The sequence below is a fragment of the Stenotrophomonas sp. NRRL B-14846 genome, from assembly GCF_050473585.1.
Lineage (GTDB): Bacteria > Pseudomonadota > Gammaproteobacteria > Xanthomonadales > Xanthomonadaceae > Stenotrophomonas.
The window spans coordinates 627,486-1,075,866 of record NZ_JBFLUN010000022.1 but is presented as its reverse complement, the minus strand read 5'-3'; the positions used below and the strand labels follow the sequence as shown (position 1 = coordinate 1,075,866).

At 66.7% G+C, this 448,381-nt stretch carries 441 protein-coding genes, 18 tRNA genes, 1 other RNA gene, 2 pseudogenes and 1 riboswitch (2 of these 463 only partly in view); of the genes and pseudogenes, 184 read left to right on the top strand and 278 right to left on the bottom strand.

What is annotated here, in order from left to right:
• On the bottom strand, window positions 1–1,936 hold the 5' portion of the coding sequence (locus AB1281_RS07300) for an efflux RND transporter permease subunit (RefSeq protein ID WP_430345447.1). The gene continues 1,586 nt to the left of window position 1, outside the view; only the first 1,936 of its 3,522 coding nucleotides appear in the window; its start codon is at window positions 1,934–1,936; the stop codon falls past the left edge of the window.
• Entirely contained in the window at window positions 1,933–3,078 is a 1,146-nt protein-coding gene (locus tag AB1281_RS07295; RefSeq protein WP_014036886.1) for an efflux RND transporter periplasmic adaptor subunit, read from the bottom strand. Before AB1281_RS07295 ends, AB1281_RS07300 begins: the two co-directional genes overlap by 4 nt.
• A gap of 205 nt (window positions 3,079–3,283) precedes the next feature.
• Here AB1281_RS07295 and AB1281_RS07290 point away from each other — a divergent pair, with 205 nt between their 5' ends.
• Together AB1281_RS07290 and AB1281_RS07285 are read left to right on the top strand one after the other, a co-directional pair.
• On the top strand, window positions 3,284–3,655 hold the full coding sequence (locus AB1281_RS07290; protein WP_197578696.1) for a c-type cytochrome: 372 nt from the start codon (window positions 3,284–3,286) through the stop codon (window positions 3,653–3,655).
• 9 nt (window positions 3,656–3,664) lie between these two features.
• On the top strand, window positions 3,665–4,126 hold the full coding sequence (locus tag AB1281_RS07285) for a c-type cytochrome (RefSeq protein WP_006430887.1): 462 nt from the start codon (window positions 3,665–3,667) through the stop codon (window positions 4,124–4,126).
• A 171-nt stretch (window positions 4,127–4,297) separates the two neighbouring features.
• Here the strand turns inward: AB1281_RS07285 and AB1281_RS07280 are convergent, their stop codons facing one another.
• Together AB1281_RS07280 and AB1281_RS07275 are read right to left on the bottom strand one after the other, a co-directional pair.
• On the bottom strand, window positions 4,298–6,178 hold the full coding sequence (locus tag AB1281_RS07280) for an ATP-binding cassette domain-containing protein (protein WP_430345446.1): 1,881 nt from the start codon (window positions 6,176–6,178) through the stop codon (window positions 4,298–4,300).
• A gap of 407 nt (window positions 6,179–6,585) precedes the next feature.
• Complete coding sequence (locus AB1281_RS07275; RefSeq protein WP_430345445.1) at window positions 6,586–7,461, bottom strand: LysR family transcriptional regulator; 876 nt, start codon at window positions 7,459–7,461, stop codon at window positions 6,586–6,588.
• Window positions 7,462–7,562: 101 nt separating this feature from the next.
• Here AB1281_RS07275 and AB1281_RS07270 point away from each other — a divergent pair, with 101 nt between their 5' ends.
• Window positions 7,563–8,642 carry a YeiH family protein gene (locus tag AB1281_RS07270; RefSeq protein WP_430345444.1) on the top strand — a complete coding sequence of 360 codons (1,080 nt, stop codon included), beginning with the start codon at window positions 7,563–7,565 and terminating at the stop codon, window positions 8,640–8,642.
• 155 nt (window positions 8,643–8,797) lie between these two features.
• Window positions 8,798–10,174, top strand: a complete 1,377-nt coding sequence (dbpA, locus tag AB1281_RS07265) for an ATP-dependent RNA helicase DbpA (RefSeq protein WP_075674702.1) — start codon at window positions 8,798–8,800, stop codon at window positions 10,172–10,174.
• A 139-nt stretch (window positions 10,175–10,313) separates the two neighbouring features.
• Here the strand turns inward: dbpA and AB1281_RS07260 are convergent, their stop codons facing one another.
• The 4 genes from AB1281_RS07260 to AB1281_RS07245 all read right to left on the bottom strand — a co-directional run bounded on the left by AB1281_RS07260 (window position 10,314) and on the right by AB1281_RS07245 (window position 14,129).
• Entirely contained in the window at window positions 10,314–10,850 is a 537-nt protein-coding gene (locus tag AB1281_RS07260) for an adenine phosphoribosyltransferase (protein WP_014036878.1), read from the bottom strand.
• Between the two features lie 594 nt (window positions 10,851–11,444).
• The gene (locus tag AB1281_RS07255) at window positions 11,445–13,010 is read right to left on the bottom strand and encodes a protein adenylyltransferase SelO (protein ID WP_430345443.1); all 1,566 of its coding nucleotides are present in this window, start codon (window positions 13,008–13,010) and stop codon (window positions 11,445–11,447) included.
• Window positions 13,011–13,042: 32 nt separating this feature from the next.
• Window positions 13,043–13,732: a glutathione S-transferase family protein gene (locus AB1281_RS07250; protein WP_049442804.1), complete on the bottom strand. Its 690-nt coding sequence runs from the start codon at window positions 13,730–13,732 to the stop codon at window positions 13,043–13,045.
• Window positions 13,733–13,919: 187 nt separating this feature from the next.
• Window positions 13,920–14,129: a cold-shock protein gene (locus AB1281_RS07245; RefSeq protein WP_005416210.1), complete on the bottom strand. Its 210-nt coding sequence runs from the start codon at window positions 14,127–14,129 to the stop codon at window positions 13,920–13,922.
• 302 nt (window positions 14,130–14,431) lie between these two features.
• On the opposite strand from AB1281_RS07245, the gene AB1281_RS07240 reads away from it, so the two are divergent.
• On the top strand, window positions 14,432–14,920 hold the full coding sequence (locus tag AB1281_RS07240; protein ID WP_014036875.1) for a YaiI/YqxD family protein: 489 nt from the start codon (window positions 14,432–14,434) through the stop codon (window positions 14,918–14,920).
• A 4-nt stretch (window positions 14,921–14,924) separates the two neighbouring features.
• On the opposite strand, the gene AB1281_RS07235 is transcribed toward AB1281_RS07240, so the two are convergent.
• Window positions 14,925–15,803 (bottom strand): pseudouridine synthase, encoded by an 879-nt coding sequence (locus tag AB1281_RS07235; protein WP_430345442.1) that lies wholly within the window; start codon window positions 15,801–15,803, stop codon window positions 14,925–14,927.
• Between the two features lie 123 nt (window positions 15,804–15,926).
• Here AB1281_RS07235 and AB1281_RS07230 point away from each other — a divergent pair, with 123 nt between their 5' ends.
• The 3 genes from AB1281_RS07230 (at window position 15,927) to AB1281_RS07220 (ending at window position 19,817) form a co-directional block, all read left to right on the top strand.
• Window positions 15,927–16,475, top strand: a complete 549-nt coding sequence (locus AB1281_RS07230) for a YaeQ family protein (RefSeq protein ID WP_101765308.1) — start codon at window positions 15,927–15,929, stop codon at window positions 16,473–16,475.
• Complete coding sequence (locus AB1281_RS07225) at window positions 16,472–17,656, top strand: NAD(P)/FAD-dependent oxidoreductase (protein WP_014036872.1); 1,185 nt, start codon at window positions 16,472–16,474, stop codon at window positions 17,654–17,656. The genes AB1281_RS07230 and AB1281_RS07225 overlap by 4 nt, the downstream gene beginning before the upstream one ends.
• 91 nt (window positions 17,657–17,747) lie before the next feature.
• Window positions 17,748–19,817, top strand: a complete 2,070-nt coding sequence (locus tag AB1281_RS07220; RefSeq protein WP_430345441.1) for an EAL domain-containing response regulator — start codon at window positions 17,748–17,750, stop codon at window positions 19,815–19,817.
• Window positions 19,818–19,891: 74 nt separating this feature from the next.
• Here AB1281_RS07220 and fabV read toward each other — a convergent pair whose 3' ends face one another.
• The 6 genes from fabV to queA form a co-directional block, all read right to left on the bottom strand.
• Window positions 19,892–21,151 carry an enoyl-ACP reductase FabV gene (gene fabV, locus AB1281_RS07215; protein WP_430345440.1) on the bottom strand — a complete coding sequence of 420 codons (1,260 nt, stop codon included), beginning with the start codon at window positions 21,149–21,151 and terminating at the stop codon, window positions 19,892–19,894.
• Window positions 21,152–21,864: 713 nt separating this feature from the next.
• Window positions 21,865–22,845, bottom strand: coding sequence for a protein translocase subunit SecF (secF, locus tag AB1281_RS07210; RefSeq protein ID WP_101765305.1), 981 nt, complete (start codon window positions 22,843–22,845; stop codon window positions 21,865–21,867).
• Between the two features lie 15 nt (window positions 22,846–22,860).
• Window positions 22,861–24,717 (bottom strand): protein translocase subunit SecD, encoded by a 1,857-nt coding sequence (gene secD, locus AB1281_RS07205; protein WP_430345439.1) that lies wholly within the window; start codon window positions 24,715–24,717, stop codon window positions 22,861–22,863.
• Window positions 24,718–24,778: 61 nt separating this feature from the next.
• Entirely contained in the window at window positions 24,779–25,123 is a 345-nt protein-coding gene (gene yajC / locus AB1281_RS07200; RefSeq protein WP_014036867.1) for a preprotein translocase subunit YajC, read from the bottom strand.
• Between the two features lie 134 nt (window positions 25,124–25,257).
• The gene (tgt, locus tag AB1281_RS07195; protein ID WP_006434331.1) at window positions 25,258–26,388 is read right to left on the bottom strand and encodes a tRNA guanosine(34) transglycosylase Tgt; all 1,131 of its coding nucleotides are present in this window, start codon (window positions 26,386–26,388) and stop codon (window positions 25,258–25,260) included.
• 199 nt (window positions 26,389–26,587) lie between these two features.
• On the bottom strand, window positions 26,588–27,655 hold the full coding sequence (gene queA / locus AB1281_RS07190; protein ID WP_430345438.1) for a tRNA preQ1(34) S-adenosylmethionine ribosyltransferase-isomerase QueA: 1,068 nt from the start codon (window positions 27,653–27,655) through the stop codon (window positions 26,588–26,590).
• 211 nt (window positions 27,656–27,866) lie between these two features.
• Between queA and AB1281_RS07185 the strand changes: the two genes are divergently transcribed.
• Both AB1281_RS07185 and AB1281_RS07180 read left to right on the top strand, forming a co-directional pair.
• Window positions 27,867–29,363 (top strand): aminotransferase class III-fold pyridoxal phosphate-dependent enzyme, encoded by a 1,497-nt coding sequence (locus AB1281_RS07185; RefSeq protein ID WP_430345437.1) that lies wholly within the window; start codon window positions 27,867–27,869, stop codon window positions 29,361–29,363.
• Window positions 29,364–29,547: 184 nt separating this feature from the next.
• Complete coding sequence (locus tag AB1281_RS07180; RefSeq protein ID WP_014036864.1) at window positions 29,548–30,141, top strand: TIGR00730 family Rossman fold protein; 594 nt, start codon at window positions 29,548–29,550, stop codon at window positions 30,139–30,141.
• A gap of 19 nt (window positions 30,142–30,160) precedes the next feature.
• Here the strand turns inward: AB1281_RS07180 and AB1281_RS07175 are convergent, their stop codons facing one another.
• Window positions 30,161–33,001 (bottom strand): bifunctional diguanylate cyclase/phosphodiesterase, encoded by a 2,841-nt coding sequence (locus AB1281_RS07175; RefSeq protein WP_430345436.1) that lies wholly within the window; start codon window positions 32,999–33,001, stop codon window positions 30,161–30,163.
• 247 nt (window positions 33,002–33,248) lie between these two features.
• Here AB1281_RS07175 and AB1281_RS07170 point away from each other — a divergent pair, with 247 nt between their 5' ends.
• The 5 genes from AB1281_RS07170 (at window position 33,249) to AB1281_RS07150 (ending at window position 37,474) form a co-directional block, all read left to right on the top strand.
• Window positions 33,249–33,767, top strand: coding sequence for an RNA polymerase sigma factor (locus tag AB1281_RS07170; protein WP_229298213.1), 519 nt, complete (start codon window positions 33,249–33,251; stop codon window positions 33,765–33,767).
• The gene (locus AB1281_RS07165) at window positions 33,764–34,798 is read left to right on the top strand and encodes a hypothetical protein (protein ID WP_430345435.1); all 1,035 of its coding nucleotides are present in this window, start codon (window positions 33,764–33,766) and stop codon (window positions 34,796–34,798) included. Before AB1281_RS07170 ends, AB1281_RS07165 begins: the two co-directional genes overlap by 4 nt.
• A 40-nt stretch (window positions 34,799–34,838) precedes the next feature.
• The gene (locus tag AB1281_RS07160) at window positions 34,839–35,435 is read left to right on the top strand and encodes an IMPACT family protein (RefSeq protein WP_075676550.1); all 597 of its coding nucleotides are present in this window, start codon (window positions 34,839–34,841) and stop codon (window positions 35,433–35,435) included.
• A complete protein-coding gene (locus AB1281_RS07155) occupies window positions 35,428–37,200 on the top strand; it encodes an ABC transporter transmembrane domain-containing protein (RefSeq protein WP_430345434.1) in 1,773 nt (590 codons plus the stop codon). Before AB1281_RS07160 ends, AB1281_RS07155 begins: the two co-directional genes overlap by 8 nt.
• A 79-nt stretch (window positions 37,201–37,279) precedes the next feature.
• Window positions 37,280–37,474 carry a hypothetical protein gene (locus AB1281_RS07150; RefSeq protein WP_049466425.1) on the top strand — a complete coding sequence of 65 codons (195 nt, stop codon included), beginning with the start codon at window positions 37,280–37,282 and terminating at the stop codon, window positions 37,472–37,474.
• A 195-nt stretch (window positions 37,475–37,669) separates the two neighbouring features.
• On the opposite strand, the gene AB1281_RS07145 is transcribed toward AB1281_RS07150, so the two are convergent.
• The 3 genes from AB1281_RS07145 to AB1281_RS07135 all read right to left on the bottom strand — a co-directional run bounded on the left by AB1281_RS07145 (window position 37,670) and on the right by AB1281_RS07135 (window position 41,442).
• Window positions 37,670–38,794, bottom strand: a complete 1,125-nt coding sequence (locus AB1281_RS07145) for a prephenate dehydrogenase (RefSeq protein WP_430345433.1) — start codon at window positions 38,792–38,794, stop codon at window positions 37,670–37,672.
• Window positions 38,791–39,699 (bottom strand): pyridoxal kinase, encoded by a 909-nt coding sequence (gene pdxY / locus AB1281_RS07140; RefSeq protein WP_043035460.1) that lies wholly within the window; start codon window positions 39,697–39,699, stop codon window positions 38,791–38,793. The genes AB1281_RS07145 and pdxY overlap by 4 nt, the downstream gene beginning before the upstream one ends.
• Window positions 39,700–40,242: 543 nt before the next feature.
• Complete coding sequence (locus AB1281_RS07135; protein ID WP_430345432.1) at window positions 40,243–41,442, bottom strand: MFS transporter; 1,200 nt, start codon at window positions 41,440–41,442, stop codon at window positions 40,243–40,245.
• A gap of 72 nt (window positions 41,443–41,514) precedes the next feature.
• Between AB1281_RS07135 and AB1281_RS07130 the strand changes: the two genes are divergently transcribed.
• The gene (locus AB1281_RS07130) at window positions 41,515–42,312 is read left to right on the top strand and encodes an AraC family transcriptional regulator (protein WP_430345431.1); all 798 of its coding nucleotides are present in this window, start codon (window positions 41,515–41,517) and stop codon (window positions 42,310–42,312) included.
• 32 nt (window positions 42,313–42,344) lie between these two features.
• On the opposite strand, the gene AB1281_RS07125 is transcribed toward AB1281_RS07130, so the two are convergent.
• Entirely contained in the window at window positions 42,345–43,232 is an 888-nt protein-coding gene (locus AB1281_RS07125; RefSeq protein ID WP_182267621.1) for a hypothetical protein, read from the bottom strand.
• 279 nt (window positions 43,233–43,511) lie between these two features.
• Here AB1281_RS07125 and AB1281_RS07120 point away from each other — a divergent pair.
• A pseudogene (locus AB1281_RS07120) lies at window positions 43,512–43,772 on the top strand (helix-turn-helix domain-containing protein); the annotation flags it as partial.
• Between the two features lie 60 nt (window positions 43,773–43,832).
• Here the strand turns inward: AB1281_RS07120 and dnaJ are convergent.
• The 4 genes from dnaJ to hrcA all read right to left on the bottom strand — a co-directional run bounded on the left by dnaJ (window position 43,833) and on the right by hrcA (window position 48,857).
• On the bottom strand, window positions 43,833–44,954 hold the full coding sequence (gene dnaJ, locus AB1281_RS07115; RefSeq protein WP_430345430.1) for a molecular chaperone DnaJ: 1,122 nt from the start codon (window positions 44,952–44,954) through the stop codon (window positions 43,833–43,835).
• A 154-nt stretch (window positions 44,955–45,108) separates the two neighbouring features.
• Complete coding sequence (gene dnaK / locus AB1281_RS07110) at window positions 45,109–47,031, bottom strand: molecular chaperone DnaK (protein ID WP_049446494.1); 1,923 nt, start codon at window positions 47,029–47,031, stop codon at window positions 45,109–45,111.
• Between the two features lie 182 nt (window positions 47,032–47,213).
• Window positions 47,214–47,729, bottom strand: coding sequence for a nucleotide exchange factor GrpE (grpE, locus tag AB1281_RS07105; RefSeq protein ID WP_014036851.1), 516 nt, complete (start codon window positions 47,727–47,729; stop codon window positions 47,214–47,216).
• A 63-nt stretch (window positions 47,730–47,792) separates the two neighbouring features.
• Complete coding sequence (hrcA, locus tag AB1281_RS07100; protein WP_008266321.1) at window positions 47,793–48,857, bottom strand: heat-inducible transcriptional repressor HrcA; 1,065 nt, start codon at window positions 48,855–48,857, stop codon at window positions 47,793–47,795.
• Between the two features lie 115 nt (window positions 48,858–48,972).
• Between hrcA and recN the strand changes: the two genes are divergently transcribed.
• Window positions 48,973–50,634, top strand: coding sequence for a DNA repair protein RecN (recN, locus tag AB1281_RS07095; RefSeq protein ID WP_430345429.1), 1,662 nt, complete (start codon window positions 48,973–48,975; stop codon window positions 50,632–50,634).
• Between the two features lie 110 nt (window positions 50,635–50,744).
• Here the strand turns inward: recN and AB1281_RS07090 are convergent, their stop codons facing one another.
• Window positions 50,745–51,662: a LysR family transcriptional regulator gene (locus AB1281_RS07090; protein WP_430345428.1), complete on the bottom strand. Its 918-nt coding sequence runs from the start codon at window positions 51,660–51,662 to the stop codon at window positions 50,745–50,747.
• A 97-nt stretch (window positions 51,663–51,759) separates the two neighbouring features.
• On the opposite strand from AB1281_RS07090, the gene AB1281_RS07085 reads away from it, so the two are divergent.
• Window positions 51,760–53,025, top strand: coding sequence for an SGNH/GDSL hydrolase family protein (locus AB1281_RS07085; RefSeq protein WP_430345427.1), 1,266 nt, complete (start codon window positions 51,760–51,762; stop codon window positions 53,023–53,025).
• Between the two features lie 64 nt (window positions 53,026–53,089).
• Here AB1281_RS07085 and fur read toward each other — a convergent pair whose 3' ends face one another.
• Entirely contained in the window at window positions 53,090–53,497 is a 408-nt protein-coding gene (gene fur, locus AB1281_RS07080; RefSeq protein ID WP_005409235.1) for a ferric iron uptake transcriptional regulator, read from the bottom strand.
• A 103-nt stretch (window positions 53,498–53,600) separates the two neighbouring features.
• Here fur and AB1281_RS07075 point away from each other — a divergent pair, with 103 nt between their 5' ends.
• Window positions 53,601–53,993, top strand: a complete 393-nt coding sequence (locus AB1281_RS07075) for an outer membrane protein assembly factor BamE (protein WP_014036847.1) — start codon at window positions 53,601–53,603, stop codon at window positions 53,991–53,993.
• Window positions 53,994–54,028: 35 nt separating this feature from the next.
• On the opposite strand, the gene AB1281_RS07070 is transcribed toward AB1281_RS07075, so the two are convergent.
• The gene (locus AB1281_RS07070; RefSeq protein ID WP_430345426.1) at window positions 54,029–54,286 is read right to left on the bottom strand and encodes an RnfH family protein; all 258 of its coding nucleotides are present in this window, start codon (window positions 54,284–54,286) and stop codon (window positions 54,029–54,031) included.
• Between the two features lie 3 nt (window positions 54,287–54,289).
• A complete protein-coding gene (locus tag AB1281_RS07065; RefSeq protein WP_032959119.1) occupies window positions 54,290–54,715 on the bottom strand; it encodes a type II toxin-antitoxin system RatA family toxin in 426 nt (141 codons plus the stop codon).
• Window positions 54,716–54,772: 57 nt separating this feature from the next.
• Between AB1281_RS07065 and smpB the strand changes: the two genes are divergently transcribed.
• Both smpB and AB1281_RS07055 read left to right on the top strand, forming a co-directional pair.
• Window positions 54,773–55,276, top strand: coding sequence for an SsrA-binding protein SmpB (gene smpB / locus AB1281_RS07060; protein ID WP_005409231.1), 504 nt, complete (start codon window positions 54,773–54,775; stop codon window positions 55,274–55,276).
• Window positions 55,273–55,704 carry a GNAT family N-acetyltransferase gene (locus AB1281_RS07055; RefSeq protein ID WP_430345425.1) on the top strand — a complete coding sequence of 144 codons (432 nt, stop codon included), beginning with the start codon at window positions 55,273–55,275 and terminating at the stop codon, window positions 55,702–55,704. The genes smpB and AB1281_RS07055 overlap by 4 nt, the downstream gene beginning before the upstream one ends.
• Before the next feature lie 28 nt (window positions 55,705–55,732).
• Here the strand turns inward: AB1281_RS07055 and AB1281_RS07050 are convergent, their stop codons facing one another.
• The 4 genes from AB1281_RS07050 to AB1281_RS07035 all read right to left on the bottom strand — a co-directional run bounded on the left by AB1281_RS07050 (window position 55,733) and on the right by AB1281_RS07035 (window position 59,118).
• Entirely contained in the window at window positions 55,733–56,305 is a 573-nt protein-coding gene (locus tag AB1281_RS07050) for a hypothetical protein (protein WP_014036843.1), read from the bottom strand.
• Between the two features lie 186 nt (window positions 56,306–56,491).
• Complete coding sequence (locus AB1281_RS07045) at window positions 56,492–57,583, bottom strand: hypothetical protein (protein WP_430345424.1); 1,092 nt, start codon at window positions 57,581–57,583, stop codon at window positions 56,492–56,494.
• 401 nt (window positions 57,584–57,984) lie between these two features.
• The gene (locus AB1281_RS07040) at window positions 57,985–58,665 is read right to left on the bottom strand and encodes a hypothetical protein (protein WP_430345423.1); all 681 of its coding nucleotides are present in this window, start codon (window positions 58,663–58,665) and stop codon (window positions 57,985–57,987) included.
• Between the two features lie 57 nt (window positions 58,666–58,722).
• Complete coding sequence (locus AB1281_RS07035) at window positions 58,723–59,118, bottom strand: hypothetical protein (protein ID WP_430345422.1); 396 nt, start codon at window positions 59,116–59,118, stop codon at window positions 58,723–58,725.
• Window positions 59,119–59,531: 413 nt separating this feature from the next.
• Here AB1281_RS07035 and AB1281_RS07030 point away from each other — a divergent pair, with 413 nt between their 5' ends.
• Window positions 59,532–60,407: a hypothetical protein gene (locus AB1281_RS07030; RefSeq protein WP_430345421.1), complete on the top strand. Its 876-nt coding sequence runs from the start codon at window positions 59,532–59,534 to the stop codon at window positions 60,405–60,407.
• Window positions 60,408–60,723: 316 nt separating this feature from the next.
• A complete protein-coding gene (locus AB1281_RS07025) occupies window positions 60,724–61,305 on the top strand; it encodes a hypothetical protein (protein ID WP_430345420.1) in 582 nt (193 codons plus the stop codon).
• Between the two features lie 56 nt (window positions 61,306–61,361).
• Here the strand turns inward: AB1281_RS07025 and AB1281_RS07020 are convergent, their stop codons facing one another.
• The 37 genes from AB1281_RS07020 to AB1281_RS06840 all read right to left on the bottom strand — a co-directional run bounded on the left by AB1281_RS07020 (window position 61,362) and on the right by AB1281_RS06840 (window position 95,806).
• A complete protein-coding gene (locus tag AB1281_RS07020; protein ID WP_430345419.1) occupies window positions 61,362–61,715 on the bottom strand; it encodes a hypothetical protein in 354 nt (117 codons plus the stop codon).
• 99 nt (window positions 61,716–61,814) lie between these two features.
• Window positions 61,815–69,752: a PLxRFG domain-containing protein gene (locus AB1281_RS07015; RefSeq protein ID WP_430345418.1), complete on the bottom strand. Its 7,938-nt coding sequence runs from the start codon at window positions 69,750–69,752 to the stop codon at window positions 61,815–61,817.
• Complete coding sequence (locus AB1281_RS07010) at window positions 69,752–71,248, bottom strand: hypothetical protein (RefSeq protein WP_430345417.1); 1,497 nt, start codon at window positions 71,246–71,248, stop codon at window positions 69,752–69,754. The genes AB1281_RS07015 and AB1281_RS07010 overlap by 1 nt, the downstream gene beginning before the upstream one ends.
• 28 nt (window positions 71,249–71,276) lie before the next feature.
• Window positions 71,277–73,091, bottom strand: a complete 1,815-nt coding sequence (locus AB1281_RS07005) for a hypothetical protein (protein WP_430345416.1) — start codon at window positions 73,089–73,091, stop codon at window positions 71,277–71,279.
• A gap of 89 nt (window positions 73,092–73,180) precedes the next feature.
• Window positions 73,181–73,522: a hypothetical protein gene (locus AB1281_RS07000; RefSeq protein WP_135967781.1), complete on the bottom strand. Its 342-nt coding sequence runs from the start codon at window positions 73,520–73,522 to the stop codon at window positions 73,181–73,183.
• Window positions 73,523–73,524: 2 nt separating this feature from the next.
• A complete protein-coding gene (locus AB1281_RS06995) occupies window positions 73,525–75,006 on the bottom strand; it encodes a hypothetical protein (protein ID WP_430345415.1) in 1,482 nt (493 codons plus the stop codon).
• On the bottom strand, window positions 75,003–75,743 hold the full coding sequence (locus AB1281_RS06990; protein WP_430345414.1) for a hypothetical protein: 741 nt from the start codon (window positions 75,741–75,743) through the stop codon (window positions 75,003–75,005). The genes AB1281_RS06995 and AB1281_RS06990 overlap by 4 nt, the downstream gene beginning before the upstream one ends.
• A gap of 1 nt (window position 75,744) precedes the next feature.
• The gene (locus AB1281_RS06985; protein ID WP_430345413.1) at window positions 75,745–76,215 is read right to left on the bottom strand and encodes a hypothetical protein; all 471 of its coding nucleotides are present in this window, start codon (window positions 76,213–76,215) and stop codon (window positions 75,745–75,747) included.
• Window positions 76,216–76,230: 15 nt separating this feature from the next.
• Complete coding sequence (locus AB1281_RS06980; protein ID WP_088475838.1) at window positions 76,231–76,704, bottom strand: hypothetical protein; 474 nt, start codon at window positions 76,702–76,704, stop codon at window positions 76,231–76,233.
• Between the two features lie 8 nt (window positions 76,705–76,712).
• Window positions 76,713–78,578 carry a hypothetical protein gene (locus AB1281_RS06975; protein ID WP_430345412.1) on the bottom strand — a complete coding sequence of 622 codons (1,866 nt, stop codon included), beginning with the start codon at window positions 78,576–78,578 and terminating at the stop codon, window positions 76,713–76,715.
• 35 nt (window positions 78,579–78,613) lie between these two features.
• Window positions 78,614–79,246 carry a hypothetical protein gene (locus AB1281_RS06970; protein ID WP_100449863.1) on the bottom strand — a complete coding sequence of 211 codons (633 nt, stop codon included), beginning with the start codon at window positions 79,244–79,246 and terminating at the stop codon, window positions 78,614–78,616.
• Window positions 79,247–79,442: 196 nt separating this feature from the next.
• Complete coding sequence (locus tag AB1281_RS06965; RefSeq protein WP_430345411.1) at window positions 79,443–80,756, bottom strand: hypothetical protein; 1,314 nt, start codon at window positions 80,754–80,756, stop codon at window positions 79,443–79,445.
• A gap of 1 nt (window position 80,757) precedes the next feature.
• Window positions 80,758–81,438, bottom strand: a complete 681-nt coding sequence (locus AB1281_RS06960; RefSeq protein WP_430345410.1) for a DUF6682 family protein — start codon at window positions 81,436–81,438, stop codon at window positions 80,758–80,760.
• A gap of 1 nt (window position 81,439) precedes the next feature.
• Window positions 81,440–81,997, bottom strand: a complete 558-nt coding sequence (locus tag AB1281_RS06955) for a hypothetical protein (RefSeq protein ID WP_430345409.1) — start codon at window positions 81,995–81,997, stop codon at window positions 81,440–81,442.
• 53 nt (window positions 81,998–82,050) lie between these two features.
• Window positions 82,051–82,497: a hypothetical protein gene (locus AB1281_RS06950; protein ID WP_430345408.1), complete on the bottom strand. Its 447-nt coding sequence runs from the start codon at window positions 82,495–82,497 to the stop codon at window positions 82,051–82,053.
• 71 nt (window positions 82,498–82,568) lie between these two features.
• Complete coding sequence (locus AB1281_RS06945; RefSeq protein WP_046430114.1) at window positions 82,569–83,678, bottom strand: N4-gp56 family major capsid protein; 1,110 nt, start codon at window positions 83,676–83,678, stop codon at window positions 82,569–82,571.
• Window positions 83,679–83,755: 77 nt separating this feature from the next.
• Complete coding sequence (locus AB1281_RS06940; protein WP_005409207.1) at window positions 83,756–83,971, bottom strand: hypothetical protein; 216 nt, start codon at window positions 83,969–83,971, stop codon at window positions 83,756–83,758.
• 5 nt (window positions 83,972–83,976) lie between these two features.
• Window positions 83,977–84,963: a hypothetical protein gene (locus AB1281_RS06935; RefSeq protein ID WP_430345407.1), complete on the bottom strand. Its 987-nt coding sequence runs from the start codon at window positions 84,961–84,963 to the stop codon at window positions 83,977–83,979.
• A complete protein-coding gene (locus AB1281_RS06930) occupies window positions 84,950–87,121 on the bottom strand; it encodes a hypothetical protein (protein ID WP_430345406.1) in 2,172 nt (723 codons plus the stop codon). The genes AB1281_RS06935 and AB1281_RS06930 overlap by 14 nt, the downstream gene beginning before the upstream one ends.
• Window positions 87,121–87,594: a hypothetical protein gene (locus AB1281_RS06925; RefSeq protein WP_430345405.1), complete on the bottom strand. Its 474-nt coding sequence runs from the start codon at window positions 87,592–87,594 to the stop codon at window positions 87,121–87,123. The genes AB1281_RS06930 and AB1281_RS06925 overlap by 1 nt, the downstream gene beginning before the upstream one ends.
• The gene (locus AB1281_RS06920) at window positions 87,591–87,779 is read right to left on the bottom strand and encodes a hypothetical protein (RefSeq protein ID WP_046430104.1); all 189 of its coding nucleotides are present in this window, start codon (window positions 87,777–87,779) and stop codon (window positions 87,591–87,593) included. Before AB1281_RS06920 ends, AB1281_RS06925 begins: the two co-directional genes overlap by 4 nt.
• 1 nt (window position 87,780) lies before the next feature.
• On the bottom strand, window positions 87,781–88,059 hold the full coding sequence (locus AB1281_RS06915; protein ID WP_430345404.1) for a hypothetical protein: 279 nt from the start codon (window positions 88,057–88,059) through the stop codon (window positions 87,781–87,783).
• Window positions 88,056–89,609, bottom strand: a complete 1,554-nt coding sequence (locus AB1281_RS06910; protein ID WP_430345403.1) for a DNA packaging protein — start codon at window positions 89,607–89,609, stop codon at window positions 88,056–88,058. The genes AB1281_RS06915 and AB1281_RS06910 overlap by 4 nt, the downstream gene beginning before the upstream one ends.
• Before the next feature lie 3 nt (window positions 89,610–89,612).
• Window positions 89,613–90,221: a terminase small subunit gene (locus tag AB1281_RS06905; RefSeq protein WP_430345402.1), complete on the bottom strand. Its 609-nt coding sequence runs from the start codon at window positions 90,219–90,221 to the stop codon at window positions 89,613–89,615.
• A 24-nt stretch (window positions 90,222–90,245) separates the two neighbouring features.
• On the bottom strand, window positions 90,246–90,710 hold the full coding sequence (locus tag AB1281_RS06900; RefSeq protein WP_430345401.1) for a hypothetical protein: 465 nt from the start codon (window positions 90,708–90,710) through the stop codon (window positions 90,246–90,248).
• Window positions 90,711–90,712: 2 nt separating this feature from the next.
• Window positions 90,713–91,810 carry a hypothetical protein gene (locus tag AB1281_RS06895; protein WP_430345400.1) on the bottom strand — a complete coding sequence of 366 codons (1,098 nt, stop codon included), beginning with the start codon at window positions 91,808–91,810 and terminating at the stop codon, window positions 90,713–90,715.
• Window positions 91,810–92,013, bottom strand: coding sequence for a hypothetical protein (locus AB1281_RS06890; RefSeq protein ID WP_430345399.1), 204 nt, complete (start codon window positions 92,011–92,013; stop codon window positions 91,810–91,812). The genes AB1281_RS06895 and AB1281_RS06890 overlap by 1 nt, the downstream gene beginning before the upstream one ends.
• A gap of 1 nt (window position 92,014) precedes the next feature.
• Entirely contained in the window at window positions 92,015–92,542 is a 528-nt protein-coding gene (locus AB1281_RS06885; protein ID WP_065195886.1) for a hypothetical protein, read from the bottom strand.
• A gap of 4 nt (window positions 92,543–92,546) precedes the next feature.
• Window positions 92,547–93,095, bottom strand: a complete 549-nt coding sequence (locus AB1281_RS06880; protein ID WP_430345398.1) for a hypothetical protein — start codon at window positions 93,093–93,095, stop codon at window positions 92,547–92,549.
• The gene (locus AB1281_RS06875) at window positions 93,095–93,499 is read right to left on the bottom strand and encodes a hypothetical protein (protein ID WP_430345397.1); all 405 of its coding nucleotides are present in this window, start codon (window positions 93,497–93,499) and stop codon (window positions 93,095–93,097) included. Before AB1281_RS06875 ends, AB1281_RS06880 begins: the two co-directional genes overlap by 1 nt.
• Window positions 93,496–93,780, bottom strand: a complete 285-nt coding sequence (locus tag AB1281_RS06870; RefSeq protein WP_164166129.1) for a hypothetical protein — start codon at window positions 93,778–93,780, stop codon at window positions 93,496–93,498. Before AB1281_RS06870 ends, AB1281_RS06875 begins: the two co-directional genes overlap by 4 nt.
• Window positions 93,781–93,809: 29 nt before the next feature.
• Window positions 93,810–94,106 carry a hypothetical protein gene (locus AB1281_RS06865; RefSeq protein ID WP_430345396.1) on the bottom strand — a complete coding sequence of 99 codons (297 nt, stop codon included), beginning with the start codon at window positions 94,104–94,106 and terminating at the stop codon, window positions 93,810–93,812.
• A gap of 4 nt (window positions 94,107–94,110) precedes the next feature.
• Window positions 94,111–94,440, bottom strand: coding sequence for a hypothetical protein (locus tag AB1281_RS06860; RefSeq protein ID WP_430345395.1), 330 nt, complete (start codon window positions 94,438–94,440; stop codon window positions 94,111–94,113).
• Window positions 94,437–94,811, bottom strand: coding sequence for a hypothetical protein (locus AB1281_RS06855; protein WP_430345394.1), 375 nt, complete (start codon window positions 94,809–94,811; stop codon window positions 94,437–94,439). Before AB1281_RS06855 ends, AB1281_RS06860 begins: the two co-directional genes overlap by 4 nt.
• A complete protein-coding gene (locus tag AB1281_RS06850) occupies window positions 94,808–95,350 on the bottom strand; it encodes a lysozyme (RefSeq protein WP_430345393.1) in 543 nt (180 codons plus the stop codon). Before AB1281_RS06850 ends, AB1281_RS06855 begins: the two co-directional genes overlap by 4 nt.
• Entirely contained in the window at window positions 95,343–95,534 is a 192-nt protein-coding gene (locus AB1281_RS06845; protein ID WP_230548461.1) for a hypothetical protein, read from the bottom strand. The genes AB1281_RS06850 and AB1281_RS06845 overlap by 8 nt, the downstream gene beginning before the upstream one ends.
• 195 nt (window positions 95,535–95,729) lie before the next feature.
• Window positions 95,730–95,806, bottom strand: a tRNA-Met gene (locus AB1281_RS06840).
• A 790-nt stretch (window positions 95,807–96,596) separates the two neighbouring features.
• Between AB1281_RS06840 and AB1281_RS06835 the strand changes: the two genes are divergently transcribed.
• Window positions 96,597–97,067 (top strand): hypothetical protein, encoded by a 471-nt coding sequence (locus AB1281_RS06835; protein WP_430345392.1) that lies wholly within the window; start codon window positions 96,597–96,599, stop codon window positions 97,065–97,067.
• An 11-nt stretch (window positions 97,068–97,078) separates the two neighbouring features.
• On the opposite strand, the gene AB1281_RS06830 is transcribed toward AB1281_RS06835, so the two are convergent.
• The 8 genes from AB1281_RS06830 to AB1281_RS06795 are packed head-to-tail and all read right to left on the bottom strand — an operon-like array spanning window position 97,079 to window position 102,252.
• Window positions 97,079–97,996 carry a hypothetical protein gene (locus AB1281_RS06830; RefSeq protein WP_430345391.1) on the bottom strand — a complete coding sequence of 306 codons (918 nt, stop codon included), beginning with the start codon at window positions 97,994–97,996 and terminating at the stop codon, window positions 97,079–97,081.
• A complete protein-coding gene (locus AB1281_RS06825; RefSeq protein ID WP_430345390.1) occupies window positions 97,993–98,820 on the bottom strand; it encodes a hypothetical protein in 828 nt (275 codons plus the stop codon). Before AB1281_RS06825 ends, AB1281_RS06830 begins: the two co-directional genes overlap by 4 nt.
• Window positions 98,817–99,155 (bottom strand): hypothetical protein, encoded by a 339-nt coding sequence (locus AB1281_RS06820; RefSeq protein WP_430345389.1) that lies wholly within the window; start codon window positions 99,153–99,155, stop codon window positions 98,817–98,819. Before AB1281_RS06820 ends, AB1281_RS06825 begins: the two co-directional genes overlap by 4 nt.
• Window positions 99,152–99,583 carry a DUF1064 domain-containing protein gene (locus tag AB1281_RS06815; protein WP_430345388.1) on the bottom strand — a complete coding sequence of 144 codons (432 nt, stop codon included), beginning with the start codon at window positions 99,581–99,583 and terminating at the stop codon, window positions 99,152–99,154. The genes AB1281_RS06820 and AB1281_RS06815 overlap by 4 nt, the downstream gene beginning before the upstream one ends.
• Window positions 99,580–100,119, bottom strand: coding sequence for a hypothetical protein (locus AB1281_RS06810; protein ID WP_313415522.1), 540 nt, complete (start codon window positions 100,117–100,119; stop codon window positions 99,580–99,582). The genes AB1281_RS06815 and AB1281_RS06810 overlap by 4 nt, the downstream gene beginning before the upstream one ends.
• Window positions 100,116–100,670, bottom strand: coding sequence for a hypothetical protein (locus AB1281_RS06805; protein WP_430345387.1), 555 nt, complete (start codon window positions 100,668–100,670; stop codon window positions 100,116–100,118). Before AB1281_RS06805 ends, AB1281_RS06810 begins: the two co-directional genes overlap by 4 nt.
• Window positions 100,663–101,709, bottom strand: coding sequence for a helix-turn-helix domain-containing protein (locus tag AB1281_RS06800; RefSeq protein ID WP_430345386.1), 1,047 nt, complete (start codon window positions 101,707–101,709; stop codon window positions 100,663–100,665). Before AB1281_RS06800 ends, AB1281_RS06805 begins: the two co-directional genes overlap by 8 nt.
• Window positions 101,710–101,727: 18 nt before the next feature.
• A complete protein-coding gene (locus AB1281_RS06795) occupies window positions 101,728–102,252 on the bottom strand; it encodes a hypothetical protein (RefSeq protein WP_196239333.1) in 525 nt (174 codons plus the stop codon).
• Window positions 102,253–102,312: 60 nt separating this feature from the next.
• On the opposite strand from AB1281_RS06795, the gene AB1281_RS06790 reads away from it, so the two are divergent.
• Window positions 102,313–102,756, top strand: coding sequence for a hypothetical protein (locus tag AB1281_RS06790; RefSeq protein WP_180859147.1), 444 nt, complete (start codon window positions 102,313–102,315; stop codon window positions 102,754–102,756).
• Window positions 102,757–102,911: 155 nt separating this feature from the next.
• Here the strand turns inward: AB1281_RS06790 and AB1281_RS06785 are convergent, their stop codons facing one another.
• Genes AB1281_RS06785 through AB1281_RS06775 form a run of 3 tightly spaced genes read right to left on the bottom strand, consistent with a single transcriptional unit; the run spans window position 102,912 to window position 104,201 of the window.
• Entirely contained in the window at window positions 102,912–103,508 is a 597-nt protein-coding gene (locus AB1281_RS06785; RefSeq protein ID WP_430345385.1) for a hypothetical protein, read from the bottom strand.
• On the bottom strand, window positions 103,477–103,881 hold the full coding sequence (locus AB1281_RS06780; RefSeq protein WP_430345384.1) for a hypothetical protein: 405 nt from the start codon (window positions 103,879–103,881) through the stop codon (window positions 103,477–103,479). The genes AB1281_RS06785 and AB1281_RS06780 overlap by 32 nt, the downstream gene beginning before the upstream one ends.
• Window positions 103,881–104,201 (bottom strand): hypothetical protein, encoded by a 321-nt coding sequence (locus AB1281_RS06775; RefSeq protein ID WP_430345383.1) that lies wholly within the window; start codon window positions 104,199–104,201, stop codon window positions 103,881–103,883. The genes AB1281_RS06780 and AB1281_RS06775 overlap by 1 nt, the downstream gene beginning before the upstream one ends.
• Between AB1281_RS06775 and AB1281_RS06770 the strand changes: the two genes are divergently transcribed.
• From AB1281_RS06770 to AB1281_RS06650, 25 genes are all read left to right on the top strand, one after another.
• Window positions 104,200–104,655 (top strand): helix-turn-helix domain-containing protein, encoded by a 456-nt coding sequence (locus AB1281_RS06770; protein ID WP_430345382.1) that lies wholly within the window; start codon window positions 104,200–104,202, stop codon window positions 104,653–104,655. The two genes, AB1281_RS06775 and AB1281_RS06770, sit on opposite strands and share 2 nt — an antisense overlap.
• Before the next feature lie 733 nt (window positions 104,656–105,388).
• The gene (locus AB1281_RS06765) at window positions 105,389–105,877 is read left to right on the top strand and encodes a hypothetical protein (RefSeq protein WP_430345381.1); all 489 of its coding nucleotides are present in this window, start codon (window positions 105,389–105,391) and stop codon (window positions 105,875–105,877) included.
• Complete coding sequence (locus AB1281_RS06760; protein ID WP_430345380.1) at window positions 105,877–106,296, top strand: helix-turn-helix domain-containing protein; 420 nt, start codon at window positions 105,877–105,879, stop codon at window positions 106,294–106,296. The genes AB1281_RS06765 and AB1281_RS06760 overlap by 1 nt, the downstream gene beginning before the upstream one ends.
• Window positions 106,297–106,373: 77 nt before the next feature.
• Complete coding sequence (locus AB1281_RS06755; RefSeq protein WP_430345379.1) at window positions 106,374–106,592, top strand: hypothetical protein; 219 nt, start codon at window positions 106,374–106,376, stop codon at window positions 106,590–106,592.
• Window positions 106,593–106,848: 256 nt separating this feature from the next.
• Window positions 106,849–107,262, top strand: coding sequence for a hypothetical protein (locus tag AB1281_RS06750; RefSeq protein WP_430345378.1), 414 nt, complete (start codon window positions 106,849–106,851; stop codon window positions 107,260–107,262).
• Window positions 107,259–107,387 (top strand): hypothetical protein, encoded by a 129-nt coding sequence (locus tag AB1281_RS06745; protein WP_430345377.1) that lies wholly within the window; start codon window positions 107,259–107,261, stop codon window positions 107,385–107,387. The genes AB1281_RS06750 and AB1281_RS06745 overlap by 4 nt, the downstream gene beginning before the upstream one ends.
• A complete protein-coding gene (locus AB1281_RS06740) occupies window positions 107,384–107,632 on the top strand; it encodes a hypothetical protein (RefSeq protein ID WP_430345376.1) in 249 nt (82 codons plus the stop codon). The genes AB1281_RS06745 and AB1281_RS06740 overlap by 4 nt, the downstream gene beginning before the upstream one ends.
• The gene (locus AB1281_RS06735; RefSeq protein ID WP_053463345.1) at window positions 107,629–107,892 is read left to right on the top strand and encodes a hypothetical protein; all 264 of its coding nucleotides are present in this window, start codon (window positions 107,629–107,631) and stop codon (window positions 107,890–107,892) included. Before AB1281_RS06740 ends, AB1281_RS06735 begins: the two co-directional genes overlap by 4 nt.
• Window positions 107,889–108,047 (top strand): hypothetical protein, encoded by a 159-nt coding sequence (locus AB1281_RS06730; RefSeq protein WP_154344339.1) that lies wholly within the window; start codon window positions 107,889–107,891, stop codon window positions 108,045–108,047. Before AB1281_RS06735 ends, AB1281_RS06730 begins: the two co-directional genes overlap by 4 nt.
• On the top strand, window positions 108,047–108,949 hold the full coding sequence (locus tag AB1281_RS06725; RefSeq protein ID WP_430345375.1) for a recombination-associated protein RdgC: 903 nt from the start codon (window positions 108,047–108,049) through the stop codon (window positions 108,947–108,949). The genes AB1281_RS06730 and AB1281_RS06725 overlap by 1 nt, the downstream gene beginning before the upstream one ends.
• A gap of 7 nt (window positions 108,950–108,956) precedes the next feature.
• Window positions 108,957–109,208, top strand: a complete 252-nt coding sequence (locus AB1281_RS06720; RefSeq protein ID WP_430345374.1) for a hypothetical protein — start codon at window positions 108,957–108,959, stop codon at window positions 109,206–109,208.
• Window positions 109,205–109,921 (top strand): hypothetical protein, encoded by a 717-nt coding sequence (locus AB1281_RS06715; RefSeq protein ID WP_430345373.1) that lies wholly within the window; start codon window positions 109,205–109,207, stop codon window positions 109,919–109,921. The genes AB1281_RS06720 and AB1281_RS06715 overlap by 4 nt, the downstream gene beginning before the upstream one ends.
• A gap of 3 nt (window positions 109,922–109,924) precedes the next feature.
• A complete protein-coding gene (locus AB1281_RS06710) occupies window positions 109,925–110,647 on the top strand; it encodes an HNH endonuclease (RefSeq protein ID WP_430345372.1) in 723 nt (240 codons plus the stop codon).
• A complete protein-coding gene (locus tag AB1281_RS06705; protein ID WP_430345371.1) occupies window positions 110,628–110,885 on the top strand; it encodes a hypothetical protein in 258 nt (85 codons plus the stop codon). The genes AB1281_RS06710 and AB1281_RS06705 overlap by 20 nt, the downstream gene beginning before the upstream one ends.
• A 2-nt stretch (window positions 110,886–110,887) precedes the next feature.
• On the top strand, window positions 110,888–111,172 hold the full coding sequence (locus tag AB1281_RS06700; RefSeq protein WP_430345370.1) for a hypothetical protein: 285 nt from the start codon (window positions 110,888–110,890) through the stop codon (window positions 111,170–111,172).
• A 427-nt stretch (window positions 111,173–111,599) separates the two neighbouring features.
• Window positions 111,600–111,896, top strand: a complete 297-nt coding sequence (locus AB1281_RS06695; RefSeq protein WP_430345369.1) for a hypothetical protein — start codon at window positions 111,600–111,602, stop codon at window positions 111,894–111,896.
• A complete protein-coding gene (locus AB1281_RS06690) occupies window positions 111,889–112,065 on the top strand; it encodes a hypothetical protein (protein WP_430345368.1) in 177 nt (58 codons plus the stop codon). The genes AB1281_RS06695 and AB1281_RS06690 overlap by 8 nt, the downstream gene beginning before the upstream one ends.
• Before the next feature lie 314 nt (window positions 112,066–112,379).
• Entirely contained in the window at window positions 112,380–112,940 is a 561-nt protein-coding gene (locus AB1281_RS06685) for a hypothetical protein (protein WP_430345367.1), read from the top strand.
• Window positions 112,937–113,206 carry a hypothetical protein gene (locus AB1281_RS06680; protein WP_430345366.1) on the top strand — a complete coding sequence of 90 codons (270 nt, stop codon included), beginning with the start codon at window positions 112,937–112,939 and terminating at the stop codon, window positions 113,204–113,206. Before AB1281_RS06685 ends, AB1281_RS06680 begins: the two co-directional genes overlap by 4 nt.
• Window positions 113,199–113,429 (top strand): winged helix-turn-helix domain-containing protein, encoded by a 231-nt coding sequence (locus AB1281_RS06675; RefSeq protein ID WP_380652341.1) that lies wholly within the window; start codon window positions 113,199–113,201, stop codon window positions 113,427–113,429. The genes AB1281_RS06680 and AB1281_RS06675 overlap by 8 nt, the downstream gene beginning before the upstream one ends.
• Window positions 113,422–113,700 carry an excisionase gene (locus AB1281_RS06670; protein WP_430345365.1) on the top strand — a complete coding sequence of 93 codons (279 nt, stop codon included), beginning with the start codon at window positions 113,422–113,424 and terminating at the stop codon, window positions 113,698–113,700. Before AB1281_RS06675 ends, AB1281_RS06670 begins: the two co-directional genes overlap by 8 nt.
• Window positions 113,643–114,848, top strand: coding sequence for an Arm DNA-binding domain-containing protein (locus AB1281_RS06665; protein WP_430345364.1), 1,206 nt, complete (start codon window positions 113,643–113,645; stop codon window positions 114,846–114,848). Before AB1281_RS06670 ends, AB1281_RS06665 begins: the two co-directional genes overlap by 58 nt.
• Before the next feature lie 62 nt (window positions 114,849–114,910).
• Window positions 114,911–116,092 (top strand): AAA family ATPase, encoded by a 1,182-nt coding sequence (locus AB1281_RS06660; RefSeq protein ID WP_430345363.1) that lies wholly within the window; start codon window positions 114,911–114,913, stop codon window positions 116,090–116,092.
• Window positions 116,093–116,738: 646 nt separating this feature from the next.
• Window positions 116,739–117,092, top strand: a transfer-messenger RNA (tmRNA) gene (ssrA, locus tag AB1281_RS06655).
• A gap of 162 nt (window positions 117,093–117,254) precedes the next feature.
• Window positions 117,255–117,740, top strand: a complete 486-nt coding sequence (locus AB1281_RS06650; protein ID WP_430345362.1) for a hypothetical protein — start codon at window positions 117,255–117,257, stop codon at window positions 117,738–117,740.
• A 14-nt stretch (window positions 117,741–117,754) separates the two neighbouring features.
• On the opposite strand, the gene AB1281_RS06645 is transcribed toward AB1281_RS06650, so the two are convergent.
• Complete coding sequence (locus AB1281_RS06645; protein WP_430346979.1) at window positions 117,755–118,216, bottom strand: methyltransferase family protein; 462 nt, start codon at window positions 118,214–118,216, stop codon at window positions 117,755–117,757.
• Between the two features lie 146 nt (window positions 118,217–118,362).
• Here AB1281_RS06645 and AB1281_RS06640 point away from each other — a divergent pair, with 146 nt between their 5' ends.
• The gene (locus tag AB1281_RS06640) at window positions 118,363–120,384 is read left to right on the top strand and encodes an esterase/lipase family protein (RefSeq protein WP_430345361.1); all 2,022 of its coding nucleotides are present in this window, start codon (window positions 118,363–118,365) and stop codon (window positions 120,382–120,384) included.
• 18 nt (window positions 120,385–120,402) lie between these two features.
• Here AB1281_RS06640 and AB1281_RS06635 read toward each other — a convergent pair whose 3' ends face one another.
• Complete coding sequence (locus AB1281_RS06635; RefSeq protein ID WP_430345360.1) at window positions 120,403–121,626, bottom strand: cytochrome P450; 1,224 nt, start codon at window positions 121,624–121,626, stop codon at window positions 120,403–120,405.
• 379 nt (window positions 121,627–122,005) lie between these two features.
• Between AB1281_RS06635 and hchA the strand changes: the two genes are divergently transcribed.
• A complete protein-coding gene (gene hchA / locus AB1281_RS06630) occupies window positions 122,006–122,878 on the top strand; it encodes a glyoxalase III HchA (protein WP_430345359.1) in 873 nt (290 codons plus the stop codon).
• 4 nt (window positions 122,879–122,882) lie between these two features.
• Window positions 122,883–123,587: a PA1136 family autoinducer-binding transcriptional regulator gene (locus tag AB1281_RS06625; RefSeq protein WP_430345358.1), complete on the top strand. Its 705-nt coding sequence runs from the start codon at window positions 122,883–122,885 to the stop codon at window positions 123,585–123,587.
• Between the two features lie 20 nt (window positions 123,588–123,607).
• On the opposite strand, the gene AB1281_RS06620 is transcribed toward AB1281_RS06625, so the two are convergent.
• Window positions 123,608–124,834: a cytochrome P450 gene (locus AB1281_RS06620; RefSeq protein ID WP_430345357.1), complete on the bottom strand. Its 1,227-nt coding sequence runs from the start codon at window positions 124,832–124,834 to the stop codon at window positions 123,608–123,610.
• A 400-nt stretch (window positions 124,835–125,234) separates the two neighbouring features.
• Here AB1281_RS06620 and AB1281_RS06615 point away from each other — a divergent pair, with 400 nt between their 5' ends.
• Window positions 125,235–126,092, top strand: a complete 858-nt coding sequence (locus tag AB1281_RS06615; RefSeq protein ID WP_430345356.1) for an endonuclease/exonuclease/phosphatase family protein — start codon at window positions 125,235–125,237, stop codon at window positions 126,090–126,092.
• 19 nt (window positions 126,093–126,111) lie between these two features.
• Here the strand turns inward: AB1281_RS06615 and AB1281_RS06610 are convergent, their stop codons facing one another.
• The gene (locus AB1281_RS06610; protein ID WP_049414598.1) at window positions 126,112–126,375 is read right to left on the bottom strand and encodes a hypothetical protein; all 264 of its coding nucleotides are present in this window, start codon (window positions 126,373–126,375) and stop codon (window positions 126,112–126,114) included.
• A gap of 141 nt (window positions 126,376–126,516) precedes the next feature.
• Between AB1281_RS06610 and AB1281_RS06605 the strand changes: the two genes are divergently transcribed.
• Window positions 126,517–126,894, top strand: a complete 378-nt coding sequence (locus AB1281_RS06605; RefSeq protein WP_430345355.1) for a VOC family protein — start codon at window positions 126,517–126,519, stop codon at window positions 126,892–126,894.
• Window positions 126,895–126,935: 41 nt separating this feature from the next.
• Here the strand turns inward: AB1281_RS06605 and AB1281_RS06600 are convergent, their stop codons facing one another.
• The 6 genes from AB1281_RS06600 to AB1281_RS06575 all read right to left on the bottom strand — a co-directional run bounded on the left by AB1281_RS06600 (window position 126,936) and on the right by AB1281_RS06575 (window position 134,750).
• Window positions 126,936–128,357 (bottom strand): efflux transporter outer membrane subunit, encoded by a 1,422-nt coding sequence (locus AB1281_RS06600; protein ID WP_014646790.1) that lies wholly within the window; start codon window positions 128,355–128,357, stop codon window positions 126,936–126,938.
• Window positions 128,351–129,088 (bottom strand): SDR family oxidoreductase, encoded by a 738-nt coding sequence (locus AB1281_RS06595; protein ID WP_014036829.1) that lies wholly within the window; start codon window positions 129,086–129,088, stop codon window positions 128,351–128,353. The genes AB1281_RS06600 and AB1281_RS06595 overlap by 7 nt, the downstream gene beginning before the upstream one ends.
• A 66-nt stretch (window positions 129,089–129,154) precedes the next feature.
• On the bottom strand, window positions 129,155–132,325 hold the full coding sequence (locus tag AB1281_RS06590; RefSeq protein WP_014036828.1) for an efflux RND transporter permease subunit: 3,171 nt from the start codon (window positions 132,323–132,325) through the stop codon (window positions 129,155–129,157).
• Between the two features lie 112 nt (window positions 132,326–132,437).
• The gene (locus AB1281_RS06585; RefSeq protein ID WP_430345354.1) at window positions 132,438–133,664 is read right to left on the bottom strand and encodes an efflux RND transporter periplasmic adaptor subunit; all 1,227 of its coding nucleotides are present in this window, start codon (window positions 133,662–133,664) and stop codon (window positions 132,438–132,440) included.
• Window positions 133,665–133,755: 91 nt separating this feature from the next.
• On the bottom strand, window positions 133,756–134,526 hold the full coding sequence (locus AB1281_RS06580) for an SDR family NAD(P)-dependent oxidoreductase (RefSeq protein WP_430345353.1): 771 nt from the start codon (window positions 134,524–134,526) through the stop codon (window positions 133,756–133,758).
• Window positions 134,523–134,750, bottom strand: coding sequence for a hypothetical protein (locus AB1281_RS06575; RefSeq protein ID WP_014036825.1), 228 nt, complete (start codon window positions 134,748–134,750; stop codon window positions 134,523–134,525). The genes AB1281_RS06580 and AB1281_RS06575 overlap by 4 nt, the downstream gene beginning before the upstream one ends.
• A gap of 147 nt (window positions 134,751–134,897) precedes the next feature.
• Here AB1281_RS06575 and AB1281_RS06570 point away from each other — a divergent pair, with 147 nt between their 5' ends.
• Window positions 134,898–135,929, top strand: a complete 1,032-nt coding sequence (locus tag AB1281_RS06570) for a LysR family transcriptional regulator (protein ID WP_005409107.1) — start codon at window positions 134,898–134,900, stop codon at window positions 135,927–135,929.
• A 258-nt stretch (window positions 135,930–136,187) separates the two neighbouring features.
• On the opposite strand, the gene AB1281_RS06565 is transcribed toward AB1281_RS06570, so the two are convergent.
• From AB1281_RS06565 to AB1281_RS06540, 6 genes are all read right to left on the bottom strand, one after another.
• Window positions 136,188–136,883: an OmpA family lipoprotein gene (locus AB1281_RS06565; RefSeq protein ID WP_010484399.1), complete on the bottom strand. Its 696-nt coding sequence runs from the start codon at window positions 136,881–136,883 to the stop codon at window positions 136,188–136,190.
• 140 nt (window positions 136,884–137,023) lie between these two features.
• Entirely contained in the window at window positions 137,024–138,439 is a 1,416-nt protein-coding gene (locus AB1281_RS06560; protein WP_430345352.1) for a cryptochrome/photolyase family protein, read from the bottom strand.
• An 88-nt stretch (window positions 138,440–138,527) separates the two neighbouring features.
• Window positions 138,528–139,142: an inorganic diphosphatase gene (locus AB1281_RS06555; protein ID WP_014036823.1), complete on the bottom strand. Its 615-nt coding sequence runs from the start codon at window positions 139,140–139,142 to the stop codon at window positions 138,528–138,530.
• A 10-nt stretch (window positions 139,143–139,152) separates the two neighbouring features.
• Window positions 139,153–140,520 (bottom strand): metallophosphoesterase, encoded by a 1,368-nt coding sequence (locus AB1281_RS06550; protein WP_430345351.1) that lies wholly within the window; start codon window positions 140,518–140,520, stop codon window positions 139,153–139,155.
• Window positions 140,517–141,632: a phytase gene (locus AB1281_RS06545; RefSeq protein ID WP_430345350.1), complete on the bottom strand. Its 1,116-nt coding sequence runs from the start codon at window positions 141,630–141,632 to the stop codon at window positions 140,517–140,519. The genes AB1281_RS06550 and AB1281_RS06545 overlap by 4 nt, the downstream gene beginning before the upstream one ends.
• A complete protein-coding gene (locus AB1281_RS06540; RefSeq protein WP_430346978.1) occupies window positions 141,632–144,145 on the bottom strand; it encodes a TonB-dependent receptor in 2,514 nt (837 codons plus the stop codon). Before AB1281_RS06540 ends, AB1281_RS06545 begins: the two co-directional genes overlap by 1 nt.
• A gap of 217 nt (window positions 144,146–144,362) precedes the next feature.
• Between AB1281_RS06540 and upp the strand changes: the two genes are divergently transcribed.
• The gene (upp, locus tag AB1281_RS06535; protein WP_005409099.1) at window positions 144,363–144,995 is read left to right on the top strand and encodes a uracil phosphoribosyltransferase; all 633 of its coding nucleotides are present in this window, start codon (window positions 144,363–144,365) and stop codon (window positions 144,993–144,995) included.
• Window positions 144,996–145,104: 109 nt separating this feature from the next.
• Here the strand turns inward: upp and AB1281_RS06530 are convergent, their stop codons facing one another.
• The gene (locus AB1281_RS06530; RefSeq protein WP_430345349.1) at window positions 145,105–145,584 is read right to left on the bottom strand and encodes an SRPBCC family protein; all 480 of its coding nucleotides are present in this window, start codon (window positions 145,582–145,584) and stop codon (window positions 145,105–145,107) included.
• Window positions 145,565–145,990, bottom strand: a complete 426-nt coding sequence (locus tag AB1281_RS06525) for an ArsR/SmtB family transcription factor (protein WP_240502870.1) — start codon at window positions 145,988–145,990, stop codon at window positions 145,565–145,567. The genes AB1281_RS06530 and AB1281_RS06525 overlap by 20 nt, the downstream gene beginning before the upstream one ends.
• A 59-nt stretch (window positions 145,991–146,049) precedes the next feature.
• Between AB1281_RS06525 and AB1281_RS06520 the strand changes: the two genes are divergently transcribed.
• Window positions 146,050–146,343 carry a PsiF family protein gene (locus AB1281_RS06520; RefSeq protein ID WP_049445544.1) on the top strand — a complete coding sequence of 98 codons (294 nt, stop codon included), beginning with the start codon at window positions 146,050–146,052 and terminating at the stop codon, window positions 146,341–146,343.
• A gap of 82 nt (window positions 146,344–146,425) precedes the next feature.
• Here the strand turns inward: AB1281_RS06520 and AB1281_RS06515 are convergent, their stop codons facing one another.
• From AB1281_RS06515 to AB1281_RS06480, 8 genes are all read right to left on the bottom strand, one after another.
• Window positions 146,426–147,313 carry an MBL fold metallo-hydrolase gene (locus tag AB1281_RS06515; RefSeq protein WP_014036816.1) on the bottom strand — a complete coding sequence of 296 codons (888 nt, stop codon included), beginning with the start codon at window positions 147,311–147,313 and terminating at the stop codon, window positions 146,426–146,428.
• Window positions 147,314–147,433: 120 nt separating this feature from the next.
• The gene (gene ggt, locus AB1281_RS06510) at window positions 147,434–149,164 is read right to left on the bottom strand and encodes a gamma-glutamyltransferase (RefSeq protein ID WP_075674744.1); all 1,731 of its coding nucleotides are present in this window, start codon (window positions 149,162–149,164) and stop codon (window positions 147,434–147,436) included.
• Entirely contained in the window at window positions 149,161–149,442 is a 282-nt protein-coding gene (locus tag AB1281_RS06505) for a YfhL family 4Fe-4S dicluster ferredoxin (RefSeq protein ID WP_004153175.1), read from the bottom strand. Before AB1281_RS06505 ends, ggt begins: the two co-directional genes overlap by 4 nt.
• Window positions 149,443–149,574: 132 nt before the next feature.
• The gene (locus AB1281_RS06500; RefSeq protein WP_004153167.1) at window positions 149,575–150,066 is read right to left on the bottom strand and encodes a hypothetical protein; all 492 of its coding nucleotides are present in this window, start codon (window positions 150,064–150,066) and stop codon (window positions 149,575–149,577) included.
• 60 nt (window positions 150,067–150,126) lie between these two features.
• Window positions 150,127–150,636 carry a pantetheine-phosphate adenylyltransferase gene (gene coaD / locus AB1281_RS06495; protein WP_014036814.1) on the bottom strand — a complete coding sequence of 170 codons (510 nt, stop codon included), beginning with the start codon at window positions 150,634–150,636 and terminating at the stop codon, window positions 150,127–150,129.
• 26 nt (window positions 150,637–150,662) lie between these two features.
• Entirely contained in the window at window positions 150,663–151,241 is a 579-nt protein-coding gene (gene rsmD / locus AB1281_RS06490; protein ID WP_430345348.1) for a 16S rRNA (guanine(966)-N(2))-methyltransferase RsmD, read from the bottom strand.
• 135 nt (window positions 151,242–151,376) lie between these two features.
• Window positions 151,377–151,922, bottom strand: coding sequence for a hypothetical protein (locus tag AB1281_RS06485; RefSeq protein WP_430345347.1), 546 nt, complete (start codon window positions 151,920–151,922; stop codon window positions 151,377–151,379).
• Window positions 151,900–152,454: a hypothetical protein gene (locus tag AB1281_RS06480; protein WP_430345346.1), complete on the bottom strand. Its 555-nt coding sequence runs from the start codon at window positions 152,452–152,454 to the stop codon at window positions 151,900–151,902. Before AB1281_RS06480 ends, AB1281_RS06485 begins: the two co-directional genes overlap by 23 nt.
• A gap of 322 nt (window positions 152,455–152,776) precedes the next feature.
• Between AB1281_RS06480 and htpG the strand changes: the two genes are divergently transcribed.
• Complete coding sequence (gene htpG, locus AB1281_RS06475; RefSeq protein ID WP_430345345.1) at window positions 152,777–154,669, top strand: molecular chaperone HtpG; 1,893 nt, start codon at window positions 152,777–152,779, stop codon at window positions 154,667–154,669.
• A gap of 168 nt (window positions 154,670–154,837) precedes the next feature.
• Here htpG and AB1281_RS06470 read toward each other — a convergent pair whose 3' ends face one another.
• The gene (locus tag AB1281_RS06470; RefSeq protein ID WP_430345344.1) at window positions 154,838–155,137 is read right to left on the bottom strand and encodes a hypothetical protein; all 300 of its coding nucleotides are present in this window, start codon (window positions 155,135–155,137) and stop codon (window positions 154,838–154,840) included.
• Window positions 155,138–155,266: 129 nt separating this feature from the next.
• On the opposite strand from AB1281_RS06470, the gene ftsY reads away from it, so the two are divergent.
• From ftsY to AB1281_RS06455, 3 genes are all read left to right on the top strand, one after another.
• On the top strand, window positions 155,267–156,610 hold the full coding sequence (gene ftsY, locus AB1281_RS06465; protein WP_430345343.1) for a signal recognition particle-docking protein FtsY: 1,344 nt from the start codon (window positions 155,267–155,269) through the stop codon (window positions 156,608–156,610).
• 82 nt (window positions 156,611–156,692) lie between these two features.
• Window positions 156,693–157,817 carry an A/G-specific adenine glycosylase gene (gene mutY / locus AB1281_RS06460; protein ID WP_430345342.1) on the top strand — a complete coding sequence of 375 codons (1,125 nt, stop codon included), beginning with the start codon at window positions 156,693–156,695 and terminating at the stop codon, window positions 157,815–157,817.
• A gap of 5 nt (window positions 157,818–157,822) precedes the next feature.
• On the top strand, window positions 157,823–158,092 hold the full coding sequence (locus tag AB1281_RS06455) for an oxidative damage protection protein (RefSeq protein ID WP_004153160.1): 270 nt from the start codon (window positions 157,823–157,825) through the stop codon (window positions 158,090–158,092).
• 74 nt (window positions 158,093–158,166) lie between these two features.
• Here AB1281_RS06455 and AB1281_RS06450 read toward each other — a convergent pair whose 3' ends face one another.
• The 10 genes from AB1281_RS06450 to AB1281_RS06405 form a co-directional block, all read right to left on the bottom strand.
• On the bottom strand, window positions 158,167–158,619 hold the full coding sequence (locus tag AB1281_RS06450; protein WP_075674751.1) for a DUF6491 family protein: 453 nt from the start codon (window positions 158,617–158,619) through the stop codon (window positions 158,167–158,169).
• A 107-nt stretch (window positions 158,620–158,726) separates the two neighbouring features.
• A complete protein-coding gene (gene lolD, locus AB1281_RS06445; RefSeq protein ID WP_014036806.1) occupies window positions 158,727–159,440 on the bottom strand; it encodes a lipoprotein-releasing ABC transporter ATP-binding protein LolD in 714 nt (237 codons plus the stop codon).
• Window positions 159,433–160,674, bottom strand: coding sequence for a lipoprotein-releasing ABC transporter permease subunit (locus tag AB1281_RS06440; RefSeq protein ID WP_014036805.1), 1,242 nt, complete (start codon window positions 160,672–160,674; stop codon window positions 159,433–159,435). Before AB1281_RS06440 ends, lolD begins: the two co-directional genes overlap by 8 nt.
• A 23-nt stretch (window positions 160,675–160,697) precedes the next feature.
• Complete coding sequence (locus AB1281_RS06435; protein ID WP_430345341.1) at window positions 160,698–161,147, bottom strand: hypothetical protein; 450 nt, start codon at window positions 161,145–161,147, stop codon at window positions 160,698–160,700.
• Window positions 161,098–161,346 (bottom strand): succinate dehydrogenase assembly factor 2, encoded by a 249-nt coding sequence (locus AB1281_RS06430; RefSeq protein ID WP_005409080.1) that lies wholly within the window; start codon window positions 161,344–161,346, stop codon window positions 161,098–161,100. The genes AB1281_RS06435 and AB1281_RS06430 overlap by 50 nt, the downstream gene beginning before the upstream one ends.
• A gap of 98 nt (window positions 161,347–161,444) precedes the next feature.
• A complete protein-coding gene (locus AB1281_RS06425) occupies window positions 161,445–162,230 on the bottom strand; it encodes a succinate dehydrogenase iron-sulfur subunit (RefSeq protein WP_005409079.1) in 786 nt (261 codons plus the stop codon).
• 66 nt (window positions 162,231–162,296) lie between these two features.
• Window positions 162,297–164,087: a succinate dehydrogenase flavoprotein subunit gene (sdhA, locus tag AB1281_RS06420; RefSeq protein WP_049445482.1), complete on the bottom strand. Its 1,791-nt coding sequence runs from the start codon at window positions 164,085–164,087 to the stop codon at window positions 162,297–162,299.
• A gap of 31 nt (window positions 164,088–164,118) precedes the next feature.
• On the bottom strand, window positions 164,119–164,505 hold the full coding sequence (sdhD, locus tag AB1281_RS06415; RefSeq protein ID WP_024958619.1) for a succinate dehydrogenase, hydrophobic membrane anchor protein: 387 nt from the start codon (window positions 164,503–164,505) through the stop codon (window positions 164,119–164,121).
• Window positions 164,502–164,894 carry a succinate dehydrogenase, cytochrome b556 subunit gene (gene sdhC, locus AB1281_RS06410; RefSeq protein ID WP_024958620.1) on the bottom strand — a complete coding sequence of 131 codons (393 nt, stop codon included), beginning with the start codon at window positions 164,892–164,894 and terminating at the stop codon, window positions 164,502–164,504. Before sdhC ends, sdhD begins: the two co-directional genes overlap by 4 nt.
• Window positions 164,895–164,950: 56 nt before the next feature.
• On the bottom strand, window positions 164,951–165,121 hold the full coding sequence (locus AB1281_RS06405; protein WP_005409075.1) for a DUF1674 domain-containing protein: 171 nt from the start codon (window positions 165,119–165,121) through the stop codon (window positions 164,951–164,953).
• A gap of 39 nt (window positions 165,122–165,160) precedes the next feature.
• On the opposite strand from AB1281_RS06405, the gene AB1281_RS06400 reads away from it, so the two are divergent.
• Entirely contained in the window at window positions 165,161–166,036 is an 876-nt protein-coding gene (locus tag AB1281_RS06400; RefSeq protein ID WP_430345340.1) for a YgfZ/GcvT domain-containing protein, read from the top strand.
• A 156-nt stretch (window positions 166,037–166,192) separates the two neighbouring features.
• Here the strand turns inward: AB1281_RS06400 and AB1281_RS06395 are convergent, their stop codons facing one another.
• Window positions 166,193–167,275 (bottom strand): ABC transporter ATP-binding protein, encoded by a 1,083-nt coding sequence (locus AB1281_RS06395; protein WP_430345339.1) that lies wholly within the window; start codon window positions 167,273–167,275, stop codon window positions 166,193–166,195.
• Between the two features lie 352 nt (window positions 167,276–167,627).
• On the opposite strand from AB1281_RS06395, the gene zwf reads away from it, so the two are divergent.
• The 5 genes from zwf (at window position 167,628) to eda (ending at window position 173,663) form a co-directional block, all read left to right on the top strand.
• On the top strand, window positions 167,628–169,064 hold the full coding sequence (gene zwf, locus AB1281_RS06390) for a glucose-6-phosphate dehydrogenase (protein WP_430345338.1): 1,437 nt from the start codon (window positions 167,628–167,630) through the stop codon (window positions 169,062–169,064).
• A complete protein-coding gene (gene glk, locus AB1281_RS06385) occupies window positions 169,061–170,068 on the top strand; it encodes a glucokinase (protein WP_049445488.1) in 1,008 nt (335 codons plus the stop codon). Before zwf ends, glk begins: the two co-directional genes overlap by 4 nt.
• Entirely contained in the window at window positions 170,065–170,790 is a 726-nt protein-coding gene (gene pgl / locus AB1281_RS06380) for a 6-phosphogluconolactonase (protein WP_014036798.1), read from the top strand. The genes glk and pgl overlap by 4 nt, the downstream gene beginning before the upstream one ends.
• A gap of 58 nt (window positions 170,791–170,848) precedes the next feature.
• Complete coding sequence (edd, locus tag AB1281_RS06375) at window positions 170,849–172,765, top strand: phosphogluconate dehydratase (protein WP_430345337.1); 1,917 nt, start codon at window positions 170,849–170,851, stop codon at window positions 172,763–172,765.
• Window positions 172,766–173,003: 238 nt separating this feature from the next.
• A complete protein-coding gene (eda, locus tag AB1281_RS06370; protein ID WP_430345336.1) occupies window positions 173,004–173,663 on the top strand; it encodes a bifunctional 4-hydroxy-2-oxoglutarate aldolase/2-dehydro-3-deoxy-phosphogluconate aldolase in 660 nt (219 codons plus the stop codon).
• 293 nt (window positions 173,664–173,956) lie between these two features.
• On the opposite strand, the gene AB1281_RS06365 is transcribed toward eda, so the two are convergent.
• The 3 genes from AB1281_RS06365 to ispG form a co-directional block, all read right to left on the bottom strand.
• The gene (locus AB1281_RS06365; protein ID WP_005416124.1) at window positions 173,957–174,604 is read right to left on the bottom strand and encodes a response regulator; all 648 of its coding nucleotides are present in this window, start codon (window positions 174,602–174,604) and stop codon (window positions 173,957–173,959) included.
• 201 nt (window positions 174,605–174,805) lie between these two features.
• Window positions 174,806–175,555 carry a phosphatase PAP2 family protein gene (locus tag AB1281_RS06360; protein ID WP_430345335.1) on the bottom strand — a complete coding sequence of 250 codons (750 nt, stop codon included), beginning with the start codon at window positions 175,553–175,555 and terminating at the stop codon, window positions 174,806–174,808.
• Window positions 175,536–176,801 (bottom strand): flavodoxin-dependent (E)-4-hydroxy-3-methylbut-2-enyl-diphosphate synthase, encoded by a 1,266-nt coding sequence (ispG, locus tag AB1281_RS06355; protein ID WP_087922229.1) that lies wholly within the window; start codon window positions 176,799–176,801, stop codon window positions 175,536–175,538. The genes AB1281_RS06360 and ispG overlap by 20 nt, the downstream gene beginning before the upstream one ends.
• Before the next feature lie 114 nt (window positions 176,802–176,915).
• Here ispG and AB1281_RS06350 point away from each other — a divergent pair, with 114 nt between their 5' ends.
• Window positions 176,916–178,142, top strand: a complete 1,227-nt coding sequence (locus AB1281_RS06350; protein WP_119007669.1) for an ATP-binding protein — start codon at window positions 176,916–176,918, stop codon at window positions 178,140–178,142.
• Entirely contained in the window at window positions 178,139–178,708 is a 570-nt protein-coding gene (locus AB1281_RS06345) for a response regulator transcription factor (protein WP_049447255.1), read from the top strand. The genes AB1281_RS06350 and AB1281_RS06345 overlap by 4 nt, the downstream gene beginning before the upstream one ends.
• 110 nt (window positions 178,709–178,818) lie before the next feature.
• Here AB1281_RS06345 and pgi read toward each other — a convergent pair whose 3' ends face one another.
• The 7 genes from pgi to pcnB all read right to left on the bottom strand — a co-directional run bounded on the left by pgi (window position 178,819) and on the right by pcnB (window position 184,915).
• Entirely contained in the window at window positions 178,819–180,333 is a 1,515-nt protein-coding gene (gene pgi / locus AB1281_RS06340) for a glucose-6-phosphate isomerase (protein WP_430345334.1), read from the bottom strand.
• Entirely contained in the window at window positions 180,330–180,710 is a 381-nt protein-coding gene (gene panD, locus AB1281_RS06335) for an aspartate 1-decarboxylase (protein WP_008268179.1), read from the bottom strand. The genes pgi and panD overlap by 4 nt, the downstream gene beginning before the upstream one ends.
• Before the next feature lie 87 nt (window positions 180,711–180,797).
• Window positions 180,798–181,295 (bottom strand): hypothetical protein, encoded by a 498-nt coding sequence (locus AB1281_RS06330; protein WP_197588308.1) that lies wholly within the window; start codon window positions 181,293–181,295, stop codon window positions 180,798–180,800.
• 65 nt (window positions 181,296–181,360) lie between these two features.
• The gene (panC, locus tag AB1281_RS06325; protein WP_430345333.1) at window positions 181,361–182,200 is read right to left on the bottom strand and encodes a pantoate--beta-alanine ligase; all 840 of its coding nucleotides are present in this window, start codon (window positions 182,198–182,200) and stop codon (window positions 181,361–181,363) included.
• Window positions 182,197–183,012, bottom strand: coding sequence for a 3-methyl-2-oxobutanoate hydroxymethyltransferase (gene panB, locus AB1281_RS06320; protein ID WP_004153072.1), 816 nt, complete (start codon window positions 183,010–183,012; stop codon window positions 182,197–182,199). The genes panC and panB overlap by 4 nt, the downstream gene beginning before the upstream one ends.
• 34 nt (window positions 183,013–183,046) lie before the next feature.
• On the bottom strand, window positions 183,047–183,532 hold the full coding sequence (folK, locus tag AB1281_RS06315) for a 2-amino-4-hydroxy-6-hydroxymethyldihydropteridine diphosphokinase (RefSeq protein ID WP_430345332.1): 486 nt from the start codon (window positions 183,530–183,532) through the stop codon (window positions 183,047–183,049).
• A gap of 3 nt (window positions 183,533–183,535) precedes the next feature.
• A complete protein-coding gene (pcnB, locus tag AB1281_RS06310; protein ID WP_430345331.1) occupies window positions 183,536–184,915 on the bottom strand; it encodes a polynucleotide adenylyltransferase PcnB in 1,380 nt (459 codons plus the stop codon).
• Between the two features lie 52 nt (window positions 184,916–184,967).
• Between pcnB and AB1281_RS06305 the strand changes: the two genes are divergently transcribed.
• A tRNA-Glu gene (locus tag AB1281_RS06305) sits at window positions 184,968–185,042 on the top strand.
• 377 nt (window positions 185,043–185,419) lie between these two features.
• On the opposite strand, the gene AB1281_RS06300 is transcribed toward AB1281_RS06305, so the two are convergent.
• The gene (locus AB1281_RS06300; protein WP_430345330.1) at window positions 185,420–186,844 is read right to left on the bottom strand and encodes a sugar porter family MFS transporter; all 1,425 of its coding nucleotides are present in this window, start codon (window positions 186,842–186,844) and stop codon (window positions 185,420–185,422) included.
• A gap of 190 nt (window positions 186,845–187,034) precedes the next feature.
• Between AB1281_RS06300 and fdxA the strand changes: the two genes are divergently transcribed.
• On the top strand, window positions 187,035–187,358 hold the full coding sequence (gene fdxA / locus AB1281_RS06295; protein ID WP_005409054.1) for a ferredoxin FdxA: 324 nt from the start codon (window positions 187,035–187,037) through the stop codon (window positions 187,356–187,358).
• Between the two features lie 144 nt (window positions 187,359–187,502).
• On the opposite strand, the gene AB1281_RS06290 is transcribed toward fdxA, so the two are convergent.
• A complete protein-coding gene (locus tag AB1281_RS06290; protein WP_014036785.1) occupies window positions 187,503–188,018 on the bottom strand; it encodes a hypothetical protein in 516 nt (171 codons plus the stop codon).
• 32 nt (window positions 188,019–188,050) lie between these two features.
• Window positions 188,051–188,944, bottom strand: coding sequence for a 4-hydroxy-tetrahydrodipicolinate synthase (dapA, locus tag AB1281_RS06285; RefSeq protein ID WP_014646744.1), 894 nt, complete (start codon window positions 188,942–188,944; stop codon window positions 188,051–188,053).
• Window positions 188,945–189,107: 163 nt separating this feature from the next.
• Here dapA and AB1281_RS06280 point away from each other — a divergent pair, with 163 nt between their 5' ends.
• The 10 genes from AB1281_RS06280 to AB1281_RS06235 all read left to right on the top strand — a co-directional run bounded on the left by AB1281_RS06280 (window position 189,108) and on the right by AB1281_RS06235 (window position 195,028).
• Window positions 189,108–189,668 carry a glycine cleavage system protein R gene (locus tag AB1281_RS06280; RefSeq protein ID WP_005409051.1) on the top strand — a complete coding sequence of 187 codons (561 nt, stop codon included), beginning with the start codon at window positions 189,108–189,110 and terminating at the stop codon, window positions 189,666–189,668.
• A 92-nt stretch (window positions 189,669–189,760) separates the two neighbouring features.
• Window positions 189,761–190,240 (top strand): peroxiredoxin, encoded by a 480-nt coding sequence (locus tag AB1281_RS06275; protein WP_430345329.1) that lies wholly within the window; start codon window positions 189,761–189,763, stop codon window positions 190,238–190,240.
• 84 nt (window positions 190,241–190,324) lie between these two features.
• Entirely contained in the window at window positions 190,325–191,725 is a 1,401-nt protein-coding gene (locus AB1281_RS06270; protein ID WP_014036782.1) for a PhoH family protein, read from the top strand.
• Window positions 191,722–192,228, top strand: coding sequence for a hypothetical protein (locus AB1281_RS06265; protein ID WP_075674768.1), 507 nt, complete (start codon window positions 191,722–191,724; stop codon window positions 192,226–192,228). Before AB1281_RS06270 ends, AB1281_RS06265 begins: the two co-directional genes overlap by 4 nt.
• A gap of 12 nt (window positions 192,229–192,240) precedes the next feature.
• Window positions 192,241–192,909 carry a YoaK family protein gene (locus AB1281_RS06260; RefSeq protein ID WP_075674769.1) on the top strand — a complete coding sequence of 223 codons (669 nt, stop codon included), beginning with the start codon at window positions 192,241–192,243 and terminating at the stop codon, window positions 192,907–192,909.
• Between the two features lie 64 nt (window positions 192,910–192,973).
• Window positions 192,974–193,783, top strand: coding sequence for a bifunctional hydroxymethylpyrimidine kinase/phosphomethylpyrimidine kinase (thiD, locus tag AB1281_RS06255; RefSeq protein WP_430345328.1), 810 nt, complete (start codon window positions 192,974–192,976; stop codon window positions 193,781–193,783).
• Complete coding sequence (locus tag AB1281_RS06250; RefSeq protein WP_075674771.1) at window positions 193,780–194,706, top strand: alpha/beta hydrolase family protein; 927 nt, start codon at window positions 193,780–193,782, stop codon at window positions 194,704–194,706. The genes thiD and AB1281_RS06250 overlap by 4 nt, the downstream gene beginning before the upstream one ends.
• A tRNA-Arg gene (locus AB1281_RS06245) sits at window positions 194,697–194,773 on the top strand. The genes AB1281_RS06250 and AB1281_RS06245 overlap by 10 nt, the downstream gene beginning before the upstream one ends.
• A gap of 69 nt (window positions 194,774–194,842) precedes the next feature.
• A tRNA-Arg gene (locus AB1281_RS06240) sits at window positions 194,843–194,919 on the top strand.
• A 32-nt stretch (window positions 194,920–194,951) separates the two neighbouring features.
• Window positions 194,952–195,028 (top strand) — tRNA-Arg (locus AB1281_RS06235).
• A gap of 684 nt (window positions 195,029–195,712) precedes the next feature.
• Here AB1281_RS06235 and AB1281_RS06230 read toward each other — a convergent pair.
• On the bottom strand, window positions 195,713–196,633 hold the full coding sequence (locus AB1281_RS06230) for a LysR family transcriptional regulator (RefSeq protein ID WP_430345327.1): 921 nt from the start codon (window positions 196,631–196,633) through the stop codon (window positions 195,713–195,715).
• A 140-nt stretch (window positions 196,634–196,773) separates the two neighbouring features.
• On the opposite strand from AB1281_RS06230, the gene AB1281_RS06225 reads away from it, so the two are divergent.
• A complete protein-coding gene (locus tag AB1281_RS06225; protein WP_430345326.1) occupies window positions 196,774–197,475 on the top strand; it encodes a pirin family protein in 702 nt (233 codons plus the stop codon).
• 56 nt (window positions 197,476–197,531) lie between these two features.
• On the opposite strand, the gene AB1281_RS06220 is transcribed toward AB1281_RS06225, so the two are convergent.
• Window positions 197,532–199,736: a TonB-dependent siderophore receptor gene (locus tag AB1281_RS06220; RefSeq protein WP_430345325.1), complete on the bottom strand. Its 2,205-nt coding sequence runs from the start codon at window positions 199,734–199,736 to the stop codon at window positions 197,532–197,534.
• Between the two features lie 147 nt (window positions 199,737–199,883).
• The gene (locus AB1281_RS06215; protein WP_430345324.1) at window positions 199,884–200,579 is read right to left on the bottom strand and encodes an alpha/beta hydrolase; all 696 of its coding nucleotides are present in this window, start codon (window positions 200,577–200,579) and stop codon (window positions 199,884–199,886) included.
• 184 nt (window positions 200,580–200,763) lie between these two features.
• Here AB1281_RS06215 and AB1281_RS06210 point away from each other — a divergent pair, with 184 nt between their 5' ends.
• Entirely contained in the window at window positions 200,764–201,903 is a 1,140-nt protein-coding gene (locus AB1281_RS06210) for an MFS transporter (protein ID WP_430345323.1), read from the top strand.
• An 81-nt stretch (window positions 201,904–201,984) separates the two neighbouring features.
• Here AB1281_RS06210 and AB1281_RS06205 read toward each other — a convergent pair whose 3' ends face one another.
• Window positions 201,985–203,103 (bottom strand): alpha/beta fold hydrolase, encoded by a 1,119-nt coding sequence (locus AB1281_RS06205; RefSeq protein WP_430345322.1) that lies wholly within the window; start codon window positions 203,101–203,103, stop codon window positions 201,985–201,987.
• Between the two features lie 185 nt (window positions 203,104–203,288).
• Here AB1281_RS06205 and AB1281_RS06200 point away from each other — a divergent pair, with 185 nt between their 5' ends.
• From AB1281_RS06200 to AB1281_RS06185, 4 genes are all read left to right on the top strand, one after another.
• Complete coding sequence (locus tag AB1281_RS06200) at window positions 203,289–204,635, top strand: c-type cytochrome (RefSeq protein WP_430345321.1); 1,347 nt, start codon at window positions 203,289–203,291, stop codon at window positions 204,633–204,635.
• A complete protein-coding gene (locus AB1281_RS06195) occupies window positions 204,632–205,558 on the top strand; it encodes a c-type cytochrome (protein ID WP_430345320.1) in 927 nt (308 codons plus the stop codon). Before AB1281_RS06200 ends, AB1281_RS06195 begins: the two co-directional genes overlap by 4 nt.
• Before the next feature lie 115 nt (window positions 205,559–205,673).
• A complete protein-coding gene (locus AB1281_RS06190) occupies window positions 205,674–208,052 on the top strand; it encodes a TonB-dependent receptor (protein WP_430345319.1) in 2,379 nt (792 codons plus the stop codon).
• An 8-nt stretch (window positions 208,053–208,060) separates the two neighbouring features.
• Entirely contained in the window at window positions 208,061–210,169 is a 2,109-nt protein-coding gene (locus tag AB1281_RS06185; protein WP_430345318.1) for a phosphocholine-specific phospholipase C, read from the top strand.
• Between the two features lie 113 nt (window positions 210,170–210,282).
• Here AB1281_RS06185 and AB1281_RS06180 read toward each other — a convergent pair whose 3' ends face one another.
• The 4 genes from AB1281_RS06180 to AB1281_RS06165 all read right to left on the bottom strand — a co-directional run bounded on the left by AB1281_RS06180 (window position 210,283) and on the right by AB1281_RS06165 (window position 216,498).
• Complete coding sequence (locus tag AB1281_RS06180) at window positions 210,283–211,878, bottom strand: alkaline phosphatase D family protein (protein WP_430345317.1); 1,596 nt, start codon at window positions 211,876–211,878, stop codon at window positions 210,283–210,285.
• 10 nt (window positions 211,879–211,888) lie between these two features.
• On the bottom strand, window positions 211,889–214,822 hold the full coding sequence (locus AB1281_RS06175; protein ID WP_430345316.1) for a TonB-dependent receptor: 2,934 nt from the start codon (window positions 214,820–214,822) through the stop codon (window positions 211,889–211,891).
• Between the two features lie 141 nt (window positions 214,823–214,963).
• Entirely contained in the window at window positions 214,964–215,986 is a 1,023-nt protein-coding gene (locus tag AB1281_RS06170) for a FecR family protein (RefSeq protein WP_430345315.1), read from the bottom strand.
• Window positions 215,983–216,498: an RNA polymerase sigma factor gene (locus AB1281_RS06165; RefSeq protein WP_049445649.1), complete on the bottom strand. Its 516-nt coding sequence runs from the start codon at window positions 216,496–216,498 to the stop codon at window positions 215,983–215,985. The genes AB1281_RS06170 and AB1281_RS06165 overlap by 4 nt, the downstream gene beginning before the upstream one ends.
• A gap of 327 nt (window positions 216,499–216,825) precedes the next feature.
• On the opposite strand from AB1281_RS06165, the gene aceE reads away from it, so the two are divergent.
• Window positions 216,826–219,498 (top strand): pyruvate dehydrogenase (acetyl-transferring), homodimeric type, encoded by a 2,673-nt coding sequence (gene aceE / locus AB1281_RS06160; RefSeq protein WP_430345314.1) that lies wholly within the window; start codon window positions 216,826–216,828, stop codon window positions 219,496–219,498.
• 51 nt (window positions 219,499–219,549) lie between these two features.
• Here aceE and AB1281_RS06155 read toward each other — a convergent pair whose 3' ends face one another.
• Entirely contained in the window at window positions 219,550–220,032 is a 483-nt protein-coding gene (locus AB1281_RS06155) for a LuxR family transcriptional regulator (protein ID WP_430345313.1), read from the bottom strand.
• Window positions 220,033–220,254: 222 nt separating this feature from the next.
• Here AB1281_RS06155 and AB1281_RS06150 point away from each other — a divergent pair, with 222 nt between their 5' ends.
• Window positions 220,255–222,585 carry a TonB-dependent receptor gene (locus tag AB1281_RS06150; protein WP_430345312.1) on the top strand — a complete coding sequence of 777 codons (2,331 nt, stop codon included), beginning with the start codon at window positions 220,255–220,257 and terminating at the stop codon, window positions 222,583–222,585.
• Window positions 222,586–222,705: 120 nt separating this feature from the next.
• On the opposite strand, the gene AB1281_RS06145 is transcribed toward AB1281_RS06150, so the two are convergent.
• From AB1281_RS06145 to rlmE, 16 genes are all read right to left on the bottom strand, one after another.
• Window positions 222,706–222,798, bottom strand: a tRNA-Ser gene (locus AB1281_RS06145).
• 78 nt (window positions 222,799–222,876) lie between these two features.
• Window positions 222,877–223,080, bottom strand: a complete 204-nt coding sequence (csrA, locus tag AB1281_RS06140; RefSeq protein ID WP_004152909.1) for a carbon storage regulator CsrA — start codon at window positions 223,078–223,080, stop codon at window positions 222,877–222,879.
• Between the two features lie 147 nt (window positions 223,081–223,227).
• Window positions 223,228–225,876: an alanine--tRNA ligase gene (gene alaS, locus AB1281_RS06135; protein ID WP_430345311.1), complete on the bottom strand. Its 2,649-nt coding sequence runs from the start codon at window positions 225,874–225,876 to the stop codon at window positions 223,228–223,230.
• Window positions 225,877–225,985: 109 nt separating this feature from the next.
• On the bottom strand, window positions 225,986–226,477 hold the full coding sequence (recX, locus tag AB1281_RS06130; protein ID WP_430345310.1) for a recombination regulator RecX: 492 nt from the start codon (window positions 226,475–226,477) through the stop codon (window positions 225,986–225,988).
• A gap of 110 nt (window positions 226,478–226,587) precedes the next feature.
• The gene (recA, locus tag AB1281_RS06125) at window positions 226,588–227,625 is read right to left on the bottom strand and encodes a recombinase RecA (RefSeq protein WP_010484252.1); all 1,038 of its coding nucleotides are present in this window, start codon (window positions 227,623–227,625) and stop codon (window positions 226,588–226,590) included.
• Window positions 227,626–227,829: 204 nt separating this feature from the next.
• Window positions 227,830–228,465, bottom strand: coding sequence for a transcriptional repressor LexA (lexA, locus tag AB1281_RS06120; RefSeq protein ID WP_005412936.1), 636 nt, complete (start codon window positions 228,463–228,465; stop codon window positions 227,830–227,832).
• 206 nt (window positions 228,466–228,671) lie between these two features.
• Window positions 228,672–230,354 (bottom strand): 2-polyprenylphenol 6-hydroxylase, encoded by a 1,683-nt coding sequence (gene ubiB, locus AB1281_RS06115; protein ID WP_075676554.1) that lies wholly within the window; start codon window positions 230,352–230,354, stop codon window positions 228,672–228,674.
• A 34-nt stretch (window positions 230,355–230,388) separates the two neighbouring features.
• Window positions 230,389–230,889, bottom strand: coding sequence for a CinA family protein (locus AB1281_RS06110; RefSeq protein ID WP_430345309.1), 501 nt, complete (start codon window positions 230,887–230,889; stop codon window positions 230,389–230,391).
• Between the two features lie 97 nt (window positions 230,890–230,986).
• Window positions 230,987–232,297: a ribosome rescue GTPase HflX gene (gene hflX, locus AB1281_RS06105; protein WP_430345308.1), complete on the bottom strand. Its 1,311-nt coding sequence runs from the start codon at window positions 232,295–232,297 to the stop codon at window positions 230,987–230,989.
• 14 nt (window positions 232,298–232,311) lie between these two features.
• Window positions 232,312–232,587, bottom strand: coding sequence for an RNA chaperone Hfq (gene hfq, locus AB1281_RS06100; RefSeq protein ID WP_004152891.1), 276 nt, complete (start codon window positions 232,585–232,587; stop codon window positions 232,312–232,314).
• Between the two features lie 96 nt (window positions 232,588–232,683).
• Window positions 232,684–233,637 (bottom strand): tRNA (adenosine(37)-N6)-dimethylallyltransferase MiaA, encoded by a 954-nt coding sequence (gene miaA / locus AB1281_RS06095; RefSeq protein WP_430345307.1) that lies wholly within the window; start codon window positions 233,635–233,637, stop codon window positions 232,684–232,686.
• Entirely contained in the window at window positions 233,637–234,533 is an 897-nt protein-coding gene (gene folP, locus AB1281_RS06090; RefSeq protein ID WP_430345306.1) for a dihydropteroate synthase, read from the bottom strand. The genes miaA and folP overlap by 1 nt, the downstream gene beginning before the upstream one ends.
• A 558-nt stretch (window positions 234,534–235,091) precedes the next feature.
• Complete coding sequence (locus AB1281_RS06085; protein ID WP_430345305.1) at window positions 235,092–235,283, bottom strand: hypothetical protein; 192 nt, start codon at window positions 235,281–235,283, stop codon at window positions 235,092–235,094.
• A gap of 64 nt (window positions 235,284–235,347) precedes the next feature.
• Window positions 235,348–237,102 (bottom strand): alkaline phosphatase family protein, encoded by a 1,755-nt coding sequence (locus AB1281_RS06080; protein ID WP_430345304.1) that lies wholly within the window; start codon window positions 237,100–237,102, stop codon window positions 235,348–235,350.
• Between the two features lie 183 nt (window positions 237,103–237,285).
• A complete protein-coding gene (gene ftsH / locus AB1281_RS06075; RefSeq protein WP_014036751.1) occupies window positions 237,286–239,220 on the bottom strand; it encodes an ATP-dependent zinc metalloprotease FtsH in 1,935 nt (644 codons plus the stop codon).
• Window positions 239,221–239,289: 69 nt separating this feature from the next.
• Window positions 239,290–239,922, bottom strand: coding sequence for a 23S rRNA (uridine(2552)-2'-O)-methyltransferase RlmE (rlmE, locus tag AB1281_RS06070; protein WP_005409014.1), 633 nt, complete (start codon window positions 239,920–239,922; stop codon window positions 239,290–239,292).
• A 65-nt stretch (window positions 239,923–239,987) separates the two neighbouring features.
• Between rlmE and yhbY the strand changes: the two genes are divergently transcribed.
• Together yhbY and AB1281_RS06060 are read left to right on the top strand one after the other, a co-directional pair.
• On the top strand, window positions 239,988–240,293 hold the full coding sequence (gene yhbY, locus AB1281_RS06065; protein ID WP_004152868.1) for a ribosome assembly RNA-binding protein YhbY: 306 nt from the start codon (window positions 239,988–239,990) through the stop codon (window positions 240,291–240,293).
• Between the two features lie 13 nt (window positions 240,294–240,306).
• Window positions 240,307–240,681, top strand: a complete 375-nt coding sequence (locus AB1281_RS06060) for an Mth938-like domain-containing protein (protein WP_430345303.1) — start codon at window positions 240,307–240,309, stop codon at window positions 240,679–240,681.
• Window positions 240,682–240,708: 27 nt separating this feature from the next.
• Here AB1281_RS06060 and AB1281_RS06055 read toward each other — a convergent pair whose 3' ends face one another.
• From AB1281_RS06055 to surE, 5 genes are all read right to left on the bottom strand, one after another.
• Entirely contained in the window at window positions 240,709–241,197 is a 489-nt protein-coding gene (locus tag AB1281_RS06055; RefSeq protein ID WP_430345302.1) for a hypothetical protein, read from the bottom strand.
• A gap of 180 nt (window positions 241,198–241,377) precedes the next feature.
• Complete coding sequence (locus AB1281_RS06050; RefSeq protein WP_014036747.1) at window positions 241,378–242,163, bottom strand: peptidoglycan DD-metalloendopeptidase family protein; 786 nt, start codon at window positions 242,161–242,163, stop codon at window positions 241,378–241,380.
• Window positions 242,160–242,774: a YqaA family protein gene (locus AB1281_RS06045; protein ID WP_075674794.1), complete on the bottom strand. Its 615-nt coding sequence runs from the start codon at window positions 242,772–242,774 to the stop codon at window positions 242,160–242,162. The genes AB1281_RS06050 and AB1281_RS06045 overlap by 4 nt, the downstream gene beginning before the upstream one ends.
• An 18-nt stretch (window positions 242,775–242,792) precedes the next feature.
• On the bottom strand, window positions 242,793–243,470 hold the full coding sequence (locus tag AB1281_RS06040) for a protein-L-isoaspartate(D-aspartate) O-methyltransferase (protein WP_075674795.1): 678 nt from the start codon (window positions 243,468–243,470) through the stop codon (window positions 242,793–242,795).
• A complete protein-coding gene (surE, locus tag AB1281_RS06035) occupies window positions 243,467–244,246 on the bottom strand; it encodes a 5'/3'-nucleotidase SurE (protein WP_014036744.1) in 780 nt (259 codons plus the stop codon). The genes AB1281_RS06040 and surE overlap by 4 nt, the downstream gene beginning before the upstream one ends.
• 209 nt (window positions 244,247–244,455) lie before the next feature.
• On the opposite strand from surE, the gene AB1281_RS06030 reads away from it, so the two are divergent.
• The gene (locus AB1281_RS06030) at window positions 244,456–244,995 is read left to right on the top strand and encodes a Smr/MutS family protein (RefSeq protein ID WP_014036743.1); all 540 of its coding nucleotides are present in this window, start codon (window positions 244,456–244,458) and stop codon (window positions 244,993–244,995) included.
• 68 nt (window positions 244,996–245,063) lie between these two features.
• Here AB1281_RS06030 and truD read toward each other — a convergent pair whose 3' ends face one another.
• The 10 genes from truD to AB1281_RS05980 form a co-directional block, all read right to left on the bottom strand.
• Complete coding sequence (gene truD / locus AB1281_RS06025; protein ID WP_430345301.1) at window positions 245,064–246,095, bottom strand: tRNA pseudouridine(13) synthase TruD; 1,032 nt, start codon at window positions 246,093–246,095, stop codon at window positions 245,064–245,066.
• Window positions 246,092–246,589, bottom strand: coding sequence for a 2-C-methyl-D-erythritol 2,4-cyclodiphosphate synthase (ispF, locus tag AB1281_RS06020; protein ID WP_430345300.1), 498 nt, complete (start codon window positions 246,587–246,589; stop codon window positions 246,092–246,094). Before ispF ends, truD begins: the two co-directional genes overlap by 4 nt.
• A gap of 34 nt (window positions 246,590–246,623) precedes the next feature.
• Window positions 246,624–247,322 carry a 2-C-methyl-D-erythritol 4-phosphate cytidylyltransferase gene (ispD, locus tag AB1281_RS06015; protein ID WP_075674799.1) on the bottom strand — a complete coding sequence of 233 codons (699 nt, stop codon included), beginning with the start codon at window positions 247,320–247,322 and terminating at the stop codon, window positions 246,624–246,626.
• On the bottom strand, window positions 247,319–247,672 hold the full coding sequence (ftsB, locus tag AB1281_RS06010) for a cell division protein FtsB (protein ID WP_049445679.1): 354 nt from the start codon (window positions 247,670–247,672) through the stop codon (window positions 247,319–247,321). The genes ispD and ftsB overlap by 4 nt, the downstream gene beginning before the upstream one ends.
• Before the next feature lie 4 nt (window positions 247,673–247,676).
• Window positions 247,677–248,969 carry a phosphopyruvate hydratase gene (gene eno / locus AB1281_RS06005; RefSeq protein ID WP_014036739.1) on the bottom strand — a complete coding sequence of 431 codons (1,293 nt, stop codon included), beginning with the start codon at window positions 248,967–248,969 and terminating at the stop codon, window positions 247,677–247,679.
• A gap of 96 nt (window positions 248,970–249,065) precedes the next feature.
• Window positions 249,066–249,395: a hypothetical protein gene (locus tag AB1281_RS06000; RefSeq protein ID WP_430345299.1), complete on the bottom strand. Its 330-nt coding sequence runs from the start codon at window positions 249,393–249,395 to the stop codon at window positions 249,066–249,068.
• Window positions 249,395–249,742, bottom strand: coding sequence for a hypothetical protein (locus AB1281_RS05995; RefSeq protein WP_014036737.1), 348 nt, complete (start codon window positions 249,740–249,742; stop codon window positions 249,395–249,397). The genes AB1281_RS06000 and AB1281_RS05995 overlap by 1 nt, the downstream gene beginning before the upstream one ends.
• Window positions 249,739–250,569, bottom strand: a complete 831-nt coding sequence (gene kdsA, locus AB1281_RS05990) for a 3-deoxy-8-phosphooctulonate synthase (RefSeq protein WP_014036736.1) — start codon at window positions 250,567–250,569, stop codon at window positions 249,739–249,741. Before kdsA ends, AB1281_RS05995 begins: the two co-directional genes overlap by 4 nt.
• Window positions 250,570–250,658: 89 nt before the next feature.
• Window positions 250,659–252,323: a CTP synthase gene (locus AB1281_RS05985; protein WP_049445684.1), complete on the bottom strand. Its 1,665-nt coding sequence runs from the start codon at window positions 252,321–252,323 to the stop codon at window positions 250,659–250,661.
• A gap of 400 nt (window positions 252,324–252,723) precedes the next feature.
• Window positions 252,724–252,957, bottom strand: a complete 234-nt coding sequence (locus AB1281_RS05980; protein ID WP_014036734.1) for a hypothetical protein — start codon at window positions 252,955–252,957, stop codon at window positions 252,724–252,726.
• Window positions 252,958–253,129: 172 nt separating this feature from the next.
• Here AB1281_RS05980 and parE point away from each other — a divergent pair, with 172 nt between their 5' ends.
• From parE to AB1281_RS05965, 3 genes are all read left to right on the top strand, one after another.
• A complete protein-coding gene (gene parE, locus AB1281_RS05975) occupies window positions 253,130–255,019 on the top strand; it encodes a DNA topoisomerase IV subunit B (protein WP_430345298.1) in 1,890 nt (629 codons plus the stop codon).
• 218 nt (window positions 255,020–255,237) lie between these two features.
• Window positions 255,238–255,816, top strand: coding sequence for a GNAT family N-acetyltransferase (locus AB1281_RS05970; protein ID WP_075674802.1), 579 nt, complete (start codon window positions 255,238–255,240; stop codon window positions 255,814–255,816).
• A gap of 110 nt (window positions 255,817–255,926) precedes the next feature.
• Window positions 255,927–257,423: a S10 family peptidase gene (locus AB1281_RS05965; protein WP_101765248.1), complete on the top strand. Its 1,497-nt coding sequence runs from the start codon at window positions 255,927–255,929 to the stop codon at window positions 257,421–257,423.
• 407 nt (window positions 257,424–257,830) lie between these two features.
• Here AB1281_RS05965 and AB1281_RS05960 read toward each other — a convergent pair whose 3' ends face one another.
• The gene (locus tag AB1281_RS05960) at window positions 257,831–258,952 is read right to left on the bottom strand and encodes an inorganic phosphate transporter (protein WP_006431323.1); all 1,122 of its coding nucleotides are present in this window, start codon (window positions 258,950–258,952) and stop codon (window positions 257,831–257,833) included.
• A gap of 13 nt (window positions 258,953–258,965) precedes the next feature.
• Window positions 258,966–259,592 (bottom strand): DUF47 domain-containing protein, encoded by a 627-nt coding sequence (locus tag AB1281_RS05955; protein WP_004152833.1) that lies wholly within the window; start codon window positions 259,590–259,592, stop codon window positions 258,966–258,968.
• A 292-nt stretch (window positions 259,593–259,884) separates the two neighbouring features.
• Here AB1281_RS05955 and AB1281_RS05950 point away from each other — a divergent pair, with 292 nt between their 5' ends.
• Together AB1281_RS05950 and AB1281_RS05945 are read left to right on the top strand one after the other, a co-directional pair.
• Complete coding sequence (locus AB1281_RS05950) at window positions 259,885–261,189, top strand: hemolysin family protein (protein ID WP_049445691.1); 1,305 nt, start codon at window positions 259,885–259,887, stop codon at window positions 261,187–261,189.
• Window positions 261,173–261,832, top strand: a complete 660-nt coding sequence (locus AB1281_RS05945) for an exopolysaccharide biosynthesis protein (RefSeq protein ID WP_430345297.1) — start codon at window positions 261,173–261,175, stop codon at window positions 261,830–261,832. Before AB1281_RS05950 ends, AB1281_RS05945 begins: the two co-directional genes overlap by 17 nt.
• A 92-nt stretch (window positions 261,833–261,924) precedes the next feature.
• Here AB1281_RS05945 and AB1281_RS05940 read toward each other — a convergent pair whose 3' ends face one another.
• The 4 genes from AB1281_RS05940 to AB1281_RS05925 form a co-directional block, all read right to left on the bottom strand.
• Window positions 261,925–262,422, bottom strand: a complete 498-nt coding sequence (locus tag AB1281_RS05940) for a pyridoxamine 5'-phosphate oxidase family protein (protein ID WP_049445693.1) — start codon at window positions 262,420–262,422, stop codon at window positions 261,925–261,927.
• Window positions 262,423–262,490: 68 nt separating this feature from the next.
• Entirely contained in the window at window positions 262,491–263,486 is a 996-nt protein-coding gene (locus AB1281_RS05935; RefSeq protein WP_430345296.1) for an LLM class flavin-dependent oxidoreductase, read from the bottom strand.
• A gap of 182 nt (window positions 263,487–263,668) precedes the next feature.
• On the bottom strand, window positions 263,669–264,436 hold the full coding sequence (locus AB1281_RS05930) for a sulfurtransferase (RefSeq protein WP_049445696.1): 768 nt from the start codon (window positions 264,434–264,436) through the stop codon (window positions 263,669–263,671).
• A gap of 269 nt (window positions 264,437–264,705) precedes the next feature.
• Window positions 264,706–265,071: a DUF6164 family protein gene (locus AB1281_RS05925; RefSeq protein WP_014036724.1), complete on the bottom strand. Its 366-nt coding sequence runs from the start codon at window positions 265,069–265,071 to the stop codon at window positions 264,706–264,708.
• Window positions 265,072–265,141: 70 nt separating this feature from the next.
• Between AB1281_RS05925 and AB1281_RS05920 the strand changes: the two genes are divergently transcribed.
• A complete protein-coding gene (locus AB1281_RS05920) occupies window positions 265,142–265,576 on the top strand; it encodes an FKBP-type peptidyl-prolyl cis-trans isomerase (RefSeq protein WP_119007637.1) in 435 nt (144 codons plus the stop codon).
• Complete coding sequence (locus AB1281_RS05915; RefSeq protein WP_430345295.1) at window positions 265,563–266,810, top strand: TIGR03862 family flavoprotein; 1,248 nt, start codon at window positions 265,563–265,565, stop codon at window positions 266,808–266,810. The genes AB1281_RS05920 and AB1281_RS05915 overlap by 14 nt, the downstream gene beginning before the upstream one ends.
• Window positions 266,811–266,903: 93 nt before the next feature.
• Here the strand turns inward: AB1281_RS05915 and AB1281_RS05910 are convergent, their stop codons facing one another.
• The 4 genes from AB1281_RS05910 to AB1281_RS05895 all read right to left on the bottom strand — a co-directional run bounded on the left by AB1281_RS05910 (window position 266,904) and on the right by AB1281_RS05895 (window position 271,001).
• Window positions 266,904–267,365, bottom strand: a complete 462-nt coding sequence (locus AB1281_RS05910; protein ID WP_430345294.1) for a GNAT family N-acetyltransferase — start codon at window positions 267,363–267,365, stop codon at window positions 266,904–266,906.
• Window positions 267,366–267,467: 102 nt separating this feature from the next.
• Window positions 267,468–269,090 carry an FMN-binding glutamate synthase family protein gene (locus AB1281_RS05905; RefSeq protein WP_100449783.1) on the bottom strand — a complete coding sequence of 541 codons (1,623 nt, stop codon included), beginning with the start codon at window positions 269,088–269,090 and terminating at the stop codon, window positions 267,468–267,470.
• Window positions 269,091–269,145: 55 nt separating this feature from the next.
• The gene (locus tag AB1281_RS05900; protein WP_430345293.1) at window positions 269,146–270,432 is read right to left on the bottom strand and encodes a nucleotide sugar dehydrogenase; all 1,287 of its coding nucleotides are present in this window, start codon (window positions 270,430–270,432) and stop codon (window positions 269,146–269,148) included.
• A gap of 134 nt (window positions 270,433–270,566) precedes the next feature.
• Window positions 270,567–271,001 (bottom strand): BLUF domain-containing protein, encoded by a 435-nt coding sequence (locus tag AB1281_RS05895; protein ID WP_014036718.1) that lies wholly within the window; start codon window positions 270,999–271,001, stop codon window positions 270,567–270,569.
• Between the two features lie 131 nt (window positions 271,002–271,132).
• On the opposite strand from AB1281_RS05895, the gene AB1281_RS05890 reads away from it, so the two are divergent.
• Window positions 271,133–271,219: transfer RNA gene (locus tag AB1281_RS05890), tRNA-Leu, on the top strand.
• A 56-nt stretch (window positions 271,220–271,275) separates the two neighbouring features.
• The gene (locus AB1281_RS05885) at window positions 271,276–271,743 is read left to right on the top strand and encodes a hypothetical protein (protein ID WP_430345292.1); all 468 of its coding nucleotides are present in this window, start codon (window positions 271,276–271,278) and stop codon (window positions 271,741–271,743) included.
• A gap of 4 nt (window positions 271,744–271,747) precedes the next feature.
• Here the strand turns inward: AB1281_RS05885 and hemN are convergent, their stop codons facing one another.
• Window positions 271,748–273,157 carry an oxygen-independent coproporphyrinogen III oxidase gene (gene hemN, locus AB1281_RS05880; RefSeq protein ID WP_430345291.1) on the bottom strand — a complete coding sequence of 470 codons (1,410 nt, stop codon included), beginning with the start codon at window positions 273,155–273,157 and terminating at the stop codon, window positions 271,748–271,750.
• Between the two features lie 44 nt (window positions 273,158–273,201).
• Window positions 273,202–273,642: a group III truncated hemoglobin gene (locus AB1281_RS05875; protein WP_430345290.1), complete on the bottom strand. Its 441-nt coding sequence runs from the start codon at window positions 273,640–273,642 to the stop codon at window positions 273,202–273,204.
• A gap of 179 nt (window positions 273,643–273,821) precedes the next feature.
• Here AB1281_RS05875 and AB1281_RS05870 point away from each other — a divergent pair, with 179 nt between their 5' ends.
• Window positions 273,822–274,109 (top strand): hypothetical protein, encoded by a 288-nt coding sequence (locus AB1281_RS05870; protein ID WP_014036651.1) that lies wholly within the window; start codon window positions 273,822–273,824, stop codon window positions 274,107–274,109.
• Complete coding sequence (locus tag AB1281_RS05865; protein WP_430345289.1) at window positions 274,106–275,155, top strand: 4Fe-4S dicluster domain-containing protein; 1,050 nt, start codon at window positions 274,106–274,108, stop codon at window positions 275,153–275,155. Before AB1281_RS05870 ends, AB1281_RS05865 begins: the two co-directional genes overlap by 4 nt.
• Before the next feature lie 9 nt (window positions 275,156–275,164).
• Here AB1281_RS05865 and AB1281_RS05860 read toward each other — a convergent pair whose 3' ends face one another.
• Both AB1281_RS05860 and AB1281_RS05855 read right to left on the bottom strand, forming a co-directional pair.
• A complete protein-coding gene (locus AB1281_RS05860) occupies window positions 275,165–275,401 on the bottom strand; it encodes a hypothetical protein (protein WP_005416001.1) in 237 nt (78 codons plus the stop codon).
• A gap of 354 nt (window positions 275,402–275,755) precedes the next feature.
• Window positions 275,756–275,965, bottom strand: coding sequence for a hypothetical protein (locus AB1281_RS05855; RefSeq protein ID WP_075674813.1), 210 nt, complete (start codon window positions 275,963–275,965; stop codon window positions 275,756–275,758).
• A 111-nt stretch (window positions 275,966–276,076) separates the two neighbouring features.
• Here AB1281_RS05855 and AB1281_RS05850 point away from each other — a divergent pair, with 111 nt between their 5' ends.
• Both AB1281_RS05850 and crcB read left to right on the top strand, forming a co-directional pair.
• Window positions 276,077–276,478: a helix-turn-helix domain-containing protein gene (locus tag AB1281_RS05850; RefSeq protein ID WP_005415999.1), complete on the top strand. Its 402-nt coding sequence runs from the start codon at window positions 276,077–276,079 to the stop codon at window positions 276,476–276,478.
• A 22-nt stretch (window positions 276,479–276,500) separates the two neighbouring features.
• Window positions 276,501–276,564: riboswitch (Fluoride riboswitch) on the top strand.
• 81 nt (window positions 276,565–276,645) lie between these two features.
• Complete coding sequence (crcB, locus tag AB1281_RS05845; protein WP_014036647.1) at window positions 276,646–277,038, top strand: fluoride efflux transporter CrcB; 393 nt, start codon at window positions 276,646–276,648, stop codon at window positions 277,036–277,038.
• A 3-nt stretch (window positions 277,039–277,041) separates the two neighbouring features.
• Here the strand turns inward: crcB and AB1281_RS05840 are convergent, their stop codons facing one another.
• Together AB1281_RS05840 and AB1281_RS05835 are read right to left on the bottom strand one after the other, a co-directional pair.
• Window positions 277,042–277,875 (bottom strand): cupin domain-containing protein, encoded by an 834-nt coding sequence (locus AB1281_RS05840; RefSeq protein WP_430345288.1) that lies wholly within the window; start codon window positions 277,873–277,875, stop codon window positions 277,042–277,044.
• Window positions 277,876–277,971: 96 nt separating this feature from the next.
• Window positions 277,972–278,484, bottom strand: a complete 513-nt coding sequence (locus AB1281_RS05835) for an AAA family ATPase (protein ID WP_430345287.1) — start codon at window positions 278,482–278,484, stop codon at window positions 277,972–277,974.
• A gap of 261 nt (window positions 278,485–278,745) precedes the next feature.
• Here AB1281_RS05835 and AB1281_RS05830 point away from each other — a divergent pair, with 261 nt between their 5' ends.
• Both AB1281_RS05830 and AB1281_RS05825 read left to right on the top strand, forming a co-directional pair.
• Complete coding sequence (locus AB1281_RS05830) at window positions 278,746–279,822, top strand: alpha/beta hydrolase (RefSeq protein ID WP_430345286.1); 1,077 nt, start codon at window positions 278,746–278,748, stop codon at window positions 279,820–279,822.
• Between the two features lie 90 nt (window positions 279,823–279,912).
• Window positions 279,913–280,113 (top strand): hypothetical protein, encoded by a 201-nt coding sequence (locus AB1281_RS05825; RefSeq protein WP_088025576.1) that lies wholly within the window; start codon window positions 279,913–279,915, stop codon window positions 280,111–280,113.
• Between the two features lie 32 nt (window positions 280,114–280,145).
• Here AB1281_RS05825 and AB1281_RS05820 read toward each other — a convergent pair whose 3' ends face one another.
• Window positions 280,146–281,078: a LysR family transcriptional regulator gene (locus AB1281_RS05820; protein ID WP_430345285.1), complete on the bottom strand. Its 933-nt coding sequence runs from the start codon at window positions 281,076–281,078 to the stop codon at window positions 280,146–280,148.
• A gap of 106 nt (window positions 281,079–281,184) precedes the next feature.
• Between AB1281_RS05820 and AB1281_RS05815 the strand changes: the two genes are divergently transcribed.
• Together AB1281_RS05815 and AB1281_RS05810 are read left to right on the top strand one after the other, a co-directional pair.
• The gene (locus tag AB1281_RS05815) at window positions 281,185–281,805 is read left to right on the top strand and encodes an FMN-dependent NADH-azoreductase (RefSeq protein ID WP_430345284.1); all 621 of its coding nucleotides are present in this window, start codon (window positions 281,185–281,187) and stop codon (window positions 281,803–281,805) included.
• Window positions 281,806–281,862: 57 nt separating this feature from the next.
• Window positions 281,863–282,627, top strand: a complete 765-nt coding sequence (locus AB1281_RS05810) for a thioesterase family protein (RefSeq protein WP_430345283.1) — start codon at window positions 281,863–281,865, stop codon at window positions 282,625–282,627.
• A gap of 15 nt (window positions 282,628–282,642) precedes the next feature.
• Here AB1281_RS05810 and AB1281_RS05805 read toward each other — a convergent pair whose 3' ends face one another.
• Complete coding sequence (locus tag AB1281_RS05805; protein ID WP_042358614.1) at window positions 282,643–282,912, bottom strand: hypothetical protein; 270 nt, start codon at window positions 282,910–282,912, stop codon at window positions 282,643–282,645.
• A 123-nt stretch (window positions 282,913–283,035) separates the two neighbouring features.
• On the bottom strand, window positions 283,036–283,740 hold the full coding sequence (locus AB1281_RS05800) for an ArsR/SmtB family transcription factor (RefSeq protein WP_430345282.1): 705 nt from the start codon (window positions 283,738–283,740) through the stop codon (window positions 283,036–283,038).
• Between the two features lie 105 nt (window positions 283,741–283,845).
• On the opposite strand from AB1281_RS05800, the gene AB1281_RS05795 reads away from it, so the two are divergent.
• Window positions 283,846–284,487 (top strand): flavin reductase family protein, encoded by a 642-nt coding sequence (locus tag AB1281_RS05795; RefSeq protein ID WP_430345281.1) that lies wholly within the window; start codon window positions 283,846–283,848, stop codon window positions 284,485–284,487.
• A 10-nt stretch (window positions 284,488–284,497) separates the two neighbouring features.
• Here AB1281_RS05795 and AB1281_RS05790 read toward each other — a convergent pair whose 3' ends face one another.
• Window positions 284,498–285,019, bottom strand: coding sequence for an N-acetyltransferase family protein (locus AB1281_RS05790; RefSeq protein ID WP_430345280.1), 522 nt, complete (start codon window positions 285,017–285,019; stop codon window positions 284,498–284,500).
• Window positions 285,020–285,126: 107 nt separating this feature from the next.
• On the opposite strand from AB1281_RS05790, the gene AB1281_RS05785 reads away from it, so the two are divergent.
• Window positions 285,127–285,531 carry an NUDIX hydrolase gene (locus AB1281_RS05785; protein ID WP_164162409.1) on the top strand — a complete coding sequence of 135 codons (405 nt, stop codon included), beginning with the start codon at window positions 285,127–285,129 and terminating at the stop codon, window positions 285,529–285,531.
• 73 nt (window positions 285,532–285,604) lie between these two features.
• Here AB1281_RS05785 and AB1281_RS05780 read toward each other — a convergent pair.
• The 3 genes from AB1281_RS05780 to AB1281_RS05770 form a co-directional block, all read right to left on the bottom strand.
• Window positions 285,605–285,678, bottom strand: a tRNA-Cys gene (locus AB1281_RS05780).
• Window positions 285,679–285,744: 66 nt separating this feature from the next.
• A tRNA-Gly gene (locus tag AB1281_RS05775) sits at window positions 285,745–285,820 on the bottom strand.
• A gap of 142 nt (window positions 285,821–285,962) precedes the next feature.
• A tRNA-Gly gene (locus tag AB1281_RS05770) sits at window positions 285,963–286,038 on the bottom strand.
• Window positions 286,039–286,168: 130 nt separating this feature from the next.
• Between AB1281_RS05770 and AB1281_RS05765 the strand changes: the two genes are divergently transcribed.
• Window positions 286,169–286,570, top strand: coding sequence for a hypothetical protein (locus AB1281_RS05765; RefSeq protein ID WP_049446038.1), 402 nt, complete (start codon window positions 286,169–286,171; stop codon window positions 286,568–286,570).
• Window positions 286,563–286,991: a hypothetical protein gene (locus AB1281_RS05760; RefSeq protein WP_014036633.1), complete on the top strand. Its 429-nt coding sequence runs from the start codon at window positions 286,563–286,565 to the stop codon at window positions 286,989–286,991. Before AB1281_RS05765 ends, AB1281_RS05760 begins: the two co-directional genes overlap by 8 nt.
• A gap of 23 nt (window positions 286,992–287,014) precedes the next feature.
• Here AB1281_RS05760 and AB1281_RS05755 read toward each other — a convergent pair whose 3' ends face one another.
• Genes AB1281_RS05755 through AB1281_RS05740 form a run of 4 tightly spaced genes read right to left on the bottom strand, consistent with a single transcriptional unit; the run spans window position 287,015 to window position 291,267 of the window.
• A complete protein-coding gene (locus AB1281_RS05755) occupies window positions 287,015–287,932 on the bottom strand; it encodes an HlyD family secretion protein (RefSeq protein ID WP_430345279.1) in 918 nt (305 codons plus the stop codon).
• A complete protein-coding gene (locus tag AB1281_RS05750) occupies window positions 287,929–288,657 on the bottom strand; it encodes an ABC transporter ATP-binding protein (RefSeq protein WP_049446034.1) in 729 nt (242 codons plus the stop codon). The genes AB1281_RS05755 and AB1281_RS05750 overlap by 4 nt, the downstream gene beginning before the upstream one ends.
• Before the next feature lie 10 nt (window positions 288,658–288,667).
• Window positions 288,668–289,807, bottom strand: a complete 1,140-nt coding sequence (locus AB1281_RS05745; RefSeq protein ID WP_430345278.1) for an ABC transporter permease — start codon at window positions 289,805–289,807, stop codon at window positions 288,668–288,670.
• Window positions 289,804–291,267, bottom strand: a complete 1,464-nt coding sequence (locus tag AB1281_RS05740) for a TolC family protein (protein ID WP_430345277.1) — start codon at window positions 291,265–291,267, stop codon at window positions 289,804–289,806. Before AB1281_RS05740 ends, AB1281_RS05745 begins: the two co-directional genes overlap by 4 nt.
• A gap of 190 nt (window positions 291,268–291,457) precedes the next feature.
• Here AB1281_RS05740 and AB1281_RS05735 point away from each other — a divergent pair, with 190 nt between their 5' ends.
• The gene (locus tag AB1281_RS05735; RefSeq protein WP_430345276.1) at window positions 291,458–291,805 is read left to right on the top strand and encodes a hypothetical protein; all 348 of its coding nucleotides are present in this window, start codon (window positions 291,458–291,460) and stop codon (window positions 291,803–291,805) included.
• Between the two features lie 67 nt (window positions 291,806–291,872).
• Here the strand turns inward: AB1281_RS05735 and AB1281_RS05730 are convergent.
• Window positions 291,873–291,948 (bottom strand) — tRNA-Gly (locus AB1281_RS05730).
• Window positions 291,949–292,064: 116 nt separating this feature from the next.
• Window positions 292,065–293,171: an NAD(P)/FAD-dependent oxidoreductase gene (locus tag AB1281_RS05725; RefSeq protein ID WP_430345275.1), complete on the bottom strand. Its 1,107-nt coding sequence runs from the start codon at window positions 293,169–293,171 to the stop codon at window positions 292,065–292,067.
• A gap of 214 nt (window positions 293,172–293,385) precedes the next feature.
• Between AB1281_RS05725 and AB1281_RS05720 the strand changes: the two genes are divergently transcribed.
• Window positions 293,386–293,655 carry a hypothetical protein gene (locus AB1281_RS05720; RefSeq protein WP_430345274.1) on the top strand — a complete coding sequence of 90 codons (270 nt, stop codon included), beginning with the start codon at window positions 293,386–293,388 and terminating at the stop codon, window positions 293,653–293,655.
• Between the two features lie 136 nt (window positions 293,656–293,791).
• Window positions 293,792–294,925 (top strand): formylglycine-generating enzyme family protein, encoded by a 1,134-nt coding sequence (locus tag AB1281_RS05715; protein WP_430345273.1) that lies wholly within the window; start codon window positions 293,792–293,794, stop codon window positions 294,923–294,925.
• A gap of 209 nt (window positions 294,926–295,134) precedes the next feature.
• Here the strand turns inward: AB1281_RS05715 and AB1281_RS05710 are convergent, their stop codons facing one another.
• On the bottom strand, window positions 295,135–296,346 hold the full coding sequence (locus AB1281_RS05710) for an NAD(P)/FAD-dependent oxidoreductase (RefSeq protein WP_430345272.1): 1,212 nt from the start codon (window positions 296,344–296,346) through the stop codon (window positions 295,135–295,137).
• Window positions 296,347–296,632: 286 nt separating this feature from the next.
• Between AB1281_RS05710 and AB1281_RS05705 the strand changes: the two genes are divergently transcribed.
• A complete protein-coding gene (locus AB1281_RS05705; protein ID WP_126927770.1) occupies window positions 296,633–297,193 on the top strand; it encodes an RrF2 family transcriptional regulator in 561 nt (186 codons plus the stop codon).
• A gap of 63 nt (window positions 297,194–297,256) precedes the next feature.
• Here the strand turns inward: AB1281_RS05705 and AB1281_RS05700 are convergent.
• From AB1281_RS05700 to AB1281_RS05640, 13 genes are all read right to left on the bottom strand, one after another.
• Window positions 297,257–297,332: transfer RNA gene (locus tag AB1281_RS05700), tRNA-Gly, on the bottom strand.
• 292 nt (window positions 297,333–297,624) lie between these two features.
• Window positions 297,625–298,251, bottom strand: coding sequence for a CDP-diacylglycerol--glycerol-3-phosphate 3-phosphatidyltransferase (gene pgsA / locus AB1281_RS05695; RefSeq protein ID WP_014036627.1), 627 nt, complete (start codon window positions 298,249–298,251; stop codon window positions 297,625–297,627).
• 18 nt (window positions 298,252–298,269) lie between these two features.
• The gene (gene uvrC / locus AB1281_RS05690; RefSeq protein ID WP_430345271.1) at window positions 298,270–300,114 is read right to left on the bottom strand and encodes an excinuclease ABC subunit UvrC; all 1,845 of its coding nucleotides are present in this window, start codon (window positions 300,112–300,114) and stop codon (window positions 298,270–298,272) included.
• Window positions 300,111–301,523, bottom strand: a complete 1,413-nt coding sequence (locus AB1281_RS05685) for a hypothetical protein (RefSeq protein ID WP_014036625.1) — start codon at window positions 301,521–301,523, stop codon at window positions 300,111–300,113. The genes uvrC and AB1281_RS05685 overlap by 4 nt, the downstream gene beginning before the upstream one ends.
• Window positions 301,520–302,008, bottom strand: a complete 489-nt coding sequence (locus AB1281_RS05680; protein ID WP_075674843.1) for a low molecular weight protein-tyrosine-phosphatase — start codon at window positions 302,006–302,008, stop codon at window positions 301,520–301,522. Before AB1281_RS05680 ends, AB1281_RS05685 begins: the two co-directional genes overlap by 4 nt.
• Complete coding sequence (gene kdsB / locus AB1281_RS05675) at window positions 302,005–302,778, bottom strand: 3-deoxy-manno-octulosonate cytidylyltransferase (protein WP_049446020.1); 774 nt, start codon at window positions 302,776–302,778, stop codon at window positions 302,005–302,007. Before kdsB ends, AB1281_RS05680 begins: the two co-directional genes overlap by 4 nt.
• 75 nt (window positions 302,779–302,853) lie before the next feature.
• A complete protein-coding gene (gene lpxK / locus AB1281_RS05670) occupies window positions 302,854–303,873 on the bottom strand; it encodes a tetraacyldisaccharide 4'-kinase (protein WP_164116573.1) in 1,020 nt (339 codons plus the stop codon).
• Window positions 303,873–305,621, bottom strand: a complete 1,749-nt coding sequence (msbA, locus tag AB1281_RS05665; RefSeq protein WP_075674846.1) for a lipid A export permease/ATP-binding protein MsbA — start codon at window positions 305,619–305,621, stop codon at window positions 303,873–303,875. The genes lpxK and msbA overlap by 1 nt, the downstream gene beginning before the upstream one ends.
• Window positions 305,618–306,040: an ExbD/TolR family protein gene (locus AB1281_RS05660; RefSeq protein ID WP_014036620.1), complete on the bottom strand. Its 423-nt coding sequence runs from the start codon at window positions 306,038–306,040 to the stop codon at window positions 305,618–305,620. The genes msbA and AB1281_RS05660 overlap by 4 nt, the downstream gene beginning before the upstream one ends.
• 3 nt (window positions 306,041–306,043) lie before the next feature.
• The gene (locus AB1281_RS05655) at window positions 306,044–306,706 is read right to left on the bottom strand and encodes a MotA/TolQ/ExbB proton channel family protein (protein WP_014036619.1); all 663 of its coding nucleotides are present in this window, start codon (window positions 306,704–306,706) and stop codon (window positions 306,044–306,046) included.
• A gap of 3 nt (window positions 306,707–306,709) precedes the next feature.
• A complete protein-coding gene (locus AB1281_RS05650; RefSeq protein WP_430345270.1) occupies window positions 306,710–309,109 on the bottom strand; it encodes a DNA internalization-related competence protein ComEC/Rec2 in 2,400 nt (799 codons plus the stop codon).
• 59 nt (window positions 309,110–309,168) lie between these two features.
• A complete protein-coding gene (locus AB1281_RS05645; protein ID WP_014036617.1) occupies window positions 309,169–310,512 on the bottom strand; it encodes a sensor histidine kinase in 1,344 nt (447 codons plus the stop codon).
• Window position 310,513: 1 nt separating this feature from the next.
• Window positions 310,514–311,185, bottom strand: coding sequence for a response regulator transcription factor (locus AB1281_RS05640; protein WP_005415973.1), 672 nt, complete (start codon window positions 311,183–311,185; stop codon window positions 310,514–310,516).
• A 145-nt stretch (window positions 311,186–311,330) separates the two neighbouring features.
• Here AB1281_RS05640 and AB1281_RS05635 point away from each other — a divergent pair, with 145 nt between their 5' ends.
• Window positions 311,331–312,098, top strand: coding sequence for a MipA/OmpV family protein (locus AB1281_RS05635; RefSeq protein WP_430345269.1), 768 nt, complete (start codon window positions 311,331–311,333; stop codon window positions 312,096–312,098).
• 30 nt (window positions 312,099–312,128) lie between these two features.
• A complete protein-coding gene (locus tag AB1281_RS05630) occupies window positions 312,129–312,413 on the top strand; it encodes a hypothetical protein (protein WP_014036615.1) in 285 nt (94 codons plus the stop codon).
• Window positions 312,414–312,500: 87 nt separating this feature from the next.
• On the opposite strand, the gene AB1281_RS05625 is transcribed toward AB1281_RS05630, so the two are convergent.
• A complete protein-coding gene (locus tag AB1281_RS05625; protein ID WP_162838510.1) occupies window positions 312,501–312,641 on the bottom strand; it encodes a hypothetical protein in 141 nt (46 codons plus the stop codon).
• Between the two features lie 182 nt (window positions 312,642–312,823).
• Between AB1281_RS05625 and AB1281_RS05620 the strand changes: the two genes are divergently transcribed.
• The gene (locus AB1281_RS05620) at window positions 312,824–313,126 is read left to right on the top strand and encodes a hypothetical protein (protein WP_430345268.1); all 303 of its coding nucleotides are present in this window, start codon (window positions 312,824–312,826) and stop codon (window positions 313,124–313,126) included.
• Window positions 313,127–313,257: 131 nt separating this feature from the next.
• On the opposite strand, the gene AB1281_RS05615 is transcribed toward AB1281_RS05620, so the two are convergent.
• From AB1281_RS05615 to uvrB, 3 genes are all read right to left on the bottom strand, one after another.
• Window positions 313,258–313,332 (bottom strand) — tRNA-Val (locus AB1281_RS05615).
• Window positions 313,333–313,430: 98 nt separating this feature from the next.
• A tRNA-Val gene (locus tag AB1281_RS05610) sits at window positions 313,431–313,505 on the bottom strand.
• A 106-nt stretch (window positions 313,506–313,611) separates the two neighbouring features.
• Window positions 313,612–315,636, bottom strand: a complete 2,025-nt coding sequence (uvrB, locus tag AB1281_RS05605; protein WP_430345267.1) for an excinuclease ABC subunit UvrB — start codon at window positions 315,634–315,636, stop codon at window positions 313,612–313,614.
• A gap of 128 nt (window positions 315,637–315,764) precedes the next feature.
• Between uvrB and AB1281_RS05600 the strand changes: the two genes are divergently transcribed.
• Window positions 315,765–316,310 (top strand): GspH/FimT family pseudopilin, encoded by a 546-nt coding sequence (locus AB1281_RS05600; protein WP_430345266.1) that lies wholly within the window; start codon window positions 315,765–315,767, stop codon window positions 316,308–316,310.
• A gap of 52 nt (window positions 316,311–316,362) precedes the next feature.
• Here the strand turns inward: AB1281_RS05600 and AB1281_RS05595 are convergent.
• The 11 genes from AB1281_RS05595 to grxD all read right to left on the bottom strand — a co-directional run bounded on the left by AB1281_RS05595 (window position 316,363) and on the right by grxD (window position 329,749).
• A tRNA-Asn gene (locus AB1281_RS05595) sits at window positions 316,363–316,439 on the bottom strand.
• Window positions 316,440–316,486: 47 nt separating this feature from the next.
• On the bottom strand, window positions 316,487–316,894 hold the full coding sequence (locus AB1281_RS05590) for a type IV pilin protein (RefSeq protein ID WP_014036610.1): 408 nt from the start codon (window positions 316,892–316,894) through the stop codon (window positions 316,487–316,489).
• A 23-nt stretch (window positions 316,895–316,917) separates the two neighbouring features.
• Window positions 316,918–320,685 (bottom strand): pilus assembly protein, encoded by a 3,768-nt coding sequence (locus tag AB1281_RS05585; protein WP_430345265.1) that lies wholly within the window; start codon window positions 320,683–320,685, stop codon window positions 316,918–316,920.
• Window positions 320,686–320,698: 13 nt separating this feature from the next.
• The gene (locus tag AB1281_RS05580; protein WP_049446006.1) at window positions 320,699–321,220 is read right to left on the bottom strand and encodes a pilus assembly PilX family protein; all 522 of its coding nucleotides are present in this window, start codon (window positions 321,218–321,220) and stop codon (window positions 320,699–320,701) included.
• Between the two features lie 5 nt (window positions 321,221–321,225).
• Window positions 321,226–322,383, bottom strand: coding sequence for a PilW family protein (locus tag AB1281_RS05575; RefSeq protein ID WP_430345264.1), 1,158 nt, complete (start codon window positions 322,381–322,383; stop codon window positions 321,226–321,228).
• 8 nt (window positions 322,384–322,391) lie between these two features.
• Window positions 322,392–322,889: a type IV pilus modification protein PilV gene (gene pilV / locus AB1281_RS05570; RefSeq protein WP_014036606.1), complete on the bottom strand. Its 498-nt coding sequence runs from the start codon at window positions 322,887–322,889 to the stop codon at window positions 322,392–322,394.
• Window positions 322,886–323,401 carry a pilus assembly FimT family protein gene (locus tag AB1281_RS05565; RefSeq protein WP_014036605.1) on the bottom strand — a complete coding sequence of 172 codons (516 nt, stop codon included), beginning with the start codon at window positions 323,399–323,401 and terminating at the stop codon, window positions 322,886–322,888. The genes pilV and AB1281_RS05565 overlap by 4 nt, the downstream gene beginning before the upstream one ends.
• 161 nt (window positions 323,402–323,562) lie before the next feature.
• Window positions 323,563–324,951, bottom strand: a complete 1,389-nt coding sequence (gene ppnN, locus AB1281_RS05560; RefSeq protein ID WP_014036604.1) for a nucleotide 5'-monophosphate nucleosidase PpnN — start codon at window positions 324,949–324,951, stop codon at window positions 323,563–323,565.
• A gap of 253 nt (window positions 324,952–325,204) precedes the next feature.
• On the bottom strand, window positions 325,205–328,405 hold the full coding sequence (locus AB1281_RS05555) for a TonB-dependent receptor (protein WP_430345263.1): 3,201 nt from the start codon (window positions 328,403–328,405) through the stop codon (window positions 325,205–325,207).
• Window positions 328,406–328,655: 250 nt separating this feature from the next.
• The gene (locus tag AB1281_RS05550; RefSeq protein WP_430345262.1) at window positions 328,656–329,432 is read right to left on the bottom strand and encodes an SDR family NAD(P)-dependent oxidoreductase; all 777 of its coding nucleotides are present in this window, start codon (window positions 329,430–329,432) and stop codon (window positions 328,656–328,658) included.
• Window positions 329,429–329,749, bottom strand: coding sequence for a Grx4 family monothiol glutaredoxin (gene grxD, locus AB1281_RS05545; RefSeq protein WP_005415957.1), 321 nt, complete (start codon window positions 329,747–329,749; stop codon window positions 329,429–329,431). Before grxD ends, AB1281_RS05550 begins: the two co-directional genes overlap by 4 nt.
• 120 nt (window positions 329,750–329,869) lie before the next feature.
• Between grxD and AB1281_RS05540 the strand changes: the two genes are divergently transcribed.
• Window positions 329,870–330,448 carry a superoxide dismutase gene (locus AB1281_RS05540; protein ID WP_430345261.1) on the top strand — a complete coding sequence of 193 codons (579 nt, stop codon included), beginning with the start codon at window positions 329,870–329,872 and terminating at the stop codon, window positions 330,446–330,448.
• 113 nt (window positions 330,449–330,561) lie between these two features.
• Here AB1281_RS05540 and AB1281_RS05535 read toward each other — a convergent pair whose 3' ends face one another.
• The 3 genes from AB1281_RS05535 to purE form a co-directional block, all read right to left on the bottom strand.
• A complete protein-coding gene (locus tag AB1281_RS05535) occupies window positions 330,562–330,903 on the bottom strand; it encodes a carboxymuconolactone decarboxylase family protein (protein ID WP_008268125.1) in 342 nt (113 codons plus the stop codon).
• A 125-nt stretch (window positions 330,904–331,028) separates the two neighbouring features.
• Window positions 331,029–332,177, bottom strand: a complete 1,149-nt coding sequence (locus tag AB1281_RS05530) for a 5-(carboxyamino)imidazole ribonucleotide synthase (RefSeq protein WP_430345260.1) — start codon at window positions 332,175–332,177, stop codon at window positions 331,029–331,031.
• On the bottom strand, window positions 332,174–332,677 hold the full coding sequence (purE, locus tag AB1281_RS05525) for a 5-(carboxyamino)imidazole ribonucleotide mutase (RefSeq protein ID WP_005412808.1): 504 nt from the start codon (window positions 332,675–332,677) through the stop codon (window positions 332,174–332,176). The genes AB1281_RS05530 and purE overlap by 4 nt, the downstream gene beginning before the upstream one ends.
• 58 nt (window positions 332,678–332,735) lie before the next feature.
• Here purE and AB1281_RS05520 point away from each other — a divergent pair, with 58 nt between their 5' ends.
• The 4 genes from AB1281_RS05520 to AB1281_RS05505 all read left to right on the top strand — a co-directional run bounded on the left by AB1281_RS05520 (window position 332,736) and on the right by AB1281_RS05505 (window position 335,384).
• Window positions 332,736–333,005, top strand: a complete 270-nt coding sequence (locus AB1281_RS05520) for a Trm112 family protein (RefSeq protein WP_032128883.1) — start codon at window positions 332,736–332,738, stop codon at window positions 333,003–333,005.
• Window positions 333,002–333,853, top strand: coding sequence for a carboxylating nicotinate-nucleotide diphosphorylase (nadC, locus tag AB1281_RS05515; protein WP_119007604.1), 852 nt, complete (start codon window positions 333,002–333,004; stop codon window positions 333,851–333,853). The genes AB1281_RS05520 and nadC overlap by 4 nt, the downstream gene beginning before the upstream one ends.
• Before the next feature lie 114 nt (window positions 333,854–333,967).
• A complete protein-coding gene (locus AB1281_RS05510) occupies window positions 333,968–334,966 on the top strand; it encodes a DUF2272 domain-containing protein (protein WP_430345259.1) in 999 nt (332 codons plus the stop codon).
• Between the two features lie 67 nt (window positions 334,967–335,033).
• A complete protein-coding gene (locus AB1281_RS05505) occupies window positions 335,034–335,384 on the top strand; it encodes a DUF3301 domain-containing protein (protein WP_005415950.1) in 351 nt (116 codons plus the stop codon).
• Window positions 335,385–335,469: 85 nt separating this feature from the next.
• On the opposite strand, the gene AB1281_RS05500 is transcribed toward AB1281_RS05505, so the two are convergent.
• The 7 genes from AB1281_RS05500 to AB1281_RS05470 form a co-directional block, all read right to left on the bottom strand.
• Window positions 335,470–335,922: a ClpXP protease specificity-enhancing factor gene (locus AB1281_RS05500; RefSeq protein WP_005412806.1), complete on the bottom strand. Its 453-nt coding sequence runs from the start codon at window positions 335,920–335,922 to the stop codon at window positions 335,470–335,472.
• 84 nt (window positions 335,923–336,006) lie between these two features.
• Entirely contained in the window at window positions 336,007–336,642 is a 636-nt protein-coding gene (locus AB1281_RS05495) for a glutathione S-transferase N-terminal domain-containing protein (protein ID WP_005408842.1), read from the bottom strand.
• A gap of 134 nt (window positions 336,643–336,776) precedes the next feature.
• Window positions 336,777–337,526 (bottom strand): cytochrome c1, encoded by a 750-nt coding sequence (locus AB1281_RS05490; protein ID WP_014036596.1) that lies wholly within the window; start codon window positions 337,524–337,526, stop codon window positions 336,777–336,779.
• A complete protein-coding gene (locus tag AB1281_RS05485; protein ID WP_110711774.1) occupies window positions 337,519–338,778 on the bottom strand; it encodes a cytochrome b in 1,260 nt (419 codons plus the stop codon). Before AB1281_RS05485 ends, AB1281_RS05490 begins: the two co-directional genes overlap by 8 nt.
• Window positions 338,778–339,398: a ubiquinol-cytochrome c reductase iron-sulfur subunit gene (gene petA, locus AB1281_RS05480; RefSeq protein ID WP_004151998.1), complete on the bottom strand. Its 621-nt coding sequence runs from the start codon at window positions 339,396–339,398 to the stop codon at window positions 338,778–338,780. The genes AB1281_RS05485 and petA overlap by 1 nt, the downstream gene beginning before the upstream one ends.
• 211 nt (window positions 339,399–339,609) lie before the next feature.
• The gene (locus AB1281_RS05475) at window positions 339,610–340,515 is read right to left on the bottom strand and encodes a lytic transglycosylase domain-containing protein (protein WP_262227114.1); all 906 of its coding nucleotides are present in this window, start codon (window positions 340,513–340,515) and stop codon (window positions 339,610–339,612) included.
• A gap of 46 nt (window positions 340,516–340,561) precedes the next feature.
• On the bottom strand, window positions 340,562–341,530 hold the full coding sequence (locus tag AB1281_RS05470) for a helix-turn-helix transcriptional regulator (protein ID WP_430345258.1): 969 nt from the start codon (window positions 341,528–341,530) through the stop codon (window positions 340,562–340,564).
• Between the two features lie 80 nt (window positions 341,531–341,610).
• Here AB1281_RS05470 and AB1281_RS05465 point away from each other — a divergent pair, with 80 nt between their 5' ends.
• Both AB1281_RS05465 and miaB read left to right on the top strand, forming a co-directional pair.
• Window positions 341,611–342,231, top strand: coding sequence for a glutathione S-transferase family protein (locus tag AB1281_RS05465; RefSeq protein WP_012510589.1), 621 nt, complete (start codon window positions 341,611–341,613; stop codon window positions 342,229–342,231).
• Between the two features lie 106 nt (window positions 342,232–342,337).
• Window positions 342,338–343,756 carry a tRNA (N6-isopentenyl adenosine(37)-C2)-methylthiotransferase MiaB gene (gene miaB / locus AB1281_RS05460; protein ID WP_430345257.1) on the top strand — a complete coding sequence of 473 codons (1,419 nt, stop codon included), beginning with the start codon at window positions 342,338–342,340 and terminating at the stop codon, window positions 343,754–343,756.
• Between the two features lie 96 nt (window positions 343,757–343,852).
• Here the strand turns inward: miaB and AB1281_RS05455 are convergent, their stop codons facing one another.
• The 3 genes from AB1281_RS05455 to AB1281_RS05445 are packed head-to-tail and all read right to left on the bottom strand — an operon-like array spanning window position 343,853 to window position 346,862.
• Entirely contained in the window at window positions 343,853–344,965 is a 1,113-nt protein-coding gene (locus AB1281_RS05455) for an ABC transporter permease (RefSeq protein ID WP_430345256.1), read from the bottom strand.
• Window positions 344,962–345,885 (bottom strand): ATP-binding cassette domain-containing protein, encoded by a 924-nt coding sequence (locus tag AB1281_RS05450; protein ID WP_430345255.1) that lies wholly within the window; start codon window positions 345,883–345,885, stop codon window positions 344,962–344,964. Before AB1281_RS05450 ends, AB1281_RS05455 begins: the two co-directional genes overlap by 4 nt.
• A 20-nt stretch (window positions 345,886–345,905) precedes the next feature.
• The gene (locus AB1281_RS05445) at window positions 345,906–346,862 is read right to left on the bottom strand and encodes an HlyD family secretion protein (protein WP_430345254.1); all 957 of its coding nucleotides are present in this window, start codon (window positions 346,860–346,862) and stop codon (window positions 345,906–345,908) included.
• A 482-nt stretch (window positions 346,863–347,344) separates the two neighbouring features.
• Between AB1281_RS05445 and AB1281_RS05440 the strand changes: the two genes are divergently transcribed.
• The 7 genes from AB1281_RS05440 to AB1281_RS05410 all read left to right on the top strand — a co-directional run bounded on the left by AB1281_RS05440 (window position 347,345) and on the right by AB1281_RS05410 (window position 353,350).
• Window positions 347,345–348,331: a PhoH family protein gene (locus AB1281_RS05440; protein ID WP_014036588.1), complete on the top strand. Its 987-nt coding sequence runs from the start codon at window positions 347,345–347,347 to the stop codon at window positions 348,329–348,331.
• Window positions 348,328–348,813, top strand: a complete 486-nt coding sequence (gene ybeY / locus AB1281_RS05435; RefSeq protein WP_014036587.1) for an rRNA maturation RNase YbeY — start codon at window positions 348,328–348,330, stop codon at window positions 348,811–348,813. Before AB1281_RS05440 ends, ybeY begins: the two co-directional genes overlap by 4 nt.
• Window positions 348,814–348,890: 77 nt before the next feature.
• Window positions 348,891–349,466 carry a hypothetical protein gene (locus AB1281_RS05430; protein ID WP_430345253.1) on the top strand — a complete coding sequence of 192 codons (576 nt, stop codon included), beginning with the start codon at window positions 348,891–348,893 and terminating at the stop codon, window positions 349,464–349,466.
• 77 nt (window positions 349,467–349,543) lie between these two features.
• Entirely contained in the window at window positions 349,544–350,110 is a 567-nt protein-coding gene (locus tag AB1281_RS05425) for a hypothetical protein (RefSeq protein WP_430345252.1), read from the top strand.
• A 64-nt stretch (window positions 350,111–350,174) separates the two neighbouring features.
• Window positions 350,175–351,056, top strand: a complete 882-nt coding sequence (locus AB1281_RS05420) for an HlyC/CorC family transporter (RefSeq protein WP_014036584.1) — start codon at window positions 350,175–350,177, stop codon at window positions 351,054–351,056.
• A 62-nt stretch (window positions 351,057–351,118) separates the two neighbouring features.
• Window positions 351,119–352,321: a DUF4105 domain-containing protein gene (locus tag AB1281_RS05415; RefSeq protein ID WP_430346977.1), complete on the top strand. Its 1,203-nt coding sequence runs from the start codon at window positions 351,119–351,121 to the stop codon at window positions 352,319–352,321.
• Between the two features lie 6 nt (window positions 352,322–352,327).
• On the top strand, window positions 352,328–353,350 hold the full coding sequence (locus AB1281_RS05410; protein WP_014036582.1) for a magnesium and cobalt transport protein CorA: 1,023 nt from the start codon (window positions 352,328–352,330) through the stop codon (window positions 353,348–353,350).
• A 140-nt stretch (window positions 353,351–353,490) separates the two neighbouring features.
• Here AB1281_RS05410 and AB1281_RS05405 read toward each other — a convergent pair whose 3' ends face one another.
• The 7 genes from AB1281_RS05405 to AB1281_RS05375 all read right to left on the bottom strand — a co-directional run bounded on the left by AB1281_RS05405 (window position 353,491) and on the right by AB1281_RS05375 (window position 361,389).
• Complete coding sequence (locus tag AB1281_RS05405) at window positions 353,491–354,855, bottom strand: NAD-dependent succinate-semialdehyde dehydrogenase (RefSeq protein WP_430345251.1); 1,365 nt, start codon at window positions 354,853–354,855, stop codon at window positions 353,491–353,493.
• 83 nt (window positions 354,856–354,938) lie between these two features.
• Complete coding sequence (locus tag AB1281_RS05400; RefSeq protein WP_008267688.1) at window positions 354,939–355,781, bottom strand: ABC transporter permease subunit; 843 nt, start codon at window positions 355,779–355,781, stop codon at window positions 354,939–354,941.
• A complete protein-coding gene (locus tag AB1281_RS05395; protein WP_430345250.1) occupies window positions 355,778–356,710 on the bottom strand; it encodes an ABC transporter permease subunit in 933 nt (310 codons plus the stop codon). The genes AB1281_RS05400 and AB1281_RS05395 overlap by 4 nt, the downstream gene beginning before the upstream one ends.
• On the bottom strand, window positions 356,707–357,843 hold the full coding sequence (locus tag AB1281_RS05390) for an ABC transporter ATP-binding protein (RefSeq protein WP_430345249.1): 1,137 nt from the start codon (window positions 357,841–357,843) through the stop codon (window positions 356,707–356,709). Before AB1281_RS05390 ends, AB1281_RS05395 begins: the two co-directional genes overlap by 4 nt.
• 189 nt (window positions 357,844–358,032) lie before the next feature.
• Window positions 358,033–359,142: a polyamine ABC transporter substrate-binding protein gene (locus AB1281_RS05385; protein ID WP_014036578.1), complete on the bottom strand. Its 1,110-nt coding sequence runs from the start codon at window positions 359,140–359,142 to the stop codon at window positions 358,033–358,035.
• 91 nt (window positions 359,143–359,233) lie between these two features.
• Window positions 359,234–360,631 (bottom strand): glutamine synthetase family protein, encoded by a 1,398-nt coding sequence (locus AB1281_RS05380; RefSeq protein WP_014036577.1) that lies wholly within the window; start codon window positions 360,629–360,631, stop codon window positions 359,234–359,236.
• Window positions 360,628–361,389, bottom strand: coding sequence for a gamma-glutamyl-gamma-aminobutyrate hydrolase family protein (locus AB1281_RS05375; protein ID WP_430345248.1), 762 nt, complete (start codon window positions 361,387–361,389; stop codon window positions 360,628–360,630). The genes AB1281_RS05380 and AB1281_RS05375 overlap by 4 nt, the downstream gene beginning before the upstream one ends.
• 161 nt (window positions 361,390–361,550) lie before the next feature.
• Between AB1281_RS05375 and AB1281_RS05370 the strand changes: the two genes are divergently transcribed.
• Together AB1281_RS05370 and AB1281_RS05365 are read left to right on the top strand one after the other, a co-directional pair.
• On the top strand, window positions 361,551–362,828 hold the full coding sequence (locus tag AB1281_RS05370; protein WP_430345247.1) for an NAD(P)/FAD-dependent oxidoreductase: 1,278 nt from the start codon (window positions 361,551–361,553) through the stop codon (window positions 362,826–362,828).
• 225 nt (window positions 362,829–363,053) lie between these two features.
• Window positions 363,054–364,646 carry an MASE1 domain-containing protein gene (locus AB1281_RS05365; protein WP_430345246.1) on the top strand — a complete coding sequence of 531 codons (1,593 nt, stop codon included), beginning with the start codon at window positions 363,054–363,056 and terminating at the stop codon, window positions 364,644–364,646.
• A gap of 158 nt (window positions 364,647–364,804) precedes the next feature.
• Here AB1281_RS05365 and AB1281_RS05360 read toward each other — a convergent pair whose 3' ends face one another.
• Window positions 364,805–365,263, bottom strand: a complete 459-nt coding sequence (locus AB1281_RS05360; protein ID WP_430345245.1) for a hypothetical protein — start codon at window positions 365,261–365,263, stop codon at window positions 364,805–364,807.
• 187 nt (window positions 365,264–365,450) lie between these two features.
• On the opposite strand from AB1281_RS05360, the gene AB1281_RS05355 reads away from it, so the two are divergent.
• The 4 genes from AB1281_RS05355 (at window position 365,451) to AB1281_RS05340 (ending at window position 369,298) form a co-directional block, all read left to right on the top strand.
• A complete protein-coding gene (locus AB1281_RS05355; RefSeq protein WP_430345244.1) occupies window positions 365,451–365,624 on the top strand; it encodes a hypothetical protein in 174 nt (57 codons plus the stop codon).
• 126 nt (window positions 365,625–365,750) lie between these two features.
• Window positions 365,751–367,313, top strand: a complete 1,563-nt coding sequence (locus tag AB1281_RS05350; protein ID WP_430345243.1) for an MASE1 domain-containing protein — start codon at window positions 365,751–365,753, stop codon at window positions 367,311–367,313.
• Window positions 367,314–367,407: 94 nt separating this feature from the next.
• Window positions 367,408–368,751 (top strand): diguanylate cyclase, encoded by a 1,344-nt coding sequence (locus AB1281_RS05345; RefSeq protein WP_135966288.1) that lies wholly within the window; start codon window positions 367,408–367,410, stop codon window positions 368,749–368,751.
• A gap of 85 nt (window positions 368,752–368,836) precedes the next feature.
• Window positions 368,837–369,298 carry a bacteriohemerythrin gene (locus tag AB1281_RS05340; RefSeq protein WP_049446143.1) on the top strand — a complete coding sequence of 154 codons (462 nt, stop codon included), beginning with the start codon at window positions 368,837–368,839 and terminating at the stop codon, window positions 369,296–369,298.
• Here the strand turns inward: AB1281_RS05340 and AB1281_RS05335 are convergent.
• Both AB1281_RS05335 and AB1281_RS05330 read right to left on the bottom strand, forming a co-directional pair.
• Complete coding sequence (locus AB1281_RS05335) at window positions 369,279–370,580, bottom strand: MFS transporter (protein WP_049446145.1); 1,302 nt, start codon at window positions 370,578–370,580, stop codon at window positions 369,279–369,281. The genes AB1281_RS05340 and AB1281_RS05335 overlap by 20 nt on opposite strands.
• A 244-nt stretch (window positions 370,581–370,824) precedes the next feature.
• The gene (locus tag AB1281_RS05330; RefSeq protein ID WP_430345242.1) at window positions 370,825–372,321 is read right to left on the bottom strand and encodes an aldehyde dehydrogenase; all 1,497 of its coding nucleotides are present in this window, start codon (window positions 372,319–372,321) and stop codon (window positions 370,825–370,827) included.
• Window positions 372,322–372,425: 104 nt separating this feature from the next.
• Here AB1281_RS05330 and AB1281_RS05325 point away from each other — a divergent pair, with 104 nt between their 5' ends.
• The 7 genes from AB1281_RS05325 (at window position 372,426) to AB1281_RS05295 (ending at window position 381,019) form a co-directional block, all read left to right on the top strand.
• Window positions 372,426–373,778: an aspartate aminotransferase family protein gene (locus tag AB1281_RS05325; protein WP_049446150.1), complete on the top strand. Its 1,353-nt coding sequence runs from the start codon at window positions 372,426–372,428 to the stop codon at window positions 373,776–373,778.
• A 63-nt stretch (window positions 373,779–373,841) separates the two neighbouring features.
• A complete protein-coding gene (locus AB1281_RS05320; protein WP_430345241.1) occupies window positions 373,842–374,720 on the top strand; it encodes a plasmid replication/partition related protein in 879 nt (292 codons plus the stop codon).
• A 118-nt stretch (window positions 374,721–374,838) separates the two neighbouring features.
• A complete protein-coding gene (locus tag AB1281_RS05315) occupies window positions 374,839–376,125 on the top strand; it encodes a DUF445 domain-containing protein (protein WP_430345240.1) in 1,287 nt (428 codons plus the stop codon).
• A gap of 292 nt (window positions 376,126–376,417) precedes the next feature.
• The gene (locus tag AB1281_RS05310; RefSeq protein WP_430345239.1) at window positions 376,418–378,640 is read left to right on the top strand and encodes a TonB-dependent siderophore receptor; all 2,223 of its coding nucleotides are present in this window, start codon (window positions 376,418–376,420) and stop codon (window positions 378,638–378,640) included.
• 107 nt (window positions 378,641–378,747) lie between these two features.
• Complete coding sequence (locus AB1281_RS05305) at window positions 378,748–379,062, top strand: DUF3649 domain-containing protein (protein WP_430345238.1); 315 nt, start codon at window positions 378,748–378,750, stop codon at window positions 379,060–379,062.
• Entirely contained in the window at window positions 379,059–380,693 is a 1,635-nt protein-coding gene (locus tag AB1281_RS05300; RefSeq protein ID WP_430345237.1) for a PepSY-associated TM helix domain-containing protein, read from the top strand. The genes AB1281_RS05305 and AB1281_RS05300 overlap by 4 nt, the downstream gene beginning before the upstream one ends.
• Entirely contained in the window at window positions 380,690–381,019 is a 330-nt protein-coding gene (locus tag AB1281_RS05295; protein ID WP_075674888.1) for a DUF3325 domain-containing protein, read from the top strand. Before AB1281_RS05300 ends, AB1281_RS05295 begins: the two co-directional genes overlap by 4 nt.
• Window positions 381,020–381,080: 61 nt before the next feature.
• On the opposite strand, the gene rlmKL is transcribed toward AB1281_RS05295, so the two are convergent.
• Both rlmKL and AB1281_RS05285 read right to left on the bottom strand, forming a co-directional pair.
• On the bottom strand, window positions 381,081–383,219 hold the full coding sequence (rlmKL, locus tag AB1281_RS05290) for a bifunctional 23S rRNA (guanine(2069)-N(7))-methyltransferase RlmK/23S rRNA (guanine(2445)-N(2))-methyltransferase RlmL (protein ID WP_075674889.1): 2,139 nt from the start codon (window positions 383,217–383,219) through the stop codon (window positions 381,081–381,083).
• Between the two features lie 145 nt (window positions 383,220–383,364).
• Entirely contained in the window at window positions 383,365–383,892 is a 528-nt protein-coding gene (locus AB1281_RS05285) for an alpha/beta hydrolase (RefSeq protein WP_014036558.1), read from the bottom strand.
• A 72-nt stretch (window positions 383,893–383,964) separates the two neighbouring features.
• Between AB1281_RS05285 and AB1281_RS05280 the strand changes: the two genes are divergently transcribed.
• Window positions 383,965–384,531, top strand: a complete 567-nt coding sequence (locus AB1281_RS05280) for an N-acetylmuramoyl-L-alanine amidase (RefSeq protein WP_430345236.1) — start codon at window positions 383,965–383,967, stop codon at window positions 384,529–384,531.
• 317 nt (window positions 384,532–384,848) lie between these two features.
• Here AB1281_RS05280 and AB1281_RS05275 read toward each other — a convergent pair whose 3' ends face one another.
• The 3 genes from AB1281_RS05275 to AB1281_RS05265 all read right to left on the bottom strand — a co-directional run bounded on the left by AB1281_RS05275 (window position 384,849) and on the right by AB1281_RS05265 (window position 387,378).
• On the bottom strand, window positions 384,849–385,751 hold the full coding sequence (locus tag AB1281_RS05275; RefSeq protein WP_430345235.1) for a sulfurtransferase: 903 nt from the start codon (window positions 385,749–385,751) through the stop codon (window positions 384,849–384,851).
• Entirely contained in the window at window positions 385,748–386,551 is an 804-nt protein-coding gene (locus AB1281_RS05270) for a CoA pyrophosphatase (RefSeq protein WP_049446173.1), read from the bottom strand. Before AB1281_RS05270 ends, AB1281_RS05275 begins: the two co-directional genes overlap by 4 nt.
• A 125-nt stretch (window positions 386,552–386,676) precedes the next feature.
• Entirely contained in the window at window positions 386,677–387,378 is a 702-nt protein-coding gene (locus tag AB1281_RS05265; protein ID WP_005408797.1) for an FKBP-type peptidyl-prolyl cis-trans isomerase N-terminal domain-containing protein, read from the bottom strand.
• Between the two features lie 167 nt (window positions 387,379–387,545).
• Between AB1281_RS05265 and AB1281_RS05260 the strand changes: the two genes are divergently transcribed.
• From AB1281_RS05260 to nth, 3 genes are read left to right on the top strand one after another with little or no spacing between them, the layout of a single operon-like run.
• Window positions 387,546–388,328: an enoyl-CoA hydratase/isomerase family protein gene (locus AB1281_RS05260; protein WP_430345234.1), complete on the top strand. Its 783-nt coding sequence runs from the start codon at window positions 387,546–387,548 to the stop codon at window positions 388,326–388,328.
• A 4-nt stretch (window positions 388,329–388,332) separates the two neighbouring features.
• Window positions 388,333–388,686, top strand: a complete 354-nt coding sequence (locus AB1281_RS05255; protein ID WP_430345233.1) for a hypothetical protein — start codon at window positions 388,333–388,335, stop codon at window positions 388,684–388,686.
• Window positions 388,686–389,378, top strand: coding sequence for an endonuclease III (nth, locus tag AB1281_RS05250; RefSeq protein WP_430345232.1), 693 nt, complete (start codon window positions 388,686–388,688; stop codon window positions 389,376–389,378). The genes AB1281_RS05255 and nth overlap by 1 nt, the downstream gene beginning before the upstream one ends.
• Window positions 389,379–389,459: 81 nt before the next feature.
• On the opposite strand, the gene AB1281_RS05245 is transcribed toward nth, so the two are convergent.
• Complete coding sequence (locus AB1281_RS05245) at window positions 389,460–390,692, bottom strand: porin (RefSeq protein ID WP_014036551.1); 1,233 nt, start codon at window positions 390,690–390,692, stop codon at window positions 389,460–389,462.
• Window positions 390,693–391,251: 559 nt separating this feature from the next.
• Here AB1281_RS05245 and pstS (AB1281_RS05240) point away from each other — a divergent pair.
• The 11 genes from pstS (AB1281_RS05240) to rnt all read left to right on the top strand — a co-directional run bounded on the left by pstS (AB1281_RS05240) (window position 391,252) and on the right by rnt (window position 401,088).
• The gene (pstS, locus tag AB1281_RS05240) at window positions 391,252–392,268 is read left to right on the top strand and encodes a phosphate ABC transporter substrate-binding protein PstS (RefSeq protein ID WP_014036550.1); all 1,017 of its coding nucleotides are present in this window, start codon (window positions 391,252–391,254) and stop codon (window positions 392,266–392,268) included.
• 616 nt (window positions 392,269–392,884) lie between these two features.
• The gene (pstS, locus tag AB1281_RS05235; RefSeq protein WP_100434346.1) at window positions 392,885–393,973 is read left to right on the top strand and encodes a phosphate ABC transporter substrate-binding protein PstS; all 1,089 of its coding nucleotides are present in this window, start codon (window positions 392,885–392,887) and stop codon (window positions 393,971–393,973) included.
• Window positions 393,974–394,055: 82 nt separating this feature from the next.
• Window positions 394,056–395,024 (top strand): phosphate ABC transporter permease subunit PstC, encoded by a 969-nt coding sequence (gene pstC, locus AB1281_RS05230; RefSeq protein WP_008267250.1) that lies wholly within the window; start codon window positions 394,056–394,058, stop codon window positions 395,022–395,024.
• Window positions 395,024–395,887, top strand: coding sequence for a phosphate ABC transporter permease PstA (gene pstA / locus AB1281_RS05225; RefSeq protein WP_006428262.1), 864 nt, complete (start codon window positions 395,024–395,026; stop codon window positions 395,885–395,887). The genes pstC and pstA overlap by 1 nt, the downstream gene beginning before the upstream one ends.
• Before the next feature lie 19 nt (window positions 395,888–395,906).
• On the top strand, window positions 395,907–396,737 hold the full coding sequence (gene pstB / locus AB1281_RS05220) for a phosphate ABC transporter ATP-binding protein PstB (RefSeq protein ID WP_005408788.1): 831 nt from the start codon (window positions 395,907–395,909) through the stop codon (window positions 396,735–396,737).
• A 91-nt stretch (window positions 396,738–396,828) separates the two neighbouring features.
• Window positions 396,829–397,542: a phosphate signaling complex protein PhoU gene (gene phoU, locus AB1281_RS05215; RefSeq protein WP_087944217.1), complete on the top strand. Its 714-nt coding sequence runs from the start codon at window positions 396,829–396,831 to the stop codon at window positions 397,540–397,542.
• Between the two features lie 237 nt (window positions 397,543–397,779).
• Window positions 397,780–398,166, top strand: coding sequence for an HvfA family oxazolone/thioamide-modified RiPP metallophore (locus AB1281_RS05210; RefSeq protein ID WP_430345231.1), 387 nt, complete (start codon window positions 397,780–397,782; stop codon window positions 398,164–398,166).
• Entirely contained in the window at window positions 398,153–399,028 is an 876-nt protein-coding gene (locus AB1281_RS05205) for an HvfB family MNIO-type RiPP peptide maturase (RefSeq protein ID WP_430345230.1), read from the top strand. The genes AB1281_RS05210 and AB1281_RS05205 overlap by 14 nt, the downstream gene beginning before the upstream one ends.
• Window positions 399,021–399,776, top strand: coding sequence for an HvfC family RiPP maturation protein (locus AB1281_RS05200; protein WP_430346976.1), 756 nt, complete (start codon window positions 399,021–399,023; stop codon window positions 399,774–399,776). Before AB1281_RS05205 ends, AB1281_RS05200 begins: the two co-directional genes overlap by 8 nt.
• A gap of 24 nt (window positions 399,777–399,800) precedes the next feature.
• Complete coding sequence (locus AB1281_RS05195) at window positions 399,801–400,322, top strand: HvfX family Cu-binding RiPP maturation protein (protein WP_430345229.1); 522 nt, start codon at window positions 399,801–399,803, stop codon at window positions 400,320–400,322.
• A gap of 115 nt (window positions 400,323–400,437) precedes the next feature.
• Window positions 400,438–401,088, top strand: coding sequence for a ribonuclease T (rnt, locus tag AB1281_RS05190; protein WP_430345228.1), 651 nt, complete (start codon window positions 400,438–400,440; stop codon window positions 401,086–401,088).
• Window positions 401,089–401,422: 334 nt separating this feature from the next.
• Here the strand turns inward: rnt and AB1281_RS05185 are convergent, their stop codons facing one another.
• The 3 genes from AB1281_RS05185 to AB1281_RS05175 form a co-directional block, all read right to left on the bottom strand.
• Entirely contained in the window at window positions 401,423–404,449 is a 3,027-nt protein-coding gene (locus AB1281_RS05185) for a two-component regulator propeller domain-containing protein (RefSeq protein WP_430345227.1), read from the bottom strand.
• A gap of 176 nt (window positions 404,450–404,625) precedes the next feature.
• On the bottom strand, window positions 404,626–406,035 hold the full coding sequence (locus tag AB1281_RS05180; protein ID WP_164117085.1) for an ATP-binding protein: 1,410 nt from the start codon (window positions 406,033–406,035) through the stop codon (window positions 404,626–404,628).
• Between the two features lie 6 nt (window positions 406,036–406,041).
• Entirely contained in the window at window positions 406,042–406,770 is a 729-nt protein-coding gene (locus tag AB1281_RS05175; RefSeq protein WP_057498358.1) for a response regulator, read from the bottom strand.
• A 204-nt stretch (window positions 406,771–406,974) separates the two neighbouring features.
• On the opposite strand from AB1281_RS05175, the gene AB1281_RS05170 reads away from it, so the two are divergent.
• The 3 genes from AB1281_RS05170 to AB1281_RS05160 are packed head-to-tail and all read left to right on the top strand — an operon-like array spanning window position 406,975 to window position 411,610.
• On the top strand, window positions 406,975–408,216 hold the full coding sequence (locus AB1281_RS05170; RefSeq protein WP_430345226.1) for an efflux RND transporter periplasmic adaptor subunit: 1,242 nt from the start codon (window positions 406,975–406,977) through the stop codon (window positions 408,214–408,216).
• The gene (locus AB1281_RS05165) at window positions 408,213–410,171 is read left to right on the top strand and encodes a MacB family efflux pump subunit (protein WP_014036536.1); all 1,959 of its coding nucleotides are present in this window, start codon (window positions 408,213–408,215) and stop codon (window positions 410,169–410,171) included. Before AB1281_RS05170 ends, AB1281_RS05165 begins: the two co-directional genes overlap by 4 nt.
• Before the next feature lie 2 nt (window positions 410,172–410,173).
• On the top strand, window positions 410,174–411,610 hold the full coding sequence (locus AB1281_RS05160) for a TolC family protein (RefSeq protein WP_430345225.1): 1,437 nt from the start codon (window positions 410,174–410,176) through the stop codon (window positions 411,608–411,610).
• Between the two features lie 132 nt (window positions 411,611–411,742).
• Here AB1281_RS05160 and rlmB read toward each other — a convergent pair whose 3' ends face one another.
• The 3 genes and pseudogenes from rlmB to rnr all read right to left on the bottom strand — a co-directional run.
• On the bottom strand, window positions 411,743–412,486 hold the full coding sequence (rlmB, locus tag AB1281_RS05155; protein WP_005408775.1) for a 23S rRNA (guanosine(2251)-2'-O)-methyltransferase RlmB: 744 nt from the start codon (window positions 412,484–412,486) through the stop codon (window positions 411,743–411,745).
• A 93-nt stretch (window positions 412,487–412,579) separates the two neighbouring features.
• Window positions 412,580–413,074 (bottom strand): GFA family protein, encoded by a 495-nt coding sequence (locus AB1281_RS05150; RefSeq protein ID WP_430345224.1) that lies wholly within the window; start codon window positions 413,072–413,074, stop codon window positions 412,580–412,582.
• Window positions 413,075–413,218: 144 nt separating this feature from the next.
• Window positions 413,219–415,447 (bottom strand): annotated as a pseudogene (gene rnr, locus AB1281_RS05145) (ribonuclease R); the annotation flags it as partial.
• A 359-nt stretch (window positions 415,448–415,806) separates the two neighbouring features.
• Here rnr and AB1281_RS05140 point away from each other — a divergent pair.
• Both AB1281_RS05140 and AB1281_RS05135 read left to right on the top strand, forming a co-directional pair.
• A tRNA-Leu gene (locus AB1281_RS05140) sits at window positions 415,807–415,891 on the top strand.
• Between the two features lie 205 nt (window positions 415,892–416,096).
• Window positions 416,097–416,181, top strand: a tRNA-Leu gene (locus AB1281_RS05135).
• A 56-nt stretch (window positions 416,182–416,237) separates the two neighbouring features.
• Here AB1281_RS05135 and AB1281_RS05130 read toward each other — a convergent pair.
• Complete coding sequence (locus AB1281_RS05130; protein WP_430345223.1) at window positions 416,238–416,984, bottom strand: sulfite exporter TauE/SafE family protein; 747 nt, start codon at window positions 416,982–416,984, stop codon at window positions 416,238–416,240.
• Window positions 416,985–417,082: 98 nt separating this feature from the next.
• Between AB1281_RS05130 and AB1281_RS05125 the strand changes: the two genes are divergently transcribed.
• A complete protein-coding gene (locus tag AB1281_RS05125; protein ID WP_430346975.1) occupies window positions 417,083–417,982 on the top strand; it encodes a LysR family transcriptional regulator in 900 nt (299 codons plus the stop codon).
• Between the two features lie 50 nt (window positions 417,983–418,032).
• Window positions 418,033–418,117, top strand: a tRNA-Leu gene (locus AB1281_RS05120).
• A gap of 179 nt (window positions 418,118–418,296) precedes the next feature.
• Here AB1281_RS05120 and emrB read toward each other — a convergent pair.
• From emrB to emrR, 4 genes are read right to left on the bottom strand one after another with little or no spacing between them, the layout of a single operon-like run.
• Window positions 418,297–419,883 carry a multidrug efflux MFS transporter permease subunit EmrB gene (gene emrB / locus AB1281_RS05115; RefSeq protein WP_014036530.1) on the bottom strand — a complete coding sequence of 529 codons (1,587 nt, stop codon included), beginning with the start codon at window positions 419,881–419,883 and terminating at the stop codon, window positions 418,297–418,299.
• A 7-nt stretch (window positions 419,884–419,890) separates the two neighbouring features.
• Window positions 419,891–421,069 (bottom strand): multidrug efflux MFS transporter periplasmic adaptor subunit EmrA, encoded by a 1,179-nt coding sequence (emrA, locus tag AB1281_RS05110; protein ID WP_014036529.1) that lies wholly within the window; start codon window positions 421,067–421,069, stop codon window positions 419,891–419,893.
• 11 nt (window positions 421,070–421,080) lie between these two features.
• The gene (gene emrC / locus AB1281_RS05105) at window positions 421,081–422,574 is read right to left on the bottom strand and encodes a multidrug efflux transporter outer membrane subunit EmrC (protein ID WP_101765197.1); all 1,494 of its coding nucleotides are present in this window, start codon (window positions 422,572–422,574) and stop codon (window positions 421,081–421,083) included.
• Complete coding sequence (gene emrR, locus AB1281_RS05100; protein ID WP_014036527.1) at window positions 422,571–423,014, bottom strand: multidrug efflux system transcriptional regulator EmrR; 444 nt, start codon at window positions 423,012–423,014, stop codon at window positions 422,571–422,573. Before emrR ends, emrC begins: the two co-directional genes overlap by 4 nt.
• A 172-nt stretch (window positions 423,015–423,186) precedes the next feature.
• Between emrR and AB1281_RS05095 the strand changes: the two genes are divergently transcribed.
• Together AB1281_RS05095 and parC are read left to right on the top strand one after the other, a co-directional pair.
• The gene (locus AB1281_RS05095) at window positions 423,187–424,068 is read left to right on the top strand and encodes a helix-turn-helix domain-containing protein (protein ID WP_170871761.1); all 882 of its coding nucleotides are present in this window, start codon (window positions 423,187–423,189) and stop codon (window positions 424,066–424,068) included.
• A gap of 60 nt (window positions 424,069–424,128) precedes the next feature.
• A complete protein-coding gene (gene parC / locus AB1281_RS05090; protein ID WP_135967647.1) occupies window positions 424,129–426,372 on the top strand; it encodes a DNA topoisomerase IV subunit A in 2,244 nt (747 codons plus the stop codon).
• 359 nt (window positions 426,373–426,731) lie between these two features.
• Here the strand turns inward: parC and bfr are convergent, their stop codons facing one another.
• Window positions 426,732–427,220, bottom strand: coding sequence for a bacterioferritin (gene bfr / locus AB1281_RS05085; RefSeq protein WP_005408763.1), 489 nt, complete (start codon window positions 427,218–427,220; stop codon window positions 426,732–426,734).
• Between the two features lie 124 nt (window positions 427,221–427,344).
• Between bfr and AB1281_RS05080 the strand changes: the two genes are divergently transcribed.
• A complete protein-coding gene (locus tag AB1281_RS05080) occupies window positions 427,345–429,672 on the top strand; it encodes a penicillin acylase family protein (RefSeq protein WP_430345222.1) in 2,328 nt (775 codons plus the stop codon).
• Window positions 429,673–429,768: 96 nt separating this feature from the next.
• Here AB1281_RS05080 and AB1281_RS05075 read toward each other — a convergent pair whose 3' ends face one another.
• Together AB1281_RS05075 and asnB are read right to left on the bottom strand one after the other, a co-directional pair.
• Entirely contained in the window at window positions 429,769–431,157 is a 1,389-nt protein-coding gene (locus AB1281_RS05075; protein ID WP_430345221.1) for a cation:proton antiporter, read from the bottom strand.
• A gap of 99 nt (window positions 431,158–431,256) precedes the next feature.
• Window positions 431,257–432,948 (bottom strand): asparagine synthase B, encoded by a 1,692-nt coding sequence (gene asnB / locus AB1281_RS05070; RefSeq protein WP_135967650.1) that lies wholly within the window; start codon window positions 432,946–432,948, stop codon window positions 431,257–431,259.
• Between the two features lie 339 nt (window positions 432,949–433,287).
• Between asnB and AB1281_RS05065 the strand changes: the two genes are divergently transcribed.
• Window positions 433,288–434,166, top strand: coding sequence for a tetratricopeptide repeat protein (locus AB1281_RS05065; protein WP_430346974.1), 879 nt, complete (start codon window positions 433,288–433,290; stop codon window positions 434,164–434,166).
• A 58-nt stretch (window positions 434,167–434,224) separates the two neighbouring features.
• On the opposite strand, the gene dapE is transcribed toward AB1281_RS05065, so the two are convergent.
• Genes dapE through map form a run of 6 tightly spaced genes read right to left on the bottom strand, consistent with a single transcriptional unit; the run spans window position 434,225 to window position 441,115 of the window.
• The gene (gene dapE, locus AB1281_RS05060; protein WP_430345220.1) at window positions 434,225–435,352 is read right to left on the bottom strand and encodes a succinyl-diaminopimelate desuccinylase; all 1,128 of its coding nucleotides are present in this window, start codon (window positions 435,350–435,352) and stop codon (window positions 434,225–434,227) included.
• The gene (locus AB1281_RS05055) at window positions 435,349–435,720 is read right to left on the bottom strand and encodes an arsenate reductase (RefSeq protein ID WP_170871724.1); all 372 of its coding nucleotides are present in this window, start codon (window positions 435,718–435,720) and stop codon (window positions 435,349–435,351) included. The genes dapE and AB1281_RS05055 overlap by 4 nt, the downstream gene beginning before the upstream one ends.
• 31 nt (window positions 435,721–435,751) lie before the next feature.
• Window positions 435,752–436,618, bottom strand: coding sequence for a hypothetical protein (locus AB1281_RS05050; protein WP_430345219.1), 867 nt, complete (start codon window positions 436,616–436,618; stop codon window positions 435,752–435,754).
• 2 nt (window positions 436,619–436,620) lie between these two features.
• Window positions 436,621–437,700: a 2,3,4,5-tetrahydropyridine-2,6-dicarboxylate N-succinyltransferase gene (gene dapD / locus AB1281_RS05045; protein ID WP_014036517.1), complete on the bottom strand. Its 1,080-nt coding sequence runs from the start codon at window positions 437,698–437,700 to the stop codon at window positions 436,621–436,623.
• On the bottom strand, window positions 437,700–440,327 hold the full coding sequence (locus tag AB1281_RS05040; RefSeq protein ID WP_049446230.1) for a [protein-PII] uridylyltransferase: 2,628 nt from the start codon (window positions 440,325–440,327) through the stop codon (window positions 437,700–437,702). Before AB1281_RS05040 ends, dapD begins: the two co-directional genes overlap by 1 nt.
• A gap of 2 nt (window positions 440,328–440,329) precedes the next feature.
• Window positions 440,330–441,115 carry a type I methionyl aminopeptidase gene (gene map / locus AB1281_RS05035; RefSeq protein WP_005412748.1) on the bottom strand — a complete coding sequence of 262 codons (786 nt, stop codon included), beginning with the start codon at window positions 441,113–441,115 and terminating at the stop codon, window positions 440,330–440,332.
• A gap of 230 nt (window positions 441,116–441,345) precedes the next feature.
• On the opposite strand from map, the gene AB1281_RS05030 reads away from it, so the two are divergent.
• The 8 genes from AB1281_RS05030 to tsf all read left to right on the top strand — a co-directional run.
• A complete protein-coding gene (locus tag AB1281_RS05030) occupies window positions 441,346–441,876 on the top strand; it encodes a Csu type fimbrial protein (protein ID WP_049446232.1) in 531 nt (176 codons plus the stop codon).
• Window positions 441,876–442,625: a fimbrial biogenesis chaperone gene (locus AB1281_RS05025; RefSeq protein WP_430345218.1), complete on the top strand. Its 750-nt coding sequence runs from the start codon at window positions 441,876–441,878 to the stop codon at window positions 442,623–442,625. The genes AB1281_RS05030 and AB1281_RS05025 overlap by 1 nt, the downstream gene beginning before the upstream one ends.
• 7 nt (window positions 442,626–442,632) lie before the next feature.
• Window positions 442,633–445,002 carry a fimbria/pilus outer membrane usher protein gene (locus AB1281_RS05020; protein ID WP_430345217.1) on the top strand — a complete coding sequence of 790 codons (2,370 nt, stop codon included), beginning with the start codon at window positions 442,633–442,635 and terminating at the stop codon, window positions 445,000–445,002.
• On the top strand, window positions 444,999–446,036 hold the full coding sequence (locus AB1281_RS05015; RefSeq protein WP_430345216.1) for a Csu type fimbrial protein: 1,038 nt from the start codon (window positions 444,999–445,001) through the stop codon (window positions 446,034–446,036). The genes AB1281_RS05020 and AB1281_RS05015 overlap by 4 nt, the downstream gene beginning before the upstream one ends.
• A gap of 241 nt (window positions 446,037–446,277) precedes the next feature.
• Complete coding sequence (locus tag AB1281_RS05010; protein WP_101765191.1) at window positions 446,278–446,496, top strand: hypothetical protein; 219 nt, start codon at window positions 446,278–446,280, stop codon at window positions 446,494–446,496.
• Window positions 446,496–447,194: a fimbrial biogenesis chaperone gene (locus tag AB1281_RS05005; protein WP_430345215.1), complete on the top strand. Its 699-nt coding sequence runs from the start codon at window positions 446,496–446,498 to the stop codon at window positions 447,192–447,194. Before AB1281_RS05010 ends, AB1281_RS05005 begins: the two co-directional genes overlap by 1 nt.
• A 220-nt stretch (window positions 447,195–447,414) precedes the next feature.
• Window positions 447,415–448,221 (top strand): 30S ribosomal protein S2, encoded by an 807-nt coding sequence (gene rpsB / locus AB1281_RS05000; protein ID WP_005408748.1) that lies wholly within the window; start codon window positions 447,415–447,417, stop codon window positions 448,219–448,221.
• A gap of 126 nt (window positions 448,222–448,347) precedes the next feature.
• Window positions 448,348–448,381: the start of a translation elongation factor Ts gene (tsf, locus tag AB1281_RS04995; RefSeq protein ID WP_049446244.1), read on the top strand. 842 nt of this gene lie beyond the right edge of the window; the window shows 34 of its 876 coding nt (coding positions 1–34); the start codon lies at window positions 448,348–448,350; its stop codon lies off the right edge, out of view.

Sequence of the window (448,381 nt, the reverse complement as noted above, 5' to 3'; positions counted from 1 at the left end):
GCAGGTAGCCACGCTCGGCGCCGGCATAGGGCTTCATCGCCAGGTCGCTGGCCTTGCGCATCACCGGGCCGATCACCGCGACCACGCCGCGCCACAGGCGCACCACCAGCCAGGCCAGCGCATAGAAGCTCCAGCGCACGCTGGCGACCACGCCACGGCGGCCCAGCGCCACCGGCTTCTGCCAGCGCTTCTGCGGCTGCCATGCTTCGTTCGGCGCCTCATCCGGGAACGCCAGCGGCGGCCGCCCCTTCAGCGAGCTCAGCATCGGGATCAGGGTCATCGACACCAGCAGCGAGATCGCGATGGCGATCGCCACGGTCAAGGCCTGGTCGCGGAACAGCTGCCCGGCGATGCCGTCGACGAACACCAGCGGCAGGAATACCGCGATGGTGGTCAGGGTCGAGGCGACCACTGCCATGCTCACTTCGCGGGTGCCGGCAATGGCCGCCTGCAGGATGCCCAGGCCACGCTCGCGGGCCTTGGCGATGCTCTCCAGCACCACGATCGAGTCATCCACCACCAGGCCCGTGGCCAATGCCAGGCCCCCCAGCGACATCACGTTCAAGCTCAGGCCGAGCTGGCCCATGAAGAAGAACGTGGCGATGATCGAGACCGGCAGCGACAGGCTGATCACGAACGTGCTCCAACCATCGCGCAGGAACAGGAAGATGATCAGGATCGCCAGCAGGCCGCCGATCACGGCATCCTTCTTGACGTCGGCGATGGCGTGCTCGATGAAGCGCGACTGGTCCTCGATGGTGGTCAGCTCGACATCGGACGGGAACGTGCCCTTGATCTGCTCCAGGCGCTTGCGCAGCGCTTCGGCGGTGGACACGGTGTTGGCGTCGCCTTCCTTGTAGATGGCCAGCTCGACCGATTCCTTGCCGCCCAGGCGGATGATCGCTTCACGCTCCTTGTAGCCCTGGCGCACGGTGGCGACGTCCTTCAGGCGCACCGGCACGCCGTTGGCAACCACGCTGGAGCCACCACCGGACGACGCGCTCTGTGCCGCCGACGCCGCCGCGATGGCGGCCGCCGAACCGGTCGACGCGGCGATGTTGAACATCTGCTGCAGCGCCGAGTCCGCCGCGCTGCCATTGGCGGCCTGGGTGGTCACCAGCAGGTTGCGGATTTCCTCCAGGTCGGCGAACTGGTTGACGGTACGCACCAGGAAGCGCTGCGAACCCTCCTCCAGGCGGCCGCCGGAGATGTTGATGTTCTCGTCCTTCAGGCGCTTGATGACGGTATCGATCGGCAGGTTCAGCTGCGCCAGCTTCTGCTGGTCGATGTCGACCTGGATCTCGTCCTCGAGGCCACCACCGACCTTGACCGCCGCCACGCCGGTGACCGGCTCCAGCTTCTTCTTGAGGTCTTCATCGGCATAGCGCCGCAGGCCGGTCAGCTCGCGCACCGCATCGGCATCGCTGGTCGGCGCCGCCTTGTTCGACAGCACCAGGCGCATGATCGGCTCCGTGGACGGATTGAAGCGCAGCAGCACCGGGGCCTTGGCCTCCAGCGGCAGGTTCAGCGCTTCCATCTTGTCGCGCACCTCCAGGCTGGCCTGGTCCATGTTGGTGCCCCAGGCGAACTCCAGCACCACGTCGCTCTGGCCGGTACGCGAGACCGACTTCAGCTTGCGCAGGTTCTTGACCACGCCGACTGCTTCTTCGACCGGCTGGGTGATCAGGGTTTCGATTTCAGTCGGCGCTGCACCGGTGTATTCGGTGCGCACGGTCAGCGTCGGATAGCTCAAGTCGGGCAGCAGGTTGACCTTGAGGTTGCCCAGCGCGATCAGGCCGAACAGCAGCAGTGTGATCGTGCACATGGCGATGGTCACGCGGCGGCGGGTGGCGAATTCCACCAGGCCGCCGCGCATGCTGGCGGCGGCGCCGTCGCTCGCCGGCGAGGCACCGTGGTCGTGGCCCGGGGCGGTCATTGCTTGCTCCCGGCCTTGTCTGCCGGCTTGGCGGCCGCAGCGACCGTCTTCGCCTTCGGGTCGGCAATCACCTGCACCGTGGTGCCGTCGCGCAGGGCGACCTTGCCGGCGGTGACCACCTGATCACCGGCCGCCAGGCCATCACGGATCTCCACCCACGGGCCCTCGGCGTAACCCAGCTTGACCGGAACGCGTGCGACCTTGCCTTCGCGCACGCGGAACACCGCCGGCTCACCGTCGTCGAGCAACGCCAGGCGCGGTACGACCAGCGCATCGGCACGCTGGTCGTAGTCGATGCGGATGCGACCGAACATGCCGGGCTGCAGCGCGTGTGCGGCGCCGTCGAAGGCGCTGACCACGCGAAACGTACCGCTGCCCGAATCCACCACCGGCGCGATGCGATCGACGGTGCCGGTGAAGCTCTGCCCCGGCAGCGCGTCCGCCGCCAGCGTCACCGGCTGGCCGGCGCGCAGGGTGGCCAGCTCGCGCTCGGGCACGTTGAGGGTGGCTTCCAGCCGCGAGTTGTCGACGATGCGGAAGATCGGCGTGTTGATCTGCACGAAGTTGCCGGTCTTGATCGAGCGCGAGGCGATCACGCCGGAGATCGGCGCCACCACCGTGGTGTAGGACAGCTCCAGCGTGGCCAGGCGGTACTGCGCGCGGACGTTTTCCAGGTCGTAGCGCAGCTGGTCGACATCGGCGGCGCTGACCATCTGCTGGCCAACCAGCTTCTGTGCGCGCTGGTAGTTGTTTTCCAGCTTGCGCATCTGCGCTTCGCTCTGCGCAACGGCCAGGCGTGCGCGATCCGGGTCCAGCCGCACCAGCGGTTGGCCGGCGGTGACCCGCTGCCCTTCCTCGACCAGCACCGCCAGGGCTACGCCGGAGGTCTTGGCCACCACCTGCGACTCGGCGCGTGGCTCCAGCGCAGCGGTACCGGTGTAGCTCGCCGCGACGGCACGATGGCTGGCCACCGCGACTTCGACGGGGACGGCGTCGACCTTCTTCTCCTCCTTGGTCTCGGCAGCCTTGGCTTCGGAATTGGGCCCTGCGGCGCAACCGCCCAGCAGCAGGGAGGTGGAGATCAGCAGTGCGGCAGCGCAGATTCCGCTGCGACGGCCGGACAGGAAGGTTGGGTGCGACATCGTCAGGTCCCTGGAGGATGCGTGGACAGGTGTGGTAGCAAAGTAATGCACCACTTCACGGCAACACCATATCCCAAAGGTCATGGTGTCTTCACGCCGCTGGTCGGCCCACCCCCATTTCAGCTAGATGAAACCTGAGGCTATACTCGGGTCGTTCCGTACCCCACGCCGGAACGACCAGACCCGAATCCCCGGAAACGACACCATGCGCCCGCAGCCGCTCGCCGCTTGTCTCGCTCTGGCCGTCCTCCTGCCCCTTGGGGCCGCCGCACAGCCCGCTCCTGCTCCTGCCACACCCGCTCCGGCCCCGGCGCCCGCCGCACCCACCGGCAACTTCGACAATGGCCGCGTGCTGGCCTACACCTGCCAGGGTTGCCACGGCATCACCGGCTACAAGAACGCCTACCCCAGTTACCGGGTGCCGAAGATCGGCGGCCAGACCCAGCAGTACCTGGCCCAGGCCCTGACCGAGTACCGCCAGGGCAAGCGCCGGCATCCGACGATGCAGGCGCAGTCGATGAGTTTCAGCGAACAGGAGATCGCCGATCTCTCTGTTTACCTGTCCACCGTCAAGTAAGGCCCGCCCATGTCGAAAGCCGCGCATCCGATGCGTCACGCCATCGCCCTGTCCGTTGCCCTGCTGCTGGCGGCCTGTTCACAGTCGCAGGTGGAAAACAGCGAGAAGTCCGCCGCCGACCCGGGCCATGCCAGCGGCGAACACGGTTCTTCGTCCTCCGCTGGCCTGCCGGCAGGCCGCGAGGCCGCCGGTGAAGCCCGCGCCAAGGTGAAGGGCAAGGCCACCAACCAGAGCTGCATCGACTGCCACGGCGCTGACGGCAATGCGCCGATCGATGCGACCTATCCGAAGCTGGGTGGCCAGTACGGTGACTACCTGGCGCACGCGCTGCAGGCCTACCGCGCCGGTGACCGCCAGCATGCGCTGATGACGCCGCAGGCAAAGGACCTGAGTGATCAGGACATTGCCGATCTGGCCGCGTATTTCGGCAGCCGGCCGAGCCAGCTGCGGGATCTGCACGGGGTCAAATGACCGCCGGCCCCCGGTGGGTGCGGACCTTGGTCCGCACTGATGCCGCCGTCCACGCATGGCGTGGATCTACCAGGCTTCGGCGTCGGTAGGTGCGGACCGTTGGTCCGCATGGATCCCGATATCCACGCATCGCGTAGATCAACTGAGTTCACCGGCAGCGCCGGCAGCCGCTCAGCCTTCCAGCTCTTCCCAGCGCGCGTACGCGGCATCCAGCTCGGCCTGCACCTTGGCCAGCTGCTGGGTATGCGCGGTCACTTCGGCACTGCTGCGGGTGTAGAACGACGGGTCGTTCATCGCCGAGGTCAGCCCTTCGACGTCGCCTTCCAGTTTCTCGATGGTCTTCGGCAGCTGCTCCAGTTCGCGCGCTTCCTTGTAGGCCAGCTTGCGCTTGGGCGCAGCCGGAGCAGCGGCCGTGGCAGCCGGTGCAGCAACCGCCGGCTTGGCTGCCGGGGCCGCAGCAGGCGCAGCCACGCTGGCCGCATAGCGCTGCCAGTCGCTGTAGCCACCGACGTACTCACCGATCACGCCGTCGCCTTCCATCACCAGCGTGGAGGTCACCACGTTGTCGATGAAGTCACGGTCGTGGCTGACCAGCAGCAGAGTGCCGGTGTACTCGCCCAGCAGTTCTTCCAGCAGCTCCAGGGTTTCCACGTCCAGGTCGTTGGTCGGTTCGTCCATCACCAGCAGGTTGGACGGCTGCGCGAACAGCTTGGCCAGCAGCAGGCGGTTGCGCTCGCCACCGGACAGGCGGGTGATCGGCGCGCGCGCGCGCTCGGGGGTGAACATGAAGTCCTGCAGGTAGGCATGCACGTGCTTGCGCTTGCCGTTGAACTCGAGGAAATCACGTCCTTCGGCCACGTTCTCGATCGCGCTCCAGTCTTCGCGCAGCACCGCGCGGTACTGATCGAAATACGCGATCTGCAGGTTGGTACCGGCGTTGACCTCGCCCTTGGCCGGCTGCAGTTCGCCCAGCAGCAGCTTCAGCAGCGTGGTCTTGCCGCTGCCGTTGGGACCGATCAGGCCGATGCGGTCGCCACGCAGGATGGTGGTGGTGAAATCGCGGACCATGGTGCGCTCGCCGAAGGCGAACGAAATGTCCTTGACGTCGATGACCTTCTTGCCGGAGCTGACGCCCTGCGCGGCTTCCATCTTGACGTTGCCGCTGAGGTCGCGGCGCTGCGAACGTTCGGTGCGCATCGCCTTCAGGCGCCGCACGCGGCCTTCGTCGCGGGTACGACGGGCCTTGATGCCCTGGCGGATCCAGACTTCTTCCTGCGCCAGCAGCTTGTCGAAGCGGGCATTTTCCTGCGCCTGCGCATTGAGGCGTTCCTCGCGGCGGCGCTCGTAGTTGGCCCAGTCGCCCGGCCAGCTGGTGACCTGGCCGCGGTCGATCTCGACGATGCGGGAGGCCAGCGCACGCAGGAAACGACGGTCATGGGTGACGAACACCACGCTGCCGCTCCAGCCCTTCAGGAACGCTTCCAGCCAGTCGATGGCTTCGATGTCCAGGTGGTTGGTCGGTTCGTCCAGCAGCAGCACGTCCGGGCTGGAGACCAGCGCACGGGCCAGCAGCACGCGGCGCTTCATGCCGCCGGACAGGCGGCCGAACTCGGCCTCGCCATCCAGGTCGAGCTTGGTCAGGGTTTCGCTGACGCGCTGGTCCAGGCCCCAGCCGTTGGCGGCGTCGATCTTGGCCTGCACGTTGCCGAGCGCTTCGCCGTCGAAGACCTCGGCATGGCTGAGGTGGTGGAACTCGGCCAGCCACTGGCCCAGTTCGCCGAGGCCATCGGCGACGACGTCGAACACCGAGCCGGCCGCGCCATGCGGCACTTCCTGCTCCAGGCGGGTGACGCGCACGCCCTGCTGCACGCGGACTTCGCCGTCATCGGGCTTGTGGTCGCCGGACAGCAGCTTGAGCAGGGTGGATTTGCCGGCGCCGTTGCGGCCGATCAGGGCGATGCGTTCGCCCGGCTCGATCGACAGTTCGGCCTTTTCCAGCAACAACGGGCCGCCGACGCTGAAGTCGACGTTCTGTAGGGTAATCAGAGGCATCCGGATATTGTACGGGTTGGGGGCGTCGGCCGGGTTGCACCCGGCACCCGCGGTAGTGCCGGCCGCTGGCCGGCAACCTCAACGGCAACGTCAAAAGCTGGTTTCCTGTGGGATGGCGGATGGGTCCGGTTGCGGGGGCCGCTGCAAGTACGTCCATGTAAGCTCGGTCGCCGCATCCATGCGGCTCACGCCCCCGCAACCGGACCCATCCCGCCTTCGACAGGTTTCTGCGATCTGTCGGAACGGCGTTCTGCTCTGGGGGGTGGCGACCTTGGTCGGCACGGTAGATCCACGCCATGCGTGGATGAGCGCTGCAAGACCTGTCGATCTGTCGGGGTCGGATCCCGTTGCTGCGCAACGGGCTCTGACCCCTTCGTGGAATTCGCGCAGTGCAAGACCGATCCCTGCTACTGCACCTCCCCCAACAACGCCTGCAACCCCGGCAGCCATTGCTTGCCGGGGTGGCGTACCAGCCACAGGGTGCGCTGCAGGGGCGGCAGCGGGGTCTCCAGCACGCGCAGGCGGCCGAGAGCCAGCGGCTCTTCCAGCGCATGACGCGAAAGGCAGGCCAGGCCGAGACCGGCGATGGCGGCCTGCTTGATCGCTTCGGTATTGCCCAGCTGCAGGGTCTGCGCGAAACCGCGCAGATGCGGCAACAACGCCTGTTCGACGGCCTCGCGGGTGCCTGAGCCGGGCTCGCGCAGCAGCCAGCGGGCGCGGCGGAGTTCATCCAGCGACCAGCGCGCGGGGGCGTCGGCGGCGGCGACGATCACCAGCGGATCCTGCTGCCAGGCGGTCACCTGCAGGCCGCGCTCATGGCACGGGCCTTCGATCAGGCCGGCGTCGACGTCCAGGCGCTGCACGGCGGCAACCACGCCGGCACTGTTGTCGATGCGCAGGTCGACTTCGGCCTGCGGCGCCTGCCGCAGCAGATCGGCGATGCGCGGCGGCAACAGGTAGTTGCCGATGGTGGTACTGGCGGCCAGCACCAGCCGCAGCGGCGCACCCTGCGACGGGTCGCCGCCAGCGGCCAACTGCCGTTCCAGGTCGGCGGCGTTGACCAGCAAAGTGCGCGCCGGCTCCAGCAGCGCGCGGCCGTGCCCGTTCAGGGCCAGGCGACGGCCTATGCGGTCGAACAGCGGGGTGCCGAAGTGCGCCTCCAGCTCCTGCAGGGCGGCGCTGCTGGCCGACTGCGAGAGCGCGATGGCCTGGCCGGCGGCAGTAGTGCTGCCATGATCGGCGATGGCGACAAAGACCTGCAGCTGGCGCAAGGTCAGGCGCATGGCATTTACCCGCTTGATAGGTAGGTTTCACCCATATTATTCGTTTTACAGGTCATCGACAGAAGCGCACGCTTGCCGCATCACTCCAGCCCTGCCCTGCCATGAACGCCCCCGCTCTCTCCCCCTGGTCCCTGCCCGCCCTGCGCCAACGCTGGCAGCCGCGCCTGCCCGGCCTGCTGCTTGTGGGCCTGATCGCGGCGGCGTCGCTCTATCTGGCCGAGCTTCCCTGGCTTCAGGCGCACGGCCTGAGCGCGCTGACCGTGGCCATCGTCGCCGGCATCGTGGTCGGCAACACCCTCTACCCGCGGCTGGCGCCGAGCAGCGCGGCCGGCGTCGGCTTTTCCAAGCACTGGCTGCTGCGCGCCGGCATCGTGCTGTACGGCCTGCGCCTGACCTTCCAGGACATCGGCCATGTCGGCGTCACTGGCGTGCTGATGGACGTGCTGGTGGTCGCCAGCACCTTCGGCCTGGCCTGCTGGCTGGGCATGCGCGTGTTCAAGATGGAACGCGAGGCGGCGATGCTGATCGGTGCCGGCAGTGCGATCTGCGGCGCGGCGGCGGTGATGGCCGCCGAACCGGTGGTGCGCGGCCGTGCTGCGCAGGTCACGGTGGCGGTGTCGACGGTGGTGGTGTTCGGCACGTTGGCGATGTTCCTGTATCCCGCCCTGTATGCGCTGGTGCAGTCGCACGGCTGGCTGGCGATGGACGCGCAGCAGTACGGCCTGTTCACCGGCGCGACGGTGCATGAAGTGGCACAGGTGGTGGCGGCCGGCCGCGCGGTCAACGAAGCGGCGGCCGATACCGCGGTGATCACCAAGATGGTGCGGGTGATGCTGCTGGCACCGTTCCTGGTCGCACTGTCGCTGTGGCTGGCGCGTGGCGGCAAGGCCAGCGCCGACGGCAGCAAGGCGCGCATCGTGGTGCCGTGGTTCGCGTTCGGTTTCGTGGCGGTGGCCGGTTTCAACTCGCTGCACCTGCTGCCGGCTGGCCTGCAGGCGGGGCTGGTGCAGCTGGATACCGTGCTGCTGGCGATGGCGATGGCCGCGCTGGGCCTGACCACCCACGTCTCGGCGCTGCGCCAGGCCGGGCTGAAGCCGCTGCTGCTGGCGCTGATCCTGTTCGCCTGGCTGCTGTTCGGTGGCCTCGCGATCCATCAGGGTGTGTTGGCCTTGCTGGGCTGAGCAGGAGCGTGCCGACCAGGGTCGGCACCCACCAGTAGATCCACGCCATGCGTGGATGGCGGCTCCAATTGGTGGGGCAGACCCCTTTCCTGCGGAAAGGGATCCGACCTCACCCCATTGGACGGGGGCGGCCGCGCGGACGGTTACAATGCGCCATGACTGACTTCTCGACCCTGCCGCTGAGCCCGGCCCTGCAGCCCGGCCTGGATGCCCTCGGCTACACCACTCTCACCCCCGTGCAGGCGCAGAGCCTGCCGGCCATCCTCGATGGCCGCGATGTGATCGCACAGGCACCGACCGGCAGTGGCAAGACCGCCGCCTTCGGCCTGGGCCTGCTGCAGGCCATCGACCCCAGCCTGATCCGCGTGCAGGCGCTGGTGCTGTGCCCGACCCGCGAACTGGCCGACCAGGTCGGCAAGCAGATCCGCAAGCTGGCCACCGGCATTCCCAACCTGAAGTTGCTGCTGCTGGTTGGCGGCGTACCGCTGGGACCGCAGCTGGCATCGCTGGAAGGCCACGATCCGCATGTGGTGGTCGGCACGCCCGGCCGCGTGCAGGAACTGGCACGCAAGCGTGCGCTGAACCTGGGCGCGGTGCGCACGCTGGTGCTGGATGAGGCCGACCGCATGCTCGACATGGGCTTCGAAGAGCCGATCCGCGAGATCGCCGGCCGCACCCACAAGGATCGCCAGAGCCTGCTGTTCTCCGCCACCTTCCCCGACAGCATCCGCGCCATGGCGCGTGACCTGCTGCGCGACGCAGTGGAAGTGACCGTGGAAGGCGCCGACCAGGCCCCGGCCATCCGCCACATGTTCTGCGAGGTGGAGCCGGCGCATCGCCAGAAGGCGCTTGCCGGCCTGCTGCTGAAGTACACGCCGGAATCGGCGGTGGTCTTCTGCAACACCCGCAAGGACGTGGACGAAGTGGCCAACTCGCTGCAGCAGTTCGGCTTCTCCGCACTGGCCCTGCATGGCGACATGGAACAGCGCGACCGCGAGGAAGTGCTGTTGTTGCTGGCCAACCGCAGCTGCAACGTGCTGGTGGCCAGCGACGTGGCCGCACGCGGCCTGGACGTGGAAGAGCTGGCAGCGGTAATCAACTACGAACTGCCGACCGACGTGGAGAGCTACCAGCACCGCGTGGGCCGTACCGGCCGTGCCGGTGCCAGCGGCCTGGCGATCAGCCTGGTGGCCGGCCGCGAGAAGACCCGCGCCGAAGCCATCGAAGCGCAGATGGGGCAGCCGCTGGACTGGCAGAAGACGCCGCTGGCGACCTCGCGCCCGGCCGAGCTGCCGCAGGCGGCGATGCGTACCCTGCGGATCGACGGCGGCAAGACCGACAAGCTGCGCCCGGGCGACATCCTCGGCGCACTGACCGGCGACGCCGGGCTGTCGAGCAAGTTCATCGGCAAGATCGCGATCTTCCCGACCCGCTCCTATGTGGCGATCGCGCGTGAGCAGGCCAACAAGGCCGTGGCCAAGCTGGAAGCCGGCAAGATCAAGGGCCGTCGTTTCCGCGTGCGGATGATGTGATTGAAGCAGCGTTGCCAACCACGGTTGGCAACGACCTGACCTGGTAGCGGCCAACCTTGGTTGGCCCGTCCATGGCGTCAGTCGCGAAAGGCGATGCCAACCAAGGTTGGCAACTACCGGTTCGCAGATAACCGCCTGATCAGAACACCAGTTCGGTATGCAGCGGCAGCTCCGCTTCCCAGCGGGCGCGGCCGCCGAGGCCATCGAGCTCGACCAGCACGCCGGCACCGACCACCTCAACACCCAGGCGGCGCACCAGCGACAGCGCAGCGACCAGCGTGCCGCCGGTGGCCAGCACGTCATCGATGATCGCAACGCGGGCACCGGCCGGCAGCGCATCGGCGTGCACTTCGATGCAGTCGCTGCGGTATTCCAGCGTGTATTCCTCGCGCAGCACCTGGCCCGGCAGCTTGCCCGGCTTGCGAACCGGCACGAAGCCGACGCCCAGCTCCAGTGCCATCGCGGCACCGAGGATGAACCCACGCGATTCGATGCCGACCACTGCGTCCAGCTTCTGGTCGCGCCAACGGTCGGCCATCGCGGTGATCGCGCCACGGAAGTCCTCGCCGTGGGCGAGCAGCGGCATGATGTCCTTGAACAGGATGCCGGGCTTGGGGAAGTCGGCGATGTCGCGCAGGCGGGAGGCCCACTGCGGAGCGACGATGGCGTCGGTCATGTCACATTGGCTATCTGATGGCGGCATAGGGTACCTGTTCCGGGCGCCGCCTGCCTGATGGGGGTGTTCGGCCGGGCTGCGCCCGGCGCCTGCAGAGGCTTCAAGCCAAGGCAACGGCAAGAGCGGCATTCCGTGGGATGGCGAGGTGGGTCCGGTTGCGGGAGACGCCGTAAACCCGTCCATGGGGGCTTGGCCGCGGCATCCATGCCGCGGACACTCCCGCCACCGGACCCACCCCGCCTTCGACAGATTTCTGCGATCTGTTGTAGATCCACGCCGTGCGTGGATGGATCTCAATCAAAGTCGAATGTTTCGAAGATTGAAAGAAGAGCATCCACGCATGGTGTGGATCTACCAAGCCCCATCCAACCGTCACCGGGAATCTGTCGGAGGTGGGGCGGTGTGGGGCTGCAGGACCGTTGGCGCCATGGATGGCGCCATGGATGGCGCCATCGAGCCCCCAAGGACGGGTTTACGGCGTGTCCTGCAGTCCCACACCGCCCCGCCAGACCCTCAGCAATCCAGAGCCGCTTTAGCTTTGGCTTCGGCTGTTGCCTCTGCGGGTGCAGGGCGCAGCCCTGCCGAAACCCACCCTCAGGAACTGCAGGACAGCATCGAGCAGCCGGCGCGGTTGTCGGCCCACGCCGGGCGCTTGCCAACGAAGTGCTCAAGCCCCGGGCGTTCGGTATACGGGTCGCGCAGCACGTCCTGCAATTCATGCACACCGCCGAGGTCACCCTGTTCGGCGCGGTCAATCGCCTCCTGGGCAAGCCAGTTGCGCAGCACGTACAGCGGATTGGCCGCTCCCATCTTCGCCAAGCGTTCGCTGGCCGACAGCGGATCGGCCTGCAACCTTGCCGCGTAGTCCTGCAGCCAGTGCTGCAATGGTGCCTGCACCGCCTGTTGGCGCGCCTCGTCGTAGTACACCGCGTCCAGCAGCGCCGCATCCGGTGCCGCCGGATCGAGGCGCATCAGTGCGCGCCAGGCCAGGGTCATGTCCATGGCGCCCTCCTGCATCAGCTGCTGCCAGCGCTGGAAGAGCTGCAGGTCGTCATCGTCGGCCGCGGCCAGGCCCAGCTTGGCTGCGGCATCGCGGCGCGTGCAAGCCACGAAGGTGGACTGGTACGCCGCCAGGCCCGCCTGCAGCGGTGCGACATCTGCAAACAATGGCGACAACGCCTGCGCCAATCGGCCCAGGTTCCAGTACGCCACCTGCGGCTGGGTGCCGAAGCGGTAGCGACGACCCTGTGCGTCGGTGGTGTTCGGTGTCCAGTCCGGATCGAAGTCCTCGACCCAGCCATAGGGGCCGTAATCCAGTGTCAGGCCGAGCACGGACAGGTTGTCGGTGTTCATCACGCCGTGCACGAAGCCGACGCGCATCCAGTGCGCGATCGTCTCGGCAGTGCGCACCGCGACCTGCGCGAACCAGTCGCCGTACAGCGCCTCGCCCTGCCCTTGCAGTTCGGGGAAATCTCGGGCGATGCAGGTGTCCACCAGTTGTTGCAGCAGGGCAGTCTCGCCACGCGAGGCCGGTAGCTCGAACGAACCGAAACGCAGGAACGACGGCGAGACCCGGCACACGATGGCACCAGGCTCGGCACGCGGGTGGCCGTCATAGAACATGTCGCGCACCACGTCCTCGCCGGTGCCGACCAGCGACAACGCGCGCGTGGTCGGCACGCCCAGGTGGTGCATCGCTTCGCTGCACAGGAATTCGCGGATCGACGAGCGCAGCACCGCCCGCCCATCGGCGCCCCGCGAATATGGCGTGGGCCCGGCCCCCTTCAGCTGCAGCTCCCAGTGGCGGCCATCCGGCGCAACCAGCTCGCCCAGCGAAATCGCACGCCCGTCGCCGAGCTGGCCGGCCCAGTGACCAAACTGATGGCCACCGTAGTTGGCTGCCCACGGCTGCATGCCGGCGTACAGCGCATTGCCACCGAATACCTGCGCGAAACCTTCGCTCTCGACGTCAGCGGCACCGAAACCCAGCAGCGTGGCCACCTCCGGTGCCCAGGCCAGCAGCGTGGGCGCCGTCACCGGGGTCGGCATCACCGGTGACCAGGCTGCGCCCAGCACGTCGCGCCGGCGCGGGCCGGATTCGGGGTCGCCCGGCAGGGTATGCAGCAGGCGGTTGTCGAAACGGGGGCTGTCGGTATCCATGGTGCTGAAGATGGGGGCGCCGGCCGCCCGCCTCAATTGCCGCTCAGTGCCTGCAGGTGACCGCCGTGGGCCTCGGCACGCTGGTAGGCCGGGCGCTCACCGATACGCTTGAGGAAGCCGCGCAGCGCCGGCTTGTCGTCGAGGCCACCGCCACGCGCGGCAGCGGCCTGGATCGGGAAGCTCATCTGGATGTCGGCCGCACTGAAGCGCTCGCCAGCAAACCACGGGCTTTCGGCCAGGCGGCGCTCCATCCACTCCAGGTGCAGCCGCCGCTGTGGACCGATGAAGCCGCGCTCGGCCTTGTCGGCAATGCTGCGTGCGATGGGGCGCGCGAAGAACGGCATCGGCGCGTTGCGGATGCGGCCCATCACCAGGGTCAGCAGCAATGGCGGCATCGCCGAGCCTTCGGCGTAGTGCAGCCAGTAGCGGTAAGCGATGCGTTCGGCCCCGTCGGCCGGCATCGGTGACGGCGACAGCTGGCGTTGCGTGTCGTAACGGTCAGCGAGGTAGTCGAGGATCGCGCCGGACTCGGCCAGTACCAGCTCACCATCCTGCAATACCGGCGACTTGCCGAGCGGATGCACGTTGCGCAGTTCCGGCGGCGCCAGCAGCGTCTTCGGATCGCGCGGATAGCGGCGCAGTTCGTAATCCAACCCCAGCTCCTCCAGCATCCACAGCACGCGCAGCGAACGGGAGTTTTCCAGGTGGTGGACGATGCGCATGGGGGGTGATCCTTGGGGAGGCCCACATCGTACCGCGCGCAGTGCATGCCCTTTGTAGAGTCGAGCCATGCTCGACTGGCTTTGAGAACAGTCGAGCGTGGCTCGACTCTACAAAAAACGGCGGGCAATAAAAAACGCCGGAAGCTTTCGCTTCCGGCGTTCTGGCTACCCAACGGTAGCAGACGGATTAGACCGCCTGCACCTGGTCAGCCTGCATACCCTTCTGACCCTGGACGGCGATGAAGGTAACCTTCTGGCCTTCCTGCAGGGTCTTGAAGCCGGTGCCCTGGATCGCGCGGAAGTGCACGAACAGGTCCGGGCCGCTTTCCGGGGTGATGAAGCCGAAGCCCTTGGCGTCGTTGAACCACTTGACGGTGCCGGTCTGACGTTCAGACATTTTACTAACTCCTGAAACACATGTTGAAAAAAATCGCAGCCACCGGGTATCGGGGCCGAGACTGAGTTGCAGGCGTTGGTAAAGCGGATCGATGAGCGGATCGTGAGATCAACTGCACCAGGCCACGATTCACGGTGACCCTAGCAAACACAGTGGGTCGCACGATACGCGTGTTTTCTGCAAAAAGCGATAGTCCCGACGTTCATGGGAATACGTCACCCGCTAGGCGTGACAAGGGTTGGCAGCCTTTCGCGGCTAACTCCGAGTCCCCATTCAGGTTTTTCCTACCCTACACTGGGTAAATGACTGAAGCTGAAACCCCCGCTGAACACGCCTCCCCCCGCATCTGGGTGGATGCCGACGCTTGTCCCACCGTCATTCGCGACATCCTGTTCCGCGCAGCTGAACGGGTCGGGATCGAACTGACCCTGGTCGCCAACCAGTGGATCCGTACCCCGCCCTCGCGCTGGCTGCGCTCGATCCAGGTGCCGCAGGGGCTGGACGTGGCCGACAGCGCCATCGTCGAGCGGGTCGCCGCGGGCGACCTGGTGGTCACCCAGGACATCCCGCTGGCCGCGCTGGTGCTGGAGAAGAAGGCTGTCGCACTGAACCCGCGCGGCCAGTTGTACACACCGAACAACATGGCCGAGCGGCTGTCGATGCGCAATTTCATGGAGGAACTGCGCGGCGCCGGGGTCCAGACCGGTGGACCGCCGCCGCTGGGACCCCGTGACCGGCAGCTGTTCGCCGCCGAGCTGGACCGTTGGCTGGCGCGACGCCCGGCCCGCTGAGCGCCTAGCCGCCCCCGGCCGGCAGGCTCAGGCTGCGGCTGCTGCTGAACACCCGTCGTTCGCCATTCAACGGGTCATCGAAGGCCAGGGCCCGCGCCAGCAGCTGCAGCGGCGCCTCGGCGACGTTCGGCGGACGTTGCCGAAGCTGCGGGTACAGGTCGTCACCGACGATCGGCGCCCCCAGCATGGCCATGTGCACGCGCAACTGATGCTTGCGGCCGGTCTCCGGCAGCAGCCGGTAGCGCCAGATCGGCCCTTCGGCCTCGATCAGCTCGATCCGGCTGCGCGCATTGGGCTCGCCAGGCACTTCGGCCATGCGGAAGAACGGCTCGCCCGGCACCAGGCGGCTGTCCCGCTGCAACGGGAACTCCCGCCCGGGCAGCGCCGGTGCGAGGGCTTCATAGGTCTTTTCGATGCGCCGCTCACGGAACAGGCGCTGGTAGGCATCGCGCGACGCACGCTGGGTCGAGAACAGCACCAACCCGGCCGTCAGCCGATCCAGCCGGTGCAGTGGCACCAGATCGGCATTGCCGGTGCGGGCGACCAGCCGTGCCAGCAGCGTCTCGCGCACATGCCCACCCGCGGGTGTCACCGGCAGGAAATGCGGCTTGTCGGCCACCAGCAGGTGCGCATCCAGATGGACGAGGGTTTCGGTGAAGGGGATCACCGGCTCGTCGGCCACCTCGCGGAAGTACTGGATGTCCAACCCGACCTGCCAGGGCATGCCCGGCGCGAGCGCCCTGCCCTGTGCGTCCAGCACACGACCGCGCGCGAAGCGATCCTGCCATTGCGCGCGCGCGATGCGCGGGAAACGTGCACACAGGCCATCCAGCAGGGTGGCCCAGGTGCCGGGCGGCAGCTGCAACCGGCTGGGCAAGCTCATGGCGTCCACTCCGGCCACGGAAAGACCACAAGAGTGCCACCGTTGACGGCATGCAGACAGCCCAGCCACGGACACCCCCGAAGCAAACCTCTATCATTGTCGTCTTTAGTCCACGGATCCCCCATGGCTCTTACCGCCACCATCCGCAAGGCCGAACTACAGATCAGCGACATGGATCGCGGCTACTACGCGACCCACAACCTGACCCTGGCCCAGCATCCGTCCGAGACCGACGAGCGCCTGATGGTGCGCCTGCTCGCCTTCGCGCTGAACGCCGGCGACCGCCTGGAATTCGGTCGCGGCCTGAGCACCGATGACGAGCCCGATCTGTGGGAGCACGACTACACCGGCGACATCCTGCAGTGGATCGACCTGGGCCATCCGGACGAATCGCGCATCCGCAAGGCCTGCAACCGCAGCCGCCAGGTGCAGGTGGTCAACTACGGCGGCAACGCCTCGGAGATCTGGTGGGGCAAGCAGGGCAAGGGCCTGGCGCGCTTCGACAATCTCTCGGTGGTCGATCTGGACGGCGAATTCGTCGAGCGCTGGGGCCAGCAGATCCAGCGTGCCATGCGCTGGAGCGTGCTGATCCAGGACGGCGAGGTGCAGCTGCTCAACGACCAGATCCAGCTCGACGTGATCCCGAACTGGCGCAAGCGCGCCAAGGCATGAGCACCATCCGTTGCGATGTGGTGGTCATTGGTGCCGGCGCGGCCGGGCTGATGACCGCGATCACCGCCGGCCAGCGTGGCCGCCAGGTGCAGGTGATCGACCATGCCAACAAGGTCGGCAAGAAGATCCTGATGTCCGGCGGTGGCCGCTGCAATTTCACCAACACCGGCACCACCCCGGCCAACTTCCTGTCGGCCAACCCGCACTTCTGCAAGTCGGCGCTGGCCCGCTACACGCCCTGGCACTTCATCGAGCTGGTGCACAAGCACGGCATCGCCTATCACGAAAAGGAACTGGGGCAGCTGTTCTGCGATGTCTCGTCCAAGCAGATCGTGAAGATGCTGGTGGACGAATGCCAGGCGGCGGGCGTGCAGATCCGTACCGACTGCAGCGTGCAGCGCATCGAGCACGGCAGCGATGGCTTCCGCGTGCACACCACGCAGGGCCTGTTCCATTGCGCCTCGCTGGTGGTTGCCAGCGGTGGCCTGTCGATTCCCAGCATGGGGGCCAGCGGCTTTGGCTATGAAGTGGCCCGCCAGTTCGGCCACCAGGTGCTGCCGACCCGCGCCGGCCTGGTGCCGCTGACCCTCAGCGGCAAGCACCAGGAGCGGCTGGCCGACCTCAGCGGCGTCGCACTGCCGATCGAGGCGCGCTGCAACGGAAAGAGTTTCCAGAACTTCATGCTGCTGACCCACCGTGGCGTGAGCGGCCCGGCCATCCTGCAGATCTCTTCGTTCTGGCAGCCCGGCGATGCGCTGGAGCTGGACCTGCTGCCGGGCCAGGATGCGGGCGAGTGGCTGCGCCAGATGAAGCGCGACCGCCCCGCCGCCGAGCTGCGCACGGTGCTGGGCGAGGTACTGCCGAAGCGGCTGGCGCAGCGCCTGTGCGAGCACTGGCTGCCCGACCGCCCGGTGCGCCAGCTGGACGAGCCGGTGCTGCGCCAGGCCGCGCAGCTGCTGGGCGCATTCCCGCTGGTGGCCAGCGGCACCGAAGGCTACCGCACCGCCGAGGTCACCCTGGGCGGCGTGGACACCGCCGAAGTGTCATCCTCGACGATGGAATCCAAGCGCGTGCCCGGCCTGCACTTCGTTGGCGAGGTGCTGGACGTGACCGGCTGGCTGGGCGGCTACAACTTCCAATGGGCCTGGGCCAGCGGCCACGCAGCGGGCGGCGTGGTGTGAACCACTTCGCCGTTCGACGCGCGCAAGGGGTGCGCGCATGGACGGTTCGCCGCGCATCGTGTATCTAGATTCGCAGATTGGGGAGCAGTGCATGCAGAACGCGAACGACATCACCATCCGCCTGCTGATCGTCGATGACAGCGGCGAGAATGCCGAAGCCATCGTCAGCACCCTGCGCAACAGCGGCATCGCGGTACGCCCGTGGCGCCCGCAGGACGCGGCCGAGCTGGCCCAGGTGCTGACCAGCCAGGCCATCGACCTGGTGCTGGCCTCGCCTTCGCAGGGCATCCCGCTGCAGCTGGCGGCCCAGCACATCGCCGCCAGCGGCAAGGACATCCCGCTGGTGCTGCTGGCTGAGCGCATCGACGAGGATGAACTGGTGCAGGCCAGCAGCCATGGCATCCGCGCCCTCGCCCTGCGCCAGCGCCCCGAGCACCTGCTCGCCGTGGTCCGCGACCAGTGGGTGGACCTGCAGGCGCGTCGCGGCCTGCGCCGGATCGAGGCGCAGATGCGCGAGACCGAGCGCCGCTGCGACGCGCTGATCGCCTCCTCGCGCGACCCCATCGCCTACGTGCATGAAGGCATGCACATCCGCGCCAACGACGCCTACCTGGAGATGTTCGGCTACGAGCATTTCGACGACATCGAAGGCATTTCGCTGCTGGACATGGTCGCCGCCCAGCACGTGGAGGGCTTCAAGCAGCTGCTGAAGGGCCTCAGCCGTGGCGAGGCGCCGCCGCCGCAGTACCAGCTCGACGCGCGCCACGAGGACGGCAGTGCGTTCCCGGCGACGATGGAGTTTGCCGCTGCCACCTACGAAGGCGAGTCCTGCCTGCAGGTGGTGCTCCGCCGCCGCATGGAGTTCGACCCCGAGCTGGCACGCGAGGTCGAGGACCTGCGCCAACGCGACCAGGTCACCGGCCTGCTCAATCGCCCGACCTTCATGCTGCAGCTGGAAAGCGCGGTGGCCCAGGCCGGGCGCAGCGAGGGCCAGTTCGGCCTGCTGCTGATCGAGCCGGACCACTACGCGCGCCTGCTGCCGGACATCGGCCTGGCGTCGGCTGACACCCTGATCGGCGCCCTTGCTGGCCTGCTGGCCGAGGTGGTCGGCGAGGACGCACAGCTGGCCCGCTTCGGCGAGCACAATTTCGCCGTGCTGCAGGCCGGGCCCTACGCACAGACCGTGGCGCTGGCCGAGCGCATCCGCGAAGCCTACGCCGCGCACGTCTTCAGCATCGGCGCACGCTCGGCCACGGTGACGGTCAGCATCGGTGGCGTGCAGGTGGGCGAGAAGATCGCCAGCATCGGCCAGGTGCTGGCGCGCGCCAGCGAGTGCACCCAGGCCGCCGCGGAGCTGGGCAACACCTGCCGCATCTTCGACCCGGCTGCCGCCGACCGCGTCGAGGAAGAACGTGTGCAGCGCTGGGTTGCGCGCATCCGCGAGGCACTGGCCGGCGACGGCTTCCAGCTGCACTACCAGCCGGTGCTGAACCTGCAGGGCGAGCCGCTGGAGCTGTACGAGGCCTACCTGCGCCTGGAGAACAATGGCGAGCTGCTGAGCCCGACCGCGTTCCTGGGCATCGCCGAGGAACACGGCCTGCTGGCCGACATCAACCGCTGGGTGGTCTCGCAGGCCATCGCAGTGCTCGGCCAGCGCGCACGCGAAGGCAACGCCACCCAGGTGCTGGTGAAGGTGACGCCGGAATCGTTCGACGACCCACAGATGATCGCCACGCTGCGCCGCGAGCTGCAGGCGCAGGGCGTGCCCGGCGAACGGCTATGGCTGCATGCGCCGGAAGCGAAGGTATTCACCCACCTGCGCAGTGCACAGCAGTTCCTTGCCGAAGTGGCTCCGCTGGGCTGCCGCATCGGCCTGGAGCAATTCGGTTCGGGGCTGGATTCGTTCCAGCTGCTGGCCCACTTCCAGCCGCAGTTCCTCAAGCTGGACCGCGGTTTCACCAGCGATCTGGCGGCCACGCGCGAGAACATCGACCGTATCAGCCAGATCACCGCACGCGCGCAGGAAGCCGGCATCCGCACCATTGCCGAGTTCGTCAGCGATGCCAATTCAATGACGCTGCTGTTCAGTGCCGGCGTGGATTACGTGCAGGGCGACTTCGTCGGCCCCGCGCTGCCGGAGATGAGCTTCGAGTTCGGGTGACCGAAGGTAGTGCCGGCCAGCGGCCGGCGCTACCCAGCAAGCAAAAGGCCGGCATTCGCCGGCCTTTTCGTTGATCAGGTCATGTCGACCAGATGGTCGATCTTCACATCAGGATTGACGTCGGCCTCGTAGTCCACGCCTTCCACGCCAAAGCCGAACAGGCGCAGGAAGTCAGCCTTGTAGCCGGCCAGATCGCTGATCTCGTACAGGTTCTCGTTGGTGACCTGCGGCCACAGCGCCACCACCTTGCCCTGCACGTCCGCAGCCATTTCCTTGTAGTCGGCACGCAGGCGGCCTTCCTCGTCGACCAGCGCGACGGTATGGCCCTCGCCGTCAACCAGATCATGACGCAGGCGATCGACCGCCACGCCCTCGGCCTTGCCGCCGTAGAGGATGTCGTACAGCACGTCGAGCTGTTCAATGCAGCCTTCGTGGGTACCCTTTTCCTTCATCACCTTGAACAGCAGCGACAGGTACAGCGGCATGGTCGGAATGGCCGAGCTGGCCTGGGTCACCACCGCCTTCAGCACCGATACGCGTGCGTCGCCACCGATCCTGGCCAGCTTCTCGCGCAGGCCCAGCACCTTGGTGTCCAGGTCCTTCTTGGCGGCACCGATCGAGCCATTCCAGTAGATCGCCTGGGTGATCTCTTCGCCCACGTAGGTGAAGGCAGTGGTGGTACAGCCGTTGGCCAGCACGCCGGCATCGGCCAGCGCATCGATCCACATCTGCCAGTCCTCGCCACCCATCACCGCGACGGTGCCGGCGATTTCTTCCGGGGTCGCCGGCTGCAGGTGGGTCTCGGTCAGTACTTCCTTGTCGGTATCCAGGCCACGCAGGGTGATCGGCTCGCCGATCGGCTTCAGCGTGGAGCTGATGATCTCGCCGGTCTTCGGGTGCTTGCGGCGCGGCGCAGCCAGGCTGTAGACCACCTGGTCGACTTGGCCGAGATCGGCCTTGATCATTTCGATGGTCTTCGCCTTCACTTCATCGGAGAAGGCATCGCCGTTGATGCTCTTGGCGTACAGGCCGGCTTCCTCGGCGTACTTGTGGAACGCAGCCGAGTTGTACCAACCCGCAGTACCCGGCTTGGTCTCGCTGCCGGGGCGTTCGAAGAATATGCCGAGGGTAGCGGCGCCGCTGCCGAAGGCGGCAGTGATGCGCGCAGCCAGGCCATAGCCGGTGGAGGCGCCGATCACCAGCACGCGCTTCGGGCCGTTCTGGATCGGCGGGCGCGCGCGGATGTAGTCGATCTGCTGCTTGACTGCGGCCTCGCAGCCGGTCGGGTGGGTGGTGACGCAGATGAAGCCGCGGACGCGCGGTTTGATGACCATGGATACCTCGGGTTGGCAGATGCGGCGCACGGGGCGCTCAGCAGGAATACGGGTGCGCGCCTGCGCGCGCGAACCGCAGGATCGTAGTGCGCGGGGCACGAATGCACAACCGACGGCGGCGTAGGGTGGGGTTTGTTCTGCAGGGTTGCACCCTGCACCCGCTGGAAGCCAGAGCAACGTCAACGTCAAAAGCTGGGTTCCTGTGGGTTGGCGGGGTGGGTCCGGTTGCGGGGGCCGCTGCAAGTACGTCCATGTAAGCTCGGTCGCCGCATCCATGCGGCTCACGCCCCCGCAACCGGACCCACCCCGCCTTCGACAGTTTCCCGCGATCTGTCGGAACGGCAGTCTGCTTTGGTGGGTGTCGACCTTGGTCGACACAGTAGATCCACGCCATGCGTGGATGACTCATTCGATATCTGACAGATGTGTCGACCAAGGTCGACACCTACCAACAGCCGCAGGAATCTGTCGGAGGTGGGGCGGTGTCGGAGTGCGGGGTGTCAGCCGCATGGATGCGGCTGCCAAGCCTACAGGGACGTACTTGCGGCGTCCCCGCACTCCGACACCGCCCCGCCACCCCACGGAATGCACGCTGCTGCTGTTGCTGTTGCCGGCCAGCGGCCGGCACTACCGCAGGTGCAGGGCTGCAAGCCATGCCAACAAAAAACCCCGCTTGCGCGGGGTTCTCTGTGTGTTGCGTGCAGCGCGAACGCTTACGGGCGGCGGGCCAGGGCCTCGACGTCCTTGGCCTTCGGCAGCAGGTCCTGCTTGCTGACGCGCAGGAAACCGATCGTCAGCATCGGCACCGCCACCAGGATCGAGGACAGCACCACGATCACTGCACCGATCATGTGCGTCTCGGCCAGGCCTTCCATCGAGCTGCCGCCGTACATGTACAGGGCAAGTGCCGACAGGAAGAACATCACCGCGGTGATCACCGTACGCGACAGCGTCTGGTTGATCGAACGGTTCAGCACCTCCATCGAGTCCACGCGCAGGCTGCGGAAGTTCTCGCGGACGCGGTCGAAGACCACGATCAGATCGTTGATCGCAAAGCCCATCACCGACAGCAGGCCGGCCAGCACGGTCAGGTCGAACTCACGGCCCAGCAGGGACACGTAAGCCACCGTCACGATCAGGTCGAACATCGCCACGATGCTGGCGGTGACCGCGAACTTCCATTCGAAGCGCACCGCGATGTAGATCAGGAAGCCGGCCAGCATGAAGATGGTGGCGTACAGGCCATTCATCGCCAGGTCCTTGCCGATCTGCGGACCCACGAACTCGTTGCGGAGCACGGTGGCCTGGTTGTCGGCGGTGGACAGTGCCTTCACCACGGCGGCGGCGGTGGCCTTGTCTTCGTGCGCGGCGTCGCCGGTACCGGCAGCGTGCTCACCATGCGGGGCCAGGCGGATCAGCAGGTCGGTGTTGCCACCGACGCTCTGCACCTGGGCACCCTCAAAGCCGCTCTGCTCGAGCTTGGTTCGGACCTGCTCGACGTCCACGGCCTTGTCGAAGCGGGCTTCGATCAGGGTGCCGCCGGTGAAGTCCAGGGCGTAGTTGAAGCCCTTGACGCCGATGATGGCGACCGAGGCCAGGAACACGATGACCGTGACGACCATCGCGACATGGCGCCAGCGCATGAAGTCGATCTTGGTGTCGTTCGGGAGGATGTGCAGCGGAAACAGTTTCATGTGCGTGTCGTCCCGTCAGATGGCCACGTTCTGGAGCTTCTTGCGGCGGCCGTAGATCAGCGTCGCCAGCGCACGCGACACGGTGATCGCGGTGAACATGGAGGCGAAAATACCGATGATCATGGTCAGCGCGAAGCCCTTCAGCGGACCGGTACCGAATGCGAACAGCGCCACACCGACGATCAGGCCGGTCAGGTTGGCGTCGAGGATGGTGCCCGAGGCACGCTCGTAACCGGTCACGATCGCGGTCTTGCCCGGCACGCCGGCACGCAGCTCTTCACGGATACGCTCGTTGATCAGCACGTTGGCGTCCACCGACAGGCCGACCGACAACGCCAGGCCGGCGAAGCCCGGCAGGGTCATGGTCGCGCCGAACAGCGACATCACCGCCACCACGATCAGCAGGTTGAACAGCATCGCGATCGAGGTGATCACACCGAACATGCGGTAGTACACGCTGAAGAACACCAGGGTGAACAGGAACGCGAACACCACCGCGCGCATACCGTTCTTGACGTTCTCGGCACCCAGGCTCGGGCCGACCACACGCTCTTCGACGAAGTCCATCGGCGCGGCCAGCGAGCCGGACTTGAGCAGCTTGGCCAGGTCTTCGGCTTCCTTCTTCTGCAGACCGGTGGTCTGGAAGTTCTTGCCGAACACGCCGTTGATGTTGGCCACCGAGATCACTTCCTCGTTGACCTTGAAGCCACGCACTTCCTGGCCGTCGACGACGGTCACGGTCGGCACGCGCTCGGTGTAGACCACCGCCATCGGCTTGTTCACGTTGGCGCTGGTGAAGTCGAACATGCGCTGGCCACCGACGTTGTTCAGCGTCACGCTGACGGCCGGGGAGCCACTGTTCGAATCGGTCACGGCCTGCGCGCCGACCATCTGGTCACCGGTGACGATCACGCGCTTGTTCAGCAGGATCGGACCACCGCCGTCACGACGCTGGTAGACCTTCGCTTCCGGCGGGATGCGGCCGGCAGTGATGGCGTCCTGTGCGTTGCCTTCAACCACCGCACGGTATTCCAGGGTGGCGGTGGCGCCGATCATGCGCTTGGCTTCGGCAGTGTCCTGCACGCCCGGCAGCTGCACGACCACGCGGTCGGCACCCTGGCGCTGGATGATCGGCTCGGCCACGCCGAGCTGGTTCACGCGGTTGCGCAGGGTGTTGATGTTCTGCTCGATGGCGCCATTGGAGATCTGGGCGATCTCGGTATCCGGCACAGTCACCGTGATGCGGTTGCCGCTGACGTCGTAGCCGAGGGTCGGCTGCGCCTTGACCAGGGCGGTACGGGCACGCTGCGCGGCGTCATCGCCGGCGGACGGGCTCAGGTTGGCCACGATGCTGTTGTCAGCGCGGCGTTCCACCGACTGGTAGGCGATGCGCGCGTCACGCAGGGTGCTGCGCACGTCTTCGGTGTAGGCATCCAGGCGCTTGTCGAGAGCGGCCTTCTGGTCGACCTGCAGCACGAAGTGCACACCACCCTGCAGGTCCAGGCCCAGCACCATCGGGCGACCGCCCAGCTTGGCCAGCCAGTCCGGCACGGTCGAGGCCAGGTTCAGGGCCACGGTGTACTTCTCGCCGATGGTGTCACGCAGGGCGTCGCTGGCAGCGGACTGCGCCTTCAGGTCCGGCAGGCGGACGATCAGGCTCTCCCCTTCCTTCTCGACACCGATGGTGGTGACACCGGCCGTCTTCAGGTCGGCCAGCACACGGTCGCGCAGCGCATCGTCGATCTGGCCGCCACGGTTGGCGGTGATCTGGAGGGCCGGGTCCTTCTGGTAGATGTTGGGCAGCGCGTACAGCGCACTGAGCGCCAGTACGATCAGGATGACGACGTACTTCCAGCGTGGAAATTCGAGCATTGCTTGGGTCCCGCGCGGCGCCATCCCCGGCGCCGCGGTTGTGCTTCGGAAAGGGAGTGGCTTACTTGGCCGAATCCAGGGTGCCGGTCGGCAGCACGCTGCCGACAGCGCCCTTCTGCACGCGGATGCGCACGTTCTCGGCCACTTCGATGGTGATGAAGTTGTCGCCGATGTCGGTGACCTTGCCGGCGATGCCACCGTTGGTCAGCACTTCGTCGCCACGCTTGATCTTCTCCAGCATGGACTTGTGCTCCTTCTGCCGCTTCATCTGCGGGCGGATCATCAGGAAGTACATGATGGCGATCAGGATGATCGGGAACAGCAGCGTGGTCAGGCCCATGCCCTGCGGTTGGCCGCCGGCGGCCTGGGCGTGGGCGGCGGGAATCAGGAAGGCAAGCAGGTTCATCGTTGGTCCTTTGGTTGGGCGGCGCTCCGGCCCTTTCACGGGCACGGGGTGTCGACCGCGGATCTGGGTCAGCCTTGAAGTATGCCACGGCCCCGGGCGTTCGTCCTTGGGCCGTTTGGCAGGGGGCACTCGGGTTACAGGGGGGGAGCTACCGCCCCGCGTGCCGCGTAGAAAGACTCACGGAAGGCCAGGAAGGTTCCCGCCTCGATCGCCGCACGGATGTCGGCCATGAGCTTTTCGTAATAGAACAGGTTGTGCAGGGTGCCCAGCATCGGCGCCAGCATCTCGTTGCAGCGGTCCAGGTGGCGCAGGTAGGACCGGGTATAGCCGCCGGTGCAGGCCACGCAGCCGCAGCCCGGCTCGATCGGGTCCATGTCGCGCGCGTACTGGGAATTACGGATGCGAACGGTGCCGAACGAGGTGAAATAGTGGCCGTTGCGGGCGTTGCGGGTGGGCATCACGCAGTCGAACATGTCCACGCCACGTGCGACGCCCTCGACCAGATCCTCCGGCCGGCCCACACCCATCAGGTAGCGCGGGCGGTCGCCCGGCAGTTCCGGGTCCAGGTGATCGAGCATGGCGTTGCGCTCGTGCTCCGGCTCGCCCACGGCCAGGCCGCCGATGGCGTAGCCGTCGAAGCCGATCGCCTGCAGGGCCTCGGCCGAGCGGCTGCGCAGGTCGGTATGCACGCCGCCCTGGACGATGCCGAACAGGGCCGCGTCGTTGCCCAGCTCGTCATGCGCGTTGCGGCTGCGCTGGGCCCAGCGCAGGCTCAGCTCCATCGAACGGCGGGCGACATCCTCGGTGGCCGGGTACGGGGTGCACTCGTCGAAGATCATCACCACGTCCGAATCGAGCACCTTCTGGATCTTCATGCTCTCTTCCGGGCCCAGGAACACACGGGCGCCGTCGGTCGGCGAGGCGAAGGTCACGCCCTGCTCGGTGATCTTGCGGCGGTGGGCCAGCGAGAACACCTGGAAACCACCCGAATCGGTCAGGATCGGGCCATCCCAACGGCAGAAGCCGTGCAGGCCGCCGTGGTCGGCGATGATGTCCAGGCCCGGCCGCAGGTAGAGGTGGAAGGTGTTGCCGAGGATGATCTCGGCGCCCAGCGCACGCACCTGGTCCGGCAGGATGCCCTTGACCGAGCCATAGGTTCCCACCGGCATGAAGGCCGGCGTTTCCACCGTGCCACGCGGGAAGGTCAGGCGGCCACGGCGGGCACGGCCGTCGCGGGTCTTGAGCTGGAACTGCAGTCGGGACATGGAGCGGTCATTCAGGCAAATAGTCGCCCATTGTCTCCCAAAACCGGGGCGACCGCCCATTCAGGCCTGAACGACACGGCAGTGGAGCCACGCCATGCGTGGCTTTCCTCCCCTCCAGGTTCCGGCAAGTGCGCACCAACGGTGCGCACCCACCAGGCTGGCGGTGCGCACCCACCAGGAGCAAGCAGAGGTCAGCGCCCTACCCCGCCTGCGGGAACAGCAGCATCGCGTCGCCGTAGCTGAAGAAGCGGTAGCGCTGTTCGATCGCGTGCTGGTAGGCCTCGAATACCCGTTCTTTGCCGGCGAACGCGGAAATCATCATCAGCAGGGTGCTTTCCGGCAGGTGGAAGTTGGTCACCATCGCGTCCACGCTGCGGATGCGGTAGCCCGGGGTGATGAAGATCTGCGTCTCGCCGGCGAACGGCAGCAGCTCACCATCGCGCATCGCGCTTTCCAGCGCGCGCACCACGGTGGTGCCGACGCCGATCACCCGGCCGCCGGCGGCGCGCGTGCGCCGCACCTGCTGCACCAGTTCGGCACCGACGTTCAGCCACTCGCGGTGCATCACGTGGTCCTTCAGGTCATCGGCACGCACCGGCTGGAAGGTGCCCGCACCCACGTGCAGGGTGACGTGGCCGAAGTCCACGCCCTTTTCCTTCAGCGCGGCCAGCAACGGTTCGTCGAAATGCAGGCCTGCGGTCGGCGCAGCCACCGCGCCCACTTCGCGCGCGAACACGGTCTGGTAGCGCTCACGGTCGTCCATGCCCGGCTCGCGCTGGATGTAGGGCGGCAGCGGCAGGCGGCCGGCATGCAGCAGCCACTGCTCCAGCGACTCGGGCACATGGAACTGCAGCACGTAGAACTCGCCATCGCGGCCCAGCACCTCGGCTTCGCCACCGGCATCCAGCGCGATGCGGCTGCCAGTCTTCGGTGACTTGCTGGCGCCGACCTGCGCGCGCGCCTGCTGGGCGCCGAGCAGGCGCTCGATCAGGATCTCCACGCGGCCGCCACTGGCCTTCTGCCCGAACAGGCGCGCCGGGATCACCCGGGTGTCGTTGAACACCAGCAGGTCGCCCGGCTGCAGCAGCGACGGCAGGTCACGTACCTGCAGATCGGTGAACGCGGCGGGGGCTTGCGGCACCAGCAGCAGGCGGCTGGCGGAACGCTCGGCCAGGGGCGCCTGCGCGATCAGTTCGGCCGGCAGGTCGTAGTTGAAATCGGACTTCTTCAAGGCAGTGGGCGGCAACAGGTCGACAATGGCGCGCATTGTACGTCCAGCGTCTGCGAGCCGGCGTGCTTCGCGGCGAACGTCGCGCAAAATGCTGCTATGCAGCAGGTTTCTGCGGGGTTATCGCGCAAAAAAACAAGTGCTAGCATCGAGTCGGAAGTCCGCTGCACGAGCCTGCCCCCAAGCGCGCGTGATGACGCGCGTTTTGCTTTTGAAGGCCCGTGCGACCCATCGTTTCAGGAGATCTGCAATGAGCTTCATCGAACGCCTCGCCCCCCTGCGCAACCAGCCCGGCACCCGCCTCACCACCGGCCTGGACGACGCCACCCTGACCGCCCTGTCCGGCCGCCACCCGCAGCTGATCGCCGCAGTGGATGCCGCCGCCGAGGAATTCGCGCGCGTACAGGCCGACCTGGGGCCGCTGCTGGCGCAGGACGAACAGGAGCAGATCGACGCGATGCAGGACGGCTTCGTCAATTTCTATGCCGATGATGCAGTGACCCCGTACGTGGCGCTGGCCGCGCGCGGCCCGTGGGTGGTCACCCTGAAGGGTGCGGTGCTGTACGACGCCGGCGGCTACGGCATGCTCGGCTTCGGGCACACCCCGGATGCCGTGCTGGAGGCGATGGCGCGCCCGCAGGTGATGGCCAACATCATGACCCCCAGCCTGTCGCAGCAGCGCTTCGTCACCGCCCTGCGCGCCGAGATTGGCCACCGCCGTGGCGGCTGCCCGTTCGCCCGCTTCATGTGCCTGAATTCCGGCTCCGAGGCGGTTGGCCTGGCCGCCCGCATCGCCGATGTCAACGCCAAGCTGCAGACCGACCCGGGCGCCCGCCACGCCGGCGCCACGATCAAGCGCGTGGTGGTCAAGGGCAGCTTCCATGGCCGTACCGACCGCCCTGCCCTGTATTCCGATTCCAGCCGCAAGAGCTACATGCAGCACCTGGCCAGCTACCGCGGCGAGGATTCGGTGATCACCGTGGCGCCGTACGATGAGGCCGGCCTGCGCAAGGTGTTCGAGGACGCCGCACGCAACCAGTGGTTCATCGAGGCGGTGTTCCTGGAACCGGTAATGGGCGAAGGCGACCCGGGCCGTTCGGTGCCGCCGGCGTTCTATGCCGTGGCCCGTGAGCTGACCCGTGCGCACGGCAGCCTGCTGCTGCTGGACTCGATCCAGGCTGGCCTGCGCGCGCATGGCGTGCTGTCGGTGGTCGATTACCCGGGCTTCGAAGGCCTGGATCCGCCGGACATGGAGACCTACTCCAAGGCGCTCAACGCCGCGCAGTACCCGCTGTCGGTGCTGGCGGTGACCGAGCATGCCGCGCAGCTGTACCGCAAGGGCATCTACGGCAACACCATGACCAGCAACCCGCGCGCGCTGGACGTGGCCTGTGCCACCCTGGCGCAGCTGACCCCGCAGGTGCGTGCCAACATCGCCGAACGCGGTGCCGAGGCCGTGCGCAAGCTGGAACAGCTCAAGAGCGAGCTGGGCGGCCTGATCACCAAGGTGCAGGGCACCGGCCTGCTGTTCTCCTGCGAGCTGGCCCCGCAGTTCAAGTGCTACGGTGCCAATTCCACCGAGGAATGGCTGCGCCAGCACGGCATCAACGTGATCCACGGCGGCGAGAATTCGCTGCGCTTCACCCCGCACTTCGGCATGGACAGCGACGAGCTGGACCTGCTGGTCGGCATGGTGGGCCGTGCCCTGCGAGAAGGCCCGCGCCGCGAGCAGGCTGCGGCGGCGTAAGCCTGCTTGGCCTTTGTAGAGTCGAGCCAAGCTCGACTCGGCCTTTGCCGCGATCTGAACGAAGAGCAGCCGAGCATGGCTCGGCTCTACAGAAGGGCTCATAATCCAAGGACACCCCGTCCCCGACCGCCCCTGCGGTTGGCGACGGGGCGTTTTCGTTTCCGGCCAAGAGACAGGAAGATCCATGAAATCGATCTGTGTGTACTGTGGTTCCAACGCTGGCAGCAAGCCGGCCTACACCGAACGCGCCATTGCCTTGGGTGATCGCATCGCCCGTGACGGCCTGCGCCTGGTGTATGGCGGTGGCAACGTCGGCCTGATGGGAACCGTGGCCAATGCCGTGCTCGCCGCCGGCGGCGAAGTGACCGGGGTGATCCCGCGCCAGCTGGCCGACTGGGAAGTGGCCCACCGTGGCCTGACCGAACTGGAGATCGTCGGTTCGATGCATGAGCGCAAGTCGCGCATGTTCGACCTCGCCGATGGCTTCGTCGCCCTGCCCGGCGGCTTCGGCACCATGGAAGAGATCTTCGAGATGCTGACCTGGCGCCAGCTCGGCATCGGCAACAAGCCGTGCGCCTTCCTTGATGTGGAAGGCTTCTACGCCCCGCTGATCGGCATGATCGATCGGATGGTGGAAGAGCGCTTCCTGCATCCGGACCAGCGCCAGGACCTGTGGTACGGCTCGGACATCGAGGAAATGCTGGAGTGGATGCAGAACTACCAGCCGGCCCAGGCCTCGAAGTGGATCGACGAGAAGCGTCGCTCCGCCCTGCGCTGAGGCGCCCCGGCGCGGTGGCTCAGGCCACCGCGCGCTCCCACGGTGCCGGGCGGCCCAGCAGGTAGCCCTGGCCGTAGTCGCAACCGAGTTCGCGCAGCGTCTGCCGCTGCGCCTCGGTCTCGATGCCTTCGCCGATGGTTTCAATGCCCAGGGTGCGGGCCAGTGACAGCACGCCTTCGACCAGCGCGCGCGTGCTCTGCACTTCCGGCCCATGCAGGCCGGCGATGAAACTCTGGTCGATCTTCAACGTGCTGATCGGGAAACGGTGCAGGTACGACAGCGCCGAGAAACCGGTACCGAAATCGTCCAGCTGCACCTGGATGCCACGCTCGCGCAGGCCCTGCAGGATGCGCAGCGTATGCGGGCCATCGTCCAGCAGCGCCACCTCGGTAATCTCCAGGCGCAGCCGGCGCGGATCGGCGCCGCATGCATCGAGCAGACCGAACAGGCGGCCACTGAACTCGGCCGAACGGAAATGGCGTGGCGATACGTTCACCGAGACATAGCCGTGGCCGCCTTCGGCCAGTCCCGCGATGACCTGTTCGTAGATCAGCCAGTCGACCTGTTCGATCAGGCCGCTTTCCTCGCCCAGCTCCAGGAACGCCCCGGGCAGCAGCAGGCCACGGCGCTCGTGCTGCCAGCGCAGCAAGGCCTCATGCCCCACCACCTCGCCATCGGACAGGCGCACGATCGGCTGGTAGAACGGGACGAAGTCGCGGTTGTTGATCGCACGGCGCAGGTCGGCTTCCAGATCGAGGCTGCGCATGGCCTGCTCGCGCATGTCCTCGTCGAAGATCGCGCAGCGGTCATGGCCCTGCGCCTTGGCCCGGTACATCGCCGCGTCGGCGTCACGCAGCAGCTCCTCGCCGGTGCGGTAGCGCGGGTTCCACAAGGCGATGCCCAGGCTGCCGGAAGGGAACAGCTCGCGCCCGGCGATCCACATCGATTCCTGCAATGCCAGCAACAGCCGCTGGCCGAAATCCAGCGCCTGTGCCAGCCCCTGCGGACACTGCAGCAGCACCGCGAACTCGTCGCCGCCCAGCCGCGCCACCACATCCTCGGTGCCCGCCATCGATACGATGCGCTTGGCCACCTCCACCAGCATGCGGTCACCGGCGGCGTGGCCGATGCTGTCGTTGACCAGCTTGAAGCGGTCCAGATCGAGGAACAGCACGGCGAATACCGGCCCACCCTCGCGTTTGGCCAATGCCAGCGCATCCTGCAGGCGATCGAGCAGGTGCAGGCGGTTGGGCAGTCCGGTCAGCGCATCGTGCATGGCCTGATGGGTCAGGCGCTGCTCGGCGCGCAGGCGCTCGCCGATCTGCCCGAGCAGCTTTTCGTTGACCTCGGCCAGCTCGCGGGTGCGTTCCTCCACGCGCTTTTCCAGCTCTGCATGCGCCGAACGCAGCTGCGTCTGGTCGCGCTGGCGCGCCAGCCCGGTTCCGATGTTCTGTGCAACGAAGGTCAGCAGGCGCTGATCGTGCACGCTGAACGTGCTGTTCTCGCTGTAGCTCTGCACCACGATCGCGCCGACCACCTCGTCGTCGCGCAGCAGCGGCACGCCCAGCCAGCAATGCGACCGTGCGCCCGATTCGCGCACCTCGCCGCTGGCCAGCAGTGCGTCGATCTGTTGCCGCGAAGCCAGCAACGGGCGCCGGTTGCGCACGACATACTCGGTCAGGCCGCGGCTGAACGGGCGTGGCGCGCGGCTGGCGTTGTGTTCGTCCACCGAGTAGACGAAGTCCAGGCCGTTGCCGGCCCCGTTCACCAGCGCGATATAGAAATTGCGCGCGTCAAGCAGGCGCCCGACCACACCATGCACCTGCCCGTAGAACTGGGCCAGGCTGTCGGCCGACATCGCCATCTCGGCGATGTTGTACAGCGCGGTCTGCAGCTGCTCGGCGCGGCGGCGCTCGGCCACTTCATCCTGCAGGCTGCGATTGGCGCGCTGCAGCTCCAGCGTGCGCCGCTCCACCTGTTGTTCCAGCCGGACCTGCGCCTGGCGCCGGTCCATCGCGGTCTGCACATGCTGCGCGACAAAGCCCAGCAGCGCCCGCTCGGCCTCGCCATAGCGGGCCGCCAGCTCATAGCTCTGCACCACGATGGCGCCGCAGACCCGGCCATCGCGCAGCATCGGCACGCCGAGCCAGTCCAGGCTCTCCGGGCCACGCTGCGGGTCGTGCTCCTGCTCGACCACGCGCGCCAGCAGCTCGCGCGAGGGGCCACTGAGCGGCTTGCCGTGGCGCAGCAACGCCACGGTCAGGCTGCGCGGCATCTCGCCGGCATCATGGCTCTGCGACGGATCGGCGACGAAGTCGTCGACCTGGTCGGCGAAATACAGGAAGCGGATCTGGTCGCGGGCATCGTCGTATTCGACGATGTAGCAGTTTTCCGCGTACATCAGCGTGCCAAGCACGCCGTGCACGTGGCGCAGCATCTCCGACATCTCCAGGTCGGCGCCGGCCAGATCGGCGATCTGGAACAGCGCCTGCTGCAGCCGTTCAGCCTCTTCCAGCGCCTTGATCTGCCCGGCCTGGCGACCGCGCTGCAGCGCCAGCTCCATGGCCTGCCGGGCCAGCCCCCACCACGCCGCGGAAGGCACGGCACCTTCCACCGACAACTGCAGGCGGGCACCGTCGTATTCCCAGCCATGGCAACCGTCGCCGGCGCCCGGCGCAGCGACCGCCCCAGCCACCACGACAGCCGGCCAGCCGCCCTGGCCGCGGCCCAGCTGCGGGTCGTCCCAGCCAACGCGGACCACGGCGGATTCCGGCAGCAGCGCATGCAATGCGCGCACCAGCGCCGTGCTCAGCACGGCCTCGTGTGGTGGCTCTTCCGCCGGTTCAACGTGCGTGGACAAATGTCAATCTCTTGGCGCCGTCTGTGCGTCGCCTCCCCTGAGCCGCCGAGCATAGCGCGCCACCCGGGGGGCAATGGAAGCCCGTAAACCCCGAATCGTGCGCCCGTACGTTTTTCCTGCTGTCCGTAGCCGCTTCCACGCCATGAACCTCGCCCTGCCCGCCCCCGTCACCGGCTATGCGCCACCGCCTGCAGGCCTTACCCTGTACGCCGTGGAAGCCAGCGCACTGCCAACCGATGAAGCCTTGATGCTGGCCTGGGCCGGTGGCGACCTGCGCGCGTTCGAAAGCCTGTATGCGCGCCATCGCAAGCGCCTGTTCGGCTTCCTGCTGCGGCAACTGCGCGACAACGCGCTGGCCGAGGAGATCTTCCAGGATGTCTGGCAACGGGTGATCAGCGCCCGCGCGGGCTGGCAGCCTGAAGCTGCATTCAGCACGTGGCTGTTCCGCATCGCCCACAACCGCCTGAACGACCATTGGCGGGCGGCCCGCCATCGCCCCGCCGCACCGGCCGACGCCGACCTGCGCCTGGCCGCGATCGAGGACGGGCAGACCCCGGAAGCCGAGCTTTCCGAATTCGAACAACGTCGCCGCATCCAACTGGCGATGGAGCAACTGCCGCCCGAGCAGCGCGAAGTGCTGCAGTTGCGGCTGGATCAGGAACTGAGCCTGGAGGAGATCGGCCAGATCACCGGCGTAGGCCGGGAAACCGTGAAATCGCGGCTGCGCTATGCGATGGACAAGCTGCGTGCGGGACTGAACGCATGAACCGAGACGAACCGCTGACGCCGGAAGAACGCGAGCTGGCGCGCCTGCTCGGCCGCCGCGTCGAACCGGCCCCACCGGCCGCACTGGACGCGACCATCCTAGCCGCGGCGCGCGCAGCCGTGGACGCACCGGCTGCCGAGGCTGTCGCCTCGCCGGACGCGCCACGCACGCAGCGCACGCGCCCACGCTGGCCGGCGGTATTCGGCATCGCCGCCTCGATGGTGTTCGCCATAGGCATCGCCTGGCAGCTGCGCCCGGAACCGCCGCCGGTTCCGGCAGGCGAGGCCCAGGTGGCGGCAGCTCCAGCCGTGGCCGATGACACGGCCACGGCGCAGATGGCGGAACGCAGTGCCGCCGATGACAGCAATGCTGCAGACAGCGCCGCTGCGGCCGCAGAACCGGCTCCTGCCCCGGCAGCGCCTCCGCCCGCCCCGGTTGCTGCGCCGGCACCCGCCGCTGCCGCCCCGGCCGTCGCGCGCGCGCCGGTACCGGCGCCGGCCGAGGCTGCTGATGCGCCAGCGGCGACGGCACCATCGGCGGCTCGATCGAGGGTTGCAGAAGTGGCCGCCGACAGCTCCTTTGCCGCGCTGCCTCCCGCACCGGCACCGGCAGCGGCACCGCCCGCACCTCCCGCAGCGGCTGCCTACTCGGCACCTGCACCGGCAGTGGCGCCAGCCCCGGCAGGGGCGCTGAAAGCACGCACCGCCGAGGCGCCACTGGCCAACGCTGCCGATGCCGAACGGGCGCAGGTACTGGACCGGGTGGAGATCACCTCGATGAAGCGCCAGGCCCCGAGCCGCTCCGCACCCGGCGTCATGCGGCGCGGCGCCGACGCGGGGCTCAGTGCGGATGCCGTGCAGGCCGAAGTGGAGGCCGATGCACAGCTGCCGCGACGGCAGTGGCTGCAGAAGATCCGTGCGCGGCGCGACGACGGCCAGCGCGACCTGGCACGCGCCAGCCTGGAGCGCTATGTGCAGCAGTATCCGGAAGCGCGCCTGCCGCGCGACCTGCGCCCGCTGCTGGACGACTGAAGCGGACAGCGACCTCCGGCAACCCCGTAGAATGGCGGGGATGCCCGATACCCTCGCCCAGCCGGTCAGCCACACGCTGGAAGTCAAACACAGCCGCTTCATTGCCCATGCCGCGCCGATCGATGGCGCCGCGGCAGCATTGGCGTTCCTGCAGCAGGTGGCTGTAGCCGATGCGACCCACAACTGCTGGGCCTACCGGCACGGCCAGGACTACCGCTCCAGCGATGATGGCGAGCCCGCCGGCACCGCTGGGCGGCCGATCCTGGCCGCGATCGACGGCCAGGGCTTCGACCGGGTGATGGTGGTGGTCACGCGCTGGTTCGGCGGTATCAAGCTCGGCGCCGGCGGGCTGGTGCGCGCCTATGGCGGCGCTGCCGCCGAGTGCCTGCGCACCGCCCCGCGCTTGCCGCTGGTGGCGATGGCCCGGCTGCAGCTGCTGGCCGGCTTCGAGGATCTGGGCACCCTGCACGCCACCCTGCCCACCTTCAGCGCCGAAAAGCGCGATGAACAGTTCGATGCCAACGGGGTGTGCCTGCGGGTCGAATTGCCGGCCGATCAGGTCGATGCATTGAAAATCCGCCTGCGCGACGCCACCCGTGACCGTATCCGCATACAAGACGACGACCAGGATGACTGACAAGGACGACGCCCCCGCCTCGACCCCACCGCTGCGCCGCCTCGGCAGCCTGCGGACGTTGTGGCCGTTCGTGCGCCGCCACAGCGGGCTGTTCACCGCCTGGCTGCTGGCGCTGGCGGTGTCTTCGGCCGCCACGCTGAGCCTGCCCCCCGCCGTGAAGCAGATGATCGACCACGGCTTCACCAGCGGTGGCCAGATCAACCGTGCCTTCGCCCTGCTGATGCTGGTGGCGGTGGTGCTGGCACTGGCCACGGCCGCTCGGTTCTTCTTCGTCTCTCTGCTGGGCGAAAAGGTCGTCGCCGACCTGCGCAGCCGCCTGTATGCACACCTGATCCAGCTCGGTGCCGGTTTCCATGACCGCAGCCGCAGCGGCGAACTGGTCTCCCGCCTGACCGCTGACAGCGAACTGCTGCGCAGCGTGGTCGGCTCGACCATGTCGGTCGCCCTGCGCAGCAGCGTCACCGTGGTCGGCAGCCTGGCCATGCTGTTCGTCACCAGCCCGCGGCTGGCCGCATGGTCACTGCTCGGCATCCCGCTGGCGGTGCTGCCGATCATCATCGGTGCACGCAAGCTGCGCACGGTTGCACGCAGCAGCCAGGACCGCATCGCCGATGCCAACAGCCTGGCCAGCGAGACGCTGGGCGCCGTGCGCACGGTGCAGGCGCATGCACGCGAGCCCTATGAACGCGGGCGCTTCGACAAGGCACTGGGCGATGCGATCAGTGCCGCGCGCCGCCGCATCGGTGCGCAGTCACTGGTCACCGCCAGCGCTATCCTGCTGGTGTTTGGCGCCATCGTTGGCGTGCTGTGGCTGGGCGCGCACGATGTCATCGACGGACGCCTCAGTGCTGGCACGCTGGGCCAGTTCGTGCTGTACGCGCTGATCGGCGGCGGCTCGGTGGGCGCGCTGGCCGAAGTGTGGAACGAACTGCAGCGTGCAGCCGGTGGGATGGGCCGCATTGGCGAGCTGCTGCAGGAAGACATCGAGATCCGCGCGCCGGCGCAGCCGCACGCACTGCCGCAACCATTGCGCGGCGAAATCCAGTTCGACGACGTGGTGTTCCACTATCCGCAACGTCCGGACCAGGCCGCGCTGGACCACTTCAACCTGCATGTGCGCCCGGGCGAGACCGTGGCCCTGGTGGGCCCGTCGGGCGCGGGCAAGAGCACGGTGCTGTCGATGCTGCTGCGCTTCCACGATCCGGCCGGCGGTCGCATCTGCGTGGATGGCATCGACGTGCGCCAGGTCGATCCGGCCGAGCTGCGCGCGCAGCTGGCACTGGTGCCGCAACAGCCGACGCTGTTCGCGGCCAGTGCGCGCGACAACATCCGCTACGGCCGCCTGCAGGCCAGTGACGCGGAGGTCGAAGCTGCCGCGCGTGCGGCCGAGGCCGATGGCTTCCTACGTGCGTTGCCGCAGGGCTACGACAGTGAGCTGGGCGAACGCGGTGCGCGCCTGTCCGGTGGCCAGCAGCAGCGCGTGGCGATTGCCCGCGCGCTGCTGAAGGATGCGCCGATCCTGCTGCTGGACGAAGCCACCAGCGCGCTGGATGCGCAGAGCGAGCATGGCGTGCAGCAGGCGCTTGAGCGGCTGATGGCCGGCCGCACCACGCTGGTCATTGCCCACCGCCTGGCCACCGTGCTCAAGGCCGACCGCATCGTGGTGATGGACCAGGGCCGTATCGTCGCCGAAGGCACCCATGCCCAGCTTCTGGCCGAAGGCGGACTGTACGCTGAACTGGCACGACTGCAGTTCATCGATTGATGACGGCCGGCTAACATCGGCCGGACCAAGCTGGCCTCGCATCAGTCGCATCAGTCGCATCCGCTGAAGGAGGTACGTGATGTCGTTCCGTCAGTTCCCCGCAGTCGACAGCAATGGCGAAAGCCACATCATCATCGAGTTCAAGCCCGAGGCGAATGGCAGCGGGCATCACTCTGAAGCCACGCCGCGTTACGAGCTGGATGACGGGCGTCATCTGGTACGCAATGGCCGCGAATTCACTACCAGCGGCGGCGAACTGCGACTGACGATCTAACCGCGCTTCTGTAGAGTCGAGCCATGCTCGACTGCTTGTCGCCGGGATCCTGGAAAGGCAGTCGAGCACGGCTCGACGCTACAAAAAGGCGTGATCAATTTTTCGCCAAGCATCTTGACAGCCTTGCCTGACAAGGGCTTCGCAGGGTTATCCACACGTTTGCTCAGAAACCATCCACACCGCCTGTGGATGAATTCAGCCCAGCACCCGCCCGATGCCGCTGGCGTCCACGTCGGCTGCCGCCCGGGTGATCGCCGCCGGGTCGCTGCCGGCCACGAATCCGATGCGGAAGTGCACTTCACCGCCGGGCGTCCGCGAGGAATGGATCGAAGCCAGGCTGATGCCATGCTGCTCGAACACGTTCAGCAGCTCGCGCAGCGAACCAGGCCGGTCCTCTGGCAGGTGCACCGACAGCGCGTTGCGCTCGGTCAGGTCGGCCAGCAGGTACCCCACGCGTTCGAACGTGTAGTTGCCATCCGCCAGCGCCTGCTCGCCGAAGGCACTGCGATTGGCCGACAACAGCTGCTCACGGAACGCAGCCCGTGCGCGGTCGTCGCCCTGCCCGACCTGCAGCTGCAGGGCCTGCAGCTGCCCCACCAGCCGCTCCAGCATCGGTGCCACGTACGGGTTGCCGAACTGGATGTCTTCGTAGATCGCCGGATTCAGCGACAGGATGCGCGAGATGATCGCCGTGTCCAGCTCGAACGACGCCGAACGGTACGGCATCATCGCGGCCAGATCGCCCAGCTGCGGCTGGTACTGGCGCAGCACGCCGGCCTGGGCCAGATGGGTGGCATGCACCATCGCCTGCACCAGCGCCATCATCTGGTCGTGGTGCTGCGGCGTGGCGCGCACGCACTCGGCCTGCAGCGCCGTGCACAGCGTATCGACCCACGGCTGCCAGTGCTGCAGGCGCGCTTCGCAGACCACCATCACCCGGCCCTTCAGGGTCGGCGCCTTCGGCGGCGCGGTCATCGGGTGCAGGCCGACCACTTCGGCCTGCGAGGCCAGCATCGCCTGCACCGGTGCCTCCTTTACCGAGGTCACATCCAGCCACAGCCTGCCCTGCTCGCGGCCCGCCGATTGCCGCACGTACTCGGCGATCAACGCCGGCGTGTGCCGGATCGGTGCCGAGAACACCAGTACATCGGCCTGCGCCAGCAGCTGTTCCGGCGTGTGCGAATCCGGGTCGGCCGGGTCGTGGCCGATCACCTGCAGCTGCAGGTGCTGCTGGAAGAAGCGGGTCAGCCAGCGCCCATAGGCACCGGCGCTGCCGATGATGCCGACCGTGCGCGGCGTGCGTGGATCCAGGCCGCTCATGCCACGCGTTCAGCGCGGAAGCGCGTTCCTTCGGCCAGCGCCGCCGGCGCAGCAGCGATCACGTCGAACTCCTCGAAACCGTTGTCCAGGGTCGCCTCCAGCGCCGCATGGGTGCCAGCGATGGCACGCGAAATCGCCTGCTGCATCGACTCACCGCGCAGCAGGAACGACACCACCAGCGACATCAGCACGTCACCGGTGCCAGCCACGTCCACCGGCAGCAGCGGTGAGGTCCAGCGCCAGGTTTCCTCGCGACCGACCGCCAGGGTCACCAGCTCACCCGGGTTGCCGCCCACGCTGTGCGCGATCACCCAGTGCGGACCACGGTCCAGCAGCGTGCGCGCGGCTGCGATGGCATCGGCCTCGGCCAGTGCCGGCATGCCGGTCAGGCGATTCAGTTCGAAGGCGTTCGGCGTCACCAGCCAGGCATGCGGCAGCAGTCGCTCGGCGAAGATCGCTTCCAGGCCCGGTTCCACGTAGGGGCCGGTATGGGTATCACCGATCACCGGGTCCAGGCAGTAACGCAGCTGTGGGCAGGCCGGCAGGATGTTGTCCAGCCAGTCGGCGAAGGCCGCACCGTTGGCGGTGCTGCCGAAGTAACCGGACACCAGCATCTTCGCCCGCTGCGGCAGGCCGCGCTCGTGGGTGCCGAGCAGCAGGTCGGCGAACCAGTCGGCAGGCAGCACGCGGCCGCGGGTGGTGTCGTAGAACGGCGCGTTGCTGAGCAGCACGGTCGGGATTTCGGCGACGCGCACGCCGAGTGCACGCATCGGCGGCACGGCGGCGCTGTTGCCGGCGTGGCCGTAGACAAGTTGCGACTGGACCGAGATGACATCGATCGGCGACGGGCCGTCGGGCCGCTGGCGGCGGCCGTGGACCAGGTGGTTATCGAGGGATTCGCTCATGCCCGCATTCTACGCCCAAGGGGGTTTTCGGCAGGGCTCGCAGCCCTGCACCTGCAGAATCAACGTCAACGTCAACGTCAAAAGCCAAAGCAGCATTCCGTGAGTTGGCGGGACGGTGTGGGTGGGCAGGACACGCCGTAAACCCATCCGTGGGGGCTCGATGGCGCCATCCATGGCGCCAACGGTCCTGCCCACCCACACCGCCCCACCTCTGACAGGCTCCGGATGTCTGTTGGTAGGTGTCGACCTTGGTCGACACATCTTTCAGATATCGATATACAAAAATGGGGTCAGATCCGTTTTCCTTCGGAAAACGGATCTGACCCCCAAGAGCTGTTCCGACAGATCACGGAAAACTGTCGAAGGCGGGGTGGGTCCGGTTGAGGGGGCGTGAGCCGCATGGATGCGGCGACCGAGCTTACATGGACGTACTTGCAGCGCCCCCCTCAACCGGACCACCCCGCCACTCCACAGATAGCCAGCTTTTGCCGTTGCCTTGGCTTCGGCAGGTGCAGGGCTGCAAGCCCTGCAAACCAAAACCCCTCAGTGAGCAGCAGGCCGCGACGGCGGCAGCCACGCCGCCACGATGCCCAGCAGCGGCAGGAACGCGGTCAGCTGGTAGACGTACTCGATGCTGGTCTTGTCCGCCAGCAGGCCCAGCACGGCCGCACCCAGCCCGCCCATGCCGAACGCGAAGCCGAAGAACAGCCCGGACACCATGCCGATGCGGTGCGGCATCATTTCCTGTGCATACACCACGATCGCCGAGAACGCCGAGGACAGCACGAAGCCGATCAGCACCGCCAGCACCGTAGTCCAGAACAGATCGGCGTGCGGCAGCATCAGCGCGAACGGCGCCACGCCCAGGATGGAGGTCCAGATGATCGGCTTGCGGCCGATGCGGTCACCCAGCGGGCCGCCGAGGAAGCCGCCAGCGGCGGACGCCACCAGGAACGCAAACAGGTGCAGCTGCGCCTGCGCCACCGGAATGCCGAAATGGTGGATCAGGTAGAAGGTGAAGTAGCTGCCGATACTGGCCATGTAGAAGTATTTGCTGAAGATCAGCACCAGCAGGATCGCCAGCACCTTGGCCACGGTGCGCGGCGGGTGTCGCGGCGCCATCGCCGCCGTGCTGGCGGGGCGTGGCGCGCCCAGATGCAACGCGTACCAGCGGCCGACATAGGTCAGCAGAGCGATGCCGATCAGGGCGGCGCCGGCAAACCACGATGCGGCATGCTGGCCATACGGCACGATCACCGCGGCGGCGATCAACGGGCCGAGCGCGGTGCCGAAATTGCCGCCGACCTGGAACACCGACTGCGCGAAGCCGTGACGGCCGCCCGAAGCCAGCCGCGCAATGCGCGAGGCCTCGGGATGGAAGATGGCCGAACCGATGCCGACCATTGCCGCAGCCATCAGCACCACCACATAGTTCGGCGCGAAGCCGAGCAGCAGCATGCCGCACAGGGTCGAGGCCATGCCGATCGGCAGCGAATACGGTGCCGGGCGACGGTCGGTGGCCATGCCGATCAACGGCTGGAAGATCGAGGCGGTGAGCTGGTAGGTCAGCGTGATCAGGCCGATCTGGGTGAAGCTGAGGTTGAAGCCGCCCTTGATCACCGGATAGATGGCCAGGATCAGCGACTGCATCATGTCGTTGACGACATGCGAGGTGGAGATGGCGGCCAGCACGCCGGGAGCCACCGGGCGTGAGGTCGTTGCGGGAGAAGCCAGGGTCGACATGGACACAGTCAGGTTGGGGGCGAGCCACGCATGCTACGGTGGCCCCCCACTCCCTTCTGCCGCGTTCGGGTCATGGCATATCGCAAAAAGGACACTCCCTGCCCGATCCGCGAGACCGCGCCGTGGAACGAAGTGCCGGTACATCGCCCGGTGACCAGCCGCGCCCGCCACTACCCGCCCGGCACCCACATCGCGCCACACCGGCATCGCCGTCACCAACTGGTCTTCGCCATGTCCGGTCTGATGGTGGTGCGCGCGGACGGCGGCCGCTGGGTCGTGCCCTCCACCCGCGCGATCTGGGTTCCGGCCGGCATGGCGCATGCGGTGGACTGCATCGCCGAAGTGCACATGCGCAGCCTGTACGTGGAACCGGACTTTGCACCGCAACTGCCGGATGGGGCGTTCGCAGTGCAGGTGGCGCCACTGCTGCGCGAACTGCTGCTGGCCGCCAGCCTGATCGAGTCCGCGCACGTGGACGACAGCCGCGACGGCCGCGTGGTGCGCCTGCTGCTGGACGAACTGCACCGCATGGACGTGCTGCCGCTGCACCTGCCCTCGCCCACCGACCCGCGCCTGCAGCGGATCTGCCAGCACATCCAGAAGCATCCCGGCGACGACGCCACGCTGCAGGACTGGGCGCAGGCGCTGCAGGTGGACGTGAAGACCATCCAGCGCCATTTCGCCAGCGAACTGGGCATGACCTTCGGGCAGTGGCGGCAGCAGGCGCGGCTTCTGGCCGCGATGGAACGCCTGGCCGTAGGCGAGAAGGTGATCGATGTGGCGCTGGCGATGGGCTATGACAGCCCCAGTGCGTTCACCAGCATGTTCAAGCGGCAGCTGGGGCAGACGCCGGCGGCATTTTTCCGATGATCGCCTGCGGGTCCCGCAGGCAGCTCCACGCGCTAACGATCCACGGATACGGCCGGCACATGCTGATGACGAATCAACAGGAATTCCCATCTGTTGTTTAACATCAGGGGGTAATGCAGCGGTGGCAGATCATCAGGCACACGTGCCTGGGTGGGAGCTGCTTCGACGCGGCAGCCATCGGGGCGCTGGAAACCGACCAGCTCGGTGACCATCAGACGGGGACTGTCGTTTTCCGCAGTCGGGTAGCGGGGATAGTTTGGATTGGCCTTGATGCTTCGCCGCAACACCACCCGCCCAACGCTTGGCGCGTACCAGCTGATGCTGCGTTCCATTCCGTCCACCGCACCACTACCTTCCAGGCGCATGTGTTTCATGTCATCCGAGCGGGGATTGGATTTGTGCCACCGCGCATCTCTCTCGATCCGGTAGGCATTTACGTCACCCAGCGCAGTCCGTACCGTCTCGACGGCCACGACTCGGCTGCTGCTCTCCTCCACATAGTCATAGCGATAGCTGCCAAACGAAGCGCGGATTTCGCCCGGCTCCTCGAACCTGTCCTGCCACTGCGCGCCGACGGATAACGGGAAGCGCAGCAGGATCTTTTCCCCTTTGCGCAGCGGATTCACGTCTGCATAGGTCTCTCGCCATTCGTGTCGAACGGCCTCTCCATCAATCGAAAGCGCCAGCTGCTGCGGTTCCACCGTCTGCAGCTGCAACGTCAGTTCTGGACGCGATGCGCCGGTGGAGTAGGTCCAGCGTGTACCAGGCAAAGGCGTAGGGGCTCCCTGCGGATCGACGATCGGCTCATCGAAGCCGCAAGCGGGTGCTGCCGAGACATGGGGTACGGTCAACACCGCCACCAGCATCGTAATGCCGATGGCGCCCCGGCACCGCAGTCTTTTCAGGATGGATGGATTCATGCTTCCATTCTAGGCGGCAGGAATCGCACAGACCAAACGCCGGGCGTGCCGTAGGCATTCTCCGCAACCGGGCATAAGAGCCAAGCGTGTCGCAGTTCCGCTGCGCAACGGCGTGCTTCGATCACCTCCCACTGGCGAGGAAGCACGATGCATGAAGGCGAGCAGTCACCATGCGGGCGGCTTCGGCAGCATTGCTGATCCTGGCAATGAGCAGTCCCGCCACACACGCCAGCGGGTCTCACTTCCGGTTCCACTCGGACGAGCAGCCGGATGGATTCCGGCGACGAAGCCACGCTGCAGGACTGGCCCGAGGCCCTGGCCGTGGACCTGAAAACCATCCAGCGCCATTTCGCCAGCGAACTGGGCATGACCTTCGGGGAGTGGCGGCAGCAGGCACGGCTGCTGGCCGCCCTGGAGCGACTGGCGGTCGGCGACAAGGTCATCGATGTGGCGCTGGCGATGGGCTACGACAGCCCCAGCGCGTTCACCAGCATGTTCAAGCGGCAGCTGGGGCAGACGCCGGCGGCGTTTTTCCGTTGACCGCATACGACAACGCCGGGCATGGCCCGGCGCTATCGTTCATCCCTTCCGTCGAAAAACTCAGGACGTCATCCGGTCCCAGAAGCCCTTCACGCCATCCATGAAGGTGGCCGACTTCGGCGAATGCTTGCGCGCTTCCTCGCCGACGAAGGTGGCTTCGAACTGTTCCAGCAGCTTGCGCTGTTCGTTGGTGAGGTTGACCGGGGTCTCCACCACCACGCGGCAGTACAGGTCGCCCTCGCTGCGGCTGCGCACCGAACGTACGCCCTTGCCACGCAGGCGGAACAGCTTGCCGGTCTGGGTCTCGGCCGGGATGCGGATTTCCGCTTCGCCGCCGAGGGTCGCCACGCGTACGGTGTCACCCAGCGCCGCCTGCGAGATGCGGATCGGCACTTCGCAGTGCAGGTCGTCGCCATCGCGCTGGAAGATCGCATGCTCGCGCACGCGCACTTCCACGTACAGGTCACCCGGCGGCGTACCGGCCGGACCGGCCTCACCCTCGCCCTGCAGGCGGATGCGGTCGCCGGTATCGACGCCCGCCGGCACCTTCACCGACAGCACCTTGTCTTCCTCGACACGGCCGTTGCCGTGGCAGGTCTTGCAGGGCTTGGCGATGATCTGGCCGCGGCCGCCGCAGTTGTGGCAGGCCTGCTGCATGGCGAAGATGCCGCGCTGGATGCGCACCTGGCCGCGGCCATGGCACACGTTGCAGGTCTCGACCTTGCCGTCCTCCGAGCCACTGCCATCGCAGTCGCCGCACTCGGCCAGGGTCGGGATCTCGATCCGGCGCTCGACGCCGCGCACGGCCTCTTCCAGGTCCAGTTCCATCACGTAGCCGATGTCGGCGCCGCGACGGGCCTGGCGCGGACCACCGCCGCCGCCAAAGATGTTGCCGAAGATATCGCCAAAGATATCGTTCATGTCCGGGCCGCCCGGACCACCGCCGCCCATGCCGTGCTCGAACGCGGCGTGGCCGTGGCTGTCGTACATGCGGCGCTTGTTGCCGTCGGACAGCACTTCGTAGGCTTCCTTGCACTCCTTGAAGGAGGCTTCGGCCGCCGCATCACCCGGGTTGCGGTCCGGGTGGAACTTCATCGCGCAGCGACGGTAGGCCTTCTTCAGCTCGTCGTCGGTGGCGGTGCGGGCAACGCCCAGCACTTCGTAGTAATCGCGCTTGCTCATATCGTGAATCGGGTTCCGGAAAGTCGGGATTCGTCAAAGCGGAAGAGCGGAACCAGGTCCGCTCTTGCGTCGGGCGCCCCGACACGCCGGTGGGCGGTCAGGACCCTGATGCGACAACGGGACGCTGATGGCCAGCGTCCCGTGTCGGTCCGGATCAGGACTTCTTGTCGTCCTTGACTTCGGTGAACTCGGCGTCGACCACGTCGTCCTGCGCCTTGCCGGCGTTGCCGGCGTCGGCACCCGGGGCACCGCCCTGGTCGGCCGAAGCAGCGGCGAACAGCGACTGGCCGGCTTCCTCCAGCACCTTCGACTTGGCTTCGATCTGCGCCTTGTCGTCACCCTTCATCGCGGTTTCCAGGTCGGCCAGCGCCGCCTCGACCTTGCCGATGACCTCGCCGCCCACCTTGCTGCCGTGCTCGGTGATGGCGCTGCGGGTGCCGTGGATCAGGGCGTCGGCCTGGTTGCGGGCCTGCACCAGTTCCTGGAACTTCTTGTCTTCTTCGCGGTTGGCTTCCGCGTCGGCGACCATGCGCGCGATCTCTTCCTCGGACAGGCCCGAACCGGCCTTGATCTCGACCTTCTGTTCCTTGTTGGTCTTCTTGTCCTTGGCCGACACGTGCAGGATGCCGTTGGCGTCGATGTCGAAGGACACTTCCACCTGCGGCAGGCCACGCGGGGCCGGCTCGATGCCGGACAGGTCGAACTTGGCCAGCGACTTGTTGAAGCGGGCCTGTTCGCGCTCACCCTGCAGCACGTGCACGGTCACGGCCGACTGGTTGTCCTCGGCGGTGGAGAACACCTGCGAGGCCTTGGTCGGGATGGTGGTGTTCTTCTCGATGATCTTGGTGAACACGCCGCCCATGGTCTCGATGCCCAGCGACAGCGGGGTCACGTCCAGCAGCAGCACGTCCTTGACGTCGCCGCCCAGCACGCCGCCCTGGATCGCCGCACCCAGTGCCACGGCTTCGTCCGGGTTGACGTCCTTGCGCGGTTCCTTGCCGAAGAACTCGGTCACCGCCTGCTGCACCTTCGGCATGCGGGTCTGGCCACCGACCAGGATCACTTCGCTGATGTCGCTCGAACGCAGGCCGGCATCGTTCAGGGCGACGCGGCACGGCTCGATCGACTTCTTGATCAGGTCTTCCACCAGCGCTTCCAGCTTGGCGCGGGTCAGCTTGATGTTCAGGTGCTTCGGGCCCGAGGCGTCAGCGGTGACGTACGGCAGGTTCACTTCGGTCTGCTGGGCGCTGGACAGCTCGATCTTGGCGCGCTCGGCCGCGTCCTTCAGGCGCTGCAGGGCCAGCGGATCCTTGCGCAGGTCGATGCCCTGGTCCTTGTTGAATTCTTCAACCAGGTACTCGATGACGCGGTTGTCGAAGTCTTCGCCGCCCAGGAAGGTGTCACCGTTGGTCGCCAGCACTTCGAACTGCTTCTCGCCGTCGACGTTGGCGATCTCGATCACCGAGACGTCGAAGGTGCCGCCGCCCAGGTCGTACACCACGATCTTGCGATCCTTGTTGTCGCCCTTGTCCAGGCCATAGGCCAGCGCGGCCGCGGTCGGCTCGTTGATGATGCGCTTGACGTCCAGACCGGCGATGCGGCCAGCGTCCTTGGTCGCCTGGCGCTGGCTGTCGTTGAAGTAGGCCGGCACGGTGATGACCGCTTCGGTGACCTTCTCACCGAGGAAGTCCTCGGCGGTCTTCTTCATCTTCTCCAGCACCTTGGCCGAGATTTCCTGCGGGGCCATCTTCTTGCCATCGCTGGTCGACACCCAGGCGTCGCCATTGTCATGGGCCAGGATGCCGTACGGGACGTGGGCGATGTCCTTCTGCACTTCGGCGTCGGTGAACTTGCGGCCGATCAGGCGCTTCACCGCGTAGAAGGTGTTCTTCGGGTTGGTGACGGCCTGGCGCTTGGCCGAGGCGCCCACCAGGACTTCGCCGTCCTTGGTGTAGGCGACGATCGACGGGGTGGTGCGATCGCCTTCCGAATTCTCGATGACGCGGGCCTTGCCGCCGTCCATGATCGCCACGCACGAGTTGGTGGTGCCGAGGTCGATACCAATGATCTTGCCCATGGGGGAGACTCCTGAGGATGCTTGTTGGGGTCAGTCCGGCCGTTCGGCCGGTGGATGAATACGATGTGGGGGAGGCTCGTGGAACATTCAAGCCATCTCCCGAACGCTGTGTTCAGCGCCTGGAAAACCTTGCTGGGCATGGCCCGGCACGACCGGGACCGGGCATCGCCCGGCCCGATCGATCAGTCGGCGGCCACCACCACCAGCGCCGGCCGCAGCAGGCGCTCGTTGAGCAGGTAGCCCTTCTGGAACACGGTCACCACGGTGCCGGGAGCGGCGCCCGGGGCCGGCACCTGGCTGATCGCCTGGTGGTGCTCCGGGTTGAACGGCTGGCCGGTCGGGTCCAGCAGGACCAGGCCATTGTCGGCGGCAACCTTCAGCAGCTGCTTGTAGGTCAGCTCCAGGCCCTCGCGCAGCGGATGCGGGTCATCGCCGGCAGCCTTCAGGCCGGCATCCAGGCTGTCGAATACCGGCAGCAGCTCGCCCAGCAGCTTCTCGTTGGCGAACTTGCGGGCCTGCTCGATGTCACGGGCAACGCGCTTGCGCTGGTTCTCGAGGTCGGCGCGCTCACGCAGCGCATCGGCCTTGATCTGCTCGACTTCGGCGCGCAGGCGCTCCACTTCGTCGTTGACGCCGGCGGCGGCGGCCGCATCGGCGGCAGTCTGCTGGGATTCGATATCTGGATGTTCGTGGTTCATGTCTGGGTCCCTGGCGGTCAGTCTCCGCCTCCACCCACCCTAGTGTGGGCGGGATGCTGCGTTTCAAGCGTCGGATGTTCCGGGAGTGCGCCCGGCCGGCGAAAAGGCCGCGCCAAGCACATCGGCGGTGGCCTGGACCAGCGGGATCATGCGGTCGTAGGCCATCCGCTTGGGGCCGATCACGCCCAGCACGCCCAGCACCTGGCCATTGGCGGTATAGGGGGCGGTGACCAGCGAGACCCCCTGCAACGGCATCATCCCGGTCTCTTCGCCAATGAAGATGCGCACCCCCGGGGCCTGGATGGTGCGCTCCAGCAACTGCAGGATCTCGCGCTTGCTGGAGAACAGCTCGAACAGCTCGCGCAGGCGCTCCAGGTCGGACAGGTCCTGCACCCCCATCAGGCGGGTCTGGCCGGCCACCAGCATGTCATCGGCCGCCGGCTGCAGGGCCTGCTCGGCCAGTTCGATGCTGTGCGCCAGCAGCTGCTCCAGTTCCGAGCGGGCATCGCGCAGCTCCAGCAGCAGGCGGGTGCGGATCTCGGCCATCGGCAGGCCGGCGAAATGCGCATTGAGGTAGTTGGCCACCTGTTCCAGCTGGCCCGGCGCGAACTCCTGGCGGGTCTCGATGACGCGGTTCTGCACCTCGTTGTCGGCAAACACCAGGATCGCCAGCACCCGGCGCCCGTCCAGCGCCACGAAATCGATCTGGCGGAAGGCGAACTGCTCGCGCCGTGGCGCGCTGACCACGCCGACGAAGTGGCTCATCGCCGACAGCAGCTCCGAGGCGCTGCCAAGCAGGGCCTGGGTGCTGCCGCCGCCGGCCAGCTCCTGGCGCAGGCGGGCCAGTTCGCCCTCGCCCGGCGGCTGCATCTGCAGCAGGCTGTCGACAAACACCCGGTAGCCATGCGCGGTCGGGATGCGCCCGGCCGAGGTGTGTGGCGAGGCCAGCAGCCCCAGGTCTTCCAGGTCACCCAGGATGTTGCGGATGGTGGCCGGGCTGACCTCCAGGCCGGCCACGCGCGCCAGCGTCTGCGAGCCGACCGGCTCACCGTCCTGGATGTAACGCGCGATCAGCGTGCGCAGCAGATGGCGCGCACGCGGGGCAAGCTGGTCGGGAGAACCGTGCATGGAATCAACCTGTGAGACACGGACACTAGATAATGGCGGCGGATCACCTTGGCAAGTCATTGGACCTCCCTCGCCCGCGTGCTAGCGTTGCGCGGCTGCTGACACCCCCTTACCCATGCTCAGACATCTTTCGATCAAGGATTTCGCCGTCGTCCGCGCCACCGAACTGGAGTTCGGGCCAGGTATGACCGTGGTTTCAGGCGAGACCGGCGCCGGCAAGTCGCTGATGGTCGACGCGCTGGGCTTCCTGTCCGGCCTGCGCGCCGACAGTGGCGTGGTCCGCCATGGCGCTGCGCGCGCCGAGCTTTCGGCCGAGTTCGCGCTGGACCAGCTGCAGGCCGCGCGCCAGTGGCTGGCCGACAACGAGCTGGACGACGAGGAACAGTGCCAGCTGCGCCGCGTGATCCGCGCCGATGGCGGCTCGCGGGCCTGGATCAATGGCCGGCCGGTGACCCTGGCACAGCTGGGCGACCTGGCCTCGCTGCTGGTGGAGATCCATGGCCAGCACGAGCAGCAGGCCCTGCTGGCACGCCCATCACAGCTGGCCCTGCTGGATGCCTATGCCGGCAACGAGGACGAGCGCCGCCAGGTGCGCCGCGCCGCTGCGGCCTGGCAGGCCCTGGTCGATGAATCGCTGGCGCTGTCGCAACAGGGCGACGTCAGTGACCGGATCGGCTTCCTGGAACACCAGCTGCGCGAACTGGACCGCGAAGACCTGGAACCAGAGTCGATCGTCGCACTCGGTGCCAGCCACCGCCGCCAGGCCCATGCCAGCGCCCTGCTGAGCGCCTGCCAGGCGGCCAGCAACCAGCTCAATGGCGACGACGGCAGTTCCGCGCTGGACCTGCTGCAGCAGGTGCGCCACGAACTGTCGCGCCTGATCGAACACGACCCGCGCCTGGGCGAGGTGGACGGCCTGATCGAGAACGCCTCGATCCAGCTGCACGAAGCCCTTTCGCTGCTGGACCGTGTGCATGACGACCTCGACGCCGACCCGGAACAGTTCGAGGAGAACGAGCGCCGCCTCGGCCGCCTGCACGACCTGGCCCGCAAGCACCGCGTGCCGATGGACGAACTGGGCGCGCAGCGCGAGCGCATGCACGCCGAAGTGGAGCAACTGCGTGGCGCCGATGAGCGCCTGCAGCGCCTGGCCGGCGAGATCGACAAGGCCGCTGCGGCCTGGCGCGTGCAGGCCGAGGTGCTGACCGCCAGCCGCCGCAGCGCCGCTGCCGAGCTGTCGGCCACCACCACCGGCATCATCGCCGAGCTGGGCATGGGTGGCGGCCAGTTCCTGATCGAGCTGGAACCGCAGGACGCCGGCAAGCCCGACCCGCAAGGTGCCGAGCGCGTGGAATTCCTGGTGGCGGCCAACGCCGGCCAGCCGCCGCGCGCCCTGCGCAAGGTGGCCTCGGGCGGCGAACTGTCGCGCATCTCGCTGGCCATCGAAGTGGCCGCGCTGGACCTGGATGCAGTGCCGACCATGGTGTTCGACGAAGTCGACTCCGGCATCGGTGGCGCGGTGGCGGACATCGTCGGCCAGAAGCTGCGCGCCCTTGGCGAGAAGCGCCAGGTGCTGTGCGTAACCCACCTGCCGCAGGTCGCCTCCAAGGGCCATGCCCACTACCGGGTCAGCAAGGCCCCGGTGGAAGGCATGACCCAGAGCGCAGTGGAAAAGCTGGACAGCAAGGCGCGCGAGGAAGAACTGGCGCGCATGCTCGGCGGCGTGGAAGTGAGCAAGGAAGCGCGCGCAGCCGCCCGCAAGCTGCTGCAGGTCTGACGCCGGCCGAGCCGAGCATGGGCCCGGCTTCCGCGCGGTAGTGCCGGCCGCTGGCCGGCAACCCGATGCGGGTCGGCGAAGATCGTGAGGTTGCCGGCCAGCGGCCGGCACTACCCCCGTGGCTGCGTCAGATCGACGTTCTCCACCAGGAAATCCAGGAAGGCGCGCACCCGCAGCGGCAGGTAACCGCCCTGCCCCAGGAACACCGCGTGTACCTCTTCAAGGTCACCGGGGTTGGCCTCCTCCAGCACCGGCAACAAGCGCCCGGCGGCAATATCCTGCTGCACCTGGAACGCGGCCAGCCGCGCCATGCCCAGCCCACCCAGCACCAGCTGGCGCAGCGCGTCGCCGTTGCTGGCGCGCGCATTGCCACTGGGCAGCAGCATGCGTTCGCGACCGTCCTGCAACAGCGGCCAGCCCTGCATCGCCCGCGCATGGCCGATATCCAGCCGGTTATGCGACTGCAGCTCCTCGGCCGTGCGTGGCAGCCCGTGCCGCTGTGCGTAGGTGGGCGCAGCCACGATCATCATCCGCGTCGCACCCAGCCGCCGCGCCACCAGGCTGGAGCTCTTCAGCGGGCCGGCCCGCACCGCCACGTCGGTGCGCTGCTCAAGCAGGTCGATCACCTCGTCGTTGAGGGTCAGGTCCACGCCCACCTGCGGGTTGCGTTCGAGGAACGCCGGCAGCAGCGGTAACAGAAAATGCTGGCCGAATGGCACGTTGGAGTTGACCCGCAACCGTCCGCGCGGCTCGGCATGGGCGCTGGCACAGCGCTCTGCCTCCTCCAGGTCGGCCAGCACGCGCAGGCCGCGCTCGTAGAACGCGCAGCCTTCCGGGGTCAGCTGCAACTGGCGGGTGGAGCGTTGCAGCAGGCGCGTGCCCAGCCGCTGCTCCAGCCGCGCCACCAGCTTGCTCACCGCTGACGGCGTCATGTCCAGGGTGCGTGCGGCGGCGGAGAAGCCACCGGTCTCGATCACCCGCACGAACACTTCCAGTTCGCCGGATCGGTTGATGTCGGGTCGCGCCATGGTGATGAATCCAGTTCACAGATGATTATCCATGCGCAGTCTAGTTCACAGATCGACGGAGAATCACCATGGCCCTCCCTCCTCCCGGGATTGCCCGATGAACCGCTTCAGCCAGCTCACCGCGACCGCCTTGATCGCCCTGTCCAGCGCAGCCAGCGCCGCCCCGGCCCCGCACTGGGTCGCCAGTTGGCAGGCCAGTCCGCAACCGGTCTGGGGCGCCGATTTCCTGTTCCCGACCCTGGTCCCGGCCACGCTGCAGGACCAGACCTTCCGCCAGACCGCGCGCATCAGCCTGGGCGGGCCCCGGCTGCGGGTGCGGCTGAGCAATGCCTACGGCACCCAGCCGCTGCGGATCGGGGCGGCCAGCGTGGCTGCACACGCGGGAGTCACTCCGCAGCCGCTCAGTTTCGACGGCCAGCCCGGCGTATCGATCGAGCCCGGTCAGGAACGGCTGAGCGATCCACTGGCGGTGGCCACGGAAGACCGCCAGGCGTTGCAGGTGAATGTCTTTGTGCCGGGGCCGACGCCACTGCAGACCTTCCATTGGGAGGGGCGCCAGACCAGCTGGATCGCCGGCGGCAACCAGACCCTGGCGCGCGACCTGCAGGGTGCCAGTTCCACTACCGCCCGCCTGTTCCTGACCGGGATCGAGGTCGAGGCCGCCGCCAGCGCGCGCAGCGTGGTGGTGATCGGCGATTCGATCACCGATGGCGCCGCCGCCAGCCTCGACCAGGACCAGCGCTGGACCGACCACCTGGCCACACGCCTGGCACTGCGGGGCGTGGCGGTGGTCAACGCCGGCATCTCCGGCGGCCGGCTGCTGCGCGACGGCATGGGCGAGTCGGTTCTGGCCCGCCTGCAGCGCGACGCACTGGATCAGCCCGGCGTGGACAGTGTGATCGTGCTGATCGGCATCAACGACATCAGCTGGCCCGGCACCGCCTTTGCCCGCGCGCAGCCCCGGCCCAGCCTGGCCGAACTGCAGGCCGGCTATCGCGCCCTGGCCGAACAGGCCCATCGGCGGGGTCTACGCATCCTCGGCGCCACCCTGACGCCGTTCGCCGACACCCTGCCCGGCACGCCGCTGGACGACTACTACCAGCCGGACAAGGAGGCCCTGCGCCAACAGCTCAATGCCTGGCTGCGCAGCGACAGCCCGTTCGATGCGGTGATCGACCTGGATGCGGCGCTGCGCGACCCGGCCGATGCATCACGGATGGCCGCCGCCTACGACTCCGGCGACCACCTGCATCCGGGCGATGCAGGTAACCGGGCCATGGCCGAGGCGGTGGATCTGGAGGTGTTGCTGAGCGCACCCGAAACCCCTGGGGTCAGATCCCTTTCCCCTGGGAAAGGGATCTGACCCCACCCAACGAAAAACCCCGGGCAAGCCCGGGGTTTCGTCGCATCCAGCTGGCTGGAACGGCTTACTTGCGCTTCTTGCGCACGTACAACACCAGCGAATGCTCTTCCAGCTCGTAGCCGTGGTCGGCCGCGATCTTGCGCTGCAGCTCCTCGATCTCGTGGCTTTCGAACTCGATGATCTTGCCGCTGTCCACGTCGACCATGTGGTCGTGGTGGCCGCCACGGTCCAGCTCGTAGACAGCCTGGCCGCCTTCGAAATTGTGCTTGAGCACGAGGCCGGCGGCCTCGAACTGGGTCAGCACCCGGTAGACCGTGGCCAGGCCGATCTCGTCGCCGTGCTCCAGCAGCTGGCGGTAGATGTCTTCGGCGGTCATGTGGTGCTGGGCATTGCGCTGCTCGAGCAGCGCCAGGATCCGCATCCGCGGATGGGTCACCTTCAGGCCGACTTTACGCAGGTCGTGGGTTTCCATAGGTCTCCGTTCATTGGCGATTTAGCGCCAGCTGCCTCGGATTGGGTCGCGGTGGCACGCCGGGAGTGTATCATCGGTTTGATTTCCCCAACCGCCAGTCCCGATGCGCAATCTCCTGTTGGTCGCCGCCGTCGCCCTGTCCACCACCGGGTGCGGCATCATCTACAAGCAACCCATCTATCAGGGCAACCTGATCCGGGAAGATGCCGTGGCCAAGCTGCAGGTCGGGCAGAGCAAGCAGCAGGTCACCGCGCTGCTGGGCACCCCGTCCATTCCCGACCCGTTCCACGCCCAGCGCTGGGACTACACCTCCAGCCAGCGCGTGAACCGCCTCGGCCGTACCGAAGTGAAGAACTTCGTGGTGTTCTTCGAGAATGACGCCGTGACCCGCTGGGAAGGCGACTACTTCCCGGGCAACGACAAGGCCCTGGCCCAGCAGACCGTGCGCCAGTTCGGCCGCAACCTGCCGAAGGACAAGAAGAAGAAGGGCCGCTGAGGCCCCTGCCCGTCCGCAAGGACGGGTTGCCGGGATCAACCGCCGAGCGCGCGACGCCGGCGGTTGTCCTTGGGGTCGGCCAGCAGCGGGCGCAGCAGCTCGATGCGGTCCCCGTCCAGCAGCACCTGCTGTGGACGTGCCAGCACGCCATGCACGGCGGCGGCCGGACAGTCGGCACTGCCTTCCAGCGCGGCGGCGGCGATGGCGTCGGCCACGGTCGCCCCCTCTTCCAGCTGCAAGTGGCGCGACAGTACGCGCTGCGGCCAGGCCAGCACCACCTCGACCTCGATCATCGCTCAGCCCTCGTCGGCGACGCGGACGAAATCGTTGACCATGCGATCGGCCAGCCCCTGGAAGCCGATCGCCAGGGCAGGACCGAGCAGGCGTGAGCTGGGTTCGAACTCCAGGGTCAGGGTGACCTTGCAGGCATCCTCGGCCAGTGCATGGAATTCCCAGCGGCCGTGCAGCTGCTTGAACGGGCCATCGCGCAGCTGCATGTCGATGCTGTGCGGGCGCTGCAGGGTGTTCTCGGTCTGGAACCAGGTACTGAACGAGCCCAGGCCCAGGTCCAGGCGCGCCACCAGGCGGTCCTCGCCCTGCTCCAGGATCTGGGCAGCCGAGCACCAGCGGAAACGGCGCGGATAGGCCTGGACGTCATTGACCAGGTCGAACATGCGCGCGGCCGAATGTTCGACCAGGGCGCTGCGGCGGATAGTAGGCATGAATACAGGACGTTTCGGCAATCGACCGGGCGGGCCCGAATCGGAGACAATACGGAAATGAGCAAGAACAGCGGCAAGGATAAAGCAAAGAGCGCGACGGCCAACAAAACCATCGCGTTGAACAAGCGTGCCCGCCACGAGTACCACATCGAAGAGCGCTTCGAGGCCGGCCTGGCCCTGCAGGGTTGGGAGGTGAAGTCGATCCGCGCGGGCCGCGGCAACATCATCGACGCCTACGCCTATGTGAAGCACGGCGAGATCTTCCTGATCGGTGCGCAGATCACCCCGTTGATCCAGGCCTCCACCCACGTGGTGGCCAACGACCGGCGCGAGCGCAAGCTGCTGCTGCACCGGAGCGAGATCGACAAGCTGGTCGGCAAGGTCGAGCGCGATGGCTACACGATCGTGCCCACCGCGATGTACTGGAGCAAGAACAAGATCAAGCTCGAAGTCGCGCTGGCCAAGGGCAAGCAGACCCACGACAAGCGCGATGCCGCCAAGGACCGCGACTGGGCGATCGAGAAGCAGCGTGTGATGCGTCGCGGCAACCGCGACGCATGACCGCCCCCATCGGCGCCATGGTGACTGCAAGCGCCGATGAAACGCGCACGTTGTGTGCGCGCCTGTTGGCCTTCAACCAAGCCCACGGCGGCGATACGTTCGATGAGATTCCAGTCCGCCTGGCCTGGCATGACCAGCACGGCGCGCTGCGCGGTGGCGTGCTGGCCGACGTCTGTGCCGGCTGGCTGCAGGTGCACGTGCTGTGGGTGGATCCAGAACTGCGCGGGCAAGGCATCGGCCAGCGCCTGCTGGCGGAGGCAGAAACCACCGCGCGCCACCACGGCGCCCGCAACGTGATGCTGGATACCTTCGACTGGCAGGCCGAAGCCTTCTACCTGCGGCAGGGCTACACCGTCTATGGGCGGCTGCCCGACTGCCCGCCCGGGCACGAGCGGATCTACCTGCGCAAGTCGTTGTTGGGTTCGTAGTCGCGTCGGCGCTGGAGCCGCCTGCCGGTCAGCCTGCCAACAGGCCCCGCCCGCGCATGCGTGGTGCCAGCGCCGCGTGCATCACGGCCAGGTGCATCACCACCGCCAGTTCCGGCGCATGACGGTCATCGCCCGCGCGCCACTGCTGCGCCATCCGGGCTGCGTCGGCCGGCAACAGGGCCAGCAGCTGGGCGTCATCCAGCGAATCGGCCGCGCCCTGCAACTGGCGCGCCAGCTGCCGCGACTGCCAGACATGCACACCGATGCTGAGACTGGCCAGCGACATCAGGACCACGGCCAGGCCATGTTCGAACCACTGCGACAGCACCTCCGGCCCCCACAGCAGGGCCGCCATCACCGCCAGCGCCGGCAGGCGCCAGCCCAGCCAGTGGGTGCGGTCGCGCTGCGGCCAATGCACCACCACCGCGCTGGCCACCAGGGCCGCCGCCGCCGTGGCCGGCAGCTCGGTCAACCAGGTGGCCGCCAGCAGCACGCCCAGCACGGCCCAGACCCAGCCGGGGGGCAACGCCCGCCGCTGGTAGTCGGCCCCGACGGGTCCGACCAGCTGTCGCAGGCTGCGTTGTTGGCTTGCCTCGGTCACCCACAGTCTCCGTGTCTGTCCTGGCTCGGATGGTGGTCTTCAGTGTGTCGCAAATTCGTGCCAATGAAGTTACCAATCCGCTATGACCGGCGCACTGCAACACGTTGCACATTGACGGCGCGCGCGCAGTTCACGCCGAAGTCCCGATGCCATCAACCCTGCCCGGGCCCGTCGCAGCACCCAACGCTATTCAACCTTGGCGTAAGCACACACAGATGCCGCCGCATCCAGCAGCGGACCGACCTCCAGGCGCGGCGCGGGCCGCGCCGCCGGAAACGCAATGGCAAGCGCCTTCGCAGCACGATCCGCACGCGGCTGGATGTACCACGAGGACTCCGCCGACAGCGTCTCGCCACGCACCTGATGCTGGAACCGATACTGGCCCCAGTAGATGGCCAGCGGCTCCTCCAGGGCATTCAACGGATTGGGCAACGTCAATGCTTCCGGACATAGCGCAGCAAACGCCCCAGCCAACAGCTGCCGCTGCTTCAATGGTTGTCCCGCGGAAAGAAAATGGCTGTATTCATGCATCACGATCGGTGCCCAGTCTTCTTTGGCATCGAACGTCGAGAACAGGAAAATGTAACCGCCACGGAGCTTTGCCTGCGTCTGCGTGGCATCCGGCCACCAGAGGAAACGAACCTGGAAGGTCGGGGGAGCATCCACCTTGAAGAAGGCTTTCATTTCATCCGCAAGCCTGCCCACTGGAGGCGACGTGAGCTGACGGGCAAGCGCGTCCTGCTGCTCATGGAACGGTTGCGCCGCCGTCAAGAGGCGCCGTGCACGCGGCGCGAAGCGCGCGTAATACTGCCTCAGCAGCGCCTGATCGTCGGGAGTCTGGGCGGCGATCGCACTCTCAGTGGCGGCATCGAAAGAGGCGGTGCCTAGGAAATGCCGCGTGTACGGATCACCCATGCGGGTCTCGGAGCCCGCGAACAGGCGATCAGCCGGCGTGCCCTTTGCTTCTTCGTCCCGTGCCAGCGGTGACGTACGCTGGCGGAATGCCGCGTAGCCGGCGAGCAGGTCACGATCACGCTGATCCAGGCCAAAGCGCCGCTGCCATTCCTGCCGGTAGGCCGCAGTGGTATAGCCCGGCAGCCAATCCGGAAGGTTGTCGAGCAGGTTGAACAGGTCCAGCGAGGGGCTGTACGCCACCTCCAATGACGGACGCGAGGATTCTGCCGCCGCGACAGTCCCGGCCTGCAGGACCAGGGCCCCCACGGCCACCACCCCCATCCATCGCAACCGCATCCTGCCGGAACTGATGAAAACGGCCATCGGGCAATCCTGGAGAGGCACCCACGGATTCGAACATGTCGACCCAGGTACGGCAATGTGCCAGGTGGCCCGCCGCGGCCGGGAATGTACTGCTGCCTCTACGTGAAGCCCGACCGCGTGACTGTTCAGGAAGATTGCCGTACCATTCGCATCGTTAGGCAGGCCCTGCCCGTGGCGACACGGAATCGGCCTTGTACCTTGCAGCACTGTAGAAACCGGGGGTGCATTGTCCCCGCGACGCCATCGGTGCCGGTTTCCAAAATGCAGAAATAACGAAGCCCATCAATGCTTTAGCTTGATGGGCTTTTTCGTTGATGACTGCCGCATGGGCAGAAATGGGCATCGATTGGCAGCGTTTGGTCAACTTCTTGGTCAACATTCGATGTTGGCCATCACCACCGTCAACGCGCCGGCGGATCTCCGAGCTGCTGGTTCTCGTCCTCGAGCTGCTTGATGATTCGACCCATCAACGTGTGTAGTTCGTTGTGCGGCTGATCGACCAGCTGCCAGTTCTTCATCATCCCCAAGCTGGTCTTGGAATCCATGGTTGCCCAGACAACATCGATCAGCTCATTCAACGCGGCTCGGACTTCCGCAGAATGAAGTCGTGATTGCAGGGGGATGATCGCGGCCGACGATTGACGTACATCGTCATTGACCTTGGCCAACGCCTGCAGCGCAGCCTCACGTTCCATTGAACCGTCGGGCAGATAGGCTGCGGCGCCCCTCCCCGCTCCGAAGGCCTTCATCTTCACCTTGTAGGCGTCGGTTGCGGCTCGCATGAAGGCTACTACCAGGGGTTGGAGCGCCAGCAAGTTGGCGCGCTCTGCCTCTAAGCGCCGCATCCGCAGTGCGTCGTAGCGCTGCTGGCGGCGCAGTCCATCGTCGCGCTTCTGCCGAGCCTTCTCCGTCAAGTGGTCCTGGACCCACTTGAGACCGAAGCCAAGGAGCAGAGTTGCGACCGGCACCAGCCACTTCCAGTCGTCTCCGTTGTTCGCCGCTGCAGTGGCCGCGGGAGCGGCCTTGGCGGTTGCCACGAAAAGTGCTTCCAGCATCTTCAGATCCCCCAGTTCTGCAGGCATCTTGCCTGAACGATTTGACGAATCGCGCAATTCTTCAAATCGCCGGCGCAGGAGGATCTATCCCATCCAGCCGAACGGTGGATCGGTGTTCGCCTTGGCCAGCCTGTTTGCCCGCACGGCTACCCGCCAGGCCGTGATCTTGGCGACGTCTTCCCGCAATCGAGCCTGGTGTCTGGTGACCCAGAGCTCGGCGCCGGGGCGGCCCTGGTCATAGCTGCTGCAGTGCCGCCACGGACCGCTGCCAGGACCATGCCGATGTCGATCGAGAGTTGCCACCCAGGAGCCATCGTCCACGCGCTGGGACAGGGCGACGAGCCAGACGCCCTCGCAGGCGATCACGGTCAGCAGATCACCCGGCCTGCTGCCAGAGCGTGTGGTCCAGTAGAAGGAGTCGGGAAGCGGCATGGCCGGCAGGATACGAATCGTGGTCGCAGCGGCTGCGATTGCGAGCAATCTATTGCCACGCTCGCTACCGCCAGCCTCCACACCATCAGCAAGCTACGAGCCTACGCCCTCGTGCAAACGGTCACGCCCGCATCACCGCACATGATATTGACACTCATTCTCATTCGGTGTACCTATCCCTTGGGCGAATTGCTCTCTCAAGGGGTCAAGGGCATGTATCTGAAGCGTAGTGGCTCACTCGCTGTACTTCTGAGCCTAGTGGCTGTGTTGTGCTTTGGTGCCACTTTCACTGTCAGTGGCCACTTGTTGTGGTGGTCCTGTGGCGTCGCTTTGCTCTCTTCCCTCGTCGCGGCCCTTTGGTTGCGCAATACGTCCAGACCCGTTCGAGCGCTCTCAATTGGCGTTTTCATTGCCGTGATCTTGAGATTGCTCATTCTTTTCTACTGAAACAGTGATTAAGGATGAACGTCATGCTGAAGGGACTATTAGCAAGTGTGGTTTTGGTGGTTGGCGCAGGGGCAATCGGCGACGCTTCTGCACAGGCAGTTGCGGCCGCCCAATGCGAAGGATGCAGTTACCAGCAGAAGATTGAGGCGGCTAGAGGTGAGGTTGATTTCGGCGGAGTGGCGGTTTTCAGCCTTTCCACCGGCGAAATCAATTCCTTCGTGATCTCGCCAAACTTGACCATCACGGAAGTTCCGGTAAGGGCTGAACTGGCAGACTACTACGCAGAACTGGTCTACCTCTACCAGAGGAACGGCGGCTCCCTGGAGTTCAAGGTCCCCATTGATGTGATCCGCTCCGATATGAGCGCAGCGAGCGGCCGGGCATTCCGCGCCCAGTCGGCTCAGGCTGCGGCCAGCGACTATGACCTCCCTGAGAACGCTTACGAGGCAATCTCCAACTCCTCAAAAATGAACAACGTTCATGCTTGGATGGAGACGAAGCTACCTTCCTTCATTGCCGGCGGCCAAAGCGTCATTCGTGTTTTCAATCCGGCAGTGTGGCTGGGATCAAAGAGTTCGCAAGTCTACGTCCGCTTGGAGTTCCACGATCAGTCAACAGTTCTGATCACCTACAATTACGACAGTAAAATGTGGGAACGGGTACCCAATAGCGCTCGCGACGGACACAACAATTCGATTCCGGAAAAAAGGGAAGACTTCGCGGGCGGGGGCTATCGTGAATACAATTTCCAGGGGCCGCCATCTACAGATATTCAGAACTTCCTTGTCTGGGCTCATCAGAACGGCATTCCGATCAGCGGATCAGTGAGCCACACGCGCCTTGCATGCTCCAGCGCCGGCGGTGGCGCCGTCCAGTGCGTCGCTTACTGAAGCAGCAACTTGTTTCACAGCAAATTGCTTTTTGAGGGCTCCCATTCGGGAGCCCTTTGCGTCTGTGCTCAACCTGTTCGCCCTGCCGGCCTCTCGTCACCTGATGACCTCAGCCATATCCTCCCGCAGCTGCCATTGGTGCCTGCCCCCCCCCACAGTTCCGCACCAGCTCGACCCTGCTCGCAACGGCACCTCCGGACAAGCTCAACGTCCAAGCCGCCCGGTGCCTGTACGTCATCGGGACGTTGGTGGCCATCGGAATAATCCTCTGGCAGGATCCGAATCGGCGATATCGCCAACAATCAGGGGGAAGAACATGGGACGCTTTGCCAGTGCCATTCTGTTAGCGCTGCTTTCCACTGCTCCGCTATCTGCGGCAGCCAATACCTCTTTGAAACCGCTCGACTACTACTTCGTCAAGTTCAAAGGCGAGCACGATGTCATGCGAGACGCAATAAAAAATGACCCCAGTATCCCATCGAGTCAGAAGCCGATTGTTTACAAGGAGCGCTTTGAGGAACTGCAGGGGAGATTCAGAGCGGAGCGAAGCACCGAGTACGCCAGCCAGCGAGCAATCGTTGTACAGGACCATAGCTGCACTAAGGGATATTCGGGCGGAACGAAGAAGTGCGGAACGAAGTGTGCCTCCGCCCCGTCACCAGAGTGGTTCACCGAAGCAAGCATGGTTGAATCATTGATGGAGGACAACACGCCTAACAAGCGCAAAGCAACGATAGAGCCGAATGGATCGGCGGCTTGCATTTACCTTCAAAGAAGTAGCAAGGGACGGACGTTTGTGCGAGTGAAGGCCACCTTCAAGTATCGGCCCGACTTCATTTTGCGCGCTGTCGACGCGGACAACACCGCAGTCTTCAAGAAGATCGTGACTGACATCTAATTCTCTTGTGGGCACGGGCCGATGTGACGCATCGGCCCGTGATCTTCTGAGATCGACTACAGATCAGGTAGGCCCAGCCGCCGACGAATCGCCGCCAGGAGCACGGTAGAGGTCCGCACCAGCGCATGCTGGTCGCGGGTCAGCTCGTCATACATCTGCAGCACCTCCGGGGGGATCTGCCCTGCCCGGCCTGCCTTGAAGGCCTCCATCGAGACCACCTGAGCCTTATAGCGCTCATCTTCCATGCCCTTCTCCAGCTTCTGGCGGCGGGAGTGCCGCCCCCTGGATGCCTTGGGCCCCACGTCTAAGCCTGTTGCAGGGGAAAGAAAACCAGCACCACTGTCCATGGGCTGGCCGTTCTCCTGCTTTCCTTCTCCAATGGCCACCAGCTGCGAGTCCTTCTCGTCCATCGGTTACTGACCCCTGTATCGGTAACGCCGGCACCAGCGCCGGCGTCTTCACATTGCTTTCATCCGGTCAGGTCCGATGGGGTTACAACGTTCCCGCAATTACTCCGTCACGGCTTTGTTCAGCCGCGCGGCCAGCTTTGGGTTGAGCACGATGCCGGCCTCAGCCCTGGCGCTGTAGCGGGCCCGGTTCTTGATGGACTGCTGCAGACCGCTCGAGGTGATCGCCAGCTCCGGGTTGGCCTTGTTGAAGGCGCCGATCTTGCTGAGCACCGAAGCCCGGTCGCTGGCATCGCCATTGCGCAGGGCCATGGCGAAGGCGTTCACCAGCGACTTGCGGCGGTCGAGGATGTGCTGCTCGTAGTTCTTCAGCGCGCGGGTGGTCTCGTACTGCCTGGACACCTTCTCCGGAGCGAAGCCGTTGGCCTGCAGCAGAATCTCCCAGGGCGACAGATCCTCGACGACCGGATCGCCGCGCAGGGTGTTCACGCCCTGGGTGGCGTAACGGCCAGCCTTGATCATGTCCTTGAGCCCTTTGGGCAGCATGGTCTCCACGCCGCGCATGATGTGACCTTCGTCGACCTGCTGCTTGCCGACCAGCACGTTCTTCAGGACGCCGCCCATTGGCCCTGCGGCCTGCTCGAGCAGGTTGTTGAACATGCCGCGGCCGTCGAGCTCCCTATCGGCGTCGCGGATCCACAGGCTGTCCAGACCGACACGGCCAGAAATGTTCGCGCCGGTCAGCTTGTCGGCCGGCCCGTGCAGAAGCAGATCCGCCCCGCCCTGCCCCAGCATGCCGGTGAGGAAAGCCCGCAGCTCGGTCTCTGCATCCCACGGCTCGTCGTCATCCCCGAAGGTGGCCTGGATGCCATTGAGTGCCCCCATGATCATGCCCATCATCGGCAGACCCATGGCGCCGGAGAACAGTGCGCTCATGCCAAGCAGGCCGGTCAAGTTGCGCCGGGCAATTTGCCGCACCTGCGGGTCCTGGCCGAAACTCGCATTCCAAACCATTCTCCCGAGCGCCCAAGTCATGTTCAGGCTGTACTGCCGGAACATCAGCAGCACCTTGGCGGTACCGCTCTGCATGAAGCGGGCGCGGTTGGCGTTGCTGTAGTCGAAGTGGGTATCGAAGATGGCATCGCGGGCGAACTTCACCGCGTCGTCGAACGACTTGCCGTCCGCGCGCGCCAGGCGGTAGGCAGCCATGCCGGTCGCCTCGCGATTCATGACCTCGGTCTTGTGGAAACCCCAGCCGATGATCTCCATGGCCTTGCTCCAGGCCGGGTTGTAGCCCGTCAGGCCACCCTCGGCGATGCCGGCGAGATTGTGGGCCTGCGTCTTCTCGATCGCGCCGGCGACTTCCAGCGCCTGGTAGGCGCGGAGCTCGTCGGGGTCGGTCAGCGTCCTCTGGATGTTGCCCACGGTGCGCACGGCGTCACGGCTGGCGGCCAGCAGGTAGTTCATGGCCTTGACCCCGCCGTGCCGTGCGGCCAGGTAGGGGTAGCTGACCAGGGCGGTCTGAGTCACGTTCACCAGCGCCGCCGCCGGCGTGGCGCCCAGGTAGTAGGTAAAGCCGAACGACGAGATCAGGTTGGTCAGCGCCGAGTCGGTCGGATTCATGATCCATTCGTGCCGCTTGCCCAGTTCTTCCAGGAGAGCGTCGCCCGCCACGATCTTTCGCGTGTCGACGCTGGGCGACGCCTGAATCTTCTTCTGCGCATCCTTCAGGTCGGTCAGTACGCCCTGCAGCTTGTGGGCGTATCGCAGTCGGGCCAGCTGGTGCGACCCGTGCTGCATGTTGTAGGCGAAGGCACGCACGGCATCAGGGTCGAAGCCAGGCACCGACTTGCGGTGGATCTGGTGCTTGCGCATCGACAGCTCCGGCATGGTCTGCAGATACAGCTGGTAGACCTGGTCCTGGACTGCGTCGGACACATGCGCGGTCCGCAGTTGGTCGATCACGTCGGCAACGAAGGTGCCGCTCGGTGCGTCGGCCGCCTTACCCTCCGTCTTCATTCCGCGAGCGGTGATCGCCCACTCCCTGCTCTGGAGGTCCTTCACGGCTCGGTCCAGCTCGTTCTGTGATTCGAACATCAGGAAAGTGTTGGTTCCGCCCTTCTCCGCTGCGACGAAGAACTTGCCGAAGCGCTGCAGGGGGAAGTAGACGCCTTGCAGGCGCGCAGATTCGAATTGCTCCCGGATCTTGTGCACCAGCATGCGGCGACTGCTGTCGCTGATGACCTGGCCTCCAACCAAATCCCCCCCCTTCAGGTCCTCGATGCGTTGGACCAACGCCTCTTCCACCGCGTCGGACCTCGACCGATAGGCATCACGGAACTGCAGATAGAACGACTTCGCTTCTGGTGACAGCTGCGACCACTGCTCAACCAAGGGGGCATACTGCAAACGGCGCCGCGGCTCTGCCTTCAGCATGGCCTTCAGTGCCTTGACCTCGTTCATGATGTTTGTCTTGCTGTCGCCGCTTCGCTCCCGCATCTGCTGCTGTTTCACCTTGATGGCGTGCAGCACGTTCTTGCGGGTGACCTCCTGCAGCCCTTTCTCGCCGGGCATCCGGAACTGCAGGGGCTGATACTCGCGGGATGGGTCCACCCCGTCCATGGTCGCCTGGTGCATGAGGTCGAACAGCCGCCGGCTTTCGGCCTTGTTCTTGCTGGCCCATTGACGAGCGGGCTCGGCGATCGCTTCCGCCTCTGCCTGCAGCTTGTTGCGATCTGCCTGCATCTCAGCCAAGTAATCGGAGTAGCGATCGATAGTCGGGAAATAGTCGCTACCCAGTTCGGTCAGATGGCGGGTTGCCAGGAATCCCAACCATGTGGATCGGAGGGCATCCTTCAAATTGCTCGGCGTCAAGTCAGCCAACTTCTGCCGCGCACGCGCCAGCACGCTTTCGCCTTGAATTCCCCTCTGCACCGCCTCAATGTCCTCAAGCGCGTCTGCCGGCGGCATGCTGAAGAGGCGGCCGCGGGCCGCCCGCGTCACCTCGGCGCCATTGGGCAGCACCACGCTCCAGGTGCGCGGCCCACTCTCAACCGGATCGGCCAGCACCTGGCCACCGGTGCGCTCGGCCTCAGCGCGCGCGGCGCCAAGAGTCAGGAAGTCGGCCGGCCGGCCGCGCTCGTCGGCGAGGTACCACTGATCGTCGCGGCGGAGAAATCGACCGCCATTCTGCTCGAGGAAGGCTTCGCCGCGGCCGTCGATCTGCGGCTGTGCGAACGAGTAGGACCGCACCATTTCACGCTGCGCCTGCGCCGACATGCCGGCGCGCAGGAAGCCGTCGGCTTGGCTCAACAGGTCCCGGACCTCGGTCTCGGACCACTTCAGCGACGGCATGACGCGGCGCAGGAAGCGGCGGACCGCCGCGGCGACGCGGCTGGTGAAGCTGTTGCGGATCCCCCTCTCTGCCATGACGGCGATCGCTTCCTTGGCGAAGGTCTCGCGATCGACGGTGCCGTAGCGCTTGGTCACATCCGCCAGCACCGACTTCATCGCAGCGGTACCGGTGCCGTCGGCGGCCAGCTTGTCGATTGCGTCAACGATCTGGGTCCAGTCCTTGGCACCCACCACGGACTCAACGCCGTAGTGCCCGATTGCCTCGTGCGCCAGCACCTGCGCGAAGCGCTGCTCGGTGGCGATGTTGCCGGCGTTGATCCAGACCGTAGGCCGCCCGTCGTACACACCCTCGGCGCGGCGATAGCCCGGATCTACCTTGGCGCTGGCCGGGAAGTCCTCGGCCGAGCGCACCACCACCACGCTGGGCGCGTTTTCGCCCCAATGCTGGGTCAGGTCGGTTTTGAGTTGCAGCGCGCGGTCGAAGTCCAGGCCGCCGCTGGCGGCCGGAGCTGCGGATCGGTTTACCCGCCCGCCGGGCCCAGGTGCTTCAGCTCCGGATCGATCGCCAGTTGCTTCTGCGCCCACTCGTGCGAGGCCCGGTACTCGGCCTGCAGCGACGCGATCTCGGAGGGCGTCAGCATGTAGACGTCCCTTGTCGAGGGTGAGGATGGTGCGGGCTTCGGATTCGGTGAGGCCTTCGAAGCCGTAGCCGAACTGGTCGCGCCACCAAGGTTCGATTGATCCGAAACGTTCACGGACGTCGGCCAGGCTCTGGGAGTTGAGGGCGATTTTCCGCGAATAGTCCTTGCCGGTCAAAGCGGTGGCCAGAACCACCTTGCCGCCGTTGTCCTCGATGTGGGTTTTCAGCTGTGCGAGGGTGCCGCCCTGGGTCAACGTGTCATCGATCAGGAGGTAGTCGCGGCCCTTCTCGACCTTTCCAGTGAATGGGGGCTGGTTGGCCAGCCGGTGCAGGGCATCGCCGCTGCCGCGGTTGACCTTTGCCGCCTGAACGATGTCGGGAGCCACCTTCAGCCCAAGGCGGGCAGCCAGCAGATCCGCGGCCATCGCCGGGATGCGGTTGTTGCCCGTCGCTTCCTGGGACTGCACGGCCACCACCAGCGGTTTGCTTCCCTCCGGCAGCGCTGCACGCACGTTCTCGACGAACTCTGGGGTGATTACGTCACGCGCCGCGCGCAGCGCAGCGGTGTCGTCACCGGCCTTAGCTGCAGCGTAATCCGCGTGCGCGCTCAGGCGGCCGGGACGGTGAGCCGTCACGACATCGGGGAAGTCCGCCTCCCACCCGCGACGGGAGAAGAGTGGATCCGACGACCCCGCCGCATTGTCCGCTGCATCGGAGGCACCGCCCTCGCGGCTGGCCTCACCCGGCGCAGACTTGGACGTCTCGGGGGTCGATGCAGGTGTCGCCTCTGGGTCTTCCTTAACCTCTGCAGTCTTGGCGGCCTTGGCTGTCTTAGCGTCCCTTCTCGCCTTGCGCTCGGGCTTCCCCAGCACGGAGTCCAGATCGCGAGGCCTCGGGGTGGTGCTGTGCCAGCGCGGACCCTCATCAGGCAGGGGATTGCCAGCAGCATCCACGCCCTGGACCTTCACCTGCCAGCGCGGATCCTTGCCTGGCGGACGGAACTCGATCACTTGATCGCGGGTGTTGGCATAACCGTTCACGATTCTTCCCGGCTGGAAGTACGCGCCGAGCGTGCCGATATCATCCCGAACGTACTCAGGGGAGCCAGCCTTGATGCGAACCTTCGGCGTATACACCGGGCCCGCTTCGGGCGCTACAGGCTGTGCCGGTGCTGCAGCTGCTGCTGGTTCACTGCCGCTCTGGGTCGATGCAGTACCGGTTTCTGCTGGCGTACCGGCGCTTTCGGCCGCTGTGCTGACGCCCTGCCCCGTTTCACCTGCTGGCGTAGCGGCCTGCGGAGCGGGCGCCGCCTCCGCCTGCTGAGCCCGGGTGACGCGGCGTGTGGTCTTCTTCGGATCGCGTACCCAGGCCTTGAACTGCTCCTGTGACATTTCCTTGATACCGCCGAGCCCCGTCCAGCCCTTCGAGTAGTTGGCGAGGTAGGTGTCGCGGGCTTCCTGCTCCGACGCGGTTCCCATGATGACCTTGTGCTCGTCGAAGGAGCCGTCCTTGTTGACCTGGTCGACCACGTACACCGGTAGCGCGGGATCCTCAGCGCGATCGGTCATGAAGACGTCGACGTGGTCCTTGTCCTTGCCGACGGTGCCCTTGAAGTAGCCGTAGTGGTTCTTCAGCGCGGGCCAGCGCGGATCCCGCTGGCTGCCGGCGGGGTTCTCGATACTGATGTCGTGGCCGTTGATGCGGACATGGCCCTTCTTGTAGTTACCGGCTTCCTTCTGTGCGTCCGTGGGCGCAGGCAGATCGTTCTGCGGGTTCGTCGCAGCCTCGGCAGCCGCGGTGGCCACCTTCGGCACTTCAGCCTGCGCGAGCGCGCTGGACTGGCCAGCGCTCGCCTCGGCCACGGACTGCTCGGGAGCGGTCCCGGCCACACCGGATGTCTCCGTCGCGCCGGCTGCGCGCGGCTCAGCGACCGGTGCGCGAGACGAACCGGTGTCCAACTGCGCAGCCGCATCACCGGGCGCGCGCTGCAACTCGCTGGCCAGTGGCTCCGGGGCGGATCGATCGGTCGGCGCGGCACCATCCAGCTGCAGATCTGCAGACGGTGCGGCCTCCCTCAGCGACTGCTGCGCCGGCGATGGCGCGCCGGCGGCCTCACTCGCTGCCAGGTTGCCGGCATCGGCTGGCGGCTCAGTGAGGCCGCGCCGACGCTCGCCCTTTACCTCGTCCAGCAGGGGGCGCACACGGGCGCTGGGCAGGCCGTACTGGTCACGCATGGAGCGCAGCAGGGTCGGCGTATTGATTCCGCCATGCGTCTCGACCTGGTACTGCAGGCCGCTGTGCAGCAGCTGCTTGATGTCCGTCGTGGTCGGCTCTCGGAGCGCTTCACCGGTCTGGGCATCGACCCACGGCGGCGCGACCGCAGGCGCCGGAGGCGCCGCGGCGGCCGGAACTTCCGGTGTTACCAGGGCCGCCTGGCCTTCCTGGGCTTGCGGGGCGACGGGTTCTGCCTGCGCTGCCGCAGCTGTTGCGGTATCCGCAGGCCCACTGGGCCGCCGGGCCTGGGAAACCAGGTTGGCGATGCCGGCGATCGAGTCGGGGGCTGCGTCAGGGAACGGTACCGTCGGCTGCGGCCGCGCAGCGACGCGAGTCCCGTCGAAGGGAGCGGACATGCCGCGGCCCTGCGGAAAGCGCATCTCAGGTTCGGCCATGACCTCCGGGCGGACCCTGCCAGGCGTGATAGTGCCGTCCGGTGCAGCAGTCATCACTTCCGGCGGCGGAAGCGCCAGCATCTGGCGGATCGGCGGCGGTGGCAGCGGAGGTGGCGTCGGCGTCGGCCGGCGTGCCAGGCGTTCCCGCTCCGCATCAGCTGCCACTGCGGCCTGGTTGTCGCCGCGGCTGGCGATCGCGCCGCCGGCGGCCATGCCGCCACCGAGCAGGCCGCCGATCGCCGCACCGGTACCAGCCGCTTCAGGGACACCTTCCCACGCTGCCTGGGTCGGGTCGACCTGGCGCTGGCCAAGGTTGCCGGCCAGCTGCGAGCCGCCCTCCTGGATGCCTTCTTCCACAGTCTCGCGCGCTGCGCCGGCCAGAATCGCTTTTGGCTTTCGCGCCAGGCCCCGGGTGAATACATCGGCTTCAAACGGCGCCGCAATGCGGCCGGCGATCGCCGCGATCGGTGCGGTGATCGCCTGCGCTTCCATCGATGCGCCACGCGCGATGGTTTCCTTGACCGTCTGCGGGTCACCGCCGGCGGCGACCATGCGCTTGTATTCCGGATTGGCATCCCAGACCGACTGCGGCTGCGCCATTGCCTGCTGGTAGGTTTGCTGGCCCGCCGACCCGGTCTCCATGATCGTCGTCAGGCCGGTGGCAGCGGCAGTCGCCGCGCGATGTCCAGCGGCGGTGGCTGCCGTTTCAGCGGCCTCGGCACCGAGACCCTTGGCCAACGCACCCGCCAATGCTCGTTCGCCCGCCCGCGCAGCCGCAAGGCGCGTGCCGGCGCCCATCGCGGCAACGTTTGGCACCTGCTCGGCCAGGAAATTGCCGATCAGTCGCGGCGAGGACAGCACCTTGCCGGCACTGGCGAAGAAGCCCTTGGTGTCCTGCAGGTCCTGCTTCTCCTGCTTGAGCGCATCAGACTGGCTCTCGCCGAGGTAGTCGGTGGCCAGCTGCGTTGCCTTCGACAAGCCCGCGCTATCGGATCCAGCCCGGCGCCCGCCGAAGATCTCGGATGGCGTGCCTGGTACCAGCGCGGCGGTCTCGGAGGCGCCCTTGACCCCCAACCTGTCCAGCACGCGCAGGCCCTGCCGCACGATGTTGGTCGGCTCCATGGAGTTACGCTGCTCCACGGCGCCACCGAGGATGTTGGCGGCGCCGGAAGCAATGCCGAGCCCGGTGTCCTTGATCGCCTCACCCCAGGATCGCTCCGGGCGCTTGGCCACCTTCTGGAACGGGTCGCCCTGCACGGGGGACAGCGTCGGTCGGCGCGCAACCTTGTCGGTGGCTGCGGGGGCTGGTGCTGGTGCTGGCGCTGCGGCTGCTCCTGCGCCAAAGGGATTCCCATCGACCTTTTCGAACGTTGCCATCAGAGATTCACCTTCGAGTAGCTTCCGTCGTTGTTCTGCACGTACCAGTTCCCGTCCGGAGCCTTCCGCGCTCCGGCAACCGGCGGAGCTTCTTGTGGGCGCAGCCCCGCGTACAGCGGATCTGCATCGAGCTGGGCCAAGGCCGCGGTCTTCGCGGCTTCGTCCATCGTGACGTTCCCGGAAATCGCGTTGAATCGATCGGTGTAGGACTTCAGGCGGTCGGCATCGGTGAGCTCGCCGGTCTGGCGCGGCGCCTGGGCGGCCCGCACGCTCTGTCCGTCGGCGCCGGTCACGGGACGCCAGCCGCCGTCGCTACCAACAACCCCCATGCCGCCGTCAGCAGCAACCGAGATCTCCGGCCTGCGCGCAATGCGGGCCGTTTCCAGCGACGCCTGGCGATTGGCGGCGTTGTCCTGCATCTGTGCGTTGAACTGACCAGCCTGCAGCGCGCGGTTGGCGTCGCCTTGCGCAGCGACCGCGTTGACCTGGCCAGCGGCAAGGTCCGCCTCATCCTGCGTGCGGAGCGCAGATGCGCGCTCGGCTTGGCGCGCGCCTGCCTCGCCGAGGATTGCCTGCGCTACTGCGGCGCGGCCGCTCGGGCTGCCTTTCAGGCTGGCGCTGCCCATGGCTCGGGTGAGCTTGTCCACCGTGGTGTCGGCGGGGTTTTCGATGATCCCTCCCTGGCGACCGCGCTGCACGATCTGCGGCGTTGGCCGCGGAGCCACCACCGTCGGCGCTGCAGGCGCAGCCGCAAGGGGGGACACCAAGGATCCCAGCGTGCCGCCGGCCGGTGCGGCCGCAGCACCGCCGCTGGCTGCGATGGTTGCGGCGGATCCGGTGAACACCGAATTGCCGTTGGCATCCACGGTGCGGGTAATGCCTGCTGGCAACGTGGCAGTGCGGCCGTCCTGCGTCATGTAGGTGCTCGGCGCAGCTGCTGCGGGGGCGGTGGACGCCCGGGGCGCAGCGGCACCTGCAGCGCCCGCCAGGGGCGCCGTGGAACTCACGCTGGAACTGACCCCGGTGAAGTCTGCCCCGATCGACGGCCGCCCAGCCAGGCGCGAACCAGCGAGGCCTGCAGTCGAGTCAACGCTGGAGCTCACACCGCCGAACGTCGGTTTCGGCTTCGCGGCACCGCCGAGCCTCGCCGATGCGATGCGGCTGAGCGCGCTGGCGGCGCCACCAATTGGATTGAGCTGGCTGGGCGCCCTCAACGGCTGGCCCTGTTGTGGCGACGGCGCCGCGCCGACCGCTGCGCGGCCTGCATCACGCACGAAACCGGCCGCTTCTCGTCCTGGCGCCGTCACCGCATCGGCGACGGTACCGGCCGCGCGCAGGCCTGCGCCCGCGGCCTGCCGCGCCATCGTGGCGGTTCCTGCGACACCGCTGCGCAGCGCCGAGCCGAAGGCCGTGCCGGCGCTCGGCCGGGCGGCAATGCGGGCCTGCCCGGGCGCGGCACCGGCAGGGTTCAGTTCGTCTCGATCGTTGATGGCCATGCGATTCCCCTATTGAAGTTGAGGCGGATCAGGCGTCCGCGATCTCGCCCTGGAAGCTGTAGTTCTGCGAGCAGGAGTTGGATTTGCTGCGGCCGCTGGAAACGCTGGCCCCGTAGTTGACGGCGCTCATCGTGCTGGCGGCGAGCTGGCTGGAGATCTGCGCCTTCGCCCGCTGGATCTCCGCCGACTGCGCCAGCAGGCCGAGCATTTGCTGGATGCGCATCTGGGCCTGCTGCAGCTGTACGTCGACGTCGGCACGTTCCCGCGCCAGTCCGAGCTCGAAACTGCGATCGGCCGCGGCCGAGGCCGCCTGCTCCACGCCGGCGTCGGCGCTGTAGATCCGCGCCTTCGCGTCGAACGCCTGGCCGACAGCAGCTAGGCGAGCGCGCTCGCCGCTCAGCGTCGCGTCCCAACGAGTGATGCCGGCGCGCCACACGTCCAGGTCAACCCCGTGCTGGGCCATGCGCAGACGCTCGGCCTCGAATTGCATGTTGTTGCTGGCCGCCCAGGCGTCGACACGTTTGGCGTTGGCATCGACCAGCGTGCGGTACAGATCCGCCCGTTTGCCCTCGCCCTCCACGCTGGCCGTATAGCCCTGCCACTCGGCGACGTGGGCACGCCAGCGCGCCTCATAGGCGTCGACCTGCGCGCGGTACTTGTCGATGCCGAAACGGTTGATGTCCGCCTGCACCTTCACCGCCTCGACGCGGGTGCGATAGAAGTCGGCCAGGGTGGTTACACCGCGCAGCTGCGACTCGTAGAGGCGCACCCGCTGCTCATTGATCTCGCCCCGTGCCCGCTCCCCCTCGATCTGGGCCCGGAACACCTCGACCTTGGCCAGCTCCGCCTGGATGCGATCGCGCAGCACCTGGGCATCGGTCTGGTAGGCCTGCAGGCGAGCGTTGAAGACCGAGATCCTGGCATTCAGCACGGCGATGACGGTTTCGCGCTGGAACGTCGCCGCCTGAAGCATCAGCTTCTGCTCGTCGGTGTGCAGCTGCGCCAGCGTCCCTTCCAGCGCCGCGCCCTGAGCAATGGCCATGCGCTGGTTGGCCAGCGATTCTTCGAACTGCTTGATCGCCGCATCACGAGAGGCCTCGGCAACGGCACCCTGCCCGGTTTGCCGGGCCTCCAGGATCCTCCCGGCCAGCATGCCCTGGGGCTCGGAAAAGCCACGGGCGGCGAACTCCGAAACCGCCTGGTCGACGTTCCGCTGGGTGTCCAGCTCGATGCGGCTGCGGGCGCGCTGGAAGATCGCGTCCTCGATGATCCTTGGCAGGGCCTGGCTACCGACGATCATCGGCTTCAGCGTGGCGGTGAGCGTGTCCACCAGCGTGCTGACATATGGGGTGGCCTCGAACTGCCAGGTTTCGTTGAACGGCGGCTCGATGAAGATCGGCTTCTCCGCCTCGAACTCCGGCAAGACAATGTTCGGCACGTCGGGCAGGTTCAGTGCCTCGAACGTCGGCACCTGCGGCAAGACGTAGGTCGGCTCCGCCGGCAGCACAATCGGCGCCGGATCCACAGGAAGCGTCGGCTCGACCACGTTCGGCGTGGTCGGCTTCGCTCCGAAAGCGAGCGTCGGTGGTTGAGCGTCGAGCTCGGGCGCTTCGCTGATCGAGATCGGAGCCGCCACGAAGCCTGGCGCGCTGGGCAGCGGTACATCAGGAGCGCGGAATTCCAGCGCCCCTTCATCCAGGTCGGGGCGGCGCGGCCGCTGGAACGTGGCCTGCGGATCGGCAAAGCGGAAGTCGACGTTGAAGTCGATCGGATCCAGCCGAACGCTGTTGAGGCCCTGAAGGTTGGACACGGCCATGTTGTACGTGGTCGATCCGAGCTCCATGAACTTGTCATGCGCGCTTCCAACCAACGTGATCGCGGCATCAGCCGATAGGTCAGGACACCAGGTAGTTGCCATTCATGCTTCTCCGATCAGCTCCACAGGACGTAGACCGTTACGTCCCAACGATTTGCACCTTGTGTCGCCACGGCGGCAGCCCCATCGGGGCCGTTGTAGCTGGTCTGTTCGCCCATGTAGTAGGGCGCATAGCGGTCGCTGTCGATGCGATAGCGCATCTCGAGGGTGCGCCCGTCCACGTCGCCCTCGATCTTCAGCAGGAAGTCGGTGCCTACGGCGAATCCGGGGAGCTCGGATGCCTCTTCGGCTTCGACCATTCCGTTGTTGAAGGTCAGCATCCAGTCGCTGGGCTGCGGATCTTCGCCGCAGTCCTGAACAAGGTTGAATGGCTCGCGCCAGAAGCAAGGTCCTGCCATGGTCATCCCCTGGTCCGGCGATCAAGATAGATCGGCCTGAAGTCGATGGCTGCGAGCTCGAAGTCGGCGCCGTCCACGTTCTCGATCACGAAGTCGAAGTCGACGGCCTTGATCCCCTTCCCCAGCTTCCAGCGGGTTTCTCGCTCGCTCGATGCCGGTCGCTCCAGGATCCGGTAGATGGCCGCTTCCTTCTGGCCGCTCTGCTCGTTGACCGTGATCACATGCAGCAGCAGCGTGCCGGTGGCGGTGTAGCCGACAAACGCCTCGGGCAGCCGCTTCAGACGGCGCGTTCCCAATGCGGAAAGGCCCAGCCGCAGCCGCGCAGCAATCGGCGTGCCGTCGTCGTCATCGCCATCAAGCCGGTGCAGGCCGTCCGCAGCCGCGGCGTAGTAGCGACCGCCGATCTTGGCGAAGCTGTTGAACGGGTACTGGGTGTAGCGGCTCAGCGCGCGGCTTTCGGTGTTCATGACCCATGCCACGTACTCGCCGGTGTCCAGCGCCAGGCGGGTCACGAATCCCAGCCCGTCCTTCAGCAGCTGGGCCAGCTCGGCCGTCGCGCCGCCGGCGGCGCCGACGAGCAGCTGCTCATCCACCATCACAACGCCGGTACCGGCTTCGAATGCCGCCGCATCAGCCAGCATGCCGTCCACCACGCGCTCTGCCGCGCGCTGTAGGCTGGCCACAAGGTCCGAGCCCAGCAGTCCATCGGTGACCGTCTCCGTGCGCAGCGCCTCGGTCAGGGCGCCGAACCACAGGCCGCCGACCAGGGCGTTCAACGCATCGGCGTAAGACGTGGCCACCCCCAGCATCAGCAGGCGCTCGATGACGCGCTCCAGCCTGATCGAGTCAGCGCGAATATCCGGGCTGAAGGCAATCCCTTCTTCGACCAGCAGCATGAACACCACCGCTGCCGCGTCTTCCAGGCTCAGCGTGTCCGCCGTCCTGCAGCTGGCCAGGAGCGCGCTGCGCCGGCTCTCGTCGATGGAGAGCACTTCGTTAAGCACGTGCGTTGGCAGGCTGCTCCGGATCTCGCCGACGGCCAGCGACGAACGCGGCGACGCAAACCAGCGCCCGCCGAACGCAGAGATCATGCGCGGTCGGGCAGACAGGCCTGCATAGGCAAGCGGCGTGGTGACCTGTCGACCGCTGCCATACAGCGCCAGGCGCGCGCCGCCCGCTCCACGGCCGAGGGCCGTCTGGAAGCCTGCAGCGCGCACACTGATCGCCGCGGCTCCGCCGCCGATGTCTCGGCCATAGCCCTGCCCCGACGTGCCCAGGTTCAGCGCGGCGGCACCGTTGGCGGGTACCACCGGGTCTACGCCGCCGCCGAAGTAGATCTGACCCCGTCCAGACGAGCCCAGGCGCAGCACGGCACTGCCGGCTGCGCCGAGCCCTGAGCCCACCCCCGCGGCCCTCAGTGACAACGTGACCTGGCCACGCCCCTCGATCTCCGCATGCTGCAGAGGCAGGAACTCGATGGTCATTCGATGAAATCTCCGGTCGCGTAGATCGCACAACCCACAACCACGAGCCCATGGCTGGCTTGCTGCGACGTGTAGAAGCGCTGTCCGTTGTGCAGGTAGTGGACGGTGCCGCCGATGCGCCTTGCCTCCCAGAGGTCTTGGGGTGCATAGAACCGGATCGGGGATACGCGGCGGCCGCGCTCCAGCACACAAGCCTGCAGGCGGCCACCCTCGCTTTGATGGAAGTACAGGCCGTGTCGAATCCGGGCAGGGTCGAACAGCTCCGCCTCGCCCAGGATGGCGAACCCGACCACCACGCCCACGGCGCGGCTCATCGTCAGTCGCATCGCTAGGTCGCCGTTGAGCTCGTCGACACTGTCGGCACCGGCGTCCCACTCGAACACCGAGAGGGATTCCCGGCGCGGCGGAACGGCTGGCACGGCAGGCTCCGCCTTCTGCTCGGGGTATGTAGTGCAGGTGACTGGTCCAGGCGGCGAGGTCTGAACGAACAGGCTCCTGCACAGCATGTACCGCACGTAGGTGACGCCGTTCTGCTCTTCATAGGCAAGGATGGTGGCGCCCTTCGGCAGCTGCACAGCGCCATTGCTCGGAGCCGGCATCCGGCCTTCGCTGCACTCCTGCCGCCAGTAGCCCTGGGCCGGCGAGGCGCCGCAGACGGTATAGGAAGCCCGGTACGGCACCGCAGGTTTCGCGGGCTGGGGCGGGACGTACCTGGAGACTGGCGGCTTGGACAACATGTCAGCTGGCCTGGTCGGCAACCACGTTGAAGATGCTCACGCCGGTGCTGTTGCTGCCGTTGGCCGTCATCACGTCGCTGCTGAACAGCACGGCCGCGTTGGAGGCAGGCCCGCCCGCAGTGCCCTGCAGGCGAACACCGGTGGTGGAACCACGGCCATCGTCGGCTGCAGCGCAGAAGCGATAGAACGATGGGGAAAGGCTCGTGGCGCCGGCATTGGCACCCTCAAACTGGATCAGGCCTTCCCACTCTTCGCTCGGTGCCTTGGGCAGGACGTTGCCGACAGGAGCGGAGAAGGTCAGGCCGCTGCCGGTGACCGAGAGTTTCGCCAGCTGGGTGTGACTGCCGACCATATCCAGGGCAGCGTCGGCCGAGGCGGGTACCGGCCCAGCGAACACGTAAAGGAAGCCGCCGTCGAGGGCATTCTTGACCTGCCCAAGCAGGGCCTGCGCGAGCGGGATGGAGATCATCATGGTGCTGTTCCTTCGTCAGAGTGGGGGGATCGCAAACCACCATTCACCGATCTCGATGCTGGTGTCGGTGGCCATGGCCAGGGTGGGCAGGCGCATCTGGAAGTCGCCCGGGCTGTCGTCGTCTAGACCGATCGCGCCATCGATGCGGGGAGATTCGAAGGAGACCGCGCCGGCGTCGGGCGCGTTGCCGACCAGGCGGAACCAGCCCGCGGTTCCCGCGGCGAGCCCGCGAAGTACCCACCGCTGGGCGGCGTCCTTGTAGACGTAGCGGCCGTTGCGCACGAAGCTCAGGCCATTGGCCGAAACGCCTGGCTGCCAGACGCCGCCGTCAACGGTGATTCTCGCCAGCAACGCACCGGTGGCCGGCATGTCTGCAGTTTCCGGCTGGGGCCCGGTGCGGATCTCGATGCAACCGGCGCGGAAGATCCCCTCGAATGCCGACGGGCCAAGGATCGACGCCTCGAACCCCGTGGAAGTGTTCACGGCCATGAAGGCTCCTAGATGGGCTTGGGTAGGACGGTCAGCGGGTAGAAGCGCCTGTCCTCGGCGGTAACGCCGAGCAACGCCCCCAGGTCATGACCCGTCAGGTAGTTCAGTGCACCGGTGTAGGCACCAGGTATCGAGACGCAGTAGCGCCCCTTGTTGTAGTTCCAGCCCCCGGCCCAATCGAAGCCGAGGAAGTCCCTCACGCCCTGTCGATCCATCATCAGCGGCACCAGCAGCGACGAACCGCTGAACGCGATCAGTCCCTCGCGGGGGTGTTTGTTCCAGATCACACCCGTCTGATTCGGTGTGCGTGGGCCCCATCCAGATCCGCTGGCGCCGACCCAGTAGCTGCCGAACACCAGGCCATCGGTGACGGCGCCCGGGGCACGGGTATCCAGGCCCGGGAAAGGCGCGCCGGTGCCGGAACTCGGATCCCATGCCACAGGCTCGGACTGGCCATACACCATCCGGCCGGCCATGTAGGCAAACGGCTGGATCGTGTGAGCGCCGTTGAAGCCCTGGATCCGCCACCCGGAGAACAGGTTGTGGCGCACGTCCATGTACGCCAACAGGTGATAGTCCTGGCGGTCATTGCCGACCGCGAAGTCCCGATCGATCAAGGTGATCTCGCCGCCGTCGAACTCCAACACCACCGACACGCGCACCATTCCCTGGTAGTTGTTGGCCTCCACAGCAAACCGCCCCTCGCTCCGCCGCAGCGCCAGGTAGGCATCTTTCCGCTCCATGCCGGCGAAGTCGGACACGACCAGGCCACGCGTGGGTGCGACCAAGGCGAAGTTGCCGCCGCTCCCCGCGTAGTTGCCCTGCAGATAGGCAGCCTGGACCGCGGTGTGGGTGATGCTGCTGTCGGAGATCTCCACCTCTTGGGTCATGGTGTTGACCAACGCGACAGCGGCCGTCTGCTCGCTGTTGACGGTCCGAATCGCTCGGGTGCCATCGCCATTGAAGAACCAGGGCATGGCTGAATCGGTGAAGGTGTTTCCCGACGTGCTGCCTTCGGGGTTGATCTGGCCAGGTGTCATTCCCAGCAGTCGATGGCTGCCGGGCTCGATGACCCAGTCACCCTTCTGCGGCGTCCCCTCGTTCCTATGCAACCTGAAGGCCACAAACGCCGTCTGCGCGGTGGTGGGCTGGCCTTGGGTGTAGTTGGTGAACGCCACCACCAGCTCCTGGGCTCCGGCCGACGTCTTGCGCACGCAGGCGGAGTTGATCCGCCACGACAGGTATTCCGGGGGATCTTGCTGCAGCTCTGCGCGGTAGGAGATCCGGTCGAACAGGGCCTGGCCCTGCTGCAGCACCCAGCGCGCGCCGATGTCGAGCAAGGCAACGTCGTGCACGTACCTCGAGCAGAATCCGTAGAACGACAGCGCCAGGTCCTCGCCGTCCTTCCAATCAATGTTCCCGAAGAAGTACAGCCCATCGGGATACAGATCCGGCCGGTTGTAGCTCTCGTAGCGTGCGCCCTGGATCTGGTCGACCACGTCCCATCGGCGCCAGTAGCGGGTGACCACGCGACTGCCGGCGAACTCCAGCCACCCGGTGGGGTCATTACCTGTTGGATCCACCTGCGACCCGCGCTGCGCGGGATCGCCGGTGGGCACGTCCCATCGTGGCCAGATGATGAAGCCGCCGCGGGGCTCCGGCGGTTCCTCCACCGGCGGTGGCCCCGGGGTAATGATGGTGACGCGCGGCAGCTCGCCGATCTTCTCGGCCAGCAGCACCGTGCCGTCCTGCAGCTCCCGGCGCAGGTTCGCGATCCCGAGGCCATTCCGTTTGGCCTCTTCGAGCACGAAGCCCAGCAGCTTCCTTGCTTCCGGGACGTGCTGGGCCGCAACCTCCCGATCGCCAACGACCACGATCGGTGTCCATCCGCTGTACCGCGGCCCGCTCATCAGGTGACGTCGCCCTCGTCCTTGGCCGACAGCACGTATTCCAGCGCCAGCTTGTCGCCGGCGAGCTGGTTGGTGCGCGGCGTTGCGAAGCGGGTGGCGGCGATCAGGATGTTCGCCGTAGCGCCCTTGGCCGAACCCGTCAGCAGGCCGATGCCGTAGAGGTTGTAGGGCCCGCCTGCCGAGTAGACCAGCGTCGCGGCGGCAAGAGCGGCGCTATTGCCGATCGCCTCAGCCGTCGAGGGTGTGGTGGTCCAGGGCAGACGGCTGGCGTTGGTGTACCCCGTGAACTCGGTGGCCACGTCCTTGAAGGTGGATCCCTTCCAGTCCGCTGCCGGCGTCACGTTGCCCGCGAATGGCGCCAGGTAGAATGCTGTCTGCTGGCTGGTGCCCCCAAGTGCGGTGTTGAGGATGTAGTTCAGGCCCTCATTGACCAGTCGATTCGGGTCCACCTGCCACGGACCGAACTCACCGCCTGCAGTGGCGTGAGCATGCCTGAAGGTGCCGCCGATGGTCGCGCGCGCCGCGGGAATGTAGATGCCCGCCTCGGACAGCTCGTACTTGTGCCGGCGGATTGCGCGAATGGCGTCGCGCCCCACCGTGCCCAGGTTCTGCAGGGCCTTCATGATTTTCATCGGTTTGCTCCTTCGGTGGTTACCATTTGCCCGCGGGGCAGGAAGCCCCTTGGAATCGGGTCTTGCTTGCCAGGGGACAGCTGCAGAGGCTGCAGCGCAGGAAAAGGCGGCGTCCGAGCCGTTCGACGTTCGGACACGCACGGCAGATCTCCAGGCGACGCTTCACGTCGTCTGGCTGGGCCAACACAGCCATGGCTCATGGGTCTCGGTGGATGACGTGGGCGACTGCCCGGTCGGTGACGGCCAGCGCCTGGCCCTTGGGTGCCCGCAGCGCGGCCACGAGCTGGCTCAGTCCGTCCTGCTGACGCAGCAGCAGCGCTGCATGATCGGCTTCGTCGACGACTGCCTCACCCTTCTTCAGCACCTGCACCTGGCCGCCCGGCAGTCCAATGCAGAAGTAGCCGTCGCGGGCAAGCCAGACCAGCACCGGTGCCGCCGACTGCAGCCCCACCACGTCGCCATTGACGACCATGGCCGAGCCAGGCACCGCGCCGCTACCGCGCGCCACTGCCTGGCTGAAGTCCTTCGGGTCGGCGCCTGCGTACCAGTAGGTCCGCGCGCCGGCAGCGACGTAGACGCCGGCGCCATCCTGCAGTCCGTCGCCGATGGGTTCCATCAGGTCGATCGGTGCGTTGAAGCGCATGCGGTTGGTCGACGGCCGGAACATGCCGTATCGGAGCGCATCCGACCACAGCACCTCCTGGCCACTGGCTACGAACTGCCGGCCGTGCGCACCACGCACGATGTGGCCCGGCGGCAGCGGGCGAAGGAACTGAGTGGTCAGCGCCCTGCCCTCGCCGGCAGACAGCACCGGCGCCGAGCGGGTGCCGGCTGGCAGGATGACGTACTGCCGCAGCACCTGGTCGTTCGGCCCGGAGACGTACACCGCGACCGAAGCCGTGTCCGGCGCCACCGGCAGCGGAATGTCGCTCAGCTCGAACCCACCGCCCTCGCCAATGTCGATCACTGTGGCCAGCGTGCTACCCGACTCACGGCCGAACCGATCCATGAACGTCACCGCGACCTGGTACTGCCCAGGCGCCAGCGCACTCTCGGCGGACGGTGCCAGTACCGGCTGGCCCGCGGGGTGCTCAGGCGACCAGGAATGCACCTGCAGGTCGATGTCGAGCACACCGCAGGAAGTGCTGTTGCTGAAGAAGACGCGATCGCCGATCAGCGTGTAGCTCAGCGGGTCCAGCCCGACGTCGATGCCCAGCGTTTCCACGCGTTCATCCTCATGCAGGGCATGAAGCTGACCGCCATCGACGAAGAGCCCGTACTGCAGATGGTCATGGCTCCACAGCGAATGGGTCAGGGCACCGGGCCGGAAACGCTGATGCCCGCGCCGGCGTTGCGGTCGACCGGCGGCGTCCAGGTCGACGTTGTCCGCCTCACGCAGCGCGCGCGGGATCCCATCCTCATCGGTTGGCAGCGCACCTTCCCCGGCCACGTTGTTGATGCCCAGGGGCCAGGGGCCTGCTGGGCGGAGATCTTCATCGCGAACGGGCATGTCAGAACCACATGGGTTGGGTGCCGGTGGTGGGGTCGATCGACAGCTGCTGCAGCGCGCGCGCGGTGGGCCGCTCGCCGAAGTAGCTCTCGAACAGTGCTAGGTGTCGGTCGGCGTCCGCGGTGCTGCGCTGCTCCGAATCGCGCTTGTTCAAGGCCCGCCAACAGGCCCAGTGCACCAGCTTCCGGTGGTGGATGGCATCGATTACCGGCTCGTCCTCGCTGTCTTCCATCGCCTCGGCGGCCTCCGGCACGCGCCAGAGCGTGAGCTGCAGGACATCGACTTCCGCAGGCACCGGGCTCACCGACACCTCGCGCGCCTGTCGATCGCGCACCAGGTACTCGGGGCGCCCTGCCTCGGTGCGCCAGTGGTGGTGCCGTCCGTCCAGGGCGGCGCTGGTGGTCCTGCAGAGCGGGTCGGACAGGTTGCTGGCCAGCACAGCGCGCCGGACCACGTACACGGTCGGATGAAGCGGGTAATCGGCTCGGCCCGGCTCCAGGTTGATGTGGCAAATATCGGGGCGGCCGCTCTCCACGAGCAACCGCGCCCGAATGCACGCCTCTTCCACAGCTTCGTTGAGGTGCCGGGTCAGCACGGCGTCACTCCACAGGTAGGGAGCCACGTCGTCGTCGAGCTCTTCCCGGCATTCCTCGATCAACTGGCTGAGGGTGCGCGCCTCCACGTCAGGCTTCCTCGAGCGCCTGGCTCAGCACCTTCAGGGTGGTGCCGTGCTGGTCGGGTTCCGGCTTGGCCAGTTCCAGGTCGAGGGCGGCCTTGATCACCACCTTGGCGATGCCGCCCTTGGCCAACTCGGCCTTCAGCTTCTGCCAGCTCAAGCCGTTCAGTTGGGCCGCGGCCTCAACGATCTCCGGCGGCAGAGTGGCGGCCACGTTGGCGCCGGCCGGCGGTTCGTTGCTGCCGGCGTCGGTGCCGGTCGTGGTGTCCGATCCGCCGGCGTCGGCATCGGCACCGGTGCTGCTGCCAGCCGGCGGCGGCGGCGAATCCTGCTCTGCAACGGGGGCGACCGGCAGCACCGGCTTGATAGCGGTCTGCAGGCTCTGGGCTCGGGCGATGTAGTAGGCCTCCGGGATGCCCAGCAGTCGCTGGATGTGGTCGGAGTTCTCGACGTCGGCGACGTGCTCCGAATCGGCATTGGCGGGATCGATCGGCACGAAGAAGTACACGTTGCCGTCCAGCTCAACGGGCGCCTTCGGGCGCTTGAACTTGCATGCAATCAGCATGGGATGCTCCTGGTAGGCGGGGCTGCAGGCGCAGCCCCGCTACGGTTGGGGGCTCAGGCCGGGAAGGCAGCCAGGCGCAGGATCAGCTCGCCCTGCTGAGCACCGGGGGCGGTATTGAGCTTCACGTACACCGGGCGGTTCACCGGCTTGGAGCCCAGGCCCTCGGCGATCAGGTGCAGGGACATCGGGATGAAGGCCGCGGTATCGGCAACCACTGCGGTCGGCGCAATGACGGTATTGCCGGCCGCAGAGGCGCCGTCGATCGCGTCGGGAATGAAGACTGTGACGTTCTGCGCGGCCAGCTTGCCGCCGGCGTCCAGCTTGGCGAACAGGCCCGAGCCCTGGCTGTGCAGCTTGTGGTTGGCCGGCAGCTCACCGATCAACACCAGATCGCCATCCGCACCGGCTTCAACCGGCCAGCTGTAGTCGTTGACCACCAGCAGGCCGGCGGCCGGCGACGATGCGCCGCTGTTGCGGCCAATTGCGAGTTTCGTGGACATGGATTTCTCCTGCGAAGGATGTGAGTTCTGAACGCAAGAGCCCCGGCATGCCGGGGCTCTTGGCGTGAGGCTTACTGCGGGTTCGGATCGGCCGCGGCGGTATCCAGGGCGATCGTGCCGAAGTCCTTGCCGTTGAAGCGCGTCTTCTTGATGCCGAAGATTGCGCCGGCGCAGATCTCGATGTCGTTGCCGTGGTCGAGCGGAACCTCGGACCAGTCGAAGCGCAGGCCGTTGCCCGGCGAACCGAAGGCCAGCACCAGGGCCTGGCGGCCCAGGTACAGCGCGCGAGCCGCCGCAACGTTGCCACCGGCGCCGTAGTCCCCGAAGCGCACCACGGACTTGTGCTTGTGCAGGATCGTGTTGCCGATCATGCCCAGGTTGTCCTTGAAGATCGGGTTGCTGGCACCTTCGGCAGCTGCAGCCGCCTTCTGGATGTCCAGCCAGTTGCCCGGATCCGTGGAGGTCTTCAGGTCATGCGCCTGGAACGGGTGCATGACGGTGACGAAGTGCTCGCCGCCGGCAATGGTGATCGGCTGGATCTCCGCCACCTGGGTCGAACCGCCGCCCTGCGAAGCGGCCTTGGTGTTGGCGCGCTCGATCAGGACACGGCTCATCTTGCCGGCCGCGGTCAGCGATGCCTTGCTGGCGCCGTCGCCGAACAGGATGTGCGAGCTGTCCGGCGTCTCGAACGGGTTGCCTGCGCGACCGGCGTAGTTCAGCGGGACGTTGTAGTCCTCGTTGATGCCGCGGGCGCCCGAGCCGTACATGAAGAAGAGCTCGTCGTAGAAGCGCGCCCAGAATTCGGTCAGGCGGTTGCGGCCGACCTTGCGCAGGTCGTGGACGGTGCGCTTGCGGCTCATGCGGCCACCGCAGCTGACCGGCTTACGGGCCTGGTCGATGAAGACCTTGTCGGTGAAGAAGTCGAGCTTCTCGCCCTTGCCCTCGGCCTTCTGGTCGCCTTCGATGACGCCACCGGACAGCTGCACGGACAGGTCGTAGCTGATGGTGTCGCCCGCTTCCTGTTCCAGGTCGGTCTGCAGCATGACCGGCATCGAGGTCTCCGACCCCTTGCCCATCATCTTGCGGGTCCAGTAGGACTGTTTGGATACCGAAACCATGAGGTCCGCAGACCACAGCTTCCGGGCCTTGGGGTCGTTCAGACCCACGATCGTCTGTGCCATGTTGCTTCTCCAGGGAGATCACGGCACTTCTGCGCCTCTGTCGTTGACCCGCACTACTGCGCAGGTTTTGAGGATGTTCAGCCCGTTGTGGGCGTTGGCCGGCGCGCCACGCGCTGTAGTGCGCCGCCAGTAGGTTGCTGCTCACCGGCTCGGGTGATGGTCACCGGGGTGTTGGATTCGATGATCACGCGCGAGCGCTTACCGCTCTTCTCGGTGAAGGTGATCGACGCGCCTGACCCCGATGGGATCAGGACCACGTCGCCAGGCTCCAGGGTGGTGTGCAGCTTGGGCATGGGGCTTAGTTGTCCGCCACGAAGGAGCCCGGCACATCGCGCAGGATGCGATCGCGCTCGCTCTCCGACTTCCCGGCCAGGAACGACTCGATGTCCTCGATGTTGTCCATGCCAGCAGCAGCATCCGCGGTCGATCGGGAGGTTGGGTCAGCCGCCGCGGGCACGGTGCTCAGCGTGGCCGGCACATCGGCCAGCGGCGCGCTGCGATCCGGCTTTGCCGGCGCCTGCGCCACAGGCGGGGCGGTCGCTGCAGCGGAAGCCTGCAGCAGACCCTCGGTCACCAGCAGATCGCGCGCACCGGCCAGGATGTCCCAGTCGGTGAGCTGGCGGCCAGCAGCTGCAGCATCGTTGACCACCGATTGCATCGCCTGTTCCCACGCAGCGAACCGGATCGGGCTCGCGGCGATCGCGGCATTCTCCGGTCGTGAGAGGAACTGGCGTTGCAGGTACGCCCAGGACTGGTCGGCATTCTGCTGGCTGAGCTGCTGCTGCAGGGCGGCGATGTCCTGGGCGCGCTCGACGCGGCTGCGCTCGTCGCGCAGATCCTCGTACTGCTGCTCATACACCTCATCCTCGACATCGCCGGCCTTGTACTTCTCCTTCAGGGCCTGGAGCTTGCCGTTGATCTCGCCGATTTCCTTGCCATAGTCCCGTTCGTCGGCGGCATAGGTCGGCACGAAGGGCGTGGCCGGCGGCGGCTCGGCCGCTGCCGGCGCCGCAGCGACCGCCCCTTCCGCAGCGGCTGCCGCGGCAGCGGCGGCATCAGGCTGCGCCGCACCGTCCGCTGAAGCGACTGCTGGGGCAGCTGAGCCTTCGGCCGTCGGCGTGGCGGTCGCGGCGGCGGCGGCCGGCGCATCGGGGGTGCCGGTTGCTGCGGCGGCATCGCCAGGGGCGGCACCGTCAGCGCTGGCCAGCGCCGCACGCTCGCCCTCGGTCATTTCCAGTTCGTTCGCGGCCAGCGACTGCTGGCCCGCGTTGTCAGGCTGCTGCATGAGCGGTTTCCTCGGGGGTCTGTTGGGTGCTCAGGAGGCGGTCGGCCGCCGGAGCGAGGGGGAGCAGGATCTCGATCAGCTCGGCAACATTGAGCGCGTCACCCTTGGTCTTGATCTGCAAAGCCTTGGCCCTCGCCATGATCTCTTCGCGCTTGGCTTCGTCCAGTCCAACCTTGGCCATGCGCTCGCGCAGGGCCACCTCGCGGTCCTGGGCTTCCTGCTGCTGGCGCTCCTGCGCCTCCGGGCTGTCGACGTCCTGGTCATTGTCCGACTGGCCGGTGATCTTGCGGATGCGCTGCACCACCTCGTCCTTGCCCGGCATGTCGATCATGTCAAAGGCCAGGTCGAGCAGCTGGATAGACATCTCCGGAGGCAGCTTGCCCAGCATGTCGAAGAACTGCTCGGCGAAGGCCTGGCGCATCGACTCGCGGAAGTCCTGCTGGTCGACGATGAAATCGGCCTGGTTGCGGCTGATGTCGTTGTCGACCACCCAGACGTTGTTGAGCGTGTCCAGACGGAGCTGGTTGATCACGCGCCAGTCCAAGCCCTTGCGCTCCCCGACGATCCGGAACTGCCGTTCCTCAGTCATGTACTGCTCGGTGAGGGACAGCTGCTTTTCACCGCTGAGCTGGATGCCCAGGCGGTAGTTGTCGAACAGCTCCGCGGTGCTCACGGCGCCTTCCTGCTGCTTGGCCAGGATCGCCCGGCCACTGGCCGCGTTGGTCTCACGGCCCAGCAGTTCGCGGTTCACACCGGAGCCGTCATGGATGTGCGCGGCATCCAGCTCCAACAGCTTGATCTGAGCCTCGGCCACATCGAGGTTGCGCTCCACCTTGATCCTGGCCAGACCGCCACTCTTCAGGGGAATGGCGCCGTTGGGCTTGGCGATCTCGCGCTTCACTTCTTCGACGCGGTCCTCGTCGATGGCGCCGTCCTCGTAGAACAGCTGATTCGTGCTCAGCGCCCAGAGCAGCTTGCTCATGCGCTTGTTCAGATCTTCCTGCGAGTCGCGCACGCCGCGGACCAAGCCGTATTCCATCCCGTCGCGGTTGCGGCGATAGCACCAGTACGGCGTGTAGGGGAACCGACCGTGTCGGAACGGGCTGCGTTTGAGCTGCAGCAGGCCGCCCTCGGTGAAAATCGCGCACCACATTTCCTCGACCACGGCGTCGGAGAGCGAGTAGACCGGCGAGGCCTGGCCCTTCATTGCTGCCAGCGCCGCCTGGTGGTCGGGGTTGTTCGGGTCGAAGCGATCGCCCCGGAATTCGCCACCCCACAGGCGCTTGTGCGCGACTGGGCGTTTGAACCAGCACTCGATCAGACGGACCCGAAGCCGACACCGGCTATCCAGGGAGGCCCTGCCGGTGATGCGACGGCCGGTCACGGTATGGCCGCGGCTGTCGTAGCGGCGGAAGACCTGGGGCAGGTCCAGCTCTTCGTCGAAGGCGCCGTTGTCGCCGTCGTAGTGGTCCTGGGCCGCTCGGTTCACCAGCTCGATGCGATCGGGGAACATCGCTTCGGAATAGTCCAGGTCGGCGAACTTCTCCCGCAGCAGAAAGCGGCAGTCGCTCAGGTCCAATGCGCGGCTGACCGGATCCCGCCGCATCTGCCGCCAGGGAATGTGGCCCACCATCACCGGCTCGTCCGCTCGATCGGTCCGGATCGATTCCTCGGTCCAGCCGCACCCGGCGATCGCTGCGTCCTTGAAGGCCTGGCTGCGCGCCCACGGCACGCGGTTGGTGTCGCTGAGGTACTTCATCAGCTCCGACTTCACCGCAGCAATGTCGACATCGTCCTCCGCGCGGGGGTGCACCACGCCATCGATGCGGGTGCGTCGCTCCGTGCCGATGACCCAGTCGATGGCCATCTTGATCTTGTTGTAGGTCAGCGGCGCCTGGTGCCGGGCAGCCAGGACAGCGCGGTCTTCCTCCGACCACTGGATGTGGTCGTAGAAGTCGTAGTCCAGCATCTGCTCGATGCGGTTGTCGTAGAACGCATCGAGGGCGGTGTACCAGTAGTCCAGCAGCTTCGCGTGGAGGCGTCGGTTCTCCAGGCTGTCCAGCGGGTGGCCCTCCACATCTGGAGGCGCTGCGGTGGCCACATCGGCGGCGCCGGGGTCGTAGGCCGGCTCGCTCCGCAAGTTCTCGATCGTCTGCATCAGTTCACCTTCTGCCCGTTGATCTTGATCTGGATCCCCATCCGGGCCATCTCGGCGAGCCACTGCTCCCGGGTCTGCTCCGCCGGCGGCCGCAAGTTCTTCACGTCATCGCAGAATTCGAGGATGGCGTCGTGGATGCGGTGCCGGTAGGCGGGGACGTCCAGGCCGTAGAGGGCAACCGAGGCGTTCTGCAGGCGAGCGACCATATCGCCGATGTGGTGGTGCCGGCCCCGATCCCTGTCCTCCGGGCGGAAGATCCAGAAGTCGCGGAACGGAACCACGTAGGCCGGGCTGCCATAGGCGATCATCCCGGTCACGGGGTTCATACCCTCGACGCGGCGGTTTTCGTTCCGGATATACAGGGCCGCGTCGTCGTCGCCATCGCGCACTATGTGGGTCAGGTAGAGGGTGAGGTCCCCCTTCTTGCCACACCATACGAAGCCATCAGGGGCGAGCTCGACCTCGGCGCTCATGCTTCTGCTCCCAGCAGCTCCAGGGCTGCGTCCAGCTCTTCCACTACCGCCGCGGCGGCCTGGTCCGGCGACAGGACGTGGTCCTCGACCAGGCTGCCGTGGTTCTCGCCCCCTGGCAGGTACCGCGCGTAGGCGCGGGCCTGCTGTAGGTGGATGGCCAGCTGCTCGACGTCACGGTCTTCCACGTCAGTTCGCCTTCCTGGCCAGGTCGGAGGTGATCTGCGCGGCGATCGCCGGATGGGTGCCGGCGACGTCCTGGGCAATGCGCTGCAGGACAGTGCGAGCGGTGAGCTCGCTCAGCTCGTGGCTGCCGCGATAGTCCACCATCGTGTCGCCCTCCGGCGACCGCAACATGAAAGCGACGCTTACCAGTTGCCCTTCATCAGCGGCGGCCACCAGCATCGACAGCAGGTCGACCAGCTCGACCGTGGTGGGATGGTTCCGCTCGCGGGGGGAAACGCTCATGCAGTTCTCCAGTTGTCGTTGGCCGTGCCGCGCGACTCGCCGACGCGACGGCCGCTACTGCTGACATAGCCCTGGGCCGCCTGCCGGAACGCGTCGGCAGGATTGCTGGCCCAGTTGTGGAATGGGAGGTCGGAATACGTTTCGGTCTTCTCGTTCCAGACCTTGGTGTAGCGCCGCAGGGCTTCCAGCCCTCCGCGGCCCTCGCCTGCCTTGGGTGGGCCGCACCGGACCCTGTCGAACCGGCAGCGCGGCAGCATGTTGCGCACCATGTCGATGCCCTCGGTGATGTCATTGATCCGAGGCACCACCACGATCGGCTTGACCCCTAGCTTGCCGGCGACCTGCACCCTGTTCTCGTTGGCGGACCAGTCCTCATTGGCACCGTCGTGCGGCCAGTAGTGCTTGCCGTACAGGTAGCCGCGCTCCTTCAGCACCTTGGCGTAGTGCGCCACGCCGAAGCCCGAGTTCTCGTAGAAGTCGACGAAGTCCAGCCAGGGGCCGTTCTCCTGCATGAACCAGATGCTCGTCGCATCGCTGCGCCCGATGTCCCAGAAGGTGTGGATGGGCACCTGCGGGTTGATCGGTAGATCGGTGATCCGCCCGCTGCTGTCCGCGGCGGCCATTTCCTTGCCGTAGTAAGCACCTTCAGTGCTCGCCTGGAATGCCTCTTCCGGCGTGCTGGGGTGCTCCCGCTTCATCTTGTCGCGCTGCTCGGCCGCCTTCTTGACGTACCAGGCCTTCTGCTCGGGCCGCAGCGTGTAGTTCATTTCCGACTCGACCTTGGCGAAATAGGCCTCGTCGTCGGCGGTGAGCGTGACGCCGTCCGGGTCGAGCTCGTTGATCGGATCCCGGAACCACGGATAGAAGTGGAAGCGGTAGTCCATCGCCGTCAGCTTGGCCGTGCCGGCGCGGATCTGCCGGTCCAGCTCGATCGCCGTCTGGCAGCGCTCGTAGAAGTCTCCGGCAGCGCCATAGGCGGTCGACTCGATCACCACGATGTTGCCGGAGGCGATCGCATTCAGCGCGCCGGAGGCCACCTCCCCTGCCCGCTCCGGGTACATGGCGCACATCGGGCCGTACTCGGAGATATGCAGGAACGTCAACGTGCCGCCGCGGTGGGAAACCGAGACCTCGATGCTGGAGCCATTGGCCAGCTCCAGGACGCCGTCGCGCATGTCGCGCCGGACTGCCGGCCGGATCTTCTTCAGCCAGTCCGGCAGGTTGTCGTAGGCGTAGAGCACCTTGCTGCGGAAGAACTTGGCGGCATCGCCGGCGGTATGGGCGACCACACCGGCCTTGGTGTTCTTCTTGAACAGCGCCATGTCCAGGGCGCGGATGCAGGCCCAGGTCGTGATGCCGTGCTGGCGCGACTTCAGCGCCAGGTTCAACGTGTGCAGGTTGTCGTCGAGGTCCGCCTGCACCTCGTTCAGCTTGAACTGCACGCGTCGACCGAACTTGTCGGTGATGTAGTACAGGTTGTTCAGCCGCCACCACCGATCGCCCAGCTTCTCGATGATTCGGCTGGCGTCCTGGTCGCTCAATTCCTCCACGGCTTACTTGCCCCGCGATGTCGCAGGCCCGGGGCCGGTGTCGGACCCGTCGATGAGATCCATCACATCGCCCAGGATGCGCGTCTGGCTCTCGATCGGGCCACCGTTCTTGCCGGTGTGCTCGACCTTCTTGGCGAACATGCCGAAGTGCGTGCCCAAGGTCTTCACCGCATCAAGCCGGCTGACCAGTTTGATCTTCTTGGTCAAACCGACCGCGCGGCGCTCGTCGCCTCGCCCCTCCCACTCTTCGAACACCTCCACGCCCTGAACGAGGCTGGCCTCTTCCACTGTGAGCTCGCTCATCGGCTTCAGGTTGCCGTGCTGGTCGAATAGGGTGCGGATGTCACCCAGGGCCATGAACGCCAAGCGGGCCAGCACCGCTTCCTGGTCGACCCGCTGCGACAGCAGCAGCTCTTCCTTCCTGCTGGCCAGGTAGGTCTGCACCTTGGAATTGGCCAGCAGCCTCGCCGCGGCAGCGCTGGCCGCGGCGCCGGTGGCCTTGTAGCCGGCGCGTATGTAGGCGGCCGTACCATTGAAGTCGACCAGGTACTCGTCCGCGAACCGTCGTTGCTGGTCCTGCAGGCCCGTCGCCGGGTCAATCTTTCCGGCCACTGGCTGGCTTCCTCTCAGATTGGATCAAAGTTGCACTGCGGGGCCGTCACCTACCCCGAGCGGGAGTTCGACGCTGGACGGCCAGTTGAACTGGGACGGTTGGGGTAGCAGTAGTCGCACCTGCTCCCAGGACTCGATGCTGGGCGGAGGGTTGACCACCAGCGCCTCCAGCGCCTGATTCACAGCGTCGCGCCACGCGACCATTGCGCGGGCTTCGAGCCGGTATCGAGTGACCGTGCTGCCGTAGTAGCTGCAACAACTCTCGATCGTGTCGTAGCGGCGCTCCTGCACGAACTCGGTCATCCACTGCCACGCCGCTGCGCGAATCGCGCGGTAGTGCTCGGGCGAATGCAGCTCGTAGGGTGGCGGTACCGGGAGCGGCGTGTTCGACTCCAGCCACTCGGTCGGCCACAGATAGTGGCCGCGTGGAATGTCTGCGCCTGTGTCGACGCAACGAATGATGTCAGGATTCTTCGTGAGCCGGTACATTTTCAGATCTCAGCATCTGCTGTGAAGTGATAATGCAGATTAATGTTGTTGGTCGTTACTGGCCCCATCGAAATAAAGGCGCCAGCAGAGCTGACAGTTTCAATATTCGCGCCAACGTCTTGGGAAGGTGCTGCGGAGTACGCCTTACCTGCGACACCCGTCTGTGTGCTGTAAAGAGTGATAGCCGGAGTGGACCGCTTGCGGACACGGAAGTAGATGGTGTGGCCGCAGGAGTACGCCGCAGAGTTAACGCCGTACATGAAGAACGTCATTTCACCTGATCGATCCAGTGGATTACCCGGAGTCGCGCTGAGGTTGTACGACTTTTCGTAGTATCGCTGGCACAGTTCCAGTTCTATGGCGGGATGGCGCACCTCAAACGCGGTTCGCGTGCTACCGAGTTCAACCTGCACGTCCGTGATGTAGAGATCACCCGCAGGCTGCGCGCCCAGATTGTCGCTTCGAGCATTCCAGCTGCTACCAGCGCTGATCCATAGCGACAGCGTGAGATTGTGGCCCAGCTCCATAGTCTTGCCGACAGTGCTTGGCAGCGTGACGGTGTGCGTAATGGTCGACCAGCCCGGCAGCAACTGATATTTCTTGGAACCGATAGCGCTAACTGAAGTTCCACGAAAGTCCTGCTGCATTTCGATTGCAATGTAGCGAGTGCCACCAGCAGGAATGAATGCTCGGAACGAAACCGTTACGGTCTGCCCGGAAAAGGTATTTGCGTTCTCAATACGCTGTTCCAGCACAGCGAAATGGGATGCGGAGCTATCGCTACTAACGGTAATTTTCGGCAGCGCCTTGTCCAGATTGGCAACTTGATCGTAATCGCCGACCGCTAGGGCGTTCGCGGCAATTGAGATATTCCCGCCGCCACCGCCGTTGATGCTCCAACGGTCAGCCGTATAGCGCGACCCAGTAGTGCCAGAAGAATTGAACGAAGTTCCGCGCTGCCAGATACCGAAGCCACCATTGATGATGGCGTTCTTGCCGGCGAAAGCTTCGATCATCGCGCCGGGGATCGTATCGGCAGCGGCCAGCTCTTCGACGCGAGCGGTGCTCTGGTTGAGGATCAATGGAGTGCGGGTAGCCATCAGGTGGTCGCCTGCACGTTGAACACGCCGCCCGCCCGCAGGCCGATCGTCATCGCGTACGTCGAGGTCAGCGCGATGTTGAACACCCCGCCAGCCCGGAGCCCGATCGCGACCTGCAGCGGAACACCGACCAAGATGTCACCGGCGGGCAGCTCCCTGGTGCGGTTGCTCTCATCGAGGACAAGCGGGCGGCGCGCTGCCATGTCAGGCCCGCACCACCGGATTGCCAATCTCGGCGTTGATCTCGCCCACGTCGGTAGCCACGCCCAGGATCTGCAGGATGTGGCCGGCGGTGGTGGTGCCCGATGCCAGCGGCACAACACCACCCGGTGTGGTGTGGCTCAGCACGTAGGTCGCCCCGGGCGACAGACCGGAAAGCGAGCTGTTCGGCCCTTCGAAGTACACGGTCGCGTCGCTGCCTATGGTGCCGACGCCGGCGCGCACGAAACCATGGGCGCGCTTGCCTGCGTTCGCAGCGCTGGCATCGGCCTTGCGCACCTTGGCCGTGCCGGCGTCGTCCCATATGTTCACGTAGTCGCCGGCGGCCAGCACTTCGCTGGCCGGGTAGATCTTGGTGTCGGCGCCAATGCCGGCCGGCAGCAGCGAGTCGTCGAAGCGTCCATCCGGGCCGAGGGCCGCGATCTTGCCGGCGTCAGCGGCGCCGGCTGACGCGGTGACGCCTTCGACCTCGGTGGTGATGTTGTTCTTGAGCTGCAGGGTCTTGTCGGCCATGGGTTCAGATCCGCGCGATGGGTGAGTCGAAGTCGATCATCAGGGTGGTGGCGTTGAGTGCACGGCCAACGCACAACAGCCACCCGGCTGTGCCCGGGGCCTGGGTCAGCGCGCCGTCGACGCCGCACCACACCGCGCCGTCGCGCCAGTTCCAGCTGGCTTCCTCGATGGTGCCGGCCAGTCGCACCGCGACCTCGCCGGTGTTGGCCGACTGCAGTGCGATGCCGATGCAGGCCTGCGCGTGTTCCAGCACCGCCGTGTCCGGGTGATAGGCCTTTCCGCTGTCCAGGCGGACCACGCGGTGACCATGGATCGGCTCACCGACCGGGTACGTCGCTTCTGGCGAGGTACCGTCTCGACCGGCCGGACCCGCCGGGCCCTGCGCGCCGCGCGCTGCAACCTCGACCGTCCGCGTGTCTGCCTGGATTGCCTCGACCTGAGTCGGCCGGGCGGTCGCGACGATCGGCGTGCGGGGATCGCGGATGGCGACGGCACCGCGGCGCTCGACCACGATCACGCGGGCCGCGCCCTCGCTGGCTCGAATCACAGGCATCAGCGTGTCGTCTCGCCCTGGACAGTGAGCTTGCCGGCCACCAGCGGGATCACGTACTCCGGATCCGCGCCTGCCGGCTTGAACAGCTCCAGGCTGTAGCAGTGCTTCACCTTGCGTGCGTTCGCCGGGTTCAGCACCTCGGTGGCCACCGCTGGCACGGTGATCGAGACCATTCCGTCCAACGGATCGGCGATGACCAGCGAACCGTCCGCGGTACTGAGCTCCATGACCAGCGTGTCTGCCTCGGTAAGCCCGAACTGGCCCGCCAGCGTCCGCACCTGCATCCGGGCCTGGTAACCCGTCAGATCGAACGGGCTCCCATCCGGGTTGGTGTAGGTGAAGTCGTCCTCCCACGTCGCGCCGCGCACGACCGTGAGGCTGAAGCTGGCGGGCGTCCGGCTCACAGGGTCAGCTGAGCGTGCAGCTCGTTGATGATGTCCAGGGTGGCCGCCGCAGCGTCCCGCCGCTGGAAGAGGTCTTCGAGCAACGGCGAGGCACCGAGTGCCCGGCCCGTCGACGGTGCCGCGTCCGGCTTGCTTGCCGCCAGCACTGGCGCAAGACGCCGCGCCAGCTGCTCGACAGCGAGCTGCAGGTCCACCTGCGTGCACGCCAGGTCCTTCACGGCCGATTCGAGGGGGGTCTGCGGACCCGCCAGTGGGGTTGCGCCGGCTTGCTGGTTCGACATGCTGCTCTCCTATGGCGCCGGGATGGCGCTCAAAGCTGGATTACGTTCGTGGCGTCGAGCCGGCGCAGGCACTGCTCGCAGGCCTTCCGTCGCACGTCGCAGGTGCGGAGCTTGTCGGCCAGCTGGCCGACCACGTCCCCGCCGATGTTGTCCCAGGCGTCCGCGGCGGCAGGATCGGCCGTCACGCGCACGCCGGTGTCTTCGCCGGCGTCGACGCAAGGGCGGAAGCACATCGCGTCGCATTGGGCCGGCACACGCTGCAGGTGCTGCGTGCAGCCGGCCAGCAGCACCAGTGCCGCGATCGGGATAGCCTGGCGCAGCCTCATGGCCTCAGCGCTGCGGCCACTGCCAGCGGCCGGGATGGCTGCCAGATTCTTCGCTGGCCTCGTCGCGGCTGGTGACCCACAGCACGTCGTTGCCGTCCAGGAACACTTGGGCGTTGACCTGGCCGTTCGGTTGGACAGCCACAACCAGGGCAGGCAGCACGTCGCCGGCCGCGGCCCTGTTGCCGACGTGCGCCTGGGCACCCACCGGCCAGGTGTTGTCGAGCAGGCGCTCCTGGATGGCCGGGCCATCGGCACGGCGCGCATTGATGCGCAGCGCGTCGGTGTCGCTCAGGGTGTAGTGGACGATCCGTCCGATCGAGGGCTTCTGGGTCACTTCGCGGTCCTGCTGGTAGGCCCGAGGGCCTGGTTGATAGCGTCGACCCGGGCCTGACCCGGGGCGCAGTTGGCTGGCAGCGGCTGCGCTGCAGCTGCTGTTCGATAGATGGTTCGGGTTCGCTCACCGCGTGCAGCGATCGCCTCGAGCCGCTGCAACAGCTGGGCGCTGTCGGTCTGAGCCTGGCGTGCGATCCCGGCCGTCACCTCCAGCGTGTCTTCGAGGGTCGCGGCGCGAGCTGCAGCTGCAGCCTCACGTCGATCGCCGTACTGCCTGACGTTGAGCCAGAGCGACAGGCTCAGCAGGCCGGCCAGGATGGCAACCCACTTCCAGGCAGCCCACCAGGCACTGATCTCCGACCTGGTGATCACTGCAGGCGGCCTTGGCAGGTGGCCATTTCCCACTGCCGGCGATCGATGATGCCGCCGCACTTCGAGCTCCACTGCGGCAGCGCGCAGTCACGCTTGGCGCCGCCGATCGTGACGTACCGCCACTTCCACATCTCGGTGCATGCAGCCTGGCGCTCGCCAGCGTTGAGCCGCTTCGCCGCGGTGCTGGCGCAGAAGGCCGGGGTACCGATGTTGTAGGCGAAGTGGCCCCAGGCCTTGATCTCGTGGAATTCGAACTCCCCACGAACGCACTGCCCCATGTGTCCGAGCATGGTGCGCACGTAGGCCGTCTCCAGCCTGGTGCACTCGTCGTCGGTGTAGCGCTTGCCCTTCACCACCGCCGGGCCCGTGATGCCGGCACACACAGTCAGGATGCCGGCCGAGTCGTAGTACGGCGTGTAGCGGCGCCCTTCGTGCGCCGAGTCGTTCGTGCCCAGGGCAGCGACGAGCGCTCCGATCAACGCCAGCGGCGCGGCGGCGAAGCCGACGCGTTGCTTGGTGCTGAGCTTGGTGTCAGCCACGGCGGCGGATCCACGCCCAGAATCGCTTGGCGTTGCCCATGCGTGCGGTCCACCAGGCAGACCAGTCGCCCCAGTTCTTCACCATGACGGTGAACGTCTGGACCGTGGTGAAGATGATCGTGCCGATCAGGGCCCAGTCACTCAGGGTGTAGCCCGGCGAGTACGTCGCGGCGGTGACGCTCACAACCGCTCCGATCTTCGAACCTGCGACCGCCAGGTCCGTTGTGATCTGCTCTTTGATGCTCACCGCGGTTCCCCCAATGAAAGGAGGCCGGCATGGCCCACCACTACCGCGGTTGCAAGGTCGCGCGGACACCAGCGGCGCGTCTCACGACGGCCTATGTGCTGGCTTGAGTGGTGGCCATGACTACCGGCCGTTTGGTAGCGGGAGGTGGATTCGAACCACCGACCTCGTGGTTATGAGCCACGCGAGCTGCCGGACTGCTCTACCCCGCAAACAAGAAGGCCGCTGATCGACCAGCGGACTCCCACGTCCTGGTCAATCAACGGCCTTTGAATTGAGGCGCCCATAAGAACGCCCACTGTAGGAATTCAAACCTACTTTCGGTTCCCGAGGCAACTGCGGTTCCTCATGAGGAAGAAATCTTCCTCATGAGGAACAACTGAGGTCATCTAGATTAACAATCTCGGGACCTCGCCACTAAATCTTTTGCAGCATATGAAGTTCCGTAACCATCCGAACTTCAACGTCGTGGCTAAATTCGCTAAGGATCGCGAGGCGATTCGCACGCTCTGAATCGGAGCTGCCAGGCAAAGACCTCGCAGCCTCCTGCACCTCCGAGAACGCAGCCTGCAGCCGCTCAATCGCTGCAACAACGGTCCTACCTCTCGTAGTCCACACTCTCTGCCCTCCTGCAACGGGGACGCTCGCCCAAGCGGAGTGATTGAGAAGCTGGCGCTTGCAATCATGCAGAATTTTGAAGTCATCTTCGGAATTCAGCAGTGCCACCCACGCCTTCTCCGCAACATTCTCCTCGTGCTGAGCAGCCGTCAGAGGCCCGGGACTCGGTTTAGCTAGCGCAAGCTGTGCTAGGGCTCGCTCACGATGTGCTGCGAGGTACAGCGCGTTCGCGGCATGCTTGATGACGACTTCGACTGGGGTCACTCTGAAATCCAGTGTGCTGTAGTTCACAGGTTCATTCCATGAGTAGAGCGATCAACGATACCGCCCCTAACAAACCTTAACAAATGTGATAATGCCGGCCAATATAGGGAGGGCGCCGCAGTGAGTGAGACCGTTCTGGGAATGACCGAGCTGCAGATCCAGTTGTTCACGGCTATCGGGCAGGTTGCAGTCGCCGCAGCCATTGGCGTAATCGCACTCCGACAATGGCTTACCGCGCGAAACAAGTTGAAGGCCGACCTCTTTGACAGGCGCTACAGGCTCTACACCGGCTTGATCCAGTCGATGAACAGCATCACTGACGGCCGCACAGGTGCCGTCGATCAAATGGAACGGCTCGTAGTCGAGGCGAAATGGCTGTTCGGTGAGAAGGTTACCAAGAGATTGCATGCTGAGGTATGCGTGCCCTTCCAGAGACTGGCCGCAGAAAAGAACGCGGCGCGCGATTGGAAAAAGGATCGGCCGGATACGAAACTGCTGTCTGAAGCACATGTCGACGCAATTGCGGCGGCGTCGAATGCCGCCATAGCTCTACCAAAGATCGTCGGACCACATTTGCAGCTCAACCATTGAAGTATGGCCGTTTACCACATCGCGCGTCGGAATCCCGACCTGCCGCCATGTAACGCTTCCTGGAGGACAGCGCTAGCGCACTTGTGGGCCTTGATGTAGTTGAGCTTGCGCATCTTGGCTGACTTGGCCAGGCCGGCGAACGGCTGGCGCCGCTCCGGCCACACCAGCTCGTGGGCTGCGTCGTAGATCACGAGACGAAGGCGCCAGCGATCGGCGGGCTTGCCAAGGTCCAGCGGCCGCGGTCGCATTGCGCGCACGTCCTTGGCCACCTGCCGGTAGGCAGCGAGGGAGAGCTGTGCGATCGCGGAGGGGCCCATCCTGGTCGCTACGGCGAGCGCGGTGTGCTTCTCCAGCGGATTGCGCATGTAGCCGACCGCGCCGGCGATGTCGCTACTACCCAGCGGTGCCAAGGTGCTGCGCCCCTCGACGGGCATGCGGTAGCTCCCGCCAACCAGCAGGCGTGACAACAGCTCCAGGACGTCGCCCTTGCCCTCGTCGTCGAATCCATCCGGGGCTGCGCCACGGCGCCGCTGGCCTGTACTGTCGTCCGCCTGCGACGGAAGAACTGGTGCACGGCGGCACCAGGCATCCAGCGCCGCCGCCAGAGCCCCGGCGGGATCTTGGCCAACGAACACGGCTGAGGATGCACCGCAGCTGCAGCACTGGATCTGTGCGCCACGCTGGAAAAGGCCAGTCGGGGTGGTACCACAGCGGCCGCACTGGACTGGCGCGCTGCTGTCGAAGATGGCTCCACGCGGCCCGCAGTGCCGGCACTGGAACTGTACGAGCTGCGACTCCCGGCCAGGCCAGCACACCTTCGCCTTGCCGTTGCAGTTGGCGCAGGATGGGATCTTCTTCCCCTCGAGGAATGCCACTTCGAGCTCGCGCGCGGCAGCGAGCGCGGTGGTACCGACTACAGCTTCGTTCATGGCGTCTGTTCCAGGGTCTTCTTAGGCTCCGCTGCAGCGCGCGCGGCGCGCGCCTGGGCCAGCACCTGGGCATAGGCCTCGGGGTGCTGGTCCTCGAAAGCAGGGAGGGTTCCACGGGCCCATTTCCCGTCGCCCAGTTGCTTCAGCCATCCGTCGGTCGCACAGAAGCGGCGCGGATCAACGCCATGGGCTCTAACACCCTTCGCGGTCGTGAAGCCATCGAGCTCGAGATCGGCCAGCACCTTCAGCGCGCCGACCTTCCAGGGCGTCAACTGCAGCGGCGCCGGTACACCTGCGGCCACTTTCGGCACAAACTCAGGCAGCTCACAGCGCTTGGTGGGGTTCCAGTCGAACCATGCCGTGGGCCCCCACTCGCGGAGATCGCCGGATGCGCGGTCCCATGGGGCGGCCTGGTGCAGGCCATGCCGATGCACCTCTCGCTGGATCTGCTGCCCGGGCTCTGTCTTCCACCGACCGATGCAGCTGTCCGGCACCAGGACCTGCACACCCAGCGCATCGAGCATGCGCGCAATGCCGTAGTTTGCTGCCGTCGTACAGGGAACCAGCACAGCCCTGAAGTCCGGGCCCCGCTGGTCGGCGTTGCTCCAGTGCGCCGGCAGGATCTGGTCGGCCACCTTGGCGTTGAGCTGCAGCTTCGCCTCGATGCCGAGCTGGTGCCCGGTCGCCTTCCACACAGCGAGGATGTCGAAGCCGGCCGTCTCGGGGTAGATCTCCCAGCCGTCAGCCGCGGTCAGGCAGTCGATCAGGCACGTGCACAGGGCAGCTTCGGTCGGGAACCGCGCCTTCAGCTCCGCAGGTTTCATTGGCCCTTCCTCTTGAATGCCTTGGCCATGCCGTCGTACTTGACGACGTCGGCGACCAGTTGCGAGTCCTGGGCGAAGCGGGCGGCGCGCTCGGCCTCGCAGGTCGGTACCGGCAGCGCGCGGAGCTCGGCAAGCCGGGCACGTGCCTGGTTGACCTTGTCCTCGGCCCAGAGCGCCTTGGTCGCGAAAGGCCGGTCCTTCGCAGGGCGGTCGACCTTGGGCGGTCCGCCCGCCGAGCAGCGCCGTTCGATCTCCCGCAGCAGGTCGGTGGTGGCCACCGCACTGAGGTCGACGCCGGTACCGCCTACGCGGCCACTGGATCTCCAGCCGCTCATGCCAGCAAAACCTTGATCGGGTAGTGGTGCTCGACTTCGCGCTTCTTGATGCGAAATTCCTTCGTCTCCCGGCCCTTCACGTCCACGAAGTCGACATGCCCGTCGCGCAGGAACACCAGGAAGTCCAGGACGTACTTGGTGCCGCCGGGTAGGTGGATCGGTACCTGGCGCAGCCAGAAGTGCACCTCGCCGGCCTGCTGGCGCAGTTTCAGCTGCTCGTAGTAGCGGGCCTCGCGCTTCGAGTCGAAGCGGATCCCGTCCACCGTGGTGATCACATTGCCGTACTTCGGCCGCTTCTCCACCGGTGCACGCACCTGGTGCTCGGCTGGCCCACGCGCAGGTGCAGCCTGGCCAGCCTTGTGCAACAGCTGCTGCATGCCCTGCGGCATGTCCTCGATGCGGTTGTAGCGGAGGCCACGGTTGCTCATTGGCCACCGTCCTGCGGTAGACCGAGCAACCGTGCAGCGCGCGCTTCGAACGCCTCCAGCTGGTTTCGAACCCGAAGCTCGAACGCCGCATGTTCCTTTGTCACATCCGCCAGCAGCGCGGCGCACTCGGCCTGCAGGAATGCCAGGCGCTGATCAATGGTGATCTGGCGAAGCTGGGTGCCCTGCCCCGCCATCGGTGACGCGGCATCCATCGCGGCCGTGCTCCTGCCCGGGGCCGACGGCTGCAAGACCCGCGCCCGGCCAGCAGCGATCGACCAGGTCGGCTCGGCACGCCCGTAACGGCGATTTGCCCTGTCGTCCCCTTGGGTGACCAGTTGCTCGCCGAGCATGCCGCGCAGAATCCCGGCCACAGCAGCTGGGGTGATCGCCGCGCATTCCCGAGGGTGGCCCATGGCCAGCGCCAAGGTCGTCATGCCCTCGTGTACTTCGGAGGCCGTCATCGGTTCGCTGGCCTCCTGCAGGGCATACAGCACCTGCGACCGGTGGTAGCTGCGCAGTTGCTCTTGGTCGATCATCGATCCAGCCCTGCCGCTGCCATCTTGCCCGTCGCCGGCGGATGGTCGTCGTTGCCTGGCTCTGCAGGTCCCTTGCCGAAGATCTCCGCGATCTCGCGCTCAGCACGGCGGAGTGCTTCAGGGCTGGCCGGTACCGGCGTGGCCACAGCGGCCTGGCCCAGGACCGCCACCGGCTCTTCCGGTAGCTTCCCGCCGCGCATCACGTATTCGCGCGCCTGGTCGTAGGCCTCCCGCAACAGGCGATCGCTCTTGTCGGCACTCGATGTGCGGTAGCGATGGCCGTCCAGGTACTGCCACACCAGGCGCGTGAAGCCGTCCCGGCGGCCGGTGTCGTTGCGGACACCGGCGAAGCTCGGCACACCCAGGCAGCGCAGCCGGAATTCCGGCAGGGTCGGTGGCCACGGGTCGGCCGAGGCGATGCTCGAGCCCAGGCCCGCTGCCAGCTGCTCCCCGGTGAGACCGGCAAGCCCTTTCGCCCAGGTCGCGGCAGCGCCGCCGCTGGGATCCTCGCCGTAGGCGCTGGTCCATCGATAGCCGTAGATCTCAGCCATGCGCACCCACAGCGTGCGGGTAGCCCGGGCCGTCAAGGGCGTCTGCTGTGCCGGCGGCGGCGTCTGCCTCTGCAGCGGCGTCACGGAGCTCGTCTGCCTCTGCGCGACGTCGGACTCGTTCGGCAGCAGAGCCTGAATTGTTGGCATGGTCGGTCCCCTCGGGTTTCGGTGTTACGGGCAGTGCCAGGCCTGCAGCCATCGTCTGGCGCAGGGAGCGGTTGAGGTCGTGGCCGTCGGCCGTGAGCTGGCGGAATCGCGGCTGCAGCTCCAACCAGCTGCTGATCGTCATCGGTTTCCCCAGCACGCGGCGGTGCCGCACGAACCGGGCCAGGACTTGCGGGTCCAGACCCGGCGGCAATCGCGGGATGCCCATCAGCTCGCGATTGACCTCGTCGGCGCTGAGCTGTGGCACCACCGCGTCGTCGTCGCGCGCCTGCGCGTTTGACGATTCAATGACCTTTACTGATCTTTCATGACCTTTAGGGTCCGTCTCGCGGACCGGTTGAGTACGCGAGACGGACCGGTCAGGTCCGCCAGACGTACCGGTCGAGTCCGCGAGACGCACCGGTCGTTCTTGCGTACCGGTGTTTCTCGCGAACCGGTCGGCGCCTCCAGTCTCTACTGACCCGTCCGTGTCGCGGACCGGTTCGGCATCCGGACCGGTGTGCGTGGCGGACTGGTCAGTTCCTTCAGCGCTCTCGGACCGGTCCGTCTGGCGCACCGGTTTGGATGCACGCCGCGGCTTCGACGCGAACGCGTTCTTGTCCAGTCGGCTGAGGTTGAGGCTGTACCGGTTGCTGTACTTCGTGCCGCCGGCGTCGCTGCCGCCGCGCCGAATGGTCAACACGTGGTTGTCTTCAAGCCACGCGATCGCGCTGAGCAGCGCTGTCTTGCTCAGGCAGGTCTTCTCGATCAGCGTGGTGAAGCCCGGGAAGGCCGTGCCGAAGTCGTCTGCGTGCCACGCGATCGCCATCAGCACCGCCTTTGCGGGCGGCGGCATCTGCAGTGGCCAGCAGAGCTTCGTGATTTCGTTGCTCATTACGCAGGCCTATCCCCGTTACGGGCAGCCCACCATGACGACGGCGTTTGCCCGGCCAGGCGCGCTCCATTCGTTGGGGCTGCTGAACTGTGCGCGACCCTGTCCATGGATGGCACCTGGGCGCGGCTCCGGCGCGGGCGTGTTGAGGCGTTCCAGCTGGCCGGCGGCGCGCTCCACGGCAGCTGCACACTGCGCCTGGACGTCGACCAACTGCTGCAGCAGCTCCTGCCGGCGATGCTCGGTGGGGATCGGGCGGACCTCATAGCCGAGATCCGCGGCCATGGCCAGGAAGAGCTGGTGGCGGCCGAAGCGGCGCATCAGCGCCCACAGCTCGCCGATCTTGAAGAACTCGGCCTTGTTCGGGTTGAGGCAGCTGTTGAACTTGGCAACCGCACTGGTCCAGTCCTTCAGCTTCTCCTGGTCCCAGAAGCCGTTGTCCAGCAGGAACTGGATCATCGCGTTGCGGGTGTGTGCGTCGACATCGCACGTGGCCTTCAGGGCCGCCAGTGCGTCCTGCAGCCAAGTTTCATCGATCCAGGGCATGGGAGTCCTCGGGTGTTGGAGGATCCGCGCGAGGGGTGCAATTTACGCGCGGACAAATTCATGAACGAATGGCAGAATCGCTTTGCGTTACCAACCAAGGAGAAAGGCATGACCCCTAGTGAGCTTGAGCAACGCCTTGCGAAGTACGACGATAAAATCGCTGCGCTCGAAAACGAGCTGATGGCGACGGAGACCCTCGTTCAGCTGCTTATTGGCAGTCATCACGAACCATCGGTTCTCCTTTCCTACGTTCAGGCGACCATCCAAACAGCGCGGACAAAAAACGTCGCTGCCAGCAAGCGCGCTGCCCTCGACCGGGTGATTGCGCGACTTGAGGATGTCGAGAAGAAGGTTCAAGCGGCGAAGGACGATCGGGAGCGGACCCGTCAGAACGCGGCGGTGGAATTGCAGCGCCAACGGGCTGCCCATGAGGTTCAGCGGCGTGAGGCCCAAGCAGCGCGCGACCGGGAAGATGAGGACCAGTCTCCTGGCATGGGCATGTAATCGGCTGATCCCGTTTTTCGACGGTGCCGCGCGCTGCGGATTCCCGCAGCGCGCGCACTTGGCGCTCCAGCGCACCAATGCGCTGAAGCGCTGCAGTCATGACGGTAGGCGTGGTGGGTGGCAGTGGGCTTGCCCGACCGCGCTTCTGATGCCCGCTATTCATTGCGACCTCCCTGCGCAAACAGCGCGCGCAATGCCGAAGCGGCACGCGCGAATAGTCCGGCCGGCCGGACTTTCGTCACCGGTCGGGTGCTGGGTGCCTCAATCGCCGCCAATGTCGCCGCGGCCTTCCTGGCCGAGGTTTCCGGCAGGGCACGCCAAGCCGTGAGGTCGTCAACCTGCCGCTGCAGGTCCCGGACTTGGTTGCGCAGCGCGCGAAGCTCGCGGATCTCGCGCCCGTGGCCTTGGCCCTCCCCTTCGCGAGGATTGCTGAGGTGTCGACGGGCCATCAGCATTTCCTCCAAGAGGCGGCGCCCTCCGGCTGGTAGGCTGGGATTTCCACACCACCAGCCACTAACCGGAGAAGCGCCATGGCATTGCCAGCTGACGTCCGCATAGACCAGCTGCACGAACTGCTGGGAGAACAGGAAAGGCAGCGCGAGGCGCTGAATATTCGGATCCACGACCTGGAGCGGATCCAAGCCGACCACGCAAATGTGATCGAGCGGCTTGTCTCCCTCTTGGACGGCGCGCGCGGGCGTGCCGCGGCGATGGAAACCGTCATCCCTCTTCTCCTGGAAGCGAGCGATCAACGGACCCGGGATCGCGCTCAGGCCGCACTGGAGCTGCGCTGGCGTCAGGACGGGGCTCTGGGGACGGGCACGACACCTCGGTACGCTGCCGCTTTCGAGCAAGTAGCTCTCGAAGTTGCCCCGCAAGCATTGCTTCAGCGGTAGCGCAGTCGCGCGCAGCGGCAAGCGCCTCGTCAAAGCGCTGCTGCCCGGCAGCGATGTCCTGCATCACCCGGGCAGCCCTCTCCGCCTCTTCCCGCGATTGGGCGCGGATCCCGGTGATGAGAGCTTCTGTGCGGCGCTTGGCGATGGCGATCTCGGCTGCGGTTTCTTTGTTCAGCCAGTTGCGAACCCGGACCCGTGGATTGAGGGGGTCAGCCAGATACCAGGCCATCACGCTGTCTCCAGCGGCACGATGCGACCGGCGTCCACGTCGCCGCACGGTTCGGCGCGCAGTTCCATAACCGGATCCATAACCGGCTCGGCCTGCGCCACCACTTCGGCCAGGCCGCCCCGCTCCAGGCCTTCGAAGGCGTTCAGCGCCTCGATCAGCTGCTGCAGGCTGGCGATCGTCGGGTTCGTGATCTGCCCGTGCGCCAGCTTCGTCAGCCACGAATAGCCGATGTCCGGGTTCTGCCGGGCGATCTCGGCGTACTTCCCTTCATGCGCACGCAGGCGCACCACGGTTTGATGCAAGAGGGTATCGGCGTCCATGAGCAGTTTTGTAGCAAACTTTTGCTCAGATGAAAAGCAATACTTTGCCGAACCTGATCAATATCCTGCTCAGGTGGCTAATGATTCCTCCCGCACCCTCGCCGACAATGTCCGCCGCCTGATGGAAGCGGCCGCGGACACGCAGGCGAAAGTGGCCAAGCGCGCCGGCCTCGCTCAGCGTAGCGTCGGGAACGTGGTGACCTACGGCACGACCCACGAGACCAGCCCGACACTGCGGACCGTGGATGGCATAGCCGACGCTTATGGAGTGCCGGTCTGGATGCTGCTTCTCGACCAGGTCCCCCTTGAGGTCCTGCAGTCGCCTGAATTGGCGCGACTTATCGACAACTACATCAAGGCCCCTGCCTCTGCGCGTGCGAACATCGATCGGGTCGCCGATGCCGAAGTCAGGTACGCCGAGATCCCTGGCGTTCCTTCACGAAAAACCGGGTAGTCCACATGGAGGTCACCCGTGCGAACCCTCTCCCTGGTTCCCGCAATGGCGCTGGCCTTGAGCGCTTGCTCGGCCCCAACAGGATCTTCATCGGCCGACTGCATCAGTCGATACTCCGTTGCCGCGAAGAGCAATGAAGGGGCACGGGTCAACCTCAGCTTCTGCCGAGAACTTTACGAGAGCCAGCCTGAGCCCCGGAGGCGTGGCTTCCTAGAGTGCGCCATCCCCGCTGCCGGCGCTGCCGGATCGGACACGGGGGTCAAAGTCGCATTAGCCCAGTGCAATCGTCAGACTGCCGCAGCTCGAGAGCCCGCTGAGGCAACGCGCCGACAGCCGGTCATGACGCCTGTCGTAGGCAACCCGTTCGCGCGCGACGTTCCCTTTGGTGCCTTCGGCGCAACGGACCGCGAACTGGCGCGGAAGCTCGGCATGACATTGCCCTCCCCTGCCTCGCAGGATGTGGTGCGGGAAACGCGTCAGCGAATGTTCTTGGCCGTCCCAGAAAACAGCAGGATCACCTCGAGCGAGGCCTCCTTTAAGGCGTGGAAGGAGGCCCAAGGCCGTGCCTTCGACGAGGCCCTAGTCCAGGGGCGCCGCCTGGATGACTACCAGCTAATGGAAGCGGCCAGAGACCAATCTGTGGCCACGAGATAGCGATAAGCAAACTTTTGCTTGACACGTTAAGTTCTGCGCAATATTTTGCTCACCATCCCAAGCACGGATGGTTGAGCACATGTCTGCACTGTCTTCGTCGCTGTACCTGGCACTTGGCATCGCCACTGCCACCGGCATTGGCGCCACCTTCTCCACTTCGTCCCCTTCCACAGACGAACCCGGCCAGACCGTCCGGGCACCAGCTGCGCTGGTGATCACCAGCCCGCGCATCTGCGCGGCGCTGGAGGTCTACACCCTGGCCAACGAGAACGACTGGGGCCTGCGCACCACCATCGCGCAGGCAGTGCTCAACGGCTTCAACGATGCCGGCCGCGTGCCGGACTGTGCCGCCGGCGTCTCCGCCGCGCTGGCCAAGGACTTCTCCCCCCATCGCTGGCAGCTCGCGCTCGACGCCGTCGACGCGGTTGTCGCCGGTACCTATTCCGTTTCCCCCGACGCCTGCGCCCGGGCCAATACCGTCGTCCCCCTGTCGACGGAAGCCACCTCCCCAGTGGTGGCCCGGGCGCGGTGCGTCATCTATGACCTGGCTTTCGTGGAGGTGCACTGATGGCCTTCACCGAACGCCGCTGCCGCATCTGCGGCTGCACCGAGCTGCAGGCCTGCCGCGGCGGCTGCTCCTGGATCGACAAGGATCTCTGCAGCAGCTGCGGCGAGGCTGCCAGCCATACCGCGCCCGTAATCATGGGGCAGCGCCTGCTGATCGCCGGCAGCAGCATCAAGCTCAGCCGCACCGAGGCCGTGGTGATGCAGGTCTTGGTCGCGGCCCCGGATCGCCTGGTGGACGTCGACGCACTGCACGCGGCGATGTACCCGGGCAGCAAGCCGCCGTCGCGGGAGTCCAACGTCCTGCAGGTGCTGGTGTCGCGCGTGCGCCGCAAGCTCGCTGCCGCTGGCCACAAGCACGCCATCGAGACCATCCGCCTGCGCGGCTACCGCTTCGTGATGCCCCAAGGGGGTGCCGCGTGACCGCCCCAGTCGACTTCACTGCCAAGTGCTTCGGCGCGAACCTTCGCCTCACCCGGGATAGTGACAGCTCCTGGCGCATGTCGCTCTACACCTTCGTCGGCAAGAACAAGACGCTCCGAAACATCGCCTTCGCCTGTACCCATCCCGGCAAATTGCCGCGCGTAGTTACCCCCGATGCTGACACCGAGACCCCTGCCGCTCTGTGGCTTGGCTCGGCCGCCTTCGATCTGCCGGACGCCCTCGCCCCGAAGATCCAGGCCTTCCTCGCTGAGCATGCCAACGGCGGTGCCGCATGAACGCGCCCGCTGAAGTGCTGGCGGCCAAGCTGGCCGGCGGATGTGCGAATGGCCTCGAGCGCGGCCAAGGCACCAAGCTGCACGCGATCCCCGCCGCCCAGGTGCGCCAGCATGGTGGTTTTGCCGAAGCCACTGGCAAGGCACTGTGCGGTGCACAGCCTGGTCGCCGGTCCGTGGGTTGGACCGTATGCGAGCAGCATCTGGTGTCCTGCCCTCGCTGCCAGCGGGTCCTTGCCCGCGTCCAAGGCGGTGCCGCATGAGCCGCAGCGGGTACAGCGACGACTGCGACACCTGGCCGCTGATTTGCTGGCGCGGCGCGGTCGCTTCCGCGCTGCGGGGCAGGCGCGGACAGCAGTTTCTGGTCGAACTGCGAGACGCACTCGACGCAATGCCAGACAAGCGACTGATTGCCGAACAGCTGCAGGACAGCTCCGGCTGCCACTGCGCGCTGGGAGTTATTGGCGCCAAGCGCGGCTTGGACATGGCCGGCCTCGACCCCGACGACCGCGAGGCCGTGAGCAATGCGTTCGGCATCGCCGAAGCAATGGCAGCGGAGATCGTTCACGAGAACGACGGCGAGTGGCGATGGGACAACGAAACGCCGGAGCAGCGATGGACGCGCATGCGCGCGTGGGTCGAACGGCATATCACCGAATCGGAGGCCGCATGAAGACGGAAGAGATCATCGCCGAAGCCACCAGTGCGCTGTTCCGGCGCGTGCTGGCCATCGGCACCGCCGCCGGCTTCGTGCTGGGCGTGTTCGCAACCCTCGGATCCCGGGCGGTGCTGTCATGACCATCGTGAACATGACGATCGACGCCGAGATCGACCTCGACGACCTGGTCGAGAACCTGGGGCCGAACAGCAAGGCATACCTCACGAACCTGTTGAAGGTCGACGGCGAGGCTGCGCGCGCGCCAGATGGCCGCACCTTCGAACAGATCATCGAAGCCGCGTTCTATGAGACGCGGGCAATGCCCTCAGTCCCGCGGGCGTTGGTCGAGCTGTTCTGGGTGGTGCACGGGAGGGCCATGTCATGACGGCAGACCTGCACCTGCTGGGGCACGGCGTCGACGCGATCCTGCAGCACGACCTGGACCGCATGCCGCCGGCGATCACCCCCGCGGCGCGCGTGCAGCGCTACCAGCGCGCGGTGTCGATTGCACCGCCGGACCAGTGGCGCGCGCTGCGGATCCGCTTCGGCACGATTTTCCAGATCGCCTGGAGCGCGGGGATGAAGCCGGACCTGGCCACCTGGGCGCGCAAGTTCCAGCGCATCGCCGAGGCCTGCCGACCATGAGGCTCTTCCACGTCCACATCCCGGGCGTGGCTGGACCGCACAGCGTCATCGCAGAAGCCGAGCAGGCCGCGATCGACGACGCGCTCTACACCCTGGGCCTTTCCGAGCTGCCCGAAGGCAGCAGCGTCACTTCTGAACAGACCGGAGACACCTGATGTTCTTCCGCAACCTCACGATGTTCACCTACCCGCAGCTGCAGATGTTCGACTGGCAGGACGGCCTGCAGGCGCGCGCCCTGAAGCCGGTCGGCCTGCTGGAAATGTGCTCCGCCGGCTTCATTTCGCCGTTCGGCCGCGAAGAGAAGGAGCTGCTGTCGCACGAGATCGGCCGCTGCGTGTGGATGGCCATCGGCGCCGAAGAGAAGATCCTGCCGCCAGCGGTGGTGAGCAACCTGCTCGAGCTCAAGCTGCTGGAGATCGAGGAACGCGACGGGCGCCGCCCCGGCGGCCGCGAACGGAAGCGCATCAAGGACGACCTGCTGCACGAGCTGCTGCCTCGTGCCTTCGTCCGCCCCTCCCGCACGGATCTCTACCTGGACCACCAGCGCGGCGTTGTGTTCGTCGACACCAGCAGCCGTAAGACCGGCGAGGCCGCCATGAGCCAGCTGCGCAACGTGGTCGGCAGCTTCCCCGCCCTGCCCTTGAATGCCGAGGTTTCGCCGCGGGCGATTCTGACCGGTTGGGTTGCCGGTGAAGCCCTGCCCGACGGCCTCAGCCTGGGCGAGGAATGCGAGCTGCGCGATCCGGTTGAGGGCGGCGCAATCGTTCGCTGCCAGCACCACGAACTGCGCTGCGACGAGGTCGACCTGCACCTGGAGACCGGCAAGCAGGTGACCAAGCTCGCCCTGGTGCTGGACGACCACCTCTCCTTCGTCCTCGGTGACGACCTGATCGTCCGAAAGCTCCGCTTCCTGGACGGCGCAGTGGAGCAGCTGCAGCACGGCGACGAAGACGGCAGGCGCGCCGAGTTCGATGCCCGGTTCGCCCTGCAGATCGCCGAAGTCGGCCGGCTCTACGACCTGGTCCGCGAGCACTTCCGCCTCACCACCTACGCATGAGGTCTCCATGTACCCGATCCCTGTGACCAGCGGCCGCCCCTTCCTCAACATGCTCTTGGCCAACTTGCTGAGCCAGCCCCAGCCGCATCGTGCCGCGTCGGCGCCGCCCTTGCGCCGCATGTCGCCCCGTCACCGCACCATCTGGGCACCGCCCGGCGGTGGCCGGGCTGAACGTGCCCGCCGCCTGCGCCAGATCGAGGCCGGCACGTTGACCGCAGCCAGCGGCCTCGTCGCGACCTACCATGGCGAGCAGCTGTGAGCCGCGTGCGCGCCTTCCTCTGCGCCCTGTTCGGCTGCGCGCGCGACTGGCCGGATATGGAATCGTGCGGCCGCTGCGGCAGCTACATGGATCTGCAGGCGCCGCCGCACACCATGGGCCGCCGCGTGCTGGACCGCGTTGCCACTGCACTGATCCAGCGCGGCACCCGCACGCCCTACTTCCACCTGGTCAACGCCGATGGCACGCCGTACATGGACCGCTTCTGGCTGCTGCGTATCGGCCGCGCCGGCGTCGACGACCGTGGCCAGCCCCGGCCCTGGTTGGCCCTGCGTCTGCACCACATCCGCTGCAGCGACCACGGCGGCGTCTTTCACGACCACCCCTGGTCCTTCTTCAGCCTGATCCTGCGCGGCGGGTACTTCGAGCATCGCCCCTTCGACGGGCCGCTGCCGGCGGTACCGGACGCGGTGCCCTCGGCGATCGCCGAGGAACCCTACTCGTCGACCTGGTATGGCGCTGGCCAGCTGCTGTTCCGCCGTGCTGAGGGCTGGCATCGCATTGCGCTGGCCGAGGACCTGCAGGCCGAAGGTACCTGGACGCTGGTGCTGACGCTGCCGCCGCGCGCCTACAGCTGGGGCTTCCGCGTCCGCGGTCAGAAGATCGAGCACCGCGAGTATTTCCGGAAGGAAGCCGTTCGGCAGCGCGCGCAGCAGCAGATCCACGCACCGAAGCGCTCGGAATGGAATCCGTGAGCCATGTCGCGGAAGTCACACCCCAACGCGCGTCGGCCCTGGACCGCCGACGAGGACGAAACGCTGCGGCTGAACTGGCCGCGGTTCCCCGCCTTCCTGATCGCCCATGTGCTGAAAAGGCCAAAGACCGCGGTGTATCGACGGGCAGCGGCGCTTGGCCTGCAGAAGGCAGACGACTTCCACACACAGCCACTGGCGTCGCTATGGAACGGGACACAGGAACCAGGATCGATCGCGGCGCGCTTCAAGCCCGGCTACGTGGCACCGAACAAGGGGCTGCGCCGACCTGGCTGGTACGCCGGCCGCATGCGAGAAACCCAGTTCAAGAAGGGGCGGCCGGCCAGCGAGGCGAGCAACTACGTGCCGATCGGGACCGAGAAGGTCGATCCGAAACGAAAGGTGCTGATGCGCAAGGTCACCGACGATCCAGCCATCTTCCCGACCCGACGCTGGCGCCCGGTGCACGTGATGGTCTGGGAGGCAGCAAACGGCCCGGTACCGGAGGGACACATCGTGGTGTTCCGGCCAGGCCTGAAGACGCTGGTCGCCGCCGAGATCACTGCTGATCGCCTCGAGACCGTGACCCTCGCCGAGAACATGCGGCGCAACAGCTACCACAACCGGTTCCCGCCGGAACTGAAAGAACTAGTCCACCTGAAGGCGCGAATCACTCGCCGGCTCAGGCGGCGAACGAAGGAGCAAGCAGATGAAGAACAAGGTCAGTGACGTCCGCGATCACCTGGTCGCCATGCTCGAACTGTTGGGTGACGACAACCTGAGCACCGAGAAGATGAGCCAGGTCATCGAGCGCGCCAAGGCGTCGACCATCGTAGCCTCCACCTACATCGGCGCGGTGAAGGTCGAGCTCGACGCGATCCGGTTGGCCCATGAAACCGGAAACCTGACGGCGGCAGTTTCCGAACCACAGCAGCTCCCCACGTTGCCGCCCGGCCAGAGGCGCTGACCATGACCGTGAAAGGCATGCCGCCCCGCAAGCCGCGCCAACACCGGTACGACCCAGGAACCCTGGCCGGGGCAATCAAGCTACGAGCCTGGGACTGCGGGACTACCCTTACTCGCCTTGCGCCGCTGGTGGGAATGAAGCCGGATTCGCTGCGCCAACGGCTGTCAAAGACCCGCGGAAAAAGGGCGCTGCAACCGTGGCAGGTGACCAAGCTCGCACGCGCGCTGGGCCTTGAGGAAGCAGCCCTGCACCGCCTTGCCGCGAAGCACGAGGGCTGGAAGGTATGAGCACCAGCCCTCGCCAAAATCCGCTCACGAAAAAGTCGCAGGTGCTCCAGGTGCTGCGCTCCGGCGGCCGCATCGCACCTGGCCATCGGCCCGGCCTGCTGCAGCTGCTCAGCGTAGACGACAGCCCGATACCTGCTTGGCAAACCGCCCTGAAGGCAGCCCAGCCCTCGCCCTCACAGTCCGGAGATACCCATGAACCGCAGTGACGTCCTCCCCCGTTTCCTCGCCGATACGGCCAGCCACGAGCTGCGGATCGTGGTCGACGACGGCGTGCATCGCAACCTACAGTTCCGGCGCTCTGGCACCTACTGCTACGGCTTCGACATCGTGACCTGGCCCGGGCACCTGGCGATCTCCGGCGACATGGGCACTGCCGTTTTCAACCGCCTCCACGACATGTTCGAGTTCTTCCGCGCCAGGCCGGCAGGTGCAGCTCAAGGCCAGCGCGCGCGGCTACGCAGCCGCCTGGTTGCGCGAGCACCCTTACGGCCCCCGGATCCGGGCCACTCGAGCCGAACACGAAGCCAAGGCGCTCAAGATCGGCGGCTGCGCCGTCTACTCGATCCTGCGCGACTGGGTGAAAGGCCAGGTAACGGCAATCGAGATCGGCATGCTGACCTTCGAGGCCGCGTTCCTGTCGCACATCCTGCTTTCCAGCGGGCAGACGGTGATCGAGCACGTGCGGCAGCAGAAGTTGCTACCGCAGGAGGCCGAACATGGCTGACCCCATCAAGGTGACCATCACTGACCCGGCTACAGGCGAAGTCCTGCAGGAGCGGTTCCTCGTCAACGACTATGCGGTGATCTGTGCCGGCGACCGGTACGTCAAGAACGTCCAGATCATGGGGTCCACGCACATGATCGCGGTCGCGAAGGAGAAGCCCCATGGCTGACCAGCTGCTCACCACCTCAGTACCAGCCCGCCCCCATCAGTTCGCTCAGCAGCGCCTCGACCTTGTCTTGAGCGTCCTTCGGCGAGGTCACCGGAACCTGCAGTCCAAGTTGGCTCGGGCCGTAGACCAAATGGAATCCTGTAAGCGTCCCGTGCCCTGGACCATCCAGAGCAACCCGGACGGTTACGTCTCGCCCTCTGATCTTGAAGCTCCAGTCCTCATGCCAGCGTGCTCCCTCTGCCATGCACTTCCCCTTACACCAAGCCCCCCCTCCCTGAGCATACACAAGACCATCACTCTCAGGGATTCTTCCCATGGCTGACACCTCTGCGCGCGCTGGCGCCACGGACCACAACATCCACCCCGACCTGGCCAAGGAGCTGCGTGCGATCGCGGCGGCCCCCATGGATCTACGCCGGCCAGCGCTGCGGCGCCTGGCCGCGCGGATCGGCGCTCGCGCCATAGCAGATCTGTTCGGCGAGTTCATTGGCCTGGCCGGCCAGGTCGCCTACAACGCCTGCGAGCAGGCCAAGGACCTATTGATGCTGCAGGGCCACGTTTGGCCGCACGAGGCCGAGCGCATCAACATGCCCTGCATCTTGGGCGCCCTCAACGGCATCGTGCTGGCCGCCGGCATCGACCCTGGCCCGCTCTGCGGCGGCTGTGCGTTCCGCGCCGGCACCGTGGCCAACCAGTGCCTCCCGACCACGGAAGACGCCGATTACTGCTCCGCCCCGGGCGAGCGCCCCTTCCTCTGCCACGAAGCCGTCGACGAGCACGGCAACGCCATCAGCGCCTGCCGCGGCTTCGCCCAGCGGCGCGCCGCCTTGAATGCTGCCGAGCGCAGCACCGAACACCAGGAGCCCGCCGCATGAATACTTCTGACCGCCTGCCAGTGCACTACCACGTGCATCTGGACGTCGCCGGCGCACTGTCGAACATGACCGATCAGGATCTGGACGGGCTCTTCGAGCGGAATCCGCCCGGGGAGCCGGTAACTGCAGCCGAAGCTCGCCGGGTGCTGACCGACCACCTGGCCAATGGCCGCAGGGTCATCCCGCTCGCTCCCTGTGAGGGCTTCGACTACACCGGCACCGGTTGCCCGGGCCACCTGGCAGCAGCTGAGGCAGACCATGGCTGATGCAGGCATTGCCGATGGCACTGCCACCCGGATTCTGCAGCTGCTGCAGGAGGGGCCGGGCTTGGCCGGCGAGCTGGCCGCCGAACTGCAGCTGCCTTCGAACCGCGTCAGCAGCTACCTGCACCAGCTGGCCAAGACCGGCCGGGTGCAGCGCGCGCCCTTCCATGGCCCTGACGAGCGCCCATCGGTCCTCTGGAGCCTGCAGGTGGTGCCCCATGAGTAACCACGGAACCTCGTCACGAGGATTGTCGAGGACCGGATCCCCCGCGAACCTGCGGCCGGTCCGATTCGTCACGCTCAAGCGGTTCGAGGCACTGACCGGCTACACGGTCGATGCCATCAACTCGAAGATCAAGCGTGGCGATTGGCTGGAGGGCGCCGTGTTCTTCAAGGCGCCAGATGGAAGAAACCTGATCGACCTGGAGGGATACGAAGAGTGGGTAATGCACGGCAGGGCGGCGTCAGGCCAGCTACACAGAGCAGCATCGCAATAGACTTTTACTACCGGGGCAAGCGGTGCCGTGAGCGAATCAAGCTCGCCCCGACCGCGCGGAACCTGCGCTACTGCGAGAATCTGCTGGGGCAGATCAAGGTCGAGATCGAGAAGGGCACCTTCGACTACGCCACCCACTTCCCCGGCAGCAAGCGCGCGGTGCAGGTGGCAGCGAAGCCAGCGGCCCTAGATACCCTGGAGCAGGTGCTGACACGATGGCTGGCACAGAAGGAGCCTGAGCTCGAGCACAGTAGCCTGATCGGCTACCGCCGCATCGTCGAGAACGTCCTGGTGCCGCGCTGTGGATCGATCGCGCTGCGTGACTTCGACCGTATCGCGCTGAAGGAGCTTGTGGCCACGTTCGACGAGTCGACGTCGGCTAAGCGCATCAACAACGTCCTGGGCCCGCTCCGCGGCGCCCTCGATGAGGCTGTAGCCGACGACTTGATCCCGAACAATCCCCTCGACGGCTTCAGGGTGAAGCGGCGTGCCAAGGCCAATGCGCGCGAAGAGGTCGACCCCTTCACGCCGGAGGAAGTCCAGGCAATCCTGGCCGCCTGCCGCGAGGACCAGGTCCGCAACTACTGCCAGTTCAACTTCGCCACGGGCCTGCGCACCTCGGAAATGATCGGCCTGTGCTGGTCGGACATCGACTGGCGCAAGGGGACGGTCAAGATCCGGCGCGCCTGGGTCATGGGCAAGATGAAGGCCCCCAAGACCGAGTCAGGCGTGCGAGAAGTGCAGCTGCTGCAGCCGGCGATCGACGCACTGAAGGCTCAGCGTGCCCATACCGCCACCGCCGGCGAGTTCGTCTTTCATGACCCCAGGACAAATGCCCGGTGGGGGTCGGATCAGAGCATCCGCGCCGGCGAATGGCAGCGCGCGCTGCGCAAGGCCGGCGTCCGGTACCGCTACCCCTACCAGATGCGCCACACGTTTGCCTCTCAGGCGCTCAGCGCCGGTGAGAACGTCATGTGGGTGGCGCGGCAGATGGGGCACCGCGACTGGACGATCACCGCCAAGAAGTATGGCCGGTGGATCCCCTCCATGGTCCCGGATGCCGGCTCAAAAGTTGCAGCAGCTTGGATTGGGCCGCCCATCTCTTGCGCCGTAAAAGGAGGCCAACGAGGCGGCCACACATGCAATTAACCAAATTCTTGTAGTATTCGATCATTAGCAGCCCAGTTGGACCAAGACAAATGCTTAGGTCATTGAAATTTAAGAACTTCCAGAGCTTCCTCGAGGAGACCGAGGTGCTCTTCGAGCTACCCAAGGGCGCGCCAGCCAGAGGCTACGAGCGTCGGGCTGAAGACGACACCCGACTGACTACCGTCCTTGCCGCCTTTGGTGCCAACGCTTCGGGCAAGACTGCATTGCTAAAGCCGGCTGCGTTTCTATTTTGGTTCATGAAGGGTTCCTTCTCTCTTGATGTTGATGCGGACATCCCGCTGCCCGCGCGACTACTTAACCCTGAAGATCCGTCGGAGTTCGAGGTCATATTTGATGACTTAGACGGCGAGACGTGGAAGTACGAGCTGAAGCTCACCGAGAAACGCGTTCTGTGGGAAGCGCTCTACAAAAAATTTACTCGCTTCAGCTATATCTTCAAACGCAGATGGAATGCAGAGAGTGAGTCTTACGACGTCCAGCTCCAGCAATTCGATCTTGCACCGCAAGTTGCAAGAAGAGTACGTCACAACGTTTCCCTCATCGCAACAGCAAGGCAGCATGAAAGCAAATCAACCGAGTTCATCGACACCTACATTGCACACTACAATGTCGACATTGATGGCCGCCCCCACTATTTAAGCAATCTGGACTACGCCAACGAGGCCTTTCAAGCCTTCGAGAAGGTCCGGGAGCAAGCAGCCAAGATCCTAAGATCATGGGACTTAGGCCTAGACAGCTTTGAAGTACGAAAAGAGAACTTTGTAGACTCAACGGGAAAAACTAAAACGCAACTCCGCACCTACTTTCAGCATAAGCGAAAGGATGGACAAGACTTCACGCTTCCATACGAGGTCGAATCAAACGGCACGCAGTCTGCCTATGTGCTGCTAGCACTGTTGATTCCTGTGCTCCAGGTAGGCGGTCTAGCAGTTATCGACGAGATGGAAAGCGATCTTCACCCCCATTTGCTCGAGTCGCTGCTACGACTTTTCGATTCAGAAGAGACCAATCCATTCGGCGCGCAGCTGTTCTTTACAAGTCACACCACGAAGGTTCTCGACTATGTGAGTAAGGCTCAAACGTATTTTGTAGAGAAAACAGACTGTGTAAGCACAGCATTTCGTGGCGATCAGGTACAAGGCCTGAGGAGTGACGACAATCTGCGGGCGAAGTATGAAGCGGGTGCGATTGGCGCTCTCCCAGAGGTCCGGAGCGATGTCTAGAGCCCCCAAAATAATCCGTAGAGTCAGGCCCACGCTCCTGGTCGTCGGGGAGGGGGACGCTGAGTGCTTGCTTTTGGGCATGCTCAGGGACGAGCTATGCTCCGGCCGGAGAGGACCAAGCGTCATCATCAGAAATGCGAAAGGAATGGGCGCGCGGGGCGTGATCCAAGATGCAATTCGTATCGCAAGGCAAGGGAGTTACGGTTCAGTGGCGGCGCTCTTTGACACGGATACTGACTGGAATGACTCTGTAAGAGCAGTTGGAACCAGGGCCAAGATTCGGATGCTGACCCAAACTCCATGCTTGGAGGCACTTGTGCTGGCAATTAATGGCCAGCATCGACAAGGAGACACTGCGTTCTATAAGCGAGAGTTCGAACGCCTTTACGCGGGGCCTGCCCATGTGAAGTTGCGAGGTTGCTTGCGCGTAGAGGATCTGATCGCGGCCGGAGCCAGGCTGCCTGAGGTCCAAGCTCTCCTCAGCATCTATGAATAGAGAGCTCGTTCCGCCCGAACCGATCCTTTGTGACCAGGTAGGGTGGTGACTGTTCAGGAAGATTGCCGTAACATTCGCATCGTTAGGCGGGTTCTTGGTCAACATTTGGTCAACCAAGGGCCTGAAAGCCTTGCAATACTTGAAGAAACCGGGGGTGCATTGGTTTCGACGGGGGTTGTGAAGTCGCCTGGCGCATGCCGAGGGGGTAGCTTTCCTCGTAAATCCAGCTGCAAAACTCTAGTTGCCAACGACGACAACTACGCTCTGGCCGCTTAAGGCCTAAGCCTCGAAACCGCTTGTGTCCATGCTCGCGGTGTAGAGTCACTATCATGGAATCGCGCTGGGTGGCTGCCTGTCAGTCCGGCACTAGAACACAACAGGCTGGTTCCCGGATGCGCTTTGCGCACCGTGCTGTTCGGGGACGAGATCCAACGGTGAGCTAAGCATGTAGTGCTGGGGATGGAGTGCCTTCGGACGGCGGTTCAATTCCGCCCACCTCCACCATCTGTATGGCCTGTCGAGGCCGCAAGAAGCCGGATCTCCCGTCAATGGGGTTCCGGCTTTTTTGTGCCTGCTCCTCGTGCAGGAAGCGTGGCGCATAATCAGGATGAAGCTCCCCCTCCATCGCTGCATTCCCCCGCCCTGCTACCGCCAGAAGGATCTGCAATGAAAACCGCCACATCCACGCTCGCCCTGATCCTCGCCGCCCTCGCCGCAGCCCCAGCCACGCACGCCGCCACACCGGCCATCGCGCCACCCGGCACCGCCACGCTGGAAGCGCTGCTGGCCTGCAAGGCCGGCTCGAACTTCAGTGCCGCCGAGGCCATCGATGCACTTCAGGCCGCCGGCCTGGCCAAGAAACCGGGCGGCACCTTCGAGCCGGAGGACAAGCCGGTCGCGCTGTTTGGCGGCACGGTCACCAGTGCCGATGTAAACGTGGCCGAGGGCGAGAAGAGCCTCTTCGTGTACTTGAACGGCGTCGATTCCAAGCGCCTGGCCAAGGCCTGGTCGGTGACCGAGGTCAACGAGCATGCCAATACCGAAGCGCCGTCGTACGTGAAGCGCATCGACAAGCGCCACACTCTGCACGTGATCGCGGGTGACGACTACGAAGGCTATTCGGCAGCGGTGAAGTGCCAGATCAGCCGCTGATGGCGTAGCCGACGCTACAGCCAGCGTGGCACGCGATGACGGTACTGCGCGTACGCCTCGGGAAAGCGGGCCATCAGTGCCCGCTCCTCCGGCAGGATCTGCAGCCAGGTGATGTACACAAGGAACAGCGGCACCACCAGCAGTGCGATCAGGTTCTGCAGGTACACCATGGCACCAAACAGGACCAACGCCTGGCCGAGATACATCGGATTCCGCGTGCGGCGGTAGATCCCGCTGGTAACCAGCGCGCTCGACGCCGAAGGCCGCAGAGGATTGACGGTGGTACCGGCGCGCTGGAACGACAGCTTGGGCAGCAGGTTGAGCACGATACCCAGCGTCATCGTCACGCCTGCCAGCAGAACCGGCACCGGCACCCGAAGGTGCAAACCCGGCAGCAGCCAGCGTGCTGCAAAGCCCGCAGCGGTGCACAGCAGCAGTACCACGGGCGGGGGAATGCGGGTTTCAAGCCAGGCCATCGCGATCACCGTGTCCTTTCCATTCACCGCAGTGTCACACGGGAATGGCTGAATCGCCCACGGCGGCCAGGCCCAAACCGACCGCCCGGTCTATTCCGCTTTGACAGGCCGGCCGCTAGAGTGGCGCCACCGCGCAGGAGGATCGTATGGCTACCACGGGCTTGGGCTTCATCGGCCGCACGACCCTCATCATCACCGTGCTGCTCACCCTGGGCGGCTGCGCGACGCTGCGCCAGTTCGGGCCGTCGGTGCAGGTTGCCTCGGTCACGCCCGGCCAGTACATCGCGCTCAAACGCGGTGACATCCTCACCTCCGGCAAGCTCAGCGCGGCGACCACGGAGACCCTGCGGGTGGCCGGCCTCGACGAAGGCGTCTGCGCCAAGCCCGGCCTGCCCTGCATCGAGGCGATGGAAGGCAGCATCGTGGTGCGCGAGGAAGACAAGCGCTCCAGCCTGGCCGAGCTGTGGCTGCAGTATGCGATGACCCTGCCGGCGCCGAAGCGCGAGTACTCGGCATCCGGCCGCGCCAAGACTGCGATCACCGAGCTGGATGCCGACTTCCAGCCGCGCCTGGACGCCTGGATGCAGGTCGCGCGCCAGGCCTATGCCTATCTGTTCTTCACCGAACGCACCGCCAACCAGCGTGGTTTCGAAGACCGCCAGACCCAGGTGCGCGACTACTACAACCTGGCTGTGCAGGAAGCCTCGGTGCAGCTGTACAACGCGTATGCCACCGGGCGCGTGCACGGCCAGGCCAGCCATTTCCAGCTGGGCCGCTGGACCTTCGTGCTGGCGCCTTCAGGCGAAGCATCGCCGCTGGATACGCGTACCCCCACCGAGCTGGTACCGGCGGCCTCGCTGTCGTTCACCGGCACGCTACGCAGCGTGCATCGCCGCGATGGCTTCGGTGCCGAGCTGGTGGCGGTGATGGACGATCCTGCCGGCAGCACGGCCACCCCGCCTGCGGCAACGACGCCTGCCACGCAGGCAGACACCCCGGCCCCCCAGAGCTGGAGCGAGATGCCCTCGCCTTCGATGACGGTGCTGCTGCGCTTCTCGGGCAAGAACCTGTGGGAGGTGCTGCATGACGACGAGCCGGAACTGGAGATCCACGATCCCTACCAGGTCTCGGAAGTGACCCTGCATGGCCAGCAGGTGCCGTTGGCAGCCAACTTCACTGCCGGCTATGCACTGTGGCTGGCACGCTCGAACTTCAGCCACCAGTCGCTGCGCTCGCTGTTTGGTGGCAAGGGCGGCATCGACACGCCGCATCTTTACATGATGCAGCCCTACGACCCGAACCGCCGCGTGCTGTTGATGATCCATGGCCTGGCCAGCAGTCCGGAGGCCTGGGTCAACGTGGCCAACGAACTGATGCGCGACGACGAGATCCGCCAGGACTTCCAGGTCTGGCAGTTCTATTACCCGACCAACATGCCCATCGCGATGAGCCACGATGCGATGCGCCACACGCTGGCCGAAGTGTTCAAGCACTTCGACCCCAGCGGCAAGGCGCAGGCGTCGCATGACATGGTGCTGGTCGGGCACAGCATGGGCGGAGTGATCGCGCGCTTGATGGTGTCCTCCTCCGGCGACCACCTGGTCGACACCCTGCTCGCCACCGCGCAGATGACGCCCGCCCAGCGCGAGCTGCTGCGCACCAAGGGCGCGCCGGTGCTGACCTTCCTGCCGGAACCGGAAGTATCGCGGGTGGTGTTCATCGCCACACCGCATCGCGGCACCGACGTGGCCGGTACCCGCCTCGGCCGCTGGATCGGCCGCCTGGTGCGGCTGCCGCTGACGGTGCTGGAAGACGTGACGACGCTGGCCAACGACGGCCAGATCGATCGCAACGATGGCAAGCACGGCTATCAGATGAACAGCATCCAGAACCTGGACAAGGACGATCCATTCGTCCGCGCCGTGGCCGATCTGCCGATGTCACCGAAGGTGCACTACCACTCGATCATCGCCCGCGCCAAGGCCGATGGGCCGCTGGAAAAGACCGACGACGGGCTGGTGCCCTATTGGAGCTCGCACCTGCCGCATGCGGATTCGGAGAAAGTGATCGTGTCCGGGCACAGCGTGCAGGAAGCCACGCCAGCCATCGTCGAGCTGCGGCGGATCCTGCATGAGGACATGCAGGAACACGGACGAACGGGGAAGTAAGCCGCCGGCCCCGACAGATCAGGCACCTGCCGTGCGCCGCGAGAACGTGCCGTGCAGCGCTGCCGGGATCGCGAAGCCCTCCATGCGCACCTCGGGCCGGTAGTCGGCGCTGGGGGTGAAACGGAACTCGCGTGCCAGCAGCGCGCACAGCAGTACCAGCTGCGCGTTGCCGACCGCCGATCCCACGCAGGAACGCGTGGGGAAGCCATACGGCACATAGATGCCGGCGGTGCGCTTGCGCCGCTCCGGCAGCCAACGATCAGGATCGAACTGCAGCGGGTCATCCCAGTACTTCGCCGAGCGATGCTGGATGAACGAGCTCAGCTCGAACACCGTGCCCTCGGCGATGGCCTGCCCTTCCACCTGCAGATCGCAGGCGGCCACCCGACGATTGTTGAAGGGCGTGGAGTACAGCCGCATCACTTCCTTCAGGAAGCGCATGGTGCAGGGAATCCTGGCCATCGGCAGCGCATGGATCTCTGCATCCGAGAGCGGTGCGAATTCCTCCTCGATGCGCTGGCGCCAGTGCGGATGCATCTGCATCGCCAGCAGCAGGCAGGCGGCCATCATGCCGGGCACGCCGGAAATGGCGATCAGCTGCACGGTGACCAGGTAGGTGACCTTGTCCAGGCCGATGCGCTCGCGCAGGCTCAGCAATGACTGCGCGTAGTCCAGCGACGCGCGCCCGTGGCGCACGCGCCGCTTCAGTTCGGAGGCGATCGCCTGCGATTCGCCACGACCGATGAGGAAGTTGCGCAGCAGATGACGCCGATGGATGACCTGCTCGACCTGGGTGGTATAGCGCAGATGCAGGGCGCGTTCGATGGCCGCGGTACCGCGTACGTCGAGCCCGTCGATCACCAGTGGCACCAGCGGATGCGCCATCACCTTCCACACCGCGGGCGTGGCATCCAGCTCGCGCCCGCACAGTGCGTCCAACGCCTGCCGCATGCGCGACTGCAGCGCCTCCAGGGTCTGCGCTCCGGTAAGCTCAGCACTGCGCGTGGCGATCAGGCTGCGCACTTCGGTCCAGCGTACGCGTTCGTGCCGGCGGAACAGGTCGGCGAGCGACTCGACCACGAACAGGTGCTCGGAATTCTCCTTGTCGACCTTGCCGGCCAGCTCCGGGCAGAACACCCCGATACCGCCGGTTTCCAGTTTCAGCACCGGCCCTTCGCGCTCCACGCGCGCAGCCAGGCGCTCGGCAGCAATGGCGCTGCCTTCATTCGACATCCCTTGCATGCAGTGCGTCTCCGGCAGGAAGGGACTCGAAAGACGAGTCCCTTCGTCTTGCTACCGCTCAATCGCGGGGTTGCCCCGCAGGATCAGAACTCGACCCAGAGCGGCCAGGTATTCCACACACTGCTCTTCTCATTCGGATGGATATTCAGAGTGACGCGCAATGCTCGGGCGAATCTTTTCATTTTCATTCCTTTGCTTGCTGTGTGGTTATGCCGGGATTATCCCGGCACCGGCTAGATAACACGACATAATCCCGCTGTCCAACCCGGCCGGTGGCGCGATGCAACATCCGGGTGGTGGTCCATTGAGGGGAATCCCTCATCGCGCCTGCGCACGCGGCCTCCTATGCTGGGCTCACTTTCCCCCAACGGAGGTCCGCATGAACACGCAAGAGCCCAGCCGCCAGCCCAGCCCCGATCCGGCCGAGCGCGATGCCTTCTTCCCGTCGCCGTATTCGCTGTCGCAGTTCACCTCGCCCAAGAGCGACCTGTCCGGCGCCGACTATCCGGATGCACGCCGCGATGGCCGCTGGAAGGTGCTGATGATCGCCGCCGACGAGCGTTATCTGCCGACCGCCAATGGCCACCTGTTCTCCACCGGCAACCACCCGGTGGAAACCCTGCTGCCGATGTACCACCTGGACAAGGCCGGCTTCGATATCGACGTCGCGACGCTGTCCGGCAACGCCGTCAAGTTCGAATGGTGGGCCTTCCCGCGCGAGGACCACGAGATCGGCGCCCTGTACGAACGCTACGAGGCGCGCTTCCGCCAGCCGTTGCAGCTGGACGAGGTGGTGGCTGGCCTGGGCGCCGACTCGGACTATGCCGCCATCTTCATTCCGGGTGGCCACGGCGCATTGATCGGCCTGCCTGAAAGCACGGCGGTGAAGGCCGCGCTGCAATGGGCCATGGCCGGGCAGCGCCACATCATCACGCTCTGCCATGGGCCGGCAGCGCTGCTGGCGGCGGGCGTCGACGAAGCCGATGGTGGCTCGCTGTTCCGTGGCTACCGCATCTGTGCCTTCCCCGACGCAATGGACCGGCAGACACCGGAGATCGGCTACATGCCGGGGCAGCTGCGTTGGTTCTTCGGTGAACGCCTGGCCCAGCAGGGCGTGCAGATCGTCAACGAGGGCATTGATGGCAGCGTGCTGCAGGATCGCCTGCTGCTGACCGGCGACAGCCCGCTGGCCGGCAATGCGCTGGGCAAGCTGGCCGCGCGCACGCTGCTCGACGCGCTGGCCGGGCGCTGAGCCTATGCCTGCGCTGGTGCCCGCGCTGCTGGAACTGGAACAGGCGCGGTCGCTGGCCGCGGTGGGCGGCGTGCTGCGCGCCGCCGCCTCGCCACTGGGCTACGACCGGCTGCTGGTGTTCGCCACCGGAACCGGGCTGGAGCGCGACGCGCAGCGCGTGTACTGGATCGAGGGTGACTGGTTCGGCGACGGCAGCGATACCGATCTCGCCCGCTACCTGCACGCCTGCCCGGTCAACCGCCATGTGCTGGACAGCACTGCGCCGTTCTTCTGGAGCAAGCGCCAGGGCGTGCGCGGCGAACGCTACCAGGTGGTGAAGCAGCCGCGCGGCGATGGCCTGCATGGGTTGCAGGTGCCGGTGTTCGGCCCGACCGGCCTGGAGGGTGCGGTCAGTTTCGCCGGCACCTCGATTGATGCGTCCGCCAACGCGCGCCTGCTGCTGGAAATGGTCGGAACGTCAGCCTTCCGTGCAGCGCGGCGGCTCGCCGAAGCGCCGGCGGATGTTCCCGCAGGCGCGCTGAGCGCACGCGAACGCGAGGTGCTGCGCTGGGTCGCCGCCGGGCGGCGCCAGGCGGAAATCGCGGCCACGCTGGGGCTGTCTGCACGCACGGTGGAGAACCATCTGCGGCGAGCGCGGCAACGGCTCGGCGTGGCTACCACCGCGCAGGCGGTGCGCGCGGCAGCCCGCCGTGGCGAGATTGAAGACTGATCCAGGCACTGCAGTTGCCGTCACGCGCAGCGCGGCGTCAACGTACCGATGAAGTCGACCGGAATGGCAAAGCCTTCCAGCTGCATCCACGGTGTTGGCTCATCCTGTACCGTCAACTCGAAATCGCGGGTCACCAGCGCGCAGAACAGCAACAGCTGCGCATGGCCGACCGCACTGCCGATGCAGGCCCGCGAGGAAAAACCGAAGGGTACGTAGGCGCCCTTGTTGGCCTGGCGTCGCTCCGGCAACCAGCGATCAGGATCGAAGCTGTCCGGGTTCTGCCAGTACTCCGGCGAGTGATGCTGGAAGTAGGACGACAGCTCGTAGGCCCCACCCTTGCGGATGCACACGCCCTCGATATCGATATCGTGCGAAGCCGGACGGTGCAGTGCGAACAACCCCGGCCACAGCCGCAGGGTTTCCTTGACGAAACGCGACGTGCACGGCAGCGCCTTGATCGGCAGCGCATACAGCTGCTCCAGGCTCAGCGCCGAGGTTTCCTCGCGGATGCGCGCCTGCCAGTGCGGGAAACGGTGCATTGCGTACAGCAGGCTGGCCGCAGTGATGCCCGGCAGGCCCGACATGCCGGCCAGCACCATCGATACCAGATAGGCCACGCGATCCACCCCGACCCGCTGCACCAGCGGCAGCAGGGATTGCAGGAAGTCCTCACGCGGCACGGTCCCGCGTGCACGACGGCGGATGTGCCGCGACACCGTGCGGGCCGCACGGCGGGAAAGATGGAAGTCGATGATCCGCCGCCAGAACGAGAAGTTCTGCAGCACGATGGCGTTGTATCGGGTCTTCTGCTCACCGATGAGCGCATCGACATCGGAACGGCTGAGGCCATCGATCAGCAGCGGCAACAGCGACTGCGAGATCGTCCACCAGCTCAGTTCGCTGAGGTCGTGCGGCCTGTCCGCGCGCTGGGCAAGGAAGCCGTGCATGCGCGTGTAGAGGTCGCGCATGTGGCCGGGACTGGCCAGCCGCCCGGCCTGCTCGCTCAGCAGTGCCCGCACCTCGCGCCACGCCACCGGGTCCCTGCCGCTGCGTAGTCCGAGAAAATCAATCAATGAATCCGGTACGGTGTGCTGGTCCGTGTTGGCCTTGTCGATCCTGACCGCCAGGGCCGGATCAAAGATGCCGACAACATCATTGTTGAAGCGCAGCACCGGCCCTTCGCGACGCACGCGTTCGAGCAGGTCGTCGATGGAAACCACTTCCGCATCCGCTGCACGCTCATCCATGCCCTGCCTCCAATGCCAGGGAAGATCATCGGCCTTCCCTGGCGATGTCATCGAATACGTGGAGTCCTTCCGGTCAGAAGATATTCCAGTAGCGATACTTGGAACGGATGCACTGCGTGGAATTGTCCGAACGCAGGTTCAGCGACACCTGCAGGGCGCGAATCAATCGTGTCATGGCACAGCTCCTTGTGGTTCCGTTGATGATTGCTGCGGTGCCGGGTTCAATGGCCGGCAGCGCCGTTCTAGCACACAGGCGCGCGCGGGCGGGTCAATGCGCCGTCAAGGCCCTGCTGAATACGCCGCGCCGACCGGCGGATACCGCCAGCGCACGCACAGCCATGAACAGGCAATCCGTGCGATGCTCCGTGAAACCGTTTTCATGGAATGGAGGGATTCCACGATGTTGTCGCGTCTCCGTCGCCCCGTACTGTGTGCCCTGCTGGCGCTTGCCCTGCCTGCGACCGGCGCCTGGGCCGCAGCCCCCGCGCCATTGAAGGTGATGTCGTTCAATGTGCGCACCCCGGCCGATACCGAGCCCGGCAAGCGCTGGCCCGACCGTCGCGACGCGATGGTGAAGGTCATCCTCGATGCGCACCCGGCGGTGATCGGCACCCAGGAGCTGGTGCAGGAGCAGGCTGAGTACCTGTCCGCACACCTTCCCGGCTACCGCTGGTTCGGCGAGGGCCGCCGCGGCGGCAGCGGCGACGAACACATGGGCGTGTTCTACGACAGCACGGTGCTGGCGGTCGAGGAATCAGGCAACTTCTGGCTGTCCGATACGCCCGATGTACCGGGCAGCATCACCTGGGGCAACCTGTACCCGCGCATGGTCACCTGGGCGCTGTTCCGCCGCATCGACGACGGCCGCCGCTTCTATTTCATGGATACCCACCTGCCCTACCGTGACGAGGACGAACCACGCCGGGTGAAGGGTGCCGAGCTGATCGGCAGGCGCGTGGCCAGCCTGCCTACCGACCTGCCGGTGGTGCTGACCGGTGACTTCAACAGCGAGCCCGGCGGTGACACCTACAAGGCATTCACCCGCGTCCTTCAGGACACCCGTACCCAGGTGAAAACCCCGCAGGGCCCGCGACTGACCTTCCACGATTTCACCGGCAAGGCCAGCGTGCAGCTGGACTGGGTGCTGGTGCGCGGCTTCCATGCGCGCAGCTTCCTGACCGATGACCGCCGCATCGACGGCGTGCTGCCATCGGACCACTTCCCGCTGGTGGTCGAACTGGACTGGCCGAAGCACTGACCCCGCACGGCAGCCGCAGCTACAGCGGCGGCTGCCGCGACAGCAGGCGATACAGCGCCTGGTGCTGATCGCGCGCCTGGCAGATGCGGGCGCCGATCGCCAGGAACACGGCGACGCCGATCAGGCCCAGCCCCAGCATCGAATCCTGCAGGCGCAGGAAGCCGACCGCAGCGGCCATCGTCGCCAGCACCAGCAGCACCACGACCGCCACCGACAACCCCGCGCCCGGTGGGCCCGGATCGCCGAACAACATCCGTTGGGTATCCCGCCTTCCGTCCGCCATCGCCTGTCCTCCCGTGTGTCTGACCCACTAGTTACACGGCGGGCCGGCATTTCGGCAGAGTCAGAAACGTCACGAAGGTGAAGATGTATGCGGAACACGCCGCGTTACCCTGCCCCGTACCCCCGAACTACGGAGCAGGACATGGCACACCAGAGCCGGCTGGCAGGATTCATCATCGACTGCCAGGACATTCCCGCCGACGAAGGTGCCCGCTTCTGGGCCGCCGCGCTCGGCCTGCAGGCACAGGCGGCGCGTGTCGAAGGGGGCGCCGAGTATGCCGACCTGCTGGGTGCACCGGCAGGCTTGAACGTGGAAGTCCAACGGGTCGATCACTCATCACGGGTGCACCTGGACATAGAGAGCGACGACATCGACGCCGAGGCCGACCGCCTGGAGAAGCTCGGCGCGCGCCGGATAGGCTTCGTCAAACGCTGGTGGGTGATGGAAGCACCGACCGGCCATCGCTTCTGCATCGTGCGCATGCGCGAGCGCGAGGAGCCGGCCAATCAGTGGCCCTGAAAGCAGAAGGGGACGGAAGCCACGGCTTCCGTCCCCTGCGGTTACTGCACCTGCGCCACGCTCGGTTGCTGCGGTGATTGCCCCCAGCCGCCCAGCGCCTTGTACACGCCGACCACGCTGACATTGACTTCGGACTCGGCCGCCGCCAACGCGTCATCGGCCGCCAGCTGCGTGCGCTGCGCATCCAGCAGGGTCAGGAAGTCTTCCGAGCCCTCGCGATAGCGGATCTGTGCCAGCGATTCGGCACGCCGTGCCGCCTGCGCCTGCTCGACCACGATCGCCAGCCGCGCCTGCTGCTTGGAGTAGCGGGTCAGCGCGTTCTCGGTGTCTTCCAGGGCCAGCAGTACCGCCTGCTCGTACTGCGCGGCCACGCCTTCGGCTTCAGCCTTGCTGGCACGCAGGCGCGCACGCACGGTGCCGAAGTCGAATGCGGCCCAGCTCAGCGACGGGGTCAGCGACCAGGCCTTGTTGTTGCCATTGACCAGGCCGCTGGCATCGCCCCCCAGGAAACCGACGAAGCCGGACAGCGACAGCCGCGGGAACAGGTCCGCAGTGGCCACGCCCACGCGTGCGGTCGCGGCCGCCAGGCGACGCTCGGCCACGCGCACGTCGGCGCGCTGACGCAGCAGTTCGCGGGTATCGCCCAGCGGCAGTGCCTTGGCGAAGGCCGGCACGTCATGCGGCGCGAGCATGTCGGTCAGCACTTCCGGGCGCTGGCCCAGCAGCACGGCCAGTCGGTTGCGCGACTGCGCCTCGGCCACTTCCAGCAGCGGGATGTCGGCCTCGATCGCCTTCAGGCGGGCGCGGCTGCTCTGCACATCCAGCTCGCTGCCGGCGCCCAGCTCCCAGCGCGCCTCGGTCAGCTTCTGCGTATCGCGCAGGTTTTCCAGCGTGTGCTGGGCCACCGCGATGCGCTTCTGCGTGCCGCGCAGCTCGAAGTAGTTGCGTGCCACTTCGGCGGCGACCAGTACCTGCGCATCGGCCAGGTTGGCCTGCTCGGCACCGAGGTCGGCACGCGCGGCTTCAGCAGCACGGCGCTTGCGGCCGAACAGATCCAGCTCCCAGCCGGCGTCGAAGCCGAGCTGGTAGCTTTCACTGAACACCCGCTGCCCACCCAGCTGCGGATCGGGTTGCTTGCGGCGGTCGTAGCTGCCGCCGGCGGTGATGTGCGGTGCCTGGTCGAAGCGGCTTTCGACGAACACTGCGCGGGCCTGGCTGACGCGGGCCACGGCCACGCGCAGGTCCAGGTTGTCCGACAGTGCGCCATGCACCAACTGTTCCAGCACCGGATCATCGAACTGCGCCCACCAGCTGGCCACCGGCGAGACGGTGCTGAAGACCGGCTGCTGTGCGCTCTGCAGGACCACCGGTTCCTGCACCGGGGCCTTGTAGTTCGGGCCGACGCTGACACAGCCTGCCAGCACCAGGCTGGAGACGGCCATCGCCAACGTGCGGATCACCATGGCAGCACCTCGCCCAGGTAGGTGAAGCTGCCGTTCGGGCCTTCATGGCCGATGAGCGCCATCTGCACGCTGGAACGCGCGCCCTCGGCGATTTCGATCTCGCCGTGGCCGCCGTTCATGTCGGTTTTCACGTAGCCCGGATGCACGGTGTTGACCTTGATCTGGGTGCTGCGCAGTTCGTGCGCCAGCGCCAGGGTCCAGCTGTTCACCGCTGCCTTGGAGGCGTTGTAGGCCGGAACCTTCATGTCGTAGATGCCGGACGCCGGATCGGCATGCAGGGTCTGCGAGCCAAGGATGCTGGAGACATTCACGATGCGGCCGGCCTTGGCCTGCTGCAGCAGCGGCAGGAACGCCTGGGTCACCGCCACCAGCGCATAGACGTTGGTGTCGAAGGTGCGGCGCCAGGTGTCCAGAGACTGCTCGGACGGCCGCTGCGCCGGGTTTTCCAGCAGCACGCCAGCGTTGTTGACCAGGATGTCGAGACGGCCATGGCGCTCGCGCACCTGCTGCACGGCCTCGGCGATGCTGGCACCGTCGGTCACGTCCAGCTGCAGCGCTTCCACTGGCAGGCCCTCGGCCTGCAGCTTCAGTGCCTGCTCCACGGTGGTCTCGCGCTTGCGGCCGGCCAGCAGCGTGTGCACGCCGGCCTGTGCCAGCTGACGCACGGTCTCGGCGCCGATACCGCGGGTGGCACCAGTGACCAGTGCGATCTTGTTCTGATGGGTGTTCATGGAGTCATGCCTTTGGAGGGGGAAATCCGACACCGGTTGGGGGACCGGTGCCGGTGGAGTTCCATGTCAGTGATGGATGGTCGGCTCGCCGTGCTGCACCAGCTGGCCGCCACCGTTGCGGGTCACGAACTTGCGCAGGGCCACGTAGAACACCGGGGTGAGGAACAGACCGAACAGGGTCACGCCCAGCATGCCAGCAAACACGGTGATACCCGTTACCGAGCGCACCTCGGCACCCGCGCCGTGCGACAGCACCAGCGGCACCGTGCCGGCGATGAACGCGATGGAAGTCATCACGATCGGACGCAGACGCAGGCGGCAGGCTTCCAGCGCGGCTTCAACGATGCCCTTGCCGCCCATCTCCAGCTCTCTGGCGAATTCGACGATCAGGATCGCGTTCTTGCACGCCAGGCCCATCAGCACCACCAGGCCGACCTGCACGAACACGTTGTTGTCGCCACCGGTCAGCCACACGCCGAACAGTGCGGACAGCAGGGTCATCGGCACGATCAGGATCACCGCCAGCGGCAGCGACCAGCTCTCGTACAGCGCAGCCAGCACCAGGAAGGCCAGCATGATCGCCACCGGGAACACGATGAAGGCCGCCTTGCCCTGGGTCGCCTGCTGGTAGCTCAGGTCGGTCCATTCGGTGGTCATGCCCACCGGCAGCACCTTGCCGGCGATCTCGGTCAGCTTGTTCATCGCCTCGGCCGACGACAGCACGCGCGGGTCGGCTTCACCAGCCAGGTCCGCCGCCGGATAGCCATTGAAGCGCAGCACCGGGTCCGGGCCGAAGGTCTGCTTGATGGTGACCATCGAACCGATCGGCACCATCTCGCCGCGGTCGTTGCGGGTACGCAGCTTGCCGATGTCCTCGACCGTCTCGCGGAACGGACCATCGGCCTGGGCGATCACCTGCCAGGTACGGCCGAACTGGTTGAAGTCGTTGACGTAAGCCGAACCGAGGTAGGTCTGCAGGGTGTCGAACAGCTCGGTGAGCTGCACGCCCTGTGCCTTGGCCTTGACGCGGTCCACTTCGGCATCCAGCTGCGGCACGTTGGCCTGGTAGCTGCTGATCGGGAAGGCCATGCCCGGCGTCTGCGCGACGGTGCCCTGCATCGCCTGCACGGCATTCTGCAGCGCGCCGTAGCCCAGGTTGCCGCGGTCCTCGATGAACATCTGGTAGCCGTTGCCGTTGCCCAGGCCGAGGATCGGCGGCGGCATCATCGCGAACGCGAAGCCCTCCTGCAGGCCGGCGATCTTCTGGTTGATCTCGGCATTGATCTGCGCGGCGGTGCGGCCATGGCGCTCAGCGAACGGCTTGAGCGGAATGAACGCCACACCGGTGTTCGGCGTATTGGTGAACTGCAGCGCGTTCAAACCCGGGAACGAGATGGTGTGGGCCACACCGTCGGTTTCCTGAGCGATCTTGGCGACCTTGCGCAGCATTTCATCGGTACGCGCGATCGACGAACCTTCCGGCAGCTTCACACCGGCGATCAGGTACAGCTTGTCCTGGGTCGGGATGAAGCCCGGCGGCACCAGCTTGAAGATCACACCGGTACCGACCAGCAGGATCGCGTAGACCACGAACACCGCACCGCGACGGCCAAGGATGCGGGCCACGCCACGCTCGTACTTCTCCGAGCTGGACTTGAAGAAGCGGTTGAACGGACGGAACACCCAGCCGAACAGGCGGTCGATCAGACGGCTCGGGCCATCCTTCGGCGCACCGTGGGCCTTCAGCAAGCGCGCGGCCAGGGCCGGCGACAGGGTCAGCGAGTTGATCGCCGAGATCACCGTGGAGATGGCGATGGTGACCGCGAACTGCTTGTAGAACTGGCCGGTGACACCGGACAGGAAGGCCATCGGCACGAACACGGCACACAGCACCAGCGCGATCGCCACGATCGGGCCGGACACCTCACGCATGGCCTGGTGTGCCGCCGCGGTGGGCGACAGGCCTTCCTCGATGTTGCGCTCGACGTTCTCCACCACCACGATCGCGTCGTCGACCACGATGCCGATCGCCAGCACCAGGCCGAACAGGCTCAGCGTGTTGATCGAGAAGCCCAGCAGGTACAGCGCGGCGAAGGTACCCACCACCGACACCGGCACCGCGATCAACGGAATGATCGAGGCACGCCAGGTCTGCAGGAACAGGATCACCACCAGCACCACCAGCGCGATGGCTTCCAGCAGCGTGGAGACCACGGCCTTGATCGAGTCGCGCACGAAGATGGTGGTGTCATACACCGCTTCGTACTTCACGTCGGCCGGCATGGTCTTCTGCATCTCGTCCATCGTCGAGATGACCTGGTCACGGATCTCCAGTGCATTGGCACCCGGCGACTGGAAGATACCAATGCCGACCGCATTCTTGCCGTCCAGCTGCGAGCGCAGGGTGTAGTCGCCGGCACCCAGTTCCAGGCGGGCCACGTCGGCCAAGCGCACGATCTCGCCATCGGTGCCGCTCTTGAGCACGATGTCGCCGAACTCCTTTTCGGTCTTCAGGCGGCCCTGGGCATTGATCAGGGTCAGGAACTGGCTGTTCGGCAACGGTTCGGCGCCGAGCTGGCCGGCCGAAACCTGCACGTTCTGCTCACGCATCGCGCGCACCACGTCGCTGGCGGTCAGGCCGCGCGAAGCCACCTTGTCCGGGTCCAGCCAGGCGCGCATGGCGTAGTCGCCGCCACCGAAGATCTGCGCGTCACCCACGCCCGGAATACGCGCCAGCGCATCCTTGACGTGCAGGCGGGCGTAGTTGCGCAGGTACAGCGTGTCGTACTTGCCTTGCGGCGAGGTCAGGTGCACCACCATCAGGAAGGTCGGTGACTGCTTCTGCGTGGTCACGCCCTGCCGGCGCACGTCCTCGGGCAGGCGCGCCTGCGCCTGCGCCACGCGGTTCTGCACCTTCACCGCCGCCGCGTCCGGGTCGGTGCCCGGGCGGAAGGTGACGGTCATCTGCAGCACGCCGTCCGAGCCGGCCACCGACTTCAGGTACATCATGCCTTCGACGCCGTTGATGGCCTCTTCAAGCGGGGTGGCGACGGTCTCGGCGATGACCTTGGGGTTGGCGCCCGGATACACCGTGCGCACGACCACCGACGGCGGCACCACTTCGGGGTACTCGCTGATCGGCAGGATCGGAATCGTGATCAGGCCTGCGGCGAAGATCACGATCGACAGCACCGCCGCGAAGATCGGCCTGTCGATGAAGAAACGGGAAAAGTCCATGGAGGAATTCCTGGGAAAGGCATTCGGCGGGCAACAGCCACCCTGCCCCTCGCCGATATGACGAAGGCAGGGAAGGCTGCCGCTGGCGCCGGCAGCTAAGCGGGGACGCGGATCAGTGGTTCAGTGCAGCGGTGGCATCGCGACCCGGTGCCGGCGGCGCAGCCTGCGGCTGCATCGCCACGGCCTTGGCCTGCACCGGCATGCCCGGCATGAAGACCTTCTGCACGCCGTCGATGATCACCTTGTCACCGGCGGCCAGGCCGTGCTCGACGATGCGCAGGCCTTCAGCGGTGCGGCCAAGCTGGATGTCGCGGCGCTGGGCCTTGCCATCCTTGTCGACCACGTACACGTACTTGCGGTCCTGGTCGGTCAGCACGGCCTTGTCGTCGATCAGCAGGGCCTGGAACTGGCCACTGCCGAGCAGCTGCACGCGGGCGAACAGGCCCGGGGTGAACTGGCGATCGGCGTTGTCCAGCAGCGCGCGGACGCGGATGGTGCCGGTGCTGCGCGCCACCTGGTTGTCGAGGAAGTCGACCTTGCCCGCATGCGGGTAGCCCTCTTCGCCCGACAGGCCGACCTTCACCGGCAGTTCGCTGTCACGCTCGCTCGGGCGCTCGCCCTTGCGTGCCATCTGTGCGTAGCGCAGGAAGGTGCTTTCGTCGGCATCGAAGTAGACGAACACGGTATCCAGCGAGACCAGCGTGGTCAGTACGCTGGCACTGTCGCCGGCGGTGACCAGGTTGCCTGCGGTGACCATCGCGCGGCCGGCGCGGCCGTCGATCGGTGCGCGCACCTTGGTGAACTCCAGGTTGAGGCGGGCCGCGTCCAGCGCAGCCTGCGCCGCCTGCACGGCGGCACCGGACTGGTCGGCGGCAGCGCGACGCTGCTCGGCAGTCTCGGTGGAGATCGCCTGCTGCTCGGACAGCCGCTTGGCACGCTCGGACTCGCTGCGGGCCAGCGTGGCCTGGGTGCGGGCGCGAGCCAGCTCGGCGGCGGCACGATCATATTCGGCCTGGTAGCTGCGCGCGTCGATGGTGAAGAGCACTTCGCCCTTCTTCACTTCCTGGCCTTCGACGTAGTTGACCTTGTCGATGTAGCCGGACACGCGCGGGCGCAGTTCAACGCTCTGTACCGCTTCGACGCGGCCGCTGAACTCGTCCCACTGGCTGACCTGCTTGACCAGCACCGGCGCGGCGCTGACCTGCGGCGGCGGCGGTGCACCGGCTTCTTCGGCATGGCCGCCGCTGCAGGCTGCAAGCACGGCCGCGGCGAGGATCGACACGCCGGCCATCGCGATGCGATGGCCGAAACGATGTGGGGTGGTGTTGGGGGAAGTCATGGCATGCATCCGTACGGAGGGGTGGTACAGCTATATGAGAACGTGTTGCGAAAATCGGCGGCGCATACTGCGACCTCAACCTTGGTCGAGGTCAAGCGACGCCAGCGGTGTCGCGCCAAAGCGGAGGAACTTCCAGGTGCAGCAGGCCGCGCGGCAGTTCGGCATCACTGCTGTCGCAACGGACGATGGCGCGGTTGTCGCGGCACCCATCGATAAGGGAGACCACGCGCCGGCCGACCAGCAGCGAGCTGGGCCACTCGATGCAGGCGTTGGCCGCGTTGGCCGGGGTACACACCGGGCTGCAGACTTCCAGCATCTGCGCGCGCACGCCGATCGCCTGCGCTTCCTGGTGCACCACCTGCGCGTACATGCGCATCGCCGCGGCGGTGATCGAGCTTTCGCCGTAACCGGCCCATGGCTTGACCGCGGCCGGGCTGCCGATCATCACGTAACGGCGCGCGTGCACGTTGTCCTGCAGCAGCGGCAGCAGGTGGCGCACCGCATGCACGTGCGGCATCAGGTCGACCTGCAGCGCGCCGAGCAGCTCGTCGCCGTTGCGGTCGACCACGCGGCCGCGACGGTAGGGGCCGCCCATCGCGGCGATCACTGCGGCCAACGGACGCGGCCGTTGCGCGATGCGTTCGGCCAACGCCCGTGCCGAGCCGTCATCGCTGAGCGAGCCCAGCACGGTTTCCAGGCCCGGCTCATCGGCGAACTGCTCATGCAGCGCCGCCAGCCGGCCCGGATCGCGCCCGACCACCAGCACCGGGCTGCCGGCCTCCAGCAGGGCGCCGACCACGCCCTGGCCCACGGCACCGGTGCCACCGAGGACCAGAACTTCGGGCGTCAGTATCCCATTCACGGGACATTTCCTCCCAAATCCGGGATAGTCCCAATTCGACGCAGTCGGTCACCCTTGTGCGGGACCAAGCGGATGACGCCGCCACGTTGCTGACGCATGGGCGCGGTAAACTCACGAAAGTCCTTGTGTACCAAGGAACTCGGACGAGCTTCGACGGTCATCGCCAGGTCCAGGGCGTTCTGGCCGGCATGCCGGAAGCGGGCAAGAATGTTGCGCAGGCTCATGGCGAGGGGGCTCCATTTCACGAATGGCGCCACGATAGACCTCAAACCTTTACTTGATTAGTCCTGATTAAGGGGAATAATCATCCCGCTCCCGGTCCAATCGTTCTGTCACGATTGTCCCATCCCCGACGTCCAGGATCCCCGACCATGTCCCACGATCTCAACGAGACGCTGATCTTCGTCAAAGTGGTCGAGCAAGGCAGTTTCATTGCCGCTGCCAAATCGCTCGGCCTGCCCAAGACCACGGTCAGCCGCAAAGTGCAGGAGCTGGAAACGCGCCTGGGCGCGCGACTGCTGCACCGGACCACCCGCCGCCTCGGCCTGACCGAAGCCGGCTCGATCTACCACGAACATTGCCAGCGCATCGCGCGCGAGCTGGAAGAAGCCGAGAGCGCGGTGAGCCAGTTGCAGTCCGGCCCGCGCGGCTGGCTGCGCTTCACCGTGCCCTACTCGATCGGCATCACCTGGATCGCCCCGCTGCTGGGCCAGTTCCATGCGCAGTATCCAGAGATCCGCCTGGACATGCACATGGGCAACGAGAAGCTGGACCTGATCGCCGGTGAGGCGGATCTGGCGCTGCGTGTCGGTGCCCTGCCCGATTCCAACCTGGTCGCGCGCAAGCTCGGCAGCCTGCGCACGCAGGTGTTCGCCAGCCCGGCCTACATCGAGCGCTATGGCGAGCCGCTGCATCCGGAAGAGCTGCAGTTCCATCGCATCCTGGCGATGCGCAAGCCGTACCACACCGGTAATTCGCCACGCTTCACCTGGCAGCTGGGCGAGAACGGCGGCGAGCTGCGCGACTTCCCGGTCACCCCGCTGATGACGGCCAACGACATGTCCGCGTTGAATGGTGCACTGGTATGTGGCGAAGGCCTGCTGCTGACCGGTGATGTGATGGCCAAGCCGTTCGTCGAGTCGGGCATGGTACGCCGCGTGCTGGCCGGCTGGACCGGCCCGGAAGTGGACTTCAACGCCGTGTTCGCCGGTGGCCGCCTGGTCTCGCCGAAGGTGCGTGCGTTCGTCGATTTCCTGGTGGAAAAGCTCAACTTCGACGCCAACTACATGCTGGCGCAATGCCCGGGCGCGAAGCTGGCGCAGCAGCAGAAGGAAAAGGAAGACGCCGCGCTGGAAAGCAGTGGCAAGCGCATCCTGGAGAAGGTCGCCGCTTCGGCGGCATGACCGAGGGTATCCACGCATGGCGTGGATCTACCCGGGCGCACGATGCCGCTTTCTGTAGAGTCGAGCCATGCTCGACTGCTTTTCGAAGGGCGCCGACCAAGGTCGGCATCTACCAGAAGAGGTAGTCGAGCATGGCTCGACTCTACAAGGGCGATCGGCGTGCCGAGCAACGCTCGGCACCCACAAAAATGCCGCCTGCAAGGGCGGCATTTTCGTTCCGGCCGATGGCCGGACCGGCTCAAGCAGTAACGCGTAGCGTTACTGCTTGAGCGGAATCACGCGGATTTCGACGCGACGGTTCTTGGCGCGGCCGGCATCGGTGCTGTTGTCGGCAATCGGATACGACTTGCCGGCGCCCAGCGTTTCGATGCGCACGCTCTGCACGCCCTGGCCGATCAGGTACTGCGCCACCGAGTCGGCGCGTTCCTTCGACAGGCGGTTGTTGACCGCGTCGCTGCCGATGCTGTCGGTGTGGCCGACCACTTCGATCATGGTCTGGTTGTAGTCACGCAGGGTGCCTGCCACGCCGTTGAGCGAGCCGTAGAACTGCGGCTTCAGGGTCGACTTGCCGAAATCGAAGGTGATGCCATCCGGCAGGTTCAACATGATGTTGTCGCCCTGGCGCTGCACATCGATGCCGGTGTTGGCGGTGCGCTCGCGCAGTGCGCGTTCCTGGCGATCCTGGTACTGGCCGACGGCAGCGCCGCTGAGCGCGCCGATACCGGCACCGATCAGCGCGTGCTGACGACGCTCGGTAGCGCTGTCGCCGGTCAGCAGGCCGGCGGCCACACCAATCGCGGTGCCGATCAGCGCATTGCGGCCGGTGCGGTTCTGCTGCTCGGTCGGGTTGCCGTACTGGTCACTCTGCACGTAGGAGCCGCCGGTGGCGCAGGCCGACAGGACGGCCGCACTCATCAGGGCCAGTGCGACGTTGCGGGTGGTATTGCGGATCATGTGGTTCTCCTTGGTTTCCGGTCGGGCCGGCGGCTTGCGGGCGCAGAGAGAATAAACAGCCCAATGCGATGTCGGGATGATGATGCGGCGCGGCGACAGGGCCGCGTTCAGCTAACTGACTGGATCGCTCAGCCCGCGCTTTACCCTGCCCCCGTCTGCCGGTAGGCGGCCAGCGCGGCGTCCCGACCGGCCGCGAGGTCCACCAACGGGGTGCGCGGATAGCCGGGGGCATGCGCGGCCAGCAGCAGAGGATGCTGCCACGGTGCGAAGCGCGCCTTCACCGGCAGCGCGGCCAGTTCGGGCACCCAACGGCTGATGTAGCGGGCCTGCGGATCGAACTTCTCGGCCTGGGTCACCGGGTTGAACACGCGGAAATACGGCGCGGCATCGGCGCCGGTCCCGGCCACCCATTGCCAGCCCATCGTGTTGTTGGCCAGGTCGGCATCGACCAGGGTGTCCCAGAACCAGCGCGCGCCATGCAGCCAGTGCGCGCGCAGATGCTTGCACAGGTAGCTGGCCACGATCATCCGCACCCGGTTGTGCATGTAGCCGGTGTGCCACAGTTCGCGCAGGCCGGCATCGACGATCGGCACGCCGGTGTTGCCGCGTTGCCAGCCGTGCAACTGAGCGTCACTGGGCGTTGCCCATGGGAAGCGATCGAAGCGCGGGTTGAGGTTGTCGGTCGGCGTCTTCGGGAAGTGATGCAGCAGGTGATAGGCGAAGTCGCGCCAGCCCAGTTGCCGCAGGTAACCGTCGATGTCGGCATCGGTGCCTGCACTGCGCAGCCCCTCCAGCGCATGGGCGATGCGCCACGGCGCGATCTCGCCGAAATGCAGGTGCGGCGACAGCCGCGAGGTCCCCACGCGATCCGGCAGGTCGCGCTGTTCGCGGTAGCCGCGCAATGCGCCGTCCTCGAACACGGACAGTGCCTCCAGCGCACCGGCCTCGCCCGGCTGCCAGTGCTCCCAGAAGCCGATATCCCAGTCCAGCGTCGGTGCCAGCTGGAGATCATCCAGTGCGAGGCTGTCGACCGTGTGCGGCGTCAGTGCCTGCGGCGCGGCCTGCAGCGCCGGCAGGCGCCAATGGCTGAGTACGTTGCGCCAGTACGGCGTGAATACCTTGTACGGCTGCCCTTGCTGGGTCGCGATGTCCCAGGGCTCGAACAGCAGGCTGCCATTGCAGCTCTGCGCGTCGATGCCCTGCTCGCGCAGCGTGCGCTTGATGGTCGCGTCGCGTGGCTGGGTGGCCGGTTCGTACTTGCGGTTCCAGTACACCGCCTCGGCGCCGGTCTGCTCGATCAGCAACTGCAGGATCGGCAGGCTGTCACCGCTGCGCAGCACCAGCGACGAACCACGCGCGCGCAGGTCCGCATCCAATGCGCCCAGTGAACGGTGGCGCCACGCATCGGAGGCCGCGCCAGGCACCCACTCGCCTTCCTCGTGCGGCGCATGGATGTAGACCGGCACCACGTCGTGGCCCGCATCCAGCGCGGCCTGCAGGGCCGGATTGTCCTGCAGCCGCAGATCACGGCGGAACCATACCAACGCTACCGACACATGCACCGCCTTCGTTGTGGAAGGCGCACATCATAGCCAGCGGCGGTGAAGGAGATGCGCGCAGGCGGCCATCCACCATGGCGTGTGTCTACTGCCTGAACCGCTCCATCGCTTCACTGATCAGCGCACGCGCCTCAGCGGCGTTGCCCCAACCGTTGAGCTGCACCGGGTTGCGACCGGCCGGCAGGTCCTTGTAGACCCGGAAGAACGCCTCGATGCGCTGGCGCTCGACCTCCGGCAGATCCGCCAGGTCGCGGATGCTGGCGTAGGTCGGGTCGACCTTGTCGGTCGGCACGCCGATGATCTTCTCGTCGTGCTCGCCACCATCGATCATCTTCAGGTAACCGATCGGCCGGAAGCGCACGATCACGCCGGGATGCAGCGGCTCGCGGGTCAGCACCAGCGCATCCAGCGGATCGTTGTCACCGGCCAGGGTGCGCGGCATCGAGCCATAGTTGGCCGGATAGGCCACCGGCATCGACTGGAAGCGATCCACGTGGACCAGGCCATCTTCCTTGATCTCGTACTTGGTGAAGCTGCCGGCCGGAATCTCCACCGCCAGATTCACCTCCTGCGGGGCCTGCTTCGGCTGGGCGACCAGGAACGGATGCAGCACGGTATCGGCGGCCGTTACCGCGCTGGCCAGCAACAGCAGCGCGGCACCGATGGCAGCGAGAGGAAGGATGCGTCGGGGTGTGGTCATTGGCATCTCGTCATTCCCAGCAGCGGTCGGCGCGACCCTTGGCGGTCTGCGCACGCGGGCAGTCGCGCGGTGCGATGCGGCCTTCGGTCAACTCCGTGCGTTGCTTTGCGCCCTTGGCATCGCGGCGCAGTTCGAAGGCGTCGTAGAGGCGCCCGGTCACGGTGCGCGCTTCGTAGCGCAGGTGCTGCGGATCGATGTTCAGCACCTGGAACAGCTGGGTGTCCTCGGCTACCGGATCCATCGTCTTCCGTGCCTCGTCGGAAAGGCGGTACTGCTTCGGCCCGGCCACGGTCACCACGTACTGCGGCGTCGCAGCCTGCCCTTCGCCACGACGACCATAGGTGTGATCGTGGCCCTGCAGCACCAGATCGACGTTGTGGCGGCGCACCACCGGCAGCAGCACGTCACGCAGCGCAGCGTTCTCGCGCCCTTCGCGCGGCGAGTAGAACGGCTGGTGCAGCAGCACGATGGTCCACGGCTGCGGGTTGCCGGTCAGGACCGTGTCCAGCCACTGTGCCTGCGCCTTGGCCGTGCCGAGGTCGAGTGCCGAGGTACCATCGACCACGGCCACGCGCACGCCCTGCGCATCGAACCAGTAGCTGGTCTGCTGCGCGGCGGTGGCGCCATTGCCCGGCAGCGCGAAGGTCACCGGCCAATGCCGGCCCAGCACGCGACGCTCCTGCGGGGTGTCCTCGAATTCCTCGAAGTACTCATGGTTGCCGATCGCCGGGGCCACCAGCGTTTCCGGCGCCAGCCAGCCGGTGGCGGCAAACCACTCGCCCCATTCGCTGTCGTCCATGTTGTCGCCGCCGCTGACCAGGTCACCGGCGAACAGGCTCATGCGCGCCTGCGGTGCAGCCTTCTGCGCCGCACGCACCACACGGCTGACATGGCTGACGTTCTTGTTCTGGGTATCACCGAAGTACAGCAGGGTCAGCGGCTGGTCGGCCGCGGCCAGCGTGCGCAGCTGGTTCCAGGCGCTCCAGCTGCCATTGCCCTGCACGCGGTAGACGTACTGGGTGTCCGGCTGCAGGCCGCCAATGTCGGCACGATGGTGGTGCGACAGCCCGTTCTCGGTCTGCAGCGCACGCGTCGTCGCACGCACCTGGCGGATGCCCTCGATGGCCGGCGAATCTGCGGCCAGCGCGATCTCCAGCAGCGGCGCCTGCGCGCTGCCATCGGTACGCCAGGCCACGGCGAAACCGTGGCTGGGATCGGCCGCCGGCGAGGCGACGATGCGGTCCGGCACCGCCGTCGCTGCGTAATGCCGGCTGCCCGCCGGCACCTGGGTATTCGGTTCGGCCGCCGCGAACGACAGCGACGGCAACGCCAGCAGCAGGCCCAGCGCCAGCGCGCGCATCACGCACTGCCGGCTCATGCGCCGCACTCCAGCGGCAGCGCGAGCTGCTTGGCGATGCTCTCCCAGTCGAACGCCACCACGCCCTGGTCGTCATGCACCGCATACAGCGCACCGTGCGGGAAGCGCGCGCTGGGCTGCTGCATCATCCAGATGCCGTCGGTGTTGGCCACGGTATTGCCCTGGAACGCGCCGACCGGCTTCAGCGTGTGCCGGTCGAACAGATGGAACACGCTGCGTTGCTTGCCCTGCTCGGTGGTGATCCACCAGCCGTCCTTGCCACAGGTGCGCAGGGTCACGCCTTCGGCCTGTGCCTTGAACACGTCGCGGCCGAAGGTGGTGCCGGTGAAGCGGCCCGCCAGGGTGTAGACCTTGAACTCGCTGGCGTAGCTCTCGTCCTCTTCGGCAATCAACAGCCGGTCGTTCTCGGGGTCGCCCCAGATCGACTCGACCACGCGCAGCGCACCGGCTTCGGTGGTATCGCCGATGCTGGCCACCAGCTTCGCCTCGACCTTCGTGCCGTCGCGGGTCACGCGGTATTGGCGCACGCGCTTGTCCAGCTCAGCCAGCGGCGGCAGGATGTCACGCCCCTGCGCATCCTCGCCGTTGTCCCAGGAGTCGGTGACGTAGACGCTGTAGCCATCGGCACGGCGGTCGACCCACAGCCCGTACGGCTTGCGCAGGTCGTCCGCAGCGAAGGTCGCCAGTGGCGTGAAGTCCGGCAGGTTCAGCACCTGCACGCGGTGATTGTCGCGCTCCACGATCCACAGCAGGTCGTCGGTCACCGCGATGCCGTTTGGGCGGTCGAACTGCCCCGGTGCGGTGCCGCTGCTGCCGACGTCACGCAGATGCTGCCCGGTGCTGCCGTCGTAGACCACCAGCTTGTCGGTGGCCTTGGCGGTAGCGATCAGCCACAGCGTGCCGTCCGGCGCGCGCCAGGCCGCCGGCGAGTCGATGTTGTCGGCCGGGGTCATCGGTGACAGGAAGGCCTCGGCGATGGTGGTCACCACGCGCTCGCCGCTGGCGGCCGGCGCGACCGCTCCCGCAACCGGATCGTTGCCGGTGGCCGGCGTACAGCCGGCAACCAGCGTGGCCGCCAGCGCGGCGGCCAGGACAGTGACGCTACGCCCCATCACAGCGCCACCTTCAGGCCCAGCGCATAGGTGCGACCGTACTCTTCCATCTGCAGGGTGCGCGAACGGGTGCCCTGGTACAGCTCCAGCGGCTTGTCCAGCAGGTTCTGCGCTTCGAAATACACGCTCACGCGCGGGGTGAACTTGTAGTCCAGCGAGAAATCGAGCTGGGTGTTGGGTGCCACATAGATGTCGAATGCGCGCCCCTTGCCGATGCTGTCCAGGTACTCGCTGCGGTACACCGCCGCCAGGCGCGTGCTTACACCGTATTTTTCATAGCCGATGTGCGCGCTGTAGACATGCTTGGAGGCACGCGGCAGGGTGAAGTCCTCGCCCTCCCGATCCTTGATGCCGGCGTCGAATTTGGTATCCAGCCAGGTGCCACTGGCACCGACCAGCAGGCCATCCAGGCCGTCCGGCAGGAAGGCCAGCTGCTGCTGCCAGTTGAATTCCGCGCCACGCACGGTGGCCTTGCGGCCATTGACCGGCTGGGTCACGTCGAAACCACCGTAGGCCGGATCATTGGTGCGCACGGTTTCCACGATGTAGCCATCGATCGACTTGTGGAACAGGCCCAGCGAAACGATGCCGCTGCTGCCGATGTACTTCTCCACCGACAGGTCGATGTTCTTCGACTCGTACGGATCGAGTTCCGGATTGCCCAGGCGCACTTCCTCGTCACCCCGGCTGTAACCCACGCGCGGCGAGACGTCGCCGAAGGACGGGCGCGATACGGTCTTGTTGGCCGAGGCGCGCAGCACCCAGTCGTCGGCCGCGTCGTAGCGCAGGTGCAGGCCCGGCAGCACGTTGGTGTAGCTGCTGTTGGCCACGCGCGGGGTGACGGTGAAACTGCGGCCGTTGGCGGCCACGTCCACCTGGTTGCCGACCGCCTTGAAGCGGGTGTTCTCCACGCGCACGCCGCCGATGATGCGCAGCGCGCCCACGTCCCAGGTACCCATGGCATAGCTGGCGAAGATGTCCTCGCTGGCCACGTAATCCTCTTCCAGCGACGTCATCGCATTGCCGCCGACGTCCTGCGGGCGGGCACTGTACTGGCTGCCGCTGGCGGCCCAGAACGCGCGCATCGCGGCCGAGTCCATGCCATCGCCCAGGTTGCCGTGGCGATGCTCCGGCGAGGAAGTGGTCCAGCTCGACAGCGCCACCTTCGGGCCGACACGCAGTTCGCGCTCATCCACATTCACGTCGCGGTCGCGCCAGCGGCCCAGCAGGCCGAACTTGATGCTGCTGCTGTCGCCGTCGAAGCGCACGTTGACCTGTGCGCTGTGTTCCTTGTCGTTCACCTGCTTGGGCGAGAGCACGAAGCGGTCGAACGCGTAGTTGCTGTTGTCCAGCCACTGCGGGTTGTCGAAACTGTAGCTGGGCAGGCGGCTGCTCTGGTCCAGGGTGCCGTTGAAGGCCTTGCCGTTGAGCTTGAAGCGCGCCTCCATCTCGTCGTTCACGCGCTCTTCGGTACGGGTGTAGCCGATCCGGTAATCGACCACGGCGTTGGTCAGCTTGTTCTCGCCGCCGAGGCTGGCCGCGAAGGTGTTCTCCTTCTTGGTGCGGTAGCGCATGCGCTTGTCGATCGAATCCTTCGGCATGCCGTCCAGGCGGTACTGGTCGGTGCCGGTCTTGACCATCTTCGCGTCGTCGAAGTTGAAGATCACGCGCTGGCGGGTCTCCGCATCGTCGAACTGGCTGTACAACGTGCGCAGGTAGTACTTGCTGTCTTCGTTGGGACGCCAGTCTAGGTTGAGGTTGGCACCGATGCGCTTGCGCTCGATCTCGTACTTGCGATGCTGCAGGTTGATCGTAGTCACGTCACCAGGGGCGGCATCGTCCTCGCCGTCGTACTCCACTTCGGTGTTGTCCGACTCGAACTTCCGCTTCTGGTAGTTCACGCCCAGTGCCACGCCGAAGGTATCGTTGAACACCTCGCTGTAGTTGAACGCGGCCTTGGGACTGGTCTCGCCGGACAGCTGCTGGTGGCTGCCCTCGATCTTGCCGCGCAGGCTGCGACCGTCACGGTCGAAGGCCGATGCCGATTCCACCAGCACGGCGCCACCGATGGCATCACCCGGCATGTCCGGGGTCGGTGACTTGACCACGCGCAGGCGCTCGGTGGAATCGGAGGGGATCACGTCCAGCGGCGCGGCACGGCTGGAATCTTCCGGCGTGCCGATGGCGATGCCGTCCACGCTGACGCTGTTGAGATTGGCATCCAGGCCACGAATGACCACGAAGCGGCCTTCGCCCTGGTCGCGGGTCACGCTGACGCCCGGCAGGCGCTGCAGTGATTCGGCCACGTTCTTGTCCGGGTACTGGCCCAGGGCATCGGAGGACACCGCATCCTCGATGGCATCGCTGCTGCGCTTGAGGTCGACTGCACGGATCTGCGATTCGAGCTGGGCGCGCACTTCAATGCGATCCAGGTCGACCGCGTCGGCCGCCACGGCGCCGGTGGCGGCTACCGCCTGTTGCCCGGCGGCCTGCAGCGGTGACGCGGCCCCCATCGCCAGGGTCAGGGTGATGGCAACGGCCAACGGAGTCTTGATATGCACTGGGAATCCCCATTCCTGTTAAGAATGGGTCTGCACGGTATGTCCGCAAGGTTGCATGGCCGTGACATGCATCTGCACATTTCATGTACGGCGGCTCGGGGCCCGGTTTGGGGTTCGACACGCCAATCCGGCAAAATGGCGTCCTCTCTCCTTTTCCCCCTTCCCGACCATGAAGATCGTCGAAGTGCGCCACCCGCTGGTGCAGCACAAGATCGGCCTGATGCGCAATGCCGCGCTCAGCACCAAGGATTTCCGCGAACTGGCCAACGAGCTGGGTACGTTGCTGGCCTACGAGGCCACCGCCGACCTGGACACCGAGCCGCACACCCTGCCCGGCTGGGCCGGCCCGGTCACGGTGCAGCGCATTGCCGGCGCCAAGATCACCGTGGTGCCGATCCTGCGCGCCGGCCTGGGCATGCTCAGCGGCGTGCTGTCGCTGATCCCGGCAGCCCGCGTCAGCGTGGTCGGCCTGCAGCGCGATGAGGAAACCCTGCAGCCGGTGCCCTACTTCGAGCGCCTGACCGGCCGCCTGGAAGAGCGCGACGCGCTGATCCTGGACCCGATGCTGGCCACCGGCGGCACCCTGATCGCCACCATCGACATGCTCAAGCGTGCCGGCGCACGCCGCATCAAGGGCATCTTCCTGGTGGCCGCGCCGGAAGGCATCGAAGCGGTCAAGGCCGTGCACCCGGACGTGGAGATCTACACCGCGGCCATCGATGCCCAGCTCAACGACAAGGGTTACATCCTGCCGGGCCTGGGCGACGCCGGTGACCGCATCTTCGGTACCCGCGTCGGTTGAACCGGCGAGCCGGGGTCAGAGCCCTTTCTGTGAAAGGGATCCGACCCCCGCGATGTTGGGGTCAGATCCCTTTCACAGAAAGGGCTCTGACCCCATCCCGCATTCCGGCCTACAGCCCGGCTGCGAAGGTTTCCAGCTGGCCGATGACGGTGTTCCAGCCATCGAAGAAGCCCAGCTGCTCATGCTGGTCACGCAGGGCCTTGTCCGGGTGCATCACCCGCGCCGTGTAGCGGCAGCCCTGCCCCTCGTCCTCCAGGGTGATGATGGCGGTGAAGCCCAGCCAGGGTGACTGCGGTCGCCAGCCTGCGCCCAGCATCGAGGTGAACACCAGGCGCTGCTGCGGCACGATCTCCAGGAAGCTGCCCGGATTGTCACTGCTGCCGCCATCCGGGCCCTGCATGAAGGTGTGGAAGGCCCCGCCGGGGCGCAGGTCGAATGCGCGCACCTCGGTGGTCCACGGCTTCGGGCACCACCATTGGCGCAGCAGTTCCGGATCGGTCCACGCCCGCCACAAGGCCGCACGCGGTGCGTTCAACACACGGCTGATGACCAGATCGGTATCGGGGTTGTTACCTGCGTCTACGGCCATGGGCCTGCTCCTGTCGGTGAAGGGTTTCGACGAAATCGACCATGCGGTCGGTGCGCGCTTCCCACACGGCACGCTGTTCGGCCAGCCACTGCTCGGCCTGGCCCAGCCGCGCCGGCACCAGTTCGCAGGTACGTATGCGCCCCTGCTTGTGGCTGCGCACCACGCCGCTGCGTTCCAGCACGGCCAGATGTTTCATCAGCGAGGGCAAGGCCATCTGGAAAGGCTCGGCCAGCACCGACACGGCACGCGGCCCCTGCCCCAGCGCGGCCACGATCGCGCAACGGGTCGGGTCGGCCAGTGCGTGGAAGACGTCCTGGATGGCGGGATCATACTTACCCATATGGCTAAGTAATACGCCGATCTGAATGCCGACGCAAGCGGACGCGACCGAAGCGCGATTCTTCACGTGGCCTTGCGGGCCGGAAGCGAATGCTCCGCGCACCCGCCACCGCTTGGAGCACCCTGATGAAAGCCTCTTTCCTGCTGGCCGCCGCCCTGCTGGTCGGCCTGCCCCTGGCTGCCAACGCCACCACCCCGCAGCAGCAGCGCATGGCCGAATGCTCGGCCAAGAACAAGGGCTTGAAGGGTGATGCCTACAAGACGGCGCAGAGTTCCTGCCTCAGTGGCCACGCCGCCGACTCCAAGCCGGCCAATGCGCAGCAGGAACGCATGCGCAAGTGCAATGCCGACGCGGGCGCCAAGAAGCTGGCCGGTGATGCGCGCAAGACCTTCATGAGCAGCTGCCTGAAGGCGTCGTAGCGATCACATCCGGGTAGAACGCCATCCACGCATGGCGTGGATCTACCCGCACACGAAGGCCGGGCATTGCCCGGCCTTTTCATTACCCCAGGGCGCGTGCCTTCAGCTCGCCCTGCTCGTGCAGGGTCACGAAACGCCCCTTATCATCGCGCCCGAGCTGCGCCAGCGCGACCTGCGGGTCATGGGTGAAGAACAGCCGCACATTGCGCGCCAGCTTGTCTTCAAGGAACTGCCGCTTCTCGTCGATCAACAGCTCGGCATTGCGGTCGTAACCCATGGTGATCGGCACGTGCACCCATGAGCGCCCCGGAATCAGGTCGGCACAGAACACCACGCCACCGTGCGCGCCCTCGCCTGCATGCGCGTGACCAACGATCTCGGCCAGCATCAGCCCCGGCGTATGCCCATCGCTGTAGCTGAAGCGCACGCTGCGGCCGAGGACCTTCGAGTACTCCCCGTCCACCACTTCCAGTCGGCCACTGGCCTGCAGCAGGCCAGGCAGCTCCGGAATGAAGCTGGCCCGGTCACGCGGGTGCGGATGCACGGCGCGCTGCCAATGCTGTGCGCCGACCACGTAGGTTGCGTTGGGGAACAGCAACTCGGGCTCACGCCCTTCGCTCCATGCCGCGAGCAGTCCGCCGGCGTGATCGAAGTGCAGGTGGCTGAGCACCACGACATCGATGTCCTCGTGCTCGAAACCGGCTTCGCGCAGCGAATCGATCAGCACGTGCTGGCTTTCCTGCACGCCGTAGCGCTCACGCATGCGCGGATCGAAGAATGCACCGATGCCGGTTTCAAACAGCACCGTCTTGCCTTCCAGCGGGCTGGCAAGCAGCGCACGGCAGGCCAGCTCGATGCGATTGAGCTCGTCCGGTGCCGCCCATTTTTCCCACAACGCACGCGGTGCGTTGCCAAACATCGCGCCGCCATCAAGGCGCTGCGAGTTTCCACGAATAGACCAGAGTTTCATGCGCCGATTATCGGCGCCGGCTCGTTAAATAATCGCTAGAAAGGAAACAGAAAACCCCGCCGGCAAAGGCGGGGTTTCGGCGATCGGCCAGATTGCCGGCGAGCGGCCGGCGCTACCGGATCAGCGCGCCGGTACGACCTGGGCGCTGCCCACCGGATTGCGGGGATCGCTGCCGCCGAACAGTCTGTTCGCCTTGCGGTCCCATTCCACGGTCTGCAGGTTGCCCCACACGTGGCTGGAACCACGGCCGCCTGCGGCGACGTCACCCGGCAGGTCGATCTTGTGGCCCATCGCCTGCAGCTGCTTCACCGTCGCCGCGTCGAACGCATCGTCCTCGGCCTCGATCAGGTCCGGCAGCCACTGGTGGTGGTAGCGCGGCAGCGCGGCCACCTGCTGCGCGTCCAGGCCGGCGTCGTAGCCGAGGATGCCCAGCAGCACCATGGTGATGATGCGGCTGCCGCCCGGGGTGCCCAGCACCACCACCTTGTCGGCGTTCTCCATGAAGGTCGGCGTCATCGAGCTGAGCATGCGCTTGCCAGCCTTCGGCGCATTGGCCTCGTAGCCCATCACGCCAAACGCGTTGGGCGTGCCCGGCTTCAGCGCGAAGTCGTCCATCTCGTTGTTCAGCAGTACGCCGGTGCCCTTGGGAATCAGCCCCGAGCCATACAGCAGGTTGACGGTCTGGGTGGCGCCGACGCGGTTGCCGTCGCGGTCGATGATCGAGAAATGCGTGGTCTCGTCGTCTTCCAGCGGCGTCGGATTGCCCGACAGCAGGTCGCTGGGCGTGGCCTTCTCCGGATGGATGGTCGCCCGCAGGCCCTGCGCGTAGTCCTTGCTGGTCAGCACTTTCTGCGGGATCTGCACGAAGTCCGGATCACCGAGGAAGAAGGTGCGGTCGCGGTAGGCGCGGCGCATCGACTCCACCACCAGGTGCGTGCGGTGCGCCGGGTCCATCCTCTTGATGTCCCAGCCTTCCAGGATCTGCAGCATGCTGGCCAGCGCGATGCCACCGGACGACGGCGGCGGCGCGGTGGTGATCTTCCAGCCGTTGTAGTTGAACACGATCGGCTCGCGCTGCTTCACGCGGTAGCCGGCCAGCTCTTCGGCGGTCCACTTGCCGCCCGCCTGCTTCACGCCGGCCAGCAGCAGCGAACCGGTCTGGCCCTTGTAGAAGCCATCGAAGCCACCGGCGGCCAGCCGCTCCAGCGTCTGCGCCAGCTCCGGCTGCTTGAACAGGTCACCGGTGGCGATCGGCTTGCCGTTGCGCAGGTAGACCTCGCGCGTGCCGGGGTAACGCTCCATCACTTCACGGCGCGAGGCATAGCCCTTGGCCATGCGGTCGTACACCGGGAAACCTTCGCGCGCGATGCGGATCGCCGGCTGCAGCGACGCCGACAAGGGCAGCTTGCCGTGCTTGGCCGACAGCTCGACCAGCGCTGCGGGCAGGCCGGGAATACCCGCCGACCAGGCGCCATTGACCGAGCGATCACGGTCCAGATTGCCCTGCTTGTCGAGGAAGGCCTGCGGGGTCGCGGCGGCCGGTGCGGTCTCGCGCGCATCCAGCATCACGTCCTTGCCGGTGGCCGCGTCGTGCAGCAGGAAGAAGCCGCCGCCGCCCAGCCCGGAACTGATCGGCTCGACCACCGCCAGCGTGGACGACACCGCCACCGCGGCGTCGAAGGCGTTGCCGCCCTGCGCGAGGATATCGATTCCGGCCTGGGTGGCCAGCGCGTGGCCGCTGGCAATGGCGGCGCCGTCGGGGCGCTCCGCACGGGCCGGGCTGTCGGCCCAGGCAATCGGGCTCAGCAACAGGCCGAGCAGCAACAGCGGACGGACGATCAGCGTCTTCATTCGGATGGAGGCTCCGCGTAGAGTTCGGGGTGATCGTGCTGCAGCTGGCGCAGCTTGGCCAGCAGCTGGTCTTCCGTTTCCACGATCTCCGGGTCCGGGTCGATGCACTCGACCGGGCAGACGACCACGCACTGTGGCTCGTCGAAATGACCCACGCATTCGGTGCAGCGCGCAGGGTCGATCACGTAGATGGTTTCACCCATCGCAATGGCCTGGTTCGGGCAGGCCGGCTCGCATACGTCGCAGTTGACGCAGAGCTCGTTGATTTTCAGCGACACGGCGATACTCCTCGCCCGCGCCCTGGGACAAAGGACCGGCCAGCGCGGGCGCGCGGGCCGGTCAGGTCATCAGCGGCGCCCTTGCAGGACGACGCCCGGGCCATGCCGGAGCATGGCCGCCATGGCTCGGTATTACTTGGCTTCGACGAAAATGTACTCGGCACCGGTCGGCTGGATCGCAGCCTGCACGCGGGCGTTGTCGGCCGACTGGCCGATGAAGACGACGCGCACGCCCTTCATCGAATCCGGCGACACGTCCTTGAACACGGCCTGGATCATGTCAGCCATCTTGCCCGAAGCCGACGAACCGAAGGCCAGCATGTTGCCCGGCTGCACGCCACGGGCCACGGCCTGGGTCGCGCTCTCGGTCTGGCGCTCGTACTTGGCCTGGAAGTCCGGGTCCGATTCCGGCGAGAGGTAGTACAGGAACGGGCTGTTGGTGATGTTGCCCATGTTCTGGATCGCCACTTCCTGCAGGTACTTCTTCCAGCCTGCATCGTCGTCCTTGGACGGAGCGACCAGGGCCTGCTTGGCCTCGTCGACCGGAGCGGCCTCTTCCTTCTTGCAGGCGGTGAAGGCCAGGGCCAACGAAGCGATCAGCATCGCGCGCATGGTGGTGTTCATGGGTTTCCTCCCGGAATGGTGCGTGGTGTTGTACGTAATGGGGTGCGGGTACAGCGGGGCTTACGACTGTGCCGACTTCGCTTCGCGGACCTTGCGCAGGGCTTCGAGCACCGCGGCCGGCACGAAACCGGACACGTCGCCGCCCAGGCGTGCGATCTCGCGGACCAGCGAGGACGAAATGAAGCTGTGCTGCTCGGCCGGGGTCAGGAACAGGGTCTCGACCTCGGGGATCAGGTGGCGGTTCATGCTGGCCATCTGGAACTCGTACTCGAAATCGGACACCGCGCGCAGGCCGCGCAGCAGCACCCCGCCCTGGACCGAGCGTACGAAATGGGCCAGCAGGGTATCGAAGCCGATGACCTCGACGTTGCCGTGGTGGGCCAGCGCGCCACGCGCCAGCTGCACGCGCTGCTCCAGCGGCAGCGCCGGGCCCTTGGACGGGCTCTGCGCCACGCCGACCACGACCTTTTCGAACAACGGCGCGGCGCGGCTCACCAGGTCGATGTGACCGTTGGTGATCGGGTCGAACGTGCCGGGATAGACGGCGATGCGGCGGTTGGCCACGGTCATGGGCGGATGCAGATGTTCAGATGAGGTCAAAGTGTAGCAGTGGCGCGGCGGTACAGGGCAAAGCGCACCTCGCGGGTGCCGCCCTCGCGGTGCAGCAGCCAGTCCGGCGGCAGCATCGGCACGTGGCCGGCCGGCGATTCCAGGTACAGCCAGGCATCGGCGGCCAGGTGCCGGGGCAGCTGGGCCAGCACGTCCTGCCACAGGCCATCGGCGAATGGCGGGTCGATGAAGACCAGGTCGGCCTGCTGCGCGGGTGCGCCCTGCAGCCAGCGCAGGGCATCGGCCTGCACGACGCTGATCTGGTCGCTGGCCTGCAGCTTGGCCACCGCGGCGGTCAGATTACGCCCCAGCTGTGCATCGCGCTCGACCAGGGTGGCGTGGGCGGCACCGCGCGAGACCGCCTCCAGGCCCAGCGCGCCACTGCCGGCGAACAGGTCCAGCACGCGGGCCCCACCGAGCCTGGGCATCAGCCAGTTGAACAGGGTTTCGCGCACACGGTCGCTGCTGGGCCGCAGGCCCGGCAGGGTCGGCACCGGCAGGCGGGTATTGCGCCAGCGCCCGCCGATGATGCGGACCTGGCCGTCATTGCCCCCACGGCCGCTCATCGGCGCCCCCGGCGGAGGTTGTTCGAGAAATTCAGCATGAGCGGGATTGTAATTCGGCCGGGCGGCGCCCGGGGATGCGTCGAATCAACGGCCACCGCAGGTCACCTGGGGGTGCATGGGACTCCAATGTCGGGATCACGCCCCAGCCAGGTCGACTCCATCGCTCTGAAACATCCGCGCATTGACCAGACTCTCTACGAACTCGGCCACTTCCCAAAGGTCATGAGGCTTGATCTTCGCCGGGGACCAATACTGTCCATGGGCAATCCAGTGTCGAAGCTGGAATGCACTGTTGATACGGTCGTACTGGTGATGGGTCAGCACACCCTGCTGCAGCCAGGCCTTGACGATGTCATCCATGAGCGCGGCCTTGTTGCGCTTGCGATTGAACAACCTGATGAGGACCCTGGACAGTCCATCTTTGAGCTTCAGACGCTTTCTGTTTGCGTAGTCCAATCGGAAACATGCTTCCAGAAAGGCCAGCAACGCCATCATGTCCCGATTTTGCTGGACTAGGACGCATGCCTTGCGGCGCTTTTCCAGCTCCTGCCGGGATAGGTCCGAGTTGTCAGGATTGTCTTCGGAAAAGAGCAGGTCGATCGCTGCGCGTGTGGTGGTGTGATGTCCCATCACGTGCATGTAATTGGGAAGATCGGGATTAACGACGAGCGGATTGGCCACGGGCAACATCCATGATGGCCGACTGCAGTGCTTCCGGATCCAGAGCGCTGTAGCGGATCAGGGGTGGAGACGTGGACACTTTCCAGACGTACGCAGCCAGATCCATCGGTTTCGCCGGCTTGTCGGGGCGCGCCCCTTCGGAAGCGGTCGACCCAACAAGTATCGGTCGATCTGCATCCGGCAAGGTCAGCACGAAGCGGACTTTGCCGTGCGGCCCCACGAGGTCCACGCGCCCAGGCGACCCCAGCAGGATCGTCCCTACCGGAACGAAGCGTACGCTGCTGTTTCCCAGGTCGATGTTCAGACTCGGCACCTCGTAACTGCCCAGTAACTCTTCACGGAGCTCCATGCTGGACACATGGACCCTCATGGCGCCGCGCTCTATGTAGGGGAAAAGAATTTCCTGGACAGTCGCATAGAGAATCTTGATTTTCTCCAGCCATTGAGCCTTGCGGTCAACCAAGTTGCCGCGCTCGGCCCTCCCTGCATTCTGCTCCCTGAGGAACTGATCGAAATCCAGATGCCTTGTCATAGCAATTATCGCCATCGAACCGCCCCGCTGAATTGTCTCACGACCCTGACCGGCTTTCCTGGGCAAGACAAGAGATTGAATACGACAATCTAGGCCGCCCCTCTTGGATTAGCCCATCGTGTGCCTGGCTGGCACGGCCTAGGGGACCGACCGGCCGCCTTGAGCAGGGCCAAATCCGACCCACGCGAGGTGATGGCAGCGAACGGCCAAGGCAATCCAATGCGATTCAGCCCCTGCTCGCCCCCTTGATTTCGGGACAATCAGCCATACCCCTTGGCGAGGCCGCACGCGCTGGCGCGGCATTGCACACGGAGCCTTATCGATGACCGAGACCACCCAGACCGAAACCCTTGGCTTCCAGACCGAAGTCAAGCAGCTGCTGCAGCTGATGATCCACTCGCTGTACTCCAACAAGGAAATCTTCCTGCGCGAGCTGGTCTCCAACGCCGCCGATGCCGCCGACAAGCTGCGCTTCGAGGCCCTGACCCAGCCGGCCCTGCTGGAAGGCGACAGCGAGCTGCGCGTGCGCGTCAGCTTCGACCCCAGCGCCCACACCATCACCATCGAAGACAATGGCATCGGCATGAGCCGCGCCGAAGCCATCGCCCACCTCGGCACGATTGCAAAGTCCGGCACCGGCGACTTCCTGCGCCAGCTGTCCGGCGACCAGAAGAAGGATTCGCAGCTGATCGGCCAGTTCGGCGTCGGCTTCTACAGCGCCTTCATCGTCGCCGACGAAGTGGAAGTGACCTCGCGCCGCGCCGGCCTGGCTGCAGCCGAAGGGGTGCGCTGGACCTCGCGCGGCGAAGGCGATTTCGACGTCGCCACCGTCGACAAGGCCGAGCGCGGCACCCGCATCGTGCTGCACCTGAAGGATGGCGAACACGATTTCGCCGATGGCTGGCGCCTGCGCAGCATCCTCAAGAAGTACTCGGACCACATCGGCCTGCCGATCCAGATGCCCAAGGAGGGCGGTGAAGAAGGCGCAGCGGTCGAGTGGGAAACCGTCAACCGCGCCAGCGCACTGTGGACCCGTCCGCGCACCGAAATCAGCGATGCCGAGTACACCGAGTTCTACAAGCACGTCGCGCACGACCACAGCGACCCGCTGGCCTGGAGCCACAACAAGGTCGAGGGCAAGCTGGAGTACACCTCGCTGCTGTACGTGCCCGGCCGCGCGCCGTTCGACCTGTACCACCGTGATGCGCCCAAGGGCCTGAAGCTCTATGTGCAGCGCGTATTCGTGATGGACCAGGCCGAGCAGTTCCTGCCGCTGTACCTGCGCTTCATCAAGGGCGTGGTCGACTCCAACGACCTGTCGCTGAACGTCTCGCGCGAGATCCTGCAGTCCGGCCCGGTCATCGATTCGATGAAGGCGGCGCTGACCAAGCGCTCGCTGGACATGCTGGAGAAGCTGGCCGCCGACAAGCCGGAGCAGTACGCCACGTTCTGGAAGGAATTCGGCCAGGTGCTGAAGGAAGGCCCGGCCGAGGACTACAACAACCGCGAGAAGGTGGCCGGCCTGCTGCGCTTCGCCTCCACCCGTGGCGACGGCGATGCGCAGAACGTGTCGCTGGCCGATTACCTCGGCCGCATGACCGAAGGCCAGGACAGGATCTATTACCTGACCGGCGAGAGCTACAGCCAGGTCCGCAACAGCCCGCACCTGGAAGTGTTCCGCAAGAAGGGCGTGGAAGTGCTGCTGCTGACCGATCGCATCGACGAGTGGCTGATGGGCTACCTGACCGATTTCGACGGCAAGGGCTTCGTCGACATCGCCCGTGGCGACCTCGACCTGGGCGCGCTGGAAAGCGAGTCAGACAAGCAGGAGCAGGAAGCGGCGGCCAAGGACAAGCAGGGCCTGGTCGAGCGCCTGAAGACGGTGCTGGGCGATGACGTGGCCGAAGTGCGCGTCTCGCACCGCCTGACCGATTCGCCGGCGGTGCTGGCCATCGGCGAGCAGGACCTGGGCCTGCAGATGCGCCAGATCCTGGAAGCCAGCGGGCAGAAGGTGCCGGACAGCAAGCCGGTGCTGGAGATCAATCCGGGCCACCCGCTGATTGCCAAGCTCGATGCCGAAGCCGATGGCGCGCGTTTCGACGACCTCGGCCGGGTGCTGTTCGACCAGGCCGCACTGGCCGCTGGTGACAGCCTGAAGGACCCGGGTGCCTACGTGGCGCGCCTGAACAAGCTGCTGCTGGAGCTGTCGGCCTGATCGACAGATCGGGTGCCGGGCAGCGCTTGGCGATGCTCTGGCAGGTGCCAAGCTTGGTTGGCACTGCTGCCCTGGTAGAGGCCAACCTTGGTTGGCGCCCCAAAAGCGTGCCAACCAAGGTTGGCACCTACCAGGGGCAGCGGTTGGCACCTGCCAAAACGGTGTTGCTCAGGCTTCCCGATCCAGCAGCGAGCCCAGCATCTGGTCCTGGCGGCGGATCACGGCGGCATTGGCAGCGAAGGCCACCACCTCGGCTTTCGCGGCCAGCAGATCACCCAGCGGCGCGGTGGCATCGGCGCCGGCGGACGTCACCGAAGCCTGCACCCCACCCTGCCCGGTGGTATTGCGCTGCAACTGCAGGCGCTGGGCATCCGGGGTCGCCAGGTTGGCCACGTTGTGCGCGGCCACCTGCACGCCTTGCTGGGCCGCACGCATCCCGCTGAGGGCAATTCCCATCACGTTGTCCATGGCGGTCTCCGGGCCGCACGACGCAGCCCTCCGGACCGGTTAACGGCCAGTGGGCCGCGACCTTGAGTCCACATCGGCCGGACAGGCCCGAGTGGTAGCATATCCCTCTGATTTCAGCGCCTTTTGCCAATGCTCAGTTTTTTCCGCCGCAAGAAGCCCCAGGATGCCCCCGCAGCGGAGGCACCCAAGACCCAGCACTACTCGGCTGAAGAGCTGGCGGCGGCATTCCCGTCGGCCGCGCCGGTCGAGGACAAGGAACCCGCGCCGGTAGCTGCGCCGGCCGCACCTGCCCCCGTTGAGCCGCCCGCGGCAGCGGTCGCCCCGGTAACGGTCGAGCCCACCCCGGTGGCTCCCGCTCCGGTGGTCCCGGCCGTCCCGGCACCCAGTGCCCCGGCCCCGATCGCGCAGATCGAGGTCGCCCCTGTCGCTGCCCCAGCCATCGAGCCGGTGCCTGCGCCACTGCCGGAACCTGCGCCTGCGCCTGCGCCGACCCCGGCACCTGTCACCGACGACCTGCCTGCCGCCGCCTCGGTCGACGCCGCCCCGGCACCTGCCGGCAAGCCCGGCTGGCGCGAACGCCTGCGCAACAGCGTCATCGCGCGCAGCTTCGGCGGCCTGTTCTCGCGCAATCCCAAGCTCGATGACGACCTGCTGGACGAGCTGGAAACCGCGCTGATCACCGCCGACGTCGGCGTGGGCGCCACCACCGACCTGGTCGAGGGCCTGCGCAAGCGCATGAAGTCGCGCGAGTTCGCCGACGCCAATGCACTGCTTGCCGCGCTGCGCGCCGAGCTGATCGCGATCCTGCAGCCGGTCGCCAAGCCGCTGGTGATCGACCGCAATGCCAAGCCCTTCGTGGTGCTCACCGTCGGCGTCAACGGCGTCGGTAAGACCACCACCATTGGCAAGCTGGCCAAGCGCTTCAAGGATGACGGCCACAGCCTGATGCTGGCCGCCGGCGATACCTTCCGCGCCGCCGCCGTGGCCCAGCTGCAGGCCTGGGGCGAGCGCAACGGCGTGGCCGTGGTCGCGCAGGGGCAGAACGCCGATGCCGCTTCGGTGGCATTCGACGCGCTGCAGGCAGGCAAGGCCCGCGGCACCTCGGTGCTGATCGCCGATACCGCCGGCCGCCTGCACACCCAGTCCGGCCTGATGAACGAGCTGGGCAAGATCCGCCGCGTGCTCGGCAAGATCGATCCCACCGCCCCGCATGAGGTGCTGATGGTGATCGACGGCACCACCGGCCAGAACGCGCTGTCGCAGCTGCGCCAGTTCAATGCTGCGGTGAACGTGACCGGCCTGGTAGTGACCAAGCTGGACGGCACTGCCAAGGGCGGCGTGGTGTTCGCGCTGGCCCGCGAGTTCGGCATTCCGATCCGTTTCGCCGGCATCGGCGAGCGCCCGGAAGACCTGCGCGTGTTCGATCCGGAAGCCTTCGTCGACGCCCTGCTGCCCGAAGCGCTGGGCGCCTGATACACCGTGCAGCCACGCATGGCGTGGCTCTACTGCAATCCGGTAGAGCCACCCCACGGGTGGCTGCCTCTCTGGAACACCGATGCCCCGCCAGCCGCACGCCAGCGCCAAGACTGCCCGGGAAGACGGTTTCGTCGCCCGCCTGCTGCACTGGTTCGACGACCACGGCCGCCACGACCTGCCCTGGCAGCACCCGCGCAGCCCCTACCGGGTCTGGCTGTCGGAAATCATGCTGCAGCAGACCCAGGTGACCACGGTCATCCCGTACTTCCAGCGGTTCCTGCAGCACTTCCCGACCCTGCCCGACCTCGCCGCCGCCAGCAATGACGCGGTGATGGCACAGTGGGCCGGGCTGGGCTACTACGCCCGCGCACGCAACCTGCATGCCGCCGCAAAGCGCTGCGTGGAACTGCACGACGGCGATCTGCCACGTGACTTCGATGCACTGCATGCGCTGCCCGGCATCGGCCGCAGCACCGCCGGCGCGATCCTCAGCCAGGCCTGGAACGACCCGTTCGCGATCCTCGATGGCAACGTCAAGCGCGTGCTCAGCCGCTACCACGGCATCGATGGCTTCCCCGGCCTGCCGGCCATCGAGAAGCAGCTGTGGGCGATCGCCGAGGCGCACGTGGCGCAGGTGCCGGCCGGGCGCATGGCCGACTACACCCAGGCACAGATGGACCTGGGTGCGACCGTGTGCAGCCGCGCCAAGCCGGCCTGCGTGATCTGCCCGCTGCAGGACGACTGCGTGGCGCGCCGCGAAGGCCGCACTGCCGAACTGCCGACGCCAAAGCCCAGCAAGTCCCTGCCCGAACGGGAAGCGGTGGCCCTGCTGCTGCGCGACGCCCAGCAGCGCGTGCTGCTGCAGAAGCGGCCGGACACCGGCATCTGGGCGCAGCTGTGGACGCTGCCGCAGGCCGACGCCGGCAGCGAGCTGCAGGACTGGTTCGACGTGCACGTTGAAGGCTCTCTGGAAGACGCCGAAGAGCTGCCGGTGCTGCAGCACACTTTCAGCCACTACAAGCTGCATCTGCAGGTACTGTCGCGGCAGGTACACGGCCTGCGCGTGGAAGAACCCACGCTGCGCTGGGTCGCCACCGACGAGCTGCCCGCGCTGGGCTTGCCAGCCCCCATCCGCAAGCTGCTCGACGGCGCCACGATCAAGGCGCCGAAACGAACGTCCAAGAAACCCCGCAACCACGAGTGAGTGCCATGTCCCGAACCGTCTTCTGCCAGTATGAACAACGCGATGCCGAGGGCCTGGACTTCGTGCCCTACCCCGGCGAACTGGGCCAGCGCATCTTCAACAACATCGGCAAGCAGGCCTGGGCTGCGTGGCTCGCGCACCAGACCATGCTGATCAACGAGAACCGCCTGTCGCCGCGCACCCCGGAACATCGCGCGTTCCTTGAAGGCGAACTGGTCAAGTTCTTGTTCGAGAAGGACGCGGAAAAGCCGGCCGGTTTCACCCCGGAAGCCTGACACGCAGGTAGTGCCGGCCGCTGGCCGGCAACCTGGCATCTGCGCGATGCCGGCCAGCGGCCGGCACTACCATGCTATTTTGCGGTTTCCGCCTCGCGCTCCTGCACCTGCGCCTGGCGCAGCTCCTGCTCGGAAGTGCGCAACGCCTTCACGTCCAGCTTGCGGATGCTGTTGATGAAGCACGGCATGCGCGGGCCACCGGTCGGGTCGCGCACCAGCACCTTGTCGAAACGCGACGACACCCTGCCCATGCTGCTGGTCAACCCGATGGCGGTGGCGTAGGACAGGTCCGGGCACGGGCCACTCAATTCCAGCAGGTAGGCCTCGCTCGGCCGGGTCCAGACCGCCAGGGCGCTGTCACCCAGCTCGGTCCAGCCATTGAGGCTGCCGAAGAACTGCATGTCGTTCTGCGGCGCGCCGGCGTGGGCACGGTACAGATCCAGTTTCTCGGTACTGCTGAGCCGGCCGGTGGTCGCGCAGGCGGCCAGCGCCAGGCAGAGTCCGGCGATCAGGATCGGGGTCTTCATGGCGATCTCCTCAGGGAACCTGCTGCGATCATGCGCCGGCCGATGTGCGGCCGGCGCGATGGCAGGTAAACCCGTTCAGGCGCCGGGAGGCGGGCGTTGCCGGCCGCTCAGACGTCGGCGTGGGCCAGTGCGTGCAGGCGCCCTTCGCGCAGCTCCAGCACCCGGTCCAGGCGCCGCGCCAGGCTGCGGTCGTGGGTGACCAGCACCAGGCTGGTATGACGCGCGCGGTTGAGTTCCAGCATCAGCTCGAACACGGTGCCCGCGGTACGGTCATCCAGGTTGCCGGTCGGCTCGTCGCCGAGCACGCAGGCCGGATGATTGACCAGCGCACGTGCCACCGCGGCACGTTGGCGTTCGCCGCCGGACAACTCGCCCGGCTTGTGGTCCAGGCGATGGCCGAGGCCGACCGCTTCCAGCAGCGTGGTGGCCCGGCTGCTCGCTTCGGCCACGGCGGTGCCGGCCAGCAGCACCGGCATCATCACGTTTTCCAGCGCGGTGAACTCAGGCAGCAGGTGGTGGAACTGGTAGACGAAGCCCAGCGCCTGGTTGCGCAGCAGGCCACGCGCGGTGTCCGACAGCGCCGACATGCGCTGGCCGGTCACGTAGACCTCGCCCGCGGTCGGAATATCCAGCCCGCCCAGCAGGTGCAGCAGCGTGCTCTTGCCCGCACCAGAGGCGCCGATGATCGCCACGGTTTCGCCGGCGGTCACGGTCAGGTCCAGGCCATCGAACACCGGGGTCTGCATGCGCCCTTCGGCGTAGGTCTTGCCCAGTGCTTCGGCGCGGATCACTTCATCGCCGCGGTTGAAGACCTTATTCATAACGCAGGGCCTCCGCCGGCTGGGTGCGTGCTGCCCGCCAGGCGGGATACAGGGTGGCCAGGAAGCTCATCAGCAGCGCGACCACGGTGATCGCCACCACGTCGCCGGTCTGCATGTCGGTCGGCAGGCCGGTGATGTAGTAGACGTCCTCCGGCAGCAGCTTGACGTTGAACACGCTCTCGATGGCACCAAGGATGCGTTCCAGGTTGAGGGTCAGAGTGATGCCGCCGATCAGGCCGGCCAGCGTGCCGAAGATGCCGATCAGCGAACCCTGCACCATGAACACCTGCATCACCCCGCCCGGGGTCAGGCCCAGCGTGCGCAGGATCGCGATGTCGGCCTGCTTGTCGGTCACCAGCATCACCTGCGAGGACACCAGGTTGAAGGCGCCCATGGCGATGATCAGCGACAGCAGGATGCCCATCACCACCTTCTCCATGCGCAGCGAGTGGTAGAGGTTGGCGTTCTGCTGGGTCCAGTCACTCACGCGGTACGCACCGCCAAGGCTCTGCGCCAGATCCACGCCCACTTCCAGCGAGCGGTCCATGTCGTGCAGCTTCAGCCGCACGCCGGTGGCACCGTCGCTGCGCAGCACGCGCTCCAGGTCCTGCATGTTGGCGAAGCCGACGCCGCGGTCGACCTCGTTGTAGCCGGCCTCGAAGATGCCGCTGACGGTGAAGCGTTTCATTCGTGGCACCGCACCGGCAGGCGTGCCCTGCACTTCGGCGAAGGTCACCAGCACCTGGTCGCCGACATCAACGCCCAGCCAGATCGCCAGCTCCTTGCCCAGCAGCAGGTTGAAGCTGCCCGGCGTGAGGCTGTCATAGCTGCCCTTGGTGACCTTCTTGTCGATCACCGACACCTTCGGCTCCAGCGCCGGATCGATGCCCTGGATGATCGCACCCTGCACGCGCGGGCCGCTGATCATCGACTGGATCTCGATGTACGGCGCTGCACCGGCCACGCGCGGATCCTTGCGGGCGATGTCGACCACGCGCATCCAGTCCGGCATCGGCTCGCCGTCGCGGCTGATGGTGGTGTGGGCGGTCATCTGCAGCAGGCGGCTGCGGATTTCCTTCTGGAAACCGCTCATCACCGCCAGGGTGGTGATCAGCACCGTGACGCCGAGCGCGATGCCCAGGATCGATGCCATCGAGATGAAGGAGATGAAGCCGTTGCGGCGCTTGGCGCGCAGGTAGCGCAGGCCAATGGCCACGGGAATGGGTTTGAACATGCAGGCACGCCGGTCAATTCAGCTTATGGTGCCATCGTACGGGGCCGACGGGAAACGGCGCGTGCGGCCACGGCCAGTCGCAGTTCACGTCGCTGTCCGGAATCCAGCACATCGGGCCAGAACAGCATGCGTTGGCGGCGCTGGTCCCGGTGCCAGAGCAACAGCAGCCACGGCCCGCGCACCACCAGCCGGGGGGCCTCGACCTCCTGCCCGGCCACCCGCATCGGCTCGGGAAGCGGAGGCAGGAGCACCGGCACGCGTGGCCTGCGCTGGCGCCAGGCCAGTTCGGCCAGGCCCACGCACCAGGCCAGCACCACCGCGGGCATCAGCAGCCGTGAAGGCAGATCCGATGCACGCAGCAGCCACGGCGCAGCCAGCAGCACCGCCAACTGGGCGGCGGCCTGCAGCCGCGAGGGGCGCCACTCAAGGCTTGAGGGCGAGGATCTTCTGCATGAGGGGGATCGCGTGCGCATGCGGGCAGGCCTCGTAGCCCATGAACCAGCGCCACAACTTATCGTCCTCGCAGTCGAGCAGGAACAGGAAAACCTCGCGCTCTTCGGTCGGCGCAGTGCTCCACTCATGGTCCAGGTAACGGCCGAACAGCTGGTCCAGCTCACGCATGCCGCGGCGGCAGCGCCAGCGCAGCTTCTTCAGCAGAACATCTTCTTCCATCGTGTTTCTCCAGATACAGCAAAGCCACGCATGGCGTGGCTCTGCTGGGGTGGCACAGCCACGCGTGGCGTGGCTCTACCCGGTACAGCCGGGCCCGATCAGGCGCGGCGTTCCATCATCAGCTTCTTGATCTCGGCGATCGCCAGCGCCGGGTTCAGGCCCTTCGGGCAGGTCCGGGCGCAGTTCATGATGGTGTGGCAGCGGTACAGCTTGAACGGATCTTCCAGATCGTCCAGGCGCGCACCGGTGTCCTCATCGCGCGAGTCGATGATCCAGCGGTAGGCCTGCAGCAGGATCGCCGGGCCCAGGTAACGCTCGCCGTTCCACCAGTAGCTCGGGCAGCTGGTCGAGCAGCAGGCGCACAGGATGCACTCGTACAGGCCATCCAGCTTCTTGCGGTCTTCCGGCGACTGCAGGCGCTCACGGTCCGGCGGCGCCGGGGTCTGGGTGCGGATCCACGGCTTGATCGACGCGTACTGCGCGTAGAAGTGGGTCAGGTCCGGAACCAGATCCTTGACCACGTTCATGTGCGGCAGCGGGTAGATCGGCACTTCCTTCTTGCCGCAGTCCGAGATGGCTCGGGTGCAGGCCAGGGTGTTGGTGCCGTCGATGTTCATCGCGCACGAACCACAGATACCTTCGCGGCAGGAGCGGCGGAAGGTCAGGGTCGGGTCGATCTCGTTCTTGATCTTGATCAGGGCGTCCAGGACCATCGGGCCACAGGCATCCAGATCGACTTCATAGGTATCGGTGCGCGGGTTGCTGTCGTCGTCCGGACTCCAGCGGTAGATCTTGAAGGTGCGCACGTTCTTGCCGCCGTTCTTGACGGGGAAGTGCTTGCCCTTCGTGATCTTGGAATTCTTGGGGAGTGAAAACTCGGCCATGGCTGCTCTCGTTGGCTCAGGCGGCCCGCGCCCGTGGGCGCGGATTGCATGGTAGGCGGGGTCGGATCAGTACACGCGCGGCTTCGGCGGCACCACGGACACGTCGTCGGTCAACGTGTACATGTGCACCGGACGGTAGTCGAAGCTGCACTTGCCCTTCTCGTCGACGCTGACCAGGGTGTGCTTCTGCCAGTTGACGTCGTCGCGGTCCGGATAGTCCTCGTGCGCATGCGCGCCGCGGCTTTCCTTGCGCTGTTCGGCCGAGTTGATCGTCGCCACCGCGTTGAGCAGCAGGTTGTTCAGCTCGTAGGTCTCGATCAGGTCCGAGTTCCAGACCAGCGAACGGTCGGAGACCTTCACGTCCTGGAACGAGTCGAAGATCTTGTCCATCTTCTCGCAGCCTTCCTTCAGCGTCTGGCTGGTGCGGAAGACCGCCGCGTCGGCCTGCATGGTGCGCTGCATGCGATCGCGGATGACCGAGGTCGGGGTATCGCCGTTGGCGTGGCGCAACTTGTCCAGCAGGCCCAGCGCCTTGTCGCAGGCATCGGCCGGCAGCGGCTTGTGCGAAGCGCCCGGCTTGATGGTCTCGGCGCAGCGGTTGGCCACCGCACGGCCGAACACCACCAGGTCCAGCAGCGAGTTCGAGCCCAGGCGGTTGGCGCCGTGCACGGACACGCAGGCCGCTTCACCGATGGCGTACAGGCCCGGCACGACCGCATCCGGGTTGTCGCCGACCTTGCGCACGACTTCGCCGTGGTAGTTGGTCGGGATGCCACCCATGTTGTAGTGCACGGTCGGGATGACCGGGATCGGCTGCTTGTGCACGTCGACGCCGGCGAAGATGCGGGCGCTCTCGGCGATGCCCGGCAGCTTCTCGTCGATCACGCCCGGGCCGAGGTGGGTCAGGTCGAGCAGGATGTGGTCCTTGTGCTCGCCGACGCCGCGGCCTTCGCGGATCTCGATGGTCATCGAACGGCTGACCACGTCGCGCGAGGCCAGGTCCTTGTAGTGCGGTGCGTAGCGCTCCATGAAGCGCTCGCCGCTGCTGTTGCGCAGGATGCCGCCTTCACCGCGGACACCCTCGGTGATCAGGCAGCCGGCGCCGTAGATGCCGGTCGGGTGGAACTGCACGAACTCCATGTCCTGCATGGCGATGCCGGCACGCATGGCCAAGCCGCCACCGTCGCCGGTGCAGGTGTGCGCCGAGGTGGCGCTGAAGTAGGCACGGCCGTAACCGCCGGTGGCCAGCACCACGCCCTGGGCGCGGAACAGGTGCAGGGTGCCGTCGGACATGTCCAGCGCCAGCACACCGCGGCAGGCGCCTTCGTCATCGAAGATCAGGTCGAGTGCGAAGTACTCGATCATGAAGCGCGCATCGTGCTTCAGCGACTGCTGGTACAGGGTGTGCAGCATCGCGTGGCCGGTACGGTCGGCCGCCGCGCAGGTACGCTGCGCCGCCGGGCCTTCGCCGTACTTGGTGGTCATGCCACCGAACGGACGCTGGTAGATCTTGCCTTCGGCGGTGCGCGAGAACGGCACGCCGTAGTGTTCGAGCTCGATGATGGCCGGGATGGCCTCACGGCACATGTATTCGATGGCGTCCTGGTCGCCCAGCCAGTCCGACCCCTTGATGGTGTCGAAGAAGTGGTAGCGCCAGTCGTCCTCGCCCATGTTGGCGAGTGCGGCCGAGATACCGCCCTGGGCGGCAACGGTGTGCGAACGGGTCGGGAAGACCTTGGTCAGGCACACGGTCTGCAGGCCCTTGGCGGCCAGGCCGAACGTGGCGCGCAGGCCGGCACCGCCGGCGCCGACCACGACCATGTCGTACTTGTGTTCGGTGATCTTGTAAGCGGACATCTAATCTGGATTCCTGTGTTGGTGCCTGGGCTCAGGCAACGCCGAGGGCGATGCGGCCCACCGCAAACACACTGACGATCATGCCGAGCACGGCGACGAACTTCACCGCGGTCTGCAGCACCAGGGCCAGCAGCGATTCGTGGATGTAGTCTTCCAGCACGACCTGCATGCCGAGTTGCGCGTGCCAGAACATGGCGATCAGCAGGCCGATCAACGGCACGGCGTTCCAGGGCTTGGCCACGGCGGCGGCAGCGGTCGCGTAGTCCGAGCCCAGCAGGCTCAGCACGAAGACCAGGAACCAGATGCCCAGCGCCACCAGGGCGGCGGCGGTCAGGCGCTGGTGCACGAAGTGCTCGGTGCCGGTCTTGGCCGAGCCAAGGCCACGCACGCTCTTCAACGGGGTACGGAACTTGCTCACGCGGCACCTCCGAACATCACATAGGCCCACACCAGCAGGGTGATCACCAGGCTGCCGATGACCGACAGCCAGCTGCTGCGGATGAAGGCGGGGATGCTGAAGCCGATGGCGAAGTCCTGCACCACATGGCGGATGCCATTGCACAGGTGATAGGCGAACGACCATGTCCACGCGAACAGGAACACGCGGCCATACCAGGCCCCGGCATGGCCGGTGAAGCAGTTCCAGGACTCGGGCCCCATCATCAGGGCCAGCAGGCCGGCGGCGATGATGAGGGCACCAACAGACAGAAAGACGCCAGTGGCTCGATGCAGGATCGAGGTGGCCATCTGAATCTGCCAGCGATACACCTGAAGGTGCGGGGAAAGTGGGCGTTGTCTGGTCGCCATTCGCTGGGCTCGTTGTCTCGGCTGGGCGGCACGCGGCCGCGTTGGCTCAATGCTGATCAGAAATCGATGCAGCGTCCGTTTTTCTCCCAATCGCCATACCGCACCGGATCAAGTCCGCCGCGGCCGCCGAATTCTTCTGCTTTTTCCTGTTCCACGGGCACGGGTGCCGCGGGGACCAGCGGGGCTTCAGATTCGTCGTCGGGAGTGGGGGTTGTTTGGCCTATCATGTTCGGTCTCGCAACGCACAAATTTTAGACCTCGTTCACGTGCCTGACAACCTGCCCCCTGCTTTCGTCGGATATCCACGCCTGCCCGGCCACCAGCTGCTGAGCCTGCAAGGCCCGGATGCGGCTGTCTTTGCCCACGCCCAGTTCAGCAGCGATGTCACCGCCCTGCCCCTGCAGCACTGGCAGTGGAGTGCCTGGCTGAGCGCCAAGGGCCGCACCCTGGCGGTGTTCCAGCTGCTTCGGCTGGCCGACGACCAGGTGATGCTGGTGCTGGCCGACGGCGATGCCGATGCGATTGCGTCGCAACTGCAGCGCTTCGTGTTCCGCCGCAAGGTGAAGGTGCAGGTGCGCAGCGATCTGGCCGTGGCCGGTGCGTTCACCGCACCCGAGGCCGCCAGCGGCGCCGCGATTGCGCAGACCGCAGGTGACGGTTGGGAGCTGGACCTGGGCAGCGATGCCCTGCCGCGCACCCTGCGTATCGGCAGCGCCGATGCCTTCGCCGCCGGCAGCGAAGCCGATGAGGCCGCCTTCACCCTGGCCTGGCGCCAGGCCGACCTGCGCTATGGCCTGCCGCGGCTGGAAGAAAGCCAGCGCGAAGTGTGGACCCCGCAGCAGCTGGGTCTGGACCGCCTGAACGGCTACAGCGTGAAGAAGGGCTGCTATCCCGGCCAGGAAATCGTCGCCCGCACCCACTTCCTCGGCAAGGCCAAGCGTGCGGTGCAGTTGCTGCATACCGCAGCACCGGCACAGGCCGGCGATGGCGTGCAGCAGGATGGCGCGGCGCTGGGCACGATCGCCAGCGTGGCCGGCGACCTGGCGCTGGCGGTGCTGCCGCTGGAGGCCAGCGACGCTGATCTGCAGGTGGGTGATGCGGTGGCGCAGCGCATGCCGCTGCTGGACGGCTTGGCGCGCTGAATCTGTTGGGTTCTCATCCACGCATGGCGTGGATCTACTGAACCCGGTGGGGGCGGACCGCTGGTCCGCACGCCTTCGGTGAATGAATGGTAGTGCCGGCCGCTGGCCGGCAACCACGCATGGTTGAGGTTGCCGGCCAGCGGCCGGCACTACCGCTTACAGGCGCTCGCCGGTTTCCGGGTTGAAGAAATGCAGGCCCTGTGGGTGGATCGCCACGCGGATCTGCTCGCCCACCGCCGGCAGCGCCTGCGGCGCCACGCGCATGGTCAGCGCATGCTGGCCACTGCTCAGGTTGACGAAGATCTCGTTGCCGACCGGTTCGATGCCTTCGATCCGCGCGGTGAATGCATGCGCATCATCGGCGACCGCCGGTTGCAGGTGTTCCGGACGCACGCCCACCGCGATCGGCTTCTGCAGCCATGCCGGATCGATCGTGGCCTGGCCCAGCGGTGCACGCCATTCGCCGTCGACCACGGTCACGCCGCCGGCGTCGCCCTGCAGCGTGCCACGCAGCACGTTCATCGCCGGGCTGCCGAGGAAGCCGGCCACGAACAGGTTGGCCGGGCGGTCGTACAGCGCCATCGGCGTATCGATCTGCTGGATGATGCCGTCCTTCAGCACCACGATGCGCTGGCCCAGGGTCATCGCTTCGACCTGGTCGTGCGTCACGTAGATCATGGTGGTGCCCAGCTTGCGGTGCAGCTGCGCGATTTCGGTACGCACGCTGTGGCGCAGCTTGGCGTCAAGGTTGGACAGCGGCTCGTCGAGCAGGAACACCGCCGGCTCGCGCACCAGCGCGCGACCCAGCGCAACACGCTGGCGCTGGCCACCGGACATCGCCTTGGGCAGCTTGTCCATCATCTCGGTCAGGCCCAGCGTCTGCGCCGCCTCGGCGATGCGCTTGTCAATGGTCGCCTTGTCATGACCGCGCAGCTTCAGCCCAAAGGCCAGGTTCTCGGCCACGGTCATGTGCGGGTACAGCGCATAGCTCTGGAACACCATCGCGATGTCGCGATCCTTCGGCGCCACATCGTTGACCACGCGATCACCGATGGTCAGCGTGCCGCCGCTGATCTCCTCCAGGCCAGCCACCATCCGCAGCAGGGTCGACTTGCCACAGCCGGACGGGCCGACCAGCACCATCAGCTCGCCGTCGGCGACCTCGAAGCTGGCGTCCTTCACCGCGACCTGGCCGTTGTCATAGACCTTGCGCACACCCTGCAACTGCACTTTTGCCATATCACCTATCCGGTCCGCCCGAAGCCGGGCTGTCTTTTGGGACTGCCTCGGCCCTCCCGATGGCAGTGATGATTGCGCGCCTGCCGCATGACGGCGAGCACTGCAATCGAATACAGTTGCCCATTCTGCCATGTAAACGTTTTCACGTGGCACTATCCGATGATCGGTGCGCACCGATCTGCGTCGGCGGTTGAACGAAGGTTCCGCCGAGGTAGTGGTTTCGAATGGAACGGTCTTCCGGTACCCCGGAGAACGCCCCTGACGAGCCCCGGACAGGCAGTTGCGCGGATGTCCCCCGAACCCAGCCATGAAGCGATTGACAACGATGTCACCCGGATCTGAAACTCGAGCGATGCACGACACCCTCTTCCTGTTCGGTGCCACAGGTGATCTGGCCCAGCGCTACCTGTTCCCTTCGCTGCTTCGCCTGCTTGGCGACGGCCTGCTGCCGGAGGACTTCCGCATCCGCGCACTGGCCCTGTCCGGGCATGACACCGAAGCCTTCCATGACATCCTGCGGCCGCGCCTGCAGCAGGCCATGCCGATGGCCACGCAGGACGACATCAGCGCCCTGCTGCGCCGCATCGACTACCGCTCGGTGGACCTGCGCAACGTCGACTCGGTAGCCGCCGCGGTCGCCGACTTGGTGCACCGCAAGTGCGTCAGCTACCTGGCCATCCCGCCGGGCCTGTACATCTCCACCTGCGAAGGCCTGGCCAAGGGCGGCGCCCTCGCCGCGCCGGCACGCCTGATGCTGGAAAAGCCGATCGGCAGCGACAGCGAGAGCGCCGAGGAAATCATCAGCACCATCGGCCAGTGGATCGACGAGGACCGTGTGTTCCGCCTCGACCATTACCTGGGCAAGGCGGCGGTGCAGAACCTGATCGCACTGCGCTTCGGCAACACGCTGCTGGAAGCGGTGTGGAACCGCAACTACATCGAATCGGTGCACATCCTGGTGGCCGAGAGCGAAGGCGTGGATGGCCGCGATGCCTATTACGCCCGCTCCGGCGCGCTGCGCGACATGGTGCAGAGCCACATCCTGCAGCTGCTGTGCATGGTGGCGATGGAACCGCCGGCCTCGCTGGAAGCCGACCGCATCCGCGACGAGAAGGTCAAGGTGCTGCGCGCCCTGCGCCCGCTCGATGCCAAGCACGCCGCGCGCGACAGCATCCGTGGCCGCTACACCGCCGGCACCATCAACGGCCAGCCGGCCCAGGCCTACCAGCCGCCGGAAGGCAGCGACGTGGAAACCTTCGCCGGTGTCACCGCGCATATCGACAACTGGCGCTGGAGCGGCGTGCCGTTCCACCTGGTCACCGGCAAGCGCCTGCCCGAACGCACCACCCGCGTGGTGGTCACGCTGAAGCCGGTCACCCACTGGCTGTTCGAGCGCCCGCAGCGCGCGCAGGCGGCACCGAACCGCCTGGTATTCCAGCTGCAGCCGCAGGAAAACATCGAACTGGGCCTGATGAGCAGCCTGGCCGGCCCGGAGTGGGGCGCGCTGGAACTGCATCCGCTGGAACTGGAGCTGTCGGTGCCGACCGGCCTGCACCGCCGCATCGCCTACGAACGCCTGTTCCTGGATGCCTTCAACGGCAACCACACGCTGTTCGTGCGCGACGACGAAGTGCGTGCTGCCTGGGCCTGGATCGACAGCGTGGCCGATGCCTGGAAGGACGCCAAACTGCCGCTGGAACCCTACCCCGCCGGCCAGTGGGGCCCGGCCAACGCGGGCGAGTTCCTGCCGCAGGGCGTGGATGCGCCGGACAGCGGAGCGTCGGCATGAGTGCCAGCTCGCAGCCGGTGCTGGTCGCCGACATCGGTGGCACCAACGCCCGCTTCGCCCTGGCCGACACCTCGCTGGACGCACCGCTGCAGAAGGACAGCATCCGCGAGTACGCGGTGGCGGAGTTCCCGTCGCTGGGTGATGCCGCGCGCCACCATCTGGAACAGATCGGCGCCACGGCAAGCCGCGGCGTGTTCGCGGTGGCCGGTCGCGTGGATGGTGACGAAGCACGCATCACCAACCATCCGTGGGTGATCTCGCGCAGCCGCACCGCCGCCATGCTCGGGTTCGACGAGCTGCACCTGATCAACGACTTCGCCGCACAGGCGATGGCGATTTCACTGCTGCAGCCCGAAGACGTGGTCCAGGTCGGCGGCGCCGCCTGGGTCCCGGGCAAGCCGGGCCAGCCGCGCAACTACGCGGTGATCGGGCCGGGTACAGGCCTGGGTGTCGGCGGCCTGATCCTGCGCCATGGCCGCTGCTACCCGCTGGAAACCGAAGGCGGCCATGTCAGCTTCCCGCCGGGAACCCCGGAGGAGATCCGCATCCTGGAGATCCTGTCCGAACAGTTCGGCCGCGTCTCCAACGAGCGCCTGATCTGTGGCCCCGGCCTGGTCAACATCCATCGCGCCGTGTGCGAGATGGCCGGCATCGATCCGGGCCAGCTGCAGCCGGTGGACGTGACTGCCCGCGCCCTGCACGGTGATCCGCAGGCGATGCGTACCGTCGATGTGTTCTGCGCCGTGTTCGGCGCCATTGCTGGCGATCTGGTACTGACCCAGGGCGCGTGGGACGGCGTGTTCCTGACCGGCGGACTGACCCCGAAGATGCTCGATTCGCTGCAGCACTCCGGTTTCCGCCAGCGCTTCGAGCACAAGGGACGCTTCTCCTCGATCATGGCGCGCGTGCCCTCGTTGGCGGTGATGCATCCCCACGCCGGATTGCTGGGCGCCGCCGCCTATGCCACCGACGCCGAACGTGACGCACCTGGAGTTGCCGCATGAGCCCCACCACCTTCCACGACGACCGCATCGAGTTCATCAGCCACGGCGATGCCGATGGCTGGATCGAAGCGGTAGCCGCCGAGATGGCGCAGACCCTCAACCACGACATCAACGAAGTGGGCCGTGCCCGCATCCTGCTGTCCGGTGGCACCACGCCGGCACCGGTCTACCAGGCCCTGGCCGAACTGGACGTGCACTGGGACCGGGTGGAAGTGAGCCTGGCCGACGAGCGCTGGCTGTCGCCGCAGGATCGCGACAGCAATGCCTGGCTGGTGCGCGAACACCTGCTGAAGCGCGCCGAGGGCGCCCATTTCGATCCGCTGGTGCGGATCGGCAAGCCCCTGCCCGAATGCGTGTACACCGCCAACCTGCAGGCGCAGCACAGCCAGCCGCCAAGCCTGGTGGCACTGGGCATGGGCAACGACGGCCATACCGCCTCGCTATTCCCGGGCTCGAAGGACCTGGCCCGCGCACTGGAAAGCACCCTGCCCTACGCAGCGCTGGATGCCACCGGCTGCCCGGGCGCGAACCAGTGGCCGCTGCGCATCACCCTGACCCCGCATGGCCTGCGCCAGTGCCGCCAGCGCCTGCTGCTGCTGCGCGGCAAGCAGAAGCTCCAGGTACTGCGCCAGGCGCTGGACAGCAACGACGCCCAGCAGTACCCGATCCTCAACGCGATCAACCTGGAAGGCGCGCGCCTGCGCGTCCACTGGGCTGATTGATGTCGGCGGCGGCGCCGTGCCGCCGCTTGCCTCTCGCCACCTCGAACGCCGGTAGCCAATGAGCCTCCATCCGCAACTGCAAGCCATCACTGAGCGTGTCATCCGCCGCAGCGCCGCTTCGCGCGCCGCTTACCTGGCCGCGATCGACGCCTCCCTGCGTGAGGGCCCGTTCCGCAGCCGCCTGAGCTGCGGCAACCTCGCCCACGGCTTCGCCGCCTGTGGCGGTACCGACAAGAGCCGCCTGCGCGGCGGCGTGACACCGAACCTCGGCATCATCACCGCCTACAACGACATGTTGTCGGCGCACCAGCCGTTCGAGACCTATCCCGAGCAGATCCGCGAGATCGCCCGCGAGCTGGGCGCCACCGCACAGGTGGCCGGCGGCGTGCCGGCGATGTGCGACGGCGTCACCCAGGGCCGTGGCGGCATGGAACTGTCGCTGTTCTCGCGCGATGTGATCGCGCAGGCCACCGCGATCGGGCTCAGCCATGACATGTTCGACACCACCGTCTACCTCGGTGTGTGCGACAAGATCGTGCCGGGCCTGCTGATCGGTGCGCTGGCCTTCGGCCATCTGCCGGCGGTGTTCGTGCCGGCCGGCCCGATGACCCCGGGCATCCCGAACAAGCAGAAAGCCGAAGTGCGCGAGCGCTACGCTGCCGGCGAAGCCACCCGCGAAGAACTGCTGGAAGCGGAGTCCGCGTCGTACCACGGCGCCGGCACATGCACCTTCTACGGCACTGCCAATTCCAACCAGGTACTGCTGGAAGCGATGGGCGTGCAGCTGCCGGGCGCATCGTTCGTCAATCCGGGCACGCCGCTGCGCGATGCCCTCACCCGAGAAGCCACCGAGCGCGCGCTCGACATCACTGCACTCGGCGACGACTTCCGCCCGCTGGGCCGGATCATCGATGAGCGCGCGATCATCAACGCGGTCATCGCGCTGATGGCTACCGGCGGTTCGACCAATCACACCATCCACTGGATCGCAGTGGCGCGCGCCGCCGGCATCGTGCTGACCTGGGACGACTTCGACGAGCTGTCGCAGCTGATCCCGCTGCTGGCGCGCGTCTATCCGAACGGCGAGGCCGACGTGAACCGTTTCGCTGCGGCGGGTGGCCCGGCGTTCGTGTTCGGCGAGCTGATCAGGGCCGGGCTGATGCACGGCGATCTGGTCAGCGTGGCGCGCGGCGGCATGGCCGACTATGCGCGCGAACCGCAGCTGCGTGACGGCCAGCTGGTCTATCTGCCCGGCCTGGAACGCAGTGCCGATGACGAGGTCGTGCGCGGCGTCGACAACCCGTTCGAACACCAGGGCGGCCTGCGCCTGCTGCGCGGCAACCTGGGCAAGTCGCTGATCAAGCTGTCGGCGGTGAAGCCGCAGTACCGCACGATCGAAGCCCCCGCCGTGGTGGTCGATGCGCCGCAGGTGCTGAACAAGCTGCATGCCGGCGGCCTGCTGCCCGAGCATTTCGTGGCGGTGGTGCGTTACCAGGGCCCGCGTGCGAACGGCATGCCGGAACTGCACTCGCTGGCGCCGCTGCTGGGCCTGCTGCAGAACCAGGGCCGGCGCGTGGCGCTGGTCACCGACGGCCGCCTGTCCGGCGCCTCGGGCAAGATTCCGGCGGCGATCCATGTGACGCCGGAAGCGGCGCGGGGTGGTCCGCTGGCCAAGGTCCGCGAGGGCGACATGATCCGCCTCGACGGTGAGGCCGGCACGCTGGAAGTGCTGGTGGACGCGGCCGAATGGGCTGCGCGTCCGCTGGCACCGAACACCGCGCCTGCCGCGCATGACCTGGGCCGCAACCTGTTCGCGATCAACCGTCGCGTGGTGGGTCCGGCCGACCAGGGGGCGATTTCGATTTCGTGTGGGCCGGCGGCGGCTGATGGTGGGCCGTGGGAGTACGACGCGGAATACGAGCTGGGGCACGATGCGGCAGCTGCAGCGGCGCCGCATGAGGCGAAGGACGCCTGAGGGGTGAAGGGCGTTGTGGGTGTGTCGCGGCGGTGAGTGTGCTGGTGGCGGCGGAGGGCAGGCCGTCGCCAGGACACGCCGTGAATACATCCCTGTAGGCTCGGTCGCGCCATCCATGGCGCGAACGGTCCTGACGACGGCCTGCCCTCCGCCGCCTCACTCTCTCCGGCGCATCGACGCCGCGAAGTGATCACTGAAAATCAAATTCAAACGCAGAAGCAAAGGCAGAAGCAGAGCTATGGGTATCGAACAACATCAGGTGAAGGCGGCGGAGCTGTTGCATGCGGCGGGCATCCTGCCGGTGGTGACGATTCATACGCTGGACCAGGCGCGTGCGGTCAGCGCGGCGCTGCTGGAAGGTGGGTTGCCGGCGATCGAGCTGACGCTGCGCACGCCGGTGGCGATGGAAGCGCTGGCGATGCTCAAGCGCGAGCTGCCGGACGTGGTGGTGGGTGCCGGTACGGTGCTGACCATTGAGCAGATGCAGCAGTCCATCGATGCGGGTGCGGATTTCCTGGTAACCCCGGGTACGCCGCCGGCGCTGGCCGATGCGTTGGCCGCTGCGCCGCTGCCGGTGGTGCCGGGCGCGGCCACGCCGACCGAGCTGCTGTCGCTGTACGCGCGCGGCTTCCGCGTGTGCAAGCTGTTCCCGGCCACGGCCGTGGGCGGGCTGGCGATGATCAAGGGCCTGGCCGGCCCGGTCGCCGACCTCAAGCTGTGCCCGACCGGCGGCATCACCGAAAACACCGCCGCCGAATACCTCGAGCAGAAGAACGTGGTCTGCATCGGCGGTTCGTGGATGGTGCCGGGCAACTGGATCGCCAACGGCGAATGGGACAAGGTCCGCGCCAGCGCCGCCGACGCCGCCAAGATCATCAAGCGCGTGCGCGGCCACTGAAGCACCACGGGGTCAGAGCCCTTTCCCACCGGGAAAGGGATCCGACCCCAAGGCAACGAGCGCGCAAAGCGCGCGACCCGCTCCCGCTCTTCCTTCTTCATTCCGCGGCGGATGCCACAGGAAACTGTCCAAGGTCGGGCAGGTTGGGTTCGCGGGGGTGTGAGCCGCATGGATGCGGCGACCAAGCCCCCATGGATGGGTTCACGGCGTCCCCCGCGAACCCAACCTGCCCGGCCAAGCCACCGATGTCAGCGGAAATACGCCGCGAGGGGCTTCGCCGTTGGCCGAAACCCTTACAACGGCCGTGCCGGATCCACCAACCCGTACTGGCTGGCCATGCGCGCCAGCGCGATGTTGTCGTGGATCCCCATCTTCTCGAACAGCCGCGCCTTGTGCGTGTTCACCGTCTTCGCGCTCAGGCTCAGGCGCCGCGCGATGTCTTCCTGGCGCAGGCCCTGGGTCAGCAGCAACGCCACTTCCAGCTCGCGCGGCGACAGGCTGTCGAACGGCGAGCCATTGCCTTCCACGGTCGACAAGGCCAGGTTCTGCGCGATGCTGGTACCCAGGTAACGCCGGCCCATGGCCACGTCGCGCACCGCACGCAGCAGTTCCTGCGCATCGCAGCCCTTGCCGATGTAGCCGGCAGCCCCGGCTTCCAGCAACCGCTTCGGCAGCGGCCCGTCTTCCAGCACCGACACGATCACCACGCGGGTGTTGCGGTGGCTGCGGACGATGCGCTCGGTCACTTCCATGCCACTCACGCCGGGCAGGTGCAGGTCGCACAGCACTACGTCCGGCAGCAGCTGGCGAACGTCGCGCAGCGCGTCTTCGCCGGTCTCGGCTTCGCCCACCACCTCGATGTCGGTCTCCCCCGACAGGATCATCTTCATCCCGGTGCGGACCAGCGCGTGGTCATCCACCAGGTAGACTCGAATCGTCATTCACGTACCTCTTCGAATGCGGCCATTGCAGGTCAAGCTAGGCAGGGCGCCGATACCCCTGCAAGCGCGTTCGAGATGCGACCCAGGCATTCTGCCTTGCGCATCACAGTACCGCGCGTTGTGCTTGCCCCCTGTCTTGCAGAACCTGCTGCAACGAAACAACTGATCTATTACGTAGACGCCCCGGAGGGGTCATCCACGTCAATCCCCCTGTGATGATGCTTCGCTGGCCGTCGCTGGCGGCGAATCCTGACGTCGCCAAGGATGCCGGCGACTGAACATGACCAGATAGCACCCTACCACCCAAACCAGCGCGGCACACCATCCGGCCAGGATGTCGGAGGGGTAATGCACCCCCAGATAGACCCGGGAGACGCTGACCAGCAGGCTGAACGAGGGCGCCAGCACGAGCACCGGCCAGCGCCAGCGGGTGTTCCAGGCCAGCAGCACCAGGGTCACGGCCAGGGTCATCGAGCCCATCGCGTGGCCGCTGGGAAAGCTGAACGTCGATTCCGGCGCGATCGATTCCCACAGGCTGGGGCGCTGGCGCTGGAAGAAATGCTTGCTGCCCATGTTCAGCAGCGCCGAGCCGACGAAGCTGACCGCTACGAACGTGGCCTCGCGCCAACGCCGGTAGCCCAGCAGCACGCCGATGATCAGCACGTCGGCCGGAATCAGGAACCATTCGTAGCCCAGCTTGGAAATGAGCACGAAGAAGCGGTCCAGCAGCGGTGAATGCAGGCCATGCATCTGCCACAGCAGCGGCGCATCGAAATGGAACGATTCAAACTCGTGCACTTCGTCGGCCAGGGCGACGAAACCGGCCAACGGCAGCAGCACGCCACCGAACAGCAGCACCAGGCGCCAGGCATTGCGCGCCATCCAGTGGCGGAAACCGGAGGCGGACTCCGGCGCAGCGAGGATCGCGGGCTTATCCGGCGCTTCGGACATATTTGTGTTCGACGTAATCGTCGATCAGGGCGACGAACTCCTGGGCGATGTTCTCGCCACGCAGGGTCACCTTCTTCTCGCCATCGACGAACACGGGCGCGGCCGGGGTTTCACCGGTGCCCGGCAACGAAATACCGATGTTGGCGTGCCGCGACTCACCCGGCCCGTTGACGATGCAGCCCATCACCGCCAGGGTCATGTTCTCCGCACCCGGATGGTGGATCTTCCACAGCGGCATCTTCTCGCGCACGTGGTTCTGCACCACCTTGGCCAGTTCCTGGAAGAACTCGGAGGTGGTGCGGCCGCAGCCCGGGCAGGCCGTGACCAGCGGCGTGAAGGCGCGCTGGCCGGTGGTCTGCAGCAGTTCCTGGGCGACGATCACTTCCTGCGTGCGCGACTGGCCCGGTTCCGGGGTCAGCGAAATGCGGATGGTGTCACCGATGCCTTCCTGCAGCAGCACGCTCAGTGCCGCCGACGAGGCGACGATGCCCTTGCTGCCGATACCGGCCTCGGTCAGGCCCAGGTGCAGGGCAAAATCGGAGCGCTGGGCCAGGTCGCGGTACACCGCGATCAGCTCCTGCACGCCACTGACCTTGGCCGACAGCACGATGCGGTCGCGCGGCAGGCCGAGCTCCACCGCCTGCTCGGCCGAATCCAGCGCCGAACGGATCAGCGCCTCGCGCAGCACGCGACCGGCATCCCAGGGCTGCTCGCGCAGGTTGTTCTCGTCCATCAGCTTCGCCGCCAGGGCCTGGTCCAGCGAGCCCCAGTTGGCGCCGATGCGCACCGGCTTGTTGTAGCGGATCGCGAACTCGATCAACTGGGCGAACTGCAGGTCCTTCTTCTTGCCGAAGCCGACGTTGCCCGGGTTGATGCGGTACTTGGCCAGCGCTTCGGCACACGCCGGTTCGGCGGTCAGCAGCTGGTGGCCGTTGTAATGGAAGTCGCCGATCAGCGGCACGTCGATGCCCATCATCGCCAGCTTGTCGACGATGCGCGGGATCGCCGCAGCGGCTTCCACGGTATTGACGGTCAAACGCACCATTTCCGAACCGGCCCGCCACAGCTCGGCCACCTGCTTCACGCTGGAGGCCACGTCGGACGTGTCGGTGTTGGTCATCGACTGCACCACCACCGGCTTGCCTCCGCCTACGGTGACCCCGCCGATCTGCACGGCATGGGTCTGGCGGCGGGGCCAGGAGGTGGCATCGGAGGGAGGAGTCGGGCGGGTGACGGCGTCGTGCATGGGCGCATTCTACCGCCCGCCCCCGCATTCCGGGTGACTCGCATTCAGCCGGTGGCACGGCTGCGGCCTATTGTCGCAGGCACGGTCGCCCGTGAACGCATACGATGAGCGTGAATGACCGGTCCCGACGCCCCGTTTCTCCGTACCCTGTGCAGCCTGCGCTGGCTTGCCGTAGGCGGCCAGGCCGCCACCATCCTGGTTGCCACCTGGGTGCTGGGCCTGCCGTTGCCGCAGCTGCCGCTATGGGCCGGCGTGGCGGTGCTGACTCTGTTCAACATCTATACCCAGCTGCGCCCGGAAGCGGCCGACACCGCACCGCTGACCGCGTTCGGCCACATCCTGGTGGACGTGATCATCCTGACCTGGATGGTCGGCTGGAGCGGCGGCATGGCCAACCCGTTCAGCTCGCTGTTCCTGATCCTGATCGCGTTGGCCGCGTTCGCCCTGCCCCTGCGCTGGGCACTGGCGGTGGCGCTGGCCTGCCTGCTCGGCTACGCCGCCAGCGGCATCTTCGGGCAGCCATTGCCGGACGGTTATTTCCGCGCGCAGGACCTCAATCGCTGGGGCGTGGTCGCCAACTTCCTGATTTCCGCCGCAGTGGTACTGGCCTTCTCCACCCGGCTGGCGCTGGCCCTGCGGGAGCGCGAACTGGAACTGTCGGCACTGCGCGAGCGCTTCGCCCGCAACGAGGGCATCGTCGCGCTGGCCACCCATGCCGCCTCGGTGGCGCATGAACTGAACACGCCGCTGGCGACGATGACCCTGCTCGCCGACGACGTGGCCGAGCGCAGCGAAGAGCCGGAAGTGCGCGAGGACATGGAAACCCTGCGCGAGCTGCTGGTGCAGTGCCGGGAGCGCGTGCTGGCGCTGGCTGCTCCGGCCTCGGCCGACGCACCGGGCCGCAGCCACTCCAGCGCCCAGCAGGTGCTGGAGCAATGGCGCCTGGTGCGGCCGACCATCGACCTGCACCGCAACGACGATGCGCCGCTGCGGCTGCCGCTCGACCCGGGCGTGGGCCATCTGCTGATGGTCCTGCTCAACAACGCCGCCGACGCCGGCGAGAAGGCCGGCCGGCCGCGCGTGGACCTGGACCTGCGCATTGAAGGCGACGACCTGATCGGCGAAGTCCGCGACTACGGCCATGGCTTCGACGCCCGTGCCGCAGTGCTGCCGGGCAAGCTGTTCGGCAGCAGCAAGAGCGAGGGCATGGGCGTCGGCCTGGCCCTGTCCCATGCCACCATCGAACGACTCGACGGCGAGATGTGGATGCGCCCGGCCCAGGGGGCCGGCAGCCGCGTCGGCTTCCGCCTGCCGCTGGCCCCACGCGAGGACACCCCATGAGCCTTCACCATTCCACCCAGGGCCTGCTGGTCGACGACGACGAGCTGTACCTGCGTACCCTGCAGCGCAGCCTGGCCCGCAAGGGGCTTGAAACGCAGACCGCACAGGATGCCGCCAGTGCGCTGGCGCTGGCCCGCCAGCATCCACCGGCGTTCGCGCTGATCGACCTGAAGCTGGGCAGCGATTCCGGCCTGGCACTGATCCAGCCGCTGCGCGCGCTGCGCGCGGACATGCGCATCCTGCTGGTGACCGGCTACGCCAGCATCGCCACCGCGGTGGAGGCGATCAAGCTGGGTGCGGATGATTACCTGCCGAAGCCGGCCACGGTGCCGATGATCCTGCGCGCCCTCGGCGAGGAAGACGACGGCCCGGCCGACGATGGCGAAATGGAAGTGCCCGACGCGATGACGCCGATCAGCCGCCTGCAGTGGGAACACATCCAGCAGGCAATGCACGAGACCGGCGGCAATGTGTCAGCGGCCGCACGCCTGCTCGGCATGCACCGGCGCTCGCTGCAGCGCAAGCTGGCCAAGCGGCCGAGCCCGGAGCGCGACCCGAGCCGGTGACGCCGCGTCGCGCCCGCCGGGCATGACCCGGCGTTACCGGATTGTAGAGTCGAGCCATGCTCGACTACACGCACAAGGCAGTCGAGCATGGCTCGACTCTACAGGGGGCATCAGCCCTTCAGCTGCGCCAGGATCTCGCGGGTCATCGGATCGGCAATCGCCACATCCTCGCCCTGCAGCGCCGGCAGCAGGCCACTGGCCAGCTGCTTGCCCAGCTCGACACCGAACTGGTCGAACGCGTTGATGTTCCAGATCACCGACTGCACGTACACGGCGTGTTCGTACATGGCGATCAGCGCGCCCAGCGCCTGCGGGGTCAGCGCGTCGAGCAGGATCAGCGTGCTCGGGCGACCGCCCGGGTAATCACGGTGCGGATCATCGCTGCTCTGGCCATTGGCCAGTGCCTCGGTCTGTGCGAGCAGGTTGGCCAGCAGGGCCTGGTGATTGATCGTGTAGGGATCATCGTTGTGCACGCAGCCGATGAAGTCGGCCGGAACGATGCTGGTGCCCTGGTGCAGCGCCTGGAAGAAGCTGTGCTGCACGTCGGTGCCTGCCCCGCCCCACCACACCGGCACGGTGTCGGTGCTGACCGGCAGGCCATCACGCTGCACGCGCTTGCCCAGGCTCTCCATCACCAGCTGCTGCAGGTAGGCCGGCAGCAGCGCCAGGCGCTGGTCGTAGGTCATCACCGCATGCGTGGCATGGCCCAGCACGTTGCGGTTCCAGATGTCGGTCAAGCCGTGCAGCACCGGCAGGTTGCGCTCCAGCGGTGCATCCAGCGCATGCGCATCCATCTGCGCGGCGCCTTCCAGCAGCTGCTCGAAGCGCTCGAAGCCGATCGCCAGCGCGATCGGGAAACCGACCGCCGACCACAGCGAATAGCGACCACCGACCCAGTCCCACATCGGCAGCACGCGATCGGCAGCGATCGCGAAGGCCTTGGCGGCACGTTCCGGATTGGCGCTGACTGCATACAGGCGCTCGCTGCCGCCCAGCCAGTCGTGCAGGATCTGGCCGTTGAGCAGCGTTTCCTGGGTGCCGAAGGTCTTGGAGATGAGGATGCCGGCGGTCTTCGCCGGATCCAGCGTGGCCAGCGTGCGCTGCATGGCGGCGCCGTCCACGTTCGACACGAAATGCACGCGCAGGCGCGCACCGGTGACCGGGCGCAGTGCGTCGGCGACCAGGCGCGGGCCGAGGTCGGAACCACCGATGCCGACACTGACCACATCGGTCACGCCACTGCCTTCCAGCGCGCGCACCAGCACGCCCATGCGCTGGCGGATCGCGCGCGCTGTGGCATAGGCCTCGGCCGCCACCGGCGCATCGACCACATCGCCACGCAGCGCGGTGTGCAGCGCGGCGCGGCCTTCGGTCAGGTTGACCTGCTCGCCGCGGAACAGGCGCGTGATGGCACCGCCGACATCACGCTCGGCGGCCAGCGCCAACAGCGCCTGCAACGCCGCGGCATCGTACTTCTGCCGGGCGAAATTGACATACAACGGACCGACCCGCAGCGCCAGGTCCTGTACACGGCCGGGTTCGGCGGCGAGCAGGCTGGGAATGCTTGCGCCCTTCAGGCGCTGGGCGTGGGAATGCAGCGAGTCGAATCCGTTGTTCGTTGTCATGCGGCCTGGGTCGGGATCGTGTCGTTGGTATGGGTGATCTGGTTGCTGCCATCAACGTACACCAGCTTCGGCTTGAAGCTGTCAGCTTCCTGCTCGGTCATGCTGGCGAACGCCGCGATGATGATGATGTCACCGACCTGCACGTGGCGCGCGGCGCCACCGTTGAGCGAGACAACGCCGCTGCCGGCTTCGGCGCGGATGGCGTAGGTCGAGAAACGCGCACCGTTGGTCACGTCCCAGATGTGCACCTGCTCGAACTCGCGGATGCCGGTGGCAGCCAGCAGGTTGTCATCGATGGCGATCGAGCCTTCGTAGTTCAGCTCGGAATGGGTGACGGTGGCGCGGTGGATCTTGGTCTTGAGCAGGGACAGGTGCATGGGGGCGCTGCAACGGCAAAGGAAAGAGCGGATTCTAGCACCCGCTTGGCCGTCATCAGGGGGCTGCAGCAGGACGCTGAAGGCCGTTCAGGCGCGCTCGCCCGGCAGCGCTGGCGGCATGGGGCCAACGCTACCTGCCAGCGACAGGCGGAACACCGCATGGAACGCCCAGCCGGCCACCGCACCGAAGCCCCCGGCAGCCAGCACTGACAGGCCATAGCTGATCACATCGAAAGTGTCGACGTAGCGCAGGCGCTGCAGCAGCGGGCCGCTGTCGTCGCCCGGCCAGGCACAGGTGGCCATGGCCAGCGCGCCCAGGCCGAACCCCACAAGGACGAAACCGACCCGGCGCAGGCGCTGCTGAGACTGCAGGATCAGCGCCATCGGCAACAGCACGGCAATGGCATTGCAGACCGCCAGTACGAACATCAGCCCGCCACCGATCAGGGCCGGCACCGGCGTACGCCCAAGGTCCAATGCGAACAGCAGGCCGCCGAACAGCTGCGCCGGCAGCATGCCGGCAGCCAGCACTGCGAGGATCGAGGCCTGGGCCAGGCGGCCGGCGTCAGTGGTGCGGGGTGTCATGTCCAGTTTCCCGTCCGTGGGATGTGAGAGGCGCCCATTGCGGGCGCCCCGGAGCCGCATGCGGCTCAGAACTCCAGGTTGTCGATCAGGCGGGTGGTGCCCAGCCGCGCGGCAATCAGCGCCACGCGGCCACCGCCGTCGAAGGTCGGCTCGGCCAGTTCCGGAGTGCGCAGCACGGCGTAGTCGACCTGGAAACCGGCGGCCTGCAGCGCAGCGGTGGCATCGGCCTCGATGCGCTCGCGCGCCTGCCCCGCGACGTAGCCTTCGCGCATGCCCAGCAGGGTGCGGTGGAGGGTGGTCGCGACCGGGCGCTGTTCGGCGCTCAGGTACTGGTTGCGCGAACTCTTGGCCAGGCCATCCTCGTCCCGCACGATCTCCGCACCGACGATCTGGATCGGGAACGACAGCTCGGCCACCATCTGCTTGATCACGGCAAGCTGCTGGTAGTCCTTGCGGCCGAACACGGCCACGTCCGGCTGCACCTGCAGGAACAGGCGCGCCACCACTGTGCACACGCCATCGAAGTGTCCCGGGCGGCTGGCGCCTTCCAGTACTTCACTGACACCTGGCGCGTGCATGCGCGTGGTCTTGTCCACGCCCAGCGGATACATCGCCTCCACGCTGGGCAGCCACACCGCATCGCAGCCGACCTGCTCCAGCCCGGCCACGTCGGCCTCGGGCGTGCGCGGGTAGCGGCTGAAATCCTCGTTGGGGCCGAACTGGGTCGGGTTGACGAAGATGCTCGCCACCACCTTGTCGGCGTACTGGCGGGCCAGGGTCACCAGCGAATGGTGGCCCCCATGCAGGTTGCCCATGGTCGGCACCAGCGCCACGCGCAGCCCCTCGCGCTTCCACTGGGCGATCTGCTCGCGCAGTGCGCCGAGCTCGTTGAAGGTCTGGATCATTGGGCGTAGGCGTGCTGTTCGTCGGGGAAGCTGCCGTCGCGCACGGCGTCGGCATAGGCACGGGTGGCACCGGCCACCGAGCCACCTTCGGCAAGGAAATCCTTGACGAACTTGGGACGGCGATGGCCACTGTCCAGGCCGAGGAAATCATGCAGCACCAGCACCTGGCCATCGCACTGCGGGCCTGCGCCAATGCCGATGGTCGGCACATCCACCGCAGCGGTCACTTCGGCAGCGACCGGGGTCGGCACGCATTCGAGCACCATGATGCTGGCGCCGGCGGCGGCCACGGCCCTGGCATCTTCCACCAGCTGGCGCGCGGCATCGCCACGGCCCTGGATCTTGAAGCCACCCAGTCGCAGCACCGACTGCGGGGTCAGGCCCAGATGCGCGCAGACCGGGATCTCGCGCTCCACCAGGTAGCGGATGATGTCGACCTTGAAGCCGGCACCTTCGATCTTGACCATCTCGGCGCCGGCCTGCAGCAGCTGCAGCGAGGCATCCAGCGCGCGCTCCGGAGTGGCGTCGGCGCCGAACGGCAGGTCGGCCACCAGCAGCGCACGCTGCAGCACGCGGGCCACGGCGCGGGTGTGGTAGACCATGTCGGCCACGGTCACCGGCAGGGTCGAATCATGGCCCTGCACGACCATGCCCAGCGAGTCGCCGATCAGGATCAGGTCAACGCCGTTGGCGTCGAAAGTGCGGGCAAAGCCGGCGTCGTAGGCGGTCAACATGACCAGCTTCTGGCCATTGCGCTTGGCCTCGGCCAGGGCGGGAACGGTCCAGGGCTTGCTGTCTGCGTGGGTGCTCATGTGCTGATAACCGGGGGAGATAACCCGGTCATTATCACCCTATCGGCGCGATCCCGCAGGCATCGACCCGCATCACTGCATCCTGCACGCGGCCGTGGCCGGGAATGGCCAGATCCGGCGCGATTTCGGCCAGCGGCACCAACACGAAGGCACGCTCGTGCATATAAGGGTGCGGCACCTTCAGCCCAGGCTGGTCGAGCGCCTGCGCGCCATACAGCAGCAGGTCCAGGTCCAGCGCGCGCGGCCCCCAGTGCACTGCCGGATCGCGCACGCGACCGAAGCGCTGCTCCAGCGCCAGCATGGCCTGCAGCAGCTCATCGGCCTGCAATGTGGTTTCGACCGCAGCCACCGCGTTGACGAACGGCGGCTGGTCTTCATTGCCCCAGGCCGGCGTGGCATACAGGCGCGAGGCCTGGCGCAGGCGGGTCGCAGGCAGGCCGTCGAGCGCGGCGATCGCCGCGCCGACGGTGGCGGCCGCGTCGCCGAGGTTGGCGCCGAGGCCGATCCAGGCAAGGGTCATCGCTTACTCGCCCGCTGCACCGGCCGGGGCACCCGGACGGCGGCGGCGACGGCGGCGCTTGCGCGGCGCTCCGCTCTCGTCATCGCCCTCTTCACTGTGCATCGCATCCAGCGACGACTCCAGCTCACGACCGGACTGCGCCTGCGCTTCGCGCCAGAACTCGACATCGGCAGCATGTTCGGACGAAGCCACCTGACGCAGGCTGAGGAAATCGAACGCGGCGCGGAAGCGCGGATGGGTCAGGGTACGGAACACGCGCTTGCGCTGGCGCGAGCTGAAGCGCGACTGCAGCAGCCAGATTTCCTGCATCGGCAGCGAGAAGCGGCGCGGCAGCGCGATGGTGCTCAACTGCTGCACGGTGACGCGGTCGGCAGCGCGGCGCTGCGCCTCTTCCGGTGCCACGCCCTGCTTGAGCAGGGTCGCCTGTGCGCGGCAGAACGCCGGCCACAGCAGCAGCGCGAACAGGAACGCCGGCGACACCGGTTCGTCGTTGGCCACCCGTGCATCGGTATTGGCCAGGCCCTCGACCAGCATGCGGCGCAGCGCGCCGGTACGGTTGGCCTTCAGCGCCTTGGCGCTTTCCGGGAACAGCACGTCGAGCAGGCCGTAACGCTCCAGGCCTTCGAAGCTGGCCACGCCATGCCCGGACAGGAACAGCTTGAGCACTTCTTCGAACAGGCGCGCCGGCGCGGCTTCGTTGAGCAGGCCAGCCAGGTGCGGGATCGGCGCGGCAGTGCCCTCTTCGATCTGGAAGCCGAGCTTGGCCGCCAGGCGCACCGCACGCAGCATGCGCACCGGATCTTCTCGGTAACGCTGCTCGGGGTCGCCGATCAGCTTCATCAGGCGCGCCTGCACGTCCTCGAAGCCACCGGTGTAGTCACGCACCGAGAAATCCTCGATGGCGTAGTACAGGGCGTTGCAGGTGAAGTCGCGGCGGATGGCGTCGTCTTCGATGGTGCCGTACACGTTGTCGCGCACGAGCATGCCGTTTTCCATCTCACGGTCGCCGCTGCCGTCATCGCTGTTGGCACGGAAGGTGGCGACTTCGATGATTTCGCGGCCGAACACCACATGGGCGAGACGGAACCGGCGGCCGATCAGGCGGCAGTTGCGGAACAGCTGCTTGACCTGCTCGGGCGTGGCGTCGGTGGCCACGTCGAAATCCTTGGGTTGGCCATTGACCAGCAGATCGCGCACCGCGCCGCCGACAAGGTAGGCGCCGAAGCCGGCATCGCGCAGGCGATAAAGCACGCGCAGGGCGTTCGGGCTGATGTCCTTGCGGGAGATCGTGTGCTGGTCGCGCGGGATGACGCGCAGGCTGAACGGTGATGTAGCAGAGGAAATGATGTTGGCGCTTCCGGTTGAAGTTTCGGGATTGCCCAATGGCATCGAGGTGCATATACTAGCGCTCCTGCCTCGGCAGCGACACAGTTACGCTCCCTTCGTCTAGTGGTTAGGACGTGGCCCTCTCAAGGCTAAAACAGGGGTTCGAGTCCCCTAGGGAGCGCCAGTCGCCGCAGCAGGAACCGAAAAAGCCCGCCCCGTGCGGGCTTTTCTGTTTTCCGGGGTTTGCATTGGCATCGGTCGGCCTGGTCGCAGTAGCGCCTCCCTGTTCCTGCGCGGGAGGGGGCAGGCCACCGCCTCCAGACAATTTCCCGCGACGGCGGCACGAACAGCCTCGCTCCTCCGCAGCCAACTCGATCCCGACGCGCAGACCTGCGTCCGCCACCCGCAATGTGTCGAGAGGCTGCAGGCCAGCCGATCCAGGACCGTTGGCGCCATGGATGGCGCCATCGAGCCCCCATGGATGGGTTTACGGCGTGTCCTGGATCGGCTGGCCTGCAGCCTCCCCACGGAGAAAGGAGGCGCTGAAACACAGGCCGGCCGTCAGCCTTCCATCTGCTCCAGCTCCTTGCCCTTGGTCTCGCGCACGCAGCGGACCACGAAGAAGATCGAGAGGATCGCGGCGACCGCGTAGATGCCATAGGCGCCAGCCAGGCCGATGCCGGCCAGCAGCATCGGGAAGGTCACGGTGATCGCGAAGTTCGAGGTCCACTGCGCGGCCCCCGCCACGGCCAGCGCCGGGCCGCGGATCTGGTTGGGGAACATCTCGCCCAGCATCACCCACATCACCGGGCCCCAGGACATGTTGAAGAACACCACGTAGACGTTGGCCGCAACCAGCGCCAGCCGCCCCATGCCATCGGACAGCTGCAGGCGCCCATCGACCAGGCTGCCGCTGGCAAACGCCACCACCATCAGCACCAGCGCCACCGACATGCCGACCGAGCCGACCCACAGCAGCGGTTTGCGACCGATGCGGTCGATCAGCAGCACCGTCAGCAGGCAGGCACCGATGCTCAGTGCGCCGGACAACACATTGATCAGCAGCGCATCGCTTTCCGAGAAACCCACCGCCTGCCACAGCACCGCGCCGTAGTAGAACACCACATTGATGCCGACCAGCTGCTGGAACATGGCCAGGCCGATGCCCACCCAGAGGATCGGGCGCAACTTGCCGGTGACCTTGTCGCGCAGATCACTGAAGCGCGGCTTGTGCTGGTCCTGGGCCAGGCTGGCCTCGATCTCGGCCTGCTTGGCCGTGGCAGCGGCCTCGCCATACAGCCGCGACAGCACCGCCCTCGCCTGCGCCTGGCGGCCCTTCAGCACCAGGAAACGCGGGCTTTCCGGGATCACCAGCAACAGCAGCAGGAACAACCCCGACGGCAGCGCCTGCATCCAGAACATCCAGCGCCAAGCCTCATGGCCCAGCCACAAGGGCTCGGTCGAGGCGCCGGCGGCGCGGGCCAGCAGGTAATTGCTGAGGAAGGCGGCAAACAGGCCGCAGATGATCGCCATCTGCTGCACCGTGGCCAGGCGGCCGCGATAGCGCGCCGAGGCGACTTCGGCGATGTAGGCCGGCGACATCACGCTGGCCGCCCCCACCGCAAAGCCGCCCAGCACGCGGGCCGCAATGAACAGCCAGGACGCGTGGGCCGCCCCGGCGCCCAGCGCCGAAACCAGGAACATCAGCGCGGACACGATCAGGACACCACGGCGCCCCAGGCGGTCGCCCAACCAGCCGGCCAGGAATGCACCGATCGCGCAGCCCAGCAGCATCGAGGCGACCTCGAAACCCAGCGCCGCCTCGCTGGAGTTGAAGGCCTGGCGCAGGCCATCGACCGTGCCGTTGATGACACCACTGTCGAAGCCGAACAGGAATCCACCGAGCGTGGCCACGCAGCTGATCAGGACGATGAACGCCGTGTTTTCACCACCGTGGGAGGCGGTGCCGGACTGGGCTTGGGACATGGATGATCCTGCTGGGAAGGGAGCCCGGCCACCAGGACCGGTTGCCGCGCAGCGTCGCACAGGCCCTGCCGTGCCGCCAATGACCGCCACGGCCGCGCCTGCCAGACGCCCGTTTTCCGTCCCGCGCCGACACCGGGGGCCAACCTGTTCTAGAATTGGCGGGTTCAGGAATCGATCCACCCCCAAGCCCATGCCCTTTGTCGTCACCGAAAACTGCATCAAGTGCAAACACACCGATTGCGTGGAAGTGTGCCCCGTGGATTGCTTCCACGAAGGCCCGAACTTCCTGGTGATCGACCCGGATGAGTGCATCGACTGCACCCTCTGCGAGCCGGAGTGCCCGGTCAATGCAATCTTCCCGGAGGACGATGTTCCTGCGGGCCAGGAGGGCTTCGTTGCCCTCAACGCCGAGCTGGCGAAGGAGTGGCCGGTGCTGACCGTGCGCAAGGACCCGCCCGCCGACGCCGGCGAATGGGACGGCAAGCCGGACAAGCTGAAGCTGCTGGAGCGCTGACAAGCGCCCGCTGCGGCAACGAAAAAGGGCGCCCATGGCGCCCTTTTTTGTTGCTCGGCAGATACCAACCGCGCGATCCGGTAGGTGCCAACCTTGGTTGGCACAGAAGCGCCGACCAAGGTCGGCCTCTACCAGAGGCAGCCCTTACTGGGCCAGCTTCGCCTTCAGCGCGGCGATCAGCTTCACCGGCGCTTCGGCGGTGGCCGGCAGGCCACGCGGATCGACCGCAGAGATGTAGGCGCCGGCATCAACCGCCACCACGCGGACCAGGAAGTTGCTGCCTTCGTAGGCCACGTCGTACGAGCCCAGCAGCTGTGCGCGGCTGGCGATGGTCACGCCTTCCACGCCTTCCAGTGCGGTACCGACCTTGGCGAAGGCTTCATCCTTGCCACCGGCAATGGTGAAACCGGTGTTGCCCACCGCCGGCGCTGCGGCGACCGGCGCGGCCGGCTTGGTGGCCGAGGCCAGTGTCGGCACCTTGGTGTCGGTGGTGGCGTTGGGCAGGTTCAGGTCCGGCGGCACTTCCAGCGGACGCATTTCCGGGGCCAGGGCGTAGTCGCCCTTGACGCCACGCTTGAAGCAGCCAGTGGTGCCGGCGGCGACCGCCACAGCAAGCAGGGCGTAGGACAGCACGCGGACGGTGGAAACGGATTGACGCATGTGAATCTCCTGGGTCAGACCAAGACGGAAGGTCAGTGGCTGGAAAGGGCTTCGAGGGCGGCGATGTCGCCGGCAAGATGGTCGGCCGCCGGGTGATGTGCTGCCGACAGCGGCAGCAGCGGCAGGCGCAGGTCATGACCGATGCCGATGCGGCGCAGCAGCGCCTTGACCGGGATCGGGTTGGGTTCGACGCCACAGAAATCATGGAACGGATGCAGGCGCGCATCCCAGGACTCGGTGGCTTCGTGGTCGTGCGCGGCGGCCAGCTCGCACATCCGGCGATAGGCGCCCGGAAGAACGTTGGAACCGACCGAGATCAGGCCATCGATGCCGGCCCGGATCGAACGCGCGGCGGTGCCGTCGTCACCACTGAGCACCGCGAACTTCGGGCTACGCAGTGCCAGCAGCGCCTGCACCCGGCCGGTGTCACCCACCGCTTCCTTGATGCCGACGATATTGGGATGGCTGGCCAGCTCGGCCACGGTCTCCGGCTGCATGTCGCAGCCGGTACGGCCGGGCACGTTGTACAGCACCACCGGCAGCCCGCCCTGGTCGGCAACCGCGCGGTAGTGCGCGATCAGGCCGGCCTGGGTCGGCCGCACGTACGGCGGGGTGACCACCAGCGCGTGGCTGGCGCCAAGGGCGGCGGCACGGCGGGTCTGTTCGATGGTCTTGGCGGTGCCCGACAGGCCGGTGCCGGCCATGACCGGGATGCGGCCGCCGATGCGTTCGACCGCACTGGCCAGCAGCTGGTCGTACTCGGCATCGGTCAGGGTCGCCGCTTCGCCGGTCGAGCCAGCCACGACAACGCCATGGACGCCACCCTCCAGTTGCAGGTGCAGCAGGCGCTGCCAACCATCGGGATCGAGGGCGCCGTCGGCCCGGAACGGGGTCGCCAGCGCGGTGATGAGGCCGGAAAGGGACAAGGACGTGCTGCTCTTGGCTGGGAAGGGAAACGCCCGCCACGAAAGGCTGGGGGCGACCTGAATGTTACTTGCGGCGCGAAAGCACGGGCAAGTATGCTGGACACCGGTGGATCCCCGCCTCTGGTGGGCATTCAGACTAACGCATGCATTACCCGGAATCGCCTTGACCGACACCACCCCGCGCCCCGCGCCGAGCGAAAACCACCTCCTGATCAACGCCTATACGACGCATCCGGAGTCCCCCCTGCTGTCCGTCACCCGCCGCATCGCCGACAGCGGTTGCAACCTGGTGGACGCACGCCTGGCCACGGTCGGCCGCGATGTCTCGGTCACCGCCCTGGCCACCGGCTCCTGGGACTCGGTGGCCAAGCTGGAGGCGATGCTGACGCGGCTGGAGCGCGAAGAGGGCCTGAAGCTGGTCTGGTACCGCACCGCCGCCAAGCAGGCGCAGTCCAACCTGCTGCCGTACATCGTCGAAGTGATCGCCGCCGACAAGCCGGGCATCCTGTTCCAGCTGGCCGACTTCTTCGACCGCCAAGGCATCACCATCGAGAACCTGCAGAGCACGCGCTACCGCGCCATGCAGACCGGTGCGGAAATGTTCAGTGCACAGGTCACCATCGGCGTGCCGGCCAACATGCACATCGCCGCGCTGCGCGACGATTTCCTTGAGTTCTGCGACCACCTGAACCTGGACGCGATCATGGACCCGATGAAGTTCTGAATGAATTCCTGATTTTTTCGCGCGCCTCTCACGGGCGCGTGGCGTTTCATGCAATTGTCTTGGAAAGAACCCAGGCTCGACAGAAGGACCTCATGAACAACGGCGATACCCTGGACAGCACCACCCTCTCCCTGCCACTGGCGCTGTCCGGTGGCGACCAGGCCACCCTCGGCGACTACGCCGGCCACTGGCTGGTGCTGTACTTCTACCCCAAGGACAGCACCCCCGGCTGCACCACCGAAGGCATCGACTTCAACGCGCTGCTGCCGAAGTTCAAGAAGGCCGGCGCGGTCGTGCTGGGCGTCTCGCGCGATTCGGTGAAGTCGCACGACAATTTCTGTGCCAAGCAGGGCTTCGACTTCCCGCTGGTCAGCGATGGCGACGAGGCGCTGTGCAGCGCCTTCGACGTGATCAAGATGAAGAACATGTACGGCAAGCAGGTACGTGGCATCGAACGCAGCACCTTCCTGATTTCCCCCGACAGCCGCATCGTGCAGTCCTGGCGCAAGGTCAAGGTTGCCGGCCATGCCGATGCCGTTCTCGCCGAACTGAAGGTCTCCCAGTCCAAGTGAGTCCCACTGCCTACTGTGTCTGCCATCACCCTGCCCTGCAGCAGGCCGTGGTGGTTTTTCCCTGTCCGTAACCAGGAATCGACGATGACCCGAGGCAAGCGCATCTACGTGCTGGATACCAACGTGCTGATGCACGATCCCACCGCGCTGTTCAAATTCGAGGAGCACGACGTCTACCTGCCCATGCAGGTGATCGAGGAGCTGGACAACGGCAAGAAGGGCACTTCCGAAGCGAGCCGCAACGCCCGCCAGGTGAGCCGCTTCCTCAACGAGCTGGTGCAGGCCTCCGGCCTGGACAACCTGGCCGACGGCATTCCGCTGCAGCGCCCCAATGGGCTGCAGCTGCGCGGCAAGCAGAGCGCCGGCAAGCTGCGCTTCCAGACCAGCCATTTCGACGCCGGCAAGAGCTTCGGCAAGGTGATCCCGGACAACGCCATCCTCGGCGCGATCCTGGCCCTGAAGGAAGAAACCCCGGACCTGCCGGTGGTGTTCGTTTCCAAGGACATCAACCTGCGGATCAAGGCCGCCATCGCCGGCATCGTGTCCGAGGACTACGAGAACGACCGCGCGCTGGACGATTTCAGCCTGCTCTACACCGGCGCCACCGAACTGCCGGAAGACTTCTGGAAGCGCCACGGCGACGACCTGCGCAGCTGGAGCGACAAGGGCCGCACGCATTACGAAATTCTCGCGCAGGATGGCGAGGAGTGGTACCCGAACCAGTACGTCTACCTGCCCGGCGAAGATGAAGTCGAGCTGCGCGTCAGCCGCGTGGTCGGCGACGGCAAGGTGGTGCTGTCGCTGGTCGATGATTTCCGCCACGGCAGCCACGCCGTGTGGGGCATCAGCGCACGCAACCGCGAGCAGAACTTCGCCCTCAACGCACTGATGGATCCGGAGATCGACTTCGTCACGCTGCTGGGCACCGCTGGCACCGGCAAGACCCTGCTGGCGCTGGCCGCCGGCCTGGCGCAGACGATGGACCAGCAGCGCTATCGCGAGATCATCATGACCCGCGCCACGGTCAGCGTCGGCGAGGACATCGGTTTCCTGCCCGGCACCGAAGAAGAGAAGATGACGCCGTGGATGGGCGCACTGACCGACAACCTGGAAGTGCTCACGCACAACCAGGAAGGCGGCACGTGGGGGCGGCAGGCGACCAACGACCTGCTCGCCAGCCGCATCAAGATCCGCTCGATGAACTTCATGCGCGGCCGCACGTTCCTGTCGCGCTACCTGATCCTGGACGAGGCACAGAACCTCACCCCGAAGCAGATGAAGACGCTGATCACCCGTGCCGGCCCCGGCACCAAGATCGTCTGCCTGGGCAACGTCGAGCAGATCGACACCCCGTACCTGACCGAGACCACCTCGGGCCTGACCTACGCGGTGGATCGCTTCAAGAACTGGCCGCATAGTGCGCACATCACCCTGCGCCGTGGCGAACGCTCGCGCCTGGCCGATTACGCCTCGGAGGTGTTGTGAACCGCTGCACCCGCCTGCTGCTGCCCACGGCTGCGATCGCGCTCGCAGCCGCCCTGGGTGCCTGCACCACCACGCGTGGCCCGGCCAGCGTGCCGACCGCCGAGCGTACCGGCCAGTCCTGGGTGGTCACCCGCCCGATCATTGCCGCGCAGGTGCTCGACACCTGCTCGCGGCCCAGCCCCGGCCGCGAGGCCGGGCGGGTCAGCGGCTACTGGGCGCCCAGCCGGCAACAGGTCGACCAGCTGGAGGCGAAACTGTCTTCGCTGGAAGCCCAGGTGCCGAAGGTGCTCGACTTTGACCGCCAGTACGTCGGCATCGAAAGCGCAGGCCAACGGCTGATCTACATCAACGCCTTCCATCTGCCCGACGACAGCGGCATCAACCCGGCCCGCGAAGCGATCCGCGTCTGTGACGGCGGCACGCAGTTCTGGGGCGCCGTGTTCGACCCGGCCAGCAACACCTTCAGCGAGCTGCAGTTCAACGGCGGCTTCGGCGGGCCCTGAGGGGCGCCGCCGATGGGAATACGCCTGCCCACCTGGGTCTGGATCGGCGCGGTCGCGCTCTCGTGCGTGGCCGGCATGGTCAACGTGGTCGGCTTCCTCGGTTTCGAGCACCAGGCGGTCAGCCACATGACCGGCAGTACCAGCCAGCTCGGCATGGCACTGGCCCAGGGTGACTGGCGCGCGGTCGGCCACCTGTGGGGCCTGCTGATCGCGTTCTCGCTGGGCGCAATGCTCAGCGGCCTGCTGATCCAGGACAGCACCCTGCAGCTGGGCCGCCGCTACGGCGTGGCACTGGCGCTGGAATCGGCGCTGTTGCTGGTGTCCATTCCGCTGTTCGAACGGCACCAGATCTGGGGCGCCCTGGCCGCCGCCATGGCCTGCGGCCTGCAGAACGCGATGGCCACCACCTTCAGCGGCGCGGTGGTGCGCACCACCCACCTCAGCGGCATGTTCACCGATCTCGGCATCGGCCTCGGCCACCTGCTGCGCGGACTGCCGTTGCAGGTGCGACGACTGACCCTCAGCGGACTGATCATCAGCGGCTTCCTCGCCGGCGGCATGATCGGCGCCTGGCTGTTCATGCGCTGGCAGTACGACGCCCTGCTCGCCCCGGCCCTACTGACCGGCCTGACCGGGCTGGGCTATGTGCTGTACCAGCAATGGGCGCGTTGGCGGCATTGAATCAAGGACATCCACGCATGGCGTGGATCTACCTTCCCCAGCGGGACCACGGCACAATCGCTGGATGAGCCCGACCACTCCCGTATCCGCCCTCACCATCGCCGGCTCCGACTCCGGCGGCGGCGCCGGCATCCAGGCCGACCTGAAGGCCTTTGCAGCACATCGCGTGCACGGCCTCTCCGCGATCGCCGCACTGACCGCACAGAACACCCGCGGCGTCATTGCCGTGCATGTGCCGCCGATCGATTTCCTGCGCGCACAACTGGACGCCTGCTTCGACGACTTCGACATCCACGCGGTGAAGCTCGGCATGCTGGCCAACGCCGAGGTGATCAACACCGTCGCCGACGCACTGCAGCGCCATCGCCCGCCGCACGTGGTGCTGGACCCGGTGATGGTGGCCACCAGCGGCGCACGCCTGCTGGAAGACAGCGCCCTGCAGGCGATGCGCGAGCGCCTGATCCCACTGGCCACGCTGATCACCCCGAACACGCCGGAAGCAGAGCTGCTGGTCGGACGGAAGATCGGCAACGGCGATGACGCGGAGCGCGCCGCTTCCGCCCTGCTCGACCTCGGTGCCGGCGCGGTGCTGCTGAAAGGCGGCCACCTGCAGGAAGGCAACCGCGTGATCGACCGCTACTTCGACGGCGTCAGCAGCGAAGAATTCATCCACGCCCGCCTGCCACTGGATGCACATGGCACCGGCTGCACGCTGGCCTCGGCCATCGCCGCGCAGCTGTGCAACGGCCTGAGCCTGGCCAACGCCTGCGAAGCCGGCATCGACTACGTTGCACGCGGCCTGCAGCAGAGCTATGCGCCTGGCCGCAGCGAGGTGCTGGTGCTCGATCACTTCGGCGCGGCACCGCACGCATGAGCCTGACGCCGACCCTCCTTGCCGTGCAGTGCGGCGATGGCCATCGCTATGAAGTGATTGCCTGCGTGCCCGCACGGCCCATCGCGCGCCTGCTGTGGTTGCCGGCGCTGGGCGTGGCCGCGCGCCACTACCTGCCGCTGGCGCAGGCGCTGGCGGCGAAGGGCGTGGCGGTGTACCTGCATGAGTGGCGCGGCAACGGCAGCAGCTCGCTGCGCCCGTCGCGCACGCAGGACTGGGGCTATCGCGAAGTACTGGAGCAGGATCTGCCCACCAGCCAGGCGGTCCTTGTCGCGGCGGATGATGAGGCCGGCGCCCTGCCCTGGATCATCGGCGGCCACAGCCTCGGCGGTCAGCTGGCCTGCGTGCATGCCGGCCGCAACCCGCAGCACTTCAACCGCTTGTGGTTGGCGGCCAGCGGCTCACCGTTCTGGCGTGGCTTCCCGCCACCGCGCGGCTGGCTGCTGCCGCTGGTCTACCGCTTCCTGCCGTGGATCGCGCAGCGCCAGGGCGTGCTGCATGGTCGGCGCCTCGGCTTCGGCGGCACCGAAGCTCGCGGACTGATCGCCGACTGGGCGCGCGTGGGCCTGAACAACCACTACGCCGCGGCCGGCATGGACGAAGACCTCGATGCGCAGATGGCGCGCGTGCATGGCAGCGCGCAGGCGGTGCTGATGGAGCACGACTGGTTGGCACCGACCGGATCGATGCAGGCGTTGCTGGCGAAGCTGCCGAATGTGGACGCGCAACTGCGCGTGTTGTCCGCGCAGGAGCTGGGCACGCGCGCCGATCATTTCGCCTGGCTGAAGGCCCCGGACGCCGTGGCTGACAGCTTTTTCATTCAGTTGGATGAAAATTTTCACAAAACTGTTGACGGTACGCGCCGACATCCGCATAATTCCGCTCCTGTCGCAGGGCGCCCGTAGCTCAGTTGGATAGAGTACCTGGCTACGAACCAGGCGGTCGGGAGTTCGAATCTCTCCGGGCGCACCACTCGACAGGTTTCCAGCATCCGCCGCTGGAAATGCAGTAAAATTAGGCAGTAAGTTGATTGTGTACCGCGCGCCCGTAGCTCAGTTGGATAGAGTACCTGGCTACGAACCAGGCGGTCGGGAGTTCGAATCTCTCCGGGCGCACCATACACAGTCAGCACAACAAGTTTATGTAATTGGCGCCCGTAGCTCAGTTGGATAGAGTACCTGGCTACGAACCAGGCGGTCGGGAGTTCGAATCTCTCCGGGCGCACCATTACACCGAAACAGCAGGCCCCGGCCTGCTGTTTTTTTATGTGTGTTTTTCGGCAGGGCTGCGCCCTGCACCTGCAGATGCTTCAAGCCAAGGCAACGGCAACAGCAAAAGCTGGCATTCCGTGGGTTGGCGGGGCGACATGGACAGGCAGGACGCGCCGTAAACCCATCCATGGGGGCTCGATGGCGGCATCCATGCCGCCAACGGTCCTGCCTGCCCATGCCGCCCCACCTCTGACAGATTTCCGCGATCTGATGGATCCACGCCATGCGTGGATGACTCCATCGAGTTCGAGTATTTCGATAATTGATCGAAGAGCATCCACGCATGGCGTGGATCTACTGTGTCGACCAAGGTCGACACCTACCAACAGCGGTCCATGCCGTTCCGACAGATCGCGGAAATCTGTCGAAGGCGGGGTGGGTCCGGTTGCGGGGGTGTGAGCCGCATGGATGCGGCGACCGAGCTTACATGGGTGAGGGCGCTTTGCTTGCGAAGCATTGCTTCGCAAGCGCCCGAACGCACAGCCGCCAGCGGCTGGGCCGGGCCCCGGAGGGGGACTTGCAGCGCCCCCCGCAACCGGACCCACCCCGCCATCCCTCAGGAAACCAGCATCTGCTGTTGCTGTTGCTGTTGCTGTTGCTCCAGCTAGTAGCGGGTGCAGGGCGCAGCCCTGCCAAACCCCTACCCCTTGGCCATTGCCTGCCACCACTGCGACAGCAGCTCCGGCCTCCGCAGGCGCTCGCGCCACCAGCGCAGTGCCGCGCCATCCTCGCCGGTGCGCCAGGCCAGCCAGAACGTTTCCTCCGGCTTGTGTTCCTCCACCTCGCGGATCACCAGCTGGCCACGCGCCACCGCCGCGCGCGCGCACGGCTCGGGCAGGAAACCGAAGCCCACGCCTTCGCATTGCAGCTTCAGCTTGCTGGCCATGTCCGGCACGGTCAGCATCTCCTGCCCCATCAACAGGCCCACCGTGCGCGGCAGCAACCGCCGCGCCGAATCGGAGACGGCGATCGCGCAGTGCTCGACCAGCTGCTCGCGACCAAGCACGCCCGGCACGTTGGCCAACGGATGATCCGGCGCGACCGCGAACACGAACTCCACCGTTCCCAGCGGCTCAACCACGTAACCGCCGCCACTGGGCCCCTCGCCCGGTGCGCCGACCAGCAGGTCGGCGCGGCGGTCCAGCAGGGCCTCCCAGGTGCCGGACAGGGCCTCGCCGATCAGCCGCAGCCGGGTCGGCGCCTCCGCCTCACGAAACGCAGCGATGTCCGGACCAAGCAGCCAGGTCGGGAACACCGAGTCCACCGCCAGGGTCAGTTCGGTCTCCCAGCCCGACGCCACCCGGCGCACCCGCAGCTCCAGCTCGCGGGCCGCGCGCAGCAGATGCCGCCCCTCGTCCAGCAGGGCGCGTCCGGCCTCGGTCGGTTCGGCACGCGGGCCAACCCGGTCGAACAGCTGGACGCCGAGGTCCTCCTCCAGCTTGGCCACGGTGTAGGAAATGGTCGAGGGCACCTTGTGCAGGGCCTTGCCGGCGCCGGCGAACGAGCCGCGGCGGTCGATGGCGTCCAGGATCTGCAGGGCATCGAGGCTGAGCTTGAGCATTCGAATTTTTCGATGATGGCTGTCAAAACTATCCGTTTTTCAAACCCCCGGCGCAAGCGGATACTTCTCTCCAACGGGGAAACACGGCGGCTACCGCCCCACCCCGCCCCATCGAAACCATCGAACAAGGAGATTCCATCATGCTGCAGATCCGCAAGAGCGCTACCCGTGGCCTGGCCGAGCATGGCTGGCTGTCCTCGCGCCACACCTTCTCCTTCGCCAACTACTACGATCCCCGCTACGTCAGCTTCGGCCCGCTGCGGGTGATCAACGAAGACAAGGTGATCGGCGGCCAGGGCTTCGGCACCCACAGCCACAGCAACATGGAGATCGTTTCCTATGTGCTGGGCGGCGCGCTGGAGCACAAGGACTCGATGGGCACCGGCTCGGTGCTGCGCTACGGTGACGTGCAGCGCATGAGCGCCGGCAGCGGTGTCAGCCACAGCGAGTTCAATCACTCGGCCGACGAAACCGTGCACTTCCTGCAGATCTGGATCTTCCCGGACACCGAGAACATCACGCCGTCCTACGAGGAGACCCACTTCGCCCCGGAAGCCAAGCGCGGCCAGCTGCGCCTGATCGCTTCGCCGGACGGTGCCGATGGTTCGCTGCGCATCCACCAGGATGCCCGCATCTTCGCCACCATCCTCGATGGCAGCCAGAAGCTGCACCACGCGCTCGGCAACGGCCGTGGCGCCTATGTGCAGGTAGCCCGCGGCCAGCTGCAGGTCAATGGCATCACCCTGGAAGCCGGTGATGCGCTGCAGGTCAGCGACGAAGCGCAGCTGACCCTGGAAAACGGCAACGACGCCGAAGTGCTGGTGTTCGACCTGCCGCTGTAACCGCAGCGCCCGCGATGCCATGACGCACCGCGGGCGTTTTCGTGCAGCGCCTGGTGTCAGAACCTGTACGTCATCGCCAACCGCACATTGCGCGGCTCACCCCAGGTGTAGGTGCTGTACCAGCTGAAGATCGTGTAGTAGCGCTTGTCCAGCAGGTTGTTTACGTTGAGCGTGGCCGACAGGCGATCGTTGAATTCATAGCGCGCCATCGCATCGAGCAACCAATAGGGCTGAGTGCGATGCACCACCTTGGCCTGCGTGGCCGGGTTGGTGATCTCGCCGAAGGTGGAATCCTGCCAGCGCGCGCCACCGCCCAGCGTCAGCCCCTTCCAGTCGCCGCGCAGGCGGTAGCTGGTGTGCAGGCTGAACTGGTTTTCCGGTTCCAGCGTGGTCACCTTGCCACCGGCCTGGCGCGCGATCTTGTGGGAGAACCCACCCTGCACCTGCCAGCCCTCGGCCAGCTGGCCAGACATTTCCAGCTCGTAACCCTTGGTACGCACCCCCATCAGAGCGCGATAGGCATCCTGACCATCCGGCGTCTTGCCACCGGTGGGCTGGGCAAAGTTGTCCTGGTCAAGCTGGAACAGCGCCGCACTGGCATTGAGGCGACCATCGAAGAACTCAGCCTTCAGGCCCACCTCGTAGCTGCGGCCTTCCAACGGATCCAGCGCCTTGCCCTGCTCGTCGCGCTGCCCCTGCGGTTTGAAGATGGTGCTGTAGCTGGCGTACACCGAGTAGTGCTCACCCAGGTCGTAGACCACACCGGCATACGGCACATAGACGCCGGTCTCGCGCGTGTCCGGCGAGCGGTAGCTGGCCAGCCGGCTGCCGACGATCAGCTTCAACGGATCGGCCACGTCGAAACGACCGACCACGTACAGGCCGTTCTCACGCGTCACTTCGTTGTTGCTGTAGCTGCGCTGCCACTCCGGCTCGGGAATGTCGCCCTGCCATGCGCGGTAGTCGGGTACTTCCGTCGGGTAGCCAGGCTGCGGCGAGTAGCCGGTATTGGTCCAGCGCTTGCGCGAGGCACTGCCGCCCACCACCAGCTCATGCTCGCGGCCGAACAGGCCGAAATGACCGCTCAGATAGAAGTCGGCAGCGTTGCTGACGGTCTTGCCGACATACTTGCCCAGCCACAGCGACACGCCTTCGCCAGTGACCGGATCAGGATTTCCACCCGCCGCCCCGGCCAGCGCGGCGTCGTAGCCGTTGACCTGGTGGTTGAGCTGCAGCTTGGCGACCCAATCGTTGTCGAAGGTGTGCTCCAGCGTGGCAAAGCCGGTACGCACATACTGGCCCCAGCCACTCCAACGGGTGCCGTTGTTGAACGAGCGCGGCATGTCATTGAAGTTGCCTGCACTGTCCAGCAGCGGAATGCCGCCCCAGGTCGAGCCCTTCGGATCGCTGTCCATCGCATCGCCCCCCACGGTCAGCAGCGTGCGCTCGCCCAGATCGGCCTCCAGCACGGCGTAACCGACCTTGCTGGTGCGCTGGTAGTGGTCGAAGTTGGAATGCTTGTCCTGCCACGCACCGACCGCGCGGCCGCGCACACGCCCATCGGCGGTCAACGGGCCACCCACATCGATCTCGGCACGATAGTCATCCCAGCGGCCGACACCGAGCGTCGCACTGCCGGCGAAGTCCTTGCCCGGCTTCTTGCGCACCAGGTTGATGGTCGCGCCTGGATCGCCCATGCCGGTCAGCAGGCCGGTGGCACCCTTGAGCACTTCGATGCGGTCATAGATCGCGGTATCGCTGAGCGTGTTGCCCGCCGAATAGGCCGAGTCACGCGACATCGGGATGCCGTCGTACTGGAAGTTCTGCACGGCAAATCCACGCGCGTAGTATTCGGTGCGCTCGCTGTCGTAGGTAACGATGCTGATGCCCGGGGTCACCCGCATGACGTCATCGATGCCGTTCAGGCCGAAGTCGTCCATCTGTGCGCGGGTAATGACGCTGGCGCTCTGTGGCGTCTGGCGCGGCGTCAGCACCAGGCGGGTGGCGGTGGCGATGGTACCGGGCGTGTACGCGCCGCTGCCCTCGGTGATGGTACCGAGCAGGTTGGCGGTGACCTGCACGGTCTGCAGCGTCTGCGATGCCGGCGTGCGGGGGGCCTTGTCCGGCTCGGTGGTGGACTGCGCGGCTGCGATGCCGCTGCTGGCCAGTGCGGTGATCAGCAGGCTCTGGGCAAGCGCCTGCGGCAATGCACGGCGACGCGGCAACGGGGACGGAATACGGGCATCAGGCACAGGCAGCACGACGGGACCTCCACGATCGGGTGGGATCCTCTGGCGGCGGCTGGAGGGAAGACGGGGACGCGGCCGGATGGCCGCAGGCGCAGGAGTGTACTCCCCTGCGCCCCGGCTGTCGTGCGATGTGCTGTGGTGCGGCGCGCTGCCGCAGGCTCAGCCGCCGATGGCGGCGCAGGCCTCCAGGATCAGCGCGGTCACTTCCTTCGGCTGCGAGGCCAGCGAGGCATGGCTGGCATCCAGCTCCAGCAGTCGCTTGGGCTGCATCCTTGCGGCCATGGCCTTCTGGTTGTCCGGCGCGATCATGCGGTCGTGGCGGGACAGCTGGTACCAGCTCGGCCTGTGCTTCCACGCCGGGTCGCTGACCGCGTCACCAAAAGTGCTGGCCAGCGGCGCCTTCTGGGTCACTGCCATCACCCGGCCTTCGTCGGCGCTCAGGTCCTGGCAGAAGCTCTCATGGAACTTGTCCGCACGCAGCCACAGGTAGCCATCGCTGTCCGGCGCGAGGTTCGGCGCGGCCTCTGGCAGGTGCTGCTGGGTGATGCCTCCCGGGCTCTCGCCGGCATCGGGCGCGAAGGCAGCGATGTAGACCAAGGCCTTCACGTTGTCCTCGTTGCCGGCCTGGCTGATCACCGCGCCACCGTAGGAGTGGCCGACCAGCACCACCGGTCCATCGATCTGCCGGATCATCTTCTGCGTGCGTCCTGCATCATCGGCCAACGACGTGAGCGGCAACTCCACCGCCTGCACATGGTCATGGCCATTGCGATGCAGTTCCAGGATCACCTTGGCCCAATGTGCGGCCCCGCCCCAGAATCCATGGACGAGGAGGATGGTGGGTGTCGTGCTCATGTACAGGTCTCCGGCAGCGGGCGGCGGAATGCCGACCGTGCAGCCACTGTCCGCGTGCCGCGTTAATCGCTGGTGACGCAATCGGGTCATTGCAATCGTATGCGTCGTTCAATGTCATCCATGGCACTTGCCGACTCAGCCTGAAAACGTTTTCATCCTGATTCCCCGGAGCTTCGCATCGCGCATGACGCCTTCATCCCCACGTGCCCAGCAGCACGCCACCCGTGCCGCCTTCTTCATTCCCGGATTCGCCACTGCCGCGTGGGCGCCGATGGTGCCCTATGCCAAGGCCAAGGCCGGGCTGACCGATGCCAGCCTTGGCGCGGTGCTGCTCTGCCTTGGGCTGGGTTCGTTGCTGGCGATGCCTTTGGCAGGCGCGCTGACCGGCCGCCTCGGCTGCCGACGCTTGATGGTGATTACCTGCACGCTGGTGCTGCTGGCACTGCCGTTGCTGGCGCTCGCCCCTTCCCCCTTCGCATTGGGGGCGGCGTTGTTCGTGTTCGGCGCCGGCGTGGGCGCGATGGATTGCACGATGAACATGCAGGCCGTCGCGGTCGAGCGCGATGCCGGCCGCACGATGATGTCCGGCTTCCATGCGTTCTACAGCATCGGTGGATTCGTCGGCGCCGGCTGCATGACCGGGCTGCTGATCGTCGGTACGCCGCTGTGGCTGGCCGCACTGGTTTCGGTGGCGGCATTGCTGCTGGTCGCCGTACTGGCGGCACCGCATTGGCGACCACAGCGCCTCCTGCACGATGGTCCGATGCTGGCGTGGCCGCATGGGGTTGTGCTGTTCATCAGTGCATTGGCCTTCGTGGTATTCCTCGCCGAAGGTTCGATGCTGGACTGGAGCGCGGTGTTCCTGGCCGACGTACGCCAGGTGCCGCGTGACCAGGCCGGCGCCGGCTTTGCGTTGTTCACCCTGGCGATGACCGCGATGCGCCTGTTCGGCGACGGCATCGTCGAGCGCCTCGGCCGGACCCGCACGCTGGTCATCGGTGGCATCACCGCGGCAGCCGGCTTCACCCTGGCCACGCTGGTGCCTTCGTTCCCGGTGGCGCTGGCCGGCTACGTACTGGTCGGGCTGGGCTGCGCCAACATCGTGCCGGCGCTGTTCTCGATGGCGGGCCAGCAGCGGGTGATGCCGGAGAGCATCGCCATCACCGCAGTCACCACACTGGGCTACGCCGGCATCCTCGCCGGCCCGGCAGCGATCGGCGCACTGGCGCACGCCACCAGCCTCGGCTTCGCCTTCCTGTGCGTCGCTGCATTGCTGCTCGGCGTCGCCGCATCCGCGCGATCACTGGCACGACGCCTACCCTGACAGAAAAAGGGGACGGAGGGGATTAAGTCGTTTCCCGCACACCAGGGCTGGAAACGACTTAATCCCCTCCGTCCCCTTTTCTCAGCTGCGCGTCAGCCACTCCGCCTGGGCCGGCAGCTGCGGTGCCGGGCACGCGCTCTGCGGATGGTGCTCGTCGCGCGCCATCCAGTCATCGACCACCCCGGCCAGCAGGTCCAGCCGCAACGGCAGGGTGATGTGATCCTCGCCGCGCATTTCGATGTAGTGCGCGCGCGGGTTGGCCAGGGCCAGTTCGCGACCCTGGCTGACCGGAATGTGCTGGTCGCCCTGCCCGTGCAGCAGCAGTACGCAGGCGCGGGTATCGGCCAGCGCGCGCGCCACGTCCACGCGGTCCAGATCGACGTCGATGCGGCGGCTGGCGGCGGCGATCACCTGGTTGATGTCCTGGCCGCCGTAGCGCCAGCGCGCGTACGACGCCACCGCCTGCGCCTTCAGGCCTTCCGGCTGCAGCCCCATCAGGTGCGGGATCATGGTGCGGATGGCCACGCCGGCATTGGCGAACGATTCCATCGCCACCACGCCTTCCACCTGGTCGCCCAGCTTGTCGGCGGTAAACACCGCCGTGGCCGCGCCGTACGACACACCGAACAGGTACAGCGGCCCGGTCACTTCGCCACGTGCACGCAGCTCACCGATCACATCGACCACGTCATCCGATTCATAGGTGCCATAGCCGGACGGACCGGCGCCGGACTGGCCATGGTTGCGCAGGTCGAGGGTGATCACGCGATAACCGGATTCGGCCAGCTGCAGCGACCACGGCAGCATCGAATCACCGTTCATCATCCAGCCGTGCAGCAGCACCACGGTGCCGCGCGGCGCCTGCGCATGGAACGGCTGCGGCACGGCCAGGCTCAGGCCGGTATCCAGCGGCAGGCCGTTCTCGTGGCGCTGCGGCAGGTAGTGGTAACGCGCGCCGTAGTCGCCGGGGTCGAACACACGCCAGAAGATCGGCACGCCATCGCGGCCCGGTGCGAAGCCATGGCGGTTGGGCAGTTCGGCGATGGCCGCAGCGATGCGCGGACGATCAAGCAGGGTCGACACCCCACCCGGCGCGATCAGCCGATCGGCGAGCGAGGTGGACGAGGCATTGATGGAGGAGGAGCATGCAGCCAGCCACAAGCCGGCGCACGCCAGCAACAGCAGCAGCAGGCGCTTCATATCACGTCATAGGGGTGAATCAGACAGGTTGGGACGTTAACGCCCCAATAGACCGGCCATCTATCGCGCGCGGATGACGGCTTGATGACAACGCAGGAACGATTCAGCTTGGTGTACAAGCTGTATCCGTTCAGTCATTGATCCGGATCAATGAACGCGCGCGCGGGATTGCCCACAGTGCCGCCATGCGCACCTCGTTCAAGCTCGCCATTGCCCTGGCCGCCACGCTGGCCGCCGCCTACGGCATCGCCCGCAGCACGCCCTACTGGTTCGCACCGCGGCAGACCGCGCAGGTCGACATCCATGATCCGGCGCTGATCGCGCAGGGGCAGTACCTGTCGCGTGCCGCCGACTGCGCGGCCTGCCACACCGCACCGGGCGGCAAGCCGTTCGCCGGTGGCCTCGGCATGCAGACGCCGATGGGCACGATCTATTCGACCAACATCACCCCCGATCCGGACACCGGCATCGGTGCCTACGACTACGCCGACTTCGAGCGTGCGGTGCGCCGTGGCTTCCGACACGATGGCCAGCCGCTGTATCCGGCAATGCCGTACGCCTCGTACGTGATCGCCAGCGATGCCGAGATCAAGGCGCTGTATGCCTATTTCATGGGTTCGGTGCAGCCGGTGAAGCAAAGCAACGCCGACAGCACGATTCCGTGGCCGGCCAACATGCGCTGGCCACTGGCCTGGTGGCAGCTGCTGTTCGCGCGCCCGCGCTCGTTCAGTCCGGATCCGTCGCTGGATGCCGGCCAGCAGCGTGGCGCTGAACTGGTGGAAGGCCTGGCCCACTGCGGTGCCTGCCATACACCGCGCGGGCTGGCATTCCAGGAAAAGGCGATGGCCGACGATGGCGGCCGCCAGTTCCTGTCCGGCTCGGTGCTCGAAGGCTGGTACGCGAAGAACCTGCGCAACGAGTCGACCGGCCTGGCCAGCTGGAGCGAGGGCGAGATCGTCGACTTCCTGCGCACCGGACGCACCGATCGCTCGGCGGCCTTCGGCGGCATGGCCGATGTGGTCGAGCACAGCACGCAGTACCTGTCCGACGCCGACCTGCTGGCGATGGCGCGCTATCTGAAGCAGCTGCCGGCGCGTGAGGGCCGCAGCGCACAGTGGTCGCCGGGTACCGACACCACCACCGCCGCACTGCGCAATGGCGACTACCGCGTGGCCGGTTCGCTGGCCTATGCCGAGCACTGCCAGGCCTGCCACCGCGCCGATGGCCGCGGCATGCCCCGCGTCTACCCGGCCCTGGCCGGCAACTCGATCGTATTCGCGGATGATCCCAGTTCGCTGGTACAGGTGACCCTGATCGGCGGCCGCACGCCGCATACCCCGCACGACCGCATGGCCTTCACCATGCCCGGCTTCGAGCAGCTGCCGAATGCGCAGCTGGCACAGATCCTGACCTTCATCCGCAGCAGCTGGGGCAACCAGGCCAGCGCAGTGAGCGAGGTCGAGGTGGCGCGCATGCGCAGGGTGGTGCGTGACAAGCCAGTGCACTACGTTCCGCAGGAGGCCGCACCATGAAACGTTCGCGCAGACGTTCCCACCTGCTGTTCGGTAGTGCGATCACCGTGGTGCTGCTGGCCGGTGCCGGCACCCTGGCCTATCGTCACCTGCATCCGGACCTGGATGCCGCCGTAGCCAGCACGATCGATATCCTCGATGCGCAGGGCAAGGTGGTCGGGCATTACCACGCGCCCAGCGCCGAAGAGATCGCCGGGCTGGGCAACGCCGAATCGGTGATGCTCGGCCGGCGCATCCTCAACGAGACCGCGCGCCTGCTGCCGGACAACGTCGGCAACGATCTGAACTGCAATTCGTGCCACATGGCCGAAGGCAAGCGGCCGTTCGGCAACCACTACTTCAACACCGGTGGTGGGGCCTATCCGCGCTATATGCCGCGCCCGGGCAAGGTGATCGGGCTGGCCGAACGCATCAATGGCTGCCTGCAGCGTTCGATGAACGGCAAGCCGCTGCCGAAGGACGCGCCGCAGATGCGCGCGATGCTCGATTACATGGCGTGGCTGAGCGGTCCCGTGCCAGACGGTGCAAAGGTGGCCGCCCCCAGTGAGGGGCCGATCGACAGCACGCTGACCCCGGACCCGATCCGCGGCCAGGCGCTGTACGCCGTGCAGTGCGCCGCCTGCCATGGCGACAACGGCGAAGGCCGGCGCGACGCCAGCGGTGATATCGCCTTCCCGCCGCTGTGGGGCGACCACAGCTTCAACATCGGCGCCGGCATGGCGCGCCTGTACAAGGCGGCCGGTTTCATCAAGCACAACATGCCGCCGGCGGTGACCCGCGAACCGCCGCTGGGGCAGCAGGTGATGCCGGACCAGGATGCGGTGGACATCGCCGGCTATTTCATCAACCAGCCCCGGCCGGACTTCGCCAACAAGAGCAAGGACTGGCCACGCGACCCGAAACCCAAGGACGCACGGTACTGAAGCAAGCGGCGGGTGCCGGCCGTCGCACAACACGATTCCTGCATCGTCACGTCATGCCGATGTCATTGGCGTTGCCGACACTCCGGGGCTTCCCTCCTCCGAAGGTCCGGTCTCGATGCGAACGTCTGCGTGCTTTCCCCGTGTCTCGCTGCTTGCCCTGCTGATCGCCCCCGCACTGGACGCCCTGGCCGAAGCACCGCAGGGCGACGCGGCCGAAGCGCGCAGCAGCGATGCGCGAACCCTCGACCAGGTGCAGGTGATCGGCCAGGCCACCAGCTACGCCAAGACCTCGGTGCGTGCGGAAACGCTGAACCGTCAGACCGTGATGAGCAGCGTCAACGACGCACTCAACGAAGTGCCCGGCGTCGTGGTCAGCGAGGCCGATGCCACCGGTTCGTCGGTGTGGGGCACGCAGATCAGCATGCGTGGCTTCGTCACCAACCGTGATACCCAGCAGATCGGCACCACCATCGACGGCCTGCCCAACGGAGGCTCCGGCTACGGCGGCGGTTCGCTGGCCAACCGCTACATCGACACCCTCGATCTGGAAACGGTGGAAGTCAGCCAGGGCACCGCCGACATCTCCTCGCGCTCGAACGAAGCGCTGGGTGGCACGCTCAACTTCCTCACCAGCGATCCGCTGCAGGACAGCCGCCTGCGCTTCGTGGTCGGTGCCGGTGACAACGAAGCGCGCAAGTACTACGTGCGCTACGACACCGGCCTGCTCGGTGGCCATACACGCGCCTGGGTGAGTGCCTCTTCGGCCCGCGTGCATGACTGGATCGATGGCAGCGGCAAGACCAGCAACGACCACATCGCCGGCAAGTTCATCACCGAGCTGGACCGCTGGACGCTGACCGGCTACCTGTCCTACAACGATGCCGACGAGCCCGAGTACACCAGCGTCTCGCCGAAGGGCTTCGCCAGCAATCCGGATCGCGACAACCTAGTCGGCACCCTCACCGGCATTCCCTACCTGGACCAGAACTACCGTTCCGGCTCGCGTGCGCTGCGCGAGAACACCTTCGGCTACCTGCGCGCGGCCTTCGACGGCGGCAACGGCTTCAAGGCCTCGGTGGCGGCCTACGGGCACCGCATGGAAGGTCGTGGCGACTGGCTGCCACCGTACCTGGCACAGGTCAGCGATGATGGTGCCGGCCGCCCCGAGTCGGAGTACATCGGCGGAAAGACCGTGTATGGCGGCAGCAACCGCGGCCAGATCTTCTTCGTCAATCCCGACGGCAGCGCCGCGCAGCGCCTGGCCAGCTGCACGCCGCGGCTGGGCTTCACTGCCGAATACGATCCGAACTGCTATGCCGGCAACGTGCTGGGCGCGCAGTCGTATCGCCACACCCACTACGACAATGACCGCATGGGCGTGACCGCCGACGTCGAGTGGCGGCAGACCTTCGGTGCGGTCGACAACACGATCCGCGGCGGCCTGTGGGTGGAGAAGCTGGACCGCTCGGCCCGCCGCGACTGGCACCGCCTGCTCAACGTCGGCCAGGACATCGCCTTCGACCACCAGCCTTACTGGGTGCAGTTCGAGGACAAGTACAAGGTCGACGAGCAGATGTACTACGTCGAGGACGTGGCCCGCTTCGGCCCGTTCAGCGCACGCCTGGGCGTGAAGCAGTTCTTCGTCGACCAGTCGCGCCGCCGCGTGATCGGTGCCAGCGAGCACGTCAAATCCGATTCCAAGTCCGATCCGCTGCTGTCCACCGGCTTCACCTGGGCGCCCGGCGTGGAAGGCATGGAGCTGTTCGCTGGCTTCTCGCAGAACTTCGCCGCCATTCCCTCCGGCGTGCTCGGCGAGACCGACCCGCAGCGCTTCCGCAACGTCGAGCCGGAAACCGCCGACAACATCGAAGTGGGCATGCGCATCAGCCGCTGGCCACTGACCGCCTCGGTCACCCTGTACAACATCAAGTTCGACAACCGCATCGTCTACCTGCCGGCCGGTTTCGTCAGCGGCATCGACTACCTCGGCGAGACCGACGGCGTCTACGAGAACTTCGGCGGCGTGGAAAGCAACGGCCTGGAAGCGGCGTTCGGCTATGGCTGGGACAACGGCTGGCGCCTCAACGCCGCCTATACCTACAACCGCTCCAAGTACCTGGGCAGTGGCGATGCCGCACGTGATACCCAGTTGGGCATCGTCGACGGCGCCAAGGTGATCGGCCAGCCCGAACAGACCCTGGTCCTGTCGGCGGACTGGCAGGGTGAGAACTGGAACTTCGGCCTGTCCGGTCGCTACCTGGGCACGCGCTACCTCGATGCCGCCAACGTCAACAAGCTGCCTTCGGCCACCGTGTTCAACGCCAACATCGGCTTCGACCTGCAGGGCCTGTCGCCGCGCCTGAAGGGCATGGGCGCCAACCTGGTGGTGAGCAATCTGACCGACAAGCGGTATCTTGCAGGGGTGGACGGCCGCGACAACGCCTTCATCGGCGCCCCGCGCACCGTCGGCATCTCCTTCCGTGTGGACCTGTGAGTGAGCCCGTGACCGATATCGGCCGACGCCGGTTGTTGCAGGCCGGCGTTGCCGCTGGCCTTTCCCCGCTGCTGCCCAGCATCGCCCGGGCCGCAGCGATCGCCCCCGCCGCGCAGACGCGCAGCCTCGAAGACCTGCAGCACATCGTGGTGTTCATGCAGGAGAACCGCTCGTTCGACCACTACTTCGGCACGCTGCCGGGCGTGCGTGGTTTCGGCGATCGCTTCATCGCTCCGGCGCAGGCACTGCAGGCCGGCGGCCGCGCGCGCAGCCTATGGCTGCAACCCGATGCCAGCGGCAAGCGCGCGATCGCACCGTTCCCGCTGGATACCGCTGCGCACTTCGGCTACATGCGGGTGGAGGGCACGCCGCACACCTGGCCGGATGCACAGCGGGCCTGGGACCACGGACGCATGGGGCAGTGGCCGAAGGCCAAGCAGAACCACTCGATGGGCTACTTCCAGCGCAGCGACCTGCCCTTCCAGTTCGCCCTGGCCGATGCCTTCACCATCTGCGACGCCTACCACTGCGCGATGCAGGCCGGAACCAACCCGAACCGGGTGTTCCTGTGGACCGGCCACAATGATGCGCACGCGCGTGCCGGCGGCCCGGTGATCGCCAACTCGCACGACAACTTCCCCGAACAGGGCGGGCACCCGGCGTCGTACCGCTGGACCAGCTATGTCGAACGCCTGCAGAAGGCCGGTGTGTCCTGGCAGATCTACCAGGACATGGCCGACAACTTCACCGACAACCCGCTGGCCGGCTTCGAGGCTTTCCGCCAGGCCTACCGCGCTGCGCCGGGGCATGACCCGCAGCTGCGCGCACGCGGGGTCAGCACGCGTGGCCTGGCGCAGCTGCGCCAGGACGTGGTCGACGGACGCCTGCCGCAGGTCAGCTTCATCATCGCCGATGCGGCCGGCAGCGAGCATCCCGGCCCCTCCAGCCCGGCCCAGGGCGCGGCCTATACCGCGCGCGTGCTGGATGCACTGACCGCCGATCCGGAGGTGTGGAGCCGCACCGCCCTGCTGTTGATGTTCGACGAGAACGACGGCTTCTTCGACCATATGCCGCCACCGGCACCGCCTTCGCCCGTGGACGGCGGATGGGCGGGTGCGTCTTCGGTCAGCACCGAGGGCGAGTACCACCGCAATCCGGCGCCGGGCGACGAAAAGTACGACGCGGCCGAACTACGCGGCCGCCCGTATGGGCTGGGCCCGCGCGTGCCGCTGTACGTGATTTCGCCGTGGAGCCGAGGTGGCTGGGTCGATTCGCAGGTGTATGACCACACCTCGGTCATACGGCTGATCGAACGCCGCTTCGGCGTCGCCGCACCGGACATCTCGCCTTGGCGCCGTGCGGTCTGCGGGGACCTGAGCAACGCCTTCGACTTCGCCCAGCGCGATACCCGTCCGTTCGTACGCGGCCTGCCCGACGTGAGCGCCGTTGCCGCACGTGCTGCCGCCCTGCCTGGACGCACCGTGCCGGCGTTGCCGGACGGACTGAAGCCGGCGAAACAGGAAAGCGGCGTGCGCCCGGCGCGTGCCCTGCCCTACCGGCCGCAGGCATCGATTGCTGCGGTCGACGCCTCGGGTGTGGATCTGGCGCTGTCATGCGAAGGTGCGGCGGCGGTGTTGCATGTCTACGACCGGCTGCGGCTGGGTGCGGTGCCACGCCGCTATACGCTGCTGCCCGGTACGCCGCTGCGCGAGCGCTGGCCGCTGGACGCCCAGGGCCGCTATGACCTGTGGCTGCTCGGCCCGAACGGCTTCCACCGCCACTTCCAGGGAGCGGCCAAGGCAGCCGCCGTACAGGCTGCGGTCGAGCCTGCGGACGGCCAGCTGCGGCTGCACCTGCGCAATCTGGGTGACAGCGCGCAGCAACTGCGCGTGCATGCCGGTGCCTATGCCGGGCACATGCCCGAGCAGACGCTGGCACTGCCCGCGCATGCAGAGACTTCGTTGGCGTGGGATGCAACGCCTACCGCCGGCTGGTATGACCTGCAGGTCAGCGCGGGTGAGAGTGTGCTGCGCCTGGCGGGCCGCGCCGAGGATGGTCGCCCCGGCACCAGTGATCCGGCGATGGGCAGCGAACCACTGCGGTTCGAGCACGATTGAGTCGCCCCGCCGTTGTAGAGTCGAGCCATGCTCGACTGCTTTTCGATCGCTGTTCGATCATTGATCGGAAAAAGCAGTCGAGCATGGCTCGACTCTACAAGCCACTGGGCCGATCAGGCGTCCTGCAATCCCGGCCGGCCGTGCTCCACCGCGTAGCGCTTCCAGCTCTGCACGGTACCGTTCGGCCGCATCACGGAATCCAGCGTCTTCATATCGCCGATCCATGCATCACGGGTGACATCGCACAGCACATAGCCACGCTTGTCGGTGGTCGCCTTCAGGTAAGGGCTGTGCGCGAGCTGATTGCTGGCGTATGCGTCCACGCCCTGGCCGTCGGCGCCGGACGTGATCGAGGTGGCAAGGAACTCGCTGGAGACCACGCCCGAATCACGATGGTCCTGCACCAGGTCGCTGGCGTAATGCCGGTGTGCGTCGCCACAGGCGGTCACCACGTTGTCGAAGCCGACCTTCTGGATGTGGTCGAGCAGGCGCCGACGGCTGTCCAGATAACCCGACCACTGGTCATCGGACGACTGCACCACGCCGTCCTTCTCGCGCATGTAGTTGCCCAGCGCCACCTGGTGGGCGATGGTGTGCCAACGCGGCGCTACATCGGCCAGGCCGTCGAACAGCCAGCGCTCCTGCTTCGTACCCACAATGCTGCGCTGCGGTGATTCCACCTCCTCACGCAGCGCCATGTTCACCTGCTTGCTGCGGTACTGGCGTGTGTCGAGCAGGTGCAGGTCCATCAGCGTGCCGTAGCGTGCGCGCCGGTACAGCTGCATGTGGCCATCGCGCGGGAATGCCGAGCGACGCAGCGGCATGTTCTCGTAGTAGGCCTGGAACGCCTGCGCGCGGCGCAGCAGGAACACCTCGCTGGGCGTATCGTCCTGGTCTTCGGCACCGGCCCAGTTGTTGTCCACTTCATGGTCATCGAAGGTGACGAACCACGGTGCCGACGCATGTGCGGCCTGCAGGTCGGCATCGCTCTTGTACTGGGCGTAGCGGCGGCGGTAGTCGTCCAGCGTGTACGTCTGCGGCCCGACATGATTGCGCAGGTTGGTGAACGGCTGGCCGTTCATCTTCCGCAGGCCCGGCTGGCTTTCGCCTTCGTAGATGTAATCGCCGTAGTGGAAGACGAAGTCCAGCGGTTCCTCGGCGATGCGCCGCCACGCGGTGTAGTGGCCCTCTTCGTAGTGCTGGCAGCCAGCCACCGCGAAGCGCACCCGATCCACCGCCGACGTGGCCGCAGGCAACGTGCGCGTGCAACCCACCGCACTGGCATGGCCGCCCACCGTGAAGCGATACCAGTAGGGTCGGCCCGGTGCCAATCCTTCCAGCTCCACGTGGACGGCATGGCCCAGCTCAGGATGGGCCATCGCCGAACCCTGGCGCACCACCTTGCGCATGCGCTCGTCCGCGGCCAGCTGCCATTCGACCACCATCGGCCGGGTCGGCATGCCACCGCCGAACACCAGCGGTTCGGTCGCCAGCCGTGTCCACAGCACCATGCCATCGGCCGAAGGATCACCCGAGGCCACGCCCAGGGTGAACGGCGTGCTGGCGAACCGCGGCGAGGCCAGCAGGTTGCGCGGGTTCAGCGCGGTGGCATCGGTCTGTGCGGCCAGCGCGCGCGCCGTGCCCATCCAGGCGCCGGCAGCGGACAGGCCGGCCAGGGCCAGGAATCGCCTGCGATTGATTGTCTCCACGGCTGTGCCCTCAGTTGTAGATGATGTGGAAGTAGAAGAAGCGGCCGTAGTCGTCGATCTCGGTACGGAAGCGCCCGTTCGGACCGGTGCTGTAGGTCGGCTGCGCGTTGAACAGGTTCTTGGCCTCGTACTTCAGCGTCACGTGCCTGCTGACCTTGTGGCTGAAGGCCATGTTGAAGGTCATGTACGGGTCGTAGTACGAATCCAGCCACTGGGTATCGCCGAAGTCGACCAGCATCCGGCTGCGGTAGGTTCCGGACAGGCGCAGCTGCGCGCTCTTCCACGGCATGCGCCAGATCACCGAGCCATTGAGCGACCAGTCCGGCTGGTACAGCAGGCGATCCAGGCGGCGCTCGGTGCCATCGCTGATGCGGTAGTTGGTCTGGCCTTCCAGCCGCGTGGCATTGAAGTACATGTCGAAGCGCTGGCGGCCCCACTGCAGGTTGCGGTTGGCCACCGCGAACTCGACGCCGCGCAGCCTGGACTCATCGGTGTTCATCGGCTGGGTGACCCGGTAGCGCGTGTCACCCACGTTCTCGAACGTGGTCAGGGTGTAGATGTCGTCCTTGATCACCTTGTCGAACAGCGCGATCGAGACCAGGCCATTGTTGCCGTTGAAGTACAGGTCCCACGCCAGGTCGATGTTGGTGGAGCGCCGCGGCTGCAGGTTGGCATTGCCCTGCTTGATGGTGCAGAAGCCCCTGCCCTCCTCGTCATCGCCACAGCTGGTGGTGGTGGCCTGGGCGATGTTGCTTGGCGTCGGCCGGCCCAGCGTTCGGCTGGCGGAGAAGCGCAGGCGCTGGTCCTCGGTGAGCTTGAACGTCGCATTCAAGGACGGCAGCAGGTTGTTGTAGCCGCCGCTCGTCTTGCGGAAAGCCGAGGTATAGGTGGTGCCGCCATCGTCGCTGAACGGGCTGTACGCATCGAAGCGGGTGTGGTCGTAGCGCAGGCCACCGATCAGCAGCAACCGGTCCCAGGCATAGTGGGCAGAGGCATAGGCGTTGGTGATGTCCTCCACGTACCTGTAGTCACTGGTGAAGTTGGCATTCGGATAGGCCGCGTTGTTGCTGCCCAGCGTCGGCGCCAGCTCCTCGTTCCACTTGCGGTTGTCGATCAGCGGGAAGCCCGGCACGCTGCCCAGCAGGGTTGAACCCGGGTACAGGTAATCGTTGAGCGTCGCACTGCTCTTGTAGTAGTCGAAGTCGATGTCCTGCCAGATCTTCAGGTGACGGTACTCGGCGCCGGCGGCCAGGCCGAAGCCACGCGCGTCGGCATCGATGTTGTAGCTGAAGTCGGCGCGCAGATTGTCGATGCTCTCCTTGGCATCCCGCGGCGAGACATAGGCCTGTGCCGGGTTGAGCTTGAACGCCGAGCTGGTCAGCAGGCTGGAATCGGATACCGCCACCGCATTGGGAAAGCCATGGCTGTCATTCTCGTAGTCGACGAACAGGTTGCTCGGGTAGGCGCGTACCCCCCAGTAGACCTGGCTGTTGTGGAAGGTCTCTTCGGTGTGGCCACCGCGCAGGGTCAGCCGCGAGCGATCACCGATATCCCAGTTGAAGCTGGCGATGGCGCCGCGGTTGCTGCGGTCCCAGCGGTCGTGGCGGTTCTTGATGTAGATGCTGTTGATCTGGGCGGTGCCGCTGTCTTCGGTCTGGTTGCGGATCGGAAATTTGGCGTTGCCGTACAGATCGGTCTTGTTCATCGTCGAGTTCTCGTAGAACCGGTACGAGTACAGCAGCAGCGACGCGTAGAACGGATCGTCCGACGGCTTCCATTCCAGCTTGGCCGAGCCACCGAAGTTGGTGATGAAGTTGGTGTAGGTGCCGGTGCTGAAATTGCCAGGCGCACGCAGCCCGTTCCAGCCCTTCGCCTCGTCCGGCCCGGTGGTGCCGTCGGTGAGGTACTTGCCGGCGTCGTTGTAGTAATAATTCGACTCCACCCAGCGCTTGACGCTGTTGCGCGAACGCTGTTCATAGCGCGCCACCGCGACGATGCCGAATTCCTGGTCGGCACCAAACTGGTTGGAGAACACCATCTTGGCACTCTTGCCGAAGTGGCCCAGGGTCTGGTGGTTGCCACCGGCGCTGCGCTCGACATTGGTCTCGGCCGTGGAATAGATACCGGCCACATCGGCGAACACGTACTTTCCGGAACGGTCGAAGGCGCTGCGGCTGATGATGTCGATCACGCCGCCGATCGCATCCGGCGCCTGCTCGGCGCTGAAGCTCTTGTAGATGTCGGTACGGGTGCCGATGTCACTCGGAATCAGCTGCAGGTTGTTCATGCGCTCACCCGAGCCACTGCCACCCACGCTGGCAATCGCGATGCCATCGATGGTGGTGTAGTTGAGGTTGGCCTGCACGCCACGCACCGTCACGTAACGGGGCTCGCCGGCATCCTCCACCGCACTCAGGCCCGGCGCGGCCATCAGGCTTTCGGCCAGCGTCTCGTCGCCGTAGCTGTCCATCTCGTCGTAGACCACCGAATCCTTGATCACCGGCGAGGTCTTCTTCTGGTCGATCACCTCATGCGCGGCAATCACCTTCACCGTGCCCAGGGTCGGCGCCACCACCGCCTCGGCCTCGCGCGGCTTCGGCGCGGCCGGCTTCGGTTCGTTGCGTGCGGGCGCCGGATCGATGGCGATGACGTTGCCATCCATCACGGTGTAGCCCAGGCCGGTCCCTGCCAGCAGCGCGTCCAGTGCCTGCTTGACGGTGGCACCACGCGGCACCGCCCCGGCCATGTGCGCTTCACTGCTACCCGAATACAGGAACTGCACGCCGGAACTGCGCGACAACTGTTCCAGCGCACGCGCCAGCGGCTGCGCCGCGATCGGCGCCGACACGCGGGCCTCCAGGCCATCGACGGTAGCCGCAGACGCCAGCGGAACGCTGCAGGGAGACAGGGCGAGGATGATCGACAGGTAGAGCGTGTTGCGCATCACGGGTCCTTGGAAGAGAGAATGCAGCAGGTGCCGCTGTGCGGATCGTCAGCGGCTTCTCCCAAGTAAGAGCCCGCTTCCACCGAAGTGGAGAACGCGGATTCGATGAATCTTTTTTGACAGTGCGCGGCCACGTCGCCTTCAGCGACTGCCGACCCGCACCGTGTCGCCTTCGCGACGCACGACAAAGCGTGGATCGCGTTCGAGGAAGGCCTGCAGCGCGCTGATGCGATGCGCGTCCAGGCTGCCGGACAACCGCGCCGACGCCGCGCCTTCATCCAGCACCCGAACCTGCACCTGGTTGTGCCGATTGAAGGCGGCAGCCACCTCATCCAGTCGTTCGTCCAGGAAGGACACCTTGCGTTGCTGCCAGTCCAGCAGCATCGGCAGCGGCACATCCAGCGACTCCACGGCATGGCTGCGCGCGTCGACCTGCACGACCCGGCCTTCGCCCAACTGTGCAAGGCGCCGCGCGTCCGTGCCCTGGCTCCATACTTCCACCTCGCCGGAGACCACGCCGATGCGCGTACCCTGCAATCGCCGGGATACGTCGAACACGGTGCCAATGTCGCGGATCTGCAACCCGTTCACCTGCACTTCGAACGGGCGCCGATCGCGTGCGATGTCGAACGTTGCCTCGCCCTGCAGCAGTTCCGCCTTGCGGCTGAACCAGCCCATGCGTACCCGCAGTCGGCTGTCCGCATTGAGCCGTACCTGTGTCCGGTCGGGCAGCACCAGGTCACGCAGTTCACCGTGGTCGGCGCTGTACAGCTGTTCGGTGGGCATCAGCTGCGGAACCAGGCCCACGCCGAGCAGGGCGATACAGGCTGCGGCAGCCATCACCCACCTGCGCGTGCGGCGGCGCTGCGGCGCAGCGGGCGGCGCGGCGGATGCGCTACCGAACAGAGGCACCACTTTGGCCGCCGCCTGCCGTTGCGGCACCGGCGCCTCTTCAGGCAACGGCGATTGCAGTGCCTCGCCGACCTGCCGGTGCAGCGCAAGGGCGTGCATATAGGCGCGCACGTGTTCGGGCGAGCGCTTCATCCAGTCCAGGAACGCAACCCGCCCGGCCTCGTCCAGCGCTCCCTCGCGATTGCGCAGGAACCAGTCCATGGCCTCGCAGGCGATCGTATCGTCGGCCACGGGCGATGCGTTCCGGTTCATGTGTGCTCCCTGGCGCCCAGCGCCTTCCTGCAGGCCTCCAGCCCCTTGCCGATGTGCTTGCGCACCATGTGCACCGACACCTGCAGCTGCTGGCTGATGGCCGGGCAATCCAGCCCGTCGCGGTAGTGCAGCTCCATCACCCGCCGCGTGGTCGCCGGCTGTCGCGCGATGGTGGTGCGGATATCATTCCAGCGCTGCGCGCGCTCGAACTCGCCTTCGATGTCTTCTTCGCTCTTCAGCACTTCCGCCAGCAGATCAACGTCTTCCAGCGGCGGCAGCGACGACCGCGCGCGCGCGTGCTCGCGTGCCAGGTTGGCCGCGACCGTGAACAGGTAGGCCTCCGGGTTCTCGATCGCTGCGGCATTCTCGCCGGTGGTCCGCAGCAGCCGCAGGTACACCTCCTGCGCCAGGTCCTCGGCGTCTTCGCTGGCAGAACCGCGGCGCAGGAAGAAGCCACGCAGCAGCCGTCGGCGCAGCGCGTAGCTCTTCTCCCAGATCCTCACGCTGTTCACGGCCGGCCAACCACCCCGAGGCTGGAAAGGCCAGCAGGGTGACGGCCATCGATGACAGTGGCGTTGCAGCAGGCGGCCAGGCCAGGCACTCCCCGCCCAGCACATCCGTCCATGATACGGCGCACCGCACCAACCCTTGCTTGCCAGAGACCCAAGCCGGGCCCGCCTATCGAAGGCACGGGGCCAGGCCTACGCTTGCCTCCCCGGTGACCGCGACGGTCGCCCTTCGCGTTACGGCCCCGCCGTTGCGACTCCGCTCCAGTGCTGTGCGCCCTGCCGGTGTTGTCGCCCAGGCAGGAGTCCGACCGCGGCCCTCTGGAGACAGTCATGAACCAAGCCCTGATCCCCTTCGATACCGACCCACTGGAAACGCGGGAGTGGCGTGAATCTCTGGAGGCGGTGATGCAGGCCGGTGGCCGGCCACGCGCGCATTACCTGATCGACCAGCTCAGCGAGCTGGATGCGCAGCAGCACGGCGACCTGCATGCGCGCGCATGGACCGCCTACGTCAACACCATCCCGCCCGAGCGCCAGCCGGCCTACCCGGGTGACCTGGCCATCGAGCGCCGCCTGAACGCGATGATCCGCTGGAATGCGATGGTGATGGTGCTGCGCGCGGGCAAGCACTCCAACGTCGGTGGTCACATCGCCACCTACCAGTCAGCGGCGGTGCTGTACGACGTGGGCTTCGACCACTTCTTCCGTGGCCGTACCGACACCTTCGACGGCGACATGATCTACATCCAGGGCCATTCCGCGCCGGGCATTTACGGACGCGCGTACGTGGAAGGCCGCATCGATCCGGCACGGATGGACAACTTCCGCCGCGAAGCCGGCCGCGAAGGCCTGTCCTCGTACCCACACCCACGCCTGATGCCGGAGTTCTGGCAGTTCCCCACCGTGTCGATGGGCCTGGGCCCGCTGACCGCCGCCTACCAGGCGCGCTACATGCGTTACCTCGAGTACCGCGGCCTGAAGCAGCACCAGGGCCGCAAGGTCTGGGCCTTCCTCGGCGACGGCGAGATGGACCAGCCCGAATCGCTGGCGGCGATCTCGCTGGCCGGCCGCGAGCGGCTGGACAACATCGTGTTCGTGGTCAACTGCAACCTGCAGCGCCTGGACGGTCCGGTGCGCGGCAACGCCAAGGTCATCCAGGAGCTGGAAGGCACCTTCCGGGCGGCCGGCTGGAACGTGATCAAGCTGATCTGGGGCAGCGGCTGGGACGACCTGCTGGCCCGCGACCACAGCGGCCTGCTGCGCCAGCGCATGATGGAATGCGTGGACGGCGACTACCAGACCTTCAAGTCGCAGAACGGCGCCTACGTGCGCGAGCATTTCTTCGGCCGCTACCCCGAACTGCTGGCGCTGGTCGCGCACATGAGCGACGACGACATCTGGGCGCTCGCACGTGGTGGCCATGATCCGCAGAAGGTGTTCGCCGCCTACCAGCAGGCGGTGGACACCAGCGGCCGGCCGACGGTGATCCTGGCCAAGACGGTCAAGGGTTTCGGCATGGGCGAAGCCGGCGAAGGCCAGAACATCAACCACCAGCTGAAGAAGATGAGCGCCGATGCGGTGCGCGCCTTCCGCGACCGCTTCAACCTGCCGGTCAGCGACGAGCAGCTGGAGGAGATGCCATACCTGCGTCCAGAACCGGGCAGCGCCGAAGCCATCTACTTTGCCGAGCGCCGCCGCATCCAGGGCGGACAGCTGCCGGCGCGCCTGGCCAAGGTCGATCCGCTGCCGCTGCCGCCGCTGTCGATCTTCAGCAGCCAGCTGCAGGGCAGCGGTGATCGTGGCCAGTCCACCACCATGGGTTTCGTGCGCATCCTCACCCGCCTGCTGAAGGACCCGGAACTGGGCAGGCTGGTCATTCCGATCGTGCCCGATGAATCGCGCACCTTTGGCATGGAAGGCCTGTTCCGCCAGATCGGCATCCACTCCTACCTGGGCCAGCTGTATACCCCGCAGGACGCCGGCCAGCTGAGTTACTACAAGGAAGCCAAGGACGGCCAGATCCTGCAGGAAGGCATCAACGAATCCGGAGCGATCTGTTCGTGGATCGCCGCCGGTACCGCCTACAGCAACCACGGCCTGGCGACGATTCCGTTCTATATCTTCTACTCGATGTTTGGCCTGCAGCGCGTGGGTGACCTTGCCTGGGCCGCTGCCGACGCGCGCACCCGCGGCTTCCTGCTCGGTGCCACGTCGGGCCGCACCACGCTGATGGGCGAAGGCCTGCAGCACGATGACGGCCACAGCCACGTGCTGTCGTCAGTGATTCCGAGCTGCGTGTCCTACGACCCGACCTACAACTACGAGCTGGCAGTGATCATCCACGACGGCCTGCGCCGCATGTACGTCGATCAGGAAGACATCTACTACTACATCACCGTACTCAACGAGAACTACCCGCAGCCGGCACTGCCCGAGGGCGCCGAGGCCGGCATCCTGAAGGGCCTGTACCTGCTGCGCCCTGCAGCCGCCGACAGCACCTCGCAGCCACGCGTGCAGCTGATGGGCAGCGGTTCGATCCTGCGCGAAGTGGAAGCGGCGGCCGTGCTGCTGCAACAGGACTTCGGTGTCGCCAGCGATGTCTGGAGCGCGACCAGCCTGACCGAACTGCGCCGCGACGGCCTCGCCGCCGAACGCTGGAACCTGCTGCATCCGACCGAGAAACCGCGCGTACCCTACGTGCAACACTGCCTGCTGGGCCACGAAGGGCCTGTGGTGGTGGCCACCGACTACATGAAGATCGTCGGCGACCAGATCCGTCCCTTCATCAACGACCGCCGCTTCACCGCATTGGGAACCGATGGCTTCGGCCGCTCCGACTCGCGTGAATCGCTGCGCACCTTCTTCGAAGTGGATCGCCACTTCATCGTGCTGGCCGCCCTGAAGTCGCTGGCCGATGAAGGCCGCATCGAGCGCTCGCGGATGCAGCACGCCATCGACATGTACGGCATCGACACCGGCAAGCGCGATCCGGCCGCCGTGTAAGGCCGCTGCGTTCACCACGCCCGTTCGGCGGGCGTGGTGAATGCAGCATCGCTACGGCATGCGCTTGAACAGGTTGGTCTGCAGGATCGGCGTACCGTCGTGACCGTAGAACGCCTTGGTCTCGGTCATCGTCGCTTGGTCATCCGCCACCGTGTAGATGCGGGTGGAGGCCGGCGTGCCATGGTCCACCAGCTGCATCACCAGCGTGTTCGGTGCAGGCAGTTTCAGGTTGGCCTTGTCCGCGCCATAGGTGCCGGACAGGGCGCCCGGCGTGCCATCCAGGGCCAGCGTGCCGTCGGATTTCATGGTCTTGCCGTCGTGCAGGACGATGTCCACGTGTGAACTCCAACGCCCGGCACCGGCGTCCTTGAACTCCAGAACCACCTGCTTCGGGCGCTGCGCCTCGGGCAGCGCTGATGTGGTGATATCCAGCGACCAGCGCCCCAGCAGCGGTGAGGGCGGGGCCTCCACTGCCAGCGCCGGAACGGCGGAAAGTGAAAGCGCAGACAACAACACAGCGGACAACAGCTTCATGGGGTGCTCCGTTCCAGTGAAGAAGGCGCTGCGTAAGGCGCGGTGGGGGGGCAGCGCCTCGGATCGTGCACAGCATCGGCGACCCGCACAAGCAGTGCACTGAATGCAAGGCAACCGCATCAGCGCCTTCCGCGTTTCCGGCCCGCCGGCAAGGTCCAATCCGCCCTTGTCGATACAAATAGTTACGTTATAACATTTCACGTCAACTTCACGGATCGTGTCATGCGCCGCCATCTCCTTGCTGCAGCCATTCTGTTCGCCGTCCACACCGCCCAGGCCGCGGACGAACCCACCCTCCCCACCCTCCAGGTCCAGGCCTCTCAGCCCTCGCGCATCGACAGCCGGGTCACCGTCGACAACCCACAGGCGCAGAACCGCACCCTCGGCGGCCTGCTCGAACACGTTTCCGGTGTGCAGAGCACCGCCTTCGGGCCGAACGCGGGCGCCCCGGTCATCCGCAGCCTCAGCGGCAACCGCGTGCAGATCCTGCAGGACGGCCAGTCGATTCTGGGCATGAACGCGATCAGCGGCGACATCAACATTCCGTTCGATCCACTGTTCGTGCGCAGCGTCACCGTCAACAAATCCTCCGACACGGTGCGCTATGGCGGCAACGCGATCGGCGGCAGCGTGGAGATCGACTCGGGCCTGATCTCGCGCAGCATGGAAGACAAGGACCAGTCGATGGAGCTGGTCCTGCGCAAGGGCTTCAACGCCGCCGACGCGCAGGGCTTCCGCATGAACTTCAACAACCAGCGCAATTTCTCCACCAACCTGCAGGTATCGCGCCAGCGCATCTCGCACTACGACATCCCCGGCAACAGCAAGGCCAGTGTCTGCAACACCGGGCTGTTCCCGGCCGGTGGCGGCGTCAATTCGGCGCTGGCCGACAGCTGCCAGAAAGAAGCGCGCGTCCAGCAGCTCTACAACAAGGCCTCGCAGCCGTACATCGACCAGTTCATGACCGAGAACCCGGACTGGGCCGACGGCGATTTCTCGTTCTACACGAACAGTCCGACCTCGATCTGGCAGCGCCGCACCTACATCAATCCGGTCAACCCGGCCTACGTGCCCGGCACGCCGTCGTACGTGCAGAAGCAGATCAACAACGATGTGACGCCCGACTACCATCACCGGCTGGGCAACAGCTATGCGCGCAACAGTCAGGTGGCCTTCGGCTCGACCCTGTTCTTCGACCGTGGCTACGTGGGTGTCAGCATCGATGCCAAGGACAGCGAGTACGGCGTACCGGGCTTCTCGATGCAGAACCTGTCGTTCGGTTCCAACTATGCCGATGGCCTGCCGGTGGGCGTGGTGATCAAGCAACAGCGCTACGCGCTGGAAGCCCTGCTGCGCGATCCGCTGCCGTGGTTCGAGCGCGCGGAACTCCGCGTTTCCAGGCTGGACAACACCTCGGGCGAGCGGCTGGGCGCCACCAAGGCCAACGACTACGATTTCGAGAGCACCCAGGCCGAGTTGCTGCTCAGCCATCAACGCGTCGGCCCGCTCAGCGGCCTGCTCGGTTTCAGTCATCAGTCGCGTGATGTCACCGGCAGCGGCTCGCAGCGCTACCTGCCGGACGTGGACACGCGCAGCAATGCGGTGTTCCTGAAGGAAACGCTCGACTTCGGCTGGGCCACCTTCGATGCCGGCGTGCGCCACGAGCGCGTCGACCACGCACTGCAGCCCAGCCGCTTCAAGACCGCGCGCAATGCCGCCAACACCAGACTGCAGGACCGCGATTACCGGCTCAACAGCTACAGCCTCGGCTCGTACGTCGAGCTCGGCCCCTTGTTCGCGGCCAAGGTCCGTTACTCATCCTCACAGCGCGCCCCGGAAATCAACGAGCTGTATGCCAGCAACGCGCACTACTCGGTGATGACGCAGGAAGAAGGCAACCAGAACCTGGAACCGGAGCGCGCGAAGAACCTGGAACTGACCGGCCTGTTCCACCTCGGTGGTTTCGAGCTGTCCGCCACCGCGTACCGGATGCGGTACGAGAACTACCTCTACCTCGGCTACTCCGGCCTGCAGACCGCCAACCGCCTGCCACTGAAGTACTGGAAGCAGACCGACACCACGGTGAAGGGCTTCGAGATCGACGCGTCGCAGGCACTGGACCTGGGCCGTTATGGCACGTTGAACGTCTCCGCCTTCGCCGACCTGGTGAAGAACAAGGCCGACCACCCCGATTCGCTGCGCGCCCACAACGACGGCGAGTACCTGCCGAACATGCCGACCAACCGTTACGGCGCCAACCTGCAGTGGCAGCGCGAAGGCTGGAAGGCACAACTGTCCAGCACCTACTACGACACGCAGAAGTACCTTGGTCGAAATGTCAGCGAGGAAGTGCCGCTGGATGCATTCAACCTGGTCGACCTGCAGGTCAGCCGCGAACTCCCAGTGCGCAACAGCTACATCGCCGGCATGGAAATTTTCGTCAACGGCAGCAACCTGCTCAATGAAGAAGCACGGCCGCACAACTCGCCACTGAAGTACATCGCACCACTGCCGGGGCTGGGCTTCCAGGTGGGGGTGACGGTGAAGCTCTGAGCGGACAATGGATCCGCCGCCATCCACTGATCGATGATCGGTGGATGGTGATTCAGAGATGAGTACTGGAGCAAAGAAAAACGCCTGCAGATCGAGGATCTGCAGGCGCTTCTTTGTATCTGGCGGAGTGAGAGGGATTCGAACCCTCGATAGAGCTTTTGACCCTATACTCCCTTAGCAGGGGAGCCCCTTCGGCCACTCGGGCATCACTCCGGGGTTTTCTCCGCGTCTGGTGCGTTGCACCTCAGCGGGGCGTGAATCATAACGTTAATCGAGTGCGAAGGTAAAGCGTTATTCGGCAGAATTTTCGCTACCGGTGCCACCGGCTTCATCACCACGCTGGATGCGCTGGTAGATCTCTTCGCGATGCACAGCGACGTCCTTCGGCGCAGTGATGCCGATACGCACCTGGTTACCCTTGACGCCAAGCACGGTGACGCTCACCGAGTCACCGATCATCAGGGTTTCGCCGACGCGGCGAGTCAGGATCAACATTTTTGTAAGTCTCCATGGAACCGTGTGGAAGGGTATCCCCCACCGGCTTGACGCTCCGTCAAGAAGCGCTACCACGACAAAGGGAAAAGATTCGCAATGGTACCGTCAGCCGTCCCGCTCCTACAAGGAGGGGGACGGCAGGGTTCATCACAGGCGGGGGCTGACCCATTCGACGACTGCAGCCAGCGCAGTGGCAAGGGCGGGCCCGTCCTCGCCACCACCCTGGGCGAGGTCCGGGCGTCCGCCGCCCTTGCCCCCGATCTGACCGGCGATATGGGACAACAGTTCCCCGGCCTTGACCTTGCCCATTGCGCTGCCGTTCACGCCCGCGACCAGGGCCGCCTTGCCGTCCTGGGCGCCGGCCAGCACGATCACCGCGTTGCCGAGCTGCTGCTTCAGGCGGTCCACGGCATCACGCAGGGCCTTGGCATCGAAGCCCTCCAGGCGGGCGGCCAGCACCTTCACGCCGGCAACCTCGACGGCCTGGCCGGACAGGTCGGCCGTGGCGCCGGCGGCGACCTTGGCCTTCACGGCGTCCAGTTCGCGTTCCAGCTGCTTCTGGCGCTGGCCGAGCGCACGGATCTTCTCGACCACGTCGGCAGCGCTGCCGCCGAGCAGGTCGGCGGCCTCGGCCAGGCGGGCCTCTTCGGCGTCCACGTAATCCAGGGCGCCCTGGCCGGTGACCGCCTCGATGCGGCGCACGCCGGCGGAAACACCGCCCTCGGAGGTGATCTTGAACAGGCCGATGTCGCCGGTACGGTTGACGTGGGTGCCGCCGCACAGCTCGGTGGAGTAGTCACCCATCTTCAGCACGCGCACGTGCTCACCGTACTTCTCGCCGAACAGGGCCATCGCGCCGAAGTCCAGCGCTTCCTGCATGGCCATGGTGTGCACTTCGGCGGCGTTGTTGGCACGCACCTGCTGGTTGACCTTGCGCTCGATCACCGCCAGCTCTTCCGCGCTGATCGGCTGGAAGTGCGAGAAGTCGAAACGCAGGCGGTCCGGCGCGACCAGCGAGCCCTTCTGCTGCACGTGGGTACCCAGCACTTCGCGCAGCGCGGCGTGCAGCAGGTGGGTGGCCGAGTGGTTGAGGATGGTGGCGCCACGGCGCTCGCCATCGACCTGGCCGGACAGGACATCGCCGACCTTCAGGCCGCCTTCGGACAGGGTGCCGACGTGGCCATGGAACTGGCCGGCAAACTTCTGGGTGTCCTCCACCGCCAGGCGCACGCCGTTGCCGGTCAGCACGCCGGTGTCACCGACCTGGCCGCCGGATTCGGCGTAGAACGGGGTCTGGTTGGTGATGACGATGACCGAATCACCCGCATCGGCCGACTGCACCGGGCGACCGTCCTTCAGCAGGGCGAGCACGCTCAGGCCGTCGGCCTGCAGGCGGTCATAGCCCAGGAACACGGTCGGGCTGAGGGTGGCCACCAGCTCGGCCGGCAGGGTCACGCCGCCGCCGAACTTGCCGGCCGCACGTGCGGTCTCGCGCTGCTGTTCCATCGCGGCATCGAAGCCGGCGATGTCGACCGTCAGGTCGCGCTCGCGGGCGATGTCCTGGGTCAGGTCGAGCGGGAAGCCATAGGTGTCGTACAGGCGGAAGGCGTCAACGCCCGGGATCACGCCATTGCTGGCCTTGCCGGCCACGTCCTCGAAGATCTTCATGCCGGCATCGAGGGTTTCAGCGAAACGCTCTTCCTCGGCCTGCAGCGCACGGGTGACGGTATCCACCGCCGCCGGCAGCTCCGGGTAGGCCTCGCCCATCTGCTCGACCAGGGTCGGCACCAGCTTGCTGAAGAACGGCTGGCGCACACCCAGCATCCAGCCATGGCGCAGGGCGCGGCGGATGATACGGCGCAGTACGTAGCCGCGGCCTTCGTTGGACGGCAGCACGCCGTCGACGATCAGGAACGAACAGGCGCGGATGTGATCGGCGATCACGCGCAGCGACTTGTTTTCCAGGTCGGCGGTACCGGTCAGCTCGGACGCCTTGCGGATCAGGGCCTGGAACAGGTCGATCTCGTAGTTGGTGTGCACGTGCTGCAGGATCGCCGCCAGGCGCTCCAGGCCCATGCCGGTATCCACGCACGGCGCCGGCAGCGGCACCAGGGTGCCGTCGGGCTGGCGGTCAAACTGCATGAACACCAGGTTCCAGATTTCGATGAAGCGGTCGCCGTCCTCATCCGGGGAGCCCGGGGGGCCGCCGGCGATATGGTCACCGTGGTCGTAGAAGATCTCGGTGCACGGGCCGCACGGACCGGTGTCGGCCATCTGCCAGAAGTTGTCCGAGGCGAACGGTGCGCCCTTGTTGTCGCCGATGCGCACGATGCGCTCTTCCGGCACGCCCACCATGTCGCGCCACAGCGCGTAGGCCTCATCGTCGGTTTGGTAGACGGTGACCAGCAGGCGCTCGGCCGGCAGCTTCCAGACCTGGGTCAGCAGCTCCCAGGCCCAGGCGATCGCGTCCTTCTTGAAGTAGTCGCCGAACGACCAGTTGCCCAGCATTTCGAAGAAGGTGTGGTGACGGGCGGTGTAGCCGACCTGGTCGAGGTCGTTGTGCTTGCCGCCCGCGCGCAGGCAGCGCTGCACGTCGGCCGCGCGCACGTAGCTGCGCTTCTCCGCGCCAAGGAACACGTCCTTGAACTGCACCATGCCGGAGTTGGTAAACAGCAGGGTCGGATCATTGCCCGGCACCAGCGGCGCCGACGGCACGATGGTGTGGCCTTTGCCCTTGAAGAATTCAAGGAAGTCGCTGCGGATCTGGGAAGTCGTGAATTTGGCGGATGCGTTCATTGGGGGCTGGCAGTCTGCGGGCCGGCGGACCCGGACCACCGGCCGCGTTGGCCAGGGTCGCGAGGGACCGCCGAAAACCTAAAGGGTATCAGGCCCGGCGCCGCCAGTCTCAGTCATCCGGGTCGTAGCGGGTCGCACGGCGGATGCTGTCGCCGTCGAAGCCCCGCCGGGCCAGCAGATCGGCGACCTTGCGCCGCTGCGTCAGGTCCTGCGGACCGGCCTCGCCGAAGCGTCGGCGGACCAGATCACGGGCATTTTCCTGCCAGTCGCCTTCGTAGCTGTCCATCGCCGCCGCAATCGCGGCACTGTCCAGGCCATGGGTACCCAGTTCGGCACGGACATGGATCGGACCATAGCCGGTGTTGGCGCGCATCCGCACCAGGTTCTCGGCAAATCGGGTGTCGTCCTGCCAGCCGGCTTCGGTCAGCTTGGCGACAGCGGCCTGCGCGGCTTCGTCTTCGATGCCGCGAGCGGTCAGCTTACGGGTGAGTTCCTTGCGCGAGTGCTCACGGCGGACAAGCAGGCCCAGTGCCCGTTGCACGGGCGTCTGCTCGCGCGGCCGACGTTTGCGGCCGGTGGGAATGTCGTCAGCGTCGGACATCGGTGCTCCAAGGGTGGCGCCGTCCGTGGCGCCCTGCCCATCCCTGGGCGATTCGAACCTGCGGGACAGGGCGACGTCACTGACGGCGCCGCCCTGCCCCACAGCAAGCCTTATTCGTCGTCGCCTTCGTCGTCGCCTTCCTCACGGCTGGCTTCGGTCGGCTGGAACTTCTCGCGCAGCTCGGCTTCGAGCTTGGCGGCGACCGTCGGGTTGTCGCGCAGGTAGCCGCGGGCATTGTCCTTGCCCTGGCCGATGCGTTCTTCGCCGTAGCTGTACCAGGCACCGGCCTTCTCGACCAGCTTGGCGTCCACGCCCATATCGATCAGTTCGCCTTCGCGGCTGATGCCCTCGCCGTACAGGATCTCGGTGATGACCTGCTTGAACGGAGGCGCCAGCTTGTTCTTGACGACCTTGATCTTGGTCTGGTTGCCGATGATCTCGTCGCCCTTCTTGATCGCGCCGATGCGACGGATGTCCAGGCGGACCGAGGCGTAGAACTTCAGCGCGTTGCCGCCGGTGGTGGTTTCCGGGCTCTGGCCCGGCATCATCACGCCGATCTTCATGCGCAGCTGGTTGATGAAGACCACCAGGGTATTGGAGCGCTTGATGTTGCCGGTCAGCTTGCGCAGCGCCTGGCTCATCAGGCGGGCCTGCAGGCCCGGCAGCTGGTCGCCCATTTCGCCTTCGATTTCGGCCTTCGGGGTCAGCGCGGCGACCGAGTCGATCACCAGGATGTCGACCGAACCGGAACGGACCAGCATGTCGGCGATTTCCAGCGCCTGCTCACCGGTATCCGGCTGCGACAGTAGCAGGTCGTCCACGTTCACGCCCAGCTTGGCGGCGTAGATCGGATCCAGCGCGTGCTCGGCGTCGATGAAGGCCGCGGTGCCGCCCATCTTCTGGCATTCGGCGATGGCCTGCAGGGTCAGCGTGGTCTTGCCCGAGGATTCCGGACCGTAGATCTCAACGACACGGCCCTTCGGCAGACCGCCAATGCCCAGCGCGATATCGAGCATCAGCGAACCGGTCGGGATGGCTTCGACGGGTTCGACCACGCGGTCGCCCATGCGCATCACCGAGCCCTTGCCGAACTGCTTTTCGATCTGGCCCAGAGCTGCAGCGAGGGCGCGCTTCTTGTTCTCGTCCATCGGATTGGTCCTTGCAGAGGTCGTGTCGTTGGGGGTGCTGTCTTTGGGGGTCTTCTTTGCCATGGGTTCACTTTAAGTCGGACGTATCGCACAGGCTGAGATTCTGCCCGGCGCTCTGAAAAGAATTATCGGACATCCGTACCAACCTCAGTGGAACCAGAGAATCGCCACAAAAGACCGCGGGGTAATGCGCTGTGGAACAGGTCAACGGTTGGGCCGCAGCAGGCCGCAATAGAGGCCTTCAATCGCGAAGTCCTGATCCGGCAGCACCTCGATCGGCTTGTAGTCGGGGTTGCGCGGCAGCAGGCGGATGCGGTCCTTGGCGATCTTCAGCAGCTTCACGGTGATCTCGTCATCGATGCGGGCCACCACGATCTGCCCGGAATGGGCATCGCGGGTGCGGTGCACACCGATCAGGTCACCGTCGAAGATGCCCTCGTCGATCATCGAATCGCCCTGCACCTTCAGCAGGTAGTCCGGCGCCGGCGAGAAGAACACCCGGTCCAGCACCACGAAATCGTCCGAGCCGATGTCGGCGCCGATCGGCAGGCCGGCCGCGACCCGGCCCAGCACCGGCAGGCGCAGGACGCTGTCGGGCAGGCCCGGCTCGGCCAGCTTTTCGACCGGCGGTGCCTGCACCAGGCGGATGCCGCGGGCCTGGCCGGGGATGCGACGGATCGCACCGGCCTGCTCCAGGGCTTCCAGGTGGTACTGGGCCGCGCGTACGCCCTTGAAGCCGAACGCACGTGCGATTTCAGTCTGCGACGGCGGCGCGCCTTCGCTCTCGATACGCTCGGCGATCAACTGCAGGATCGCCTGCTGGGTGTCGGTCAGGTCCATGGTTAGTAGTATTACTACTAATGCATGGAACTGCAAGTGCCGGGGGCGACTCGGCGAGAGCTGTGGTGCCGAGCCGTGCTCGGCAATCGCGCGAACGGCTGGGCTGACCTGGGCAAGAGCAGCCGAGCATGGCTCGGCCCTACAGGAATCGCTGCGCGATTCTGCGGTTCCTGTGGAACCGCGACAGGCGCACTTCGTGCACCTGCCTACGTGTGTTTACCGCTTCTCCATATCGAGAACAGGATCCACACGCCGCAGAAGCCGGCGCCGATGAAACCGCACACGCCCAGCGCCAGCAGCCAGCGGCTGGAGACGCCACCAACGCTGTGCATCACGATCGACGAGCCGATGATCAATGCGGCGGTGACGATGCCCATCACCAGCCGGTTCGCGGCGCGGTTGACCTGCTCGCCGAAGCCCTGCAGCGCGCTGGTTTCCACCTTCAGCTGCAGGCGCCCACGGCGGGCTGCCTGGACCAGCTTGCGCAGGTCGCGTGGCAGTTCGCCGGCGAAGTCGACCAGGCCCAGCAGGCTGCGCCGGCCGCGCTTGAGCAGCGCCCTGGGCGCGTAGCGCTGCAGCACCACCCGCTCCAGGAAGGGGCGCGCAGCACTGGCCATGTCGAAATCCGGGTCGAGCTGCCGGCCCATGCCTTCCAGGGTCAGGAACGCCTTGATCATCAACGCCAGGTCGGCCGGCAGGGTCAGGCTGTAGCTGCGCAGCAGCTGGGTGATGTCGCCCAGCATCAGGCCGATCCGCAGGTCCTTCAACGGCACGCCGCGGTACTGGTCGACGAACTGGCTGATGTCGTGCTGCAGCCGGTTCTCGTCCACTTCCACCCCACCGGCCCAGTCCAGCAGCACGTCGGCCACGCCCTGCGGGTCCTGCTCGACCAGGCCATGCAGCAACTGCGCGACCTGGAAGCGGCGCACCTCCGACAACGCACCGACCATGCCGAAATCGATCACGCCGATGCGGCCGTCACGCAGGTAGATGATGTTGCCGGGGTGCGGGTCGGCATGGAAGCTGCCGTCCTCCAGCACCATCTTCAGCACGATGTCCGCACCGCGTCGCGCCAATTCGCGCCGGTCCAGGCCCGCCGCGTCGACGCCGGCCAGGTCGCGCCCGGGAATGCCGTCGACGAAGTCCTGCACATTCAGGCTTTCGCAGGTCCACTGCCAGTGCACGTCGGGAATCAGGATGTCGTCGCGGCCCTTGAAGTTGCGCGCGATGCGCTCGGCATTGCGGCATTCGGCGGCAAAATCCAGCTCGCGGCGCAGCGACACGGTGAACTGCTGCACGACCTCAGCCGGGCGGTAACGACGCAGGTCCGGCAGGCGCGCCTCGACGATCTCTGCCAACCGCGCCAGCAGCCGCAGGTCGGCCTCGACCACATCGCGGATGCCGGGGCGCCGCACCTTCAGCACCACCTCGCGACCATCATGCAGGCGCGCGCGATGCGCCTGCGCCAGCGAGGCGGCGGCCATCGGGGTTTCATCGAGGAAGGCGAACACATCGGCGGGCGATGCGCCCAGGTCGGCTTCGAGCTGCTCGCGGATATCCGCATATGGCAGCGCCGGCACTGCGTTCTGCAGTTCAGAGAGCTCGGCGATCCATTCCGGCGGCAGCAGGTCAACGCGCGTCGCCAGCACCTGGCCAAGCTTGACGAAGGTCGGGCCGAGATCCTGCATCGCGCTGCGCACGCGCACCGGCGCGGTCATCCGCAGCAGTTCCTGCCGCTCCTCGTTCCAGTGCAGCAGGCGCCCTGCCCGCTCCAGCGTGCTGGCCAGGCCGATGCGCCGCACCACGTCGCCGAAGCCATAGCGGATCAGGACGACGGCGATTTCCTGCAGTCGGCCCAGGTCACGGACCGTGCCCAGCGTTTCCCACATCATGCGTGCTCCGGACGATTACCGGAGCAGCATGTCACAGCTGGGCGTCGATACCGCGCAATGCCGCCGCCACGGTTTGCCGGCGGATGGCTTCGCGGTCGCCGTCGAACTGGAACAGCTCGGCGCGGGCGTAGCCACCACGGCGCTTCCAGCCGATCCAGACACTGCCGACCGGCTTGTCCGGACTGCCACCGCCGGGGCCGGCGATGCCGGTGACCGCCACGGCGATGCCGGCACCGGAATTGACCAGTGCGCCGGACACCATTTCCAGCACGGTTTCGCGGCTGACCGCACCGTACTGCTCCAGGGTCTGCGCACGTACGCCCAGCAGGCGCTGCTTGGCCTCGTAGCTGTAGACCACCATGCCGCAGTCGAAGAACGCCGAGGAACCGGCGATGTCGGTCATGCACTTGGCGATCCAGCCGCCACTGCAGCTTTCGGCGGTTACCAGCTGCAGCGAGGCCTGTTGCAGGCGCTGCCCGAGCGCGGCGGACTGGGCGTTGAGATCGGCGTTGGTGGGGATGGACATCGGCATGACGGTGGGGTGAAGAACCTGCACGTTGTACCGCAGATGACAGCTGGATGTCGCGGGCCGCCGCGATGGCAGCGGCCGGGCCTGGCCCGGCGCTACCTCACCACTCCGGCAGTTTCTCCGGCAGCAGCGCCCGGATCGGCGCGCCATCGGCACTGGCGGCCAGCTTCTCGGCTTCGGCGATCGGCAGGTCCACCTGCAGCAGCCAGCCCTCTTCATCGGCCTGTTCGCTGCGGATCACTTCCAGCTGGTGCAGGCGCGCACGCAGGCGGCCGGCATCCGGCGGCAGGCGCAATTCGCCGGTGACATGCTGCAGGCCCAGGCGCTTGCCCAGCACTGCCTGAAGCAGCTCAAGGCCCTGCCCGTCACGCGCGGAAATCCAGACGCGTTCACGACGCGACTCGTCGGGCACGCCATCCTGGCCATCGTGGCGGACGTCGGCACCTTCGATGCGGTCGATCTTGTTGAACACCAGCAACTGCGGCAGGTCACCGGCACCGACCGCGGTCAGCACCTCGTCCACCTGGGCGATGCGCTCCTCGCGGTGCGGATCGGCAGCATCGACCACGTGCAGCAGGAAATCGGCCTCGCGCGCCTCGGACAGGGTCGAGCGGAACGCAGCGACCAGATCATGCGGCAGATCGCGGACGAAGCCGACGGTGTCGGCCAGCACCACGTTGCCGCCCGGCACCGCGATGCGGCGCACGGTCGGATCCAGCGTTGCGAACAGCTGGTCGGCGGCGTAGGCCTCAGCGCCGGTCATGGCGTTGAACAGGGTCGATTTGCCAGCGTTGGTGTAGCCCACCAGGGCGACACGCGGCAGCTCGCTGCGCACGCGCGCACGGCGCATCTGGGTGCGCTGCACTTCCACCTTTTCCAGGCGCTTCTGCAGCTGCTCGACCCGCTTCTGCAGCAGGCGGCGGTCGGTTTCCAGCTGGGTTTCACCCGGGCCGCGCAGGCCGATCGAACCGCCGCGCTGACGCTCCAGGTGGGTCCAGCCGCGCACCAGCCGCGTGGCCAGGTGACGCAGCTGCGCCAGCTCGACCTGCAGCTTGCCTTCGTGGCTGTGCGCACGCTGGGCGAAGATGTCCAGGATCAGGCCGGTACGGTCGATCACCCGGCGCTCGAGGAAGCGTTCCAGGTTGCGCTCCTGGCCCGGGCTCAACGCATGGTTGACCAGGATCAGGTCGGCACCGCTGGCATCGGCCGCGGCCTTGATCTCGTCCAGCTTGCCGCTGCCGATCAGGGTCGACGGATTCGGGCGATCCAGGCGCGCGGTGATCGTCGCGGCGATGCTGGCCCCAGCCGAGCGGGCCAGATCACCGAACTCTTCAAGCACATCGTCTTCCAGCTTGCCGAAATGGGGCTGGATCAGCAGGGCGTGTTCGCCCTTTTTCGAGCGGTCAAACATTCACCGCTCCGGTATTACTCGTCTGCTTCATCACCTGCCTGACCACCTTCACCCGACTGCACATAACCACCGCCCGGACCGACCTTCACATTGCGTGCCGGAACCACCGTGGAAATGGCGTGCTTGTAGACCATCTGACTGACCGTGTTGCGCAGCAGGACCACGAACTGGTCGAACGACTCGATCGTGCCCTGCAGCTTGATGCCGTTCACCAGGTACACCGAAACCGGCACGCGTTCGCGCCGCAGTGCGTTCAAGAAAGGATCCTGCAGCGATTGCCCCTTGGACATTGCACACTCCTGATTATTGTTCTTATTGGGTTGCCGACGGTTGCCACGGCCCCCGAGCCGCCCGCCGACCGATGATGTTACACGGCTGGCGGGGGTTCAGCGTGCGACGAAGGTCGACACCGCGCCGGCCAGGCGCTCGTGGTCGATATGGGGGTCGAACCAGCGCGCATCAAGCTCGCCGCGCAGCCAGGTCAGCTGGCGCTTGGCCAGCTGGCGGGTGGCGAAGATCGCCTTGTCACGGAAACGGGCGGCATCGCCCTCCCCGTCCAGGTACTCCCAGGCCTGGCGATAGCCGACCGCACGCACCGCCGGCAGGTCCAACGGCGTCTCCACGGCGGCCATTTCCGGCATCGCGCGCAGTGTCCGCACCTCGTCCAGAAAGCCCTGCGCCAGCATGGCGTCGAAGCGCGCCTCGATGCGCTGGTGCAGTACGGCGCGGTCACGTGGGGCCAGGACCAGCTTGAGCGTGCGCACCGGCAACGGCGCCACGCCCGGCCGGCGCTGCCACTCCGTGATGGGGGTGCCGGTCAGGCGATAGACCTCCAGCGCCCGCTGGATCCGCTGCGGGTCGGTGGCATGGATGCGTGCGGCGGCCGCCGGATCAACCTTGGCCAGTTCCGCATGCAGTGCCGCCCAGCCGCGTTCGGCGGCTTCGGCGCTGAGCGCTTCGCGCGTCGCCGGATCGGCCTCCGGCATCGGCGACAGACCCTGCAGCAGCGCCCGGAAGTACAGGCCGGTGCCACCGGCCAGGATCGGTGTCCTGCCACGCGCCACGATGTCGGCCACGACCCGGCCGGCATCAGCGGCGAATTCGGCCGCCGAGTACGTCTGCCAGGGATCGCGCAGGTCCAGCAGATGGTGCAGTGCCTGCGCGCGCTCGGCCGCATCGGGCTTGGCCGAGCCGATATCCAGGTGGCGGTACACCAGCGCCGAATCGACGCTGACGATTTCGCCGTCCAGTTGCTGCGCCAGGGCAATCGCGGTGGCGGTCTTGCCACTGGCGGTCGGCCCCATCACCGCGATCGCCAGCGGGCGCCGGTCGATACCCATCAGTCTTCGTCCGGCCAACGGATCGTCGGCGTGGCGTCGGCGCGCGGCGTGGGCACCGCCTCGACCGCCTGCCAGACCTTCAACGCATCGACGGTGGCCGCCACGTCATGCACGCGAACGATGCGTGCACCGCGCTGCACCGCGATCAGATGCGCGGCCACCGAGGCCGCCACCCGCTCGGACGGCAGGTCGCGGCCAGTCAGCTCACCAAGGCTGCGCTTGCGCGACAGGCCGGCCAGCATCGGCACGCCCAGTTCCAGGAAGCGTTCCGAGCGCGCCAGCAGGGTCATGTTGTGGGCCGTGGTCTTGCCGAAGCCGAAACCGAGGTCAACCAGCAGGTTCTTCTTCGCGATGCCGGCCATTTCTGCAGCGAACAGGCGCTGCACCAGGAAACCGTGCACCTCGGCAACCACGTCGTCGTAGTGCGGATCGGCCTGCATGTGGCCGGGTTCGCCCTGCATGTGCATCAACACCACCGGCACGCCGGCTTCAGCGGCGGCGTCCAGCGCACCCTCCTGGCGCAGGCCATAGATGTCATTGATCATGCCCGCGCCGGCGGCCACGGCCGCACGCATCACCTCCGGCTTGAAGGTGTCGATGCTGATCGGAACCTGCGTACGGGCGGCCAGCTGCTCGATCACCGGAATCACCCGGCGCAGCTCTTCCTCGACCGATACCGGCGCGGCGCCCGGGCGGGTCGATTCGCCACCAATATCGAGCAGGTCCGCGCCCTCCTCGACCAGCTTCAGGCCATGGGCGACCGCCGACTCGGTGGTGTCGTGCGCGCCGCCATCGGAGAACGAGTCCGGGGTGACGTTGACGATGCCCATGACCCGGGCACGGTCGAGGCGCAGGATGCGGCCGGCGCAATCGAGCTGGGGCGAGGTATCGAACATGGGCAATCCTGCAGGGACAACGGCGGGTAGTTTAGTTCGGCAGGGCGGCGCCCTGCACCCGCAGAGGCCAGAGCTACAGCAACAGCAACTGCGGCATTCCGTGTGATGGCGGGGTGGGTCCGGTTGCGGGAGACGCCGTGAACCCGTCATTGGGGGCTTGGCCGCAGCATCCATGCCGCGGACACTCCCACAACCAGACCCACCCCGCCTTCGACAGATTTCTGCGATCTGTCGGAGCAGCTCTTGGGGTCAGATCCGTTTTCCGGAGGAAAACGGATCTGACCCCATTCTTGTACGTCGACATCTGACAGATGTGTCGACCAAGGTCGACATCTACCAACAGCAACAGGAATCTGTCGAAGGTGGGGCGGTGTCGGAGTGCGGGGTGTCAGCCGCATGGATGCGGCTGCCAAGCCCCCATGGACGGGTTTACGGCGTCCCCGCACTCCGACGCCGCCCCACCATCCCAAGGAATGCCCGCTTCTGCTGTTGCTGTTGAGGTTGCCGGCCAGCGGCCGGCACTACCGCAGGTGCAGGGCGCAGCCCTGCCGATACCCTTCAACGGCGGCGGCGCTTGCGGTCCACGTACAGGGTCTTGGCGATGCTCAGCACGATGCCGACCGCGATACCCACCACGCAGCCCAGCAGCAGGTTGTCGGCCCCCAGGCCCACACCCACGCCGACCACGGTTGCGATGACCATTTCGGCGGTGTGGGAAATCGGTTCGGGCTTCGGGGCTTGCTGGTTCATCGCGGGCGGTCAGGCAATTGGGGAGAACGTGCCATTCTCCCCCACTTTCCTGCGGCTGGCAGCCTCAGGGCTTCAGCAAACCCGGCCAACTGTCCTCATCTATCGTGCGCACGGGACCGATGACCCGATCTGCCTCGATGCTGTAAGCCACATAGCGATTGCGAGTGAGGAAAAAATAGACCAGTTCATCGTCCCACTTGATTGCCGCTTCAATGGACCTGGCGTGACTGCTCATGCCGCCCCAATGCCAGGCGATGGGCAGCGGATAGCCAGGATCCACGCGGTCTTCGCGCAGGTCGTAACGGAGGTAGTAGCCGTTGTCGAGCAGGAAAAAGGCCTTGTCACCCTTCCAGCGCACAGCCGTCTTGATGCGCTTCACATGGCGCTCCAGGCCTGGCCAGCTACCGTCATCCACAACCATCGGATAGCCCGGCAGTACCCGGTCCTGCATCTTGTCGTACTTCAGGTACGTGCCATCGCTGAGGAAAATCCAGGCATAGCGGTCATCGTGGCTGAAGGACGCTTTCAATCGATCACGGTACTTTGCGAGCCCCGGCCAGGTGTAGTCGGACACCTTCTGCGGATAGCCCTTGTCGATGCGGCGCGAGGGCACATCGAAGCGGGCATACATGCCGTTGTCGAAGAAGATGAAGGCACGCTCCGCCGACCAGTCCAAAGCACTGGCAATGCGTTGCTGCTGCTGGCGGACCGAGACTGGTGAATCGTGGTGGATCAAGGTGTAGTCATTGGTGCCAGCAACAGGTTCTGGATCAACCCAGTGGTAGTCCGCATAAGAAACGCGCGCCAGGTGGCGTCCATTGCGCCAGACCTGAACGTCGCCGTCGCCCGAGCCCGACCAACCCAACTCACCCGCACGCTCACCTGCACCCATCAGCTTGCGGACACCCGGTTCGCCCAGCAGCGAGGGTCCGTCCAGCAGCCACCCGGCCTGCAGTTCGATGCCCATATGGCGCAAGATCGTCGGCGCGATCGACGTCTGTGAAACATGACTGTAAAGCCCGCCGAAACTCGAGTCGATAGTGGCGAGCACAGTATGGAATTCGGTATTCAACGGCCGGTTGGCGGCAATGAAGATCTCCTTCTCCTGCCGCGTCTGGCCACCGTGGCCGTGACCGCTGCCCGGGGTCCGGCCATGGTCCGTGGTGACCAGGACAAGCCAGTCCTCGTCAGTACGATTACGCTGCTTGACTGCGGAGAGCAGCTGCCCCAACTGCCGATCGGCGACTCGCAATGCGTTGTCATACGAGGCACCAAAACCGTCGGCATGAGCCACATTGTCAGGATCACTGAGATGCACGAACACTAGATCCGCAGGGGTGCGGCGCAGGGTATCGATTGCCCTAACGACGGTCGCGGCATCGGACACATCGGAAACGTTCAGATCGTTGGCGGCCACATCGCGGATCAGATACTGGGTATTGATCGGCCCCCAGCTGGAAAGGCTGGCGATGTAGGCGTCCGGCCGCGCATCGCGCAGGCGCTTGAAAACGCTCGGGAACTGCGCGTCGGTCGCCCCCGATTCGTTGGAATGGACGCCGTGCTTGTTGGCCCATACGCCGGTCAGCGCAGTTACCCAGCCCGGGCCGCTGACCGTCGGCACTTCGCTGGACGTACCGACGATGCCGCCCGTGTAGGCCGTCGCAGTCGGCAGCTGGGTCAGGACGGGGAGCTGGAGCTCCCTCGCCCGCTGGTGCTGGACCCCATCGATACCTACCAGCAGGACTTTTGGAGCGGCGCTGGTTGCCCATGGCAACGCGGCCAGGGCAAGCAGGAACAGACATCGGAGAAGGGAAATCATGTGAACTCGGCGTGAAAACGGTCACCAGATACTCGACCACGCCGCGCGCCCGAGGAATCGGACGTTTACGACTTTCGCCAGCGATGAGGCGGTTCGCTGTGACCGCTATCGCCTAAGGAGACGGCGCAAACGCAACGAAGCCGGGTCGCCCCGGCCTCGTCTGGTGTCACGTGCAGCGGGCCGTCAGTGCGACTCGGCCGGACCTGCGATCGGCGGCAGCGGACGGGCATCGCCGCCCTTGTCGTTGCCACCATCCTTGTTCGACTTGTTCCAACCTGCCGGCGGCGGCGGATCGCGGCCTTCCATGATGGCGTCGATCTGCGGCGCATCGATGGTCTCGTACTGCAGCAGCAGCTGGGACATCGCGTGCAGCTTGTCCAGGTTGGCCGTCATCAGCTCGGTGGTGCGTGCGTAGGCTTCGTCGAGGATGTTGCGCACTTCCTCGTCAATGCGGCGCGCAGTGTCGTTGGACACGCTCTTGTGCTGGGTGACCGAACGGCCCAGGAACACCTCGTCGTCCTCTTCGCCATAGGCGATCGGGCCGAGCTGGTCGGACAGGCCCCACTTGGTGACCATGTTGCGGGCCATCTTGGTGGCGCGCTCGATGTCGTTGGAGGCACCCGTGGTGACCTTGTCGGCACCGAAGATCAGCTCCTCGGCCACGCGGCCACCGTACAGCGAGCACAGCTGCGACTTGATCGCCACGCGGTTCATCGAGTACTTGTCGCCTTCCGGCAGGTACATCGTCACGCCCAGCGCACGGCCGCGCGGAATGATGGTGACCTTGTAGACCGGGTCATGCTCGGGCACCAGGCGGCCGACGATGGCGTGACCGGCTTCGTGGTAGGCGGTGAGGGTCTTCTCCTCCTCGCTCATGGCCATCGAGCGGCGCTCGGCACCCATCAGGATCTTGTCGCGGGCACGGTCGAAGTGGTCCATGCGGACTTCCTTCTCGTTGCCACGCGCGGCGAACAGGGCGGCCTCGTTGCAGAGGTTGGCCAGATCCGCACCGGAGAAGCCCGGGGTACCGCGCGCGATCACCATCGGCTCGACGTCGTCGGCCAGCGGCAGCTTGCGCATGTGCACCTTCAGGATGTGCTCGCGGCCCTTCACGTCCGGCAGGCCGACCACGACCTGGCGGTCGAAACGGCCCGGACGCAGCAGCGCCGGATCCAGCACGTCCGGACGGTTGGTCGCGGCGATCACGATCACGCCCTCGCCACCTTCAAAACCGTCCATTTCGACCAGCAGCTGGTTCAGGGTCTGCTCGCGCTCGTCATGACCGCCGCCCAGGCCGGCGCCACGGTGGCGACCGACGGCGTCGATTTCGTCGATGAAGATGATGCAGGGGGCGTGCTTCTTGGCCTGCTCGAACATGTCGCGCACGCGGCTGGCGCCGACGCCGACGAACATTTCCACGAAGTCCGAACCGGAGATCGAGAAGAACGGCACCTTGGCTTCGCCGGCAATGGCCTTGGCCAGCAGCGTCTTGCCGGTACCCGGCGGGCCCACCATCAGCACGCCGCGCGGAATCTTGCCGCCCAGCTTGGTGAACTTGGAGGGATCGCGCAGGAAGTCGACCAGCTCGCCCACTTCTTCCTTGGCCTCGTCACAACCGGCGACGTCGGCAAAGGTGACCTTGATCTGGTCTTCGCCCTGCAGCTTGGCGCGCGACTTGCCGAAGGACATCGCGCCCTTGGCACCGCCGCCACCGCCCTGCATCTGGCGCATGATGAACAACCAGAAGCCGATGATCAGGATGACCGGCAGGAAATTCATCAGGATCGCGCCCAGGGAGATGCCGCTGGACGGCTCCTCCTGCACGATCTCCACGTTCTTGGTGCGCAGCACGTTGATCAGGTCACGATCGAACGGTGCGGTGATGGTGGACGACTGCCCACCCCGGGTGGTGTAGGTCAGCTGGCTGGTGCCGCCGCGCATGTCGCCGCCGAAGGCGACCTTCTGCACGTTGCCGCTGTCCACCTGGTCCAGGAACTGCGAGTACGAAGCACCCTGCGCCCCAGCCCCGGAGGTCTTGGGCGAGAAGCTCTGGAAGACCACCATCAGCACGACGGCGACGACCACCCATAGCAGGAGGTTCTTGGTCAAGTCGTTCATCCTCATTGGCTCCGGTGTTCCTCTCAGTGCTGGCGTTGCGTTGGGGTCGAACTTGCGTACATTGCGAGCTTACTTCATGTGGGCGCGTTTTCCCTGACCCAAGGCATACACCTCGGGAGAGCGCTTGCGCGAGGCTTCCGGCTTGCGGATGGAGACCTTGTCGTACCGGCGGCGCATGTCGCGCACGTAGTCGTCAAAGCCCTCGCCCTGGAACAGCTTGATCAGGAATGCCCCACCGGTCTTCAGGTGGTTGTCGGCAAAATCCAGGGCCAGCTCCGCCAGGTGCATCATCCGCGGCTGGTCGACCGCGCCTACACCACTCTTATTGGGGGCCATGTCCGACAGCACAAGGTCTACCGGCTGATCCCCGAGCATGGCTTCAAACTGCGATAGGACGGCTTCTTCCCTGAAGTCACCATGAAGGAACTCCACGCCGGCCAGTGGCGGCATGTCCAGGATGTCCAGGGCCAGCACACGGCCGGTGTCGCCAATCTGTCTCCGAACCTGCTGAGACCAGCCACCCGGCGCCGCGCCGAGGTCGACCACCACCATGTGCGGCTTCAGCAACCGGTCACGTTCGAGCAGCTCCTCGAGCTTGTAGGCGGCGCGCGAGCGCATGCCTTCGGCCTGCGCCTTCTTCACGAAGGGGTCGGAGAAGTGTTCCTTGAGCCAGCGCTGGCTGCTTTTGCTGCGGGTAGCCATTGAAAATAGGGGCTGATGGGGTCCTCATGATACCCTGATCGCCCCATTCAACCGTGTTTTCCTGCATGTCCATCGCCCTGACCGCCTCCCAGACCCGTTTCCTGCGCGGCCAAGCCCACGACCTGAAGGCCCTGCTGCAGACCGGCGGCAAGGGCGTGACCCCGGCCTTCATCGCTGAGCTGAACGAAGTGCTGGAGCGCCACGAACTGGTCAAGGTGAAGGTCGCTGCCGAGGATCGCGACGCCCGTGACGTGATGATCGGCGAGATCGTCGAAGCCACCGAGAGCGCGCTGGTGCAGCGCATCGGCCACGTCGCCGTGCTGTACCGCCCGAGCAAGGAACAGCGCCAGATCGTGCTGCCGCGCGGCTGATCGCCCTGACGCCATGCAGCTGAACCACGAACCACCGGACTACGCCTACAGCCTGCGCGCCGCCGATGGCCGCTCGGCCAAGGTCAACGACCAGGTGCTGGGCAGCAGCTTTTTCCTGACCCCGGACCAGCTGGTCACGCACTGGCCGGTGGCGGCTGCCGCTGCGCTGCAGTTGTCGGACCTGGAACCCATCCTGGCGCTGAATCCGGCGCTGATCGTGCTCGGCACCGGTGACCGCCAGGTGTTTCCGCCGGCGGTAGTGATGGCCGCCTGCCTGTCGCGCGGCATCGGCCTGGAAGTGATGAACAATCCGGCCGCCGCACGCACCTTCAATATCCTGGCCGGCGAAGGCCGCAAGGTCGCGGCCGCCTTCATCCTGGAAGGTTGAGTTCGGGTCGCCGGGCGCGTCCCGGCGCTAGCCGCCCGAAGGTGTGCAGCGGAAGGCCGAAAACTGTTGCAGCCGTCCGATCAGGCTGCCGCCCTGCCCCCAGCGGATATCCATGACCTTCCAGTCCGGGCCCTGCCGCTGCAGCAGGACCCGGTCGGTCCAGTGATAGTCACCCACCGCCATGTCGACGCGGATCCAGGTGGCGTCACCGCTCGATCCGGGCGTTCCCACCGTTATCGTCTCCGGCCGGTCCGGCGCCAGCAGATAAGGGCTCTGGTCGAGCATATGCGGCTTCTCGTCGTGCGCAGCCAGCGCAGCGCAGGCCCGCTCGTAAGCGCGCTGCGCATCGACGGCTGAGCGCAGGGCATCGCCCAGCAGCGAAGGAATGGCCGTTTCGTTCGACGCCGGTGCCTGGACTGCGGCGTAAAGGCGGGGGACCACGTCACGCGGATCGCTGGCCGCGGTGGCCAGCGGCGCGACGATGAGCAGCACGAGAGTGGAAGCAAGGCGGAACATGGGGGCACCGGGACGGATGGGTCGGCTCTAGAATGCCGGGTATTCCCTACGCCGTGAAGGTGGGCCCGCAACACACACGTTCGCAAATGGCCGCATCTCTGCGGTACCCGGGTCGAGCATGGCTCGACGCTACAGGTCAGCAACGCCGGGCAAGGCCCGGCGCTGCCTGATCCAACGGCGTCAACGGGCCGGCAGGTACTGCTGCGGGTCGACCGGCTTGCCGTTGTAGCGAATCTCGAAGTGGACCATGTCGCGGTTCGCACCGGTGCGGCCCATCTCGGCGATCTGCTCGCCGGCCTTCACGCTCTGCCCTTCATTCACCAGGCGCTTGCGGTTGTGGCCATAGGCCGACAGCCACTGGTCGCTGTGCTTGATGATGATCAGCTCGCCGTAGCCGACCAGGCCGGCACCGGAGTACACCACCACGCCGTTGGCAGTGGCCTTGACGGCCTGGCCGCTGGTACCGGCGATGTCCACGCCCTGCTTGGTCGCATCACCTGCAACATAGCGGCCGACGATCGCGCCATCGGCCGGCCAGCGCCAGGCGATGTTGCTCTTCACCGGGCCAACCGGCGCCGGGGCTGGCGCGGTGCTGCCGGCGCTGCTGCCACCCGAGCGCGGCGGGGTGACCACCGTGGTCGGCGCGCGGCCGCCGCTGGCACCAGCCGGATACAGCCGGATCACCTGGCCCGGATGGATGGTCGAAGGGTTGTCCAGGCTGTTCCAGGCGATCAGGTCGGCCGGCGTGATGTCATGGATGCGGGCCAGCGCGTAGATGGTGTCACCCTTGCGCACCACCACGGTCTGCCCGGGCTTGGGCACCGAAGTCTTCGGCGTGGTGACGCCACCACCGGCGCTGCCGCCGCCGGGGCGGACCACGGTGGCGGTGCCGCAGGCGGCCAGGGTGGAAACCAGCAACGCCAGCGCGCCGATGCGCACTCCCTTGCTCAGACGATCAGGACTCATGCGAACTTCGACCTCCATACAAGCCAGGCGATCAGCACCACCACCAGCGCGGTGGCGATCCAGCCCAGCGGTTCAATCCAGCGACGCAATGCCGCTTCGGCACGCGCACCACCGATACGGATGACCGCAGCCAGCACGAACACGCGCTTGCCACGACCGATCAGCATGCTCAACAGGTACTGCGGCATCGGTACACCGACGATACCCGATGCCCACGTGAAGACCTTCATCGGGATGGGCATGAAGCCGCCCAGCACCAGGAAGGTGAACACCGCCCACGGCGACTCGACCATCTTCGCCTGCACGGTGGTGATGCCCTGCTCGATCGCCGGCAGCATGCCCAGCGCTTCGAACAGCGGCTTGATCGCCTCGAAGGCGTAGTGACCCAGCGCGTAGCCGACCAGCGCACCGACCATCGAGCCGGCCAGGCTGAGGGTGGCAAACCACCAGCCTCGCTTGGGCTGGGCCACGCACATCGGTGCCAGCATCACCTCCGGCATCACCGGGAAGATGATCGCCTCGAAGAAGCTCAACACCGTCAGGTAGGTCGGCGCGCGTTCGTGCGCCGCCCACTTCATCGCCCGCTCGTACAGCGGCCCGAAAATCTTCATGCAACCCTGCTCCGTGGATTAGTCGAGCATGCCAGACAGCAGCGGCACGAACGTGACCGGCGCCAGCACGCGTTGTTCGATGCTGCCATCGGGCTTGCGGTCCAGCTGCACCAGCGACTGCCCGCCCGGGCCACCGACCGGTGCCACCAGGCGCCCGCCTTCGGCCAGCTGCCCGACCAGTTCATCGACCAGTGCCGGCGCCGCGGCGGTGACCACGATGGCATCGAACGGGCCGTGCTCGGCCCAGCCGGCGCGGCCGTCGTCATGCTTGGTGCGGATGTTCATGCCCAGTGCGCGGAAGCGCTTGCGTGCCTGCCGCAGCAGGTCGCCGATGCGCTCCACGGTGTAGACCTCCAGGCCCAGTGCGCCGAGGATGGCGGCCTGGTAGCCGGACCCGGTGCCGACTTCCAGCACGCGCTTCGGCGCGACCTGGAGGACCGCCTCGGTCATCCGCGCGACCACCCAGGGCTGCGAGATGGTCTGGCCATGGCCGATCGGCAGCGCGGTGTCCTCATAGGCACGCGAGGCCAGCGCTTCATCGATGAACAGATGGCGCGGCACCACCCGGATCGCGTTCAAGGTGGATTCGTCGACGATGCCGACTTCACGCAGGCGGTCGACCAGACGATCACGCACGCGTTGCGAGGTCATGCCGATACCGACGGCTTCCGGCTGCAATCGCAGGCGTGGACTCATGCCGGCTGGTCCAGCGCGGCGCTGAGGCCGCCCACCCAGCTGGCGACCTTCTCCAGCGCCTGGTAGCGGGTGAGGTCGACCTGGATCGGGGTGATCGAGATGTGGCCGGTGCGCACCGCGTGGAAATCGGTACCGGGACCGGAGTCCTGCTCACGGCCGGCCGGGCCGATCCAGTACACCTCGTTGCCGCGCGGATCCTTCTGCGCGATGCAGCCCTCGGCACGATGGCGGTTGCCGAGGCGGGTGACCTCGAAGCCCTTCACCTCGCCCCACGGCAGGTCCGGCACGTTGACGTTGAGGATGGTGTCGGCCGGCAGCGGATCGGCCTTGAGCCGGGCGACGATCTCCACCGCGGCACGCGCGGCGGTCTCGAAGTGCTTCGGATCGTGGTTGCGGCTGACCAGCGAGACCGCCACGGCCGGCAGGCCGAGGAAGCGACCTTCCATCGCCGCCGAGACGGTGCCGGAATAGATCACGTCGTCGCCGAGATTGGCAGCGTTGTTGATGCCGGACACGACAATGTCAGGCTCGAATTCAAGCAGGCCGGTCAGCGCCAGGTGCACGCAGTCGGTGGGTGTACCGGCCACCGAGACGGTGTAATGGTCGATGCGCTTGAGCCGGATCGGCAGGTCCAGGGTCAGCGAGTTGCTGGCGCCGGAGCGATCGCGGTCGGGCGCAACCACCGTGACTTCGTGACCGGCCTCGCGCAGGACCGAGGCAAGCATCCGGATGCCTGCGGCGTCGACACCATCGTCATTGCTGACCAGGATTCGCATCTTCGATTTAACCGCTTGATTTTCCAAGAATTCGATTCCATCACCGTGCAGTGTGGGCGGGACCGTCGCGCTCCCCTGCGGAAGCGGTCGACCCTGCAAGGGCATCGTCTATTGTGCCGCATGCGAGCCGCCGGTCCTACCCTGTCGGCGGTCACGGCCGACATCGAACCGTCATAGGCAGACCTGCGCCGGCGGTTTACCCTGTGCGCATGTCGCACCCTGAAGACGAAGATCCGGCCGCATTGTTCCGTGCGGCCATCGGCGAAGTGACGCCGCTGCGCAAGGATGCCGAGCCGGCACCTGCCGCGCCCCGGCCGAAACCGCGTGCACGCATGGCCGAACGTGACGAGGCTGAAGCGGCCGGCGAGTTCGCCCGGCTGCTGCGCGACAGTACGCCACTGGAAGCCGGCGACGTGGCCAGCTATCGCCGCGACAACCTGCCACCACGCCTGTTCCAGCGCCTCAAGCGCGGCCAGTACTCGGTGCAGGACGAACTGGATCTGCACGGCGCCACCGCCGCGCAGGCCGAAGCCCTGCTGCGCCAGTTCCTGCTGGAAGCGCATGCACACGAGTACGGCTGCGTGCGCATCATCCACGGCAAGGGCCTGCAGTCCGATGGCGGTGCGCCGGTGCTGAAGAACCTGGTCGATCGCCTGCTGCGGCTGCGCAACGACGTGCTGGCATTCCATTCGGCACCGACCGGGCAAGGTGGCACCGGCGCGGTACTGGTGCTTCTGGCACGGCGTTGAAAAAGGGGACGGAGGGAATTAAGTCGTTTGTGCCACAAACGACTTAATTCCCTCCGTCCCCTTTTCCGTCAGGCCTGCGAGGCGTCCTCGACCGGGCCGAGTTCGTGCAGCACGGCGGTGGCGTAGCAGCCTGGCGGCAGCGCGAACGACAGTTCCAGAACGTCGTCGGCCAGCCACTGGTGCTGCAGCAGCGCCGGGCGCAGGCGCAACGCGCGGCGCTCCTGCTTCAGCCGCGCGTCTTCCAGGCCGGCCCGCAGTGCCTTCGACTCGTCGTCGTCCAGCGCGGCCAGCTCCAGCTCACGTGCCGTGTCGGTGCTGCGCAGCTCGCCTTCGCCCCACAGCGGCGCGCTGGGATGGATGTCGAAACGCGCCAGCCGCTCGGCCAGCACATCGGTGTACGGCTCGGGGCCGAACACGCTGCGACTGCCATCGAGCATCCAGACTTCGCCATCGAGCGGCTGGTCCCAGTTGCCCTGCTCCACGCGCGCGGCCAGCACGCGGTTGAACAGCGCCGAACGGGCTGCAGAGAGCAGCAGCGAACGCTGGTCCTTGCGCATGCGACGGCCACCGAACATCGCCAGTGCGGCCGGTACGTTGCCACCGTCGCGACCGAAACGCTGTTCACCAAACCAGTTCGGCAGGCCGCGCGCGGCAATCTGCTGCAGGCGCTCGCTGATCGCGGCGGCATCCCCCTGCACCTCGCGCAGCACCAGCTTGAAGCGGTTGCCGGCCAGTGCGCCGCGCTGCAGCTTGCGGTTGTGCCAGGTCGCTTCGAGCACCTCGATCTCGTCACTGGCCAACCCGGCCAGGTCCGGCGCGATGCGCTTTGGCAGGTGCACGCTGAAACGCTGGGTGGTGACCGCGTGGCGATCCTTCATGCCGGCGTAGCTCACCGCCATTTCCGGCAGGCCCGCCCACGTGGCCAGCAGCTTGGCCACATGCACGGTGTTGGCGCCACGCTTGCGGATGTGCAGGAGCAGGTGCTCGCCTTCACCGGTGGCCTCGAACGCCGGCAGTTCATCCACCTGGAAATCGTCCGGCGTGGTGCGGATACGCGCCGTCAACAACGGCGCACCAAACGCCAACGGCAGCGGAATCATGCCACCACCAGCAACACGACCGCCTGCGCGGCGATGCCTTCACCGCGGCCGGTGAAGCCCAGCTTCTCCGAGGTGGTGGCCTTGACGCTGACCGCGTCCAGCGGCAACTGCAGCAGCCCGCCGATGCGCTCGCGCATGGCCAGCGCATGCGGGCCGACCTTTGGCCGCTCGCAGATCACGGTGATGTCGGTGTTGCCGACGCGCCAGCCGCGCTCACGCAGCAGACTGTCACAGTGGCGCACGAAATCACTGCTGTCGGCGCCCTTCCAGCGGTCGTCACTGGGCGGGAAATGCTGGCCGATGTCACCCAGCGCCAGCGCGCCGAGCATGGCATCGCACAGGGCATGCAGGATCACGTCGCCGTCGCTGTGTGCGAGCACGCCGCAGCTGTGCGGCACGTTCACTCCGCCAAGCATGATGTGGTCGCCTTCACCGAAGGCATGGACGTCGTAGCCCTGGCCGATGCGGACGGGCGGGAACGGTGCGGTGCTCATGGATGCAACCCTTGCTACAGGGCCGCGCGGGCAATCAACCGGCGCGGCGGGAAAGTACGAATTCGAACCGGTCCAGATCGGCCGGGGTGGTGACCTTGAAGTTGTCCTCGCTGCCCTCGACCAGCAGCGGGCGCTGGCCCTGGCGCTCCATGGCCATGGCCTCATCGGTGACTTCAATACCAGCAGCGGCGGCTTCGGACAGCGCGCGGCTGAGCTGATGACGGCGGAACAGCTGCGGTGTCAGTGCACGCCACAGGCGCTCGCGCGGCTCGGTGCCGTCGATGCCACCATCGTCTCCGGCACGCTTGAGGGTGTCGCGCACCGGTGCGGCCAGGATCGCCCCGACCGGATCGGCACGGCCGACTTCAAGCAGGCGACTGAGATCGACCAGGGACAGGTTCGGCCGGGCGGCATCGTGGACCAGCACGAATTCATCGGCGCGCACCGAGTCCGGCAGCGCCTGCAGCCCAGCGAGCACCGAAGCGGCACGGGTCGCGCCGCCGATGCAGGTCAGTACCGGTTTGCCGGCCCACTCATTCCAACCCGGCCAGTCGGCATCGTCCTGGCCGATCACTACCATCGCCCCGGCCACGGCCGGATGCGCCAGCAGCGCGTCCAGGGTGTGGGCGAGCAGGATCTGCCCGCCCGCCTGCAGGTACTGCTTGGGCAGCGGCGCGCCGAAGCGGGCGCCACGGCCCGCGGCCGGAACCACCACCCAGATCGCCGCGCTCATGGCACGTCCGCCGGGTGTTCGCCAGCCTGGGCGTTGACGCCTGCCGCGGGCTGCGCCGGGCGGACCGGCGCATCCTCGACCACGCGGTAGAACTTCTCGCCGGGCTTGATCATGCCCAGCTCGCTGCGCGCGCGCTCCTCGATGGCGGACTGGCCTTCCTTGAGGTCCTTCACTTCGGCAGCCAGCGCGTCGTTGCGCTGCTGCAGACCCTCATTGTCCCGCTCCTGGTTGGCGACCTGGGCTTCGAGCATCATCACTTCGCCCGAATTGCCCGGACCGAACCAGAAGCGGTACTGCAGCCAGCCCAGCAACAGGGCCAGCACCAGCAGCATCCAGCGCCAGTCGCGCATCGGCTCAGCGCTTCAGCGAAACGAACGCGTCACGACCGGCGTAACGCGCGCCGGCACCGAGGGCTTCCTCGATGCGCAGCAGCTGGTTGTACTTGGCCACGCGATCGCTGCGGCACAGCGAGCCGGTCTTGATCTGGGTGGCGGTGGTGGCCACCGCGATGTCGGCGATGGTGGTGTCTTCGGTTTCGCCCGAACGGTGCGAGACCACGGCAGCGTAGCCAGCGCGATCGGCCATGGCGATCGCTTCCAGGGTTTCGCTGAGGGTGCCGATCTGGTTGACCTTGATCAGGATCGCGTTGGCGGTGCCCGAGTCGATGCCTTCCTGGAAGATCTTCGGGTTGGTCACGAACAGGTCGTCGCCGACCAGCTGCACCTTCTTGCCGATGCGGTCGGTCAGCAGCTTCCAGCCAGCCCAGTCGTTCTCGGCCAGGCCATCTTCAATCGTGATGATCGGGTACTGCGCGGCCCAGTCGGCGAGGAAGTCGACGAACTGCTCGGAGGTCAGGCGCTTGTTCTCGCCGACCAGGTTGTACTTGCCGTTCTCGAAGAATTCGCTGGAGGCCACGTCCAGGCCCAGCAGCACGTCTTCACCGGCGGTGTAGCCGGCCTTGCCGATCGCTTCGAGGATGGTGTCGAGTGCTTCGACGTTGCTGCGGAAGTCCGGCGCGAAGCCACCTTCGTCGCCCACCGCCGTGCTCAGGCCGTGGCCCTTCAGCACCGACTTCAGCGAATGGAAGATTTCGGTACCGGCGCGCAGCGCTTCGGAGAACGAGGTGAAGCCCACCGGCAGCACCATGAACTCCTGGAAGTCGACGTTGTTGTCGGCATGCGCGCCGCCGTTGATGATGTTCATCATCGGCACCGGCAGCGACGGGGTCACGCCGGTCTTGGCAGCCAGGTACTGCCACAGCGCCTGCTTGTTCGATGCAGCGGCGGCGTGCGCGGCGGCCATCGAAACACCCAGCAGCGCGTTGGCGCCCAGGCGGCCCTTGTTCTCGGTGCCGTCGAGGTCGATCAGGCGACGGTCGAGGCCAGCCTGGTCAGTGGCTTCGAAGCCCTTCAGCGCATTGGCGATGGTGGTGTTGACGTTGTCGACAGCCTTGCGCACGCCCTTGCCCAGGTAACGGGTCTTGTCGCCGTCACGCAGCTCGACCGCTTCCTTGGTGCCGGTCGAGGCGCCGGAGGGAACCGCGGCACGACCGAACGAACCGTCCTCCAGGATGACTTCGGCTTCCAGCGTGGGGTTGCCACGGCTGTCGAGGATTTCACGGGCGTGGATGCTGCGGATCGTACTCATGGTCGGGCCGGTTACCTGTATGGAGAGGGGGCGACAAAACGAATGCCGCGTGATTATCCCCGGCTGCCCGCCACTTGCCAAATGGCCTGGGCGGCATCAGCCCCAGCTGGACCCGATCACGATCAGGACCAGCGACACCAGCAGCGTCAGCAATGCGCCTGCAATGGTGGCGCAGACCGCTCCCCGCCTGCGCCGCCAGGCCAGCACGATCGCCACCAGGCTGCCGAAGAACGACAGACCCAGCATGGCCAGAGCAGCCAGAATCCAGTACTGCATGGCCCGCATGCCGTGGTTGCCGTCACCCGGTGAGCCGAAGCTGGCCGCAAAGGCCATCACACCCAGCAGCAGGGACGTCCAGGCGAGCACGGACAGCCCCAGCGCGATCAGGCCCCAGGGCCAGCCGCGCGCTGACGTGCTCGTATTCATCAAAGCAATCCGTAGAACAGGGCGCCCAGCCACAGCGAAAGCAGGATGATCGCCAGGCCAGCCGCTACCTTGCCGCGATTCAGCCGCCACGCAAGTACAGCGGCAGCGACGCAGCCCACGGCACCGAGCAGCTCCGCGACCAGCAGCGCAATGAAGTACGCGCGCAGATCGAGCGCGCTGCTGCCATCCCCCGGGGGGCGCACCGACGCGGCACCGATCAGCACCAGGCCGAACATGCCCACGGTGAACAGCACGGCCAGGCCCAGTGCGATCAGGCCCCACGGCCACTGTTTCCAGTGCCGGCGGTGACGCTGGGCATCCAGCGCCACCCACGGGTCACGACTCACGCGAAGCGCGAGAAGCCGTGCTTCTTGGTCACCGCGTCGAGCTCCATCAGGGTCTCGAGCAGTGCTTCCATCTGGTCCAGCGGCCACGCATTGGGGCCATCGGACAGGGCCTTGGACGGGTCCGGATGGGTCTCGGCGAACAGGCCGGAGATGCCCACCGCCACGGCGGCACGGGCCAGCACCGGCACGTGCTCACGCTGGCCACCGGAACTGGTGCCCTGCCCGCCCGGCAGCTGCACCGAATGGGTGGCGTCGAACACCACCGGGCAACCGGTATCGCGCATCACCGCCAGCGAACGCATGTCGCTGACCAGGTTGTTGTAGCCGAAGCTGGCACCGCGCTCGCAGACCATGATCTGCTCGTTGCCGGTGGCCTTGGCCTTCTCCACGACCGGCTTCATGTCCCACGGCGCCAGGAACTGGCCCTTCTTGATGTTGACCGGCTTGCCGGCCGAGCACACCTTGCGGATGAAGTCGGTCTGGCGGACCAGGAACGCCGGGGTCTGCAGCACGTCCACCACCGAAGCCACTTCGTCCATCGGGGTGTATTCGTGGACGTCGGTCAGCACCGGCACGCCGATCTGCTTCTTGACCTCGGCCAGGACCTTCAGGCCCTCTTCCATGCCCGGGCCGCGGAACGCAGTGCCCGAGGTGCGGTTGGCCTTGTCGAAGCTGGACTTGAAGATGAAGTTGACGCCGAGCTTGTCGGTGACTTCCTTCAGCTTGCCGGCGGTATCGAGCTGCAGCTGCATCGACTCGATCACGCAGGGGCCGGCGATCAGGAACAGGGGCTGGTCCAGCCCGACCTCGAATCCACACAGTTTCATGGCGTTTCCTTGTTGTCCGCGGCACCGGCCGGGCCGGTGCGCTGGGGGTTGAAGCGTGCAAGATGGGGGCCGGCGGCCCCCATCACAAGTCAGGCGCGGGCTTCCTGCAGCAGCTTGCCGCCGGCCTTGCGCTCGCGCGCGGCACGGATGAAACCGATGAACAGCGGGTGGCCATCACGCGGCGTGGACAGGAATTCCGGATGCGCCTGGCAGGCCAGGAACCACGGATGCGCATCGCGCGGCAACTCGACCACTTCCACCAGGGTGTCGTCCATCGACTTGCCGGCGATCACCAGGCCCGCATCTTCCAGCTGGGTGCGGTAGCGGTTGTTGAACTCATAACGGTGGCGGTGGCGCTCGGCGACCACGTCCTTGCCGTACAGCTCACGGGCCAGCGTGCCCGGCTTCAGGCGCTGCTCCTGCAGGCCCAGGCGCATGGTGCCACCCAGGTCGCTCTTGTCGTCACGCTTCTCGACATCGCCGGTGGCAGTGCGCCACTCGGTGATCAGGCCGATCACCGGGTTCGGCGACTGGCGGTCGTTCTCGGTGCTGTTGGCGCCTTCCAGGCCGACCACGTTGCGGGCGTAATCAACGACGGCCGCCTGCATGCCGTAGCAGATGCCGAAGTACGGCACGTGCTGCTCGCGGGCGAACTTCGAGGTCTGCACCTTGCCTTCGAAACCACGGTCACCGAAGCCACCCGGCACCAGGATGCCGTCGACATCGGCCAGTGCGGCCATGTCGGTGCCTTCCAGGTCCTGTGCTTCCAGCCACTTCAGGTTGACCTTGGTGCGCTGGCGCAGGCCGCCGTGCTTCAGTGCTTCGCCGACCGACTTGTAGGCGTCCTGGTGGTCGACGTACTTGCCGACCACGGCGATGGTCACTTCGTCCAGCGGGTGCAGGGTCGCATCGACCGCGTCTTCCCACATCGACAGATCGACCGGGCCGGCCTTGTCGGCCAGCTTCAGCTGGTTGACCACGATCTCGTCCAGGCCCTGCGCGTGCAGGCCCGACGGAATGCGGTACAGCACGTCGACGTCCGGCACGCTGATCACCGCGCGCTCGGAAACGTTGGTGAACTGGGCGATCTTGCGGCGCTCCGAATCCGGCACCGCCTGCTCGGAACGGCACAGCAGCACGTCCGGCTGGATGCCGATCGAACGCAGTTCCTTCACCGAGTGCTGGGTCGGCTTGGTCTTCAGCTCGCCGGCGGCGCCGATGTACGGCACCAGGGTGAGGTGCATGAACAATGCCTTCTCCGGGCCACGCTCGGTGCGCACCTGGCGGATCGCCTCCAGGAACGGCAGCGACTCGATGTCGCCGACAGTACCGCCGATCTCGACCAGTGCCACGTCGTAGCCTTCGGTGGCTTCGTCGATGCAGCGGCGGATCTCGTCGGTGATGTGCGGGATGACCTGCACGGTCGCACCCAGGTAGTCGCCGCGGCGCTCCTTGCGGATCACGTTCTCGTAGATGCGGCCGGTGGTGACCGAGTTCTTGCGGCTCAGGCGGGTGCGCACGAAGCGCTCGTAGTGGCCCAGGTCGAGGTCGGTCTCGGCGCCGTCGTCGGTGACATAGACCTCACCGTGCTGGAACGGGCTCATGGTGCCCGGGTCGACGTTGATGTACGGGTCGAGCTTCATCATCGTGACCTTCAGGCCACGGGCTTCGAGAATGGCGGCCAGCGACGCGGCGGCAATGCCTTTGCCGAGCGAGGACACCACGCCGCCGGTTACGAAAATCAAGGGAGTCATGGCTGCAAGCATCCTGTCTGGAAATGGAAAACGGCAGCACCACGCGCACCCGGAGGGCGGGCATGGTGCTCGGAGGGGGTTTTCCGGTTCGCTGGGACAGCGAGGGAGGTGCGGGTCCGTGCGGCGGCACGCGCCGGACGGGGACCATCGTGCGAGGTCGGGGTGGCCGTGCCGGTCAAATCGACCGTCACCTGCGACCCGCCATGCTGGAAGCCACGCTTGGCCGCTCCAGCCCATTCGCAAATGGTGGACACGCACTTACTCCCGGAAAGCCATAGTTTACAGATTGATGGCCGCCAACCCAAGGGGCTTGTGCGGCCGATCCAACAAAAAACGCCCCGCTGGGCGGGGCGTTCCGGTGCGCAGCCCTTGTCGCAAGGGCGCTTGGCAGGTTGCGGGATCAGCGCTTCTTCCGCGCCTCTTCCTCTTCTTCCTTCTGCGGGGCCGGCTGGCCCTGCGCCTTCATTTCGGCATTGGCCTGGGCCCGACGCTTGGCCTTGGCATCGGCCTCGGCCTGCGCCTTGTCGGCCTGGTCACCCTGCTGCGGGGCCGGCTGGCCAGCGTTCTGCGCCACCACCAGCGGCACTGCAACAGCGGCAGCGGCCAGGATTGCAATGGTCAGCAACTTCTTCATGAGGTCCTCCTCGCGGTATGGCTTGGACGTTTCGACCCAACGGGGGTCGCCGGCGTTCAGATTCCAGCGGCTGCCATTTTACCCCCTCCCCGGCGCCAAGGCTGAACCGCAGGCGTGCAAAATCGCCGTCCAGACCGCACACTTGCGCGTCGCTCCGCGCTTTAGAAGATAGATGAACGCCCGCTATAACGCCGCCGATATTGAAGTCCTGTCCGGCCTTGACCCGGTCAAGCGCCGTCCCGGCATGTACACCGACACCGCGCGCCCGAACCACCTGGCGCAGGAAGTGATCGACAACTCGGTGGACGAGGCCCTCGCCGGCCATGCCCGCTCGATCGAGATCATCCTGTACAAGGACGGCAGCGTGGAGGTCAGCGATGACGGCCGCGGCATGCCGGTGGACATCCATCCGGAAGAGAAGATCCCGGGCGTCGAACTGATCCTCACCCGCCTGCATGCGGGCGGCAAGTTCAGCAACAACAACTACACCTTCTCCGGTGGCCTGCACGGCGTCGGCGTCAGCGTGGTCAACGCGCTGTCGACCCTGGTGGAGGTGCACATCAAGCGCGAAGGTGCCGAACACCGCATCACCTTCCGCAATGGCGACCGCGCCACGCCGCTGGAAGTGGTCGGCACCGTCGGCAAGAAGAACACCGGTACCCGCGTGCGCTTCTGGCCGGACCCGAAGTACTTCGATACGCCGAAGTTCGCGGTGCGCGCGTTGAAGCACCTGCTGCGCGCCAAGGCCGTGCTGTGCCCGGGCCTGACCGTCAAGCTGACCGACGAAGCCACCGGTGAAGTCGATACCTGGTACTACGAAGACGGCCTGCGCGATTACCTGAAGCTGGAACTGGGCGAGCGCGAATCGCTGCCGGCCGACCTGTTCGTCGGCAACCTGAAGAAGGACACCGAGGTGGTGGACTGGGCCGTGGCCTGGCTGCCGGAAGGTGAGCTGGTCCAGGAAAGCTACGTCAACCTGATTCCGACCGCCCAGCATGGCACCCACGTCAACGGCCTGCGTACCGGCCTGACCGAGGCGCTGCGCGAGTTCTGCGACTTCCGCAACCTGCTGCCGCGCGGCGTCAAGCTGGCCCCGGAAGACGTGTGGGACCGCGTGTCGTTCGTGCTGTCGCTGAAGATGACCGACCCGCAGTTCAGCGGCCAGACCAAGGAACGCCTGTCCTCGCGCCAGGCCGCCGGCTTCGTTGAAGGCGCCGCGCACGATGCCTTCAGCCTGCTGCTGAACCAGAACGTGGAACTGGGCGAGAAGATTGCGCAGATCGCCATCGAGCGCGCCAGTGCGCGCCTGAAGACCGAGAAGCTGGTCGTCCGCAAGAAGGTCACGCAAGGCCCGGCCCTGCCCGGCAAGCTGGCCGACTGCATCAGCCAGGACCTGTCGCGCACCGAGCTGTTCCTGGTGGAAGGTGACTCGGCAGGCGGCAGCGCCAAGCAGGCGCGCGACAAGGATTTCCAGGCGATCCTGCCGCTGCGCGGCAAGATCCTCAACACCTGGGAAGTCTCGTCCAACAGCGTGCTGGCTTCGGAAGAAGTGCATAACCTGGCCGTGGCCATCGGCTGCGACCCCGGCAAGGACGACATCGCCGGCCTGCGTTACGGCAAGGTCATCATCCTGGCCGACGCGGACTCCGACGGTCTGCATATCGCGACCCTGCTGACCGCGCTGTTCCTGAAGCACTTCCCGGCGCTGGTCGATGCCGGCCATGTGTTCGTGGCGATGCCGCCGCTGTTCCGCATCGACGTGGGCAAGCAGGTGTTCTACGCCCTGGACGAGGAAGAGAAACGCACGATGCTGGACAAGATCGAGCGCGAGAAGATCAAGGGCGCAATCAACGTGACCCGCTTCAAGGGCCTGGGCGAGATGAATCCGCCGCAGCTGCGTGAATCCACCATCCACCCGGATACGCGCCGCCTGGTGCAGCTGACCGTGGACGATGGCGAGCAGACCCGTTCGCTGATGGACATGCTGCTGGCCAAGAAGCGCGCGTCCGACCGCAAGGGCTGGCTGGAGTCGAAGGGCGACCTGGCTTCACTGGAGGTCTGATCCCGGCGCAGGGTCGGATCCGTTTCCTGACAGGAAACGGCTCTGACCCGGTTGCCCGGTAGTGCCGGCCGCTGGCCGGCAGATCTGCATGAATCAACTGGATATCTAGGTTGCCGGCCAGCGGCCGGCACTACCGGTCCATGCGGCCCAGGGCATTACACCCCCATCGGCAAACCCGGCGGCGCCATAATGCGCGTCCATCCGCGTGGACCACCGTATTGGCCAGCCACTCGCTGCTGTTCCCCGGCCTGCCGCTGCACAGTGCACGGCTGGTCCTGAGCCCGATCCGCCGTGACGACGCCGCCGCGCTGTTCACGCTGCAGTCCAACCCGGATGTGATGCGCTGGTGGAACCATCCGGCCTGGACGCGACAGGCCGAAGCGCGCGAGCAGATCGACGATGACCTCGCCGCCCATGCCATCGGCACCCAGCTGAAGCTGGCCGTGCGCGAATCGCTGGAAGGTCCGCTGCTCGGCATCTGCGTGGTATTCGCGGTGGACCGCGATGCGGCGCGCGCCGAGATCGGCTACCTGCTGGCCCCCGATCGCCAGGGCCAGGGCTATATGCACGAGGCCCTGCAGCAGGTACTGGCCTATCTGTTCCGTACCCTGCACCTGCATCGCGTGGAAGCCGAGATCGACCCGCGCAACGCGCCCTCCGCACACGTGCTGGAACGCCTGGGCTTCCACCGCGAGGGGGTGCTGCGCCAGCGCTGGCGCATCCAGGGGGAGTTGGCCGACTCGGCCGTCTATGGCCTGCTGGCCGATGACGACGCGGCAGCCACCCTGCCCGCTTGACCCAATCTGGCCAGTGGCGGCCTCATCGCACGGCCATGCCTTTGGACACATACGGCATGGCCCGCCACCGGCCTAGCATCGGAACCCCCTTCCGCTGCCGATCCGGTGCCATGAAGTCCCTGCTGCACACTGCCGCGCTCTGCGTCGGCCTGCTCATCGCCCCTGCCAGCGTGCTGGCCGCGCCCGACGCCGAGGCCAAGCCCGACCCGAAAGACGACAAGACCGAAGCGCCTGCGCTGCCCGCCGATGCGTCGGCGCGCCAGAGCATGCGGCTGGCCGGCCGCACCCTGGACTACACCGCCACCGTCGGCACCCTGCCGGTACGCGATGCCAAGGGCAAGGTGATCGCCGATGTGGTGTTCACCGCCTACACGATGCCGGGCAAGGACCGGCCGGTGACCTTCGCGCTCAATGGCGGCCCCGGTGCGTCGTCGGTGTACCTCAACATGGGCGCGATCGGGCCCAAGGTGGTGACCTTCGGCTCCGAGGGTGACAGCGCGTCGGCGCCGGCCACCCTGCACGACAACCCGGGCACCTGGCTGGACTTCACCGATCTGGTGTTCATCGATCCGGTCGGTACCGGCTTCAGCCGCGCGCGGATCGGCGACGATGAAGCCAAGAAAGCGCTCTACAACCCCAGTGCCGACGTCGAATACCTGTCGCGCTCGATCTACGACTGGCTGCTGCGCAACCAGCGCATGGCCTCGCGCAAGTACCTGACCGGCGAGAGCTACGGTGGCTACCGTGGCCCACGCATCACCCACTTCCTGCAGACCCGGCTGGGCGTGGCGATGAACGGCCTGGTGCTGGTCTCGCCCTACCTGAGCCCGACCCTGGAAGACAACGCTGATGTCTCGCCGATGGCGTGGATGCAGACGCTGCCGTCGATCGCCGCGGCGCACCTGGAGCGCCAGGGCAAGCTGACCGATGCGGCGATGCGCGAGGTGGTGGAGTACACCCGTGGCGACTACGCCACCGCGCTGATGAAGGGCCGCAGCGATCCGCAGGCTACGGAAGCCATGCTGCGCCGGGTGACCGCGCTGACCGGACTGGACCCGCAGTTCGTGCGCCGCGCCGGCGGGCGCCTGGAAACCCAGGCCTACCTGCGTGAAGTATTCCGCGACAAGGGCACGCTGGGCAGCCGCTACGACTCCAACGTGACCGCGTTCGATCCGTTCCCGAATGATCCGGAGCAGCGCGCCAACGATCCACTGCTGGACAGCATCATCGCGCCGACCACCACGGCGATGGTCGACTTCGTGACGCGCGTGGTCGGCTGGAAGGTGGATGCGCGCTACCAGGCACTGAACTACGACGTGAACCGGCTGTGGGACCGCAATGGCGAGCTGCGCCAGGGCGCGGTGACCCAGCTGCGCCAGGCGGTGGCGATCGATCCACATCTGCAGGTGCTGATCGTGCATGGCTGGAACGACCTGTCGTGTCCGTTCATGGGCTCGATCCTGACCGTGGACCAGATGCCGACGATGGGCAGCAACCCGGACCGGGTGCAGGTGCGCAGTTATCCGGGGGGGCACATGTTCTACAGCCGGGCTGACAGCCAGGCGGCGTTCCGGAAGGATGTGCAGGCGTTGTTCCAGCGTAATTGAGGGGTCGGCCGGGCCTGCGGCCCGGCACCCGCTGACTGCAACGGCAACGTCCAACGTCAAAAGCCGGGGTTCCGTGGGCTGGCGAGGTGGGGTGGGGTTGCAGGACACGCCGTGAACCCATCCTTGGGGGCTCGATGGCGCCATCCATGGCGCCAACGGTCCTGCAACCCCACCCCACCCCGCCGCTGACAGGTTCCGGGCGCTGTTGGTGGGTGCCGACCGTTGGTCGGCACGGGATCAGATACCGGGTTCTGCTCTGGTAGGTGTCGACCTTGGTCGACACGATGGGTGCAGAAGAATTGTTTATCCAATGAAAAAAGCCCGCCGGAATCCGGCGGGCTTTTTCGTTTGTCGGGGTCAGATCCTTTTCCCGCAGGGAAAGGGCTCTGACCCCAAGGCCGCTGGCCTCAGGTCCAGCCGAACAGTTCGAACAGCTTCAGGATCAGGTACGCGCAGCCGCCGGCGGCCGGGATGGTCAGGATCCAGGCCCAGACGATGCGCTCGATCACGCCGAACTTCAGCGAGCGCGGGTTCTTGGCGAAACCGACGCCCATGATCGCGGTGGAGATGCTGTGCGTGGTCGAGACCGGCATGCCGAAGTGGGCCGCCAGGGTCAGGATGGTGGCAGAGCTGGTCTCCGCGGCGAAGCCGTGGATCGGGTGCAGCTTGACCATCTTGTGGCCCAGGGTCTTGATGATCTTCCAGCCACCCGAGGCGGTACCGGCTGCCATCACCACCGCACAGGTCAGCACGATCCACATGGCGATGCCGTCACCGGCATGCGCGTCCGGGTGCATGAAGGCCAGCCAGGACGGCAGGTCGTTCAATGCGCCGGTGGCTTCGGCACCGATCAGGGTCATGGCGATGATGCCCATGGTCTTCTGCGCGTCGTTGTGGCCGTGGGCGAAGCCCATGTAGGCCGCCGAGGCGATCTGGGCCTTGCCGAAGAAGGCGTTGACGATGCGCGGACGGGCCAGGCGGCCGATGGCACCACCGATCTTGGCCAGGCCGGCGATCAGGCCCCACAGCAGCACCATCACCACGATGCCGAGCAGGAAGCCGGCGATCGGCGAGGTGATCATCGGCACGAACACCTTCCACAGCAGGCCCTTGTTCTGCGCCCAGCTGCCCAGGCGCTCGGACCAGATCAGCGCGTCCCAGTTGTTGTGGGCGGCGGCCAGGCCGGCGCCGCAGAGGCCACCGATCAGCGCATGCGAGGACGAGGACGGCAGCCCCTTCCACCAGGTGATCAGGTTCCAGATGATGCCGCCCAGCAGGGCGCACAGGATCACCTGCGGGGTGACGTCGACCACGTTGGTGTTGAGCAGGCCCGAGGCGATGGTCAGCGCCACCGCGGTACCGGTCAGTGCACCGATGAGGTTCATGAAGGCGGCTAGCATCACCGCCCAGCCGGGCGAGAGCACCTTGGTCGCCACCACGGTGGCAATGGAGTTGGCAGTGTCGTGGAAGCCGTTGATGAACTCGAAAACGAGCGCGGCCAGGATCACCACCAGGACAAGGGTCAACATGCGGCGGCGTCCGTCAGCTGTTCTTCAACACGATCTGGTACGCCACCACGCCTGCCTCGCGGCAACGGTCGATGGCCTTTTCCAGGATCTCGAAGAATTCCTTCAGCAGGAACATCTGCAGGTTGTCCAGGCGGCCCGAATAGATGTCGCGGTACAGCTCGAGCATCAGGCGGTCGGCCTCGTTCTCCAACGAGCGCAGCTTCTCGTTGAGCGCGGTCATCCGGTCCAGGTTCATGTGGCGCAGGTCGGCCACCATCTCCACCACCACGCCGGCGGCCTGTTCCAGCATCGCCGCGCGCGGCGCGAAGTCGATGTGCTCCAGGTGGGTCGTGGCCAGCGAATAGCGATCGGCGAACTTCTCGATCTGCTTGGGAATCTTGTACAGCGCCGAGCCCAGCGCTTCGATGTCTTCGCGCTCGATCGGGGTCATGAAGCTGTCCACCAGCGCCTGGCTGATCTTGTCCGAGGCCGCGCGTTCGCGCAGGCGGGCCAGCTTGAAGGCGTCCAGCGCGGGCTGGCGGTCGGCCTCGCGCAGCATGGAATGCAGCGCCTTGGCAGCGTCGGAAGCCGCGACGGCAGCCTCATCGAGCAGGGTGTAGAACTGTTTGCCGGAACCGAAAATGGTCTGCAGAGAGAACATTGAGAAACCTGTCAGCCGTCGCGGGAAGGACGGCACCAGGCGGAATTATGACGGCTAGATGACCATCACGGGTATCCCCGCCCCCTTTCGGGGCCTTGGAACCCCCAACCTGAACAGGCGGTTGCCACCCTGCCATGCCCCTTTGCTAAGATGCCAGCGCGCCTTCGGGCGCACCTTATGGACGACGACCCTTATCCCCCTGCGCCGCGCCGGACCCTGTTCCTGAGCGCCAGCCGCCATCGCAAGCACCCGCCCTCCCTGCCACCAACCGGGGACGACGCCCGTGTTTGAAATGATCCTGATTGTCTTCGCGCTTGTTCTGCTGAACGGCTTCTTCGCCATGTCCGAGATGTCGGTCATGACCTCGCGCAAGAGCCGCCTGAAGCAGATGGCCGCCACCTCCAAGCGTGCCGCCAAGGCGCTGGAGCTGTCGGAGAAGCCGGAGAGCTTCCTGTCCACCGTGCAGATCGGCATCACCGTGATCGGCGTGCTGACCGGCTACCTCGGCGGTGAAGCGCTGGGTGAAGCCTTCGCCGGCTGGATCCAGGGCCTGATGCCCGGCTTTGCCTACGCCGGCAACATCGGTACCGCGCTGGCGGTCAGCCTGATCACCTTCATCACGCTGATCTTCGGCGAACTGGTGCCCAAGCGCCTAGCGCTGACCCGCTCGGAGGCCATTGCCGGCCTGGTCGCGATGCCGATGAGCTGGCTGGCCAAGCTGGCCCTGCCCTTCGTCTGGCTGCTGTCCAAGACCACCCAGCTGGTGCTGCGCCTGTTCGGCCTGGGCAAGGATGAAGTCGCCTCGGTGACTGAAGAAGAGATCCGCATGCTGGTGGCCGAAAGTCACGAAGCCGGTGTGATCGACGCCCACGAGCGCGACATGATGAACCGCGTCATGCGCCTGGGCGACCGCACCGCCGACAGCCTGATGACCCCACGCAACCGCATCGCCTGGCTGGATACCCAGGCCGGGCTGGAGCGCAACCTGGAAATCATGGCCGAGCACGAGTTCTCGCGGTACCCAGTATACCGCGACAACGACATGGACGTGGTCGGCGTGCTTGAACTGAAATCGCTGGCCACGCGCATGGCGCGCGGTGACAACGCGCTGTTCCAGACCCTGCGCGAACCGCTGTACGTCTCCGAATCGACCCACGCGATGAAGCTGCTGGAGATCTTCCGCGAGGAACAGCAGTCGATGGCGCTGGTGGTGGACGAGTACGGCGAAATCCAGGGCCTGGTGACCATCAGCGACCTGATGGGCGCCGTGGTCGGCCGCCTGCAGGCGGTGGAGAACGCCGACGAAGATGCGCTGGTGGTGACCCGCGAAGACGGTTCGCTGCTGGTGGACGGCTCGCTGCCGATCGAGGACCTGCGCGAGCTGATCGGCAGCAACGATCTGCCCGATGCCGAGGATGGCGATTACTACACGCTGGCCGGCATGTGCATCCACTACTTCGGCCGCATCCCGCACGCGGGCGAGTACTTCGACTGGGCCGGCTGGCGCTTCGAGGTGGTCGACCTGGACGGTGCGCGGGTGGACAAGCTGCTGCTGCGCACGCTGTCCGACGAGCAGGCCGATGAGCTCACCGCCTGAGGCCAGGCAGGGTCCGGGCGCTGAGCGCCCGGCCTACCGCAACGAGGGCATCCGCACCCTGCTGGAGATGTTCGCCTCCGGCGACCCGGCCGAGCACATGCCGCTCGGCCAGATCCTGTGCAACCTGCAGCAGAGCGCGTTCGGCGTGTTCCTGTTCGTGGCGATCCTGCCCTCGTTCATCCCGATCCCGGGCATGGGCGGCGCGGTCAGCGGCCCACTGGTGATCCTGATCGGCCTGCAGATGCTGTTCTGCCTGCGCCGCCCGTGGCTGCCTGGCTTCATTGCCCGCCGTGGACCGAAGCGCGGCACCATGCACCGCTTCCTGGACCGCATCGACCGCCCGCTGCGACGGCTGGACCGGATGCTGAAACCGCGCCTGCCGCAACTGCTGACACCGCTGCCGGCACACGCCTTCACTGGCCTGCTGCTGGTGCTGCTGGGCATCCTGCTGTCGCTGCCGATTCCCTTCACCAACTTCCTGTTCGGCTTCCAGCTGCTGCTGTTCTCGCTGGCACTGCTGGAACGCGATGGTGCGCTGATGCTGTTCAACTGGATCGCGGCGCTGGCGGCGATCGCGTTCTTCGGCTTCAGTTCGGGGCAGCTGGTGGGCTACACGGTGGAGCTGTTCCAGCGTTGGTTCTGAGCCGGAATCCGGTAGAGCCGGCCGCTGGCCGGCTGCCACGTTTCCAGGTTTGCCGGCCAGCGGCCGGCACTACCAATGCCGAGCATCGGCCATCATCGAAGGTCGATGAATCCATTGTCGGCCAACGGCGCGGGCTCATCCTGCACCGCCGACAGCACGAAACTCAGCGCCGTCCCCAGCAGCGTGCCCGGGCCATCCCAGTATTCGGCCGAGTCAGCGCGCACCTGGATCAGGCGCAGGTTCGGGTCATCCTTGCCGCCCGGGAAGAACAGCTTCATGGCCGGCGACCACAGCTCTTCGATCTTCGCGCGGTCGTCGACGATGCGCGCACGCCCTGCCACCGACACATAGGTGTTCTTCGAAGGCGAGGCGTAGGCCACGTTGACGTATGGATCCAGCGCGATCTCGGCGACCTTGGGGCTGTCGGCGGTGATGACGAACCACAGATCACCGTCGAAGGTGACCTGCTGGGTAGCCAGCGGCCGGCTGTAGAGTCGTCCATCGACGCCGGTCGTGGCGAACATCGCCACCTCGACGTCCTTGATCAGCTCGGCCAGTTGGGCGATGTGTTCGGCGCGGGTATCAGCCATGTGGGGGCTCCATCGGTGTGAGCCCCCATCAGACGCGGTTCGGCCGCAATGGGCCGTGACGCAATTGTTCAGCCCGCGTGGCGGGCATGCCAGGCGTGCATGGCCAGTTCGAACGAGCGCAGGCGCGCGCGGTGGTCATACAGGTTGGCGGTGAGCATCAGTTCATCGGGCTTGTGGCGCTCGACAAACGCGGCGATGCCTTCGGCCACCTGCTGCGGATCCCCCAGCACGGTGCAGGCCAGTGCCCGCTCCACACCCAGCTTTTCATGCGGTTCCCAGAAAGTTTCGATGTCGTCGATCGGTGCCGGGATCTTGCCCGGTCGACCTCGGCGCAGGTTGACGAAACTCTGCTGCTGGCTGGTGAACAGGCGGCGCGACTCGGCCTCGCTGTCGCTGGCAACGACGTTCAGCGCCAGCATCGCGTGCGGCTGCTTCAACGTCGCCGAGGGGCGGAATTCGCGGCGATACACCGCCAAGGCTTCGTCCATCACGTCGGGCGCGAAGTGCGAGGCGAACGCATAGGGCAGGCCCATCGAGGCGGCCATGCGCGCGCCGAACAGGCTCGAACCGAGGATCCAGGTCGGCACCCGCAGGCCGCTTCCGGGAACGGCCTGCACTGCCTGGCCAGGCTGCACCGGTTCGAAATAGTGCAGCAGCTCGCGCACGTCCTGCGGGAACTGGTCGGCGCTGTCGAAGTAGCGGCGCAATGCACGCGCGGTCGGCTGGTCGGTGCCCGGGGCACGGCCCAGGCCGAGGTCGATGCGGTCCGGATACAGCGAGGCCAGCGTGCCGAACTGCTCGGCCACCTGCAGCGGCGCGTGGTTGGGCAGCATGATGCCGCCTGCCCCGACGCGGATGCGCTTCGTACCTCCGGCAACATGGCCGATCAGCACGGCCGTGGCGGCGCTGGCGATGCCGGGCATGTTGTGGTGTTCGGCCAGCCAGTAGCGGCGGTAGCCCAGCGCATCGGCGTGCTGGGCCAGTTCCAGCATGTTGGCGAAGGCAGCGGTGGTGTCACTGCCCTCGCAGACCGGGGCCAGGTCAAGGATCGACAACGGGGTCATCAGCGGTTTTCCGTCACAGGATCCCCCATGCATGGGGTCGGCCAGGCGCGGCGGCCAGTGACGGTGGCGGGATGCTGATTCCCGTGGGGCCGGTTCATGGCGGGCCGCGCTTGATCCGGTGGTGCCGGCCGGCAGGCAGAGAGCTCAGCAGCCGGCCAACGGCCGGCTCTACCGGGGAAGCGTCAGAACGCGCTGGGGCGCGGCTCGGGTAGTGGCTGGTCGACCATCGGCTTCAGTTCGGCATCCAGCGCCACGCGCTCGTCGAACACGAAGCAGCGGCCTTCGTAACCTTCGCCGCCCACCTCCTCGAAGTAGCCGAGGATGCCGCCATCGAGCTGCAGCACGTTGTCCATGCCATCGTTGGCCATCCACAGTGCGGCCTTCTCGCAGCGGATGCCGCCAGTGCAGAAACTGACCACGGTGCTGTCCTTCAGCGCTTCGCGGTGCGGCGCCAATGCCTCCGGCAGGTCGGTGAACTTGTGGATGGGCAACACCAGCGCGTCCTTGAAGGTGCCGTACTCCACTTCCTGCAGGTTGCGGGTATCGAGCATCACCACCGGCTTCCCAGCGTCGTCATGTCCCTGCCGCAGCCAACGCTGCACGGTGGCCGGATCGATCGCCGGTGCACGCGGATAGTCCAGCGGCTGGCCGTCATCGCGGCGGAAGCTGATGATCTCGTCCTTCACCTTGGCCTTCAGCCGCGCGAACGGCTGGTGCTCGCTCAGGCTGGTCTTGACCCGCATATCGGCAAAACGCGCATCGGCATGCAGCGCGGCGTAGAAGCCCTCGACCGCTTCCGGCGCACCGGCCAGGAACAGGTTCAGCCCCTCGCCCGCCACCAGGATCGTGCCGCGCAGCTCCGCCGCCTCGGCGCGCGCCAGCAACTGGTCGCACAGGGCCTGGGGGGCGTCGATGACGGCGAAATGGTAGGCAGCGGTATTGGCGATCATCCCGCCATTTTAGCGCCAGACCACCCCAGGGTCAGATTTTCACGTTCATCCACGCATGGCGTGCATCTACAGAGCTCATGAACCTGTCCGAGGCGTGGCGGTGTGGGCAGGCGGGGGCGCAGAGCGCCATGGATGGCGCTCTACGAGGCACGCAGGAGCAGTTTTTGCCGTCCCCCGCCTACCCACACCGCCACGCCATCCCACGGAAACCAGCTTTTGCCGTTGCCGTTGCCTCTGCGGGTGCCGGGTGCAACCCGGCCAGAAGCCCCCTACCCCCGCAACAGCATGAACGGCAGCAGCACCAGCGCCGCCGCAACGGCCATTCCCAGCAGTACCAGCACCACGAACACGGGCCGCCGCCGGAACAGGCTGCCGAACGTCTCCGCCGTGCCGTCGCGCAGCGCCTGTTCGCGCTCGGCGCGGATGCGCGGCCCGCGTTCGGCCTGGTACTCGGCCATCAGCGCCTTCGCACGCGGATGATCGGCATCCTCGCGCAGCCACAGGCCGCCATTGGAAATGCCCCAGGGGCTGGGTTCGGTGCGATACCAGGCGATGCCGTGCTGATCGAGCAGCGTGCAGACATCGGCATATTCGTCGTCGCCGACATTGCGCAGATTGAGCAGGAGTTTTGCCATGTACCCATGATACCCGGCGCCGATGCGCTACCCTTGCCGCCCTCGCCCTGCGCCCTACCGGAGACGCCCGATGCGCCGCCTGCTGCTCCCCCTGCTGCTGTCCCTCGCCGCCGTTGGCTGCTCGAGCGAGCCCTCTGGCCCGCCGCCGGGCGGCACCCTGACCACCTTCGAACGTATCGATACCGTGCCCGGCACCGGTGCCGAGGCCGTCTCCGGCAGCAAGGTCACCGTGCACTACACCGGCTGGATCTACGACAACCGCACCGAGAGCAAGCACGGCAAGACCTTCGACAGCTCGGTCAGCCGTAGCGAACCGTTCACCTTCGCCCTCGGCGCCGGCCAGGTCATCCGCGGCTGGGATGAAGGCGTGGCCGGCATGAAGGTCGGCGGCAAGCGCACGCTGATGATCCCGCCGGACTACGGCTACGGCGACCGCCGGGTCGGCCCGATCCCGGCTGGCTCGTCGCTGGTGTTCGATGTCGAGCTGCTCGATGTCAAACCGTAATACCGCAACGCCCCATCGGGTCGCCGTCATCGGCGGTGGCCCGGCCGGCCTGTTCGCCGCCGAGCGCCTGCGCGCCGCTGGGCTGGACGTGGACCTGTACGAGGCCAAGGGCTCACCCGGCCGCAAGTTCCTGATCGCCGGCAAGGGCGGCCTCAATCTCACCCATTCCGATCCGCGCCCGCTGTTCGACAGCCGCTACCGCGAGCAGTCCGCTGCCGTGGGCCGCTGGCTGGACGGCTTCGACGCGCAGGCGCTGCGCGACTGGGCTGCCGGCTTCGGCGTGGAGACCTATGTCGGCAGCTCCGGCCGCGTGTTCCCGGTCGACCGCAAGGCTGCGCCGCTGCTGCGCGGCTGGGTGCGCCGACTGAAGGAACAGGGCGTGCGCCTGCATGCCAACCACCGCTGGATCGGCTGGGGCAACGACGGCGCGCTGCGCTTCGCCACCGAAGCGGGCGAGATCAATGTCCACGCCGATGCCGCCGTGTTGGCGATGGGTGGCGGCAGCTGGCCGCAGCTGGGCAGTGATGGCGCCTGGGTCGCCCCCTTGCAGACACGAGGCGTGGACATTGCGCCGCTGCAATCGGCCAACTGCGGCTTCGACATCGACTGGACGCCGTTCTTCGCCCAGCGCAATGCAGGCGCGCCGTTGAAGCCGGTGGTCGCGCACTGGCTCGACCTGGCTGGACAACCGCAGTCGCTGCAGGGCGAATGCGTGGCCAGCGAGTACGGCATCGAAGGCAGCCTGATCTACGCGTTGGCCGCAGACCTGCGCGAGACCATCAACCGCGATGGCCACGCCATGCTGTGGCTGGACCTGGTGCCGGGACGCGATGAAGCACGCCTGTTGGCCGATCTGTCGCGCCCGCGCAAGGGTCGCAGTTTCGGTGAGCATCTGCGCCGCCAGGCCGGCCTGGATGCGGTGAAGGCCGCGCTGGTGTTCGAGATCCTTGGCAAGGACGCGGGCCACGACCTGCCTGCGGTGGCCGCCACGCTCAAGCGCCTGCCGTTGCGCCTTCTGCGTCCACGGCCGATGGCCGAGGTCATCAGCACTGCTGGCGGCGTGCGCCTGGATGCGCTGGATGATGGCCTGATGCTGCGGGCAGTGCCCGGGGTGTTCTGTGCCGGCGAGATGCTGGACTGGGAGGCACCTACCGGCGGCTATCTGCTGACCGCGTGCTACGCCAGCGGGCTGCGCGCCGCCGAGGGCGTGATCGGGTGGTTGGCCGGGCGCTGACGCCTGCAGTGTAGAGTCGAGCCATGCTCGACTGCTTTATCGCCTGAATCAAAAAGCAGTCGAGCATGGCTCGACTCTACAATCGCCGGGCGCTCACCATGGCCTGCGCATGCTCACCGAGGCAAGCGCCACACCGCTGGGATGCGGATAGGCTTCCTCCCGCACGGCAATGAATCCCAGCCGCTGATAGAACGGCACCGCATTGAGCGAGGCCGACAGCACCACCTCGCGCTCACGATCGGCCATCGCCAGCAACCGCTGCATCAACGCCTGGCCGATCCCCTTGCCGCCACGATCCGGATCGACAAACAGCGCATCGACTTCATTGGCGTGGGCATCGAACACGCCGAAACCGAGCAGGTGCCCCTGATCGTCCTCGGCCACCACGCAACCGCCCTGCCCCAGCAGCCGTGCGTACTGCGACGGTGGCGGCGAGGCCGACCACGGTGCGATGACCTCCGCCGGATAGTGGCTGCTGCAGGTCTCGCGCACGCAGCGCGTGCGCAGGGCCCACAGCGTGGCCACGTCGTCGATGGTGCCGGTCCTGAACTGCATGACATGTCCTTGTAGCGTCGAGCCATGCTCGACTGTTCTTCGTTCCAACGTCGCGATGCCTGATCGAAAGGCAGTCGAGCATGGCTCGACGCTACAGAATCGTTATCGCGACTTGCTGGCGCGCAGCGCCTGGATCTTCGGCGGCGGCTGGAACGAATCGCTGCGCGCATCGGCCCAGAACGCATGGAACACCGCATGGTCCGGCACCTTGTGCAGCAGCTCGCCCGGTTCCAGGTAGCGGTACAGCGACGCCAGCGAGCGGATCTCGACCGGCGAAACACGACGCAGGATGTGCTCCGGCCCCAGCTCGGCCGGATCGTTCAGGCCCGCCGCACACAGCAGCTCCTTCAGGGCGTGCAGCGTGTGCTCGTGGTAGCTGTAGACACGGGTGGCCTTGTCCGGTGCATCCAGGTGCTTCCAGCGTGCCGGGTCCTGGGTGGCGATGCCGGTCGGGCACTTGTCGGTGTGGCAGCTCAACGACTGGATGCAGCCCAGCGCGAACATGAAGCCACGGCCGGCATTGCACCAGTCGGCGCCAAGTGCGATGGTGCGCGCGATGTCGAATGCGCTGGTGATCTTGCCCGCCGCGCCGATACGGATGCGCTCGCGAAGATCCAGGCCGACCAGGGTGTTGTGCACCAGCAGCAGCGCCTCGTGCATCGGCACGCCGACATGGTCGACGAACTCCGCCGGTGCTGCGCCAGTACCGCCCTCGGCACCGTCGACCACGATGAAGTCCGGCAGCAGGCCGGTTTCCTGCATTGCCTTGGCAATGCCGAACCACTCCCACGGGTGGCCAATGGCCAGCTTGAAACCGACCGGCTTGCCGCCGGACAGCTCGCGCAGGCGGGCAACGAACTGCAGCAGTTCGACCGGCGTCGAGAACGCCGAGTGACGCGACGGCGATACGCAGTCCACGCCCATCGGCACGCCACGGGTCACCGAGATCTCGGCGGTCACCTTCGGCGCCGGCAGCACGCCGCCATGACCGGGCTTGGCGCCCTGCGACAGCTTGATCTCGATCATCTTGACCTGATCATGGGTGGCGTTGGCGACGAAGCGCTCTTCACTGAAACCGCCCTTTTCGTCACGGCAACCGAAGTAGCCCGAGCCGATCTCCCAGACCAGGTCGCCGCCCATCTCACGGTGATACGGCGAAATCGAACCTTCGCCGGTATCGTGATAGAAGCCCCCCCGGCGCGCGCCCTCGTTCAGCGCGCGGATCGCATTGGCCGACAGTGAACCGAAGCTCATCGCCGAGATATTGAACACGCTCGCCGAATACGGCTTGGCACAGTTGGCGCCGATCAGCACGCGGAAGTCATGCTTGGCGATGGCGGTTGGCGCCAGCGAATGGTTGATCCACTCATAATCCACCGCATAGGTGCTGCGCAGCGTACCGAACGGCACCGTGTCCATCTCGTTCTTGGCGCGCTGGTAGATCAGCGCACGCTGCTGGCGCGAGAACGGCACGTCCTCCAGGTCGCTCTGCACGAAATACTGGCGGATCTCCGGGCCGATCGACTCCAGGCCGTAGCGGAAGTGTGCCATCACCGGATAGTTGCGGCGCAGCGTGCTGCGCTTCTGCAGCAGGTCCCAGGTCCCCAGCGCCACCATCGCGGCGGTCAGACCGACGCCCCAGTACCAGGCCGGCCAGATCGTGGCCAACCACAGGCAGATGGGGAACATCAGGATGGCGAGCAGGTAGACGATATACCGGTGCATGGCGTTCCTTGGTTGCAACTGCCTGCGAGTCTACCGCGCTGCCCGCCGCCCGGGTTTACAGGCGATCGTCAACCACGTTGCGTGGCCAGGCCGATTTCACGTCGTAGACCAGGCCGCCCGGCGCCAGCAGCGACCGGATACCGGCCTCGTCCATCGCCTTGAAGCGGGCATGGGCTACCGCCAGCACCACCGCGTCATAGGTCCCTGCCACGGGTTCGGCCAGCCACTGCACGCCCTCATCGGCCAATGCCGCCGGGCCGACCCAGGGGTCGCTGACCTCGACCTGTGCACCGGCATCACGCAGGCGCTGCGCCAGTTCCAGCGCGCGGCTGTTGCGCAGGTCCGGGCAATCCTCCTTGAAGGTCACGCCGAGCACCAGGATGCGCGACTGCGCTGGTACGCGACCACGTTCGGCCAGCATCGCCAGCACCCGCGACGCCACATGCTCCCCGACGCGGTTGTTGACCTGCCGCGCGGTGTGGATCAGGTCCGGGTGGTAGCCCACGCTCTCGGACTTGTGCAGCAGGTAGTACGGGTCCACGCCGATGCAGTGGCCGCCGACCAGGCCCGGCCGGAAGGGCAGGAAGTTCCACTTGCTGCCGGCCGCATCCAGCACATCCTGGGTATCGATGCCGAGCCGATCGAAGATCAGCGCCAGCTCGTTGACCAGCGCGATGTTGACGTCACGCTGGATGTTCTCGACCACCTTGGCCGCCTCCGCCACGCGCATCGACGGCGCCGGGAACGTACCGGCGGCAATGATGCGCTGGTACAGGCCATCGATCACCGCAGCCACTTCCGCTGTCGACCCCGAGATGATCTTGCGGATGTCGGCCAGGCGCCGCTGGCGGTCGCCGGGACTGACCCGCTCCGGGCTGTAGCCGCAGTAGAAGTCTTCGTTGAAGCGCAGGCCCGAGCCTTCTTCCAGCAGCGGTACGCAGACCTCTTCGGTGGTGCCCGGGTACACCGTGGATTCGTAGATCACCAGGTCGCCCGCGCGCAGATGGCTGGCGATCAGCCGCGTAGCCGAACGCAACGGCTCCAGATCGGGCTGCTCATAGGCATCGATCGGGGTCGGCACGGTAACGATGTAGACATTGCAGGCATCGAGCAGAGCCGGATCGCAGCCGTACTGCAGCTGCTGTGCACTGGCCAGCTCGTCGGCCTCCATTTCCAGCGTGTGGTCCTGACCATCGCGCAGCTCGGCAATGCGATCGGCATCGATGTCGAAGCCCAGCGTCGGCCAGTGCCGGCCGAAGGCCACCGCCAGCGGCAGGCCAACGTAGCCCAGGCCGATCACCGCGAAACGCGGGGTCTCCGCTGCCGCAAGGGAGGCGCTCACTGGCATGTCCTGCGCAACGGCATGCGTGCCGCCATGGCTTCGGCCGACCTGATCATTCGCTGCACCACTCCGGGTAAATCCACGCCAGAAAGGCTACAGCCTAACGGCGCGGGTGCCTGGCCGCCAAGATGGGATCAGGAGCCCAGTGCGACCGCGGCCGGTTCCAGTTCGCCATCGGCGCCGGTCCAGGCCTGCAGCAGGCGCTCGAAGCCACCGCTGCCAAGCAGGAAGCCCGGCCACGCCGATTCGACGATCTGTGCCAGCAGCTCCGCATCGATACGCCGGGTTCCCATCGACCAGCGCGGAAACGCCCGCTGCGCCACCGGTGCGCGGCACAGCACCTTCAGCTGGCCATGGCTGCGCGCATTGACGATGCGCTGGTACACCGAATCGATGCCATCTTCGGGACCCTCCAGATACTGCAGAAAGCGCGAGCCGTCGAACATCAGCACACCGGTGACGCCGGCTACACGGTTGAATGCCGTGGCATCGGCCAGCAGGCGGTCAAGATCGGTTGTCTGCAGATCGGCGCGGGCCTCACTGGCATAGGCAATCGCGTGCAGCGACATCAGGTGGCTCCCCCCCTGGGAACGATGGCTGGGACTATGACATGAATAGGAACGACAGTTAAGCACGTCACCACGCCGATGCAATCCAGCCGCCGTGCGGCGGGTGGGCTACAATCGGCGCCGCGCTGCAGGCCCGGATGGCGAAACTGGTAGACGCATCGGACTTAAAATCCGCCGGGGGCAACCCCATGCCGGTTCGATTCCGGCTCCGGGCACCAATACCGCAGCGCGCGATGGCGTTCGCCCCATGGGGCATTGCACAAGGAACCTGCGCATGAAGCTGTCCGCCCTGATGCTTTCCCTGCTCTGCATCGCCAGTCTCCCGGCGTTGGCGCAATCGCACTCCGACAGCCGTCGCAATCTTGATGGCAGCATGGACGTCCGCCACAGCGATGGCTCGTCCAGCCGCATCACCCGTGACCTTTCCAAACGCGTGATCGCCGAGCACAGCAACGGCAGTCGCTCGGTCACCACGACTGATCTCAGCGGCCGCAAGCGCACCACCTACAGTGACGGCAGCTACTCCGACACCACCACCGATCTGAGTGGCAGGATCATCACCCAGTACAGCAACGGTGCCCGCTCGACCAGCACGCGGGTCCTGAGTGGCCGGTGGCGAACCGAATACAGCGATGGTTCCCATTCGATCAGCGTGCAGGACCTGAGTGGCAACTGGCGTACCACCGCCAGCGGTGGCATGGCGGCCCGGCATCCAGAGCGCGGCTTCGGCAAGAAGCGCTGAAGCGTCAGATCGCACGCGAGTAACGCGGCTGCTCGTGGGCGGCACGCAGGTACGGGTCGAAGCACATCGCCAGCAGCCGCAGCAGCGGCCGCCCCGGCTCGCTGGCGCGCACCACACCGTCGCGGTATTCGGCCAGGCCATCTTCCTGCAGCCGCTGCACCGAACGAAGGTCTTCGGCAAAGTACCGCTCGAAATCAACACCATGGCGCTGGCCCAGCACCATGCCATCCACCTCGCCCTGGCACATCAGCTGCTGGATCAGTTCCGCACGCAGCTGGTCGTCGGCACTCAACGCCACGCCGCGCCAGACCGGCAGCTGGCCCTGGTCCACCGCATCCTCCCACGACGGCAGATCGCGCGGATTCTGGCTGTAGGTCGCACCGATGTGGCTGATCGCACTCACGCCCAGGCCGAGCAGATCGGTATCGGCGTGGGTGGTGTAGCCCATGAAGTTGCGATGCAACTGGCCAGCACGCTGCGCACGCGACAGATCCTCTTCCGGCAACGCAAAGTGATCCATGCCGATGTACTGGTAGCCGGCCGACGAGAGCATCTCCACCGCCAGTCCCAGCAGCGCCAGCTTGTCTTCCGGTGAAGGCAGCCGGCTCTCGTCGATCTGCTTCTGCGCACGGAACAGATGCGGCAGGTGCGCGTAGCCGTAGACCGCCAGGCGATCCGGGCGCAGCGCCAGCACCCGTTCGAGGGTGCGGCCGAAGCCTTCCAGGCTCTGCCCCGGCAACCCGTAGATCAGGTCGACGTTGACCGAACGCATGCCGCTGTCGCGGCACGCGCGCAGGATGTCCAGCGTCTGCTGCACGCCCTGTATGCGGTTGATCGATTCCTGTACGTGCGGATCGAAATCCTGCACGCCCAGGCTGGCGCGGTTGAAGCCCAGCCGCGCCAGCATGGCCACGTCGCGGGTATCGATGAAGCGCGGATCGAGCTCGATCGAGAAATCGCGCTGCGGCGAATCGCTGAAATCGAAGCGCCGGCGGAGCCCCTCCACCAGCGTGGTCATCGCCTCGGCATCAAGGAAGTTCGGCGTGCCGCCGCCCAGATGCAGCTGGATGACCTCGCGGCCATCCTCGAACTGCGGCGCCAGCAGGTCGGCCTCGGCCAGCACGCGCGAGACGTAGCTGTGGCCACGGCCGCGATCGCGGGTGATCACCCGGTTGCAGCCGCAGTAGAAGCAGGGACTGGAACAGAACGGCACGTGCACGTACAGCGACAGCGCGCGGGCCAGATGGTTGCTGTCGGCGATCGCCTGGCGCAGTGCCGGCGCGTCGAAGCCATCATGGAAATGCGGCGCGGTCGGGTACGAGGTGTAGCGCGGGCCTGGCCGATCGTGCCGGCGCAGCAGGTCGGGGTCGAAGGTCCAGGCCAGGCCACCGGCGGCAGGAGAGAATGTGTCCATGCCGCCAGCATCACGCCGGGCGGCCTGCGCCGCCTTGACCCAGATCAATCCTTGGCAGGGATGCCCAGCACCGGCAGGCCCACCTGCGGCCAGCGCAGCATCTGGTAACGCTTCCAGAACGTGTCACCGATGCGTGCGGCCACGTCGTTGGCCAGCTCCTGCATCGGCGGGTTGTTGCACTCGGCGGTGGTGATCCGGAACAGCACCAGCCAACGGTCGAACAGGTCTTTGTCCAGCTCGATGCCCATGTGCTTGGACATCGGCGAACCCTTGAAGCGGCGGGTACCGCGCAGCATCGCCGACCAGAAATCGACCAGCTGCGCCAGGTGCTCCGGCCAGTCGTGGACGTGCGCCTCGAACACCGGCCCCAACCGCTCTTCCTCGCGCACGCGCGCATAGAAGTCGTGCACCAGGCGGGTCACTTCCTGCTCGGTGCACAACTCGGGCGAGGCGACGGGAAGAACATGCGGCGGTGTTGCGTTCATCGGGGTACCCAAAGCGTGCCGGCAGTGTGCCCCAGCCGGGCCGCACCACCGTTGATCCAGATCAATGTCGGCGCAGTCCGCTGCACCTAGGCTGGCACGCTTGCAGGAAGCATGCCCTGCGGATGCTGCGCCGGCCTCGGCGGAGTATACGCGCCGCCCTCATTCCGATCCGGGACAGCATGAACAGACCCTCTCCCAGCCGCCGCCAGCAGCTGATCCAGCACTGGGGCGCCATCCTCTGGCCCAGCTTCATCGCCGCGGGCCTGGCCAGCGTGGTGTTCTTCGCCTTCGTCGACCCGTTGCGACTGCAGGCGATCAGTTTCCCGGGCACGGCGATCAGCCGCGAACTGGGCTATACGGCAGGGTTTTTCATGTTCTGGTCGGTGACGGCACTGTCCAGCGCGGTCACCTGGTACCTGCAGCGCCCGATGCCCAGCGACGACGACGACGAGCTGCCGCTGGGATGAGCATGCCCTGCACTGGAATTCCACGCCCCTGGCGTTGGCGCGGCGCGCTGAGCGTGCTCCTGCTGGCATTGTTCTATGCGTTGCCATGGCTGCGCTGGAACGGGCAGCAGGCGCTGCTGCTGGACATCAATGCACGACGCTTCGATCTGTTCGGCTGGACCTTGTGGCCCGGCGACGTCGGCGTGCTGATCGGTCTGCTGGCGGTGCTGGCCGTTGCCCTTGCGCTGCTTACCCACCTCGCCGGCCGCGTCTGGTGCGGCCACGCCTGCCCCCAGACGCTTTGGCGGCGTGCCTTCGACTGGATAGCACACGGCATGGCGCGGGTCTTGCCGGTGCCGGCGGTGCGCCCTGCCACCCAGCTGGCCTGGGGGTTGCTGTCGCTGTGGACCGGCATCACCTTCGTCGGCCTGTTCAGCCCGATCGGAGAACTGGTGGACGCTGCGCCACACGCCGGCTGGAGTGGCTGGGAAACGTTCTGGGTGGTGTTCTATGCCGCAGCGACCTGGGGCAATGCCGGCTTCCTGCGCGAACAGGTGTGCCGTTCGCTGTGCCCATTCGCACGCATGCAGCCACTGCTGACCGATCCGTACACGCCCCGCATGTTGTACGACGCGCGCCGCGGCGAACCGCGCGGCATGCGCCCGTCGGGCCTGGGGGGCGTGCTGGGCCGCGGCCGCGGCCTGCTCGACCCGACCACCGCGCAGGACTACGTATTCCGTGCCGCACATCCACTGCTGGCCGGACCGATGCCCACCTTCAGCGCCGACCGCCTGGGCGACTGCACCGATTGCGCCGCCTGTGTCAGCGCCTGCCCGATGCAGCTGGACATCCGCCAGGGACCGCAGGCCGATTGCCTGGCCTGCGGCGCCTGCCTGGACGCCTGCGCGCGGCAGCAGCACCAGGCCGGTTTCGGCTCGGGGCTGGTGCGCTACAGCAGTCCGCAGGCAATGGCCGGGCAACCGCAGCAATGGTGGCGACCGCGGACCCTGGCACTGCTTTCGATGCTGCTGGCGCTGTTGGCCTGTGGCGCCTGGCGCCTGCTTTGAATCAACGGATCAACGCGGCCCGTTGGCGTGCGGCGGTACCAGCTGCGCACGTCGGACAATGCCGAGCTGCTCGATGATCAGCGCCATTTCATTGGTGACCTCGGTACGCTCGGTCCCCTGCGGGACCAGGCGGTCCAGCACCTGCTGGTAGGTATCCCAGAACGCCGGACCGCATCCGTGTTTGTGATAACTGGCTTCCAGTTCGCGGCGTACCCGTTCAGCCAAGCCATGCATGCCGTATTCCATACGACCTCCGTTGGACTTGTTCTGCATCGTTGACGGTCTACCGACTCACTTGCGAGCTACTGAAAGACTCCCGGGCTTCACGCCCGGTTGATGCCAATTAGTCATAGATTTCACGACAGGTCAATTACATGCAGCGACTTTCGTGATCGAAATTATTAATCGTTCACGAAACCACATACGGGATGACTGGGTCCCCGGATGGGGCGGACCCGACACACTACCCGATCCCCCCCACCCCCTGTTCCAGTAGGCACCACCGATGGCCAAGCCCCGTTCCATCAAAGTTTCCTATATTGCTAAGCATACTTAGCAAACCACGCTTAGAGCGCTATATGCGACAAAATGCGGCGCAGTTCAGGCCTCTTCGGCCTCTGCGGCCTCAGTCGCCGGGAACAGATTGGGGTAGCGCTGATGCAGGATGTATTGGCGCAGCGCAGGAATCGGGAAGTCCCTGGGCCATTGCGACACCGCAGATCGGCTTATGCCAAAGAAGCGCGCCAGTTCGGCATCGGTCCGGAAACCCAGCCGGATGCGCACCTGCCCCTTGCTCCAGAATTCGGTCACGGTCGGTCCTTCTGTTAACCAGACTTATTCTTGGAACAAGGGAACTTTGCGATCCACGCGTTAAGCTGGCTTGCATAGATGAATACTCTCGGCCAACGACTCGCCATTGCCATGAAGAAAGCCGGGCACCCTCGCCCGGCCGATCTGGCCCGCGCCGCCGATTCGACGACGGCAACCATCAGCAACTGGCTCAACGACCATGTCAGCCCCGCCCATGTGAAGGCCGAACAGCTGTTCCGCATCGCCGATGCGGCCAAGCTGGACGCGCGCGAACTGCTGTATGGCGTGAGCGGGCTTGGCGTCGGTGAGCGGGGCAATACCTATATCCCCAGCCAGGCCCACCTGGACGTCTGGCAGGACGCCTACGAACTGGTCAGCCATCTGGTGGAGGAGAAAGGACTGGAGATCGATCATCGCCGCCACGCGGCATTGGACCTGCTGGCCTTCGAACTGCTGATGGACGGCTTCAGCCGCAGCAAGGTCATCCGGGTACTGACGACCTCGATGACGTGACTGCACTGCCGCTGGTAGCATGGTCGTCGATGGGGATGGGGCTCCCCCGATAACCGCCTGAAAGGGCTGATGGCTCCTGCCAGGACGAACCGGTGTTCGTCGACGGCAGGCCGTGCCCGCCCTCGGCGTTCGCCATCGAATCAGCGAACCCCTACCCGAGGCACGTGATGCACGCATTGAACAACTATTTGCTGGTCTTCATCGGCGGCGGACTTGGTGCCTGCCTGCGCCACGCCTGCAACCTGATCGGTGCGCGCGTGGCGGTCGGCAGTCCGTGGCCCTGGTCGACCTTCCTGATCAACATCAGCGGCGCACTGCTGATGGGCGTGCTGGTCGAAGCCTTCGCCCTGCGCAATGGCGCCTCGCCGCAGCTGCGACTGCTGCTGGCCACCGGCGTCCTCGGCGGATACACCACGTTCTCCACCTATGCACTGGAAATCGGCCTGCTGCTGCAGCGCGGCCAGCATGGCCTGGCAGCGCTGTACGCCGGCGGTTCGGTGGCACTGGGCCTGGTCGGCCTGTTCGGCGGCATGAAACTGGCGCGGCTGGTGCTGGGCTGAGGCTCAGCCAGCGCCGGCGCGGGCCTGTCCGCGCCACTCCCGCGGCGACTGCCCGGTGTGCGCCTTGAACGCGCGCGACAGCGCCGCTTCGCTGCCGTACCCCACATCGTCGGCAATCCGCTTGAGCGGCCTGCCCTGGCGCAGTGCCTGCTGCGCCAGGCCCACCCGCCAGCCCTGCAGATACTGGCCCGGCGTGGTGCCCATCGCCTCACGGAAACTGGCGGCGAACACACTGCGCGACATGCCGGCGACGTCGGCCAGGTCTTCCAGCGTCCACGCCTGCGCCGGCGCTTCATGCATCGCCACCAACGCCAGCCGCAGCCGCGGATGGCCGAGCCCGGCGAACAGGCCGCCACGCATCTCGCCACCTTCCATCAACTGGCGCAGCACCTGGATCATCACCACCTCGAACAGCCGGTTGACCATCGCCGCACGCCCGCAGCGCTGCTCGAAGGCCTCTTCGAACAGCAGCTCCAGTGCTGCGCTGCCGCCGTAGAGATCCGCCAGCGGCATGCAGATGAAATCGGGCAACGCGGCGCTGATCGGGTTGAGCCGGCCACCCTCGAAATGCAGGTTGGCGCAGGCCATGTCGGCGCCCTGCTGCGGATCGGTACTGAACCGGTGCGGCATCGGCCGTGGGTACAGCAGCAGGCTGGGCACCTCGACCTGCACAGTCTGCTTGCCATGACTGACCTGCAGCGGGCCCCGCCGCACCAGGTGCAGCTGACCCGCCTCGTCTTCGCCCTCCAGCGTGTTGATGCCGCACAGCGCGCCGGCATGGAACACCGAGGCGGTGACCGCGAAGCGTTCGAGCAGGATGGCGAGACGGTCGACCACGACGGGACTCCAGATCAAGCGAATAGGGTTCAATGCGTCAGATCGTATCGGAATCGCCACCAAAATGGTCGACTGAACGCTGCACTCTCTGCGCCCTCAAGCCTCCAGTGAATGACGGATCACCATGAAGCCCTCTTCCTGCGCAGGTGCCACGAAGTGGCGGGTGATCTGCTCGAAGGCGTCATCGCTGGCCTGGAACGGGTGTTCACCGCGTGCGTTGCGGGCGCGCAGACGCGCCTTGCAGATGGCGTCGGGAACATCGAGAAAATGCAGTTGATGGGCAACGCCGGCCGACTCGAACAGTTCGCGGCCCCAGGCGCGGGCGGCGGGCGTGTTGAACGGAACGTCGAGCACGACTGAGACGCCGGCCTGCAGGATCGCGCGGACATGCTGCGTCAGCGCAGCGCGCAGTGCTGCCGCGCGCTGCAGGTAGTCGGCGACGGAATGGATCTGGCCGGGATACAGCGCCGCCAGCCAAGCGTCTTCGCTGATCAGCACGTGGCACGGCTGCGCCACCAACCGCTGCGACAGAGTGGACTTTCCGGCGCCGATCTTGCCGCACACCAGGTGCAGGGTCGGGGCATTGCCGGTCGATGAAAGAGGGTGCATCTGCGTTCTCCTCGGTGGATTCCAATACCCGGGAGAGCGCCGCATGCAAGCCGCCTTCCCGGGCGGGTTGCATGGCCGTGACGACCGCGCGCTACCCCGCCTTCCCGTGGGGAATGCGGATAATCGACGCGGCAGTGTGCTGGGCCATGCCGCCAGCGTAGAGCGCGCCACGGCCGACCGGCAATCCCCTGCGGCAGTGCAGCGCGCGCAACAATTCGCGGGCATCTATGCTCGGCGCCATTCCCGGATGGAATGACCACGATGCGCCCCTTGCTTCGATGCGCCCTCGCCCTCGGCCTTCTGCTGCCTGCGGCATCGCTGCTGGCTGCGCCACCCACGGCACCGCGCATGCTCAGCGGCGAGCTGCAGGGCGCCCCCTGGCGCCTGGACGTACCGGCTGCCTGGAACGGCGACCTGGTGATGCTGGCGCATGGCTATGAACCAGTGGGTGTGCCACGCACTACGCCGATGACCGCCAATGACAGCACTGCAACGCTGCTGGCCGCAGGCTACGCCGTCGCGCAGAGCGCCTATGCCAGCCAGGGCTGGGCCGTGGCCGATGCGATCACCGACATGGAACGCCTGCGCCAGCACGCGCTGGGCGAACTCAAGCGCGTGCGCCACACCTGGCTGCTCGGCTTCTCGATGGGCGGCGCGGTGACACTCGCCAGCCTCGAGCGCTACCCGCAGCACTACGCCGGTGGCGTCTCGCTGTGCGGTGCCAACCTCAGTGGCGAACAGATCGCCGCGGATCTGCTGACCACGCTGGTCGCCTTCGATTACTTCTTCCCCAACGCGGAAGGCCTGCCGGCCAGTGGACTGGCGTCGCGCGAAGCGGCCGCGTTGCCGCAGGGAGCGCTCTATCAAGGCATCGCCGGCGCGCTGCAGCAGAACCCACAGCATGCCGAGGTACTGGCCAGGCAACTGCAGGTCGCTCCGGATGCGCTGGCCGGCACGATCAGCCTGCACGCACTGGTCCTGCACGAACTGGCGACACGTAGCGGCGGCATGCCGGTGGGCAACAGGGGCGTGGTCTACCGCGGCTTCGGCGACGACACGGCGTTCAATGCCGGCGTGCAGCGTGTCGACGCCGTGCCCGCGGCACAGGCCGATGTCCGTGCGAAGCTGGCACTGAGCGGCGCGTTGAAGCGACCGCTGGTGATCCAGTTCAACAACAACGATCCCACCATCGTGCCGCATATGCAGACGGTGTATCCGCAGCTGGCGGCCCATGCCGGCGCACGGCCGTTGCCGAAGGTGCTGCCTGCGGCAGGCGAAGGGCATTGCGGCTTCTCTGAAGCCGACGTGGTCGAGGCGTTGAAGGCTGCACGGCGGTGAGCACAACGCGTGTCGCGGTGCATCAAGGCCGCGATGGAAGGACTGCTATGGTAGCCCCGCCCATTGAAGGGCACACAAAGGACTGACGTGATGATCAAGACGACCTTGAAGACCGTGATGTTCCTTGGCATGGCCGTAACCGGCCTGGCCTTCGCCGCAGGATCCTGCGAGTTCTGCACGCTGAAGTACGAGCAGTGCCTGCGTACATCACATGGACCGCTGGGCAAGACCTCCGAGCAGTGTCTGGCCGAGTACAAGCTGTGCCGCGAAACGGACTGCCCGTCGCCCTGACCGGCATCCAGCCGGCTCCTGCGGGAGCCGGCTCAACGCTCACCGGCGCGTCCGGCCTCCACCTCCAGCAGGCGCGCCGGCAACTGCTGCAGCAATGCGTCCACCGCCACCCGCGTCTTCAGCGGCAGGTGGGGCACCCGCGGCCACACCGCATGGATCGGATAGATCGCATTGGAGGCGGCCGGAAAAACTTCCAGCAACCGTCCCTGCTGCAGGGCATCGCGCACCAGCCAGTACGGCAGCCAGGCCACGCCCAGCCCAGCCACGGCCGCATCGGCCACGCCCTGCAGATCGTCCATCTGCACGCGCGCGTCCGGCTTCAACACCTGCGGCTCGCCATCCACCCGCATCTTCCATTCCATCACCTGGCCACGCCGGCTGTAGGCCACCGCCTCCAGCCCACGCAGTGCATCGACGGTGCGTGGCAGCTCGCGCCCGGCCATGAACGCCGGCGAGGCGCAGATCGCCATGCGGTGTTCACCCAGCGGCCGCGCCACCAGATCGCTGCTGTCGGGCAACGCGCCGATGCGGATCGCCAGGTCGATGCCCTCCTCGCGCAGGTCGACCGTACGATCATTGAACTGCAGATCCAACGCCAGCGCCGGATGCTGGCGGGCCAGCTCCAACAGGATCGGTGCGATGCACAGGTGGCCGAACAACACCGGCAGGGACACGCGCAGGCGACCGGCAACCTGGGTTCGCCCGCCCTCGAGCGCGGCCTCGCCTGCACGGATTTCCTCCAGCGCGCGCAGGCAATGCTGGTAGTAGAGCGCCCCGGCCTCGGTCAACTGCTGGCTGCGTGTGGTGCGCAGGAACAACGGGGTGCCGAGCCGCACCTCCAGCCGCGCAATGCTCTTGGCCACCGCCGAGCGGGTGACCTGCAGCGCGTCGGCCGCCTGCGCGAAGTTGCCGGCCTGCACCGTGGCCACGAACACGTCGATACCGTTCAGATCGGACAAGGCCACAATGTATCCAACCAGGAACCAATGGAAGGAAAAAATAGCGCCACTGGCGAAGTTTTTAAAGTCTAGAGTGGGCGCCCTCCCCTTCCACGCAGATCGACTTCCCGCCATGAGCAAGGTGCTTGTCCTCCACTCCAGCCTCAACGGCACCGCCTCGCGCAGCGCCGGCCTGATCAATCGTTTCCTCGCCGAGCGTGCCGCGCAGGGCTTCGATGACGCCGTCACCGTGCGCGACCTCACCGCACTGGACCTGCCGGTGCTGGATGAGGATATCTTCCACGCACTGCGCGGTGCAGAGAACCCGGGGCCACGTGCGCAACAGGCCATCGCGCTGTCCGATGCGCTGATCGACGAGCTGATGGACAGCGACCTGCTGCTGATCGCCGCACCGATGTACAACCTCAACGTACCGACGCCGCTGAAAAACTGGTTCGACCTGGTCGCCCGCGCGCGCGTGACCTTCCGCTACACCGACACCTGGCCACAGGGCCTGGTCCAGGGCGTGGAAGCGGTGGTGTTCAGTCCGCGCGGCGGCGTGCATGTCGGCCAGGGCACCGACACGGTGACGCCCTACCTGCGATCGGTGCTGGGCCTGATCGGCATCACCGAGGTTGATTTCGTCTACGCCGAAGGCATGGACATCCGTCCACATGGCATCGAGCAGGGCATGGCCCGCGCGCAGGCACAATTGACCGCATTGGCGCAGCGCATGCCATTGCCGAACGCTTAGGATGCAGGGGCCGGCAACCGTCCTGCCGCCTCTTTCCCCGCTGAAGCAACGCACCCGATGGCCTTCTTCGAACGACTGAGCGACACCCGTTACCTGCCGACCGAGCATACCGGCGGTGCCTGGAACATCCGCGAGCAGCACATCGCGCCAGCGATCGGACTGCTCGCCCACCACCTCGAACGCGACGCCGCGGCACGCGGTCATGGCTTCCTGATCGCGCGCCTGTCCTACGACATCCTCGGCACCATCCCGATCGAAGCGATGGACGCCGAGGTACAGGTGCTGCGCGGCGGTCGCACCATCGAACTGGTGGAGGCCACACTTCGACACGATGACCGTCCGGCGCTTCGTGTGCGCGCCTGGTTGATGCACCCGAACGATACCGGGGCCATCGCCGGCACGCCGATCAGCGGCATTGCGCCGCCGGAATCGATGCCGGCGTGGGACCCGGGCACGGTCTGGCCCGGTGGTTTCATCCAGAGCATCGAGATCCGTCGCCACGACCAGGGCCCCGGCCGTGCAACCTACTGGGCCCGCGCAACGCAGTCGCTGCTGGATGGTGAAGCGGTCAGCCCATTGGCCCGTGCCGCCACCCTGTTCGACCTGTCCAACGGCATGGCGGTACGCGCCGATCCGAAGGAGGTCGCCTTCCCGAACCTGGACCTCACCGCTCACCTGTTCGGCATGCCCGAAGGCGAGTGGCTGGGTTTCGACACGTCGGTGTCGTTCGGCCGCCAGGGCATCGGCCTGACCAGCACCGTGCTGCACGATGCGCGCGGCCCGATCGGAACACTCGGCCAGGCGCTGACGGTGCGCCCGTAAACGCAACGGGCGGCGTCAGCCGCCCAGCGTGCCCATGGTGAAGGTGTAGCCGGAACTCATCAGGAACTCGCGCATGCGCATTTCCGCACGGCGCGGTGAGGCCAGATTGGCCGGTGCATACAGCGCGTAGACCACGCCGGCGCCTTCGATTGACTCGCGCCGCACGCCACAGTGGCGGGTCTCCGAGGCGACCACCCAGCCATCCTTCAACCGGTCCGGCCCGATCGATTGGCCGTTCATCAGCCGGAACGTCAACCAGCGTACTTCCGCAGCGGATTTGCTCATCGGCGGCATTCCGGCTGGGTACTACGGTCCATCATGTCCTTGCTCGCCATTGCAGCTCCCTAAGACTTGGAACCTGACCATAGCGCCTCCGCATGTCGCGGGCGAATGAGACTGCCCGGGCGCTCAGGTCGCGAGGCCGAACCGCTTCCACAGCGCCTCGCGCCCCGGCGGGGTCAGCCGCAGTTCGCGACGGCCTTCAACACGCCGCAGCCAATCGTTGTTCACGAAGCTGTCCAGCATCGCCTCGCCGACCAGCCCGGCCAGATGCGGACGCCGCTCGGTGCAGTCCAGGCATCCCCGGCAATAGCGCGCGGGCCTGGCCGTCACCGGCTGCTGCAGCACCTCGACCAGCGGCTGGCCGAGCTCCCGCAGGAACGCCGCCCCCTCTGCGCTCACCTGCCAATAGCCGTCGCGCGGCAGCAAGTGCCCTGCCTGCAGCAGGTGATCGGTGATGGCCACCGCATGCACGCCGGCCAGGTGGCGATAGCACGAGCGCGCCTCGCGCAACGCAGGCAGGCTGCGTGACGCGGCGGCGGTGCATGAGGGCGTGCGCTCGGCCACACGCAGGATGCCCTCCAGCATGTCCGCGACCTCGGTCGACGCCAGCCGATGGTAGCGATGGCGGCCCTGCGGGATGGCTACCAGCAGATCGCCTTCAATCAAGCGCCGCAGGTGCGTGCTCGCCGTCTGTGGCGTCACCCCGGCCACCCGCGCCAGTTCCATCGCGGTGTACGCGCGGCCGTCCATCAGTTGCAGCAACATGGCGGCGCGTGCCTGGTCACCGACCAGGGCACCGACACTGACAAGGGAACCGGAGGTGTGGACCATGCCGGCATTGTGGCATGCAGGGCCCGGCCGACAGTTCGATGCAGGCCGAAGCATTGCCGGCCCGCCCCGGCGCACAGTCACCGCCCCGCTCTTCCGAGAACCGCAGTGACGAACCCTTCGATCCAGCGTCGGCGCATCACGCCTTCGGTCCTGTACCCGGGCACGCCGGTACTGCTGATGACCACGCTCAATCCCGACGGCAGCAGCAACATCAGCCCGCTCTCTTCGTTCTGGGCGCTGGGCAACCGGGTCGTGCTGGGGCTCGGCACGCAGGGCCAGGGCTATCGCAACCTGCAGCTGCGCAACGAGTGCGTGTTGAACTTTCCCTCCTCTGCGCAAGCGGCCCAGGTCGAGGCCATCGCGCGTGCGACCGGCCGCGATCCGGTTCCCGATGCCAAGCAGGCGATGGGCTACGTGCATGTGCGTGACAAGTTCGCGTTGGGTGGCTTTACCGCCGTACCGTCAGCACAGGTCGCACCCGCTACGATTGCCGAATGCCCGCTGCAGGTGGAAGTCACGGTGATGGCGATGCACGCACCCAGTGATGACGATGGCCAGCACTTCGTGATCGTCGAAGGCCGCATCCGCTGCGTGCATGCGCATGAGGCGATCACCCATGCAGGCAGCCAGCACATCGATGTCGCCCACTGGAAACCGTTGATCTATCTGTTCCGCCACTACCTGGGCGTGGGTGAACCGGTCGGGCGCAACTTCCGCGCGCAGACGCCGGCACATGACCCGGCATAGAGGCGGTGATTCAAGGTGGCGGCGATGATGGGTGGCTGGTCACTGAAATCCAGTACGACACCATGTCCACATAGCGGCCGTCGCGCTTCACCGCGCGCGGCTCGACGCCGGATTCGGTGAATCCCAGCGACTCGTACAGTCCCCGCGCGGCAGCGTTGTCTGCCAGCACCGTGAGCGTGAGCGACTCGATGCCATCCGTGCGTGCCGCCGCGAATGCCGCAAGGAACAGTTGACGGGCGATGCCATGACCACGATGGGCTGCGCCAACATGGACGCTGTGGATCTCCGCCGTGTGCCGCCGCGCCAACCGCACCGGGCGCACATAGCGCAGGAAGCCCACCAGCATGCCGTCAACGAACGTGCCGAAGTAGCGCGTACCAGGATCGGCAAGCTGGGCGCGCATCACGTCCGCCGAGTCATGCTGTGCCTCGGCCAGCGTGGACAGGAACGCAGCGGGCGACTCACGAAGCGCCTGCAACCGTGCCTGCCAGAGAATGTCGGCGTCGTCAGCACCGAGTAGCCGGATAAGCATGCGACACACCCGTGAGGCTGTTGATGCACAGGTGCCCAGCCTAGCGCGGGTCCACCTGATGCGGTGTGCATGCAAGAATGAAGTCAGCCCCTTCTTTACTCTCCGCCATGACTGAACTGCAGATTCCCCGCGTTGGATGCGGCGCCGTCGTCCGTGATGCCGACGGCCGCATCCTGCTGATCCAGCGCGGACGCGATCCGGAGCGCGGGCATTGGGGGCTGCCCGGCGGCAAAGTCGACTGGATGGAAACGGTAGAGGCTGCCGTGGTCCGCGAAGTCCGCGAGGAGACCGCCTTGGAAGTTCAGCTGCTGCGCCTGCTATGCGTGGCCGATCATTTCGAGCCGGCGCTTGCGCAGCACTGGGTTGCGCCGATCTACGAGGCACGGGCAACTACCGGCACCGAGGCCTCCATCCAGGAGCCGGGTGTGCAGACCGGGCTAGGCTGGTTTGCCGTGGATTCACTGCCCCAGCCGCTGACGCAGGCCACGGTGCAGGCGCTGGCCCGGCTGTAGCGAGTATCGATCCGGGCACGTGCCGGTATCCAGACAAACAAAAAAGCCCTGACCGGAGTCAGGGCTTTTCAACTGGAGGCCTCAAGCGGAATCGAACCGCTGTAAACGGATTTGCAATCCGGTGCATAGCCACTCTGCCATGAGGCCAACGTACTGCGCGCCAGGAACAGGGCCCTGACAAGACAAAACCCCATGATGGGGCCTGTCGGAACATGGAGCGGGAAACGAGACTCGAACTCGCGACCTCAACCTTGGCAAGGTTGCGCTCTACCAACTGAGCTATTCCCGCGTAAGCCGACATGGTACCGGAAATCCGGGACACACACCAGCGATTTCACCTTTCTGACTGCGCGTAAAGCCTTGTGGCCCAACGTGCCCCGCCTTGCCGTGGCGGGAGAAAAACAAGGCCCCTACCGGGGCCCTGTAGAATCTGGAGCGGGAAACGAGACTCGAACTCGCGACCTCAACCTTGGCAAGGTTGCGCTCTACCAACTGAGCTATTCCCGCAGATTCCGTTCGACCTGCGTCGAAGGAGCGCTATTGTGTCCAAATTCCTTCACGCCGTCAACAGCCTTCACACGATGCGGTCACGGGCGTCCGCACTGGGGTACGCTGCCCCGCCCGGTCCCATTCGCCCATGTTCCTTCGCGGCACGCCCCTGTTGATCGCCCTGCTGCTGCATCTGCTGGTGGCGCTGCTGTACTGGGCACTGATTCCGCTGGGAATGAACGCGTATCGCGACCATTTCGGCTTCACCTCCCATCGCGACATCGGCCTGGGCATCGCCCAGTTCCATCTGTTCTGGATGTTCATTGGCGCCCAGCCGCTTATCGCGGTGTTGCGGCCATTGTTCGCCAAGGTGCTGGTGCTGGCGATCCCGTTGGTGTTCGCGACCTGGACGCTGATGCACAACCACCCGCTGCGCCTGCTGTACTTCACCATCGGACCCGGCCTGCTGGCACTGGCCGCAATCGCGGTGAGCCTGCGCTATTCGTCGCGCGGAACCTCCCGCCCCACCACGGACACCGCCGATGCCTAGACGTTACATCCGCCTGTTCTGGCTGCTGGTCGCGCTGACCTGGCTGGCGCTGATCGCTGCGCTGGTCAATGCCGGCTTCACTCCGGACTACTGGCTGCTGCACCACCTGGAAGGCGCCGAGCTGCCCTACCCGACCAGCACCGTCATCGTGTTCGCGCTGCTGGGAGCCGTCGAGCTGGTGGTGGCCGCACTGATCGTGCAGCCCTGGAAACTGAGACGCCTGTGGCTGCGCCTGCTGATCGCGTTCGCGTTGCTGGTGGTGTGGTCGGTGCCGTGGATGCTGTCCGCGATGCACCAGCCGCCGGTGCACGGCATGCACCTGCTGTGGTTGCTGCTGCTGGACGTGGGGCTGCTCCTGGCGCTGTGCGTGGTGTCTGCAGTGAGTGCGTGGCGAACCATCAGGCGTCGAGGAGCCCCATAGGCGGCCCCGTCGCAACACCAGGCTTACTTCCGGAACTCCACCCGCACATGCTGGCCGAAGCGGGCCTTGGCCTCACCTTCGAACTCCAGCACACACTCCACCACCTTGGCCACGCCACGCCCGGCATCTTCGGGCAGGCGTGCCTGCGCGAACACGGGGCTGATGCGCACCACGCGTGCGGACGGCAGCGTGCTGGTGTTCTCGGCACCATCGCTGTCCGGCACCACAGTGGCCTTCATGCCCACCTGCACGGCATCGGCATAGGCGGCGCTGAGTTCGGCGCGCACCTGCAGCGAACGCGCCGGCAGCAGCGAGATCGCCGGCTTGCCAGCCTGCACGAAGGCACCGAGCCCCGGCACCTGTCCGACCACGGTGCCGGCTTCCGGCGCGCTCAGCGACATCTGCTGCAGTTTCAGTTTTGCGTGTTCAAGCTTGTGCTGGGCCATGTCGACCTGCGCACCGGCCACATCAACATCGGCGCGCACACCTGCCAGCTGCTGCTTGGCCGCATCGGCCTGCTGGTTGGACGACACGCCTTCGCTGGCGCCGGTGGACAGACGGGTCGCGTTGCGCTCCAGTTCGCGCAGCTGCGCCTGGCTGCCCTTCAGGCGGTCATTGGCCAGGGCGAGATCGGCGGTGGCCATCGCCACCTCCTGCTGCAGCAGGGCACCATCCAGCGACAGCAGCAACTGTCCCTTCTTCACCGTGGCGCCCTCCTTCACCGGCGCGGCGGTGATCGAACCATCCACCGGCGGCGCCAGCGCGATCAGGCCACCCTCGACGTCGATGATGCCGCGCGCCACCGCGACCTTGCCGGCGGTGGCGTCGGCCTTGCCCGAAGGCGCCGGCGCGGGTGCAGGCGCGTCCTTGGAACAGGCGCCGAGCAGCAGTGCCGCGGACAGGGCCAGGCTGAGGGGGAGCAGGTGCGACGTCTTGGTCATGGGGCGGACTCTACAGTTTCGTTCTGGCGGCGGTCATCACGGACCATGCCGTCTTCCATGGCGATCACCCGATCGGCATGCCGGATCAGGCGCGGATCGTGGCTCACGCACAGCACGGTAGCGCCATGCGCACGTGCGTAGCGGTGCAGGATGTCGATCACGCGCTGGCCGTTCTCGGCGTCCAGCGCGCTGGTGGGTTCGTCGGCGAAGATCAGCGTCGGCGACTTGGCGAAGGCGCGGGCAACGGCCACACGCTGCTTCTCGCCGCCGGACAGCTGCGCCGGGCGCATGTGGCTGCGGTGGCTGAGGCCCACCTCTTCAAGTGCCTTGCGGGCCAGCGGTTCGCTTTCGCGATTGCTCATGCCGCGGTAACCCAGCGGCAACTGCACCTGCTCCAGCGCGGTCAGCGCCGGGAACAGGTTGAAGCCCTGGAACACGAAACCGACATGGTGCAGGCGGAAGCGCTCCACTTCACTGCGACTCATGTGGCCCACGTCCTGGCCGAGCGCGTGCACGCGACCGCCATCGGGCGATGACAGGCCGGACAGCAGCGACAGCAGCGTGCTCTTGCCGCAGCCGGATGGGCCCGACACCAGCGTCAGCTCGCCGGGATAGATGTCCAGCGACAGGCCGCGCAGCACCGGCACCTGTACATCGCCGGACATGAAGCCCTTTTCCAGTGCGTCGGCCTGCAGGGTCGGGGCGACGGCGCGTGTAGAAGTCATCGGCCGGTCCTCAACGCAGCAGCAACGATGGATCGGAGCGGACGACACTGCGTACCGCCATGATGCTCGACAGCATGGCCATCACCGCGACCAGCGCTACGCAGCCGATGATGACCATCGGCGTCAGCTGCACCGGCACGCGCTGGGTCTGTGCGATCAACAGCACGACGGTGCTGAACGCCGCCGCCAGCAACATGCCCACGCCGCCGATCAGCAATGCCTGCTCGAACACCACCCGCGCCAGCGCATAGCGCCCGGCACCGAGTGCGTTGAGCGTGGCGTACTCGCGCACCGAGCCGGCCACCACGGAAGCAAATGACTGGTTGGTGATCACTGCGCCGACGAAGCAGACGATGACGGCCATGAACAGCACCGCGATGCCGGCACCGGTATCGAACAGCCAGTATTGCTGCGAACGGCTGGCGAACTCCGGTGCAGTCCAGAACTCGACCGGCGTGGCCTGCCCCATCGACGCGGCCAGGCGGTCGCGCACGCGGTCGGCCAGGTCCGGCGAACGCAGGCCCGCCACGAAATAGGTACTGCCCTCGTGCGGATCGGTGCCAGCAATGGCGCGCGCGGTATCCAGCGACGCCAGCACATTGACGCCACCGAGGCCACGCAGGCCGGGTTGCGCAGCGACCACGCGCACCGCCTTGCCGTTGATCCACGCACGGTTGTTCTGCAGGTCCACGCCCAGCGTATCCAGATCGGCGCTGTCGACGATCACCGCACCCGGCTCACGCAGCTGCGCGCGCAGGTCGGCAGGGAGGATGCGCGCGAACATCATCGCGTCGTCCCGGGTGGAGATGCCGGACAGATACACCGACACGTTGCCAGTGCCCTGCGCGCCGGACCGCCATTCGCCATCGACCCACTCGTAGGGTTCGACGCGGGTGACATCCTGGTCCATACGCAGATGGCTTTCCACATCCGCGCTGATTGCATGGCCGTAGTTGACGCTCTGGGTGCCGGGGAAACCGGCCCAGATATCGGCGGATGAAGCCTTCACGTAGATCGCGGCGGTACCGAAGATGCCCAGCACCAGTGCCGCCTGCACGATCAACAGCACGCCAGCGAAACACATCGCCAGCACCACCGGCAGGAACCGGCGCCACTCGTAGGCCAAGGTCTTGCGGGCCAGTGCGATCATTGCGACTCGCCCTCAGCCTCGACCGGCAGCGGTGCGCCGCCCAGGGAGCGGTACAGCGAGGCGAATGCGAGCACACGCGCGCCCTGCGCACCGATCAGATCGGCCTGCGAGGCCAGTGCGGCACGCTGCGTGTCGAGCCCATCGAATTCGCTGGACAGGCCAAGCTGCACCTGCCGCGCCTGGCGCTTGACCTGCTGGCCGGCGGCATCATCGGCCGCACGCAGCGACTGGATGCTGCTGTCCTGCCGCGCCAGGCTGCCCAGTGCGCCTTCCACTTCGCTCACACCTTCCAGCACCGCCTTGCGGTAGCCGAGCAGCGCGGCATCCAGCTGCTTTTCATCGGCATGGAAACGCGCGCGACGCTGGCCCCAGTCCCACAGCGGAATATCGATGTACGGGCCGATCGACGGACTGGAGTCGGAGTTCGAGCGGGCGTTCTGGGTAAGGTTGTACGCGTACAGGATCGAGCCGCCGAGACTGACCCGCGGATACATCGCGGCGCGCGCGGAGCCCTTGCTGGCAGCAGCCTGCATCACCTCCGATTCGGCCAGCAGGATCTGCGGCCGATGGCGCAGCAGATCGGCCGGTACCTGCTGCAGCGAGAACGCACCCAGCGTCGGCGGCGTGCGATAGGCGCGCCAGGCCGGGTCCGGGCCATCACGGCCCAGCAGCAGGGCCAGCGCGCGGGCAGCGTTGTCCGCATTTTCGCGGGCCTGCGCCGTGGCCGCCCGGGTCGCCGCCTGGCGTGCACGCAGGCGATCAAGTTCGCCGGGCTCATCCAGGCGCAGGCGCTGGCGTACCAGGGCCAACTGTTCGCCACGATCGTCCACCGCCTGCTGGCGGGCCAGAAGGTCCTGCTGGGCCTGTGCCACGGTCAGATCCAGATAGCTGCGCACCACGTCGGCGATCACCGCGACCTGCGCGGCATTGCGCAGCGCCTCGGCATTGCCGGCTGACGCCTGTGCACTCAACTGCGCGCTCTCGGCGGCGCCGAACAGGCCCAGGTCCCAGATCGCTTCGATACCGGCGTGGAAATAGGTGTCGACCGCAGCGGCATCCTGCACCTGCTTGGCGCTGGCCGAGATTTCCGGCAGGAAGCGCGAGTCCGAAGTGCCGGCGACAATCCGCACGGCCTGCAGGCGCAGCGTGGCCTGCTGCAGGTCGAGGTTGCCGGTGATGGCCTGATCGACCAGTCCATCCAGCGCCGGGTCGGACAACACTTTCCACCACTGTTTGGCGTCCACTGCCACGCCCTGGCCCTGCGGTACCTGGGTCCAGGTGCTGGGCGTGCGATCAGGCAGGTCCGGAACCGGCACCGACATGCAGCCCGCCAAGGCCAGGCTTGCGAGCAGCGCGCCGGGGCGCAGCACTGCCTGCAGGGAAAATCCGCGCCCGGTCCTGGGCACTGCCACTGGAGTGATACGCCTGACCACCAGCCCGCCAACGTGTAGAAGGAGCATGAAGGCTACCGTGCGATTGTGGAGCGAACATGGAGAATTGGTCCGAAAAAGGTCACAACACGCGTGCGGTTCAGGCAACGCTGACCCAGCCTTTCACTACGCTTTCAATGCGTTCCCCGCGCGGAACACTGGACGCCTTTCACTGCGTATTGCACATTGCGGCACTGTCTTGCTTCGATGCTGCCTGCCTGTGAAACGTCCCCGCCGCTGGCTGTTGACTGCCTCGATCACGACATTGATTGTCGCTGCGCTCGCTGTCGCGCTGGCCACCCCACTGGCCTCGAACGCCCTGCTGCTCCTGATGGAGCGCAGCAACTTCATTCCTGCCGAATCCTCGATCCTCACCTTCGAACCGTATGCGATCAACGACGGCTCGTCGAACTACTGGTTGTACGGAAAGGACCGGAACTACTACTACCACTTCACCTACGAAGATGACGTCCCCTACATCTACATCCCGCAGGACAACCGCTGCCCCGGTTTCGACCAGCAGGATGTCCGGACCTGGTGCAGCGCACTGCCCGGCAAGGCACGCTAGCGCGGCGGTGGTGCAACCGGTGTGACAAACGAAAAACGCCCCCTTGCGGGAGCGTTGTTCTTGAATCTGGAGCGGGAAACGAGACTCGAACTCGCGACCTCAACCTTGGCAAGGTTGCGCTCTACCAACTGAGCTATTCCCGCAGATTTCGTTCGACCTGCGTCGAAGGAGCGCTATTGTGTCGATATTGCTGCACGGCGTCAACAGGAATTTTCACGTGAAGTGAAGGGCGGCGTTCAGGCGGCGCTGCCTGCTCCCTTCACGTGCGCAGGCCGCGGCGATGAAAGTAGATCTGCTCGGCGACGCGCCGCGTGGCAGCCGTGTGCAGCAGCGCATTGAGCGGCCAATCGGCCTGCAGGTGATCCATCGCCCAGCGCAGCAGGCGCTTGCAATGGAAGGCCGGGGCGACCTTCTGCGCTACCCGCTCGGCGTCCGGTCCTTGGCCACGCAGATGGCGGGCAATCGCCTCGCCGACCGCCCAGCCGTGCCGCCACGAGGAGTGGATGCCCCCGGCGGACAGCGGCGAGACGATGCCCGCTGCGTCGCCGGTCAGGATCAGGCGTTGGCCGGTGATCGGCCCATCCGGCCGGCCGCAGGGCACCAGGCCGGCGCGGGTGGCCGAAGGACGCGCCGAGGGCGGAATGCCGACCACATCGCGCACATGCTCAAGGAAGCCATCGATATCTGGCGGCCGCACCCGGTCCGGGTCATGGCGAACCGCCAGCCCGACCTGCAGGCCGGTTGGATTCTGCGCGACCCAGCCGATGTAGCCCGGCGCATAGCGCTTGCTGACGAAGCAATGCAACGCATCACCCTGCGGCAGTTGCAAGCCGGCGAACTCGCGTTCGACACCGAAGAGATTGTCGCGCACCTGGCCGAGGCCAGTGCGCCGGGCCACGCGTGAGCGCGCGCCATCGGCGCCGACCAGATAGGCGCACCGCCCCGCCCCTTCCACCTGCCAGCCGTCACCATTGCGATGGGCGTCGGTGAAGGACTGCTGCAGGCGAAGGTCGACACCATTCGCGCGCAGTTCGCTGGCCAGCCAGCGCATCAGGTTGGGCGTATCGGTGGTGAGGAAGTAATAGCCCGGTGCGGTCAGCAGCACGCTGCGCAGGTTCGGCGCATACAGCCGCACATTGGCAACGCGTTGCACCAGGTGTTCGGGCATGCGCCCCAGCCAGGTCTGCTCCATCGCTTCCTTCACCACGATGCCGGTGGTGTGCAGGCGTTCGCCGGGATCGGTTTTGCGTTCGATCACGCAGACGCGCAGGCCGTACTGGGCAGCGGCCAGTGCGCAGGCCGCACCGGCGAAGCTTGCGCCAACTATGACCAGGTCGTGGTCGTAGGCAGAGGACATGTGGGGCATCGCGGCATCTCTTGATTGAAACGGAGATGCAGCATCGCCAGCGTGCGGGGCGGGGCGATGGGGTGGCGGTGAAGTGGGGATGAAGTGACTGACAGCTGGCGAGGCATGGCGGCTTTCAGACTAATTGCATGGACGGGACTAAAACCGGGATCGATAGTCCGATGCTTCAAGCATCCGCCCTCCCGTCCAGATCCATGCAAAACCAGAGAGAGAAATGAGCACTGAAAACCAGATCCGCCGGCTAGACAGGAAAGTGCGCAGATGGATCAAGCAATGGCCTGAGAACACCGTGAACCGGGAGCTATTCCTAATAGAGCCATTCAATACAATATCTGAGTATCTTGGCAGCAAAGGCTATCACTACGGCGAACCCTATACCGCGCTGGGTGACGCAATTGACCACGATGAGGACGTCCCCAGTGAAAGTGGCTACTTCTATGCGCGCCTAAATCATGAACGCTTGGGACGCCGCCGAGCGGCATGAGCGAAGCTTGGTAGACCTTCTTAAGTCAGGGAAGGATCGAGATAGAGAATTCTATGAAATAAAATATGAGCGAAGCGAATTGGCTACAATTTAGGATCGGCTGAAGGCATTTATCTCTTCCGGTTATGCGCTCGCTATGAATGATACAGCCCATTACAAGCTGAACGTTGGCCGCAACCCGAATTACCCGCGACGCCGCGAGCTTGGCTCTTGCGGTGCGGATATTGCCTGGGTAAATCTAATTGGAGTAATCATGAAGATCTTTAAGGCGTCTATATTTTTTTTGGCTTTTTTAAGTTTGTCAGGCTGCAACCAGCTGGCGCGTGGAGTTGACCATAAGGAACTCAGGCCAACTGCGATAGAGATGAAGCATTTTATCGAAGAAGTAAAAAGGGACTTGGTGTTTGTTGAGGGCGGTGAATATTTGATGGGTGATTATGGATTGCAGTATGGGACGGAGCAGATGTCTTATGATTGGGATAAAGACAGTCGGCCAGTACATAAGGTCAAGTTGAGCACCTTTTCCATTGCAAGATTCAAGATCTCAAATAAAGAGTTTGAGATGTATCTTAAAAGCAATGGTTTTAAGTTGCGTTCTTTTGAAGTGGGGGCAATACAGGAGAAGTGGAAGAACATTCATTCTTTACCTGATTTGCCAGCACATATGGACTGGTATGAAGCCGAACGCTATTGCAGCTGGCTGGCTAAAGTGTCCAATCTTCCTTTCTCATTACCCACGGAGGCCCAGTGGGAGTACGCGGCACGCAGCCGAGGGCAGTTTTTGATGGTGGCCACTGATGACGGTACTTATAAGCAGACAAATGATGACTTTACTGAATATGGGGGAGGGCCAAAAGGAATTAACATTTCCACCTATCGAGATCGTCGGGATTTTGCTAGACAAATGGCGTGGAGCACGGAGGGGCTTACGCCCTTGCCGGTGGACAGGTTCCCCCCCAATCCATTGGGCCTTTATGCCATGTCGGATAATGGACTGGAGTGGGTCAAGGATTGGTATGACGAAAATTATTATCAGTACTCCCCTGAAATTGATCCCCAGGGGCCGGAAACACCAGTGACCAAGGACTACTATGGCCGGGATACAAAAGTTACACGTGGTCAGGCATATGCCAATCCAAGCTGGGGAGGAGGAGTGAATGTGCACAGAACCCCTGAGAATCCGCATGGTTATGCATCCGAAGACAAAATGATTGTGTTGGGCGATAAAACGGCCAGGTGTGTTGTTAATAGCCACAATCGGATTGAGTAGCGGCGAGCTCCATATTTCAGGGCAGCATTTAAATGCAGGCCACCTGAAAGGCGGGTAATGGTTTTATTATTTTGCGCATAATGATATGCGCGGAGTTACTCGTTTTGGAGACAAACTGGGCGATCCACCGCGCTGGGTCAACCGTGCGCTGCTTCAGACGAACAGCGCTCCTGTGCGAGGGCGCTGCCTGAATATTCTTCGCCTCGCTCTCAGGCGACCACGATCCGCAGTGGGTCGGCCGACGCCAGGATCTCCGCGCGCTCACCCGTGGGCGGATAGATCCATTCGGTGTTGATGCGGGTCTTCAGCGCCTTGGCTTCAGCACCGGACAGCACCACCTGGCGATCCCAGCCCTCGGTGTAGACAGCACCCCACGGCCCCAGGTCCAGACAGGTCACGTACTTGGGTTGCGCATACGGAATCATCGCTTCCCCGATCAGGTCAGCCGCAGCGTTGTGTCCGGCGGAGCGCCCCAGGTTCATCGCGTGCTGGCAGGACATCATCGCCACGTTGCCTTCGTCATCGGTGGCGGCATGCGCGCAGTCGCCGGTAGCGAACACCGCGTCGACACCGTTCGCCTTCAGCGTGCGGTCCACGTGCAGGCGACCCACGGCGTCGTGCTGGCCGGGAATCTGAGCAGTCAACGCACTGGCACGTGCACCAGCAGTCCAGACAACGGTGGCGGCGTCGATGCGTTCTCCGTTTTCCAGCGTTACGCCCTCCGCATCCACGCGAGCGACACCCGAGCCCAGACGCCAAGACACACCCAACGCCTTGAGCGCCTGCGTGATGACCGGGCGCGGGCCTTCACCCAGGTCAGGGCCCAGCGCATCGGCGCGCTCGACCATGATGACGTTCACCGCGGCATCGGCGCCGAGCACTTCGCGCAGGCGAACCGGCATTTCTGCTGCGGTTTCGATACCGGTGAAGCCCGCACCGGCGATCACCACCGTATTGCGCGCCGCGCTCTGCGGGCGAGCAGCAAGACCATCCATATGCGCCTGCAGGCGGGCTGCATCGGCAATCTGGTCGACGTTGAAGGCGTGCTGCTGCAAGCCGGGAATGGGCGGGCAGTTCAGACGACTACCGGCGGCCAGCACCAGGCGGTCGTAGTGCAGTGTCTGCGCTGCGGTATCAGCCCCTGTGCCCGCCACCTGCACCTTCTGGTTGGCGACGTCGATGTGTTCGACGCGGCCGGCAAGATAGCGCACGCCAACGGCATCGAAGATCGCCCGCAGCGGTGCCGTCATGCGCTCCGGCCCCTTTTCGTAGAGGCGCGGGCGCACATGCAGCTCCGGCGACGGCGCAACCAGCACGATCTCCACATCACGGCGCGCCGCCTGGTCGAGAAGACGGGCGGCGGCGAGCGCGCTCCACATGCCGGCAAAGCCGGCGCCGATGACAAGAATGCGTTGGGACACGGAGGGAAATCCTTCTGGAAATCAGGGTTCAGGCGCCCGGGTGCGCGGGCGGCACGGGCGTGGGCGATGTGCTGCAGCGTCGCACCACATAACGCGGATCACATGAGTCCGCGTTATGTGGTGCAAGCGCCTGACGGCGGCGCGGTTCAGGCCGGCGCCTTCCTGCCCTACTCCTTTTCCCCGCCACAACGCCAATGAAATCAAAGATCTGCATGAAGTTCCGCAGGGTTGCGGCAGGTAACTCAGGCCCCTATAGTCCGCGTTATATTTTTTATGGACCGGTCCTATGGCCCACATCGGAACGGGCGTCGAGTACGCCCTGCACTGCCTGCTCTGGCTGGTCCCGCCGCTGGAGCAGCGGCCGAGCAGCCGCGACCTGGCCGAGCTTCAGGGCGTGCCTGCGGCCTTCATGGCAAAGATCTTTCCCAAGCTGGAGAAGGCCGGCATCGTCGAGTCCACTGGTGGTATCCGTGGCGGCTACCAGTTGGCGCGGGCGCCCGAAGACATCAGCGTGCTGGATGTGGTCGATGCCGTTGAGGGACAGAAGGCACTGTTCGACTGCCAGGAGATCCGTGGGCGCTGCGCGCTGTTCGATGGCAGCCCGCCGCGATGGGCCAACCGTGGCGTGTGCGGCATCCACGCGGTGATGATCAATGCGCAGAAGGCCATGCGCGAAGAACTGGCGCGTTCCAGTCTGGCCTCGATTGCCGAGGGCGTGCAGGGCAAGGGGCGCCCGGCGAGCTTCGCAGGGGATGTGCAGGAGTGGTTTGCCGACCGCCAGGTGGCACGCGAGGAAGCGCGCATCACCGGCATGCGTTCGCGTGCGGCGGCGCAGGATGATGATTGATGTGCGTGGACACGGCCGCGCACAACGAAAAACGCTCCCTTTCGGGAGCGCTTTTCTTGAATCTGGAGCGGGAAACGAGACTCGAACTCGCGACCTCAACCTTGGCAAGGTTGCGCTCTACCAACTGAGCTATTCCCGCTTGGGAGGCGAAATTCTACCTGTTCTGGGAATGGCGTCAAGCGCTTTTTTCAGGGTCTGCGAGGTGCCCCGCGCCGCGTATCCACGCATGGCGTGGATCTACAACAGCATCCGCACAAACCGATAGATCCGCATCATCCGTGGATGCAGCATTTCCAGTCGATCCACGCCATGCGTGGATGGGGCATCACCGTAGATCCATCCAGCGCGTCGCGTAGATCCACGCCATGCGTGGATGGGTGCATCGATGGGGTCAGAGCCCTTTCCTGCGGAAAGGGATCCGACCCCGGGGCTCAGTTGCCCAGCTTCTTCTGCCGCGCACGCTCGCGCGCCGCGCGCTCGTCATCGCGCAGGCTCGGCCACGCGGCGTGAAGGTACTGCAGGCCCGACCACAACGTCAGCACGGCGGCAATCGCCAGGGTCCAGTCGCCGATGTGGAACACCGGCCAGCCCATCCAGATGTCCTGCACCGGCACGTTCGGGGCCACCGAGTACAGCAGGCACAGCAGCGCGACCATCTGTGCGGTGGTCTTGATCTTGCCGATCATCGCCACGCGCACCTTGGCGCGCTGGCCCAGTTCGGCCATCCACTCGCGCAGCGCCGACACCGCGATCTCACGACCAACGATGACCGCTGCCCAGAACGCCATCCACGGCGTCGGGTGACCCTGCACGATCAGGAACAGTGCCACCGCCACCATCAGCTTGTCCGCGACCGGGTCGAGGAAGGCGCCGAAGGCCGACTCCAGCTGGTAGCGGCGGGCGATCCAGCCATCGAGCCAGTCGGTGATCGCGGCCAGGCCGAAGATCGCCGCCGAAGCGAAGTTGGTCCAGGTGTAGGGCAGGTAGAACACCAGCACCAGCACCGGGATCATCACGATCCGCAACAACGTCAGCCAGGTGGGCAGGGTCAACTTCATGCTTGCGTGCTTCTCTCTCTACTCGGCCGCATCAGGCGTGGCCAACCCGTGCAGGTTAGCGTAGATACGCGCCGCGAGGGCGTCATTGATGCCTTCCACCCTGGCGATTTCCGCTTCGCCAGCGGCTTTCAGGCCCACAAGACCGCCGAAATGCTTGAGCAGGCTGGCACGGCGGCGCGGGCCGATGCCGGGAATGTCTTCCAGCTTGCTGGTCATCCGCGCCTTCTGGCGGCGGCCGCGGTGGCCGGTGATGGCGAAGCGGTGCGCCTCGTCGCGTACCTGCTGGATGAACTGCAGTGCCGGGTTGGCTGCACCCGGGCGCAGCTCGCGGCCATCGGGCATCACCAGCGCTTCGTGGCCGGCGCGACGCTCCACGCCCTTGGCCACGCCCACCAGCAGCACGCCTTCCACGCCCAGGTCGGCCAGCGCGGCCTGTGCCTGCGCCAGCTGGCCGGCGCCACCGTCGATCAGCAGCACGTCCGGCAGCACGCCCTGCTCTTCCACTGCGCGGCGGAAACGGCGGTCGATGGCCTGGCGCATGGCGGCGTAGTCGTCGCCCGGCTCGATGCCGCTGATGTTGAAGCGGCGGTACTGCGCGCGCACCGGGCCGGCGGCGTCGAACACCACGCACGAGGCCACGGTGGCTTCGCCCAGGGTGTGGCTGATGTCGAAGCACTCCACCCGCTTGACCGGCTCGGCCAGGCCCAGCATGTCGCGCAGCGCATCGCTGCGCGCGTGCTGCGCGTTGCGGCTGTTGAGCTCAGTGGCCAGGGTCAGCTGCGCGTTGCGGCTGGCCAGTTCCACATAGCCGGCGCGCTCGCCGCGCACGTTCCACTTCAGCTGCACCTTGCGCTCGGCCGAGGCCGACAGCGCGGCGACCAGCAGGTCGGCGTCGGGAATCTCGCGGTCCAGCAGGATCTCGCGCGGCGGCTCGAATTCGATGTAGTACTGCGAGACGAAGGCGGCCAGCACTTCCTCCGGGCTCTCCTCGCCATTGGTGCGCGGGAAGAACGGGCGGGTGCCGAGGTTGCGGCCATCACGGAAGGCCAGCAGCAGCACGCAGGCCTGCGAGCCCTGCATGGCCACCGCCAGCACGTCCAGGTCGGCGGCGCGGCCGTCCACGTACTGGCGGGTCTGCATGCTGCGCAGCGAGGAAATCAGGTCGCGCAGGCGTGCGGCCTGCTCGAATTCCAGCGCCTCGCTGGCGGCCTGCATCTGCTCGCCCAGCTCACGGGTCAGCTCGTCGCTCTTGCCTTCCAGGAACAGTGCGGCGCGACGCACCGATTCGGCGTAGTCCGGCGCCGGCACCAGCTCCACGCAGGGCGCGCTGCAGCGACCGATCTGGTACTGCAGACACGGCCGTGAGCGGTTGCGGAACACGCTGTCCTCGCAGCTGCGCAGCTTGAACAGCTTGTGCATCAGGTTCAGCGTCTCGCGCACGGCGGTGACGCCGGGATACGGCCCGAAGTAGCGCCCGGGAATGGCACGCGGACCACGATGCAGCGCGATGCGCGGCCAATCCTCGCGGGTCAGCAGCACATGCGGGTAGGTCTTGTCGTCGCGCAGCGAGACGTTGTAGCGCGGCGACAGCGACTTGATCAGCTGGTTTTCCAGCAGCAACGCCTCGGCTTCCGAGCGCGTCACGGTCACGTCCATGCGCGTGATCTGCGAGATCATCGACATGATCCGCGCGTTCTTCGGGCTGCCGTTGAAATAGCTGCCGACACGGTTGCGCAGCGCGCGGGCCTTGCCCACGTACAGCAGGGTGTCGTCGACGGCGTACATGCGGTACACGCCAGGGGCGGTACTGAGCTGGGCCGCGAAGGCCTTGCCGTCGAAGGCCGGGGCGGGAACGTCGGTCATTCGCTGATCGGGACTTCGCTGAGCACGCCACTGTCGGGATCGAATCGCAGCACGGCATGGGCGTCGGTCTCGGCGATCCACACCGCACCGGCCCCCACCGCCAGGCCGGCCGGGCCATGCAGGCGGCGCGGCAGCGGCTGGGTGGTCAGTTCACCGCCGCCCAGGCGCAGCGTGCGCAGGCGACCGTTGCCGGTATCGGCAATCCACAACAGCGGAGCGTCCGCGCTCAATGCGATCGCCTGCGGATACTGCAGGCTGGCCTGCGCACGCGGGCCGTCTTCACTGCCGAAGCGCCAGGGCCCCTGCCCGACCAGCGTCTGCACCAGGTCGCCTCGCAGCTGCAGTGCACGGATCGAGGATCCCAATGCGTCGGCGACGTACAGCACCTGCTGCACCACGGCCAGCGCAGTCGGCTGGGCAAAGGCAGCCAGGTGGCCGCTGCCATCACGCTCGTCGATGGAACCACTGCCGGCGCGCCATTGCAGGCTGCGCTGGCCCAGATGGTAACTCCAGATACGGTTGTCGCCGGCCATCGCGATGTGCAGCTGGTTGTCGGCGATGGCCAGGCCGACCGGATGGTCCAGCGAGACCTGCCGCGCCTGCGCCACCGGACCTTCCACCGGCGCACCGGGACGCCCGTTGCCACACAGCGTGTCGACGATGCCGGTCAGCAGGTTGATGCGGCGCACCGCGTGGTTGCCGGTATCAGCGACGTACAGCGAATCGCGCTCCAGCACCAGCGCCTGCGGGCGGTGGAACGCCGCTTCGGCGAGGTTGCCGTCCATGAAATCGGCGGTACCGAGGCCGAACTGGCGCAGGATGCGGCCGCCATGGCTGCATTCGAGAATGCGGTGATGGCCACTGTCGGCGATGTACAGGCGTTCGGTGCTGACCGCCAGCCCCAGCGGGAAACGCAGCGCCTGGCGCGGTTCCGGATGCAGTTCGCTGCCGCCGCGCGGCGGCGCCGAAGGCGCGCCCTGGCACAGCGCGTTCAGGGCGCGCTCCAGTTCACCGGGTGCTCCCTGCCCGACCAGCCGCTGCTGCTCGCGGCCCTGCGCGTCCAGCAGCACCATGGTCGGCCAGGCGGTGACGCCGAAGCGGCGCCAGCCATCCCAGTCGGCATCGAGCAGCACGGGCATGGCCAGGCCCTGGCGGCGCAGCAGCTTCAGTGCGGCACTGGCATCGCGTTCGAAATCGAAGCGCGGCACCTGCAGCACCAGCGGCTGCAGCTTGCCGGGGTGGCGCGACAGCCATTGGCCGAACTCGGCCAGGCGTTGCGCACTCCAGGCGGAGGCCGCATTGACGAACAGCAGTGCGACCGGCCGGCCGCGCAGTTCGGTCAGGGTGCAGGGGGTGGCATTGAGCCAGGTGGCGAACTCGGGCAGGTCCGGGACGGGCTGGACGTTCATGACCCGATTATGCCGGAGTCAGCGTCATGCAACAGTCGTGCCACCGCACGTTTTGCAGCATCGTCGACCAGCGACCAGACCTGTTCGAAATGATCGCTGCCGCCGGTGTAGGGATCAGGGATGGCTACCCGCCCCTGCCCGCCCGACCAGGGCAGGTACAACGCCAGCCGTTCACGCTGCGCCGCCGACGCCAGGCGCCCGGCATCACGCAGGTTCGCCTCGTCGGCACACAGGATCCAGTCGAAACGGTCGAAATCCACGGCCTGCAGCTGGCGTGCGCGCAGGCCGCCGATGTCCACGCCGTGCCCGGCCGCGCAGGCGATCGCGCGGCGGTCCGGCGGCTCGCCCACGTGCCAGTCGCCAGTGCCAGCCGAATCAACCTGCACCCGCCCGGCCAGCGGCGAGGCATCCAGGCGTGCGCGCAGCGCCCCTTCGGCCATCGGCGAACGGCAGATGTTGCCGAGGCAGACGACCAGCAGCCTCATCGCGCCGCCATCGCCTGCAGCAGCCCCTCGGCGCGCTCCAGGTCCTCGGGCGTGTCGATGCCCGGCGGGAACGGCTCGGGCGAGATCGCCACGCTGATCGGGTAGCCCGCTTCCAGCACGCGCAGCTGCTCCAGCGATTCGACCTGCTCCAGCTGGCCTGGCGGCATCGCCGCGAACTGCTGCAGGAAGCCGGCGCGATAGCCGTAGATGCCGATGTGGCGCAGCCAGGCATGGCCGTCCGGCAGCGTGTCGCGGCTGCGTGCGAAGCCGTCGCGGTGCCAGGCGATCGGCGCGCGGCTGAAGTACATCGCCTCGTTGCGCACGTTGCGCACCAGCTTCACCACGTTCGGGTCGAACAGGGTGTGCGCGTCCTCGACGGTCGTGGCGAGGGTCGACATCGGCGCATTGCCAGCGACCAGCGCATCGGCCACCGCGCGGATGCCCGCCGCCGGTGCGAACGGCTCGTCACCCTGCAGGTTGACCACCACCGTGTCATCGGCCCAGCCGGCAATGCGCGCGCATTCGGCCAGGCGATCGGTGCCGGAGGCGTGCGTGGTCGCGGTCATCGCCACCTTCACTTCGGCCAGCCCGGACAGCGCATCGGCAATGCGCTGATCGTCGGTCGCCACCCAGACTTCACGGGCACCGGCCTGCAGCGCGCGGCGCGCCACATGCAGCACCAGCGGCTCGCCGCCCAGCGGGCGCAACGGCTTGCCCGGCAGCCGCGAGGCGGCATAGCGGGCCGGGATGGCGACGACGAATTCGGTCATGCGGGCGGTACTCGGCAGGCTCGTTACAACGGGAATGCGGCCAGCGGCGCGTGAATGCAAGCGCCGCCGCGCCACTCAGTTCGGTCGCAGCTTGTCCAGGCGATCGGTCAGCGCCACCCAGAACGCCGCGGGCAGCTCGGCGCGCAGCGGAACCGCGTAGTGCCAGTCGTTGCCGAACGCACGGCATTTCACCGCGTCCTTCTCGGTCATCAATACCGGCAGCTGGCTGCCGAAGGACAGGTCCTGCGGCTGGTAGGCCTGGTGGTCGGCGAACGCATGCGGCACCACGCCGATCCCGCGCGCGCGCAGCATGTCGAAGAAGCGCTGGGGATGGGCAATGCCGGCCACCGCGTGCACGCGCTGGCCCTTGAAGTACGCCAGCGGGCGAGCGCGGCCGCCGGCCAGCGGCTGCGCACTGTCGATGTGCAGCGCCATCGGCCACTGGCCGAAGCCACAGGCCTGGGCTGCGGTTTCCTCATCGGCCTGGCCGAGGTTGACCACCCGGAAATCGCATTCGCTGGCGCGGCTGACCGGCTCGCGCAACGGCCCGGCCGGAATCATCCGGCCATTGCCGTAGCGACGCTGCGCATCGACCACTTCGATCTCGATGTCGCGCGCCAGGCGGTAGTGCTGCAGGCCGTCGTCGCAGACGATCACATCGCAGCCGGCCTCGATCAGCGCCTTGCCGGCGGCGACACGGTCGCGGTCCACGCGCACTGGCACGCCGGTCTTCCAGGCAATCAGCACCGGTTCGTCACCGCCCTTGGCGGTTGGCGTATCGGCCTGCACCCACAGCGGTTTGTCGGCGTCTTCGCGACCATAGCCGCGGCTGGCCACGCCCGGCTTCCAGCCAGCCGCGCGCAGGCGCTCGACCAGGGCAATGGTCAGCGGCGTCTTGCCGGTACCACCGGCGGTGATGTTGCCGACCACGATGACCGGCACCGGCAGCGAGTGGCGCTTGCGCCAGCCACGCCGATAGGCGCGCCGGCGCAGTGCGGTGACACCTGCGTACAGGGGCGCCAGCAGGCGCATCGTCCACGGAACCGGGCTGCCGTCGTACCAGTACGGCGGGGTCTGGGTACCCTTGCCGGCCATCAGTCCTGCCTTTCGCGGAACTGCATGCTGTGCAGATGCTGGTACAGGCCGCCCAGTTCGAGCAGCTCCTTGTGGGTGCCGCGTTCAACGATGCGGCCATGGTCCATCACCAGCACCTGGTCGGCATGCTCGATGGTCGACAGGCGGTGCGCGATGACCAGCGTGGTGCGTTCCGGCATCAGGCGCTGCAGCGCATCCTGCACCAGGCGCTCGGATTCGTTGTCCAGCGCCGCAGTGGCTTCGTCGAGGATCAGGATCGGAGCATCGCGCAGGATCGCGCGGGCAATCGCCAGGCGCTGGCGCTGGCCACCGGACAGCAGCGCACCGTTCTCGCCCACCGGAGTCTGCAGCTGCTGCGGCATGCGTGCGATGAATTCCCAGGCGTTGGCAGCTTCGGCCGCCGCACGGATCTGCTCGTCGGTCGCTTCCATGCCATAGGCGATGTTGGCGGCGATGGTGTCGTCGAACAGCATCACCTTCTGACCGACCATCGCCACCTGGCGGCGCAGGTCGGCCAGCGGGTAGTCGTCCAGGGCCACGCCATCGAGGGTGATGACACCGCCGCTGGGCTCGTAGAAGCGCGGCACCAGCCGGATCAGGCTGGTCTTGCCGCTGCCCGAACGACCGACGATGGCCGTCACCGTGCCCGGCCTGGCAACGAAACTGATGTCATCCAGGGCAATGCCGCTGTCTTCGCGGTAGCGCAGCATGACGTGGTCGAACGCCAGTTCGCCGCGTACGCGCTGCACGCGGTGCTGGCCCTCGTCACGCTCCACCGGCATGTCGATGATGCCGAACAGGCGCTCGGCGGCGGAAACACCGCGCGAAATCGAGGTCTGTACGCTGGTCAGGCGACGCAGTGAGGGAATGATGGCCATCATCGAGGTCATCAGGCCCATGAACTGGCCGGCATTGAGGCGGCCCGCCAGGGCTTCGCGGGTCGACACCCAGACGATCACCGCCAGTGCCAGTGCGGCCAGGAACTGCACCACGCTGGAGGCGGCGGCGCGGGTGACCTCGACCTTCATGTTCAGCGCCAGCATGCGGTTGGCCAGGCGCGAATAGCGCGAGATCTCGTGCTGCTGGGTGCCATGCACCTTCACTTCCTGCTGCGCGGCCAGCGACTGCTCGGCGGTCTGGGCCATCGTGCCCATGCCGTCCTGGATGCCGCGGCTGATGCGCCGGTAGCGCTTGCCGACGTAGGACACGATCACGCCGATCAGCGGCACCACCACCAGCATCGCCAGGGTGACCTTGACGCTCATCTGCAGCATCACCGCCAGCATCGCGATGATGGTGAGGGTATCGGCCACCACGGTCTTCAGCGCGTCGGCGCTGGCCTGGGTGACCTGTTCCGTATCGAAGTTGAGGCGGCTGACCATCACCGGCGTCGCTTCGGTATCGAAGTGCGACGACGGCAGGTGCAGGTACTTCTGCAGCACCTGCTCACGCAGGTCGCGGACCACGCTGCGGCCGGTCTTGGCCAGCGTGTAGTCGCTGACCCAGGTGGCCACGCTGCGCATCAGGAACAGGCCGAGGATGGTCAGCGGCAGCACCACGGCCGCGCGCGGCTGCGGATCGACGAAACCTTCGTTGACCAGCGGCTCCATCAGCTTGGTGAAGTGATAGCCGGCCAGGGCTTCGACCACCATGGCGATGACCGCGCCCACCATGAACACCCAGTAGGTGCGGGTGTAGCCCAGCAGACGTTTGTAGATCGGCCACACCGGCGCGTGATGGGAACTCATGGACGCACCTCTGGCGCAGTTGCAATGGCGATACGACGGAAACCGAGCTGACCGAGCGCGTCCTGCGCAGTCACCACGGCCTGGTAGGGAGTACGCGCGTCGGCGCGCAGCAGCACGGGCTGGCTGCGATCACTGCCGGCGACGGCGGCGATGGTCTGCTTGACCGACTCGACATCGCTGCGCAGCACTTCCTGGTCATTGATGAAATAGCGGCCTTCGGCGTTGATCAGCACGCTGAGCGAACGCGGCGGCTCGTTGTTGGGCTGCTGGCTGGCGGTGGGCAGCTGCACCTGCAGCGTCGAGCGCGCATCGAAGGTGGTGGTGACCACGAAGAAGATGATCAGCACCAGGATGACGTCGATCAGCGGGACCAGATCGATATGCGGCTCATCCTGGGATCGGTCATTGCCGATACGCATCGATCAGGCCTTCGCCGTGGCGGCGTTGGCGGGGCGTGCCGACGGTGACGGGTTCATCACCCCCGGGCGACCGTCGAGCGTGTCCAGCAGGGCGCTGGCTTCCTGCTCCATCTCCACCACGTAGCCGTGGATGCGGCCCTTGAAGTAGCGATGGAACATCAGTGCCGGGATGGCCACGATCATGCCGGTGGCGGTGCACACCAGGGCCTTGCCGATACCGCCGGCCAGCTGGTTCACATCACCCACGCCATGGTCGAGGATGCCCAGGAACATCTGGATCATGCCGATCACGGTGCCCAGCAGGCCCAGCAGCGGGCCGGCCGAAGCGATGGTGCCCAGCGCGTTGAGGAAACGCTCCATGCGGTGCACCAGATGGCGGCCGGTATCCTCGATGCGCTCGCGGATCTGGTCGCGCGGGCGGTTGCGGGCTTCCAGCGCGGCCGCCAGCAGCGCGCCCAACGGCGAGTTGGCGCGCAGGGTCTGCAGGTGCGCCGGGTCAAGCTTGCCGCGCGCGGCCCAGTTGCGCACTTCCTGGCCGAGGCCGGGCGGCAGCACCTCCGTTCGCCGCAGGGACCAGAAACGCTCCAGGATGATCGCCAAAGCCAGTACGCCCAACAGCAGCAGCGGCACCATCGGCCAGCCACCGGCCTTGACCAGTTCCCACACGTTTCAACCCTCCGGCCCAACGGCCGCTTGTTCGATCGGCGATAGGATAGCAGCCGACCGCGCCCGCCCAGCGGCATCCCACCACCGGGATGCATGGATACGCTGTTCACGCAGCTGCAGCCCTTGTGCGCCAAGCCATACGCGGATCGCACCGGACTCCACGGTGGACACCACCTCGGCCCCCTGCGCCTGCCAGCGCCGGACCACGTCCCGGCGCGGGTGGCCGAAACGGTTCTGGTGCCCGGCCGAGACCAGCGCCAGCCGGGGGGACACCGCCGCCACCCAGGGCGCGCTGGAGCTGCCGCCGCTGCCATGGTGCGGCACCAGCACCACATCCGCCTTCAGCGCCGCCGGAGACGCCCGCAACAGCGCCTGTTCGGCCGGACGGCCGATGTCCCCCGGCAACAGGACCACGCCATGGGCGCCGGCCACGCGCAGCACGCAGCTGTCCTCGTTTTCGGCCCGCTGGCTGCCGGCATCCGGGTGCAGCACCTGGAAATCGACGCCGTCCCAGTGCCAGCGCAGGCCGCGCTGGCAACGCCCGGCCCCGGCGATCGTACTGCCCGGCGGCGCCAGCAATGACAGCCCCGGCAGCTGAAGGCGCAGGCGCGGCAGGTTGCCCGCGTGATCGAGATCGTCGTGGCTGAGCAGCACCCGCTCGGGCGGAGCCTGGCCCAACGCCCGCAGTGACGGAACCAGGATCCGCTCACTCCCCTCGCCCCCGTTCGGCGGCCCCACGTCATACCAGAGCGCATGCCGCGCGGTACGCAGCAACACCGCCGTACCCTGGCCAACATCGTGCACCAGCAGCTCCAGTTCCCCCTCGGCCGGGCGCTCACGCGCCGGCCACAGCAGCGGCAGGCACAGCAGCAGGCCAGCCAGCCCGCCCCCGGCACCGCGTGGCAGCAGCCACCAGAACACGCCCAGCAGCGCCGCCGGCACGGCCCAGGCCGGTGCCTCGGCCAGCCACCACATCGCCTGCGGATGCGCCGCCAGTGGCTGCAGGGCCTGCCAGCTGATCTCGAACAACCACGCCGCAGCGCACCACGCCCAGCGCCCGGCCCCGTCATGCAGCACCTGCAGCGCGGTGCCCAGCAGCGACAGTGGCACCACCAGCAATGTCCACCACGGGATGACCGGCAGGTTCACCAGCGGCCCCAGCCAGGCGGTGCCCCCGAACAAGGCGATGCCCAGCGGCAACAGGCCGACGCTGGCCACCCCTTGTGCGGCCAGGAACCCGCGCAGGTGGGTGGCCACCCCGCGCGGACGTCCCTGCGGCAGGCACCACACCAGCCACAACACGCCACCGAAACTGAGCCAGAAGCCCGCCGACAGCACCGCCAGGGGCGCCGGTAGCAGCAGCGCCAGCGCCGCCAGCGCAAGCCCCTGCACGAGACCGAGCGGTCGTCGCCCGCTGCGCGCCAGTGCGACCAACCCGATCATCAGCGCAGTGCGCACGGTCGGCAATTCACCGCCGGCCAGCAGCGCGTAGCCTGCTGCGGCCAGGGCCGCGGCGCAGGCCGCCGCCTGCGGACGTGGCCAACGGCAGGCCAGCAGGGGGCACAGCCACCACAGCCCCCGGCACAGCAGCGCCCCCAGCCCCGCGACCACCCCGACATGGAACCCGGAAATGGCCACCAGATGGGTCAGGCCCAGCGCCCGCAACTGATCCCAATCACTGTCGGACAGGCCACGCGTATCGCCCAATGCCAACGCCTGCACGAAGCGCGCGGCCGGATGGGCCACCTGTGCGGCAATGGCGGCACTGGTGCGCTCACGCCATGCCGGCAGGCCATGCGCGGCCTGCAGCTCACGCGCGCTGGCCGGCGCCCGCACTGTCCCACTGCCGGACACGCCTCGCAGCAACGCATGGCGCTCACCGTCGAAACCACCGGGATTGATCCGCGAACGCGGCGCACGCACGCGCAGGGCCAGATTCCACTGCGCGCCGGCGCGGACCTGGTGCCGCCCAGGGCCGGTGTCGGCGGCAGCGCGCGCATGCCAGACATCGTTCCAGGTGACCTGCAGGCGTTTGCCACGCAGTGATGGCAGGTCGGTGCTCTCATTGACCTGCAGCAGGAAGCGGGTGTGCGCGGCGCCGTGATCCGGCAGATCGATGACCCGGCCACTGACCACCACATTCCGTGGCGGCTGGCCCGGTGGAAGCTGCTCCTGCAGCGCCCAGTGCCCGTGCACCGCCGTCCAGCCGACACCGAACAGCACGACCGCAGGCAGACGCCCGCGCCAGCGCAGCCCCCACCCTGCGCTGCCGAGCACGATCATCAGCGTGCAGGCCCACAGCGGCGGCAGCAGCGGCAGCTGCACGCAGGCCAGCGCGCCCAGCGTCAGCGCCGCAGCGGAGCCACTGCCCAGCAAGGGAGACGCGGAACGCTCATCGGCCATGCAGCCAGCCTGCCGCCGCCGGCAGCAGGTTGCCTATCGGGACTTGCCCCGAAGCTGCGTCAGCGTCGAACGCTGCCGCGATGGAAGTTGACCCGGAAGCTCGCGCCGCCCCCCGAGGCTTCGCCGACACTGACCGAGCCACCGTGGTGCTGCACGATTTCCTTCACCAGGTGCAGGCCGAGCCCACTACCGCTGCCCGCCGCGCGCAGGCGATGGAACGGTTCGAAGATCGCCTCACGGTCGCCCACCGGAATGCCCGCGCCCTGGTCGCTGACTTCCAGCAACCCGCGCGTATCCAGCCGCACGCAGATGGTGCCTCGGCCACCGCCATGCACGATCGCGTTGTGTACCAGGTTGGCGATCACCCGCCCCAGCGCCAGGCTGTCACCGTGGATCCACACCGGCGCTTCCGGCGCATCCACTTCGAAGCCATAACCGGCGCCAACCACCAACGGCGCCAGGTCCGCCGCTGCTTCACGCACCAGCAGGGCCAGGTCCAGCCGCTGCAATGCACCCACGTTGCGGTCCAGGCGCTGCAGGTCGAGCAGGTGCTCGGCAACATTGCCCAGCCGTGCCACGTCGGTCAGCAGCTGCGATTTCAGCTCGCCCTGCGGCAGCTGCGACAGGCGCGCCTGCACCACGGCGATCGGCACGCGCAGCTCGTGCGCGGCGTCGGCGAGGAACTTGTCGCGCGCGGCATAGCCCTGCTGCACTTTGTCGATGGCGTCGTTGAACGCTTCCACCAGCGGTGCCACTTCCGTGGAGACCAGCTGCGCATCCAGGCGCGCACCGGGCTGGCCGATGTCCAGTTCCTTGGCCTGCTGCGCGGAACGGCGCACGCCTCGCATCGCACGGTGGATCACGGTCGGCATCACCAGCAGGGTGACGACGATCAATGGCAGGAAGAACCACAGGCCGATCAGGCGCAACACCATCAGCGCGCCATCCAGCAGACCGCCCTTGGGTGCGCCACCAACCATCACCGTGATGCGGCGCCCATCCTCGTTGCGGATCATGACCCGCGCCACGTCCAGATAGGGCGGTACCAGCGAACCCAGTTCAGTGGCACCCACGGTCGGCAGGCGGGCGAGCAGCGGCGCGTGGATCGCCGGAATGGTGCCGCGCTCCAGCCACATGCCCTTGTCGTCCACAGCGGCGAACCAGAGATTGCCGCCGGCGTTGGCATCGAGCTTGTCCCAGCGCGCCTGGTCCAGCACCAGGCGGCCGCCTTCGCTGTGCACCGCCTTGGCCACGGCCTCGGCAACGAACATGTCCATGCCCCAGGAGTCCTTGTCCCCCCAGGTCAGGATCAGCGCGACCACCGCGAACAGCACGGTAAAGGCCTGCGCCAGGAACAGGCGCCAGGCCAGGCCAAGGGTGATCGAACGGATTGGACGGGCCATCTCAGGCCTCCGCCAGCAGGTAGCCGACGCCCCGGATCACGTGGATCTCCACGCCGGCACCGGCCTGCTGCAGTGCCTTGCGCAGCTTGGAGATGTGCGCGTCAAGCGCATTGGACTGGATCTCATCGTCGAAGCCGTACACCGCAGCCTCCAACGCACTGCGGGTGACCGTGCGCCCCTGCCGCATTGCCAACGCCTGCAGCACCAGCACCTGCCGCCGTGGCAATGCCAGCGGCTGGCCCTCCACCTGTGCCTGCAGCGATTCGAAATCGAACTCGAGCCGCCCCAGCCGCAGGCTTGGCGTCACCATCGCCGAAGGCCTGCGCGAAACGGCGCGGATGCGTGCCATCAGTTCCTCGATCGCCACCGGCTTGACCAGATAGTCATCGGCACCGACGTCCAGGCCTTCGACCTTGTCCGACAGCGTGCCCTTGGCGGTCAGCATGATCACCGCCAGGTTCGGCCGCAGCGCGCGCGCCGTCGCGACGAATCCGGCGCCATCGCCATCGGGCAGCTGACGGTCGAGCAGCAGCAGCTGGTGCACCGGTTCGCGCAATGCGAGCGCGGCCTCGGCCAGGCTGCCGACCACGTCGGCGACCACGCCCTGCCGCTCCAGGCCCGACTGCAGGGCACGGGACAGATCAGGATCGTCTTCGACCAGGAGGATGCGCATCAGGGACTCGTCAACCGGAAACGCTGCCGATCATAGTGCCTGGCGCCGTGATTTTGCGCTCATGCATGCCGAACGCGCGGGCGCAATGTTCTGACAATGTTGCCCCGTCACCATGCGCAGCCATCCCCTGCAACGTGGCTGATCGATGCCGTCGCTGTCCCCGACCCTGCTGCGCCCGCTGCTGTTCACCGCTGCCCTCGGCGTGCCGCTGCTCACCCACGCTGCCGGGCAGGCCCCGGGCGTGCAGGCCGGCATCAGCGCTGGCGCCACCTCCGGCGCATACGCGCACTATGACGTCAAACCGCTGGTGGTACCGGCCGTTGCCTGGCAGGGCGAGCGCTTCTTCGCCAGCCCTGGCTCGCTGGGCATGTACCTCTACAAGGGCCAGGGACTGCGCCTGTCGGCGGCGGTCACGCCCTACACGCTGCGCTTCAAGACCGACGATGTGAACGATGCGCAGCTGCGCCGCCTGCATAGCCGGCAGATGTCGGCCATGGCGGGAATCAACGGTGAGTACAGCGCCGACTGGGGCATGGTCGAGGCCAGCGTGATGCGGGAAGTCACCGGCCATGGCGGTGGTATCGAGTCGCGCCTGCATTACAGCTACCCGATCCAGGCAGGTCGCTTCACCTGGGTGCCGCGGGCGGGCGTGGTGCATTCCAGTGCACGGCTGCTCGACTACTACTACGGCATCAGCGACGAAGAAGCACTGCGCTCGGGCCTCGCCGCTTACCGCCCGGGCAGTACCACGTCGCCAAGCCTGCAGATCGCGGTCAGCACGCCGCTGGGCACGAAATGGCGCGCCACCGGCGTGGTGGCCAACCAGTGGTTCGGTGATGCAGTGAAGGACAGCCCGATGGCGCGACGTGGCACGCAGACGTCAGCCTTCGTTTCCCTGATGCGCGCCTTCTGAGCGCATGCCCCCTACGGACAAGGACCCCCCATGGCCTCCGTCTCCCCCGCCACCGAAGCCCACGCGATCCTGCGCGCGCCCGACCTGGACAGCGCCGAGCGCGTCTATCTGGGGCTGATGCCCGACCTTGAACACGTGAACGCACTGGCACGCCGTGCAGTGGGCCTGTCACGCGTTGCCGACGCCGCACGCGGCTATGCGCTGTCGATGACCCTGGTCGGACTGCGCCTGCAGGAGCTGGAGATGGGCGAACCGACGGCCCGGGAACATCGCCAGGCGACCCTGCGCAGCCTGCGCCAGGCCTTCAGCGCCTGACGACACACGCACGGACACTGCCGCCGCACCCTTGCGGCGGCACCCGCATTCACTGCATCAGCAGAGAAGCCCGCGCGGTAGCGTCGCTCAGCGCAGCGTGGTCCACGCCAGCAGCGCGCACAGGATCGCAACCCAGATCACTGCCTTGAACGTGCCTTCCAGCATGTTGCCGCCGAACAGGCGTTCCAGGAACGGATTGGGCCTGGACACCGGGACGTGATCGCTCATGTGGCAGCTCCTTGCAGTGATGGCGCGGTTGCGCGGTAGCGCCGAGTCTACGCCTGCGCGGCCCGGATTCATCGGCGCCTGCCTGCCTTTGGCGGCGCAATCCCCGCCTTCGTCGCAGGCCGGCTGCGGTGCCCGGCCGGCCATGCCAGCCTGCATGCACTTTCCCGCTGGAGCACCGTGCCATGCCGATGCTTGCCCTGATCCTGCTGTTCTCCAGCCTGTTCGGCGACGGCAGCGGGCCCACCGAGGATGCCCTGCGCAGCCAGATCCTGCGCACCGAGGGCCCGCAGGACACGCATGAAGCGCTGCCCCTGCAGTTCTATCACCTGCGCCAGGATCGCGTGCTGCGCCTGGGCAGCCAGCAACCGGCAGGCGACCACGACGGCAGCCCTCATGCTGCGCTGGCCCGGGTACGTGTGGCGCAGCTGTGGGAGCGCGTCGATGGCCACTGGCAGATCCAGCGTTCGATCACCATCACCCGCTGATTTCACGCCACTGAACCGGTAGGGAGGCGGCATCGCGGAAACGCCGGGGCACTGTCCCCGGAACGAAAAAAGCCGGCCCCGGGGCCGGCTTTCATCGTTTCCACCGCTACACCGGCAACGCCGGGAGCAGGTGGTGGGCGGTACAGGGTTCGAACCTGTGACCCCTACCATGTCAAGGTAGTGCTCTACCGCTGAGCTAACCGCCCATCTTGTTCTTGCCGCCCGAAGACTGGCCTTGTTACGTAAAAACCCGGCGCCAGGGCCGGGCTTTGCAGTTCACGACAGCCCTCCTGCGAGGACTTCGTGGTGGGCGGTACAGGGTTCGAACCTGTGACCCCTACCATGTCAAGGTAGTGCTCTACCGCTGAGCTAACCGCCCGTTTTGCTTCTGCATTTCCGCGATTGCGTCGGTGCAGGCCGCGTATATTACGGATGCCGGCAGGGAAGCGCAACACTTTTGTGAAGATGATGCTGCACTGCCGCGTTCAGCCCAGGCTGGCTTCCTTCAGCTGCCGGATCTGGTCACGCACGCGCGCGGCATCCTCGAATTCCAGGTCCTTGGCGTGCTGGTACATCTGCTGTTCCAGCGCCTTGAGACGGACCCCAAGCTGCGCCGGCGACAGCGAACGATAGTCGGCCGCCTCTTCGGCCACGCCCGCCCGGCCCTTGCCCTTGCCCTTCTTGGATTCCTTTTCCGCGGCATCCGAACGCGCGCCTTCGAGGACATCGACGATCGGGCGCGCCACCGAGCGCGGCACGATGCCATGTTCCTCGTTGTACTCGACCTGCTTGGCGCGGCGACGGTCAGTCTCATCGATCGCCGCCTGCATCGAACGGGTGATCTTGTCGGCGTACAGGATCGCCTTGCCACGCACGTTGCGGGCAGCGCGGCCGATGGTCTGGATCAGCGAGCCGGTGGAACGCAGGAAGCCCTCCTTGTCGGCGTCGAGGATCGCCACCAGCGATACCTCGGGCATGTCCAGGCCCTCGCGCAGCAGGTTGATGCCGACCAGCACATCGAACTTGCCCAGGCGAAGGTCGCGGATGATCTCCACGCGCTCGACCGTGTCCACGTCCGAGTGCAGGTAGCGCACGCGGATGCCATGCTCGGTGAGGTATTCGGTGAGGTTCTCGGCCATGCGCTTGGTCAGCGTGGTGACCAGCACGCGGTCACCCGCCTTGATGCGCTCGTTGGCCTCGCTCATCAGGTCGTCGACCTGGGTACCCACCGGGCGGATCTCCACCACCGGGTCGATCAGGCCGGTCGGGCGCACCACCAGCTCGGTGATCTCGTCACCGGCCTCGCGGTACTCATACGGGCCCGGCGTGGCCGACACATAGATGCTGCGCGGGCAGCGCTCCTCCCATTCCTCGAAACGCAGCGGACGGTTGTCCAACGCCGACGGCAGCCGGAAGCCGAACTCGACCAGGGTTTCCTTGCGTGAGCGGTCACCCTTGAACATGGCGCCGATCTGCGGAATGGTCACATGCGATTCGTCGATGACCAGCAGCGCATCCGCCGGCAGGTAGTCGAACAGGGTCGGTGGCGGCTCGCCGGCAGCCTTGCCGGTCAGGTGCCGGGAGTAGTTCTCGATGCCGTTGCAGTAACCGACCTCGGCCATCATCTCCAGGTCGAACTGGGTGCGCTGCGCCAGGCGCTGCGCCTCCACCAGCTTGTTCTGCGCGTACAGCTGCTCCAGCCGCTCTTTCAGCTCCACCTTGATCGTCTCGATCGCCGCCAGCACGCGTTCGCGCGTGGTCGCATAGTGGGTCTTCGGATACACGGTGAAGCGCTGCATGTTGCGCAGCGTCTCGCCGGTGAGCGGATCGAACATGGTGATCTTCTCGACCTCGCCATCGAACAGCTCAAGGCGCAGCGCCTCGCTGTCCGACTCGGCCGGGAACACGTCGATCACTTCGCCGCGCACGCGGAAGGTACCGCGCTGCAGCTCGTACTCGTTGCGCGTGTACTGCAGCTGGGTCAGGTGGTTGATCAGGTCGCGCTGGTCGATGCGCTCGCCCTTGGACAGGATCAGGCGCAGCGACAGGTAGTCTTCCGGTGCACCCAGGCCATAGATCGCCGACACCGTCGCCACTACGATCGCATCCGGGCGCGACAGCAGGGTCTTGGTCGCGGCCAGGCGCATCTGCTCGATGTGCTCGTTGATCGAACTGTCCTTCTCGATGAAGGTGTCCGACGAGGGCACGTAGGCCTCCGGCTGGTAGTAGTCGTAGTAGCTGACGAAATACTCCACCGCGTTGTGCGGGAAGAACGCCTTGAACTCACCATACAGCTGCGCCGCCAGCGTCTTGTTCGGCGCCATGATCAGCGTCGGCTTCTGCACGTTCTGGATGACGTTGGCGATGGTGTAGGTCTTGCCCGAGCCGGTCACGCCGAGCAGGGTCTGCTTGGCGATGCCGGCCTCGAAGTTGCTGGTCAGCTTCGCGATGGCATCGGGCTGGTCGCCTGCCGGCGAATACGGCGAGACAAGTTCAAAACTGTCGCTCATGGTGTTGCCAGTTCCCGGGAAGGATGAGTATACGGGGCAAGGGGTGACGGCTGGCTGAGGGGTCGCCGGGCAGCCAGCCACGGGGATTCCCGATGGCGGCCGCCCAGCCGGGCGCGGAGGCTGGATGCATGTACCTGCCCCATGCCCCCTGCCCCCTCGGTCCCCGCGCTGCGCGGGGCATGCACCTGGCCGAACTGCTGGTGGTCATCGCCGTGCTGGCGGTGCTGCTGGCCGCGACCTGGCCGGCACTGCAGCCTTTGCTGCTGCGGCACCGCGCCGACGCGCTGCAACTGACCCTGCACGCCAGCCTGTCCGGCGCGCGCAGTGAGGCAGTGCGCAGGCGTGAGCTGATCGGCCTCTGCGCCAGTGTCGACGGCCTGCGCTGCAGCGACGACTGGAGCGCAGGCTGGATCATCTACCGCAGTGGCGACCAGCGCGGGGAGCCGGCGTCGCCGGAGGTGATCCTGAGCCATCACACCGGGCGCTCGGACGTCTCGATCCATGCCCAGGCCAGCAGTGGGCGCCCGCAGCTGTTCTTCCAGGCAGATGGACGCAGCCCGGGGGCCAACCTGACCCTGCGCATCTGCGCAGGCAACCGGCTGCACGGTGCACTGATCGTCAACAATGGCGGCCGCGCCCGCAGTGAGCGCGTGGACCGCGATACACCCTGCTGAATGCTCTCGCAGAAAAGCAAAAGCCGCGATTTCTCGCGGCTTTTGCAGTATCTGGCGCCCGAAGTTGGACTCGAACCAACGACCCCCTGATTAACAGTCAAGTGCTCTAACCGGCTGAGCTATTCGGGCGGGGAGGCGCATTGTACTGGTCGATTACAGGAAGATCAACACCTGTTTCACCAGCAGCTGGCAACGCCACCGTCAGCCGTCTTGCGGTTGGCCTGGTCCACGCTCATCGTGCCGCAGCTGTCCTTGGCCTGCGTGCCCTGCGGGGTGGCGGTGATGGTGAAGCTGGTGCCATCCCCCTTGTAGTCCAGGTTGTAGCGCACGGTACCGCCATCACGCGGCGACACCTTGGTCGGCAGCGCGTAGCCGGTGTAGGAGTTGTTGCTGGTGTGGTAGCGCTCGGCACGCTGCGCGTACTCGGCCAGGTCCGCCTTCACCACCGCACGGTGCGATCGCCGCACGTATTCCTGATAGGACGGAATGGCGATCGCCGCCAGGATGCCGATGACGATCACCACGATCATCAACTCGATCAGCGTGAAGCCAGCCGCGCGGCGAGGCATGGGAGTGTGCAGCATGAGCATGGATCCTCGCACTGGGGTTACTGGAGCTGGCGCCAGGACTGGCGACCGCATGGGTAAGGCAGATACAGCGACTGGCTGCCCGCTGCGCCGACGGCCATCCAGCAGGTGCTGCCTCCGGGCGGCGCCTTGTTGTCCGTCGGACGCGGCAGCACGGACAACGAGACGTCACGCACCGGCGCGGTTCCTCCGGTCTTCAACGCGATCGCCGCGGTCCCTGATCCGGGCTGGCTACCGGCCGGCGAGCCGTAACGGACGTTCTCCAACATCGGCAAGCCGCTGATCGACGACAACCCGAACAGCCAGTTCGAACCGCTGGTCGAACAGCCTACCGACTGCATGTTGGGCACATAGGTCGGCATGAAGACGATGCCACTGACCAGGGTCGGATTGCCAACCGCGCGCTCGCCATTGCCGGCAGGCAGCTGGATCATCCAGCCGCGCGCATTGGCTGGAGCCGCACCCGCCGTGATCTTGCGCTCATCGACGCCCGCAGCGGCAGCCGCTGCCGTGTACGGAACCAGGTTGGCAGCGGTCACCGTCGAGGTCACCGTCTTGCCCGACAGATCGTTCACGGCGTACAGCGCCTGCTGCGCCTTGTCATCCTTGTCGCTGGTGAACGAGAAGCTGCCGGTGCCGAAATAGAGCATCACGCCACCGGAGGGCCCGGTCGCGGCGGTCATGCCACCGGTGATCGGCTGGCGGTAGGTCTTGTTGGAGGAGTCCTGGGCCGCCTGGCTGGTGAACATCGGCACGGTCAGCGTGGTATTCGCACTGCTGGTCAGGTCGAACTTCCACACCGCGCCACGCTGATCGGCGGCATAGACGGTGTCGGCCAGTCCATCACGGCCGCGCGCATCCTGGCTCGCGCCGGTCCAGCGATCGACCACGACCACATTGCCCAATCCATTGTCCCCGGAGATGCCGGCGCCTGAGGTGCCCTCGACCGCTTCGATCATCCGGATGTCGCCGGTGGCCATATCGACCACGAACAGCACCGCCTTGCCGTTGGCGCTGCCGTAGCCATTGCCGAAGATCGCCTTCCAGGCCACGCCGGTACCACTCTTCACCGGCACGATCACCGGCTTGCCCAGCACGAAACCGATGTTGTTGCGCACCTCGTCCCTCAGCGACGAGTTGATGTCGCTGATTTCCCACAGCACGTTGCCAGTGCCGAAGCTGCCAGGTGCAGTGACATCCAGCGCGAACACCGAACGGCCACCTGCACCCGTGGTGCCGACCAGGCTGGTCTGCCACGCGGTGCCGTTGTAGGTATCGGACACGGCAACCGGGCCATCGACGTAATAGCGGTGGCGGAAGGTCTGGTCGGCCGTATCGGATTTGTACGGGAACAGCAGGTTGGCCATGTGGCCCAGCGCGGTGGCCGGGATGTAGGCAAAGCTCTCGGTGCCGCCGGTACCGTCCTGCTTGGCATCAGCCTTCATGCCGCCATCGAAGGCGTGCAGCATGCCGTCATTGGCACCGACATAGACCATGTACCGCTGCGACTTGGCCTTGGTGGCCAGGTAGTCGGTGTAGCTCTTGGCATAGGTGCCGCCGAGCTGGCGGTAACCGTAATCGTCCAGCGGCGAGCTGACCACCGGCGCCGAATTGACGATGTCACCCAGCGGCGTGGTCCGGTCACGGTACTTGCCGCCGTTGCGGACCTCGGTCGAGCTGTCGGCACTGAGATAGTTGATGGCACTGGCCAGGTCGGCCTTGATCGTCGTCAGCTTGTCGGTGGAGCAGACCAGCATCGACGCGTACTTGCCGCTGGGTTTGCTGCACAGATCCTGCAGGCTGATGCGGGCACTGTTGAAGTCCACCGGCGAGCCCAGCTTGTTGGCCACGATCCGGCGGCCGGACGACGTCAGGCGGCTGGAGGCTTCCCACACCTCGGTGAGCTCCGCGACCTGGTCGGCGTTGACCTTGACGCTGGCCGCAGTCAGCTTGCTCGACCAGTCGGTGCCGCTGTTGGTGATGTCATAGCGCGGAGTGACCGCCAGTGAGCCGGTGCCGATGCGCGCACCACTGATACCGATCGTGCCTGAAGGCGATGCGCCACCGCTGATCGAAGACAGTACCCGGCGCATGGCCTCGGTGACGTCCGCCGGGGTCTGCGCGTTGATGAACTCGCCACGGCTGTTGACGGCCGCATGCCACAGCTCATCGATGACGGTACCGTCATCGACATCCAGCGGATTGCCATTGCCGGCCCAGTTCGGCGCCGTCTTGTACGGATCGGCGGTTGCGGCCTGGTTGACACCGTAGATCTTGCCCTGCGCGCCCAGGGTCACGCCGTAGAAGTTCATGTGCAGGTCGGTCTGGCAGTCCAGGCGCTTCCAGTCCGGGCTGCTCTTGTCCAGGGAGCTGCACTTGTCACTGACCGGCACCTGCCCCGCCGGGAAGCTGGTCCCGGTGCGCAGGGGGGTGCGGGCGCCTGCATAAGCCGCCGCGGCGATGTCGGCGATGGTATTGCTGTAGCCGTCGGAGAACGGAATGGACGGCAGGTGGGTCGAGTTCACCGAGTCGGCGTCGCCGAAGGACCCGCTCGGTGCATTGCCGGAGTTGGTGTAGCCGTCGGTGAACAGCATGCCGCCATTACGCTGGCAGGCCAGCTGCACGGGGGCATCGGCGTCGGTACGACGGAACTGGTCGACCAGATACTCCACGGCGCGACGGTTGGGCGTGCCGCCGTTGGCCGTCAGCGCATAGATCTGCTTGTAGAGGTCAGCTCGGTTGGTGACCATGTCATACATGGTCGCGTTGCTGAGCTTGTTGATGGTGAAGTAGCCCACTCGCATCGTATCCACGCTCACCAGGGCGGCGGTCGACGAACCGACGATGGCCAGCACGCGGTTGCGGTGATACTGGAACCAGTTGGAGAAATTCTGGATCGCGGCGTTGTAGGCGGCCGGGCTCGAGTAGTTGCCCGACTTGATCTGGTAGCGGCGCAGGTTGCAGCCCGGGCCACAGGCACCGGCGATCACCGGGCGACTGGTGTCGTCGGTCTTGTATCCGTCCGGTGCAGGCGCTGCGGCCGGCAGGTAGAAGGTCGCCGGGAAGTAGCTGATGGAGTACGTGGTGTTGCCGGTGTTGCTGATCGCGGCGGTCTTCCACCCGCCATCCCACCAGCTGTCGACATAGTATTCATTGCCGGTGCCGGAAAGGTCGGGAATCCGCATGCCGTTGACGAACTGGAACTTCTCAGAGGTGTCGGCCCGATTGACGGTCATGTTGTACACGGCTTTGTAGCCGCGCTGATCGGACCGTGGATCGGCGCGGGTCTGGGTGATCGAGGCATTCGCCCACAGCGTGCCGTCGGCATTGGTCCACGGCCGGTAGGTCACTGCCGGGTTGAAGTAACTGGCGTTGTAGACATGCGAACGCGCGAAGCCGTAGATGTCCAGCGGCGGAATGGCGCGACCCGGCGAATACTCCTTGTTGAAATCCGCATGCGGGTACAGGTAGAGGTAGCAGTCCACCGAGTTGTTGGCGCACGCCGAGCCCACGCTGAAGAAGCTTCCATCGTTGTTGAAGAAGCTGTTGGTGTTGCTGTTCCAGCGCATGCGGCCGTCACCACCGGGGAACATGCGCTCGAAGTTCATCGAACCCGAATCGTCCACCGCCATGATGAACGCCGGTGTCGCGCGCGTCTGCACGTTCATCGGCTCCTGTGCCAGCACGCCCTGCGCCTGTGCAGCAAACAGGGTATGCGCCAGATAGCCGCCAGCGGCCAAGACGGCAAGGCCAACGCCTGCCAGGATCCTGCGGTTGCGAGTGTTCATGGGCTCCCCACCCTCACAGCTTGAATACGGTATCGATCGCCGCACGCGACGTCGCATCACTGGTGGTATCACCGGCATACGTCGTGATCTGGTAGACCGGCGTTGGCTTCTCCACCGACTTGCCCATGTCCAGCGCACCCTCCCCCTGGATGCAGCCCTGGATTTCACGGACGTAGATCGCCGGCTTGCTGCCCAGCTTGGTTTTCGCGACCCACCCCGAAGGATCGAAGCCGTCATCGCACTGCTGGCTGATGTCGGCGGACGTTACGGCCGGATTGGTACCGGCATCCTTCCGGTTGGCGATGTTCTCCACCGCGTTCTCGGCGCTGCGCGCCGCACCTTCGGCGTTCTGGAACGCCATGTTGGTCGCCCGGTAGCCGGCCGCCATGCGCTCCTGCATGCCGGCCACCTGCATGCCGATCACGCCCAGCAGGGCCAGCAGCACCAGCATGATCAGCGCGACGTAGAGCACGGCGCCCTGCTGCCGTGCCTGGGCAACGAAGGGACGGCGCCTGGAGGAAGGATGAGTGCGCATGGTCGTCAGTTCCCGAACAAGCGGTTGCGCAGCGCAACGGACGCTTCATAGGCGCCACGATGGCGCTGGTCGTAAGGATCGGCCGGGGCAAAGCCCACCCCCAGGATGGCCGGATAGGTGGCCGCGCTGCCCGGCGCTTCGGCCGACGCACGCTGCGGACTGCGCGCCAGCAGGCCCACCTGCACCATGCCGACGCGGCGCCACTGCCCCGCGGCGGCGGCATCGGTGCCGGTACTCACCGCACTGGCCACGCGCTGGTCCACGATGCGACCGGTCGGCGGCGTGGGCAGGGCAATGTTCGTGGTGGCATCCAGGCCATACAGGAACTGCATGTTCTCGATGCCTTCCACCAGCTCCTCGCCATCGGCGTAGCCGCCGGCGCCATTGGCGCGTGCCCGGTAAAGCGCCGGCTCGCCATTGGGATTGGTCGCGATGTAGTACGCCATGCCATCGGCGCGATACAGCATGGTCATCGCGTTGTTGACCGAATAGTTGCTCAGGTCGACTTTGTCGACCTTCACCGTCGAACCGCTGATGGTGGCGGGGAATACGTCCGCACGGGTGCAGTCGGCCACGCCGAAGACCGTCGGCGTGCCTGCGGCATTGGCCTTCAGTCGGGCCATGCCATCACTGGAGACGGTCAGGGTGGTCGCGCCCGCGGCCACGGATATGCCGGTGACGACCGCTCCTTCCGGACTCATCAGGCGCAGCACCAGGATGTCGCTGCCCGGCAATGGTGCCGGCTTGAGGTTGGCAATGCTCTTCGGAACCGACTGCGCCGCACTCCACGCACGGCCCAGCGTCAGCGTGGCGCCCGGCGCCGTACCTGCAGCCTCGTATCCCTGCACCGGAACCGAGAAATCCTGCGGGTCGCCACTGCCCGAGCTGATGCCCAGGTGGTAGCCGACATCGCCGGTGTTCTTGACCACGTGGGCCTGGTCGTTGACGCAACCGAAATGACCGGCCATGCGCAGGTCACGCTGCAGGAAATCCAGCGCGAAGCGCGCGTTCTCCTGGGTGCGGGCCGCGCCTTCGGACAGGCGTGACGCCGCACGCGAGGCGATGAAGATCTGGGTGACGCCCAGCATCAGGACCAGACCGATGACCATGGCGATCATCAGCTCGATCAGCGACAGGCCTCGGGCTCGCGAAATTGGACTCATGGGCGCGCTCACAGGAAGGTCGTCAGGCCGAAGGTGGTAAGGCTGTCGGGATCCTTCGGATCCCAGCGCTGGTCACCCCAGCTGATGGCCACGGTGACCTGGCCGGTGCTCTGCACGAAGGTCACCTGCGCGCTGGCCTTCTCGCCCAGCGTGCGTGCGACCTCGCACTGCCAGCGCGCCACGTTCGTCTTCGGCGTCACGGCGGCGCCGGTCGGCCAGGAGCACGCGCCGCTGGGCTTCACCGAGCCAGCCGAGAACGAGGCCGAGGAATAGGCGCCACCGGCCAGCGTGTCGGTACGCTGGGCACGCATCAGCTCGATCAGGTCGTTGGCCAGGTTGGTGGCCTGGGTACGGTAATTCGCGCTCTGCACGAAGCGGACGTTGGTGGTCTGCAGCAGGGCAAAGCCCAGCAGCCCGAATGCCAGGATCAGCACCGCCACCATCACTTCGATCAGGCTGAAGCCGCCCTGTGAAGACCGTGGGCGGGCCAGGTTGCGGCGGCTCATGAGCAGGTTCCCTTGGTCACCCGGACCTGGCCGGATTGGTTGATCGTCAGCGTGCTTTTCGATTCACCGGCCTTGCACGCATCCGGCGACAGCACCAGCGTCTGGTCAGCAACCGCCCGGCGCCGGCCGCGTCCGTCAAAGGCGATGACCGCGCCCGGCGGACCCACCACGCTGAGCTGCGGGTTGCCCTGCGAAAAGCGCAGCGCGACGTCATTGCTACCCATCTGGCCGTCGCCATCCAGGTCCGACCAGGCCAGTACACCCTTGGACCAGTCGCCATCACAGGCTTTGCCATCGGCGCTGCCACAGACACCGCCACCGTTGCTGTTGCGGATGCCTTCGCTGCGGGCCAGGTTGGCCAGCGCGATCAGCTCATTGTTGGCGGTCGCCAGCCGGTTCGAGCGGATCATGCCGCGGAAGCTCGGATAGGCGATCGACGCCAGGATCACGAAGACCGCCAGCGTGACCATCAGTTCAACCAGCGTGAAGCCGTTTTGCCGGCGCAAAGACATTGGACGCTCCCCAGCGTGTTGGTGGCCACGATGGGCCATCGCCCTGCCACCGGCAAGCGGCGGCAGGATGAACGGTCAATCCGGGGCGACGGGCGTCAAAGGCTTGACGACCCGCCCTCCCCTGCCAGTGCCGGCGCGATCCCCATCGCGCCGGCCCGAGCTCAGGCCAGGACCTGGTAGCAGGGCTGGTATTCGCCGGAGATCTTCATCCGGCGCTGCTCGACGAAGGCGCGCAGCAGCGCGTCCAACGCCTGCATCATGTCCGGGTCGCCATGGATCTGGAACGGCCCGAACTGCTCAATGCGGCGCATGCCATCCTCCTTCACGTTGCCGGCGACGATGCCCGAGAACGCCCGGCGCAGGTCGGCGGCCAGCGCGTGCGGCGCGCGCCCGTGGTGCAGGTCCAGCGCGGCCATCGCCTCGTGGGTCGGCACGAACGGCTGCTGGTACTCCCACGGAATCTCGATCGACCAGTTGAAGAAGAACGAGTCCTTCTGCGCCAGGCGGTGCTCGCGCACGCGCTTGATGCCGTTGGCCATCTTCTTGGCCACCGCGACCGGGTCACCGATGATGATCTCGTAGCGCTCGGCAGCCTCATCACCCAGGGTCAGGCGGATGAACCGGTCGATCTGCTCGAAGTACGGCGCGGCCACGGTCGGGCCGGTCAGGATCAGCGGGAACGGCAGGTCCTTGTTCTCCTCGCGCAGCAGGATGCCGAGCAGGTACAGGATCTCTTCGGCGGTGCCGACGCCACCGGCGAACACGATGATGCCGTGGCCGATGCGGACGAAGGCCTCAAGGCGCTTCTCGATGTCCGGCATGATCACCAGGTGGTTGACGATCGGGTTCGGTGACTCGGCAGCGATGATGCCCGGTTCGGTCAGGCCGATGTAGCGCGTCACGGTACGGCGCTGCTTGGCATGGGCGATGGTGGCGCCCTTCATCGGGCCCTTCATCGCACCCGGGCCGCAGCCGGTGCAGATGTCCAGGCCGCGCAGGCCCAGCTCGTAGCCGACCTGCTTGGTGTACAGGTACTCGTCGCGCGAGATCGAGTGGCCGCCCCAGCACACCACCAGGTTCGGGTCACCCGGGTTGAGGATGCGCGCGTTGCGCAGCAGGCCGAACACCGCATTGGTGATGCCCTCGGACGACTCCAGCTCGGCGGCGTAGGCCGGGCCCATCTCGATGGCCATGTAGGCCAGATCGCGCACGACGGCGAACAGCAGCTCGGCGACGCCGCGGATGATCTCGCCGTCGACAAAGGCCATCGCCGGTGCGTTGACCAGGTCGATGCGCACGCCGCGATCCTGCTGCGCCACCTGGATGTCGAAATCAGGGTAGAGATCGCGCGCGGCGCGCGGATCGTCCGAGGCGCTGCCGCTGGTCAGCACGGCCAGCGCGCAGCGGCGCAGCAGCTCATGCATGCCGCCGGCGGAGGCATCGCGGAGGCGTGCCACCTCGGCCCGCGACAGCACATCCAGCCCACCGCGCGGGTAGATCCGCGCATCCTGCACCGGCAGTGCACGGGCCGATTTTTCGTTCGTGGTCATATCCAATTTTTCGCTTCCTTCAAGGTTTCCGACTGTACTGCCGCCCCCTTAAAAAGCAAAACGGCCGGGAAGCCCGACCGTTGAATGTGTGCTGCCCGCGGTCGCCTTTCCGGGACCGCGTCGGCGGCGTTGGCACCGCGCACATTTCTGGATGCTACGCCCTTGCCCGACGCCCTGCAAGGACTTTCGCCTGAACGGAAAACGGCCGGGTTTCCCCGGCCGTTTCCGTTTACAGCAGAGCTACGTCAGCGCATCAGAACTGGTAGCGGAAGCCCAGCTGCATCGACCACTGCGACACACCGACGTCGAAGCCGTCAGCATCGGAGTTGGCGACGCTCGGCAGGTCCGCGCCACGGTAGTTGTAGACGTACTTGCCGTTGTACAGGCCCTGCAGGCTGGCAACACGAGCGTTGGCGTAGAAGCCGTAGTCGTAGATGTTGCCCCACTTCTTGTTGAGCATGTTGCCGACGTTCTGGATGTCCAGCCAGATCTCCGACTTGTGTCCCTTCATGAAGCCCGGCAGCTGCTGGCTGATGCGGATGTCGAAGGTGTTGATCCAGCCGGTACGGAACTGGTTGGCCGGAGCCACCTGGCCTTCGTACTTGGCCAGCTGCGGGTTGGCCGCCAGCCAGTCGAAGAACGACTTCTCCATCGCCGCATCGGCGGTGAACTTGCCGGCGTTGGACAGGGTGCCGAACAGGACCTCGCCGCGACGCGGCACGTAGAACAGGTCGTTGCCCGAACGGCCGTCGCCGTTGGCGTCGTTCACATAGATGTAGCTGTACGGACGGCCGCTGCGGCCTTCGTACACCAGGCCCACCTTGGTCTCGTAGTCGCCGAAGAACTTGTGCTTCCAGTTCAGCGAGCCCGACAGGCGGTCGCGGATCTGGTAGCGCGAGGTGTTCAGCATTTCCTCGTTGGCATTGAAGGCGTACTGGTAGCCCCAGCCCGAGCTGGCGGTGGAGCTGGTCAGGCTGCCCACTTCCTTGGCATCGGTGTAGGTGTAGCCCAGGTTCCAGGACCAGTCGCTGCTCGCGCTCCACGGCTTGCTCAGCGAGACGGTGAACTGCGAGGTACGACCCTGGTCGGTGTTGTCGATCAGGTAGACGTTGTTGAAGCCCTGTGCGGCATAACCATTGCGCGCATCGTTGGTGCCCCACGCCCTGCCATCAGCCGAAGGCACGTAGTAGTTCACACGACCATCGGCACCGACCTGACGGCCCTTGCCCAGGTTCAGGTGCTGGTAGTACAGGCCATCCTTGACCTTGGTGACCAGCAGCTCGGCCGAGGCGACCATGCCGTACCACGGCAGCTCGTGATCGAAGGCCAGGTTGGCCTTGTACAGCGACGGCAGCTTGAAGTCGCGACCGACGAAGTTGACGTTCTGCAGCGCGCTGCCCGGGGTGGTCGGGACCGGCTGGTTGTCCTTGTCCGGATTGAACTTCTGGCCGTTGTAGCGGCTGATGTTGTACGAGTCGTAGTTGAAGCCGGTGGTGGAGTAGCTGTTGCTGATCCACACCTGCGGTGCATCACCCTGGAACAGGCCGATGCCGCCGCGCAGCTGGGTCGGGCGCTCGGTGTCGAAGGTGTAGTTGAAGCCGAAGCGCGGCTGGATCAGGAACTTGCTCGGGAACACCGCACTGTTGTCATAACCGAAGACGGTCTGCGCCTTCTGGTTGTAGGTCGGTGCCGGGCTGGCCTTCGGACGGTCGCCACGCAGGCCCATGGTCAGGGTCAGGTTGCTGTTGACGTACCAGGTGTCCTGCACGAACAGGGCGAGGTTGCTGTACTTGTAGTCAGCCGCGATCGAATTCGCGCTCGTTTCCTTGTTCAGCTGGTAGGTCTGCCACTGGCCCTTGGCGAAATTGTCCAGGCCGTAGAAGGTGTAAGCACCCCACGAGCCAGCGCCATAGTAGTTGTAGACATCGTTGGTGTCGTACGAACCACCGAACTTCAGGTCGTGGTTACCCAGGGTCAGCGTACCGGCGGCGTAGTAGTTCCACGCCTTGGTTTCCAGTACGTTGTTCTGCGAGTTGGTCTCGGTACCCAGGAACAGCGAGTCGCCTTCCGGCGTGGTCACATCACCGCCGCGCGGGAAGTAGATGCGGATGCTCGGCGCATTGGTCGGCACCTGGCGGATGGCCGAGTACTCGCGGTACGAAGCCTTCAGCTCGGTCGAGAAAGTGTCGGTCCAGTCGCTGAAGACCTGGGCGACGTAGCTCTCGTTGGTCTTGACGTGCTGGTACCAGTACGAGCTCAGCGAAGCCTGCGAGGTCGAGCCCATGCCGTTGATGCGCAGCTTGCTCTGCTCGAGCTTGCTGTAACGGATGTTGGCGCGGTGGTTCTCGTTGATGTTCCAGTCGAGCTTCAGCGCGTACTCTTCCAGATCGGTGTTGCCGTTGCTTTCGATACCGCCGGCTTCGAAGCCATAGCCCTTGGCGATTTCCTGGGCGCGGGTCACGTCAGCCATGCTGTAGTCGGCATTGGCCTTGCCCAGCGCGGTGCTGGACAGGTCGGCGCCCGGCGCGGACTGCTTGAACTTCTCGTAGTTGGCGAAGAAGAACAGCTTGTCCTTGACGATCGGGCCGCCCAGGGTCATGCCGTAGGTCTTTTCGTCATTGAAGCCGTTGAACTTCTTGCCTTCCGGATTCTTGCCGAACCAGTCGCCGTCACGGTAGGTGCCGTAGACCGAACCGTGGAACTCATTGGTACCGGACTTGGTCACCGCATTGACGGTGGCACCGGCGGCGCCAGCGATGCTGACGTCGTAGTTGGACAGGTTGATGTCCAGCGCTTCGATGGCTTCCATGGCGACCGGCTGGCGGCGGGTCGGCATGTTGTTGCCTTCCAGGCCGAAGGTGTCGCTGGCCGAGACGCCGTCGATGTTGATCGAGTTGTAGCGCGGGTTCTGGCCGCCGGCCGAGATCGAGCCCGAGGCGCGGTCGATGAAGGTCACGCGCGGATCCAGGCGCATCAGATCCTGGATGTTGCCACCGATGGACGGCGCAATCTCGATCTGCTCCTGGCTGATGTTGGTGCCCGAGCCCATCTTGGTGGCGCTGAACACTTCCGAGCCGCCGCCGACGGCGGTGACCTGCACGGTGTCCAGGTTGGTGGCCTTGGCCACGTCACCGGTCAGGATGGCGTTGATGGTGCCGGTCTGGTTCACGCCCAGGTAGACGCCATCTTCGGTCTTGGTACCTTCACCCGGCTTGGTGATGGTGATGGTGTACGGACCACCCACGCGCAGGCCGCGCGCGTTGTAGCGACCCGCAGCGTCGGTCGTAGCGCGCGAAACCGTGCCCGACTCGGTGTGCGTGATGGTGACTTCAGCGCCGGCGACGGGCTGGCCGCCGTTGGTCACGACCTGGCCGCCGACACCGGCAGTGGTGGTCTGGGCGAAGGCGGGAGCGGCAGCAAGTGCAGCCACGAGACCAAGGGTAAGCTTGGACATCCGGAGTGGGTGGGTCATTTTTCGGTAGCCTCGATGCGAGTTGGCGATGGCGGAAAAAAAGCGCATCCAATCAGCCCTGCGGGTGGCTGGTCGGAGAGTTATCTGGGGTTCCCTACCGCTTGGCTGAAGGCAGCCATAACGGTTAACACTAGATTAACACGCTACGCCATCAATGTGACGGTTGTGCGACAAACGGCACCGGATCGCAACGCAATCGTGACGGGTTCTTCACTCCGTCTTTCCCCGGGACTCACTCGCCGGGAGCTGCCTCGCTGGCATCCAGAATCTGCCCCCGCCAGGCATGGCCGGCGCGGGACAACAGGGTCACTGCCGCAGCGGCGGCCGCTTCGGGCCCTTGAGCAGCCGGGTCCTGATCGACGGAATAGGCACGGGCCCGCAGCGCCGTACGCAGCGGCCCCGGGTACAGACCGCTGACCCGCACCGGGCTGCGGCCCAACTCATCGTGCAGGCTGCCGATCAGGCCGCGCAGGCCATGCTGGGCCACGCCATAACCGCCCCAATAGGCCTGCCCTACCCGTTCGGGAGCATCGACCGCGAACACCAGGGCCGCATCCTCGCGCTGCCGCAGCAGCGGCAGGCAGGCCTGGGCCAGCCAGGCCGGGGCGGTCAGGGTGACATGGACCGCGCGGGCGAAACTGGCCGGGTCGGCCAGCTCGAACGGGGTCAGGCCGGGGAAATGCGCGGCGCAGACCAGCAGGCCATCCAGCCGACCCAGCTTGCGCTGCAGGGCCTGGGCCAGTTCGGCATAGTCATCGGGGCCGGCGCCTTCCAGGTCCAGCGGGTACAGCAGGGGTTCCGGGCCGACCGCCTGGACCTGGGCATAGACCCGGTCCAGCCGGCGCGGCTTGCGCCCCAGCAGGACCACGGTGGCCCCGGCCGCTGCGGCGGCGACCGCCGCGGCACTGCCCAGTCCTCCCCCGGCACCAGCGACCAGCACAACGCGGTCCTGCAACGGGCGGCCATCGAGCGCCCCGTCAGTCGGTGACGTCGACGGCCAGGCACTCATCCCTGGGTCGCCTCTTCGACGATGCGCTTGAGCTCGCCGGATTCAAACAGTTCCATGACGATGTCGCAGCCGCCGATCAACTCACCGTTGATGAACAGCTGCGGGAAGGTCGGCAGGTTGGAGAAGCGCGGCAGGTTGGCGCGGATCTCCGGCTCTTCGAGCACGTTGACGGTGCGCAGGGTGACGGCGCCGGCGGCCATCAACGCCTGCACGGCGCGGCTGGAAAAGCCGCACATCGGGTACTGCGGGGTGCCCTTCATGAACAGCACGAGCGGGTAACGATCGACCTCGGCCTGGATTTGCTGCATTACCGCCACAACCACACTCCTTGCTTCGCCGGACAAACCGACCGTGATGGTCGGCTAGACTGCCCACGGTAGCCGCCATTGTAAGCGGATGGAACAGGCTGCCGCCGTCCCCTGGCCACGAACCCGTCCATGCCCGTCGAATTGCCTGCCCTGCCCTACCTCTCCGGCTCCCTGCAGCCCCACCTGTCCGCGCAGACCGTGGAGCTGCATCACGGTCGCCACCACCGCGCCTATATCGACGCGGTCAACGCCGGCACCCTCGGTACAGAGTGGGAGGAAGCGTCACTGGAAGAGATCGTGCGCCATGCCCAGGGCTCGCTGTTCGATGCGGCCGCCCAGGCCTGGAACCACGGTTTCTACTGGCAGTGCCTGCGCCCGCGCGGCGGCGGCGAACCGCAGGGCCGGCTGGGCGAGCTGGTCAAGCGCCAGTTCGGTGACGCGCAGCGCCTGCGCGAGGAGTTCAACCGCACCGCGCTGGGCCTGTTCGGCTCGGGCTGGGTGTGGCTGGTGCAGCATCCGGGTGGCCAGCTGGGCATCCAGGCCACCCGCAACGCGGGCACGCCCCTGACCGGTGACAGCACCCCGCTGCTGTGCTGCGACGTCTGGGAGCACGCTTACTACACCGACTACCAGAATGATCGCGCGCGTTACCTGGACGCGTTCTGGCAGATGGTCAACTGGGAATTCGCCGAGAGCCAGCTGCGCTGAAGCGGCGACTCGACCAAGGGTAGTGCCGGCCGCTGGCCGGCATTCCACTGGGCGTACAAAGGTACCGAGGTTGCCGGCCAGCGGCCGGCACTACCGGGAAGCAGAGCGCGGCATCACGCGCTCTCGTGTGCCGCCACGGCGTCCATCACCCGTGCCGAATACACCAGCGCGGCGCCGGCATTGAGCGACACCGCCACACCGAGCGCCTCGGCGATTTCCTCGCGGCTGGCGCCATGCTTCAGCGCCGCGTCCACGTGCACGGTGATGCAACCGTCACAGCGGGTGGTCACCGCCACCGCCAGCGCGATCAGCTCACGGGTCTTGGCGTCAAGGTGGTTGGTCTGGGCACCGGCATTGGACAGGGTGGCGTAGCCCTTGACCGTGTCGGGCGAGAGCTTGCCGATCTCGCCGATGCGACCCTTCAGTTCCTTGCGGTAGGCATTCCAGTCGAGCATGGTCGTGACTCCTGTGAAAGGAGCTCCACGCTACCACCGGGAATGTTGTGCCGATGGCTGCACCGGTGCGCCACACCGTTGCAGCCATACAGGGGTGTGCCGGCAGCACGCCGGCACGCCCGCGTTCAGCGGTTGCGCAGCGCGTGCACCGCCGGTGCCACCTGGGCCTGCCGGTCCAGTTCCTGGCCCACCTGGTCCAGCGCGTCGGCCAGTGCTGCGGCATCGTCATCGCGCAATGTGGCATGGCCGACCTTGCGGCCTTCGCGCGACTCCTTGCCATAGTCATGCCAGTGGCCACTGGCCTGGGCCAGCACCGGCAACGGGTCGGGCATCCGGCCCAGCCAGTTCAGCATGCAGGCATGGCCGAGCATGCGGGTGCTGCCCAGCGGCAGGCCCAGCACGGCGCGCAGGTGGTTCTCGAACTGCGAGGTCTCGCTGCCTTCGATGGTCCAGTGGCCGGAGTTGTGCACGCGCGGCGCCATCTCGTTGGCCAGCAGCTCACCATCACGGCAGAACAGCTCCAGCGCGAACACGCCGACGTACTGCAGGTGTTCGGCGACGCGACGGGCATAGCCGATCGCCGCCTGCTGCTCGGCGTCGGACAGCACGGCCGGGGCCACACTGGCCGACAGCACGCCGTCGACGTGCCAGTTGCCGGTGACCGGCCACGCCTCGAAGCTGCCATCGCGGCCGCGCACGGCGACCACGCTGACCTCGCGCTGGAAGGCGACGAAGCCTTCCAGGATCAGTCCAGTGCGATCGACCTGCGCACCCAGCGCGTCCCACGCGGCATCGATGTCGGCTTCGCTGCGCAGGCGGAATTGCCCCTTGCCGTCGTAGCCCAGGCGGCGGGTCTTCAGGATGCACGGCAGGCCGAATTCGGCGGCCTTCGCCGCCAGTTCGTCACGGCTGCGGATGTCAGCGAAGGCCGGCAGCGGAATGCCCAGCTGCTGGAACAGGGTCTTCTCGCTCAACCGGTCCTGGGCCACGGCCAGTGCGGCCGGCGGCGGATAGACCGGCACGCGGTCGGCCAGGAACTGTGCACTGTCGGCAGGCACGTTCTCGAAATCGAAGGTGACCACGTCGACCTTGGCGGCGAAGTCCGCCAGCGCCTGGCGGTCATCGAAGGCACCGACGGTGAGCGGCGCCAGCGGGCCGCTGCAGGCGTCGGCGGCCGGGTCGTACAGCTCGAAGCGCAGTCCCAGCGGCGCACCGGCCAGGACCATCATGCGGGCGAGCTGGCCGCCGCCCAGGATGCCGACGGTCAGGCTCATTGGCGCGGATCGTCGTGGGCCATCACGTCTTCGGTCTGGCGTGCGCGGAACGCGTCGAGTGCCTGGCCGATCGCCGGCTGGTCACTGGCCAGCATCGCGGCGGCGAACAGCGCAGCATTGGAGGCGCCGGCATTGCCGATGGCGAAGGTGGCGACCGGAATGCCGGCCGGCATCTGCACGATCGACAGCAGCGAATCCATGCCGTTGAGGGCCTTGGACTGCACCGGCACACCCAGTACCGGCACGGCGGTCTTGGCGGCGATCATGCCCGGCAGGTGGGCGGCCCCGCCGGCACCGGCGATGATCGCGCGCAGGCCTCGCGGGCCCGCCTGCTCGGCGTAACTGAACAACACATCCGGCGTCCGATGCGCGGACACCACCTTCACTTCGAACGGAACACCCAGGGCTTCAAGCTTCTGGGCGGCGTGCTGCATGGTTTCCCAGTCGGAACGGGAACCCATGACGATGCCGACAAGCGGCGCGATCGGGTTGGGGGTCATTGGCCGTCACCTGCCTTAAAGACGTATTCTAGCCGTCTTCCACGCAAGACGAAGAACCATGGATCGCAAGCTGCTCGACCTGCTGGTGTCGCCGGACACCCGCCAGCCCCTGTCCCTGCTGGATGGCAAGGGCCTGGAAGCCCTCAACAAGGCCATTTCCACCGGCGCGGTGAACAAGGCCGATGGCAACCCGCTGGCGCAGCCGCTGCGCGAAGCGCTGGTCACCCGCGACCGCAAGCAGGTGTTCCGCGTCGACGACGGCATCCCGGTGCTGCTGGCCGAAGAAGCCATCCCGACCGCCCAGATCGCCGACTTCCCGGCCGCATGAGCATGCTGCCGACGCCGGATGCGGCCGTTGTCGCCGCCGATGTCGCGCGTGCACTGGCCGAGGACCTGGGCAGCGGTGATGTCACCGCCGCCCTGCTGCCCGACCAGGCCGACAGCGCTTACCTGCTGTGCAAGCAGGACGGAGTGATTGCCGGCCGCCCCTGGTTCGACGCCACCCACCGCGCGCTCGACCCGGACGTGCGCATCGACTGGCAGGTTGCCGAAGGCGACGCGGTCACCGCAGGCACCGTGCTGGCCCTGCTGCACGGGCGCAGCCGCAGCCTGGTCAGCGCCGAGCGCACTTCGCTGAACTTCCTGCAGACGCTGTCCGGCACCGCCACGACCACCGCACGCTACGTGGCGGCCGTGGCCGGCACTGGCACGCGCATCCTCGACACCCGCAAGACCCTGCCCGGCCTGCGCCTGGCGCAGAAGTACGCGGTGCGCTGCGGCGGTGGCGAGAACCATCGTTTCGGCCTGTACGACACGGTGATGCTGAAGGAAAACCACATCCGCGCTGCCGGTTCGCTGGCCGCCGCCGTGGCGGGCGCACGCCGGCAGTGGCCCGCGCTGCCGCTGGTGGTCGAGGTCGAGGACCTGGCGCAGCTGCGCCAGGCGCTCGAAGCCGGTTGCGAACGCATCCTGCTGGACGACTTCAGCCCCGACCTGCGCCGCGAGGCGGTGCGCATCACGGCGGGCCGCATTCCGCTGGAAGTGTCCGGCAGCGTCGGCCTGGGCGGTCTGCGCTCGATCGCCGAGGATGGCGTCGACTGCATTTCCATCGGTGGCCTGACCAAGCACGTGCAGGCCATCGATCTGTCGTTGAAGCTCGGCCCGCCGCCGGGCTGAGGCCTGGCCCGGGGTCAGATCCCTTCCCCAGGGAAAAGGGATCTGACCCCGTTCTCACACCCGGCGTTCACGACAGCGCTGCGACGCTGCGGGCATCCCCCACAGGAGCCGCGCATGCGCCGGATGCTCTTGCCTGCCTGTCTGCTGCTGGCTGCGGCACCGCTGTCCGCAGCGGCCGCCGAAGCCTGCGATGTGCCGCCCCGCTTCGGCCTGAGCCCGTTGGCGGTGGCCATCCGCAATACCGCCTGCAATGAACACCGGCTCTGGTTCCGGCCCTTCATCGATCGTGATGGCCGCGCGGCGAGCCTCAGTGTCACCGAGGCCGAGAACGAACACCTGGCCGACAACGGTCTCATCGCCTGGCAGCGCGTGGCCGGCTACTGGCGCAACAGCGGCACGCTCAACGCGATGGGCAGCATCGCGGGCGCCAGCAGCTGCCTGGCGCCACTGGGCACGCGCTACACCGACAGCGACTGCCGCGCCTTCCTGATCGACAACCCGTGGTCGGCCGCGTTCATTTCCTGGGTGATGGTGCAGTCCGGCGTTCCCGGCTTCAACACGTCGCCACGCCACATCGACTACATCCGCGCCGCGTACCAGGGCGGACCCTCGGGCGTGCCGTACCGGCTGGTCGACCCGGCCACGGCCAAACCCGCGCCCGGCGATCTGCTGTGCTTCCTGCGTGACCGCAGCAGCACGCTCAGCTACAGCGGACTGGTGCAGGCGCTGGGCAACGGTTCGGTGGGCCACTGGAAATCACATTGCGAAGTGGTGGTGGCCGCCAACCTCGGCGGCGACCAGACCCTGTACCTGGTCGGTGGCAACGTGATGAACACCGTGGCGATGCGGCTGCTGCCGCTGGAGCGCACCGGACTGATCAAGCTGCCGCCGGCGCGCGAACGCAACAGCACCGGCATCGACCCCAGCTGCACGCCGGGCCGCGAGGACGAATGCAGTTTCAACCGCCAGGACTGGGCGGCGTTGCTGCAGCTGACCGCCACATCACCCGTGGTGATGCCCTCGCCTGCCACACCGGTACAGACCGCTCCGGCGCCGCAACCGGTCGTCGTGCCCGCGCAGCCGGTGTCTGGCGAACCACAACCTCAGCGGTGAATGCAGCGCTTGATCCAGCGCGCGTTCGCCGCCATCTTTGCGGGATCGACCTCTGACGGCTGACGCCATGCCCACCCTGCTGCTGTTGCTGATTGCCGGCGGAATCATCTACTTCTTCTGGAACGCCGCACGCTCGGCCGCCGAGCGCGCGGTCGAGCTGGGCCGCAATGCCTGCCGCGCTGCCGATGTGCAGTGGCTGGACCAGGCGGTGCACGCCACCGGCCTGCGACTGTCGCGTGGCGAGGATGGACGGCTCGGTTTCGAGCGCACCTTCAAGTTCGAATATTCCTACGATGGCATCGATCGCCACGTGGGCCGCATGGTGCTGCGCGGCGACCAGCTGATCTCGTTCACCGGCCCCGGTGCCGCGCGGATCAGCCAGATCCGCCCGGATGTGGAGGATGCCGAGGATGTCTAAGGGCTTTGAGTGCCGACCAACGGTCGGCACCTACCGGTAAATCCTGTAAAGAAAAACGCCGCCCATCGGGGCGGCGTCGGAATGGTTACTTGACCACGCGCAGGTTCGGGCGGCCCTTCGGCGGCGGACTGGCCGGCGGCGTATCGTCCGGCGGCGTGCCTTCCTCATGCAGCAGCTCATCGCTGGTCGGTGCGGTTTCGTTGCCCGGAATGTCATCCGGCAGCGCCATGCCCTGTCCGGTCTCGCGGGCATAGACCGCCAGCACGGCACTGATCGGCACCTGCACCGGGTAGCTGGTGCCGGAGAAGCGCGCCGAGAAGCTCACCATTTCGTTGTCGATCATCAGCCGCACGACGGCACGCTCGGCGATGTTGAGCACGACCCGGCCATCCTTGACCGCCGAAGGCGGGACCTGCACGCCGGGGACGCCGGCGTCGACCAGGATGTGCGGGGTCAGCTGGTTGTCGTTGATCCATTCCACCAGCGCCCGCAGCAGGTACGGGCGGTGGCTGGTCATGTGGAAGAAGTCTTCGGTCATGCGTGAAGTGTACGCGCCCGGCGCCCCGCCGGGGCGGATCGCCTGCACGCCGGTCGGCGTGCAGACGGGTTACGCAAGGTCGGATCAGACCGGCAGATCGCGCAGCTTCTTTTCCTGGTCGGTCAGGCTGCGGACGAAACCCGGGTGACGGAAGATGCGGTTGCCATAGTCCTCGATCGCCTTGCCATCCTTCGGCAGCGGCACGTCCAGCGACTGCAGCCGCCAGATGATCGGCGCCATCGCGCAGTCGGCCAGGCTCATTTCCGGATTGAGGAAGAACTTGCTGGCCTTGAACAGCGGCAGCGAGGCGGTCAGCAGTTCCTTCAGGCGCTTGCGGCCGGCCTCGGCCTGGGTCTTGTTGCCCAGCTGGATGGCCTGCACCTGCGGCACCCAGTCGTGCTCGATGCGCAGCATGGCCAGGCGGATGCGCGCACGCGAGAGCGGATCGACCGGCATCAGCGGCGGATGCGGGTAGCGTTCGTCCAGGTATTCGCTGACCACCGACGCGGCGTACAGCACCAGCTCGCGCTCGACCAGGGTCGGCACCGAGTGGTACGGATTGAGATCGATCAGGTCTTCAGGCGGGTTCTGCGGATCGACCGGAACGAAGTCGAAGGTGACCCCCTTGGCCGCCAGCACCAGGCGTACCCGGTGGCACAGTACGTCGTCGTTCGAGGAAAACAGCGTCAGTGTATTGCGCATGCGTACGCTCGCCGCCATCAAAGGCTCTCCCACGACAGGAGACCGCCTGCCGCATCGGCGCCGCCGGCACCGTGCCAGCGGTCGACTCCTCCCCGAGTGTGCAACCGACCATCACAAAAGCCAATAGGCCCGTGCGATGGCCGGCAGCAGAATCAGTGAACGTCCTTCCAGTATTCCTTCTTCAGCAGGTACAGCAGGAAGGTCAACAGGGCCAGGAACAGGATCACCCAGACGCCCAGCTGCTGGCGCTTGAGCGCGGACGGTTCGCCGGCGTATTCGAGGAAGTTGGTGATGTCCCGCACGGCCTGGTCGTACTGGCCGGCATCCACCGAACCGGGCGTTTCGATGCGCAGGCCGGTCACCGGCGGGTCCATGCCGGGGGCCTCGGGCTTGCCATGCACGGCATGCTGCAGGCCCTGCATCTCCCACAACGGGTTGGGCATGGAGGCATTGGCGAACAGCGCGTTGTTCCAGCCCAGTGGCCGGCTGCTGTCCAGGTAGAACGACTTGAGGTAGGTGTAGACCCAGTCGCTGCCGCGTACCCGCGCGATCAGGCTGAGGTCCGGCGGCATCTTGCCAAACCACTTCTCGGCGTTCTCCTTCGGCATCGCCACCGGGATCGGGTCGCCGATCGCCGAGCCAGTGAAGTTGAGGTTGTTCATCACCTCTTCTTCGGTCAGGCCCAGGTCCTGCGCCATCCGCGAATAGCGCAGGTATTTCAGCGCATGGCAGCCGGAGCAGTAGTTCATGTACAGCTGCGCACCGCGCTGCAGCGAGGCGCGGTCACCGAGGTCGTTGCCGGCCTGCAGCAGCTTGGTGCCGCCCTCGGCGGCGGAGGCCAGGAAACTGCCCAGCATCAGGGTGGCCGCCAGGGCCAGCCGGACCATCCAGCGCTCAGTCATGCGTGGTCACCCTCTCCGGTACCGGCTTGGTCTTGTCCAACCTTGTCCATAGCGGCATGGTGATGAAGAACGCGAAATACAGGAAGGTCAGCACCCGCCCGATGTAGGTTTCGTGCACGTCGGTACCGGGGCCGGAACCGATCACGCCCAGCCACACGAAGCACACCGCCAGCACGCCCAGCATCACCTTCGAGATCCAGCCGCGGTAGCGCACCGACTTCACGCGCGCCTTGTCCAGCCACGGCACCAGGAACAGGATGGCGATGGCCGAGAACATCACCAGCACGCCGCCCAGTTTGTTCGGCACCACGCGCAACATCGCGTAGTAAGGCGTGTAGTACCAGACCGGCTTGATGTGCTCCGGGGTCACCAGGCGGTTGGCCTCGGTGAAGTTGTCGTGTTCCAGGAACAGGCCGCCGAAACCGGGCGCGAAGAAGATGATGAAGGCGGCGATGATCAGCAGGAAGCCGGCGCCGACGCCATCCTTGAGCGTGTAGTACGGGTGGAACGGAATGCCATCGGCCGGGGCGTTCGGCGACCAGCGGTTGCCCTTCGGCCCCTTCTTGATCTCCACGCCATCCGGGTTGTTCGACCCCACTTCGTGCAGCGCGCCCAGGTGCAGCACCACCAGCAACAGCAGCACCAGCGGCAGTGCGATGACGTGCAGCGCGAAGAAGCGGTTGAGCGTGGCGTCACTGGGCAGGTAGTCGCCCATGATCCATTCGGTCAGGCCGTTGCCGATCACGGGTATCGCGCCGAACAGCGAGATGATCACCTTGGCGCCCCAGAACGACATCTGGCCCCACGGCAGCACGTAGCCCATGAAGGCTTCGGCCATCAGTACCAGGTAGATCAGCATGCCCAGGATCCACACCAGCTCGCGCGGTTTCTGGTAGCTGCCGTACAACAGGCCGCGGAACATGTGCAGGTAGACCACGATGAAGAACAGCGAGGCACCAGTGGAATGCATGTAGCGGATCAGCCAGCCCCACTCCACATCACGCATGATGTATTCGATGGAGCCGAACGCCTCGGCGGCGTTGGTCTTGTAGTGCATCGTCAGGAAGATGCCGGTGACGATCTGGTTGACCAGCACCAGCAGCGCCAGCGAACCGAAGTAGTACCAGATGTTGAAGTTCTTCGGCGCGTAGTACTCGGTGACGTGCTTGCGGTAGACCGGCATCAGGCCCGGCGCGCGGGCGTTGACCCAGTCAGCGACGCCGCTGGCGGTACGGCTGAGGATATTGGCCATCAGGCAGCCCCCTGCGGATCGACACCGATGATGATGGTGTTGTCGTCCTGGTAGTGGTGCGCGGGCACCTTCAGGTTGATCGGCGCCGGCACGTCCTTGAAGACGCGGCCGGACATGTCGAAGCGCGACTTGTGGCAGGGGCAGAAGTAGCCGCCCTTCCACTGCGGGTCATAGGGTTCGGGCCGGATCTCGGCGACCATTTCCGGCGAGCAGCCCAGGTGCGTGCACAGGCCGACCAGCACGGAGATGTCCGGCTTGATCGAGCGCAGCTCGGGGTTCTGCTTCAGCACGTAGTCCGGCTGCTGGTCCTTCTCGCCGGACTCGGGGTCCTTGAGGCGGCCATCCAGCCCGTGCAGCGCATCGAGGATCGCCTTGGACCGCTTGACGATCCAGATCGGCTGGCCACGCCATTCCACGATCAGGCGTTGGCCTTCCTGCAGGGCGCTGATGTCGGCCACCACCGGTGCACCGGCAAGCTTGGCTCGGGCACTGGGGTTCCAGGATTTGATGAAAGGAACTGCGGTGAATCCGACGCCGACGGCGCCCACCACGGCTGTGGTGGCAGAAAGAAAACGCCGACGTCCGGTGTTGACTGGATCGTGTACCCCATCGTTGGCCATCCGGCACTCCGATATTGATTAGGTAGCTTTAAGGCTGCCAGCGGATCCGGTGGGGGCCAGAGCCGCATTGAATCATGGGCGAGTGTAGCGGAACCGTCGCGCGCCACACAACGCATTGCAACAACATTGATTGCGGGGTTGCCGGCCAGCGGCCGGCACTACCTTTCAAATGAGTGCCGACCAACGGTCGGCACCCACCCGTTAGCGGCACCTACTGGTGACTCAGGGCGGTGCGGTAACGCTCGGCCAGCTGCCCGACCCGGCGCACGTAGTACTGGGTCTCGCTGTAGGGCGGCACACCACCGTGGCGGTCGACCGCGCCTTCGCCGGCGTTGTAGCCGGCGGCAGCCAGGGTCAGGTCGCCATTGAAGCGTTTCAGCAACCACGCAAGATACTGCACGCCGCCTCGGATGTTCTGCCCGGCATCGTAGGAGTCGCTGACCCCGAAACGGGCCGCGGTCGGCGGCATCAGCTGCATCAGGCCCTGCGCGCCAGCGCGGCTGAGCGCGGTCGGGTTGTACGCCGACTCGGCGTGGATGATGGCGCGCACCACGGCTTCGTCGACGCCGAACTCGCGCGCGGCCGAGGTGATCTCGGTCTGGAACGCGGTGGTGTTCAAGCGCACCGAACCGAAGTCCACACGCGGGTTGACGCCGCAGGCGTAGCAGCGCTCCATGAAACTGTAGCGGATGGTGCGCACCGGGCCGAGGTTGGCCACCTGGGTCGGCCGCGCACTGGTGTAGTGGCGCACGCCATCCTTCATGAAGGAATAGACCTGGCCGCTGACCATGCGCCCGCTGCGCGAGGCGACCGGGGTCGCGGGTACGGCGGCTGGCGCAGCCGCCGGTGCCGCAGCACTGGCTGCCACCGCCACCGGGTTGCGCTCGATGCTGGCCACGGTGGTCGGCGCCGGCTTCGGCGCGGCCACCACCGGGCGCGGTGCCGGGCGGAGGTCGCGGCTGTAGCTGATGGCGCTGCAGCGGGCCCCGGCCACGCGCTTGCTGACGTAGCTGGTGACGCCGTCGGCGCCCTGGCACTTGAACAGGGTGCCCGCGCTGGCCGGCGCAGCGGTCAGCGCAGCGATGATGATCGCCGTTGTCCCCAGTATCCCCTTCATGCCGGCGAGTGTCCCAGCTTCGCCGGGGCTTGCCAAGCGACGCGGCTCAGCCTGTGACCGGCGGCACAGCCAGCACCTGCCCCAATCCGGCCAGGCGCTGTGCCAGTTCATCGCGCAGGCCCGGCGGCGTGGTCCACAACGCCACCGGCACCCGGTCCAGGCTGAGGATCTGCGCCAGCATCATGCCGCGGCTCTCGGCGCCCATGCGCAGCAGGCAATGGTCGGGCCCATCGGCCTCCAGCACACCACACCAGGGCGGGATGCGGCCTTCCAGCTCGGCACGGCTGCCGGCCAGGCGGACGATGGCCTGCAGCGCGAACGGGGCCTGGCTGACCGCCTGCCGCACCATCACGTCCGGCGGCGCGGGCGTACGGCGGTGCATGCCCGGCTCGGCGCATTCGCGCACCGCGCCCATCCGGTCCACGCGCAGGGTGCGCCAGTCCTGCCGGCCCAGGTCCCAGGCCAGCAGGTACCAGCGCCGCCCGTAATTGACCAGGTGCTGCGCCTCGACCACGCGCTGGGTCACCGCTTCCTGGGCACTGCGGTATTCGAAGGCCAGCCGTGACGCCTGCCGGCAGTGCTGGGCCAGCCGTCCGAGCAGGCGTGCGTCGGTGGACGGAAGGTCGGACAGGGTGGCCGTCGCCGCATGCACCTCGCCGGCCTGCTGGCGGCGACGGGTCGGCACCAGCGGGTCGAGCTTGGACAACAGGCCGCGTGCGGTGTCGTCGATGCCGGCGACGGTCGCCGAGGCCGCGCGCAGGGCGATGGCCAGGGTGGTCGCCTCCTCCTCGTCCAGCAGCATCGGCAGCACCGGCGCCCCTGCCCCCAGCTGGTAGCCGCCGCCAACCCCGGACGAGGCCTGGACCGGATAGCCCAGTTCGCGCAGGCGCTCGATGTCACGGCGGATGCTGCGCCGGTCCACGCCCATGCGCTCGGCGAGCTCGGCCCCGGACCACTGGCGGCGGGCCTGCAGCAGGGCGATCAGGCGCAGCAGTCGATGGGCGGTGTGGCGCATGAAGGATCGAGGACAGAAGTCGTCCGCAATAGTGCCCCAGGATGGCCTCCAGTTCACCACCCACCGCAAGGAGCAATGCCATGACCTCACGCCAGATCACCCTGTACCACGCCGCCCGTTCCCGCTCGAGCGGCGCCGTGGCCCTGCTCGAGGCGCTGGGTGCGGACTACCGCATGCAGGTGCTGGACCTGAAGGCCGGCGCCAACCTGGCCCCGGCCTACCTGGCCATCAACCCGATGGGCAAGGTGCCGGCCATCGTCCATAACGGTGCGCTGGTGACCGAACAGGTGGCGATCTACCTGTACCTGGCCGACCTGTATCCGGAGGCCGGTCTGGCACCGCCGATCGGCGATGCCCTGCGCGGCCCCTACCTGCGCTGGATGGCCTTCTACGGCGCCTGTTTCGAGCCGGCAATGATCGACAAGGCGATGCACCGCGAGCCGCCGCCGCGCCTGATGTCGCCGTACAACGACGCCGAGACCGTGCTGCAGGTGATCGAGGCCCAGCTGGCACAGGGCCCCTACCTGCTCGGCGAGACGATGAGCGCCGCCGACGTGCTGTGGGGCAATGCGCTGGCCTGGACCACGGCCTTCGGCCTGGTGCAGCCTGCGCCGGCCACGGCTGATTACATTGCACGGATGAGCGCGATGACCGCCTTCGACCGTTCGCGGCAGATCGATGCGGAGCTGGCGGCGGCGTAATCGCGTCGCGCCATCGCCGGGGCCGACCAACCACCGGCGGACGGCGGGAGGGCCGGGATGCGGGTAGAATTGCCCGCTTTCCCGCCACCCGAATGGATTAAGCGCCATGACCGGGACGCCAGACGTCTTTCCGCCCGCCACGCCGGGCGGTACCCCGCTCGTTGCCCTGCCCGCCGGTCCGCGCAAGCCCGACCAGGTGAAAGGCAAGCTGTACATCAAGACCCACGGTTGCCAGATGAACGAGTACGACTCGGCCAAGATGGCCGACGTGCTTGCCGCCAGCGATGGCCTGGAACTGACCGACAACCCGGACGACGCCGACGTCATCCTGGTCAATACCTGCTCCATCCGCGAGAAGGCGCAGGAGAAGGTGTTCAGCCAGCTGGGCGTATGGAAGGGCCTGAAGAACAAGGGCCGTGAGGTCATCATCGGCGTGGGCGGCTGCGTTGCCTCGCAGGAAGGCGAAGCGATCATCAAGCGCGCGCCGTTCGTGGACCTGGTATTCGGCCCGCAGACCCTGCACCGCCTGCCGGAGCTGATCCGTGCACGTCGCGAGCAGAAGCGCCCGCAGGTGGACATCAGCTTCCCCGAGATCGAGAAGTTCGACCGCCTGCCCGAGCCGCGTGCCGAAGGCGCTTCGGCGTTCGTGTCGATCATGGAAGGCTGTTCCAAGTACTGCTCGTTCTGCGTGGTGCCCTATACCCGCGGCACCGAAGTCAGCCGCCCGTTCGAGGACGTGGTGGTGGAAGTGGCGCAGCTGGCCGCGCAGGGCGTGCGCGAGATCAACCTGCTCGGCCAGAACGTCAACGCCTACCGTGGACCCTATGGGGATGGCGAATTCGCCGACCTCGGCCTGCTGATCCGCACCATCGCCGAGATCGATGGCGTCGGCCGCATCCGCTTCACCACCTCGCATCCGCTGGAGTTCAGCGATTCGCTGATCGATGCGTTCCGCGACGTGCCGCAGCTGGCCAATTTCCTGCACCTGCCGGTACAGGCTGGCAGCGACCGCGTGCTGTCGGCGATGAAGCGCGGCTACACCGCGCTGGAATTCAAGTCGAAGATCCGCAAGCTGCGCGCGGTGCGCCCGGACATCTCGATCAGCTCGGACTTCATCGTCGGCTTCCCCGGCGAGACCGATGCCGATTTCCAAAAGACCATGAAGCTGATCGAGGACATCGGCTTCGACCACAGCTTCTCCTTCATCTATTCGCGTCGCCCGGGCACGCCGGCCGCGGACCTGGAGGACACGATCAGCGATGCCGAGAAGCACGCGCGCCTGTCGCGCCTGCAGGAACGCATCAATGCGCACGCTGCCGGCATTTCCGAGAAGATGGTCGGCACCGTGCAGACCGTGCTGGTGGAAGGTCCTTCGCGGAAGAATCCGAACGAGCTGACCGGCAAGACCGAGAACATGCGTTCGGTGAACTTCCCGGCGCCGGCGCGATTGATCGGCCAGTTCGTGGACGTGGTGATCACCGAAGCGCTGACCAATTCGCTGCGCGCGAGGGTGGTGGCGGAATAAGGCGTGCCGACCAACGGTCGGCACCCACCGCGGTAGTTTATGCCAACCAACGGTCGGCACCCGCCCGGGTAGATGCCGACCGTTGGTCGGCATGCCTTAATCCAGGCGTTTGCGGAAACGCAGGATGGCCAGGGTCATCATCACCACGATGAAGGCCAGCAGTGCCAGTGCGTCGTGCCACAGCTCCCACAGTGAGGCGCCGCGCAGCATGATGCCGCGCACTAGGCGCAGGAAGTGGGTCAGCGGCAGCACCTCGGCCAGCCACTGCACCGGCCGCGGCATGCCGGCGAACGGGAACATGAAGCCCGACAGCAGGATCGACGGCAGGAACAGGAACAGCGTCATCTGCATCGCCTGGAACTGCGAGCGCGCGCGCGTGGAGATCAGCAGGCCCAGCGCCAGGTTGGCCAGCACCAGCAGCACCGCAGCCAGGTAGATGTCCAGCAGGCTGCCGCGAATGGGTACCTGGAACAGCCAGGTGCCCAGCACCAGTACCAGCGTGGTCTGCAGCAGACCGATGGCCGCATAGGGCAGCACCTTGCCGACCATCAGCTCGCTGCGCGACACCGGTGTGGCGATCAGCAGTTCCATGTTGCCGCGCTCGCGTTCGCGCACCACCGCTACCGCCGTGAACATCACCAGGGTCATGGTCAGGATCACCCCGATCAGGCCCGGCACGATGTTCACCGCCGAGCGCCGTTGCGGGTTGTAGAAGCTGATCACGCTGACCGGACCACTGGCGATGCTGCCTTCGCGCAGCGGACGCGTGTTGCTGGTCGGACGCGTATCCAGCGGCACCTGTGCCAGCTGGATCGCCGCGCTCTGCACCACGGTGTCGCTGCCATCGACCAGCACCTGCACCGCTTCGCGACCGTCGAAGCGGCGACGCTCGAAGTCGGCCGGCACCACGATGCCGACACTGATCTCGCCACGGCGCAGCGCCTGCATCAGCTGGTCCGGCGTGTAGGCTTCGCTGCGCGGCGTGATCACGCCAGTGGCCATCATGTCCTGCACCAGTGCGCGCGAGGCGGCGCTGTTGGCCTGGTCGGCGACTCCCGCATCGAGATGGCGCAGGTTGAGATTGATCGCATAGCCGAACAGCAGCAGCTGCATCACCGGAATGCCGACGATCATCGCCAGCGTGATGCGGTCGCGGCGCAGCTGCCGCAGCTCCTTGAGCATGATTGCCCACAGCCGGCGCAGGTTCATGCCGCCGGCTCCCGGCCCCGACCGCGGGTGGCGGCCACGAACACGTCTTCCAGGTTCGGTGCGACGGCGTCGATCCGGGCCTGCGGATCAGCACTGGCCAGCGCCTGCCGCAATGCGGGCGTGTCGCCAGCCCCCTCGCTGCACAGCACGCGCAGCTGTGTGCCGATCTGCGCCACGCTCAGCACCCCGGGCAGTTCGGCCAGCGCGCGGCTGGCCTGGCGCGGCTGCGCAGACGTGACCTGCAGCGTGCGCCCTTCCAACCGTGCGCACAGCTCAGCCGGCGTGCCATCAGCCACCAGCGCGCCACGATCAAGGATCGCCAGTCGATGGCAGCGCTCGGCTTCGTCCATGTAGTGGGTCGACACCAGCACCGTGGTTCCCGCGTCGGCCAGTTCGAACAGGGCTTCCCAGAAATCGCGGCGCGACTCCGGATCGACCGCGCTGGTCGGCTCATCCAGGAACAGCAGCTCGGGCGCGTGCACGACGGCGCCGGCCAGGGCGAGGCGCTGCTTCTGGCCACCACTGAGGGTTCCGGCCAGCTGCGGCTGCCGGTCCAGGAGACGGTACTGCTGCAGCAGTTCGTCGACCCGCTGCCGGGCCTGCGCGCGTGGCAGATCCTGGATGGCGGCGAGGAATTCCAGGTTCTCGCGCACCGACAGGTCTTCATATAACGAGAAGCGCTGGGTCATGTAGCCGATGCGCCGGCGCAGTGCTTCGGCCTGCTCGGGAACCGCCAGCCCCAGCACCTCGATCTGCCCAGCGCTCGGCTCCAGCAGGCCGCACAGCATGCGGATGGTGGTCGACTTTCCGGATCCATTCGGCCCCAGGAAGCCGTACACCTGCCCACGCGGCACGGTCAGGTCGACGTTGTCGACGGCCAGCAGTTCGCCGAAGCGGCGGGTCAGGCCCTGCGCATGCACCGCGATGTCGTCGCCGGTGTTCAGAAGCGCACCTGCACCGGTAGCCCGGCCGGAAGCTTCTGCATGTCGGTGGCCGTGTCCACTTCGATCTCGGCGAGGTAGCTCAGGCGCTCGACGTCATCGCCGGTCAGTGCGTAGTACGGGGTGAATGAAGGCTCGCTGCGGATCGCGCGTACATGTCCCTTCAGTACGGTGCTTCCCCCCTCCAGCTGTATCTGCGCAGCCTGCCCGACCTTGACCTGCAGGCGCAGCGGCTGCGGCAGGTAGACGCGTGCATAGGGGCGCTCGCCGACCAGCATCACCGCCAGTGGCGCCCCGATCGGCGCTTGGTCACCCTGCCGGTAGGGCAAGGCATCGACCACGCCATCGCGCGGCGCGCGCAGCTGCAGCTTCTGCAGGTTGACGCCCTGTACCACCTGCTGCGCCTGTGCGGCGTCGGCGGCCGCCTGGCCCTGCGCGATGTCCTGCGCGCGGCTGCCGTGCACCAGTTCCAGCCAGGCCTGCTCGGCCGCACGTGCGCTGGACTCCGCGTTGCCGGCGGCCGCCCGCGCACGATCCAGCTCGGCGGCGGCCACCAGGCGCTGGCGTGCCAACGGCTGTACCCGTCGGTAGTAGGCGCTGGCTTCGACGGCCTGCGCGCGAAGCGCCGCCAGTTGGGCCCGGGCCTGCGCGATCTGTTCCTGGCGCGGGCCGATCTTCAGCTCTTCCAGTTGTGCCTGCGCGCGCATCGTATCGGCCTGCGCGGCAGCAAACTGCGCGTCACCGCGGGCCGGGTCGAGCTGCATCAGCACCGCGCCGGCCTTGACCGGCTGGCCTTCGCGCACCTCCACCGTAGCGATCACTTCGGCCGCCGGTGCCGGCACCGTGATCCGGTCCCACTCCAGCGTGCCGAGCGCTGCAGGCGGTGCCTGCCCACACCCTGCCAGCAAGCCGATGCCCGCCAGTCCGATTCCACGCATCCCGTTGCCGATGCCCATGCCATCCCCTCCTGCCACGGCGCCACGGTGCCATGCGCCCCGTGCACCCTCAATGATTCCGATCAGCCCTGACGGTTTTTTCACCATCCGTTGGCAAGCCTTTTGCTGCAAGGCTCCGCACCACCTATCCACAGGTTGGTTCGGCATCATTCCACAACCGCTGTGGAAATCCGGCAGGACGTGGCGCTGTTGCCCGCACGGCAATGAAACCTGCACTGCCATCACGATGAACGTCCCCCTGCAGGCCGCCCGTGACAGTGCAGCTGCGGCGACAGGCAACCATGACGCTTTTTTCACCAGGACCTCATGAGCCTTGTGGCACAAGCATTGCCAAGGTCTATCCACAGGTTTCCGCGTACCCCGTCCACATCGGGTGTGGAAAACGCTGTATCGACCGTCTGCTGGCCGTGTGCCCCACGCGCGCGCTACCCTTATCCTCCCTGAATACACTGCGGTGGAAGGCTTCCGCCCCACCCCAAGCAATGAAAAGCATCGAGCATCGAGACTTCACCCTGTCGCCGGAAGACAACGAGCGGCTGGCCAACCTGTGCGGCCCCTTCGATGGGCACCTGCGCCAGATCGAGCTGAAGCTCGGTGTGGAGATCGCCAACCGTGGCTTCGTGTTCCGCATCAGCGGGCCCGGCGAGGCGATAGTGGAAGCGCAGAAACTGGTTGAAGCGCTGTACGCCGAAGCCGGCGAGACCGTCTTCGACAACCATGCCATCCACCTGCGCCTGGCGCAGGCCAATGTCGAGCAGATCGCCGAGCGCTCCTACGAAGCGCAGGACGTGGCGATCAAGGTCAAGCGCGGCACGGTACGTGGCCGCGGTGCCAACCAGGGCCGCTACCTGCACCAGATCGCCACCCATGACATCAACTTCGGCATCGGCCCGGCCGGTACCGGCAAGACCTTCCTGGCCGTGGCCAGCGCGGTCGAAGCCCTGAACGAATCGCGGGTGCAGCGCCTGATCCTGGTGCGCCCGGCGGTGGAAGCCGGCGAGAAGCTGGGTTTCCTGCCCGGTGACCTGAGCCAGAAGGTCGACCCCTACCTGCGACCGCTGTACGACGCCCTGTACGAGATGATGGGCGTGGAGAAGGTGGTCAAGCTGCTGGAAAAGAACGTCATCGAGATCGCACCGCTGGCCTACATGCGTGGCCGCACGCTCAACGATGCCTTCGTGATCCTGGACGAGGCACAGAACACCACCATCGAGCAGATGAAGATGTTCCTGACCCGCCTCGGCTACGGCTCCACCGCCGTGGTCACCGGTGACCTGACCCAGACCGACCTGCCCAAGCACGTGAAGTCCGGCCTGCGCGATGCCATCGACGTGCTGCGCGAGGTCGAGGGCGTCAGCTTCACCTTCTTCGAATCCCGCGATGTGGTCCGTCATCCGCTGGTGGCGCGCATCGTCAGCGCCTACGACCGCCGCGACCTGCATCAGATCCAACCTGGAGCAACTCCATGACCCGTGGTCCCGTGCGACTGGACGTCGCCGTCAGTTATGCCCTGCCGCGTACCGGCCTGCCGGCGGCAGTGAGCTTCCGCAAGTGGGTGGCCGCTGCGCTGAAAGGCCGCATCCGCGAGGCCGACCTGGCCATCCGCGTGGTCGATGCCAAGGAAGGGCAGTCGCTGAACCGCCATTACCGCGGCAAGGACTACGCCACCAACGTACTCAGCTTCCCGGCCGAAGTGCCCGAAGGCCTGCCCAAGGGCGTGAAGTTCCCGCTGCTGGGCGACCTGGTGATCTGCGCACCGGTGGTGGCCCGTGAGGCCGATGAACAGGGCAAGGCGCTCAACGCCCACTACGCGCACCTGACCGTGCACGGCGTGCTGCACCTGCTCGGCTGGGACCACGAGGACGACAAGGAAGCCGACGCGATGGAACAGCTGGAGCGCGAGATCCTGGCCGAGCTCGGCATCGCCGATCCCTACGCCGGCGAGCGCTGAGGCCCACGCACACCGGGTTCTTCACGGAGGACGACCCCATCGCGCTGCTGCCCGCACTCATCGCCGCTCTCCTGCAGGTGACCACTGCCCCGGGCATCGACCCCGACCGGGAACGACCGTCGCCGTTCCCGGCCAGCGACAGCGCCGCCGACATTGCCGCCAAGGTCGCCGAGGTGCAGGCCTTCTTTGATGTCAGCCAACAGACGGCGCGCCAGGCGGTCGCCGGGGCGCAGCAGCACGCATTGATGGAACGTTTGAAAGCGCGCCACGCGGCACGCCTCGCCGGAATCTGGGTGGACAACGCGGCAGGTTGGAATGTCGTCGTTCGACTGACTGGCCCAGCACCCGCGACCGATGAAACACATCCAGGGGCGGATGGCCCGCAACGCGTGCGCTACATCACCGGCGCTGCGCTGACGGAGGCCGAAATGCAGCACCGCCTTCATGCACAGCAAGGCTGGTTCGTGCCACAGCTGCCCGAGCTGATCGGCTATGGCCTGGACGTCATGACCGGTGAACTGGAGCTGGAACTCCGGGATACCGCAGGCGCACGCGCAACAGCGGCGGCCGTGCGCGACCACCTGCAGGCGCAACTGGGCTACCCGGTCAGGCTGCGCTGGCACCCAGCGGCATCGCACCTGCAATCCCGCTGACTGCATGGAGGCGCTCGCGATGGCTGACCGGGACCGGTACGATCACCGGCCTGCCTTCCGTTGCGGATCCTGTGCCCGTGCTGCGTATTGCCCTGCCCCTGCTGCTCGCCGTGTCCGCCCCGGCCGCTGCCCTGGACCTGCCGGCCCTGATTGAATGCCGTCAGGGCGTAGCCGATCACGCTGCGCTGGCGCCGCTGCTGGCCGATCCGCTGAAGGCCGTCGCCCAGGGCCTGCAGCCGCTGCCGCAGGGCAACCAGTTCATGAGCGAGTACCGGCTGGCCCAGCCGATCAGCGTGTTCGGCACCCGCACCGAACGGGTCGCCGTGGCCGGGTCCAGCGTCATGGCGATCCTCGACCAGGCCGATCCACGGCCGCTGGCCAAACAGCTGGGGCTGGAGACCGGCTACGACCAGGACGGCAAGTTCATGGCCGGCCGCGAGCTGGTCAGCCGCGACGTGACCGACCCGAAGTCCGGCGAGGCCCAGATCGAGTCGATCATCCTCAGCGTCTCCACCGTGGCCTCCCATCCCGGCAAGACCCTGGCCGGCTGCACCTACAGCCTGGACCTGCCCGAGGAAGAAGCGCCTGCCCGGCCTGAACTGGCCCCGCCGCCGATCACCGGACCGGGCAGCAACGGTCACTGACAGGCCGCTACATCCTGCTAGACTGGGGCCAACGCCCGGCCTGCCGGGTGCCTTTTTTCCAGAGATGTCAGAAGACGACAGTAGTAGCTCCGCACAGGAGCCCAGTGAAAAGAAGCGCGGTTGGCTTGAACGCCTGACCTCCGCCTTCTCCGGCGAACCCCATACCCGCGACGAGCTGGTCGCTGTCCTGCACACCGCGCAGGAAGAGGGCCTGATCGCCGCCGATACCCTGAAGATGATGGAAGGCGCCATTTCGGTGGCCGAGCTGACCGTGGGCGACGTGATGATCTCGCGCTCGCAGATGGTCTCGCTGCCGGTCGAAGCGCCCTTCCTCGAACTGATGAAGCAGGTGGTCGAATCCGGCCATTCGCGCTTCCCGGTGCACGGCGAGAACAAGGACGACATCCTTGGCATCCTGCTGGCCAAGGACCTGCTGCGCGGCGTGGTCGCCGACAACGGCCCGGCCAACGTGCGCGAGCTGCTGCGCCCGGCGGTGCTGATTCCGGAGGCGAAGAAGCTCAACGTGCTGCTGAAGGAGTTCCGCCTGTCGCGCAACCACATGGCCATCGTGGTCGACGAGTACGGCGGTGTCGCCGGCCTGGTCACCATCGAGGACGTGCTGGAACAGATCGTCGGCGAGATCGACGACGAGCATGACGAGGCCGAGGATCCGTCGGCGCAGATCGCCATCCAGTCCGACGGCCAGTACGTGGTCGACGCGCTGACCCCGATCGGCGACTTCAACGAACGCTTCGGCGCGACGTTCTCCGACGAGGATTACGACACCATCGGTGGCCTGGTCACCGAGGCCGTGGGCCACCTGCCGGAAGTCGGTGACGAGCTGGCGCTGGACCGCTTCATGTTCCGCGTGGCCCGCGCCGATGCGCGCCGGGTGCAGGCCTTCCACGTGACCGTGCTGCCGCCGGACGCGCAGGACGACGCTTGAAGCGCGGTGGCCCCCTCCTGGCACTGCGCCTGACGCTGTGGCTGGCACTGTGCGTGCTGGCCATGGCCCTGCCGCTGGCCGCCTTCGCGCAGCCGGCGGCAGCCACACCCACGCCTGTTGCGCCTGCCGCCGGCGCCGAGGCCCCCGCCCCGCGCATCGGCGTGGTGACCATGCAGCCGGGCACGGTGTTCTTCGAGCGCTTCGGCCACGACGCCATCGTCGTGATCGATCCGGTCAGCGGCGAAGCGACCTCGTACAACTTCGGCTACTTCGATCCATCCGAGGACGATTTCATCAGCCGCTTCGTGCGCGGCGACATGATGTATTACCTGGTGGCGCTGCCGCTGCAGCAGGACCTGTCGTACTACGACGAGACCGGCCGTGGCGCCAGCGTGCAGTGGCTGGACCTGCGCCCCGACCAGGCGCGTGCCCTGGCCGCCGACCTGGCCGAGCGGGCCAAGCCGGAAAACGCGCGCTACCACTACGACTACTACACCGCCAACTGCGCCACGATGGTGCGCGACACGGTGGACAAGGCGCTGGGTGGTGGCCTGCAGTCGCAGCTGTCGGGGCGCTCGCGCGGCAATACCTACCGCAGTGAATCGGTGCGCCTGGCCTCGCCGGCACCGTGGATGTGGCTGGGCTTCGATGTCGGCCTCGGGCCGTTCGCCGACCAGCCGCTGTCGCGCTGGCAGGAAGCCTTCGTGCCGATGCGCCTGGCCGACGCACTGCGCCAGGCGCGTAACAGCGATGGCCGGCCGCTGGTGCAGTCCGAACAGGAACTGCTGCCGCACCGCATCGACCCGGAGCCGAAGGAGTTCGCGCGCCGCTGGTGGCCGTGGCTGCTGTGTGGCCTGGTGATCGCCGCCGGCATACTGGCGCTGCGCAGCCGGCCGCGCCTGCTGGCCGGGCTGGCCCTGCCGTTCTGGCTGCTGTGTGCCATCGCCGGCAGCCTGCTGGTGTTCCTGTGGGGCTTCAGCACCCATTACGCCGCCTGGGCCAACCGCAACCTGCTGCTGCTTTCGCCGCTGGCCGTATTGCTGCTGCCGGGTGCGATAAGCCTGCTGCGCCGGCGCGTGCCGGGCCGCATGTTCAGGGTCGTGCTGTGGCTGCTGGCGGTACAGGCCGTGGCCGCGCTGGTGCTGCACTGGCTGAGCCTGCAGGCGCAGTACAACGTGCAGTGGATCGTGCTGCTGCTGCCGGTGCATGTGGCGCTGGCGTGGGTACTGGGGCGCCATCCTCACTTGTCCGAAACACGGCACTGACGCACGATGGCGGGCATGTCATTGCCCGCCTCCGCTTCCGCCCCTGCCTCGGCCAACCCCGCCTGCGTCATCAACTGCGTCCACTACGATGACGAGGGCAAACGCCACGACATCAGCCTGGATGCCATCAGCGATGTCATTGCCAGTGGCAACGGCTTCGTCTGGGTGGGCCTGTACGACCCCAACGACGATGTGCTGCTGAAACTGCAGGAAGAATTCTGCCTGCACGACCTGGCCATCGAGGACGCGCGCAACGCACACCAGCGTCCCAAGGTCGAGACCTACGGCAACTCGCTGTTCGTGGTGGTGACCACCGCACAGATGGTCGACGAACGCATCCAGTACGGCGAAACCCACGCCTTCCTCGGCCCGCGTTTCCTGGTGACAGTGCGTCATGGCGCCTCGCTGTCCTATGCCCCGGTGCGGGCACGGGTGGAACGCGAGCCGCAGCTGCTGAAGATGGGCCCGTCGTACTGCCTGTACGCGGTGACCGACTTCGTGGTCGACAACTACCTGCCGATCGTGCACCGCTTCCGCGACACCCTGGACCTGCTGGAAAAGGACATCTTCGCCGACAACTACAAGCGCAGCACGGTGGTGCGGCTGTACGAGCTCAAGCGCGAACTGAACAAGATGCGGATGGCGGTGGCGCCGCTGCAGGATGTGCTGGCGCAGCTGCGCCGCTACCAGGGCGACCTGATTCCCGATGAAGTGAAGCTCTACGTGCGCGACGTGCACGACCATGCGGTACGCATCAGCGATGTGATCGACACCCTGCGCGAGATGCTGGGCACCGCACTGAGCGTGAACCTGTCACTGGTGACGCTGGCGCAGGGCGAGACGGTCAAGCGCCTCGGTGCGTGGGCCGCACTGCTGGCGGCGCCGACGCTGATCACCAGCTGGTACGGCATGAACTTCAGCCACATGCCGGAGCTGAGCGAACCGTGGTCGTACCCGCTGATGATTGTTGGCGTGGGCGGCGTCTGCGTAGGGCTGTACCGGTTGTTCAAGCGCGCGAAGTGGTTGTGAGGGGTATCGACCAACGGACGATACCCACCGGACCGCTAGGCCACGACCGTTGGTCGTGGCACATGACCCGCCTTGGGTAGTGCCGGCCGCTGGCCGGCAACCAGGCAATGCCGGCCAGCGGCCGGCACTACCGTTGGGAATCAGGCCACGTAGACGGTCTTGATGTTCATGAACTCATGGATGCCGTGGTCGGCCAGCTCCCGACCGAAGCCGGACTGCTTGCTGCCACCGAACGGCAGCCGCGCGTCACTCTTGACGATGGCGTTGACGAACGCGGCGCCGCATTCCATGCGCTGTGCGAAGGCCTCGCCTCGCACCGGATCACGCGTCCACACGCTGCCGCCCAGGCCGAAGCGGGTGTCGTTGGCCACGCGCAATGCTTCGGCCTCGTCCTTGACCCGGATCACCGCAGCCACCGGCCCGAACAGCTCCTCGTCGTAGGCCGGCATGCCCGGGCCGACCTGATCGAGCACGGTCGCCGGATAGCCAGCATGGGTGCCGGCAATCGGCTCACCGCCGACCAGAACGCGCGCACCCTTTTCCACGCTGGCCTGCACCTGCTTGTGCAGTTCATCGCGCAGGTCGGCGCGCGCCATCGGCGCCAGCGTGGTGCCACGCTCATTGGGATCGCCGTACTGGCGCTCGCCCGCGGCTTCAATGAAGCGTCGGGTGAAGTCATCGGCCACCGCATCGACCACGATGAAGCGCTTGGCCGCGATGCAGGTCTGCCCGCTGTTGTCGAAGCGCGACTTCACCGCCGCCGCCACGGTCTTGTCGAGGTCGGCATCGTCGAGCACCACGAAGGCATCGCTGCCACCCAGCTCCATCACCGATTTCTTCAGCTGGCTGCCGGCATTGGAGGCGATCGAGCGCCCTGCCCGCTCGCTGCCGGTCAGTGTCACCGCCTTCACCCGTGCGTCGCGCAGCACCTCGGCGGCCTGGTCGTTGTCGATGTGCAGCACGTCGAACACACCGTCCGGCAGGCCTCCGTCCCGGCACACCGCCAGGATCAGGTCGGCGCACTGCGGCACGTTGCTGGCGTGCTTGAGCAGGGCCACGTTGCCGGCCATGAACGCCGGCGCGAGGAAACGGAACACCTGCCAGATCGGGAAATTCCACGGCATCACCGCGAACACGCAGCCGATCGGCTCGTAGCGCACGTAACTGCGCTGGGCTTCGGTATCGATCAGCTGCGGCTTCAGGTAGTCGGCAGCATGGTCGGCGTAGTACTCGCAAGCCGCGGCGCACTTGTCGACCTCGGCCAGCGCTTCGGCCTTGAGCTTGCCCATCTCGTGGGTCATCGCCTGCTGCAGATCGTCACGGCGCGCGCGCAGCTGCGCGGCGATCTGGCGCAGGATCGCGCCACGTTCCTGCAACGAGTGATCAGCCCAGCCGGGGAAGGCATCGGCAGCAGCCTGCAGGCGCTGCTCGATGTCGGCAGCACCCATCAGTTCATGGCGGTAGGTCACCTGGCCGGTGGCCGGATCGACAATCTCGACGGTCATGGGGGATCTCCAACTGGAAGATCCCCATTGTGCGCGGTTGCCCGTGAGCCGGATGTTGCCGGATCAGCCGGCAGGCCGCCGGCTCAGCCGTTGTCCTGCCGTGCCAGCTGCAGGTCGCGCTGGCGCCGTTTCTCGGCGCGGGCATTGATGTACCAGCCGATCACCGCGGCGATCGACACCGCCGACACCAGCAGTGTGGCCAGCGCATTGATCTTCGGGCTGATGCCCATGCGCACCGAGGCGAACACCTTCATCGGCAGCGTGGTCGAGCCCGGCGTGGCCACGAAGCTGGCCACCACCACGTCATCCAGCGACAGGGTGAACGCCAGCAGCCAGCCCGCCACCAGCGCCGGCGCGATGATCGGCAGGGTGATGCGGCCGAACACGGTCAGCCGGCTGGCGCCCAGGTCCATCGCCGCTTCTTCCAGCGACAGGTCCATTTCCTGCAGCCGCGAGGACACCACCACGGTGACGAAGCACAGGGTGAAGGTGACGTGCGCGATCCAGATGGTGGTCAGGCCGCGCGCCGGGAAGCCAGGAATCGCGCCCATCGAGGCCAGCAGCGCCATCAGCGAGAAGCCCAGGATCACATCCGGCATCACCAGCGGCGCGGTGACCAGCGCGCCGAACAGCGGCTTGCCGCGGAAGCGCTTGAAACGGGTCATCACCATCGCCGCCAGCGTGCCCAGCACGGTGGCGGTACAGGCGGTCCAGAACGCCACCACCAGGCTGGTCCACATCGCATCCATCAGCGCGCGGTCGGCGAACAGGTCGCTGTAGGCGCGGGTGGAGAACCCGGCCCAGACCATCGCCAGCCGCGAGCTGTTGAACGAATAGAACATCAACAGCAGGATCGGCAGGTACAGGAAGGCGAAGCCGAGCAGCAGCACGCCCAGCCCCAGGCCCTTGGCGGAACGCGGGCTCATGCCTGCTTCCCTTCCAGCAGGCGCTGCTGGGAACGGTTGAACAGCAGGATCGGCACCAGCAGCAGCAGGATCATCGCCACCGCCATCGCCGAGGCGCCCGGCCAGTTGCGGTTGTTGAAGAACTCGTTCCACAGCTGGCGGCCGACCATCAGCGTCTCCGAGCCACCCAGCATTTCCGGGATCACGAATTCACCCACCGCCGGGATCATCACCAGCATGCAGCCGGCGATGATGCCCGCCTTGGACAACGGCAAGGTGATGCGCAGGAACGCCTGCCACGGCTTGGCGCCGAGGTCGTAGGCCGCTTCCAGCAGGCGGTGGTCATGCTTGACCAGGTTGGCGTACAGCGGCAGCACCATGAACGGCAGGTAGCAGTAGACGATGCCGATGTAGGCGGCGGTCGGGGTGTCGATCAACTGCAGTTTCGGCAGGCCCATCGACGTCATCAGCGACTGCAGGCCGGTGAACCGCAGGAACTGGTCGAGCAGGCCGTTGCGGTCCAGGATCGCCTTCCACGCATACACGCGGATCAGGAACGAGGTCCATGACGGCAGCACCACCAGCATCATCGCCACGTTGCGTGCGGCCGGCGACAGGCGCGCGATGGCATAGGCCATCGGATAGCCGATCAGCAGGGTGAGGAAGGTGGAGATCGCCGCGATCTTGATCGAGCTCAGGAACGCCTGCGCATAGATCGAATCACGGAACAGCGCCAGGTAGTTCTCCAGGTTCAGCTTCAGCGAGAAGCCGCCGTCCGCGTACTGCAGCAGCCAGGTATACGGCGGCGAGCCGACCCGGCTGAGCGAGAAGCTGATCATCAGCACGATCAGGAACGGCACTGCGAAGAACAGCAGCAGCCACAGGTACGGAATGCCGATCACCGTGGCACGCAGCCCCGGCAGCCAGCGCTTCAGGCCGGCGACGCTCATGAGGTCAGCACCACGCCGTCGTTGTCACGCCAGTGCACCCATACGCTGTCGCCCCAGGTCAGGCCATCGCTGGCCCAGCGCTGCGAGTTGGCAAAGTTGGCCAGCACCTTGGCGCCGCTGGGCAGGCGCACGTGGTAGACCGAGTGGCTGCCGAAATAGGCAATGTCCTCGATCACGCCCTGCGCCTTGTTGGTATGCCCTTCCGGCTCGTCCTTGCCGATCATCACCTTCTCCGGACGCAGCGCGAACGCGACCGGCTGCCCTTCATAACCGGTGATGCCATGGGCGATGTAGATCGGTGCAGGGAACAGCGGCGAGCGCACGGTCACGTACTCGGGCAGGTCCTCGTCGATCACCCCGTCGAACAGGTTGACCGAACCGATGAACTCGGCAACGAAACGGTTGGCCGGCTGCTCGTAGACCTCGTCCGGCTTGCCGACCTGCTGGATCCAGCCGGCATCCATCACCGCGATGCGGGTGGCCATGGTCATCGCCTCTTCCTGGTCGTGGGTAACCATCACGCAGGTCACGCCCGACGATTCGATGATGCTGACCAGTTCCAGCTGCATCTGCGAGCGAAGCTTCTTGTCCAGCGCGCCCATCGGCTCGTCCAGCAGCAGCAGCTTCGGCCCCTTGGCCAGCGACCGCGCCAGCGCCACGCGCTGCTGCTGGCCACCGGACAGCTGGTGCGGCTTGCGCTTGCCCAGGTGGCCCATCTGCACCAGCTCCAGCATCTCGCCGACGCGCTTGTTGATCGCCTCCTTGCCCAGGCCATCCTGCTTCAGGCCGAAAGCGATGTTCTGCTCGACCGTCATGTGCGGGAACAGGGCGTAGGACTGGAACATCATGTTGACCGGCCGCTGGTACGGCGGCAGTGCGTCCAGGCGCTGGCCATCGAGGGTGATGCTGCCCTTGGTGGGCGTCTCGAAGCCGCCCAGGCAGCGCAGCAGGGTCGACTTGCCACTGCCGGAGCCACCGAGCAGGGCAAAGATCTCGCCCTTGCGCACGTCCAGGTTGACGTCGTCGACGGCGACGAAACCGTCGAATTCCTTGCGCAGGTCACGAATGGAGAGATAGCCGGGCGCACCGGTCGTGTCGACGACGGTGGCTACCGGCTGGGCTTCAACGGGCATGGGGGCTCCGGGAGCGGGCGGTGGACAGCGGCCGCCATTCTAACGGCCGGGGGCCGCAGGGGATATGACGGCGACGGGTGGCACCCACCGGGCCAGGGGGATCTGCAGATCTGGTGGGGGCCGACCGTTGGTCGGCCCTGCCGGAAAAGCATGCCGACCAACGGTCGGCACCCACCTGCCAGCCAGCCCTTAGCGCCCGGTCTTCACCTCGGTCCACAGCCGGGTGTAGAGCTTGTCGGTCTCCGGCGTGTTGATCGAATAGGTGAACATCTTCTCGGCCACGTCGGCCGGCGGGTAGATGGTCGGGTCGGTACGGATCGCCTCATCCACCAGCGGGGTCGCAGTCGGCACCGGGTTGGCGTAATGGATGAAGTTGGTGTTGGCCGCGGCAACCTTCGGCTGCAGCAGGTAGTTGATGAAGGCGTAGGCCGCTTCCGGGTGCTTGGCGTCCTTCGGGATCGCCAGCATGTCGAACCACTGCGGTGCGCCTTCCTTCGGAATCGAATAGGCCACGTGCACGCCATTGCTGGCTTCCTCGGCGCGGTCGCGGGCCTGGATGATGTCACCCGACCAGCCGACCACCAGGCAGGTACCGCCGTTGGCCAGCGAACCCACGTACTGCGAGGAGTGGAAGTTCTGCACGTACGGGCGGATCGACTTCAGCAGGTCGGCGGCCTTCTGCAGCTCGGCCGGGTCGCCACTGTGCGGGTCCAGGCCAAGGTAATGCAGTGCGATCGGGATCATGTCCGCCGGCGTGTCCAGGATGGTCACGCCGCAGTCCTTCATCTTGCTGATGTTCTCCGGCTTGAACACCAGGTCCCAGCTGTTGGCGATGTCGGCGCTGCCGCCGAAGCGCTGCTTCAGCATGTCCACGTTGTAGCCGATGCCGGTGGTGCCGATCATGTACGGCACGCCGTACTGGTTGCCCGGGTCCTGGGTGGCGATGCGCTTCATCACCGCCGGATCGAGGTTGGCCAGGTTCGGGATCTTGCTCTTGTCCAGCGGCAGGAACACGCCGGCCTGGATCTGGCGGCCGAAGAAGTTCAGGGTCGGCACCACCACGTCATAGCCGCTGTTGCCGGCCAGCAGCTTGGTTTCGACCATCTCATCGCTGTCGAACACATCGTAGGTCACCTTGATCCCGCTCTCCTTCTCGAAGGTCGGAATGGTGTCCTCGGCGATGTAATCGCTGTAGTTGTAGACGTTCAGGACCTGGCTGTCCTGCGCGCCGCCGTTGCCACCGCTGCAGGCGGCGAGCATGGCGGAGGCCAGGCCGAGCGTGAGGATACGCAGCTTCATCGGGTGCTCCAGAATGCGGGAAGGGGGGCCGGCGGGGCCGGCGACGGGTGCCAGCCTACCCCCCGGCGGCGGATTTTTCTATTCCGGATGCTCAGACGTTCAGCAGCAGGAACTCGCGCTCCCACGAGCTGATGACGCGGAAAAAGGTCTCGTATTCCTTGCGCTTGACCGAGATGTAGGCCCGGCAGAAGCGCTCACCCAGCAGGGCCTGCAGCTCGCTGCACTGCTCCAGCCCGTCCAGCGCCTCGCCCAGCGAGCGCGGCAGGTTGTACCCCAGTTCCTTGGCACTGCCGGTCACCGGCGCATCCGGCGCCAGCCGCTCGCGGATGCCGAGCAGGCCGCAGGCCAGGGTCGCGGCCATCGCCAGGTAGGGATTGGCATCGGACCCGGCGAAACGGCTCTCCACGCGCATGTTCTCCGGCGTATCCAGCGGCACGCGCAGGCCGCAGGTGCGGTTGTCGAAGCCCCAGTGGACGTTGCTCGGCGAGACTTCGCCAAACACCAGCCGGCGGTAGGAGTTCACGTTCGGCGCGAAGAACGCCATCGCCTGCGGTGCGTACTTCTGCAGGCCGCCCAGGTAGTGGCCGAACACCGGGCTGAACTCGCCCTCGGCATCGGTCTCGCCGGCGAACACGTTGCTGCCATCGCTCACCCGCACCAGGCTCTGGTGGATGTGCATGGCACTGCCCGGTTCGTTCTCCATCGGCTTGGCCAGGAACGTGGCATAGACACCGTGGCGCATCGCCGCCTCGCGCATGGTGCGCTTGAACAGGAACACCTGGTCGGCCAGGTCCATCGCGTCGGCATGGGTGAAGTTGACTTCCAGCTGCGCCGCGCCGGATTCATGGATCAGGGTGTCCACGTCCAGCTTCATCGCATCGGCGTAGTCGTACATCAGGTCGAGGATCGGGTCGAACTCGTTGACCGCATCGATCGAGTACGACTGCCGCGCGGTTTCCGGGCGTCCGGAGCGGCCGGCCGGTGGCAGCAGCGGGAAGTCCGGGTCGGTGTTCTTCTGCACCAGGAAGAACTCCAGCTCCGGCGCCACCACCGGGCGCAGGCCCAGTTCGGCATAGGCCGCCAGCACGCGGCGCAGCACGTTGCGCGGTGCCAGCTCATGCGGCTCGCCGTTCTTGGTGTAGCAATCGTGGATGACCTGCGCGGTGGCGTCGGCCGCCCACGGTACCATCCGCACCGTATCCGGATCGGGGCGCAGCATCATGTCCGAGTCCGACGGCGAGGTCAGCTCGTAGTAGTCATCGGGAAACTCGCCGGTGACGGTGGTGGCGAAGATGCCTTCGGGCAGCCGCGTACCGTAGTCATGCGAGAACTTGTCGGCGGGAATGATCTTGCCGCGCGCGTTGCCGGTGATGTCCGGCACGAGGCATTCCACCTCGGTGATGCGCCGCTCCTTCAGCCAGCGCAGCAGCGTGCTTTCCTGCGGTGCGGGGGGCGTGGCCGTTTTGCGCGGGCGCGTTCGGGAACTCATCGGGAATCCAGTCGGTTCTGTTGGTGCTGCCGGCAAGCTTGGCCGAACGCACGGAAAATAGCGTGATAGAACGGCGCCTGCATGACACGCCACTCCGGGTGCCACTGTACGCCGAGCACGAAACGATGGTGCAGGCTGCGTGCCGCTTCGACCAGCCCATCGTCGGCCACGGCCTCCACCTGCAGCCCCTGCGCCAGGCGGGCGATACCCTGCCCGTGCACCGAATTGACCTGCGCGCGGCCTCTGCCGTGCCACTGCGCCAGCCAGCCATCGGCAGCCAGGGTCACCGCATGGGCCGGCCCATACTGCACTTCCACCGGCGCCTGCGGGTCTTCGCGATGGTCGGCCAGGCCGGGCACCGCATGCACCTGCGGATGCAGGCTGCCACCCAGCGCGACGTTCAATTCCTGGAAACCGCGGCAGATCGCCAGCACCGGCAGGTCCAGCGCCAGTGCCTCGTGCAGCAACGCAAAGGCATTGGCATCCCGGGCCGGGTCATGTGGATTGCCTGGCCAGCTGCGGCCACCCTCGTAGTGCTGCGGTTCGATGTTGCTGACCGCGCCGGTCAACAACAGGCCATCCAGCCCCTGCAGCCAGTTGCCGGCCGGCAGCGGTGGCTGCAGGCTGGGCAACACCACCGGGGTCACCTCGGCCGCCTCGGCCAGCGCGCGAACGTACTTCTCGCCGGCCATCGCGAATCGGTGATGGCCGAGCACGGTGCTGTCGGTGGGCAGGCCCACCCAGGGCAGGCGGCGCATGGGAAAACTCCTTGGCGTGCCGCCACGTTACCCGTCGCCCGGCGAAGGCGGCAAGTCGGTGCCGTCACACCACAGCCGTCACGCATCGGCGAAACTAGCCAGGTGAACGCTGATCGACCTGCCCCGCTCCGTCCTCCTGCCCTGCACCCGCGAGGCCTGCAGTGAGCGCCGCCTTCCCGCCCAGCTGGTACGCCGCCAGCCTCCCCGAGCCGGCCGCGCTGCCCCCTTTGCAGGGGGATGTGCAGGCCGATGTGGCGGTACTCGGCGCCGGCTACACCGGCCTGACCGCCGCGCTGGAACTGGCCGCCCGTGGCCAGCGCGTGGTGCTGCTGGAAGCGCAGCGGATCGGCTGGGGCGCATCCGGCCGCAACGGCGGGCAGGCGCTGGTCGGCTACGGCTGCGAGGTGGACGAGCTGGAGCGCCAGCTCGGCCGTGAAGACGCGCGCCATCTGTTCGACTGGTCGCGCGATGCGGTGCAGGCCATGCGTACGCGCATCGACCGCCATGGCATCGACTGCCATTGGGTGGAAGGCCATGCCAGCGTCGCCATCCGCGAACGCCATGAGCGCGACCTGCGTGCCAACTGCGAGCACCTGCAGCGCCACTACGACTACCCCATGCAGTGGTGGGACCGCGATGCACTGCGCGCGCAGCTGGACAGCCCGCGCTACCGCGCCGCGATGTTCGACCCACTCAGCGCGCACCTGCATCCACTGGCCTATGCGCGCGGGCTGGCCGATGCGGCGCGCGCGGCCGGTGTGGTGATCCACGAGCATTCGGCGGTAACCCGCGTGCAGCGCGGACCGCAGCCTGCCCTGCACACCGCACAGGGCAGCGTGCGCGCCGCACACCTGGTGGTCGCCGGCAATGCGTGGCTGCAGGGCCTGCTGCCCGAGCTGGAGCGGTGCATCATGCCGGTCGGCACCTATATCGGCGCCAGCGCGCCGCTCGGCGCCGAGCGTGCCCGTGCCCTGATCGGCAACAACATGGCCGTGGCCGACACCGCCTGGGCACTGGACTACTTCCGCCTCAGCCACGACCACCGGCTGCTGTTCGGCGGCCGCGCCAGCTATTCGGCGCTGCCGCCGCCCGGTCTGCGCGGGGTGATGCAGCGGCGCATGCATGAGGTGTTCCCGCAGTTGGCTGACGTGGCGCTGGATCAGGTCTGGGGCGGCTATGTGGACATTACCCGCAACCGTGCCCCGCACTGGGGCCGGCTGGACGGCAACCTGTACTTCGCGCAGGGGTTCTCCGGCCACGGGGTGGCCGCCGCCGGGCTTGCCGGCGAGGTGATTGCCGCCGCCATCGCCGGGCAGAGCGAGCGCCTGGACGTGTTCCAGCGCCTGCGCCATGCGCCCTTCCCCGGCGGCCGGCTGCTGCGCACCCCGCTGCTGGTGGCAGCGATGTCCTGGTACAAGTTGCGGGATGCGTTGTGGTGAAGATTCTGCATCTCCACCTGTATTGAACGTTCTCACAAACGTACCGCAGCGCTGATCGTGCTGCACACGTCACAGATTTTCACGCAACATCTGTGATGGATGGCTGGACAATTTCCTAAATGCGCAGCTGTGCAATTGCATAATCGTTCGCAGACCGATACCGTCCTGAGAAACCGGGCCCCGCGGCGAATGGATGCTGACAGGGGACACGTAGGAGAGGGGGACGTGCGATTGGACTGGTGGAAAGAAGGATTGTTGCTGAAGGTGCGCATTCGTCCGGCTGGCCTGATGCTTGCCTTGCTTTATGCAGTTGCCTACTGGGCAACCCGACAGCTGTCGCTGGATCAGTTCTATTTGCCAGCCGGCATCCGGGTGGCAGCCGTGCTGTTGTGCCCGCCGCGCCTGTGGCCCTACCTGCTGCTGGGCGAATATGCGTACTTTGCACAGTCCCGCGTGCCGATGATCGAGAAGTACGGTCTGACATGGGTCATTGTTGCCTCCGCGTTCCTCATGCCAGCGGTGATGCTGATTGTGAAGCTGCAACGGCGACTGATGGCGGAGTCGCAGACGATCGGCCTCTTGTTGATTGCCGCCGCTTCCAGCGTCGTTATTACTCTGCTCAACCTGAGCTTTTCCCATCTGCTCTGGCCAACACCCCCTTCCACGCCCTTCCTGACCAATGCCGCGCGCTTCAGCGTGGGTGATTTCATCGGCATTCTGACGGTGGCGCCCATCGCGATGCTGTGGGCGCGACAGGACGTGGGGCAGGAGTGGAGCGCCCGACGAAAGACCCCGATGCTGGCAGCACTTTCATCGATGCTGCTGATCGGGATGGCAGCGACTCAACTGCCCGCAGACTGGATTGCATTGAAGGCGACGTTCCTGCTGCTGTTGGCACTCCCAGCGGCCGCACTTACCTGCCTGTATGGCTGGAAGGGTGCTGCCCTTGCAGTGCCGGTGCTCAACATGGTCATCGGCCTGACCACGCCCAACACCCATCCAACCGCATTCGATCCCGCGGCCTTCATCACCCAGCAGATCATGGCGATCAGCGGCATCGTATTGCTGCTGCTCGGATCACGCATCACCCACTTCTACCATCGTTACAGGCTGCGCGAGATGGGGGAAAGGGACGCCATACATCTTGCGAGGAGCTCGCAATTGGCCAGCGAGATGGAGCTGCGTGAACGTGCCCTGCACCTTCGCAGGCTCGGCGACGGCATCGATACGTCGCTGGTTGAGCTGGCCGATTGGCTCAAGGCCCAGGGACACCACGCGGTGGCCAGCAGCCTCCTGCATACCTCGAATGTACATTCGCGGCTCTTTCGCGAACAGACCAGCATGGTCTACCCCTCGGGCCTGGAGCACCTTGGGCTTTACGTGGCCTTGCAGGCGGGCGGCATCCGTGAGTCATGGAAGCTGACGGAGCGCGTTCTCCGCCCGGACCTGAAAGGCGACCCCTGCAACCTGAGCGTGGAACTGCAGTTGGCCGCCTACCGGACACTGATTGATGCGGTCTCCATTCTTCTCAAGCATGAAGGTGGTCAGATCCGCATTCGTGCAAGATGCGGCGGAATGGGCTCCAGGCGCGGAATCCTCATGGTCGTGTCGCTGCTGGAGTCGCGTCGGCGCCTTTCCCAGCAGACAACCATGGCAGCGTTCGAGCGACTGACCGGGCGAACCCTGCCCTATGACGGGACCGTTGACTGCTATGGCAACCGGGTCAGGATTCTGTTCCTCGACCGCGAAACCAGACTTGAAACAGTGCCCAGTGCTCCATCGCGGTACAGCTGCCCTGCACCCTCTGCGCTGCAGTAGTGCATTTCACAGTCAAGCGACCGGATCGAACCAGCGCAGCAGAGTGGCATAAGCATCTCGCACATCCCCCTGTTCCGGGTGTCATGGGCACCCGGCGAACACCGGGTGCCCATGCAGTCTGATACTGAAGCCCGCCGATATCCCGGCAACAGGCAGTATCAGGGTGCCTCGACCGCCCACAACACATCAGCTCCGCTTGCATACCTGACCAGCGTGAATGCGGAGGCCCGATAGACAACCGTTCTGGTGGCCTTGGCGGGAACGGGCAGGCGCTGCTCCGGCAACGACACCTTCGCAGATGGGTCACCTGCCGGCAGCACCCAGAACGTGCCGGCAGCATTGCCGATCACGATGTGCACGTGCCCCGCGAGATCGTTTACCTGGAAATAATCCATGCCATCGCGCTCGAACCCATAGACCAACCAGCCGGGATCCACGCTCAGGTCTTGTGCCTGCGGAATCGACTGGCCGAGTCCTTGGCCGGCCATCTTGATTCCATGGTCGTCACTCGGGGCAAATGCAAAAACGGATACAGGCACCAACATCAATGCACCAGCAAATGCATGAATTCGGAAACTTCTCACACTGACCTCCAGGTTGGATGCAATACGGATCAAGAAGGATGCTACCGCCAATCGCATCAGCATATACCGGGCGCACTCCGCAGTACCTATCGGACATAATCCACTGGATCGATGCAAACCCCTGCCACGCCGAAGCTGCGTCCGAAATCGCCAATACCCGCAGTGAAATCCGCCGACGGTGCGGGCCAGGGGCATCTGCGACAAGGACCTGGACAGGCGCGTGCAACAGCAGGATATCGTCGATTGTGTGATGTCGAACACAGCGGACAGCATCAATCGCCGAACGTGGCTGGTGCAGCGGCTGGAACGCGATCGACACATGGGCGCGCTGATTGTGGATGATTCACCGTCCGCAGGTGGCCATGCCGCCGCACTGCTGAACATGTCGCCATGAAGCGTGGGAAGCCGCCGATTGCAGCGCAGAGGGAGGCCAGACACCTCGATTGCGCCCATCTCCAACTGTCGCTAGTGTCTGCAGCAATGACCAGCCATCATTGGCCGGGAGACAAGAGGCTGGGGCTTGGACCGATTCAAAGAAGCAATTGAACTGAGCTTCCGGATCCGACCCGTCGGAATCGCACTCGCGGCCGTCTACGCCTTGAGCTGCCTTGTCTCGCGTCAGTTCTCGCTGGATCAGTTCTTCCTGCCCGCGGGCATCCGGGCAGCGGCACTACTGATCGTCCCGACCCGTCTGTGGCCCTACCTGCTGATCGGCGAGTATGCGTACTTCGCAACCCTGCGCATCCCCATGATCCACAGCTACGGGCTGGACTGGGTCATCCTGGCGTCGACGCTGCTGATGCCGATGGCGATGCTGGTGGTCTATCTGCACCGGAAAAAAATGCCGCCCGAGGCAGCCACGGGCCTCTGGCTGCTTTCGTTGTCGATCTGTACCGCACTGTTCGTCCCAGCTCTCAATCTGAGCATTTCATATGTTCTCTGGTCGAATCCGCCGCCGAGCAACCTGCTTGACGCAGTCGATCGGACGATCTTTGGTCACTTCGCCGCCATCATCACCCTGGTGCCGTTGGCATTCCTCTGGTCGCGACGGCACGCCGCCCCAGGTTGGGCCCATCGTTTTGTCGCACCCACCGTCTCGGCGATCCTGGTGATGCTGGTGCTGGGGCTGTGCATGCAGCTGACAAGTGTCAGCGCCCACACCACGCGGACGCATATGGTGCTGCTGGCCGCCCTGCCCGCCATCGCCCTGACCTTCATGCATGGCTGGCGTGGCGCGGCCATCGCGATTCCGCTGTTGAACCTTCCACTCCACTTTGCCACCCCCAGCACCGGCCTACCGTCCTCGTTCGACCTGGGCACGTTTGCCACCCAGCAGAACATGGCCGTGATGAGCGTCGCGCTGCTCGCCTTGGGATCCAGCATCAGCTATCACCATCAACGCGCGCAGTCACGAAGCTTGGCAGAGGAAACCACGTTGCGCCTCGCACGCAGCTCGCACCAGACCAGCGAGCGCGAGCTACGCGAGCGCGCCTCCCATCTCAAGCAGCTGGGCGAAGGGATGGACAGCTCGCTCGGCGAGATGGTCAGCTGGCTGAAGGAACAGGGGCATCATGCGGTGGCCAACGGCCTGCAGCACGCCTCATCCGTGCACTCGCGGCTGTTCCGTGAACAGGCCAGTCTGCTGTACCCGACGGGGCTGGAGCAGGTTGGGCTGTACATCACGCTGCGGGTTGGCGGCGCATGCGAGAACTGGAGCAACACCCATCGCGTGACTCCGCCCCGGCTGGAGGGCAACCCCTGCCTGCTGACTGTGGATCTGCAGCTCGCCATCTATCGCTCGCTGATCGAGGCGGTGTCGCTGCTGCTGGAGCTGGAGTCAGGGCAGGTCAGCGTGCGCGCCCGGAGCGGCCAGACTGGCGATCGCCGCGGCATCGTAGTGGTCGTGGGCCTGCTTGATCGCGGTTGCACACTGTCGAACCGGACCGTTCGGCAGGCCACCGAGCGCCTGGCCGGCCGGATAATGGCCTACGGCGGCACGGTGCATTGCCGTGGCAACCGGCTCCGGCTCGTCCTGCATGAATCGATTGCGGGTACACCGGCGGCATTCGCATCGCCTGCCTGACCGGGGAACGACGCGCAGGGCACGCTGCTCCGCTAAAGTTGCGCCCGAAACCGCCGCTATCCGTGCCGAGCCCTCCCTCGTGAGCCACCGCATCATGCCCGTCCTGCCGCAGGCCGCCGTCGATGGCGACCTGGCCGATCCGCTGCCGCAGCGGATCCTGCTGGTCGAAAACTCCCGTGCCTTCACCGGCATGCTGCGCGAGGCCATCGAGCAGCGCCTGGAACTGCCGGTGGTGATCGCCTCCACCCTGGCCGAGGCCGATCGCCTGCTGAGCGAGGATGGGGGCTGGTTCCTGGTACTGACCGGGCTGGTGCTGGCCGACGGCGACCGCGATGCAGTGGTTGAGTTCTTCCTCAAGCGCGGCCTGCCCACCGTGGTGGTCAGCAGCGTCTACGACGAGGACCTGCGCAAGCGCGTGCTGCAGCAGCAGATCATCGACTATGTGCTGAAGAATACCCCGGGCAGCATCGACTACCTGGTGTGGCTGGTGCAGCGGCTGGAACGCAACCGCCGCATCGCTGCGCTGGTGGTGGACGATTCGCCGTCCGCGCGCGGCTATGCCGCTGCCCTGCTGCGCATGTATGGCCATGAGGTGCACGAAGCAGCCGATGGCAACGAGGGCCTGGCCGCGATCGAGGCGCATCCTGCGATCCGCCTGGCGGTGGTCGACCAGGAAATGCCCGGCATGCAGGGCGTGGAGTTCACCCGCCGCCTGCGCACCCTGCGCTCGCGCGACAAGGTGGCGGTGATCGGCATTTCCGGTAACACCGACGCCTCGCTGATCCCGCGCTTCCTGAAGAACGGTGCCAACGACTTCCTGCGCAAGCCGTTCTCACGCGAGGAGTTCTTCTGCCGCGTCTCGCAGAACGTCGACCAGCTGGAACTGATCGGCACCCTGCAGGACCTGGCCACCCGCGATTTCCTCACCGGCCTGCCCAACCGTCGCTGCTTCCTGGAACAGAGCCAGCGCCAGCTGCCGCAGCTGCAGCTGCACGGGCAATGCGTGGCCGTGGCGATGATCGACATCGACCACTTCAAGCACATCAACGATACCTACGGCCACGAGGCCGGCGACGACGCGCTGCGTGCGGTCGCCGGCGCGGTGGCTGCGCACGCCCGCAGCCAGGACCTGATCGCACGCTTCGGTGGCGAAGAGTTCTGCCTGCTGGTGCCGGACATGGAACAGGACGAGGCACTGCAGTACTTCGAGGAACTGCGCCAGCGTATTGCCGCGCTGGAAGTGGACATCGGCACCGCCACCCTGCGCATGACGGTCAGCATCGGCCTGTGCTGCCTGCGCCCGCAGCGCGATGCACTGCACCGGCTGATCTCCGAGGCCGACCGCCAGCTGTACCTGGCCAAGGCCGGCGGCCGCAACCGGGTCAGCTGCACCACGGTGGCCAGCCCGCTGCGCCCACGCGAGCCTGCGCTGAGCTGACCGGCACGCTTTGATCCAGATCAACGCCGTCCCCGCACGGCAGCCCTACAGTCGACCCCGACATACGCATGAAGGGGAGCCGGGGATGGCACTACTGGTCTGGCAGGACGATCTGAACATCGGCATTGATGTGATCGATCAACAACACCGCCGCATCATCGAGATGCTCAACCACCTGCACGTGGCCCAGGCCAGCATGCAGCGTACGGCGGTCGGCGAAGTGATCGATGAAGTGGTCGACTACACCATGTCGCACTTCGCGTTCGAGGAAGAGCTGATGGAGGAAGCGGGCTATCCGTTCTGTGCCGCGCACAAGCGCGTGCATGAGGTCTTCATCAAGCGGGTATCGGAATACCGCATGCGCTTCCAGGCCGGGGAGGACATCAGCGACGAGCTGCGCACCATGCTCTCGCGCTGGTTGTTCAACCACATCCGCGGCGACGACCAGGCCTACGCCGAACAGGTCAAGGCGCACCTGAACCAGTTCGCCCGCGAACACCAGGGCGGCGGTTGGCTGGGGCGCACGCTCAAGCGCTTCTTTGGCTGAGCCGCAGCGCGCGCCGGTGCAGTGCCACCAACGCGCACAGGGTCGCTGCCGCAGTCAGGCACAGGTAGTAGCCGACCGCGACCAGGCCGAAGCGTTCGGCCAGCCAGGTGGCCAGGTAAGGCGCCGGTGCCGCCCCCAGGATGCCGGCCAGGTTGAATGACAGCGAGGCGCCGGTGTAGCGCACTTCCACCGGGTAGATCTCGGCCAGGAAGGTGCCGCAGGGGCCGTAGGTCAGCCCCATCAGGAACAGGCCCAGGCACAGGAATGCCGTGACCAGCCAGGGGCTGTGCGGCTGGAACAGTGGTGCGAACAGCACGCCGAAACCAATGATCAGCACGCTGGCCACGATCATCGTGCGGCGCGTGCCCCAGCGGTCGCCATAGCGCGCCGACAACGGGATGCCCAGCGCGAAGAACAGCATGCCGGCCATCTGCATCAGCAGGAACTGCTCGCGGCTGTAGCCCAGCACGGCGGTGCCATGGCCGAGGCTGAACACGGTCATCAGGTAGAACAGCACGAAGGTGGCGAACGCACCCAGCGTGCCCAACAGCATCGGTACCGGGTGGTCACGCAGCACCGTCAGCATCGGCAACCGCACCGGCGCCTTGCGTTCCAGCGCCTTCTTGAAGTCGGGGGTCTCGTGGATGTTCAGCCGCACCCACAGGCCCAGGCCGACCAGCAGCGCGCTGGCCACGAACGGGATGCGCCAGCCCCACTGCAGGAAATCGGCCTGGCTCAGGCAGCGGCCCAGCACCAGGAAGATGCCGGCTGACAGCAGGAAGCCGAGCGGCGCACCCAGCTGCGGGAACATGCCGTACCAGGCGCGCTTGCCTGGCGGTGCATTCTCGGTGGCCAGCAGCACCGCCCCGCCCCACTCACCACCCAGCCCCAGGCCCTGGCCGAAACGGCACAGCGCCAGCAGCGCCGGCGCCCACAGCCCAATCTGCGCATGGGTCGGCAGCAAACCGATCAGCACCGTGGACAGGCCCATGGTCAGCAATGCGGCGACCAGGGTGGCCTTGCGGCCGATGCGGTCACCGAAGTGGCCGAACACCGCCGAGCCGACCGGGCGTGCGATGAACGCCACCGCGAAGGTCGCCAGTGACTGCAGCAGCGCCGCCTGTTCGCTGCTGTCCGGGAAGAACAGGTGCGGGAACACCAGCACCGCGGCCGTGGCGTAGATGTAGAAATCGAAGAATTCGATGGTGGTGCCGATCAGGCTGGCCAGCAGGACACGGCGGGGGGAATTCACGGGCGGTGCGGCAGCGGTGATCGTCGACATCGGCAACACAGGTAACGGCGGATCGCCCGATTCTGCCACGGGCCGGTGGCCGCACGGGACGATGGTTTCAGCCGACACCGATGCCAACGAGGATGGCAGGCGCCATTCTTCTGTAGCGTCGAGCCATGTTCGGCTGCCGTTCGTTCTTCTGTAGAGCCGAGCCATGCTCGGCTGCTTCTCGCGAAAATCAGTCGAGCATGGCTCGACTCTACAAAGAGCGGACAGCGGTCAAGCAGCCGCGTCGTTACAGCTGGATCCAGGTGGCCTTGATCTCGCTGTACTTGTCGAAGGCGTGCAGCGATTTGTCCCGACCGTTGCCGGACTGCTTGTAACCACCGAACGGTGCAGTCATGTCGCCACCATCCCAGCCGTTCACCCAGACGCTGCCGGCACGCAGCTGGCGTGAGACGCGATGGGCACGGCTCAGATCGCGTGTCCAAAGACCGGCGGCCAGTCCGTATCGGCTGTCGTTGGCCAGGCGCACCGCTTCGGCTTCGTCATCGAAGCCCAGCACCGCCAGCACCGGTCCGAACACTTCCTCGCGCGCCAATGCCTGGTCGGGGCTCACCTGATCGAACACGGTGGGCTGCACATAGCAACCGCCTGCCTCGACCTCGGCGCGATGACCGCCCAGCAGCAAGCGGGCGCCCTCGCTTTCGGCGCGCGCGATATCCCCCATCACCTTGTCCAGATGCGCGGCATCCACCAGCGCGCCCATCGGTGCGTCGGCGTCAAGCGGGTGGCGCGGCTGCATGTGCTGGCCGTAGGCAACCACCTGGTGCACGAAATCCTCGCGGATCGAGCGCTGCACCAGCAACCGCGAACCGGCGGTACAGACTTCGCCCTGGTTGAAGAAGATGCCCTGTGCCACGGCCTTGGCCGCCGCGTCCAGATCGGGAGCGTCGGCGAACACCACGTGCGGGCTCTTGCCGCCACACTCCAGCCAGACCCGCTTGAGGTTGGACCGGCCGGAATACTCCAGCAGCCTGGCGCCGGTGGCCGTGGAGCCGGTGAAGGCCAGCACATCCACGTCCATGTGCAGAGCCAGCGGTTCACCGACGCGAGCACCATGGCCCGGCAGCACGTTCAGCACGCCCTCCGGCAACCCGGCCTCGGCGGCCAGCGCCGCCAGCCGCAGCGCACTCAGGGGCGAGCGCTCGGAAGGCTTGAGCACCACCGAGTTGCCCATCGCCAGCGCCGGCGCGATCTTCCAGCAGGCCATCAGCAACGGGAAATTCCACGGCACGATGGCCGCCACCACGCCCGCCGCCTCGCGGGTGACCAGTCCCAGTTCGTGCGGCCCGGTGGGCGCGACCTCGCCATACAGCTTGTCCACCGCTTCGGCCGTCCAGCGCAGGCAGCGCACCACGCCCGGCAGGTCGATGCGCCGCGCCTCACGCACCGGCTTGCCCATGTCCAGGGTTTCCAACAAGGCCAGTTCATCGGCGTGCGTTTCCACCAGTGCGGCCAGGGCCAGCAGTACGCGCTTGCGGTGGGCCGGACTGGCCTGTGACCAGTGGCCGGCCTCGAAGCTGCGCCGCGCGGCCAGTACCGCACGCTCCACGTCCTGCGCGTCGCAGTCGGCAACCGCCCCCAGCACACGTCCGTCGATCGGGCTGATGCAGTCGAAACGGGCACCGCTGGCGGCGTCGGCGTAACGGCCGTCGATGAAGGCCTGGCCGGGTAACGACAGCTGAAGGGCCAGCGCCTGCCAGTGGCTGCGGTCGGGGAAATCGGCCATGGGAAGCTCCAGCGATCAACGAGCCTTGGTTATACCGGGGCCGCCGCGACTCCGCCGTGACGCGGCTGCGCTACATTCGTCGCATCGGACCCGATGGAGCTGGCATGAAGCGTCCCGAAAGCGACCTGCACGACCTGGCCACCCAGCGCCCTGAGTCACTGGACGCGTACTGGATGCCGTTCACCGCCAACCGCCAGTACAAGGCCGCCCCGCGCATGCTGGTACGCGCTGAAGGCATGCACTACGAGGACGTCGACGGTCGCCAGATCCTCGACGGTACCGCCGGCCTGTGGTGCTGCAACGCCGGCCACGCGCGACCGCGCATCGTCGAGGCCATCGTCGAGCAGGCACGCACCCTCGACTACTCGCCGGCCTTCCAGATGGGCTCGCCGCCGGCCTTCGCGCTGGCGCAGCGGCTGGCCGCGCTGGCGCCTGCCCCGCTCAACCATGTGTTCTTCACCAGCTCCGGGTCCGAGGCGGTGGATACCGCGATGAAGATCGCGCTGGCCTATCACCGCCAGCGTGGCGAGGGCCAGCGCACCCGCTTCATCAGCCGCGAGAAGGCCTACCACGGGGTCGGTTTCGGCGGCATGGCGCTGGGCGGACTGCCCAACAACCGCAAAGCGTTCGGCCTGCAACTGGGCGGCGTCGACTACCTGCGGCATACCCTGGACCTGCAGCGCAATGCGTTCAGCAGGGGCCTGCCACGCCAGGGCGCGGAGCTGGCCGACGACCTGGAACGGCTGATCGCGCTGCACGATGCCTCGACGATTGCCGCCGTGTTCGTTGAACCCATCGCCGGGTCGGCCGGGGTGATCCTGCCCGCGCCGGGCTACCTGCAGCGCCTGCGCGAACTCTGCGACCACCACGGCATCCTGCTGGTGTTCGACGAGGTCATCACCGGCTTCGGCCGGGTCGGCATGCCCTTCGCCGCGCAGCGCTTCGGGGTCACTCCGGACCTGCTGACCTTCGCCAAGGCGGTCAGCAACGGCGCGGTACCGCTGGGTGGCGTGCTGGCCAGCGACGCCGTGCATGCAACCCTGATGCAGGCACCGCCACAGGCCATCGAGCTGTTCCATGGCTATACCTATTCGGGGCACCCGCTGGCCTGCGCAGCGGCGCTGGCCACGCTGGAGGTCTATGCCGAGGAGCGCCTGTTCGAACGTGCCATCGAACTGGGTGAGTACTGGCAGGAACGGCTGCATGCGCTGCAGGGCCTGCCCAACGTGATCGACATCCGCAACTTCGGGCTGGTCGGCGCGGTCGAGCTGGCGCCGCGCCGCGATACCCCCGGCAGCCGTGGCTATGAGGTGTTCCGGCGCTGCTTCCAGGACGGCCGGCTGCTGGTGCGCTGTACCGGCGACATCATTGCGTTGTCGCCGCCACTGATCGTGGACAAGGCGCAGATCGACCAGATCACCGGCACCCTGGGCGAGATGATCCGGGCCACCGCCTGAGCCCGGGCCGGGGGTGGCGAGCGGGTACAATGGGCGGTTCCGCTCCTGCTCGCTGCCGTGCCCATGGATATCGTCGTCAAAGAAGAACTCAAGGCCTACATCGACCCGCTGACCGCGGACGAACATGACGCGCTGGAGCGCAGCATCCTGGCCGAAGGCTGCCGCGATGCGCTGGTGCTGTGGGGCGAGGTGCTGGTCGACGGCCACAACCGCTTCGGCATCTGCCAGAAGCATGGCCTGCCCTTCAACACCGTGCAGAACACCCGCTTCCAGAGCATGGAGGACGTGCACCTGTGGATGATCGAACAGCACCTGGGCCGCCGCAGCGTGTCCGACTTCCAGCGCGGCGTGCTGGCGCTGCGCAAGCGCGACATCCTGGCCGCCCGCAAGCAGGTCGAGCAGGCGCAGCTGCAGCGCGAGAGCGACGGCACCGCCGAAGCCGTCGAGGACGCGGGTGAGGACAGCCCGCCGTGGGAACCGGCACCGAAGATCAGCCGCGCCGAGCTGGCCCGCGAGGCCAAGCTGAGCACCAGCCAGGTTGGCATGATCGAACGCATCCATGCCCAGGCCGCGGCCGAGGTGGTGGAAGCGGTGAAGGCCGGCGTGATCTCGATCAGCGCCGCCGCGGCCGTGGCCGACCTGCCGGAAGACGAGCAGCGCGCCGCCGCCGCCGGTGGCAAGGACGAGCTGAAGCAGGCCGCCAAGCGCGTGCGCGAGTCCAAGCGCAAGCCGCGCGCACCGAAGCCGGAAGCAGCCGAGATGGACTTCGAGGAAGCGGACGAAGACGAGATCGCCAGCCGCGACGCCGAAGTACTGTCGGCACTGGAGCAGCTGGGCGAGGATGCACCGGCACTGCGCCGCCGCGTGGTCGCGCTGACCCGCGAGAACGATACCCTGCGCGCGCAGCTGGCTGCGTTGCGCAAGCAACTCGAAGCGCTCTGAACCCGCGGGTAGTGCCGGCCGCTGGCCGGCAGCCCCATGAACGTTCCGGGTGCGTTGCGGATGCCGGCCAGCGGCCGGCACTACCAGATGCTCATGCCGTGCCGGTTAGACTTCCGGCATGACGCCTGCCAACGATCCGCGCCGCGCTCAGCTGCGGCGCCTGAAAGCCCTCGCGCTGGGCCTGCTGCTGTTGATGCTGGCCGGTTTCGCGGTCAGCCACTGGCAGGGCGAGCGCGGTATCTGGGCCTGGGTCTCGGCGTTCTGCGAGGCCGCAGCCGTGGGCGCACTGGCCGACTGGTTCGCCGTCGTTGCCCTGTTCCGGCGCCCGATGGGCCTGCCGATTCCGCACACCGCCATCATCCCGCGCAGCAAGGAGCGCATCGGCGACAGCCTGGCCCTGTTCGTGCGCGACCAGTTCCTGGAACCGCAGGTGCTGCTGGCCAAGCTGCAGGTGTTCGATCCGGCCAGCCGCCTCGGCAGCTGGCTGGCCGACCCGGCGCGCTCGCGGATGCTGGCCGACATGGCCCGTGGCTGGGCCCTGCAGGCGCTGGACTTCTTCGACGAAACGGCGGTGCGCCGGCAGCTGCATGCCTTCGTGGTGCAGCAGCTGCGGCAGTGGAATGCCGCCGCCACCGCCGGTGAGCTGCTGGCCCTGCTGACCGCCGATGGACGCCACCAGCGCGTGCTGGACGAGGGCCTGCAGCGGCTCGGCCGCTGGCTGGAACAGCCGGAGGTGAAGGAACGCGCCTCGCAGCTGATCGTGCGTTACATCCAGCGCGAATGGCCGACGCTGTCGAGCACGGTGAACTGGGTGAAGCCGATCGATGAGATCGGCGACAGCCTGGCCGAGCGCCTGGCGCGGGCGGTGCTGGAAGAACTGCAGCAGGTACTGGCCGAGCCGCAGCATCCGCTGCGCCAGGACTATGAGACCTGGCTGCAGAACTACGTGCAGCGCCTGCGCGAGGACCCGGCCCTGGCCGAGCGCATCGAGCAACTCAAGCAGGAAATGATCGACCACCCCGCCCTGCAGGAGTACGTGCAGGGGCTGTGGGCGCGCATCCATTCCAGCCTGCGCGCAGACCTGCAGCGCGAGGACTCGGCGCTGGTCGGCCACCTGCAGCGCAGCCTCGCCTCGCTGGGCAGCAGCCTGCAGGCCGACCCGGCCCTGCGCGATGCCCTCAACCAGCACCTGCTGGAAGGCGCACAACGCCTGACCGGCCGCCTGCGCGAAGGCGTGACCACGCATATCGCGCAGACCGTGAAGAGCTGGGACGAGCGGCATCTGGTCGAGCAACTGGAGCTGAGCGTGGGCCGCGACCTGCAGTTCATCCGCTTCAACGGCACGCTGGTCGGCGGGCTGATCGGCCTGCTGCTGCATGCGGCAACCGTGGTGTTCCGGTTCTAGACGCGCGGCCGGCCGTCTGATTCACGACCGCTCGAACGCGGCAAGCCGTCACGCTTGATTAACGAAATGCGAATGCCTATCATTTGCTAATCGGTTGTACGCTTAGCCAAGCGGGGCACGGAAGCACGTACCCACCCGCCCCTTCGCCCGTGTACATCCCCCGACTACCGGGTCGCCCGCACTGCGCGGGCGGCGCATCGTCGATGGGACTCGCTGGGCGACGTGCGCGGAGCGCATGGCTGCCGTGCCTGCGCATTCCATCGCCTGTTTCGTCCTGCATGGAATCGCACCGATGGCAATGCCGCTCAATCCCCCTCGTCCTACTCTGCTGGCCCTGGCCGTGACCGCACTGATGATCGCTCCGCTGGCCCATGCCGACGGCACTGCCGAATCTTCCGCGCGCACTCTGGACACCGTGAAGGTGACTGCCGATGGCGAGATTCCCAACAGTTATACGGTGAAGGGTGCGCGCAGTGCGACCAAGCTCGATCTGTCGCTGCGCCAGACGCCGCAGTCGGTAACCGTCGTGACCCGCCAGCGCCTGGATGACATGGGCCTGTTCTCGTTGTCGGACGTGATGGGCCAGGTCACCGGGGTCAGCGTGTCGGTCACCGACAGCGAGCGCATCAACTACGTCTCGCGCGGCTACACCATCGACAATTTCCAGATCGACGGCATGCTCAACACCTTCGGTGGCTCGGTCAAGACCAACACCGACAACGTGATCTACGAGCGCATCGAAGTGATCCGCGGCGCCACCGGCCTGACCACCGGCGCGGGCGATCCGTCCGGCACCATCAGCATGATCCGCAAGCGCCCGACCGATACCTTCCAGATGGGTGCCAACCTGACCCTCGGCCGCTGGGGCAACCGACGCCTGGAAGTCGACCTCGGCGGCCCCGTCGCCTGGGACGGGCGCATCCGGGCCCGTGTGGTCGCCGCCAAGCAGCAGAGCGACTCGTTCCGTGATGTCTATGCGCTGGACAAGGACGTGTTCTACGGCATCATCCAGGCCGACCTGAGCGACAGCACGCTGTTCGAGGTGGGCTACGAGTACCAGTCGCCGCATACCACCGGCGTGACCTGGGGCGTGGTGCCGTACTGGGGCGCCAACGGTACGCCGGCCAACCTGCCGCGCTCGACCAACCTGTCGGCCTCCTGGAGCGCCTGGCCGATCGTGGAGAAGACCACCTTCGCGCGCCTGGAACAGCAACTGGGCAACGGCTGGTCGGTGAAGGGCAACGTCAGCCATGCGGTACGCGATACCGACGGGAGCGTCTGGTACGGCGCGGCGGGCTATCCGCGCACCGACGGCACCGGCGTGACCGCCTACATTTCCCACTTCAATGAACACAGCACGATGGATGTGTTCGACGTCAACGTGGGCGGGCCGTTCAAGCTGTTCGGGCGCGAGCACGAACTCGTGTTCGGCCTGGGCCAGTCGGTGCGCAAGGGCGAGTCCGAAGACATGGACTTCAACTACGGCACGACCTATGCCTTGGTGCCTGACTGGCGGAACTGGACCGGCAACGTGCCGGTACTGCCGGTCACCCGCCTCGGCCGCCTGGCCTCGGAAAACGAGCTGCGCCAGCGCGCCGCCTACATCGCCGCGCGCCTGCGCCTGGCCGATCCGCTGCTGGCCGTGGTCGGCGCGCGTTATGGCAGCTGGGAAACCCGCAGCTGGGCCTATGGCTATGACGACGCCGGCAACCGCAACCGCACCACGCGCACCGGCTACAAGCCCGACGATACGCTCACCCCGTACGCGGGCCTGGTCTATGACTTCAACTCGACCTTCAGCGCCTACGTCAGCTACACCGACATCTTCAAGCCGCAGAACTACCGTGACCGCAACGGCAACTACCTGGAACCGGTGGTCGGTGACATGTACGAAGCCGGCGTCAAGGCCGAGTTCTTCGGCGGCCTGCTGAATGCTTCGGCAGCCGTGTTCGAAGGCAAGCAGGACAACGTGGCCGAGATCGACGATTCGGTGCCGCTGAACTCGCTGCCCGACGGTGGCCAGGCCTATCGATCCACCGGCAAGGGCAACAAGGTGAAGGGCTGGGAAATCGAGACCCAGGGCAGCATCGGCGAGCAATGGAATGTATCGGCGGGCTTCGCCCACACCGTCATCCGCAACAACGCAGGCGTGCTGCAGCGGACCACCACCCCGCAGGACACCTTCCGCCTCAACACCAGCTGGCGCCCGGGCGGCATCGATGGCCGCTTCTGGCTGGGCGGCGGCGTGACCTGGCAGAGCCGCCTCTGGAACAACAGCACGAAGCCGGCCGCCGACTATCTCACCAGCGGGCGCACCGAGCGCGCGCAGATCACCCAGGACGCGTTCTACCTGGTGAATCTCGCCGGCGGCTACCGCTTCAACGAGAACTTCAGCGCGCAGCTGAACATCAACAACCTGCTCGACAAGAAGTACTTCAACAACGTCGGTTTCTACAACGGCGTGTATTGGGGCGAACCGCGCAACGTGACGATGACGCTGCGCTGGAAGCTCTGACCCTGGATGGATGGCGCCGGTTCTGCGACCGCTGCCCGGCCAGGGATGGCCAACCCCGGTGCACTGCGGTGCACCGGTTCCTTTTCACTGAAACCTGCAGGAACGCCGTGGACCGCTCGCCCGCAACCGCCAGCCCCCGCACCTTCTTCTCCAATCCGCGCTGGGGCGTGCTGTCACGCTCGCTGGCCGCGATCTTCGGCGGCTACGCGCTGGCCTCGGTGACCAGCGTGTTCTGCGCGGTGGCGCTGCCCGGCGCACGTGGCCAGACCGTGCTGACCGGCATGCTGCTGGCCATCCTGGTGGCCGCCTGCGCGGCGTTGTGGGCGTTCGCGACCCGCAGCGCGCTGCGCGCCTGGGTCGGCATCCTCGCCCCCACCCTGGTGATGGCAGCCATTGCGCGCCTGATGGGGGCCTGGGCATGAAGAACGGATTCCGCCAGTCGATGGCCTGGCTGCACACCTGGACCGGCCTGCTGGTCGGCTGGTTGCTGCTGCTGATCTTCATGGCCGGCACAGCCAGCTACTACCGCGAAGAAATCAGCCGCTGGATGCGACCGGAACTGCCGTCCAGCAAGGTCAGCATCGATGTCGCCGCGCAGCGCGCGGTGGACTACCTGCAGGCCAACGCCACGCAGGCCGAGAACTGGTTCGTCACCCTGCCGCAGCCGCGCAACCCGGCCATGCAGATGTTCTGGCGGCTGCCACCGGAGCTGGCCGATCCCAGTCGTGGCCGCCGTGGTGGTTTTGGTGATGCCACGCTGGACCCGAACACCGGCCAGGCACTGAAAGCGCGCGAAACCCGCGGCGGCGACTTCTTCTACCGCCTGCATTTCGACCTGCACTACATCCCGGTGCTGTGGGCGCGCTACCTGGTCGGCTTCTGCGCGATGTTCATGCTGGTGGCGATCATCACCGGCGTCATCACCCACAAGAAAATCTTCAAGGACTTCTTCACCTTCCGCAAGGACAAGGGCCTGCGTTCCTGGCTCGATTTCCACAACGTCAGTGCGGTGATGGCGCTGCCGTACCACGCGATGATCACCTACACCGGCATCGTCACCCTGATGATCATGTACCTGCCGTGGGGGGTGAAAGTGGCCTACCCGCAGGACGAGGACAAGTTCTTCAGCGAAGCCTTCGGCGGCATGCCGGAGGTGACCGCGCCGGCCGAAGGCCGCGCCACGCCGCTGCCGATCGCGCAGCTGCTGGACAGCGCACGCGCGCATTGGCACGGCGTGGAAGTAGCCGGCTTCACCGTGTCCAACCCGGGCGCGGCCAATGCCGTGATCGACATCCGCCAGCGCGACGGCAAGCGCCTGTCCACCGACACCCCGGCGCTGCGCTACGACATGGTCAACGGCACGTTGCTGGAGGAAACGCCCCCTTCCGGCGGCGCCACCGCCACCCGCGGCGTGCTGTATGGCCTGCACCTGGCGCGCTTCGCCGACTGGGGCCTGCGCGCACTGTTCTTCCTGTCCGGCCTGGTCGGCTGCCTGATGGTGGCCAGCGGCGTGGTGCTGTGGGCGGTGAAGGAACGGCCCAAGCACGCCAAGAGCGGCCGTACCGGCTTCGGCCTGCGCCTGGTCGATGCATTGAACATCGGCACCGTGGCCGGCCTGCCGATCGCCTTCGCCGCCTACTTCTGGGGCAACCGCCTGCTGCCGCTGGACATCGCCGAACGCTCCAGCGCCGAGGCCAATGTGTTCTTCTACGCGTGGGGCGGTGCACTGCTGGCCGCCTTCATCTGGCCGAAGCGGATGATGTGGGCCTGGCAGCTGTATCTGGGGGCGGCCGCGTTCGCGCTGGTGCCGGTGGTCAACGCGCTGACCACGCACGCCCACCTTGGCGTGACCCTGCGCAACGGTGACTGGGTACTGGCCGGCGTCGATCTGTCGATGATCGCGTTCGGTGCAATGCTGGCGCTGTGCGGCTGGCGCATGCAGCGCTGGACGCCACCGCTGTCTGCAGCCGAGAAGAAGAAGCGTGCCGCTGCGGCGGCACCCAAGGCCGCGGTGGACACTGCGGAAACCGCAGAAGCGGAGGCCAGCGCATGATGCTGCTGGCGTTGACCCTTTCGTTCTCTGCGTTCACCGCGTTGTCGCTGGCGATGGAAAAGCACCAGCACGACCTGCACGGCAAGGCTGCAGCCTCGCCGGCACGGCGCACGCAGTGGCGGATGCTGGGCTGGGCCCTGCTGACGGTGGCGTTCGCGCTGTGCGTGGTCGACCATGGCTGGGCGATGGGCCCGGTGCTGTGGCTGGGCACGATGACACTGGGCGGCGTAGCGCTGTCGTTCGGGCTGTACCCGTACCGGCCGAAGTGGATCGCCGCGCTGGCGATCACGCTGCCGGTGATGGGGCTGCTGGTGGCGTTGCTGTAGCAGAGCCACCGGGGTCGGATCCCTTGCGCGCAGCGCAAGGGCTCTGACCCCGGGCGTCGGCTTACCCCAACCGCTTCAATTCCCACGCGCGGTGGATGCGCGCGTTGCGTTCGAAATCCGGACCGATGGTGCGCGCGGTGATCTCGCGGCACTGGGCGAATTCGGCGATGGCGTTCTCTTCCAGCTTGAAGCGGCGGAAGTTGTTGGAGAAGTACAACACGCCGCCCGGCGCCAGTCGCGCCACCGCCGCGCGCAGCAGCTTCAGCTGTTCGCGCTGCACGTCGAAGTCGTCGGCGCGCGCGGAGTTGGAGAACGTCGGCGGATCGCAGAAGATCACGTCGTACTGGCCACGGTCGCCTTCCAGCCACGCCATCGCATCGGCCTGCACCAGCAGGTGCTGGTTGCCGCCCTGCCCGTTCAACGCCAGGTTGTCGTAGCACCACTGCAGGTAGGTCGCCGACAGGTCGACGCTGGTGGTGCTGGCCGCACCGGCAACTGCCGCCTGCACACTGGCCACGCCGGTGTAGCAGAACAGGTTGAGGAAGCGCTTGCCACGCACCTGCTCGGCCATCATCCGCCGCAGCGGGCGGTGGTCGAGGAACAGGCCGGTGTCCAGGTAATCGAACAGGTTCACCTGCAGCAGTGCGTGGTTCTCGCGCACCACGATGAATTCGTCACGCTGCTCGAAGCGGCCGTACTTGCTGCCACCCTTGCCGCGCTCGCGCGACTTCATCGAGACCTGCTCCGGCGGCACGCCGAACACTTCGCGCGCAGCGGCCAGCAGCTCGTTGCGGCGGCGGCGCACGTCGTTCTCCGGAATCGCCGCCGGTGCGGCGTATTCCTGCACATGCAGGAAGGTACGCCGCTTGCCACCGTCTTCCTCGTAGACATCGATGGCCGCCGCGTACTCCGGCAGGTCGGCGTCGTAGGCGCGGAAGCAGGTGATGTCCTCGCGGGCACGCCAGCTCTTGAACTTCTTCAGGTTCTTGCGCAGGCGGTTGGCCACCATCTGCGCGCCTTCGCTCAGCTCGCGCGGCTGCGCCGGATCACGGCCCGGCACGGCGATCGGATCGCAGACGATCAGCGCGCATTCCAGCGCACCGTTGAACATCTGGTACTTCTTGCCCGCGCGCAGGCCGGTGGCGAAGGCCAGTTCGTCGTTGCCGCACAGCAGGCTGGCGCGCCACTGCGGCACCGCCTTCTGCAAGGCGTTGCCCAGCGCGCGGTACAGCGCCGGATCAGCGGCCAGGCGCTCGTCATACGGCGGGTTGCAGACCACCGCACCGATCTCCTGCTCCGGCGTGGCCAGGTCAGCCACATCGGCGCGGGTGAAGCGGATCGCGTGGGCGACGCCCGCCACCTCGGCATTCTCGCGCGCCGCCTGGATCGCGGTCGGATCGATGTCGCTGCCGTGGATGACCGGCTTCAGCGCGGCCAGGCCGGCCGCTTCGCGGTCACGCGCCTCGCTCTGGATGGTCTTCCAGGCCGCCTTGTCGAAGCCCAGCCAGCGGCTCGGCGGCAGGCTGCCATGGCGCATCAGGCCGGGAGCAACGTCGGCGGCCATCAATGCGCCTTCGATCAGCAGCGTGCCGCTGCCGCACATCGGGTCCAGCAGACCACCACCAGCGGCGTGCAGGCGCGGCCACTGCGCGCGCAGCAGCAGCGCGGCGGCCAGGTTTTCCTTCAGCGGCGCTTCGTGGGCGGCGCCCCGCCAGCCACGGCGATGCAGCGGGCCACCGCCGAGGTCGATCGACAGCGACGCACGGCCCTTGCGCAGCGACAGGTTGACGCGCACGTCAGGCAGATCGGTGTTGACCGAGGGGCGTTCCAGGCCCTCGTCGCGCATGCGGTCGACGATGGCGTCCTTGATCCGCTGCGCAGCGAAGCGGGCGTGGGTGATCTTGTCGCCGGACACGTGCGCGTCCACCGCCAGGGTCATCTCCGGCTTGATGTGCTCGTGCCACGGCAGCGCACGCACGCCGTCGTACAGGGCCTGCTCGTCCGGGCACTCGAACTCGTCGATCGGCCACAGCACGCGGCTGGCCAGGCGCGACCACATCACGATCCGCAGCGCCTGCTCCAGTTCGCCCTCGGCGTTGACGCCGGCAATGGTGGCAGTGGCCTTGCCAAGGCCCAGGGCCGACAGTTCATCGGCAAGCAGGTATTCCAGGCCCTTGGCGCAGGAGACGAAGAATTTCACGGGATCGGTTCGCAGGTGGTCGGGCGCGGCACAGGGGCCGGGCCAGTCGGAAAGGAGGGCCGTAGTCACGGCCGGCAGGCCCGCGCCGGGGGCGGCGGGGCTGCCATTGTAGTCAATGCGGGCGGGCGCGCCGTGCGCCCGGGCTTCACAGCTGGCGCAGCAGGCGCTCGAAGGCCTGCGCGGAGGCCTCCACGTGGTGCTCCAGGCGGTGGCCATCGTCGACCAGCAGCAGCTGCGCCGAGCGCGCCTGGGCCCAGGCGATCACTCCGGCGGCCGGGACCACGTCGTCATGCCAGGCCTGGACCACGGTGGTCGGCACGGCGGCGGCGTCCAGCGCCGGCATCGGGCCCATGGTGGTCGGCGGCACCATCAGGAACAGGCCGGCCACCGGCACCTGCAGCGAGGCGATGGCAGAGATGTAGGCGCCCAGGCTGGAGCCGGCCAGCACCACCGGGCCCTGCCGGGCCGCGATGGCGGTGCGCTCGACCAGGCGGCGCAGCCGGGTCGGCACGTCACCTACGCGGCTGACCTCGCTCATCGCGTCCAGGTCGGTGTAGTCCGGGCGCTCGTGGGTCCAGCCCAGCCGCTGCGCCACATCCGCCAGCGCGGTGACCTTGGTCGCTTCCGGGCCGCTCTCGAAGCCATGCGACAGGATGCAGTGGCCGCGGCTCATGCGCGTGCTCCGTGCGAGCGGGCCAACGAGGAAAGGGAAGGCAGGTTCATGCCGCAATGCTAGCATCGCCGGATGCCCAACCCGCTCCTGCCCGGCCTGCAGCTGCAGCCCCTGCCCTACGAAGACCGTCTGCCCCTGCGCGACCCGGCCACGCTGGAGATGGTGGTGATCCACTGCACCGAGCTGCCCGACCTGGCGATGGCCCGCGAGTACGGCGAGCGTGTGCTGTACGACAGCGGTGCCGGCAACAGCGGCCACTTCTACATCGACCGCGATGGCAGCGTGGTGCAGTACGTGGCACCGGAACGCGTGGCCCACCACGTGCGCGGCATGAACGCGCATACGCTGGGCATCGAGCTGGTCAACACCGGACGCTACCCGCACTGGTTCGACAGCCGCCAGCAGGCGATGGACGAGCCCTACACCGAGGCACAGCTGCAGGCGCTGGAAGGCCTGCTGCAGGCGCTGGTAACGCACTACCCGTCGCTGCGACGGATTGCCGGGCACGACCAGCTGGACCTGGAACAGGTGCCGGCCAGCGACGATGCGACGCTGACGGTGGCGCGCAAGCGCGATCCGGGGCCGTTGTTCCCGTGGGCGCGGATCCTGGCGAAGGTGCCGTTGCAGCCGGTTGGGTAAGCGGCAGGGCTGCGCCCTGCACCCGCAGAAGCAACATCAACGTCAAGAGCTGGCATTCCGCAGGATGGCGGGGCGGGTCCGGTTGCGAGGGACGCCGTAAACCCGTCCATGGGGGCTTGGCCGCGGCATCCATGCCGCGGACACCCTCGCAACCGGACCCGCCCCGCCTTCGACAGATTCCTGCTGCTGTTGGTGGGTGTCGACCTTGGTCGGCACGGGATCGGATCCCGTTGCTACGCAACGGGCTCTGACCCCGATTTACGCTCGATGGGGTCGGATCCGTTTTCCGTTGGAAAACGGATCCGACCCCGCGTGGCTCAGGCGCCAGTGGCGACCGGGCGGCTGTTGTCGCTCACCCAGCCGCTCCATGAATCGGCGTAGATGCGCGCGCCCGACAGGCCCGCCGTTTCCATCGCCAGCAGCAGGTGGCAGGCCGTCACGCCGGACCCACACATCAGCACCACCTGCTGTGGATCGCGATTGCCGATCACGCCCTGCAGTTCGGCGCGCAGCTCCTGTGGGTCGCGCAGGTGGCCGTCGAGTACGTTCAATGCGAACGGGCGGTTGACCGCGCCCGGCACGTGGCCGGCGACCGGATCCAGCGGCTCGACCTCACCGCGGAAGCGTTCACCCGCACGTGCATCGACCAGCCAACCGGGTGCATGCTTCAAGCGTGCAGTGATTTCATCGGCATTGGCGATCTGGGTGGTGTCGAAACGGCCCGGGTAAGCCGGCAGCGCGGTGACTTCGCCCTGCCCGGTTGCCAGCGTGTGACCAGCGGCCTGCCAGGCGGCGATGCCGCCGTCGAGCACGGCCACCTTGCTGTGACCGATCAGGCGCAGCAGCCACCACAGGCGCGAGGCGGCCATGCTGCCGTCGCTGCCGTCGTAGACCACCACCTGGGTATCGGGACCGATGCCCCACGTGCCGAGCTTCGCGGCGAACGCATCGCTGTCCGGCAGCGGGTGCCGGCCATGGCCGACGCGGCCCAGATCGGACAGATCGCGGTTGAGATCGGCATGCACCGCGCCCGGAACATGCCCTGCCAGATACTGGGCACCTGCCGCCTGCGGATCGGCCAGCGAAGCACGCGCATCAACCACGCGCACCGCGGTGCTGGCGGTGGCGCGCGCATCGACCACGCGCACGCCTTCGCCCAGCGCAGCGGCAAGGGTGGCGACATCGACCAGGGTGGTCCACGGCGGATCGATCGGCTTCATTGCACTTGCTCCAGGCGGCGACGCAGGTTGTAGAGGATGGCGGCGGTCGCGCCCCAGATGCGCTGGCCCGGCCAGCCATACTCGAGGACGTGGCGGACGCGGCCGCGATGATTGATTTCGACCTGGTGCAGGTTGTCGGCGGCCATCAGGTAGGCCAGCGGCACCTCGAACACTTCGGCCACTTCGCTGGGCTGCGGCACCGGCACGAAATCCGGATCGACCACCGCCACCACGGGCGTGACGCGGTAGCCGGTGATGGTGACGAAGGGATCGAGATACCCCAGCGCCTGCACCTGGCCGGGCGCCAAGGCGATTTCTTCCTGGCTCTCGCGCAGTGCGGCCGCCAGCGCGTCGCGGTCATCGGGTTCGGTGCGGCCGCCGGGGAATCCGACCTGGCCACCATGGGTGCGCAGTGTTTCGGTGCGACGGGTGAGGATGACCTGTGCGCCGTTGGCACGCGGCACGATGCCGGCCAGCACCGCAGCCTCCACCGGGGGCCCGGGCGGCAGCAGGTCGATAAGCTCACTGCGGTTCCAGCCGTCGCCGGACGGCGGTTGGGCCAGGGGGTGCAGCGCGCGCATCAGTCGCTCGTGGTCGGCCAGTGAGCCACGCAACGATTGCTGCAGCTGTTCGCGCAGGGGCTGCACGCGATGCAGGATGCGGCTGCGTTCCTCGTTGCTCATCGACGACCACCGCGCGATCTCATCGATATGCCGCCCGCAGCCGGTGCATTGCCGGTGCGGATCCAGCGTGCACACTCCGATGCAGGGACTTGCGACAACACGCGCCGTTTCTTCCATTGTTTGCACCCAGCAACAGTAGCGCGATCGGGCTGAATTTGCGCGCGATGTTGCGGCGCGCAGCGCACTGCGCAAACAAAAACGCGCCGGTGGGGTCACCGGCGCGTTTCGTTTGATGCTTCGATTTACTTGACGCTGACCAGCTTGATCTCGAACTGCACAGCCACGTTCGGCGGGAACGGGGTGCGCGGGTCGGCACCGTAGGCCTGGTCCGGCGGCAGGGTGACTTCCCACTTCGAGCCTGCCGGCATCTGCAGCAGGGTCTCGCGCATGGCCTTCATTTCGACTTCGCTGACCTTGATCGACGGGATCTGCTGGGCCGGGCGGGCTTCGGTCGGGCGCTGGCCGTACGGGAACGGACCGGCCACTTCCAGCTGCACGGTGCTGGCCTGGGTCGGCTTGGCACCCTTGCCGGCTTCGATCACGCGGTACTGGACGCCGCTCGGCAGGGACTGCACGCCGGCCTTGGCCTTGTTCGCCGCGATGAACTGATCGCTCTTGGTCTTGTTTTCGGCAGCAGCCTTTTCGTACTCGGCCTTGGCGGCCTGGGCACGGCCCTGCTCGCGCTTCTGGAAGGCTTCAACGGCCGGCTTCAGCTGCTCGGCGGTGATCGCCGGCTGCTTCTTGGCGTAGGCATCCTGCAGGCCCTTCACCACCGAGTTGATGTCCAGCTGCTCACCACGACCGGTCAGCTCCGCCAGGTTGTTGCCGTAGTCGTAACCGAAGTAGTAGCTCAGCTTGCCCTTTTCGGACGAGACGTCCTGGGCGAAGGCATTGCCCGTCAGGGCCAGGGCCGCGACGGCGACCGCGATAGAACGCAACTTCATCAAACAGTTCTCCAGGGGTGGTAACTCAGGGACGTTCTGCGCCGCCCTGAGGCGACGGGTTAGGATAACGGGCGCAACGTGTAACCGCTACTCACGATGCAGGTTATGACCCGCCTGCGTTTGCAGAGTTCAATATCACTTTTTTTTAACGTTCCAGGAGTTTCCCCGTGGCCGATGCCCTGATCGCTGTCGCCGACGACGGCGCCATCCGCACCGTGACCGTCCAGCGCCCGGACAAGCTCAATGCCCTCAACGCCGCGACCCTGCAGGCGCTGGCCGATGCCTTCAGGGACGCCACTGCAGATCCGGAAGTGCGCGTGGTGGTGTTGACCGGGGCGGGCCCCAAGGCCTTCGTGGCCGGTGCCGACATCGCGGAAATGAACACCCTCAGCGCCGTTCAGGGACGTGATTTCTCGCTGCTGGGCCAGGCCCTGATGCGCCAGATCGAACGCATGCCCAAGCCGGTCATCGCACGCGTGAACGGATTTGCGCTGGGCGGCGGCCTGGAACTGGCGATGGCCTGCCATCTGCGCATCGCCGCCGATACCGCCAAGGTCGGCCAACCGGAAATCAACCTCGGCCTGATTCCCGGCTTCGGCGGCAGCCAGCGCCTGCTGCGCCTGTGCGGCCGCGCCGCCACCCTGGAGCTGTGCCTGCTGGGGGCGCCGATCAACGCCGCGCGTGCGCTGGAACTGGGCATCGTCAACGAGGTGGTGCCGGCCGACGCGCTGGACAACCGCGTGCAGGACATCGCCCGCCAGCTGGCACGCTCGGCCCCGCTGGCCCTGCGTGGGCTGCTCGACGCGGTGCACGTGGGCGGCGAATGCAGCCTGGAGGCCGGGCTGGAGTACGAGAGTGCGCAGTTCGGCCTGCTGTTCGCCACCGAGGACATGCGTGAAGGCACCAGCGCCTTCCTGCAGCGCCGCCCGCCGGCATTCCAGAACCGCTGACGCCATGGCATCCCGACCCAACCCCGCGCAGCTGTTCGCCCGGGTCCAGGCAGACGATCTCGATGGCGCCCTGCAGGCCGGGCTGATGGACTACGTCGCCCGTGCCGGCGACGAACAGCTGCTGCCTGGCCACCCGGACCTTCCGCAGCGCCTGCAGCAGGCGCAACAGCAGCTGCATGCCGCCTGGGCTGCACGCGAACGCCACCGCGCCCGTACGGTGCGCCTGGCCCGCCGCGAGGCCGAGCGAGATGCGCGCCGCACTCCGGCCCCGGCGCCGGACGTGAAGCCCGCCCTGCCCGCCGCGGCTGCCGCGATTCTCGCCCGGGCCAGGGCCCGCGCCACCGGCAAGGAGCAGTAATGGCCACCGCCAGGAAGACCCCCCGCGCATCGGCGCGACGCGGCGGGCGCATGCCGCGCGCCGACGTGGTGGAAATGTTCACCCGCCTGCGCGAGCTCAATCCGCACCCGAAGACCGAGCTGGAGTACAGCTCGCCGTTCGAGCTGCTGGTGGCCGTGGCGCTGTCCGCCCAGGCCACCGACGTCGGCGTCAACAAGGCCACGCGCCGCCTGTTCCCGGTCGCCAACACACCGGCGAAGATCCTCGCGCTCGGCGAGGATGGCCTGAAGCAGTACATCGCCACCATCGGGCTGTTCAACGCCAAGGCGAAGAACGTGATCGCCACCTGCGCGATCCTGCTGCAGAAGTACGGCGGCGAAGTGCCGCGCGACCGCGAAGCGCTGGAAGCCCTGCCCGGTGTGGGCCGCAAGACCGCCAACGTGGTGCTCAACACTGCCTTCGGCGAGCCGGTGATGGCGGTGGATACGCATATCTTCCGCGTCTCCAACCGTACCGGCCTGGCCCCGGGCAAGAACGTGCGCGAAGTGGAAGACACGCTGGTGAAGGTGATTCCCGCCGAGTTCCTGCTCGACGCGCACCACTGGCTGATCCTGCATGGCCGCTACGTGTGCAAGGCGCGCAAGCCGGATTGCCCGGGCTGCGTGATCGCCGACCTGTGCCGGTTCAAGGAAAAGACCCCGGCCGAGGCGTGACGCGGATCGTGTTGTGACGAAACGAAGACGGCGGGCACAAGGCCCGCCGTCCGCGTGTATGGACAAGGGTGCTTCAGGAGATCAGAACGACAGGTCGCCCCAGACGCCGAATTCCTTGGTCTTGTCGTTCTTCTTGTCGCCAGCGTTGGCCAGGTGCGTGTACTTGTACACGGTCGACAGCTTGAGGTTCTTCATGACCGGGAACTCGACGCCGACGTTCCAGTACTTGTCGCTCAGGGTCGGGTCCAGGGTCTTGCTGACGTCGGTGTCATCGTAACGACCGAACACGTTGATGCCGCCGTCGGTCACGCGCACGCTGCCCCACACCGACCAGCCACTGGTCTTGTCGGTGGCAACGGTCAGCACGTTGTTGAGGTTCTTGGCCTGGAAGTACTCACCACCGACGCGGAAGTTGCTGTCGGCGTAGGCCACCATCGCGTTGGCGCGCGTGTAGGTGTTCTCGGCGCTCTGGATGTCGGTTTCCTTGCCCAGCTTGCCGCTGTAGCCGCCGACGGCGACCACGAAGTTCTCGTTCGGGGTGTAGGCCACGCGGCCTTCCACGTCCATGCCCTTGCTGCGGGTCGGGTTCTTGTAACCGGCGCCGGACACCACCGAAACGGCGTAGTTGAAGTTGTTGCCCAGGTTGCCGAAGCCATGCAGGCCCCAGTCGGACGAGTTGCCGTACTTCAGGCGGTCGGTCAGGGTGTTCTCGACATAGCGCATGCCGTAGAACTTCTCGACGTACGGGATCCACGGCATGTCGGCGGCACCGACGCGCAGGTTGAAGGCCGGGTCGAAGCTGCCCTGCACGTAGGCCTTCTTGACGAACAGTTCGGTGTTGCCGATGGCCGAGCTGTACTGGAAGTCGGTGGTCAGGTTGGCCGACCAGATGTCGTTGAACTTGTGGTCGACGGTCAGGTAGAAGCGCTTGACGTCCAGACCGGTGCCGCTGGCGGCGGTGTCCTTGCCGTTGCTGGTCTTGTCGATGTTGGTCAGGTCGAAGAACATGCGACCGCCGATCTTGTTGTCATTGACCAGCTTGGCCAGCTTGTCGACGCTGGTCTGGGTCTTCTGTGCACCTTCCAGGGCCTGCGCCTGGGTGATGTTCACTTCGGACTGCGCATCGGACTGCGCCTGCAGCGCCTGCGAATCGTTCTGCAACTGCTGGACCTGGGCCTGCAGCGCAGCGATCTGTGCCTGAAGCTGCTGCAGCTGTGCCTGGGATACGCCCGAGCTGGCGGGGGCTGCGAAGGCGTCGGCGGAAACCAGACCGAGGCTTGCAACGACCGCGGCGGCGAGCAAATGGGAACGCATTTTGGATTTCTCCAGAGGGTTGGAATGGCTTGGGCAGAACGCCACGCCGGCAGGCCGGTCAAGCGTTTTGCGAACGTTCCGTTAAAACCATGACAGCCGAATGACAGATTGAGCACCAACCACAGATTTCTTCGTGCGGTCATGCGTACGACTCATTTGCGGGCACATGCTTGTCGATCCCTTGCGGCATATGGCGTGCTGTATCCGCGCCGATACGCCAGCGGGTCGCCACACCGCCTTCGCCCGCCTCCCTGGTTTCGTGCGGATGACGCGGCATCGCTGCGGAATGCGCGGCCGTTGCGCCCGCCCGCCCCATCACCGACATCCCGCCCCATCACCGACATATAGAACGGCACCGGCATGCAACGTCCCGGTCAGCCCGCGGTCGCACCGGGGCACGCGCACCCTTGGCGCGAAACCTTCACGCACGCGGCGGCGTGGCCGCCCGCCAGCGCTGTAACGGATGCGTCATACAACGGTCCCTGCGCTGTCATCGAACCGTTATGGAATGTGCGCCGGGCGGGTAACCCCGCATCCCAATCAACCCAGGAGCCACCCCGTGATCCACGCCTTCAAGTCGCGCGTTGCCGTTGCCGTCTTCGCAGCGTCGTCCGTGTTCGCCGCCAACGCCGCTGAAATCACCGGCGCGGGCGCCTCGTTCATCTACCCGGTGATGTCGAAGTGGTCGGCCGACTACAACGCTGCCACCAGCAACAAGGTCAACTACCAGTCGATCGGTTCCGGCGGCGGCATTGCGCAGATCAAGGCCAAGACCGTTGATTTCGGTTCGTCCGACGCCCCGCTGAAGCCGGAAGAACTGGCCGCTTCGGGCCTGGCCCAGTTCCCGTCGGTGATCGGCGGCGTGGTGCCGGTGGTCAACGTGGCCGGCATCGCCCCGGGCGCGCTGAAGCTGGACGGCACCGTGCTGGCCAACATCTTCCTGGGCAAGATCAAGACCTGGAACGACCCGGCCATCGCCGCGCTGAACCCGGGCGTGACCCTGCCGAGCGCCAAGATCACCGTCGTGCACCGTTCGGATGGTTCGGGCACCACCTTCAACTTCGTCAACTACCTGTCCAAGGTCAGCCCGGAGTGGAAGAGCTCGGTCGGTGAAGGCACCTCGGTCCAGTGGCCGGCCGGCATCGGCGGCAAGGGCAACGAAGGCGTTGCTGCCTACGTGAAGCAGATCAAGGGCGGCATCGGCTACGTCGAACTGTCCTACGCACTGCAGAACAAGCTGTCGTACACCGCGATGAAGAACGCCGCCGGCAAGTTCGTGCAGCCGAGCGACGCTTCGTTCGCCGCCGCTGCCGCCAGCGCCGACTGGGCCAGCGCCAAGGACTTCTACCTGGTGATGACCAACGCCCCGGGCGCCGAGTCCTGGCCGATCACCGCCACCAACTTCATCCTGGTGCACAAGAAGCCGAAGAACGCTGCCAACGGCAAGGCCACCCAGGAGTTCTTCCGCTGGGTCTACAAGAGCGGCGACGCCCAGGCCCGCCAGCTGGACTACGTGCCGCTGCCGGACAGCCTGGTCCGCCAGATCGAGACCTACTGGTCGCAGAACCTGAAGTAAGCAAGCGCGTTCCCCCGCAGGAACGGGATCGGCGGGTCCTCTCTCCCCCGCCGATCCCACCCGGGCGCGAGATCCTCGAGATCTCGCGCTCTTCTTGTTTTTTGGGGGTTGGTCGTGAAAGGCGCGGCGCTTCCAATCTACTGCCCGGAGCCGGCGCAGGGCCCAGCCCGGGACACGCCGTAAACCCGTCCATGGGGGCTCGATCGCGCCATCCATGGCGCGAACGGTCCCGGGCTGGGCCCTGCGCCGCCTCTGGACAGTTCATCGGGGACGCGGTGGGGTCATGGAAGGCAGGAGCCGGGGCAAAGGCAAGAGCCCTTGTAGAGCCGAGCCCATGCTCGGCTGGGATGCTGGAGCATGCGGACCAACGGTCCACACCACCTAGGACAGGGAGCAGTCGAGCATGGCTCGACGCTACAAGGGCCAACCGACCGTCATATCGGTGCGCAGATCCGGGGTCTCCGGGAAGCTTCCGGATGGAGGCCAACCCCGTGAAACCCTTGTCAGAACGTGATCCAGGACACCTCTGTCATGGTCGTAATACGGCTGTAACAAAAACATCATTTCATAGCCGCATCCGCCGACGACGTCGGCTCTTCCCCGCTATGGAGTGACCATGAAACTGCACTCGGCCGGCCTTGCCGCCCTTTCCCTGGCCATCGCCCTGGGCCTGTCGGCCTGCGGTGGCGACAAGCAGGCCGCGCAGCAGCCGGCTGCCGACGGTGCCGCTGCCCCGGCCGCTGCCGGTGCCAAGGTGACCGCCGAAGTGTCCGGCGCGGGCGCGTCCTTCATCTTCCCGCTGGTCTCCAAGTGGTCGGCCGACTACAACGCCAGCACCGGTGCCAAGATCAACTACCAGTCGATCGGCTCCGGCGGCGGCATCGCCCAGATCAAGGCCGGCACCGTCGACTTCGGCTCCTCCGACAAGCCGCTGAGCAGCGAAGAGCTGGCCCAGGCCGGCCTGGCCCAGTTCCCGTCCGCCATCGGCGGCGTGGTGCCGGTGGTCAACATCGAAGGCCTGGAAGGCGGCAAGCTGCGCCTGAGCGGCGCCCTGCTGGCCGACATCTTCCTGGGCAAGGTCAAGACCTGGAACGATCCGGCCATCGTCGCCGCCAACCCGGGCGTGAAGCTGCCGGACGGCAAGATCACCCTGGTCCACCGTTCGGACGGTTCGGGCACCACCTTCAACTTCTCCAACTACCTGTCCAAGGTCAGCCCGGAGTGGAAGACCAAGGTCGGCGAAGGCACCTCGGTGCAGTGGCCGGACGGCGTCGGTGGCAAGGGCAATGAAGGCGTCGCTTCGTACGTGAAGCAGATCAAGGGCTCGATCGGCTACGTCGAACTGGCCTATGCCCTGCAGAACGGCATGCCGTACACCGCCATGCAGAACGCGGCCGGCAACTGGGTCGAGCCGAGCGCGGAAACCTTCGCCGCCGCAGCCGCCAGCGCCGACTGGGCCAGCGCCAAGGACTTCAACCTGGTCATCACCAACGCCCCGGGCGAGCAGGCGTGGCCGATCACCGCCACCAACTTCATGCTGATGCAGAAGCAGCCGAAGGATGCCAAGCGCAACCAGGACACCCTGGCCTTCTTCAAGTGGGCCTTCGAGAACGGCCAGGCCCAGGCCAACGAGCTGCACTACGTGCCGCTGCCGGCCGAACTGGTCAAGCAGATCGAGGCCTACTGGGCGACCGACCTGAAGTGATGGACACGACGGTGCCCGCCCCGCGCGGGCACCGCTTCTTCCACGCCGTGCCGCCCCGCCCCTTCCTGGCCCTGCCGTCCCCATGAATGCCATCGCCCAGCCTGTAGCCGCCCCGTCCACGCGTGATGCGCGTGATGCCCGCAACGACAAACTGTTCCGATGGGTGCTGGTCGGCACCGTCATCTTCGTCCTGATCGCCCTGGCCTGCGCCGCGCTGTCGATGCTGTGGGGCGGCCGCCATGCCCTGCAGATGCAGGGCCTGAGCTTCTTCTTCTCCGCCGACTGGAATCCGGTCGAAAACAAGTTCGGCGCCCTCGCCCCGATCTACGGCACCCTGGTCACCGCGCTCATCGCGATGGTCATCGCCGTGCCGGTCAGCTTCGGCATCGCCTTCTTCCTCACCGAAGTCGCGCCGCGCTGGCTGCGTGGCCCGGTCGGTACCGCCATCGAACTGCTGGCCGGCATTCCCTCGATCATCTACGGCATGTGGGGCCTGTTCGTACTGGTGCCGGTGATGACCGAGTACGTCACCCCGTTCCTCAACGAGACGCTGGGCGAATGGCCGATCATCGGCCCGATGTTCCAGGGTCCGCCGCTGGGCATCGGCATGCTCACCGCCGGTTTCGTGCTGGCCATCATGGTCATTCCGTTCATCTCCTCGGTGATGCGCGAAGTGTTCCTGACCGTGCCGACCCGCCTGAAGGAATCGGCCTACGCGCTGGGTTCCACCAAGTGGGAAGTGAGCTGGGACATCGTCCTGCCCTACACCCGCTCGGCAGTGATCGGCGGCATCTTCCTCGGCCTCGGCCGCGCCCTCGGCGAGACGATGGCAGTGGCCTTCGTGATCGGCAACAGCGTGCGCCTGTCGCCGTCGCTGCTGGAGCCGGGCACCACCATCGCCGCACTGATCGCCAACGATTTCGGCGAAGCCACTGAAACCTACCGCTCGGCCCTGCTGCTGCTCGGCTTCGTCCTCTTCATCGTCACCTTCGTGGTGCTGGCCATCGCCCGCCTGATGCTGATGCGCCTGTCCCGCAAGGAGGGCAACTGATGTCCACCACCGCTGATTCGCTGTACCTGCGCCGCCGCATCGGCAACGTCGTTGCGATCACCGCGTCCTGTGCCACCGCCCTGTTCGGCCTGTTCTTCCTGGGCTGGATCCTGTTCACCCTGGCCTCCAAGGGCCTGGCCGGCATCAACCTGGACCTGTTCACCAAGATGACGCCGCCGCCGATGCAGGAAGGCGGTCTCGCCAACGCCTTCTTCGGCAGCGCGGTGATGTGTGCGCTGGCGATCGGCATCGGCACCCCGCTGGGCGTGCTGGCCGGCACCTGGCTGGCCGAGTACGGCAACGCCCGCAAGGCCGGCACCGTGGTCCGCTTCGTCAACGACATCCTGCTGTCGGCCCCGTCGATCGTGCTCGGCCTGTTCGTCTACACCCTGTACGTGATGCAGACCGGCGGCAACTTCTCGGCGTTCGCCGGTGCGCTGTCGCTGGCCTTCATCGTGCTGCCGGTGGTGGTGCGCACCACCGACGAAATGCTGCGCCTGGTGCCCTCGCAGATGCGCGAAGCGGCCCTGTCGCTGGGTATCCCGCAGTGGAAGGTGATCGTGCAGGTGCTGTACCGCAGTGCGTCGGCCGGCATCATCACCGGCATCCTGCTGGCCCTGGCCCGCATCTCCGGCGAGACCGCACCGCTGCTGTTCACTGCCTTCGGCAACCAGTACTGGAACAACAACATCTTCCAGCCGATGGCCTCGGTGCCGGTGGTGATGAACCAGTTCGCCGGCAGCCCGTATGAATCCTGGCAGGTGCTGGCCTGGGCCGGCGCCCTGGTGCTCACCGTCTTCGTGTTGCTGGTCAGCCTTGCCGCCCGCGGCATCCTGCTGCGCAACCGTATCTCCCATGACTGACCTTTCCGTGGATAACGCCATGAACGACCTTTCCAACGCCGTGCCGATGCAGCGCATCGCCGTGCCGTCCTCGCACGAGAGCCTGCACACGCCGTCGCCGGTGAAGCTGGCTGCGCGTGGACTGGACTTCTACTACGACAAGTTCCATGCCCTGAAGGGCATCAACCTGGAAATCCCGGAAAAGCGCGTGACCGCGCTGATCGGCCCGTCCGGTTGCGGCAAGTCGACCCTGCTGCGCATCTTCAACCGCATCTACGCGCTGTACCCGAAGCTGGAAGCGCGCGGTGAAGTGCTGCTGGACGGCGAGAACATCCTATCGCCGAAGTACCCGATGAACCGCCTGCGCAGCAAGGTCGGCATGGTGTTCCAGAAGCCGGTGCCGTTCCCGATGACCATCTTCGAGAACGTGGCCTACGGCATCCGCCACCACGAGAAGCTGAGCAAGGCCGACATGGCCGACCGCGTCGAGCAGGCGCTGCGCCAGGGCGCGCTGTGGGACGAAGTGAAGGACAAGCTGGGGCAGAGCGCACTGGGCCTGTCCGGTGGCCAGCAGCAGCGCCTGTGCATCGCCCGTGCCGTGGCCCTGCGCCCGTCGGTGCTGCTGCTGGACGAGCCGACCTCGGCGCTGGATCCGATCTCGACCAGCCGCATCGAGCAGCTGGTGGAAGAGCTCAAGCACGAGTACACCATCGTGATCGTCACCCACAACATGCAGCAGGCCGCGCGCGTGTCCGACTACACCGCCTTCATGTACCTGGGCGACCTGATCGAGCACGACCGCACCGAAGTGATCTTCTCGCAGCCGTCGCAGCGGCAGACCGAGGACTACATCACCGGTCGCTTCGGCTGAAACGGCAGTCGACAGACAGACAATGTCAGTCGAGCATGGCTCGACTCTACGGATAACGTCAGTCGAGCATGGCTCGACTCTACAGAGTGGAATGAACATGAACCTTCCCAACGACCACATCGTCAAGAGCTACGACGAAGAGCAGCAGCGCCTGGTGGCCGAAATCGTGCGCATGGGCGAGATGGCCGTCGCCCAGCTCGAAGCGGCGATGGACGTGATCGAGAAGCGCGACGAGAACGCTGCCCATCGCATCATCGCCAACGACGAAGCGATCGATGCGCTGGAGCAGCAGATCAGCCACGACGTGATGCGCCTGGCGCTGCGTGGGCCGATGGCGCGCGACCTGCGCGAGATCCTCGCCGGCCTGCGCATTCCGGCCGACATCGAGCGCATCGGTGACTACGCTGCCAACGTCGCCAAGCGCTCGATCGCGCTGGGCAAGGTACCGCCGCTGCCGCAGATCCAGGGCCTGCGTGCGCTGGGCCGCCTGGCCGCGCAGCAGGTCCGCCGTGCCATTGCCGCCTACCGCGACAACGACGCCGACGCCGCGCTGGAACTGCGCGAGGACGACGCCCGCCTGGACGCGCAGTACACCGCGCTGTTCCGCGAGCTGCTGACCTACATGATGGAAGACCCGCGCAACATCACCCCGTGTACCCACCTGCTGTTCATGGCGAAGAACCTGGAGCGCGTGGGCGACCACGCCACCAACATCGCCGAGAACGTGTGGTTCCTGGTGCACGGCGAGCAGCCGCTGCCGCCGCGTGAAAAGCGCGACGAGACCTCCAGCACCGGCCAGCCCTGACGCTGCACTGCAACACCGGAGTCGACTCCAAAGTGGCCGCTGTCCTGGTGACAGCGGCCCTTTTGTTATGGACGTTCCGGCGATTCATCCACGCATGGCGTGAATCTACCGGGCACCGTATTCCCCTTCTGTAACAAATCTCACGAAAATTTGAGGTCTTGGCGAGGATTCGTTGAGTAGGATCGCTGCACCATCGATTCACCCCGGGCACCTGCCCACCACCCAGGAGTAAGACCGATGAGCAGTTCCAACAAGACCCTGTCCCTGCTGACCGCTACCGCCCTGGCCGCCGGCCTGGGCATGACCGCCAGCGCCTCGGCGCTGAGCATGAGCGACCTCGCCCAGGGCTACCTGGTGGCCGGCCAGGCAGCCAAGGCCAGCACCGATGCCAAGGCCGCCGATACCAAGATGGCCGCCGACGCAAGCAAGCACGCCGAAGGCAAGTGTGGTGCCGATGGCAAGAGCGGCGAAGGCAAGTGTGGTGCCGATGGCAAGAGCGGCGAAGGCAAGTGCGGTGCCGACAAGGGCAAGGCCGCCGGTGCAGCAGGTGCCAAGGCCAAGGCCGGCGACAAGAAGTCGGCGGAAGGCAAGTGCGGCGAAGGCAAGTGCGGTGGCAAGCACTGACGTCCGCGCCAGCGTCGTCCACCCGAGGTCGCCGCTTCGCGCGGCGGCCGCCGGGTTGGGCCTGCGCCGGGCGCTGCTGCAGGATCTGCGTGACGCCCCGGCAGGCGACTTCGACTTCCTGGAATGCGCGCCGGAGAACTGGATCCATGTCGGCGGGCCTGCCGGTGATGCGCTGGCCGAACTGGCACACTGCCATCCGCTGAGCTGCCACGGCCTGTCGCTGTCGCTGGGCGGCAGTGCGCCACTGGATACGCAGCTGCTGGAGCAGGTCGGCCGGTTCCTCGAGAAGCACCGCGTCCCGCTGTACAGCGAGCACCTGAGCTACTGCAGCGACGACGGCCACCTGTACGACCTGCTGCCGATTCCCTTCACCGACGAAGCCGTGCGCCATACCGCGGCTCGCATCGCCCGCGTGCAGGACCTGCTCGGTCGCCGCATCGCGGTGGAGAATGTCTCCTACTACCTGGCGCCGGAACCGGCCATGGACGAACTGGCCTTTACCAATGCGGTGCTCGCCGAAGCCGACTGCGACCTGCTGCTGGACGTCAACAACGTCTACGTCAACGCCTGCAACCACGGCTACGACGCCGACAGCTTCATCGCCGGGCTGCCCGCACAGCGCATCGTCTGCCTGCACGTGGCCGGGCACCTGGATGAAGCACCGGACCTGAAGATCGATACCCACGGCAGTGCGGTCATCGATCCGGTCTGGGCGCTGCTGGCACGGACCTATGCGCGCATCGGCGCGCGCCCGACCCTGCTCGAACGCGACTTCAATTTTCCGCCCTATGCAGAACTGCAGGGCGAGCTGCAGACCATCCGCCGCCTGCAGGCCACGCATGCCGGGGCTGCACATGGCTGATGCCGCCGATACCCTGCGCGCGCAGCAGCTCGCATTCACCGCGCATCTGCGCGACCCGCAGTCGGTGCCTGCGCCGGCCGGCCTGGATCCACGCCGTTTGGCGGTGTACCAGCACCTGCTGTTCAACAACCTGCTCGGGCTCCTGAGCAATGGTTTCCCGGTCTGCGTTCGCCTGCTGGGCGAACCGGCCTGGAGCGCGCTGGTGCGCCACTACTTCGCCACCCATCGCTGCCAGACACCCCTGTTCACCGAGCTGGCCGCCGAGTTCGTGCAGTGGCTGCAGGCACAGCCGCAGCTGCCGCACCCGGCGCTGGCCGAGCTGGCGCACTACGAGTGGGTGGAAACCGCGCTGTATCAATTGCAGGCCGAGCCGCTTCCGCCGCCGCGCGACATCGACCCGTTGCAGGTGCCGCTGCAGCGTTCGCCGCTGGCATGGCCGCTGCTGTACCAATGGCCGGTGCACCGTCTCGGCGCAGAGGATGCACCGACCCAGCCACCGCCCGAACCCACCGGCCTGCTGGTTCGCCGCGAAGCCGACGGTGACGTGCGATTCGCCGCGCTCAGCCCGTTGGCGGTGTACCTGCTGTCCAGCATCGGTGAACAGCCTGGGCTGGAAGGTCGTGCCTACCTGCACCAACTCGCCAGCACGCATGGCCTGGCCAAAGACGCGCTGGCCGGCCCCGGTGCCGCGCTGCTGCGGCAATTCCTGCAGGCCGGCGTGATCGGCCCGCTCACAGCCCCGCCCTGACACCCCCTTCGCGGAGATCCCCTGATGAACCTTCCGACCCTGGCCACCGCGCGCGGCCAGCTGGACCGTCTCGCCCCCTGGTTGGCCCCGCTCGGCCTGCGCCTGCTGCTGGCCTGGGAATTCTTTGAGTCCGGCCGCGAGAAGCTGCGCGGCCAGAACTGGTTCGCCGACCTGCAGGACGCCTTCCCATTCCCGTTCGACCAGTTGCCGGCCGCCCTGAACTGGCAACTGGCGACCTGGTTCGAACTGGTCGGGGCGGCCTGCCTGCTGTTCGGGTTCGGCACCCGTTTCGCCGCCGCCAGCCTGCTGGTGCTGACCGTGGTGGCGACCTATGCGGTGCATTGGCCGATGGAGTGGAACTCGCTGGCCGACCTGGCCATGGGCTATGCGATCAGCGACCAGGGCTTCGGCAACTTCAAGCTGCCGGTGCTGTTCATGGCCATGCTGCTGCCGCTGATCTTCACCGGCGCCGGCAAGCTGAGCGTGGACGCGTGGTTGGCCCGGTGGTCTCCCTCGGCCACACCTGCGCGGCCAGCGGTTCGGTAGATGCCGACCTTGGTCGGCGCGCACCGTGCCAACCAAGGTTGGCAGCTACCGGGTTCTACCACCCGTGCGCCACGGGCCAGCCGGGCGCTCAGGATCGCTCTGCTAGAATTCACGCATGACTGACCCCACCCCCGCACCTGCCGCCGCTCCCGATTCCGCAGTCCCCCAGGCGCAGCGCGCGATGTCACAACGCTTCCGCGGCTTCCTGCCGGTGGTGGTGGATGTGGAAACCGGCGGCTTCGACAGCCAGCGCAACGCGCTTCTGGAAATCGCTGCGGTGCCGATCGAAATGGACGAGAACGGGCTGCTCTACCCCGGCCAGACCGCCAGTGCCCACGTGGTGCCGGCCGAAGGCCTGGAAATCGACCCGAAGTCGCTGGAAGTGACCGGCATCATCCTCGACCACCCGTTCCGGCTGGCCAAGGAAGAAAAGGCGGCGCTGGACCATATCTTCACCCCGGTGCGTGCGGCGATGAAGAAGTACGGCTGCCAGCGCGCGATCCTGGTCGGCCACAACGCCCATTTCGACCTCGGCTTCGTCAACGCCGCAGTGGCCCGCACCGGCTACAAGCGCAACCCGTTCCATCCGTTCAGCGTGTTCGACACGGTCACCCTGGCCGGTATCGCCTACGGGCAGACGGTGCTGGCGCGTGCGGCCACCGCCGCCGGGCTGGGGTGGGATGCGAATGAAGCGCACAGCGCGGTGTATGACACCGAACAGACCGCGCGCTTGTTCTGCACGATCGCCAACGCCTGGCCGCGATAAGGCAGCCAACGGCGGAGCCCCTCGTGGCGGGAAGCGAATCATCGGTTGGGCCGGGCAAGGTGGGTTCGCGGGGGACGCCGTGAACCCGTCCCTGGGGCTTAGCCGCGCCATCCATGGCGCGGATTGATCTGGCCCCCCGCGAACCCACCCTGCCCGGCCTTCGACAGGTTGCTGGCCGCCACGGAAAGATCAGAAAAGCGGAAGCAACGGCGGGTCGCTGCGCTCGTTGCGGGCTGCCGATCACCGCTGTGGTGGGTCACTTCTCTGCTGGGTGCCGACCGTTGGTAGGGCAACACCCGTAGATCCACGCCATGCGTGGATGCTTTGCACTGGATCAACCAATGCTCGTGCGATCCCGGCCATCGCTCTTGGCGCGGTACAGCGCGCGGTCGGCACGCTGGTACAGCAACGCCGGGGTACGGTCGTCGGCATCCAGTTCCACAAGACCGGCGCTGAAGGTCACGCGCAGGCCCGGCACTTCTGCCCAGTCGGGATGGTCATGGAACAGACCACGCAGGCGCGCGCACAGCTGTGCGGCTTCTTCCAGGCGGGTGTCGTTGAGCAGCAGCGCGAACTCTTCGCCGCCGGTACGCGCCGGCAGGTCGGAGTCGCGGCAGGCCGCCGCGATCAACGTCGCCACCTGCACCAGCACCGCATCGCCGATGCTGTGGCTGTGGCGGTCGTTGACGTCCTTGAAGTGGTCGATGTCCAGCACCACCAGGCACAGCGGATGGCCACTGCGCTGCGAACGGGCGAAGTCACGCGCCAGCGTCTCGTCGAAGCCGCGGCGGTTGGCCAGGCCGGTCAGCGCATCCTCGCGGGCCTGGCGTTCAAAGGCCTCGGCCTGCCGCGCCAGGCGCTCTGCCAGTTCGGTCTTTTCCTGGTTCAGCGCCTGCAGGTGCACGGTCTTGGCCTGCAGGTCGAAGGTCGCTTCGTCCACCCGCCGCGCCAGGCGCAGGTTGCTGGCCTTCAGCTGCTGCAGCAGCAGCCGGTACAACGCCACCAGCCCGGCCAGCAGCAACAGCCCGGCCAGCACCTGCACGCTGCGGCGCTGCCACCAGAAAGGCTCCACGGTGAAGCTCCATACGGCTTCCTGCTGGCCCCAGGCGCCACCCGGATGTGCAGCCGCCACGTGCAGGGTGTAGTCGCCCGGCGGCAGGCCGACGAACTCGACGCTGCGCTGCGGGCCACGTTCGACCCAGCCAGCATCGAGGCCATCCAGCCGTGTGCGGTAGCGGATCCGGTCGGACATCAGGTAGCTCAGGCCGACATAGCTCACCGCCAGCCGGCGGCCACCGGGAATGTAGTTGCGATCCGGTCCCTCCCAGTGCACCGGCGCACCATCCACCTGCACGCTCTCGATCGCCGCCGGCGGCGATGGCCGCTCGCGGAAACGCTGCAGGCGCTGCGGGTCGACCGTGCTCAGGCCACCGGCGGTGACCACCCAGAACGTGCCGTCCTGGCGCAGGATCGCCGATGGGCTGGAGCTGCCGTTGGCCTGAGCATTGGCCATGCCGTCGATCTCGTTGTAGCGCTCCACCACCACCCGCGGCGTGCGCCCGTCTGCAACCGCATTGAGGGTGCCCATGTCGGTGCGCAGCACACCACGGTTGCTGCTGATCCAGACGTTGCCGAGGCGGTCCGGCACCAGCTGGAACACCGCATCCACCGGCATGCCCTGCTCCAGCCCGACCCGCGCCAGCGTTCCGTGCTGCCAGCGGTACAGGCCGCGGTCGCTGCTGATCCACATCGCATCGCCCAGCTGGTGGAAGCCGAACACACTGCGGCCTCCCCCCAGCGGAGCCAGGTCGATCGACTGCACGCGATCGCCGCGCAGCACGCGGATGCCTTCGATGGTGCCGATCCACAGGTTGCCCTGATGGTCATGCTCGAGCGCAGTGATCAGGCCGCCGGGCATGCCCGGCACGTTCGAGACCTGCACCCGGTCGCCGTCGATGCGCACCACGCCCTTCTGCGTGCCGGCCCAGACCACGCCCTGCGGGTCAACGCTGATGGCACGGATGTTGCCACCCGGCATGCCGTCAGGCGCCGCGTAGTTGTGGCGCAGGCGCCCATCGCGGCCCAGCCGGTAAACGCCATCGCCGAAGGTTCCCACCCACAGGTCACCGTCCGGCCCCTGTGCCAGGCTCAGTACCGAGGGCGCCTTGCCGCCGCGGTTGTGCAGCGGTACCGCGCGGAAACGGCCATCGCTGGTCTGCAGGTCAAGGCCGCTGGCGCTGCCAACCCACAGCTGGCGGTCGCGATCCTCGAACACCGTGCGCACGTAGTCGCCACTGAGCCCATCGCGCTCGATGTAGCTGCTGAACAACGTTTCGCGCAGGCGGTACAGGCCACCATTGGCCCCCACCCAGATGCTGCCTTCGGCATCCTCGCGCAGGCTGACCACGCGTCCGCCCGGCAGGTTCAGGCCGGCCGGCAGCCGCTCCAGGCCATGCGCGGAGATGCGCAGCAGGCCCTGGTTCTCGGTACCCAGCCACAGGTCGCCGTGCCGGTCCTGCAGCATCGAGGTCATGTGCAGCTGGCCCGGCAGGCGGTGCACCAGCACCAGCTGGTCGTCCTCCACCCGGTACAGGCGCTCGCCGGCGACGATCCACAGCGCGCCGTCCGGTGCCCGGTACGGCCACGACAGGCCGCTGCCGGCGCCCAGCCCCCATGCGGCGGGCGCGCGCTTGAGCACGCCGTCGTTGTCGCGCAGCACCAGCCCGTCGAGCGTGCCGACCCAGACCCGGTCCTGTGCATCGACCACCAGCTTGGTGAAGCTCATCGCCATCGGCAGGTCCGCCGCCGGCGCCTGGTAGACGATGCCGGCATCCGGCGTCAGATAGCCGATGCCCTTGCCTTCGTACAGCAGCCACAGCCGGCCCTGGCTGTCCATCTGCATGGACTGGATCAGCACCTGCGGTGTACCGGCCTGGTGCTCCCAGACCCGCCATTGGCCGTCGCTGCCGCGGTGGCTGACGTTGCCGCGCGAATCGCTGATCCACAGCCCGCCCTGGCGGTCGACGAACAGCGCGCCGATGCCGTTGTCGCGCAGGCCCGGGCGCGTGCTGCGGTCGAACACGGTGAAGTCCAGGCCGTTGTAGCGCACCAGCCCTTCCCAGGTGGCGAACCACAGATGGCCTTCCGGCGTCTGTGCGATGTCGCGCAGCGAGTTGTGCGGCAGGCCGTTGCGCGAGGTCCATACATCGATGGCGTAGTCGCGCAGCGGGGGCGCGCCCTCCTGTGCGGCCAGCGGCAGCGCGAGGGCCAGCAGCAGCCACAGCAGGCCCTGCCGCAGTGCCCGCCTGAATCCTGATGCGCGGCGCTCCACCCAGCGCCCCTCGTCCCCCTGCCCGCCCATCACCGCAACGGCGGCGGCCAGGTGCGGCTGCAGGGCGCGGCAGCGTGCGGGAACAGCCGGGCAGCGCGCAATGGCATGCCGGCGGGAACGGGCTGGCTCATCGGGGGGAGACTGGGGAGATGCGCAGATGATAGGCCAAACCCCGGCCCCGGCGTCACCGTCCGCAGCCCGCCGGCTCAGCCGGCGCGGCCGGGCGCCACCACCTGGGCACTGGCCGGCCACTGCACCACCGCCTCCAGGCCACCTTCGGCGCGGTTGCGCAGCCACAGCCGCGCGCCGTCCTTCTCGGCCAGGGCGCGGGCAATGGTCAGGCCCAGGCCGGCTCCGCCGGTTTCGCGCGAACGCGAGGTTTCCACCCGCACGAACGGATCGAACACCGCCTCCAGCTGCTCCTCGGCCAGGCCGGGGCCGTCATCGGCCACCACCACGGTGATCGCACCGCCGCTGCGCTCGACCCGTACCCGCGCCCGCTGCGCATACATCACCGCGTTGTCCACCAGGTTCGAGAACAGGCGATGCATCGCCAATGGCCGCAGCATCAGTACCGAACCACTGCCGCCTTCGAACACCACGTCGGCGCCGCCTTCGGCGGTGTCCTCGACAATGCTCTCCAGCAGCGAATCCAGGTCGAGTGCAGCACGCTGCTCGGCACTTTCGGCACTGCGGGCCAGTTCCAGGCCCTCGCGCACCAGCGCCTGCATCGCCGCCAGGTCGCCGATCAGGCGCTCGCGCAGGGCTTCGTCGCTGACATTCTCCAGGCGCAGGCGCAGCCGGGTCAGCGGCGTCTGCAGGTCATGGGTGATCGCCGCCAGCATCTGCGTGCGTTCGGCCAGGTGCCGCTGCAGGCGGTGCTGCATGGCATTGAACGCTTCGGCCGCACGCTGCACTTCACGCGGCCCGCGCAACGGCAACGGGTCGCGCTGCAGATCGTCGCCGAGGTCCTCGGCGGCGGCGGCCAGCTCCTGCAGTGGCGCACTGGCCATGCGCGCAACGATATAGGCCAGCACGGCAATCGCCAGCACCAGCAGGGTCAGGAACCACGGGTCCACGGCGAGGATGCCGTTGTGCGCCACCGCCGGCGAGTCCAGCGCCAGCTTCAGCAGCGTGCCGTCGTTGAGGGTCACGTCCACTGCGCGGCATTTGGGCGGGATGAACGCCGGGTCGCGTTCGCGCGGCGGCCGCCGGTGGCCCGGCGGTGGCGGCGGCAGCAGGTCCTGCAGCTTGGGAATGCAGGAGCGGAACGAAGCGAAATGCACATGCGCGCGCGACACCGGTCCGGGGCGGTCTTCCAGCACTTCCATCAGCGCCGTGTCGGCACGCCCGATGCGGGCTCCGGGCTGCAGCGCGCGCACGCTCGGCCCGCCGATCGCCAGCAGGCGCTCGCGCAGCTCCGGATTGCCGTCCAGCAGGTTGACGTAGCCCTGCAGGCGGTCGGCGATGCGGTTCAGGTTCTGTCGCTCGAACTCCTGCTGGCGCTTGGAAGTGGCCAGCATGGTCGCGCCGATCGCAGCCACCGCCATGCCCAGCAGCAGGATCACGAACAACCGCCCGACCATCGAGGACAGGAAATGGCGCAGGCGCTTCATCGCGGCTTATTCCAGGTTGACCGAGGAGGCCAGCACGTAGCCTTCGTTGCGCACGGTCTTGATCAGTCCGTCCGGGCCACCGTCGTCGCCCAGCTTGTTGCGCAGGCGGCTGACCTGCAGGTCGATCGCGCGGTCCTGTGCCTCGTAGTTGCGGCCACTGCTGAGCGCGACCAGCTGCTCGCGCGACAGCACCTTGTTGGCGTGGGCGATGAACACCCGCAGCAGGCGGAACTCGGCGCCGGACAGCACCACCACGCGGTCATCCGGATCGACCAGGTGGCGATGCTCCAGGTCGAACACCCAGCGCGAGAAGCGTGCGCGGCGTACCGCCAGTGGCTCCAGGTTGGCCGGCAGCGCTTCGGTCCGGCGCAGCACGTTGCGGATCCGCGCCAGCAGCTCGCGCGGTTCGAACGGCTTGGCCAGGTAGTCATCAGCGCCCATTTCCAGGCCCAGCACGCGGTCGATCGGCTCGGCGCGCGCGGTCAGCATGATCACCGGCGTGTTCGAACGCGCACGCAGGTCTCGGCACAGGGTCAGGCCATCCTCGCGCGGCAGGTTGAGGTCCAGCACGATCAGGTCCACGTGCTCGCGGTCCAGCAGCTGGCGCATGGCGGTGCCATCGGCCGCCGTGCTCACCTGGTAACCGGCACGACCGAGCTGTTCGGCCAGCAGCGTGCGGATGTCATTGTCGTCGTCGACGATCAGCAGTCGATGCATCGGGTTTTCAGTCTCCATGTCGCGATCATCCCGTGTCGGCAGCTGAACCGCATCCGGGGCAATGCGTACCAGTGTATCCACCCGCGGGCGGGATACCTGTGGTTACGCGTATTCACCGACAGTGTTACATACAGACATACCCCGAGGATTGAGCCGTCCATCGCCCGGTCTTCACAATGCCCACCAACGCCGCACGCGCGGCCCCGAGAGTGAAGCCACGACGTGACGTTCCGCCTGCTGCCCGCGACCCGACGGAGTCGCCTGATACTGATCGCCCTGCTCGCCCTGATCGTCGCTGCGGCCGCCTGGTGGCTGCTGCGCAAGCCTGCCGCCCCGGCGGTGGCAACCTCGCCGGTCAGCCGCGGCGACATCGAGCAGACGGTGGATGCCACCGGCGTGATCGATGCCTACAAGCTGGTCAGCGTCGGTGCGCAGGCCTCGGGCCAGATCAAATCGCTGAAGGTGCAGCTGGGCGACACCGTGAAGGAAGGCGACCTGATCGCCGAGATCGACGCCACCACCCAGCAGAACCAGGTGCTCAACGCGCAGGCCTCGCTGGACCAGGTCACCGCCCAGCGCGCCGTGCAGCAGGCCACCCTGCGCCAGGCCGAACTGGAGTTCGCGCGCCAGCAGCAGATGCTGGCTGCCGAGGCCACCTCACGCCAGGAATACGATGCCGCCGAAGCGCAGCTGAAGACCGCCCGTGCCCAGCTGCAGTCCTACGAGGCGCAGATCAAGGGCCGCGAAACCGAGCTGGGCACCGCCCGCGCCAACCTGGCCTATACCCGCATCACCGCGCCGATGGATGGCACCGTAGTGGCGGTGGTGGCCGAGGAAGGCCGCACCGTAAACGCCAACCAGACCGCGCCCACCATCGTCATGCTGGCCCGGCTGGACGTGGTCACCGTCAATGCCGAGATCTCCGAAGCCGACGTGGTCAAGATCAAGGCCGGCATGCCGGTGTACTTCACCACGCTGGGCGACCCGGACCGCAAGTACCACGCCACGCTGCGCCAGATCAATCCGGCGCCCGCCTCGATCGCCAACGAGAGTTCGTCCAGTTCCAGCAGCTCGTCCAGTTCCAGTTCCAGCAGCGCGGTCTACTACAACGCGCTGTTCGACGTGGAGAATCCGGATGGCACCCTGCGCATCGACATGACCGCGCAGGTCTCGGTACTGCTGAAGCAGGCCAAGGGCGTGCTGATGGTGCCGGCGGTGGCACTGGGGCCGAAGCGCCGTGGCGACGAGCGCATGGTGCGGGTACTGGATGACAAGGGCCAGCCGCAGCCGCGCAAGGTCACCGTGGGCATCAACAACGGCGCCTCGGCCGAGATCCTGTCCGGGCTGAAGGAAGGCGAGCGCGTGGTGGTCGGCGAAGCCAGCGCCGCCGCGGGCGGTGCCGGCGGCGGCAACCGCAGCGGCATGCAGATGCGGGTCGGCGGCCCGGGCATGGGGCGCCGATGAGCACGACGGCGCCGCTGCTGCGCCTGCGCGACCTGCGACGCGAGTTCCCGGCCGGCGACGATGTGATCGCCGTGCTGCGCGACGTCAATCTCGACATCCACGCCGGTGAGATGGTGGCCATCGTCGGCCAGTCCGGCTCGGGCAAGTCGACGCTGATGAACATCCTTGGTTGCCTCGATCGTCCCACCCGTGGCAGCTACCAGGTGGCTGGCCGCGAGACCGGAAAGATGGAGCCGGACGAGCTGGCCGAACTGCGCCGCGAGCATTTTGGTTTCATCTTCCAGCGCTACCACCTGCTGGGCGATCTGGATGCGCGCGGCAACGTGGAGGTGCCGGCGGTGTACGCCGGCAGCCCCGGCCCAGTGCGCAACGCGCGTGCCGAGCAGCTGCTGCAGCGGCTGGGCCTGAGCGACCGCATGCATCACAAGCCGGGCCAGCTGTCCGGTGGCCAGCAGCAGCGCGTGTCGATCGCACGCGCCCTGATGAACGGCGGCGAGGTGATCCTGGCCGACGAACCGACCGGTGCGCTCGACACGAAATCCGGCGAAGAAGTGATGGCGATCCTCGGCGAGCTGCATGCCGAAGGCCACACCATCATCATCGTCACCCACGACATGAGCGTGGCCGAGCACGCACAGCGCATCATCGAAATCCGCGACGGCGAGATCATCGCCGACCGCGCCAACCCGAATGCGCCGACCTACCGCGCACAGCGCGAGGCCAGCACCGGCGTCGCCCGCGGCAACAGCTGGCGGGCGGCGCGCGACCGCTTCACCGAAGCGTTCCGCATGGCCCTGCTGGCGATGAACGCACACCGCCTGCGCACCTTCCTGACCATGCTCGGCATCATCATCGGCATCGCCTCGGTGGTCTCGGTGGTGGCGCTGGGCAACGGCTCGCAGCAGCAGATCCTGCAGAACATCAGCGCGCTCGGCACCAACACCATCGACGTCTATCCCGGCCGTGGTTTCGGCGACATGCGCTCGGCACGGGTGCAGACGCTCAAGGCCAGCGATGCCGATGCATTGGCAAAGCAGAGCTACGTGGACAGTGCCACCCCCAGCGTGTCGACCTCGGTCACCGCGCGTTACCGCAACCAGTCGTCCACCGCCCAGGTCAGCGGCGTCGGCGAGCAGTTCTTCCGGGTGAAGGGCGTAACCCTGCTCAGTGGCAGCTTCTTCGACGCCGATGCGGTCAAGGGCCTGGGCCAGGTGGCGGTGATCGACGAGAACACCCAGACCCAGTTCTTCCCCGATGTCGATCCGGTCGGCCAGGTCATCCTGCTCGGCAACGTGCCGGCACGCGTGGTCGGCGTGGCCAAGCGCCAGAGTTTCGGCTTCGGCGGCAGTACCAGCCTCAGCGTGTGGGTGCCCTACACCACGGTGATGTCGCGCATGCTCGGCCAGAGCCACGTGTCCAGCATCACCGTGCGCGTGGACGACGCCACGCCGATGGATGCCGCGCAGGAAGCGATCACCCGCCTGCTGACCCTGCGCCATGGCACCGAGGACTTCTTCCTCAGCAACAGCGCCGAGATCCGCGAGACCATCGAGCAGACCACGCGCACGATGACCCTGTTGATCGGCGCCATCGCCGCCATCGCGCTGCTGGTGGGCGGCATCGGCGTGATGAACATCATGCTGGTGTCGGTGACCGAGCGCACCCGCGAGATCGGGGTGCGCATGGCCGTCGGTGCACGGCAGAGTGATATCCGCCAGCAGTTCCTGATCGAAGCGGTGCTGGTCTGCCTGCTCGGCGGCGTGCTCGGCATCGGCCTGGCGCTGCTGCTGGGCTCGATGATCGGCCGCTTCGCCAGCGACTTCCAGGTGCTGTTCTCCACCGCCTCGATCGTCGCCGCGTTTGCCTGCTCGACCCTGATCGGCGTGGCGTTCGGCTTCCTGCCCGCGCGCAATGCCGCGCAGCTCGACCCGGTGGAGGCCCTGGCCCGCGAATGAAGATGATGATGATCCGACTGCCCTCCCCTGCTTCCCCGCGCCTGCTGCTGGCGGGTGCTGTACTGCTCGCCTTGTCCGGCTGCGCATCGATGGGCCGCTATCCGGTGCACGACCCCGACGTGGCGGCCCGCTACGGGCGCGGCGATGCCACCCTCAACGCACCGGCCGACGATCCGCGCAGCAGCCTGGATACGCCGGGCCGCGACATCCGCCAGGACACCTGGTGGACCGGCTTCGGCGACGAACGCCTGGACCGCCTGGTGGCGCAGGCGCTGGCCGCCAACAGCGATCTGGCCGCCGCCGGCCTGGCCGTGCAGCGTTCGCGCCTGCAGGCCGGCCTGGCCAGCAACGCGCTGTGGCCGCAGCCTTCGTCATCCGGCGTCAGCGGCAATGCCAGCCGCGCCACCGACCAGGCCGACGACTGGCGCCGCAGCTATTCCACCGGCGTCTCGCTGGGCTGGGAAGTGGACCTGTGGGGCCGCCTGCGCACCCAGCGCGACATCGCCCGCTGGGAAGCCGAGGCCAGCGAGGAGGACCGGCAGAACACCGCCCTGCTGGTGATCAGCGACACCATCACCCAGTACTGGAACCTGGCCTACCTGAACCAGTCGATCGCCACTGGCCAGGCCAACCTGGAGCGGCTGGAACGCACCCGCGAACTGGTGCAGGCCCGCTTCGACGCCGGCGCGGTATCGCGGCTGGAAGTGCGCCAGGCACTGCAGAACCTGCAGTCGCAGCGATCCTCGCAGAGCGCACTGGAGCAGCAGCGGGTGGAGGTGCGCAACGCGCTGACCGTGCTGCTGGACGGCACGCCCTGGCCCCAGCAGGATGAGCCACAGGACCTGCTGGGTGCACGCAGCCCAGGTATCGCCGAAGGCCTCCCGACCGACCTGCTCGGCCGCCGTCCCGACCTGCGCGCCGCCGAACTTCGCCTGCGCAACAGCCTGAAGACCATCAAGGTCACCGCCACCCAGTACTACCCGGCGCTGAGCCTGACCGGCAGCCTCGGTTCCAGCGCGACCTCGCTGGGCGATGTGCTGCGCAACCCGGTGGCCACGCTGGGCGCCGGCCTGTCGCTGCCGTTCCTCAACCTGCAGCGCGCGCAGCTGGATACCGATATCGCCGGCACCGCCTACCAGATCGCCGCCACCAACTTCCGCAAGACGCTGTATACCGCGCTCTCGGAAGTGGACAACGCGCTGTCGGCACGCGAGCAGCTGGTGCGCCAGGTGGCCGCCTCACAGGCTTCATACGATGAGGCGGTGGAAGTGGAACGCGCGCAGGAAGTGCGCTACCGCGTGGGCGCCACCGACCTGCGCACCTGGCTGGAAGCGCAGCAGACCCGGCGTGATGCCGAGCTGTCGCTGGCGCGCGTGCGCCAGGGCCAGCTGAACAACGACGTGACCCTGTTCAAGGCGCTGGGCGGCAGCGCGGGGTGAGGCTTTGGGAGCGCCAACCAAGGTTGGCCACTACCCGGCAGGTGTCGCCCCTGGTCGACACGGCACATGAAAAAGGGGTCAGATCCCTCTCCAGCGGAGAGGGATCTGACCCCGATTACACGGCGCTGCCGATCAACCGCGCTGGCGCACGGCCTCGAACAGGCTGACGCCGGCGGCGACGGAGACGTTCAGGCTCTCGATCTCGCCCGGCATCGGGATCTTGACCAGGCCATCGCAGTTCTCGCGGGTCAGGCGGCGCAGGCCATCGGCTTCGCCGCCCAGCACCAGGGCGATGTTGCCCTTCAGGTCCAGCTGGTACAGCGAGGCGGTGGCTTCACCGGCCAGGCCGTAGATCCACACGCCCTGCTTCTGCAGGTCCTTCAGGCAGCGCGACAGGTTGGTCACCGCCACCACCGGAATGAGATCGGCGGCACCGGCCGAGGTCTTGCGCACAGTGGCATTGACCGTGGCCGACTTGTCCTTCGGGATGATCACTGCGGTCGCCCCGGCGGCAGCGGCCGAGCGCAGGCAGGCGCCGAGGTTGTGCGGGTCCTGCACTTCGTCCAGCACCAGCAGCAGGGCCTTGCCCTCGGCCGCGGTGACCAGGCCTTCCAGCTCGTTCTCGCTGTAGGTGCGGGCGGCGGCATAGCGCGCAGCCACGCCCTGGTGGCGCACCGAACCGCCAACACCGTCCAGCGCCTGGCTGTTCACCTTGCGCACGTCGATGCCCTTGCGACGGGCGTTCTCTTCGATCTCGGTCAGGCGCGGGTTCTTCGCACCGGCCTCGACCAGCACTTCGCGGACGTTCTCGGCGTCGTTCTCGATGGAGGAGGCGACGGCATTGACGCCGACAATCCACTGGCTGTTCTTGCTCATGCGGGCGGGGACCGGAAAGGGGGTGGCTATGGTAGAGCATCGGCGCCGACCGCGCTGCGCGCTCGCCGGGCACGGCCCGGCGCTGCCCGCCGCTCAGCCTTCGGCGGAGCGGCTGCGCGGCGGCCAGTGCGGGGTGTCGTGGTCCGGGTGCTGGTGGGACACGATGGCGGCCAGGAACTCCAGCGCCGCGATGTCTTCTTCGGTGCGCCGCGCCGGCAGGCCGGACAGGCTGTCGACGAACGGCAGCTTGCGCTCCACCCCGTACTGGATCGTCGGTGGCAGGCGCTCTGGCTCGTCGAAGGCGCCGGCGGCCACGGCCACGCCATCCGGGGCTTCGTAGGTCAGGGGTGTGCCGCAGTCGGCGCAGAAGCCACGCCGCACCACGTTGGACGACTGGAAATAGCGCGGCTGGCCGCGGGTCCAGCTGAACTGCACGCCGCGCACGGATACCAGCGGCGCGTAATAGGCACCGAAGGCTTTCTGGCACATCCGGCAATGGCAGATCGAGCTGTCGGTCAGCGCACCGCGCGCCTGGAAGCGGATCGCGCCGCACTGGCAGCCGCCGCTGTATTCGGGTTGGCCCTGCATGGTGAGTTCCTCCGAAACGTCGTGCCAACCAACGGTTGGCACCTACCGGGTGAGGTGGATGCCTACCGGGTGAGGTGGATGCCTACCGGGTGAGGTGGGTGCCTGCCGGGTGAGGTGGGTGCCGACCGTTGGTCGGCACACCTTTCAATACTGCTTTTTCGCGCGCTTGGCCGGCTTGCCACGCTCGGGCAGCGGCGGCAGGCCATCGCCCTCGTCTTCGCCCTTGTGCTCGACCAGGCGGAAGTCGATCTTGCGCTCTTCCATGCTGGCCTTCAGCACCAGGATGCGCACGCGGTCACCCAGCCGATAACTGCTGCCACGGCGTTCGCCGGTCAGCGTCTTGCGGGTGGCGTCGAACTTGTAATAGTCCTGCGGCAGCTGGGTCACATGCACCAGGCCCTGCACCTTGGACTCGTCCAGTTCCACGAACAGGCCGAAGCTGGTCACGCCGCTGATCACGCCGTCGAACTGGCCGCCCACGTGCTTTTCCATCCACGCCGCGCGGTAACGCTCGTCGACTTCGCGCTCGGCCTCGTCGGCACGACGCTCACGCTCGGAACACTGCAGCGCCAGGGCTGCCATTTCGCGCGCGTTGTAGGTGAACTTGTCCAGCGGCTTGCCGGACAACGCATGCTTGATCGCACGGTGCACCAGCAGGTCGGGGTAACGGCGGATCGGCGAGGTGAAATGCGCGTACGCCTCCAGCGCCAGGCCGAAGTGTCCGTGATTTTCCGGGCTGTAGATCGCCAGGCTCTGGCTGCGCAGCAGCACCGATTCCAGCAGCGTGGCATCGGGGCGGTCGCGGATCTTCTTCAGCAGCTTGGTGTAGTCACCCGGGCGCACCTTCGACCACGGCGGCAGGCTCAGCTTGAACTCCTTGAGGAATTCCAGCAGGTCGGCGTACTTGGTTTCCGGCGGCTTCTCATGGATGCGGTACGGCGCCGGCACATGGCGCGACAGCAGGTACCTGGCCGCCTCGACGTTGGCCGCGATCATGCATTCCTCGATCAGCTTGTGCGCGTCGTTGCGCACCAGCATGCCGGCCTGGGTCACTTCACCGCGGTTGTCCAGCACGAAGCGCACTTCACTGCTTTCGAACTCGATGGCACCGCGCTTGGCACGTGCCTTGGACAGCACCTTGTACAGCTGGTGCAGGCGCTGCACCTGCGGCAGCAGGTCGCCCATCCAGGCCTTGGTATCGGCATCGTCCTCGCCCACCGCCTTCCACACCTGGGTGTAGGTCAGGCGCGCATGCGAGTTCATCACCGCCTCGTAGAAGCGCGAATGCGTGACCAGGCCATCGCGGTCGATCTGCATGTCGCAGACAAAGCACATGCGGTCGACCTTCGGCATCAGCGAGCAGATGCCGTTGGACAGCGTCTCCGGCAGCATCGGCACCACGAAGCCCGGGAAGTACACCGAGGTGGCGCGCTTCTGCGCCTCCTCATCCAGCGGCGTGCCGGGGCGCACGTAGTTCGAGACATCGGCGATCGCCACCACCAGGCGGAAACCCTCGGCATTCGGCTCGCAGTACACCGCGTCGTCGAAGTCCTTGGCATCCTCACCGTCGATGGTGACCAGCGGCGTGCTGCGCAGGTCGACGCGGTCGCCGATCATTGCGGGCTCGACCACCAGCGGCACCGAGGCCGCTTCGTCCAGCACCTCCTGCGGGAACTCGAACGGCAGCTCGTGGCCGTGGATGGCGGTCTCCACCACCAGCGACGCGGTCAGCTTGTCACCGAGCACGGCGATGATGCGGCCGATCGGCGGACGGCGGCTGTCCGGCGCCTGGGTCAGTTCGCAGACCACCAGCTGGCCGTCGCGTGCACCGCCGGTCTGGTCCGGCGGCACCTGCACGTTGCGCTGCACCCGTTTGTCATCGGGCACCACATAGTTGATGCCCATCTCGATGCTGAAACGGCCGATCAGGCGGGTCATGCCGCGTTCGAGCACACGGGCGATGCTGCCTTCGCGACGGCCACGGTGATCGATGCCGGTCACGCGGGCCAGCACCTTGTCGCCGTGCATCACCTTGCGCATCTCATACGGCGGCAGGAACAGATCGTCGCCGCCTTCGACCGGGCGCAGGAAGCCGAACCCTTCCGGGTTGGCGATCACCACGCCGGTGACCAGGTTCAGTGTCTGGATCGGAGCGAAACCGCCCCGGCGGTTCTGCACCAGCTGGCCATCACGGACCATGGCGCCGAGCCGGCGCGACAGTGCTTCGGCCCGGTCCGGCGCGGTCAGGCCCAGGCGCGCGCCCAGTTCCTCCGCAGTCTGCGGCCCTTCGCAGCGCTCCAGCAGGGCCAGGATGGCCTCGCGGCTGGCGATGGGCTGTTCGTATTTCTCGGCTTCGCGGGCGGCATAGGGATCGTCGATCACCTTGCCGGTCGGCGGCAGCTTGCGGCCCGGCGCCGGGCCCGGGGCGTCGGTGCTACGGGCCTTGCGGCCTCGCGGCGGTGCTCCGCCGTCATTCAATTCGGGGAACCAGCCCGGCAACGGCTTGCCCGGCTTGGGGGTGCGGGCTGCGCCCGTCTTGGCGCCCTTCTTCGGGGCCTGGCTGCGGGACGTACTCCCGCCCTTGCTTGGTTTTTTGGTAGTCATCGCCCTACATGGTAGCCGCTGACGGCGTGCAGAACGGGTCAGCGGCCGCCTTGAAGGCCTTGCATGAAAAATATTCAGGAAGTCGTTGACAGCCTGCGGATTCATCTTCACAATTGCGCCTCTGGAACGCCCAGGTGGCGGAATTGGTAGACGCACTAGTTTCAGGTACTAGCGGGTAAAACCGTGGAGGTTCGAGTCCTCTCCTGGGCACCAACGAAAAAACTCCTCGCTTCGGCGGGGATTTTTTTTGCCTGCGATCCGGCGCCGGGGTCGGATTCCTTTCCACAGGAAAGGGCTCTGACCCCAACGCGAGCCCATGGGTTCAGAGCCCCTTTCGCAGGCGAAACATGATCCGACCCCGGATCTACGAAAGGTGTTGACACCCCCGTCACAGCACCCCATAATCTCGCTCCTCGACGCCCAGGTGGCGGAATTGGTAGACGCACTAGTTTCAGGTACTAGCGGGTAAAACCGTGGAGGTTCGAGTCCTCTCCTGGGCACCACGTCGAGAATGAGAAAAACCCGCGAAAGCGGGTTTTTTCATGCCCGGAATGCGGCATCAGAACAACGGCCGCAGCACCAGCTCCAGGCCGAGCAGCAGCAGGAACCCCAGGAAGCAGGCGCGGAACACGCGCGCACTGATCCGCTGCCGGATCACCTGGCCCAGCCACATGCCCAGCAGCGCCGGCAGCACCGCCAACGCACTCAGCCCCAGCTGCTGGATGCCGAACGCACCGTGCAGCACCAGGCCAGTGGTCAACGAAATCGTCGACACGGTGAACGCCAGCCCGAGCGCCTGCACCAGCTCCTCGCGCTGCAGCCCCAGCGACTGCAGGTACGGCACCGCCGGCATCACGAACACACCCGTCGCACCCGTCACCACACCGGACAGCGCACCCACCAGCGGCCCCAGCCAACGCTCGCGCCGCTGCGGTACGCGGAACACCGGCGCGAGCAGCGCATACGTCGCGTAGACCACCAGCGCCACGCCCAACGCCACGCGCGACCAGGTGCGATCGACCCGCACCAGCAATGCTGCCGAACCCAGCGTCACCACCACCACGGCCAGCATCATCGGCCACAGGCGTCGCACGATGTGGCCCAGTGACGGCCCGGACAGCAGCTGCCACGCATTGGTGACGAAGGTCGGGATGAACAGCATCGACGCCGCCGCCACCGGCGACAGCGCGCCACCGAGCAGGCCCATCGCCACCGTCGGCAGCCCCATCCCCGTCACGCCCTTGACCACGCCGGCCAGCACGAACACCACCACCAGCAGCAAGTAGAAGTACATCGATTCATTCATGCCTTCATTGGATCGGGCCGTCGCCCGGCGCACAATGCGGTCTTCCCGGCCGAGCCTTCGGCTGACCCGAAGGCGCCGGATCAGCAATGAGGCACGACATGCGGATGGACATCGCCGACCTGCGCCTGTTCCTGGCCATCTCCGAAGCGGGCAGCATCACCGCCGGCGCGGCACAGGCAAACCTGGCGTTGGGTTCAGCCAGTGAGCGCCTGCGCACGATCGAAGCCGATGCCGGTACCCCGCTGTTGAACCGGCACCCACGCGGCGTCAGCCTGACCGAGGCCGGCGCCGCCCTCGCCCACCATGCACGGCTGATCCTGCAGCAGCAGGCACAGCTGCGCGGCGAAATGCAGGCGTTCGCGCATGGCGCGCGCGGCACCCTGCACCTGTATGCCAACACCGCCGCGCTGACCAACTACCTGCCCGCGCGGCTCGCACCGTGGCTGGCCGAACGCCCGCGCCTGCATGTCGAACTGATCGAGCGCACCAGCCCCGAAGTCGTACGCGCGATCAGTGCCGGCCAGGCCGAGGCCGGCATCATCAGCGACGCGGTCGACGCCGCCGGCCTGCAGCAGCACGTGGTCGCCGAAGACCCGCTGGTAATGCTGCTGCCGGCCGATCACCGCCTCGCCTCGCGGCGCAGCGTGACCTTCGCCGAGGTTGCCGGCGAGACCTTCGTTGCCCTGGCCGATGGCAACGCACTGCAGACCTACATCGAGGACCAGGCGCGCGACATCGGGCGACGCCTGGATGTACGCATCCGCATGAAGACCTTCGAAGGCGTGTGCATCATGGTCGGCCACGGCATCGGCGTCGGCATCGTGCCACGGACCATTGCGCGCCAGCATCGGCGCAGCACGCACACCGTCGCCGTACCGCTCGCCGATGCGTGGGCGCAACGACGCCTGTGCGCCTGTTTTGCCGAGTGGACGCGACTGTCACCGGCGATGCGCAGCCTGCTGCATCACCTCGGCGTGCAGCCGCAGAAAAAAGTGTGAAATGTTGTTGACACATCTTCTGTCGCTCCCCATAATTCATCTCCTGAGTCGCCCAGGTGGCGGAATTGGTAGACGCACTAGTTTCAGGTACTAGCGGGTAAAACCGTGGAGGTTCGAGTCCTCTCCTGGGCACCACGACTCAAGATGATCAAACCCGCGAAAGCGGGTTTTTTCGTTTCCGGGGTCTGTCATGTCAACGCGATGGCGACGCTCATCCACGCATGGCGTGGATCTACCGAATTACACAACGCTCCAAACAAAAACCCCGCCTTCCGGCGGGGTTTCTGCATTGGCGCTACCGAATGGCAGACCGGTCAGTGCCCGCCACCGGCGGCAGCACCCGCACCTGCCCCGAACGGCGGCTTGGCCAGCCACAGGAACGCGATGATCGCCAGGAAGATCCAGCCCAGCAGGAAGAAGATGTCGTTGAAGCCCATCTGCGACGCCTGGTGGTTGATCATGTTGTTCAGTACCGCTGCGCCGTGTTGCAGGTCGCCCTGCCCCATCGCCGTGACCTGGTCTTGCATGCCCGGCTGATAGGCCGAGATGTGCTCGGTCAGGTCGGCATGGTGCACCTGGGTGCGCCGCGCCCACAGCCACGTCGTCAGCGACGCCGCGAAACTGCCGCCCAGCGTTCGCAGGAACGTGGCCAGGCCGGAGCCGGCCGCGATCTCGCGACCATCCAGGTCAGACAGCAGGATCTGCAGCACCGGCATGAAGAACAGCGCGACGCCGATGCCCATGATCAGCTGTACGCCGGCCACGTGCATGTAGTCCACCTGCAGGTTGAAGTTCGAACGCAGGAAGCTGGTCATCGACAGCACGATGAAGGCCACCGTGGCCAGCATGCGCATGTCGAAGCGCGATGCGTACTTGCCCACGAATGGCGTCATGATCACCGGCAGGATGCCGATCGGCGCGGTCGCCAGGCCTGCCCAGATCGCGGTGTAGCCCATGTCACGCTGCAGCCATTGCGGAATCAGCAGGGCCACGCTGAAGAACGCGGCGTAGGCCACCACCATCGCCAGCGTACCGGCGCGGAAGTTGCGATGACGGAACAGCTTCAGGTCGACGATCGGATCCTTGTCGGTCAGCTCCCAGATCAGGAACACGGTCAGCGTCACCACCGCCACGCAGGCCAGCACCACGATCTTCATCGACGAGAACCAATCCTCGTCGTTGCCCAGGTCGAGCACCAGCTGCAGCGCACCGACACCAATCACCAGAGTGATCAGGCCGACGTAGTCCATCTTCGGCTTCTCGATCTGCTCCGGGCGCCCTTTCAGCTGGTTGCCCACCACCAGCGCGGCGAAGATGCCCAGTGGCACATTGATCAGGAAGATCCATTCCCAGCTGTAGTTGTCGGTGATCCAACCACCGAGGATCGGACCGCAGATGGGCGCCACCACCGTGATCATCGCCAGCAGCGCCAAGGCCTGTCCGCGTTTCTCGCGCGGATAGATCGAGACCAGCAGCGACTGCGTGATCGGGTACATCGGGCCGGCCACGAAGCCCTGCAGCGCACGCGACAGCACCAGCATGCCCATGCTCTGCGCCAGGCCGCACAGCAGCGAGGTGATGACGAAGGCCAGCGTGGCCCAGACGAACAGCTTGCGTTCGCCGAAGCGGCGGCTGAGCCAGCCGGTCAGCGGCAGCGCGATGGCCGTGCTGACCGCGAACGAGGTGATGACCCAGGTCGCCTGCTGCGAACTGGCGCCGAGGTTACCGGCGATGGTCGGCAGCGAGACGTTGGCGATGGTGGTGTCGAGCACCTGCATGAACGACGCCATCGCCAGGCCCACGGTGCACAGGGCGACGCTGGGTGGCAGGAACCCGGAGGCCGCACCCGGCGCCGCCGGTGCGCCCGGAGCGCCGGGCGCGGCTGGAGCTTGTGCGGACATGGCGACCTCAGCCCACCTTCGCCTGCTGCGGCAGGTTGCCCTGGATGATCGTGTGGATCACCTCGTCGGCATCATGCAGCTGCTTGGCATATACGTCGGTGTCGAACACCGTGCCCTTGGCCGGGGTGCTCGGCAGCACTTCGCCCTTCTGGTCGCGCAGGCTCACTTCGGCCTTCATCGACAGGCCGATGCGCAGCGGATGTTCGGCCAGCTGCTTGGCATCGATGGCGATGCGCACCGGCACGCGCTGCACGATCTTGATCCAGTTGCCGCTGGCGTTCTGCGCCGGCAGCAGCGAGAACGCCGAGCCGGTACCCAGGCCCAGGCTCTGGATGCGGCCCTTGTACTTCACGTCACCGGCGTACAGGTCCGACTTCAGCTCCACTTCCTGGCCCAGGCGCATGTGGCGCAGCTGGGTTTCCTTGAAGTTGGCCTCGACCCACATCTGCTCGGTCGGCACCACGGCCATCAGGGCATTGCCCGGCTGCACGCGCTGGCCCACCTGCACCGAACGACGGGCGACGTAGCCGGTGACCGGCGCAACGATGCCGGCGCGGGCGTTGTTGAGGAAGGCCTGGCGCAGCTGCGCGGCGGCGGCCTGCACGTCCGGCTGGGTGGCGATCACGGTGTCGTCGACCAGCGCGCGGTTGCGCTCGACGGTCTCGCGCGAACCGGCCACGGCCGCTTCGGCCGCAGCCAGCTCGTCGCGGGCGTGGGCCAGTTCTTCGTTGGAGATGGCGCCGGTGGCGGCCAGGTCCTTGCGGCGGGCGAAGTCGTCGCGCACGCGCTTCAGGGTCACCTGGCGGGCGTTCAAGTCCGCCTGCGCGCCTTCCACGCTGCGGTACAGGCCACGGGTCTGGCGCACGGTCTTGGCCAGGTTGGCTTCGGCCTGCTGCAGCGCCACCGACGTGTCGGACGGGTCCAGCTGCACCAGCAGCTGGCCGCGCTCCACGCGCATGCCGTCATCGGCATTGATGGCGACCACGGTACCGGCCACCAGCGGGGTGATCTGCACCTGGTTGCCCTGCACGTAGGCATCGTCGGTCTCTTCGAACCAACGGCCGAACATGAAGTACCACAGCGCCAGTGCGGCAAGCAGCAGCACGACGATCACGAACAGGCCGCGCAGCAGGTTGCCGCGGCGGTTGGGGGCGGCCGGGGCCGCGGTGTCTTGGGTCTGGCTCATGGCGGGCGTCTTCAGGAATGCGAGGAATCGGAATGGGAGGCGATCGGTGCGCGGTCGGCGTCAGCGGGCTGGAAACCACCGCCCAGCGCCTTGCTCAGGCGCACCGAGGTCTGCACCTGCTGCGACTGCAGGCCGGCCAGCTGCTGCTGCGATTGCAGCAGGGTGGACTGCGCGGTCAGCACGTCCAGGTAGCTGCCGATACCGGCGCGGTAGCGCTGCTGGGCCAGGTCGAAGGCCGAACGTGCGGTGTCCACTGCCTGCTGCTGCGCGTGCGCCTGCTGTGCCAGCGAGCGCACCGCGTTGACCTGGTCGGCGACGTCGCGCAGTGCATCGAGCACGGCCTGGTTGTAGTTGGCCACCGCAAGGTCGTACTGCGCGTCGGTGTTGGCCAGGTTGGCGCGCAGCTTGCCGCCTTCGAAGATCGGCAGGCTCAACGCCGGGCCGATGTAGGCGAAGGTGGAGCTGCTCTTCAGCAGGTCACCCACGTTCGGGGCGACCACGCCGGCCAGCGCGGTCAGGTTGAAGCTCGGGTAGAACCTGGTCTTGGCAACCTTGATCTGCTTGTCGGCCGCTTCCACGCGCCAGCGCGCAGCCACGATGTCGGGGCGACGGCCCAGCAGTTCGCTGGGCAGCACGCCCGGCAGCTGCAATGCCATCGGGTTCAACGGCTGCGGGCGCTGGATCGACAGGCCACGGTCCGGCCCCTTGCCGACCAGTGCGGCCAGCGCGGTGCGGGCGGCATCGATGCGCTGCTGCGCGGCCAGTACCTGCTGCTGCGCGGCCGGCACGCGGGCCTCGGCCTGGCGCACCTGCAGATCGCTGTCGATGCCGGCGCTGCGGCGCTGGCGGGTCAGCTGCAGCGACTTCTGCGAGCGGGTCAGTTCTTCCTCGGCCACGTCGTTGAGCTGCCACGCGTAAGCCAGATCGGCATAGGCCTGGGCAATGCCGGTGGACAGGTTCAGGCGTGCGGCCTGGGCTTCGACGGTGGCAGCATGCGCGCCATCCACGGCGGCTTCCCAGGCGGCGCGCTTGCCGCCCCACAGGTCCACGCCGTAGCTGAAATCGAAGGCGACCTGGCTGCTGCCGCCATAGCGGCCGCCCATCTCGCTGCCGACCATCGACTCGGGCAGGCGCAGGCCGGTGTAGCCACCGGACACCGACAGGCTGGGCAGCTCGTCGGCACGCGCGGTGCCAACCTGGGCCTGGGCCTGGCGCAGGCGCGCATCGGCGGCGTCCAGGCTCGGGTGACCGGCCAGGCCCTCGGCAACCAGCGCGTCCAGCTGCGCATCACCCAGTGCCTTCCACCAGTCCTGCGCCGGGAAGCCGGCAGCGCTCAGGTCGGTGTCGGCCAGGGTGCGTTCGCTGTGCAGGCTGTCCACATCAAGCACGTGGCCCTGCGGGTTGAGGCCACGGCTGCTGGCGCAGGCGGCCAGGGCCAGGGCCAGCGCTGACACCAGCAGCGCGCGCCCGGACCGGCGGAGAGTGGAATGCGGGATCGGGTTCATGGGGTCGTCAGTGAATCGCGGATTCGGGTAAGGAGAGACAGCAGCAGCGTGCGCTCATCGGCGGAAAGATCGCGTAGGGCGTAATCCATCACCGCGTCGCCGCGCAGCTTCAGCCGCGCCCACAACGCGCGGCCTTCATCGGTCAGTACGATCTGCAGTGCCCGCCGGTCCTGCGCATGCGGCTCGCGGCGGACGCAGCCCAGCGCCTCCAGCTTGTCCAGCAGCCGGGTCACCGCGCTGGGCACCTGGTCGATGGCCTGGGCCAGTTCGTTGGCGGTGCACGGCGCCATGCTGGATAGCACCTTCAACCCGATGTAGTGGGTGAAGCCGATGCCCAGATCTTCTTCAGCCATGGACGCGTCGAGTTGGCGGACCAGGCCGTCGCGCACCTGGCGCAGCAGCAGGCCGAAGCTGGGGGGAGTGGTTGCAGGACAGATCATGGGGGAGCATTCTCTTCCAAAAAAAATATTTCTCAATGGAAATATTCGATCTGGCATCGAATGCTGTGTTGCAGCAGCGGGCTCGATCAGTGAAGGCGCCTACCTTAATGATCTGGTCAGGTGGCCCGGTAGTACAATCCAGCCAATGGATGACACATTTCAGCCAGTTGACATGATGAACAAGGCAGAAATTCAGGTTCCCAAGCGCCTGCTCAGGGATGACGCTCTGGACTGGTTCGAGCGCAATGACGGCCCGCCGGTCATCGCCTTCCGCTTCGACAGCCAGCAGGGCCTGGCCCGCGAGGTGGACTGGCACCACCACCAGCGTGCCCAGTTGATCTGCGTCGAACGCGGCCTGCTGACCACCCGTACCTCGCATGGCACCTGGTCGCTGGCGCCGGGCTCGGCCGGCTGGATGCCGCCGCTGGAACCGCACACGGTCACCCTCGACGGCCCGCTGCGCGGCTGGGGCATGGCGTTGGCCGCACCGGCCTGCGCCACCCTGCCCGCCGACCCCTGCGTGCTGGGCCTGTCCAAGCTGGCACAGGCGCTGGCCGACCGCATCTGCGAATGGCCGCTGGGCTATGACACCACGCCCGAGCGCCAGCACATCATCGACGTGCTGCTGGACGAGATCCGCAGCGCGCCGCGCCAGCGCATGCACCTGCCGATGCCCCACGACCGGCGCCTGCTGAAGATCGCCTCGCAGCTGCTGGCCGACCCCTCAGACGAGCGCAGCCTGGCCGAATGGGCGCATTGGGCCGGCCTGTCACCGCGCAGCCTGACCCGTCACTTCCGCGACGAGACCACGCTCAGCTTCGCCCAGTGGCGGCAGCAGGCCCGCCTGTCCGAGGCGCTGCGCCAGCTGACCGACGGCCGCAGCGTGGCCGACATCGCCCACGCGCTGGGCTTCAGCAGCGCCAGCGCCTTCGTCACCGTGTTCCGCCGCCACTTCGGGTTGCCTCCCGGGCGCTACCTGGCACGGGCCGGGCACGGCCTGGAAACCGGGCTGGACCCTGCACGTGGCTTGGCATCCCCCGCCGCATCCGGATAATCACAGGATTGCGAGCGGCGACCGCCGTCGCCGCCTCCCGACAACAGGTAACAACGCCGCATGACCGAACTTGCCCGCCCCGTGTTCCACGGATTCGAACAACTGCCGCTGCGCGAGTACGCCGAACGCGCCTACCTCGACTACTCGATGTATGTGGTCCTGGACCGCGCCCTGCCGTTCATCGGCGACGGCCTGAAGCCGGTGCAGCGCCGCATCATCTATTCGATGAGCGAGCTGGGCCTGAACGCCGCGTCCAAGCCGAAGAAGTCCGCGCGCACCGTCGGTGACGTCATCGGTAAGTACCACCCGCACGGCGACAGCGCGTGCTACGAGGCGCTGGTGCTGATGGCCCAGCCGTTCTCGTACCGCTACCCGCTGATCGAGGGCCAGGGCAACTTCGGCTCCAGCGACGACCCGAAGTCGTTCGCGGCAATGCGTTACACCGAATCCAAGCTGACCCCGATCGCCGAAGTGCTGCTGGGCGAGCTGGGCCAGGGCACCACCGACTGGGCACCGAACTTCGACGGCACCCTGCAGGAGCCGACCTGGATGCCGGCGCGGCTGCCGCACCTGCTGCTGAACGGCACCACCGGCATCGCCGTGGGCATGGCCACCGACGTGCCGCCGCACAATCTCAACGAGATCGTCAGCGCGCTGCTGCACCTGCTGGACAACCCCGATGCCAGCGTGCGCGACCTGTGCGAGCACGTGCAGGGCCCGGACTACCCCTCCAGCGCCGAGATCATCACCTCGGCCAACGACCTGCGGAACATCTACGAGACCGGCAACGGCAGCGTGCGCGCACGTGCGACCTTCACCAAGGAAGCGCACAACATCGTGGTCACCGCGCTGCCGTTCCAGGTGTCGCCGTCGAAGGTGATCGAGCAGATCGCCGCGCAGATGCGCGCCAAGAAGCTGCCGTGGCTGGAGGACATCCGCGATGAGTCCGACCACGCCAACCCGGTGCGCGTGGTGCTGGTGCCGCGTTCCAACCGCGTCGACGCCGACCAGCTGATGGGCCACCTGTTCGCCACCACGGACATGGAACGCAGCTACCGCGTCAACCTCAACGTGATCGGGCTGGACGGCCGTCCGCAGGTGAAGAACCTGAAGATGCTGCTCAGCGAATGGCTGACCTTCCGCAGCAACACCGTCACCCGCCGCCTGCAGCACCGCCTGCAGAAGGTCGAACGCCGCCTGCACCTGTTGGAAGGCCTGCTGGTCGCCTTCCTCAACCTGGACGAGGTGATCCACATCATCCGTACCGAGGACGAACCGAAGGCGGCGCTGATCGCGCGCTTCGGCCTGTCCGACGACCAGGCCGAGTACATCCTGGAAACCAAGCTGAAGCAGCTGGCCCGCCTGGAAGAGATGAAGATCCGTGGCGAGCAGGACGAGCTGGCCAAGGAGCGTGAGAAGATCCTCGGCATCCTCGACAGCAAGGCCAAGCTGAAGAAGCTGATCCGCGACGAGCTGACCGCCGACGCCAAGAAGTTCGGCGACGCCCGCCGCTCGCCGCTGGTGCAGCGCCAGGCCGCGCAGGCCATCGACGAGACCGAGCTGGTGCCGAGCGAGCCGATGACCGTGGTGCTGTCGGAGAAGGGCTGGATCCGTGCGGCCAAGGGCCATGACGTCGATGCGTCCGCCCTGTCCTACCGCGACGGCGACGCCCTGCAGGGCGCGGTACGTGCGCGCAGCACCCAGCAGGTCGCGTTCCTCGACAGCGAGGGCCGCGCCTACTCGACGCCGGTGCATACCCTGCCTTCCGCGCGTGGCAACGGTGAACCGCTGACCGGCCGCTTCTCGCCGGCACCGGGCACCAGCTTCGTGACCCTGGCCAGCGCCGAGCCGGACACCCGCTTCGTGCTGGCCTCCACCCACGGCTACGGCTTCGTCACCCGCTTCGAGAACCTGATCGGCCGCAACAAGGCCGGCAAGGCGATGCTGAACCTGTCGGCCGGTTCGTCGGTGCTGACCCCGTCGGTGGTCGCCAACGTCGCCACCGATCGCATCGTGGCGGTGACCAGCTCCGGCAACCTGCTGGCGATCGCCGCCAACGACCTGCCGGAACTGGACAAGGGCAAGGGCAACAAGATCATCGAGATCCCGAAGGCCAAGCTCGCCACCGAGCGCGTGGTCGCCGTGGTGGCGATCAGCCCCGGCCAGACCCTGCAGGTACGCAGTGGCCAGCGCACCATGGGCCTGAAGTTCAACGAACTGGACGCCTACCTCGGCGCCCGCGCCACCCGCGGCCACCTGCTGCCGCGCGGCTGGCAGAAGGTGGAAGGGTTGTCGGTGGAGTGAGGGCCGCGGCCCTGCTCCTGGTGGGTGTCAACCTTGGTTGACACGCCTTGCCCCGGTAGACGCCAACCCCGGTTGGCGTTTTCCATCCCAATGGGGTCAGAGCCGTTTTCGTTGAAAACGGATCCGACCCCGGACACGAAAAAGCCGGGGCTTTCCCCGGCTTTTTCGTTGTCGGCTGGCGGGCGATGGAGCAGCTGGCGGGCGAAGGCTGGCTGGCGGTGCTCTGGTGCTGGCTGGCGACAGAACGCTGTGCTTCTTCTGGTAGAGCCGACCGCTGGTCGGCTGCCTTTTGCAGAGCAGCCGACCAGCGGTCGGCTCTACCGGGTGGTCACCGGGCATGGCCCGGCGCCACCTGCGGCTCAGTGCGCCGGGGCGCCGTTGCCGTCGATCTTGCTCAGCTGGTAAAGCTCCAGGCCGATGCGCTTGATCAGGCCCAGCTGCTGCTCCAGCCACCAGGCATGGTCTTCCTCGGTGTCCTTCAGCTGCGCCAGCAGGATGTCGCGGCTCACGTAGTCACCCTTCTCCTCGCACAGCTTCATGCCGGCGGCGAGATTGTTCCGAACCGCGTATTCAGTATCGAGATCCTTCTGCAGCATCTCCTCCACGGTCTTGCCCGGCTCGGTGGCGTGCGGGCGCATGTCCGGGTCGCCGCCCAGGAACAGGATCCGGCGCAGCAGCGCATCGGCGTGCTGGGTTTCCTCTTCCATCTCGTGGTTCAGGCGTTCGTACAGCGCGAACAGGCCCTGGTCCTCGTAGCGGCGGGAATGGATGAAGTACTGGTCGCGGGCAGCAAGCTCGCCGCGCAGCAGTTCCTTCAGGCAGGCGATGACGTCCGGGTTGCCTTTCATGGGGGGGCTCCTGTGAATCGATGTGACATAGGGTGCCGCATTTCAAAATACGGTGATCTAATCGGAATCAGTCGCAGTTGCGCCTGCGGCTACAATCAGCCCACGAGTTCGGAAAGGACGTGCGATGCGACGTACATGGCGTTGGGTGCTGGGCGTGTTGATCGCCATCGTGCTGGTCACCGCCCTGGTGCTGTGGCTGCTGCTGCGCGGCAGCCTGGCCGACCTGGATGGCGAGCGTGCGCTGCCGGGCCTGGCCAAGCCGGTCACCATCGAGCGTGATGCCCTGGGCGTGGTCACCATTACCGCCAGCAGCCAGGCCGACGCGATGCGTGCGCTCGGCCGCGTGCATGCGCAGGAACGTTATTTCGAGATGGACCTGATGCGCCGCAGTGCCGCTGGCGAGCTGTCGGCGCTGTTCGGGCCGAAGGCCATCGATGCCGACAAGCGCATGCGCGTGCATCGCCTGCGCGCACGCACCGAAGCGCACCTGGACGCTGCATTGGGCGACAACGGCGATGCCGTGCGTGCCTACGTGGATGGCGTCAACGAAGGCCTGACCGATCTCTCCGTGCGCCCGTGGGCCTACCTGCTGCTGCGGCAGTCACCGCAACCGTGGCAGGCCAGCGACAGTGTACTGACCGGGCTGGCCATGTACGCCGACCTGCAGGACCCGGACAACCAGACCGAGCTTGCGCTCAGCCGCATCCGCGCGGTGGTGCCGCCAGCGCTGTACGCACTGATCGCCCACGACGGCACTGAATGGGATGCACCGCTGTTCGGCGAACCCACCGGCAACGCCGCCCTGCCCGATGCCAGCCAGCTGGACCTGCGCACGTTGAAGGGAAAAACGGGCACCGAGCAGGAAGAGGCCGACGTCATCGGCAGCAACAACTTCGCGGTGGCCGGTGCACTTACCGCCGACGGCCGCGCGATCGTCGCCGACGACATGCACCTGGGCCTGCGTGCACCCGGCCTGTGGTTCCGCGTGCGCCTGCACTACCCCGACCCACAGGCCGCCGGCGGCCAGGTTGATGTCACCGGCTTCTCGCTGCCCGGCCTGCCGGCAGTGATCGTCGGCAGCAACGGGCTCGTCGCCTGGGGCTTCACCAACAGCTACATCGACACGGCGGACTACCGCACGGAACCGGCCAACGCCGCCGTGACCGTGCACGAAGAACGCATCGCCGTGGCCGGCCAGGCCGACGTGCTGTTCCCGGTACGCGAAACCGCCTGGGGGCCGATCCTGCATACCCATGCCGATGGCAGTGGCGATGCGCTGCGCTGGGTCGCACACCTGCCCGGCGCCGTGCGCCTGGACTTCGCTGATCTGGCCCGCGCCGGTGACCTGGATGGTGCACTGCGCTTTGCCGACCGTGCCGGCATCCCCGCGCAGAACCTGGTGGTCGGTGATCGCAGCGGGCGCATCGCCTGGCGCCTGATCGGCGCTCGCCCGGACCGTGGCCCTGGCTGTGCACCGGCCGGCTTCACTGCCGCCAGCAACCAGGACTGCGCGCCGTGGCCGATCCGCAGCGATGCCTCGCCGGCACTGATCGATCCCCCCAACCATCGCCTGTGGACCGCCAATGGACGCGTCCTCGACGGCGAGGCACTGGCCAGCGTCGGCAACGGCGGCTATGACCTTGGTGCCCGCGCGCGGCAGATCCGCGACCTGCTGGCGATCCAGGAGCGCTTCGACGAGCACGACCTGCTGGCGATCCAGCTCGACGACCGCGCGGTGTTCCTGCAGCGCTGGTGGGCTCTGCTGCACGACGTCATCGAACGCAGTGACGACCCTGCGCTGAAGCGTTTGAAGGAGGTCAGCCATCAATGGGGCGGGCGCGCCTCGGCCAGTTCGGTGAGCTACCGGGTGGTGCGTGAATTCCGCACCCAGGTCATGGCCACGCTGTCCGATGCACTGCTGGCCCCGGCCAACGCGCAGCTGGGCGATGACTACCTGGACCCGCGCCTGGCACAGTTGGAAGGCGTGGCCTGGCCGATGCTGCAACAGCGTCCGGCCAACCTGCTGCCACCGGCCTTCGACAGCTGGGATGCGCTGCTGATCGACGCCGCGCGCCATACCGAGCGTGAGCTGGCCAAGCAGGGCCCGCTGGCCAAGCGCAGCTGGGGCGAACGCAATACCGCGGCGATCTGCCACCCCATCGCACGGGCGCTGCCGGACATCGCCAAGCGCTGGCTGTGCATGCCGGCCGACCGCCTGCCCGGCGACCGGGACATGCCGCGCGTGCAGACGCCGAACTTCGGCGCCTCCGAGCGCATGGTGGTCTCGCCCGGCCACGAAGCCGACGGCATCGTGCACATGCCCGGCGGCCAGAGCGGCCACCCGCTGTCACCGTACTGGGGCGCCGGCCACGAGGACTGGGTGCATGGGCGCCCGACGCCGTTCCTGCCCGGCAAGGCGCAGCACACGATGACGCTGGTGCCGGCGCGGTAGCGCCAGCGCGGTAGTGCCGGCCGCTGGCCGGCAACCTCATGATGCTGGACACACTTGCCTGGATGCCGGCCAGCGGCCGGCACTACCCTCCAGCACTCAGCCCCTGCGCCGCTCGATCAGGTTCAGCAGCGGCCCGGTCATCGCCGTGGTCACCAGCGCCATGATCACCAGCACCGCGAACAGGCGGTCGCCGAGCAGGCCCAGCTCGTAGCCCAGGTTGAGCACGATCAGCTCCATCAGGCCGCGGGTGTTCATCAGCGCGCCCAGCCGCCACGCTTCGCGCGTGGGCATGCCGGCACTGCGCGCGGCACTGAAGGTACCGAGCAGCTTGCCCGTCGTGGCCACCGCGATCACCACCACGCACAACACGATGTCGCTGGCCTGCAGCGCATCGGCGCGCATGCGCAGCCCGGTCATGGCGAAGAACAACGGCAGCAGCAGGGTGACCGCGAACGGCTCGACGCGGGCCATCAGCAGGTCACGCAGCTGCGCATTGGACGATACCGCGACGCCCGCAGCGAACGCCCCGAACAGCGCGTGGATGCCCAGCATCTCGGTGACCAGCGCACTGCCCAGCGACAACAGCAGGATGCCGAGCAGCCAGCGCCCCTCACGGCCCGGCGCAATCTGCTGGCGCGCGAACCACGGCTTCACCAGTCCCAGCATCAACGCCACGAACGCGACCACGCACAACAGGTTGAGGCTGGCCGGCAACCAGCCGCTGGCCTGGGCGGCGGCCACGATCAGCGCCAGCAGGCACCACGCGGTGGCATCGCCCAAGGCAGCGCAGGCGATCGCGGTCTGTCCCAGTGGCGTCTGTGTGATCCCGCGATCGGCCAGGATGCGCAGCAACACGGGGAAGGCCGTGATGCTCATCGAGATACCCACGAAAAGTGCGAATGCGGTGAAGCCCACACCCTGTGGTCCGTGCTGCGGATACAGCCAGATCGCCAACGCGACGCCGAGCACGAACGGCACGGCAATGCCGGCATGGCTGACCGTGAAGGCGAAACGCCGGCGGCCACGCAGCGCCGCCAGGTCCAGTTCGGCACCGGCCACCAGCAGGAACATCAGCACGCCCAGCTGGCTTAGCATGCCCAGCGGACCCAACGAACTGGCCGGGAACAGCGCACCATGCAGCTGCGGCAGCAGGCTGCCGAGCACCAGCGGCCCCATCATCAGGCCAGCGGCCATTTCGCCGATCACCGCCGGCTGTCCAAAGCGCTTGAGCAGCGCCCCCGCGCCCTTGGCCACCAGCAGCAGCACCAGCAGCTGCAGCAGGAACAGGCCCAGCGGAGACGCCAGGTGCTGCACCCAGCTGCCTTCAGCGGCGGCGGTGGCGCGGGCGACCGCCTCGGGCGCCGCCGGCCTGGCATACCGCGCCAGCAGCACGCCAGCCAACAACGGCACCCCGGCCCAGGCCAGGTAGCGCCAGCCCCACTTGATCGGCGGCGCCCGGCCCCCGGTCTGTACGTCCATGAACATTCCCCAATGTGCAGGGGGCGATGATACAAAAAGGGGACGGAGGGGATTAAGGCGTTAATGGCACAAACGACTTAATTCCCTCCGTCCCCTTTTTGACGCTTAGGCCAGTGCCTGCGCGTGCACGCCGGCGATCGCGCGACCCGACGGATCTGCAGCGGCGGCGAAACTGGCGTCCCAGGCAATGGCCGCCGGCGACGAGCAGGCGATCGACTTGCCACCCGGCACGGTTTCGGCGGCCGCACGGCTCGGGAAGAACTGCTCGAACAGGTGGCGGTAGTAGTACGCCTCCTTGGTCTGTGGCGGGTTGTGCGGGAAGCGCTTGTCGGCCGCTGCCAGGACGCGGTCGCTCACCTGTGCTTCGGCATGCGCCTTCAGCCCATCGATCCAGCCGTAGCCAACGCCATCACTGAACTGCTCCTTCTGCCGCCACAGGATGCTGTCCGGCAGGTAGCCGTCGAACGCCTCGCGCAGCACCGCCTTCTCGATGCGACGGCCACCAAAGCCGGCACCGACCATCTTGTGCGCGGCATCGAAGCGCATCGCCACATCCAGGAACTCACGGTCGAGGAACGGCACGCGCGGCTCCACGCCCCAGGCCATCATCGACTTGTTGGCGCGCAGGCAGTCGTAGTTGTGCAGGGCGTCGAGCTTGCGTACCAGCTCGTCGTGGAATTCACGCGCATCCGGTGCCTTGTGGAAGTACAGGTAGCCACCGAAGATCTCGTCACTGCCCTCGCCGGACAGCACCATCTTCACCCCCATCGCCTTGATCCGCCGCGCCAGCAGGAACATCGGCGTCGATGCGCGGATGGTGGTGACGTCGTAGGTCTCGATGTGGCGGATCACTTCCGGCAGCGCATCGAGGCCTTCTTCGAAGGTGTACTCGAAGCCATGATGCACGGTGCCCAGCGCTTCGGCGGCGATCGCAGCGGCGGCCAGATCGGGCGAGCCCTTCAAGCCGATCGCGAACGAATGCAGGCGCGGCCACCAGGCTTCGGTCTGCCCCCCATCTTCGATGCGGCGACGTGCATAGCGTGCGGCCACCGCTGCCACCAGCGACGAATCCAGGCCACCGGACAGCAGCACGCCGTACGGCACGTCACTCATCAGCTGGCGTTCCACCGCATGCTCGAACGCCTGGCGCAGTTCGGCCAGGTCGGCCTGGTGGCCCTGCACGTCCGCGTAGTCGCGCCACGGCTGCTGGTAGTAGCGCACCAGTTCACCGCTGGCACTGTCGAAATAGTGGCCCGGCGGGAACTGCGCGACGTCGGCACAGGTATCGACCAGTGCTTTCATTTCCGAGGCGACGCGCAGGCGCCCCTGGGCATCGTGGCCCCAGTACAGCGGCACCACGCCGACCGGGTCACGCGCCACCAGCACGCGGCCGCTGTCGCGGTCCCACAGCGCGAAGGCGAAGATGCCGTTGAGCTGTTCCAGCCACTGCGCCGGCGCGCCACCCTGGCGGTACAGCGCGTTGATCACCTCGCAGTCCGAGCCGGTCTGGAAGTCGTAGGCGGTGGTCAGCGCCGCCTTCAATGCCTGGTGGTTGTAGATCTCGCCGTTCACCGCCAGCGCCAGCTGGCCATCGGCCGACAGCAGCGGCTGCGAACCACCGGCCGGGTCGACGATGGCCAGCCGCTCATGGACCAGCAGCGCACCTTCGTCGAGGTACACGCCGCTCCAGTCGGGGCCACGGTGGCGCTGGCGCTGCGACAGTTCCAGCGCATGGCGGCGCAGGGCGGGAAGATCGTCACCGGCCTGCAGGCCGAAGATTCCGAAGATCGAACACATGGGAGAGCTCCTGTTGGGGGATTTCACGGGTGGGAAGGTGTTCGACCGGCCATCCAGGCCCGGGTGGGGCTGCGCCCGGGCACAAAAAAACCCGCATCGGCTGATGCGGGTTTTCTGGTGTCCGGGCGTGTGTTGCTGTCTATCTACCCAGGGCGCAGTCCCGCATCGGCCGCGCGCGATTATTCGCGCGCAGATTATTGCGGTTGTTGTTATTGACGGCGGTGGCCAGGCGGATCGACATGGCATCGACCCTACCCCGGTTTCCGGCACGGCGCAACCGTTGCGTTGGCAACCACTCCCCGGCGCGCATAATGGCCCGCCGTGAAACGTGTAATGGAAATGCAACACCGCAATGGATGCAACGCGGCGCTGGCCGCCCTGCTCTGCCTGGGCCTGGCCGCCTGCCAGACCCTGCCCCCGCCTTCTACGCTGCCGCAGTCCCAGCAGCAGGCATTGGAACAACGCGGCACCGACGGCAGCTTCGAGGGCGCCTTTGATACCGCGCAGACCTTCGAGCGCTTCAACGATCCGCGCGCCATCGCCTACTACGAGCGTGCCGCAGCGGCCACGCCCTGGACCTTCCACAACACCAGGGCGGAAGAAGCACTGGGCCGGATCTGGATCTCCGGCACGCTGCGGTATGCCGACAGCCCCCACATCAACCCGGCTCCGGTGCTGCGCGCGTCCTGGCGACGCGGTGAACGTGCGTATCTGGCGGCTGCCAACCACGGCAATCCCTATGCGTTCCACGGGCTCGCCAAGAGCTATCGCCAGCGAGGCGACGCGCAACAGGCGCTGCGCTGGGACCTGCGCGGAATGATCTACGAGCGCTACCCGAGTTCATCGTCACGACTGCCGGATGCGGTCGCCGCACAGGGTGACACCGTGCATCCGCGGGTTGCGCAGATCCAGCGTCGCGCCGAGCGTGGCGATGCCGACGCACAGGTCGATCTGGGCGCGCTGCTGGAAAAAGGCGTAGGCCTGCCACGCGATCCTGCGCGTGCGCTGCAGCTGTACCAGCGCGCCGGTGAGCAGGGCAATGTGTTCGGCCAGTACTTCGCCGGGCTGCTGCTGGGCCGCGGTGCGCCGGGCGTGGAGAAGGACACCGACGCAGCGGCGCACTGGTTCGCCAGGGCCGAAGCGCAGCACTTCTACATGGCCGCGCCGAGTTACTGGAAAAAAGCGGTCGAGCCGCCGTTCTTCATTTTTTCGGAGTAGTGCCGCCGGGCCATGCCCGGCGGGAGGCGTGCCGACCAACGGTCGGCACCCACCAACCTCATACCAGCAGCCGTTCCACCAGCCGCTGGTACAGCCCCGGCAATGCCTCCAGATCGTCCACGCGCACGTTCTCGTCCACCTGGTGGATGCTGGCGTTGACCGGCCCCACTTCGATGCACTGCGCGCCCAATGGCGCGATGAAGCGGGCATCGGACGTGCCGCCACCGGTGCTTTCCTCCGGTGCACGGCCGATGTGCTCGGCCAGCACCGCACGCGCGGTGGCGCGCAGCGTGCCTTCCGGGGTGTAGAACGGCTCGCCGCTGCGATGCCACTTCAGCGTGTACTGCAGGCCATGCCGTTCCAGCAGCGCGGTGATCTCCGCTTCCAGCTTCGGTGCATCCCAGTGCGGGTTGTAGCGGATGTTGAAGTCCACCTCGAGCTCGCCGGGAATCACATTGTTGGCACCGGTACCGGCATGGATGTTGGAGATCTGCAGGCTGGTCGGCGGGAAACTCTCGTAGCCGTCATCCCAGCGCCGCTCACTCAGCTCGGCCAGGGCCGGCGCCGCCTGGTGGATCGGGTTGCGTGCCTTCTCCGGATACGCCACATGGCCCTGCACGCCCTGCACGCGCAGCCTGGCCGACAGGCTGCCACGACGACCCACGCGCAGCAGGTCACCCAGCGTCGCGGTCGACGACGGCTCGCCGGTGATGCACCAGTCGATGCGCTGGCCGCGCTCGGCGAACAGCCGTGCGACGTGGCGCACGCCATCGATGGCATCGCCTTCCTCGTCGCTGGTCAACAGCACCGCCAGCGTGCCGGGGTGATCAGGATGTGCGGCCACGAACTGCTCGGCCGCCACCACGAACGCCGCCACGCTGCCCTTCATGTCGGCAGTGCCACGGCCGTACAGCACGCCGTCACGGATCTGCGGCGTGAACGGGTCGCTGGCCCAGGCCTCGCGCGGGCCCGTCGGCACTACGTCGGTGTGGCCCAGCAGCACCAGCACCGGCGCGCCCTGGCCATGGGTCGCCCACAGGTTGTCGACCTCGCCCAGCCGCAGGTGATCGCACTGGAACCCGGCCTGCTTCAGGCGTGCCGCCAGCAGCGCCTGGCAACCGGCATCCTCCGGCGTCACCGAGGGCCGTGCGATCAGCTCGCAGGTCAGGTCGAGGACCGCGCTCATGCGTCACCCACGCCGAAGCGGGCCTTGAAGCCGTTGTCACTGAAACCCTGGCTGACCGCGCCGTCGGCGGTGACCACGAGCGGGCGCTTGATCAGCTGCGGGTACTCGCGCAGCAGCAGCTTCCATTCGGCCTCGGAGTCGGCGGCCTTGCGGTTGTCCGGCAGCTGCCGCCAGGTGGTGGAGGACTTGTTGACCATCGCGGCCAGGCCACCCAGCTGCGCCGCCCATGCCAGCAGCGTTTCCGGGCTGGGTTTGTTGTCGCGGTAGTCGACGAAGGTGTACGGCACGCCGAAGCGGTCCAGCCACTTGGTCGCCTTCTTGCAGGTATCGCAGTTCTTCAAACCGTAGACAGTGGTGCTCATGGCCATCTGTGATGCTGGAAAACAGAGGGCCAGAATCTCACAACAGGCGCTCGGACACGACCCGGAACGGTACCCTTGGCAGCCGGAAGGCCAGCCCCTCGTGCAGCGCCACGCCCATCGCCTGCAGGCGCGGGCACTGCGGTTCGCCTTCCAGCTGCAGCGGTTGCAGCTGTGCGATGTCCACCGGCAGAGCGATGCGGGTGCTGGCCCAGCGCTGGTCGCAGGTACGGGCGATGGCCTCGTCCTGGCAGGTCAGGAAACGCAGCAGGGCCTGATGGCTGCCGAAGGCCGCCGCCCACCCGGCATCGTCCCAGCCCGCAGCGGCCTCCCACTGCAGGTGCAGCGCCGGGGCACTGCCCTGCCCGCCCTCGATCCGAGTGTGGCCACTGCCTTCGGCATCCAGCGCATGCGTGAAGCGCACCGACAGGTGCGGCTGCATGGCATCGCTGAAAGCGCGCGCGCCGGCGACGAAGGCCAGCTGGTCCATCACGTTGCGATCGAACAGCACCACCGGCGCCCCGTCCGGAGCGTCGTCACGACGCAGGTACCAGCGCCAGTTGCTCTGCCTGGGAGACGGCATCAGCGAGCGCAGCGGCCCGGCCAGCGCGGGCCCGAAGTGCCCGTGCCGGTAGCTGAGGATGGTGTAGGGCGTGCGTCCGGCATGGACCACGTAGTGATGGCCTGGTGGTGGCATCGGCGCGTGGCGCACGTCGACCCACCAGCTCACGTAGACCACGTCGCGTACATCGCTGACCAGCGCCGGCATCGGCCAGCGCCGCGACAGCGCGCGGCGCAGCCGGGTCCATCGCGGGGCGTGCAGCAGGCGCGGCAGCATCCGCCCGAACAGGGTGTCGGACGGATGCTGGTAGATCGCGGACTGCGCCAGATCCTCCGGCGCCGTCATCCTCAGTCGGCCAGGCCGCGCAGCAGGTCGTTGACGCTGGTCTTGCTGCGGGTCTTGGCATCAACCTGCTTGACGATCACCGCGCAGTACAGCGAATGGGTACCGTCCTTGCTCGGCAGCGAGCCGGACACCACCACGCTGTACGGCGGGATGTAGCCGTAGGTGATCTCGCCGGTGGCACGGTTGTAGATGCGGGTGCTCTGGCTGAGGAACACGCCCATGCCGATCACGCTGTGGTGGCCGACCACCACGCCTTCCACCACTTCCGAACGCGCACCGATGAAGCAGTGGTCCTCGATGATGGTCGGGCTGGCCTGCAGCGGCTCCAGCACGCCGCCGATACCGGCGCCGCCGGACAGGTGGCAGTGCTGGCCGATCTGCGCGCAGGAACCGACGGTGGCCCAGGTGTCGACCATGGTGCCTTCGCCGACATAGGCGCCGATGTTGGTGAAGCTCGGCATCAGCACCACGTCCTTGCCGAAGTAGGTACCGCGGCGGGCGATCGCGCCCGGCACCACGCGCACGCCGCCACGGCGGAACTTCGCTTCGTCATAGCCGGCGAAGCGCGATTCGACCTTGTCCCAGAACGGCGCCGGGCGCGCATCGACCACCGCCATGTCGTTGACGCGGAAGTACAGCAGCACCGCCTTCTTCAACCACTCGTTGACCTTCCAGCCGCCCTGGCCATCCGGCTCGGCGACACGGAATTCACCGGTTTCCAGGCCGTCGATCACGCGGTTGACCAGCGGACGGGTGGAACCTTCCAGCTCGTGCAGGGTCAGCGTCGCACGGCGCTCGAAGGCGCTCTCGATGCCGAACTTCAGCTCTTCCACGCCCGGTGCCGACGGCTTGCGCAGCGACTTGCGGGCGATGGTCTCGGCGCGGACCGCTTCGGCGCTCTTGGCCGGCGCCGGCTTCTTCACAGCACGCTTCACCGCGGCCGTCTTCTTCGCCGGGGCCTTCACCGCAGCGGCCTTCTTCGGCGCAGGGGTCTTCTTCGCGGCCGGTGCGGCTGCAGCAGGTTTCCGGGCCGCTGCGCTCTTGGGGGTCGCGGCGGTCTTCTTGGCGGGCTTGGTGGCCATCAGGCGGGGTCTCCGGCGTTTCGATCAGGGTCCAGGCAGGCCAGCATCGCGTCATGCAGCTGCTGCCGGGCAGGTTCAGTCAGGGGGAGGTCGTGTTCGTCACTGATCACGAAGGTGTCTTCGGCGCGTTCGCCGAACGTGGCAATGCGCGCATCATGCACGCGCAGGCCCTGGTTGCGCAGCACGAACGCCACATCGGCCAGCAGGCCGGGACGGTCGGGGGCGACCAGGGCAAAACGGGTTGCGCCCGGTTCATCGCGGAACTCGATGCGCGGGGCGAAGCGGAAGTGCCGCAGCTGCCGCGGCACGACCCGGCGCGACGGCCGCAGCCGCGACAGGTCACCGCTGAGTGCCTCGCGCAGGGCCGCCTCCAGGTTGGCACTGCTGCCATCGGCAAAGGTGTCGGCCGGGTTCACTTCGAAGGTATCGAAGATGGTGTCGGCCGGACCGTCCAGCACGCGTGCGCGGTGGATGCCGTAGCCCTTGCGGTCCAGGGTCATCACGATCGCGGCAAACAGGCCATCGCGGTCGGGCGAGTGCACGAACACTTCCAGCGCCGGGTCGTCGACGCTGATCCGGCGAACCTTCACCAGCGCCTGGCCCTGCTTCACCGGCACCAGTGCGGCAGCCTGCCAGGCCAGCTGCTCCGGGCGCAGGCGGATGAAGCCCTCATCGGGCATCACCGCGAACTGGCGGTCGATGGTGGCATCGTCGTAGCCCTGCTCGCGCACTAGCGCACGCACGCTGTCACGTGCCTCGGCCACGCGCTCGGCGGCCGGCACCGGGTGCTCCAGCCCCTCGCGCAGCGCCCGCCGGGTGGCGAAGTACAGGTCGGCCAGCAGGCGATCCTTCCAGGCATTCCACAGCTTCGGGCTGGTGCCGGCGATGTCGGCACAGGTCAGCAGGTACAGGTAGTCCAGGCGGTCGCGGCTGCCGACCAGGGTGGCGAAGCGGTGGATCACCACCGGATCGGCGATGTCCTGCTTCTGCGCGGTCACCGACATGCGCAGGTGCTGTTCGACCAGCCATGCCACCAGCTCGGTATCGGTGCCACTGAGCGCATGCGCCTGGCAGAACGCACGCGCGTCCACCGCACCCAGCTCCGAATGATCGCCGCCACGGCCCTTGGCGATGTCATGGAACAGGCCGGCCAGCAGCAACAGCTCCGGCTTGCGCAGGCGCGGCCACACTTCGTGCGCGATCGAGAAGCGCTCGTCGGCGCGGCTGCTGGCGAACTGGCCGATGTTGCGCAGGACCATCAGCGTGTGCTGGTCGACCGTATAGACATGGAACAGGTCGAACTGCATGCGCCCGCTGACCTGGGCAAACGCGGGAATCCACTGGCCAAGCACACCCAGCCGCGCCATGCGCGAAAGCGTATCGACCGGACGCTGGCCGCGCAGCAGGGCCAGGAACTGCTCGCGTGCATCGGTGTCGGCCTGGTCATAGGCCGGCAGCAGCGGCAGCGACTCGGCCAGCGCGCGCGCGGTCAGCGAGTGCAGTCCGCGCACCTGCGGGTTGTTGGCCCAGCTGGAAAACAGTGCGAACACCTGGCCGATGTCGCCGCGCGGCCAGTCGGCCTCGTTGGCGGCCAGGTAGCCACGGCGCAGGGAAAAACCCACGGTCAGCGGTTCCGGCTGGGCCTCGCCATCGAACTGTTCCTCGAAGCGTTGCAGCAGGCGGTCGCTGATCCGTCGCACCACCAGCGCGGCGCGGTAGAAGCCCTGCATCATTTTCTCGACACCGAGATTCTCGGCATCGTCTTCGAAGCCCAGGCGCGCGGCCAGGGTCTTCTGGTAATCGAAACGCAGGCGTTCTTCCGGACGGCGCGCGACCAGGTGCAGGCCGAAGCGCAACCGCGCCAGCACGGCACGTTCGCGCTTCAACGCCGCGGCTTCGTCAGCGCCCAGATGGCCGAGCCCGACCAGGGCCTCCAGGTCGCGCACGCCGAAGGCACGCAACGCCATCCAGCCCAGCGTGTTGAGATCGCGCAGGCCGCCGGGGCCATCCTTCAGGTCCGGCTCCAGGTTGTCGGCGGTATCGCCGAAGCGCTGGTGGCGGTTGCGCAGCTCTTCCAGCTTGGCCAGGAAAAAGCTGCGTGCCGGCCACAGCTCGCGGTCGTCGATGGCCTCGCGCAGCGCGCGGCGCGCGGCATCATCGGCCAGGATCGGACGCGCCTCGATCAGCGCGGTCAGCACGGTCTGGTCAGCTGCCGCCTCGCGGCACTGCGATGCAGAACGCACCGCATGGCTGACCGCCAATCCGCAGTCCCACAGCAGCGCGAACAGGCGCGCCAATGCCGCTTCGTGCGCCAGCTGTGCCGGCGGATCGCCGAACACCAGCAGGTCGATGTCCGAACGCGGGAACAGTTCACCGCGGCCATAGCCGCCGACCGCGAACAGCGACAGGCCGCTGTCGGCCGGCAGGCAGCGCTGCCAGGCCAGGCGGATCAGATGGTCGGCAGCGCGCGCGCGCAGCGCCAGCAGGCGCTCGATGTTGTCGCCCTGGTCGAAGCGGCGGTACAGGCGCGCGTCGGCCTGCTGCAGCGCCTGGCGCGCGGCAGCAGCCCAATCCGGGTCGTTGAGCGACGCGGCCGGCGTGTCCAGCAGCGAACTCGCCGGCAGCATCTTCAGGAGACCTGCGACTCGCCTGGCGACAGGGTCAGCACGTCCACGCCGGTCTCGGTGACCGCGATCATGTGCTCCCACTGCGCCGACAGCTTGCGGTCCTTGGTCACCACGGTCCAGCCATCCGGCAGCACCTTGTTGTAGCGGGTGCCCTCGTTGATCATCGGCTCGATGGTGAAGGTCATGCCCGGCTGCAGCACCAGGCCCTGGCCCGGGCGGCCGTAATGCACCACCTGCGGCTCGTCGTGGTAGACCTTGCCGATGCCGTGGCCGCAGTACTCGCGCACCACGCTGAAACGCTCGCCTTCGGCATAGCTCTGGATGGCATGGCCGATGTCGCCCAGGGTGGCGCCCGGACGCACCGCACGGATGCCGCGCCACATGGCTTCGTAGGTGGTTTCCACCAGGCGGCGGGCCATCACCGACGGGGTACCGACGAAGTACATGCGGCTGGTGTCGCCGTGCCAGCCGTCCTTGATGACGGTGACGTCGATATTGATGATGTCGCCATCCTTGAGCACCTTCCCTTCGCTGGGAATGCCGTGGCAGATGACATTGTTGACCGAGGTGCACACGGTCTTGGGGAAGCCGCGGTAGCCGACGTTGGCCGGAATGGCGCCCTGCACGTTCACGATGTGGTCGTGGCAGATGCGGTCCAGTTCCTCGGTGGTGACACCGGGCTTGACGTGGGGGGTGACGATGTCGAGCACTTCGCTGGCCAGGCGGCCGGCGATGCGCATCATCTCGATTTCCTGCGGGGTTTTCAGATTCACGCTCATGGCACCCATTATCGCCGATCCGGCCGCAATCTGAACGAACGCCACCCAACTGGCGATCCGGGCCATGCACGGTTCCGGCAAGGAAAGTGAAAGCGTGATGGCCTCCACTCTTTCGCCTGCCTATTTATCACGGATTACAGACACTTACGCCTCCTAAGCTGGAACCACTGTCGTCAAAGCGGCGCCGAACGTGCCGTCTTCGCCTTGTTCAACAGACCTTCGGGTCAGGGAGGTTGTCCATGCGATCCCCAGTTCGATCCCCGCTGACATGGGTCGTGGCCGGGCTCCTGCTGTCCAGCCCGGCGCTGGCTGCCGACACCACCACCTTCAACGTCACCCTGGTGGTCACCAAGGCCTGCACCATCACGGCGGCGGCCGCCACCAACGTCGACTTCGGCACCGCCGCCTCGACCACCGCCACGCCCACGCTGGGCCAGGGCACGGTGACCGCGCAGTGCTCGGCACTGACGCCCTACACCATCTCGCTGAATGCGGGCGCCAATGCCAGCACTGCCAATGACGTCACCACGCGGCGGATGAAGAACACCAATGCTGCGGTGACCGCCAACAACTACGTCGGCTACCAGCTCTACCAGGACGCCGCGCATACCCTGGTCTGGGGCGCCACGTCCGGCACCAATACCCAGGCCGGCATCGGCACCGGCCTGGCCGTGCCCTACATCGTCTACGGCCAGATCCTGAACCTGAGCACCAATAACCCGGCCACCGGTAACTACCTGGATACCGTTACCGCCACGATCACCTATTGATGGAGCACGCCCGCATGGCCGGACCCCGCCCGTGGCGCGCCACCGGCGTGGCGCTGCTCGCCCTGTACCTGCAGGCCGCCGCCACCGCCGGCGCCACCAGCCTGCAGGTCGCCCCGACCAGCCTGCAGCTGGAAGCCCGCCAGCGTGCCGGCGAGCTGTGGCTGACCAACAGCGGCACTTCGCCGGTGAAGCTGCAGGTGCGCGTGTTCCGCTGGGTGCAGCAGGACGGCCAGGAGCAGCTGCTGCCCACCGACGAATTGATGGCCACTCCACCGATGCAGGAACTGGCCGCCGGCCAGCAGCAGCTGGTGCGGGTCATGCGTCCGGACAGGGAGCCGCCACCGGCACAGCAGTATTACCGCCTGATCGTCGACGAGGTGCCCGACCTGGCCACCCGCACAGGTGGCATGCAGTTCGTGCTGCGCTATTCGATTCCGGTGTTCGTGCAGCCCTCGGCCGGCACGCTGGCACCGCGGCTGCAGGCCCGCCTGGTGCGGTTGGCGGACGGCCGCAACGGCGTCGAGGTGGCCAATTCGGGCAACGGCTACGCACAGATCGCCGATCTCGCGCTGGGCAGCACCACGCGCCCGCGCATCGTCCATCCCGGGCTGCTGGGCTATGTGCTGCCCGGCCAGGTGATGCGCTGGCCGATCGAACGCACGGCGATCGACCGCGACAACGACCAGATCACGGCCAAGCTCAATGGCGAGTCGGAACAGACGCCACTGTCGCCCCCACCGGCTCGCTGAGGCGTTGATGGGCGCGCTGCTGGCTGCCCTGGCTCCCGCGGCGACCGAGGCCGCCGATGTGTCCGGCATGGCGGCGGCTGATGTCTCCGGCGTATCGGCAGATGCCATCCTGCCGCCCCCGACCCCGCTGACCGCCAGCCAGACGCTGTACCTGGATGTGTCGCTCAACAGCACGCCGCGCGGCCTGCTGCCGTTCACCGAGAACCGCGGCCGGCTGCAGGCCAGCCCCGACGTGCTGCGCCAGCTCGGCTTCAATGCCAGCGGCGACGCACCGGTCTACCTGGACCAGATCAGCGGCGCGGTGGTGCGCTACGACGCACACATGCAGACGTTGGCGCTGGACGTCCCGCTGGACCAGCTGACCCTGCCCACCACCGTGCTCAGCCGCCCGCAGACGCGCGCACCCACCGGCAACGCCTCGCCGGGCGTGCTGCTCAACTACGACGTCTACGGCAGCCGGGTGGACACGCTCGGCAACCTCAGCCTGAGCTCGGAACTGCGGGTGTTCGGCATCGGCAACGGCACCTTCGAGAACACCGCCATCAGCCGCCGCTACCAGCAGCCCGGCGACCGTCGCTGGCGCGGCGAGAGTGTGCGCCTGGACACACGCTGGAGCCTGGATTTCCCGGACAGTGCAACCACGCTGGAGGTCGGTGACTTCTACAGCGGCTTCGTCGACTGGACCCGCCCGGTTCGCCTGGGCGGCCTGCAGATCGGCCGCAACTACGGCCTGCAGCCCTACCGCGTGCTCACGCCCACGCCGAGCTTTCTCGGCCAGGCCGTGGTGCCCTCCACGGTCGAGCTGTATGTCGATGGCCTGCGCCAGTACAGCGGCCAGGTGCCGGTCGGGCCCTTCCAGCTGGCGGCGCAGCCCGGCATCAGCGGCACCGGCAATGCGCAGGTGGTGGTGACCGATGCATTCGGCCGCATGCAGACGCTGGATTTCAGTTTCTACGGCACCCAGCAGCTGCTGGCCAAGGGCCTGTCGGACTGGTCGGTCGGCGTCGGCCAGCTGCGCAGGGATTTCGGCGAACGTTCCTTCGCCTATGACGACCGCACGGTGGCCAGTGCCAGCTGGCGCGGCGGTGTCACCGACACGTTCACCGGCGAAGCGCATGCCGAAGGCGGTGGTGGCCTGGCCCAGGCCGGCATCGGTGGCTGGTGGCTGCTCGGCGCTGCCGGCGTGTTCAATGCCGCCTATGCACGCAGTGATTACCACGGCCTGCAGGGCGGGCAATGGGCGCTGGGCTACAGCTGGAACAACCGTCGCTTCAACGTCAATCTGCGCAGCGTACGCAGCCACGGCGACTACCGCGACCTGGGCGCGCTGCAGGGCAACCTGCCACCGAGCATCAGCGAGCAGGCCACGCTCGGCCTGGACCTGCTGCGGCTGGGCACGCTCAGCGCCAGCTATCTGCGCCTGCGCTACCCCGACGGCGACGACAATCGCTACGCGAGCCTGTTCTGGTCGCGTACCTGGAGCCAGCGCTGGTCGGCCTACCTGTCGGTGAACCAGAACCTGGACCGCAGCGACGACCGCAGCATCTACCTGTCGGTGACCGCCAGCCTGGGCAACAACCGCCAGGCCAGCCTTTCGAGCCAGCGCAACGGCGACAGCCAGAGCTGGGTGGCGGACGTGACCCAGCCGGTGCCGGGCGATGGCAGTGCCGGCGGCGTCGGCTGGCGCGCGCAGCTGCGCCACGGCGAGGACGGCAACGGCGGCCTGGCCGAGGTCGGCATCCTCAACGATGTCGGCCGCTATTCGTTCGGCGCCTCGCGCCAGGGCGGGCTCAACTATGCCTACGCCAGTGCCAGCGGCAGCCTGGTGTGGATGGGCGGGCACGCCTTCGCCACGCGCGAGGTGTCCGACGCGTTCGCGGTGATCAGCACCAATGGCGTCGGCGGCGTCCCGGTGCGGCTGGAGAACCGCCTGATCGGCGTCACCGATGATCGCGGTCTGCTGCTGGTCAGTCCGTTGCTGTCCTGGCAGCGCAACCGGGTCTCGATCGACACCCTGGACCTGCCCGAAGACATGCGCGCCGACCGCATCGAGGACTGGGTGACCCCGCGCCAGCGCGCCGGTACCCGCGTGACCTTCCAGCTGCGCTCGCGGCCCTCACTGAGCCTGACCCTGCTGGCAATGGACGGCCAGCCTCTGGAGGTGGGCAGCGAGGTGCAGCTGCCTGACGGTCGCCAGGCCACGGTCGGCTACGACGGCCTGCTCTATCTGGAAGATGTCGCCGCCGGCAGCGTGCTGTACGTCACCACCAGCCATGGTCCCTGCCGGGTGAAGGTGCCGGACCTGCCCAAGGTGGTGGCGTCCGGCGCCCGGCCGAAGCCGGCACCGCAGCAGTGCATCCCGGAGGTGGCGCCATGAGGGTGCTGCTGCTCGTCCTGCTGCTGTGGGCCGGGCTGCTGGCAGCGGCGCCCGCCAGTGCCACCGCGGTCTGCACGGCAGTCGCCAATCCGACCCTGCCGTTCGGCAACATCAACAGCAATGCACCCGGCCCGAGCACGGCCAACCTCAACATCACGGTGACCTGCACCACCGCTGCGCTGAGCCTGCTGGCCACCACCGGCGTGCGCGTCTGCGTGGGCATCGGCGCAGGCACTGGCGGCGGCAGCAGCGCCACCTTCCGTACGATGGCCACGTCCACCAGCGACACCATGAATTTCCAGCTGTACAACAATGCCAGCTTCGGCCAGGCCACCGGCCTGGTCCCGCGCGGCACGCCGCCGGCGCAGGAGCTGACCATGAGCTACAACGTGCCGCTGCTGACCGGTGGCAGCGGCGCGCAGACCGTGCAGCTGTTCGGGCAGATCCCGGCCAACCAGGTCCTGGCCTCCGGCGCGTACAGCAGCACCTTCAGCGGTGCCAGCGTGGTGCTGACCTGGGCCTGGAATGAAGTCCTGCTCGGCACCGCGACCATTCCCGCCACCTGCAACGGCGGCGCGACGGGCACCAACAGCGCGAGTGCGGCCTTCAGCTTCACCGCCACCGCCAACGTGCTGCCGCAATGCGGCAGCTACGTCACCACCAACATGAACTTCGGCAACGTCACCGGCGGCATCCCGGCCAACATCGACCAGACCGCAACCCTGACCCTGACCTGCCTGAAGAACACCGCCTTCCAGGTCGGTCTCAACAACGGCCAGAACAATCCCACCGCCACCACCACCCGGCGCATGGCCACCACCATTGGCGGCAGCACCTATTACCTCACCTACGAGCTCTACCGGGACGCGGCACGGAGCCAGCGCTGGGGCAACACGTTGACCGTCGATACGGCCAGCAGCACCGGCACCGGCAGCGCGCAGCAGCTGACCATCTATGGCCGGGTACCGCCGGTCACCGGCCAGCCTCCGGCCGGCACCTACAACGACCTGGTGCAGGTGACCATCACTTATTGACCTGCGTGCCGACCAACGGTCGGCACCCACCGGGGGGGCGATCCGCGTGCCGACCAACGGTCGGCACCCACCGGGGGGGGCGATCCGCGTGCAGACCAACGGTCGGCACCCACCGGTGGATGCGGGCATACGGGTGCCGGGCGAGCGCGACGCTACAGTTCCGGCGCATCCCGCCGATACCGCGCAGCGAGTCTTTCAGTACGGTGGATGGCAGGTGGTTCGTGCATTTCTGATCGGGGCGATGCTGGTCGCCAGCCTGCCGGCATGGGCCGAACCCAGCAGCAGCACCCTGCAGATCCGGCTGACCGTGGTCGAATCCTGCAGCGACGATGGCGGTGGCGTCCGCTGCCCGGCGCCGCACCAGCGCAGTGACGCGCCCCAGGTGCCACCCCAGGTCCGCGAGCTCGCACCACCGGCAACGGACGAGAACGCAACCCCCTCCGTGACCCTCATCTATTGATGCGCGCGCTGCTGACCCTGCTGGCACTGCTGCTGGCACTGCCCGCCGCGGCGCTGGAGCTGATGCCGACCACCCTGCAGCTGCCGGCCCAGGGCGGCCGCGCCGAACTGTGGCTGCACAACCCCGGACCCGGCCGCTGGCAGGGCCAGGTGCAGGTGCTGGCCTGGGATCAGCACCTGGACGCCGAACAGCTGCAGCCAAGCGACCGGATCCGGGTCAGCCCGGCGCGCCTGGACCTCGCCCCCGGCAGTACCCAGCGCGTCTGGCTGCTGCCAGCCGAGCCGGCGGCGGCGGTCGGTGAACAGGCCTATCGGATCGTGCTGGCGCCGGCGCTGGCGGGGTTGCCGCGCTATTCCCTGCCACTGTTCCGCGGGCCAGCGGCAACACCGTTGCATGCCCGCCTGCAGGGCCGCGTCGAGACCCAGGCGTCGCAGCCCGCACTGCGACTAAGCAATGCCGGTACCCTGCACGGCCGCCTGCACGATCTGCGCTTCATCACGGCGGACGGCCAGTCAACGCTGCTGACGGCTGGCCTGGCCGGCTACATCCTGGCGGGCCATGAACGCCGCTGGCCCCTGCCTGCCCGCGCCGATGGCTATGCTGGAGGCCGCTTCCAGGCACGCCTGCAGGACGGCAGCGAGGTCGATCTGGCCGCAGCAGATCCTGCAATTGCAGCAAGCGCCCCCGGCGGGCTATAATCGACCGGATTCCTGCCGCCAGCGTGCGCGGGAACCCGTCCACACCGGACGTCACCGGTGAATCCACACCTGCTGCCCCCATCCGTGCCGGGGTGCTCCGCAAGGAGTTCGGCCACGGAGGCAACAGGGAAGCCCAACCCCGGAACCGATCGCGCTTCCACGCGTCCCGCATACCTATCCCCGCGGGCGGAATCGCTGGTTCCATATCAGGAGTATTGCAATGCCCCAGGTCACCATGCGTCAGATGCTGGAAGCCGGCGTCCACTTCGGCCACCAGACCCGCTACTGGAACCCGAAGATGGCTCCGTACATCTTCGGCGCCCGCGGCAAGATCCACATCATCAACCTGGAAAAGACCGTCCCGCTGTTCAACGACGCGATGAACTTCATCTCGTCGGTTGCCCAGAAGCGCGGCACCGTCCTGTTCCTGGGCACCAAGCGCAGCGCCCGCGAAACCATCAAGGAAGAAGCCGAGCGTTGCGGCATGCCGTTCATGAACCAGCGTTGGCTGGGCGGCACCCTGACCAACTTCCGTACCGTCAAGCAGTCGGTTGCCCGCCTGAAGGAACTGGAAGCCGGTGAAACCGACGGCACCTTCGAGAAGCTGGTCAAGCACGAAGTGCTGGGCCTGCGTCGCGAGCGCGACAAGCTGGAAGCCTCGCTGGGCGGCATCAAGGACATGAACCGCCTGCCGGACGCCATCTTCGTGATCGATATCGGCCACGAAGACATCGCGATCAAGGAAGCCAAGAAGCTGGGCATCCCGGTCATCGCCGTGGTCGACACCAACTACAACCCGGAACTGGTTGATTACGCCATCCCGGGCAACGACGACGCCATCCGCGCTGTGCAGCTGTACGCCCGCGCCGCTGCCGACGCCGTGCTGGAAGGCAAGGCCGCTGCGCCGCACGCCGCTTCGGTGCGCGAGGAAGAGTTCGCTGAAGCCGCTGCTGAAGGCGAAGAGAAGCCGGCCCGCCGCGCTCCGGCCAAGAAGGCTGCCAAGAAGGGCGACGACGCCCAGGCCTGATCCAGGCCCCGGGGTGGACGCCCGGCGTCCACCCTCCCTGCACGCTGCCCTTGGCGCGTGACAGGACCGTGTCACACGGGCCGGCCACCATGCCGGCCCAACCCCTTTCTTTCGTGAGGTAATCCCGTGGAAATCACTGCTTCCCTGGTCAAGGAACTGC

Coding starts and splice junctions, on each gene's coding strand:
- pilV (WP_014036606.1), bottom strand. CDS start 322,889: ATGAGCCGCCGCAACCTGGCCCGCCCACGGTCTTCACAGGGCGGCTTC.
- AB1281_RS06820 (WP_430345389.1), bottom strand. CDS start 99,155: ATGAGCGGCTGGAGATCCAGTGGCCGCGTAGGCGGTACCGGCGTCGAC.
- crcB (WP_014036647.1), top strand. CDS start 276,646: ATGCACGCATTGAACAACTATTTGCTGGTCTTCATCGGCGGCGGACTT.
- AB1281_RS05555 (WP_430345263.1), bottom strand. CDS start 328,405: ATGTCCAAGCTTACCCTTGGTCTCGTGGCTGCACTTGCTGCCGCTCCC.
- mutY (WP_430345342.1), top strand. CDS start 156,693: ATGCCCCGCCAGCCGCACGCCAGCGCCAAGACTGCCCGGGAAGACGGT.
- AB1281_RS06230 (WP_430345327.1), bottom strand. CDS start 196,633: ATGCTCAAGCTCAGCCTCGATGCCCTGCAGATCCTGGACGCCATCGAC.
- AB1281_RS06735 (WP_053463345.1), top strand. CDS start 107,629: ATGACGGCAGACCTGCACCTGCTGGGGCACGGCGTCGACGCGATCCTG.
- AB1281_RS07025 (WP_430345420.1), top strand. CDS start 60,724: ATGGGACGCTTTGCCAGTGCCATTCTGTTAGCGCTGCTTTCCACTGCT.
- AB1281_RS06615 (WP_430345356.1), top strand. CDS start 125,235: ATGTTGTCGCGTCTCCGTCGCCCCGTACTGTGTGCCCTGCTGGCGCTT.
- AB1281_RS05585 (WP_430345265.1), bottom strand. CDS start 320,685: ATGAACACTCGCAACCGCAGGATCCTGGCAGGCGTTGGCCTTGCCGTC.
- AB1281_RS07225 (WP_014036872.1), top strand. CDS start 16,472: ATGAGCACCATCCGTTGCGATGTGGTGGTCATTGGTGCCGGCGCGGCC.
- folK (WP_430345332.1), bottom strand. CDS start 183,532: ATGACCCTTGCCTGGATCGGCCTCGGCGCCAACCTCGGCGACGCGGCC.
- rnt (WP_430345228.1), top strand. CDS start 400,438: ATGACTGACCCCACCCCCGCACCTGCCGCCGCTCCCGATTCCGCAGTC.
- miaB (WP_430345257.1), top strand. CDS start 342,338: ATGACCGGGACGCCAGACGTCTTTCCGCCCGCCACGCCGGGCGGTACC.
- yhbY (WP_004152868.1), top strand. CDS start 239,988: ATGTCCATCGCCCTGACCGCCTCCCAGACCCGTTTCCTGCGCGGCCAA.
- AB1281_RS07010 (WP_430345417.1), bottom strand. CDS start 71,248: ATGGCCATCAACGATCGAGACGAACTGAACCCTGCCGGTGCCGCGCCC.
- AB1281_RS05600 (WP_430345266.1), top strand. CDS start 315,765: ATGTACCTGCCCCATGCCCCCTGCCCCCTCGGTCCCCGCGCTGCGCGG.
- pstB (WP_005408788.1), top strand. CDS start 395,907: ATGAACGACCTTTCCAACGCCGTGCCGATGCAGCGCATCGCCGTGCCG.
- htpG (WP_430345345.1), top strand. CDS start 152,777: ATGACCGAGACCACCCAGACCGAAACCCTTGGCTTCCAGACCGAAGTC.
- AB1281_RS07290 (WP_197578696.1), top strand. CDS start 3,284: ATGCGCCCGCAGCCGCTCGCCGCTTGTCTCGCTCTGGCCGTCCTCCTG.
- rsmD (WP_430345348.1), bottom strand. CDS start 151,241: ATGAGCGGCCGTGGGGGCAATGACGGCCAGGTCCGCATCATCGGCGGG.
- AB1281_RS06745 (WP_430345377.1), top strand. CDS start 107,259: ATGAAGACGGAAGAGATCATCGCCGAAGCCACCAGTGCGCTGTTCCGG.
- AB1281_RS05020 (WP_430345217.1), top strand. CDS start 442,633: ATGGGCGCGCTGCTGGCTGCCCTGGCTCCCGCGGCGACCGAGGCCGCC.
- pgl (WP_014036798.1), top strand. CDS start 170,065: ATGAGCCCCACCACCTTCCACGACGACCGCATCGAGTTCATCAGCCAC.
- AB1281_RS07260 (WP_014036878.1), bottom strand. CDS start 10,850: ATGACCGACGCCATCGTCGCTCCGCAGTGGGCCTCCCGCCTGCGCGAC.
- AB1281_RS05550 (WP_430345262.1), bottom strand. CDS start 329,432: ATGAGTGCCTGGCCGTCGACGTCACCGACTGACGGGGCGCTCGATGGC.
- recN (WP_430345429.1), top strand. CDS start 48,973: ATGCTCAGACATCTTTCGATCAAGGATTTCGCCGTCGTCCGCGCCACC.
- AB1281_RS06530 (WP_430345349.1), bottom strand. CDS start 145,584: ATGGCCGTAGACGCAGGTAACAACCCCGATACCGATCTGGTCATCAGC.
- yajC (WP_014036867.1), bottom strand. CDS start 25,123: ATGAACCTGCTTGCCTTCCTGATTCCCGCCGCCCACGCCCAGGCCGCC.
- AB1281_RS05285 (WP_014036558.1), bottom strand. CDS start 383,892: ATGAGCCGCGGCCACTGCATCCTGTCGCATGGCTTCGAGAGCGGCCCG.
- AB1281_RS07270 (WP_430345444.1), top strand. CDS start 7,563: ATGAACGCCCCCGCTCTCTCCCCCTGGTCCCTGCCCGCCCTGCGCCAA.
- pgi (WP_430345334.1), bottom strand. CDS start 180,333: ATGACAACGAACAACGGATTCGACTCGCTGCATTCCCACGCCCAGCGC.
- hfq (WP_004152891.1), bottom strand. CDS start 232,587: ATGTCCAAGGGGCAATCGCTGCAGGATCCTTTCTTGAACGCACTGCGG.
- panB (WP_004153072.1), bottom strand. CDS start 183,012: ATGAGCACCCACGCAGACAGCAAGCCCTGGACCGTTCCCGCCCTGGCC.
- AB1281_RS07235 (WP_430345442.1), bottom strand. CDS start 15,803: ATGAGCTTGCCCAGCCGGTTGCAGCTGCCGCCCGGCACCTGGGCCACC.
- AB1281_RS06865 (WP_430345396.1), bottom strand. CDS start 94,106: ATGAGGCTGCGCCAGGCTATCCCGATCGCGGCACTGGTGCTGCTGGCC.
- AB1281_RS07055 (WP_430345425.1), top strand. CDS start 55,273: ATGACCGCCCCCATCGGCGCCATGGTGACTGCAAGCGCCGATGAAACG.
- AB1281_RS05750 (WP_049446034.1), bottom strand. CDS start 288,657: ATGACTTCTACACGCGCCGTCGCCCCGACCCTGCAGGCCGACGCACTG.
- AB1281_RS07275 (WP_430345445.1), bottom strand. CDS start 7,461: ATGCGCCTGACCTTGCGCCAGCTGCAGGTCTTTGTCGCCATCGCCGAT.
- ispG (WP_087922229.1), bottom strand. CDS start 176,801: ATGCACGACGCCGTCACCCGCCCGACTCCTCCCTCCGATGCCACCTCC.
- AB1281_RS05850 (WP_005415999.1), top strand. CDS start 276,077: ATGAAGAAAGCCGGGCACCCTCGCCCGGCCGATCTGGCCCGCGCCGCC.
- AB1281_RS07250 (WP_049442804.1), bottom strand. CDS start 13,732: ATGCGCATCGTCCACCACCTGGAAAACTCCCGTTCGCTGCGCGTGCTG.
- AB1281_RS06890 (WP_430345399.1), bottom strand. CDS start 92,013: ATGGCAGCGCGCCGCCCGCTTGTCCTCGATGAGAGCAACCGCACCAGG.
- dbpA (WP_075674702.1), top strand. CDS start 8,798: ATGACTGACTTCTCGACCCTGCCGCTGAGCCCGGCCCTGCAGCCCGGC.
- AB1281_RS05650 (WP_430345270.1), bottom strand. CDS start 309,109: ATGGCCGATGAGCGTTCCGCGTCTCCCTTGCTGGGCAGTGGCTCCGCT.
- AB1281_RS06435 (WP_430345341.1), bottom strand. CDS start 161,147: ATGCGCACGCGATCCCCCTCATGCAGAAGATCCTCGCCCTCAAGCCTT.
- AB1281_RS06815 (WP_430345388.1), bottom strand. CDS start 99,583: ATGAGCAACCGTGGCCTCCGCTACAACCGCATCGAGGACATGCCGCAG.
- AB1281_RS06925 (WP_430345405.1), bottom strand. CDS start 87,594: ATGAGCGCCGAGGTCGAGCTCGCCCCTGATGGCTTCGTATGGTGTGGC.
- AB1281_RS05130 (WP_430345223.1), bottom strand. CDS start 416,984: ATGAATGAATCGATGTACTTCTACTTGCTGCTGGTGGTGGTGTTCGTG.
- grpE (WP_014036851.1), bottom strand. CDS start 47,729: ATGAACCACGAACATCCAGATATCGAATCCCAGCAGACTGCCGCCGAT.
- AB1281_RS06550 (WP_430345351.1), bottom strand. CDS start 140,520: ATGAGCCGGCAGTGCGTGATGCGCGCGCTGGCGCTGGGCCTGCTGCTG.
- AB1281_RS06200 (WP_430345321.1), top strand. CDS start 203,289: ATGCGCACCTCGTTCAAGCTCGCCATTGCCCTGGCCGCCACGCTGGCC.
- AB1281_RS05415 (WP_430346977.1), top strand. CDS start 351,119: ATGGCCCTGCCGCTGGCCGCCTTCGCGCAGCCGGCGGCAGCCACACCC.
- aceE (WP_430345314.1), top strand. CDS start 216,826: ATGAACCAAGCCCTGATCCCCTTCGATACCGACCCACTGGAAACGCGG.
- AB1281_RS05760 (WP_014036633.1), top strand. CDS start 286,563: ATGCCTAGACGTTACATCCGCCTGTTCTGGCTGCTGGTCGCGCTGACC.
- AB1281_RS07005 (WP_430345416.1), bottom strand. CDS start 73,091: ATGGAGCTCGGATCGACCACGTACAACATGGCCGTGTCCAACCTTCAG.
- kdsB (WP_049446020.1), bottom strand. CDS start 302,778: ATGACCGAATTCGTCGTCGCCATCCCGGCCCGCTATGCCGCCTCGCGG.
- AB1281_RS06720 (WP_430345374.1), top strand. CDS start 108,957: ATGTACCCGATCCCTGTGACCAGCGGCCGCCCCTTCCTCAACATGCTC.
- AB1281_RS05745 (WP_430345278.1), bottom strand. CDS start 289,807: ATGATCGCACTGGCCCGCAAGACCTTGGCCTACGAGTGGCGCCGGTTC.
- AB1281_RS07285 (WP_006430887.1), top strand. CDS start 3,665: ATGTCGAAAGCCGCGCATCCGATGCGTCACGCCATCGCCCTGTCCGTT.
- parC (WP_135967647.1), top strand. CDS start 424,129: ATGACCGAACTTGCCCGCCCCGTGTTCCACGGATTCGAACAACTGCCG.
- hflX (WP_430345308.1), bottom strand. CDS start 232,297: ATGTTTGACCGCTCGAAAAAGGGCGAACACGCCCTGCTGATCCAGCCC.
- AB1281_RS06895 (WP_430345400.1), bottom strand. CDS start 91,810: ATGGCTACCCGCACTCCATTGATCCTCAACCAGAGCACCGCTCGCGTC.
- AB1281_RS06610 (WP_049414598.1), bottom strand. CDS start 126,375: ATGGCGGACGGAAGGCGGGATACCCAACGGATGTTGTTCGGCGATCCG.
- AB1281_RS06800 (WP_430345386.1), bottom strand. CDS start 101,709: ATGAGCAACGAAATCACGAAGCTCTGCTGGCCACTGCAGATGCCGCCG.
- emrC (WP_101765197.1), bottom strand. CDS start 422,574: ATGAACCCGATCCCGCATTCCACTCTCCGCCGGTCCGGGCGCGCGCTG.
- AB1281_RS05095 (WP_170871761.1), top strand. CDS start 423,187: ATGATGAACAAGGCAGAAATTCAGGTTCCCAAGCGCCTGCTCAGGGAT.
- AB1281_RS05065 (WP_430346974.1), top strand. CDS start 433,288: ATGCAACACCGCAATGGATGCAACGCGGCGCTGGCCGCCCTGCTCTGC.
- AB1281_RS05620 (WP_430345268.1), top strand. CDS start 312,824: ATGCCGATGCTTGCCCTGATCCTGCTGTTCTCCAGCCTGTTCGGCGAC.
- AB1281_RS06225 (WP_430345326.1), top strand. CDS start 196,774: ATGCTGCAGATCCGCAAGAGCGCTACCCGTGGCCTGGCCGAGCATGGC.
- AB1281_RS06365 (WP_005416124.1), bottom strand. CDS start 174,604: ATGACGATTCGAGTCTACCTGGTGGATGACCACGCGCTGGTCCGCACC.
- ftsH (WP_014036751.1), bottom strand. CDS start 239,220: ATGAACGACTTGACCAAGAACCTCCTGCTATGGGTGGTCGTCGCCGTC.
- AB1281_RS06790 (WP_180859147.1), top strand. CDS start 102,313: ATGAACGAATGGCAGAATCGCTTTGCGTTACCAACCAAGGAGAAAGGC.
- AB1281_RS06870 (WP_164166129.1), bottom strand. CDS start 93,780: ATGTCGAACCAGCAAGCCGGCGCAACCCCACTGGCGGGTCCGCAGACC.
- AB1281_RS05475 (WP_262227114.1), bottom strand. CDS start 340,515: ATGAAGGGGATACTGGGGACAACGGCGATCATCATCGCTGCGCTGACC.
- AB1281_RS05160 (WP_430345225.1), top strand. CDS start 410,174: ATGATGATGATCCGACTGCCCTCCCCTGCTTCCCCGCGCCTGCTGCTG.
- AB1281_RS06940 (WP_005409207.1), bottom strand. CDS start 83,971: ATGCCCAAGCTGCACACCACCCTGGAGCCTGGCGACGTGGTCCTGATC.
- AB1281_RS05705 (WP_126927770.1), top strand. CDS start 296,633: ATGGCCCACATCGGAACGGGCGTCGAGTACGCCCTGCACTGCCTGCTC.
- AB1281_RS05165 (WP_014036536.1), top strand. CDS start 408,213: ATGAGCACGACGGCGCCGCTGCTGCGCCTGCGCGACCTGCGACGCGAG.
- AB1281_RS07065 (WP_032959119.1), bottom strand. CDS start 54,715: ATGCCTACTATCCGCCGCAGCGCCCTGGTCGAACATTCGGCCGCGCGC.
- AB1281_RS05575 (WP_430345264.1), bottom strand. CDS start 322,383: ATGAGTCCAATTTCGCGAGCCCGAGGCCTGTCGCTGATCGAGCTGATG.
- AB1281_RS06755 (WP_430345379.1), top strand. CDS start 106,374: ATGTCGCTCTACACCTTCGTCGGCAAGAACAAGACGCTCCGAAACATC.
- ppnN (WP_014036604.1), bottom strand. CDS start 324,951: ATGACCACGAACGAAAAATCGGCCCGTGCACTGCCGGTGCAGGATGCG.
- bfr (WP_005408763.1), bottom strand. CDS start 427,220: ATGAAAGGCAACCCGGACGTCATCGCCTGCCTGAAGGAACTGCTGCGC.
- AB1281_RS07170 (WP_229298213.1), top strand. CDS start 33,249: ATGCTGGCCTGGGCCGGTGGCGACCTGCGCGCGTTCGAAAGCCTGTAT.
- AB1281_RS06545 (WP_430345350.1), bottom strand. CDS start 141,632: ATGGGGCGTAGCGTCACTGTCCTGGCCGCCGCGCTGGCGGCCACGCTG.
- AB1281_RS06030 (WP_014036743.1), top strand. CDS start 244,456: ATGTCGCACCCTGAAGACGAAGATCCGGCCGCATTGTTCCGTGCGGCC.
- AB1281_RS05765 (WP_049446038.1), top strand. CDS start 286,169: ATGTTCCTTCGCGGCACGCCCCTGTTGATCGCCCTGCTGCTGCATCTG.
- AB1281_RS06585 (WP_430345354.1), bottom strand. CDS start 133,664: ATGACTTCCCCCAACACCACCCCACATCGTTTCGGCCATCGCATCGCG.
- queA (WP_430345438.1), bottom strand. CDS start 27,655: ATGCGCGCCATTGTCGACCTGTTGCCGCCCACTGCCTTGAAGAAGTCC.
- AB1281_RS06595 (WP_014036829.1), bottom strand. CDS start 129,088: ATGAACACCCATCAGAACAAGATCGCACTGGTCACTGGTGCCACCCGC.
- AB1281_RS06945 (WP_046430114.1), bottom strand. CDS start 83,678: ATGGCACAGACGATCGTGGGTCTGAACGACCCCAAGGCCCGGAAGCTG.
- AB1281_RS07150 (WP_049466425.1), top strand. CDS start 37,280: ATGTCGTTCCGTCAGTTCCCCGCAGTCGACAGCAATGGCGAAAGCCAC.
- AB1281_RS07280 (WP_430345446.1), bottom strand. CDS start 6,178: ATGCCTCTGATTACCCTACAGAACGTCGACTTCAGCGTCGGCGGCCCG.
- AB1281_RS06915 (WP_430345404.1), bottom strand. CDS start 88,059: ATGAGCGTTTCCCCCCGCGAGCGGAACCATCCCACCACGGTCGAGCTG.
- coaD (WP_014036814.1), bottom strand. CDS start 150,636: ATGACCGTGGCCAACCGCCGCATCGCCGTCTATCCCGGCACGTTCGAC.
- purE (WP_005412808.1), bottom strand. CDS start 332,677: ATGACCCCCAACCCGATCGCGCCGCTTGTCGGCATCGTCATGGGTTCC.
- AB1281_RS05390 (WP_430345249.1), bottom strand. CDS start 357,843: ATGCCCGTTGAAGCCCAGCCGGTAGCCACCGTCGTCGACACGACCGGT.
- folP (WP_430345306.1), bottom strand. CDS start 234,533: ATGTTCGATACCTCGCCCCAGCTCGATTGCGCCGGCCGCATCCTGCGC.
- tgt (WP_006434331.1), bottom strand. CDS start 26,388: ATGTCCCGACTGCAGTTCCAGCTCAAGACCCGCGACGGCCGTGCCCGC.
- AB1281_RS06345 (WP_049447255.1), top strand. CDS start 178,139: ATGAGCCTTCACCATTCCACCCAGGGCCTGCTGGTCGACGACGACGAG.
- AB1281_RS06725 (WP_430345375.1), top strand. CDS start 108,047: ATGTTCTTCCGCAACCTCACGATGTTCACCTACCCGCAGCTGCAGATG.
- AB1281_RS06050 (WP_014036747.1), bottom strand. CDS start 242,163: ATGAGTCCTGATCGTCTGAGCAAGGGAGTGCGCATCGGCGCGCTGGCG.
- AB1281_RS07145 (WP_430345433.1), bottom strand. CDS start 38,794: ATGAGCGGCCTGGATCCACGCACGCCGCGCACGGTCGGCATCATCGGC.
- AB1281_RS05980 (WP_014036734.1), bottom strand. CDS start 252,957: ATGAAGAAGTTGCTGACCATTGCAATCCTGGCCGCTGCCGCTGTTGCA.
- AB1281_RS07000 (WP_135967781.1), bottom strand. CDS start 73,522: ATGGCAGGACCTTGCTTCTGGCGCGAGCCATTCAACCTTGTTCAGGAC.
- AB1281_RS06260 (WP_075674769.1), top strand. CDS start 192,241: ATGGGAATACGCCTGCCCACCTGGGTCTGGATCGGCGCGGTCGCGCTC.
- AB1281_RS06395 (WP_430345339.1), bottom strand. CDS start 167,275: ATGGCAAAAGTGCAGTTGCAGGGTGTGCGCAAGGTCTATGACAACGGC.
- AB1281_RS05055 (WP_170871724.1), bottom strand. CDS start 435,720: ATGGCCATGAGCACCACTGTCTACGGTTTGAAGAACTGCGATACCTGC.
- AB1281_RS06795 (WP_196239333.1), bottom strand. CDS start 102,252: ATGCCCTGGATCGATGAAACTTGGCTGCAGGACGCACTGGCGGCCCTG.
- AB1281_RS05945 (WP_430345297.1), top strand. CDS start 261,173: ATGAGCTCACCGCCTGAGGCCAGGCAGGGTCCGGGCGCTGAGCGCCCG.
- AB1281_RS06565 (WP_010484399.1), bottom strand. CDS start 136,883: ATGATCCGCAATACCACCCGCAACGTCGCACTGGCCCTGATGAGTGCG.
- AB1281_RS05830 (WP_430345286.1), top strand. CDS start 278,746: ATGCGCCCCTTGCTTCGATGCGCCCTCGCCCTCGGCCTTCTGCTGCCT.
- AB1281_RS06430 (WP_005409080.1), bottom strand. CDS start 161,346: ATGGAAGAAGATGTTCTGCTGAAGAAGCTGCGCTGGCGCTGCCGCCGC.
- AB1281_RS06700 (WP_430345370.1), top strand. CDS start 110,888: ATGACCGTGAAAGGCATGCCGCCCCGCAAGCCGCGCCAACACCGGTAC.
- phoU (WP_087944217.1), top strand. CDS start 396,829: ATGAACATGAACCTTCCCAACGACCACATCGTCAAGAGCTACGACGAA.
- AB1281_RS05535 (WP_008268125.1), bottom strand. CDS start 330,903: ATGCTCGACTGGAATGCCTACCGCAAGGAACTGAAGGGTCGCATCGGC.
- AB1281_RS06350 (WP_119007669.1), top strand. CDS start 176,916: ATGACCGGTCCCGACGCCCCGTTTCTCCGTACCCTGTGCAGCCTGCGC.
- AB1281_RS06300 (WP_430345330.1), bottom strand. CDS start 186,844: ATGTCCCAAGCCCAGTCCGGCACCGCCTCCCACGGTGGTGAAAACACG.
- AB1281_RS06040 (WP_075674795.1), bottom strand. CDS start 243,470: ATGAGTCCACGCCTGCGATTGCAGCCGGAAGCCGTCGGTATCGGCATG.
- eno (WP_014036739.1), bottom strand. CDS start 248,969: ATGAGTACGATCCGCAGCATCCACGCCCGTGAAATCCTCGACAGCCGT.
- AB1281_RS06045 (WP_075674794.1), bottom strand. CDS start 242,774: ATGAAGATTTTCGGGCCGCTGTACGAGCGGGCGATGAAGTGGGCGGCG.
- AB1281_RS06455 (WP_004153160.1), top strand. CDS start 157,823: ATGTCCCGAACCGTCTTCTGCCAGTATGAACAACGCGATGCCGAGGGC.
- csrA (WP_004152909.1), bottom strand. CDS start 223,080: ATGTTGATCCTGACTCGCCGCGTCGGCGAAACCCTGATGATCGGTGAC.
- AB1281_RS05925 (WP_014036724.1), bottom strand. CDS start 265,071: ATGGCAAAACTCCTGCTCAATCTGCGCAATGTCGGCGACGACGAATAT.
- ybeY (WP_014036587.1), top strand. CDS start 348,328: ATGACCCGTGGTCCCGTGCGACTGGACGTCGCCGTCAGTTATGCCCTG.
- pstS (WP_100434346.1), top strand. CDS start 392,885: ATGAAACTGCACTCGGCCGGCCTTGCCGCCCTTTCCCTGGCCATCGCC.
- AB1281_RS05335 (WP_049446145.1), bottom strand. CDS start 370,580: ATGTCGACGATCACCGCTGCCGCACCGCCCGTGAATTCCCCCCGCCGT.
- rlmB (WP_005408775.1), bottom strand. CDS start 412,486: ATGAGCAAGAACAGCCAGTGGATTGTCGGCGTCAATGCCGTCGCCTCC.
- upp (WP_005409099.1), top strand. CDS start 144,363: ATGAAGATCGTCGAAGTGCGCCACCCGCTGGTGCAGCACAAGATCGGC.
- AB1281_RS05275 (WP_430345235.1), bottom strand. CDS start 385,751: ATGAAGCCGATCGATCCGCCGTGGACCACCCTGGTCGATGTCGCCACC.
- AB1281_RS05580 (WP_049446006.1), bottom strand. CDS start 321,220: ATGCGCACTCATCCTTCCTCCAGGCGCCGTCCCTTCGTTGCCCAGGCA.
- AB1281_RS05950 (WP_049445691.1), top strand. CDS start 259,885: ATGATCCTGATTGTCTTCGCGCTTGTTCTGCTGAACGGCTTCTTCGCC.
- AB1281_RS07255 (WP_430345443.1), bottom strand. CDS start 13,010: ATGGATACCGACAGCCCCCGTTTCGACAACCGCCTGCTGCATACCCTG.
- pstC (WP_008267250.1), top strand. CDS start 394,056: ATGAATGCCATCGCCCAGCCTGTAGCCGCCCCGTCCACGCGTGATGCG.
- ubiB (WP_075676554.1), bottom strand. CDS start 230,354: ATGTGGGAAACGCTGGGCACGGTCCGTGACCTGGGCCGACTGCAGGAA.
- AB1281_RS06210 (WP_430345323.1), top strand. CDS start 200,764: ATGACGCCTTCATCCCCACGTGCCCAGCAGCACGCCACCCGTGCCGCC.
- AB1281_RS06500 (WP_004153167.1), bottom strand. CDS start 150,066: ATGAACACCACCATGCGCGCGATGCTGATCGCTTCGTTGGCCCTGGCC.
- dapE (WP_430345220.1), bottom strand. CDS start 435,352: ATGAGCGCGGTCCTCGACCTGACCTGCGAGCTGATCGCACGGCCCTCG.
- thiD (WP_430345328.1), top strand. CDS start 192,974: ATGAGCCCGACCACTCCCGTATCCGCCCTCACCATCGCCGGCTCCGAC.
- pdxY (WP_043035460.1), bottom strand. CDS start 39,699: ATGAGCGAATCCCTCGATAACCACCTGGTCCACGGCCGCCGCCAGCGG.
- AB1281_RS05330 (WP_430345242.1), bottom strand. CDS start 372,321: ATGGCCGATTTCCCCGACCGCAGCCACTGGCAGGCGCTGGCCCTTCAG.
- AB1281_RS05270 (WP_049446173.1), bottom strand. CDS start 386,551: ATGGAAGAAACGGCGCGTGTTGTCGCAAGTCCCTGCATCGGAGTGTGC.
- AB1281_RS05040 (WP_049446230.1), bottom strand. CDS start 440,327: ATGCTGCCGGCGAGTTCGCTGCTGGACACGCCGGCCGCGTCGCTCAAC.
- petA (WP_004151998.1), bottom strand. CDS start 339,398: ATGGCCAACGATGGGGTACACGATCCAGTCAACACCGGACGTCGGCGT.
- AB1281_RS06290 (WP_014036785.1), bottom strand. CDS start 188,018: ATGCGTCAATCCGTTTCCACCGTCCGCGTGCTGTCCTACGCCCTGCTT.
- panD (WP_008268179.1), bottom strand. CDS start 180,710: ATGCACCTGTCCCTGCTCAAGACCAAGATCCACCGCGCCACCGTCACC.
- AB1281_RS05510 (WP_430345259.1), top strand. CDS start 333,968: ATGCGCCGGATGCTCTTGCCTGCCTGTCTGCTGCTGGCTGCGGCACCG.
- AB1281_RS06450 (WP_075674751.1), bottom strand. CDS start 158,619: ATGAAGACCCCGATCCTGATCGCCGGACTCTGCCTGGCGCTGGCCGCC.
- AB1281_RS05445 (WP_430345254.1), bottom strand. CDS start 346,862: ATGGGCATCGGCAACGGGATGCGTGGAATCGGACTGGCGGGCATCGGC.
- AB1281_RS05505 (WP_005415950.1), top strand. CDS start 335,034: ATGCCCACCCTGCTGCTGTTGCTGATTGCCGGCGGAATCATCTACTTC.
- AB1281_RS06470 (WP_430345344.1), bottom strand. CDS start 155,137: ATGGACAACGTGATGGGAATTGCCCTCAGCGGGATGCGTGCGGCCCAG.
- AB1281_RS06575 (WP_014036825.1), bottom strand. CDS start 134,750: ATGAGCCTGCGCAACATTCTTGCCCGCTTCCGGCATGCCGGCCAGAAC.
- AB1281_RS05940 (WP_049445693.1), bottom strand. CDS start 262,422: ATGGCTGATACCCGCGCCGAACACATCGCCCAACTGGCCGAGCTGATC.
- AB1281_RS07090 (WP_430345428.1), bottom strand. CDS start 51,662: ATGGCGCGACCCGACATCAACCGATCCGGCGAACTGGAAGTGTTCGTG.
- AB1281_RS05325 (WP_049446150.1), top strand. CDS start 372,426: ATGAAGCGTCCCGAAAGCGACCTGCACGACCTGGCCACCCAGCGCCCT.
- sdhA (WP_049445482.1), bottom strand. CDS start 164,087: ATGTCCGCTTACAAGATCACCGAACACAAGTACGACATGGTCGTGGTC.
- AB1281_RS05465 (WP_012510589.1), top strand. CDS start 341,611: ATGACCTCACGCCAGATCACCCTGTACCACGCCGCCCGTTCCCGCTCG.
- AB1281_RS05965 (WP_101765248.1), top strand. CDS start 255,927: ATGAAGTCCCTGCTGCACACTGCCGCGCTCTGCGTCGGCCTGCTCATC.
- lolD (WP_014036806.1), bottom strand. CDS start 159,440: ATGAATAAGGTCTTCAACCGCGGCGATGAAGTGATCCGCGCCGAAGCA.
- AB1281_RS05810 (WP_430345283.1), top strand. CDS start 281,863: ATGGCCTTCTTCGAACGACTGAGCGACACCCGTTACCTGCCGACCGAG.
- AB1281_RS06885 (WP_065195886.1), bottom strand. CDS start 92,542: ATGGCCGACAAGACCCTGCAGCTCAAGAACAACATCACCACCGAGGTC.
- AB1281_RS05310 (WP_430345239.1), top strand. CDS start 376,418: ATGGCAATGCCGCTCAATCCCCCTCGTCCTACTCTGCTGGCCCTGGCC.
- AB1281_RS05410 (WP_014036582.1), top strand. CDS start 352,328: ATGGCGGGCATGTCATTGCCCGCCTCCGCTTCCGCCCCTGCCTCGGCC.
- AB1281_RS06155 (WP_430345313.1), bottom strand. CDS start 220,032: ATGAAGCTGTTGTCCGCTGTGTTGTTGTCTGCGCTTTCACTTTCCGCC.
- AB1281_RS05395 (WP_430345250.1), bottom strand. CDS start 356,710: ATGAGCGTCGCCGGCCTGAAGCGCTGGCTGCCGGGGCTGCGTGCCACG.
- glk (WP_049445488.1), top strand. CDS start 169,061: ATGAGTGCCAGCTCGCAGCCGGTGCTGGTCGCCGACATCGGTGGCACC.
- AB1281_RS05630 (WP_014036615.1), top strand. CDS start 312,129: ATGGCCTCCGTCTCCCCCGCCACCGAAGCCCACGCGATCCTGCGCGCG.
- AB1281_RS05590 (WP_014036610.1), bottom strand. CDS start 316,894: ATGCTGCACACTCCCATGCCTCGCCGCGCGGCTGGCTTCACGCTGATC.
- AB1281_RS05245 (WP_014036551.1), bottom strand. CDS start 390,692: ATGCGTTCCCATTTGCTCGCCGCCGCGGTCGTTGCAAGCCTCGGTCTG.
- sdhC (WP_024958620.1), bottom strand. CDS start 164,894: ATGGCGACCAGACAACGCCCACTTTCCCCGCACCTTCAGGTGTATCGC.
- AB1281_RS05495 (WP_005408842.1), bottom strand. CDS start 336,642: ATGGCGGCGAGCGTACGCATGCGCAATACACTGACGCTGTTTTCCTCG.
- AB1281_RS06680 (WP_430345366.1), top strand. CDS start 112,937: ATGAATACTTCTGACCGCCTGCCAGTGCACTACCACGTGCATCTGGAC.
- dnaJ (WP_430345430.1), bottom strand. CDS start 44,954: ATGAGCAAGCGCGATTACTACGAAGTGCTGGGCGTTGCCCGCACCGCC.
- AB1281_RS05740 (WP_430345277.1), bottom strand. CDS start 291,267: ATGCTCCTTCTACACGTTGGCGGGCTGGTGGTCAGGCGTATCACTCCA.
- AB1281_RS05715 (WP_430345273.1), top strand. CDS start 293,792: ATGAATGATACAGCCCATTACAAGCTGAACGTTGGCCGCAACCCGAAT.
- AB1281_RS07030 (WP_430345421.1), top strand. CDS start 59,532: ATGAACGTCATGCTGAAGGGACTATTAGCAAGTGTGGTTTTGGTGGTT.
- nadC (WP_119007604.1), top strand. CDS start 333,002: ATGAGCATGCTGCCGACGCCGGATGCGGCCGTTGTCGCCGCCGATGTC.
- AB1281_RS07040 (WP_430345423.1), bottom strand. CDS start 58,665: ATGCCTGCAGAACTGGGGGATCTGAAGATGCTGGAAGCACTTTTCGTG.
- AB1281_RS06830 (WP_430345391.1), bottom strand. CDS start 97,996: ATGAACGAAGCTGTAGTCGGTACCACCGCGCTCGCTGCCGCGCGCGAG.
- AB1281_RS05375 (WP_430345248.1), bottom strand. CDS start 361,389: ATGCGCCGCCTGCCCTGGGTGGGCCTGCCCACCGACAGCACCGTGCTC.
- AB1281_RS05895 (WP_014036718.1), bottom strand. CDS start 271,001: ATGTCGCTGCACGCGATTGCCTATGCCAGTGAGGCCCGCGCCGATCTG.
- asnB (WP_135967650.1), bottom strand. CDS start 432,948: ATGTGTTCGATCTTCGGAATCTTCGGCCTGCAGGCCGGTGACGATCTT.
- AB1281_RS06645 (WP_430346979.1), bottom strand. CDS start 118,216: ATGGCCTGGCTTGAAACCCGCATTCCCCCGCCCGTGGTACTGCTGCTG.
- AB1281_RS06520 (WP_049445544.1), top strand. CDS start 146,050: ATGAAAGCCTCTTTCCTGCTGGCCGCCGCCCTGCTGGTCGGCCTGCCC.
- AB1281_RS06705 (WP_430345371.1), top strand. CDS start 110,628: ATGAAGAACAAGGTCAGTGACGTCCGCGATCACCTGGTCGCCATGCTC.
- AB1281_RS05635 (WP_430345269.1), top strand. CDS start 311,331: ATGCCGTCGCTGTCCCCGACCCTGCTGCGCCCGCTGCTGTTCACCGCT.
- uvrB (WP_430345267.1), bottom strand. CDS start 315,636: ATGAGCGACAGTTTTGAACTTGTCTCGCCGTATTCGCCGGCAGGCGAC.
- AB1281_RS07230 (WP_101765308.1), top strand. CDS start 15,927: ATGGCTCTTACCGCCACCATCCGCAAGGCCGAACTACAGATCAGCGAC.
- AB1281_RS05870 (WP_014036651.1), top strand. CDS start 273,822: ATGAACAGACCCTCTCCCAGCCGCCGCCAGCAGCTGATCCAGCACTGG.
- AB1281_RS05280 (WP_430345236.1), top strand. CDS start 383,965: ATGCCCAACCCGCTCCTGCCCGGCCTGCAGCTGCAGCCCCTGCCCTAC.
- AB1281_RS06950 (WP_430345408.1), bottom strand. CDS start 82,497: ATGTCCACGAAACTCGCAATTGGCCGCAACAGCGGCGCATCGTCGCCG.
- AB1281_RS05805 (WP_042358614.1), bottom strand. CDS start 282,912: ATGAGCAAATCCGCTGCGGAAGTACGCTGGTTGACGTTCCGGCTGATG.
- AB1281_RS07075 (WP_014036847.1), top strand. CDS start 53,601: ATGCGCAATCTCCTGTTGGTCGCCGCCGTCGCCCTGTCCACCACCGGG.
- lpxK (WP_164116573.1), bottom strand. CDS start 303,873: ATGGCCGGCAAGGGTACCCAGACCCCGCCGTACTGGTACGACGGCAGC.
- AB1281_RS06765 (WP_430345381.1), top strand. CDS start 105,389: ATGTCTGCACTGTCTTCGTCGCTGTACCTGGCACTTGGCATCGCCACT.
- AB1281_RS07130 (WP_430345431.1), top strand. CDS start 41,515: ATGGCATATCGCAAAAAGGACACTCCCTGCCCGATCCGCGAGACCGCG.
- AB1281_RS05320 (WP_430345241.1), top strand. CDS start 373,842: ATGGATATCGTCGTCAAAGAAGAACTCAAGGCCTACATCGACCCGCTG.
- AB1281_RS06955 (WP_430345409.1), bottom strand. CDS start 81,997: ATGCTGATTGCATGCAAGTTCAAGCGCCCGAAGGCGCCCGTTGAGCTG.
- AB1281_RS05785 (WP_164162409.1), top strand. CDS start 285,127: ATGACTGAACTGCAGATTCCCCGCGTTGGATGCGGCGCCGTCGTCCGT.
- AB1281_RS05050 (WP_430345219.1), bottom strand. CDS start 436,618: ATGACGGCGCCGGAGGATCTGGCGCAGTCCGCGATCTACCAGCATCCG.
- AB1281_RS05920 (WP_119007637.1), top strand. CDS start 265,142: ATGCGCCGCCTGCTGCTCCCCCTGCTGCTGTCCCTCGCCGCCGTTGGC.
- AB1281_RS06980 (WP_088475838.1), bottom strand. CDS start 76,704: ATGGCCGTGAACACTTCCACGGGGTTCGAGGCGTCGATCCTTGGCCCG.
- hchA (WP_430345359.1), top strand. CDS start 122,006: ATGAACACGCAAGAGCCCAGCCGCCAGCCCAGCCCCGATCCGGCCGAG.
- AB1281_RS05080 (WP_430345222.1), top strand. CDS start 427,345: ATGCGACGTACATGGCGTTGGGTGCTGGGCGTGTTGATCGCCATCGTG.
- AB1281_RS06060 (WP_430345303.1), top strand. CDS start 240,307: ATGCAGCTGAACCACGAACCACCGGACTACGCCTACAGCCTGCGCGCC.
- AB1281_RS06675 (WP_380652341.1), top strand. CDS start 113,199: ATGGCTGATGCAGGCATTGCCGATGGCACTGCCACCCGGATTCTGCAG.
- AB1281_RS06730 (WP_154344339.1), top strand. CDS start 107,889: ATGAGGCTCTTCCACGTCCACATCCCGGGCGTGGCTGGACCGCACAGC.
- AB1281_RS05470 (WP_430345258.1), bottom strand. CDS start 341,530: ATGCGCCACACCGCCCATCGACTGCTGCGCCTGATCGCCCTGCTGCAG.
- rpsB (WP_005408748.1), top strand. CDS start 447,415: ATGCCCCAGGTCACCATGCGTCAGATGCTGGAAGCCGGCGTCCACTTC.
- AB1281_RS06740 (WP_430345376.1), top strand. CDS start 107,384: ATGACCATCGTGAACATGACGATCGACGCCGAGATCGACCTCGACGAC.
- AB1281_RS05490 (WP_014036596.1), bottom strand. CDS start 337,526: ATGACTGAGCGCTGGATGGTCCGGCTGGCCCTGGCGGCCACCCTGATG.
- emrB (WP_014036530.1), bottom strand. CDS start 419,883: ATGTCCGCACAAGCTCCAGCCGCGCCCGGCGCTCCGGGCGCACCGGCG.
- ispD (WP_075674799.1), bottom strand. CDS start 247,322: ATGAGCGCGGCGATCTGGGTGGTGGTTCCGGCCGCGGGCCGTGGCGCC.
- AB1281_RS05755 (WP_430345279.1), bottom strand. CDS start 287,932: ATGACCAAGACGTCGCACCTGCTCCCCCTCAGCCTGGCCCTGTCCGCG.
- AB1281_RS05015 (WP_430345216.1), top strand. CDS start 444,999: ATGAGGGTGCTGCTGCTCGTCCTGCTGCTGTGGGCCGGGCTGCTGGCA.
- fdxA (WP_005409054.1), top strand. CDS start 187,035: ATGCCCTTTGTCGTCACCGAAAACTGCATCAAGTGCAAACACACCGAT.
- eda (WP_430345336.1), top strand. CDS start 173,004: ATGGGTATCGAACAACATCAGGTGAAGGCGGCGGAGCTGTTGCATGCG.
- AB1281_RS06250 (WP_075674771.1), top strand. CDS start 193,780: ATGAGCCTGACGCCGACCCTCCTTGCCGTGCAGTGCGGCGATGGCCAT.
- AB1281_RS05985 (WP_049445684.1), bottom strand. CDS start 252,323: ATGACTCCCTTGATTTTCGTAACCGGCGGCGTGGTGTCCTCGCTCGGC.
- AB1281_RS06625 (WP_430345358.1), top strand. CDS start 122,883: ATGCCTGCGCTGGTGCCCGCGCTGCTGGAACTGGAACAGGCGCGGTCG.
- AB1281_RS07220 (WP_430345441.1), top strand. CDS start 17,748: ATGCAGAACGCGAACGACATCACCATCCGCCTGCTGATCGTCGATGAC.
- AB1281_RS05385 (WP_014036578.1), bottom strand. CDS start 359,142: ATGAAGCTGCGTATCCTCACGCTCGGCCTGGCCTCCGCCATGCTCGCC.
- AB1281_RS05180 (WP_164117085.1), bottom strand. CDS start 406,035: ATGAAGCGCCTGCGCCATTTCCTGTCCTCGATGGTCGGGCGGTTGTTC.
- hemN (WP_430345291.1), bottom strand. CDS start 273,157: ATGGACACATTCTCTCCTGCCGCCGGTGGCCTGGCCTGGACCTTCGAC.
- AB1281_RS05885 (WP_430345292.1), top strand. CDS start 271,276: ATGAAGCTGTCCGCCCTGATGCTTTCCCTGCTCTGCATCGCCAGTCTC.
- AB1281_RS06270 (WP_014036782.1), top strand. CDS start 190,325: ATGACCCGAGGCAAGCGCATCTACGTGCTGGATACCAACGTGCTGATG.
- AB1281_RS05935 (WP_430345296.1), bottom strand. CDS start 263,486: ATGACCCCGTTGTCGATCCTTGACCTGGCCCCGGTCTGCGAGGGCAGT.
- AB1281_RS06360 (WP_430345335.1), bottom strand. CDS start 175,555: ATGTCCGAAGCGCCGGATAAGCCCGCGATCCTCGCTGCGCCGGAGTCC.
- secF (WP_101765305.1), bottom strand. CDS start 22,845: ATGAAACTGTTTCCGCTGCACATCCTCCCGAACGACACCAAGATCGAC.
- AB1281_RS05455 (WP_430345256.1), bottom strand. CDS start 344,965: ATGAACCTGCGCCGGCTGTGGGCAATCATGCTCAAGGAGCTGCGGCAG.
- AB1281_RS06515 (WP_014036816.1), bottom strand. CDS start 147,313: ATGAAACTCTGGTCTATTCGTGGAAACTCGCAGCGCCTTGATGGCGGC.
- AB1281_RS06900 (WP_430345401.1), bottom strand. CDS start 90,710: ATGTACCGGCTCACGAAGAATCCTGACATCATTCGTTGCGTCGACACA.
- secD (WP_430345439.1), bottom strand. CDS start 24,717: ATGCTCGAATTTCCACGCTGGAAGTACGTCGTCATCCTGATCGTACTG.
- AB1281_RS06775 (WP_430345383.1), bottom strand. CDS start 104,201: ATGGACGCCGATACCCTCTTGCATCAAACCGTGGTGCGCCTGCGTGCG.
- kdsA (WP_014036736.1), bottom strand. CDS start 250,569: ATGAAACTGTGTGGATTCGAGGTCGGGCTGGACCAGCCCCTGTTCCTG.
- AB1281_RS06635 (WP_430345360.1), bottom strand. CDS start 121,626: ATGCAAGGGATGTCGAATGAAGGCAGCGCCATTGCTGCCGAGCGCCTG.
- parE (WP_430345298.1), top strand. CDS start 253,130: ATGAACGCCCGCTATAACGCCGCCGATATTGAAGTCCTGTCCGGCCTT.
- fabV (WP_430345440.1), bottom strand. CDS start 21,151: ATGGTCATCAAACCGCGCGTCCGCGGCTTCATCTGCGTCACCACCCAC.
- AB1281_RS06590 (WP_014036828.1), bottom strand. CDS start 132,325: ATGGACTTTTCCCGTTTCTTCATCGACAGGCCGATCTTCGCGGCGGTG.
- AB1281_RS06215 (WP_430345324.1), bottom strand. CDS start 200,579: ATGAGCACGACACCCACCATCCTCCTCGTCCATGGATTCTGGGGCGGG.
- AB1281_RS06170 (WP_430345315.1), bottom strand. CDS start 215,986: ATGAACCGGAACGCATCGCCCGTGGCCGACGATACGATCGCCTGCGAG.
- AB1281_RS06000 (WP_430345299.1), bottom strand. CDS start 249,395: ATGAATACGAGCACGTCAGCGCGCGGCTGGCCCTGGGGCCTGATCGCG.
- ispF (WP_430345300.1), bottom strand. CDS start 246,589: ATGAGCACCGCACCGTTCCCGCCCGTCCGCATCGGCCAGGGCTACGAC.
- AB1281_RS05865 (WP_430345289.1), top strand. CDS start 274,106: ATGAGCATGCCCTGCACTGGAATTCCACGCCCCTGGCGTTGGCGCGGC.
- AB1281_RS05520 (WP_032128883.1), top strand. CDS start 332,736: ATGGATCGCAAGCTGCTCGACCTGCTGGTGTCGCCGGACACCCGCCAG.
- AB1281_RS06640 (WP_430345361.1), top strand. CDS start 118,363: ATGGCTACCACGGGCTTGGGCTTCATCGGCCGCACGACCCTCATCATC.
- AB1281_RS05860 (WP_005416001.1), bottom strand. CDS start 275,401: ATGGAATACGGCATGCATGGCTTGGCTGAACGGGTACGCCGCGAACTG.
- AB1281_RS05640 (WP_005415973.1), bottom strand. CDS start 311,185: ATGCGCATCCTCCTGGTCGAAGACGATCCTGATCTGTCCCGTGCCCTG.
- AB1281_RS05380 (WP_014036577.1), bottom strand. CDS start 360,631: ATGAGTTCCCGAACGCGCCCGCGCAAAACGGCCACGCCCCCCGCACCG.
- AB1281_RS05960 (WP_006431323.1), bottom strand. CDS start 258,952: ATGTTGACCCTTGTCCTGGTGGTGATCCTGGCCGCGCTCGTTTTCGAG.
- AB1281_RS05125 (WP_430346975.1), top strand. CDS start 417,083: ATGCGGATGGACATCGCCGACCTGCGCCTGTTCCTGGCCATCTCCGAA.
- AB1281_RS05075 (WP_430345221.1), bottom strand. CDS start 431,157: ATGTTCATGGACGTACAGACCGGGGGCCGGGCGCCGCCGATCAAGTGG.
- AB1281_RS06175 (WP_430345316.1), bottom strand. CDS start 214,822: ATGCGCAACACGCTCTACCTGTCGATCATCCTCGCCCTGTCTCCCTGC.
- AB1281_RS06650 (WP_430345362.1), top strand. CDS start 117,255: ATGAAAACCGCCACATCCACGCTCGCCCTGATCCTCGCCGCCCTCGCC.
- AB1281_RS06080 (WP_430345304.1), bottom strand. CDS start 237,102: ATGATTTCCCTTCTCCGATGTCTGTTCCTGCTTGCCCTGGCCGCGTTG.
- AB1281_RS05800 (WP_430345282.1), bottom strand. CDS start 283,740: ATGGTCCACACCTCCGGTTCCCTTGTCAGTGTCGGTGCCCTGGTCGGT.
- AB1281_RS06970 (WP_100449863.1), bottom strand. CDS start 79,246: ATGAAAATCATGAAGGCCCTGCAGAACCTGGGCACGGTGGGGCGCGAC.
- AB1281_RS05530 (WP_430345260.1), bottom strand. CDS start 332,177: ATGAGCCTGACCGTCGGCATCCTGGGCGGCGGCCAGCTCGCCCGCATG.
- surE (WP_014036744.1), bottom strand. CDS start 244,246: ATGCGAATCCTGGTCAGCAATGACGATGGTGTCGACGCCGCAGGCATC.
- AB1281_RS06760 (WP_430345380.1), top strand. CDS start 105,877: ATGGCCTTCACCGAACGCCGCTGCCGCATCTGCGGCTGCACCGAGCTG.
- AB1281_RS05500 (WP_005412806.1), bottom strand. CDS start 335,922: ATGACCGAAGACTTCTTCCACATGACCAGCCACCGCCCGTACCTGCTG.
- AB1281_RS05340 (WP_049446143.1), top strand. CDS start 368,837: ATGGCACTACTGGTCTGGCAGGACGATCTGAACATCGGCATTGATGTG.
- AB1281_RS06425 (WP_005409079.1), bottom strand. CDS start 162,230: ATGGCCGAGTTTTCACTCCCCAAGAATTCCAAGATCACGAAGGGCAAG.
- AB1281_RS06930 (WP_430345406.1), bottom strand. CDS start 87,121: ATGCAGACGATCGAGAACTTGCGGAGCGAGCCGGCCTACGACCCCGGC.
- AB1281_RS07165 (WP_430345435.1), top strand. CDS start 33,764: ATGAACCGAGACGAACCGCTGACGCCGGAAGAACGCGAGCTGGCGCGC.
- AB1281_RS05150 (WP_430345224.1), bottom strand. CDS start 413,074: ATGCAGGGCCAACCCGAATACAGCGGCGGCTGCCAGTGCGGCGCGATC.
- lexA (WP_005412936.1), bottom strand. CDS start 228,465: ATGGACCTGACCGACACCCAGCAGGCGATCCTGCAGTTGATCGCCGAG.
- pgsA (WP_014036627.1), bottom strand. CDS start 298,251: ATGAAGTTGACCCTGCCCACCTGGCTGACGTTGTTGCGGATCGTGATG.
- AB1281_RS07185 (WP_430345437.1), top strand. CDS start 27,867: ATGAGCTTCATCGAACGCCTCGCCCCCCTGCGCAACCAGCCCGGCACC.
- AB1281_RS05210 (WP_430345231.1), top strand. CDS start 397,780: ATGAGCAGTTCCAACAAGACCCTGTCCCTGCTGACCGCTACCGCCCTG.
- truD (WP_430345301.1), bottom strand. CDS start 246,095: ATGATTCCGCTGCCGTTGGCGTTTGGTGCGCCGTTGTTGACGGCGCGT.
- dapD (WP_014036517.1), bottom strand. CDS start 437,700: ATGGCCACCAAGCCCGCCAAGAAGACCGCCGCGACCCCCAAGAGCGCA.
- AB1281_RS06570 (WP_005409107.1), top strand. CDS start 134,898: ATGTCCCACGATCTCAACGAGACGCTGATCTTCGTCAAAGTGGTCGAG.
- AB1281_RS07240 (WP_014036875.1), top strand. CDS start 14,432: ATGACTGAAGCTGAAACCCCCGCTGAACACGCCTCCCCCCGCATCTGG.
- pstA (WP_006428262.1), top strand. CDS start 395,024: ATGTCCACCACCGCTGATTCGCTGTACCTGCGCCGCCGCATCGGCAAC.
- AB1281_RS05420 (WP_014036584.1), top strand. CDS start 350,175: ATGTCAGAAGACGACAGTAGTAGCTCCGCACAGGAGCCCAGTGAAAAG.
- AB1281_RS06600 (WP_014646790.1), bottom strand. CDS start 128,357: ATGGTGATCCGCACGTTGGCGATGGCCGTCTCCAGCCTGGTGCTGGCA.
- AB1281_RS06995 (WP_430345415.1), bottom strand. CDS start 75,006: ATGACCATCGAGTTCCTGCCTCTGCAGCATGCGGAGATCGAGGGGCGT.
- ftsB (WP_049445679.1), bottom strand. CDS start 247,672: ATGCGCGACTGGCGCTGGATGCTGCTGGTGCTGGCCCTGTTGCTGGGC.
- AB1281_RS06190 (WP_430345319.1), top strand. CDS start 205,674: ATGCGAACGTCTGCGTGCTTTCCCCGTGTCTCGCTGCTTGCCCTGCTG.
- AB1281_RS06710 (WP_430345372.1), top strand. CDS start 109,925: ATGTCGCGGAAGTCACACCCCAACGCGCGTCGGCCCTGGACCGCCGAC.
- AB1281_RS07160 (WP_075676550.1), top strand. CDS start 34,839: ATGCCCGATACCCTCGCCCAGCCGGTCAGCCACACGCTGGAAGTCAAA.
- msbA (WP_075674846.1), bottom strand. CDS start 305,621: ATGAGTTCCCATCACGCGCCGGTGTGGCCGATCTACAAACGTCTGCTG.
- AB1281_RS06440 (WP_014036805.1), bottom strand. CDS start 160,674: ATGTTCAAACCCATTCCCGTGGCCATTGGCCTGCGCTACCTGCGCGCC.
- AB1281_RS05815 (WP_430345284.1), top strand. CDS start 281,185: ATGAGCAAGGTGCTTGTCCTCCACTCCAGCCTCAACGGCACCGCCTCG.
- nth (WP_430345232.1), top strand. CDS start 388,686: ATGGCCACCGCCAGGAAGACCCCCCGCGCATCGGCGCGACGCGGCGGG.
- fur (WP_005409235.1), bottom strand. CDS start 53,497: ATGGAAACCCACGACCTGCGTAAAGTCGGCCTGAAGGTGACCCATCCG.
- recX (WP_430345310.1), bottom strand. CDS start 226,477: ATGTCCGACGCTGACGACATTCCCACCGGCCGCAAACGTCGGCCGCGC.
- AB1281_RS07135 (WP_430345432.1), bottom strand. CDS start 41,442: ATGTCGACCCTGGCTTCTCCCGCAACGACCTCACGCCCGGTGGCTCCC.
- AB1281_RS05300 (WP_430345237.1), top strand. CDS start 379,059: ATGAAGAACGGATTCCGCCAGTCGATGGCCTGGCTGCACACCTGGACC.
- AB1281_RS05725 (WP_430345275.1), bottom strand. CDS start 293,171: ATGCCCCACATGTCCTCTGCCTACGACCACGACCTGGTCATAGTTGGC.
- AB1281_RS06205 (WP_430345322.1), bottom strand. CDS start 203,103: ATGAAGCGCCTGCTGCTGCTGTTGCTGGCGTGCGCCGGCTTGTGGCTG.
- AB1281_RS07155 (WP_430345434.1), top strand. CDS start 35,428: ATGACTGACAAGGACGACGCCCCCGCCTCGACCCCACCGCTGCGCCGC.
- AB1281_RS06780 (WP_430345384.1), bottom strand. CDS start 103,881: ATGGCCTGGTATCTGGCTGACCCCCTCAATCCACGGGTCCGGGTTCGC.
- AB1281_RS07020 (WP_430345419.1), bottom strand. CDS start 61,715: ATGGACGAGAAGGACTCGCAGCTGGTGGCCATTGGAGAAGGAAAGCAG.
- AB1281_RS06055 (WP_430345302.1), bottom strand. CDS start 241,197: ATGTTCCGCCTTGCTTCCACTCTCGTGCTGCTCATCGTCGCGCCGCTG.
- AB1281_RS05405 (WP_430345251.1), bottom strand. CDS start 354,855: ATGACCGTCGAGATTGTCGATCCGGCCACCGGCCAGGTGACCTACCGC.
- map (WP_005412748.1), bottom strand. CDS start 441,115: ATGGGTGCCATGAGCGTGAATCTGAAAACCCCGCAGGAAATCGAGATG.
- AB1281_RS05400 (WP_008267688.1), bottom strand. CDS start 355,781: ATGAGCCCGCGTTCCGCCAAGGGCCTGGGGCTGGGCGTGCTGCTGCTC.
- AB1281_RS05255 (WP_430345233.1), top strand. CDS start 388,333: ATGGCATCCCGACCCAACCCCGCGCAGCTGTTCGCCCGGGTCCAGGCA.
- AB1281_RS07070 (WP_430345426.1), bottom strand. CDS start 54,286: ATGATCGAGGTCGAGGTGGTGCTGGCCTGGCCGCAGCGCGTACTGTCG.
- AB1281_RS06670 (WP_430345365.1), top strand. CDS start 113,422: ATGAGTAACCACGGAACCTCGTCACGAGGATTGTCGAGGACCGGATCC.
- AB1281_RS05440 (WP_014036588.1), top strand. CDS start 347,345: ATGAAAAGCATCGAGCATCGAGACTTCACCCTGTCGCCGGAAGACAAC.
- AB1281_RS05910 (WP_430345294.1), bottom strand. CDS start 267,365: ATGCAGTTCAGGACCGGCACCATCGACGACGTGGCCACGCTGTGGGCC.
- panC (WP_430345333.1), bottom strand. CDS start 182,200: ATGATCCAGACCTTCAACGAGCTCGGCGCACTGCGCGAGCAGATCGCC.
- smpB (WP_005409231.1), top strand. CDS start 54,773: ATGAGCAAGAACAGCGGCAAGGATAAAGCAAAGAGCGCGACGGCCAAC.
- AB1281_RS06810 (WP_313415522.1), bottom strand. CDS start 100,119: ATGATCGACCAAGAGCAACTGCGCAGCTACCACCGGTCGCAGGTGCTG.
- ggt (WP_075674744.1), bottom strand. CDS start 149,164: ATGAAGACGCTGATCGTCCGTCCGCTGTTGCTGCTCGGCCTGTTGCTG.
- AB1281_RS05295 (WP_075674888.1), top strand. CDS start 380,690: ATGATGCTGCTGGCGTTGACCCTTTCGTTCTCTGCGTTCACCGCGTTG.
- AB1281_RS05345 (WP_135966288.1), top strand. CDS start 367,408: ATGCCCGTCCTGCCGCAGGCCGCCGTCGATGGCGACCTGGCCGATCCG.
- AB1281_RS06825 (WP_430345390.1), bottom strand. CDS start 98,820: ATGAAACCTGCGGAGCTGAAGGCGCGGTTCCCGACCGAAGCTGCCCTG.
- AB1281_RS05185 (WP_430345227.1), bottom strand. CDS start 404,449: ATGGGCGGGCAGGGGGACGAGGGGCGCTGGGTGGAGCGCCGCGCATCA.
- AB1281_RS06880 (WP_430345398.1), bottom strand. CDS start 93,095: ATGCCTGTGATTCGAGCCAGCGAGGGCGCGGCCCGCGTGATCGTGGTC.
- AB1281_RS06605 (WP_430345355.1), top strand. CDS start 126,517: ATGGCACACCAGAGCCGGCTGGCAGGATTCATCATCGACTGCCAGGAC.
- AB1281_RS06805 (WP_430345387.1), bottom strand. CDS start 100,670: ATGGCTGAGATCTACGGCTATCGATGGACCAGCGCCTACGGCGAGGAT.
- edd (WP_430345337.1), top strand. CDS start 170,849: ATGAGCCTCCATCCGCAACTGCAAGCCATCACTGAGCGTGTCATCCGC.
- AB1281_RS05200 (WP_430346976.1), top strand. CDS start 399,021: ATGGCTGATGCCGCCGATACCCTGCGCGCGCAGCAGCTCGCATTCACC.
- AB1281_RS06770 (WP_430345382.1), top strand. CDS start 104,200: ATGAGCAGTTTTGTAGCAAACTTTTGCTCAGATGAAAAGCAATACTTT.
- AB1281_RS06990 (WP_430345414.1), bottom strand. CDS start 75,743: ATGTTGTCCAAGCCGCCAGTCTCCAGGTACGTCCCGCCCCAGCCCGCG.
- AB1281_RS06480 (WP_430345346.1), bottom strand. CDS start 152,454: ATGACAAGGCATCTGGATTTCGATCAGTTCCTCAGGGAGCAGAATGCA.
- AB1281_RS06195 (WP_430345320.1), top strand. CDS start 204,632: ATGAAACGTTCGCGCAGACGTTCCCACCTGCTGTTCGGTAGTGCGATC.
- AB1281_RS07085 (WP_430345427.1), top strand. CDS start 51,760: ATGAACCGCTTCAGCCAGCTCACCGCGACCGCCTTGATCGCCCTGTCC.
- AB1281_RS05195 (WP_430345229.1), top strand. CDS start 399,801: ATGAACCTTCCGACCCTGGCCACCGCGCGCGGCCAGCTGGACCGTCTC.
- AB1281_RS06685 (WP_430345367.1), top strand. CDS start 112,380: ATGGCTGACACCTCTGCGCGCGCTGGCGCCACGGACCACAACATCCAC.
- AB1281_RS05265 (WP_005408797.1), bottom strand. CDS start 387,378: ATGAAGTTGCGTTCTATCGCGGTCGCCGTCGCGGCCCTGGCCCTGACG.
- AB1281_RS07295 (WP_014036886.1), bottom strand. CDS start 3,078: ATGTCGCACCCAACCTTCCTGTCCGGCCGTCGCAGCGGAATCTGCGCT.
- AB1281_RS05720 (WP_430345274.1), top strand. CDS start 293,386: ATGAGCACTGAAAACCAGATCCGCCGGCTAGACAGGAAAGTGCGCAGA.
- AB1281_RS05915 (WP_430345295.1), top strand. CDS start 265,563: ATGTCAAACCGTAATACCGCAACGCCCCATCGGGTCGCCGTCATCGGC.
- AB1281_RS06690 (WP_430345368.1), top strand. CDS start 111,889: ATGGCTGACCCCATCAAGGTGACCATCACTGACCCGGCTACAGGCGAA.
- AB1281_RS06750 (WP_430345378.1), top strand. CDS start 106,849: ATGAGCCGCAGCGGGTACAGCGACGACTGCGACACCTGGCCGCTGATT.
- AB1281_RS05825 (WP_088025576.1), top strand. CDS start 279,913: ATGATCAAGACGACCTTGAAGACCGTGATGTTCCTTGGCATGGCCGTA.
- recA (WP_010484252.1), bottom strand. CDS start 227,625: ATGGACGAGAACAAGAAGCGCGCCCTCGCTGCAGCTCTGGGCCAGATC.
- AB1281_RS05485 (WP_110711774.1), bottom strand. CDS start 338,778: ATGGCCAATATCCTCAGCCGTACCGCCAGCGGCGTCGCTGACTGGGTC.
- AB1281_RS05005 (WP_430345215.1), top strand. CDS start 446,496: ATGCGCGCGCTGCTGACCCTGCTGGCACTGCTGCTGGCACTGCCCGCC.
- AB1281_RS05875 (WP_430345290.1), bottom strand. CDS start 273,642: ATGAACGCAACACCGCCGCATGTTCTTCCCGTCGCCTCGCCCGAGTTG.
- AB1281_RS05685 (WP_014036625.1), bottom strand. CDS start 301,523: ATGAACGTCCAGCCCGTCCCGGACCTGCCCGAGTTCGCCACCTGGCTC.
- AB1281_RS06620 (WP_430345357.1), bottom strand. CDS start 124,834: ATGGATGAGCGTGCAGCGGATGCGGAAGTGGTTTCCATCGACGACCTG.
- AB1281_RS05025 (WP_430345218.1), top strand. CDS start 441,876: ATGGAGCACGCCCGCATGGCCGGACCCCGCCCGTGGCGCGCCACCGGC.
- AB1281_RS05625 (WP_162838510.1), bottom strand. CDS start 312,641: ATGAGCGATCACGTCCCGGTGTCCAGGCCCAATCCGTTCCTGGAACGC.
- AB1281_RS06540 (WP_430346978.1), bottom strand. CDS start 144,145: ATGGGGGCCGCGTCACCGCTGCAGGCCGCCGGGCAACAGGCGGTAGCC.
- emrA (WP_014036529.1), bottom strand. CDS start 421,069: ATGAGCCAGACCCAAGACACCGCGGCCCCGGCCGCCCCCAACCGCCGC.
- AB1281_RS05905 (WP_100449783.1), bottom strand. CDS start 269,090: ATGCACCGGTATATCGTCTACCTGCTCGCCATCCTGATGTTCCCCATC.
- AB1281_RS06085 (WP_430345305.1), bottom strand. CDS start 235,283: ATGAACCAGCAAGCCCCGAAGCCCGAACCGATTTCCCACACCGCCGAA.
- AB1281_RS06330 (WP_197588308.1), bottom strand. CDS start 181,295: ATGACACCCCGCACCACTGACGCCGGCCGCCTGGCCCAGGCCTCGATC.
- dnaK (WP_049446494.1), bottom strand. CDS start 47,031: ATGGGCAAGATCATTGGTATCGACCTCGGCACCACCAACTCGTGCGTG.
- ftsY (WP_430345343.1), top strand. CDS start 155,267: ATGCTCAGTTTTTTCCGCCGCAAGAAGCCCCAGGATGCCCCCGCAGCG.
- AB1281_RS05010 (WP_101765191.1), top strand. CDS start 446,278: ATGCTGGTCGCCAGCCTGCCGGCATGGGCCGAACCCAGCAGCAGCACC.
- AB1281_RS05315 (WP_430345240.1), top strand. CDS start 374,839: ATGACGCCTGCCAACGATCCGCGCCGCGCTCAGCTGCGGCGCCTGAAA.
- AB1281_RS07245 (WP_005416210.1), bottom strand. CDS start 14,129: ATGTCTGAACGTCAGACCGGCACCGTCAAGTGGTTCAACGACGCCAAG.
- AB1281_RS05030 (WP_049446232.1), top strand. CDS start 441,346: ATGCGATCCCCAGTTCGATCCCCGCTGACATGGGTCGTGGCCGGGCTC.
- AB1281_RS06935 (WP_430345407.1), bottom strand. CDS start 84,963: ATGCAGCAGCCTGACAACGCGGGCCAGCAGTCGCTGGCCGCGAACGAA.
- emrR (WP_014036527.1), bottom strand. CDS start 423,014: ATGATCTGTCCTGCAACCACTCCCCCCAGCTTCGGCCTGCTGCTGCGC.
- AB1281_RS05930 (WP_049445696.1), bottom strand. CDS start 264,436: ATGATCGCCAATACCGCTGCCTACCATTTCGCCGTCATCGACGCCCCC.
- AB1281_RS07045 (WP_430345424.1), bottom strand. CDS start 57,583: ATGGCCGTTTTCATCAGTTCCGGCAGGATGCGGTTGCGATGGATGGGG.
- AB1281_RS05835 (WP_430345287.1), bottom strand. CDS start 278,484: ATGCACCCTCTTTCATCGACCGGCAATGCCCCGACCCTGCACCTGGTG.
- AB1281_RS06405 (WP_005409075.1), bottom strand. CDS start 165,121: ATGATAGGCCAAACAACCCCCACTCCCGACGACGAATCTGAAGCCCCG.
- AB1281_RS07125 (WP_182267621.1), bottom strand. CDS start 43,232: ATGAATCCATCCATCCTGAAAAGACTGCGGTGCCGGGGCGCCATCGGC.
- AB1281_RS05645 (WP_014036617.1), bottom strand. CDS start 310,512: ATGGCCCGTCCAATCCGTTCGATCACCCTTGGCCTGGCCTGGCGCCTG.
- AB1281_RS06275 (WP_430345329.1), top strand. CDS start 189,761: ATGAACAACGGCGATACCCTGGACAGCACCACCCTCTCCCTGCCACTG.
- AB1281_RS05790 (WP_430345280.1), bottom strand. CDS start 285,019: ATGCTTATCCGGCTACTCGGTGCTGACGACGCCGACATTCTCTGGCAG.
- AB1281_RS05540 (WP_430345261.1), top strand. CDS start 329,870: ATGCCCGTCGAATTGCCTGCCCTGCCCTACCTCTCCGGCTCCCTGCAG.
- uvrC (WP_430345271.1), bottom strand. CDS start 300,114: ATGACCGACGTTCCCGCCCCGGCCTTCGACGGCAAGGCCTTCGCGGCC.
- AB1281_RS05565 (WP_014036605.1), bottom strand. CDS start 323,401: ATGTCTTTGCGCCGGCAAAACGGCTTCACGCTGGTTGAACTGATGGTC.
- AB1281_RS06110 (WP_430345309.1), bottom strand. CDS start 230,889: ATGCCGATGTCCATCCCCACCAACGCCGATCTCAACGCCCAGTCCGCC.
- miaA (WP_430345307.1), bottom strand. CDS start 233,637: ATGGGTATCGACCGGCGCCCGCTGGCGATCGCGGTGATGGGGCCGACC.
- AB1281_RS07015 (WP_430345418.1), bottom strand. CDS start 69,752: ATGGCAACGTTCGAAAAGGTCGATGGGAATCCCTTTGGCGCAGGAGCA.
- AB1281_RS07180 (WP_014036864.1), top strand. CDS start 29,548: ATGAAATCGATCTGTGTGTACTGTGGTTCCAACGCTGGCAGCAAGCCG.
- zwf (WP_430345338.1), top strand. CDS start 167,628: ATGCACGACACCCTCTTCCTGTTCGGTGCCACAGGTGATCTGGCCCAG.
- alaS (WP_430345311.1), bottom strand. CDS start 225,876: ATGAACGCATCCGCCAAATTCACGACTTCCCAGATCCGCAGCGACTTC.
- AB1281_RS05680 (WP_075674843.1), bottom strand. CDS start 302,008: ATGAGGCTGCTGGTCGTCTGCCTCGGCAACATCTGCCGTTCGCCGATG.
- hrcA (WP_008266321.1), bottom strand. CDS start 48,857: ATGCACGGTTCTCCCGACCAGCTTGCCCCGCGTGCGCGCCATCTGCTG.
- AB1281_RS06150 (WP_430345312.1), top strand. CDS start 220,255: ATGCGCCGCCATCTCCTTGCTGCAGCCATTCTGTTCGCCGTCCACACC.
- rlmE (WP_005409014.1), bottom strand. CDS start 239,922: ATGGCTACCCGCAGCAAAAGCAGCCAGCGCTGGCTCAAGGAACACTTC.
- AB1281_RS05660 (WP_014036620.1), bottom strand. CDS start 306,040: ATGCGTATCGGCAATGACCGATCCCAGGATGAGCCGCATATCGATCTG.
- AB1281_RS05175 (WP_057498358.1), bottom strand. CDS start 406,770: ATGGAGACTGAAAACCCGATGCATCGACTGCTGATCGTCGACGACGAC.
- AB1281_RS06555 (WP_014036823.1), bottom strand. CDS start 139,142: ATGACCACACCCCGACGCATCCTTCCTCTCGCTGCCATCGGTGCCGCG.
- AB1281_RS06965 (WP_430345411.1), bottom strand. CDS start 80,756: ATGCCCGTTCGCGATGAAGATCTCCGCCCAGCAGGCCCCTGGCCCCTG.
- AB1281_RS06985 (WP_430345413.1), bottom strand. CDS start 76,215: ATGATGATCTCCATCCCGCTCGCGCAGGCCCTGCTTGGGCAGGTCAAG.
- AB1281_RS05955 (WP_004152833.1), bottom strand. CDS start 259,592: ATGTTCTCTCTGCAGACCATTTTCGGTTCCGGCAAACAGTTCTACACC.